The sequence below is a fragment of the Nocardia mangyaensis genome, from assembly GCF_001886715.1.
Classification (GTDB): domain Bacteria; phylum Actinomycetota; class Actinomycetes; order Mycobacteriales; family Mycobacteriaceae; genus Nocardia; species Nocardia mangyaensis.
Genome location: NZ_CP018082.1, coordinates 460,432 through 921,804, shown reverse-complemented (window position 1 = coordinate 921,804; position 461,373 = coordinate 460,432). Strand labels below are relative to the sequence as shown.

Genomic DNA, 461,373 nt, shown 5'->3' with positions numbered 1-461,373 from the left:
CGTGCTGGCACCGGACTGATCAGGGCAGTTCGAAGGGCAGCGACACCCCGGCGTGTACCCGGCAGCGCGCACAGGTGTCGGTGCCGTCGACCGCCGAGACCGCCCGGCGCATGAGTTCCTTGAACGGACCGAGGTTCTTCTTGAACTCGGCGAACACGTCCACCGCGTGCACGCCGTCACCCTCTTCCAGACCGGCGTCGAGATCGGTGACGAGCGCGACCGCGGCGTAGCACATCTCGAGTTCACGGGCGAGGACCGCTTCGGGGTGCCCGGTCATGTTGACCAGGTCCCAGCCCTGCCCCGCGAACCAGCGGCTCTCGGCCCTGGTGGAGAAGCGCGGACCCTGCACGACGACCATCGTGCCGGAATCCTCGACCCGCAGATCGTCGCCTGCGGACTTCGCGGTGTCCGATGGTGGTGCTCCCGAGGGCCCTGCGTGGTCACGCTCCGCTCCCGCCTTCGGGCCCGCCGCGCGCACCGCGGCCGCGCGCAGGTCGTCGCAGTAGGGGTCGGCGAAGGAGACGTGGACGCCGCCGCCGTCGAAGTAGGTCTGCGGACGGCCCGAGGTCCGGTCGACGAGCTGATCGGGTACGACGACGGTGCCCGGCCCCCAGTCGGCGCGCAGGCTGCCGACCGCGCACGGCGCGAACACCCGGCGCACGCCCAGCGAGCGCAGTGCCCACAGGTTGGCCTGGTAGGGCAGGGTGTGCGGGGCGAACTCGTGCTGTTTACCGTGGCGCGGCAGGAAGGCGACGAGACGCCCGTCGACCTCGCCGATCGCGATCGGCGCACTCGGCGCGCCGTACGGTGTGTCGACCTCGATGTGGGTGGCGTCGGCATCGAAGAAGTCGTAGAACCCGCTGCCGCCGATGACGGCGAGCGCGGGCCGGGGAAGCGAACTCATGCCGGTGATTGTTCCGTCCGAGCAGGTCGCCCGCACATCCGGGACCTGGCAGCGCGCCCCACCTGACAATTCCGACCGAAAACTGTACCCTAGGGGGGTATCAGCTCGTCAACGCGAGCATCCAGGTAGGCGAGGAGACCTTCGGTGACAGTACCCACCCCCGACACCGCGCCCGGCGGCGAGCACACGGGCCACGAAGGCCACAGCCACGGCTACATCACCGCCAAGGACGACTACCTCAAGCGCCTGCGCCGCATCGAAGGCCAGTCGCGCGGCCTGCAGCGCATGGTCGAAGAGGAAAAGTACTGCATCGACATCCTCACCCAGGTCTCGGCGATGACCAAGGCACTGCAGGCCGTCGCGATGGGTCTGCTCGAGGACCACATCAGCCACTGCGTGGTCGACGCCGCCGTGGCCGGTGGCCCCGAGGCCGAGGCGAAGATCAAGGAGGCCACCGACGCCATCGCGCGGTTGGTCCGTTCCTGATGCGCGCCTAGCCGGCCCAGCGCGCGGACGGGTGCTCGTCCGCCTTCGGCCCACCCGATCCGCCGAGCACGACATCGGCGAACAACAAGCCCGTGCTGCCCTCGGGTAGCGGTGCTGCCAGATCGCGGCCGTCGGGGCCGAGGATCCGCGCGCGACCGCCCACGCCGAGCAGTCGCTGTCCCGGAGTGCACGCGTCAACGGCGTGCCATCCGGTCATGGGGACCAGCGCCGTCGGCGCGATCACCACGACCCCGGCAGCTCTGGCGTACTGCTCGCTGGCGTCACTGTTCACCGCCATGAGGATCTCCTCGCCGACCTCGTGATAGACGGTGAACCCCGACCACGCGGCGACATGGACCTGCTCCCGCCACAGGTCCATGCGCCGCTGCGGGCACAGATGGTCCGCTCCCCCGAGCATTCCGATCCGACCCAGTTCGGTGGGGAACACGGCCGGTGTCCGCGCACTGGCGCCGAAGACGGCGCGCTCGAACGGCGTCGGCCAGGCCTTGCGCGAGATGTCCACCTGCCCATCCGGACTCACCATCGCCTGCGCCATGTACACGGCCTCATCCGCGCGTTCGGCGAATCCGAGCACGACCCGGATTCCGGCCTTCCGGGCCGCCTGTGCGATGGCCGACAGTTCGGCGCTGTCGCGGCTCATGGCGTTGGCCAGGTATCGGCTACGGAACTCCGTGCCCCAGTCGACCGACTTCAGCCACAACCACCAGGGATAGCCCGGCAGGAAGGTCTCCGGGAACGCCACCAACTCCGCGCCACCCGCCGCCGCGTCCTCGATGAGACCGATCGTCTGCTCGACACCGGCGGCCAGATGCAGCCACTTCGGCTCGGCCTGCACCGCCGCCGCCCGAATCCGAATCGACATCCCCGCCACTCCTCGTACTCCACCGACTCACTGAAATCCATTGTCGGGCAGCCTGACCGGCGGAAACAGTCGTCCAGTGCCACGATCGGTGACAATCAGTGCCACGGCAAGGGTCGAGAACAACCCGGACAGCTCACTCCGATGTCGGCGCCGTGATCAACGAATACCGCTGTGCTGAAACCTTTTCGAACACCGCGGGTACACCCTCAGCCGAGGTGCGCCTGCCGGTACTCTCCCGGCGTCATCCCCGTCTCCTCATGGAACACCCGGTAGAAATTGCGTTCCGAGGCGAACCCGGAGTCGAACGCCACCGCCGCGGGCAGGCGCGAACGATCACGAGCCAGCAGAATCTTCGCGTGCCGCACCCGCATTCGGCGCAAGGTCGTGTTGAGGCTTTCACTGGTCCCGTCGAAGATCCGGAACAGGGAGCGCCGGGAGATGTAGCAGGCATGGGCGACTTCGTCGACGGTCAGGTCCGGGTCGGTGTAATGGTCACGCAGGAACGCCAGCACGTGCTCGCGATTGAAGGCGTCGGCCGGCACGTCGATCGGCCGATCCCCCGCGGCCAGCGAGACCGCGCTACCGAAGAGATCGAGTGCGCCGGCCGACAGCACCTCTGCCTGATCGGGCGAGACAGCCCGGATCCTGGCGAGATTGCGGAAGAAGCCGGCCACCACCCCGGCCGCGCTGGCCGCCGGAATCGTGATCGCCGTCGGAAATTCCCCCTGACCCAGCCCGGGTTGCTCACGCAGCAGCCGGATCGGGACCTGCACGACGACCTGCTCGAAACTCGCTCCCTCGCTCCAGCGATAGGGTCGCGAGGTGTCGAAGAAGGTCATCTCGCCCGGCAGGATCAGCGCCGATCGACCGTCCTGGTTCAGGCGCGCCCGCCCCTTGGTCTGAATGCTGGCCAGCAGATACTGCTCGTCGGATCGGGCGATATGACTCTTGGACCGGCGGAATTCCTGGTTCCGTCCCTCGAGTGCCGTCATTCTGAAATCCGCCGTGTCGGCCAGCGAACCGGTGACGACCCGACCGAAGAAGGGCAGCTCGGGATCGATGTCGACGGCGAGTGGCACATAGGTCTGCACCATCTCGGCTTCCCACCGCTGGCAGGCTTCGCCGCGCCCCGTCTTCGACGAGAGTTCCAGCGTCGTCAGTTCGACCGCCATCGCCACACCCCCTTCGCCACCTCGAACAGCACGGCGGTCACCTGATGTGGGTCTGTCGGTACTCACCGGGCGTCATTCCGGTCTCCTGGCGGAACACGCGGTAGAAGTGACGTTCGGAAGTGAAACCCGAATCGAAGGCCACGGCGGCCGGTGAGCGCGAACGATCGCGGGCAAGCAGAATCTTCGCGTGCCGCACCCGCATTCGGCGCAGGGTGGTGCTGAGGCTTTCACTGGTGTCGTCGAAGATCCGGAACAGGGTGCGCCGCGAGATGTAGCAGGCGTGGGCGACCTCGTCGACGGTCAGGTCCGGATCGGTGTAGTGATCGTGCAGGTAGACCATGGCGCGCTCGCGGCCGAGCGAATCGGCGGGAGTGTCGGCCGGACGCTCCCCCGCAGTCAACAGAACCGCGGAACCGATCAGGTCGAGCGCACTGCGGGCCAGCACATCCGCCTGATCGGGCGACTCCTGCTGAACCCTGGCCAGATTGCAGAAGAATCCGGCGACCACCCCCGCTGCACTGGCCGCGGGCACGGTCACCGCGGTGGGCAGTTCGAGCCGCCCCAGACCGGGTCGCTCGCGGAGCAACCGGATCGGCACCTGCACGACCACCTGCTCGAATTCCAACCCGCTCGACCAGTTGTAGGGCTTGGACGTGTCATAGAAGACCATGTCACCCGGGGCAAGATGTGCCGATCTACCGCCCTGGCTCAAACACGCGTCTCCCCCGAAGTGAATGCTGGCCAGCAGATACTCATCATCGGTCCGGGCAACCTGGGTCTTGGAGCGCCGGAATTCCTGATTGCTGCCCGCGACTCTCGTCAGACTGAAATCCGCGGGCGCCGCCAGCGGCGTGGTGGTGACCCGACCATAGAACGGCTGCTCGGGGTGAAAGCAGTCGATCGTGAGCGGGACATAGGTCTGCGACATCAGCGCTTCCCACTGCTCCCACTCCGCACTGCGTGCAGTCTCCGCAGCGAACTCGACAGTGGTCGGGTCGTGTGCCATACGCGGCCAACCTCCGAACAGCGACATCGGGCATAGCCATCTCTACGGTATCCGCCGAGGATAGCGCTGGAAGGTGGGTCGCGCAGGGTGTCAGGCCTCGGACAGTGTGGCGCGCACGGGATCCCGGCGAGAGACGCGGGCGCTGGGCACACGGAAGGCGGCCGGGCGGTCGATCAGGGACGACGAGGCCGGGCGAGCGGGGCCGACCTCCAGGTCGGCCAACAGCAGGCCCTCGGCGCCCTCCGCCAGCGGGGTGGCGAGTTCGAGGCCGGAGGGTCCGAAGATTCGGGAGACGCCACCGCCGCTGCGGAGCAGGCGACGGTCGGGCACCCTGGCGTCGACCACTTCCCAGCCCGACACCGGGACCACCGCGACCGGGGCGAGCACATGGGCGGCACTGTCCATCGCGTAGCGCACGCTGGCCGCGGTGGTGAGTTCGAGCCCGGAATCCTTGTCCTCGCCATAGGACACGGTGAACCCCGACCATGCCGCGACATGGATCTGCTCGCGTTCCTCCTGCAGCCGCCCGCGCACCACCGGTCGCAGGTGGTCGGCGCCGCCGAGCACGCCGATCCGGCCGACCTGGGTGTCACGCACCAGCATCGACCCGTCGGCGGTGCTGAACACGGTCCGCTCCAGCCCGGTCGGTTCGGCCTTGCGCGCGGTGACGATCGAGCCCTCGGGGTCGATCAGCGCCTGGGACATGAACACCTCGCGCCCCGACCGCTCGGCGAACCCGAGCGAGACGTACACGCCCTTGCGCCGGGCGGCGTAGACGATCGCCCGTAGTTCGGCACCGTCGGTGGTCATCGCGTTGGCCAGATACCTGGCCAGGAACTCTTCACCCCAATCGACCGAATTCAGCCACATCCACCACGGAAATCCGGGCAGAAATGTCTCCGGGAACGCGACCAGCTCCGCTCCTCCATCAGCAGCCGCCTCGATGAATCCAATGGTCTGCTCGACTCCGGCCGACAGGTTCAACCACTTGGGCTCGGCCTGTACCGCGGCAACGCGTACCCGAATCATCGTGTCCCCTTGTCGCTCAATCCGTGAAAAGTGTTCAGTTCACTCTCCCCCAGAACGCGGCAAATCAAACTGTCCCACTGTGCCAGCCGACTGACTGTGCGTGCCAGATCAGGCGGTGAATCGGCGACTCTCCCCCGAGGACACCGCACCGTGCCGGTACTCACCGGGGGTCATACCCGTTTCCACCCGAAAGGCACGGAAGAAATGGCGTTCGGAGGAGAATCCCGCCGCCACCGCGATCGCGGCAGTCGACCGGTCAGGGTCTCCGACCAACATCGCCTGCGCTCGTTCGACCCGCATTCGGCGCAGCACCGCGCTCAAACCCTCACCCACCTCGTCGAAGAGGCGATAAAGACTGCGCCGCGAGACCAGGCACGCCCGCGCGATCTCATCGACCGTCAGTGCCGGGTCGGTACATCGGCTGCGCATGAAAGCGAGCACCTGCTCCTTGGAGAGCGCGCGTGCGGAGGGACCCGCGGGAATCTCCCCCGCCATCAGTTTCACCGCGGAGGCGAGCAGGGTGACACCGTTGTCGGCCAGCACATTCGCCTGTTCGGGCGCCGTTCGGCTGACGGGGACCAGATCGCGGAAGAACCCGGCGACCACCCCACCCGCGCTCCCGGCGCCGACAGTGACAGCGGTCGGCAGCCGGGAACTCTCCCCACCCAACTGTTCCCACAGCGTGGGCAGCGGCGTCTGGACCACCACCTGCGACCAGGAGCCGTCGATGTCCCAGTGATACGGGCGCGTGGTGTCATAGAAGACCATGTCGCCCGGGCGCAGTACCGCGATCCGGCCGTCCTGGTGCAATCGACCGAAGCCCTCGGTGAGAATGGACGCCAGCAGGAACTCACCATCGGTCCTGGCGATTCCCCGTTTGGTTCGCCGGACGCGCTGGGCGCTGGCCCTGATCGTCGACAGATCGAACCCGGGCAGGTGTTCCCGCACTATCCGACCGTGGAACGGCTGCCCCCGATCCGGGTCGACCGCCAGCGGAACATAGCTTTCCGACAGCAGCGACTCCCAGTGCGCGAAGGATTCGCTTTCCCCCACGCCAACCACCTCGCTCCCCATACGAACCGATCAGCAAACAACGGGCGTCACACGAATCGTTGGGTGCGCCTGGCCGCCGAGCCTGCCAGATTCCCCGATTCGTTTCCACCGAATGCTTCCGAATGGAATGGTCAACCTTCATCGATTCTTCGACTAGCACCGGTGATCACCGTACGAATCGACCGGCACCCACACGCATCAGCTAAACATACTGTGATTTATATCACTTCAGTTTGCCGTGGGGGAGACTCTACGCCGCGGGCGCTTCCACCGCGAGCAACAACACGGTATTCAGTCGCCGCAGCAGCCCTCGGACGCGGGGACAGTCCGAATCTCCCGGGTCTGCGCGTTGCGAGCCGACAGGTCGGCGTCGGCGGGGTAGTCGACCGCGATCAGGCTCAGTCCGTGCGCGGGGGCGACCGTCACCGAGCTCGACCGCTGCGTCTCGGTCAGCAGGCTCGCGACCCACTCCGGCGTGCGCCTGCCCTCGCCCACGGCGAGCACCGCGCCGACCAGGCTGCGCACCATCGACCAGCAGAACGCGTCGGCGCTGACGTAGGCGGTGAGCAGATCACCCTCGCGCTCCCAGTCGAACCGCTGCAACTCGCGCACCGTGGTCGCGCCCTCACGACGACGGCAGAACGCGGCGAAGTCGTGCAGCCCCAGCAGGTCGCGCGAGGCCGCGCGCATGGCGTCGAGATCGAGACCCGGCTTGCAGGCCACCACGCTGCGCGCCCGCAGCGGTTCGGCGCCGTAGGCGGCGGTGGTGAGCCGGTAGGCGTAGTGGCGGCGCATCGCGGAGAAGCGCGCGTCGAAATCGGCGGGGACCGGACGGACATCGGTGATCCGCACGTCCTTGGGCAGGAACCTGGCCATGCGATGCGTCAGCTTGGCCGGGTCGAACTCAGCGGTGGTGTCGAAGTGCGCGACCTGCCCCTCGGCATGCACCCCCGCATCAGTACGCCCGGCGACGGTCAGCACGATCGGCGCGCGGAACACCTTCGACAGCGACTCCTCCAGCACGCCCTGCACGGTGCGCAACCCCGGCTGACGCGCCCAGCCGGTGAAATCGGTGCCGTCGTAGCTGATCCCGAGCCGCACCCGGATCGACTCGCGCTCGGAGCCGGTCTCGTCCATCGCTTCCTCCCGGATGAAAGAACCGAGCCCGCCACCCACGCGGGGTGACGGGCTCGATCGAACTCCTGAAATCAGGCGTCCTTCTTGTCCTCGGCGGCCTCAGCGGCCTTGTCCTCGGCGGCCGGAGCCTCGGCGACGACCTCTTCGGTCTTCTCCTCGACGACCTCGGCAGCCGGGGCCTCCTCGGCTTTCTGCGAAGCGGCGACGCGACGAGCCCGATCGGCCTCGTTGGTCACGGTCTTCTCGCGGACGAGCTCGATGATGGCCATCGGCGCGTTGTCACCCTTGCGCGGCAGCGCCTTGATGATGCGGGTGTAGCCACCCTCGCGACCCTCGAACGAGGGGCCGATCTCCGCGAACAGGGCGTGTACGACGTCCTTGTTGCGGATGACCTTCAGCACCTCACGACGGTCGGCGAGGGTGCCGCCCTTCGCCTTGGTGATGATCTTCTCGGCGTAGGGGCGAACCGCCTTGGCCTTGGACTCGGTGGTCGTGATACGACCGTGCTCGAAGAGCGCCGTGGCCAGATTGGCGAAGATCGCCTTCTGGTGCGACGCCGACCCGCCGAAGCGGGCACCCTTCTTGGGCTTGGGCATTGGATTCTCCTTGTGAAAGGCTGCGCCGGGGTGCCCCCCTGCGGCCTAGAGCTGTTCGGTCTCGGCGTAGTCCTGCTCGCCACCGTCGGTATCACTGAACGTGCCGCTGTCGCTCCACGTTCCGGTGCTCGCGTCGTAACCCACCACGGAGGACGGGTCGAACGACGCCGGGCTGTCCTTCAGCGAGAGGCCGAGCGCGTGGAGCTTGACCTTGACCTCGTCGATGGACTTCTGGCCGAAGTTGCGGATGTCGAGCAGGTCCGACTCGGTGCGGGCGACGAGCTCGCCCACCGTGTGCACACCCTCGCGCTTGAGGCAGTTGTAGGACCGGACGGTGAGGTCCAGGTCCTCGATCGGCAGACCGAAGGAGGCGATGTGATCCGCCTCGGCCGGGCTGGGGCCGATCTCGATGCCCTCGGCTTCGACGTTGAGCTCACGGGCCAGGCCGAAGAGCTCGACCAGGGTCTTACCCGCCGAAGCGAGCGCGTCCCGGGCCGTGATGGAGTTCTTGGTCTCCACGTCGAGGATGAGACGGTCGAAGTCGGTGCGCTGCTCGACACGGGTGGCCTCGACCTTGTAGGTCACCTTGAGCACCGGGGAGTAGATCGAATCCACCGGGATCCTGCCGATTTCCGCACCGGTCGCCTTGTTCTGCACGGCGGGCACGTAACCACGGCCCCGCTCGACGACGAGCTCGATCTCGAGCTTGCCCTTGTCGTTCAGGGTGGCGATGTGCATGTCCGGGTTGTGCACGATGACGCCGGCAGGCGGCACGATGTCACCAGCGGTGACGGCGCCGGGGCCCTGCTTGCGCACGTACATGGTGACCGGCTCGTCCTCTTCGGAGGACACGACCAGGCCCTTGAGGTTCAGGATGATGTCGGTGACATCCTCCTTCACGCCGGGAACGGTGGTGAACTCGTGCAGGACGCCGTCGATGCGGATGCTCGTGACCGCGGCCCCCGGAATGGAGGACAGCAGGGTACGACGCAGCGAGTTGCCGAGGGTGTAGCCGAAGCCCGGCTCGAGCGGTTCGATGGTGAACTTCGAGCGGTTCTCGGCAACGACCTCTTCGGTCAGTGTCGGGCGCTGGGAAATCAGCATGAGGATCTACTTCCTGTTCAGGGCGTCCGCTATTTGACGCCTGGTCAGTGATTGCGGGGGCCGTCGTGTCAACGACCCCCACCGTTGAGCGATTACTTCGAGTAGTACTCGACGATGAGCTGTTCGGTCAGCGGCACATCGATCTGCGCGCGCTCGGGCAGCTGGTGGACCAGGATGCGCAGGCGGCCGGGGACGACCTGCAGCCAACCGGGGACCTGACGATCGCCGACGGTCTCACGCGCGACCTGGAACGGCAGGGTCGGCAGCGACTTCTCCCTGACATCGATGATGTCGTACTGGGAGACCTGGTAGCTGGGCACGTCCACCTTGACACCGTTGACGGTGAAGTGACCGTGGCTGACCAGCTGGCGAGCCTGACGACGGGTACGCGCCAGACCGGCGCGGTACACGACGTTGTCCAGACGCGACTCGAGCAGACGGAGCAGGTTGTCGCCGGTCTTGCCCTTGAGGCGGTTGGCCTCTTCGTAGTAGCGACGGAACTGCTTCTCCATGACGCCGTAGGAGAAGCGAGCCTTCTGCTTCTCCTGCAGCTGCATGAGGTACTCGGATTCCTTGATCCGCGCGCGGCCGTGCTGGCCGGGCGGGTAAGGACGACGCTCGAACGCCTGGTCGCCTCCGACGAGGTCGACGCGCAGACGACGCGACTTGCGGGTGATGGGGCCTGTATAACGTGCCATTTCAGCTGTTCCTTTCCCGCTTAGACGCGACGCCGCTTGGGCGGACGGCAGCCGTTGTGCGGCTGCGGGGTGACATCGGAGATCGAGCCCACTTCCAGGCCCGCGGCCTGCAGCGAACGGATCGCGGTCTCGCGGCCCGAACCCGGGCCCTTCACGAACACGTCGACCTTCTTGACACCGTTCTCCTGCGCCTTGCGGGCAGCGTTCTCGGCGGCGAGCTGCGCGGCGAACGGGGTGCTCTTACGCGAACCCTTGAAGCCGACGTGACCCGACGACGCCCACGAGATGACATTGCCCTCGGGGTCGGTGATCGAGACGATGGTGTTGTTGAACGTGCTCTTGATGTGCGCGTGGCCGTGCGGGATGTTCTTCTTATCCCGGCGACGCGACTTCTGAGTCTTCTTCGGGCCAGCGGCCCGGCTCTTCGGAGGCATACGCTATCCCTACTTCTTCTTGCCGGCGACGGTCTTCTTCGGACCCTTGCGCGTACGCGCGTTGGTCTTGGTGCGCTGACCACGAACGGGCAGGCCACGACGGTGGCGGATGCCCTGGTAGCAGCCGATCTCGATCTTGCGACGAATATCGGCCTGAACCTCGCGGCGCAGGTCACCTTCGACCTTGTAGTCCGAAGCCTCGATGTACTCGCGGAGCTTCGACAGGTCGTCGTCGTTCAGGTCCTTGGAGCGCAGGTCGGGGCTCACGCCCGTCTCGGCCAGGATCTGGGCGGCGCGGGTGCGCCCGATTCCGAAAATGTAGGTCAGCGCGATCTCCATGCGCTTTTCGCGCGGGAGATCGACGCCCATCAGACGTGCCATGTGGCAGGTTCCTTAATGGTTGCGGAGGTCTGCTCCCCGTCCGTCCCCCCGTCTTTGCAGTGGGGGCACCGGCCTCCGTGCCGGTGGTTGGCGCGTGCGAATCCTCGTGCACGTGCTGGAGCTGGGAGTTCTTCTTTTCGGTCAGTCCGATCAGACGATCGGTGCCCGGCGGTGAGGCTCGATCAGCCCTGACGCTGCTTGTGGCGCAGGTTGTCGCAGATCACCATGACCCGACCGTGACGGCGGATCACCTTGCACTTCTCGCAGATCTTCTTGACGCTCGGCTGAACCTTCACGTCCGTCCAATCTCTTCTTGGTTCACGAAGGTCTCGTGAACACAGTTTTTCCCCAGCCGACGACTGGGGAAGTCTTGGTGCGTGTTCCGGGCGGGCCCGAAACACCATGCGACGCCGCGTGCCCTCGGGCTCGCGGCGTCAGGCGGGTCTCACTTGTAGCGGTAGACAATCCGGCCGCGTGAGAGGTCGTACGGCGACAGCTCGACGACCACGCGGTCTTCCGGAAGGATGCGAATGTAGTGCTGCCGCATCTTTCCGCTGATGTGCGCGAGAACCTTGTGACCGTTCTCGAGCTCGATCCGGAACATCGCATTGGGCAGCGGCTCGACAACTCGACCCTCGACCTCGATGGCCCCGTCTTTCTTCGCCATATCCTCCGCGATCCCGGTTATGCTCAACCTGAGTTGGATTGCCTCGTAGCTGCTCACTCGCAGGTCCCGACGGACTTGTCGGTATGCATGCGAACAGTCGGCGCATAGGTGCACCGCCGCTCAAGCTTACCGGGCCGGGTGGCCAGAGGCAAAAACGCCCCGAACCGTACACCCGGTCCGGCTCTCTCGCCCGCCCGGACCACCCGCCACGACCCCCGGGTTGTCGCGTAAACTCACCGACGTCCAGAAGTGGGTCGAGCAGATCGGGGGACCCTGGTGAGCGGAGCGCACCGGTGAGCCGCAGCAACGACAGCCTCCCCATGTTGCCGCCGTGGCTGTCGGAGAGCGAAGTCACCAAGGTCGGTTACGAGGCTCCGGTCGAGAACCTGCCCCAGGAAGATGAGATCGACGAGGCGCCCAAACGCCGCCGCTTCATGGGACTTGGCGGTGGCGACGATGCCCGGAAGGACAAACGCCGGGGCAAGCGCAGGGACAAGCACGCCGAGGAAACCGAGAGCGCTCCCGCGCAGCCCGGTGGTGCCTGGTCGACCGGCACGCCCGACGCCGCCCCCGGCCCCCAGGCTCCCGGATGGCAGCAACCGGGCCCGAACGCGACCCCGAACACCGCCGCCCCGGCCAACGACACCGCGCCGTGGCAGGGCGGCAACACTCCGGCGTCCGGCCCCGCCCCGTGGGAGAACAACGCCACCCCCGCCACCGGCCCCGCGCCCTGGCAGGGGGGCCCGTCGGCGAACGAGCGCGCCCCCTGGGACAACGGCTTCCAGTCAGGTCCCGCGCCGACCGCGAACGACCACCTGTCACCAGAAGGCGGCGCGATCCCGCCACGGCGCGACCCCGCCGCACCGCAGGGCGGCCCCACGCCGAACAGCGCACCGCGGGAAAGCGGCGCGACCCCGTCCGCCGCCACTCGCGAGCACTCGCCTCGGCACGGTGCGCCGACACCGGCGCAGCCCGCGCCGTGGGAAAGCGGTCGGATCGGTGCGCACGGTCAGGCTCCGGCCGGTACCACGCCCCCCGCGCCCTCGCATGGTCCGGCGCCGGTGGGTCCCGGTGCGACACCGCCCGCGCAGCACGGCCCGGTGACCGGCGCTCAGGTTCCACCGCAGTCCGCCGCACCGGCGCCCGAGGCGCCCACCGACCCCGGCCCCGGCCTGCCCACCCGCAGACCGGGCCCGCCCTCGACCGGCTTCACTCCCCTCGGCCCGACCCGCCGCCCCGACCTGCCGCCACCACCACCGCTGCCGGACCCGCCTGCCCCGAGCGAGGCCGCGCGGGTCGCCCCCGAACAGCCCCGCCAGGCCCCGCCCCGCCTGACGGCACCGGCACCGGCCGACTCCACCCCCGCTACCCCACAGCAGGTTTCCCCCCGCCCCACATCCACGCGCTCCGAGACCGCCGACCCCGAGCCGATCGCCGCTCCCCCGAGCGAGTCCGCCCGCCCATCGACCCCTGGCCCCCGCCACTCGGCCCCCGAACTGCCGATCCCCGCCGCGAGTGCCCCCGCCGACCCGTCGAGCGCGACCTCCACGCCCCCGTCCGGCCCGTCGATCGCGACTTCCACACCCGCGCAGGCCACAGCGCCAGCACCACCTGGCGCAAACCCCGCAGGCGCCGAACCGAGCGCTGCGCCGAACGCCCCCACCGCCTCGACCCCCGCCGACTCCGAAGTCAGTGCCACCGACTCCGGTCCCCGTGAGCCGGTCCCTGGCGCCGCGACACCCGCCACCGACCGCCGCCCTGATATCGCGGCCCCGCAGCGACACGCACCCTCGGCGGAGGGCGCACCGGCAGTCACCGGCCGTCGGGCAGCCAGATCCGATGCCGACGAACCGTCGACTCCCTCTTCGGGAGCTCAGCGCGGGCATTCCGCTCCGGCGGACCAAGCCGCCCAGGGCACCGGTCACCAGCCAGGCGCTTCCGCCACCGGTGCTCAGCCCCCGCTGCGGCCGGAGACCGACGTCTCCGCGACGCGAGCGGCCAACGCGCCCCTCACTCCCGCGGACCACGGCGACCAGAGCACGGGTCGACCTGCGGCCGCGAGCGGCGCACCCTCGGTTCCCGGTCAGCAGCATGCCGGCGCGCCGGGCATCGGTTCCTCCGCGGGATCGGCGGGGATGCGCGGTCCGCAGTCGGGTATCCCGCAGGGTCCGGCCGACCCCCGATCCCCGCACGACGCGGGAGGATTCGCGCCGGGGACCGGGCCGGCATCCCCCTACGGCACCGGCGCTGTTCCGCAGCGCGCGCCGGGCAGTGCGGCACCGTCGCCGTATGCCTCGGGGGACAACGCCCAGGTGCCCGCCTATCCGGCGACGCCGCGCTACGACGCGATGCCGGGCGACCCCGCCGATGGCCGGACCGAGGTGTTCCGGTCGGATGATCCGAGGGTGCAGGCTGCTCAGCATCGGGCGCCCGCGAGCGATCCGAGCCCCACCAACGGACCGGTCGGTTTCGATCCGAACCGTCCGGGTGGCGGCCAGCACGCGCACACCGGTTACCGCTCCGGCGAATTCGCGCAGCCGACCGACGCGACCCCGCCGCAGCATGCGGCCGCGTACCACCAGCGGCCCGACGGCACTTTCGTCCAGCCGTCTCAGCAGTTCGACGCCCGCCCCGGCCAGCCGGACGGCGCGCTCGGCCAGCCCTACCAGCGACCGGATGGGACCTGGGCGCAGCACACCGGCGCGCCGGCGCAGCCGTACCAGCAGGCGCCCGGCCAACCGCCCGCGAACCACGGCCAGTGGGGAGCGCAGCCACCGGGATTCCAACAGCCCTCGCTCGACAACGTCCCCGTCAAGCGCGTCAAGAAGGCGCCGGGCAGCGGCTGGCGCAAAGCGGTGCACCATGTTTCGGGTGGCGCGATCAATCCGGGCATGTCCGCGGAGGAGCGGCGCCTGCAGGAACTGGTGGCGCGCATCCGCCAGCCCGTACGCGGTGACTACCGGATCGCGGTGCTCTCGCTCAAAGGTGGCGTCGGCAAGACGACGACCACCACCGGCCTCGGGTCGATCTTCGCCTCGATCCGTGGCGACCGGGTGATCGCGGTCGACGCGAACCCCGACTTCGGCACCCTGTCCCAGCGCGTGGCGTTGCAGACCCGATCGACCGTGCGCGATCTGCTGCTCGATCCCTCGATCGAGCGCTACTCCGATGTCCGCAGACACACCTCGCAGAGCTCGAGCCGCCTGGAAGTGCTCGCCAGCGAACGGGATCCGGCCGCGTCGGAGTCGTTCAACGACGAGGAATACCGCGCGGTGGCCCGCATTCTGCAGCGGTTCTACAACATCATCCTCACCGACTGCGGCACCGGCCTGATGCACTCGGCGATGAGCGGCGTGCTCGACCTGGCGCATTCGCTGGTGCTGATCTCCTCGGCCGCGATCGACGGCGCCCGCAGCGCCGCGGCCACGCTGGACTGGTTGTCGCTGCACGGGCACGACCACCTGGTCCGCAACGCGGTGGTGGTGATCAATCTGCCGCGTGAGGGTTCCCCGAATGTCGGCGTCCAGCAGCTACGTGAGTACTTTCTCTCGCGGTGCCGCGCCGTGCACATCATCCCCTATGACGAGCATCTGTCCGAAGGCGCCGAGATCGACCTGCACCGCCTGCACAAGTCGACCAAGCGCGCCTATGTGGAGCTGGCCGCGACGGTGGCCGACGAGTTCAGCGTGCGGCACCACCGGTTCGGCTGACGCGCGGCGGCGCCCCTCACCACTCGGGTAGTCGCCTGCGCCCGGCGATCACATCACGCACCAGATCGTCGTAGGCGTCGGCCAGTTCGGCGAGGTGATGCCAGGCGCAGTGCAGCATCTCGTCGTTGGCGGCCAGGGTCATCAGTGCGTGATGGGCGCGCACCGACGACTCGGCAAGCCGGTCGATGACCGCGCCGATGGTCTCGGTGTGCAGGGTGGCGCCGAGCCGATGCTGGGGCACGCCGCGCAGCACCCAGTCGTCGATCGCGAGGACGAGTTCGCTGCGGCGGCAGTCGATCTCCCGCATCACCACGGGATCGGTGTCAACTGATCCGCCGCGCCCGACGACGCGCTTCTCGTGCAGCACCGCCAGATCACGCGCGAACCACAGCAGGGGCCCACCCACCACACGGTGGCCGCGACACGCCCGGACGAGGAGATCGGAGAGCGGCAGTAGACCGGTGCTCGCCGGTGGCCCGGCGGTATCGACACACCGCAGTGTGTCGGGGAAAGCCATTACAACCGTTGAACTCTCCGAACCAGCCACGTTGCCTCGCCGTCATCGCCGCACAGCACCGGATCAGGACGTTCATTACAATAAACCTCGCAAGCTTCCTGTCAAGCATTACTCGGCCGTAGGTAACCCAGACGAGTACACTTCGTTACCTGCACGACCTACCGAGGAGCATGATGGCGGACGGTCCGACCTACCTCCGGATCGCGAACCTCCTCCGCGAGGAGATCCGCGCGGGCACGTGGAAACCGGCCGACCGGCTGCCCAGCCATTCCGAGCTGGCCGAGCAGATGCAGGTCTCGATCACCACCGCGCGCAACGCGATTCAGGTGCTGGTCGCCGAAAACCTCGTCTACACAGCGACTTCCCGCGGCACGATCGTGCGAAACCAGGAAGTGCTGGAATCGGTGGTCACCGACCACATCCGTCGCGATCGTCCCCGGTCCGCACACGACATCTTCGAGGAGATCGCGCGCGCGGCGAACCGGGAGCCGTCCAAGGAATTCAGCGCCAAGATGGAACCCGCCGACTCCCAGGTGGCGCACTGGCTCGGCGTGGCGGTCGACTCCTGGGTGCTCGCCCGCACCGTGGTGCAGTACCTCGACAACGAACCGTGGTCGTGGGAGGTGAGTTTCTACCCACGCGATCTCGCCGAGGCGGCAGGCATCGACTCACCGCACGACATCCCCGAGGGCACCACCCGTCGGCTGGCCGACCGGGGCTACGGCGAGACCGCGCACCGCGACACCGTGCTGGCCCGCGCCGCCACCGCGGCCGAGGCCGCCGTGCTCGGCGTCGCCACCGGCACCGTGCTGCTCGACCATCTGCGCATCGGCGCCAACCACGAACGGGTCACCCGGGCGACCCGGCATCGTTCCCTGGCCGGCCGCAACCGGCTGGCCTACCAACTCGGCGACGCGACGGGCACCGACGTCATCGCCCGAACCCTCGGCATCGCAAGCGGGCCTGCCGTCGCCTTGCCATGACGGTGACCATGCGTCCGGCCACCCTGGGTGACCTGGCGCTGATCTGCCGCCTGCGCGTCCAGCGCACCTCCTGGCTGACCGCGCGCGGCTCCGACCAGTGGACCGTCGCCGGCCGCGGCCGCGCGATCGAAACCTTCGCCGCCGCCGTGGGCCGCGCACTGGACCGTGGCGAGACCTGGATCGCCGAGTTCGAGGGCGCGCCGGCGGGCACCATCACCGTCAACCACCGCGCCGACCCCGGCCTCTGGTCACCCTGGGAACTGGCCGAATCCGTGATCGTCCACTTCATGATCGTCGACCTGTGCTTCGCGGGCCGAAAAGTAGGTCACCACATGCTCGCCCACGCCGCCGACCTCGCCACCCGCCAACACCGCCCCTGGGTCCGCCTCGACGCCTGGACCACCAACACCGCACTCCACGACTACTACCGTCGCGAAGGCTTCACCATGGCCCGCATCGCCGGCCCCGTCGCCAGCGGCCCGTCGAAAGCCCTCTTCGAACGCCCCACCACCAGCTGGCCGCCCCGCCTACCGCCCCGCCGCACCGCGACCGCGCATCGCTCCGTCCCCGCGGCCTCGCTCCGGGACTGAATCACAACTCCGGCAGGTGGGCGATCTGGATCATCTCCTCGCCGAGGGCACGGGAGACCAGGGTGCCGCGGCCGGGCGGAAGTTTGCTGGGACGCAAGTTGCCGAAGAGTTTGCCTTCGTCTCGGGAGCCGCTCATGACCAGGGCGTCCACGGACAGGTTCTTCATACCGCCCATCACGTTGTCCATCAGTGCGCGACCCGCGCCGCCCATCCGGCGGGCGGCGACGAAGTGGAAGCCGAGATCGCGGGCCTGCGGGAGGTATTCGACCAGCGGGGCGAACGGGCTGTTCACGGCGCCTCCGGTCATCACCATGTCGTAGTCGTCGACGACGACATAGATCTCCGAGCCGGTCCACCAACTGCGCTCCCTGAGCTGCTGCGGGGTGACGTCGGCGGGCGGGAGGCGTTTGGCAAGGAACGCCGCGACCTCCTTCATCATCGGTCCACAGGTCTGCGCCGAGGTCGAGTAGCCGGCCAGCTGGTCGCCCTCCAGGACGCCGAGCATGGTGCGGCGGTAGTCGACGAGGATGAAGCGGGCCTGTTCGGCAGTGGTGCGGTCGGCGATGCCCTGCACGATGTTGCGCAGCAGCGTGGTTTTGCCGCAGCCGACGTCGGCGAACGCCATGAAGTGCGGTTGGGCCTCGAAATCCAGTACGAGCGGGGTCAATTCACTCTCGCCGAGCCCGATCACGACGTGCTTGGCGTCCTCGACGATGCCCGTCGCCGCGGCCTGGGCCAGCAGTTCCTCGCGGCTGAACTGCAGCGGCAGCATCCGCACTTCGGGCGCGCGGCGGGTGCCGTAGAGCTCGGTGAGTTGTTTGCGCGCCGTGGCGACGCCGTCGGCGAGAGTGTCGGAGTCGGAGTCGGAGTCCAGTCGGGGCAGGGCGATGAGCATCTGCAGCTGGTCGGGGGTGAGGCCGCGGCCGGGTCGGCCCATGGGCACTGATCCAGCGGTGCGCCTACCCATTTCGGAGTCCGACGGGTCGCCGAGGCGCAGCTCCAGGCGAGTACCGATCTGGTCCTTGACCACCGGCCGGATCTCGGCCCAGCGGGAGGCGCCGAGCATCAGATGGATGCCGAACGACAGGCCCTGTTTGGCGATGGCGTTGATCAGCGGCTCCAGGCTGTCGAATTCTTCCCGGATGACCGCCCACCCGTCGATCACCAGGAATACGTCTCCGAACCGGTCCTCGGCGAGCGGATCCCCCTCGCCGCCACCCGATTGCTCTTTGCGCCGACGGAATTCGGCCATGGATTCGATGCCGAGCTCGGTGAACAGTTCCTCGCGGCGGCGCAGCAAGCTGGTCAGCTCGGCGACCGTCCGGCGGACCCGGTCGACATCGAGGCGGCCGGCCACCGAGCCCACGTGTGGCATCCCGACCAGACCGGCCATGCTGCCGCCACCGAAATCCAGGCAGTAGAACTGCACCTGTTCGGGCGTGTGGGTGGCGGCCGCCGCCACGATGAGGGTGCGCAAGGTGGTGGACTTACCCGACTGCGGACCGCCGACCACCGCGACGTGCCCCTGCGCACCCGACAGCTCCACGGTGAGGACGTCGCGGCGCTGTTCGTAGGGCTTGTCGACCACGCCGACCGGCATCCACAGCCGACCGTTGCGGTTGTTCAGCGAGCGCCAATCCGGATCGGGCAGCAGCATGTCCACGCTGGGCGATTCGTCCAGCGGCGGCAGCCAGACCTCGTGGGCTGGGCGTCCGTGCCCGATGAGCCGGTCCACCACCACTTCCAGCAGCGTCGCCGGGACGCCTTCGGCGGGCGCTGCGCTCGCCGAAGGCGGTGGCGGCGGCAGGCCCAGCGGATCGTCGGCGGCGACCGTACTCCCGGCGACCTCCGACAACTCGACCGGCGCGGCGGTGAACACCCGCGGCGGCAGGACATCGACCGGCCGCCCGTCCACCTCGGGGGCACTGCGGGGCGCCACATACGGCCCGGAGACGTAAGTGGCGGTGAACCGCAGTGGGTCGGCCGAGTCACTCTTCAGATAGCCCGCGCCGGGCACGCTGGGCAGGTGGTAGGCGTCGGTGATGCCGAGAACCGCGCGGGATTCGTTGGCGGAGAAGGTGCGCAGGCCGATCCGGTAGGACAGATGCGAGTCCAGGCCACGCAGTTTGTTCTCCTCCAGCCGCTGGGAGGCCAGCAGCAGGTGCACATGCAGCGAGCGGCCCAGCCGTCCGATCATCACGAACAGATCCGCGAAATCCGGTTTCTGCGAGAGCAATTCGGAGAACTCGTCGACCACGACGAACAGCGCGGGCAGCGGGTCGAGCGCCGCCCCTGCCGCCCGCGCCTTCTCGTAGTCGTTGACATTGGCGAAGTTGCCCGCCGAGCGCAGCAGCTCCTGGCGCCGATTCATCTCGCCGGCCAATGCGTCTTTCATGCGGTCCACCATCGAGAGCTCTTCTTCGAGGTTGGTGATGACCGCGGCGACGTGCGGCAGCGGGTCGAGCCCGAGGAAGGTGGCGCCGCCCTTGAAGTCGACCAGGACCAGGTTCAGCGCGTCCGGGGAGTGCGTGGTGACCAGCGAGAGCACCAGCGTGCGCAGGAATTCCGATTTGCCGGAGCCGGTGGCGCCGATGCACAGCCCGTGCGGGCCCATGCCATTCTCGGCGGACTCCTTGATGTCGATTTCGACCGGGCTGCCATCGGGTGTGATGCCGATCGGCACCCGGAGCCGTTCGCGCGCGGTGCGGGGACGCCACACCCGGTTCGGCTCGATGCGCGCGGCGTCGGGAATCTTCAGCAGCGCCATGAGGCCCGGATCGGCGGTGCTGACATCGTCACCGAGGCTGACGATCTGGGCCGCGGTGGCGATCCGGTAGCGAGCCAGCGCGCGGGCGAGGGATTCCGCTTCGGCGAGGGTGACCGAGTCGGCGGTGGCGAACTTCTCCACGCCCGCTGCGCTCCGGGCCGAGATCTCGCCGTCGGCGGCCACCAACTGTAGGCCGCGACGCGCCGCCAGACCACCCTCGGGCGCGGTGAGGTCGAGGACGGTGACCGAATCCAGGCCGGATTCGCTGATCACCCGTTCGGTGCCGCTGACGTAGCCGTCGTCGATCACCACCACCAGGTGGATCCGCCCCTGGGTGGGTTGCGGATTGCGCATGAAGCGGCCGCGTTCGAGGAGTTCGTCGCCGAGCGCGGTCTCCAGTTCGGCGAGCGAGTCGTACATCATGCGCGCCGCGCCCATGCCGTCGCGCTGGTCCGGATGTTGCAGGTGCGGCAGCCATTTCGCCCACGACCAGCTGGGTCCGTCGGGTTCGGCGCAGACGATGGCGATGGCCACGTGGTCGGGTCCGTGAAAGGCAGTCAGCTCGACGAGCATGGCGCGCACCAGCATTCGCGCCTCGGCGTGCTCACCTTCGACATTGATCGCGGGAAACGCGCGCAGCGAGACCGCGGTCGGCAACTGGTGCACCACCGAATGGGTGCGCACGAATCGGCGCAGCGCCACGGTCGAGACCGGTTCCAGGTCCTCCAGCGGACCCGTCTCGGGGCGGGCCAACTTGGTGGCCAGACGATGACTGCCGACCCCCACCCGGACGTGCCCGAAATCGATATCGCTCGGCCGCCTTTCCCACATCCGCCGGGACCCCACCATCGGCAGCAGGTCACCGGGGTCTGGGTGACTCCACAGCAGCGCCGCGTGCTGTTCGGCGCCGGTGCGCCCGACGTCCTTGCGGATCTGGTCGAGGTAGCGGAAGTAGTCCTTGCGGTCCTCGTTGAGTTCGGCGGGCCGCTTCTGCCCGCCGCCACCGCGGAATCCGGCCATCATGCCGACCATCGACATGATCATCATCAGCGGGAACATCATCATGAAGGGGTTGCGCATGAGGTCGCGGCCCATCATGACCATCATCCCGATCATCCCGATCACGGCCACCACCATCACCACGGGCATGAGCTTGGTGATCAGCGGAGTCGGCACGTTGCGGGGGATCTCCGGCGGTGCTGTGAGCGCCACCTCACCGCCGGGCACCCGCGGCGGCGCCACCCGGGGACGGCGAACGAATCCCTCGGTGGTCATGCGTCTCCGTCCTGTGGTGGGTCCAGCTCTGGCAGCTCGTCGCGGTCGTGCCGGAACGCTCTGGCCAGGGCCAGACCGATGCCGAGCACAGTCATCGCCGCGATCGAGCCGGCCAGTGCGATCCGGCGCGGGCGGGGATCGGGGCCTGCCGCGTAGGCCGGTTCGGCGATGGCGCGTGGTGTCATGGCGCCGTCGCCGATCGGCCGGTCGGGCAGTGGTGCGGTGAGCGCGGCCAGCGGGTCGATGAGGCCGTGGCCGATGCGGTCGTCGCGGCCGGGGCCGGGGGCGTGCGCGGTGCGGGTGATGCGGTCGATCACCTGCTGGGCGGTCAGCTCCGGGTACCGGGACCGGATGAGGGCGGCGAGCCCGGCCACGTAGGGCGCAGCGAAGCTGGTGCCCTCCACCGAGTGGATGCCCTCGGCGGTCTGCACCCCGTTCACCAGACCGGCGCCGCCGGGTTTCGAGTCGAGCGAGACGATGTCGCGGCCGATCGCGGCCACTCCGACCCACGGTCCATACAGCGTGAGCGCCGAGGGCGCGCCGTCGGGGTCGACCGACGCGACAGGCAGCACGTAGGGCTGAAACCAGGCCGGACTGGCCACCGTCTGCACCCCGCCCCACCCGGACCGCTCGTTCTGCTGGGCGCAGCTTCCGCCGGACTGCAGATTGCCCGCTGCCACCACGACCACCACGTTGCGCTCGTAGGCATAGCGCACAGCCGCGCCGAGGGCGGCATCGGCCTGATCGCCCCCGGCAGGAGTGCAGGCCACCTCGGAGATGTTGATGACGGTCGCGCCCAGATCGACGGCGCGAACCACCGCGGCGGCCAGGGTCAGCACATTGCCGTAGCCCGCGTCCGCGATGCTGCCCGGGTTCGGGGTGCGATTGCGCTCGACCGGTTCGAAGGCAAGGCTGAGCTGGCGAATGGTGAGGATCTCGGCCTCCGGCGCCACGCCGGTGAACGCGTCGCCGGGATCAGGTCGGGCGGCGATGATCCCGGCGACCAACGTGCCGTGGCCGTCGCAGTCGACGGTGCCGTCGCTGTCGGAGACGAAATCGCCACCGGGCTGCAGCGCGGGCAGGCGTGGGTGCGGATTCACCCCGGTATCGATCACCGCGACCTTTTGTCCAGCACCCCGACTGAACTGCCAGGCCGCGGGCAGATCGAGAACCCGCTGCGCGAACGGCGGCTCCTGGGGCGAGCCGCCGGTGAGCACCGGTTCGGCGCAGACGGTTCGCTGCTCGGTGGGTTCCAGCGGTCGCGGCTGCCCGCTCAGATCCCGAGCCGGCCCCAGCGCAGCGAGGTCGACCACAGGCGGAGGCAGCGCCGCCGCCACGGACTGGGGCACCACCACGGCCGAGCCGGCCACGAGGCAGGCCGCGGCAACCCGGCGGAGGTGAGAACCCCGCGCCGTCATAGGTTTCGGGCCATCGAGTACACGTCGAGAAGCCACAGCACCAACGGCACGACCGTGACGATCAGCAGGTATTCGAAGATCTCCACCGCCCGCCGGGCGACCGGGGTGATCTCGGTGTGCGGGCCGATGACGCCGAACGCCACCACGGCGGCCGCGAAGACCAGCAGCAGCACTGCTGCGGTGAGGATTCGGTCCGGTTCGGCGGCAGCCATGGCGATGACGAGCGCGAGAAAGGTCGCCGCGCCGCCCGAGATCAGGGTCGCGGCCTGGGTGAGGTCGGCGAAGGCGCGCCCGCGCAGACACAGGATGATGGCGGCCACCACGGCCAACGCGACCCCCTGCCAGCGCGCGGCGCCGAACGGGTCGGCGGCACCGAGCGCGCCACCGGCTACTGCCACGGTGCAGCCGATCATGATGCCGGACTGGTATCGGTTCGCTGCCCTTGCCCGTCGACCGAGACCGACCGCCGAGGGCAGCGTGGTGGCGCCGACCGCACCGACCCCTTCGATGGTGGGGCGCGGCTCGTGGTCGGCCGGGTCGATGGCGGCGCCCGCGGTGGGCACCGGCGGAATCGGCAGCCGGGCGGCGACCGCCGCGAATCGGGGCGCCAGCGAGATGACGATCAGCGCCACGACCAGCAGGCCGGCAGCGATCTTGGGCAGCCCGGGTTGCCAGATGAACTGCACCGCCGCGCCACCACCGCCGAGTACACCGAGGGTGACCGTGGCCGCGCACAGCAGGGCACCACTCGCAGTGGACCGGTACAGCCCGACCGCGGCGGCGATGCTCAACGAGAACCCGAGCAGCAGATGCGGGCTCCCGAATGGCCCCGGAACCAACAGGATTCCGCCGCCGAAGACGAGCAGCAGCCCGCACAGCGACAGCCACACGGCTGTCGTCTCGTCCTGGAACCGACGGGCCGCGATGGTGGCCGCTGCCGCGGCACCGGCCGCGTACCCGAGCAGCAGCAGCGGCGCGGCGAGCCCGTCGCCGTGACTTCGCCCGGCCGCCAACAGGATCAGCGTGAGCACTGTGGCCAGCCCGGCCCCGAGCAACCCGACCCAGCGCGCCGAGGCGGGTGACCAGCTGCGGAATTCCGCTGCGGTGAGCCGAGATACGGCATCGATGACATCGTCGAACAGCGCGGGCGCTTCCTTGGCGGCGACGGATCGCAGCACCAGCAGGTCTCCGTCGTGCACCTCGGCGTCGAGCAGACTGCGGTTGGGGGCGATGGCCTCGGCGCCGATGCGGGCCAGGGTCCAGCGCTGTGGGTCGGGCACCGCGCCGCCTTCGGCGTCCTCGGTGGCAGGGTCCCTGGAGCCGATGAGTGCCACCAGGTCGGTGATGAAGGCGGCAATCGGGACCGACGCCGGCAATCCGACATCCAGCTGAGTATTTCCGCCGATAACCGATACTCGGCACATTTCCGGTTCGACGGTACGCATACCGCCGTTCGACGACTCGGTCAACGGGTGACGAACTCCGATCTGATGTTGGCCCTGTCGCGATGACGAAAGCTAATGTAGCGGAAGGACCGAACCAACTCGATCCACGAGTTGGCCAGAAAATGAACAGAAGGTTTCGGGGAGTATTCACATGACCGGCAATCGCCAAGCACAACGAGCCTTCGACGCCGGAATTCTCTCCCTGGGTCTGTCGATCGACGGCCAGGAATCTACCCGGGACACCGAGTACGCGAAACTGGCGTTCGGGCGGGCGACCGAATGGGATCCGGATTCGGCCGACGCGTGGCTCGGGCGGGCAGCGGCCGGTGAGACCACGCCCGAGGTGATCCGGAACCTGTACCGCACCGCGGGGGGCTCTCTGTTGCGCGAACAACGCCGCCTCGGTCTGCGCCCCCGCCAGCTGGCCGGACGATTCCTGCCCGGCCTCTACATCGATTACCCCTTGGCCAGCTACACCGAGGTCTGTCTCGCGCACGCGGCGCAATTGATCACCGAGCAGCAATACGACGAGGCGGAGCGGGTGCTCGATGCGCTCGCCGAGCACCGGGCGCAGCGCCCCGACGATCCGGATCGAGCCGTCGACGACCGGATCTGCGCCTACGTGCGCGGCGTCCTGCACTACAACACCCAGCGCTGGTCCGATGTGATGACCGTGCTGTCCGGCTCGGCCGAATGGGACGACCCGTATCTGGCGGCGGGCGCGCATGTGATGGTCGGCTCGGCATGTGCCCAACTCGGGCTGTTCGGCGAAGCGATCCGGCGTATGGAGCAGGCCGAAGTCGGCCCGATCCCGGGTGCGCGGACCGCAGCGATGTTCTGCCGCGGTCTGTGTCTGCGGGAGGCGGGCAAAGAGGACGACGCCCAGGCGTTGTTCGAACAGGTGTATTCGCAGTCGCCGGATTTCACCGCCAACACCGCGGCGATGCGGGACCGAACCTACCGAATCACGGTCACCACCAAGGAGCGCATCGATGCGCGCACCGATCGCTGGGACCCGGCCTCGGCGCCTTCGGAAGAGCAGCAGGCCGAAGAAGCCGCTGCCGATCGGGCCAAGATCGTGCTGGCGCAGGCGCGACAGGAACTGGACCGGCAGATCGGCCTGGATTCGGTGAAAACCCAGGTCGCGAAGCTGCAATCGTCGGCGCAGCTGGCCCGGATCCGGGCCGAGAAGGGCCTGGCCAGCACACCTCGCGGCCAGCATCTGGCCTTCACCGGGCCGCCGGGGACCGGCAAGACCACCATCGCCCGGATCGTGGCGAAGATCTATTGCGGCGTCGGGTTGCTCAAGACGGACAAGGTCGTGGAGGCCAGTCGGGCCGACTTCGTCGGCCAGCATCTCGGGTCGACCGCGCTCAAATCCGACAAACTGATCGACTCGGCGCTCGACGGTGTCCTGTTCGTCGACGAGGCGTACACGCTGATCCAGAGCGGCTTGTCCGGCGGCGATGCCTTCGGCCGGGAAGCGGTGGACACCCTGCTGGCCAGGATGGAGAACGACCGGGACCGCCTGGTGGTGATCATCGCGGGCTACGACGGCGAGATCGACCGCTTCCTCGCCGCCAACGACGGCCTGGCCTCCCGCTTCGCCAAACGCCTGCAGTTCCCCTCCTACACGGCTGAGGAGCTGGGCCGCATCGGCGAGGTGATCGCGAGCAAGCGCGATTCCCAGCTCTCCGAGGACGCCGCCGAACTCCTCGTCGAGGCGTGCCGGGTGCTCTACGCCAAGGAGAGCACCGACCAGAGCGGCCAGCCCCGCCGCGGCGTCGACCTGGCCGGTAACGGACGCTTCATCCGCAATGTGATCGAGGCGGCCGAGGAAGAACGGGAGTTCCGCCTGGCCAACGACGAGTCCGTCGACCTCACCGAGGCCGACGAGGAAACTCTCATGCGCATCGAAGCCGCCGACATGCGTATTGCCCTGGACAACCTGCTCACTACGCTCAACCTGCGCTGATCCGCGGCGCCGTCGTCAGCGCTGGGGCGCGGCTACGGCGTCGTGGCTGGTCAGGGCGTCGGCGCGGGACAGGGTGGCGCCGGGGACGAGCTGGCCGACAATCTCCCAGGGCGCCAGGCGGGGGGTACCCTCGAGGCCGAGGGCGGCGGCGGTTTCGGCATCGGGGATGCCGTGCCGGATGCCGCTGTCGGTGATGTAGAACAGGCTGCCGCGGCGGATACTGCCGGGCGTTATACCGGCGACCTGAACGAATTCGCCGGAGGCCGGGGACACGTACACCGAGTCGACGCGATCGCCCGTGCCGTCGGCGGTGGCCAATGCTACCGGCGCGACGTTCTCGGGGTGCGGCAGGCGGGTGCCCGCGATCAGGGTGACCGTCGCGCGGTCGGCGGGGCCGTCGGTGGCCGAGCGCAGGGCCGGATCGGTGCCGGGCTGCTTGGTCCAGGCCAGACAGGCCACGGGGGCGTCCTCGGCGGTGATGATCCGGGGGGTGTCGTGGGGGAATTCGCCGACAGGGAGCGGGTGGCGGATCGGAACCTGGTCCAGGGCGTCCGGCGGCACCTGGACGATGCCGGGCATGCCCTGGGAATCAGCGTTGCGGATGAGGGCGGCGGCGAATGGGCTCACCGGCTGCACCCCGTCGGCCAGCACCACATACAGCTCGGTGCCCTCGGCCACGCCTGACACCCCGATGATCCCGCCGACCGGCACCGCCTCGAGCGGCCCTGGACCGGGGTCGCCGGCGTTCGGGATCTGCGGTGCGCGCAGGGCCGGGACCTGCGTGGTGGCGCCGAGCAGACTGGGGCCGGCCGGGCGGGCACGGTGCGCGGCGAGATTGAGGGTGCGAGCGGTGGCCGAATCCGTCGGATCCAGTTCGGCGCGCTTGCCCGCCCAGATCAGGTAGGCGCGGTCGGCCTCGCGCACCAGGAATGCCTCGTCGTCGGCGATGGTCCTGGCGCCCGTCCCGAGCTCGGGACTTCCGGCCAGGATCGACGTGGTGACCCCGGTCGCCCCGACCGCGCTGCCGGTGATCGACAACCGCACCGACTCACAGACCGTCCAGGCCGACCGGTCGCCCTGATGCGACCCGGGCAGTGCGCCCGGCGCACCGGGAATGCCGAGCAGCGGACCGCGCGAGAACGAGTTCAGCTTGCTGTCCTTCACCGACTCCGGCGACTCGTTGCTGCCGGTGACCAGCCGCGCCGAGGCCAGATTGAGCACCGGGTGCAGTCGGTCGTCCCCGTCGCCGCCCGGGACCACCACGTACAGCGCGCCGCTGTCCTTGCCGACCACGATCCTCGCGTCCCCGACGGCCCCCTGTGGACGGAAGAACGACAGGATCGCCGCGCCCGCCACCACCAGCAGCCCCAGGATCGCGCCCACGATCAGCGAACGAAGCTGCGAGCGCATCGGATCGTGCAGCATGCGCACATCACGACGAATGAGCGCGTGATCGAGCCGCCGCAGCAGGAACCGATATCCATTGACCTGGGCTCGGGTGGTCAGCTGCGCCGGCATCCATCCTCCGAGAGAAATTCACGAAAATGGCGTATTCGGACGCGATTCGCCGGACGCCTCGTATTCCGCCGACACTGTACCGTAATCATGGATAGTTTCTGGAAAGAGCATGATTTGCGCAGCGCGATCAGGGTGGACAAAAGTGAACGAATGGCGAAGCGAAATCGGCGCTTCGGTTAATTCCATCGAAAACCAACAGGAAAGCGTCAGGGAATCGGCGACGAGTTCGACCGACCGGGTCCTGCGCGATCCGGAGTTCTGGCTGTTCCGTTGGCTGCCGCTGCGCTGGGTGCTGCCGACCTTGCTGTTGGCCGCGGTGATCGCCTGGTGTGTGACCGCGGCAGGCGCCCACCCCGTGGTCGCGCCGATCCTGGCCGCCCTGACCACTCTGGCGTTGCTCACACCGTGGCGGCGCGGCGAACCACGCTCGGCGGCAGCCTGGCTGGCCCGTGAGCTCGGATTCCGTTGGCGCCGCAGCGATGACCGGCTCGGCGGCAACTCCGAACCGTTCGACGTGGCCCTTCCCGAGGGCGGCAGCTACGGAATGCGCTGGGACGACGACCGACTCATCACGGTGTTGCGCATCGATCCCCCGCCGGACGCGCTCACGTTGCTGCGCCGCGGCGCGCTGACCACCGACCAGATGCTGCCGCTCACCGAGATCGCGGGCTGTCTCGAACAATTCGACATCACGCTGGCCTCGATCGATGTGATCAGCACCGGCTCGCGCACCGCGGGCGACAGTCCGGTGGCCCGGATCTACGACCAGATCGTCGGCCCCCTGCCCGCCATCGCCGACCGCACCGTCTGGCTGGTGCTGCGCCTGGATCCGCTGGCCAATGCCGAGGCGGTGGACAGCCGTGGCGGCGGTACCACCGGGGTGCTGCGCTCGGCGCTCATCGCGACGCGGCGCGTGGCCAACCGGCTGGCCGCCCGCGACATCACCGTCTCGGTGCTGACCGCAGGCGAGATCAACAGCGCGACACGCCAACTCACCCATGGTCTGGCGCTGGAGGAATTCGAGGAGACCCCGCGGAGCCTGGTCGGGCACGGGATGCACCTCACCAGTTACGAGGTGGGTGCCGATCTGATCGGCCCGCGCGGTTTCGCCGCCATCTGGGCGACGCCGGCCCTGGCCACCACGCTCACCCTGCGGCTGCGCGGGCACCTCGGGCCGCGCACCCGACCCGGCGCCGAATCGGGTGCCATCGTGCTGGACGCGGTGGTCCGCTTCGACACCGCCACCGCCCCCGGCGAACCGCCGTTGCCCGGCCTGCGCCAGCTCACCGGCCGTCAGCTGCCCACCCTGCTCGACAGTGTGCCGATCGATGCTCGCACCCGGCGCGTGGACAACGGCCAGCGCGGTCCCCGCGCCGCGCTGACCGAGATCGTGGTGCCGACCGCCGGATGCGGGCAGCTCATCGGCGCCGACGACGCCGGGCAGGGCCTCGCGGTGCCGCTGGTCGGCGACGGGACCCGGCATCTGGAAGTGGTGGGCAAGCTGGACCTCGCCCAGCAGGTGCTGTTGCGCGCCATCGCGCTAGGGGCCCGGGTGATCGTGCACACCGATCGCCCCGAGGCCTGGCATTCGATGGTGGCGAATCTGAACACCCCGCACCTGCTCTCGCTGGCGCCGCGCTATTCCGGTACTGGCAATCCGGCGCCCACCGCGCCACCGCCGGGTCTGCGCAGGCCGCTGTCGACGGTGATCGTCTACGACGGGATCACCCCGGCCGCGCCCAGCGGCGGCGCGACCGTGGTGCACGTGCGGTCGCCGGACCAGCAGGGCGGCTATGTCGCCGCTGATGTGGTGCTGGAGCAGGACGACACCTCGCCCAATGCCATCACGGTACGCACCGCCACCGCCACCGCCACCGTGCGCATGGTGACCACGCCCGAGGAAATGCGCTACATCGGGGAATCACTCGCCGCAGCCCGCTGAGACGACGAAAACGGCGTACTCGGACGGTGATCCGAGTACGCCGTTCGCTACGGTGCGGGTCAGCCGATCTCGGCGAAGCCGTCACCGACCTTGCCGTCGGTGCCGAGCGCCTCACCGAGCGCGTTCTCGACGGCGGCGGCGATGGCGTTGAGCAGCTGCTGGGTGTCCTCGATCGCGTCGTTCCACTCGGTGTGGATCTTCACGAATTCACCCTTGGCGTCGGTGTCCCACGCGGTGTCGATCGACGTGGCGGCGTCCTGCACGGCGGCGCTCTGCGAGATCAGGTCGTCGCGGTAGCCCTCCAGATTGTCGAACAGGGCCTCCATCGCGGCCTTGCCGTATTCCATGGTCATGGCAATCCTCTCTTCGGAAAAGTGTGCGTGACAGCGCCGGTCAGAGGCTGGTCAGGCCGCCGCCACCCGAACCGCCCTGCAGACGCGCGAAGTCGTCCCGGGCGCCCTGGTCCATCGCCAGGTAGGCGTTGTTGCCCGACTCCACCTGCTGCTGCATCTGGTCGAGGATGCCGTTGAGCTGGGTGGCCTCCTCCTCCCAGTCGACGGCGGCCGTCTCGAAGGCACCCTGGGCATCGCCCTTCCACTTGGCCTTGACATCCTGCACCTCGCCGTTGATGGCGTTGATGGTCTTACGGATGGCGCCGATGGCCTCGTACATTTCGTTCGCGGCCGCCGCGGCCGCTACGTCGTCGACATTCACGTCACCGGTTCCGGTGGTCATGGTGAGTCCTTTCTGATAACAGTCGGTGTGGGGGTTGGTGGCGGCGCCGGGTCGCGCCGCCCTGGTCTCACTGCGGCAGCCACCTTCCTCCGGGCAGGAGCTCGATCAGGGCCGAGATCGCCTGCGCGATCCGGTGATCGGTGCCCGGGGTGACCGTCGACCAGATCCGCAGATCCGGCGCCCGCCCGGGAGCTGCCACGATCCGACCCGCCGCGGTGTCATACACCGCGACGGCGCCGGTGGCTCGCTCGGTCGCACCGCCCTCGTGGTGACAGGCCACGATTTCGGCGTAGGTGTGGCAGTCGCCCAACGCCAGCCCGTAGCGGGTGGCGTCGGTGGCCGCGACACCGAGGTGGTAGACGGCGTCGGCATAGTCGGCCGCGTTCTCGGCCGCGTCGAAGCGCTCGGCCAGGTCGGTGGCCGGGGCGCTGAAAGCCGCCACGTCGGCGGCGGCGAGTGGGCCGAGCTGCGCGAGAATCGGCCGGGCCAGCGATTGCCCGCTCCCGTCCACCCAGATCGGCTCGATCACGTAGCTGTCACCGGTGCGCACGGCCAGCGCGTGCGCCTCACCGCGCCGAGCCAGGCAGATCCGCACCGGGGCGCCGCCGCGGAAGATCCGCGCGACCAGTTCCCGGTCGGGCTGACTCAGGGTCAGCAGGGCGCCCACCAGTTCCGTGTTCGCAACCTCGTCACCGTCGAGGATCCCGGTGCCGGTCAGTTCGGCTTCCGCCGCGCGGCGGGCCGCCTGCCAGTCGGCGAGGGTTTCCTGGGTGGGGCGTACCGCCAGCACCAACGGCAGGGTCTGGACTCGCAGTCGCTCGGCGACCGCGAGCAGGCCGTCATTGGTCAGCACGGTCATCGCTGCCCGCCCACTCGATGTCTCGGGCGCACACCGGCGTGCCACGTGATCATCGGTCACCGTCCGACCCGGTACGCTCCGTTGCCGATTCGGGCACGATGGGGGCGTCCGGCACGCCGAGGACCGCGGGCGCGGCGAGGATTCCGATGTGGTCGTCCGGTGCGGTGGTCGGCTCCACGGCGACGCCCGCCCTCGGGGTGTGTTCTTCCTCGGCGCCGGCCGCCGCGGCGCCCATCGCGCCGGGCGCCATCGGCAGATGTCCCGACGACACCGGAACCGGATTCGACGTGCCCACGGTCGCGGTGGTGGTGACCGCGGAGCCGCCCTGGACATGCACCGGGGTGTGGTAAGCCGTGCGCATGGTCGGCAACGAGGTGATGCCCCGCAGGACCGGCCCCATCGGACCGACCATCGGGGTATGGGCGGCGGCGCTCGCCCGCTCAGCGGCCAGCGGGGCGGGCGGCGCGATGACCGGTGCCTGCTCGGCGGGCCACGGCTGTGCCAACGGTTCGGTGGCCGACTCGTATCCGCGCATGACCCGGGAAGCGGCGGCGTGGGCGATGTCGCCCTTGGCGTCGTTGTCGGCGCCGACGCCGCGCACCGGCGCTCCCAGCAGTGCGCCGACCTGTTCGATGGTGTCCTGCACCGCCCGGATGGCCGCTATCTCACCGTGGTTGGGCATCGCCAGTCGGGCGACTTCGTAAGCCGCGGCCTGGGTTTCGGCTCGGGCCGCGTTGGCCGCGGCCACGGCGGCCATCTCGGTCAGCCACGCCTGCAGGCCCTCGATCTTCGCGAGCACGGCGCTCGAACCCGCCGAGTTCCAGGCGGCGCGCAGCCCATCGAGGGTCTGCTGGTACTCCAGCGCGATACTGCCCAGTTCCACGGCGAGCCTGGCCCAGCCGGCGCCCGCTGCGGCCAGCGGCGCCGCGCCGGGTCCCTCGGTCAGGTCCCCGGCCAGTTTTTCCGGCGGCCGTGCTTCCCAGACGACGCCGGTGAAACCTTCCTGCGGCGGTTCGATCATCGCAACGCCGTACTCACTTCGGTGAACTCGCCCGCGTTGTCGCTGTCCATCCGGTCGAACCGGTGCACCTGGCCGCGCACGGCCGCAGCCAGTTTGCGCAGTTCCTCGATGCCGCCGGCCAAGCTCGCCGTGTAGGCGGTTCCCACCTCCGACATGGTGTGGGCCGCACGCACCGACACCTCGTCCGTTCCGGCGGGCGACACAGCGAGGACGTCGCGCTCCCTGCCGAGGGCAGCGTCGAGACGGTCGGCCAGACCGTCGAGCTGCCCGGCCGAACCGGCCGCGGTCGGGCCGTCGAAGTACACACCGTCGAAATCGCTCATGACAATTCCTGTTCCTCGTATGCCTGCTGTGCGCGGATCACCCCGGGTTACAGGGTGAGTTCCTTGTCCGGAGGCGGGGCGGCGTTCGGCTCGGCGGCCGCGGCGCCGACGACCGGGGTGGCGACGGCATCGATGTCGCCGACCACCTCGTCGCCGTAGTCGGTGACCAAATGGGTGCGCGTCGCGTCGTCGATGGACTCGCCCGCGCGTCCGGCCGCGGCGCCCGCACCGGCCCCCATCGGCATCATGCCGCCGCCCATGCCCATGCCGCGGCCCGCGGCGCCCGTCGCGTGCTCGCCGGGCGTTCCCGGCGCGGCGAAACCTGAGGTCGAGGGACCGACGACGCCCGCGGCCCGCGTACCGGGCCACGGATTCAGCGCGGCGGCCGCCCGGCCCACCGCGGCACCGGCGCCGCCGACGCCGCCACCGGCGAATCCGCCGCCCGCCGCGACCGCGCCGGGCGAGTCTGCTCGGTCGGTCTCGGCTTCGGTCGCCGCGGTCAGCGTGGCATGGTGCTCGGCGAGTTTCGTCGCGGTCTGCACGCCGGTCGTGGCGAGCCCCATCAATGGCTGCAGCAACCCGAGCAACTGGCTGAGCTGGTCGGCGACATCCATCCCGGTGGGGGCGCCCGGCACCGGTACCTTCTCCCCCGCCGTGGTCACCGAGGCGCCCTGCACGGCCAGTTCGGACCGCGTCTTGGCGACGACCGCGCTGCCCTCGGCGACCGTCTCCACGGTGTTCGCGATCAGGAAGGCTTGGCCGGGCGGTGTCGCGAGAAAGGGTGCGGTGGCAGCCGTTGTCGCCAGGTACTTGCTGATGATCGCGGCCAGCTGGAGCTTGCCGGTGCCGACCGAGACCAGCGCGCCGGTGTTGATCGAGTTCATGGCGGTGGCCTGGCTGCCGATCGCCGCGGTAGGTGCCACGGTCTGGGCCGCCTTGTCGGTGGCCGAGTCCGCGCCCGCGCCCTGCCACATCGACATCGCCATCTGCAGCGCCGAGCTACCCAGGCTGAGCACGCTCTCGAGGGTGCTGCTCACCAGGGACAGCACCTGACTCGGATCCACCGCCGCCTCGGTGGGCGCGGCGGCGGGATCACCCGTCGACTCGGCCGGTGCCGTCGGCGCGATCTGCCCGGTGCCGAACGCCGAGGCCAGGTCGGTGAGCGGTTGCATCAGCGCCGCCAGATCCAGCATCGGCAGCGGCGGAAAGTCCGGCAGCGGCGGGAATTCCGGGATCTGCGGCAGCGGCGGGAGGCCGAGCTGATCCAGAATGCCGCTCACCGGCAGGTCGAGCAGCGGTGCCAGCGCACTGCCCTGCAACAGATCGAGAACGGTCGGATCGGGTTCCACCGCGCCGGGCGCGGGAGCGGGCTCGGTCACGGTCGTGCGGTGCCCGCCGATAGTCCGAGCGCCCGGAACGTGCCCGCCGAGCCCTCATCGGTGGCCTCGTAGGCTCCAGCCGCCTGGTACGAGGTCACCGCGGTCATGGCGTGCACGGTGGCCAGCTCGGCGACCGAGGCGAGATGGTTGGCCTGCGCGTAGGCGTAGGCGAGCAGGTATTCCTGGCCGATCAGACCGAACGCGGGTGCCATCGCCGCCATGGTGGCGCCCTGGTTGACCGCCCCCGCCGTCGCGACCTGCTGCGCCATGCTTGCCGCGGAGTCGCCGTATCGGCGGATCGCGTCGGGTGTCGCTACAACGTCGTTCATAGTGCTCCCCGGACCGCTAGGCGGCCTCATTTCCGTCGGAACCGATGCCTGAAAAGCTAGCTACCGCAACGAACTTCACGGTGAACAGCAAGTGTCTACGCGGTGATCTCCTCGTTGAAGGCGGTGACCAACACGCCTCGGCGCTCGAACGCCGAGCGCGCGGCCGCCGTGGTCGTGCGCACCAGCACCCGCTCGAACTGTTCGGCAGTCAGCCGAGAGATTCCCGATGACAGCCGCAGGTCGACCAGGGCGCCGTTACCGTCCACTTCGGCAGTCACCGTCCCGTCGTCGGAGGTCTCCCGACCCCGGACCGCGGCGAGTTCCTCGGCGAAGTCCCGCATGCGGTACAGCCGGTTACGGACTCGTTCTTCCAGCTCATCCATGGAATCGACCATGTGTCAGGCCCTTTCGTCACGTGCTCACACCGAACGCAGCCAGCTCTGCGGTTCGTTCTCGTACTCGGCTTCCTCGGCGTACTCCTGTCGCGCCACGTCCTCCCTGGTGGGCAGGCCCATCCGGGCGAGCACCGCACTGTCGACACCGGCGGCTTCGAACTCGGCGCGACGCTGCAGTGCCGCCCGGGTCGCGGACCGGCGGCACAGACGCAAGATCTCCCCCGCGAGTTGATCGGGATCGCCGCGCAATTCCCCGGTGTCGACCGAAATACCCAGCGGCAAACCTTGTTCGGTGGTTCGGACCGTGATCGTGCCGGTGCGCGATGTCGCGGTGAATTGTTTCGGCTGCGGGTTCGTCATGGGTGCCTCATACACGTTCGTCCTTGATGACCCGGACCACTTCCGCGATCCGGGAATTGATGAGCGATACCAAGCGATTCCGATCAGCGGCCAGTGCTGAGGGCGGTGCGCCCTCGGTGATCACGTAGCGGCCGTCGTCGGTGAGATCCCGCCACTCCAGACGATGCCTGGTGCGCCCGCGCGGGCCGTAGACCGAACGTTCCTGGATGATGTCGATGACGCCGATCCGGGTGGTCGCAGCGGTCCGAAAGTCGCGGGCCTGCTCGATCGGTGACCCGAGGAAGGAGTCCTGGACCAGCGAGCCGATGTGGGAATAGTCCAGTTCCGCGGCATCATGGGCCTGCGGCAGTGGCAGATCGCCCCGCGAGCCGGCGGGCATTTCGCCCAGCGCCGCGGCTACTCGGGGGCCCAGATCGATGGCGGCGCATTCTCGGACGACGAACCCGTCGGCATGGTGCATCGTGCGGCCCGGACGCTGCTCGATCAGATAGCCCCGGTCGGCCCGGCGGGTGGCGAGCAGCCGGATGCTGCCCTTCGGGTCGCCGGGATTCTTGCCGTCGATGCCGAACACCTCGATCCGGATGTCGGGTCGATGTATGTCGGCGAGCGCGGTCCGGAACTCCGGATCCAGGGTGCGCCGGTGCCGTTCCCGGATCTCGATCTTGGCCTGGTCGTACTGGTCGACCGTCTTGATATCGGTGGTGAAGATCAGCGGGAACGGCAGGTGCGATTCTTTGAGTTCCTCCCACAGGACGGCGAATTCGAGATCCTCGAACGACCAGGTGCGGTTCACGATTCCTCCGCTCGACGCTGCCGATACCGTTCGGCGAAGCCGACCGCGTACACCGTCGGCGGGATCGAGGACGACGATCTCTCGATGACGCCGTCGTCGGCGATGTAGAAGATGGCGCGGCCCAGCAGGATCTCACCGGGCGCAACGGGCGCGTACACCATCCAGCCGACGCCGAGACGGTCTGCGACCAGGGCATCGAGGGGGTACCGACTGGTGTCGGCGCCGGACCCCTCGACTGCCGCACGTACCCGGGCGAGGGCGGTGTCGCGCGGCAACGGCGCCGATGTCGCGGCAACGCAACCAGCCAGACTCAGCTGGTACCAGGCACTGTCGAGATCGGGTTCGGCACCACCCACTGCCGAAGCGGCGATACCGAACGCGGCACCGAGCGTGTCGGGCAGCGTGATCCCGGTTTCCGCGGCGGCGACGAGATCGGCGAGGCGCCGGGTCCGGTCAGCGTCCGGTGCACCGGCGCCGGACTGCGCGGCCACCGCGGCCAGCACACCCACCACGGCATCCGAATCCCACACGGCGGGTAGGGCAGGCCGGAACCGTGACGCCGAGGGCGGCTCGCTCGCGGCCCAGGCCGCACCGTCCCACCAGAAGCAGAAGGACAGCTGGCCGCCGGCCACGCGGGGATTCAGTACCGGATCGGCCACCCAGTCCGGCGCGCCGGCCAGCAGGTCGGGCAGCGGGGCGCCCTCGTTGTAGGCCGCGTCGAGGATCGGGTCGTTCCAGACACCGCCGGACAGGACCGCGCGGTCGCCCGGCAGCAGGTACAGCGTGCTGCCACTGCGCCCGGCGCCCTCGAAGACACCCATCGAGGGCAGTACCCGCGGCCCCCGGGGTGAGCGGGCGGCCACGAAGCCGGCGGCCAGCACCGACCAGCGCGCCCACAGCAGCGGCAGCGGTGGCAACAGCTGGTCGTCGACCCGGTGTGCGGGGGCCGCCGCGACCCGCAACGCCGACTGCCCGGGTGGGCACAGCTGCCGTCCGCCGTGGCGCAGGTACGCGGCCAGCCACACCGGTAGCCGACTCCGAGGGAACTGCTCCAGGTCCAGCTCGTAGGCTTCGGGCGGGAACAGGAACTCGTCCGGGAAGGGCTGCTCACCGTAGTCGTAGTCGGCGGACGGTGCACTGCCGGAGCGGTGGCGGACCACCATCCGCCACCACGGACCATCCGCCAGTTCCGCGGACAACTCACGCAGCTCAGACACCCTCGCGGCCACCGCGGGCAGCAGCTCCAGCTGGATCGAACTGCCGTCGGCGCGCAGGCACAGCACTCGATTCGCCGCGGCGGCCACGGTGAGGGCGAAGACCGCTTCGATCTCCACCCAGTCGCCGGGAGCGTTCTCGCCGAGCTCGCGGCCGATCCGGTCCGCGAGCTCGGCCATCCGCTGCTCCGTGGGCACCTCCGGCTCGTCGGTCGCCGTGGCCAAGGTGAACCCGATGTCGGGCCGGTCGCCGTCGGCCCCGTTCTCCGATTCGGTGGTGCCGGTCGGTACTTCGCTCACTGGATCATCCCTCCACCACCGGCCTCACCACCACCGGCGCCTCGCCGATCGCCTCGTCGAGGTGCTCGGTGGAGTCCAGGTAGTCGGCCCGCTTGTGGTCCTTGTTCTGACCCTGCCCCTGCCCGGCACCGGCGCCGCCACCGCCCATCGGGCCCGGCGCACCGGGCATACCCGCCATCGGTCCCAACCCGGCACGGCCGGTGGCCATCCCGTCCGCGCTGATGGCGGCGCGCGGGAACAGCTTCGAGGCCTGGGAAGCATCCCGCGCCAGCGCCGCCTGGGGACCGCCACCCCCGCCGCCACCGCCACCGAGGCCCCCGCCCTTGGCGCCGGCCGCTTTGAGGGCGTCGGCGAGCTTGCTCGGCATGTTCTTGTCGGCGGCCAACCCGGTCGGGATCGCACCGGGGATACCGGCCATGTTCTCGGCGGACGACAGCGCGTCCTGGGCGGCCGAGAGCCCGTCCTGGGCCGCGGTCTGCAGCTGGCCCACCGCGTCCTGGGCGGCCTGCTGCGCGGCCTGCCGGGCCGCTTCCCGCTCGGCCAGCTCGCGCTGGGCCGCGGCTTGGCGCGCCCACTCCTCGGTATCGAAGCCCGCGCCGTTGCGCATCCCGCCAGTGCTGAGCCCGGTGAGCGCATCGGTGCCGAAACGGGCCTGGTCGGCAGTGTTCATGGCGTTCAGGAAGCCGTCCGACAGGCCGCCTCCCCCGCCACCGCCACCACCGGAAAAGGCGCTGGCGTCGACTCCGCCACCGCCACCGCCACCGCCGCCACCGCCGTTGTCGCCGCCGTTGTCACCCGGTCGGATCTTCGGATCGGGCAGGATCGGAATCGAGGCGTCGGTCGCCTCCATCCCCGGCTCGTACCAGGAACCGAAAGCCGAGCGGGCGGCGTTCACGGCGTTGTGCGCGGCCATCGCCATTTTCAGGTGATAGTCACTCTCGCCCGGTGTCTCCATGTACGCGCGCCGGGCAGGATCGTTGTTCAGTAGGTTCCAGGTCAGCTGATCGGTGCCGTCCTCGACGAAGCTTCCGCCACTGCGCAACAGCGCGGGCGAGAGGTACTCGTTGTCCAGCGCGGTGCGCAGCCCCGTTTGCAGCTCACGGGCCCACCCGGAGGTCATCGTCATGTTGTCCCCGGTCCGCTGCATCGCAGTGACGAGCGCCCCGGCCTGCTGGCGGTAGGCCTCGGTAGCACTCTCGGCGTCGTTGGCGCCCGCGCCCTTCCACAGCTCCTCCCGCTTCAGCCGGGACAGCTCGTTGCGCAGGTCCGCGAAGGCGCCCTCGATCCCCTCGGCGATCTTGGTCCACCGCTCGCCTTTCCAGGTGAGGTGAATCGCGGCCATCTCGTCGTAGATCTTCTGGAAGGTACTCAGATCCAGCGAACTCGCCGGCTCGATGGCAATCGACGGAGCCTGCACACCTTCCTCCGTCGCCGCCAGCGCGGCGAGCTCGGCGAATCGGTCGACTTCGTCGAGCCCCGGAAATTCCTTCGCGTCGCCGAAGCCAGGAGGTATCTCCTGGTGATCGGTGAGGGCGATGCTCGACCGGTCCTTGGCCTCGCCCTTGAGCCGGGTGAACTCGGCCTCGGAGTTGTCTTCGGTGCTCTGGTAGGACTTGTCGGCGGTCATCAACGTATCGGCCAGCGCGGCCAGGATGTCGAGATGCTTGCCGAGCCGATCGTCGAGATCGTCGGCCAGGTCGAGGTATTTGTCCCGCAGTTCCGAGGCCGAGTGCAGGGTGTCCTTGGGCATGCCATACGAATCACGGAGAAGCACTACGTAATCGCGCAGGAACTCGATGGCGTAGGCGGACTCGGCTGCCGCGGTCACGGCATCGCCGATGGCACCGTCCTCGAGCGTCAACGAGCCACTGCGTGCCTGCCCGGCCAGACCCTCCCAGGGGTTGTCGCCACCCATCGATCACACTCCCGATCCCGTTGTCATCCGTCCCGGTTCGCAGCACTCACGCTGGGCAAGGACCGCGAATCACAGAGGGCCGCAGCGAGTTTAGGGGGCGCAAGTGAACCGAACGTGTCGGCGGCGAGGCCGGTGGGCAAAGTTACGGACAGGCCCGAATTCACTCGTCGCGACCAGGTGCGGGCTGTGCGAAACGCCGTTCCAGGGCGGCGCGGCGGGCGGCGGCGTGGGAGCCGTCGAGCTGGGCCGCGAACTCGGTGCGGGCGGCCGCGACGAGCTCGGTGGGCACGTGCGGGTGGGCAGTGGCGATGGCCCACAGCGCCGCTTCGGTCTCCATGTCGATGCCGGTCTCGGAGTTCAGGCCACCGCCGGAGCACACCGAGGCCAGGGCGGCCTCGAAGTTGGCGACGAGCTCGGCTTGGGTGGGGCGGTCGAATCGCACCGATACTCCTAGGGTCGTTCTCGGCGGGCGGCCTGCTGGCGGGCCTTGATCTCGGCGATGTGGCGCTGCTGTTCGGCCCGTTCGGCTGCCGCGTTGGAGCCGTCGAGCTGGCCCGCGAAGGCGGCCTCGGCCGCCGCGATCAGGTCTTCGGTGGCGTGGGGGTGGGCACGGGTCACCGCTCGCAGCGCGGTGCTGGTCATCAGGTCGAGGCCGGTCGCGGAGCGCAGGCCGCGACCGGCCAGCGCGTCGTCCAGACCCATGGCGAAGTTGCGCCGCAGCTCGGCTTCGTCGGGATGGTCGGTCCGCACGCTCTGCTCCTCGTGGCCGTCGGGGTGATGGACGTTAGTGCTTCGGGGTGAACGTCAGGTGAAGATGCTCGCGCGGTGGCGCGGGTCGGCCAGGACGTCCCGAACCATCAACCCCATATCCAGATCCGGTCCCCGCCACGCGTAGTAGATGTCGAGGGCCACGACACCGTTGAGCGCCACAGCGAACCGCACCTGCCGCTCCCGACGCTCCCAATGCACTTGTGTCCGTGCATCTTCCAGGTTGATCACCTGCTGCCCCGCCCGCAGCAGCAGTCTCCCGCCGACGCGATAGAACACCACGGAGAGTTCACCGATGTCGCCGTACACTCCCGCGACCGGACCGGCCGCCCCGGCCTGCGCTTGCAACCGTCCGCTGCTCGGATCGAACTCCACCGACACCCCGAAACCGCTCTGCGGACGCACCAGCAGACCAGCAGGTTCCCCGGTGCGCCGCACATTCTCCGACCGATAGTCACTGCGCGGCCTACCCTGCGATTGGCCACCGCCACCCACCGGCTGCCCACCCATCGGCGGCGGCATCATCGGATACCCGCCGCTACCATCGCCTCCGGACACTGGAGCGCCTCCGGACACCGGACCACCGAACCCGGTTGCCCCCGTGCCGCCCTCCCTCCCCTGCGGGGGATCGGTCGCCAGCTGCTGGCCGCCGAGTTCGTTCGGCACGCCATAGCCACTTGCCGGGGAGGTCTGCGGATAGCCGACCACTGCTCCCGGCATCGGGGTCGTGCGCGGAACCGGTTGTGCGCCAGCCATGGAATCGCCGGGTGCGGAGCTCGCCGAGTCGGTCGCCGCGCCGGATGTTTCCGTAATCGAATGCGATCCTCCCTCATTCGGCAGGCCGCTGGCGCTCGTGGGGTAGGTCTGCGGATGACCCGCTGCCGCCCCGAACGTCGGACCGGCATGCGGGACCGGTTGCACCGCGAGCGACGGATCGCCATGCGGCCCGGCCATGCTCGTCCGATCGGCCGAGGAGCCGGTCGAACCCGGAAGCGCAGGGGCCGCTCGATCACTCGACACGATAGGGCTGTTCGCCGAATGACCTGCCGTGTGCTCCGATGCCGACGGCAAGTCCGAACCTGGCGCCGACGAATCCGGCGCTTCCGGCGGACCAGCCGACAGCGGCGTGAAGGGCACATCAGGAAGGGCGGACGCCCGATCTCCTGGCGCCACCGGAGCCGTCTGCTCGAGCCGCTCGGAACTCTCAGCCGCACGCGGCCGCTCGGGCACTTCGGGAGCACCAGCCGATCCAGGCGTCGCCGGGCGCCCGGGCATCTCCGGCGACTCGGGTGGCCCCAGTTGTTCGGGCATCGCAGGGAACTCGGGCACTTCCAGCATGCCGGGCAGATCCGGTCGCCCTGGTAGCTCGGGCCGACCTGGTTGCTCAGGCGAGCCCGGCCCCTCGGGCAACTCAGGGACCTCCGGCAGCTCGGGGACATCAGGCAGTTCGGGCTGCTCGGGCAACTCAGGCCATTCCGGAACCTCAGGCAGTTCCGGAACCTCCGGCAACTCAGGCAGTTCGGGCAACTCAGGCCATTCCGGAACCTCAGGCAGTTCCGGAACGTCGGGCACCTCAGGCGGTTCCGGTACCTCAGGGAACTCCGGCAGCTCAGGCACCTCAGGCAGTTCAGGCACCTCAGGCAGTTCCGGAACCTCAGGGAACTCCGGCAGCTCAGGCACCTCAGGCAGTTCAGGCACCTCAGGCAGTTCCGGAACCTCAGGCAGTTCCGGAACCTCAGGGAACTCCGGCACCTCAGGCAGTTCCGGAACCTCAGGCACCTCAGGCACCTCAGGCACCTCAGGCACCTCAGGCACCTCAGGCACCTCAGGCACTTCGGGCACTTCGGGCAGTTCGGGCAGTTCGGGTGACTCCGGGGGGCCGGGAGCCTCTGGCAACTCGGGGAGGGCAGGAGGCTCGGGTGTGCCGGGTGGTTCCGGCACCACGGGTGGGCCTGGTGGGGTCGGGGGCTCTGGTGGGGTCGGGGGCTGCGGGGGCGCGGGGGGCTGCGGGGGCGTTGGGGGCGTTGAGGGGGGTTCGGGGTCGTTGTCTGGAGACGGAGTGGGGATGTCGGGTGGGGTTTCCGGTTCTTCCTCCAAGTCCTCGAGGTCTTGGGGAATGTGGGGAATGTGGGAGCGGCGGGTTCGGCCGTCCCACCAGGTGCCGCCGTATTCGGGGGTGTCCGGGCCGTCGGGACCGTCCGGGCCGTCAGGACCGTCCGGGCCGTCCAGGCCGTCCGGGCCGTCCAGGCCGTCCGGGCCGTCCAGGCCGTCAGGACCGTCCAGGCCGTCAGGACCGTCCGGACCGGCGGGCGGTGTGACGTCGGCGGCGGTGAGGGGTGGTTCGCCGGATCGGTGGAAAGTGTCGGCCAGCTGGGTGAGGGTGCGGAGGATGGCGGCGGTCTCGCGGACTTCGGCGCGCAACTGCTGGTGCACCTGGGCGAGGTCCGCGGGGGACAGTGCCTCGGTGTTGTCGATCTTGCCGTCGCGGAAGTCCTCGTAGATCTGGGCGATCTCGGCCGGATCCGCGTCGGTGGTGTCCTTGCCGAGCATGCGGGCCCAGTCCCGGTCCGGTTCGGGGCGCGCCGACGGGTCCGGTGGCGGATCGGTATGGGTGGCGGCCACCGATTCGAACGCTCGCAGGTCGCCGAGTACCGCGTCCAGGTGTGCGGGCGTGTCACGGAGATGCAGCACCAGTTCGTAGCCTGCGTTGCGCGGGTCACGATCCAGCATGTCGGGGTGTTCGCGCAGATAGTCGGCCAGGTGCTGGAGTTCCTTCGCCCGGCTCGGTGTGCTCTCGATCAGTTCGGCGATCGTCTCCTCGGGGCGGCCGCGCAGGTCGGCGCGGTCGATCCCGAGCTCGTTGACGAGGTGGAAGAAGTCGATTTCCAGCAGGGTGCGGGCGTAGTCGGCCAGGGTCTCGATGCGCAGGGCGCGCATCCCGTTGCGGGTCGCCAGGTCGGCGAGGACCTCGGTGATCCGGTCGGGCGCCAGATCCTCGGCGCGCAGGTCGAGCCGACCCGCGAGTTCACCGATGGCCGAGCGGAGTTCGTCCGGGGACAGGTCTGCCGGGCTCGGCTCGCGCGGCGCCGACGACTCGGCCGGATCGGCCACCACCTGCCACTCACCGCCCGGCTCCCGGACCATCGTGATCCGGGCCTCCCGGCCGTCGATCGTCGCCGCGATGTGTCGCACCTGCGGGGCGTCCACGCTGCGGTAGTGGATGACGCCATCGGCATCCGCCCAGGTGACCAGATAGTCCAGCTCCGCCTCGCTCCTGGTCAACACCTGGGCCAGATCCGCGTTGGCCGGTTCGGCGAGCACCTCGGCAAGCACGCGATGGTGGTTCAACCCGTTGTCCACCACCACGAGGCGCAGCGGGTCGCTGCCGGTCAACCCGATTCCGGGTGCCAGCAGCGTGCCGCCGAGGGCGGTGATCACGTCCTCGGCACCGACACGGGCCATCGCGGCGGCGGCAGCGCCGAAGTCCTGGTCGGCGGCGAGGTAGCGGCGAGCCAGTTCGCCGAACTCGTCGGCGGCGCTGTTGCGTTCCTGGATGCGCGCCGGGGTCTCGCCGGGCAGACGCACATCCCCTGCACCGCGCAGCTCCGACCGGTCGACGCCGAAAAAGCTCGCCCAGGAATCGAGTTCAGCGCGCAGCTGATTGCGGCGCAGGGCGTTCTCGAAGTACGCGGGTGTGCCCTGGTCACGGCCGGGCTGGTCGGGCGGTGACAGGTCGTCCCAGATGCTGCCCGCTTCACCGCCGTTGTTCACCCCTACCCAGTCGAGCAGTGTGGTGCGGCCGCCCTGGCTGACGATCACCTCACGCAGGAACTGAGTCATCGGATCGGTGTCCAGCGCGTCGAGGGAATCGCTGTAGGGGATGTGCGCGTCCTCGTCGCGGAAGCGCAGCAGGGCCTGTTCGAAGGCCCGGATGGCCGCCTCGTTGCGCAGTTTCTGGACCCGCAGCTCGGCTACGGCGGCGGCGAGGCTGTCGGGAGCGAGGTCGTCGAGGTCGATGCCGAGCCGGTCCGCGAGGTCGTAGAGCTCGGCGCCGAGCTCGTTGCGTTGGCGCAGCGCTTCGGCGAGTTCGCCGCCCCATTCGGCGAGTTCGGCTTGCCGCTCGGGCGCCGGGATGTGCCGTCGGGCGCCGTCCACGGGGGCGGTGACCTCGGTTTCGGTGCCGGGCCTCGGCCCCTGCGGGCGCTGCGCCACCGGCGACGGATTCGCTTGCCGGTACTCCTGGTCGAGCTGGTCGAAGCGTTCGCGCAGGCCCATGGCCGCCAGCTCGTCGGTGATCTCGCGAAGCAGCTCCGGATCGGCGTCGTCGCGCCAGTATTGGTGTTCCTCACCGTCGCGGGTGCGGATCGGCACCGGGCCCTCGATGCGGGTGCGGCCACGCAGGAAGTCGGCGATCTGGCTGCGCTTGCGCCACAGGGTGACGACCTCTTTGAGCACGCGAGCCGGATTGATGGCGCCCAGTTCGGCGAGACCGTCGTGGCCCGCGAGGGACGCGTAGGTATTGACCAGCGCGGTCTGGCCCTCGGTGTCCTGGCCCGAACCGGACGGGTACTTCGGATCCTCCCGATGCAGCAGCAGGGCGTCCTTCAGCCAGTCCCAGCTCCGCCGCAACCCAGATTTCGGCAGATCCGGCGAGGCGGCGGGCGGGGCCGGTTCCAGTGTCGGCGCAGGTGCGCGGTCGATGGCCTGGACCTGCCAGGAACCGTCCGTGCCGGGCACCAGCCGCACCGGGACCCGTGTGCCGTCGACGGCGAGTTCATAGCGGCCCGTGCTGTCACCAAGCTGTGCGGTGTCAGCGAGCGTGGCCACATCGTGTGCCTGCTGCCGGACCTGATCCCGCAGCGTGGCAATGGTTTCGGCCGCCCGGCTGGGCTGCGCGGTGACCGGCTCGATACCGAGGCGGTGCGCCCAGCCGTCCCGGGTTTCGGCGATCTGACGCCGCTGATCGGCGTCGGTGGCCTGGTCGTAGCGGTGCGCGGCATCGGCGAGCGCCTCGACCATGCCAGCCCGCAGGAGCGTGCGGTAGCGCAGGTCGGAGATGGTTTCGGGCAGTGTGTCGGGGCCGATCCGATCGGTGACACCGTAGCGATCCGCCAGTTGATCGCGCACCTCCTGCGCGGCGCGCGGGGTGGGGTCGGTGGGAAACGGGGAGTCGACGGCGGGTTCGGGGGTGCCCGATCGCAACGCCGGAACGTCCGGCGGGTCGTTGTCGATTCCGGCCAACCGCAGTTCCGCTTGGATCGCCGCGCGTTGCTCCGGATCCGCCTCGAACCACCAGAAGTCTTCGGCGCCATACATTTCGGTGACGTCGAGCGCGGCGAAGTCCTCGGGGTAGCGCATCGGGCGCGGAGACAGGTCAGGGTCGAGAAAGCCACGGGCCTGCGCCATCCGGACGAAGTCGGCCAGCGCCGCGGACGGATCGGGCAGGCCGGTGAGCCGCGCGTCCAGCCCGAGGGCGGTGGCGAGCTCACGGAGGTGCTCGCGGGCCTGCGGGGTGAGGTCCGGCGCGGGGGCATCGGTGGCCTGCTGGGCGAGCTCGTCGAGGTATCGCGACACCTCACCAGCCGGATCGATGACCGGGTTCTCGGGTGGGTCGCCCCCGGGGACCGGGGGGTTCCGGGCCGGCTCCGGCGCGACATCGCCCTCGCCCGCCGGACGCAGCGTCGGTTCCGGCTCGGGTGAGGTCGCGCCGGTCATCGGTTCCGGCGCGTCGGGTCCGCGCGAGTTCGATGAGGTTGTCCCGTCCTCGGTGGACCTCAACGCATCGATCAGCAGGGCGTGCAGCACCCTGGCGGGTTCAGTGGCGCTGGCGCCGTTGAGTTCGACATCCGTGAATGCCTCGGCGATCGCCTCGATCGGCGCGAAGTTGCCGCGCTCGTCGAAGCTGTATCCGCTCAGTTGCCGGAGCCATGCCTCGTACTGGGCTTCCCCGGCATCCGGGTTGTTGGTGAAGTAGTGCTCGCGCAGTGCCGTCGCGGCCGATTCCCGCGCCTGGAGGTCGCCCGTGTGGTCGAGTACGTGGCCGAATTCGTGCACCACGGTGGAGTAGATGCCATGCTCGGCCACCAGACTGAAACGGCCGGAATTCTGGCTGTTGGCGACAGTGGTGTTCACGGCCGCGGAATTCCCCACGGTCGCCAGGGGCAGGAAGATCGCGGGCACCACCGCGCCGGTGACCGGATGGACCGTGTCGTGGAACCACGCCAGGGTGTCCTTGCCCAGATTCTCCTCGACGATGTCGACGACCTGCAGATCGGCGTCGGGGTAACGGGTCATCATGTCGTCCACCGCGCGCGCCACCTGCTGGAGCGCTGCGGGATCGATGCCGGCTCGCTCGTAACCGACCAGGTGGACCCCGTGCCGTTCGCGCAGGATCTCCGCGATCTCGGCGGGCTCGCGCCCGGACCACTCACCTGGGTGCCAGGTCTGGGCCGGTTCCCGCCCGGGAAGCGCCGCATCGGGCTCCGGTCCGAGACCGTGTTCGTGCCGGTGCGCCGCCTCCGCGTGCTGGTCGGTGGCCAGCTGGTCGAGCAGTACCCGCGCGGGTTCGGAGGTGGCCGCCGAGGACTGCTGTGCCAGTGCCGCCTGGTAGGCCGCGGCCGGATCCAGTCGCCCGTCCGGGAAGAAGGCGGCCGGGCCGAGCTCCCGGATCCACGACCTGAACCCGGATGCGTCGATGCCGGCGTGGGCCTCGGCGTAGTGATCACGCAGAGCCGGGAAGGCGTTGTTCCTGGCACCGGCGTGGTCGGGGCTGTCGAACTCGGAGCGCACCGCGGCGTAGTGCGGGCGGTCCACGGCATCGAGCCCCGCGTACGGCCCCGCGGCCCGGGTCGCCGCGGCGGGGTCGCCACCGAGTTCGAGGACGTTGAGAAAGCGCGAATTGACCACGATCTCGACGCCGTGATCGGTGAGTCGCCGCTGCGCGAGGAAGTCGTAGTTGCCGAGATCGTCCACCCGTACCCGGTTCACGCCCGGTGTCGGCGACTGTCCCATTCGCTCGTCGACCGCTCGTAGCACGTCGCGACTCGCGTCCCGGTTGACGAATCCGTCGTCGTCGAAGCCCTGCACATCGATCCCGTGCCTGCGGCTGACCTCGGCAGCGATGTCTGCGACATCGCGCAGCGACCAGTCCCTGGGATCGGACGCTGGCTCGGGCGCACGCAACGACGGCAGCGTCGGCTCGTCGGGCGCCGGTTCATCGGCGACGTCCCGGCGCTCGGCCGGTCCGGACTCGGCATCCAGGCGCTGCGGGCCACGCTGCTCGGCACCGTCCGGGGCCAGGCCCGCGGACTGGGTGGACTGCTCGGCGTTCCCGGGCTCGGCGGGGACCACCGTCGCCTTGATCTCCCAGTACCTGGCGTCGGGACCGCCGCCGTCATTGCCCAGATCGCGGACCGAGTCGATCCGCAAGGCCAGACCCCGCGCGAGCAGCACCTCGGGGCGCAGGCCCGCAGTCGGCGACAGGCCGGCGAGGGACAGGGCGGGAGTTCCAGCCGGAACCACCACTTCGGTCTGGAAGTGGACGTTCATGGCGCTGGGCACCGGCCCGAGCTGGCCGTACAGGAACTCGGACCGGGTCTGCACCGTGCCGACGAGCTGCCCCGGCGCGACATCGAAGGGATTGCTGCCCGCGCTCGTGGTGATCATCACCGCTTCCGGCAGCGGCCGCAGCGGCAACGCCGAATCGATGATGGCGATCATCTCGGCCATCTCGGCGGTGCGCGGCACCTCACCGCGCAGGGCCGCCGCGATCCCATCGGGCACCTGGCGCAGATGCTCGATGATGTAGACCCCCAATGCCTCTCGCTGCTGGGGACTCAGCCGCTCGAGCGTGTCACCCCACACCTCACGGGCGAAAGCATGCCCATCAGCGGGCTCATACGCGCTCCCCGCGTGCTCCCGCAGGAACCGCACCGCCGGGTCCCCGCCCCGCCCCGGCGGCACGGCGTCTGCGCCGGAATCGGCCACTCGACGCTCAGGTGGATCGAACGGCACGGTCGGTAAACGATCCGATCCGTCGATCTCGACGATCGGCGTGCGATCGGGGTGATCCAACGCCACCGTCGGCACCTGATCCACGCCATCCAACGCGATCGTTGGTGTGCGGTCCGCTGTGTCGAGGTCGACAGTCGGCGCGTGGTCAGGGCCTGTCGGTGCGGCAGGAGGGCCGTCCGGGTGGTCGACGGGCCGGGGTGGGGTGTCGTCGCCGGTGGGGGGTGGTAGGGCGGGCGGGGTTTGGTCGGGGATGGCAATGGGCGGGGTGGGGATGCCGAGGAGTTCGGACAGGGCGTCGAGTTCGGCGGTGTAGCGCAGGATCTCGGCGCGCAACTCGTTGTGGGTGGCCGTGATGGCGTCGGCGGTTTCGGCCAGCAGGTGCTGGTAGGCGGCCATACCCTCGTCGGGGGTGAGCACGTGCTGGCCCTGTAGCTGGTCGAGGAGTGCTTCCAGGTTCCGCTTGCGGCCGCGGAGCAGGGAATGCGAGAGGTCGCCGTTGCCGGAGCGCAGCGCTGCCTCGGTGCCCAGTGCGGAGATCTCCAGCCGGAGGTGGTCGAGCAGCCGTTGCGGCGGTGTGTCCCCGGTGATCAGGAGGCGCTGAATCGTCTGCCGCCGCTCCAGCTCCAGCTCCAGCTCGCGCACGGTCCGTGGTCGTCCGGTCTCGTCGAGCACCGGCTCGCCGGCGAGCACCCGCTGCAGATCAGAGGTCGCCTGTTCCACCTCGGCGGACAGTTCCCGCAGCGCCGTACGTAGCTGGCCCGGTGTCGGCTGGGGCGCCCGCAGCTCCAGCGCCCGCAGCCAGGGTCCCAACTCGGCGATCTCCTCGCGGATCACCGGCAGCGGGCGGGTGAATTCCGCAGCAGCACTGCGCTTTTCGCGATACGACTCGTAGTCCACCAGTTCCTGCTGGCGCCGGGCGATGGCTTCGCGAATCTCGGCCAGCGCCGCCCGCCCCGCCTCGGACCCCGGCTCGGTCGAGGTCCCATCGATGATGTCGAGCCAGCGCTGTCGCTGCCGCAGATCCTGTGACCGCTGGTCGAGGTCGGGCGCTGGCTCGGGCAGCGCGGGCACGGGCTCGCCCCGCCGGGTCGCCAGCTCAGCGGTCTCGGTGGCGAGCTGGTCGCGCAGCGCCGCGACCACTGGCTCCGGCACCGGTCGACGACCCCCGCCATCGAGCGCCTCCACCCGCGCCCGACGCTGCGTGATCTCGGCGCGCAGGGCCTCGGCGCTGCGCACCCGACCGTTGCCATCACGGATCTGGCCACCGGCCTCGACGGTCGCGAGATCCGCGCGCAACGCGCTGATCGCCTGCCGGTCGGCGGCCGCCACGGCACCGGGGTCGAAGACCTTCGCCCCGGCGGCGTCGAGCGCGTCGAGCATCGCCGCGCGCCGGGTGATCTCGGCCTGCACTTCGAGTGTGGCGCGCCCCACCAGCTCGGCCTCGGTGGGCTGAATATGACTGGCTTCCGGTTGCTGCGCCCGCAGCTCCATCGCCCGCGACCATGTCTGCAGCTCGGTGATCTCGCCCTGGATCGTCTCCAGTGACCGCTCCAATTCCTCAGCGGCGCTCCGTAACTCCCGGCGAGCCCGGTAGTCCGCCAGCTCTCGCTGCCGGTGGGTGATGGCATCGCGTATCTCGACGAGCGCGTCCTTGACGGTGCCGGGCCCCGCCGCGAGTGGCGGTCCGTCCAGGATCGACAGCCAGCGACCGCGCAGGCGCGCCTCGGTGGTCAACCGCGCCAGATCCGGCTCGAGCACCATCGAATCCGGCGCCCCCTCATCACGCCGAGCGGCCAGCTCCGCCTCCCGGCCCACCACCAGCTCCCGCAGCGGAGCGAGCACACCTTCCGGCACCGGGCCGCGGTGCTCGAAAGCCTGTGCCCGGAGCCGACGCACGGGGTCGATCCGGGCGGAACCATCGGTGAGCCCCGTCAATTCGGCGCGCAGCGCATCGATCTGCTGTTCCAGCTCGGCCCGGATCACCGCGCGGTCACTGGACCCGAGCGCCTCGATGTCCGCGCCGGGCAGCCGCGCCCAGTCCACCGACGGCGACGGCGCCTGCCGCACCGAGGTCTCCCGCGGGCCGTACGAGGCCGGGTCTCTGGCGAGGTCGACTCCGGATGTCACCTCCTGCAAGAAGTTCCGCGAGGCAGCCAGATCGTGGACTGGCACCTCCGCGGGGACGGTCGGCGCCTGATTCGGCACCACCGGATGCCCGGCCGTCCACGCCTCGGCCAATTGCTGGGCATGCAGGTGGGCCTGATCGGCGTACGCCTCCACGGCGGCCGCCCGCACGGCATTGCGGTAGCGCAGGTCCTCGATCATCCGCGGCGGGTCGGCCATGGGATGCGTGCTCAGAATCCGGAGCCGTCGCTCCAGTTCCGCGCGGGCGGCGACCGGATCGGCGGGCAGGTCGAGCGCGGCACGGTCGGGACGGGTGAGAGTCGTTTCAGCGGTGGGTGATTCGTCCTGGCCGATGATCCGCCAGCTGCCGTCGATCCGCTGACGTAGCTGCGGAGCGCCCGCGTCGGCGACGAACACCGCACCCTGCTCGTCCACCCGGACGGTGCGGTACTCGATCGTCAGCGTTCCCGCGGCGACGTCATCGGCGATTCCTGGCCAGCGGCGCACCAGCGCGGCCAGGGTGTCGTGGTGGGCGCCCGCGGGGTCGAATACCACCATGCGCTGCGGCGTGTCCGTCCCGAACAGCGCGACCTGCGGGAAATCGGTGGACTGCCACCGGCCGTGCCCGGAGATGATGACCTCGCCGGTGGCCCGCGCCGACATGGCATCGGCGAGTTCGGTCACCGCCCGGTCCGCCTGTTCCAGGCGAGTCACCCGAGCATCGAATTCCGGCAGGACCGTGCGGGTTTCGGCGTTCTCGGCGCGCAACTCGGCGAGGCGTCGCGGCGTGAGTTCGCTGACGGGAACATCGAACAGGTCGGCCCACTGGGCCATCTCGGCCCGCAGCCGGGCCCGCTCGGCGCCCGCGCCCTGCCACAGCGGCTCGAGCGGGCCGCGGGTGTGGCCGGGCTTGAGTCCGGTACCCATGGCCGGGTCCATCCCGAGCAGCGCGTTCTCCCCGGCCTCGCGCAGCAGACGCGTGCCGGGATCGGCGCCGTCGATGACGGAGCGATCCGATTCGAACGGCGCGGCCCGGTTCTGCTCGTGATACCGCGCGACCACCTCTGCCGCCGCCACCAGCTCGCCGTCGCGGCGCAGGGCGCGATGCCGCAGTTCGTTGAGCGCCGCGCGAGCGGTCTCCGGCCGAGCGTCCGGGAGCGGGCGATCCAGCTGCCTCGCGAGGTCGGTCACCCGGTCGGCGGCAGCCGCGCGTTCGGCCTCTGCCGCGCGCAACCGCCCGGCGGACTCGGCCAGTTCGTCGCGAACCCAGGACACCGGCTCGTAGCGGATTTCAGGCCGTGGCCCCGAGTCGTCGGAGGTCAGCGCGGCGTCGGCCTGTAGCTCCCGCAGCAGTTCGGCGCGCACCGACTCGAGCAGCTGCGGATTCTCCAGCGCCAGTTTGTGATCCAGTGCCGCGAGGGCAGTGCCGGAATCCTCGGTGACCAAGCCGAGCAACCGCTGGCGGTAGCGGTCGACGGCAGCCTCGGCCATCCGCTCCTGCTCGGCGTGCTGTCTGGCCCAGTGGTCGGCCAGCTCCGCCGGGATGTCGACCTGCGCGAGCAGCTCCGGATCGGCCTGGGTGTTCCAGTAGTCATCGATCTCGCCGTCGGGTCGACGCGGCGGCACGAAGTCGGGGCTGCCCGCGACAAGGCCGAACAGCGACGAGCGCACGAATTCCGCGATCCGGGCGCGGCCGGTCCACAGCTTCTCCACCTCGGTGCCGATCCGGGCGAAGTTCAGTCCGTCGGTGCCGTCCTCGGCCACGAAGACCCACGGTGGCTCCTCGCCACTGGTGGTCTCCCGGATCCGGTTCACCCCGTCCATGGCTCGCCACTGACCCTCAGCGTCAAGGCTGGACCCGGACGGATGCTTGGGTATCGACACCCGTTCGGTGCCGCCGAGGCGATCCTTGATGAACTGCACCTCACGCTGCAGGGCCGCTCGCAAACGATCGGTCGCCTCGCGCCACCGGGCAGCGCGATCGGTGGATACCAGGACGTCGGGACGGTGTGCGGGTGCGATGGCCTCGGGGCGCTCGGCAGGCGCGGCATCGGGGCGGTGAGCGGGCTGGTCCGGGTCGGTGCGCTCGCCGAGCAGGTCGGGAGCGCCCACCGGCGGTTCGCCCGCCCCGGGGGTCGCCGCCCGCGCCGCGGCGGTGAGCTTGTCGTGGATGAATCGGGCCAGATCATTGGCGGCGGGGCCATCGGCGATGACCGCCGTCAGCGCATCGGCCAGTGCCTCGGGAACATTCAGCAGCCCGTCCTCGTCGAGGCTGTAGCCGGTCAGTTGTTCGCGCAACCACTGCTGGTATCCGGTGATCGGGGCATCTGGATGGTGGGCCCGGTAGTAGTCGGCGATCTCGCCCTCGATGGTCCGCCGGACTGTGCGCTGACCCGCGTTGTCCAGGGCGTGGCCGAGCTCGTGCACGATCGTGCCGTAGGCGGGCCTGTCGCCGACCAGCGGGTGGAACTGCCCGGCCGCCACTCGTTCTGCCACGTTGTGCCGGAACAGCGCGTCGTCGGTGGCGAATCGACGGTTGATGGTCACCGAGTCGGTGATGATCATGCCGGTGTCCGGATCGCGGGCAGCGCGAGTCATCGCGTACGCATCGTTCAACCGCTGACCGTTCTGGTCGATGATCTCGCCGATCACCAGCCTGCGCACATCGATCTCTGGATGGCGAGCGGTGGTCTCGGTGAAGCCCCGCGCCAGTTCCCTTGCCACGTGCGGGGTGATGTCGTCGAACCCCTCCACGCTGAGCTTCGGGTAGCGCTGCTCGAGGACATCCGCGATCTCCGCGGACGACCGGTTGGACCATTCGTCCACCGGTTCGGGTGGACCGTCCGCGGTCGGAATCTGCGCATTGTCCACCTGTCCGACGTCGCCGTCATCAACCGGACGAACCGAATCCCCCTGCTGGGTAACCGGCTCCGCGGTGGGCTGGATGGAGTCCGGCTGGCGACGAGGTCCCGCGCCGGGGGCGCGGTGCGGACGGGTATCGGGGTAGTTGCGCGCCTCGTGTTGCAGCAAACCGGCGAGCAGGCGCGCCGGTTCACTGGCGTTGCGGCCGTTCAGTTCGACATCAGCGATCGCATTGGCCAACGCTTCGGCATGGCTCAGACCGGGGACGAGTGTGCCACCCACCATGACCGGTTCGAAACTGTAGCCGTACAGCTGTCGCAGCCACTGCTCGAACTTGTCGAGCTCCCGGTCCAGGTGCGGGTACTTCTCCACGAAATAGTCGGCCAGAATCTCCATCATCTTGTCTCGGGCACGCATTCCACCCGAATAGTCGAGTGCGTGGCCGAGTTCGTGCAGGATCATCCCGTAGACCGGTCGGTCTCCGGTGCCGCGCACGAAGTAGGAGGCCCCGGTCAGCAGCTTCGTCTTGTTGGCGAAGGGATCCGGATTGCGGGCGTGGTCCACATTGAACCTGATCCGTTCCGCGTAGTAGCGCCCGCTCGACGTCTTGGCCCACTTGGATTGGGCGTTCAGCAGATCGCCGCGCACGGTCGAGCCGGGCAGCGGGAGCGTGCCGATCTCGACGATCCTCAGGTCGATCCACGGATGTTTGCTGAGCATGCGATCCACGGCGCGGGCGAATTCACGCACGACGTCGGGGTCGATGCCGGGCTGATCGAAGCCGTTGACCTGCAGCTTGTGCTTGTCGACCAACGCGGCGGCGACTTGAGATGGCGTCATGTTCGACCAGTCGTCCACCGGCAACGCCGAGCGGTCGAAGCCGCCGAGATCAGGGATGCCCCGGTCGGAAGCGGGCGACTTCGCGTCGTCGACCGAACCACTGTCGAGCAGGTCATCAGGGCTGTCGGGACGGTCGGGGCGCGCGCCCGACGGATCTCCCGGCGCATTCGGATCGGCCAACCGGAGCCAGGATTCGGCGATGTCACGCAGAAAGCTCGCCTGCTCGGCATGCTGACCGGCGGCCCACTCCGCGTTGTCGGCCAGCTGCTGGAGCAGGTAGTCGTTCGGCGATTCGTCGGCCAGCTGACGGCGACGGGCGGCCTCACCCGCGTGGTAGTCGGCGCGGGCCTCGGCGATGTCGGCGCGCATCCGGGCCGACCAGGCGTTCTGTTCGGCGGTCATCCGGTTCGACCAGGCGAGGTTGTCCGCCGACGCGGCGATGGCCTCAGCGGAGCGCTCGTCGGTGGTGCTCGGGTCGGGCTGCCGATGTTGCGGGTCGGCCACCGGCTCGGCCGCCTCGCGCGGCAGTCCGGCGCGCGGAGGATCGGTGTCGCTCGCGCGGTCGGTGCGTGGTGCGGCCGGGGCACGTGCTGGATCGCCACCACTGGGCGACGGATCACGCGGTGCGGCAGGCAATGCCGGAGGATCGTCATCATCGGGACGGCTCGTGGTGTCGTCAGCGGCACGGGCGGGATCGCCGCCGGGGGCTGGGTCGCGCGCTGCGGCGGGCAGAGCGGGGGGATCGACGTCGTTCGTTGTCCGCAGTACGGGATCCCGCTGGGGTGGCGCGGGAGCGTAGGGGACGTCTGCCCAGTCTCCGGTCAGGGGTGGGCGGGCGCCGTCCCAGTGCAGGCCGGTGCGGGCGGCGACGTGGGCGTTCGCCTGCTGCCAGGTCTTCTCCGGGTTGTCCCGCAGGTAGTTCGATTCGGCGAGCGCGTCGCGCAGCAACAACACATCGGCAGGGCGGATGTCACCGCTGGTCAGGCGCTGCCAGGCCTGCACGACATCGGCGACCGCGTCCAAGCGGCGGTGCACCGGATCGCCGGTGTTCGGATCGTCGACCAGCGGTTCGTCGCGCATCAGGTGGTTCTTGATCTGCAGGATCTGGTCGTGGTCCAGGGTCGGCGGGAGGATGGCGTCGTGCTCGGCGCCGAGCAGCTGATCGGCCACCACGCCGATCAGTTCGTCGCGCGGGAAGGTGCCCGGTCTGCTCAGAACCTCGGCCAGGTCGCGCACCAGCTGGGCCGCTTGCGGGTCGGATGCCCGCCGTCCGAGCCCGTCGGTGGTCCGGGTCTCCCCGAGGCGGCCCGCCACCGATTCGGCGATGGCGTCGATCTCCTCGGTGGTTCGGCCCGCGAGCTGCTGGCGCACCCGATCGATCAGCTCGGTGGCGACCCGCTGACGCACCTCGTCGCGGTAGTCGGCGAGATTCTGTGTGATGGCGTCGATTTCGACGTCATCGTTGTCGCGCAACCGCGCGTACTCGGCATCGGCCTCGCTCTGCACCCTGGCCCAGGCGGCCTGCGCCGCCTCGTCGCGTCGGCGCCAGAGCAGGTCGCTCGGATGGTCCTCGGCGTTTCGCGGCAACCCGTCGGGACCGGGGAGCCGGGCGCGGTCGAAGGGCGCGACCATCGGTTGCCGCTCGGGAGGGCTGGCGTGGAAGTTCTTGTGCCCGGTGGCGCGCGGCGCGATCCGGTAAGGGTGGTCCTTGTCGCCGAACCAGGTGAACCCGGAGAACTTGGAGACCTCCAGGATCACGCGCATCACATTCGACGCGGCATCGGCGAACGGCATCTCGAAGACGGGGAGACCACCAGCCGCGGGGCTGGACCCGCCCGGAATGTGCGGGAGCAGGTCCTGGTTGATCCCGGCGGCCGGACCACCGGTGAGCGGATCCGTGGGAATCCCGGCGATGGCCTGCACCACCGCACCCTGGATCTGGTCGACGGCCCAAGCGCTGAGCCCCTCCGGCAGGTCCCGCGGGGTGTACTTCTTCGGCAGATCGGCTTGCGGGTTCGATGAATCCTGGGTGCCGTGCCCGGACGACTGCCACACGCCGTCGGCGTCGCGCCAGTGCTGCACCCACGACGGTCGGCTGGGGTCGACTGGATGCCAGTTGCCGTCGGCATCGCGCCAGTCGGTGATCGGCGGGCTCGCGTTCTGGCTCGTCGGCACGATGAGGCGCTGCACCTGCGGACCGGGCACCGAGGTCACCCGGACGTCATCGGCTCGGCCCGCGGTGACCTGCCGATACTGCACACTGGTCTCGGGGCGGGTGATCAGCTGTGCCGCACCGGGACTGTGCTGCAAGGCGTGTGCGAGGGCGCCGTCGAGATCGGCGCGGGGCCGACCGGGCAGGTCGCGGGGCCCGAAGACGATGATGCGCGGTTGGTCACCGGGCACCAGCGCGACCCGATCGGTGACCAGGAAGCCTCCTTCGGCCTCGGCCAGCCGCAGGTACGCACCCGCCACCCGGGCCAGCTCGTCCTGGATCCGGCCGATGCGGTTGTGCGCGGCGGCGACATCGCGCGCCGCGTCACCGAGCGCGTCGATCTTCGCGCGCTGGTCGGGGAACTCGGCGCGCAGGTTGTCGAGGGTGCCCGCGATACGGTCCGGCGCGAGGGCCGCCTCGTCGACGCGTCCCTCGGCGTCGACCAGATCGAACTGTTCGGCCAGGTCGTCGCGCATGCCCCGGCGCGGGGCGATGCGGCGCAGTTCTTGGGCGCGGTCGGCGGCGAGGCGATTCTGATCGGCGGCGATCTCCTCGGAGCGGGGACGCCCGGTCACCCCACCGCTGCGTTCGAGCTCGTCGAGGCGGCGGTCGACGGCGTTGATCTCGTCCTGCAGCCGCAACACCGCATCGGCCGACTCGCCCAGCTTGCGCACGGCCTCGCGGATGCGGTCGCGGGTCGCGGCGTCGGCGGGTTCCCTGGTGCGACTGCCCAGTTCGTCACCGGTGCCGCCGATCTCGACGGTGCGCGTCGCGGCGTCCTCGTAGAGCCGGAACAGGGTGTCCTCGACTTGTGCGGGTGTCCGCAACGCGTCCGCCGGGTCGACGGTGCCGTCCAGCCGGGCCATTCGCTCGTCGCGCTTGGCGCGCTGGAACTCGAGCTCTCTGGCCAGCTCCCGGCGCTGATCGATCAGGCGATCGTATTGGGCGATCGGATTGCCCGAATCCGCCAGCAACCCGAGTTCGGTGTCGAGCCGGTGGAATTCGGCTTCGGCCTCGCGGAGCTGCTGCACCGCGTCCTGCGCCGCGTCTACCCGGTTGTTCCACTCCGCCGGGTCCACGCCGTCCGGCGGCTGCCTGCGCAGATCCTGGAGCAGCGCTGCCGGGTCCGGCTCACCCGCAGCACGCGGCGCGGTCAGCTCCGCCGCGTCGACCGGTAGCCCCGCCAGGGCCTGCGCCAACGCGGCCCGCGCCGCGTCACGCCGTTGCTGCGCCTGGGCACGCAGCTCGGCGACCTCGGCCGCCCGATCCCGGCCCGGTTCACTGCCCGGCCCACGATCCGGGTCCCCGGAATCACCAGGCTCGACCGCTCCGGGTGGTTGCGGTGGCTCACCCGGCGGCCGCGCCCCACCCCCGTCAGCCGCAGGTTCGGGCACCGCCGCAGGTTCCTCGGACGCGCGATCGGGCCCGGACACCGGCTCCTCGGAACGGTTCGCGGCCTCGTCCGGCGGTGTCGGATCACTCGGTTCGTCGTTGCGGGATGTGCCCGCCTCAGGTGCGACTCGGGCTCGGTCGGAGCCGGCCGGTTTCGATGCCGGATCGTCCGGTCGCCCAGCGCGGGCCGGGTCCGCGGGCGCGGGCCGGGCGTGATCACCAGTCCCGGAATCATCCGGTGTCGGGAATGGGTCCAGCGAGCTCTGGGAACGGTCCGGCCCGGATGCTGCCTGCTCGACCAGCAGGCGATGCAGCACCTGGGCGGGCTCGGTCGCGTTGGTGCCGTTGACCTCGACGTCGAGGAAGGCCTCGGCCAACGCCTCGCGGGAGAACAGGATGTCGGTGCCAGCGAGGAAGCTGTAGCCACTGAGCAGGCTGATCCAGCCGATGAAGTGATCCGGATCCTCGCCGTAACGCCGGTCGTGCTCGGCCTTCAGCGTGTCCTCGATCTTGTCGCGGGCGAACTGCCCGCCCGCGAGGTCGAGGAGATGGCCGAACTCATGGATGACGGTGGACCGAATCGGATTGCCCGCGGTGCCATAGGGTGCCCTGAAGAAGCGCTCCCGGTCCTCGTAGGACGCGTTGTACCGCGCGGGATCCACCGCCACCGACCGATTCAGCCGCAGACTGTCGGCGTAGTAGCGGAAGATGTCGTCTTCGCGCTGCCGCTCGTACACGCCCGCCGCGTCGCCTTCGGACATCTCGGCGATCTCGACCCGGCGCAGATCCAGATGAGGGAACTGCGAGAGCGGATACTTGACCAGCATCTCGTCCAAGGTCCGCCCGAACTCGCGCACCACGGTGACGTCCAGCGCCGGATCGTCGAATCCGGACACCTCGAAGCCGTGCCGATCGGCCAGGGTCCGGGCCACGTCTTGCGCGGACATGTTCTGCCACACGTCATCCGGGAGAGGGGAAGGGTCGTCGGCGGGATCGCCTGCCTCGGACCTGGTGGCCGCCGAGGCATCCGGGTTGGCGGTGTCGTCGTCCACCGGTCGCGCCGGATGGGAATCGGCATCAGGCTCCGGGGCGCGGAGCGCGGGATCCGCTGTGCCGCCATGAGGCTCGGCATCGGGTTGCGGGCGCTGCGGGGCGGCATCGGAATCCAGTGCATCGCTGCGAGACTCGGCATCAGCCTGGTTCGGAACCGGTTCGGGCGTACCGTCGGAACGATCGGCTTCGGGTTGCTTCGGGTCGGCGTTGCCCTCGGCCACTGACTGTCCGAGAGCTGGGTCGGCATCGGGGTTCGGGCGCGGTGTGGCGGCGTCGGGATCTGCCGCATCGCCGCGGGACTCGTCGTCGAGCTGGTTCGGGGACGGTTCGGATGCGGCGTCGGGCCGATTCGCCTCCGACAGCTTCGGATCGGCGTTGTCGTCGCCCGCCGGCCGCGCGGGTTCGGCGGCCGGGCCGGGGGGCTGCTCGTTCGCGGCGGAACCCGCTGTGTTGCTGTCGGGTTCAGCGTCGGGCTGGTTCGGCGACGAGTCGGGTTCGTCGGGCCGATTCGTTTCGGGGGGCTCCGTGGCGTTGTCCGGGTCGGGGGCACGGGGCTGGGCGGGGTCGCCACGGCCCTCGGTCTCCAGGTCGTCGTCGTGGACGGGGGTTCGGGAACGTTGCTGGTCAGGGTTGCCGGAGGGACGGATGGGGTGGGCGGGGCGGCCGTCGGCGTCGAACAGGATGCCGTAGGTGTTGTCCAACCGGGCGGGGACATCGGGCGGGAATCCGTGTTCGGCGCCGGTGGCTGGATCGCGGACGATGATTCGCCCGCCCTCGTTCACCATCACGTAGGCGTGGGCGCCGACGCCATGTTCGTTCGTGCTGCCCTTGTACGCGTCCACGACCAGCATGGACGTACCGTCGCCTGCCCGCAGCAGATCCATGACCATGGCACGGTGGCTGCCGAACCGACGCAATTCCCCACCGGCGGCATCGACGAGTTCACGTCCGGTGACGCCGTCCAGGCCGACTTCCCGGTCGAACTCGCGGATCGTGTCACTGCCGGTGCGCTCCCTGATCTCCGCGAGCGACAGATCCGCGCAGCGGCCGACGACCTGATCGTCGGGATCGCTTGGTGTCCCGTCTGATTCGGGCCCGTTGGACCTACTCGAATCGGACCGGTCCGCCCCAGGATCCGCTGCGGCCGGTCGACCCGTCCCGCCGCTGTTGACCGGCTGCACTGGCGCGACCACCACCGCCGGATCGGCACCGTCATCCGGCCTCCGACCGTCCGCGGTGGTGCGCGCATCGGCTCGACCACCCGGATCCACCGCACCACCGGGCTCCCCACCGTCGGCAGACGGCACAGCCGAAGCCGGATCGACCACCCCATCAGTACCGGGATACGGCCGAAGCCCATCGGCAACGGAATTCTCACCGTCCGACCGCGCCGGACCCCCAGCATCGGCCTCACCTTCAGCGGACGGACGCCCGCCGGAATCCGCCTCGCCCGCTGTGCCCGTCGGATCGGCGGTGGCGCCGTTCGCGAGGGTGGGGACGGCTGGGCGGACGTCGGAGCCGCCGGGATCGCTGGTCACCGAGCGGTCGGCGGCGGCGCCAGGGTCGGCGCGTGTGGCTTCCGGGCCGCCGGATCGGGCCTGCAGTGCCGAGGCTGGGTCCGAGGAGGCCGGGGTGGCGCCGAGGTCGGCGGCACCTGCCCGGGACCTCGCGTCGCCGGTGTCCGCCGAGGCGGCGGTACGGTCCGCCGGTCCGGCGGCGGGTTGGTTCGAGGCCGTGCTCTCCGGACCGGTCCCGGTCGCCGGTTCAGCGGTACCCGACAGTCCCCGACCGTCTGGCGCGGTCGGGCGAGCAGCTGTGCCGCGGGCATCCGAGCCGGTGGGCGTCGCGGATTGAGTACTTGTTCCGGTCGGGTTCGCGGCTGCGGCGGGGCCGGCTGCCGTTGCCGGTGCGGCCGCCGTCGGCGCCACACCAGCGGCGGGCGCCGCCATCACCGGGGAAACCGGCTGCCCGACTCCGCCTGTCGATCCGGCACCGGAACCCAGCCCCGCGTCCGACGACGACAACCCGGAGGTCAGCCCATCCAGGCCGGACGTCCGCGAGCCCGCGCCACCCGAATCGCCACCACTTCGCCCGCCGCCGTCGGAGCCCACACCGGATCGCGACTCCCCGGTGCCCGCCTCACCGGACCGCGCGCCGGAATCGGTGGTGGTGTTTCCGCTCCCGTCCTCGGCTACGCGCGCCCCGCTGTCCGAGGTCGCACGCTCCCCGGACCCGTTCTGTGAGCCGTTGTTCGGCTGTCCGCCCGACTCTCCGCCATTGTCGGAACCGGATTGTGTACCGCCGGTTTGGGTTTGGCCCCCGGTCTGGGTGCCCCCGCCGGTGTGCGTACCACCAGTCTGCGTCTCGCCGCCGGTCTGCGTACCACCAGTCTGAGCTCCCCCAGCCTGCGCACCGCCAGTCTGGGCCCCTCCCGCCTGCGCACCAGCTGTTTGCGCGCCACCAGTCTGCGCGCCTCCCGACTGCGCGCCCCCACCCTGCGTTCCACCCGGCTGAGTACCACCGGTCGACTGCCCGCTCCCGGAGGCCGCGCCATTCGCCGACCCGTCCCCGTTGACGCCCCCGGCATTGCCCGCCCCCGAACCATCGCCGGTCGCACCCGGTCCGGCACCATCACCGGTCCCCGACGGCGAACCGGGGGTACCGCCGATCCGCGTGTTGTCGACGAAGCCCGCCCCATCACCCATCCGGAACCCGGCGAACCGAACCTCTCGACGCCCCGAGAATCCGCCGGAAACCCCACCCTGGATCACACCCGAGGTCAGCATGCGCGGGTCGAAGTCCCAGTTGCCGGTCATGAGGCCGCCGGCCGCCCAGCCACCGAGGGCACCAGTGAGTCCCGCCGTGCTACCGGTGATGATCCCGGCCGTCGTAGGGCTCATGCCGCGGGGCAGAACCCGGCCGGCCAAGCCGCCACCGATGCCGGCGGTCAACCCACCGGCCGCCGAGGTGACGAGGGTGGTCTTGAACTGGTTGGCGTCGAAACTCTGCCGGGTGTTGTTGTTGAGCTGCAAGCCCTGGATACCGCCATCGAGCCCGGCACCGATCCCGGTGTCGATGGCGGTGTTCCGGATCGTGAAAGACACTGTCTTGGCCGTGAATTCCACCGCCTTGCGCGCCGCAGCCGGCCCCACCCGGCGCAACACCGCGGCCAGCAGCCGGGTGGCGATACCCCGCAGCACCGCCTGCGTCCGGAACACCGCGGCGGCGATACCGAACGGCGCCCGCACCGGCGGAATGAACGACAGCGCCACTTCGATGATGAACGCGATGAGCGTGCCGATCATCATGGCCTGCGCGTAGTCGATGTCCGTGCCGGTCTTGTCGGTCATCTCGGCGACTTCGCGGAAGTGACCGGCCAGCTCGGAGATCGAGGGCTGCTCGCCGTCGCTGGTCTTCAGGCCGTTGAGGAAGACGTCGAACGCCGACCCCATCTTCCTGCTGGCTTCTCCCGAGGAGACAGCCAACAGCGCGGCCGCCTTCGCATCACCGATGTCGTCCTCGACGCCCTCGAGCGCCTCGGCCGCCGCTTCCCAGGCATCGGCCAGGGCCCACATCTTGGCGGGCTCCCCATCCGGCCATTCCTGTCCGGCGATGAACTCCAGCGTGGTCTGGAGCCAGCCGGGGGCGTTGCTGATGGCATCGGCGAGCCGCGGCGGAACGATCGGTGAGGACATCGGGATTCAGGAACAGGTCACCAGCTCGAGTCGGTGACCCCTCCACTCCTGCCGGGTCGGGTACCCGCATCGCTGCCATCGACGACGTCGCCGTTCAGCGCGGTCCCCCAGGACGCCGAGCCCGGAGCCATCCCCGCTTCGTCGATCTCGGGAAGGAAGTCGGACAGCTTCGGCAGCTGGGCATTGTTCTCGTACAGGGGCGCCAGGAGTTCCATCGACTTGCGCATGACCTCCGCGGCGGCCTGCTGCGCGGCCTCGGTGACCGCCTTGGCGATCTCGGAGTAGCTCAGATCCTCGACTCGCGAGGCGAACGCGGTCTCGATCACCTGCCCGTCGGCATTGACGGTGACGGTGACACATTTGCGCACGGTGACCTTCGCCGTCAGCTGATCGCGCTGCTGTTGGACCTCGTTGAGCTGGGACATCTGCGCGCGGTAGTCGTCCATGACCGCCGCGAGGTCCGGGATCGGAAAATCGTTGCTCGCGCTCACCGCGGCCTCAGCGCTCGAAACTGTCGCGGTTGCCGGATTCCATCCGGTCGAACTCCACGGCCGCTGTGGTCTGGCCATCGGCCATGCTGCCCAGCGTGGTGCCCATGTTCTCGCCGGCCGTCTCCAGATTCGTCCGGTAGGGCACGTACTGCTCGGCGAACGTGCTGCCGATCTTGTCCGTCCCCCATGGCGCCTCGCCCTGCGCGTCGAGGGCGGTCGACAGGGTCGACATCACGTCGTCGAGGCTGCCTCGGGCTCGCCGGGTGTCGCCCGCGGCGCGACGCAGCCGCACGGTGTCGACGTCAACGCTGTCGGTCATCACTCACTCCTTCGATCCGCGTCCGCCGAGACTGCCAGGAGCGGGCGAACCGGCCGTTGCGCGTAGATGAACAAGAAATGATGGATGACGCTGGCAATCACCAGCATTCGTTCAGTGGCTACCAGAATCGCACCTGCCCTGGCCCGAATTCGACGTCGGCAATCGGCGAGACGGTCCGACGGCCGACGATGATGTGTGACAGACTCGATCGAAGCACTGACGGCCGCCCTGCGGCTGCGGACGATCGACTGATGGGGCCGGAGATTGACGTCGCGATGGAACTGCTCATGACCGATCTGAGCGGCCTCGAACGGCGCGTCGCGGCGGACCGCAGCCAGACCCGCAGCCAGACTCCCGACGACTATCTGCGCCTGGCCGGCTCGCTGACCGAGCTCGCCCAGGGCCTGCTCGCCACCAGGGACGACCCCTCCGGCCGGGACCGGACCGCTGAGTCCTTGGAGCCCGCCCAGGAAGCCGTCGCGATCCGGCTGCACTGGCTGGTCGAGGGGTACGTCACCTACGAGTACGCCGGGGCGCTGCAGGACGCGCTGCGGCTGTTCGAGCAGGCGACGCGGCTGGTGGGGCATCGTCAGCTGGCGACCAACACGATTCGCAGTGCCTGCTCGGCGTATCGGCAGGTGGCCCAGGACTATCCCGGGGTGTCGGCCATGTGCGCCGATGGGTTGTCCAAGTGTGGTGTCTGGCTGATGCGCCTCGATCACGACGCGGCGGTCGCGGCCACCGAGTCGGCGGTACGCATCCGGGCCGCGATGTACGCGCGCTCGCCCGAGCAGCCGGGCAAGTACCTGGCCAGTCTCAGCACCCTGCTGCGCACGATGATGGTCGGGCGCTCGCGCAAGCAGGCGATCGCGAGCTATCGCGCGCTGTACTCCGAAGTGACCTCGGCGGCCGCGACGGCACAGCTGCGCGAAACCCGGGTCGAGGAGCTCGATCTCACGCTCAAGACCACCCAGGCGCTGGTGAAGCTGGGCGCGACGACGCTCGAGCGCGCCGGTCGGCTGACCCAGCAGCAGATTCTGTATCAGTCGGGCGGCGACCTGGCCACCATCGACGAGATCAACTGGCGGCTCGCACTCGTCGGGCTCAAGCCGCTCGCGGCCGGCGCCATGCCGGAACCGCCGTCCCGGCCGGTCGAGATCTCGGCCACCTACGGCGCGATCGCGGTGCGCTGTTCGGCGCCGGACGCGCTCGAACAGGTGCGCGCCGCGATCGTCGCCGCGTACGCCCGCGACGGCGCCGAACCGGTGGACGCGGGCCGTTTCGCCGGGGTGCACGAAAAGCATTGGGGCGTCAAGGAACCGGTCACCAATGCGGCGACCGATCTCGGTGCCGATGTGATACTCGTCGAGAAGGCTTCCGGCAGCTGGATTTCGGTCAAGAGCCTGAATTGGGAGATCGGCGCGCTAGCCAAACATCCCCTGGCGATGCGCCTTTCGGAGAAGTGGCCGGTGCTCACCGTCGCCACCATCGAGAACATCTCCTACGAGCTGTGCCTCTACGACAGCGGCGTCGCCACCCAGTACGCGGCGCTGGGCCGACCGGCCGGGCAGGCTCCGCTGGACGCGCCGCTGGCTCCGCTGGACTTCGCCACCCTCGCCGACTACGGCGCCGACTACGCCTCCGAGACTCAGGTCCGCGCGGCCTTCGGCAACGCATCGATGTTCGCGAAGGTGACCGAACTGCCGGGCAGCGGCATCCGCCAGGCCGCGGAGAAGGCCCCACTCACCGATTTCGGGTCCAGCATCCTGTTCTTCGGCAAGGACTGACCCGAACCACCGCCGGGCCGCACCACCCGGCATGATCGTGACTGTGCGAGTACTGCTGCAGCGGGTGACCAGCGCCCAGGTGAGTGTGGACGACGAGGTGGTCGGCCGGATCGACCCGGCGCAGGTGGGTAGTCCGCACGGTCTGCTCGCCCTCGTCGGCGCGACCCACACCGACACCGAGACGACCGCGAAAGCATTGGCCGACAAGACCTGGCGACTGCGCATCCTCGACGGCGAACGCTGCGCCGCGGATCTGAACGCCCCCATCCTGGTCGTCAGCCAGTTCACCCTCTACGCCAATACGGCGAAGGGCCGCCGCCCATCCTGGAACGCCGCCGCGCCCGGCACTGTCGCCGAACCTCTGGTCGACGCCTACGCCGCCGCGCTCCGCGAACTCGGCGCGACGGTGGCCACCGGCCGATTCGGCGCCCACATGCAGATCACCCTGACGAACGACGGCCCGGTCACCATCCTGTTGGAAGGCTGACCGGGCCGAGGAAAGAGTGCGGACTACTCCGGGCGCAAGGTGAGGATGCGCGGACCGTCTTCGGTGACGGCGACGCTGTGCTCCCAGTGCGCGGCACGAGTGCCGTCGGTGGTGACGACGGTCCAGTCGTCGTCGAGAGTCGTGGTCTCGGTGGTGCCGAGGGTGAGCATCGGCTCGATCGCCAGCACCGAACCGACCACCAGGCGCGGGCCCTTACCGGGAGCGCCTTCGTTCGGCAGGAACGGGTCCATGTGCATCTCGCGGCCGATGGCGTGCCCGCCGTAACCATCGACGATGCCGTAGGCACGACCGTGTGCGGCCTCGGCGGCACGGGTGCCCAGTTCGATGGCGTGCGAGACATCGGTGAGGCGGTTGTCGGGCAGCATCGCCGCGATACCGGCCTCCATCGACAACTTGGTCGCCTCGCTCAGCAGCGCATCGGCCTCGATGATGTTGCCGACGCCGAACGTCCACGCCGAATCACCGTGCCAGCCGTCGAGGATGGCGCCACAGTCGATCGAGACCAGATCTCCCTCGGTGAGGATCTCTTTCGCCGAGGGGATCCCGTGGACCACCCGGTCGTTCACCGAAGAACAGATCGAGCCGGGGAAGCCGTGATAACCCTTGAACGACGGGACGGCGCCCGCATCCCGGATCGTCTGCTCGGCCACCTCGTCGAGCTCCAGCGTGGACACGCCGGGCTTGGCCGCGGCGCGCACGGCCACGAGCGTCCGGCCGACGATCGCCCCGGCCGCCGCCATGGCGTCCAGTTCGCCCGCCGTCCGGAACGGCACGACCTTCTTCTTACGGTGGAAGACCATCCGGCCTCAGTACTCCGATCGGTGGTTACTGACCGAGGGCGCTGAGCGCCCGCGCGTTGACTTCGTCGACCTCGCCGATGCCGTCGACGGTCACGACGAGTCCGTCGTAGTACTCGAGCAGCGGCTCGGTCTCCTCACGGTAGACCCGCAGCCGGTTGCGGATGACGTCCTCGGTGTCGTCGGCGCGCCCACGGGCGAGCATGCGCTCGACCACCGTGTCCTCGGCGACCACGAAGCACAGCACGGCGTCGAGCGCGGTGCCGTTGTGCTCGAGGATCTTCTTCAGCGCGTCGGCCTGATCGACCGTGCGCGGGTAGCCGTCGAGCACGAAGCCGTTGGCCGCGTCGGGCTCGGCCACGCGGGCCTCGACCATGCGGTTGGTGACATCGCTCGGCACGAGGTCGCCGGCGTCCATGTACTTCTGCGCCTCGCGGCCCAGCGCGGTCTGCTGGCTGATGTTCGCGCGGAAGAGGTCTCCGGTGGAGATGTGCGGAACGCCCAGCTTCTCCGACAGCAGGACGGCCTGAGTACCTTTGCCGGCACCCGGCGGACCGAGCAGAACAACTCTCACTTGAGGAACCCTTCGTAATTTCGATTCATCAGCTGGCTCTCGATCTGCTTGACCGTGTCGAGACCGACGCTGACCATGATGAGCACCGCGGTACCGCCGAATGGCATGTTCGCCACCGCACCCGAATTACCCATGTCGAGGAACACGTTCGGGAGCACGGCGACCGCGCCGAGGTAGAGCGAGCCGGGCAGGGTGATGCGGCTCAGTACGTAGTTGAGATAGTCGGCGGTCGGCTTGCCGGGACGGTAGCCCGGAATGAAGCCGCCGAACTTCTTCATCTCATCCGCGCGTTCCTCCGGGTTGAAGGTGATCGCGACGTAGAAGTAGGTGAAGAAAACGATCAGACCGAAGTAGATGGCGATATAGACCGGGTTGGAGGGGTTCACCAGGTACTTCTGGATGATCTCCTGCCACCAACTCGGCTCCGTCGCCGTGCTGGACCCGGTCAACTGCGCGATCAGGTTGGGCAGATAGAGCAGCGAGGACGCGAAGATCACCGGGATGACGCCGGCCTGGTTGACCTTCAGCGGCAGGTAGGTCGACGAGCCGCCGTACATCTTGCGGCCCACCACCCGCTTGGCGTATTGCACCGGAATCCGGCGCTGACCCTGCTCGACGAAGATCACCGCGATGATGATGGCCAGCACACCGACACACACGAGGCTGAAGACCATGCCGCCGCGGGTGTCGAGGATCTGCTTGCCGTCGAGCGGGATGCGGGCGGCGATACCGGCGAAGATGAGCAGCGACATGCCGTTGCCGACACCGCGCTCGGTGATCTGCTCGCCGAACCACATGACCAGCGCGGCACCGGCGGTCATCACCAGGACGATGATGACCATGCCGAAGATGCTGGTGTCGGCGAGAATGTCCTGTTGGCAGCCCTGCAGCAGCTGACCACGCGCGGCCAGCGCGACGAGTCCGGTGGCCTGCAGGACCGCGAGCGCGATCGACAGGTACCGGGTGTACTGCGTCATCTTGGTCTGGCCTGCTTGGCCTTCCTTGCGCAGCTCCTCGAAGCGCGGGATGACGACGGTCAGCAGCTGGATGATGATGCTCGCGGTGATGTACGGCATGATGCCGATCGCGAACACCGACAGCTGCAGCAGCGCACCACCGGAGAAGAGATTGATGAGCTGGTAGATACCGGCGTTCTCACCACCGGAGACCAGCTGCACGCAGTCTTGGACCGCGCGGTAATCGACGCCGGGGGACGGCAGCGCGGCACCCAACCGGTACAGCGCGATCAACCCCAGCGTGAAGAGAATCTTCCGCCGTAAGTCCGGAGTCCGGAAGGCCGATACGAAGGCGGAAAGCACAAATCCTCCTGGCGAACGACATGGTCATGCCATGCGGCTTAACCCCATAGCGGGTAGTGCGGGAACGTCAGCCGATGACGGGCTTGGCAGACAACACTGGTTGAGACTCTAACAGTGACACCGGACGAGCTCTCGACTCGTCCGGTGTCCACTGTCGTCTAGCGTACCGTCAGGCCAGTTCGGTGACGGTGCCACCGGCGGCGGCGATCTTCTCCTTGGCGGAGCCGGTCACCTTGTCGGCGGTCACCTGGACCGCGACACCGATCTCACCGTCGCCGAGCACCTTGACCAGCTCGTTCTTGCGAACGGCGCCGGCCGCGACCAGCTCGGCCTTACCGACCGTGCCGCCCTCGGGGAACAGCTCGGCGATACGACCCACATTCACGACCTGGTACTCGACCCGGAAGCGATTGGTGAAGCCCTTCAGCTTCGGCAGTCGCATGTGCAGCGGCATCTGGCCACCCTCGAACGCCGCGGGGACGTTCTTGCGGGCCTTGGTGCCCTTGGTACCACGACCGGCGGTCTTGCCCTTGGAACCCTCACCGCGACCCACACGGGTCTTCTCGGTCTTGGAACCCGGCGCAGGACGCAGGTGGTGCAATTTGATGGTCATGTCAGACCTCCTCAACTGTTACGAGGTGGCGCACGACGTTGATCAGACCGCGGTTCTGAGCGTTGTCCTCACGAACCACCGACTGGCGGATCTTCCGCAGGCCGAGGGTCCGCAGGCTGTCGCGCTGGTTCGCCTTGGCGCCGATCGTGCTCTTGATCTGGGTCACCTTGAGATCTGCCATGTCAGGCTCCCTGTCCCGCACGCGCACGCAGCATGCCCGCCGGAGCGACATCCTCGATCGGCAGACCACGACGCGCGGCAACCTCTTCGGGACGCTGGAGCAGCTTGAGCGCGGCAACCGTCGCGTGAACGACGTTGATCGCATTGTCGCTACCGAGCGACTTGGCCAGAATGTCGTGAATGCCAGCGCATTCGAGCACGGCACGCGCCGCGCCACCGGCGATCACACCGGTACCGGGCGAAGCCGGACGCAGCATGACGACACCGGCCGCCGCCTCACCCTGAACCGGGTGGGTGATGGTCGAGCCGATCATCGGGACGCGGAAGAAGCTCTTGCGAGCCTCCTCGACACCCTTCTGGATGGCCGCGGGAACTTCCTTGGCCTTGCCGTAGCCGACGCCGACCAGACCGTTGCCGTCACCGACGATCACGAGGGCGGTGAAGCTGAAGCGACGACCACCCTTCACGACCTTGGAGACGCGGTTGATCGCGACTACGCGCTCGAGCTGGTTCTTCTCGGCAGCGTTGTCCCGGCGATCGCCGCCACCGCGACGATCGCCGCCGCCGCGACGGTTGCCCTCGGGGCCACCGCTGCTGTTGGTGTTCTGTCCGGCGGGTCCGTTGCCGCCGTCACGCCGCTGACGTCCCGGCATCAGACGTTCCCTTCTTCGACAATGGAAATAACAGGCTGAGTCGTCATCAGAACTTCAACCCGCCTTCACGAGCGGCATCGGCCAGCGCCGCGATACGGCCGTGGTAGTCGTGACCACCACGGTCGAACACGACCGCCTCGATACCGGCGGCCTTGGCGCGCTCGGCGATCAGCTGACCGACCTTGGCGCCCTTGGCGGACTTGTCGCCCTCCAGCGCACGCACGTCGGCCTCGATCGAGGACGCGGCGGCGATGGTCTTGCCGACCGAATCGTCGACGAGCTGAGCGTGCAGGTGCCGCGAGGAGCGGTTGACCACCAGGCGCGGACGCTCGGTGGTGCCTTCGACCTTCTTGCGCAGACGGAAGTGACGGCGAGTCTTCGACAGACGACGCTTCGTCGATGCGTCCTTGCCCAGCGGAATCCGCTTGGCCTTCTGGTTTTCGGTTTGCGCCATGATCACTTACCCGTCTTTCCGACCTTGCGGCGAACGACCTCGCCGGCGTAGCGGATGCCCTTGCCCTTGTACGGGTCGGGCTTGCGCAGTCCGTGGATCACCGCGGAGATCTGGCCGACCTTCTGCTTGTCGATACCGGACACGGAGAACTTGGTGGGCGACTCCACCGCGAAGGTGATGCCTTCCGGGGCCTCGATCGGGACCGGGTGGCTGTAGCCGAGGGCGAACTCGAGGTTCGAGCCCTTGGCGGCAACGCGGTAGCCGACGCCGAAGATTTCCATCTTCTTCTCGTAGCCCTTGGTGACACCCTCGATCATGTTGGCGATCAGGGTGCGGGACAGGCCGTGCAGCGAGCGGTTGGCGCGCTCGTCGTTGGGACGGGCCACCTCCAGCTCGTTACCCTCACCCTTGGTGACGGTGATCGGCTCGGCCACAGTGTGCGACAGGGTGCCCTTGGGCCCCTTCACGGTGACGACCTGGCCGTCGAGCGTGATATCGACGCCGGCCGGAATCTCGATGGGCTTCTTACCAATACGCGACATTAGTAGTCCTCCCTTACCAGACGTAGGCGAGGACTTCGCCGCCCACGCCCTGCTTGGCCGCCTGACGGTCGGTGAGCAGACCGGTCGACGTGGAAATGATCGCCACGCCGAGGCCGCCGAGGACCTTGGGCAGGTTGGTGGACTTCGCGTACACACGCAGACCCGGCTTCGAGACGCGACGCAAGCCCTGCAGGCTGCGCTCACGGCTGGGGCCGTACTTCAGATCGACGACGAGGGACTTGCCCACGGTCGCGTCCTCGGTGCGGTAATCGGCGATGTAACCCTCGCGCTTGAGGATCTCGGCGATGTTCACCTTGATCTTCGAGTGCGGAGCCTTCACCTGATCGTGGTACGCCGAGTTGGCGTTGCGCAGACGTGTCAAGAAGTCCGCGATCGGATCAGTCATGGTCATGGTTAGACCTCGACACCTTTCTCGCTGCGGTTCCCATGCAGCACCGGCGCGTTCGCACGCACCGGCCGTGGGCCTACAACAATTCGGCTGGTCCGGTCGGCACTTACCGACCGGATGAGTTCTCGTTACGAGCTCTCGGCGCCCGGGCCGTCCGCCCGCCCGCGCATCGCTGCGAGGCGTCGGCGGACACAGATGTGCCCGGGCAACCGCTCAAGTGTAGACAACCCCGTGGTCACGCCCAAATCGGGGGTCGATTGCCCAGTGCGCGAGCGCGGCGCGCCGGACAGCGCCGGACTGCACGCAGGCTACCGCGTCGACATCCGGTGCGGCACCGCCTGGCCAGAACTCGAATCCGGCGCATCGCCGAGACCCGGCACCTGGACCCGTGTCCCCATGAATCCTATTCGGCACCTTAGCTTTTGCGATCGTGAGCCTGGCTATCGATGTGGTAGCTTCGCGGGGTTCGTCGGATCCGTACGGGAGGCTCGGCAGTTGTATTCGCGCTCTTCGCGCCGTGAAACTCGCCGCAGCTCGACCAGCGTGTTCGCGGTCCTGCTCGGCGTCGGCGCACTGGTCATCGGCTCGCCTGGTCCCGCGACCGCCACTCCCCCCGATCCCTACCTCGATCAGCTCGCCGAGGCCGCGCACACCCCGGCTCTGAGCTGGGAGAACTGTTCGGACGGTTTCTTCTGCACCTGGGCGCAGGTGCCGCTCGATTACCACCGCACAGAGGATGCGCAGATCGAGCTGGCGGTGATCAAGCTGCCCGCCACCGACCCGGATCGCCGGATCGGCACCCTGTTCGTCAATTTCGGCGGGCCCGGCCCGTCCGGCGTCGATCGGCTCCGAGAGCGAGCGCGCTGGCCGTGGCTGTTCTCCGAGGAGTTGCGCGCCCGGTTCGATCTGGTCTCCTGGGACCCGCGATCGGTCTCGCGCAGCGCCGCCACCAGCTGTTTCCCTTCCCCTGACGAGCAGTCGGAATACTTCGCGACCTTCCCGGGTACACCGACCGACGCGGGCGACGAACCGGAGTTCTTCGCCCGATCCGCTGACATCGCCGCGCGCTGCGGCGAGCACGCGGGACCGATCCTGGCCCATGCCTCCACCGCCAACACCGCCCGCGACCTCGAGCTGCTGCGGCGCGCGGTGGGCGATGACGCGCTGACCTATCACGGCATCTCCTACGGCACCCAGCTCGGCGCCGTCTACGCCAACATGTTCCCCGGCCGGGTGCGGGCGATGGCCTTCGACGGCTCGATGGATTTCGCCGGCAATGTCGACGGGGACCTGCCCCTGGACACCAGGCAGGGCGTGGCCGACGCCATGGCCGAGACCTTCGAGACCTTCCTGCGCGACTGCGTTGCCGCCGGTCCGCGTTGCGCCTTCGCGGCGGGTGATCCGAAGCTCAAGTGGATCGCACTCGCCGGGCGGGCCCGGATCGCGCCCATCGTGGTCGACGGCGAATCGCTGACCTACCAGCAGATCGTCACCGCGGCGGGCAGCCTGGCACGCCCCGAGTTCTATCCCGACCTGGCCGTTTTGCTGCAGAAACTGTTCGACGCAAGCACCGGACTGCCGCCCGCCCTGGTTCCCGACGCCGTCTTCCCCGAGGAACCCAACGACAATCGCGTCGAGGCGTTCTACTCGATCCAGTGCGCCGACAGCACCGTCCCCACCGATCCCGCCGTCTACAGCCGGGTCGCCGCCACCGAGGACCTGCGCGTCCCCTGGTTCGGCCGCACCGCCGTCTTCAACGCCACCCCCTGCGCCTTCTGGCCCGCCACCGACGCCGACCGCTACACCGGCCCGTGGAATCGCCGGACCGCCGCGCCGATCCTGGTCCTGAACAGCAGATTCGACCCGGCCACTCCCCTGCACGGCGCCTACGCGGGCGCTGCCCAGCTGGCCGACGCCCGCGTAGTGGTGGTGGAGGGCGCCGGCCACAGCACGATGTACGTGGCCAGCACCTGCGCCGAGCGGGTCAAGCGCGACTACCTGTTCACCGGCGACCTGCCGGCCGAGGGCGTCGGCTGCGGCATCGACCGGTCACCCTTCGACTGATCACACGAACAGGCAGAGCAGGTCGTAGAGCGGAGGCTTCTCCACACTCCCGGTGGAGAACAGCAGCTGTGCGATCGGCGAGCAGATCAGATCCGTCTCCGACGACCCCGATCCACCCTGCGAGGAGCCGAGCTGCGACGAGCCGGATTCGGCGATGGGTGCGGCCACGACAGGCACGGGCGCGGCGGAGGCGACCGCGGGCGCTCCGAGAAGCGCACAGGACATGACTGCGGCGGTGACGATCTTCTTCATCCGCACAGCGAACACCACACCCCACCCACCGCGGAGTGAAATGCAAGCATTTCATCCAATCCTGTTCACACAGGAGCATATATGCGACAATACACATATGCCACTCAAGCGAACGATGGTCTACGCCGAAGCCGACGATCTCGCGGTCATCAAAGATGCCGCCACACGCTCGGAGTCGAGCGAAGCAGAGATCATCCGTGAGGCAATCCACCTTGCGGCGATGCGCTTGCGTCGACGTTCCGAGCCACTGCGACTACGTCGCTTCGCCAGCGGCGACCCCACCCTCGCCGCCCGAACCGAGGAGATTCTCGCCGAAGACGGCGCTGCGTGACCGGAACCGGCATCGTCATAGCGGACACCTCGGGCCTCATCGCAGCCTTCGACACCTCGGCGCCGGAAAGTGACGCGGCCTTCGCCGCGTTGGAACGGGCCGGTCTGGTCGTCCTGTCACCGCTCGCGTTCGCCGAACTCGATCACGTCGGCAGGCGCGAACTCGGACACGACCACGCCAGGTCCATGATCGAGGATCTCAGCGCACAAGCACGCACCGACGACTTCGAGATCGCCGCGACCACCCCCGACATTCTCGATCAAGCCAACGCGGTGCGCACCCTGCATCCCGGTCTGAACCTGGATCTGGCCGACGCCGTCTGCGTAGCACTCGCCGCCGAGTATGAGACCAACGCCATCCTGACGTTGGACCATCGCGACTTCCGCGCGCTGACGCCACTGACCGCGCATCGATCGTTCCGCATCCTGCCGGCCGACCTCTGAAACGCACGAAGACACGGACTTCCGTCGGAAGTCCGTGTCTTCGTGGGGTATTCGCCTAGGAAGCTGCGCTCACTCGGAGCGCGGGCTCACCAGGAGCTCTTGTGCACGCCCGGCAGCTCACCACGGTGGGCCATCTCGCGGACGCAGATGCGGCACAGGCCGAACTTGCGGTAGACCGCGTGCGGGCGACCGCAACGCTGGCAGCGGGTGTAGGCGCGGACCGCGAACTTCGGCTTGGCCTCGGCCTTGATGCGCAGTGCTTTCTTAGCCATGTGCTCAGTTCTCCTTGAACGGGAAGCCGAGGTGCTTCAGCAGCGCGCGGCCTTCTTCGTTGTTGGTCGCCGTGGTCACCACGGTGATGTCCATACCGCGCGGGCGGTCGATGGAATCCACGTCGATCTCGTGGAACATCGACTGCTCGCTGAGGCCGAACGTGTAGTTGCCGTTGCCGTCGAACTGCTTCGGCGACAGGCCGCGGAAGTCGCGGATACGCGGCAGCGCGATCGAGACCAGGCGGTCGAGGAACTCCCACATGCGGTCGCCACGAAGGGTGACCTTGGCACCGATCGGCATGCCCTCACGGAGCTTGAACTGCGCGATCGACTTGGTGGCCTTGCGGATCTCCGGCTTCTGGCCGGTGATCAGCTCGAGGTCCTTGACGGCACCGTTGATCAGCTTCGCGTCACGGGCGGCGTCGCCGACACCCATGTTGACGACGACCTTGACCACGCCCGGGATCTGCATCACGTTGGCGTAGTCGAACTCACTGTTCAGCGCGTCCTTGATCTCGGCGCGGTAGCGCGCCTTCAGCCGGGGCTGGTTGGCCTGCGCGGTGTTTTCTACGGTGGTCATGTCAGATGTCCTTCCCGTTCTTACGGGAGATCCGAACCCGCTTGCCGGTCTCTTCGTCGGTGCGGTAGCCGATACGAGTCGGGTTACCGTCGGAATCGACGACCATCACGTTCGAAACCTGGATGGGGGCTTCCTGGGTCACGATGCCACCCGAGGACGCGCCACGCTGGTTCGCGGAGTTCGCGACGTGCTTCTTGATGCGGTTCACGCCTTCGACGAGAACCTTGCCGGTCGCCGGGTAGGCCTGAATGACCTTGCCCTTGGCGCCCTTGTCCTTGCCCGAGATGACGAGGACGGTGTCACCCTTGTGCACCTTCATGGTCAGAGCACCTCCGGGGCCAGCGAAACGATCTTCATGAAGCGCTTGTCGCGCAGCTCACGGCCGACCGGGCCGAAGATGCGGGTGCCGCGAGGATCGTTGTCCGGCTTGATCAGCACGGCAGCGTTCTCGTCGAACTTGATGTAGGAACCGTCCGGACGGCGGCGCTCCTTGACGGTGCGCACGACGACAGCCTTGACGACGTCGCCCTTCTTGACGTTCGCGCCGGGGATGGCGTCCTTGACGGTGGCGACGATGATGTCACCGATACCGGCATAGCGACGCGACGAGCCACCGAGCACGCGGATGCAAAGGATTTCCTTCGCTCCGGTGTTGTCGGCGACGCGCAGTCGCGACTCCTGCTGAATCACTTCAGCACCTCCTGGACCTGGATGTATACGTACGCCGGATTGCCGACCCGACGCACATGGTCAGTCACCCTCCGGACGCGCGCCTGCCAGCGGTTTTTCACGACCACTGGGGGTTCACTGCCGGATTGCGGACGCAGAGCTCCCGCAGGCAACCGGTCTAGTGTAGGTGAACCCCCAGGTGGACCCAAATCGGGGTCACGTATCGCAGTTTTGAAGTGTATATGTTTCAAACCTGCGCCGACGTGCTCGCGCCGTTGCTACGGTCGCCCTGCTCGTCGAGGTACGAGCTGAGGAGGAGCACCACATGACCATCGCCCTGCCGACCCCCCGCCGAATCGCGACCGCCGTGAGCGCTCTGGCCGCCGCACTCGCCCTGGCCGCGCCGCACGCCACCGCGGGCCCGATCATCACCATGCTCACCGACACCCTCACCGTCGGCTGCACCTCCAAGATCGATGTCGTCGGCCTCGACGACTACGTCGGCGCGCGGGTGGACTTCGTCGCCAATGGCACCTTCTTCGCCAGCGACACCGTCGACCTCGAAGTCACCGTCGGCGGTACGACCGCCGCCAAGGCCACCGCCTACTACCACGTCGACACCGCGGCCGATGTACAGCTCTCCCTCCTGCTGCACGCCACCGGCGCGCCACTGATCACCAAGCGCGTCCCCACCGTCATCGGCCTCGTGAACGCGGGCAGCGGCCTGGCCTGCGACCTGGCGACCGGCAGCTCGGGAAGCTCCACCTGACACCGGATCAGCGCTGGTGCCGGCGTTGGGTACCTATTCGAACGGGAGGTCACCGGGCAGGGCGTCCACCTCCTTCAACACCACACGGTCAGCGGGGAACTCGCCGAACGACCCGTCCGGCCGCGAGCGCACGAAGGTCACCTCGATGTGCGTATCGGCGGACAATCCCTCGATCGCCGCCAACGAGATCTCGTGCCGCCGTCCGTCCGGACCGGCGACCGACCCGTGCAGCGATCCCCCGAACTCACGACGCCACTGCGCCAGCGACCGCGGCCCTGGCCGGTCCGGCATCGACTCCCGAACCGCCGCACCGTATTCCGACAGCACCGCGACCACCCGCAGTCGTGACATCAATCCCCCCGGTGATGATCGGCTGGTTGAGCCCGCGTCAACCGATCTGCTCACCATTGTGCCTGTTGCCGTCGAGCAGCCGCCCCGGCATCGTGACCAGCAACGCCCACCGAAGTGACAGGAGGTCAGGGATGCCCGACCAGCACACCGACACGAGCACGACGATCACCGGCGCGGCTCCCTCTGTCGCCGTCGCATTGCAGCGCGCGGCCGACATCGCCGCTGAACACGGGCGCAACTGGTTCGGCGTGGAAGACCTGCTGGCGGCATTGCTCACCGGCAGCACGACGCCGCTCCACGTGCATTGGCAGCGCCGAGGTCTCGCGGCGTTGTCGTTCACCGAACTCCGCGACTTCGCGACGTCGCTGGTACCCGTCGAGTCACCTCGACGGGACGGCACGCGCGAACCCGCGAAGGTCGCGTTCACCGCGAGCGGACCCCTCGAAGCCGAGTACACGGCGTTGGTAGAGCAGGCGTAGTACGCCACGTTCGGCACACCACGAGGTCCCGGGCGGCGGCACGATTTCGTACGGCCACTCGGGATATCGGCGTCGGCAGGGGTCAGGCCGACATCTCGGCCAGGTCCCACACCCCGTCGCCGTGCAGTTCCAGGCGCTTGGTGTGGTGCTGGTCGACGGTGCTGCGGTGGGCGACGCTGACCAGGATCGTGTCGGGCGCTTCGGTGCGGATCAGGCTGTAGAGCGCGTACTCGAGTCCCTCGTCCACCGCGGAGGTCGCCTCGTCGAGGAAAGCCGCCTTGGGCTTGATCAACAGGATGCGCGCGAACGCCACGCGCTGCTGCTCACCCGGGGACAGGATCTTGGCCCAGTCGGCCTCTTCGTCCAGGCGATCGACCAGGTGACCGAGCTGGACCTTGGTGAGCGCCTCGCGCAGGGCCTCGTCACCGAGGTCATCGGGCCGAGCCGGGTAGGCGACCGCGGTGCGCAGGTCGCCCAGCGGCAGGTACGGGATCTGCGACAGGAACAGGCTCTCGGTGTTGCCCGGCCTGCCGAACTCGCCGTCGATGAAGGGCCACATCTCGGCCAGCGCGCGCAGCAGCGTGGTCTTGCCGCTGCCGGAACGGCCCTTGACGACCAGCGCGTCGCCCGGATTCAGGCGCAGGTTCAGGTCGTCGATCAGCGCCGTGCCGTCCGGGGTGCGCACACCGACCTTGTCGAGCGAGACCGTGTCGGCGAGGTCGACCGTGGCGATCTTGGGCAGCTCGCGCGAGTGCTCGCTGGCGACCAGCAGGCCATCGAGTCGGATCAGCGAGGCACGGTAGGCGGCGAAGTCGTCGTAGGCCTCACGGAAGAACGACAGCGAGTCGTGGATCGCGCGGAACGCCGACGCGGTCTGCGTCATGCCACCGAGGGAGACCGATCCGTCGAAGAAGCGCGGCGCCTGGATGAGCAGCGGGAAGATCTCCGCGGTCTGGTTGACCGACAGGTTCCAGCCGAGGAACTTCACATTCCGGAAGACCAACTGCCAGTAGGTGCTGATCACCGCGGCGAATCGAACCAGCAGACCACGACGCTCCACGCCCTCGCCGTTGTAGAAGGCGACGTTCTCGGCGTTGTCGCGCAGGCGAACCAGCGCGTAGCGGAAGTTGGCCGTCACGCGTTCGTAGAGGAAGTTCAGGCGGATCAGCGGACGGCCGATCCAGAACGCGATGATGGTGGTGACAAGCACGAACATCAGCAGGATGAACATCATCGCCCGGGGGATCTCCACCCCGACCAGCGTCAGCGGACCGGACAGGTCCCACAGGATCTGGGTGAACGACACCACCGAGACGACCGCGCTCACCGCACCGATCGACAACGTCCGCGACGACTGCACGAAACTGGTGATGTCCATCTGGATACGCTGATCCGGGTTGTCGATGGTGTCATCGATGAAGCGGCCCCGGTAGTAAGCCCGGCCCTGCAGGTAATCGGTGGTGACGTGCTCGGTCAGCCACAGCCGCCACCGGATGTCGAACGCCTCGCCGAGGAAGAACGCCGTCAGCGCGCGCACCACGTGGATGGTCGCCAGGATGGCGAACAGCACGACCGCGTTCCAGAAGGCGGACTTGGCCTCCTCCAGCATGGCCGTATCGCCTTGCGAGAGAGCCGATCCACCGACCTGCAACGCGGTGTAGAGGTCATTGCCCTGATAGCTGAACAACACGTTCATCCGAACGGTGAACAGGGCCATCAGCAGCAGCACGCCGTAGAACGCGATGGTCTTCCACGCGTCCGGGCCCTTGAAGAATCCGCCACTGATGTGCCAGAACTGACGACCCCAGTGGGTGAACCGCAGCAGCAGCGCGACGATGACCGTGAATACGACCACGGTGATCGAGAAGGCGATCACGAGCCACTTCAGGGTTTCTACGACTTCATTCGCCCAGTCCCTAGATGTTTCCACCGAGCTCCTCATCACCTGCTGCGTGCCGAAATTCGGCGAAGTTTAACCCGGCGGCGGCCAGTTCGCCGGGCAGGCGCCACTTCACGCCTCACAGAGGTTAGCCTTAGCTGACTCGACCCTCTGGAGGAACATCATGACGCCTGTTCACACCGCACGGATGTGGCGACGCGCGGCGGTCGCCGTGCTGACGGGAGCACTCGCCGTCGGCCTCACCGCCTGCGGCTCGTCCGAGGACACCGAGGCGAGTGGCGAGCCGGTCACCATCACCCACGCCAAGGGCGAGACCACGGTGCACGGCACCCCGGACAAGATCGTCGCGCTGGGCAACCAGTGGCTCGACGCCACACTGGCGCTCGGCGTGACCCCGGTCGGCCACATCGACAATGTCGCGGCGATGTCCAAGTCCGCCCCACCATGGCACCCCGAGAACATCACCGAGTCGACGGCGCTCAGCACCACGGGCAATGTCGCCGAGCAGGTGGCCGCGCTCGAACCGGACCTGATCCTGGTCGATCCGTTCATGGCCGACCAGAAGACCTACGACGACCTGTCCAAGATCGCCCCGACCCTGCCCGCGCTCACCGCGGAGGCCGTGTCGCCGTGGCAGGACCAGGTCACCGCGCTGGGCAAGGTGCTGCGCAAGGACTCCGACGCGGACGCGGTGATCAAGCAGGTCGACGACAAGATCGCGGGCATCGCCGCGGCCAACCCCGGCCTGGCGGGCAAGACCTTCGCCAGTACCTGGCTGGCCAGCCCGTCGCAGCTGATGGTGCTCACCGATCCGAACGACGGTTCGGCCGAGGTCTTCACCCAGCTCGGCATGACCATCCCCGCCAACCTCACCGACCAACCGTCCAACCAGGGCCGCCTCGCCCTGTCCCCCGAACGCGTCGACGAACTCTCCGCCGACCTCCTGCTCGCCGGCTACTCCCCCGGCATGGACGAGAAGTACCGCCAACTCCCCGGCTACGCCAACCTGCCCGCCGTCGAGAAGGACGCGGTCGTGTTCATGACCACCCAGGAGATCAGCGCGGTCAACCAGCCCACCGCCCTCTCGGTCCCCTACATCCTCGACGAACTCGAGCCCTACCTGGTCGCCGCGGCGAAGTGATCTGACCCAGGCCCGGGGATACGCCCCGGGCCGGTCGGACTCGGGGCGTATCCCCGGGCCGTCGCGGCCGGTCCGCCGACGATCACCACGAAGCCGGGGCCTCGGGATCGGCGAACACCAGCCAGCCGGCCGTTGTCCAGCGGGCACGATCACCGGTGCGCACCAGCCCGTCGGTCCCGCCGCGATCGGGATCGCTCGGCGAGGTCTTCGCCAGCCCGATACCACCGACGAAGACCGCACCGGCCACGCCGGGGGCCGTCGGCCTGCCCGCGTGGTCGAGGACGAGGACGCGGGCGCCGGGCACCGGGCGGACCCGGCCGCTGCCGTCGAGCGGGCCACGTGCCACCGCGCCCGCGTAGCCGGGCACCGCGTAGCCGATGGTGCCGGTGACGTGGCCGGGTACCGCGATACGTAATCCGTCGCGGCTCAGCAGATCCCAGCGCTGGGGTGCGCCGTCGGCGGCCACGGCGGGCAGGTCGACCAGCCGCGCGGGGTTGCCCGGTTCGGTGCGCAGGTCGGCGACGTCGGCGACCACGTGGGTGGTGCGGGCCGACATCCCCGGGGCGAGGCCACGGGGGACGAGTTCGAGGGTCGCGCCGTCGGCCAGCGCCGCCAGCGCTTCCACCAGCAGTGCGATGGTGCCCGCTCCCGCGACGATCACACGGTTGTCGGCCATGCGGCAGGCCGGGTCCACTCGGCCCACCTGCCGGGACGCGGCCACCGCGCGCCGGTCGGCGACCGCGGCGACTATCGCATCGGGCTCGAACGACAGCAACGCACCGGCGGCGTCGATGATCTCGAGCGGCGCACCGGCGCCCTCGGCGGCGACGAACCGCTCTACGAGAGTGAGCAAGTCGTCGATCACGATGCTCGCGTGCACGACAGCGTGCGACACCTCCGGCCGCGCGACCGCCACGGGGGTCCGCGAGACTTCCGACTGCGAGCCGAGTGGTCCGCCACGGGCCCGATCGGTGGGATGCGTTGCGTGCGAGGCCAGTCGGTCACACAGGGTGCCGAAGTCGACAGTGTCGGCGCCGGCCCGAATCGCGGTGCGAGTGGGTGGGTAGGTGCGAGCCCGGCGGAGCAGGTCAGGAAGTGGGGAGACCTCGGAAACCTCCACCCCGCAAGACCATTCGTCGAGAACACGTCGACGTTCCTCGGGCGGCATCACGTCCAGGTCCGACAGCGGCAGGTCGGGAGTGTCGGCGAAAGCGTGGAGTACGCACAGCATTCGATGGGCGAACAGCTGCGCGGTCCCGCGGTGGTAGAGGTCGGCGTTGAGGGTGATCGAAGCAGCGAGACCATCGTCGCGCGTGCCGGCGAAGGCGAAGGCGAGGTCGTAGCGGGCGCCGTCGAGTTCGAAAGCCGTTGTGGTGGCGGCCTGTTCACCCCCGAAAGGCGGCGCGGCCCGGCGGTCGGTTTCGTCGAAGTGCAGTACCCCGGCGTATCGGTCGACGCCGGAGGTCAGGTCCGCGGCGACCGATACGCCGGTGCGGGCCAGCGAGGTCGCGCGGACCTGATCGAGTACGGCACGCAAGGACGGCGAGCCGGACAGGTCGGTGCGCGACAGCACTGTCTCGGCGGAAGGGCTGACCACAGCCGCCGCGCTCGCGTCGACCCGGCCTGCCACCACCGCGGCGAGCACAAGCTCGGTGCCGCCACCGAGCTTGTGGAGCAGGGTGAACGCGGCCGCCTGGTACAGCATGAACTCCGCCGCGCCGGCCGCTGTGGCGACATCACGCAAGCGGTTCCGCAGCGACGCGGGGATCGAGAAGCGGTCGATGTGCCCGTCTCCGCCGAGCCGATCCGGTCGCGGCAGGTCGGTGGCGGGACCGGTGCCCGCACGCAGACCAGCCAGCGCGCTACACCAGCGTTCGAGCTGGGCCGCCTCCTCGGCGGGGTCCGACCAGATTCCCTCGTACGGGCCCCTGTCGACCGTGCGAGCCCCAGCGACCGCCGCCTCGCGCCCGGAATCGATCAGGGTCTGCGGGGTTTTCCGACTCGAGGTCTGAACTCCGAACGACACGATACCCACGACCTGCCCTCATCGACTGCCTTTGGCAAGGCTACCCTATCTCAGGCACACGTCACGGCAAAACAGCCCTACTCAGGCCAGCCTTATCGCAATATGACACCGACCCGACGCTGCCGGTGCACGGCCATGCCAACCACGAGGCGACCTGGCTGGGTGGCCTGCGACGGCGCGACGACCCGCTCGATCGTCAAGACGCTCGAGTCCACGCACGCGCTGCCCAAGACCGCGATCAAGGCGCGCGCGGACGGGAAGTAGCGCCTCAGGGTCAGGGTCATCCCCCAGACCGACCCTGAAATACGCCCTGGTGACGACGCGCCGGGCCGTGATCGCGGGCACGCTGGACGACGACAGTCGCGGCGGTACCGCCCGAGCCGAATTCGTCGAAACGAGCGTCGAGTGTCCGTGATCGACGCAGTGCTGTGGGGCGCTGCCGTGGTGTTCGCGATGGTGCTGATCGCCGACCCTCGGGCGGCGCGGCGGGTGGCCCCGCTGGTGCTGGCGCTGCTCATCGTCGGGGCGCTGATGCAGTGGCTCGTCGAAGGCTTCCGCTGGCATCTGGTGCCGGTCCAGCTGTTGATCGCGCTGATGCTGGGGTTCGTCCTCACCGAGGGTGACACCGAACCGGCTCGGCGGCGGCTGGTCCCGCGCAGCGGCATCGGCGTGCTCGCCGCGGTGTCGGTCATTCCATGGGCTGTTCCCCCGGTCCCCGAGCTGCCGGAACCGACGGGCCGGTACGCGGTGGGGTCGGAGATTTTCCGTTGGGTCGACCAGTCACGCGCCGAACCGGCGACGGCAGCGGGCGATGACCGGCGCAATGTCGTTGTGCAGGCGTGGTATCCGGCCGATCAGCGCAGCCCTCGGCGGTGGGTGTATCTCGATGGGCACGGCCGGCTGCCGGCGCGGGTCGGCCAGCTGCCCGGATTCCTGCTGGCGGAGTACAGCGGCATCGACTCGCACGCGTCCGCGGATGTGCCTCTCGCGCGGGACCGGGCTCAGTGGCCGGTGGTCCTGTTCTCCCCCGGCTACGGCGCGCCCCGCGCCTTCTACACCGGGCTCGTCACCGACCTGGCGAGTCGCGGATTCATCGTTCTCGCCGTCGACCACCCCTACGAGTCGGGAGTCACCGAGCTCGCCGACGGCACGATCGCGACGACCGTCGGCCAGATCGCCGACGACGATCCCGACGGCACCCGCTTCATGACCGAGCATCTCGACACCCGGACCGCCGACCTGCGTTTCGTCCTCGACCAGCTCGGCCGCCCCGAGGTGCTCGGCCCACTCGCCGACCGCGTCGACCTCGGAAGCCTCACCGCCACCGGACATTCCCTCGGCGGCGCGGCCGCGCTCTCGACGCTGTCCGCCGACCCGAGACTCACCGCCGCCGCCAATATCGATGGCACCCTCTACGGCACACTGGCCGAACGCACGCTGGATCGCCCGGTGCTGCTACTGGAGAGCGACCGCTCCGAAACCGGGCACTCCCAGCACTATCTCGACGGAAACGGCGCACTGCTGGACCGCCTCGACGCTCCCGGCTTCCGCTACGAGGTCAGCCAGGCCGACCACTACAGCTTCACCGACGTTCCCCAGTTCCTGTCCACCCCGGCACGTTTCGTGATCACCGGCATCTTCGGCGGCTCCCGTGGTCCGGCCGCGACCCAGCGCGCCACCAACGACATCCTCGTCCCGTTCCTCACCGGCTCGCACAACGACATCCCCGCCGCGGCGGCGGCACACGACGGCATCAGCGGCGGCCCGATCCCGGGCTAGGACGCATTCGGGTGGCCGAGCGGATCCCGAGATCCGAGATCCAGAACTCCGCCCCGGCGGCCGGCGATTGGGCTGCGTCTTTTCGGGAATGACGTCGGTGTGAGCAAGGTCGCGCACCACGAGCCGGCCACCGTCTGTGAGGAGCACACCGTGTCGTTCACCGCCCTGCCGCCATCGGCCGCCTGGCGGCATCGCGAGGGTCGCACGGGGTTCGAAGTGGCGTACTTCCATCGGGACGAGCGCGGGGTCGTCGTGGAGGGCTGCGCGACCGCGGCCGAGGACGGGGTGCTGTGGGCGATCGACTACCGGCTGCGGCTCGACGGCAGCTGGCACACTCGGTCGGCGCGGATCATCGGGCGCTATCGCGAGGGGCGTCGGACGCTGAACGTTCAGTCCGACGGGCTCGGCCGCTGGCAGATCGACGGGAGCCCGGTGCCCGAACTCGACGGGTGCCTCGACATCGATCTGGAGGCCTCGGCGTTCACGAACGCGCTGCCGGTCCGCCGCCTCGACCTCACGGTCGGCGATGCCGCGGACGCGCCCGCGGTCTACATCCGCGCCGGCGACCTCACCGCGAACCGACTACCGCAGCACTATCGCCGCGTCGTCGACGGGGCCGGACAGCGCTACGACTACACCGCGCCCACCTTCGACTTCCACGCCACCTTGGAATACGACGAGTACGGTCTGGTCGTCGACTATCCCGGGCTTGCCGAGCGCACCGCCTGACCGACTTCCCCGACCTCGAGGAGGGGACGGCCGCGAACCCCGCGGCGCCCGCGCCGCCAATAGACACTGCGAGACTGTTTCCATGCGACGTAGGCAGCAGCCGCCGCTGCCGAAACGGCACGGCCTCGATCCCGCCCGGCTCCGGTTGCCCGAGGACGGGCAGTGGGCCACCGTGCGGGACCATCTCGTCGAGCGGTTGCCGCGGGTCGACCCGGCGCGGATCGAGGAGATGCTGCGGGCCGGTGAGATCGTCGATCTGGACGGACCGCTCGGACTGAACGCGCCCTATGTGCCCGGTGGGGCGGTGTGGTTCCACCGCGACCTGCCCGTCGAGCGAGAGGTGCCGTTCGAGATCGGCATCGTGCACCGCGACGACGATCTGCTGGTGGTGGACAAACCCCACTTCCTGGCGACGATCCCGCGCGGCCGCCACATCCTGCAGACCGCGTTGGTGCGCCTGCGCCGTGAACTCGACCTGCCCGACCTGATTCCGGCGCATCGGCTGGACCGGGTGACCGCCGGGCTGGTGCTGTTCGTGGTGAACCCGGCCCGGCGCGGGGCCTATCAGACGATGTTCCACCACCGGACCGTGCGCAAGGAGTACGAGGCCATCGCGCCTTACGACCCAGCCCTCGAGCTCCCGCGCGTCGTGCGCAGCCGAATCATCAAGGAGAAGCAGGTGCTGGCCGCCCGAGAGGTCGACGGCGAGCCCAATGCCGAGACCGAGGTGAGCCTGCTCGAGCACCGCGGCGGGCTCGGCCGCTACCGGCTGCGACCGCACACCGGGCGCACCCATCAACTGCGGTTGCACATGAACAGCCTCGGCGTGCCGATCCTCGGTGACGACTTCTATCCGGTCGTCACCGACAAATCCGTGGACGACTACACCCGGCCCCTGCAATTGCTGGCCGCCGCGCTGGAGTTCACCGACCCGATCAGCGGACAGCCACGACGGTTCGAGACCCGGCGGGCCCTGCAGGCGTGGACAGATCTGCCCGGCTGGTCCGGGTCTGCTGTCGACCAGCTCACAGCGCGGGGCGCCGCTGTCGATCTTGATGCGCCGCCGAGACGCCGGTGACGACCCACATCCGCCGTCGACGGTGGTGAACGGGCTGTTCACCGGGCCGTTTCCCTTTCGTGATCCTTCCGTACACTCGGTCGGGTGCTCGCCTCCGTCCCCGTCGCCGCCGCCCGGCCCAAGCTGCACGCTTACCTCGATATCGCGGTGGTCGTCGTCGTGCTGGCCGGGACGAATCTGATCGCGCACTTCACCACCGCCTGGGCCAGCATCCTCACCGTGCCCGTCGCGGCCGTCGCCCTGCTGGTGCTCATGCGCAAGCGCGGACTCGGCTGGGCCGAACTCGGCCTCTCGCCTCGGCACTGGCGGCGCGGCACGATCTACGCGCTCGGCGCGGTCGCCATCGTGCTCACCGCGGTCGCCATCGGCGCGCTGCTGCCGATCACCCGGCCGTTCTTCCTGGCCGATCGCTACGCCACCATCTCCGGCGCGCTGATCGCGTCGATGATCGTCATCCCGCTGCAGACCGTCATCCCCGAGGAGCTGGCCTTCCGGGGCGTCCTGCACGGCACGCTCGACCGGGTGGTCGGCGTGCGTGGGCTGTTCGCCGCGGGCTCGCTGCTGTTCGGGCTCTGGCACATCGCCTCGTCGATGGGGTTGACCAGCGGCAACAAGGGTTTGCTCGAGATCTTCGGCGGTGGGCTGCTCGGCCAGATCGTCGGCATCGCCCTCGCCGTCGCCGCGACCGCGGTGGCCGGGGTGGTGTTCACCTGGCTGCGCAGGCGCAGTGGGAGTCTGTTGGCGCCGATCGCGCTGCACTGGTCGCTCAACGGCGCGGGCGCGCTCGCGGCGGCCATCGTCTGGCACACCGCGCTGGGCTGATTCTCAGTCCGGCAGTGTCGTGTCGGTCGCGCGAACCGCGGTGAACAAGCCCGTGCACACCTCGACGAGTTGCGCGGGGTCGTGGGTGCGGTTGTCGAGCAGCCAGTCGACCAGCAGGTGGTTCACGCCGCCGACGAGTGCGATACAGGTCAGCCGTTCGCGCTCCGACAGCGGCCGCGCTCGCGCCGAGGACCACAGACCCGCCACCAGTTCCGCGTAGTCGCGCAGTACCGCGTGCCTGCGCTGCTCCATCGCCGCCGACACCCCGACCACTTCGACCAGGACGACTCGCGCGCGACGCGGGTCCTCGGAGAGGTAGCCGATGAACGCGGCCAGACCGGCGCCGATCACCGCGTCCAGGTGCGGACCCGCCGCGCGCAGCGCGGTCAACGTCCGCTCCCTGGTTCGATCGGTCAGGTCGTCGTAGAGAGCGGCCAGGCAGGACTCACGGTCGCGGAACGATTCGTAGAAATAGCGTTCGGTGAGCCCGGCGAGCCCGCACAACTGTTTCACCGATCCGGCGACATAGCCCTGGGTACCGAACAGTTCGAGTGCCGCGTCCAGCAACGCGGTTCGGCGCTGCTCGACCCGTTCGGCCGTAGTGCGCCCCGAGTACCGCCGACCCGCCGGACGCTCGGCGGAGTGCGCGTCCATCGAACCCTGTCCTTCTGTACGACTGCGTGGAATACTGAGCAACAATTTTGACATGATGACATGTCAGAAATGACATTTCCGCTGGATCGAAAGGCTTTGCCGATGAAACGCACCCATGCCGGACTGGTCGTCGCCATCACCGGCGGCGCCGCGGGCATCGGCCGCGAGACCGCGCGCCAGTTCGCGCTGACGGGCGCGCGGGTCTGCATCGGCGACCTGTCCGGCACCGCGGCTCGCGCCGCCGCCGCCGAGCTTCCCGGCACCGTGCACGGCTGTGAACTCGACGTCACCGACGAGCGCTCCTTCCACGATTTCCTCGCCACCACCGAGGCGCTACTCGGGCCGATCGACGTGCTGGTCAACAACGCCGGCGTGATGTGGGTCGGCGCGTTCGACAGCGAACCCGACACCGCGACCAGCCGGATGCTCGCGGTGAACCTGCACGGGGTGATCCGCGGGGTGCGCCTGGCCGCACCGGCGATGCGCACCCGCAGGCGCGGGCACATCGTCACCATCGCCTCCGCGGCTTCGCGTCTCTCCCCACCCGGCGAGGCCACCTACGCCGCGACCAAGCACGGCGTGCTCGGCTATCTCACCGGCGTCCGGGAGGAACTGCGCGGCAGTGGGGTTCGACTATCGGTGATCATGCCCAGCGTCGTCGACACCGAGTTGGCCGCCGGAACCGCAACGGGCGCGGCGAAACTTCTCCAGCCCGCCGACGTGGCGAGTGCGGTGCTCGCGGTGGTCGAGCGGCCGCGATTCGAGGTTTCGCTGCCCGGATATGTCGGTCCCCTCGTACATCTGGCCGGACTACTGCCGCAGTGGTTGCGCGACATCGTGCTACGGCGGGCGGTACCGAATCAGGTGGCCGCCACCTCCGGGTCGTCCGCACGGACCCACTACGAAATGCGCGCCCTGCGAGACGATCCCGAGTCGCCGTCGTAACGACAGCACCAGCACCTCGCCACCTACGGCACACGTCGAGGTCGCCGCGCCGGCCGATCGCCGGGGCGCGACGCCGGACAGATGATCACCAGGCACGCAGGCGAGCATCGGCCGCGCGGCGAACGCCACCGCGCCGGGTGATCGCCTGGCCAGACCCGGGCACGGCACGCCGGGTGGTGCGCGCGAATCGGGCTGGTGTCGTTGACCGGGGCTCGGACGGCGTTTACGCTCTCTGGCAATCACACATATGTTCGATAGTCCATATGTTCGAGTGACCGGAAGGCGCGAGATGTCCGACGATCGGTCGATCGTGAATGCCGTCAGCCCGGTGGACACCGAGATCACCGCACTCGAGCGGCAGGTGGCGACGGCTCGCGGCAAGCTGCCACTGCAACACGACACCGCGCTGTACGACGCGCTCTCCGATGCCGAGATCCGGGCCGAACGCGAGCTCGCGGAGTGGATTCGCGCGCAACGGCGTAAACAGCGGCGCCGCGCCGTCGTCGACGAACTCGCCGCCGATCGGCGCGACCGGCGCACCGGCACGCAGATCCGGCGCACCGACGAGGCCGACGCGCGCTGGCATCGCAAGGCGCTGGCCGCGCGGCGTCGCGTCTCCAGTCCGGATGCTCGCCTGGCCCAGCTGTATCGGCGGGCCGAGTGGTCCTCGCGCGCGCTGATCGGCGTCGTCGTCCTCGGAATGCTGTGGGCGGGCGTGAACGTCCAGCGCAACCTGGTGCCCAGCGGCGACATGAGTGACCCGCTCTACTGGCTCAGCTACGGCATCGAAGCGATGATCTCCATTCCGATCATCATCATCATGATCGCCGCCACCACCGCAGCCCGCTGGGGCCGCGAACTCGAGCGCGGCAAGGTCGTCCTGTTCGAACTGGCGTTGCTCGGCACCACCGTCGCCCTCAACGCGGGCCCCCACCTCGCCAGCGGATCCTATGGCCGCGCGGCCGAATACGCGATCGCCCCGGTCATGGTCGGCGTGGTGATCTGGTTGCACGCCTGGGTGGCGGCGCGCTACGCGATGCTGATCGAGGCCGCCTCGGTGGAGTTGCCCGTCGACACGGCGAATTACTCCCCCGCCGAGCGTGTGGCATCGACCGATGACCATGATTCCGTCACGCCCGCCGGATCACCTGAGCGTGAACTCATGGCCCCCACCACGCGGACCGCACAGCGTACTGCCGTGACGCACTCCGCGTCGATGGCCCGCCACGAGGCCGCCGCCCCGACTGAGCCGACCGCCGAACGCGGCATCGCCGCAGACGTTGTCGACGATGCACGCCAGTCCACCGACCCGATCTCCGACGAAGCGACAGGCGCTGAGGAGCGGATGAACGACACCGGCGCAGGCGTCGAGTCCGGCGCTCCGCTCGCCGGGATGACGGAGCGGGTTAGCGCGAATCCGCTGATGAAGGAAGGCTCAGCGGCTACGCCGGACGCCACGGACCTGATCCGCGCATCCGCCGCTGACCACACCCGCACACCCGATGTGATCCGCCCGTCGGCGGACAAGTCGATCGCCCCTGGCACGCTCGAACTGATCCACAAGGCCGCGGCCGACCACCGCCGCAACGGCGCCGAGCACGCCAGACGCGCCGACGGCGCCGCCCCGACCCGGCGCCGAATACCGGTCACCGCCGCCGCGCAGTCCACCACGGGCGACGCGACCGGCACCGACCCGGTTCCCGAGGCGACGGCGCACGCCGACACCGTCGCCCGTGACCCCAACGGCGACACCACCGCACCTCAGCCGGCGGCCACCACCGCACCACCGGTCGCACCGCCCGAACAGCTCACCCTCACCACCGAGCTGGAGGAGCCCACCGAGGTGCCCGCTCCGCACACCGATCGCGGCGTCACCGGCCCACGAACCCCCGAGTCCCCCGCCGCCGACCGCGAGGTCGACGCACCGGCACCCACCATCCCGGACCCGGCCGACGACAGCGAATCGCCGGAAAACCTAGACACCCCCGCCGACGACTTCCACTACGACGACACCGAAGTCCGCGCTCTGGCTCGCCAGATCGCCCACCGCAGCCCCCTGCGCCTCACCCTCGACCAGATCGAGGAGATCCTCGAACTCACCGACCAATCCTGGTCGGCCCCCAGCATCGGCGCCGAAGTCGGTGTCTCCGGCAACACCGTCACCAACATCGTCGAATTCGCCCGCAAGATCCGCCACCCTTACGCCTTCACCGGCTGAGGTGCCTTCACCGGCTGAGGTGCCGGAGACAACAGACAGCGGCGGGGTGGGCGAATTCGCCCACCCCGCCGCTGGTCAGCTGGTCCGCTGCGGAACGGACCGACCTCGTCGACGCAATCGCGCCGACCGCTGGATCAGAGAGTCCAGGGCTTGCCGTAGGTGGTCACGGAGTCACCGTTGGCGCTGGTGACGGTGACGAACGGCCGGATGTTGGTCGGGCCCACCACACCGGTGACGGTGCCGTGGAAGCCGTGCATCCGAATGAAGCCCTCGTCGCCGGAGATCTCACCGGTGGCAGCCTCGACGGTCTCCAGGCCGGGGCCGAAGCCGACCTCGAGTTCGACGCCCGCCTGCGGGATCAGGCTGTCGATCGTGCCGCCGCCGTCGAAGTCGATCTCCAGGCCGGGAGTCGACCAGGCGAAGGTGAGCTTGCCGTCGAACGAGGCGGGGTAGCCGACCTGGTAGCCGACGGTGATCTCACCCTCGAACTCGTCGGCGTCCTCGCCGCTGATCTTGAAGGCGGCGGTGCCGTTGTGGAACCACTCACGAGTCAGCGGGTTACCGTCGAGCGGCGGCACGAACTCGATCCTGGTGTCTTCCTGGATCGCTTCGATCGTCAGGCCATCGCCGTCGACGATGTGGGCGGTGCTATCAATTTCCGCCGAGGCCGGGCCATTGCCCAGCGTCAGCCCGACCGCCACCGCAGTGGCCACCGTCAGCGTGCGGAACATGCCGCGAGCGCGTCGAGTCGTTTCCCTCATCTATTGTCACTCCATCAGGTTCGTTGCGTCGATCTCGGCGTTCGAAGGCCGAAATGCCCCGTTGCCGGGCGCTAGCGGAGCGTCGCTAACGAAAACGAACAGCAAGCGATCACCATCGATCGCACAGATGAAGAGAGCACCAATGCCACACAAAGCACCACGATGTGGCTCTGAATGTTCCTATCTTGGCAGGAAACCCGGCTCAGCCGTCGAGGTGCGTATCTCCAGTGTTGGGAAGAGCACCTCATGCCGATCGGCGGACCGTCCGGCCAGCCGCTCGAGCAGCAACGCCACCGCCGTCTCACCCAGTGCCGGTCCGCGCTGATCGACGCTGGTCAGGCGAGGCCGGACCCGGGCAGCCAGGTCGGTGTTGTCGTAGCCCACGATCGACATTCGCCCGGGGACGTCGATGCCGAGTTCGACCGCACGATCGAGGAATTCGATGGCCAGCAGGTCGTTGTTGGTGACGATCGCGGTCACGGGGCTCCGCAGCACCACGTCGACCGCCGCGGATCGGCCTGGGCCGTCCGGGATCGTCTGGGCGGCATGCCGCCCGAGGCCCGCGCGGCCGACGGCGGCTTCGTAGCCACGGCGGCGGGCCATCGCGGCGGGACGCGTCGACGACGACGCGAAGGCGATGTGGCGGTGCCCCAGCTCGATCAGATGGTCGACGGCGAGCGCGATACCGGCTTCGTCCTCGTTGGCCACCGAGTCGAGTCCGGGCGGCGTCGACTCGGGCCGACCGACCACCACCACCGGCACCTCTTTGGCCGCCGCGGCCAGCACCGAGTAGTCCACCCGGGAACTCACGACGACGATGCCTTCCATGTTCAGGCTGAGCATCGCGCTCAGGTGCTGGGCCAGCCGGTTCGGGTCGCGGCGTCCATTGGCCAGGAAGGTGCCCAGACCCGCGGCCTCGGCCGCGGTCTCCACGCCCAGCGCGACCTCGGTGTGATACGGGTTGCGCAGGTCGGTGACGATGACGCCGAGCTGGCCGGTCCGGCCCTGCACCAGGGCGCGGGCCAGCGAATTGGAGCGGTAGCCGAGTTCGTCGGCCGCCTGCCGGATCCGGGCGCGGGTCGCGTCGCTGACCCCTTCGTCGCCGCGCAGGGCAAGAGAGACCAGTGATTTGGAGACGCCGGCCCGCGCGGCCACGTCGATAATCGTCGGACGTCGCGATCGGCGGGTGCTCATGTCCCCCATCTTCGCGGCCGACAGCGCGGCACCACGCAGCGCCCCTGGCAATGGCGACCCGAACAAACTGGAACGTTCCAGGCCGGTTCACGCCCCGGCCATGGAATCCCCACTTCGTGTTCAGGACCCGACCCCACGCTGGTCAAGTCCCCGTCCTCGACCACACCAGGAGCGATACCACCATGTCATCGGGCCCACCCTGTACCGCCACCGCGTTCGACATCGAACCGGTCTCGTCAGCCCTGCGGACGCGACCCGCCGCGCTGCTGCTCGACTTCGGCGGGGTGGTGTTCGAAACGCGCAAACGGCCCGAGGGCTTGCGCGACGCGTCTGTCCTGGTACACACCGAACTGCGCCGCGCGGGCCACACGATCGATGTCGACTCCCTGCACGCCTCGATGGCAGCGGGACTGGCCGCACTCCGGCACTGGAAACACGCGATGAGCCGCACCCGCGAGCCACGGGAACTGACCCATCGCGCCCTGTGGCAGGACTTCCTGCTCGCCGATCAGCCCGAGCCGGTGCGCGCGACCGCCGCCGGTGACGCGACGCGCCTCATGGCGGCGATCAATCCACTACTCAACGATCACCAGGTGCGGCCCGGCGTGCCCGAATTGCTCCGCACCGCACAGGCACTCGCGATTCCCGTCGGCATCGTCAGCAACGCGCACTCGGGTCTGGCCCATCGCACTCTGCTGCGCGAGTTCGGGCTCGCCGAATTCGTCGCGGTGCAGCTCTACTCCGACGAAGCCGGCATCCGCAAGCCACACCCGGACATGATTCACCGCGCCGCCGCGGCCCTCGGGGTCACCTCGGCGCAGTGCTGGTACGTCGGCGACACCCAGGATCGAGATGTCCAGTCCGGCCGCCGAGCAGGAGTCGGCGCGGTGGTCCTCACCCGCAGCAAGCACACCGACAGCCCGCCCTTCGCGGTTCTCGACCGCCCTGACGCGATCTTCGACACCCCGGAGGGTCTCCTTCCGCTGCTCACGGCCGCAGGCGGTCACCCGGCCGCGCCGTCGATCTCGCCCCCGCGGCCGGCTACTCCGGCGCGACGCGGGATGCCGAAGGCGCTGCTGCTCGATCAGGGCGGCGTCCTGACCGACTCCGCGAAGACCCCGCAGGCGGTCACCGACTTCGCCGCTGACATCGCGGCCAGGCTGCGCACCGCCGGACATGCCGTCCCCGACGCGCTGATGGCCGACGCGCTCGAGCACGGGCACCTGGCATACCAGGCCGCCAAACGCACCGAGCAGGTCGACAACCGCTGCCCCGAGGTGACCCCCGCACAGTTCTGGGGCGAATTCGTCGGCCCCCACCTGCCGGGGACAGCCCGGGACTGGCTGCTGGCCGAGGCGAGCGAACTCACCTTCGGCTACGCCCAGGCCAAGAGCAGCTTCCGGCTGCGCGACGGAGTCGCCGAACTTCTCACCTGGTGCCGGGACGCGGGGCTACCGGTGGCGATCGTGTCCAACACGATCTGCGGTCGCAGTGGTCGAGCCCGCCTGCACGACGCCGGTGTCCTCGACCTGATCGGCGCGTTCGCCTACTCCGACGAAGTCGGCTATCGCAAGCCCGATCCCACGCTCGTGTTCGCCGCCACCGCCGCGCTCGGCCTCGACCCGGCCGAATGCTGGTTCGTCGGTGACAAGCCGTGGCGCGACGCGACTTCGGCCCGCGCCGCCGGCGTCGGCACCGCCGTCATCGTGCGTGGCGGCTCACCCACCGACGACGAGCTGGCCGACGGACTGGCCGACGACCAGCCCGACCTGCTGCTCGACAGCATCACCGAGGTAATCCAGGCGCTGCGCACAGCCCACGAAACCCCCTGACCACGAACAACTTCGGCTCAACCAACCAGTAGAGAAGATCAGCCATGAACGTCACCCGTTCCCGCACCCTGCCCCGCCCCCAGGACATGACCTCAGCGCAGAAGCTGATGGTGTTCGTCCTGTCGATGACCCTGTTCGGGCTCGCCAACATCCTCACCGAGGTACTGCCCGAGTTCAAGGTCGGCCCTGTCGAACTGTCGGTCTCCTATCTGGCGTTCGTCCCGGTCGTCATGGTCAGCCTGTTCAACCCGCTCTACGCCGCCTTGGGCGCACCCCTCGGCGAGATCGTCTTCGTCGATCTGCTGATGGGCAACTTCTCCGGAATCGGTGAGGTGGAAGGTTATCTCCAGCTCGCCACCGGCCTGTACGTCGCCGGTTCGCTGGTGCGTGATCCCCGGCGCAAGTGGCAGGTGGCCACCGCGGCCATCATCGCGGTCACGATCGACAAGGGCATCGGCGGCATGGTCGATGTCGCCAAGGTCTGGATCGGTGTCGAGGACGCCGAGTACGTGGAAGGCCTGCCGGAATCCATTCTGCTGCTGGAGGGCTTCGCCTTCACCACGGATCTGCTGATCAGCGGCGTACTCTTCGGCGCCATCCCGGCCGCGTATCTGGCCGCCCGCCTCTACGGCAAGATCGAGCCGCTGATGGGCATGCGCCCCAGGGATCCGAACGAGCCGCTCGCCGACCGGGCGCGGCCCAGCGCGGCCTTCATCGGCCTCGGTGTGTTCCTGATGCTCGGCTCGGCGGTCCTGGCGCTGCTGGAAGCCGCCGACGTGCAGTTCGGTGTCTGGGAGCCGGACTTCCTCGACCAGTACGGACCCGGCTTCCTCTGGATCGGTGTGGCGGCAGCCCTGCTCGTGTTCGGCGGCATCGTGCTCGCCGCGCGGGCGGTGGCACGCGAGTCCCGCCAACAGCGGAAGGACTGATCGGTGCCGGATGTCATTCACGTCGAGGGGCTGTCCTTCCGCTACCCCGGCGCCCAACAGCCCAGTCTCACCGACGTGGACCTGGTCATCGAGAGCGGCGACTTCGTGGCCGTCGTCGGGAGCAACGGCTCGGGCAAGACCACGCTGTGCAAGGCGTTCAATGGGCTGATCCCGCACTTCTGGTCCGGCGACTTCAGCGGCACGGTCACCGTGGACGGCGTCGATACCCTGGACGCCTCGGTCGCGGCGCTCTCGCACCGCGTCGGATACGTCTACCAGGACTTCGGAAACCAGCTGGTCCGCCCGTCGGTGCGCGACGACGTCTGCTTCGGCCCGCTCAATTTCGGACTGCGCGATTTCGCGGCCCGCGCTGACGACGCCATGCGACTGCTCGGCATCGACCACCTCGCCGACCGGTACATCTGGGAACTGTCCGGCGGGCAGCAGCATCTGACGGCGCTGGCGGGCGTGCTCGCGATGGAACCGGCCGTCATCGTGGTCGACGAGCCGGTCGCCGAGCTCGACCCGGCGCGGGCCGAGGAAACCTACCGGATGCTGGCGCGGATCAACGCCGAGCGCGGAACGACCATCGTCGTGATCGAACACCACGCGGAGTTCATCGCCAGGTACGCCCGCAGCGTGGTACTCATGGCCGGCGGCACCGTGCACTGGCACCTGCCGGTGCGCGAAGCACTCTCGCGCACCGGCGAATTGGCCGGGCACGGCATCCCCGCACCGCAGGTCATCGCCGCCGTCGCGCGGCTGGCGCCCGGCGCCGAGGCACCGCTCACCGTCGAAGAGGCGCACCACGCCCTGGTCGCGGCGGGCACGACCCCTCTGGAATCCCGCACCGTCCGCGCCGAAACCAGCGAGGACACCGCGGCGGCCCCCGTCGTGGCTTCACTCACCGCGGTCGGGCACGGATACCGCGACGTGCACGGGTCGCGCTCGACCGTGCTCGACGAGGTGAGTGTGTGCCTGCGCGAAGGGGAACGGATCGCGGTGGTCGGTTCCAACGGGGCGGGCAAGTCGACCCTGCTTCGGCTGCTCACCGGACTCATCGTGCCCAGAACCGGAACCGTCGAGGTCAACGGCATCGACACGCGCACCGTGCGGCCCGCCCAACTCGCCGATCAGGTGTGTTACCTCTATCAGCACCCCGAGCAGATGTTCCTGAAAGACTCTGTGCGCGAAGAGATCTCAATGTTCCCCACCCAGCGCAAACGAGCAGGGACCGCCGCGTTGGTCGAGCGGGTGCTCGACCAGCTGCGGCTGACCGAACTCGCCGACCGCGACGGGCGCACCCTGTCCGGCGGGCAGCAACGGCGGGTCACCCTGGGCATCGGCCTGGCCATGAGTCCCACGCTGCTGCTGCTCGACGAACCCACGTCCAGCCTGGACGTGGGTACCCGCCACGATGTCACCGGCATGCTCGACACCCTCTCCGAGAACATCCGGTGCGTGGTGACCGCCACCCACGACATGCAACTCGTCGCCGAGTGGGCTACCCGGGTGCTGGTGCTCGACGGCGGCCGCATCATCGCCGACACCACCCCCGCCGCGCTGTTCGACGACCCCGAACTCACCGACGCGGTACGCCTGGTCCCGCCGCAGATCAGCCTGCTCGGCCGGGTACTCGGCATCCACCCGCCGCCGCTGTCGGTGGACGCGCTCGTCGCCGCGTGCACACCGGCCGACCTGATCGGAGCCGAGAAATGATCAGAAAGCAGCACGATGTGCTGTCGGTGGAGTGGGTCAAACTCGAATTGCTGCGCACCGCCTATGCCACCCGCGGCGGGCTGCTGTCGCGACTGGACGCACGCGTGGTGCTCGGCTGGTATCTGGTGTTCGCGGTGGTGCCCTGGCTGACGCACAATATCGTGACGCTCGCGGCGCTGTTCACCATCACCGCGGTGACCGTCCTGCTCAGCCGGGTCGGGCCGCTGGTCCTCGGGCTGTTCACCATCGGCCTGGTCATGGAGAGCGTCTACCTGTTCGCCGCGGCCTGGATGTTCGACGGCGATCTGCGCACGATCATGTCGCTGCTGACGCTCACGCTGAAGCTGGGCGTCATCTCCCTGGCGAGCATGGCGGCCTTCGTCTCCCTCGATCCGGAGAAACTCTCCGATGCGCTGATCAGCCTGCACGCCCCGCCCCTGCTCAGTTTCGGCGTCAGCTACGGGTACCGCATGCTGCCGATCATGATGGACGAGTTCCACACCATCATCGATGGCTATCGCCTGCGCTCGGCGCCGCCCTCGCACCGGGGCCTTCTGGGCTGGCGCTCGCTGCTCCATCTTTCGTTGATGCTGGTGCGCAGCTTCTATCCGATGATGCTCAACACCGCCAAACGCACCAGGACCACCGTGGAAGCCCTGGAGACCCGCGGCTTCACCTTCGCGGGCGAAAACGCGCTCGGCCGCGAAATCCGTCTCGCGGGCCTGCGCGTCGGCCCCGCCGACATCGGGCTGCTGGTGAGTACCGCGGCTCTCATCGCCGCTGCGTTCCTGCTCGGAAGCCAGTTCCCGGTCTACTCCCGCGACTTCTGACCTGACGACGAAGGCCCGCTTCCCGATACGGGAAGCGGGCCTTCGTGCGCACGATCTCGATGTGCCGACGACACCGGGATCCGCGCCCAAGCTCGACAGATCCTCCACCGCACCCCGACCACCTCTACTGATGGAGGGCTGGACTCCGCTCAGACCAGAGCTCCAAGCTCTTCGCTATCTCGGCTACGTCCACATCCCCGGTCGCGATACGGTTCATCAGCGCCTCCTGCTCGTCGGGCAGTGGGCGAACGCGGTATCCGTTCAGTCGCAACATGGCGACACTCGCAACGAACGCGGTCCGCTTGTTTCCGTCGATCAGCGCGTGATTTCGCGCAATCGAATGCAAGAGCGCGGCGGCCTTGAGAAACACCCCTGGGTATGCCTCTTCACCGAACACTGTCGCCTTGGGCCGCTGGACAGCGCCTGCCAGCAGACCGATGTCAGCTACGGCGTGCGGCGTCTTGTTCACCGCACGGGCAATGGCGACGACCTCGGCGAGATCGAGGTAGATCACGCGAGCCGTCGCATCAGCTCCGCGTGCTCGTCCATGATCGAGTCGATCATCGACTCGAACGCCTCTGCTTGCCGAGCGACGTACATGTGAATCGCCTCTTGAGCCAAGTCCTGTTTGCTCCGACCGAGTCGCTCAGCCAGCTCGGTCAGCCGCCGGTCGTCGTCTCCGTTCAGCCGCAGTGTCATCGCCATGCGCCCATGGTATCAGCCAGGTATCAACCCGCTGGCGGTGCGACGAAGGCCCGTCTCCCAGGGGAAACGGGCCTTCGTGTACACGATCTCGATGGATCGAGGAGGGACCTTACTTGGCCTTCTCCAGGACCTCGACCAGACGCCAGCGCTTGGTGGCCGACAGCGGACGGGTCTCCATCAGCTGAACGCGGTCGCCGACGCCGGCGATCTCGTTCTCGTCATGCGCCTTCACCTTGGAGGTGGTGCGGATGATCTTGCCGTAGAGCTTGTGCCGGTGACGGTCTTCCAGCTCGACGACGATCGTCTTGTTCATCTTGTCCGAGACAACGTAGCCACTGCGTACCTTGCGGCTGTTGCGCTCTTCGGTCTTCTCGCTCATGCCGCATCTCCCTTGCCAGCGGGTGCCGTGGCCAGGCCGAGCTCGCGCTCACGCATGACCGTGTAGATGCGCGCGATCTCGTGACGAACGACGCGCAGTCGACGGTTGTTGTCGAGCTGACCCGTCGCCATCTGGAAGCGCAGGTTGAACAGCTCTTCCTTCGACTCACGCAGGCGGGCCACGAGCTCTTCTTCGTTGAGCTCGCGGAGCTCTGCGGCCGGTGTTCCGGTAGCCATCAGAACTGCTCCTCCCTGGTCACGATCCTGCACTTCATCGGGAGCTTGTGCATCGCGCGGCGCAGGGCCTCGCGAGCGATCTCCTCGTTCGGGTAAGACATCTCGAACATGACCCGTCCGGGCTTCACGTTCGCGACCCACCACTCCGGCGAACCCTTACCGGAACCCATGCGGGTCTCGGCAGGCTTCTTGGTGAGCGGGCGGTCGGGGTAGATGTTGATCCAGATCTTGCCGCCACGCTTGATGTGGCGGGTCATCGCGATACGCGCCGACTCGATCTGACGGTTGGTGACGTAGGCGGGCTCGAGAGCCTGGATGCCGTACTCACCGAACGCCACCGCGGTGCCGCCCTTGGACATGCCGGAACGACTCGGGTGGTGCTGCTTGCGGTGCTTGACCCTACGGGGCATCAGCATGCGTCAGCCCTCCTGACTCTCTGCCGGAGCCTCCGCCACTGCGGTGGCGGCGCGCCCGACCTCGGTGCTGGTCGCGGTGGTACCGGTGGAGCCGGAACGACGCGGGCGGCTCGGACGCTCGCGGCGCGGGCGCTCCGGAGCAGCAGCGGCGGCGGTCAGCTCACGACGACCACCGACGATGTCACCCTTGTAGATCCAGACCTTCACACCGATGCGACCGAAGGTGGTCTTGGCCTCGTAGAGGCCATAGTCGATGTCCGCGCGCAGCGTGTGCAGCGGGACGCGACCCTCACGGTAGAACTCCGAGCGCGACATTTCGGCGCCACCGAGGCGGCCCGAGCACTGCACGCGGATGCCCTTGACGTTCGGCGAACGCATGGCCGACTGAATGGCCTTACGCATCGCACGACGGAACGCCACACGGTTGCTGAGCTGCTCGGCAACACCCTGAGCAACCAGCTGCGCATCCGACTCGGGGTTCTTGACCTCGAGGATGTTCAGCTGGACCTGCTTCTTGGTGAGCTTCTCCAGCTCGGCGCGGATGCGGTCGGCCTCCGCGCCACGGCGACCGATCACGATGCCGGGACGCGCGGTGTGGATGTCCACACGAACGCGATCACGGGTGCGCTCGATCTCGACCTTCGAGATGCCGGCCCGCTCCATGCCAGTGGCGAGGAGCTTGCGGATCTGAACGTCTTCCTTCACGTATTCCGCGTACTGCTTGTCCGCGTACCAACGCGACTTCCAGTCGGTGGTGATACCGAGGCGGAAGCCATGGGGATTGATTTTCTGTCCCATTTACTTTGCCCCTCCCTTCCGGCGGCTACGAGTGGCAGCGCCGGTGGTGGGCACGCTCTCGACCTCGATGGTGATGTGGCTGGTGCGCTTGCGAATCCGGAACGCGCGGCCCTGGGCCCGCGGCTGGAAACGCTTCATGGTGGCGCCCTCGTCGACAAAAGCAGTCGAGATGACCAGGGTGGCCGGGTTGAGGCCGAGGTTGTTCTCGGCGTTCGCCGCGGCCGAAGCCACGACCTTGGCCACGGGCTCGCTGGCAGCCTGCGGTGCGAACCGCAGGATCGCCAGCGCGTCCTCGACGCTCTTGCCGCGGACCAGGTCCACGACTCGACGGGCCTTCATCGGGGTGACCCGAACGTGCTTGGCGGTTGCGCGTGCAGTCGGGTTCTGAATGGTTTCAGTCATCGCCGCTTGCTCTTCCGGTCGTCCTTGACGTGGCTCTTGAACGTCCTGGTCGGCGCGAACTCACCAAGCTTGTGGCCGACCATGTTGTCCGAGATGAACACCGGGACATGCTTGCGACCGTCGTGGACGGCGAAAGTGTGGCCGATGAAATCGGGGATGATGGTCGAGCGACGCGACCAGGTCTTGATGACCTGCTTCGTGCCCTTTTCGTTCTGGACGTCCACCTTCGCGAGGAGGTGGTCGTCGACGAACGGGCCCTTCTTGAGGCTGCGTGGCATTTCTTACCTCCTCCTTAGCGCTTCTTGCCGGTCTTGCGGCGGCGGACGATGAGCTTGTCGCTCGGGCGGTTGGGCTTGCGGGTGCGGCCCTCAGGCTGACCCCACGGGGAGACCGGGTGGCGACCACCGGAGGTCTTGCCCTCACCACCACCGTGCGGGTGGTCGACCGGGTTCATGACGACACCACGGACGGTGGGACGACGGCCCTTCCAGCGCATACGGCCGGCCTTGCCCCAGTTGATGTTGGACTGCTCGGCGTTGCCGACCTCGCCGACGGTGGCGCGGCAGCGCACGTCGACACGGCGGATTTCACCGGAGGGCATGCGCAGGGTCGCGTACGGCCCTTCCTTGCCCAGCAGCTGGATGCTCATGCCTGCGGCACGGGCCATCTTGGCGCCGCCGCCCGGACGCAGCTCCACGTTGTGGATCGTGGTACCGGTCGGGATGTTGCGCAGCGGCAGGTTGTTACCCGGCTTGATGTCGGCCGTGGGGCCGGACTCGATCGGGCTGCCCTGCTTGATGCCCTTCGGCGCGATGATGTAGCGCTTCTCGCCGTCGGCGAAGTGCAGCAGTGCGATGTTGGCGGTGCGGTTGGGGTCGTACTCGATGTGAGCGACCTTGGCCGGGATGCCGTCCTTGTCCAGTCGACGGAAGTCGATGACGCGGTAGGCACGCTTGTGACCGCCACCGCGGTGACGCGTGGTGATGCGACCGTGCGCGTTACGACCACCGGACTTGGTGAGCGGGCGCAGCAGCGACTTCTCCGGCGTCGACCGGGTGATCTCGGCGAAGTCCGAGACGCTGGAGCCACGACGGCCCGGCGTAGTCGGCTTGTATTTACGGATTGCCATGAGTTCTTCTCTGCTTTCTGGATCGCCAGCCGCTTACGCGACCGGTCCTCCGAAGATCTCGATGGGCTTGCTGTCGGCCGAGATGGTCACGAGCGCGCGCTTGGTGTCCTTGCGCTTGCCGTAACCGAAGCGGGTCCGCTTGCGCTTGCCCTGACGGTTGGCGGTGTTGACGCTGGTCACCTTGACGCCGAAGACCTTCTCGACGGCAATCTTGATCTGCGTCTTGTTCGAATCCGGGTGCACCAGGAAGGTGTAGGTGCCTTCCTCGATCAGTCCGTAGGACTTCTCCGAGATGACCGGTGCGAGCAGGATGTCGCGGGGGTCGGCGATGGTGCTCACTTGCTCTCCTCCTGGGCCGCCTCGGCGGGACCGTGAACGAAGGCGTTCAGGGCCTCGACGCTGAACACCAGTTCGTCGCTGTTGAGGACGTCGTAGGTGTTGAGCTGATCCGGGGCGATCGGCAGCACGTTCTGCAGGTTCGCCACGCTCTTCCACGCGGCGACGTCCTCGCGACCGACCACGACCAGGAACTTCTTGCGGTCCGAAAGCTCGGCCAGGAAGTCCTTGGCGGACTTGGTCGACGGGGTCTGACCCGCGACCAGTTCGGTGATCACGTGGATGCGCTCGTTGCGGGCCCGGTCGGAGAGGGCACCGCGCAGGGCGGCGGCCTTCATCTTCTTGGGGGTCCGCTGGCTGTAGTCGCGCGGCTGCGGGCCGTGGACGGTGCCACCACCGGCGAACTGCGGCGCACGGGTCGAACCCTGACGGGCGCGGCCGGTGCCCTTCTGCCGGTACGGCTTCTTGCCACCACCACGGACCTCACCACGAGTCTTCGTGGAGTGGGTGCCCTGGCGCGCGGCGGCGAGCTGAGCGACGACGACCTGGTGCATCAGCGAGACGTTGGCGGTCACGTCGAAGATCTCCGCGGGGAGCTCGACGGTGCCTTCGGTCTTGCCGCCCGCGGCCTTGACGGTCAGCGTGAGATTTGCGGCCTTCTTCTCCGTGCTTACTGCGGAGCTGGTCATGCGTGCGCACCACCCTTCACGGCGCTCTTGACGATCACGACGTTGCCCTTGCGGCCAGGGATCGCGCCCTTGACCAGGAGCAGGCCGTTCTCGGCGTCGACCTTGTGAACCGAGAGGTTCTGCGTGGTGACGCGGTCGTTACCCATACGGCCCGACATACGCATGCCCTTGAACACGCGGCCGGGAGTGGCGCAGCCACCGATGGAACCCGGGCGACGGTGCACAGCCTGCGCACCGTGCGAGGCGCCCTGGCCCTTGAAGCCGTGACGCTTCATGGTGCCGGCGAAGCCCTTGCCCTTGCTGATTCCGGTCACGTCGACGTAGGTGCCCTCTTCGAAGACATCGGCGGAAAGCTCCTGGCCGATCTCGAAGGTGGAGGCGTCCGCGACGCGGATCTCGGTGACGTGGCGACGCGGAGTGACACCGGCCTTGGCGAACTGGCCGGAAGTCGGCTTGTTCACCTTGCGCGGGTCGATGGCGCCGAAAGCGATCTGAACGGCCGAGTAGCCGTCGCGCTCCACGGTGCGGATCTGGGTGACCACGTTCGGGCCCGCCTTGATGACGGTGACCGGGACGACGCGGTTCTTCTCGTCGAAGACCTGGGTCATGCCGAGCTTGGTGCCCAGGATGCCGGCTGCGGGCCGGTTCTTGTTGTCAGTCATATCTCGAGTCCCCGTCACTGAATGTTGACGTCGACGCTGGCCGGCAGGTCGATGCGCATCAGCGCGTCAACCGTCTTCGGCGTCGGGTCGAGGATGTCGATGAGGCGCTTGTGTGTACGCATCTCGAAGTGTTCGCGCGAGTCCTTGTACTTGTGCGGCGAACGGATGACGCAGTACACGTTCTTCTCGGTGGGCAACGGCACAGGCCCGACCACGCGGGCGCCAGTGCGGGTCACCGTCTCCACGATCTTGCGCGCAGACGCGTCGATCGCCTCGTGGTCATAGGCCTTGAGCCTGATGCGGATCTTTTGTCCCGCCACGCTAAGTGTCCTTTTCTCCGCTTTCCTTCGTGGTCACAGGAGCTGGCTCCTGCACCACCCTCATTTGCACAGCCCGAACACACGAAAGACGCCAGAACGCCACCGGGCACTGCCCAGTCTTCGCCGCTGTTCATCTGTCATGGTTCTCCGGTCCACGCGGTCGGGCGTGTCGCCTTTTCGCTCATTCTCCAGCCCTGGCCACGTACTCACCATCGGCCACGAATGTGGTCCCGGACGTATCCGCGCCGGAAAACCGGCGAGATACAAACTAGGTACTGCTCGCCTCGCTCGATCCGAGCTCCTCCGCGGAGGAAGCACGATCCTGTGCAAGGCAACCCGAACAGTATGCACCATCGCGGCGACGCTCTTCAAATCGGGGCCCGTGAGGTATCGATCACGCCCTCGAAGGGGCGCCTACCTGGACCGCGTCGCCGAGACGGGCTGTACCGAGCAATGGTAACCGGCGCGATGCCGGGCCAGGTCGGCGGAGGGTTACGCGCTACCTTACTTTTGAGTAAGATACGGCTATGACACAGGAAACCGCCACCTTCCGCGGCTGGAAGAAACTGCCCGACAACCGCATCGGGCACGCGCTGTTCTCACTCGGCATGGTCGCGCGGGTCCCGTACTTCGGCACGGTGCTGCCCCAGGTGGTGCGGCTCGAGCCCGGCGTCTGCGAGGTGACCTCGCCCAAATGGTTCGGCATCCACAACCATCTGGGCACCTTCCACGCGATCGCGGCCTGCAATCTGGCCGAGGTGGCGATGGGGATGCTCAGTGAGGCCACCGTCCCCACCACACACCGCTGGATCCCCAAGGCGATGAACGTGCAATACCTGGCCAAGGCCGAGACCGGGCTGCGCGCTGTCGCCAAGCTCGACGAGATCCCGGATTTCGCGGCGATCACCGAGGGCGTGAATCTGATCGTGCCCGTGTCGATCTACGACCGGGACGGGATCGAGGTCGTCCACGCCGACATCACCACCTGGGTCACCCCGCGCTGATCCTGCCCGCCGTGCCGATTCGACGTCGCTGTCGAAGACGTTGGGTCGGTACGGTTGTCGACGAGACGACAGACGGGAATTTCGATGTTGGAAGTCGCGGGACTGATCCGCCGATTCGGAGACAACGTCGCGGTCGACGGGGTGTCATTCGACGTCGAGGCGGGATTGCTGACCGGGTTCGTCGGGGGCAACGGCGCCGGGAAGACCACCACCATGCGGATGATCATGGGTGTGCTCGGGGTGCACGGAGGCGAGGTCCGGTGGGACGGACGGCCGGTGACCGCGCTGGATCGGCGCGGATTCGGGTACATGCCCGAGGAGCGGGGGTTGTATCCGAAGCAGCCGGTGCTCGATCAGCTGGTGTACCTGGCCCGGCTGCGCGGTCTGGCCGCCGGTGCGGCCCGCACTCGCGCGGGTGAGTTGCTCGAACGCTTCGAGCTGGGCGACCGGGGCAAGGACAAGCTCGAATCGCTGTCGCTGGGCAATCAGCAGCGGGTGCAGATCGCGGCGGCGGTGATCGCGCAGCCGACCGCGCTGATCCTCGACGAACCGTTCTCCGGACTCGATCCGGTCGCCGTCGACTCCATGGTGGAGTTGCTGCGCGAGTACGCGCAACAGGGTGTACCGGTGCTGTTCTCCTCGCATCAACTGGATCTGGTGGAGCGACTGTGTGATCGGCTGGTGATCCTCGCGCGCGGCAAGGTGGTCGGGCAGGGCTCGGTCGACGAACTGCGCGCGGGCAACGGATCGCGGTACCGGCTGGTCCTCGGCGACGACCCCGGCTGGTTGCACGAACATCCCGGAGTGCGGGTCCTCGACATCGAGGGACCACGCGCGCTGCTGGAGTTCGACGGCGCGGGCACCGATGACGTTCTGAAAGCGGCACTCTCGCGCGGCTCGGTGCGCGAGTTCGCCGAAGTGCGGCCGACGGTCGCCGAGATCTATCGCGAGGTGACGGCATGAGTGCGACGCCAGGAAACGAATCACGCGGCGTGTGGCGCATCGTCGCTGGGCGTGAGGTGGTGGTGAAGCTGCGGGATCGCAACTTCGTCATCTCGACCGTGGTCACGATCGTGGCGATCATCGCGTCGCTGGCCATCAGCGGGTTCCTCAGCAGCAGGCCGGACAAGGTCGAGGTGGCGATCACCGGTCCCGAGACCGCGGCCGTGCTCGACACCGCCAACGCGCTGGCCGCCGACACCGACACCACCTTCACCGGCTACGCCTTCCCCGACCGCGCCGCAGTCGAGCAGCAGGTGCGCGACGACGTGGTCGATGTCGGCCTCGTGCCCGTCGAGCCCAGCGGTTGGCTGCTCATCGGCAAGACCGCCGAGGACACCGACACCGCCACCTACATCACCGCCGCCGCGCAACAGATCGCGTTGCAGCACAATGCCGATGCCGCGGGCGTCTCGCTCGAACAGCTCGGTCGCGGCGCCGCGGTGGACTACGACGTGCTCGAGCGGGGCGCGGTCGATCCCGGCCTGGCCAGGATCGTGGCGTTCGTCTTCGCCTTCCTCTTCTATCTGGCCTCGGTGCTGTTCGGCATGTCGATCGCGCAGAGCGTGGTGGAGGAGAAACAGAACCGGATCGTGGAGATCCTGGCCAGCGCGATGCCGTTGCGACAGTTGCTGATCGGCAAAGTCGCGGGCAATGCTGTGCTGGCGTTCGTGCAGTTGGCGCTGTTCGTCGGCGCCGGGCTGGCGGGCTTGGCGGCAACCGGGAAGACCGAGCAGCTCGGCCAGATCGCCGGAGCCGCGGGCTGGTTCATCGTGTTCTTCCTCGTCGGCTTCCTCGCCCTGGCCAGTCTGTGGGCGGTCGCCGGCTCGCTGGCGACGCGCAGCGAGGACCTGCAGTCCACCGCGACACCGCTGTCGATGCTGATCATGATCGTGCTCTTCGCCGGAATCTTCCTCACCGGCACGGCCCGCGTGGTCGCGTCCTATGTGCCGATCATGTCCATCGTCGCCATGCCCGGCCGCCTCGCCGACGGCACCGCTGCCTGGTGGGAACCCTTCATCGCCCTGGCCCTGATGGCCGTCGCCACCTACGGCATCGTCATCATCGCCGAGAAGATCTACCGCCGCTCGCTCATGCAGACCCAGGGCCGTCTGACCATGCGCCAGGCCCTCGCCTTGGAGGAGTGAGCACGGCGACGATGGTTGCGCGGTACCCGCGGTGACGGCTTGAATGCGGGCGTGAGCACTGTGCGGGAATTCGATATCTGTGTGGTCGGGTTGGGGCCGACCGGGCGGGCGCTGGCACATCGTGGCGCCGCGGCCGGGTTGCGGGTGGCCGCGGTCGACCCCCGGCCGGATCGGTTGTTTCCGCCGACGTTCTCGTGCTGGGTGGACGAGCTACCGGGCTGGTTGCCCGAGAGCGCGATCGCGCAGCGGATCGCGGCGCCCACGGTGTGGACCAAGACCGAGCATCGGATCGAGCGGCCCTACTGTGTGCTGTCCAAGGCGGGATTGCACGCGGCGCTGGCGCTCGATGACGCGACGGTCTTCGCGGATCGGGCGCGCCGCGTCGAGCAGCACGAAGTGGAGCTCGCCGACGGAACGGCGATCTCGGCGGGCACGGTGTTCGACACCAGGGGCCTGCCGACGCTGGGCAAGCGCCGGGCCGCCTCGGCGCACGGGATCTTCGTCGACGCCGAGACCGCGGCGCCGATGGTCGCCGACGGCGAGGGCTTGCTGCTGGACTGGCGGCCGGAGAACGGTGCGGGCCCGGACGCGCCGCCGTCGTTCCTCTACTCGGTCCCGCTCGGCGACGGCACGGTGATCTTCGAGGAGACCAGCCTCGGGCTGCGCGGCGGCATGCCGCAGCACGAACTCCGCAAGCGCACGCTCACCCGGCTCGCCGCCCACGGCATCCGGCTGACCGGCGAGGAGCGGACCGAAGCCGCGCACTACCCGCTCGACCAGCCGCCGCCGAAGAAGGGCACCGCCACCGCCGTCCCGTTCGGTTCGCGCGGCGGGATGATGCATCCGTGCACCGGCTACAGCGTGGCCGACTCGCTCGCCCTGGTCGACACCGCTGTCACCGCGATCCAGCAGGGTGAGGACCCGATCGAGGCGCTGTGGCCGTGGCGGGCCCGCGCGGTCTACTGGATGCGGATGCGCGGGCTGTGGGGCCTGGGCCGTCTGACCACCGATCAGTCGATCGCCATGTTCGAGGCGTTCTTCACCGAGTCCGCGCGCGGCCAGCGGGCGCTGCTCTCGGCCCACGACGACTACACCGCACTCGGCGCGGTCCTGTTCAACACGGTCTCGCACACCTGGCCGTTCCGCTGGCGCTACGACCTGGTCGGCTGGACCAATCGGGACCGCTGGGTCGACTACCCCTTCGCGGACGCGCACACCAGCTGAGACGCGAACGCCGCCGGCGATCGCGAGGACCGGGACGGCGTTCGAGCGCTCGCCGGACTACGCCGTCTCGGCGGCCCGCTTGTATCCACGGATCGCCGGATAGGCGAAGACCGCGATCATCGCGACCGTCCACGCGACGGTCTTCAGCAGCGGCTCGGCGACCGGGCCGCCGTAGGACAACCCCTTCATCGCCTCGATCGCACAGCTCATCGGCTGATTCTCGACGATGGCCTGCAACCAGGTCGGGTAGGCGGCGATCGGCACGAAACCGGTGTTGAAGAACATCAACAGCGTGTTGAGGATGCCGATGAGACTGATCAGCATCACGCCCTCGGTGATGGTGGCCAGCGCGGTCACCATCACCGCGAAGCCGATGCCGAACAGCACCGGCACACAGATCAGGGCGATGTTGGTGAGCGGGTTCTCCATGAACAGGAACCCGAGCGGCACCGCCACGAGCAGCACGATCACCGTGGTGATCAGGATGCGCAGCATCTCCGCCAGCAGCCGACCGGTCAGCAGCGAGGCCTTGTTCACCGGCATCGTGTAGAAGCGGCTGAGCAGGCCGGTCGCCTTCTCACGTTTGAAGCCGAGCGCGCTCACCACCGCGCCGGTCATGGCCGCGATCAGGGTCAGCAGCGCGGCCTGACCGTAGATGGCGGGCATGCCGCTGTAGGCGGTGATGTAGTTGCCGAGCACGATCCGGAACATCAGCAGGGTGACCGCGGGGTAGGCGATGATCTGGATCGTCGTCGCGGGGTCGCGCAGCCACACCATCAGCAGCCGCTTGCACTGGAGCAGGCTGTGGGTGAACCACACCGACACCGAGGACTCCGGCTTGGTGTGCACCACCGGCAGCTGCGCCGCGGTGTCCATTGTCGTCGTTGTCATGATCGCCTCACACTCGCCCACACCGCCAGTGGGAGGAACAACATCGCGGCCCCGCCGAGCCACACCAGCGACACCCAGGAACCGGCCCAGCTCAGGTGACCGACGGCCATGTCACTGAGTGTCTGCGCGAACTGGGAGATCGGCTGGTTGCGCGCGAAGGCGCGCGCCCAGGTCGGGAAGGCGTCCTCGGGGACGAACCCGGTCGAGAGCATGCCGAAGATCAGAATCGGCAGGGTGAGGGCCTGGCTGAGCGCCTCGGGATTCTTGGTGAGGCTGCCGAGCGCGTCGGCGCCCAGCGTCAGCACCACGCCGACGGCCAGGGCGAACCCGCAGAACACCAGGGCCTGCTCCCAGCCACCGGTGAACCGGAAACCGATCAGGTAGCCGTAGCCGACCGTGGCGATCAGCGACACCACCGACCGCACGATGCCGGCGGACACCCGCGAGAGCAGGGGAACGAGCGAGCCGATCGGCATGGTCTGCAGCCGCGCGCTCAAGCCGGTGAGCGCTTCGAACGCGGCGAGTTGCGCGTTCGACATCATCGTCATCGCCATCGTCTGCAGGACGATGATCGGCATGACGTACTGCGCGTAGTCGATGCCCTGGAACTGCATCACGTAGCGCAGCGGCAGATAGAAGGCGGCGGTGACGACCAGCGGGGTGAGCACCGCGACGTAGAGCTCACCCTTGGTGGCCATCGTGCGCACGATGCGCCCGGTCAGCGCCCGCCACTGCGCGAAACTGCTCGGGTGCACGACGGGAAGCTCGGCGAACAGGGTCGTCGCCGCGGGAGCGGAGACACTCACTGGTGCCCGCCCGAATGGCCGGTGATGGACAGGAACACGTCGTCGAGCGAGGGCCGGCGCAGGGCGATGTCGGCCAGGTCGATGCCCGCGTTGTCGAGCCTGCGCAGCGCCTCGGCGAGGGTGGCGGCGCCGTCGGGGGCGGGGATGGACAGTTTGTCGGCGCCGCCGAGATCGGCGGCCACGGCCGCGGGAACCAGCTCGCCGAGAGCCTGCACGGTCGCGCGCAGCCGGCTCGGGTCGAGCGGGACGATCTCGCAGTAGCTGCCGCCGGTCTTCGCCTTGAGCTGGTCGGCGGTGCCCTCGGCGATGACGGTGCCCTTGTCGATGACGATGATGTTGTCGCTGAGCACGTCGGCCTCTTCGAGGTACTGCGTGGTCAGCAGCACGGTGATGCCCTGGTTCTTCAGGGCGGTCACCAGATCCCAGACGCCCTGGCGGCTGCGCGGGTCGAGGCCGGTGGTCGGCTCGTCGAGGAAGACCACCTCGGGCCGCACGACCAGCCCGCAGGCGATGTCGACGCGGCGGCGCATGCCACCGGAATAGTTGCGCACCGCGCGTTTGCCAGCACTGACCAGGTCGAATTCCTCGAGCAGGACCTCGGCGCGCTTGCGGGCGGCCGACTTGGTCAGACCCATCAGCCGGCCGAACAGTTCGAGGTTCTCCCGGCCGGTCAGGTTCTCGTCGAGCGCGGCGTACTGGCCGGTCATCATGATCGCGCGGCGCACGCCTGCGCCGTCGGAGACGACGTTGTGCCCGGCCACGATCGCGGTGCCGGAATCGGGGCGAAGCAGCGTCGACAGGATCTTGACCGTGGTGGTCTTGCCCGCGCCGTTGGGGCCGAGGATGCCGAGCACACTGGCCCGTTCGGCCCGGAAACTGATGCCCTGCAACGCCTGCACATCGCCGAAGGACTTGTGCACATCGGACACCAGCACTGCGGGCTCGTCGCGCGACGCGACGCCACCCACGGGCGAATCCACTGAGATCGAACTCGGCATCAACTCTCCACCATCGGCCGGTGCGCCCGGCCCCTGCGAGGTGAGCGCGCCCGGAATCATCTTCCCGGTAAGTGATCCATACCGTTCGGCGCGATGTTACCGGTCATCCGGTTTTCCCGGTCCGCTCTGCACCGAGCCGGGTGGTTTGCCCGGCCCTGTGGTCTTGCTCACGTGGGCAGTGCAAGGGCAGTGCGATGACCTTGTCGACTCGCCCGGGCGCCCATACTCTGACGATCGGGGAAACACTCGTCTCACCGGCCCGTTCGCGGGTGTGTTCGATCTTGTGAGAGGTGACCGATGTCCGAGTCCGCATCGACAGGCGCCGCCGCGCCCACCGGCCGATCCGACGTGCTGACGTCGTTCGACCCGCGCACCGGCGAACAGCTCGCGCACTATCCGGTGCACGGACCGGCCGAGGTCACCCGCGCTGTGCGCACCGCCCGCGCGACCCAGAACTGGTGGGGCGAGCTGGGATTCGGCGATCGCAAGCGCCTGCTGCTGGACTGGCGTCGCCAGATCGCCCGCAACACCGGCGAATTGGTGGAGGTACTGCGCTCGGAGACCGGTAAACCGGAGGCCGACGCCATCCTCGAAGTGATGCTGGCCGTGGAGAATCTGGACTGGGCCGCCCGCAACGCCGAGCGCGCCCTCGGCCGCAAGCGGCTGGCCAGCGGCTGGTTCACCCGCAATCAGCACGCCTCCCTCGGTTATCTGCCGCTCGGCGTGATCGGGGTGCTCGGCGCGTGGAACAACCCCGTGTTCACCCCGATGGGGTCGATCGCCTACGCGATGGCGGCCGGGAACACGGTGGTGTTCACCCCGCACGAACTCACCACCGGAGTCGGCACCTGGCTGGCGGCCAGCTGGGCCGAGGTGGCGCCGGATCAGCCGGTTCTGCAGGCGGTCACCGGCGACTCGCGCACCGCGAACGCACTGTGCCGGGCCGAGGTCGACAAGATCGCCTACGCCGGTCCCGAGGCGGGCGGGCGCGAAGTGATCGCGCTGTGCGCGCAGACGCTCACGCCCGTGGTGGTGGAGAACAGCGGCAAGGGCAGCATGATCGTGCACGTCGACGCCGTCCTCGACGCGGCGGCCGAGGCCGCGGTCTACGGGGCGATGGCCAACGCGGGCCAGAACTCCTCGGGGATCCAGCGCTGTTATGTCGCCGATTCGGTGTTCGACGACTTCCTGGCCAGGGTGGCCGAGCGGGCCGCCACACTGCGTCCGGGCGCCGACAATCGCGCCGCCTACGGTCCGATGATCAACGCCGCCCAGGTCGACGTGGTGCGCCGTCAGGTGCGCGACGCGATCGCGCGCGGCGGGCACGCGGTGCTCGGCGGCCTCGATTCGTTCCGTGACCCCTACGTCGAGCCGATCGTGCTGGCCGAGGTGCCCGAGGAGAGCATCGCCATCACCGGCGAGGGCATCGGCCCGGTCCTGGTGGTGAACCGGGTCGCGGACCTGGCCGACGCGGTGGCCAGGGTGAACGCGGCGGGCAACGGGATCGCGGTCACGGTGTTCACCCGCGATATCGCCAGCGCCGAGTTCATCGCCGAACAGCTGCGGGTCGGGGTGGTGACGGTGAATTCCTCGACCGCCTTCACCGGCATCCCCGCGCTGCCGTTCGGCGGGATCGGCGAGTACGGGCAGGGCCACAGCCACGGTCAGCAGGGTCTGTACGAGTTCAGCCGGACCATGTCGATCGCCCGCAGGCGCTATCGCGCGCCGGTGCGGCTGTCGACTTTCGACCGGCACCCGCGCCACGTGCACACGGCGAAAGCGTTCTTTCGCCTGCGCCACGGCCGAGGCTGAGTCCTCAGTCCTCCGGCGACCCGGCGCCGAGCAGCACGGCGCCGGTCAGGGCGGCCAGCCGGTCCAGCTGTGCGGGCCGGGAGTCGAAGCGCAGCAGCCTGCCGACGTCGATGATCTGACCGATCGCGGCGTGCACGCGGAAGCGGGCCTCGACCGGATCACCGTCGAGCAGGTTGGCCCACTCGAGGATGTTCTGGCGCTGGATGGCCCGCAGGCGATGCTGTTCGGCCTGCGGCAGATTGCTGAACTCCGCGTAGTAGACCGGCATGATCTCCGGCGTCGCGAAGGTGAGGCGGGCGTAGCGGTCGGCGATGCGGCGGGCGGCGTCGGCGCGGTTGTCGGCCTCGGCCAGCGCCTCGCCGATGGCCACGGCCAGCCGGTCGCCGGTGCGGTGGAAGGCCGCGGCGAGCAGGTCGGCCTTGCTGTCGAAGTGCCGGTAGACGCTGGAGGCGTTGATGCCGACGGCGGCACCGATCTCCTCGATGCCGGATTCGTGGTAGCCGTTGCGGCCGAAGATGCGGATCGCCTCGGTGAGCAGCTGTTCACGTTTGGAGGTGACCGGTAGACCGCGGTTCTGCCTGCTCGGTTCGGCCTCGGCCGGTGTCGGCGGCAGCTCGGCGCGCACGATCGCCCAGGCCATCGCTCGCTGCAGGGCGAGCATTCTGGTGTGGGCGAGGGTGGTGCGGTGGGCGGCGATGCTGGCCAGTGCGCTGAGCGCGCCGACGGCGAGCAGGGTGACGTCATCGGGGCTCGCCTCGGGCCGTAGCTCGGCGATCGGCGCGGCGACCATCGCCTCCAGTTCGCGGTAGAACGCGCGGATGCGGACACGGTCCTCGCGTTCGAGATACCGACGTTCCCAGCGGTACAGACCCGCTTCACGGCGAATGTCGATGTTGTGTTCGGCGACGGCGGTGAGCAGCGCGTCGAGCCTGGCCGCCGGGGGTAGCGCCGGATCGTCGGCCGCACGGGCGACATCGCGCAGGCCGCGCGCGCCCTCTTCGGCGGCGGCGACGAGCAGAGCGTATTTGTTGGCGAAGTGGCGGTAGAGCGCCGGACCGGAGATGCCGACCTCGGCGGCGATCTCGTCCACGCCGACCGGGTAGTAGCCGCGGGCGCTGAACGCGCGGGCGGCGGCCCGCATGATCTGCAGCTTGCGGTCCTTGGGCCTGCGGCGCACGACCCGCGCCGCCGCGGTGGTCGGCTCGCAGGCGCGTTCGGCCTCACTGCGATCGGCGACCATGCACTCACTTTCCGTTCCGCGAACCAGGGTTCTCGACCATTCGGGCGCCGCCGGGGTGACGGCGTCGGAACAGTCAACCTAAGTTAACCACAATTCGCAAACGTCGAGAGGTAGGTCGACAAAGGAAACCGCCCCGGTCACGACCGAGGCGGTTTCGTCGAGCCGGTGAACTACAGGCCGAGGCCGCGGGCCAGGGTCGGCCACGACAGCTTCAGCTCGTCCTTCCAGTAGCCCCACGAGTGGGTGCCGTTGGGACGGAAGTTGAAGGTGGCCGGGATACCCAGCTCCTCGAGCCGGTTGGCCAGGTTGTGCGTGCAGTAGTTGGTGCCCGCCTCGATGATGCCGCCGATGACGATCTGGTTGGCCAGGCCATAGGCGCCCGGCAGCGCGTACTCGCCGTCGAGGGTGTCGTACGGGCCGGGCAGACCGTTGCCACTGGAGATGTAGAGATCCAGACCACGCAGACCCTCGGCGTTGACATAGGGGTCGTTCTTGACCCACTCCTCCGAGCCCTGCGGGCCCCACATGTTCATGGTGTCGCCGCCGCCCCAGGTCTCGACCGTGACCTTGACGAACTCCGAGCCGATCGGATCGGAGGTCTGCGCGCAGCCGGAGTAGGCCGCCGCGGCCTTGTACAGGCCGGGCTTGGCGATGGGCAGCGCGAGCACGGTGGTACCCGAGGTGGACAGACCGGCGATGGCGTTCACACCGTTGGTGCCCAGCGCCCCGTCGACCAGCGGGGGCAGCTCCTCGGTGAAGAAGGTCTTCCACTTGTTGCGGCCGACGACCGGATCGTCGTGGATCCAGTCGGTGTAGTAGCTCCAGGCGCCGCCGATCGGCTGGATGACGTTGACGTTCTTGTCGCCGAGGAACTCGAGCGCGTCGGTCTTGGCGACCCAGGACGCCGAATCCTCGCCGCCGCCCGCACCGTTGAGCAGGTACAGGGTGGGGCGCGGGACCGAGGCGTCGGCCGGGCGCTGCACGTCGACGATGATGTTCTGGTCCATGGCCGCGGAGTACACGTGCAGCCGCAGGCTGCGCGAGTCCTTCACCTCGGCCTTGACGATCTTGGAGCCGTCCGGGGCGACAGGGTTCGCGAGCAGGCTCCCGGAATCGATGATCGGGTCAGCCGAGGCCGGTGCGACGCCGAGACCGGACATCAATCCGGCGGCCACTGCCATTGCCGCGATCATCGCCGCGGCACGGGAGCCACGACGTCGGGTGTGCCGACGCATCAATTTCGCACCTTCGCTTCGTCTCGAATTCCAACTCGGTCCGCGACCTGTCACCCAGGGCACGTCTTGCACCACGCCAGACCCTACGTGTTATGCGGTTGGTACAAAAGTAGTAATCGCTACAACAGTGCGGTCACATCATGCCTCATCAGCACCAGCGCTGTCATCGTGACCCGGTCGCCCGGTCACCCGCGTCGAGCAGCTCGGCCAGGCACGGACCGATCTCGGCCAGCGCCTGCGGCGAGGTCATCTGATCATGCACCACCGCGACCGGGCGATCGCGGATCTCGCCGTCGACATACGGGGCCCAATTGCGCGCCGCCGTCTCGTGTCCGAGCGCGCTGAAGTACTCGAGCCTGCCCCGGAACACCGCGGGCCGGTGCTCGGCGATCAGTTCGGCCGAGCGCACGGCGCTGCGATAGATCCGGCGCACCCGTTCGGGAGTGAGCACGGCCATGTTGGCCGGGATGATCGCGTGCAGGGCGGCCAGCCCGTCCTCGCTGAGTTCGCGCACGCCCGCGGTGGGCAGCGCGGCGCTGATGTCGACGCCGAGTTCGGCGAGCGCGTCGCGCACCGCGGTGTGGAAATCGGGGACGTCGATATCGGGGTGCGAGTCGAGCATGGCCAGCAGCGAGACCCGCTCCCCCGACGCCTGCAGCTCGGTGGCGACGGCGTGGGCGAGCACACCGCCCAGCGACCAGCCCATCAGGCGGTACGGACCGTGCGGCTGCTCGGCCCTGATCTCGGCGGCGTAGCGGCGCGCCATCTCGGCGAGGGTGCCGGGCAGGTAACCCGCTTCGCTCAGCGCGGGTGACTGCAGGCCGAAGATCGGCCGTCGCGCGGGGAGGTACTGGGCCAGTCCGGCGTAGCACCAGGACAGGCCGTACATCGGGTGGATGCAGAACAGCGGGCCCCCGGCCTCGGTGCCGTGTGGCACCCGGTTGCGGATGGTCAGCAGCACGCCGAGGGCGTCGTCGGATTCGAGGTCGTAGTCGCCGGTGCCGGACTGGGTGGCGTCGATCCGGGCGGCCAGTGCCTCGACGGTGGCGTCGGTGAAGAACCACTGCACCCGTACCTCGGCGCCGATCCTGGTGCGCAGCCTGCTGATCGCCTTGGTGGCCACCAGCGAGTTGCCGCCGAGTTCGAAGAAGTCGTCGTCCAGGCCGACCTTGCCCGCGCCGAGCACGTCGGCGTAGACCTCGGCGACCGCGCGTTGCAGCGGGGTCGTCGGCGGCCGGTAGGGGCGGGAGGTGACGGCGGGGACCGGCAGTGCCTTGCGGTCGAGCTTGCCGCTGGCGTTGAGCGGCAGGGCAGGCAAGGTCACCAGGGTCGAGGGGACCATGGAGGAGGGCAGCGCCGCGCGGACGTGGGCGAGCAGCGCGGTCTCGTCCACGGCGGTGACGCCGACGGCGATCGAGTATCCCGTCCGGTGCGTGGGGGCCGTCTCCGGGTTCGGACCGGTACCGGTCGCGTGCCCTGCGGGCCCGGCCGCTTCGGCCGGCACCACGTAGCCGACCAGCCGGTCACCGGTCGACCCGTGCACGAGCGCGACGGCGGCGTGGCGGACCGCGGGATGCTCGCGCAGCACCGCCTCGATCTCGCCGAGTTCGATTCGCTGCCCGCGCAACTTCACCTGGAAGTCGCTGCGCCCCAGGTATTCCAGGCTCTTGTCGGCGGTCCAGCGAACCACGTCACCGGTGCGGTAGAGCCGCCCGCCACCGGAATGGGCGACGAACCGCTCGGCCGTGAGCGCCGGTGCGCCCAGATAGCCGCGGGCCAGCTGCACGCCTTCGAGGTACAGCTCGCCCGCCGTGCCGGGCGGCACGGGACGCAGCTGACGATCGAGCACGTGCACCCGGGTGTTGGCGACGGGTGCGCCGATCGGAATGCTCACGGCGGCAGCCGGTTCAGCGGGCGCAGCGGTGACGACGGTGGCCTCGGCGGGCCCGTACCAGTTGATCAGCTCCACCCCGGCCAGCACCTGACCGGAGCGCCGCGCGGTCGACGACGACAGCGCTTCACCGGCGGCGAACACTCTTCGCAGCGAAGGGAATTCGGCACCACCGGATTCGGCGAGGAACGCGTCGAGCATCGACGGCACGAAGTGCACCGTGGTGACGGCACGTTCGGCGATCACCCGAGCCAGATAGGCCGGGTCGCGGTGGCCGTCGGGTTCGGCGATCACCACGGTCGCGCCGGTCTGCAAGGGCCACAGCAGTTCCCAGGTGGCGATGTCGAAGGTGACCGGGGTCTTGTGCAACACCACGTCGCCGGGCCCGTGCGGGTAGGTGCGCTGCGCCCAGCGGAACTGGTTGACCAGCTGCCGGTGGGTGAGCATCACGCCCTTGGGGATGCCGGTGGAGCCGGAGGTGTGGATGACGTAGGCGAGTTCGTCCGGTCGCGGCGCGGCGAACTCGGTGGACGACCCGGTGGCCAGCGTGTCGATCTCGACCACCGGTGCGCCCGCGGCGGTGCCGAAGCCGGTCGTGCTGGTGGTCAGCACGCAGACGGGCGCGGCGGCGGTGAGCACGCGTTCGGTGCGCTCGGCCGGGTGATCCGGGTCCACCGGCACGTAGGCGGCGCCGGTGCGCAGGACCGCGTAGATCGCGGTCACCAGGTCGATGCCGCGCCGCATCGCAATGGCGACGAGCGTGTTCGGGCCCGCGCCGTGCGCGCGCAGGGCGGTGGCGAGCGCGCGCTGGCGATCATCGAACTCGGTGTAGGTGTAGGCGGTTTCGCCGTCGACGAGGGCGGTCGCGTTCGGGGTGCGGGCCACCTGCGCGTCGAACAGCGACAACAGCGTCGCCTCGTCGAGCAGCTCCGGTGCGTCGGTGGCGTTCACCGCGGCGAGAGTTGCGCGCTCCTCGGCCAGCAGGACATCGATCTCGGCGAGGCGGGCCCGCGGGTCGCCGGCGAACCGGGCCAGCAGCATCGACAGCCGCTGGGCCAGTGCGATGGCGGTGTCGGCGCCGAACACATCGCGCAGGTACTTCACCGAGACCCGCAACTGCCCGTCGGCGACGACCTGCACGGTCAGCGGGTAGTGGGTGCCGTTCGCGGCGTCCATCCCGGTGACCGCGGCGGACCCGGACGCGGCCTGCGCCAGGCCGGCCCGGTCGACGGGGAAGGACTCGAAGACCACGAGCGAGTCGAACAGCGCGTCGATCCCGGCGATCTCCTGGATCTCGCCGAGGCCGAGGTAGTGGTGGTCGAGCAGTGCGGCCTGCTCGTCCTGCAGCCTGCGCAGCAGTTCGGCGACGGTGTCACCGGGGCGCAGCCGCACCCGGACCGGGATGGCGTTGAGGAACAACCCGACCATGCGTTCCACGCCCGCGAGCGTGGCGGGCCTGCCGGAGACGGTGGCGCCGAACACCACGTCGTCGCGGTCGACCAGGCGCGCGATGAGCAGACCCCACGCGGCCTGGACCACGGTGTTCAGTGTGACGCCGAGGCCCGCGGCGAGCTCGCTCAGCGCGGTGGTGTCGGCCGGGGCGAGCTCGAAGCCGGTTTCGCCGGTGCCCGTGGCGATTTCGCGACCCTGATCGACCGGCGCGAGCGGGGTGGGCTCGGCCAGGCCGGTGAGCGCGGTGCGCCAGGCCTGGCGGGCGGCGTCGAGATCCTGCTCGACCAGCCAGGCCAGGTAGTCACGGTAGGGCGCCGGTTTGGGCAGGCGCCTGCTGCGGCCGCCGACGGCGTAGGCGGTGAGCAGTTCCTGCAGCAGCAGCGGGGTCGACCAGCCGTCGATCAGGATGTGATGACTGGTGACCAGCAGGTGCGCGCGCCCCGGCGTGCGCACGAGAGTGAAGCGCAGCAGCGGGGCGGTGGCCATGTCGAAGTGCTTGGCCAGGTCGGCGGTTCGGATCCGCTGGTAGGTCTCGTCGTCGGCGTCGATGACCTGCCACGGCACGTCGAGGTCGTCGACCACCACCTGCAGTGGCGTACCCGCGGCGTCGGTGGCGAAGGCCACGCGCAGGTTGTCGTGCCGGTCGAGCACCGCCTGGGCGGCCTGGTGCAGGCGCTCGTCTTCGACGGCCGGGTCGAGGTCGAGGACGAACTGGGTGATGTAGGGGTCGACCGAGTTCTCCGCGAGCAGCGCGTGGAACAGCATGCCGGACTGCAGCGGGGTCACCGGCCACACATCGCCGAGCAGTGGGTAGCGGCGGACCAGTCGGGTCAATTCGGTCTGGCCGAGACGGACGAGCGGGAAGTCCGAGGGGGTGAATCCGCCCGCACCGGGGCGCAATCCGTGTTCGGCGAGGCCACCGAGCGCGCGGATCCAGTGTTCGGCGAAGCCCTTGACCGCATCCGCGGTGAGCACGGCGGTGGCGTAGTCGAAGCGCACGACCAGGCCGTCGTCGGTGGCGTCGACGGTGAGGACCAGTGCCAGATCGTCGGCGGCGACGTCGGTGTGCACCTTGGCCGGGCGCAGATCGCGGAAGCGCACGGCGAAGCGGCCGCGATCGAGCGCGCGCACGCTGTCGGCGGCCTCGGTGTCGAGGTAGCGCAGCAGGCCGAAACCCGCGCCGTGGGCGGGCACCGCGCGGCGCAGTTCCTTGATCTGGGCCAGCGCCGTCCCGGCGGCCGGACCGCCGACCAGCGCGTCGCTGATGTCGACGCCGTCCAGGCGCAGGGCGAGCGGATAGTCGGTGGTGAAGCCGCCGACCACGTTCTCCGCGTGGGGTTTGCCGAGCAGGCGCTGATCGGCGCGCAGCCGGACCACCGTGCCGATCGCCCTGGCCGCGTCCGAGTCGGCGGCGGTCTGCAGGGCGATCGCGGCGGCGGTGAGGGCGACCTCGTCGACGGTGGCGTGATAGGCCTCGGCGACGGTACTGACCGCGGCCGTGCCCTCGCCGGTGATGCTCAGCGAGACGCGGTTGCGCTGCCGCAGATCGGCGGATTCGTCGGCCCTGGAACGGATCGCGCGGTGCCAGTACTCCCGTTCGGCGCGCGCCTTCACCGTGGCGGGGTAGTCGGCGAGCCTGCGCACCAGGTCACCGAGCCCGGCATCGGGGGCGGCGGGCGCGGCGTGGCGGCCGCGGCTCCACGCGGTGGTGAGCTGGTCGACCACCGTGCGCCAGGAAACCTCATCCAGGACGAGAGAATTCGCGACGACGACGAGGGTCGACGACCCGGTGCCGTCGCCGGTGAGCACGAAGTGGATGTTGCGGCCCTCGTCCGGATCGAGCGCGGCGGCGGCCGCCGCGACGATGTCGTCGACGGGCAGCGAGGCTTCACCGTCGGCGGCGGCGAGCCTGCGAAAGGCGTCGCCGATGCGTTCCTCGGGCGGCGGGATGCGCAGCACCGGGGTGTCGCCGGTGCGGTCGAGCAGGGCCCACAGCATCGGATGCTGGTTCATCACCGCGGCGGCGACGGTGGCGACGGCCTCGTCGGGGCAGTCCGCGGGGACTTCGAGCAGCACCGCGCGCGGTTCGACCGCGGCCTGTCCGGCCTCGATCAGGGCGGCGGCGGTGGCGGTCAGTGGCAGCGCGGCGGGCCCGCGGGCGGCGTCGGCGGTGAGTTCGGCGCGATCGGCCAGCGCGGCGACGGTGCGGGCGTCGAACAGATCGCGCGGGCGCAGGGTCACACCGCCCGCGCCGGCGCGGGCGACCACCTGGATTGCGGTGATGCTGTCGCCGCCGAGGGCGAAGAAGTCGTCGTCGAGGCCGACCCGGTCGCGGCCGAGGACCTCACCGATCACCCGGGCGACGGCGCGTTCGGCCGGGGTCCGGGGCGGACGATGTTCGCCGCGCGCGGCGGTGGGGTCCGGCAGGGCGCGCCGGTCCAGCTTTCCGGCGGGGGTCAGCGGCAGTTCGTCGAGGACGACGATCGCGGCGGGCACCATGTAATCGGGCAGTACCTGCCCGGCCAGCGCGGTCAGCTCGGCGGAGTTCAGCCGCTCCCCCGGCTCGGCCAGCACATACGACACCAGCATCGTCGCGCCGCTGTCGGTGTCGCGCCCGAGCGTGGTCACCCAGGCGACACCCGGCGCGGCGGCCAGCACGGCGTCGATCTCGCCGAGTTCGATGCGCAGACCACGGACCTTGACCTGGAAGTCGTTGCGGCCCAAGAACTCCAGCACATCGCCGCGGCGCCGAACCAAGTCACCGGTGCGGTAGAGACGCGCGCCGGGTGTGATGGTCGAGTGGGTGGATCCGGCCACCGAGGAGGTGGGCGCCGATCGGTCCGACGCCGTCAGTGCGGACGCGGAGCGGATGCGCGCGGCCTCGTCGGCCAGTGGGTAGGGATCGGCGATGAAGCGGGCGGCGGTGAGACCGGGGCGATCCTGGTAGCCGCGAGCCAGTTGGATGCCGCCGAGGTAGAGCTCGCCGGTGACGCCGTCGGGCACCGGGCGCAGCCGCGAGTCGAGCACCAGGGCACGGACGCCGCGGATCGGGCCGCCCATGTGCACCGCTTCGCCGGGGAGCAGCGGTGCGCTGATGGTGGTCATGATCGTGGCCTCGGTGGGACCGTAGCCGTTGTGGAAGTGCCGCTGCGGCACGGTGTTCCAGCGGGCCGCCAGATCGGCGGGCACGTGTTCGCCGCCGACGACGAGCGCGCGCAGGCCCGGGACGCTCTCGGGGTCGAGGGTGGCCAGGACAGTGGGTGTGAGGAAGGTGTGGGTCACGCCTTCCGCGCGGATCAGCTCGGCGAGTTCGGCGCCACCGACCGAGCCCGCGGGTGCCACCACCAAGGTGCCCGCGCCGCCGAGGGCGAGCAGCAGTTCCAGCATGGAAGCGTCGAACGACGGTGAGGCGAAAGCCAGTGCGCGCGAGGTGGTGTCGAGGCGATAGCGGTCCTTCTGCTCGGCGCAGAAGTTGGCGAGTCCGGCGTGGGTGACCACGACGCCCTTGGGCAGTCCGGTCGAGCCGGAGGTGTAGATCATGTAGGCGGCGTTGTCGGTGCGCGGCTGGGCGCGCAATTCGATCTCGCGCAGGCTCACGGAGGCGTATCCGGCGACCTCGGCGGTGACGGCCGCGTCGTCGAGTGCGAGCCAGTCGCCCTCCCCCGGCAGCGTCGGCAGTCCGGCGAGTTCGGCGGCGAGGGTGACGCCGAAGACCGCGCCGGAGTCGGCGACCATGTGCGTGATCCGCTCGGCGGGGTAGCCGGGGTCGATCGGCACGATCACCGCGCCGGTGCGGGCGATGGCCCACACGGCGAGCACCGATTCGGGCGAGCGCCGGATCGCCACGGCGACAGCGGCTTCCGGTCCCGCGCCGCGAGCGATCAGACCCCGGGCCAGCTGGTTGGCCGCGGCGTCGAGGTCGGCGTAGGTGAATCCGCGACCGTCGCCGCGTACCGCCAGGCCGGACGGGTTGGCGCGCACGGCCGCGTCCATGAGCTGGGCGAGCGTGCGCTCCGGCTCGGCGCCGGGACCGGCGAAGGTGGTCTGCGCGGTGAACTCGGCCGGGGCGAGCAGGTCGATGGCACCGACGGTGGTCTCGGGGTCGGTGGTGACGGCGGTGAGTACCCGGGTGAACCGCGCGGCGAAACCGTCGACGGTCGCGGCGTCGAACAGATCTGTCGCATAGGTGAATTCGGCCTGGATGCCACCGTTACCCGGCAGCTCGCGCAGAGTGAGCAGCAGGTCGAACTTGGCTTCGGCGGTGCGGGCGTCCAGCGCGCCGACGGTGATGCCGGGCAGGTCGAGCGCGACCGGGGCCAGGTTCTCGAAAGACAGCGCCACCTGGAACAGCGGATGCCTGCCCGCCGAGCGCGCGGGCTGGACCGCGTCGACGACGCGCTCGAACGGGACATCGGCGTGGGCGAAGGCCCGCAGGTCGGTATCGCGGGTCTTGGTCAGCAACTCGGTGAACGGCGCGTCCTCGTCGACCCGACTGCGCAGGACCAAGGTGTTGACGAACATGCCGATCAGGTCGTCGAGTTCGCGCGCACCACGCCCCGCGATGGGCGTACCGATCGCGACATCGTCGACCCCGCCGAGCCGCGCGAGCAGCACCGCGAACGCGGCCTGGACCACCATGAACACGGTGACGCCCTCGGCGCGGGCCAGCGCGGCCGACGCCGCGTGCAGATCGGCATCGATCTCGAAGTTGCTCGTCGCACCCGCGAACGACTGCATCGCTGGGCGCGGCCGGTCGCTGGGCAGCGCGATCTCCTCGGGCAGCCCATCGAGTTCGGTACGCCAGTAGGCCAGCTGAGCCGCCGCCGGGGACGTGGGATCGGCTTCGTCCCCGAGCGAGTCCCGTTGCCACACCGCGTAATCGGCGTACTGCAGCGGTAGCGGCGACCACGCGGGCGGCGCACCCGCGGTCCGTGCGGTGTAGGCGAGCACCAGATCACGAGTGAGCGGACCCATGGAGAATCCATCGGCGCTGATGTGATGGGCGACGAATACCAGCACATGATCGTCCGCGCCGAGGCGCAGCAGCCGCAGACGCACCGGTGGGTCGACGGTGACATCGAACCCGGTGGCGACCGTCCGGCGCACTTCGTCGGTCAGAGCTCCGAGGAGCGCGTCCGCGCGGGATGCGTTGTTCGTTGCCGGGTCGGCGGCGACCGGTACGGGCGTCAGGTCGATGTGTACGGCGCTCGGGGCGAGGACTTCCTGTTCCGGGCCGTCGCCGTGGTCGGGATAGCGGGTGCGCAGGACCTCGTGGCGGCCGAACAGGTCGCCGACGGCGAGGGTGAGGGCCGCGATGTCGAGGGCGCCGGTGAGGCGGATGGCGGCGGGGATGTTGTAGACTGTCGCGTCGGGGTCGAGCTGGTTGAGCAGCCACATGCGGTGCTGGGCCAGCGACAGCGGGACCCGGTCGGGACGGGGGCGGGCGACCAGCGGCCGGGCAGCGGCAGCCACGGAGCGGTGTACGCGCAGGGCCAGGTCGGAGACGGTCGGGGCCTCGAACAGCAGGCGCACGCCGACGGTGCGGTCCAGTGCGGCGCCGATCCGGGCGGCGGCTCGGGTGGCGAGCAGGGAGTTGCCGCCGAGGGCGAAGAAGTCGTCGTCGGCGCCGACCGCCTCGACCTCGAGGATCTGCGCGTACACACCGGCGATGAGCTGCTCGGTGGGCGTCGCGGGCGCACGGAAGGTCGCGGCCTCGACGGCCGGTGCGGGCAGAGCGGTGCGGTCGAGTTTGCCGTTGACGGTGCGCGGCAGGGCGTCGAGCACGACGAAGGCGTCGGGCACCAGATAGGCGGGCAGCGTCGCACGCAGCGCGGACTTCGCCTGCGCGACATCGAGTTCGGTGCCGACGACGTAGGCGACGAGGCGATCACCGAGGTGCCCGTCGGTGCGGGCCAGTACCGCGGCTTCGACGACACCGGGCAGGGCGAGCAGAGCGGCCTCCACCTCGCCGGGCTCGACCCGGAAGCCACGGACCTTGATCTGGAAATCGGTGCGGCCCAAGTAGTTCAGCTCGCCGCCCGCAGTGCCACCGGCAGCGCCGGCGACGGGATACACCGCACCCCGTGTCACCAGGTCGCCGGTGCGGTACATCCGGGCCCCCGGCTCGAAGGGATCAGCGACGAATCGTTCGGCGCTCAACGCGGCCTTGCGCAGATACCCGCGGGCCAGCTGCACACCCGCCAGATAGAGCTCACCCCGGACACCAGGGGGAACCGGCCGCAGTCGCTCGTCGAGCACATAGGCCCGGCTGTTCCACTCGGGAGTGCCGATCGGCACACTCAGCACATCGGCCGCAGTCACCCGGTGATCGGTGATCGACACCGCGGCTTCGGTGGGCCCGTACAGATTGTCGATCCTGGTGCCGGGCAGCGCCTTCAGCAGCCGCTGCGCCAACGCACCCGGTAGCGCCTCACCGATCGCCAGAATGCGTACCAGCGGCTGCCCCGAACTCGACACCTCAGCCGGGGACGACTCCCGCGCCGACGCCCCTCCCCGCGCAGGGATACCGGGCAGGGCCCACGCGGACGACGACGAGACCTCGCCGTGCGCCGGATTCCGCTGCTCCGCCCGCGTGGCCGAACCCTGTGCGGAGGATGAACGTGCGTCCCAGTAGCCGACCAACGTGTCGAGCAGTGAGGGCACCGCGGTCAACGTCGTCACCCCGGCATCGGCGATGAGCACGTCCAGATAGGCGGGATCACGGTGACCATCGGGGGCGGCGATCACCAGGCGCCCGCCACAGGCGGCGGCGGACCAGAATTCCCACACCGACAGGTCGAAGGTGGCAGGCGTCTTCAGCAGGAACACATCAGCGGAGCCGGTGCCGAATTCGCCACGCAACCACTGCAACTGGTTGACCACCGCCGCGTGCGGCACCGCGACGCCCTTGGGGCGGCCGGTCGATCCGGAGGTGAAGATGACGTAGGCGGTGTTGTCCGGGCGCAGCGGCGCACGACGGTCGTCGTCGGTGATCGGTGCGGAATCGGCGGACTCGACGGCCGGGTGATCCACCCGCACCACCGGGGCGGCATCGGTGCGGAAACCATTGCTGAGCACACAGATCGGGGCGGCGGTGTGCAGGATGTAGTCGGTGCGGTCGGCGGGCTGATCGGGGTCGATCGGCACGTACGCGCCACCGGACCTGGTCACCGCGAACATGGCGACGACGAGATCGATCGAGCGCGGCAGAGCCAGCGCGACCAGCGATTCGGGGCCGACGCCGAGCGAGATCAGGTGGCGGGCCAGTCGATTCACCCGTGCCTCGAACGCGGCGTAGGTGATCTCGAGCCTGCCCTCTGGCAGATCGGCCACGAGCGCGACGGCTTCCGGCCGCGCGCGCACCGGCAGCTCGGCCAACGTGCCACCGGGCATCGCGAGATCTGCGGCTCCACTGGTGATCTCGGCGGCTCGTTCAGCAGCGGTCCGCAGGTCGACGTCGCCGACGACCACACCGGGCTCACGCACCACGGCGTCGAGCAGCAGCGTCAAACGATCGGCGAAGGCCGCCACGGTCTCGGCATCGAACAGATCAGTGGCATAGGTGAAGAAGCCCTCGATGCCGGTGGGCGTCCCCTCGGCGTCGTACCCGTCCCCGACGATCAGATGCAGATCGAATTGCGAGACAGCCAGATCCGCCGACACCGGCGCGATCCGCAGTCCGGGCAGCTCGAGCGCCGCGCGGTCGACGTTCTGGAACGACAGCCCCACCTGGAACAGTGGATGCCGCGCGGTCGAGCGTGGCGGATCGAGCACCTCGACGAGCCGCTCGAACGGCACGTCGGCGGCGGCGAACGCGGCCAGGTCGGCGGCGCGCTGGGCGGCGAGCAGGTCGGTGAAGGCGGTGCCGCCGTCGTAGCGGGTGCGCAGGACGACGGTGTTGACGAACATCCCGATCAGGTCGTCGAGTTCGCGTTCGCCCCGACCGGCGACCGGGGTGCCCACCGCCACGTCGGCGGTACCGGCCAGCCGCGCGAGCAGCACGGCGAAGGCGGTGTGCAGCACCATGAACACGGTCGCACCGCTGTCCTTGGCGATCCGGGCGAGTTCGGCGTGGGTGGCCGCGTCGACGCGCACCGGCACCCGCCCGCCGAGCAACGAGGCCACTGCGGGTCGCGGCCGGTCGGCGGGCAGTTCGAGCAGGTCGGGCAGCCCGGCCAGCTCGTCGCGCCAGAACGCGATCTGCTGAGCGGCGGTCGATTCGGCATCGTCCTCGGCGCCGAGCCGATCCAGCTGCCACAGCGCGTAATCGGCGTACTGCACCGGCAGTGCCGCCCAGTCGGGTGCCCGGCCCGCGGCCCGCGCCAGATAGGCGGTGGTCACATCGCGCACCAGCGGCGGCATGGACGACGCGTCGGCGGCGATGTGGTGCACCACCACGGCCAGCACGTACTCGGTGGGCGCGTCCGGACCGGAACCGGTGATGTCGAGCAGCCGGACCCGCAGCGGAACCTCGGCGGTGACGTCGAATGCCGTCGCAGCGAGCGTGCCGACCTGGTCGACCAACTCGGCCGGATCCACGCGGTGCGCGGACACGTCGAGTCCTACCTCCTCGGCAGGCAACACCCGCTGAATCGGTCCGTCCCCGGTATCGGGATAGATCGTGCGCAGCACCTCGTGCCGGGCGAGCACATCCCGCAGCGCGGCGCCGAGCGCGACGACGTCGAGGCTGCCGGTCAACCGCAGTGCGAACGGCAGGTTGTAGGCGGCGGCGCCCGCACCGCCGCCCTGGTCGAACCGGTTGAGGAACCACATGCGCCGCTGCGCGGGCGAGAGCGGCAGCTCATCGGGCCGCGCCAGCGTGCCGAGGCCGCTGGTGGACGCGGTGGCGCCCTCGGGATCGACCACGGCGGCCAGCCCCGCGACGGTCGGGGTCTCGAACAGCGTCCGCACCGCGACCCGGTCACCGGTGGCCGCGCTGAGGCGGGCGACGAGCCGGGTGGCGATCAGCGAGTTCCCGCCGAGCGCGAAGAAGTCATCATCGGCACCGATGTCGTTGCGGCCCAGCACTTCACCGAACAACTCGGCGACCAGCCGCTCCTGCGCGGTGCTCGGCGCCCGGAACGCGCGGGCGGTGAACCGCGGCGCGGGCAGGGCCTTGCGGTCGAGCTTGCCGCTGGCATTGAGCGGCAGCTCGTCGAGCACCGTGATCGAGGCCGGAACCATATAGACCGGAAGGGTTTTCGACACGGCGGCCCGCAACCGGTCCGGATCGGCGGCGAAGCCGGGCGCGGGCACGACGTAGGCGACCAGCTGATCACCGAGTTCGGTCGCGACGACCAGCGCCACCGCCTGACTCACCGAATCGTGGCCGAGTAGTGCGGTCTCGATCTCGCCGAGCTCGATGCGCTGCCCGCGAAACTTCACCTGAAAATCGATGCGCCCCAGGTAGTCCAGCCGATGCGGCGCGCTCGCGGTGGGGCGACGCCACACCACCAGATCGCCGGTGCGGTACATCCGCTGTGCAGCACCGAACGGATCGGCGACGAAGCGATCCGCGGTGAGCCCCGGCCGGGCGACATAGCCGCGCGCGAGCTGATCACCCGCGAGATAGAGCTCGCCCGCGATCCCGGGTGGCACCGGCCGCAACCGCGAATCCAGCACATAGACCCGGGTGTTCCACTGTGGCAAGCCGATCGGCACGGACCTGGCGCCCGCGCGCGCGGGCCAGTAGGTGACCGACACGGCCGCCTCGGTGGGCCCGTAGAGGTTGTGCAGGCGCGCCGAACTGACGGCGGCCATGGCGTCGACGGTCTCCGGCGGCAGCGCCTCACCGATGACGAACACCTCGCGCAGCGACGGCAGGCTGCCCGGCGCGGCATGGGCGGCGAACACCGTGAGCATCGACGGAACGAAATCGGTGACGGTGACCCGATGTTCGGCGATCAGCTCGATCAGATACGCCGGATCACGATGCCCGTCCGGGGTGGCGAGCACCAGTTTCGCGCCGACCCGCAGCGGCATGGAGTAGCCCCACAGCGACACGTCGAAGGTGGTCGCGGTCTTCTGCAGGTACACATCACCCAGGGCCAGTGGGTATTTCGCCAGCATCCACACCAGCTGGTTGTGGATCGCCGCGTGCGAGATCGCGACGCCCTTGGGCTTGCCGGTGGAGCCGGAGGTGAAGATGACGTAGGCCGGGTGCTCACCGCGCAGCGGCGAACGCAGTTCGGCGGGGCGCACCGGGTCCACCGGCACACCACCGAGATCGAGTTCGTCGAGCAGCAGCAGCTCGGTGTCGACGGGTACCTCGATCGCGTCGGCGCGGGTGCTCAGCACACAGGCGGGGCGAGCGGTGTCGAGGATGTAGCCGATGCGCTCGGCGGGGTGGTCGGGGTCCAGCGGCACGTAGGCGCCACCGGCGGCGAGCACCGCGTACATGCCGACGACCAGCTCGGGTGAGCGCCGGATCGCCAGGCCGACAAGACCTTCCGGCCCGACCCCGGCCTGGATCAGCAGCCGGGCGATGGCATTGACCCGCTCGTCGAACTGCCGGTAGGTCAGTTCCTCACCCTCGTAGACGAGAGCGGTGGCATCCGGATGCGCCTGAACCGCACGGCGATACGGGTCCAGCATCAGCTCCGGCGTCACCGGATGACCGGTGCCGTTCCAGGCCACCAGGGTCTGTTCACGTTCGGCCGGGGTCAGCAGATCGATGTCGGCGACGGCGGTGTCGGCCGCGGCGGAGGCCACATCGAGCAGGCGGACGAAGCGGGCGGCCAGCGCGCCGATCGACTCGGCGTCGAACAGATCGGTGGCGTAGGTGAACGACGCGGCCATCGGCTCGGTCGGATCGGCCCCGGGCACGATGGTGAGCTGAAGGTCGAAACGGGCGACCGTGCCGCCGAATTCGACCGGCTCGGCGTCGAGGCCGGGCAGACGAAGGTTCGGCAGGTCCAGGTTCTGGAAGAACAGGGCCACCTGGAACAGCGGGTGATGGGCCTGGGAGCGAACCGGGTCGAGCAGTTCGACCAGCCGCTCGAACGGCAGGTCGGCGTTGGCGAAGGCGGCGATGTCGGCGCGTTTGGTCGCCCGCAGCAGTTCGGCGAAGCTCGCCGCCGGATCGACGTGCGAGCGCAGCACCAGCGTGTTGACGAACATGCCGATCAGGTCGTCGAGTTCGCGCGCGCCGCGTCCGGCCACGGGCGTGCCGATGGCGATGTCGTCGGTGTGCGCGACCCGGCTCAGCAGCACCGCGAACGCGGCGTGCACGACCATGAATTCCGAGGTGCCGCTGCGCTGGGCCAGCGCGGCGAGCGCGGTGTGCACCGACGCGGGAATGCGGAAGCCGAATTCGGCGCCGCGCCCGGTGAACACCGGCGGACGCGGGCGATCGGTGGGCAGGTCCAGCCGGTCGGGCAACCCGGACAGCTCGGTGCGCCAGAACGAGATCTGCTGCGCGGCCACCGAATCGGGATCGCCTTCGGCGCCGAGCAGTTCCTGATGCCACAGCGTGTAGTCGGCGTACTGCACCGGCAGCGGCTGCCAGCTGGGCCGCGACCGGTTGCGGCGGGCGAGGTAGGCGCCGAGCAGATCGCGCAGCAACGGCGCGAGGGAGGCGCCGTCGGCGGTGATGTGGTGCAGGGCCACCGCGAGCACGTGCTCACGCGGACCGAGTTCGGCCAGCGCCACCCGCAGCGGCACCTGTGCGGCGACATCGAAACCGGTACCGGCGAATTCGGCCAGCCACAGCGGCAATTCGTCCTCGGTGAGGGAATCGAGGAGCACATCGGGCACGGCTTCGGCGATCGGCAGCACCACCTGGTGGCCCCCGCCGTCACCGGCCTCACCACCGTCGAGCACCGGATACCAGGTGCGCAGCGATTCGTGCCGCGCGACCAGGTCGGCGAGCGCGTGATGCAGGGCGCGCGGGTCGAAGGGCCCGGTCAACCGCAGCGCGAACGGAATGGTCTCAGCGGTGGAGCTGGGGTCGAACTGGTTGAGGAACCACATCCGCCGCTGCGCGGGCGAGAGCGGGATCACCTCGGGTCGCTCGCGGCGCGTCGGCGCGGCCTGCCCGCCCGCGCCCTTGAGCGGCTCGAGCAGTTCGGCCAGCCCGGCGACGGTGGGGCTCTCGAAGAGGTGACCGGCGGGCACCCGCGCGGACAGCTCGGCGCCCAGCCGCGCGGCGGCCTGGGTGGCCAGCAGCGAATTGCCGCCGAGGGCGAAGAAGTCGTCGTCGGCGCCGATCGGCTCGGCCGGGGCGAGCAGCTCGGTGAAGAGGTGCGCCACCAGCTCCTCCATCGCCCCCGACGGCGCGCGGAACTCGTTGGCGCGCAGAGTGGGAGCGGGCAGCGCGGCCCGGTCGAGCTTGCCGACGGGGGTGAGCGGGATGGTGTCGAGCACGGTCAGCGCGGTGGGCACCATGTGCGCGGGCAGACCGGCCTTGGCATGGTCGAGCACCTGCTCGAGGTCGATCCGCGCGCCCGGCGCGGGGTGCACGTAGCCGGCCAGGATCGTGGTGCCGTTGTCGAGTTCGTGCCCGACCGTGACGGCGAAGTCGACGCTGTCGTGCGCGGCCAGCACGGTGTCGATCTCACCGAGCTCGATCCGGAAGCCGCGAACCTTCACCTGGAAATCGTTGCGGCCCACGTACTCGATGGCACCGTCGACCCGCCTGCGCACCAGGTCACCGGTGCGGTACATGCGTCCGCCGGCCGGGTCGAAGGGGTCGGTGACGAACCGTGCCGCGGTGAGGGCAGGCTGCCGGTGATACCCACGGGCCAGCTCGTTGCCCGCGATGTAGAGCTCGCCGATCATCCCGTCGGGCACCCGGACGAGCCGCTCGTCGAGCACGTACTCGGTGACCCCGCGCAGCGGCGGACCGATGTTCACGGGATCACCCGCCGCCAGCGGAGCGCTGATATTGGTGACGATGGTGGTCTCGGTCGGCCCGTAGCAGTCGTGGAACCGCCGGGTGCCCGACGGCAGTTCGGTGGCCCAGCGCCGGACCGCCTCCGGCGGGCACGCCTCGCCGCCGGCGGTGACGACGACCAGTTCGTGCAGCCCGGTCGGGTCGATCGAGGCCAAGGCCGCGGCCGTGATGAACATGTGCGTCACCGCTTCGCGACGCAGCACCTCGGCCAGTTCGGCACCGCCGAGGATGCCCGCGGGCACCACCACCATGGTTGCGGCCGCACCGACCGCCATCAGCAGTTCGAGCACGGCCGCGTCGAACGACGGTGAGGCGAAATGCAATGTTCGCGAGGATGATTCGATGCTGTAGTGCGCGCGCTGCTCGGCGCTGTACCCGGCCAATCCGGCGTGGGTCACCACAACGCCCTTGGGCAGGCCGGTGGAGCCGGAGGTGTAGACGACGTAAGCGGGGTGCGCCAGCCGCAGCGGACGGACCCGGTCGGCGAAGGTGACCGGATCGCCGGACTGCTCGTCGGCGGCGCGGCGCACCGGCTCGTGGTCGAGGCACAGCCAGTCGACGGTGCCGGGCAAGCGGTCGACGGCCGAGCCGACCGCGAGGCCGAGGACCGCGCCCGCGTCGGCGAGCATGTGGGTCACCCTGGCGGGGGGATAGTTCGGGTCGACCGGCAGGAAGGCCGCACCGGCCTTGGTGATCGCCCACATGGCGAGCACCGACTCGGGCGACCGCGGGATGCCGATGGCGACGATGTCCTCGGGACCGATCCCGCGCGCGATCAGCAACCGGGCCAGCCGGTTGGCGCGTTCGTCGAGTTCGGCGTAGGTCCAGCGCACCGGCACCGACACACCGTCGGACCAGGACAGCGCCAGCCCATCAGGGTTCGACTCCACCGCCACCGACAGCAACTGCGGCAGCGACTTCCCGCGCTGCCTGGCCCGGGCGCCGGAGGTCCTGCTCGCCCGGGTCACGACAGCGCCCTCCACTCGATAGAGTCGACTCGCCGTTGCCCGGTCATGCACACCTCGTACCGCTCTCGACGCGCTCCATCTCGACGCGCACTGCCTCCGGCCCGCACCCAGCGCGAGCCAGCCAGCGTTCGTTCCACCTAGCCATCCATCCCTACCACCGCGCGCCGCGCAGGCGTCTGCCCGGCGTTGCCGATCATCTCACCGATCGCGACGATCGTCGCACCGGTCCCGTCCCCCGGCTCGGCCACGGCCACCGCCGACTCGGTGAACACATGACTCACCTCGTCCTCACCGCCGTCGTCGGGCGCCATCACCAGCGTCGCACCGGCTATTCCGGTCGCGACGATCTCCAGCACGCCCGCCACCGAATCCGGCCGCCCGGCCGCCCGCGTCCGCGATTCGAAGCTGAGTCCGGTGCGCTGGGCGACCCGCTCGGCGGCACCGGCCAGCTCGTCGTAGCTGAGCGTGCGGCCGCTGCCGATGAAGGCCACGTCGTCGCCGCGCAGGGCGCGGGTGCGGTGGGCGTAGCCGATCGGGCGCGGCGACTCGGCCGCCAGTTCGGCGCGCAACGCGGGGTCGGCCAGGTCGTACCAGTCCAGCCCGTCGGGCGCGTCGAGGATGTCGAGGGCCAGGCCCAGCTTCACCTCGAGCCGATCGGGCAGCTGCGCGCCGATCGTCACCAGCGGCACCACCGCGGCACCGGCCTTGAGCACCGCCCAGGTGGCCACCGCCGCGTTCACCCCGCGATCGAGCCGCACCGCGACCCCGGTGCCCGGCCCGGCACCACGGGCGATCAACGAGCGCGCCAGCTGCGAGGAGCGGGCGTCGAACTCGTGATAGGTGAGCTCGGCCTCGCCCAGATCCAGGGCGGGCGCCTCCGGGTCCTCCTCGACGGCGGCGGCCAGTTCCTGGGCGAGTGCGGCGCCGTTGGCCGAGGGCGCCGGAGCGAAGGCCGCCGCGGTCAGTTCGCGTTCTCGTTCCCTGGCATCGCGCAGGTCGATGTCGCCGACCGTCAGCGTGGGGTCGGCGGCCACCGCGGTGATGATCTCGGTGAATCCGCGGGCGAAGGCCGCCACCGTGGATTCGTCGAAAAGGTCGGTGGCATAGGTGAAGACGATGCCGAGCTCGTCGGGCTCGCCACTGACGGTGTGGCGCGGCTCCACATTGACCTGCAGGTCGAACTTGGCGGGCCGGGCCGCCAGGTCCATCGCCTCGATGGTGAGGCCGGGCAGCCGCAGCACCGGCGTCTCGGTGTTGTGGAACGACAGCACCACCTGGAACAGCGGATTGTGCGAGACGGTGCCGGTGGGCGCCACCTCCTCGACGATCCGCTCGAACGGCAGATCGGCGTTGGCGAAAGCGGCCAGATCCACCTCGCGGGCCGCGGTGACCAGCTCGTCGAAGCCGCGCTCGGGCGCCACCTCGGTGCGCAGGGTGAGCGTGTTGACGAACATGCCGACCAGATCGTCGAGTTCGGGCTCGCCACGGCCGGCGATCGGGGTGCCGATCGCGATGTCGGTGCTGCCGGAGACGCGGGCCAGCAGCACGGCCAGCGCCGCGTGCACGACCATGAACAACGAGGCGTTGTGCTCGCGGGCGACCTCGGCCAGCCGCGCGTGCACGTCGGCGGGCAGGGTGGTGCTCACGTCGGCGCCGCGCAGCGAGGCGTGGGGCGGACGCGGATGATCGTGCGGCAGTTCCACGGTGCCGGTCTGCCCGGCCAGCGTGTGCCGCCAGAAGTCGAGTTGCCGTGCGGCGGTGGAGGTCTCGTCGGACTCCTCGCCCAGCACCGCGCGCTGCCACAGCGCGTAGTCGGCGTACTGCACCGGCAACGGCGCCCAGCTGGGTGAACGCCCTTCCACCCTGGCCCGGTAGGCGATCACCAGGTCGCGGGCCAGCGGCGCGAGCGAGGCGCCGTCGGCGATGATGTGCTGCACCACCACGGCGAGCACGTGCTCCTCCTCGGCGAGCGGGTCGTCATCGGGGACGGTGAACAGCCCGGCGCGCAACGGAACTCGCTCGGCCACATCGAATCCGCCCGCGAGCAGCCGCATCACCCGTTCGCGCGGATCGTCACAGACCTCGACCGTGAGGCCGTTCGGCAGCACCGCGCTGACCGGCAGGATCTCCTGGTACGGCACCGCGTCGGGACCGTCGGCGGGGAATCGGGTACGCAGCGCCTCGTGCCGTTCCAGCACATCGGCGACCGCGTAGCGCAGCGCCGAGGTGTCGAGGGCACCGCGCAGGCGCAGGGCCAGCGGGATGTTGTAGGCCGGGGAGTCCGGGTCGATGCGGTTGAGCAGCCACATCCGCTGCTGGGCGGGCGAGAGCGGGATGACGCCGCGTTCCTGGGCCGGGGTCAGCGGCGGGCGCGGCGCGACGACCGCGCCGGGGCGTACCCGAGCCGCCAGCGTGCCGACGGTGGGCGCCTCGAACAGGTCGCGCACCACCAGATCGGCGCCGAGGGCCTGGTCGATGCGGGCGATGGCTCTGGTGGCCAGCAGCGAGTTGCCGCCGCGGTCGAAGAAGTCGTCGTCCAGGCCGACCTCGGGCACCCCGAGCAACGTCGCGAACACCTCGGCGATGCTGAGCTCGATCGGGGTGGTCGGCGCGCGGAACACGGTGGCGGCGGTGTACTCGGGGGCAGGCAGTGCGGCGCGGTCGAGCTTGCCGTTGGCGGTCAGCGGCAGGCCGGCGACCACCACCACGGCATCGGGAACCATGTAGCCGGTGAGGAACTCGGCGACAGCGGCGCGCACGGCGACCGAATCGAGTTCGGCACCGGCGACCGGGACGACATAGCCGATCAGCCGGTCACCCGCGTGCTCGTCGGTGCGCACGATGACCGCGGCCTGGCCGACACCGGGCACACCGAGCAGGGCGGTTTCGATCTCGCCCGGTTCGATGCGGAATCCGCGCAGCTGCACCTGCTGATCGCCACGACCGCCGTACTCGAGGGTCGGGGCGCCGCGGAAACCGATCCAGCGGCCGAGGTCACCGGAGCGGTAGCGACGCGCACCGGGCGGACCGTACGGGTCGGCCACGAAACGGGTCGCGGTGAGTCCCGGCTTGCCGAGGTATCCGCGCGAGACCTGGTTGCCCGCGATGTAGAGCTCACCGGCGACGCCGAAGGGCACCGGCCGCAACCGGTCGTCGAGCACGACCACCGACAGTCCGGGCAGCGCGCGCCCGATCAGGCTGCCCGGCAGCTCGGTCGCGCCCGCTGCCGTGCTCGACGGCGCGGTGTGCTCGCCCGCGTCCTGACCCGCCGCACGTGCGGCGATGGGCAGGTGCGAGACGTGCACGGTGGTCTCGGTGATGCCGTACATGTTCACCAGTTGCGGTGCGGCGGAGCTGGTTCCGTACCGGTCGTACCAGCGGTTGAGCTTGCGCGGGTCCAGCGCCTCACCGCCGAAGATCACATAGCGCAGCGGCAGCGGGGCCGCACCGGCGGCCTGCGCGGCGCGGTCGGCCTCGTCGAGCTGGGCGAAGGCGGTCGGGGTCTGGCTCAGCACCGTCACCTGTTCGCGGGCGAGCAGTGCGCGGAACTCGATCGGCGAGCGCGAAGTGAGGTGGTCGACCACCACCACCGAGGCGCCACCGGCGAGCGCGCACCACAGTTCCCACACCGAGAAGTCGAAGGCGAAGGAGTGGAACACCGTCCAGACGTCGGTGTCGTCGAACTCGAACAGCAGCTGGGTGTTGGCGAACAGCTCGAGCACATTGCGGTGACTGACACCGACGCCCTTGGGCAGGCCGGTGGAGCCAGAGGTGTAGATGACATAGGCGAGGTGATCGGGGCGCAGCGGCGCGCGTCGCTGCGCGGCCCGCAGCGGCGTGGCCGGGTAGGCGTGCTGTTCGTCGAGCAGCACCACCGGCAGGTCGGCGGCGGGCACCAGCTCGCGCTCGGCCGAAGTGGTCAGCAGCACAGCGGGTTTCGCGTCGCCGAGCACGTATTCCAGGCGCTGGGCCGGATATCCGGAGTCGATCGGCAGGTAGCCCGCGCCCGAGAGCAACACCGCGAGCAGCGCGACCGGCAGCTCCTCGGTACGCGGAACCGCCACGGCCACCAGCGTTTCCGGACCGGCGCCGCGTTCGATCAGCGCGCGTGCCAGCGCGGACGCGCGACCGAGCAGGTCACCGAAGCTCAGCGACCGCTCCCCCGCTCGCACCGCGATCGCGTCGGGACGCTGCTGGGCCTGCGCGCAGATCAGATCGGCCACGGTGACCTCGGGCACCGCGATGCCGGGCGAATTCCCTTCGCGCAGCACGAGTTCACGCTCACCGGGGGCGAGCACGTCGATGTCGCCCACCGGCACCGCCGGATCGGCGACCACCGCGGACAGCACGCGCGCCCAGCGATCGGCGAAGTCGACGACGGTGGCGCGGTCGAACAGGTCGGTGGCGTACACGAACGAGACGGCCATACCCTGTGGCGCGCCGTCGGCACCGATCCGCTCGGCCAGTTCCACCTGCAGATCGAACTTGGCCAGCGGCACCGTGAAATCGGCCGCCGACACCGACAGTCCGGGCAGCGCCAGTTCGGTGCGGGCCAGGTTCTGGAAGGTCAGCATCACCTGGAACAGCGGGTGACGCGCGGTGGAACGCACCGGCTCGAGCAGTTCGACGAGCCGCTCGAACGGCACATCGGCGTGGCCGAAAGCCGCGAGATCGCGCGACCTCACCTCGCCGAGCAACTCGGCGAACGACGCACTGGAGTCGACATCGGTGCGCAGCACGAGCGTGTTGACGAACATGCCGATCAGCTCGTCGAGCGCCTGCTCACCGCGACCGGCGACCGGGGTCCCGATGGCGATGTCGCGGGTGCCCGACAGCCGGGCCAGCAGCAGGGCCAGCGCAGTGTGCACGACCATGAACAGGGTGGCGTTGTACTCGCGGGCCAGCGCGGCGAGACCGGCGTGCACCGAGGCCGGGATCTGCACGTCGAGCGTGCCGCCCGCGCGGCTGGCCACGGCGGGGCGCGGTCGGTCGGCGGGCAGTTCCAGCTGTTCGGGCAGGCCGGAGAGGGTCTCGCGCCAGAACGCGACCTGCGCGGCGAGCAGCGAGTGCGGATCGTCCTCGGTGCCGAGCAGTTCGCGCTGCCACAGTGTGTAGTCCACGTACTGGACCGGCAGCGGGGGCCACTGCGGCGCGCCGCCGCCGCGTCGTTCGGCGTAGGCGGTGAGCAGGTCCCTGGTCAACGGCGCGAAGGAGAAGCCGTCGGCGGCGATGTGGTGGACCACGCACACCACCACGTGCTCGGTCGCGGGGCCCTCGCCCGCCGACCCGGTCAGCGCGAGGACCCGCACCCGCACGGGCGGCGCGGTCGTGACGTCGAAACCGGTGAGCGCGGCCGCGGCGATCGCCTCGGACAGCTCGCTCTCGTCGATCTCGACGACCTCGAATTCCGGCGCGGCGGCCGGATCACCGGGTGCGAGCACCACCTGATGACCTTCACCGTCGAGCACCGTGCCCTCGACAGTGGCCGTGCGCGACCAGCTCTCGGGCACGCCACCGTCGCAAACGGGATAGACCGTGCGCAGGACCTCGTGCCGGGTGATCAGATCGGCGACCGCCGCGCGCAGAGCGGGCAGATCGAGTCGACCGGACAGCCGCACGGCGACCGGAATGTTGTCCACCGCCGAGGCCGGATCGAACCGGTTGAGGAACCACATCCGCTGCTGGGCATACGACAGCGGCACCAGCACGGGGCGCGCTCGCGCGGTCAACGGCAACGCGCGGGCCGAGACGCGTTGCTGCTCGGCCCGATTCGCCAGCGCCGCCACAGTCGGCGCCTCGAACACCGCCTGCACCGGCACCCGCACGTCCAGCGCGGCGCCGATCCGGGCGACGGCCTGGGCGGCCAGCAGCGAGTCGCCACCGAGTTCGAAGAAGTCGTCATCGGCACCGACCCGACCGGTGCCTTCGCGCAGCAACAGCGCGGCGAACACGTCGGCGACGACCTGTTCGGCGGGCGTCGCGGGGGCGCGGAAACCACGCACGGTGAACACCGGCGTCGGCAACGCGGCCCGATCGAGCTTGCCCACCGCGGTCAGCGGAACCGCGTCGAGCACCATGATGACGGCCGGAACCATGTACGCGGGCAGCGATTCGGCGAGGAACTCGGCCAGCGCCCCGGTGTCGACCGTGCGCCCGACCCGCGGCAGCACATACGACACCAGCGCGGTCGCCCCCGACGGCATGGTCTTGCCGAGCGTCACCGCGTAGTCGAGATCGGGGTGGGCGGTGAGCGCGTTGTCGATCTCGCCGAGTTCGATCCGGAACCCGCGCACCTTCACCTGGAAGTCGGTGCGGCCCAGGTATTCCAGCGTGCCGTCGGCCTCGAGCCTGCGGACCAGGTCACCGGTGCGGTACAACCTGCCCGGCCCGAACGGCGAGGCAACGAAGCGTTCCGCGGTGAGCCCCGGCCTGCCCAGATACCCCTGCGCCAGCGCGGGTCCGGACAGATACAGCTCGCCGACCACGCCCGCGGGCACCGGCCGCAGCCGCGCGTCGAGAACATACAGCCCCATCCCGGGCACCGCGCTGCCGATGGTGATCGGCGCGTGCGGGCGCAGCGGTCCGGTGCTGGTGGCGAGAATGGTGGCCTCGGTCGGCCCGTAGCCGTTGTGGAAGGCGCGACCGTCGGCGGCCCAGCGCCCGACCAGTTCCGGACCGAACCTGTCACCGGCCACGACCACGGTGCGCAGGTCGGGCAGTCCGGTCGGATCGACCGATTCGAGCGCGCCCGGCGTGATGAGCACATGGGTCACGCGTTCGCGGCGCAGCAGGTCCGACAGTTCGAAACCGCCGAACACCCGCGCGGGCGAGATGACCAGGGTGGCGCCGGCGCTGAAGGCCAACAGCAGCTCGAGCACCGACACGTCGAAGTTGGGCGAGCAAACATGCAGCACCCGCGAATCCGGGGTGACGCCATAGTGTTCACGCTCGGCGGCGACCAGGCTCGCGAGCCCGGTATGGGTGACCACGACGCCCTTGGGCCGACCCGTGGAACCCGAGGTGTAGATGACGTAGGCGGGGTGGTGATCGTCGATCTGCCGGACCCGGTCGGCATAGCTCACCGCGTGCGCTGGCCTGGCGTCGATGCGCTCGGCGACGACGGGATCGTCGAGTTCGATCCAGTACAGCCCGGTGCCGAGCGCGGCCCGGTGAGCGGCGGTGGTCAGGCCGAGTATCGCGCCGGAATCGGCGACGATGTGGGCGATCCGCTCGCTCGGATAGGCGGGGTCGACCGGCACATAGGCGGCACCGGTCTTGGCGACCGCCCATACCGCGAGCACGGATTCGATCGACCGCGCGATCGCGATCGCGACGACGTCACCCGCGCCGACACCACGGTCGATGAGTTCACGCGCCAACCGTGAGGATTGCTGATCGAGGGCTCGATAAGTGAGTTGTCGTTCGCTGCCCGGTGCCCCGGTCGGGTTGTCGCGAACAGCTACCGACTCGGCCGCGGATTCGACCGCGGCCGTGAGGAGCTGGCCGAACAACGGTGTGCCGGAAGTGCGACGACGTCCGGCACGGCCAGAGCGGCGGGGGTTTTCCACAGACCAATACACCTCTCGCGTCCGGCGGGCCGGGTCGACAAAGCATAGCCACACCTACCCAGCTATGGCCGACCCTCGCCGAGGTATGCGCCACGACACACCAACTCTCTAGCCACAGAATCGTAAACCGCTTGGTTCCCGTTACGGGCAGGTATCGCGCTACCCGGCCCTCGCGGCGACGACCTGCGCGATCACCGGCCCGGCTGTGGCAACCGCCACCGCACCGAGCATGTCCTGATGAGTCGCATCGACGGGGTGGTCAGTGATCATTCCGCTGATGTGAGCCCGCCACCGCGAGGCCCCGCCACGGTCGGCGCCCTGGTTGCGCAGTGCGGTGAAGTAGGTGAGATCACCGGTGTAGCGGTCGGGCGCGAGGTCGTTGACCAGCGCGACCGTGTGCAGCGCGCCGCGGTATATGCCGATGAACTGATCGCGCGAGATCGGCAGCCCGCCTGCCAGCATCGCGTGCAGCGCGGCCACGGCGTCGTCACCGAGCTCGGTGAGCCGGTCGGCGGCGGGCAGTTGATGCTCGGGGATGCCCAGGTCGAGCAGGGAATGGCGCAGTTCGGCCCGGAAGTCGGCGAGTTCGGCGCCGGGCAGGCTGTCGAGCATGGTCAGCGAGGCCACCGTCTCGCCCTCGGCCTGCAAGCGGGTGGCCACGGCCTGGCCGAGCACGCCGCCCAGCGACCATCCGAGCAGGTGATAGGGACCGTGTGGCTGCACGGCGCGGATCTCGGCGAGATAGCGATCGATCAGTTCGGCGGCCGAGGCGGGCCGGAAGTCCGGGTCGCTGAGCACCGGCGACTGGATACCGAGGACCGGCAGGTCGTCGGGCAGCGACGGCACCAGGCCGGCATAGGCCCAGGCCAGGCCCGACACCGGGTGCAGGCAGATCAGCGGCGAGCGGGTGCCCTGCCGCTTGATCGGCAGCACCACCGAGAGCGCGGCCGCGAGGTCGGCGGCCGCGCCGTGGCCGTCGCCGAGGCGGGCGGCGAGCCCGGCCACGCTCGGATCGGCGAAGAACGCGGCCACGGTCAGCTCGGTGCCGGTGCGCTCGCGCAGCCGGTGCACCACACGGGTGGCCAGCAGCGAGTTGCCGCCGAGTTCGAAGAAGTCGTCGTCGAGGCCGGGGCGTGCCACGCCGAGAACCTCGGTGAACACCTCGGCCACCGCGACCTCGTGCTCGCTCACCGGCTCCCGGTAGCGGCGCGGTTCCAGCACCGGCTCGGGCAGCGCGGCCCGGTCGAGCTTGCCGTTGGCGTTCAACGGCAGGTGGCCGAGGACCACAAACGCGGCGGGCACCATGTAGGACGGCAGCACCTGGGCCACCGCGGCTTTGGCGGTGGCCGCGTCGAGTTCGGCCTCGGGCGTGGGAACGACATAGGCGACCAACCGGTCCCCCAGACGCGGATCGTGCTGGGCCACCACCGCAGCCTGGGCGATCCGCGGCGCGGCCAAGAGCGCGGCCTCGATCTCCCCGAGCTCGATCCGGAAGCCACGGATCTTGACCTGGAAATCGGTGCGACCCCGGTAGTCGAGTTCGCCGTTGGCTGTCCATGCCACCACATCGCCGGTGCGGTACATGCGCGCGCCACCGCCGACAAACGGGTCGGCGACGAAGCGGTCGGCGGTCAGGTCGGGGCGGGCGAAGTAGCCGCGGGCCAGCTGCGCGCCGGCGAGGTACAGCTCACCGGGCACGCCCACGGGAACCGGGCGCAGGCGGGCGTCGAGGACATAGACCCGGCTGTTCCATTCGGGCGCGCCGATCGGCACGCTCACCCGGTCGGCCGTGGTGACGCGGTGGTCGGTGATGGAGACGGCGGCCTCGGTGGGGCCGTACAGGTTGTGCAACGCCGCGGTATTGCCCGCGAGGAAACGTTGCGCCGTCGCGGCGGGCAGTGCTTCGCCGATCGCGAGCACCCGGCGCAGGGTCGACGGCAGGGTGCCACCGGATTCGGTGAGCAGGGCGTCGAGCATGGACGGGACCAGGTGCACGGTGGTCACCGCACGGTCGGCGAGCAGACCGAGCAGGTAGGCCGGGTCGCGGTGTCCGTCAGGTGCGGCGAGCACCAACCGGCCGCCGCTCACCGCAGCCGACCAGAACTCCCACACCGACAGGTCGAAGGTCGCGGCGGTCTTCAACAGCACCGAGTCGTCCCGGCCGAGCCCGAATGCCGTGGTCTTCCACTGCAATTGGTTGACGATGGCAGCGTGCGGCACCGCGACGCCCTTGGGCACGCCGGTGGATCCGGAGGTGAAGATGACATAGGCCGTGTTCTCGGGCCGTAGCACGCCGATCCGCTCGTTCGCCGCGATCGGCGCCGCCGAGACCGCGGACAGGTCGAGGGTGTCGATCGCCACCACCGGGCGAGGATCGATGGGAGGGTCACCGGCGTCGACGCCGATGCCGGTCGACCGGGTGAAACCGTCACGCGCGGTGGTCAATACGCACACCGGCGCCGCGGTGTCGAGCACCTGCCCCACCCGATCAGCGGGCTGATCGGGATCGACCGGTACGTACGCCGCGCCAGCCTGCGCCACCGCGTACATCGCGACAACCAGCTCCGCCGAACGCCGCATCGCGAGTGCGACCCGGTCCTCCACTCCGACACCCAGCGTGATCAGTTGCCGCGCGAGCTGATTCACCCGACCGGCGAAATCCCGATAGGTGAGTTCGGTGCCATCGGCATCCACCAGGGCTACCCCCTCCGGGTGCGCGGCGGCGGTGTCGGCGAACAGCGAGGCGAGCGTGGCCGGCTGAACAGAATGCCCGGTCGTGTTCCAGCTGTGCAGAATTCGCTCTCGCTCGGCCTCGGCGAGCAGTTCGATCTCGTCGACCGGACGCTGCGGTGCGGTAGCCACCGCGGCGAGCACGCGGGCGAAACGGTCGGCGTAGGTGGCGGCGGTCGACGCGTCGAAAAGGTCGGTGGCGTAGGTGAACACACCGCTGATCCCCTGCGCGACCCCGTCGGCGTCATAGGCGTCGGCGACGATGGCGTGCAGATCGAACTGCGACACCGCCAGATCCACATCGACGCCCTCGACCGCCGTCTCACCGAGCTCGAGCCCGGAGCGGCTGAGGTTCTGGAACGACAGGCCCACCTGGAACAGCGGGTGCCGCGCGGTCGAGCGGGCCGGGTTGATCGCCTCGACCAGCCGCTCGAACGGCAGATCGGCGTGCGCGAACACCTGCAGATCGATATCGCGCTGGCGGGCCAGCAACTCGGCGAACGATTCGCCGGGCGTCAGCGTGGTGCGGAAGACCAGCGTGTTGACGAACATGCCGATCAGGTCGTCGAGCGCGGCCTCGCCGCGGCCGGCGATCGGCGTGCCGATGGCCAGGTCGTCGGCGCCTGCCAGTCGAGCCAGGGTCACCGCGAGGGCGGTGTGCACGACCATGAACAGGGTCGCGCCCTGCGCGCGGGCCAGCGCCAGCAGCGCGCGGTGGGTCTCGGCGTCGATCTCGATCGGGACGCGACCACCGGCGAAGGACTGCACGGCGGGCCGTGGCCGGTCGGCGGGCAGGTCGAGCTGATCGGGCAGCCCGGCCAGCGCGTCACGCCAGTAGGCGAGCTGCGCCGAGGCCAGTGACGCCGGGTCGTCTTCGCTGCCGAGCAGTTCGCGCTGCCACAGCGCGTAGTCGGCGTACTGCACCGCCAGGGGCGTCCAGTCCGGCGCCGAGCCCGCCGAGCGCGCCGCATAGGCGAGCATCAAGTCCCTGGTCAGCGGAGTCAGCGAGGAGCCGTCACCGGCGATGTGGTGCACGACCACGGCCAGCACAGATTCCGCGGGCCCGAGTTCGAACAGTGCGATCCGCACCGGCACCTGGCTGCGCACGTCGAACCCGGTGGAGCCCAGCTCGCGCATGGCGGCGGTGAGGTGTTCGGCGGCGATCGGTCGTACTTCCAGGCGCGGGGTCGCGGCGGATTCGGCCAGTACCTGCTGGATCGGGCCGTCGGCGGTCTCGGGGTAGATCGTGCGCAGGGTCTCGTGCCGGGCGACGAGATCGCCGACGGCCGCGCGCAGTGCCTCGACATCGATGCCGCCGCCCAATCGCACCGCCATCGGGATGTTGTAGGCGACCGAGTCCGGATCGAACTGGTTGAGGAACCACATCCGCTGCTGGGCCAGCGACAGTGGAACCCGCTCCGGCCGCTCCCCCGCGACCAGCGCCGGACGCGCACCGGCGCCCGCGGACTCGGACAGTCGCTGCGCCAGCGCCCCCACCGTCGGCACCTCGAACAGCAGCCGCACCGGGAAATCGGTGTCGAAGGCCGCGCCGAGCCGGGCGGCGATCTGGGTGGCCAGCAACGAGTTGCCGCCGAGGGCGAAGAAGTCGTCGTCGAGGCCGAGCTGGGTGTCGGCGTCGAGGTCGAGCACCTGCGCGAAGGTCCCGGCGACGATCTGCTCGACCGCCGTGGTCGGTGCCCGGAACTCGGCGTGCTCGAGCACCGGTTCGGGCAGCGCCCGCCGGTCCAGCTTGCCGACCGGGGTCAGCGGGATGGTGTCGAGCTCCATCAGCACGGTGGGCACCATGTGCGCGGGCAAGGAGCGCTCGGCGAAGGCGGTGAGCGCGGCGGCGTCGACACTCGCGCCCGGCGCCGCGTGCACGTAGGACACCAGAATCGTCGCACCGCTGTCGAGTTCGTGGCCGACGGTGGCGGCGAAGTCGAGGCTCTCGTGCGCCGAGAGCACCGCGTCGATCTCACCGAGCTCGATCCGGAAGCCGCGGATCTTCACCTGGAAGTCGTTGCGGCCCACGTATTCCAGCGCGGCCACCGCGCTGTTCCCGGCGGGCCCGGAGGAGGTAGCGAAGCGTGACCCCGCAGGGCCCTCGGGGGCAGCGCCATCAGACACCGCGCTGTTCCCGGCGGGCCCGGAGGAGGTAGCGAAGCGTGACCCCGCAGGGCCCTCGGGGGCAGCGCCTTCAGACACCGCGCTGGTCCCGGCGGGCCCGGAGGAGGTAGCGAAGCGTGACCCCGCAGGGCCCTCGGGGGCAGCGCCATCAGACACCGTGGTCCAGCGGACCAGATCGCCGGTGCGGTAGAGACGAGAACCGGCCGGGTCGAAGGGGTTCGCGACGAAGCGGGACGCGGTGAGGCCGGGGCGGGCGTGGTAGCCGCGGGTCAGCTGGGCGCCGGTGATGTAGAGCTCGCCGACCACGCCGGGGGGAACCGGGCCGAGCCGGTCGTCGAGCACGTATTCGGCGACACCGTGCAGCGGGCCGCCGATGGTCAGGGTGTCACCGGGCCGCAGCGGCACGCTGATATTGGTGACGATCGTCGTCTCGGTGGGCCCGTACACATTGTGGAACTGCCGCAGCGTGCCGTCGGCGAGCGGAATCGCCCAGCGCCGCAACAGATCCGGCGGCACCATCTCGCCACCGACCGCGACCACCCGGAAGTCGTCGAGCCCCGCCGGGTCCACCGAAGCCAGGGCCGCGGGGGTGATGAACACATGACTCACCCGCTCGCGGCGCAGCAGCGCCGCCAGATCGTCACCGCCGTACACACTCGGATCCACGATCACCATCGTCGCCCCGGCACCGATCGCCAGCAGCAGCTCGAGCAGCGACGCGTCGAACGACGGCGAAGCGAAATGCAGGGTGCGCGAGTCGGATTCGACCCGATAGTGCCTGCGCTGTTCGGCGCAGAACCCGGCCAGCCCGGCCTGGCTCACCGCGACGCCCTTGGGCAGACCGGTCGAACCGGAGGTGTAGATGATGTAGGCGAGATCCTCGGCCCTCACCGGACGCAACCGGTCGCCATTGGTGACCGGTTCACCGGACACCTCGTCGAGCAGCGGAGCCGATCGCGAGCCGTCGAGAGCCAGCCATTCCACCTGCGTGGGCAGCCGATCCGCGACCGCCGAGACAGTGAGCCCGAAGACCGCGCCCGAGTCGCCGACCATGTGCGCCACGCGATCGGCCGGGTAGTTCGGGTCGACCGGCACGAAACCCGCGCCGGTCTTGGTGACCGCCCACACCGCGAGCACCGACTCGATCGAGCGCGGAATCCCGATGGCCACCAGGTCACCGGCGCCGATACCGCGTGCGATGAGCAGGCGGGCGATCCGGTTGGACCGCTCGTCGAGTTCGGCGTAGGTGAGGCTGCCGAGGGTACGGGTGGCATCGGCGAGCACGACCGCGAGACCGTCGGGGTTGGTCTCGACCGCGGTCGCCAACAGCTGCGCGAGCGCTGTCACCCGGGGGCGGCGGGTGCGTACCGGTCGGGTCCGCGTCGGTCGTGTCATCGCTGTTCCACCTCACCCATCACCGAAACTCGGTGTCTCGACTGCCTTCACGCTCGGCGCGCGGGCTCACGCTACCGGCGCGCGCAGGTCTCCCAGTACCAGGACCACCTCGGCCGAGCCGGGGTTGCCCGGCGCGGTGTCGTCGGCGATCAGCGCCTGCAGATCACCGAGTTCGGCGGTGTCGAGCGCCTCGATCCCAGCCCGGTCACCGAACAGGTGGCTCACCCATTCCTCGGCGAGCACCGCCGAGAGCCCGTCGGCAGCCTCGGGCACCAGCACCATCGACGCGCCCGCCACGCCTGCTGCCACCGGTTCGACCAGCGCGGTGAACCCGTCGGAGGCACCGCTGCCGAAAGTCCGCGCCTCGAAGGTCAGGCCGGCCTCGGCGCGCACCCGCGCCCCCGCGGTGGCGAGTTCGTCGTAGCTGCGCACACCGTCGGCGCCGACGAACGCCGGATCGCCGCCGCGCAGCGCCCTGGTCCGGTCGGCGTAGGTCACCGGTCGCGCGGACTGCACCGACAGCTCGGTCCGGATCGCCGGATCGGCCAGCGACACCCAGTCGATGTCGCCGCTCGGGGCTGCCCCGATGGTGAGCCCGATCTTGGCCGTCGGCTCCACGCGCAGCGCGAGCGCCGAGGCGGGGACCACGGCCGCACCGGCCTTGAGCACCGCCCAGACCGCGACGGCCCAGTCGACGCCACGCGGAAGATCAACGGCCACACCGGCACCCGGCCCGAAGCCGCGTCCGATCAGCAGCCGCGCCAATCGTGAGGAGCGGGCGTCGAGCTGCTCGTAGGTCAGCGACTCCTCGCCCCAGACCAGCGCGGGACCGTCCGGATCGTCCTCGGCCGCCGCGGCAAAGGCCTGCGCCAGCGTGGTGCCGCCGGTCGGCGCGGCCGGGGCGGGGGCCTGCTCGGCCCCGGCCAGCAACCGCGCGCGTTCGGTCGCGTCGAGGATGTCGATGTCACCGACGCGCACCTGCGGATCGGCGGCCACCGCGGTCAGGATGCGGGCCAAGCGCGCGCCGAGGGTGCGCACCGTCGGCTCGTCGAACAGGTCGGTGGCGTAGTTGAACAGGGTGATCAGCTCGCCGGGCTCGCCCGCGTCGGTGAATCGCGGTTCCACGTCGACCTGCAGGTCGAACTTGGCCGCCACCGCGGTCTCGAGCGCGGACACGGTCAGCCCGGGCAGTTCGAGCGCGGCCGCCTCGTTGTTGCTGAAGGTCAGCGCCACCTGGAACAGCGGATTGTGCGCGCTGCCCTTACCCGGTGCGACGACCTCGACGACCCGCTCGAACGGCAGATCGGCATGGGCGAACGCGCCGAGATCGGTCTCCCGAGCCAGGTCGACGGCCTCGTCGAAGGACCCGGCCGGATCCAGGGTCGTGCGCAGGGCGAGCGTGTTGACGAACATGCCGACCAACTCGTCGAGCGCACGTTCACCACGACCGGCCACCGCGGTGCCGATCGCGATGTCGGAGGTGCCCGACAGTCGGGCGAGCAGCACGGCCAGCGCCGCGTGCACGACCATGAACAGCGACGACTTGTGTTCGCGCGCGATCTTGTCGAGGTCGGCGTGTACCTCGGCGGGCAGCCGCAGCTCGGTGGTGGCACCGCGCAGGGTCGGCACCGCGGGACGCGGACGGTCCTGCGGCAGCTCCAGCAGCGGGGGCACCCCGGCCAGCTGATCGCGCCAGTACTCCAGCTGCTGCGCGGCGACCGAACCGGGCTCGTCGTCGGCGCCGACGACCTCGCGCTGCCACAGCGCGTAATCCGCGTACTGCACGGGCAGCGGCGTCCACGTCGGGTTCCGGCCCGCGGCGCGCGAGACGTAGGCGGTCATCAGGTCGCGGGCCAACGGGGCGAGCGACGCGCCGTCGGCGGCGATGTGGTGGACCACGAACACCAGCAGCCAGTCGGCCGCGGTGCCGTCGGTGAGCAGTCGCGCCCGCAGCGGCACCTCGCGCGAGACCTCGAAGCCCGCCTCGATGAGCGCGGTGGCGGTGGCGAGCACCTCGGTGGTGGTCTCGACCGCGAGTCCACCGGGCAGCGCCTCGGCCACCGGCACGACCTCCTGCACCGGTGTGCCGTCAACCGCTGGGAAGCGCGTGCGCAGCGACTCGTGCCTGCCGAGGACATCGGTCACCGCGGCCTGCAGCGCGGCCACGTCGAGCTCACCGGTCAGCCGAATGGCGAACGGGATGTTGTAGGAGCTGGAGGTGGGATCGAGCTGGTTGAGCACCCACATGCGCTGCTGGGCCAGCGACAGCGGAATCCGTTCGGGCCGGGGACCGGCGACCAGCGCCGGACGGGCAGCGCCACCGCCGAGCGCGCCGATCCGCGCGGCCAGCGCCACCACGGTGGGCGCCTCGAACAGGTCGCGGATGCCGAGCTCGGCGTCGAGCGCCTCGTTGATCCGGGCGATCGCGCGCGTGGCCATCAGCGAGTTGCCGCCGAGGGCGAAGTAGTCGTCGTCGGCGCCGACGCGGGCCATCCCGAGCAGCTCGGCGAACACCCCGGCCACGATCTCCTCGGCGGGGGTGGCGGGCGAGCGGAACGCACCGGCGGTGAACGTCGGCGCGGGCAGCGCCTTGCGGTCGAGCTTGCCGCTCGGGTTGAGCGGGAACTCCGCCAGGGGCACCAGCGCCGAGGGAACCATGTACGCGGGCAACGTCGTCGCGATCGCGGCCAGCAGCGGCGCCTGCTCGATCTCGGCGCCGGGCTTGGGCACCACGTAGGCGACCAGCTGCTCACCGGCGGCCGAATCCGCCACGATCGTGACCGCCTGGCTCACCGCGGGCTGGGCCAGCAGCGCGGTCTCGATCTCACCGAGCTCGATGCGCTGGCCACGGAACTTCACCTGGAAGTCGGTGCGGCCCAGGTACTCCAGCGTGTGGGTGTCCGCGGTGGGTGTGCGCCAGACCACGAGGTCACCGGTGCGATACATCCGCGCGCCGGGTTCGAAGGGATTGGCCACGAACCGATCCGAGGTCAGATCCGGTCGGGCGACATAACCGCGCGCCAGCTGATCACCGGCGAGGTACAGCTCACCGGTGACCCCGACGGGCACCGGGGACAACCGCGAATCCAGCACGTACACCTGAGTGTTCCACTGCGGCACCCCGATCGGCACCGAGCCACGATCGGTCTCGCCGGCTGGCCAGTAGGTGACCGATACGGCGGCCTCGGTCGGACCGTACAGGTTGTGCACCTGCGCATCGGAGACCGCGCGGAACGCCTCGACGGTCTCCGGCGGCAGCGCCTCGCCGACGACGAACACCTCGCGCAGCGTCGGAATCGTACCGGGCCTGGTGTGCGCGGCGAACACGGTGAGCATCGACGGCACGAAGTCGGTCGTCGTGACACCGTGCGCCGCAATGGTTTCAGCGATGTAGGCCGGATCGCGGTGACCGTCGTGGGTGGCGACGACGAGCTTCGCCCCGCCGCGCAGCGGCATGAAATAGCCCCACAGCGAGACGTCGAAGGTGGTCGCCGTCTTCTGCAGGTACACATCACCCGGGCCGAGCGGATACTCCGCGAGCATCCAGGTGATCTGGTTCTCGATCGCCGCGTGCGACACCGCCACACCCTTGGGGCGACCGGTCGAACCCGAGGTGAAGATGAGGTAGGCCGGGTGCTGCCCCAGCACCGGCCGGAGCAGCTCGTCGGCGGCCAGCGGCGCGCCCGAGAACCCTTCCAGCGCAACAGTGTCCAGACTGATCACCGGCGTCGAGCCGGGCACCTCGACCGCGTCGGCGGTGGTGGTGAGCACGCAGACCGGCTGCGCGGTGTCGAGGATGTAGGCGATCCGCTCGGCCGGATGATCCGGGTCGAGCGGCACATAGGCGCCACCGGCGGTGACGATCGCGTACATGCCCACCACCAGATCGAGCGACCGGCGCACGGCCAGCCCGACCAGCGACTCCGCGCCGACACCCTGGTGCACCAGCAGCCGGGCCAGCCGGTTCACCCGCTCGTCGAACTCACGGTAGGTGAGCTCCGCACCCTCGTAGGCCAGCGCGACCGCGTCGGGCTGCGCGGCGACCGCGCGGCGGTACCCGTCGAGCAGCAGCGCGGGCGCCAGCTCGTGGCGAGTGTCGTTCCACTGCGCCAGGATTCGCTGCCGCTCGACCGGCTCCATCACCTCGATGGTGCCGAGCGGACGCGTCGGATCGGCGACGACGGCGTCGAGCACCCGCAGCAGACGATCGGCGAACCCGGCGACGGTGGCCTCGTCGAAAAGATCGGTGGCGTAGGTGATGCCGACCGCGATGCCGTGCGGGTCGCCGCTGCGGTCGGTGTCCTCGACCATCTCGAACTGCAGGTCGAACTTGGCGAACGGGATGTCGAGATCGACCCCGCCGACCGAGAGCCCGGGCAGTTCCAGTGCGGTACGCGCCATGTTCTGGAAGCTGAGCATCACCTGGAACAGCGGATGCCGCGCGGTGGAGCGGGCCGGGTCCAGGATCTCGACCAGCCGCTCGAACGGCACATCGGCATGGCCGAAGGCGGCGACATCGGCCGCGCCGGTCACGGCGAGCTGATCGGCGAAGCCGCGCGCCGGATCGATCTCGGTGCGCAGCACGAGCGTGTTGACGAACATGCCGATCAGGTCGTCCAGTGCCGCGTCGCCACGACCGGCGACCGGCGTACCGACGGCGATGTCGGTCGTGCCCGACAGGCGCGACAGCAGCACCGACAACGCGGTGTGCACCACCATGAACAGCGTCGACTGGCTGCCGCGGGCGAGTCGATCGAGCCCGGCGTGGATCTCGGCCGGGATGCGGAAGTCGTATCCGGCGCCGCGCGAGGTGGCGTGCACGGGACGCGGACGGTCGGTGGGCAGGTCGAGCTGATCGGGCAGACCGGCCAGCTGCTCGCGCCAGTAGCCGATCTGCTCGGCCAGCACCGAGTCCGGATCGTCCTCGGCACCGAGCACCGCGCGCTGCCACAGCGTGAAGTCGGCGTACTGCACGGCCAGCGGGGCCCACTGCGGCTCGGCGCCCGCCACGCGCTGCAGATAGGCGCTCATCAGGTCGCGCGTGAGCGGACCCATCGAGACACCGTCACCCGCGATGTGGTGGACCACGCACACCAGCACGTGCTCCTCGGGCCCGACGCGCAACAGTTCCAGCCGGATCGGCGGGGCGATGGTGATGTCGAAACCGGTCGTCACCGCGGCGGTGACCACCGCGGGCACCTGCTCGGGCAAAACCTCGCGCACCGGCAGTTCCGGCAGCGCGCGCGGATCGGTGAGCGGCAGGATCACCTGGTAGCCCTGGCCATCGATCTCAGGGTAGATGGTGCGCAGTACTTCGTGCCTGCCCACCAGATCGTGCACCGCCGACCGCAGCGCCGCCGCGTCGAGTTCCCCCGACAGGCGCACCGCGACCGGCATGTTGTTCACCGCGCTGGTGACGTCGAACCGGTTGAGGAACCACATCCGCTGCTGCGCGAACGACAGTGGAATCTGCTCGGGACGCGGCTGCGGCACCAGCGCCTGGTCCGAGCCGGTACCGATGTGCCGTTCGACCCGCTGCGCGAGCGCGGCCACGGTGCTCGCCTCGAACAGCGTCTGCACCGGCACCCTGGTATCGAGCGCGGCGCCGATCCTGGCCGCCGCCTGGGCCGCGAGCAGCGAGTTGCCGCCCAGCTCGAAGAAGTCGTCGTCGGCGCCGACCCGCACGGCTTCGCCGTCACCGACCGTCAGCAGCGCCGCGAAGACCTCGGCGACGATCTCCTCGACCGGCGTCGACAGCGCCCGGAACTCCCTGGCCGCGAACACCGGCTCCGGCAGCGCTTGTCGATCGAGCTTGCCCACCGGGGTGAGCGGGATCTCGGCGAGCGTCATGATCGCGGCCGGAATCATGTAGCCGGGCAACGATTCCGCGAGGAAGTCGTCGAGGGCGGCCACGTCCACCGTCGCGCCCGCGCGGGGCAGCACATACGACACCAGCGCCGTCGCGCCCGAGGGCAAGGTCTTGCCCAGGGTGGCCGCGAAGTCGATCGCGGGATGCGCGGTGAGGGCATTGTCGATCTCGCCCAGTTCGATACGGAATCCGCGGATCTTGACCTGGAAGTCCGAGCGGCCCATGTACTCGATGACGCCGTCACCGGATTCGCTGCGCCGCACCAGGTCTCCGGTGCGGTACAGCCGGGCGTTCGGGTCACCGTTGTCGGCACCGAAGGGGCTGGCCACGAAGCGTTCCGCGGTCAGGCCGGGCCGGTTCAGGTAGCCCTGCGCCAGCGCGGGACCGGTCAGATACAACTCGCCGATCACCCCGCTCGGCACCGGGCGCAGCCGCGAATCCAGAACGAACGCACCGACTCCCGCGATCGCGGCGCCGATCGTCACCGGTGCGGCCGGGTCCATCGGCGCGGTGCTGGTGGCCAGGATGGTGGCCTCGGTCGGGCCGTAGCCGTTGTAGAACGCGCGCTCGCCGACCGCCCAGCGGCCCACCAGCTCGGGCCCGAACTTGTCCCCGGCGACGACGACGGTGCGCAACTCGTCCAGCCCGGCCGGATCGACCGACTCCAACGCGCCCGGCGTGATGAGCATGTGCGAGACGCGTTCGCGCGCCAGCAGGTCGGCGAGTTCGAATCCGCCGAAGACCTGCGGCGGCGCGATCACCAGGGTGGCGCCGGCCGAGAACGTCAGCAACAGCTCCAGCACCGAGACGTCGAAGTTCGGGGAGCACACGTGCAGCACGCGCGCCTGCGCGGTGACGCCGTAGTGCTCCCGCTCGGCGGCGACCAGCCCGGCCAGACCGGTATGGGTGACGACAACGCCCTTGGGCTTGCCGGTGGAGCCGGAGGTGTAGATGACGTAGGCGGGATGGCGCTCGTCGAGGGTGCGCAGCCGATCGGCGTAGGAGATCGGGTGCGCGGGCCTGGCCTCCAGGCGCGCGGCCGTCGCCGGGTCGTCGAGTTCGAGCCAATCGATACCGGCCCCGAGGACCGGCCGATGCGCGGCGATGGTCAGGCCGAGGATCGCGCCGGAGTCGGACACGATGTGGGCGATGCGGTCGGCCGGATAGTTGGGGTCGACCGGGACGTAGGCCGCGCCGGTCTTGGCGATCGCCCAGACCGCGAGCACCGACTCGACGCTGCGCGCGATGCCGATGGCGACCACGTCGCCGGGGCCGACCCCGTGCGCGATGAGCTCACGGGCCAGCCGCGAGGACCGCTCGTCGAGCTCGCGATAGCTGAGCTCACGCTGGTCGGCGGGGGCACCGGTGGGGTTGAACCGGATGGCGCTGGACTCGGCTGCCGATTCGACGGCTGCCGTCAGCAACTGCCCGAAGGTCGGACTGCTCGACCGGCGACGGCGGCTACCGCGGGCAGAACGACGGGCGGTTTCCATTCGAGTTCATTCACCTCTCAACTAGCCTGGACACGCGGTGGCCCGCGCCGGGCGGTCGATCCATCATAAGGGCCGACGACAGGCAGTCTCGGATCGCGCCGCAAGCCCCCAGTTCCCAGGACACCCGTCCCGTGGGCACAGGGGAGTATCGGCGCGGTGATAGCCGATGTTGCCGGTTCGAACAGCAAAGTGACGGGGGTCATAATCGACCACCGTCACTCTGCTCACGCGGACGAATCCGCTCTCCCGCTCAGTGCGAGGACGGGCCCCACTCCATCGGCACGCCCCTGGAGGCCAGGTACGGGATCGGGTCCATCTTGGCGCCGCCCTGATCCCAGATCTCCAGGTGCAGGTGCGGGCCGGTGGACTGGCCGCGGTTGCCGACGGTCGCGATGACATCGCCCGCGTTCACCCGCTGGCCTTCGCTGACCAGCATTTCGTTGACGTGGCCGTAGACCGCGGTGGTGCCGTCGTCCTGCAGCACCCGCACCCAGAGGCCGAAGCCGGAGGCCGGGCCCGCCTCGATGACGGTGCCGTTGGCCACGGAGTGAATCGGCGCGCCGAGCGAATCGGCGAAGTCGACGCCGTAGTGCATGGCGCCCCAGCGGGCGCCGAAGCCGGAGCTGATCGGGCCGGCGACCGGGCGGGCGGCCTGCGGCGGCGCGACCTGGTGCTGGATGCCCTGGAGGATGTCCTCGACCTGTCCGAGCGGACCGGCGATCTCCGGCGGCAGGTTGCCGATGCCGAACGGCGCGGCGACCGGGGCGGCGATGGGCGCGGCCACCGCGTTCACCGGGGCGGCGGCCTCGGGAGCGGGAGCGGCCTCGCGGGCGGCTACCAGGTTCACCTCGGCGGCCTGACGCGCGGCGGCGGGGACCACGGATTCCTTGGTGTCGTCCTGGCTCGGTAGCAGCGGGGCGGCGAAGGCGAGCGCGGGCGCGACCTGGGCGGCGGTGCCGACCAGGGCACCGGCGGCGACCGCGGCGGTGGCGGCGGCGCGCACCCGATCGGTGCGAGACGGCTCGGCACGGTGCCGATTGGGGCGCCCAGCACCCGTGTCACCCAACAGGGCCTGCACGGAGATGGATTCGGGGCCCACACGGTGCTGCGACAAGGTCTCGTCCTAGCGTCCGACAACAAGGAAAACGAAACCGGTCTGACGACCAGCGCGGGAGCCACCTGAGTGTTCCCACCACCGAACTTCTGTAACGGTTCGGCATCCGTTGTGACGGGAACTCTACTCGGCCGTGACCATTCCGCAACCTTTTGCCCTGAATGCCCAGGTAAATGACGTGTCGGGCAGTAACGATCACATTGCCGAGCCGGTCACGCGCGCCGCCGGACACCCACGCCGACGCCCGCACGGACCAGACTCGTGCCCATGGTGATCGAGAGCTTGCGTGTCCCCATCGTCGCCGCGCCCATGGCGGGCGGCCCCTCCACCCCCGAGTTGGTGGTCGCCGTCTCGGCGGCAGGCGGATTAGGTCAACTCGCCGCCGGATACCTGGGCGTCGACGCGGTGGCCGCGCAGATCGCCGCGACCAGAGCGGCGACCACGGCCCCGTTCGGGGTGAATCTGTTCACGCCGGGCCCGGTGGCCGAGCCCGCGACCTACGCCACCTACCTCGCCGAGCTGGGTGCCCGCTTCCCCCTCGGCACCCCGAAGCACGACACCGACGCCTGGGCCGAGAAGCTCGACCTGCTGGTGGCCGATCCGGTCGCGGTGGTCTCGACGACCTTCGGCTGCCCCACCGCGGTGGAGGTGGACCGGCTGCACGCGGTCGGCACCCAGGTGTGGGTCACGGTCACCTCGCCCGCCGAGGCGCTCATCGCGCTCGACGCGGGCGCCGACGTGCTGATCGCGCAGGGCGCCGAGGCGGGCGGGCACCGCGCGAGCTTCCTCGACGACCCGGCCGAGGACCCGATCGACCCGCCCGGCCTGCTGACCCTGCTCCAGCTGCTCGCCGTCGTCACCGAGCGGCCACTCGTCGCCGCGGGCGGCATCGCCACCGGCGCGGGCGTGGCCGCCGTCCTCGCCGCGGGAGCCGCGGCGGCCCAGATCGGCACCGCCTTGCTGCGCTGCCCGGAGGCGGGCACCAACCCCGTGCACCGCGGTGCGATCGGCTCCGCCGAACCGACGATGCTGACCCGAGCGTTCACCGGACGCCGTGCGCGCGGAGTCCGCAACCGTTTCCTTGTCGAGCACTCCGCGGCGGCGCCCGCCGCCTACCCCGAAATTCATTACGCCACGGCGCCACTGCGCGCCGAGGGCAAGGCCGCGGGCAACTCCGATGATGTGAATCTGTGGGCGGGGCAAGCGCATTCGCTCAGCACCGAGCAATCGGCGGGCGAACTGATCACCGAGCTGGCAGCCGACGCGAAAAACGCACTGAGGAAAGCGCTTTCGGAATGAATCCAGGGTTGCCGACGGTGGATTGGCCCTAGAATCGAAGGGGCATCGCATCCCGCCGACCACACCAAGCAGGAGGAGAGCGCCATGTCCCTCGAGGTTTCCGCAGCGCTGCTCGAACGTGCCGAACAGGGCGATATCGACGATGCCGAGTTCGTCGAATGTGTCCGCACCTCGCTGCCCTACGCGTGGGAGGTCGTGAGCCGGGTGGCCGCCGATCTGCGGGCCGGTGACGAGGAATACGCCGACAACCGGGTGCCGCCGCCGGACGAGGTGGCTCGCGGCCAGCTGCTGCGCGCCCTGGCCTCCGATGCCATTCGCGGTGGTCTGGAACGGCATTTCGGCGTGAAGCTGGCCTTCCAGAACTGCCACCGCGTCGCGGCCTTCCCGCTGTCGTCGGTCGGCGGCGAGACCTACTCGCGCTACATCAGCCCGCGCGCCCAGCTCCTCAACCAGAGCCCGGAACTCCGGAACTGTTGAGCCACAGCGTTTCTCCTCGACAACTGAATACCGACAACTGCATCGCACAACAGAATCCGACAATCGAACAAACAACTGAATGACGAAGGCGGGCATGGAAGAAGTTCCACGCCCGCCTTTCGTTCCGGGATCAGCCCAGGGTGACGATTTCCAGCTCGCCCTCGGCGTACTGCGCGCGCAGGCGCTTCTTGTCGAACTTGCCGACGCTGGTCTTGGGCACCTCGGCGATGAAGGTCCAGCGCTCCGGCAGCTGCCACTTGGCGAACTTGTCGGCCAGGAACTCGCGCAGCTCACCGGCCTCGGCGGCAGCGCCCTCGGCCAGCACGATCGCGACCAGCGGGCGCTCGTCCCACTTCTCGTCCGGCACGCCGATGACGGCGGCCTCGGCGACGGCCACGTGGCCCATCACCGCGTTCTCCAGATCCACCGAGGAGATCCACTCGCCGCCGGACTTGATGACGTCCTTGGAGCGGTCGACCAGGGTGAGGTAGCCGTTGGGGCTGATCTTGCCGACGTCGCCGGTGCGCAGCCAGCCGTCGTCGAACTTGTCCGGGTCGATCTCGGCGCCGGTGGGCGAGTAGTAGGAGCCGGTGATCCAGGCGCCGCGCACCTCGAGCTCGCCGAGGGACTCGCCGTCGTTGGGGACGACCTTGCCGTCGTCACCGACCAGGCGCGCCTCGACGTTGGCCGGGAAGCGGCCTTGGGTGTAGCGGTACTCCCAAGCTTCCTCACCCTCGGTGCCGGCCGGTGCGTGCGCGACGCTGCCCAGCGGGGAGGTCTCGGTCATGCCCCACGCGTGCAGGATGCGCACGCCGTGCTTCTCCTCGAACGCGCGCATCATCGACGGCGGCACCGCGGAACCACCGACGACGGCGGTGCGCAGATGCGAGATGTCCTGCGGCTGAGCGGCCAGCGCGGCCAGCACGCCACCCCAGATGGTGGGCACGGCGGCGGCGAAGGTGGGCTTCTCGGCAGCCATCATCTCCAGCAGCGGGCCCGGCTGCAGGAAGCGGTCCGGCATCAGGATGTTCGCGCCCGACATCAGCGCCGCGTAGGGCAGGCCCCAGGCGTTGGCGTGGAACAGCGGCACGATGGCGAGCACGTAGTCCGAGCCCTGGAAGCCCATGCCGTTGGGCGAGTTCACCTGCATGGCGTGCAGCCAGTTGGAGCGGTGCGAGTAGACGACGCCCTTCGGGTCGCCGGTGGTGCCGGAGGTGTAACACATCGCCGCGGCGGAGCGCTCGTCGACGACCGGGAAGTCGTAGTCGGCGGACTCGGCGTCGAGCAGCTCGCGGTAGGCGTGCACGGTCACGCCCTCGGGGGCGGTGAGCGCGGCGGGGTCACCGTTGACCACGATCACGTGCCGCACGGTCTTCAGGTTCGGTAGGTACTGCGCGAACAACGGGAGCAGGGTGCCGTCGACCAGCACCACCTTGTCCTCGGCGTGGTTGGCGACGAACACCAGCTGCTCGGGGAACAGCCGGATGTTGAGCGCGTGCAGCACCGCGCCCATCGCGGGCACCGCGATGTAGGCGACCATGTGCTCGTTGTTGTTCCACATGAAGGTGCCGACGCGGTCACCTTCGTCGATCCCGAGCCCGCGCAGCGCGTTGGCCAACCGCGCGGAGTCGGCGCCGAGCTCGCGGTAGGTCATGGTGCGCACGCCGTCACCGGTCCAGGTGGACACGGTCGAATCGCCCTGGAATGTGGCGGCATAGTTGAGCAGTTTGGCCAGTGAGAGCTGGTCGTCCTGCATGGTGCTCAGCATCGGTGCTCCTTCAAGTCCCTGCCGTGACATGAGTCACGCCAACGGCGATGTTACCGAAAAGTATGGCCTCGTCGACTGTTTCCTCAGACAACATTCCTGCTGGTCGTTGTGCTCACCGTGGACTAGACGGTCGGTTGTGCGGCGGCTCGGCATCGGGCCCCCTATGGTGCGCGGGCACACCGGGACCCGCATGTTCGGCGTTGTGAACAGCGTCGACGACGAGGCGCCGGACGTGGTCATTGTCGAGCGAGTAGTAGATCGTGGTGCCCTCGCGGCGGGTGCGGACCAGGCGGGCCATGCGCAGTTTCGCCAGGTGCTGAGAGACCGAGGGGCCCGGCTTGCCGACTCGGTTCGCCAGTTCGTTGACCGACAATTCCTCGTCGGCCAGCGCCCACAGGACCTGGACGCGGGTCGGATCCGCGAGCATGCGGAACACCTCGACCACCAGGCCGACTTGATCCTCGTCCAGGGGCAGGCGGCCATCTGCGTTCATGCGCAGATAATAGGCCGACGGGACACGGCGATGCCGACCCCGCGACAGCGTGCGGGCCACCGACCGAGGCGGTCCGGAGCACGGGATTCGCCGGGCCGGATCAGCGCAGCGCGGACTCCGCGAGGGCTGTCCAGTCGGCCAGCACCTGCTTGCGACGCACCCGATCGCGCCCGACCATCTCGTCCAGGGTGGCGCCACGGACCAGGTTGATGGTGAGCCAGAACGTACTCTCCAGCCGATCACGGGCGATGTGGGCGTCGATCAGCTCGGCACAGCGATCGAGCAGTTCCACCGTGAGATCGTGCTGCACGCGCAGCATCTCGCGGCGCAGCGGCGGGTCGTTGGCGATGCCGACATACAGCTCCACCGCCGCGCGCCCGAGTCCACCGGCGAAGGTGGCGGTGACCAACTGGACCAGCACGGCACCGGCGGGGGTGTCCTCGGGCAGCGTTCTCGCCTTGCGCTGCATGGCTTCTCGCTGCCGCTCGGTGAGGTGCCCGATCGCCTGCGCGAAAAGCTCGTTGCGCGTGTGGAACTGGTGCAGCTGCGCGCCGCGGGTCACCCCCGCGCGAGCGGTGATGTCGGCGATCGAGGCGCCCGCGTAGCCGACCTCGGCCAGGCTCTCGATCGCGGCGTCGAGCAGCAGCGTCCGCGTTCGCAGACTCTTCTCCTGATGCTTGTTCGGTGGGAGCTCGGGCATCGGGCCAGTATACGACCGGAAAATTCCGTGCTTCCTTGCACGCAATTCAGTGCGGGACGTACTGTGACCCCATGGCTGTTGACCGGATGCTGCCCACCGACGAAGCACGCGAGCTGATCGAGCTGACCCGCGACATCGCCGACAAGGTGCTCGAGCCGCGCGTCGCCGAGTCCGAGAAGACCGGCGTCTTCCCCGACGGCGTGTTCCCGGCACTGGGCGCGGCCGGGCTGCTGAGCCTGCCGTACCCGGAGGAGTTCGGCGGCGGCGCGCAGCCCTACGAGGTCTATCTGCAAGTTCTCGAGGAACTGGCGAGCCGCTGGGCGGCCGTCGCCGTCGCGGTGAGCGTGCACGGACTGTCGTGCCATCCGCTGTTCACCTACGGCACCGACGAGCAGAAACAGCAGTGGCTGGCCGGAATGCTCTCGGGGGAAACCATCGGCGCCTACAGCCTGTCCGAGGCGCACGCGGGTTCCGACGCCGCCGCCCTGCGCTGCCGCGCGACCCCCGTCGACGGCGGCTACCAGCTCAACGGCACCAAGGCCTGGATCACCAACGGCGGCCGCGCCGACTTCTACGCCCTGTTCGCGCGCACCGGCGAGGGCTCGCGCGGCATCTCCTGCTTCCTGGTCCCCGCCGACACCGCCGGCCTGAGCTTCGGCAAACCCGAGGAGAAGATGGGCCTGCGTGGCATCCCCACCACCACCGCCGCCTACGACGACGCCTTCCTGCCCGCCGAACGCCGCGTCGGCGAGGAGGGCCAGGGCCTGTCGATCGCGTTCAGCGCGCTCGACGCGGGCCGGCTCGGCATCGCCGCCGTCGCCACCGGCCTGGCCCAGCGCGCCCTCGACGAGGCCGTCGCCTACGCCAAGGAGCGGGAAGCCTTCGGCCGCAAGATCATCGATCACCAGGGCTTGGGCTTCGTGCTCGCCGACATGGCCGCCGCGGTCGACACCGCCCGCGCCACCTACCTCGACGCGGCCCGCCGTCGCGATGCCGGGCTCGCCTATTCACGCCAGGCCAGCGTCGCCAAGCTGGTCGCCACCGATGCCGCGATGAAGGTGACCACCGACGCGGTGCAGGTCTTCGGCGGCTACGGCTACACCCAGGATTTCCCGGTGGAGCGCTACATGCGCGAGGCCAAGATCATGCAGATCTTCGAAGGCACCAACCAGATCCAGCGCCTGGTGATCGCCCGCCACCTCGCCGGATGAGCTATCCGGCAACGCGCTGATCATCACGGTTCAGTGCGATCGGGCAACCGATCAGTAAACTGGACAGCATCTCGAAACCTCGAACGGAAGAGGTGCGCGATGTTGTGGTGGTTGATCGCGATCGTCATCGTGTCGGTGGCCGCGTTGCTGTACCTGCGCGCCGAACAGAACAAGCGTGACGCGCGCGATCTCGAGCAGGCCCAGGCCGAGGCGAGGGTGACGATCGAACGGCTCGGCGGGCAGGTCTATCAGCTCTCACCCCGCAACGAGGCCGCCCGCCAGGCACTGGCCGACGCCTCCGAGCGCTACAACGCCGCGGGCGGCCAGATCGACCGAGCCACCTCCGCCGGGCAGGCGCACCTGGCCAAGCAGTCGGCCCTGGAGGGCCTCTATTACATCCGCGCCGCCCGCGTCGCGATGGACATGGACCCCGGACCACCGATCCCCGCCCTCGACGGCCAGGAGATCGCCGGCCAGGTCGACCGGCAACGGATCGTCGAACACAACGGCCGCCGCATCGCCGCCTCCCCCGCCCCCTCCGCGGGCACCCCCAACTACTTCCCCGGCGGCCGTGTCGCCGGTCGCCCCGTCCCCGCCGGCTGGTACTCCGAACCCTGGTGGAAACCCGCCCTGATCGCCGGCGCCTGGGGCGCGGGCTCGGCCCTGCTGTTCGCCAGCCTCTTCACCGGCATGGCCGGCGTCGGCTACACCGCCCAGGCCTTCGAGAACGGCACCGGCGAGGACTCCCTCGGCCAGGGCGACGAAGGGGAAGGCACCGACGGTTCCTGGGATGGCGACCCCGGCCTCGACGACCACGGTTTCGACGGCGGATTCGACGGGTTCTGAATCGACCCACCCATCACCGAACCGATGTGATCGGAAGATCGTCAGCTCACCGGGACCGGTACCACAGTCAATACGGGTTCGAGCCCGGTGAAATCAGCGACATTGCTGGTGTAGAGCGGGAGATCGTTGACAGAGGCAATGGCCGCGATCATCAGATCGAACTTGCGCGGCTTCGGATTTCGCCCCGCAGCCACCACCAGCTTCGCCATCGATGTGAAGCGCCGGGCAGCGGCGCTGCACAGCGGCAGCGCGTCGAAAGCGTGCTCGACCTCCGACATCCGCTCAGAGCGCAACGCCAACTCCGTTGGAGTTGCGGAAAGGGCGATGCCGATACCCAATTCCGCGAGGGTGACGGTGCTGATCCGGGAACGCACCGGCAGGTGATCATCATCAACGCGGGCGAGGTCGATGAGGACACCGGTATCGAGCAGGCCCACCGGATTCCGGTACCCGGATTCCTCAGTCATCGAGTCGATCAGCCCCGAAAGCAGCGTCGATCTCCGCGCGTTCCTCAGCGGCGGTGGCCGCCCCAGCGAACCGGGCGAACCGCGCCTTGAGATCTGACGTCACCACATCACGCTGGGGCTGAATCGGGCGCAGCTCCCCGACCGGTCGCCCGTTGCGAGTGATGATGAAGTCGTCACCCGCTTCCAGCGCGTCCATGACGCCTGCGCTGCCATTTCGCAGCTCGGCTTGGGTAATAGTCCTGGTCACTTCACCATCATAGCGCTCGACGCTATGTGATGCTATCAGCTAGATTCGACTGCTCCTGGTTCAGCTGGGCGATCGACATTCGGGGAGTTCGGCGATCTCGCGGCGCACCTGTTTGGAGGCGGGGAGGGATTCGGCGATGAAACGGATGCGGGGGTTCTCGGTTTCGATCTGGCGGGCAGAGGCCGAGAGGAGTTCTCGGGCGACCGCGCGGAGCCGCTCGGTGTCGGCCAAGTCGGTGCGGGCCATGTCGGCGGAGCGGGCGTGGTCGGCCTGGTGGAGGCCGTCGAACAGAGCTACCAATTCGCCCTGGGCGGAACGCCATTCGTCGGCCAGGACATTCGGGATCGGCAGGCCGTCGACCGCGGTGCGCGCGGTGTCGGCCGCGGCGGCGCGAGTGGCCAGGATCGCGACCGCCGACTCGCGGTAACGGTCCGGGGTGAGCGCACCGGTCTCGTGTTCGTCGGTTCGGAGGTCGGCACGGTAGCGGGTCTGCAAGGCGCAAATGGACCGATAGAAGGTGAGCATGTCGGTCTGAGTGTTCGCGTCGGCACCCTCGAGCGCGGCGGTACGCGCCACGGCATCCTGATCGGCGCGCTCCGACAACGCCGAATCCGGATCGACCATCCCGCCGTCGACAGCGCACCCCACCAGACCGAAGCCCAACGCCAACGCCAGCACCAGCGCCCTCACCATCGACGCACACCGAGCCGCTCAACCATGACCACGCACTCCTCACAAGAAGGCAGAACCGTCATCATTCGCACGAGCACCCACAGGGGGCGGAAACCAACCAACGCTAGAACACCGATCCCCCAGCACGAACACCCACCCCCATTTCACCTTCCGTGTCGCCCCCAACCCGGTCCGTGCCCCCAACCCCCACCCCACGCTATACTCACCTCGGCCAGCCGAGCCCCACGAACAGCTGGTCCCCCGCCTTCGTAGCTCAGGGGATAGAGCACCGCTCTCCTAAAGCGGGTGTCGCAGGTTCGAATCCTGCCGAGGGCACCATACTTTCCGCAGGTCAGGCGACTTTCTTGCCGTCACCGTTCGACCCTTCCGCCTGTTCCGTACGCAGTTTGTCCGCAGTAGCGGCAAACCCCTTGCGGGCCGAGTCGAGCTTGGTGGCCACGTCGTCGAGGTCATCGTCGAACAGGTCCGAGTAGAAATCCAGCGTGGTGCTCGGCTTGTCATGTCCCAGCATCCGTTGTAGCGCCAGCACCGATGCGCCCTCAGACACCGCCAGTGAGGCCGCAGTGTGCCGGAGCTCGTGCGGTGTGAGTCCTTCCAGTCCGGCAGCCTACGCACGCTCCGGTCGCGGGCGCGTCGGCACGTCGGCACGTCGGCACGTCGGCGACGAGCACGCGCTATCAGCAGACGCCGGAGCTCCGGAAAGCTCACCACAGCATCGACTCCGAGCAGTGGACGAGGCCAACGAGCGCCAGGCCGCTCACCAGGTACGACGAATTGCTGAACGGAAATCGGTACATCACCGCCTGGACGATGAGCACCAAATACGCAGGTCAGAGGATTCCAGTATTGACTAGGCCGCGGGCCAGTGGTTACTCAAGGTCGGTGGGCGGTGGTGCGGTTGGGCTGGACACATCGACCAGGACACCGTTGGGGTCGATGACCAGCATCCGCCGTTGGCCGTAGAACAGATCTTTCGGTTCCTCGGCGATGGGCACGGACAGGTCTTTAGCCCGCGCGAAGACCGATTCCACATCGTCGACCACAATCGTGATGTAGGAACCCGACGCCGCGCCACGGGCCTGTTCGGGCACCAGTTCGTGGTCGCGCGCCATGATGCCGATGGTTGCCCCGGAGTCGTTCGCGCGCAGTTGCACGAACCAGTCGCTGTCGAAGCTGACTTGAAAGCCCAATAGATCTACATAGAAGTCTCGCGTCGTCGAAAGTTGGTCGCTACAGATATTCACGAAGCTCTGCGAGATCGTCATGTCGCGAGGCTACTGCCGCGTCAAGCAACCGGTCGCGGGCGCGATCAACTCGACACCCGGTTACCGCGGTGAGGCTGGTGGAAACCCGTGGGTCGAGTTGGCTCCTCATGGCACGCATCGACAGCGTTGAACCGGACAACCTACCCGCTCAGACCCTGTCGACTGGTTCGTCTACACGGGTCGGCTGTCCTCGTGATGCGAGGTCAGCGATCACGGCGCTGAGTTCGAGGTATGTCGGGAGCCCGATGATCCGATATCGGTGTGGACGCAGTCCCGCGAATCGGTGGTGTCCATCTCACTCCTCGACATGGTGGCGACCGGAGTTCGTCGCGAAGTCCTGACGGTGGTAGCCGACTCGCTGGTATTCGGGGAGGCGGGCATCGCGACGGCCGTGCCTGGCTGCCGCACCGAAAGTGATGATCGCGCGGAAGTTTTCGGGGGTCTGGCTGGGGACAACGAGGAGCTGACCTTCGCTGCGATGGAGGGTGACTTGGTGCGACATGAGGTCTCCGATTCCGATACGGCGGACCAGTAGTACATGGGCCGCCGATGGCTTATGGTCGTGCTCGCGTTCATGTCGAGCGCATCGAGAGAGAGGTAAGAAATGGCTGTGGCCAGCACTGAAAGGCACACCCTCATCGGTGATGTGCACCTGCTGCTCACCGACGACCAGGGGAGGATCCTGTTCGGCCGGCGAGCTGGCACCGGGTACGCCGATGGCGCCTTCCACCCGCCCTCGGGCCATCTCGAGGCCGAGGAGTCGGTGGTCGAGGCGCTGCGACGTGAAGCCGCCGAGGAGATCGGTGTGCAGATCGCGCCCGAGGACGTCGAGTTCGCGCACATCATGCACAACAGCTCGTCCGGCGGGCGCGTCGCGTTCTTCTTCCAGGTCCGGCAGTGGGAGGGCGAACCGACGAACATGGAACCCGACAAGTGTGATGCGCTGGAGTGGTTCGCCGCCGACGCGCTGCCAGCGGACATGATCCCCTACTGCCGGGAAGCGCTGGGCCACATCTCCTCCGGCACGTCGCTGTCGCTGTTCGGCTGGTGACAGGTGAAGGTGGGGACCGTGACCTCTCTCTCACCGGTCCCCACCGTCGTTGAACCTCGTCAGATGAGCTGCCACTCATCGAGCGAGGCGATCAGTTCCTCGAGGCGCTGCGGGGACATACGTTTCTCCGCAGCGTCTTCGAGGGATTCCCTCGTGGCCCCGTATTGCCACCAGGACTTGCCGTTCTTGGCGTCCATGACCAGGAATCGGTCCTTGATGGCAGGGCCGCGCAGCACCAGCGACACGGTGCCGGGTTCGGCGACCACGGCGTGAACAGCGCTGTGGTGCAGCGCGTAACTGGCCCCGACTCGTTCCTGGCGCACGTGCACCGCGCGCAGGCTCGAAACGTCGATCTCGGTATCGAGTTCGACGTCGCCGTAGAGCCGGTGCCGGTATTCGCCACGCAGGATGTGGCTGGCGTAGGTCCAGCGGTGGTTGTGCGGGCGATCGTGGTAGCCGGGCCCGAAGATGTGCAGGCGCAACCGGATCCCGGATTCGAGGTCGTCGTGCAGGACGATCTTGTCGAGAATGTCGTAGTGCTCGCACAGTGCGGCGAGATCGGGGTTGTCGGGCAGCGTGGCCAACTCGCGGCGCAGCAGATACTTCTGGGCGGCGAGCAGTTCGAAGGACTTGCGGGTGGCCGACTCGACAGCCTCCACGTCGTTCCAGTCGAGCGAGCGCAGCGGTTCGATGACGGTTTCCATGGTGTGCATTCGTGTCTCCTATTCGGGTTTCGCGCTGGATTTCCACAGTCGGCAGACCGGCACGATGTCCGGGTAGGCCGAGCACGACGAAGCCCCCATGACCAGCGCCTCGGCCGGGCAGCCACCCATGCACGCCGATTCCTTGCAGCCGCCGCAGGCGCTGCCAACGAGAGGCTTGGTGAACAGCTCGAACTCGTTGATCTCGCTGTCGCGGTTGAGCAGGACCTGGCCGTCGCGCATCTTTGCGTAGTAGGTGTCGGTATCGAAGAGGTAGCTGCACACGTAGCAGCGGCCGTCGGGGAAGATCGAGATCCGGTCGAGCGTGCGGCCGATGCAGCCCTGATAGCCCTCTCCGGCATAGCGGTCCATCTGGTCCCGGCGGGCGTAGGTGGGCTGGAACCACACCCGTGACTTGTACTGCGGCGCAACCTGTTCGAGCCGGTCGCAGAAGCTGACCCATTCGAGCGGGTTCATCGCCATGTCGGCATTGCCGTGGCCGGTGCCGATGGTGGAGAACACATGGAACTTGACCAGACTCGCGCCGATGTCGTCGGCGATGTCGAGCAGGCGCAGAACATCACCCTCGTTGGCTTTGTTGACCGTGCAGATGATGCGGGTGTCGAACCCGCGCTCGCACAGTTCGGCGCTGGTCTGCATCGCCTGGTCGAAGGTGCCCTCGCCGCGGACCGCGTCGTGGGTGGCGGGGCTGCCGCCGTCCAGGCTGACCTGGACGTAGTCGAAGTCGGATGGTGTCAGCTGGGCGAACTTGCGGCGGGCGATGGCCTGGGCGTTGGTGGTGGTGATGACGTGGCTGTAGCCGATGGTCCTGGCCGCGCGGATGGCGTCGATGTACCAGGGGTGCAGAGTCGGCTCACCACCGAGGATGGTGAGCTTGTCGCCACCGAGCTGCCGCCAGGTGGTGAGAGTGTCGACGATCTGCTGCGGGGTCATCTTCAACGCCCGCTCGAGCCGTTCGCCCATGTAGCAGTGCTCGCACCGCAACTGGCACGCCTCGGTGATGTAGAGGTAGACGTTGCGGAACCGGCCATAGGAGACCTTGTCGACACGATGCGGTTCGCGCTGCCCGGCGTTGCGCGGCATCCGGGCGTGGCCGTAGGTGTCGGGCCGGAAAGTCGGGACTCCCAGAGGGGTTGTGCTGGTCATGCGGTGGTGCTCCTCACGATGAGCAGGGGCTCGACGATTCGTGCGAGGGTCGCGGCGTCGTCGGCGGCGTCGACGGAGTTGGTGGGGATGCCCGCGCGGTCGAACGCGATACGCACGTCCTCGACCGTGTCGTCGTGGCGTCGGGTGCGGGCGGCGAACAGTGACGGAGCGTCGCCTCGCCGCGGGTGCAGCAGTGAGCCACAATTCCCGCAGATCCATCCGCCGAACGTCGATGCGGAGGCGGGCAGGCGCGGATCGGCGGCCGGATCGCGTTCACATCGGTGGCAGACTCGACGTGCTCGCGCCCTCTTGCGTCTGGCCGGCGCGTCGAGCACGAGCTCGATCGGCTCGACGGCACAGCCAGGTGCGAGCTCCCGCGCTATCCCGAGCAGCGCCTCGACCTGCTGGCCGGTGCCGGGATAGTTGTCCAGGAGCACCGTGTGGATCCGGGAGTCCGTGGCCACGGTGCTCAGATACAGGCGCACCGCCGGATTGACGACGTCATCGTCGATCCAGCCGAGGTCTCGCGGGCCGTGGCTGGCGGTCTGCCTGACCACCTCGGGCGGCACGTGTTCGCGCAATCTGAACACGTGCCGGTCGGGACTCTTGCCCAGCGCTAGCGTGAGCGTTGTCTTTCCGGACGCCGGTGGCCCGAGGATCGGCACCAACAGTGATAGCGCCATGTCGCCCCTTCCGCAGGATTGATATCGGACACACCGACGATCGCCGCGTCGAGCACGAATTGGCTATACACACAACGAGTCTCGGGAATTCCGGTGTATGCAGAAGGTGCATATGGGCTGGGTAGAGCCGGTGGTACCGTCGGAAAAACCGTTGGGGACGGCCATGATCGCGGAAGCGGGGCGGATGATGCGGACGACCAACAATGCGCGCGAATGCCCGATGTGCGGGACTCGGATGTCCCGATTCAACACCGGCACGGCGTGCAGTAGCTGCGCGCGAGAAGAACCCGCTGTCGGCGCACCGGGGATGCCCGCCGAGTTCTGGGCCAGCGATCACATGCGCGACGCCTTGGCCTCATGGCACATGGGCCGGGTGATCTTCGCCTTCCGCACCCACCCCATGCACAAGTCCCCGATCACCCAACTCGACGTCGCGAACTGGCTCGACATGTCCCAGGCGACCCTGAGCCGGATCGAGTCCCGCGAAGCTCCCGAGAAGATGTCCAAGCTGGTCCAATGGGCAACAGCTCTGCACATCCCCGAGGAACTGCTGTGGTTCCGGCTCCCCCGGCAAAACGCAGCAACCGAGGTCGACCGTCGACAGCTGCTCGTCCTCGCGGCAGCGGCCGTCGCCTCGGCCACCACCGAGGACATCCTCCCCAGCAGCAGCCCGGCCACCGACGACTTCGACACCTCGGTGCCCGCCATCGAAACAGCATTCTGGGCAGCGGGCAACATCGGAAACGATCAGCCGGTCCGCGAGATCGGCGAACTCGTCGCGCTCGCCCGACGCATCACCAAATTCCAAATGGCCTGCGAATACACGAAACTCGGCCCCTTGCTGGCACCGGCGATCACCGATCTGTACCGCCAAGCCCACAGCGGAAAGCCCCGAGACCGCCGCGCCGCGTGGGATGCGTTGGCCCAGGTCGCTTCCGAGACCTCGGTGGCACTGCGCGCACGCGGCTACTTCGCGGTCGCCTGGTCAGCCGCGCAAGCAGCCGAATCCGCTGCCAAACGCATCGACAGCAGACAAGGCATCGCCTCGGGCGCCTACGTACGCAGCCAGGTACTTCTCGCCCGACCCGAGTCCCTCAAGGCTGCCCTGGACTGCGCCGTGCACACCGCCGCCCAGGTCGGACCCGACGCAACCACCGCCCCCGAGATACAAACAGTCGGAATGCTCCACCTCCAAGCCTCTCTGGTCACCGCCACCATGGGTGGCAGCCCCCACGATCACCTCACCCAGGCCGCCGAGTACGCGGCACAGCTCGACCGCTCGACCGTCGACGACCCCACCACGATCGTCGGCAACATCTCCTTCGGCTCGGCCAACGTGGCGTTGTGGAACATGACCGTCGCCATGGAAGAAGACTCACCGGAACGAGTGCTCGATCTCGCCCACCGCCTCGACCCTCGATCGTTGCCGACCGTCGGCCGCGCCGCCCAGTACTTCGTAGAGGTGGGGCGTGCCGCCGCAGCCCGCGACGACCACACCATGTCCCTTGACGCGCTGTTGCGGGCGGAGCGCATCGCCCCTCAACAGGTCCGCAACATGGACACGGTGCAGGAACTGGTGGGCCACATGATGATCAAGGCCGGACGCGACCTCGTCACCGGCGACCTCGGCAAACTCGCTTCCCGGGTCGGTGCCGTGGCGCTGTAGGCGAAGACGCATCACCCGTCGCCTGCCATGATGGAGGCATGGGTGAGCGCACTAGAGTTCTGTACGCGATCGTGACGGGAGCCGGTGGGGCAGGGGACGTCGGGGAACTTGTTACCCTCGCGCAGGCAGACGGTTGGGACGTGTGTGTTCTGGCCTCCCCCAACGGCGCTCGATTCATCGATGCCGAAGCGCTCGCGGCTCAGACCGGGCATCCCGTTCGGTCGGAGTTCAAGGTCCCCGGCACCAAAGACCTGCTTCCGCCGCCCGACGCGGTCATCGCCGCGCCGCTGACAACAAGTTCCATGGCGAAATGGGCTGCGGGGATCGGCGACACTTTGCCACTGGCGCTGCTAGTCGAAACGGTCGGAGCCGGGCTACCAGTCGTAGCGGTTCCGCACGGACGAGCAGCCCAATTCCAGTTCCCGCCAGTCGCTGCCGCGCTGTCCAACCTCACCGACTGGGGCGTGCGCTTCATCCGGGTCAACGAAGGCGAACCGGTGCCGTGGGCGACAGCTCTGAAAAGCCTTGACTGACCATGTCCAACATCGAAAGGTCGGGCGCCACGCAGCCTGGCCATGCACTCACATTGGCGCATGTACTTGTACACCGCGACCCTATCCGCCCGCTCGCTGGTCTGGCCGGGGCTGCTGCACTGATAGGTCACACTGTCACCTCATCGTGCAGCAGACCCATCGGCAGGAAGGGCGCGCTCCATTAGACGAACGATGGTGTTGAGCATGTCCGTGATTCGCGAAACGATCGACTCGAACGCCTCCAAGTTGGTCATTCCCTCGATCCCGAGGGTCGCCCGAGTCGCCCGAGCTTCCGATCCGGCAAAGTGCGCCACGCCGCCCTTCGAGCGGAACTCCCAGAGCTGTCGAAGGATGGCAGTGCAGTTCGACTCGTCACCCAGCTTCTCGGTGAAGCGCTGTAGCAACTTCATCGACTGCTCGCCCTTCTCCGCGTCACCAAGGTAGATCTTCAACGGGGCCGGATTGATGGCATCAATGATCACGATCGGCAGGAGGAGCAGCGACTTGCCGAGCGAGGCCGGATCTTCGTTGAGCGGACCGATAATCGACTCCCACTCGGCAAGGTGCTCCTCCGGAAGCTCGCGCCACAGTGGTATGCCGAGTAGCTCCTCTGACACCTGGGCCGCCGTCTGGCGGACTCGGCGGAGATCACCGGGAAGATCCTTCGAATCGGCCCACTGCCCAAGGAAGTCCCGGCGGAAGCGTCCCTCATCCATCGTTCCTTCAGGCAACACGTTGTGCGCCAGCCAGCGGCCCCACTCTTCCGACGGCAGATCACGTCCGAGATCACCGAGGTAAACCTCTACCAGGCCAGCAGAGTTGAAGCCGATGTTGACGCTCCAGAGGCCGAGACAACTCAAACGGGTTGCCGTGATCCGGTAGGTGGTCGGCTGCGCGGCGTACGGCTCCAACACCTCCCGTTTGAAGTAGATAGGCGTCAGGTAGTGCAACCGGCTGTCGTCACGATCGAAGTAGGTGCCGAGCTCGTCCGGGTCGCAACTGTGCTTGAGGGGGGCGTGGGTATCGGGATTCAGGCCGTGAATGAACTCGGGGTACTCGACGTCGTCGCGGTCGTACTGGTCGAACCGGGGAACTCGGGGACCATGTTGCCCGGTGAGGATGTACTTGCCGACGATCCGAGAGACCGGGTGTCCCATCAATCCGTCCGCGTCCGCCGTGAACCCCAGATACGCCCACTCGTTGTGAAATAGATCATCGACGTGGTCGAAGCCAGCCTCGCCCGAATACCGACTGACGTCAAACTGCATGACGGCGTTCCTACCCACGGCAGCCAGGTACTGGCGGAATTCCAGCGCCCGAACCTCTACTGTCCAGCTGTCTTTCACGCACCGGTAACGGATCAGGCCATGCTTCCGGCCAGCACTGTCGACGTACTCCCAGCCACCGTTGATCTGGTACGCGTCCCAGTACCAGAGGAACGGAAGGGCAATGTCGACAATTCGACGCGATGCTCCTTCTGGACGTCGGACCTGCACGAAAAACTCCAGCTCGGTGCCCTTTTCGGTCACCGCGAGGCCATGCTCGAATCCACCGTCGTGCTGAACCGAGAATGAGCCGAGGCCGCGACCGACCCAATCTGTGCCTTCGAGCACTAGCGAAGTCTCGTGAGGAGTCACCAGGACGCAGTCGCGTCCGTCCGTGCCACCCTCGTCCTGTGTGAACTGATCGATCGTCAGCCACTCGTTGGGCTGGGTTGTGACGGACTGCAGGAGGTCTATCGGCCAGAGTCCTGCCGGTAATTCGGGGTTGGGCTTCTTCCACTGCTCCGCGAGGGTATTGCGGGCGGGAGGCGTTGTGAATCCGGGGATGGATGGCATGCTCACCGGATCAGCGTAGGCGGCAGCACCGACAACAAGACCTCACAACGGATGAAGTGCAGCGCACTGCCAGCAGGTGCACCGCAACCGAGCGCTTCGGAATCTGGCGACAATCCCCCCGCCCATACGGGTCGGTGTCCTGCACCACCGTCGGCGTCGAGTTCCGCCGTCTGTCATCGACGTCACCGTTGGCCCTCGTTGCCGTTGGCGGGTTGACCGTCGTCATCACCGTGTCCTGAATCCTGTTCGGAGATCAGAGCCGCAAGGAGCACGAGCGCGGCGGAGCGAACCTCCTCGGTCTGGTCGCTCTCAGCTCGCGCAAACAGCTCGTTGAGTAGCATTTCGGAGCTGAGCAGGTCCTTGCCGTCCGATATCGAGGCGGTGCGCTTCATGGCCTCCGCGCCGAGCGCCAACAGCGTGTCCAGAATCGAGGCCACAGCTGTATCCAGCGACTCGCCTAGGTGGCGCTGCACTACGCGGTCGAGGAATGCGAGGACCACTGACTGTTCGATGGTCGAGTTCACTTGCTGCTGCCGGTCCCACAGATCGATGACGGGCTTTCGAGGCACTCCGGCGCTGTACGGTTCGAGGTAGCCGCGTTTACGTGCTTCGCTGAGCCAGCGACTGGCGGTTACGGGTGAGACGTCCCAGTGCTCTGCGATGGCTTGACGGGGTGGACGTCCAGCCGCCTCGGCCTCGAGGTAGGTCCAGGCAACCTGAATGTAGTGCTCGCCGGATCGGGACCGTCCGATCTTGGCGATTTGCGTACGCATGTCGCCACGCAGCTGTGAGACGCGCAGCGTTCCCTCGGCCCGCAACGTGCGCTTCACCCGATCGAAAACCAGGCTGAATGGCATCTTTCGTAAATTGGTCTGGTTGATCGGCTGCGGGTTGCCCGGATCTCGCGGCGTGATCGTCAACTGCGTGATCATCGGATTGCCGCCCACCAGACGACCGTGAACCGCATACACCCAGGGACCGTCGACGTCGTCATAGGTGATCTCGACTCCGTCGTTCCCTTGCCCGTCCCCGGTCACCCAGCCCGCGATCTGCGGCCCGTTGCCCCGCGGAACGCTGATCCGCGCTTCGCCGGGTGCATCGTCACCCTCGTCGTAAATGATAATCCCCTGTCATTTTGATATATCGAAAAGCGTAGACGGTGGCAGCCGCACACACCACGCTGGATGTCGACGGCCACAGTGCCGCAAATCCGAAGTCCTAGAGATCGAAAGGCCTTGTCACGTGCCATCCACCACCTCGAACCAGTCCGGTTCCCACCCCGAACCCGGCAGGCTGCCCCTGCGCTGGTTCGTGATCCTCGGAGCAGCAGGCACGGCAGGCACGGTGGTGGGAATGGTGAGCGAAGTGGCCCTTGGAGCGGGAGTGGCGATCGCGCTGATCGGGCTGCTCGACAAGATCCTGGACCGGTGAGAATCTCTGCCACCGCGCGGCGACGCTCAGTTCCCGAGCGGCGCAACGGCGGTGTCGGGCGAGGCACGGGCCAGGCCCGAATCGCGACACGCGGTGATTCGTTCCGCACCGCCGCCCAGTCGGGGTCGGTTGATGTACTAAGCGGTATGCATGAAGACGAGCCGAAAACGCGGACGGCGATGTGGTTCCGAATCCTCGATCTCGAGGATCGGGTGACTCTGCTGGCTGAACCCGATACACCGCTTCCTCCGTCGCTGGTGGCCAAGATCGTGCGTGATCACGGGCCGGTCGTCACCTCGACAACATGGGTGAACAACCCGCAAGACGAGCAGGAATGGCACCTCGCACCGATGCTGGCCGCCGAACTGACTCGGCGCCGCGACCAGCTCCTAATTTGGTGGGACATGCTGTCGGCTGAGCACCGCGCGCTGTTCGTTGAGCACCGCAATGAGCGCCTGCCCGACGGTTATGCGGCAGTGGTTGTCGGAGCATTCGGCGTGGGCACGACCGTGAACGAGGCCGACTCCGTCGAGTTCACGCCCATCGCGCGCGACTTCCTGGAATGGAAGGCCCGCGAACTCGCCACGTGAGAAGTTAGCATGTCCTGCGCTGATGGTCGCAGATACCTCGACGGGCGAAGAGACACCGCACGCACCTCATTTCCGCGCGGGCCCGGTCGTCTGCCGCCACGAAATCCGATTCCCGCGTGCGGTATCGCACACCTCGGACAGCGCATTCCGACCCGAGAGGCCAGTGAAGGAGAGTCGGCACCCCACGGGGTGCGTCGAGAGACATTCTCCGAGCGCGTATTTCACTTGCCCTGGAAGACATACTTGATGCATGGGACGAATGAGCAACCGGAAGGCTGCGCGACGATCCGGCGAAAGGGCACTCACCGAGAAGGAGGAGCTTCGTTCGTCGCTGAAGGCGAACCGGCGTGCGCGACAGGTCGGCGACTCGATTGCCGACTTCGAGCGCGTCTCCGAGCAGGGCCTCGAACGCCTGGCAACGGCACTAATCTCTCGGTACACGTTGCGAATGGACAACGTCAGCCTGCTGCCAGCCAGATATCGGGTCGATTGTTTGTCCTCGATCTGTCCGACGATCGGTGTAGATCACGCATTGAGGAAGCTGGGGATGCCGTTCGATCGTGTTCCTGTTCAGTTCCACGGTGGTTGGCTGCATCAGGTGGCCTGGGGTGTAGACAGCATGATCGCCGCCTGTCGTCTACTGCTGGTCGGTCAGTTTGCGGGTGCCGCAATCATCGTCCGGCAGCAATTGGAGTTGTGGACGTTGCTCTATGCGTCCTGGTCTGGACTGGAACGCCGCAAGGGTGAATCCGTCCAAAGTCTTCTCGCCCGAGTCTGGTCAGCTTTCGATGAAGCCGATGAGTCGAACGGATGGCGCCGAGTAGATCAAACTCTCGGTGATGTCGGCGAGTTCGGCGAGGAACCGGTTACAACTGACGAGCCTGCACTCGACCACAATCATATTGATATCGGTGAAGGCCGAAAGGTTTGCCCGGCGATCATCTATGGATTCTTGAGCGAGTTTATCCACGCAAAGACCTGTACCGAATCGTTCCGATGGGAATCGATAGATCGCCTCGACGAGCGCGCGATGACCTTTCAGGCCGTCGCGGTGGTTCGCTGTATCGAGGAAGCTATGGCGCTATGCATGTTGCAAATCAACATGATCGCTGCAGCAGTCGCGCACGCATACTCACGGCCAGATCTGGCCCAATTCATCTTCGCCGCTCCCAAGCGATTCTCCTGCAAGTCCGAAGACGAAGTCGAAGATCCACATCCATTGACAGCATTCGGACACAAGCACCACCCAACTCCCAGAGGGCCTGTCACGCCTCCGATGCCCGCCCTAGCGCCGTTGTTGCCCCTCCAGGGGTTAAAGCCGGAATCGACGCGTGTCTTGCAATACCTTACCGACTTGTATCGGATGGCAATGCTTGAGAAGAAGAGGCCCGCCGGGCGACTTTATCGAGACGACGAGATAGTGACCTTCATTTTCGCATCACACCGTCTCGGCAGCGCGCTCACAGCACAGACCAGCTTGGCCGACGAGCAGCGGCTTCTCGGGTCCGACTTCGATATCGATGGGCTACATCATCGTGGAACACAGATCACCCTGGTGACCGAGTTCGCTGCGATGTGCGCTCGATGGAGCTTCGGCAATGCGAAGCTCATGAATGCCTGTGCAATGGTGTCTACATCTCTCCGCACGGCGTTCTGGTTATGGCTGGAAGATGACGATCGAGCGATGGCCCTGCTCCGATGCACTTTAGAACAGATTGCGCGAGTTAAGGTCTGGCACACCAAGCCGTCAAAGGCCGAACGCCTAGAGACGAATCCGGCGACTACCCCGCGAGATTGGATCGTCGAGGCTGGCTGGCGTCGCCTTGCAGCATTGAATCGCGCTTTCGGTGAATTCGCTCACGCTCACACCAATCCGCGGTGGGATGGAGCACGGCTGCTGCTCGTCGAGCTACAAATTGATCCCGATTCCGACACCGCGTCACGAACGGGGCGCCGCGCCGCACTCAAACTGATGGCTACTTTGGTTGCACGAACCTGCGTAGAGCTCATCGAGGCCGAGTACTCCGCCACCATCGGTTCCACGGCCAGGCGGTTGTTCGCCGAACACATGGGTTTCGATATGACGCCGGGTGATCGGAGCCTCGACACGATCCTGGACCACATCTGGCAATACCGATCACATCCCCTCGTCCAGACTCCATATCCGATAACCACGATTGAGCAAAAAAAGAGTCAAACTCCCGGAGATCCCAGATAAGGACTCAAACGGGACCCGATAACCAAAGGGCAGTCGGCTTCGATCATCATTTGACCTAGTGATAGCCTCAGGTCACATGCGTTCCCATCTTGGATGTGCCCGTCGTGGTCACATCCAAGATGGAAACCCGAGCAGGATCGGCACCGGCCATCCGAGATCGCTAGATCGTGTAGGAATCCGCTATGCCCAGGCGTTTTCCGGTTGCCCATGTTTGCGTGTCCTGCCGAGGGCACCAACCTGCGACCGCAGATTTCAGCAGGTCAGCACGTTTCCAAGTCAACGCGCTTCCGCGCGAGGCAACTGCTGGACGTAAAGGCCCAGGTGTCTCCTTACTCCCGATCGCTGGTCGCGCTCGAAATCTTGCTGCTCTTTCGTCGGCGACGGAGTCCGGCCGCACCGACAACGAGCACCATCAATGCGGCGACAACGGCCAGCAACGTCACCGCGCCGATGCGCTCGACCGCATCGGCCAGGATCTGCTGGATCCAGGCCGCGCCTTCGATGACCGGATCGTCGGCATCGGTGGCACCGGCGAACAGTCGCAGTTCGTACACGCCGTAGTAGGCGACATACACCCCGGCGACCACCATCAAGACTCCGCTGAGGCGCGACACATACGGCAGTACTTTGCGCATCCTCGTCACCGCCTGAGCACCCGCGAGGGCCACCACGAGCGCCAGAGTGCCCACGAGCAGCGCCATTCCAGCGGCATAGGCCAGATAGGCCGCGATGCCGCCGAGGACCGAGCCGCTGCGGAAGGTCGAACTCGTCACCGCGAGGAACGGGCCGATGGTGCACGACAGCGAAGCGACCGCGTACGCGATGCCGTAGCCCAGCATCGACCCCAGTCGGGCGGTGGGGGCTCCGCGCCCCGACTTGGGCAGCAGCACGACCAGTTCCCGCCCCGTCAGCAACCAGACGCCGAGCCCGGCCAGGGCTACCCCGATCAGCACGGTGACGGCGGGCAGATACCGCTGCACCATCGAGGTCAATGGTGCGATCAGCAAGCCGAAAGTTCCGAATACGAGCAGGAACCCCGTGGCCATCGCGGCGGTCGCGGTCACCGCCCGACCGAGGGCAGACACACGAGTGCGCGCGCCCTCGGTGCCGAGCACCACCAGTGTCAGGTAACTGGGCAGCAGCGCGAATCCACAAGGATTCAACGCCGCGACCAGACCGGCCGCGAACGCGAATCCGACTGTCTGACTGTTCATCTCATCCACTCAGCCGCGATCGAGCTGCCGGATCCAGGTGGCCAGCTCCGACTCCGAGAGGCTGCCTCGGAGCACGTCGACGCGTCCGTCCGCACCGACGAACGCATAGGCGGGCTGTTGAGTGACGCCGAAGCGCTGCCACACCGTGCCATCGACATCGGCGAGATTCGGGAAGAACCCGAGGTCGTATTTCGCGACGAAATCGCGCATGGCGGGCTCGGAGTCCAACGCCGCCACCCCGACGAACCGCACATCGGTGTGCGCTTTCGCCGCATCGGCGATCCCCGGCGCTTCCCGCTGACAGGTCGGGCACCACGGCGCCCAGAACCACAACACCGCGGCCTTACCCGCCAACGACTCCCCCGAGAATTCGGCGCCGTCGACGGTGGTCGAGGTGAAGCGCAACTGCTCGGGAACCGCTGCGCTCTGCGGTCCGCTCGCCGGCCCCGCTGGAGCAGAGGCAGGCACAAGCGGTGCCGGAGAGTCGTTGTCGCCCGCCCCGCAGCCCACCGCGAGGATCGCGGCGACCAGCAGGCCCGCAGCCATCCGTCCGATCTTCATGAATCAATCTCCTCATCGTCGATCGGCGCGCACGCCGAAGCTTCACAGTGAGCATCGCAGCAACTCACCCTGCCCGACGAGCACAGGCGAGTTGCCGCGAAGACGCGGGCTGAGCGGGTACCGGGTCGGGCCGCGAGCAACAGACCCAAGGCGCCACCGAAGAGCAGGCGCTCACCCAGGAAGGTCGGATACCCGACCATGCTCGCCATGTCGGCGATCGAATCGCCGATGGAGGGGATCCGCAGATTGGGGACCCTGTTGTCGAGGTCGTCGACCACGAACCGGTCCCCGGCATCAAAGCGTCGGGAAGCCGTGCGAGAGTTGCGAACACGTGAATTTCACCCCCTCCGAGCTGTCGGCGCCCCGACAGCTCCGAGGATGCCGTGAGGACCTCATCGACCAGTGCCGTCATCGCTGGCCCGTCGATGGTGGCGGCCTCGACCACGACCGGCTCCGCGTAGAACGGCTCCGGCTCCCTGCCCGAGACGTTCAGATACCAGTAGCGGTCGGCGAATTGCTCCACCAACCACAGGCCCTCGACCTCCTCGATGACGGATCGGGCGACACCGAACTCCAGGGGAACGACCCAGCCCCGTGACACCTCGATACCGCTGCCACCGCATCATGCGCTGCTTGTAGCTCGAGGTTCTGCGGGGACAACGCGGGTGCAGACGGCCACTCGAGGTCGAGCCCGAACTCGAGGCTGTAACCCGACTTGTAGATGTCATGCCCGGAGTTCTCGACCAGCATCGGGTCATCGTGGCGTACTTCCTGCTGAGCCGGTTTCCACTACTCAGGGGCTCACCCGCTGGCATTCACCGGCCGAGCCTTGTCGTCGACCCGTGGTTCTCAACCACCTCCGCCTGGTCGGGCACCGCGACGGCGATACCAATCGATGAGCTCCGGCAGATCGACGCCGCAGCATTCGGCAGATCGGCGGAACAACCTTCGGCAGATTGACGACTCGGGGTAGGATCGCGACATGCATCAGGGCCTCTGAACTGGTAAAAGAGGCGCTCGAAGACACGCGAGTCGTGGTCATCAACGGCGCTCGACAAACCGGGAAGAGCACCCTTGCTGAGCAATGCCTGCGTGGATCCTCGGATGTGACCAAACGCTACCTCGACGATGTGCGGACCCGCACGTCCGCAGCCGCCGATCCGGCAGCCTTTCCCGACGTCCCCGGCACGATGATGATCGACGAAGTACAGCGCGTCCCGACCTGTGGCTGTCGATCAAACATGCCGTTGATCGCGACCCACGGCCCGGCCATTTCCTATCCGCCGTACCGCACCCCGACGACGCGCCCAGTTCTTCAGTTCCTGCCTCGACGACATCATGAGACGCGACGTGCATCAGGTCGCTGACATCCAACGAGGTTCCGACATGCGTCGCCTCGTCGCTGCCCTGGCCGCACAGACCAGCGGACTGCTCAACTACAGCCGGCGCCGAAACTGACCGTCACCGATTCCGGCCTCGCCGCCCACCTCCTGACCGGTATCACCAACGACGCGGCCACCGGCGCCATCGTGGAGACCTTCGTACTCGGCGAACTGACCCGCCAACTCACTTGGAGTACGACAATGGCCAGGCTGCACCACTACCGGGACGGCGACGGCTACCAAGTCGATGCGATCCTCGAGGACAACGCAGGCCGCGTCGTCGCGATCGAAGTCAAGGCCGCCGAAACCATCCGCACCGATGATTTCCGGGGCCTGCGCGTCCTCCAACGCCGACTCGGCGACCACTTCCACGCCGGTTTCGTCGCCTACTGCGGCGACCGGCAACTCCCCTTCGGAGACGGCATGTCCGGCGTCCCGATCAGCGCCTTGTGGACGACCCCGCCCGTGTGAGCTTTGATGGCCGACGGAAAGTTCGCCGATCAGGTCGGCGGCGGCGAGCCGAAGGTCGCGACGATCTCGGTCGCGCGACCACCCCAACAGAACGCTACACTCAGATCGAGTAGTGACCAGCTATGACCAGGCGTTTTCCGGTTGGTCATGTTTTGTGTGCCCTGCCGAGGGCACCAGAGTTCGTCTGGCGCGAGGAGGGATGACGATGTCGAATCCGTCAACGGAGCTTCCCCACCTGCCCGATCGGATGACCTGGGCCGAGTTGAACGCCCTGCCCCCCGACCAGTCGGAACGTATCGAACTGGTCAAAGGGCATCCGGTCTGGGTTCGCACCGGCCCGCCAGAGCACCAACGCTTCGCTACTCGCCTGCGCAACGCACTGGAGAACGCCGCGCGACGCAGCATGAAAGCCCTCCCCGGCGAATGCTGGCAGGTGGACACCGAGACCAATGTCTTCCTGAGTCGTACCAAGGACGACTTTCTGACCCCGGATTTCATGGTCTACCACTGTCCCGACGAACCATGGACTCCCATCTTCGCCGAGGACGTCGTCATCGTCGGCGAAGTGCTGTCCCCGTCCAACCACATCGGCCAGATGCTGACCAAACAGGCCCGCTATGCCGAAGCCGGGATCAGCGAGTACTGGGAGATACTCCTGGACCGCGAAGGTCGCCGCATCGACACCATCTTGACCTACGTCCTGGCGACGCCCACCGACCTGCCGACCGGAGTCACACCGCTGCGGCCGCGCCAGTACGCACTCGTCAGCGAGTGGTCTCCGACCGTCCATCCCCAGATCGAGCTGGGCCACCCCTTCCCCCTCACTCTGAACTGGGCCGACCTCGAGTACTGAACTGCTACCGGCGATCGCTGGACCGTTCCCGCATGCGGACAGGCGGGTGCTAGCGGTCCGGGCAGAATGGGCGGGTGGACATTCGCACCGACCGCCTCGAATCCATGGCGCTGGCCCCGCTCGAGGCACAGCTCAGTGCCCTGCTCGGGCCGCTGCGACGGGCGGTTCTGCGGCGGACCCGGGCCGCGGAGGGGCTGCCCGATCTTCCCGAATCGCAGATCGAGTTGCTGCGGCTGCTCGTCGCCACCGGCGGCTTGTCACCGAGCCAGGCGGCGAGGGAACTCGAGGTCGCGCAGTCCACCATCAGCAACCTTCTTCGAACCATGACGGCGGCGGATCTCATCGAGCGCCGCCCGCTCCAGGCCGACGGACGCGGGGCACTGCTGGTGGCGTCGACGCGGGCGCGCGGGCTCCTCGATCGCTACGACCGGGCCAGTGCCGCACTGTTGCGCGAAACCCTGGACGGATTACCTGCCGATGACCGACGCGCACTCGAGTCATCGCTTCCGGCGCTGCGGCGTCTACTCACCGCCTTGGGTTCGTGAACGCGACGCGTTGCCTCCCCGACGATCTCGCCCGAAAACGCCCCCATTCCCTGACGGCCCCACCTACGATGCTTTTGTTTCAAAAGTATATCTACTGTGGGAGTGCACATGCGGATCGTCACCGCCATCTCCGGGCGTCGATGGCCGGCGCGGATTCTCGCGGTCGCCGGTGTTGTCGGACTGGCCAGCGCGCTGGTATTCACCGCGCCCGCCCCGCGGGCCGCACCCGGTGACCAGGCCACCGAACTGACGACGACCGTCACCGGCGGCGCGATCCACGGCATGCGGTCCGCGGGCATCATCCAGTATCTCGGCGTGCCATTCGCGGCCTCGACCGCGGGTCCGCACCGGTTCGCCCCGCCGCAACCGGTGCCGCCGTGGGAGGGGGTTCGCCCCGCCACCGCGCACGGGCCCCAGTGCCCACAGTCGGCACCGCTGCCCCATGTACCCGCGTTGCAGCCGTCGAGCGAAGACTGCCTGACCATCGATGTCTATGTGCCCGAACATGCCTCGGGGACAACACTTCCCGTCATGGTGTGGCTCTACGGGGGCGGGTTCGTGCTCGGCTCCAACGCCCAGTACGACTCGCCCGCCCGGCTCGTCCGGGACGGACAGGTGATCGTCGCCATCCCCAACTACCGGGTCGGGCCGTTCGGATTCCTCGCCCTGCCCGAACTCGCCACGGACGACGGCGGCATCACCGGCACCTACGGCACCCTCGACCAGCAGGCCGCACTGCGCTGGATCCAGGACAACGCGGCCGCGTTCGGTGGAGATCCCGGCAACGTCACCCTTTTCGGCGAGTCCGCGGGTGGGATGAGTGTGTGCACGCAGCTCGCCTCGCCCACCGCACGCGGCCTCTTCACCAAAGCCATCATCCAAAGCGGCGCCTGCGCCCGCAGCCCCCTCGTGCCGCCGACCGTGGACCGCGCCTACCAGCGATCAGCCGACTACGCGTCGAGCCTCGGCTGCGGCGATTTCACCACCCGGCTTCGATGCCTGCGCGAAATGCCGGTCGACCGGCTGCTGAGCTCCCCGACCACGATGCTGAACACCATGGACGCTACGTGGACTCCGGTCCGCGACGGGGTGGTCGTCACCAGCACCCCGGAAGACGCCCTGGCCACCGGGGTGGCCAGGGCGATTCCCCTCATTGTCGGCAGCAACGCCGACGAAGGCGCGACCTTCGTCGCACTGCTCGACTACGCGCGCGGCGCTGTTCCCACCGCGGCCGAGTACCTGGACTGGGCACTGAGTTCGTTCGGCGACCACAGCGACCGAGTCCTCGCCCGTTACCCGGTGGCCGACTTCGACACTCCCGCCGCGGCCAAGCAGCAGGTCATCACCGACGGCTTCTTCGCCTGCCCCGCGCTGTTCACCACCGAAGCGGCCCGCCGTGGTGGCGGCCAGGTGTGGCAGTACCGGTTCAACGACGCACCGCTGGGTCAGAATCCGTTGCTACCAGGCGCCTTTCACGCCGCGGAGATCCCCTACGTCTTCTCCGCGCTGATGGGCGTGCCGATCCCGCTCCCCCCGGACGCGGACCGGCTCTCCCAGCACATCCAGCAGAGCTGGGCGCACTTCGCCCACACCGGCAGCCCGGAAACACCCACCCTGGCACCCTGGCCCACCACCACCCCGACCACGCTCGAACTCAGCCGCGACCGCATCGCCCTGAGCGATTCGTTCTCCCCGGCGCACCGATGCGATCTCTGGTCGACCATCAGCCAGATCGGCTGGTGAGCGCATCGGTGTTCCTGGACAGCCGAGGCCGAATCAGGAAGGAGGCACCGTGCCACTTCCCCTCGACGGTGACCCGGCTGAACTTGGCCACGACCAGCCTCGCAGCCACACTCCGACACCGATTGGCACTACTCGGACCAGGGGGAGTTCTGAATGACCTCGACGAAGTCACCGCGGCGGAAGCCCGGGACGAAATGAGTCAGGACATCGGCTTTGACATTGCCGAAGGTGGTGTCGGGTCGGTCGGGGAGGCCGTCGGTGAAGGCGGCCAGGATCTGGCGTTTGAAGTCGGGGCGTGGATGTTCGGCGAGCACCGCTGCGCGCTGGTCGGCGGTGATCGCGTCGTAGCCGATACCGAGCACGTCGAGTTCGACACCACGGGTGACCAGCGCGATCTCCGGTGCCATACGCAGCGGGATCTGCGGCGTGGTGTGCAGGGCGATACCGGTCCAGGCCAGCTCGGCCAGGGAATCGGCGATGCCATGGGCGCGCAGGAAGCGGCGAGCCTCATCGGCGCCGTCGATCTCGAAGCGCTGGTGGTCGATTCGGTAGTGCTGGGTCAGGCCGAGATCGTGGAACATGGCCGACACGTAGAGGATTTCGGGATCGTAGTTCAGGCCGGCGGCCGTGCCGCGCAGCTCGCCGAAGTAGTAGACGCGCCGTGAGTGGTGGTAAATCAGGGGCTCGCCGCGGCGCGGACCAGCTCGGTGGCCTCGGCGACCAACGGGGAATCCGGAATCGACGGAAGATCGGACATCGGGTGGTTCCTTTCAGACAGTGACCGGCTCGCGGCTGCGCACCGGGGTGATGAGGACAGTGGCGGCGATGGTGAACACCAGGCCGAGGGCGAAATAGCCGCGGTAGCTGTCGGTGAGGGCGTGCACGGCGGCGGCGACGCCGAGCCCAGCGGCCGCGGCGAACTGGTGGATCACCCAGGCCGGCGCGAGCGTGCGGCCCATCCGCACCGGATCGAGGCCGCGCGACAGGATCGCCATGGTCAGCGGGATGACGGGGAAGGAGGCGATGCCGAACAGGACAGCCACCACGATCAGGGCCTGCCCGCCCGGCACGAACACCGCGGGCAGCAGCGCGGCCAGACGCACTGAATACAGCACTTGCAGCAGCGATTCCGGTGGATAGCGCCGCAGCAGTCGCGCCATCACCGCCGAGGTCAGCCCGGCAGAGAGTGCGGCCACCGCCACGAGCCGGCCCGCACCGGCCACCGACCAGCCCTGATCCACCGCGTGTTTCGGCAGCATCAGCACCACTACGTACAGGGTCGACGCGTGTAAACCGAACGACACCAGCACTTTCCACCGGCCAACCAGCGACTGCCTCGCGCCGGCCTGGGCGCCGGCCCGCTGATCGGCGGGTAACCACAGCCACAGGACGACGGTGGCGGCCAGGCCGATCGCGCCGAGCAGGGCGAAGGTGCCCCGTACGCCGATGGGATCGAACAATGTCGTCGCCACCCACGGCGTGATCAGCTGGCCCACGTTGATGCCGATCGCGGCCCGCGCCACGGCGGGTCCGGCCTGAGCACCGTGCGCCCGCCCGAGCAGGGTTGTCACGGTGAGCGTGGACGAAGCGGCGAAGCCGAGGCCGCCGAGCACCATGTAGGCCGTGACGAATTGCCAGGTCGTAGTGACCGTCGCCAGCACCAGATAGCTGCTCGAGATCAGGGTGAGCCCGCCGATCAACACGTGCTTGGGCCCCAGCCGATCGAGCAGGCTGCCGATACCCGGCTGGGCGAGTCCGGTGACCGCGGTGCCCAGGGCGGCGGCCACCGCCAGTGCGTTCGCCGAGATGCCGTACGCGGCGGCGGTCGGGGCGAAGAACACGCCCATGGTGAAGTTCAGTCCGAACGACACGGTCATCGCCGCCAGTCCGGCCCAGGCGAGATTCGCTCCGCGCACAGCCACAACCCACTAACTGTCTATGAGTATTTCATCGGTTAGAACCGGGTCGCGCCGAGTTGTATTCCGGCGCCACGGAAATCGACCTTGCGATGGCGAGTTCGCCTGTAGGCGCTGCGCAACGTCGAGGGCGGTCTCGTCGCCGCAGGCCCGCTGGGTGCAGGATCATCACTACTTCCGCTGATCGACGAAAGGAATGCCATGTCCGACGTCTGGCCACTGGTGCACGCCGAGCGGTACGCGCTGATCGAATACCTCGAAGGCATCGACGAGGCGCGCTGGGACACCCCGTCGCTGTGCCCGGGGTGGACCGTGCGTGACGTAGTGGCCCACCAGATCTCGACCGCCCTCACCACCAAGCTCGGCTTCCTCCGCGGAATGATCGCCGCCCGCTTCGATTTCGACCGGGACAACCGCAACGGCGTCGAACGCGAGCTGGGCACGGCGGCGCAGATGCTCGCCCGATTCCGTGCGGTCGCCGACCGCACCTCCGGCCCGCCCGCACCGGCGGACACGCGACTCGTCGAATCCGTGGTGCACGGCGAGGACATCCGCCGCCCGCTCGGCACCGTCGGCACCTACCCGATCGAGGCGATCGATCGCGCCCTCCGACTCCAGGTCCGTACCGGAAAGTCGATGGGTGGCGCCAAGGAACACGTCGCCGGCCTGCGCCTGATCGCCGACGACGCCGACCTCACCCTCGGGGACGGCCCCGAGGTCACCGGACCCGCACTGTCGCTCCTACTCGGCGTGAGCGGACGCACCACCGCGCTGTCCGAACTGCGCGGCCCCGGCCTCCCCGAGCTGACCGCACGGTTGAACGGCTGACGTCCATGGCCACGGGTGGAAGCTTCGGGTCCTCATGATCCTCATGGCCCAACCCAATGGCGCCGAACCCACAGAGCTTCGAGCTTGTCGGAGACCTGCTCGGCGCCGGGCGGCAGGTCGATCGAGTGCGCGGCGTCCCACACCCTCGCCATCACGGACCGGACCGTTTCCTGCGCGACTCGCGGCGCCAGCCCCCACGAACGGGCCTCCGCCACGAGATCGGCTTCGTCGACACTCTCGATGCTGGTGCGCCCGTTGATGATGTGGCCCGTCCCTTTGAATCGAGGGTCCAGATACATGACCGGCGCGGAGTCATACAGTGGCGCCAGTGAAACTTCGCCGCGGCGGCCGAGCAGCAGGGAGTAGTTCTTCGAATGGGCGTCACCATTGCCCATGATGACGTTGAAGGTCACCGCCGACAGCAGGTCGACGCGGAACGCTTGGGGATCGATCGCACGGTCGGCCGCCACGGACGCGAGGCGGCCCAACCTGGACCCGAGGCGTTCGGATTCAGCGGTACTTTCATACTTCGCGTCCGGGTCCAACCCGAGCGCCTGACAGAAATCTTCTTGGTGCAGCCTTCCTCCGTCGTGGGTCCGGTCGTAGCGGGCAACAACGAGAGCGCTCCGCCCGTCGAAGGATTCGACAGCGGTCTGGGCGGCACCGAGACCCGCAGAACGACCGACAGACATCGCCCAATGTTCGGTCTGAATGAGATGCGGCACCGCCGCACCACCCAGCGGTTCAGGCTTGATGATGTGTGACGACACCGCCCCACCTTCGGGCCACCCCCAGGAACCATCCGGTCGCGCAACCAGCAACACCTTGTCCTGAATTCCGGCCAGCGATGCCTGTGGCACCGCCCCCTCGGGGAGGTGGTAGGTGGGGAGATCGGCCACGAGCCGGTTCACCTCGTCGTCGGCGAGCTCCCTGATCGTCCCGGCCGACGGCTCTTCGCCTTCGGGGAGGAATTGCACCGCACCCGCACATTCAGCCCCAACTGCTCGTAGAAGCTCCAGCTTGTCGATGACCGTGACCCCGAGACTCGCCGCGAGATGGCGGCGGAGATTCCCTTCGGGGAGAAGCCCTTCCAAGAACGCGGACACTGGTCGACCACCCGCCCCGCTCTTGTCGACGACCGCCTTGGTGCCGAAAGGCAATGCGAGCGAAAGTACCCGCGCTCCCTGGCCGAAAACATCCAGCGCTTCGTCGGTGAACTCGAGCTTGTATCGGTAGGTGCCCGGTTCGGTGAGGCGAGCGACGCGATGCCCGTACAACCACATGTCCAGACCGGGGGGCTTTCTGCGGGACACTGGGTCACCGCCCCTCGACGGTGACCCGGCTGAACTTGGGTACGACCACAGTCTCGTAGCCGCACTCGGACAGTGCCCGAATGGCTGTTTCCATACTGACCGGACCCCCTCGTTCCAGTCGCGACACGGTCATCCTCGTGATGCCCAGCCTCTCGGCGAGGTCCGCTTGATGCAGACCGCGTCGCTCCCGTGCGCGGCGCACGGCCTGGCCGAACTCGACTGAGGTGACCGCACGCATCTGATCCATATAACGATCTTAGCAAGTAGTCCTCGGAATGATCGGTATATCAATCATGAGTAGAAGGTTCTCAGAAGATCTATATATGAATCAGGTCTGTATATGAATCACCCCTGCGTCCACGGGGCTGACCGCACGGTTGAACAGCTGACGGCGGCGGGCTCGGCTCGGAGTGGTGCCGCAGTGGTGTGACGGCGAAGGGGCCGGCGAGCTGACCTGATGGGTGAGCGCGGCGATCGTGTCGTCGAATTCACAGGCCCTGGAGACCCTTGTTGATCTGCATGACGGCGATGAGGACCAGCAGACCGACATTGAGCAACTTCGAATTGCCCGCGATGAACCGTCGCGTTGCCCGCAACGGCGGTTCGGCCCGATCCCGCAGCACCAGCAACATCCCGACCGGAACCGCGATCGAGCTCGAGGCGAACAGGACGAACACGATGGCGGCCCCGAGCTGGTCCGCCATCGACGTATCGCTCAACCGCAGGGTCAACGCCGCGACGATGGCACACGAGACATCGATCGGGTTCAGCACGAACAGCGCGACACCCAACAGCGTCGACCGGGCCGGGGTGAAGTGTTCGATCGACTGCAGAATCGACGGCAATTGCGGTGCGGCATCCATGATCTCGCCCGGATTGCGGGCGCGGGCCAACGCCTGCAGACGCTTGCGTTCCCTGGTGTAGACGTACCAGGCGCCAACCAGCAGCACCGCGGCGAGCATCAGGTGCAGGATCGACAGCCACAACGGCGGGTCGAGGCGATCGTGCACATCGAGCGCCACCAGGGCCGCGTAGGCGGCGCCGATCGAGACGACGATCCCGGCGACCCAGCCCACCAGGTAGGCGATGCTGTTGACACGGGCCCGCCGCGAGAACAGCACGGCCACGACGGCGATCACCGCCAACGGGCTCATGATGATGCCGAGCGCGACCGGGAGCAGCGACAATGCGAGCGAGACCATCGGGGACCCGACCTTCCTGAGGCGCGGTGTCGAAGTTCGCGCAGGTCAGTTCTTGGTGATCGCGGCGACGACGTAGGTCTGCTCCAGGACCGCGTCGCCGGGTTCGTACATCCGCAGGACGGGCCGGAAGTCACCGGCGGGAGCGGGCAGCCAGTTCGCTCGGGCCTTGGGATCGCTGGGGGCAGCGTGGCTGATCGTGATGGTGAGCGCGCCGTCGTCGTCGTAGACGATGCCGGGGGTGCGGTCGCCGATGGAGTAGCGATCAATGGCGTTGGCGACCAGATAGAAATCCGGGACGGAGTACATGGTGATCGACCAGAAGGCGCCGACCGGCGGGGTCGGGTCCAGCCGCAGAGTGTAGGTGTCGGTGCCGGCGAGTTGGGCGCCCTGGCCGTCGAGGTAGGTCACGATGTACGCCGCTTCGTAGGCGTGGTTGCCCCAGAGTCCGCCCTTGGCGGCGGCGGCGCGTTCGATGATCCGCAGCTTCGGGTCGGCGATCTTGAATCGGGGGTCGTCGAGCGCTCCGACCTCGAAGTAGTCGAGGTTGTAGTCGAAGGCGTGCAGGGTCAGCGTCCAGCCGTTGACCTCTGGGCTGGATCCGTGCTTCAGCGCGGTGTCGAGGTTGTGCGCGCCGTCCTGCACACCGGCCCGCAAGGCGTCGGCCGTCTCGGCATTCACATACGGCGAGGGCCCCACCTGGTCGATCCCGATCGGCGCCAGCGAATCCTGGAGTTCCCGGTCGCGCGGCGCGGGCGGGAAGGCCTGCGACCACAGCCGCAGCTTCTCGAGGAACAACAGGTCCGGGTCGACGGCGGGGTCCGGGGTCGGCAGTCCGGCCGGGCGGGCGTCGGGATCGAGCGGGGTCAGCGTCGTCGCGTCCTGGAGGGCGTGCACGACGGGCAGGTCCGCGTCACCGGCGCAGGCCCACCGGCCGACGATCGAGGCGACGGTGGTGGGGAAGGTGATGACGGTGGTTCCCGCCGGGGCCTCGCCGGTCCAGCCGGGCGGGACGAGCAGGAAGTCACCGGCGGCGGTGCCGGTCGCGCGGTGCCCGATGTAGGCGAAGTTGTCGGTCCAGGCGTCGACGAACTGCAGTACGTAGTACCGCCCCGCGGTGTCGGGGACGTGCAGGGCCACCGGACCGACCGACAGGTCGATCTGTCCCATCGAGTACAGGGTGTCGTTGTTGATCGTGACGAAGGTGTCGGCGGGCCCGGCCAGCGTCCTGGCGTGGGAGAAGGTGTTGAACGCGGCTGCCGGATTCGCCCCGACCCCCTCGCGAACGTAGCGATGAACCTGGTCCAGGTTGAACACGAGCGGGAACCCGTAGATATAGGCGCGGGCAGCCGTCTCGCGCGCTTGGTCGCTGGTCATCGGAACTCCTTCGCTGTCTCCGACACACGCATGTCGAACCGACGCGCGTGGACACCAGCATCGACCACGCACGAGCGATGTCGCCTCACCCGAAAAGGATGAGCCACCCGGATTCCGACGGGACGGGCCGCCCCACGCCTGTACGCGTCGCCCCGACGGACCGGGGCGACGAGTGTTCGCCAGGTCAGTGCGAGTAGTCCCGGAACGTCATGACGCCACCCACCACGATGACCATGGTCGTGAGGATGTAGACCGTGACGCGGAGCCAGGTCGGCCCGTAGAAACTGACCGCCATCGACGCACCGAGCGCCGCGAGAATCATCACCACCCCGTAGAAGGGTGTGCGCTGCTCTCTGTCAACCATTCCTCCAGTGTCCGCCGACCACGCCGCGGATGCCAATGATCCGCATTCCCGCCCCCGACTCCCAGCTCACCGCCGCCCCTCGTCGGCAACCGAACGCACTGGCAGCAGCGGCGCCGGCACCGGGACGGCGCGTGTGCCGAGGTGCTCCCCGCACGGTCGGCCAGTGTAGGAGCCGACCGTGCCGACGACGATGAGGCGGGGCCGCGGCGATGCCGCAGCCCCGCTTCCTTGGCTATCGGGGACCGAAGTGTTCGATCAGACGGGAGTAGCTGTCGTCGCCGTGGCCGGCGGAGAGGGCATCGGCCACGAGCTTTCTGGTGTAGGTGGGGAGTTCGGTGTCGATTCCGCGGGAATGGCTTTCGGCGATCAGGTCGTCGATGGACGGTAGGTGGTGTTTGAGCGCGCCGTAGGGAGTGGCGTATTCGGCGCGGTCGATCTCGGTGGCGAGCATCGGGAACAGGGAGGTCAGGGCGGTCAGGGAGGGTTCGGCCTGTTCGGTGAAGCGGGTGAGCGGGAGGTCGGCGTCGCGGAGGAGTGCTGCGGCGTGGAGGAATCCGTTGAGCAGGCCCCACATGATGTCGTGGATGGCCATGCCGTAGATCAGGGAAACACTCGGGTCCTCCGAGACGTGGGTTCCGCGGCCGCCGAGAATCCGGAGGACCGGTTCGTGCCGGTCGAACACCTCGCGAGGGCCGCCATAGAAGATCACCGTATCCGGCGAGCCGATGCCAGGGGCGATGGTCATGATCTGGCCGTGCAGGTAGTGACCGCCGAGGTCGGTCACCAATTCCGCTGCCGCCGCAGCCTGCTCGGACGGGCCGTCGGTCAGGTTGACCACTGTTCGGCCGGCCAGTGCCGTACCCGCCGCTGCCAGCAGTTTCCCCGCGACGGCGCCGTCCTGGACGTTGACGATCACCAGCTGGGCGTCGCGGACAGCGGCCTCGGGGGAATCGGCGAGGCGGGCGCCCCCGGACACCAGCGGCTCCGCCTTGTCCACCGACCTGTTCCAGACCGTGATCTCGTGACCGGCATCCAGCATGGCGGCTGCCAGTGCGGATCCCATTTCGCCCAATCCGAGTACTGCGATCATCATGATTCTCCGTTCTCGTAGATCGTGAAAGACGTTAGGATCTCAACCAATCTCGAGGTCAAGACCTGACCGGAACCGAAGACGTGGCGTCTTCGGAATCGTTGTGCGCGTCGACTGCTCGATGGCCTGGCAACGAAGCGGCGGCGAGCAGTCCGAGGAGTGTGAGCGCGGCCGCGACGACGACCGTGACGCGCAGACCGTCCGCGGACGCGAGCCGCAGCGCCTCACCGTCGAGCCCGGCCGAACCGGCGTTCGCGACGCCGACGAGCACCGCCAGCCCCACGCCGACGCCGACCTGCATCGCGGTGTTCGCCATTCCGCCTGCGGTCCCCTGCTCCTGGTCGACGACACCGGTTCCGGCGGCGGCGTACATCGTCGGGTAGACGGTGCCCATCCCCGCGCCGTAGACCAGGATGCCGACCACGATCGTCCGGTAGGACCCGTCGAGGGCCATTCCCGCGGCCAGCAGCGCACCGCCCACCGCGCCGAGCAGCAGACCGATGAGCAGCGTGGTGCGGATGCCGATCCGGCCGATGAGCCGCTCGGCGACGAAGTTCGCGACCGCGATGACCACCGACAGGCTCAGGAACACCAGCCCGGTGACCAGGGCGCTGTATCGCCACACGTTCTGCAGGAACAGGGTGAGGAAGTAGACGATGTTCTGCATGCTCGCGCCGAACACGAAGATCACGGCGAGCGCCGGCGCCAGTGCGCGGGCCAGTCGCAACGGCATCAGCGGGCTGGAACTGCGCGCCTCGATGACCAGGAACGCGGCCAGCAACACCACCGCCAGCACGCCGCCACCGAGGACCGGCGCCGATCCCCAGCCGGACTCCGGGCCCTGCGCGACGGTGAACACCAGCAGTGTGACGCCCACGGTGCCGGTGAGCGCGCCGGGCACGTCGAATCCGCGTCCGCGATCGCGCGGACCATCCGGGCGCAGCAGCGGGAACGCCGCCACCGAACCGAGGACGACGAGCGGAATGTTGATCAAGAACACGGCCTGCCACCCGAACGCACTGGTCAGCACGCCGCCGAGCAGGGCGCCGAGGCTGAGCCCGCCCGCACCGGCCATCGCCCAGACCGCGAGCGCGCGGATCCGCTGCCTGCCCTCCTCGAACATGGTGTTGACCAGCGACAGCGTCGCGGGGAACAGCAGTGCGGCGCCGATCCCCTGGATCGCGCGGGCCGCGATCAGCGCGGTCGTGGTGGTGGCGATGCCGCCCAGCAGCGAGGCGCCGCCGAACACGACCATGCCGAGCACGAACATCCGTCGCCTGCCGAGCAGGTCGGCGGATCGGCCGCCCAGCAGCAGCAAGCCACCGAAGAAGATGGCGTAGGCGCTGACCACCCACTGCATCGAATGTCCGGAGAAGCCGACGTCGCGGGCGATATCGGGCAGGGCTACGTAGATGATCGTGAAGTCCAGCGAGGTGATCAGGCTGGAGAAGGCCAGTAGGGCCAGGGTGGTCGCCGGGCGTCTCATCATCGTGTCCTTCATCAGAGCGGGTAGGGGCGGGCACCACGGGCGTCGCGCAGCGCGCGGGCCCACCAGGTGAGTTGGTTGAGCAGAGCCGTCGCGGCGGCGCCCGCACCGGCGAGGTCGAGGGGCTGGCCGGCGTCGTCGAACTTGTTCCAGCAGTTGTGGAAGCTCACGGTGTCGCGGATCGTGACGGCGTGCAGTTCGCCGAACACCTGGCGAAGCTGTTCGGCGGCGCGCAGGCCACCGGAGACGCCGCCGTAGCAGACGATGGCGACCGGCTTGGCCTTCCACTCCTCGACATAGCAGTCGATGGCGGTCTTGAGCGGGGCGGGATAGCCGTGGTTGTACTCGGGCGAGACGACCACGAACGCGTCGGCCTGGGCGAGGCGCGGCGCCAAGGCCAGGACCGCGGAGTCGGGGTCGTCGGTGAGGACATCGGAGAGCCCGGTGTGCGCGAGGTCGATCAGGTCGAGGTCGAGGCCGCCGTGGGCGGCGGCGTGGCCGTGGAACCATTCAGCAACCGTCGGGCCGAAGCGCTGGGCTCGCGTGCTGCCGATGATGATCGCTACGCGCAGGGTGTCTGTCTTCATCGGATCTGCCTTTCCGGGCGGAAGTCGTTGTTCCACGACGATCGCCGGACGGGCTTACGCGTCTCCTACAGGCGCCCTACACCGTGTCCGAGTACGTCCGTATCGTCACGGACATGAGGTTCGGCGTGCTCGGTTCACTGATGGTGTGGACGGATCAGGGCGAGCCGGTGACGCTTCCGGCCGGGCAGGTGCGCACGGTGCTCGCGGTGCTGCTCGTGCACCGTGGACGTTCGGTGTCGAGCGACCGGCTCATCGATGTGCTGTGGCCGCGGCGCGCGCCCCGGGACGCGGCGGCGGCGTTGCAGGTCAAGGTGTCGCAGCTGCGCGGTGCGCTGGCCGCGGCCGAGCCGTCGGCCCGCGCGCTGGTGGTGGCGCGGGCCGCGGGCTACAGCCTGGATGTCACGGCTGACGCGGTGGACGCGGGGCGGTTCGAGCAGTTGCTCGCGCTCGCCGCGACCGATGCCGGATCGCGGGCCGAGGCGCTGACCACCGCGCTCGAGCTGTGGCGCGGTGCGGCGTTCACCGAGTTCGCCGAGCAGGAGTTCGCGGCGGTCGAAGCCGCTCGGCTGGAAGAACTTCGGTTGTCCGCGGTGGAGGCGCGGGCCGAGGCACTGCTCGAACTCGGCGAACACTCCACGCTGGTCGGTGAATTGGCGGCGGTGGTGGCCGAACATCCACTGCGCGAACGATTGCGGGCGGCGCAGCTGCGTGCGCTGTATCGCTCCGGACGACAGAGTGAGGCGCTGGCCGGGTTCACCGACCTGCGGGAGCGGCTGCGCACCGAACTCGGGGTGGACCCGGGGCCGGAGATCGTCGCCGTGCACCGGGCGATCCTGGCCCAGGATCCCGTGCTCGCGCCCCGCGTGACCACGACGAACCTGCCCGGCCAGCTGACCGAGTTGATCGGGCGGGCGGAGGCGGCGCACGAGGTGCGCGGGTTGGTCGGCGAGTACCGGCTGGTCACCCTCATCGGGCCCGGTGGGGTCGGCAAGACGCGACTGGCGATCGAGGCGGCGCGCACGCTGCTCGCCGACCATCACGATGGTGTGTGGTTCGTCGAGTTGGCGGGGATCGACGCGACAGCCGCCTCGCTCACGACCATCGTGGACACGGTGCACGCGGTGCTCGGCATCCGCGACGACATCCGCTCCCCCGCCGGTCCGGACGATCGGCTGATCACCGCGCTGGACGGCAAGGAGGTGCTGCTGGTCCTGGACAATTGCGAGCACCTGGTGACCGTGGTGGCCGAGCTGACCGAGCGATTGTTGCGGTCGGTGCCGGGGCTGCGGGTGGTGGCGACGAGCCGCGAACCGCTCGGCGTCTCCGGGGAGGCCCTCTACCCGGTCGCGGCCCTCGAATTGCCTTATTCACCAGGGGATGTGAGCGCGGAGACCTTGCCGAAGTTCAGTGCCGTCCGCTTGTTCGCCGCCCGCGCGGCCGCCGCGGCGCCCGGCTTCGCCATCGACCCGGAGAACGCGGCGGCGGTCGCGACCATCTGTCGTCGGCTCGATGGGATTCCACTGGCGCTGGAGCTGGCCGCCGCCCGGGTGCGGGCACTGGGGGTGCGGGAGTTGGCCGCGCGGATGGACGACCGATTCGAACTGCTGGTCGCCGGACACCGGGGCGGACCGGGGCGGCAGCAGACCTTGCGGGCGGTGATCGACTGGAGCTGGGAGCAGCTGACCGAGCCGGAACAGGCTGTGCTGCGACGACTGTCTGTGCACGCCGACGGGTTCGGGCTGGCCGCGGCCGAGCGGGTCTGCGCGGTGGCGGATCTGCCGCGCGGGCGGGTCCTCGACCTGGTCGCTCGGCTGGTTGATCGTTCGCTCGTCGCGATGACCGACACCGACGACGGGCCACGCTATCGGCTGCTGGAATCGGTCGCGTTGTACTGCTCGGATCGGCTGGTCGAGGCCGGTGAGGTCGATCTGGTACACGCGGTGCGCAACGAGTTCTACGCCGAGCTGGCCGAACAGGCGCGCGACCGGCTGCGCGGGGCGGACCAGCGGCGGTGGCTCGCGATGCTCGATACCGAGTACGCGAATCTGCGCTCCGCGGTGGAGGATTCGGTGCGCCGGGGAGACTCCGCTGTCGCGCTTCGGCTGGTCGACGCGGTGGCCTGGTACTGGTTCCTGCGCGGGCGCATCGGGGAGGGCATCCGGCTGCTGCAAGCGGTGCTGGCCATGCCCGCCGAGACGGCGTCGTGGGCGCGGGCCACTGGTTGGCGGTCGGCGCTGATGCTGCTCAGCTGCCGCGATTCGGACCGGTCGGCGCTGGTCGACGCCGGGCTGTCGGGATTCGATCGGGTCGACGATGCGGTAGGTCGCGCGCTCATCGAATGGCTGCTGGCCGAGGCGTTGCTCGGTGGTGGTGATCAGTTGGTCAGCGAGACACTGGCGCATCGGTCCCTGCGCGGATTCCGTGCGGCCGAGGATGATTGGGGCATCGCGGCGGCGCTGAGCAGTGCCGCGCACCACGCTCTGCTGCACGGCGACCTCGCGGCCATGGAGCGCGACGCCGCCGAGAGCGCGCGACTGTTCGCGGTCCTCGGCGATCGGTGGGGGCAGCTGCGGACCGCCCAACTGCTGGCCCGCAGGGCCGAGATCATCGGCGACTACGGCGAAGTCGCGCGCCTGCGCCACGACGGCCTGTGCCGGGCCGAAGAACTCGGTCTCTGGCCGCAGGTCGCCGACATGCTGTCCGGCCTGGGCCGGTTGGCCTTGCTGACCGGCGATCTGACGCAAGCGCGACTGCTGCACGAACGGGCGCGCGAACTGTCGGTGAGCCAAGGTCACGAGCTCGGCCGCGTCTTCGCCGAGGTCGGCCTCGGCCTCGGCGCCCGACGCGAGGGTCGACTCGACGACGCCGAGAAGCACACCAGGGCTTCCCTGGACTGGAACCGCCGCGTCGACTACGCCCCCGGCATCGCCCAAAGCCTCGCCGAACTCGGCTTCATCGCCGAACTACGCGGTGACCCGGACGGGGCTCGCGCCTTCCACGAAGAAGGGATGGCGGTGGCCCAGCGCACCGGTGACCCCCGCGCGATCGCGCTGGCACAGGAAGGACTCGCCGGGGCCGCCGCCCTGGCCGGGGACATCGAGCACGCTCGACGACTGCTGTCGGCCGCGGCGGCGGCGCGCGAGGAAACCGGGGCGCCGCTGCCCACGGCAGAACGTATCGACGTGGACCGCATCACGGCCGCGATTCGCGCGGCCTCCGATCACTTCGGTTGAGGGGCAACGAGCTACAGCCAGTCGTGTTCGCGGGCGTAGCGGGCGGCTTCGTGGCGGGTGGGCGATCTCGGCGATGTGGGCCGGTTCGGCGAGCACGGTGATGTCGCGTTCCCGCGGGAGCAGCGCGGCGAGGGTGACGGTGAGTTCACCGCCCTCGTCCGCGACCCGGCGGGCCAGCGCGGCCAGGCCGCGTAGTTCCCGCTCGACGCGTTCGGGTCGGTGTGGAGCAGTTTGCGCGCCAGCGCGATCTCGAGCTTCACCAGGGTGACGCCAGCACCACCCTGTGCGGCCGAGACGGCGTGTGATGGGAGAGTACGAATCGCGGCGACCACCCGGCGAGTCGACCACCGGATCGGTGCTCGATTCCTGCCATGGTGGGCTTTCCGGCCCTGGCCCGCAGGCGCCGTGCCGATGACACCGACAGGGAGGAAACCTCGATGACGAACAAGATTCGGCCCGGCGAGGATCTGCTGATCGTCGATGACCTCATGCCGCTGCTGATGGACGATGACGGCGCGTCCATCCAGGGTGCGGGCACCCTGCACTACACGCTCGGGGGCGCGGTGCTGACCGAGCTCGCGCTGCTCGGCCGGGTGGAGACCGATGACAGCGGGATAGTTAACGGGCCCAAGGTATTTCCGGTTGGGAATGGCCCGCTGCCCGACCCGCTGTTGCAGTCGGCGTTCAACACCGTGTCCGAGAAGACCCAACGGGTGCAGCCGCTGTTGCTCGCGCTCGGTGGCGGTCTGTGGCGGGTGGTGCGCGACCGGCTGGTCGACCGTGGACTGCTGCGCCGGGAGGACCGGCGCACGCTCGGGGTCTTCCGCAGCACGCGCTGGCCCGCCGCCGACGAGCAGCACGAGGCGCAGCTGCGCGCGCGCGTATCCGTCGGGTGCTCGAGGACGGCGAGGCACCCGACCCCCGCACCGCCCCGAATCGAAGGAGCACGATGACAGTCCCGAAACGCCGCCCACCGATCGCGGTCGCGGTCGCAGCGCTGCTGACGCTTGCCGCCTGCACGGCATCGAGCCCAGACGAGCCGGCGACCGCGGCGCCGACAGCCGAGCTCGCGCGGTTCTACGAGCAGACTCCCGACTTCGGGCCGTGCGCCGGCTACGCCATGACCTCGTCCGAGACCGAGGTGCTGACCAGCGACGACACCTTCGAGTGTGCTCGGATCGACGTGCCGCTGGACTATGACGCGCCCGACGACCAGACCGTGCGGATCGCGCTGCTTCGGGTGCCCGCGCGCGGGGAGAACCCGATCGGCTCGCTCGTCCTCAACACGGGCGGTCCCGGCGGCTCGGGGCTGATGGGCGCGGCGACGGCTGCCACCGGGCTGGCGGAGAGCAGGATCACCGAGCGCTTCGACCTGGTCGGTTTCGACCCGCGTGGGGTCGGCGCGTCAATTCCCGCCGTCGATTGCTTCACCGATGCCGAGCTGGATACCGGGACGGTGCCGACCTCGACCGTCGGCACCGCGGGGTCGGTCACCGAGGCGGACACGACCGAACTCTTCGAGGGGTGCGCCGAGCGAACCGGCGGTGCGCGCGTGCTCGAACACCTGGGCACCCGCGACGCGGCCCGGGACATGGACCTCGTGCGCGCGGTCATGGGCGACGAGCAGCTCAGCTACCTCGGCCAGAGTTACGGCACCCGGCTCGGCGCCGTCTACGCCGAGACCTTCCCGGACCGGGTGCGCGCCATGGTGCTCGACGGCGCGATCGACCCGGAGCAGGGGACCTTCGAGCGCAGGGTCTACGCCTACGGCGGCTTCCAGCGGTCGTTCGAGCAACTCGCCGCCTACTGCGCCGAGCAACCCGACTGCCCGCTCGGGCCCGACCCCGCCCGCGCGACGCAGGTGCTGCAGGAGACCTTGCGGCCCTTGCTGAACCAGCCGGTTCCCGCGAAGGACGGCTTCGAGCTGACCTTCGACGCGGCCACCGCCGGAATCATCTCGGGGCTGTACTCCGCACAGGCCTGGCCCGCGATCATCGCCGGCATCGCCGAGGTGCAGGCGGGACGCGGCGACACCCTCGTCGCGATCGGCAATCTCTTCGCGGGCCGCGCACCCGACGGCCGGTGGTCCAACTTCGGCGAGGCGGTCTTCGCCATCAACTGCATGGACGAGCAGCGGTTCACCCCCGAGCAGACGGCTGAACTGCGCAACGCGGTCGTCGAGGCGGCGCCCTTCCTCGATCCCGGCACCGACCTGAGCCTCGGCGCCCGCGACACCTGCGAAGCGTGGCCCACGCCCCCGACCCTGACCATCCCCTACGCCCAGCACATCGAGGACCTACCGCCCACCTTGATCGTCTCCATCACCGGCGACCCGAGCACTCCCTACGAGGGCGGCAGCACCCTGGCCGAGGCACTCGGCGGCACCATGCTGACCGTCGAAGGCGAGCAACACACCATCGTGATGGCCGGAACCAGCCCCTGCGTGGACGACATCGCCGCCACCTACCTCATCGACCTCCACACCCCACCCGCCGACGCCACCTGCACCCTCCCCAGTACCTGAGGTGGACAGTTGATCGCGAGGCTCCGGCGCATGCATCGGCCGAAAGGCGACCTGCGCCGGGGCCTGGCGATCTCGAGCCGGGGTCGGTCAGCGCGGCCTCGCGCTCGGGCTACCGGTTGCGCCGCTCGAGGCGGGTGCGGGCCCGGTCGTAGGCGGTGCGCAGCAGTTCGCGGACCGTGGCATCGGTGCGCTCGCCGGGATTCACGACGGCCAGCCAGCCCGCGGTCCCGTAGACCGGGTGGGCGATGACCGTGTCGATGACGCTCGCGTCGACATCGGCGGGGCCGCGGCCGGTCCACTCCGTGAACGCGGCTTTGCCCGCGGCGATGTTGACCCGGAACGTGTCAGGGCGGTCCAGGCGCGAGGTTCGGTCGTCGGGATAATCCTTGGTCACGATGGTGGCGAAGGGTTGGCCCGTGGTCGGGACGACGCCGTCGGGGGCGTAGTAGAAGAAGGTGTCGCCCCAGCTGACCTCCGGCCATTCGCTGCCCTCGACCGGGCGCAGCGTCAGGACGCCGCCGAGGCCGGACACGTATTCGATGATCTCCGCTGTCGTCATGGTTCCAGCGTCACATTGAAGTGCTTGTGTGGACTTTGCCATCGGTGACTAGGGTTTTCGCGTGGAGAAACTACAGTCGCAGGTCGGGCGCACCGTCGCGGTGGCGCGGGCGTCCGGGTACTCCGCGCAGCAGATCCGCGACCTCGAGCGCGACGGCGTGCTGCCGCGAGCGGACCGTACCGACGGCGGTCATCGGGTCTACCGGCAGATCCATCTGCGGTCCGCGCTGGCCTATCGGGCGCTCGCGACGGGTGCGGGTCCGGTCGAGGCCAAGCGGATTCTGCGCGCGGTCCACGCCGGGGAGCATGGGCGAGCGCTCGCCCTGCTGGACGCGGTGCACGCCGGGCTGCACACCGAACGCGTCGACCTCGAGCTGGCCATCGCGGCCGCCGCGGCCATCTCCACCGAGCCGATCCTCGATGTCCGCGAGTCCGACGCGATGAGCATCGCCGAACTCGCCGCCGCGCTCGGCCTCCCCACTTCGACGCTCCGGCATTGGGACGCGACAGATTTGGTGACACCGAACCGCACGCCGACAGGTGCGCGCCACTACTCCCCCGAACAGGTACGCGACGCCAGGATCGTCCACCAGCTGCGACGAGCCGGCTACCGGATCCCGCAGCTGCGCGCAGTACTGCCGCAGTTGCGACGAGCCGATCGAGCCGCGGATCTGCACACGGCGCTGTCCGCCAGAGATATCGCGATCACCGCCCGATCGCTCGCCCTGCTCGAGGCCGCGGCGGCGCTGACCGATCTGATCCGGCAGGACACACCGGCCACGCCCTGAGCTGGATGCCATCGACGCCTCGGCGAGCTGATCCGAGCCGCCCCGGAGACCCGAATGATCGCCCCGCCCTACTCGGCTCCGCGCCGCGAGCCGGGCACCGTCAGGGCTGGACGTCCGCGGTGCTGCCGCCCAGCGGGATGGCGGGCAGGCCGAGTTTGCGGTGGTCCCAGGAGCGGGTCCTGCTCGGCTCGACCCGGACGACGATGCGATTGTTCATCATGGCCTCGACCAGCGGCCTCGACTCGGGCGTGTAGGGCGCGACGTAGCGCTCGAAGACCGAGATCGCCGCAGTCCAGTACTCGTCGTCGGCGGCGTCCTCGATCAGGTGCGCGGTGCCCTCGATCGAGACTCCGCGCAGCTGGTCGTAGGTATCGCCCGCTTCTGCCATGCAGGTCAGGGTGGGATCGCGGCGCAGGTTGACGGCCTTCTGCGACTTCGCCTTGGTCTCGAAATAGATCACCCCGTCGACGTGGCCGAACCACATCGCGGTCAGGTGCGGCTTGCCCTGTGCGTCGAGGGTGGCCAGCGTGAGTACCCGGCTGCGATCGAGGAACTCCGCGATCTCGGTCGGGCTCATCTGGACCGCGGCCCGCTGCTTCACTCCCACGTCTTCCTCCAGCTCGCTCGTCCCGCCGACCCTATCGAGCCGACGGGACGGGCGAACCCGAACGCGACGATCTCCCGCTCAGCGGAATCACTAGCCCTGGTAGACCTCGACGTAGGCATTGGTGGTCACCGCGACGACGCCGGGACCCATACCCGTGCAGGCCGCCCCGACGCGCTCCCCGCTCGGCGTGAAGGGGTAGCTGAGCGAGTGGTAGGGACCGATCCCGTAGAGCGGGAACGGACCGCTGGCGTACAGGCCGAAGCATTCGACCCGCAGCACGTAGTTGCTTCCGCCGTCGGGCTGGCAAACGGCCGACGCGCCGAAGAGATCCCGCTCGACAACGCAGTCCTGCGGCGCGGCCTGGGCGGCACCCGAACCCACGATCGCGACGAAGGCCAGACCCGAAACGCCAGCGGCCGCAACCCGTGCGGCCGAGATGATCGTCTTCTTCATGGAACTCCTCCTTTGTCGAAGTGATCGTCGGCCGCGCCGGGCAGAACGTTACCGCTGCTACCAATCTCGTACCCGCATCGAGATGTTGGTCAGCGGGTCGGCGGGGTTTCGGGGAGGTCGGCGGCGGCCGCGGCGACGGTCGGGTAGACCCCGATGGGGGCGTCGGCGCCTTCGGCCGAGTCGAGCGCGTCGTCGAACTGGGCTACCGGACGGGCGATACGGAAGTCGATGCGCCGGTGTGCCAGTGCGTTGCGCAGGTCGAGCAGCATCGCCGCGGCGGTGACGTCGAGGCCGGGCGAGGTCTCGGCATCGAGGACGACCAGGCGGGTGTCATCGGTGCACAGGTGCTGGATCCGTTCCTTCACGTAGTCGGCATTGACGAAGAACATGCCGGCCTCCACCCGGACCACCACGAGGTCGGGGCGCGTGCGCAGGTCGGGGTGCCGGGCGGTGTCCAGCCAGACGCCGCCGGATTTCGCGACCTCGGCGATGTGCGGCTGGGAGCCGCGGTAGACCAGCAGCAGGATCGAGACGCCCACGCCGATCAGCAGGCCGGGCAGGGTGTCGAACAGCAGCACACCGAACATGGCGGCCATCGCGGCGAGGAAGTCGGCACGCGCGGCATGGCCGTAGATGCTGGCCAGCAGGCGCGTCCACACCCGGTAGAGGCGGCGCAGCGCGTCGATGTCGACGAGTTCGATGACCGCGGCGATCACCACCGCGGCCAGGGTGGCCTCGGGCAGTTTCTCGAACAGGCCGGTCAGCAACAGCAGCGTGAGGATGGTCAACACCGCGACAACGAGGCCACTGACCTGGGTTTTCGCGCCTGCCGCACCATTGACGGCGGTCTTGGACAGGCTGCCGTTGACCACCATCCCCGAGCTCAGGCCCGACCCGAGGTTGGCCGCGCCGAGACCGAGCAGTTCCCGGTTGGCGTCGATCGAGTACCCGGCCCTGGCGGCGTAGGTCTTCGCCGCGCCGAGGCCCTCGGCGAAACCGATGAACAGCACACCGACGGCGGGACCGAGCAGGTCGAGGTAGTCGCGCAGCGCGAGCCCGTCGGGTATTCCCAGCGCGGGCAGGCCGGCGTCGATGTGGCCGACGATCGCCACGCCCTTGTCGTCGAGGTCGAACAGCGCCACCGCGACGATCCCGAGCGACACCGCCAACAGCGAGCCGGGGACGAGCGGAAGCCAGCGTTTCAGCCCGAGCACCACGGCGAGGCTGAACACGCCGATCAGCAGGGTGCGCCAGTGCGTGTCACCGAGCTCGCGCAGCACTCCCCAGGCCTGTTCGAAGAAGTTGCCCTCGTGCTTGGGCACGCCGAACAGCTTGGGGACCTGGCCGATGATGATCGTCAGGGCCAGGCCGACGATGAAGCCCTTGAGCACCGGCTCGGAGATGAACGAGGCGATGAAGCCGAGCCGGGCCAGCCCGGCCAGCAGGCCGATGAAGCCGGTGGCGATGGCCAGCGCGGCCGACAGCGCGATGTAGTGGCCGCCGTCGGCGCCGGCCAGCGGTGCGATGATCGCGGCCGAGAGCGCGGCGGTCGCCGACATCGGGCCGACGACCAGGTGCCGCGAACTGCCTGCCAGGGCATACAGGACCAGTGCGGGCACTGCCGCGTAGAGGCCGACCACCGGTGGCACCCCGGCGATCGAGGCGTAGGCCAGCGCCTCCGGGACCAGCACCGCCCACACGGTCAGACCCGCGATCACGTCGGGCCGGATCCAGGAGCGCTGGTACCCGCGCAGCGATTCGAACACCGGCAATGACTTCACGACCGTCCCCCTCAGATCCCGCCGACGCCCTTGCCGATCACCACTGCGCCCATCACCAGCAGCACGATCGCCATCACCGCGTGGTTGTTGGCCTGCAGCCACTGCCGGGCGCTGTCGAGGGTCGGGCCGAGTCGGTCGGCGGCCACCGCGTAGCCGATGACGACCGCGAGCACGGTGGTCGAGGCCAGCAGGGTGAACACCACGATCGCGACGATGTCACCGCCCGCGGTGAGTCCGCCCGCGCCGATGGCGAGGCCCGCCGACACGCACAGCAGCAGGTTCTTCGGATTCACCGCCGAGAGCAGCGCGCCGAGCCCGGCCGCCTTGACGACGGTGAGAGTGTCGATCGCCTGCATCCAGCCGGGCACCGAGGTGTCCGACCGGGACTGCCATTGCTCGAACGCGAGCAGCACGAGCAGCGCGCCGAGGACGATCTTGATCCAGGACACCACGACCGACGGTTCGCTCTCGGTCGAGCCGAGCAACCCGGACAGCAGGGTCACCACCACGGTGACGACCAGGATGCCGCCCACCCAGCCCGCGGCGAAACCCTTCGCCGCACCGCCCGCGTTCTTGGACAGGATCATGAGAATGGCGGCGACGATCGGGATCGGCGAGATCGCCACACCCACCGCCAGGGGAAGCAGATCACCGATGACTGAGCCCATGGGGCGACGTTAAGCCCGGAGCACACCACCGCGCGTCACACGTTGCGGGTGATATCCGCGGTTTCGTTGTGCTCATGTCGCTCCGATCAGTGGCGAGTTCGGCCTGTCCTCGGGACTTCCCGAGTGCCAGCGCGGACCGAGAGCACCGCCAAGGACGCACATGCGACCGGCGTTGCGCACGTCCAGGAAACCGTCCAGGTCAGCGGCACCGACCCGGCGTGGGTGTGGTCGGGGTCGCGGCGTTTGTGAAGGTTCCCGATGCCAGGCGAGATCGACCGAGCTCGGGGTCGCGCGTCGTAGAGTCTCGGTATGTCGGACGCCGAAATGACCGAGTTGGTGCAGCGCAGCGTCGAGGAGGCCCTCCTCGGTGGGCCGCGTCGCTTTACCAGGACGCAGGTCGCCGAACAGTCGGGTGTGCCGGAGGCGGAATCGCGGCGGCTGTGGACGGCGCTGGGGTTTCCGGCCAACTCCGACGAGGAGGTCGACTACACCCAGCTCGACATCACCTCGGTCACCAACTTCCGCAACATGAAAGTCGTTGCCGCCGCCGATATCCGGCAGCAGGCGGCGGCCGCGCGGACCATCGGCCAGGGCATGGCACGACTGGCCGAATGGCAGGCCGATCTGGTGCTGGCCGAGATCAAGGCGCGGGCGGCGGCGGGTGATCCGGCGATTCCGCTCGATGAGCGGGTCAGGGTGGCCACCGAATCGACCATGGCCAGTATCGAACAGCTGCAGTCGTATGTGTGGCGCAGGCATCTGGCGGCCGCGGCAGCCCGGTCCACCGACGTGCCCGGGGACGGGTCGACGCGGACACTGGCGGTCGGATTCGCCGACATGGTCGGCTTCACCCGGCTCACCCGGCACCTGCATCCCGACGAATTGTCCACGCTGCTGGAGGCTTTCGAGTCCACCACCACCTCAGCCATCACCGACAACGGCGGCTGGGTGATCAAGAACGTGGGCGATGAGGTGATGTTCGCCGCCGAGACCGCGGCCGACGCGGCCCGCATCTCGCTGTCCATCCAGGAGTCGACCATGCTGGTCGGGGGCACCCCGGAGCTCCGTGTGGCCTTCGCCTACGGCGAGGTCCTGCAACGCCTCGGTGACCTCTACGGCTCGGTCGTCAACATCGCCGCCCGTCTCACCGGCGTCGCCCGCCCCGGCAACGTCCTCATCGACGACGGCGCCGCGGAGGCACTGGACGAACACCCCGAATTCGCCATCCGCCACCTGCGCAGTGTCCGAGTCCGCGGCTTCAACCGCCTTCGCCCCCACCGCCTCCGGCGGGCCTGAACCCGCTATTCGACCAGTTTCCAGTTGCTCGAGCCCTCGGGGCCCGCGGTCATCTCGACGAGCGCCGAATCGCCGTTGTCATCGAAGGCCGTGCAGGTGAAAGTGCCGCCTACCGGAACGACTTCGAGGCCTTCGCCGCAGTCGACCGTCACCGGGAAGCCGACCTTGTCGGACACGTCGGCGGTGAGCCTGCTTCCGGTGTCGGCGAGGTCGAAGGCCACGTCGATGGTCTCGAACCGCACCTTGTCCTCGTCGTCTTCCACCGTCACCTCGACGCGCACGACCTTGCCGTCGACCGTGGCGTCACACAGGAACGTCTCCCCGGCCTTCGGCTTCTCGTCGGGACGCGGGCACTCGACCGAGTCGACCGTGCGCGAGATCGACTCGTAGGACTTGTCGAGTTCGGCGGCGATCTCCTTCTCGAGCGCCTCGTAGTCGGGCCCGCCGATCGAGAACGAGGCGCTGCACCCGAACAGGGCCAGCGACAAGGGAACCGACAGGGTGGCAACCAGGATCCGCGATCGGATCGGGCGGGCCGCGAGGGAAGAGAACACGGGTACACGATATCCCCGCGTCACCGGAAAGCGAGTGGAAACGATGCCCATGTGCGTCACGCCCGTCCTTGCCGAGAAGGACTGGCAGCGACGGGAAACGCCCTGCTGACAGCCATTTCAGAGAGTTACATGATACGGCAGGATCACGACGGCCGTCTACCGCACCGACCAGTTGGATGTCTGCCTCGGCGCCGAGGTGCCGCCCCGGCCGGGACAACCGTTCTCTAGGGTGTCCGGGTGGACTTGGACTGGCAGAGCGTGCGCGAGCAATACACCGTGTTCGCCGATGACGCGGTGGTGGCGTTGAACAAGCCTGCCGGAATCTCGGTCACCGGGGAGCGGCACGATACGGATCTGGTCGAGGTGGCGCAGGCGGCGGGGACGCAGGCGTATCCGGTGCACCGGATCGACAAGGTCACCTCCGGGCTGGTGCTGCTGGCCACCGACCTGGCCGCACACGGGCAGTTGACCAGGCAGTTCACCAAGCAGACCGTGCGCAAGGCGTATCTGGCGATCGTGTCGGGGGCGGATCTGCCCGATCGGGGTGAGCTGGATCTGCCGTTGAGTGTCGGGCGCAAGAACCGGGTGCGGATCGCCGCACCGCGCGAGGCGATCCGGCGCGAGGACGCGCGCTGGTTCGTCGAGGACGCCGACCTGCTCCCCACGAAGAACTACCCCTCGCTGACCAGGTTCAGCACCGTCACCCGTCGCGACGACCACGCCTTGCTCGCCCTGGAGCCGGTCACCGGGCGCCGCCACCAGATCCGGGTGCAACTCGCCTGGATCGGCCACCCGATCCTCGGCGACCCGCTCTTCGACCGCACCGCCACCCACCCCCGCACCCACCTGCACTCCTGGAAACTGCGCCTCGACGCCGACTGGCTCACCCCACCCGTGCTCGATCTCGAGGCGACCCCGGACCCGGCCTTCTGGGCACCACTCACCGACGACGCCGGCGAGTGCGCGGAACTTCTCCACACCGCCACACAACAGCTCGGTGACTTCTGGACCAGCTGAACCATCCACAGCCCTCCACAGGTGTGGAGATCGCCCAGGATCTCCGGTGAGTATCGGCAGAGCGGACGCCTGGTGATCAACGGTCCGGATCGAGTGCGGCGAACTCGGGGGTCCAGGCGGGTGAGCGGCCGAGGAGTCGCAGGATGCGATCCAGGGTCTCGGATCCGGCGGGGGTGTCGATGACGGGGGCGAAGGCGGCGTCGGGCCCGCGGCGGGGTGCGCCGGTGGGGACCGCTTCGGCGATGCTCAGGGCGGTGGGGGCCAGGTCGGGGTCGAGGTAGATGGAACGGCCGAGGGAGCGGGCGACGTCCCAGGCATGGACGACGCTGTCGATGAGGTGGAACGACACCGCGAGCGGGGCGGGGAAACGACCGGGTGGGATCTCGGGGAGGGACAGGGTTCGGGTGAGGGCCTCGGGTGCGGCGAAGGCGGCGATGACCTCCGCTGCCGAACGCAGATAATCGCCGACCGGGTCGATGGTGCGGCGCGCTTCCCAGACCGCAGGGTCGTCCTCGCCGCGCGCGGCGGCGGCGAAACCACGGTTCTGGGTACTCATGTGCGTGAGCAGGTCACCAAGATCCCAACCCGCGCAGGGTGTTTCGAGATCCAGCGGTGAGCCCTCGGCCACGCGTACCGCTTCGACACTCAACCGCACGGCACGCTCGTGTCGCGCCAGCAATACCGCGCCGTCCTCAATCGTAATCATTTGCTTATCATAAGCATATGCTTATCATCTGCCAAGGCGTACGGATGTCGTCCATCCCCGCCCAGTAGATTTCGGGCATGCCGAAAGTCACCCGCCCCGACCTCGCGGCCATGCTCGTGCCACTGGGCCGCGCGCTGACCGATGCCGAGCGGCCTGTCCTCGACCGGCACGGGCTCACCATGTGGGGCTATGTCGTCCTGCTCGGGCTCGACGAACAGCCCGTGCACACACAGGCCGCGCTGGCCAAGGCGATCGGGGCGGACAAGACGCGGATCATCCCCGTCCTCGACGATCTGCAGCATCGCGGACTACTCGAACGCGAATCCGATCCGGCCGACCGCCGGGTCAACCTGGTGCGGCTCACGCGGGCGGGCGCCCGCCTGCGCGCGGGCGCCCAGCGCGATATCCAGGAGCAGGAACGCCGTCTGCTCGCCGACCTGCCCGCCGCCGATCGCGACACCTTCCTGCGAGTACTACAACAGCTCGCCGAGCGCACCGGATCGGCGAGATTCCCAGGGTGAGAGGTGACACAGACCACCCGACGGGTTTCGCCCCGTGGTACGCCTCATGAAGACGGATAAGACCAGGTCATCTAGCCTTGAGAGGTGCCGATGAGCGATACCGGCGCACTCTGACGCAACGGAGCGATCCCAGAGAAGAAAGCGACTGCCGATGATCCTGGCGGCTCAGCTCAGCGACACCCATTTCGACCTCACGGCGCGCAATGCCGAACGCGTGGAGGCGGTGATGGCCTATCTGGCCGATCTGCCGCGCCGGCCCGACGTCATCCTGGTCACCGGCGACATCACCGATTCCGGCAAGCCCGAACAGTACGCCGAAGCGCGCCTGGCGCTGCGGGCCGACATCCCCGTCCACGTGCTCCCCGGCAATCACGACGACCGCGCCGCCCTGCGCACCGAACTGCTCGGCGAACCCGCCTCGACCGCCCCCGTGAACAGCGCCCATCGCGTCGGCCCGCTCACCGTGCTCATGCTCGATTCCAGCATTCCCGGCGAACCCAGCGGTCTGCTCGACGAGGACACCTACGCCTGGCTGCGCGCCGCTCTCGCCGAAGCGCCGCCCGACGGCCCCATCCTGCTGGCCCTGCACCACCCACCCAAGCCCCTGTTCAGCCCCGTCGTCGACGTGATCGCCCTCGCCGACCCCGGCCGCCTCGCCGCCGTCGTCGCGGGTGACGCCCGCATCATCGGCGTCCTGACCGGCCACGCCCACTCCCCCATCGCCACCACCTTCGCGGGCAAACCCATGATCACCGCACCCAGCACCGCCTCCGTCCTCGGCGGCGCATGGGAGGTCACCCCACCCCACCGAGTCATGGACTACGCCCCCGACCCCGCCCTGGCCCTGCACGTCATCGACGACGCCTACACCTTGACGACCCACTTCCGCACGGTAGCCATGGGCGGCTGGCTCTCCGAACCCCCGACCTGAAGCCAGCCCAACCCACACACCTACTCTCACGCTTCGCACACAACCCCCTGGCAGACTGGACGCGTGAGAGACAAGCCCGCGGAACTCGCTCGCGGACCCCTGCGCCCGATCGAACTGGCCACCGGCGCCGTGATGGGCGGCCTCACGGTCGGCCTGATCACCGTCGGCGCGCTGGTCCCCATGGCCGCCGCGCTGCAACTGGTAGCCGCGGTCCCGCTGGGTTTACTGGCCCATCGGTACCGCCTGCGTGCCCTGCTCACGGCGACGATCGCCGCCGGGCTGGTCACCTTCGTCGCCGCGGGCATGATGCCCGCGCTCGGCGTCTTCGGCGCCGCCACCGTCGCGGGCATCATCGGCACCGTGAAGCGGCGCGGCGGTGGCCTGGCCACGGTCCTCGCGGCGGCGCTCGTGGCCAGTGCGGGGTGGGCCTTGTTCTCGGTCGGCATGCTGCTGGTGTTCAGCCGCACCAGAGAACTCTTCTTCACCGCGATCCGCAACACCGCGGCGGGCATCGAGGACCTGGCGGGCCGCCAATCCCAGCTGGAGCCGCTCGGACGGATGGCCTCGGAAGCCACCGATGTGGTGCTGCAGTGGTGGTGGCTGTACGTGGGCGGCTCGGTGGCACTCGGCGTGCTGGTGAGCGCCGTCGTGGCCTGGTTCGTCCTCGGCTCGGTCCTGGACCGGCTGGCCTGGCTCCCCGGCAGTGACCGTCTCGACTCGCCGGACGACGACCGCCCGATCGACCCCTTGCCGGTGAGTCTGCACGGGGTCGGCTACCGCTATCCCGGCACCGACGTCCCGGCACTGGCCGATATCGGCCTGACCATCCGGCCGGGCGAGTTCGTCGCCGTCGTCGGCCACAACGGCTCCGGCAAATCCACCCTGACCAGGGTGCTCGCCGGCCGGCCCCCGACCTCCGGCGCGGTGGCTCGCCCCGGCTCGGCCGGCCTGGGCAAGCTCGGCGGCACCGCGCTGGTGCTGCAGCGACCGGAGAGCCAGACCCTGGGCGTCTCGGTCGCCGATGACGTGGTGTGGGGCCTGCCGGCGGAACTGGCCGACGAGGTCGACGTCGACGGCCTGCTCGCCGAGGTCGGCCTCGACGGTATGGGCGAGCGCGAGACCGCCACCCTTTCCGGCGGACAGCAGCAGCGCCTGGCTGTCGCCGCCGCGCTGGCGCGTCGCCCCGCCCTGCTCATCGCCGACGAGGCCACCTCGATGATCGACCCCGACGGCCGCCGCGATCTCGTCGCACTGCTGGCCGAGCTACCCCGCCGCCACGGCACCGCGGTCGTCCTGGTGACCCACCACGAGGCCGATGCCACCGCGGCCGACCGGGTGATCCACCTCGCCAACGGCCGGATGGTCGACCACCTCGCCAGCTGGCCGACACCGGCCCGCGATCAGCGCCGCGGCCCGATGGGCTCGACCATCCTCGAACTGGCCGACGTGCACCACACCTACAACCGCGGCACTCCGTGGGAGGCACCCGCGCTGCACGGCGTCGATCTGTCGGTGCGCCAAGGCGAGGCGCTGTTGATCGTCGGCGGCAACGGCTCTGGCAAGTCGACACTGGCCTGGATCATCGCCGGGCTGATCGCACCGAGTTCGGGCCGGTGCGAGCTGCGCGGCCGCCCGGTCGACAAGCAGGTCGGCCGGGTGGCGCTCGCCTTCCAGCATTCTCGCTTGCAGTTGCAGAAGCAGACCGTGGGCACCGAGATCGCCGATTGGGGCGGCCGCGCCACCGGCTCCGGCGCGGTCGGGCGGGCACTGGACGCGGTGGGTCTGGATCGTCGCCTCGCCGCCCGCTCGGTCGAGGAACTCAGCGGCGGGCAGGCCAAGCGGGTGGTGCTGGCGGCGATGGTGGCCAGTCATCCACAGGTGGTGGTGCTGGACGAACCGCTGGCCGGTCTCGATCCACAGGGTCGGGCCGAGATCGTGGAACTGCTTGCCCGCCTGCGTGATTCCGGGCTCACCTTGATCGTCATCTCGCACGATGTCACCGATGTGGCCGCGGTGTGCGACCGTACGGTGCACCTGGACGCGGGTGTCGTCGTCGAAACCGCCGGTGCGCGAAGGCCGGTCGAGTCCGACGGCGCCACCCTGTTGCCCGCACGACCGGAAGCCGTGTGGCGCCTGGACAATTCACCGCGCAACGAGCCGGGGAACGGAGTCGTCCGATGAGCACTGTTCTCCTGCGTGAGGTCCAGGTCGACAGCGTCGTGCACCGCCTGTGGGCGGGCACGAAGATGATCGCGGCCTTCCTGCTCAGCCTGCTGCTGATGTTCCTGCCGTCGTGGCCGGTGCTCGGGGTGATCATCGCGTTCCTCGTGGTGATCTTCGTGCTCGCCCGGCTGCCGATCGGCGCGCTGCCCCGGCTGCCGTGGTGGTTCTGGGGCGTGGTGGTCCTGGGCGGGCTGCTGAACGCGCCCGTCGGCGGACGGGCCGTGCTGGCGTACGCGCAGGTCTTCGTGTTCGGCATGGTGCTGGTCGCCGCTTCGCTGCTGATCGCGTTCACCACCCCGATGGGTGAGGTGGCGCCCGCGCTGGCCAAGCTGGGCGCACCGCTGCGCAGACTGCGGGTGCCGGTGGACGAGTGGGCGGTGGTCGTCGCGCTGACGCTGCGCGGCCTGCCGCTGCTGCTCGACGAGATCCGGGTATTGCGCGCGGCCCGCAAACTGCGGCCCAAGGAGAATCTCCTGCACCGCGCGACCGACAATCCGCTCATCGACATCCTCACCGCGTGCATGGCGGTGTCGACCCGGCGCGCGGGCGAGCTGGGTGAGGCGATCACCGCGCGGGGCGGCACCGGCATGCTCACCGCCCATCCCAGCGCTCCGACCAGGCGTGATGCTGTCGCGCTGCTGATCGTCGTCGCGGTGTGCGCGGGCGCGGTCGGGTTGAGCGTGGCGCTGTAACGCGCCACCACCCGACCGCGCAATTATCAAGGAAGAATCTAGGTTTAAAACATCAATTCACTGATCGGCAACCCTTCAGCGGGCTATGGTCGAGTCGATACGTCAGAGCTGGACCGCATCACGCGCCGCCATAGCTTCTCGGGGGGAGCCACGATCACGGCGCATTCGTTTGGGCACGTCACCTGATGAACCAGATGGGAACGTTCACATGATCATCCGTAAGTTCGCCGCAGCGGCGATTCCGCTGCTCGCGGCAGCACTGGTCGGTACCGGTGTCGCACATGCCGATCCCGTGACACCGGATGTCGGCTACCGCACCGACGTCGTCGGCGACACCCTCGTCACCACCCTGACCGACGGCGTCTTCACTGTCACCGGCGGCGCTGTCGACATCCGCGACAAAGCCGGCGCGACGCTGATGTCCTTGCCGCTCTCGGTACGCGACGGCAGCTTCGAATACCCGCTGCCACACAAGGTCAGCGCGGACGGAACGGTGCTCGAGCTGACCGCGGTCAAGGACGTCGCGGCCGCGAAGCCGAACCTGACCCCGGTCGCCTCACCCGCGGAAAACTATGCGGCGCAGGCAAACTTCGCATCCACCTTCGGCCTGGCCACCGCGATCGGCAGCTTCGTCGGCATGGGTCTCGGCGCCGTCATCGGCCTGATCGTCGGCGGCATCATCATCCCCGGCATCGGCGTCGTCCCGGGCTTCATCACCGGGGCCACGGTCGGCGGCATCATCGGCACCCTCGTCGTCGGCGGCCCCACCCTGATCGTCGCGGGCATGGACCTGATCAACACCTGGAACGCCCCGCCGGGCACCACCCAGTGGGCCCAGCAGCCCAACTAGCAACTATCCAGCGAGTACACGGCGGGCCGATGGCGGTCGGCCCGCCGTGGAAATCAGGACTTGTCGCGCAGGGCGTTCTTGGCGGCTGCCTGCGCGGCGTCGACCTGATCGGCGAACTTGTTGCTGGTCTTGGCGTCGACCACGTCACCGGCCTTGTCGATGACGCCGTCGACCTTGTCGGCGTTCTTGGCGGCCAGGTCCATCGCCTTGTCCGCCAGGTTCTTGAAATCCACCGTGCACTCCTCGCTGATTCGAACCGGGTACAACGCGATCACCCTAGCAACGGCACAGCTTTCGTGGCGAGGATCAGTCCGGCACGCTCGTGATGCCGTCCCACACGGGATGCCACAGCCGCCCGGTATCGGTCCAGGCCTGGAAGCGCACGGTGCCGGTGAGCGACGGCGTCGCCCATTCGGCGTCCTGGCATTCCTCGGCGGTCATCTCGCTGGTGAACGGCGAAGTCTTGCGGTGTAAGCGCTGCAATTGCGCGGCGATCCGGCGCTGCTGTTCCGCGCCGAAACCGGTACCGACCCGGCCCACATAGACGAGCCCGTTCTCGTGCGGGACACCGAGCAGCAGCGACTTGAACGGCCGTGCGGTACTGCGTCGCCAGCCTCCGATCACCACCTCCCGCGAGCGCCAGTTGCGCTGCTTGAGCCAGGTCTGACTGCGCTTGCCCGGCTGATACACCGAGTCGACCCGCTTGGCGACCACGCCCTCCTGCCCCTGCTCGCGGCTGAGTTCCATCGCCTCGGCACCCGAGCCCGGCAGCAACCCGGCGACATTCATCGACGGCGCCAGTCTGCCGAGCGCCTCGAGCACCGCGCGCCGGTCGGTGTACTTCTTGCGCAGCAGCGAGGTGCCGTCGAGATGGAGCACGTCGAAGGCGACGAAGATCGCCCGCGCCGAATCAGCCTGCAGAGCAGCGAGATCCGAGACCCCCTTGTCGTCGAGCACCACGGCCTCACCGTCGAGGACCACCCTGTGCCCGGCCAGTTCGGTACCGAGCGCGGCCAGGCGCGGGTATCTGGCGGTGACCGTGTTGCCCGCTCGGCTGCGAATGACGACCTCACCGTCGTCGATCTCGACGATCACCCGGAACCCATCCCATTTGGTCTCGAAGGCCCACTCCCCCGCGGCCAGCGACTCGACCTCGCCCGCGGTGGCCAACATGGGCGACAGTCCGCGCGCCAGGCCACCGGACCCGTTGTCCAACGGCACTTCTCGACGATTCTGGTCGCGCATGTAGTGCATGAGCCACTGATCGCCCTTGGTCTGGATGAAGGCGTACCTGCCCTGCAGACGCCGCCCGTCGAACTCGACGATCACCTCGTCCTCGCGCCACTTCTCGATGACGTAGGTGCCCGAATCCCAGATCGTCATCTCCCCCGCACCGTATTCGCCCTTCGGGATGGTGCCGTGGAAGTGCAGGTATTCGAGCGGATGATCCTCGGTGCGCACGGCGAGGCGATTGTGTTTCGGCTCGGTCGGCGGCCCCTTGGGCACCGCCCACGAGGCCAGCACCCCCTCGTGTTCCAGGCGCACGTCCCAGTGCAGGCGGCGCGCGTGATGCTCCTGGACGACGAACCGGTCACCCGGCCCCGGCTCGGGCGCATCGGCAGGCACCGGCTCGGGAGTGCGCCGCGGATCGCGCATGCTGCGGTACTTGGTCAGCGAGTCGGGGTGGCGCGGCAGCGGCGGGTCGAGGTCGGCGAGCAGGTCACCGTCGGCTTTCCAGCGGGCGAGCACCTCGTCGAAACGTAACTGGCGCAGCGACTTCGCGTTCTCGATCTCGGACCACTCGCGCGGCGCCGCCGCATGGGGTTCGGCGCGACCGCGCAGCGAGTACGGGGCGATGGTGGTCTTGGCGGCATTGTTCTGGCTCCAGTCCAGCAACACTTTCCCGGTGCGGGCCGATTTCGCCATCGTCGCCGTCACCAGATCCGGGTGCAGCTGTTCGAGATTGGCGGCCACCTGCTTGGCGACAGTGGCGGCGCCCCGTGAGCTCACCGGCCGGTCCAGCGGTACGTAGAGGTGAATTCCCTTGCTGCCACTGGTCACCGGGTAGGCCCGCATCCCGATCTCGGCGACCATGTCGCGCACGGCCAGCGCCACGCGCGCGCATTCGGCCAGCCCGGCCCCGGGGCCGGGGTCGAGATCGAACACGATCCTGGTGGCCGGGCCGCGTTCGGTACCGTAGAAGCGCCATTGCGGCACATGGACTTCCAGCGCGGCCTGCTGTCCGAGCCAGGCCATCCCGGCCTCGGAGTCGAGCACCGGGTACACCACCCGGCGGCTGGAATGCTCGATCGCGACGCGGTGGATCCATGCGGGCGCGTGCTCGGGCAGGTTCTTCTCGAAGAAGTCGGGATCATCGACCCCGTTCGGCCACCGCTTCCTGGTGACCGGACGCCCCGCGATGTGCGGCAGCATCGCCTCGGTGATCGCCGAATAGTAGGCGATCACCTCGCCTTTGGTCGTTCCGGTGGCCGGATACAGCACCTTGTCGAGGTTGCTGAGCTCAACCTCGATCGCCGGCTCACCCGGCGCGCCCCGGAACTCCCGGCGGACCATCGACGCGGTTCGGTCGCGGGGACCGATCAGGTTCGGTCCCCGCGCACCGAATCAGGCCTTCGGTCCCGGATCGGTCGGTGCGGGACCGCCGGGAGCGGTGCCGGGGTCTTTCGGGGTGGTGTCGCCGGCTGCGGGGCCGGGATCGGTGCCGGGCTGCGGCGGGACGACCTTCTTGGCCGCCTCCTTGCCCTTCTCGATCTTGTCGCTGTACTTGCCGCCGGTCTTCTCATCGATGAAGGACCCGGCCTTGTCGACCGCGTCGTTGATCTTGTCCGCGTTCTGCTCGACCGTGTCCTTGCCTTTGCCGAGCAGGCCCTTCAAGGTGTCCACGAAACTCATCTGCCGATGTTCCTTTCCCATTTTGGCGCGATTGCCCGTCGCTGCACGAAGCCGAAAGGTTCACTCCACATCTTCCCACCACGAAACCCGTGGTGGGAGGTCATTCGGAACCACCCGCTCGCCCGGCTTGGGCACCACCGTCGCGGTCCCCGCGTCCGCGGCGGCGGACAGGAGACGACGCACCGGCTCCGACCACTCGTGGAAGGCCAGATTGAACGTCGCCCAGTGGATCGGCACCAGCAGGCCGAAGCCCGGGTCGCCCAGGCACAGGTCGGCGTGCGCGCGCACGGCTTCCTCGGGGTTCATGTGCACATCGGTCCAGCGCTCGTCGTAGGCGCCGATCGGCAGCAGCGTGAGATCGAACGGTCCGAGTACCGCGCCCGCTTGGGCGAAGGCCTTGGTGTAGCCGGTGTCGCCGCCGAAGTACACCCGCTTGGTCGGACCGGCCAGCGCCCACGACGCCCAGAGCGTGGTGTTGCGGACCAGACCGCGGCCCGAGAAGTGCCTGGCCTCGGCGCAGGTGATGGTGAGGCCGCGGTCGGCGGGATCGTGACCGAGCGAGACCGAACCGCCCCAGTCCAGCTCGATGATCCGGTTCTCGGGCACGCCCCACTGACGCAGATGCGCGCCGATGCCCGTCGGCACCACGAACGGCGCGTGCTGGGCCCGGACGAGCTCGTCGACGGTGGCTTTGTCGAGGTGGTCGTAGTGATCGTGGGAGATGATCACCGCGTCGACGGTCGGCAATTCCGCCAGCGCCCCGGGGACCGGATGCAGCCGGGCCGGGCCGATGAGCGGCGACGGGGAGACCCGTTCGCTCCACACCGGGTCGGCCAGCACGCGGTAACCGTCGAGCTCGATCAGCGCGCTCGCGTGCCCGTACCAGGTCACCGCCAACGGCGCAGCCTGTTCGGGAAGTTCGGGAGTGACCAGCGGGACCGGGCGCGCGGGACGCCCCACCCTGCCCTTGGTCAGTCCCGACCACAGCAGCGAGGGCGCCGCGCCCGCGGCGAGCATGCTGCTCGGCTCGGTGTTGTGGAAGCGTCCGTCCCGGTAGGACGACTTACCCAGCGCGGTCGGCTCGATCGCCGACGGTCCGGCGCCGAGCGCGGTCGGCAGGCCCCAGACCGCCCGGGCGACCCAGGCCAGACCCACGGTGCTCGCCACCGACCCGGCCACACGCGTCAGGCGGGTCACCGGCCGAGGAATTTCGCCGGGCGCTTCTCCTGCCGCGCTTTCCTACCCTCTTGGGCGTCCTCACTGGTCCAGGCCGCTTCCAGCGCGGCCCGCTGCTGGACGCTGGCCGGATCGCGCGTGCCGTCGTCGTTGAGCACCAGCTTCATCGCCTGCAGCGACAGCGGCGCCAGCGCGGCGATCGACTTGGCCCAGTCCTTGGCATCGGCGAGGGTGCCGAGCTTGTTGGCGAAGCCGTAGGCATGGGCATCGGCGGCCGAGACCGATTCGGCGCCGAGCAGGATGGTGCGCGCCGGGCCGCCACCGATCAGCGAGACCAGCCGCCGCACCGTCCAGCGATCAACCGAGATGCCCAGCTTGGCGGCGGGGACCGCGATGTAGGCATCGGGTTCGATCACCCGCAGATCCGAGGCAAGCGCCAACTGCACGCCCGCGCCGAGGGCACCGCCGTTGATCGCCGAGATCACCGGCACCGGAACGGATTCGATGGTGTGCAGCATGTCGAGCAGACCGGTGAGGAAATCCTCGGAGTACACACCGGACAGGTCGGCGCCCGCACTGAAGATCGGGCCGCGCCCGGTGAGCACGATGGCGCGCGCGCCCTGGTTCACCGCCTCGAGCACGGCGGCGCGCAACTGGTCGACCAGATCAGCGTTGAGCGCGTTGCGCCGTTCCTCGCGCTGCAATTCGATGGTGATCACGTCACCGTCGCGGGTCACGCCGAGCATGCATCCTCCCCAGAAGTACCGGATAACGTGGATGTCTTCACTCTGCCACAGCCAGCCGTCGACGCCCGGTAAGGCGATAGCATCGGCGGCTGTGGCGAGCGACTTCGACATCGTGGTGATCGGCGCGGGCCAGGCCGGGCTCTCGGCCGGATATCACCTGCGCAGGCTCGGGTTGGTGCCCGAGCGCGATTTCCGCATCGTCGACCACGCGCCGGGACCCGGCGGCGCCTGGCAGTTCCGCTGGCCCTCGCTGACGCTGACCACGGTGAACCGGGTGCACGATCTGCCGGGGATGTCGTTCGCCGAGACGCTGGCGCCCGGCTCGGAAACCGCCCCCGCCGCCACGGCGGTGCCGCACTACTACGAGCTCTACGAAAAGCGCTTCGACCTGCGGGTTCAGCGACAGATTTCGGTGCGTGTGGTGTGCGATCGGACCGCCGACGGCCAGAGCTGCGCGGGGCGGGGCGAGGTGCTGCACGTGGAGACCGAGGGCGCGGGCACCCTGCGCACGCGGGGGCTGATCAACGGCACCGGCACCTGGGAGCGCCCGTTCGTCCCGCGCTATCCCGGCGCGGACACCTTCACCGGCCGCCAGCTGCACACCCGCGACTACCGCACAGCCGAGGAGTTCGCCGGCGAGCACGTGGTCGTGGTGGGCGGGGGCATCTCGGCGGTGCAATTGCTCGACGAGATCTCCCGGGTGACGTCGACCACATGGGTCACCAGATCCGAGCCGGTGTTCCGTACCGAGCCCTTCGCCCCGGAGGACGGGCGCGCCGCGGTCGCCATGGTCGAGGACCGGGTGCGGCGCGGATTGCCACCGGGTTCGGTCGTCTCGGTGACCGGTCTGCCGCTCGACGAGCGCCTGCGCGCGGCCCGCGACCGGGGCGTGCTGCGCCGACAGCCCATGTTCGAACGCATCGAGCGCGACGGCGTGCGCTGGGCGGACGGCACCTTCCAGCCCGCCGACGTGATCCTCTGGGCCACCGGTTTCCGCAGCTCACTGGACCATCTGGCACCGTTGCGCCTGCGCGGGCCCGGCGGCGGCATCACGATGACCGGGCGACTGGCGACGCAGGTTGCCGTCGATCCGCGCATCCATCTGATCGGCTACGGTCCCTCGGCCAGCACGATCGGCGCCAATCGGGCGGGCCGGGCGGCGGCCGCCGAACTGACCGGCCATCTGGGGATCAGTCGAGACCGGCGCTGAAGGTGGCCGGGTCGGGACCGACCCGGCTGCCCTTGTCGAGGCGGTTGATCGCCTCCATCGCCTGCGCGTCGAGCTCGAAGGTGAACACGTCGAAGTTCTCGGCGATGCGCGAGGGTGTGACCGACTTGGGAATGACGATGTTGCCCAGCTGCAGATGCCACCGGATGATCACCTGCGCGGGCGTGCGGTCCAGTTCCTTGGCGACGGTGACGATGGTGGGGTTGTCCAGCAGCGTGCCCTGGCCGAGCGGGCTCCACGCCTCGGTGGCGATGGCGTGATTGGCGTGGTATTGGCGTAGGTCACGCTGGGCCAGGGTGGGGTGCAGTTCGATCTGATTCACCGCGGGAACCTCACCCGCGTCGGCGATCAGGGTCTCCAGGTCGATGACGCGGAAGTTGGAGACGCCGATCGAGCCGATCCGGCCCTGCGCCTTGAGCGCCTGGAACGCGCGGAAGGTGTCGACGTAGCGGCCCGCCGAGGGCACCGGCCAGTGGATCAGGTACAGATCCAGATAGTCCAGGCCGAGGCGCTGCATGCTGGCGTCGAAGGCACGCAGCGTGCTGTCGTAGCCCTGGTCGGCGTTCCATAGTTTGGTGGTCACGTAGATCTCGTCGCGGGGAACCCCCGACGCGCGGATGGCGCGGCCTACGCCTTCCTCGTTGCCGTAGACCGCGGCCGTGTCGATACTGCGGTAGCCGACCCGCAAGGCCTCGGCGACCACTCCGGTGACCTCGTCCTCCGGCACTTGGAACACGCCGTAGCCGAGCTGCGGGATCACGTTCCCGTCGTTGAGCACGATGGTGGGAACGGGGCTGCTGGCGCTACGGAAGGTCACCCTTCCGACCGTAGAAGTGCTTGGGCGAAGCGTCAACGACGCGACCTCGCGTGTTTCCCCGAGTCGCCGAGTGGGTAGGAAACGGGGCGCTGGTCAGTGAACGACCCCGGCGAGTCCGATCCGCCGGTAGCGCGCGTGCCGCAGGTCCCGCAGTTCCGCGACGGGGCGGGTCCGCAACCCCGCCAGTTCCTCGGCGATCGCGAGCACCATCCGTCGCGCGAAGGCGACCGGCTCGTCGGCGGCGTCGGGGTGCTCCTCGACGATCCGGTCGACCACACCGTCGATCAGCAGGTCCGCCGATCGAATCCCCTGTGCCGCTGCCAGTTCCGGTGCGTGATCGGTGTCGCGGAAGACGATGGCGCTCGCGCCCTCCGGCGGCAGCGGGGCGAGCCAGCCATGCCTCGCCGCCAGCACCCGGTCGGCGGGCAGGAGCGCGAGGGCGCCGCCGCCGGTGCCCTGGCCGAGCAGAACCGAGACGGTGGGGGTGTCGAGGGTGACCAGATCGGCCAGGCAGCGCGCTATTTCGGGGGCGAGCCCGCGTTCCTCGGCCTCCTTGGACAACGCGGCACCGACGGTGTCGATCACCAGCACCAACGGCAGGCGCAGCTCCTGGGCCAGCGCCATCGCCCGCCGCGCCTCCCGCAAAGCGGCCGGTCCCATCGTCTGCTCCGCCGCCTTGCCCGAGCGGTCGTGTCCGAAGACGACACAGGGCTGGCCGGCGAATCGCGCGAAGGCGAGCAGTGCGGTGCGATCGGACTCGCCCTGGCCGGTGCCACTGAGTGGCACCCGTTGGGTGGCATGGCGAAGCAGATCGCGGATGCCGGGACGGCCGGGACGGCGGGTGCTGAGCACCGAATCCCAGGCGGTCGACATCGAGTCTGCCGTTGGCGCGGCAGTATTCGTCACCGAGCCGACATCAGCAATCGAGCCCGTCTCTGCCGGTTCGGTATTCGCTGCCGAACCCCTGATCGCGGCCGCTGTTCGCGTCGCCCCGGCGGGGTTGCGCACAGGCGCAGCCCATCCCGGCTCCACCTGGCGAGGATCGACCGAGCCGCTGGCCACACTCAGCGCTCGGTGCGCGATCCGGCGGAACACCTCGACGGGGACCACCCCGTCGATCACGCCGTTGCGGTAGAGGTTCTCGGCGGTCTGTACGCCGGGCGGAAAGGGCTTGCCGTACAGCGCTTCGTACACGCGCGGGCCGAGGAAGCCGATGAGCGCGCCGGGGGCGGCGAAGGTGATGTGACCCAGCGAACCCCAGGAGGCGAACACTCCGCCCATGGTGGGATCGCGCAAATACACCAGGTACGGATGACCGGCCGCCTTGTGCACCGCGACCGCGCCGGCGATCTTCACCATTTGCACGAAAGCGACTGTGCCCTCTTGCATTCGGGTGCCTCCGGAGGTCGGTGAGGCGATCAGCGGCAGACCGCGTTCGGTGGCTCGCTCCACCGCGGTGACGATCCGTTCGGCCGCGGCGACACCGATCGATCCTGCGAGAAAGGCGAATTCGCAAGCGAGCACAGCGACGGGGCGCCCACGCAACAGCCCCTCGCCCGTCAGTACCGCCTCGTCGGAGCCTGATCGTCGCGCCGCGGCGATCAGTTCCTGACGGTAGCGCGGCGAGACGGCGGGCCCTCCCGGTGGCCGATCCCAGCTCACGAACGAACCGGGATCGAGTAGTTGTCCGAGCAGCTCATCCGCCGACATGCGCACGCGGTGAGCCTAGCTCGCGCACCGCGGTTGTGGCTCAGAGAGGGAACGTGAGGACATCGGGTCGCAGGTAGTCACCCGGATCGGAGAGGAAGCGCAATGCCGGACGCCGGTCGGCCGGAATCCGGTCCAATTCGCCCTGCAACGTGGCCTGATAGGTGTCACCGCGGGCGGTGAGGCCGGGCAGCCAGTTGTCGTGGTGGCTCGGTACGAACACCCCGGGCCGGATCGCCTCGATGTACTGGCGGACATCGCGTAGCCCGTTGAACGGCTGATTGAAGCCCTGGATGGCGCCAAGGTGCACATCGCTGGCGGGCAGGCCGCGAAGAACGTCGTACACCTGGGGCCCGGCCTCGGCCAGTGGTCCGGCGGAATCGTTCCAGGTGAGGATGAATCCGCCGATCCGGAACTGGTAGAGCAGGCTGCCGCCTTCCTCGGCGGACAGGCTCGACCCGAGTGCGACGAGATCACACAGCTCCGGTGGGTTCGCGATCGCGTCGCGCAGGTCGGGCACCGGGAAGAAGGGGGCCGAGCCGGCGTCGCTGTGGTCCGGTGGCTTCGGCCCCGAGTGCACATGCCGGACTGCCGTCACCTCGATCGCGCCGAGCGAGTGGTGATAGGTCTCGCCGGGCGTCGAGCGCGCGTCACCGAGCGCCACGGTGTGGAACGTCGGCGCGTCGACCTGGCGTTGGATCTGGTCGCAGTGCTCGGCCGTGCCGAAGACCACCGCGCCCGAGACCTGCGCCAAGGCGCCCGCGTCACCGGCGTGGTCGAAGTGGCCGTGCCCGATGAAGATCGCGTCCGGGCGCAGCTCGCCCACCTGCGCCACCGTGGTCGGAACGTATCCGCTGTGGATGCCCCGGGGAACCCACGCGTCGAGCAGAACCACGGTGCCGCCGAGCGCCGCGGCGAAACTCGTGCAGCCGAACCAGGACAGGATCACCCGATCCCTGCGCACCGCGCCGGTCACGGGGTCGACATTGGCGGCGCCGAAGAAGCGGGTCCGCGCGGCGACCACGTCCGCGCCCGGATCAGCGAGGGACGGGCCCGCGGTGGCGACGAGGCCGACGCCGATCGCGCCGCCGAGAAGGGTGCGTCGGGTGAACGAGCGCGGCCGACCTGAAAGCTCTGACACAGAGCCCATCCTGACAGCGAACAGCGCCTGCTACTTCGACTTCCCGCCAAGTCGAACGCGCTGGCTGATCCAGGAGGAGCGCAGCGCGGGGATGCTGACGAGTTGGCGGCCGCAGGCCCGTCGCCGCCTGCTCGTGGGCGGTGTCGTGATCGCCCTGCTCGGGCTGACGATGGCCGGGCTGCTGGCCGCGCTGGATATGGCCGCCGCGCCGGTCGTCGTCGCGGTCGCCGTCCTGCTGTTCCTGCCCGGCTGGACGATGCTGCGCATCGCCTCCGCGGGCAGGATCACGCGCCGGAACCGATGCTCGACGAATTCGAGATCGCCGAACGTAACAAGGCGCGCTCGGTCGGACTGGCACTCACCCAGTCACTGACGCTGCCGCCGCTGGCATACCTGATCGTCGCCGGGACCTTCGCACCGGAAGCCGACGCCTACCGCACCGCCTACGCGGGCGGGCTCTTGATGATGGCAGCACTCAGGGCCGGTGGTTGCGCACCGGCCATGATCCTGGGCTGGACACGACCAGACCCTGAACCGGAGTCGTGACCCGGAAACGAGGGCGGGGCTGCGGCCTTCATCGCGGCAGCCCCGTCTCGGTTCAGAAGCCCTGCATCACCTTGCGTAGCGCGTACTCGGTGAGCGAGACCAGGGCCTGCTTGGCCGGTTCCCGGCGACGGGCGTCGATCGACATGATCGGCACGTCGGCGGGAACCGCGAGGGCCTGGCGGATGTCCTCCAGCGGGTACTTCGGCGCGTCGTCGAACTCGTTGAGCGCCACCAGGAACGGCAGCCCACGGGCCTCGAAGTAGTCGACCGCGGCGAAGCTGTCTTCCAGCCTGCGGGTGTCGACCAGCACCACGGCGCCGATGGCGCCGCGGATCAGGTCGTCCCACATGAACCAGAACCGGTACTGGCCGGGCGTGCCGAACAGGTACAGGACCAAGTCGTCGGCGAGGCTGATCCGGCCGAAGTCCATCGCCACCGTGGTGGTCGACTTCATCGGGATGCCGGTCAGGTTGTCGATTCCGGTACTGGCGTTGGTCACCAACGCCTCGGTGCGCAGCGGAACGATCTCCGACACCGCACCGACCAACGTGGTCTTACCGACACCGAAGCCACCGGCGACAACGATCTTCGCCGAAGTCGGCTTGCTCGTGCGGGTGTCGACCTGCGCCGTCGAATCAAATACGCCGGAGTCCACTGAGAACCCTTTCGATCAGCTCGCGACGTTCATCGTCGCTGGAATCGTCTTTCAAAGTCGCCGAGACCCGCACATGACCGGCCTCGATGAGGTCGGCCACGAGTACCCGCGCCACCCCGATCGGGATACCCAATTGGGCGGCTATCTCGGCGACGGACGGCGATTGCCTGCACAACTCCACGATGGACGTCTCGAGGTTGTTCAGTTCGAACTGCCGCTCCATGGCGACCGGATGCGATGCAACGAGAGCCTCCAGCGCCAACTCGACCGCCGGTCTGGTACGACCGGCAGTCAGCGAGTACGGGCGGACGAGACTGGGCTCGGAGCTCCCCATGCGGTGATCGTCTATGTCCATCCCACCATCAGGAACCCATCGTGACGCGTGGCGTGGCCTGCACGGTCTGACCCACACGCTCGACCAACAAGGCCATTTCGTATCCGACCTGACCGATGTCGCAAGACGTATTGGTCAGGACCGCTAGATAAGAGCCGTCACCGACTGCCATGAGCAGTAGGTAGCCGTGCTCCATCTCGACGACGGACTGCAGTACCGTACCGCCTTCGAACAGATTCGACACACCAACGGAAAGGCTCGCCAGTCCGGCGGTCACGGCGGAGAGCTGTTCCGCGCGGTCGACCGGAAGCTGTGCGCTCGCGGCCATCAGCAGGCCGTCAGCCGAGACCAGGACGGCATGGGCTACGCCAGGAACCTCGTTGGCGAAGTTCGAAACCAGCCAATCCAGCTGACGGTTCGTACCACCTAGATCGGGGTTCATCGGTCTCCTTTATCTCCGGTTAGGTTCATTGCCTTCATCGCTCGGCCATCCCGGACGCCTTGCTGGTGACGACTCAAGCTGGACCTGATCGTTTCGGGATCACGGGTCGGGGTGCTGTCGGCCTTACCGGTGACACCACCGGGTACGAGCCTTCCGCCCGGGCTGCGCTGAGGCAAGCCCGCAGCGGTCCGTACCTCGGGCTTGGCCTCGCTGGCCCGGCGTGCGGCCTGCCATCCTTCGTCACCGGGGGATTCGAAGGCGGCGGCCATCTGGGACCGGTCGGAATTCTCGTCCGTGAGCCACGCCGACATCATCTCCGCGAAGATCGGCGTGCCGCCCATGACGGAATCGCCTTCCGGTGCCGGCTGCAACCTGGTCTGGAAGAACGACGCAGCCTTGGCCGGATTCGACCGGTAGCTGTGCCGACCCGGATCGCGCCCTGCCGACGCAGCGCCCTCCGGCCCTGCAGGATCCCGATCCCGTTGGGGCAGAGCCACTCCGGGCTCAGCGTTCGCCTGCGGTACCACAGTAGCCCCGGGAGCACGTTGCGGCAGCCCATTCGGCCCAGCCGGGCTGTTGGGGGCATCCCGGGGCGGCAGACCGGACGCGGGCGAGCGCTGCGGCCCGCCGTTGTCGGCCGGATCACGCTGCGGCAGACCACCGGCCGGGCGCTGGCCCGCGGGGTCGCGCTGCGGCAGACCGGTCGGCCGATCGTCGCGCTGCGGGAGACCGGAAGCCGGATCACGCTGGGGCAGACCACCAGTCGAATCACGCTGCGGGAGACCGTTGACCGGGTCACGCTGGGGCAGACCACCGGTCTGGTCACGCTGCGGGAGACCGCCAGTCGGCTCACGCTGACCACTGGGGTCACGCTGTGGGAGGCCGGTGGCCGGATCACGCTGACCACTGGGGTCACGCTGCGGGAGACCGCCAGTCGGCTCACGCTGGGGCAGACCACCGGTCTGGTCCCGGTGCGGCAGACGCGGTACCGGATCACGCTGCGGCAGACCGTTGACCGGGTTCGCGCGCTGCGGCAGACCGGTCGACGGGTCACGCTGCACCGGCTCGGAGTCTCGCTGCGGTGCGGCGCCACCCTGCCCACCACGCTGCGGCAGACCGGAGGACGGATCACGCTGCGGCAGACCACCGGTCGGATCACGCTGGGCACCGGGGCCACGCTGCGGCAGACCGGTCGCCGGATCACGCGGCGGGAGCCCACCGGTTTGGTCACGCTGCGGCAAACCACCGGTCGGCTCACGCTGCGGCAGGCCGCCGGTCGGCTCACGCTGCGGCAGGCCGCCGGTCGGCTCACGCTGCGGCAGGCCGCCGGTCGGCTCACGCTGGGGCAGGCGGTTCGACGGATCACGCTGTGGGAGACCCGAGGACGGATCACGCTGCGGCGCGCCATTGGCGCCCGGCGAACGCTGCGGCAGGCCACCTGGGGCGCTCCCCCGCTGCGGCGGCGCGGCATCACGCGGCGGCTGCGGCGTATCGGCGCGCGACGGCGCACCATTGGCGCCGGGCTGACGCACCGGCAGACCACCGGACGACGACGGCGCCGCGGCGGGCTTCTGCTCACCCGGGCCGCCCTGCGGTCCCGGCGCACCAGGCTGTCCCGGCGGGCGAGGCGGTCCGCCCGGTGTCACCGAGCGCTTGGGCAGGCTCGCCGCGGCCAGCTTGCCACGCTGCGGAACATTGCCCTGACCGGGTGCGGGCGGACGCAAAGTCGGCGAGGACTGCTCGGCCGCGTCCTGCTGCAGCCCCTGCGCCATCGAATTGCCCGGCTGACGCTGCGGCAACCCGCCACCGGGGCCGGCCGCGATCGGGCCGCTGACACCGGGGTCGACGGTGACCATCACGTTGCCACCCGGAGTCCGGGTGATCGCGCGGGTCTGCATGGTGCTCGGCGGCGGCTGGTTCTGCGGGTTCTGTGGGTTCGGCTGGTTCTGCGGGTTCGGGCGCTGCTGCTGCGAGAGCTGCTGCGGCGGCACCATCGGCCCACCGGCGCCCGCGACGATCAGGCCGACCGGGACGTGCACGGTGACGGTGACGCCGGGATCACGCGCAGTGTCGAAGGTCGGACGCAGCCGCACGGTGAGCCCGTGCCGCTCGGCCAGCCTGCCGACCACGAACAGACCCATGTGGCGGGCGGTGTCGGGACCGGGCTCGGCGGCCTGCTCGAGCCTGCGGTTGATGTCGGTCATCTCCGCGGGCGGCATACCGATACCGCGGTCGGCCACCTCGATCAGCAGACCCTGGTCGTGGGCCTGGGCGAAGGTGAACTTGACGTCGGTCTCCGGCGGGGAGGCCCGCAGCGCGTTGTCGAGCAGCTCGGCGAACAGGTGCGCCAGGTCGGAGGCGGCCGGTTCGACCAGCGAACCGCGTGGGGTGGCGCCGAGCTTGACCCGCTCGTAGTCCTCGACCTCGGAGATCGCGGCACGCAGCACGTCGGCGATCTCGACCGGCGCGGACTTGGTACGCCGCTGCTTGGTACCGGCGAGGATGAGCAGGTTGTCACCGTTACGCCGCATGCGCGCCGCGAGGTGGTCGAGCCGGAAGAGGTTCTCGAGCAGGCGCGGGTCCTTCTCGTCGTACTCCATCGCCTCGATGAGGGTGAGCTGATGGTCGACGAGCGACTTGGAGCGCCGGGCCAGGGTCTCGAACATGTCGTTGACCTGGGAACGCATCTGCGCTTGGTCACTGGCCAGGCGCAGCGCCTGGCCGTGGATGTCGTCGACGGCGCGGGCGAGCTGGCCGATCTCCTCGTCGGAGCGCACCGGCATCGGCTCGAGCGGCACGTCCTCAGGGGCGGCGCCGTTGCGGAGCTGGGCGACCTCGTGCGGCAGATCGGATTCGGCGACGCGCAGCGCGGCCAGGCGCAGCCGGTGCAGCGGCACGATCATCGAGCGGGCGACGAACACAGCCAGCAGGAGCGCGGCGAGGATGGTGGCGATGACGACGCCGGTGTAGGTCCAGGCACCGGTCGCGGCCGATGAGGTGAGATCGTCCATCGCGATCTCGATGTCCCTGGATGCCTCGTCGACGAGGCCCTGATAGCCGACGAGACTGGTGTACAGCGAGGTACGCATCTCGCCGACCGGCAGCTTGCCCGCCTGGACGTCGGGACCGCTCATCAGGTTCTGGCGGATGCCTGCCTGCGCCTGCAGATCGGCGATCACCTGGTTGCCGTCGGGCAACCGGTTGGCGAGCACATCGAGCATGTGCAACTCGGTGCCGACACCGGTGAGGTAGTTCTGCTGACCGGTCGGCAGGCCACGCAGGATCTCGGAGATGGCGGCGAGCTCGGAGACGAGGACCGAGCGGGTGTTGAGCGCGTCGACCAGGCGCAGCTTGGCGGTGTCCATCACCGGGTCGCTCACCTGCGCGACGGTGGTCTCCACGATGGACACGCTGTCGCGGCGCACCTGATCGACGGCGGCCAGCGCCGGTTCGGCCGAGGAGGTCAGCGCCTTGCCCTGCGCACGCACGGACTTGGCCTGCGCGATCATCCGCTCGAGCGCGTCGTGTGCCTTCGGCAGGTCGGTGAGCCTGCCCAGTGAGGCCTCGGCCGCGCCGATCGCGGCGTCGAGGTCGGTGAGGTCCTGGTCGGTGACCAGGGTGACCCCCGGCCCGGCGGGGACCATCTGGCTACCCGTCACCCTGGCCGAGGTAGCGCTCAGCCCGGTGACCGATGGAATCGTGTCTACCTGCTCGTTGATGCTCGACAGCCGGTTGGCCTCCGAGAACTCAGCGGTAATTCTCGACACGCCGAGCCCGACCGCGACCGCGAGTGGCACGGCCAGCACGGCCGTAACCTTCCAACGCAGGTCCCAGTTGCCGAGCGCCCAGCGCTTGCTGCCGGACCTAGCGGCGTCACGCATCTCCCACTCACTTTCCAAACTGGCCTCGTCTACCAAGCGCCATCAGCGAACCTCCACACGCGCAATGCTGGCTCGCCAGGCGGTGCTGGCCGAGAACTGCGGCTGGCCGAGAAATTGCGTCTACGACTGCCCGAATAAGTGACATCAGATTCTAACGGATCAATAACTTCTTGGCTGACTCCCGGTCGAGGTCCGCGCGATGACCTGCCCGTTCCAGGCAAAACCAAAGGTCGCGGCACCCCCTCGGGTGTCGCGTGAAGTCTGCCACAATCATCAGGATCTATCGAGCGGGCATCGAAGCGAGGCTAGGGAGTCACGGGGTTGGACACCGAACACGAGTACCGGCCGGTCTATCAGACCAGTCTGGTCGACCCGGCCGAGTTCTGGTCCTCCGCAGCTCAGAGCATCGAGTGGGATGTCGAACCACAGCAGATCCTCGACGCCGCCGACAAGCGTTCGGCTCGCTGGTTCCCCGATGCCCGGCTCAATACCTGCGTGAACGCGCTGGACCGCCATGTGCGAGCGGGCACCGTCGCCGAGGGCGGACACGCCGATCAACCCGCCCTCATATATGTCTCCGCTATGACGGACACCACTTCCGTTTATACCTATGCCGAATTGCTCGACGAAGTAGCCCGATTCGCCGGAGCCATGCGCGATCTCGGCGTGGTGGCCGGTGATCGAGTGGTGATCTATCTGCCGATGATCCCCGAAGCGGTCGTCGCCATGTTGGCCTGCGCGCGTATCGGGGCGGTGCACTCGGTGGTGTTCGGCGGGTTCGCCGCGCCCGAGCTCGCGGCCCGCATCGACGACGCCGAACCGGTCCTGGTGATCACCGCCTCGGGCGGGCTGGAACCCCACCGCCGCGTCGACTACCCGCCGATCGTGATGCAGGCCCTCGACCTGACGACGACCGCCTCGGTGCGCACCGTGATCGTCAAGCAGCGGCCGCAGTTCCCGACCATCGAGTTCTCCGCCGCGATGCCCGCCACCGACGTGCTGCCGTCCTCGGAGCAGACCGTCGCGGCCCGCTGGGTCGACTGGGACGCCACCATCGCCGGGGTGTCCCCCGCCGAGCCGGTCTCGGTGGCCGCGACCGATCCGCTCTACATCCTCTACACCTCGGGGACCACCGGACGGCCCAAGGGCGTGGTCCGCGACAACGGCGGGCACGCGGTCGCGCTGTCGTGGTCGATGCGCAACATCTACAACGTCAACCCGGGTGAGGTGTTCTGGGCGTCCTCCGATGTCGGCTGGGTCGTCGGCCACTCCTACATCATCTACGCGCCCCTGCTGATCGGCGCGACGACCGTGCTCTACGAGGGCAAACCGGTCGGCACCCCCGACGCGGGCGTCTTCTGGCGGATCGTCGACGAGCACGACGTGCGGGTGCTGTTCACCGCGCCGACCGCGTTGCGCGCGATCCGCCGCGCCGACCCGGAAGCCACCATCGCCCACCGCTCCGATCTGTCCCGGCTGCGGGCGCTGTTCTGCGCGGGCGAGCGTCTCGACCCGGCCACGTTCGAGTGGACCTCCGAGGTGCTGCTCGCCGGGCGGGACGACTGCCCGGTGGTCGATCACTGGTGGCAGACCGAGACCGGCTGGCCGATCTGCGCCGACCCGCTCGGCCTGCAGGAACTGCCCGTCAAAGCGGGTTCGGCCTGTGTGCCGGTACCCGGCTACCGGTTGCGGGTGCTCGACGCGAACGGCAATCCGGTGGCGACCGGCGTCGAGGGCAACATCGTCATCGGACTGCCGCTGCCGCCCGGCACGCTGACCGGCCTGTGGCGCGATCGGGAGCGGTTCATCCGCTCCTACCTGGCGACCTTCCCCGGCCACTACCTCACCGGCGACTCCGGCTACTTCGACGAGGACGGCTACCTCTACGTCCTCGGCCGCAGCGACGACGTGATCAACATCGCCGGGCACCGGCTCTCGGCGGGCAGTATCGAGGCCGCGATCTCCGGGCACGAAGCCATCGCCGAATGCGCGGTGATCGGCATGCCCGACGAGCTCAAAGGCAGCCTGCCGCTGGCCTACGTGGTACTCAAGCAGGGTGTGGAGATCGATCCCGAGCAGCTGCGCGACGAGCTGATCGAGCGGGTGCGCGGCCAGATCGGCGCGATCGCCACCCTGCACGACGCGATCATCGTCACCGGGCTGCCCAAGACCCGCTCCGGCAAGATCCTGCGCAAGACGATCCGCCAGCTCACCGCCGGTGAACAGGTCGAGACCCCGGCCACCATCGAGGACCCGGCGGTACTCACCGCGCTCTCGGACCGCATCCTCGCCAACCCCCCGCTCGGCACCCCGGCCCCGCCCACCGACAACACCGCTGCCGAGCGCGACGGCGACCCGGTGGCCCCGACTTCCTGAGCGGTGCGGCCGTTGCACAGCTGGGCACGCCAATAGGATTGCGGCGTGACCGAACGTAGCGCTGCCTCCACCGTCCTGGTCGTCGACGATGACGAGGATGTCCTCGCCTCGGTCGAACGTGGCCTGCGGCTTTCCGGGTTCCGGGTGCTCGTCGCGCGCGACGGCGCGGCCGCACTACGGGCGGTCGCCGAGCAGGCGCCCGACGCGGTGGTGCTCGACATGAACATGCCGGTCCTCGACGGCGCCGGGGTGGTGACGGCGCTGCGCGCGATGGGCAACGACGTGCCGATCTGCGTGCTGTCGGCACGCGCCTCGGTCGACGACCGGATCGCCGGGCTCGAGTCCGGCGCCGACGACTATCTGGTCAAGCCGTTCGAGCTCGCGGAACTGGTGGCCCGTATCCGCGCGCTGCTGCGCCGCCGGACCGACACGCCCGACACGGTGGCGCCCGGCGCGATCACCGTCGGGCCGCTGCAACTCGATGTCGCGGGGTATCGCGCGTTGGTGCGCGGGCAGGAAATCGAGCTCACCAAAAGGGAATTCGAATTGCTGTCGACGTTGGCGCGGAATGCGGGTGTGGTGCTCACCAGAGAACGGCTGCTGGAATTGGTGTGGGGCTACGATTTCATAGCCGATACGAATGTCGTCGATGTGTTCGTCGGCTACCTGCGCCGCAAACTCGAAATAGATGACACGCCAAGGATTCTGCATACGATTCGCGGGGTCGGATTCGTGCTCAGGGAACCGAAATGACCGAGCCGCCACCGAAACGCCGTCGGAGACAATCTTTTTCGCTGCGAACTCGGGTGGCCGGCGCAGCGGCGGCCGGTGCGGTGATCATCGTCTCGATCGCCGCGTTCGTCGGATTCCAGGCCATCGAACGCAACAATGTGACCCAAACCGATCAGCAGCTCGAGATCGCCTCACGCATCGTGCTGATCGAGCCGGTCCTGGCGACCGGATTCGTCAATCTGACCGGCCTGCAGACCACCATGGCGCTCACCGTGCGCGACAACGGTCAGGTGACCGCGTCGAGTTCGACCCAGCTGCCGGATCTTTCGCCCGGCTCGCAGACCGTCGAGGTGAACGACCAGCCCTACCGGGTGCTGACCACCACGGAGAACCAGCCGCAGGGGCGAACCGTCTCACTCGCCATCCCGACCACCGAGGCCACGCGGGCGACCGCCGATCAACAACGCTGGGTGCTCGCGGGCGCCGCGATCGCGGTGGCGGCCGCCGCGGCGCTCGGCTGGCTGCTCGCCGGGCGCGCGGTCGGCCCGATCGTGAGGCTGACCAGGCAGGTGTCGGCACGCAGCGCTTTCGGTGCCCCCGACGCCGGGGCGCCACCGGTCGACGGTTCCGGGGTCGACGAGGCCGTGAAGCTGGCCGAGGCGGTCAACACCATGCTGGCCCGCGTCGACGAGGCACAGGCCGAGACCGCCGCCGCGCTGGAGACCGCCCGTGATTTCGCCGCCGTGTCCGCGCACGAGCTGCGGACCCCGCTCACCGCGATCCGCACCGACCTCGAGGTCCTGCGCACCCTGGACCTCACCGACGAACAACGCCGCGAGATCCTCGACGACCTCGCCCGCAACGAGACCCGCGTGGAGAGCACCCTCACCGCGCTGGAACGGCTGGCCCGCGGCGATCTCACCGCCGAGGCCGACCACGTGCCCACCGATGTGGCCGACCTGTGCGACCAGGCCGCCCACGACGCGATGCGTCACAACCCCGGCCTGTCCGTGCGTATCGACACCGACGCCGCGCTGGTGACCCGAGGTCTGCCCGCCGGTCTGCGCCTGGCCGTGGACAACGCGCTCACCAACTCCGTGCGCCACGGCGGTGCCACCGAGGCGGTCGTCTCCGCGCACCGCCACGGCGAACACATCGTCATCGCCGTCGACGACAACGGCTCCGGCATCCCTCCGGCCGAACGCGAGGCCGTGTTCCAGCGGTTCTTCCGTGGCAGCCGCGCGACCAAGGGCGGCTCCGGCCTCGGCCTGGCACTGGTCGCCCAGCAGGCCCAACTGCACGGCGGCAGCACCTATTTCGAGACCAGCGGCCTCGGCGGCGCGCGTCTGGTGCTGGTCCTGCCGATTCGCTCGACCGACTGACCGCACACACAGCAACGCGCCCGTGACTCGAAAGTCACGGGCGCGCAGACGTTCTACCGATGGCGAGCCATCAGATCAGGGCAGGACCTGCGGCACGGCCTCCGGGATGACCAGACCGATCACGGCGCCGATCACCGCTCCGGTGATGGCAGTCGAGATCACCGACGGGATCGCGCAGAACACGTAGCCGATGATGAACGCGGCCAGGGCGGGCACGCACAGGATCGCCGCGGCGATCGCGCCGACCGTGGCGCCGGCGGCGGCACCGTTCTGGACGGGATCGTGGTTGGCCGCTTCGGGGTTGGTGGCGATGGACTTCAGCTCGGCGCTGGTGTCGGTGGACAGCTGCGGGGCGATCGACAGCGTCTTGCCGTCGGCGGAGACCACCGAGGCCACCGCGATGGCGTTGCCGGTGACGGTGTCGAGCTTCAGCGGCAGCGTGCCGACGGTGGCGCCGGTGTCGGAGACCACGTTCACCGCGTCGTGGGTGAGTACGAAGCGGCCGTTGTCGACGGTGGCGGAGATGGTGCGCAGGTCCGGCGCGACCACGGTGCGGTAGCCGACGCCATCGGCGACGCCCTCACTCGACAGCCCGGTGGCGATCCCGGCCTGCTGCTCGACGGTCACGTCGGCGGCCGCCGTACCCGCGGTGACGAGCGACGCGGCAACGGCCAGCGGCAGCGCGGCGACGACCGCGCGACGGCCCGTACGAATGATGCTGCGGTGGAACATGTTCGATGAACTCCCTCCCGACGCCCCCGAAGAATCCCCGAACCCCCCGGACGAATCGAAAAAATTTCGATGTCGATTGACCCAAAATTTGTACCGGATCGACCGGCACTTCGGGAGTTGTTGTGACGCAAGCCATAATGATCAAGACGAGCTATCGCCGCACGGTCGATTCGGCACACCGCCGGATCCCGGCGGCGCGCATCCTCACCGAACTCTCAGACATCTCCCACGACCGACACCGAAGACGCTCGATACCGTCGCGATCGTGATCGACAAACGGCTTCGTCTGCTCTGCCTCGCCACCGCTGTCCTGCTCGCGGGCGGCGCCGTCGCCGCCTGCGCGGGCCCCGACTCGGCACCCACCGGAATCGCCCTGGTGAACGCCGATACCGGCCCGACCGGCGAGCGAGTGGTCAAGGCCGTGCAGGACGCCGGCGGCTACGAGTGGACGGTGGCGAAACCGGGCGAGATCGACGCCGGTGACTACGCCGCGGTGATCACCCTGCCCGCCGACCTCACCTCCTCGATGGCCACGCTGGCGACCCTGGACCCCCAGCGCGCCAAGGTCACCGTGACCACGCACGACGGCGCCGATCAGGGCACCGTGAACGGCGCGGTCGACGTGGTGACCCACCGGATCGGCGCGTCCGGGGTGGACGCGGCACTGGCGGCGGTCTCGCAGGCCCGCAATCAGATGACCTCGGTGCAGTTCACCGCGCAGCTGCTCAACGCGGGCGTGAACGCGGCCGCTGCGGGCGCCGACCAGTTCAGCGGCGGCGCCGAGGAGATGCTCGGCTTCCTCGATTTCGCGAAGGAGGGTGCGGGGCAGCTCACCTCGGCCATCGAGCTGCTGAACCAGACCGTCGACGGCGCGGCCAAGCAGGCCGATCAGCTCGCCGACGCGCTCGACGCGACCGGGGTGACCATCGCCGGTGTCCAGAACAGCGCCGCCGCACTCGGCGCGGGCCTCGACCAGATCCTGCCGCTGCTGCACGCCCTACCGTTCGCCGGTGACCCGCAGCTCGCCGACATCATCACCAAACTCGAAGCGCTGCGCGGGGTGTCGAATCAGGCGGGCACCCAGCTCGACGGTCTCAGCGAGCTGACCGGTGCCGCCGTCGACCCGAACACCGAGCTGGGCACCCTGCTGCGCACGGTCGTCGACCGCCTCAACAGCGCCCGTGACCAGCTCACCCAGGGCGCCGAACTCGCCGAGGGCCTGCCCGCCCTCGCCGAACAGGGTGGCGCCCAGCTCGTCTCGGCCATCGAACAGCTCACCGGCGGCGTCGGCGCGCTGCAGAACATCGTCGGCAACCTCACCGACCAGACCGGTAAGGCCCTCGACGCCCTGCCCCCGCGCGGCCAGGCCCAGCAGTCCGCCCTGGCCCTGGCACTGACCGATCCGGTAGAGGTCGTGCGCGAATAGCAGCAGTGTGGCCCGGTCGGATCGACCGGGCCACACCAGTTTCCACGCTCAGGGCAGGACCTGGGGAATCACCTCGGGGGCAACCGCGCCCACCACGGCGCCGATCAGCGCGCCGACGAGTGCGTTGGGCAGGCCGACCAGGCCGACACACGGGACGTAGACGATCAGGAAGGCCATCAAGGAGGGCAAGCACACCACGGCGGCGATGAGCGCGCCGATGCCCGCGCCCGCGGCGGCGCCGTTCTGCACCGGGTCCGGGAACTGGGCGGTGGGGACGGTCGCGATGTCCTTCAGTTCGGTCGCGGCGGCGGGGGTGATCTGCGGGGTCACCGTCAGGCCGCGGCCGTCGGCGGCGATCTCGGTGGCCAGGTCGATGACATTGCCCGCGGCCGTGGTGAACGAGGCGGGGATCTCCCCGATCGGGCTCCCGGTGGCCGACTCGACAATCACCCCGCCCGCGTCGGGCGCGAGCACGAACCGGCCCTCCTCCAGCGAGGCGGACACCGTCTTCAGGTCCGGCGCGACGGTGCTGCGATATCCGACCCCGTCGGTCTCGCCCACACTGGACAGCCCGGCGGCGTAGCGGGCCTGCTGATCGGACTCGGCGGCCGAGACTCCCGCGCCGACCAGGCTCATCGCCACCGCCACCGGCAGCACACCGGCCAACAGGTGCCGAACGCTCTTGCTGTGGAACATGATCGAGAATCTCCTTCCGAAACCCCCGAAGAAGCCCCGAACCCCGGGCGAATCGATCAGCTCACTGTCATGGACACGAGCATTCGTAGCTGATGACAGCGCTGATAGCAAATTCGCACAACCGAATTCACGCAACACGCCAGCGAACGCGACTGCGGCCCGCCTTCCATCCTGGAAAGCGGGCCGCAGTTATGTTTTCGGGTCAGTTCGCCTCGAGCAGATCGATCACGAAGACCAGGGTCTTGCCGGAGAGCTGATGACCCGCACCGGCGTTGCCGTAGGCGAGCTCCGGGGGAATGGTGAGCTGGCGGCGGCCGCCGACCTTCATCCCCGGGATGCCGTCCTGCCAGCCCTGGATCAGACCACGCAGCGGGAAGACGATGGACTCGCCACGATCCCACGAGGAGTCGAACTGCTCGCCGGACTCGAATTCGACGCCGACGTAGTGCACCTCGACGGTGCCACCGGGCACGGCTTCGGCGCCTTCGCCCACGACGAGGTCTTTGATCACGAGTTCGGTGGGCGCGGGGCCCTCCTGGAATTCGATCTCCGGCTTGGTCATTCGGCTATCCCCTTCGATAGTTTCAGTTCGGGCTAACGGCCAGCGATGTCACGGTAGTCACGCTCACCGTAGCCGGTGTAGATCTGGCGCGGACGGCCGATCTTGAGCGGCTCGGAGTGCATCTCGCGCCAGTGCGCGATCCAGCCCGGCAGCCGGCCCATCGCGAACAGCACGGTGAACATGCGAGTCGGGAAGCCCATGGCCCGGTAGATGACGCCGGTGTAGAAGTCGACGTTCGGGTACAGGCGACGCGAGACGAAGTAGTCGTCGGTGAGGGCGGCCTCTTCGAGCTGCTTGGCGATGTCGAGCAGCTGGTCGTCGCCGCCGATCTTCGACAGGATCTTGTCGGCGGCCTGCTTGACCAGGGTGGCGCGCGGGTCGTAGTTGCGGTAGACGCGGTGCCCGAAGCCCATGAGCTTCACGCCGTCTTCCTTGTTCTTGACCTTGCGGATGAATTCCTTGACGTCGCCGCCGTTGGCCTTGATCTCGTCGAGCATCTCGAGCACGGCCTGGTTGGCGCCACCGTGCAGCGGGCCCCACAGCGCGTTGATGCCACCGGAGACCGAGGTGAACAGGTTGGCATCCGAGGAGCCGACCAGGCGCACGGTCGAGGTGGAGCAGTTCTGCTCGTGATCGGCGTGCAGGATCAGCAGCATGTCGAGCGCGGCGGCGATCTCGGGGTCGACCTCGTAGGGCTCGGCCGGGAAGCCGAAGGTCATCCGCAGGAAGTTCTCGACCAGGCTCAGCGAGTTGTCCGGGTAGAGGAACGGCTGGCCGACCGACTTCTTGTACGAGTAGGCCGCGATGGTGGGCAGCTTGGCCAGCAGGCGAATGGTGGACAGCTCGACCTGCTCGGGGTCGCGCGGGTCCAGCGAGTCCTGGTAGTACGCCGAGAGAGCGTTGACCGCGGACGACAGCACCGGCATGGGGTGCGCGTTGCGCGGGAAGCCGTCGAAGAACCGCTTGAGGTCCTCGTGCAGGAGGGTGTGGCGACGGATGCGATCGGTGAACTCGTCGAGCTGAGCCTGGGTGGGCAGCTCACCGTAGATGAGCAGGTAGCTGACCTCGATGAACGTCGAGCGGCCCGCCAGCTGATCGATCGGGTACCCGCGGTAGCGCAGAATGCCCGCTTCACCGTCGATGTAGGTGATCGCCGACTTGGTCGAGGCGGTGTTCATGAAACCGGGGTCGTAGGTGACGTAACCGGTGCTGGCCAGCAGCTTGCCCAAGTCGAGTCCGTCGTTGCCCTCCGCGGCCGAAGTGACCGAGATCGGGAACTCGCCACCGGGGTACTGCAGTACCGCCTTGGCGTCATCGGCGACGTTGGTGATGTTCTCAGCGGGCACGGAAGGATCCCTCTCAGGCTAGTTGAGATTCTCGCCGAGCCCTGAAACCCGGCGCCGAACCGTGAGGCACCCATGCGGTCGGCACAGGCGCGCTCGATGTAACGCTAACTCTTGTTCGGTCCGAACGAGCAACCAGGGTTACCCAGCGCTGTTCTCACACCGCCGCGTGTGCGCGCGTGATCCTGTAGCGGACGAATGCCGGGAATGCCAGCGCCGCCAGCACCACCCCGATCACCACGAGCACACCACCACCGGCGGCAGCTACAGCGGTACCCAGGCCAGCCGCGGCGAAACCGTGGGCAACATCACCGATCCGCGGCCCACCTGCGACGACCACGATGAACACGCCACGCATACGGCCGCACATCTCGTCGGTGGCGTCGTTCAGCAACATCACCGTCCGCAGCGCCGCCGAGATCAGGGCTGCAAACGTTCGATCGTCGTGTTCGCGCCGTCGATTCGCACGACGATCCGGTTGTGCAGGCGCCCGCGCCTGCCCTGCCAGAACTCCACCTCGTCGGGGCGCAGCAGGTAGCCGCCCCAGAACGGCGGCACCGGGATGTCGTCGACCTCGGCGAAGCGGGTCTCGGTGTCGGCCAGCGCCTGGTCGAGTTCGGCGCGCGAGGCCGCGGGCCGCGACTGCCGCGACGCCCACGCGCCCAGCCGCGATTCGCGCGGACGCAGCTGCCAGTAGGCCTCGGTCACCTCGGCGGGCACCCGCTCGGTCACCCCGCGCACGTGGACCTGCCGGGCCAGCGCGGGCCACAGGAAGGTCGCCGCGGCGTACGGATCGGCGGCGAGCTGGTTGCCCTTGGCGGAGTCATAGTTCGTATAGAAGGTGACGCCCTCGGGCGAGAGCCCTTTACACAGCACTGTGCGCGCCACCGGGCGCGGCGCGGGCCCGGCGAGAGAGACGGTGGCCAACACCATCGCGTTGGGTTCGGCGACGCCCAGGGTGCGCGCCTGGTCGATCCAGCGGCGCAGCAACGGTTCCCAGCCCTGCGACACCCACGATTCGTCGAGGTCGTTTTCGATGGCGGGCACCGCCTGCGGATCGCCGTAGTCCACGCGCATGGTGCTCAGATCGACGGCGCCGGAGATCACCGCGTCGGCCAACGCCTCTGAGGACGCCCCCGTGACAGCGTCGGGCGCGGCCCCCGCGGAAGGGTCGAGTTCACGCATAGGGGCGACGTTACTCCGGGGTACCTGCGGGTCTATGGTTCAGGGAGATCGGCATGCCCCTGCAAGGAGAGTCACCATGACTACCAGCTCGGTACCACAGGATTTCGTCAGCGGATTGGAAGGCGTGGTGGCCTTCACCACCGACATCGCCGAGCCGGACAAGGACGGTGGCGCGCTGCGATATCGCGGCGTCGACATCGAGAACCTGGTGGCCAACCGAGTGACCTTCGGTGACGTGTGGGCCCTGCTGGTCGACGGTCAGTTCGGCCGCGGCCTGCCGCCCGCCGAGCCGTTCCCGCTGCCGGTGCACACCGGTGACGTGCGCGTCGACGTACAGGCGGGCCTGGCCATGCTCGCCCCGATCTGGGGCTACGAGCCGCTGCTCGACATCGACGACGAGACCGCCCGCGAGAACCTCGCCCGCGCCTCGGTGATGGCGCTGTCCTATGTCGCCCAGTCCGCGCGCGGCATCTATCAGCCCGCCGTCCCGCAGCGCGAGATCGACGAGTGCACCACCGTCACCGAGCGCTTCATGACCCGTTGGAAGGGTGACCCCGACCCGGCGCACACCGAGGCGATCGACGCCTACTGGGTTTCCGCCGCCGAACACGGCATGAACGCCTCCACCTTCACCGCCCGCGTCATCGCCTCCACCGGCGCCGACGTGGCCGCCTCGCTCTCCGGCGCGATCGGCGCCATGTCCGGCCCGCTGCACGGCGGCGCCCCCGCCCGCGTCCTGCCGATGATCGAAGCGGTCGAACGCGACGGCGACGCCCGCGCGCTGGTCAAGGGCATCCTGGATCGCAAAGAGAAGCTGATGGGCTTCGGCCACCGCGTCTACCGCGCCGAGGACCCCCGCGCCCGCGTCCTGCGCGCCACCGCCAAGCGCCTCAACGCCCCCCGCTACGAAGTGGCCGCCGCCCTCGAACAGGCCGCCCTCGCCGAACTCCGCGAGCGCCGCCCCGACCGCGCCATCGAAACCAACGTCGAATTCTGGGCCGCGGTCATCCTCGACTTCGCCGAGGTCCCCGCCCACATGATGCCCGCCATGTTCACCTGTGGGCGCACCGCGGGCTGGTGTGCGCACATCCTCGAGCAGAAGCAGCTGGGCAAGCTGGTCCGCCCGGCAGCCATCTACACCGGCCCCGGCCCCCGCACCCCGGAAGAGGTCGCGGGCTGGTCGACCATCAGCCAGAGCTGATTCTCGATCTGATCCGACCGAGCGCCGGTGGGCAGTTGCCCACCGGCGCTTGTCTTTCGACCTCCGCATTCAATCGCCTCTAATTTGATCTATATTCAGAGAATGGTGAATATAGATCAACGGCTCGCTCGGCCGAATGCCGAGATCGCGTTCGCGGACACGGGAGGTGAGGGTCCTGCCGTGGTGTTCGTTCACGGGGCGGGCATGGACCACACCATGTTCGACACGCAGGTCAAGGCGCTGACCGCGGGCGGATATCGCGTGGTGACGTGGGATCTGCGGGGGCACGGGGAATCGCTCCTCGCGCCGGGAGCGCGGTTCGCTGCGGCAGATGCGCTGGACGACCTCGCGGCGTTGTTGCGGGAGTGCGAGATCGATCGGGCTGTGCTCGTTGGTCATTCGCTCGGGGGGAATCTCGCGCAGGCGTTCGTTCGGACGCATGGCAAGAGGGCGGCGGGGCTGATCGTGTTGGATTCGACGTGGAACACGGGGCCGCTGTCGGGGTTCGAGCGGTTCGCGCTTCGGCTCGCGGCGCCGTCGCTGGCGATGATTCCGGCGCGGACGCTTCCGGGGCTCATGGCGAGGGCGTCGGCGGTTACTCCGTCCGCGATCGCCAGGACGGAAGCGATCTTCGCGCGCATGCCCAAGCGGATCTTCCTCGATGTGTGGCGAGCCACGGTGTCATTCGTCGAGCCGGATCCCGACTACCGCTGCCCGGTGCCGCTCGCCCTGGTGCGGGGTGCGCGGGATCGCACCGGGAACATCGCGACGGCGATGCCGCGCTGGGCGCAGGCGGAAGGGATCACCGAGCACGTCATCCCGGACGCGGGCCATATCCTCACCTGGGACGCACCCGAGGCGACCTCGAGAACACTGCTGCGCATCCTCGATCAGTGGGACCTCGGGAACCCGGCGCCCGAACGAGGAGAGTGATGAACGCCGATCAGGAACAGTTCGTGAACGCCATGGGCGACACGCTGGCAACCTGGAACCTCCCGCGCGGGACCGGGCGGGTCTACGGATATCTGCTCCTGCAAGACGACCCGTCCACCTCGGACCAACTCCGCGCCGACCTCTCACTCAGTTCCGGCGCCGTGAGCACCGCGATCCGCGAACTGGTCTCCTGGGGCCTGGCCCGCACCATCCCGCGCGCAGGCAGCCGCCGACTACTCGTCGAAGCCGCAGGCGGATTCGAACAACTCCTCGCCGCCAGCCACGAACGCACCCGCGTCTTCATCCGCAACCTTCGCTCCGCCGAAAGACTCACCGACACCCCCCACGCCACCCAACGCCTCCGCGACGTCACCGACCTGTTCACCACCTACGTCGACGCCGGCGAACGCGTCTTACGGGAACGGGCGCAGGCACCGAAGGACGACTGAGTCGCCGACGATCACGTGCTCGAGGTGAAGCAACCCGTCGCGGAGGGCGATCACTCAGGACAGTGCGGCGAAATTGATGGCGACGGAGTCTCCTCGGTCGACGGTGAAGAAGGCTGCTTCGAGGCGGGTGCCCAATTCGATCTGGCCGACTGCTGCCAGTGGGACCGGCTGGATCAGGCGTACGCGCCATGGTGACGGTTCGTCCCAGGCGCGGAGTTCCAGGTCCAGGCGTAGTACCGGGTCCTCGCGGCCGGTGTAGTCGGCCGCGACCGGGGACACAGCGAGGACCGTCGCCTCGGCGCGGCGGCCGTTGGCCAGGATCTTGGCGGCGGCGCTGCGGCCGGTTTCCGGGATCTCAGGGAGGAACAGGGCGACCCGTTCGCGGTCGCCGGGATCGACGCGGCAGCCGACGAGGTCGCCGGGGCGCATCCATTCCAGATCCTGGCTACGGACCCGCTGCCGGACCCGCGCGTCATAGGCCAGTTCGCCGGGCAGCTTCACCCGCACGGAGAATCGGTAGCCACCCTCGCCACGCCGAGTGCGTACCGAGAGCACGGTGGCGGTGGCGGAAAGCCCCCTGATCAGCAGTTCCCGGCGCCCGCTCTCGGGCAGCAGGCCGGGTCGCCTTCCGAACGCCCAGGCACATCGGTCGAGCAGGGTCCGACCCGAGTCGGCCACGGCGAGGCTCATGCATGGAGGGTAATCCGTCGCCGGTCGACGCAAGGGCAAATTCCCCGCACCCGGACGACGCAGCCGTCCGCGCGCCCCTGAGCACGGGGAGGGGGCGCGGACCACGGCGCGCCGACTCTCCAATAAACTCCTCCCCATGACCAGTGCGTTCCCGACCATTCCCGCCGACCTCAAGCCCGCTGACGGACGGTTCGGCTGCGGCCCGTCCAAGGTCCGCCCGGAGCAGCTGCAGTCCCTGGTGACTGTCGGCGCCTCCGTGTTCGGCACCTCGCATCGCCAGAAGCCGGTCAAGGATGTGGTGGCCCGGGTGCGCAACGGCCTGCGCGAGCTGTTCTCGCTGCCCGAGGGCTACGAAGTGGTGCTCGGCAACGGCGGCACCACCGCGTTCTGGGACGCCGCCGCGTTCGGCCTGATCCGCGAGCGCTCGCTGCACCTGACCAACGGTGAGTTCTCCTCCAAGTTCGCCTCGGTCGCCAAGGCCAACCCGTTCATCGGCGATCCGATCGTCGTCTCCGCGGAGCCGGGCAGCGCGCCCGAGCCCGTCTCGGACCCCTCGGTCGACCTCATCGGCTGGGCGCAGAACGAGACCTCCACCGGCGTGTCCATCCCGGTGTCGCGCCCGGTCGGCTCGGAGAACGCGCTGATCGCCATCGACGCCACCTCCGGCGCGGGCGGCCTGCCGGTGAACATCGCCGATTCCGACGTCTACTACTTCGCCCCGCAGAAGTGCTTCGCCGCCGACGGTGGCCTGTGGGTCGCGATCATGAGCCCGGCCGCGCTGGCGCGGGTCGCCGAGATCAAGGAGTCGGGTCGCTGGACCCCGGACTTCCTGTCGCTGCCGATCGCGATCGACAACTCCACCAAGGACCAGACCTACAACACCCCGGCGCTGGCCACCCTGCTGCTGTTCGCCGACCAGATCGAGTGGATGAACGCCAACGGCGGCCTGGACTGGACCGTCAAGCGCACCCTGGATTCGTCCTCGCGCCTCTACACCTGGGCCGAGTCGAGCTCCTTCGCCACCCCGTACGTCACCGATCCGGCGCACCGCTCGCAGGTCGTGGGCACCGTCGACTTCGACGACGCGGTCGACGCCGCCCAGGTCGCCAAGATCCTGCGCGCCAACGGCATCGTCGACACCGAGCCGTACCGCAAGCTCGGCCGTAACCAGCTGCGCGTCGGCATGTTCCCGGCGATCGATCCGGAAGATGTTTCACAGCTGACCCGTTCGATCGACTGGGTCGTCGGACAGCTCTGAGATAAGACCGCAATACGGGCCGGTGCCCGGTGAACCCCGAAAGGTTCACCGGGCACCGGCTCTTTGCGCATGTTCGCAATATTCGCCGACGGCGACGGATCTCAGCGGCGAATTCGATGTTGATCCATCACCAAAATGCCTGTATACGACCGGAATTCGTGCGGTGAGCCGATCAGATTAGCGGGACAGGCGGTCCCGGTGTGCGATTTCGGTGTGCGTGTCTGCTGCCGCGGCCAAGTAATGTGCACTAGTGTCTAGGAAAGTGGGCGGTGTCCTCATAGGCGGAGCCGACGCGATAGGGAGGTAGCGGTGCGTGAACTTCGAGTGATCGGGGTGACGCCCGACTCCACGCACATCGTGTGCAGCGACACCGAGTCCGGTACCAAGTTCCGGTTGCCCGCCGACGACAAGCTCCGCGCGGCGGCGCGCGGCGACCTCGCACGATTCGGCCAGATCGAGATCGAAACGGAGGCGTCCATGCGTCCTCGCGATATCCAGGCCCGTATTCGAGCCGGGGCGTCCGTCGAGCAGGTCACGGCGGAGTCCGGGATGCCGGAAAGCAAAGTAGAGCGTTTCGCCTACCCGGTGCTGCTCGAACGCGCGCGGGCGGCCGAACTGGCGCAGAAAGCGCACCCGGTGCTGCCCGACGGTCCCGCGGTGGAAACGCTGAGCGAGATCGTCACCGCGGCCTTCACCGAGCGCGGGCACGCCATCGAACAGGCCGAATGGGACGCCTGGAAAGACGAAAAGGGGTTCTGGGTCGCCCAATTACAGTGGCGTAACGGACACTCCGAGATCGCCGCGCACTGGCGCTACCAGCCCGACGCGCACGGCGGCTCGGTCTCCCCGCTCGACGATCCCGCCAACGATCTGATCGATCCCGACTTCGGTCGCGCGCTGCGCGGCCTGGCCACCATCCTGCCCGCACCGGTGGAGACCCCGGCGCCGGTCATCGAAGCGCCGGTCCCGGTCGAGCCGCGACCGCGCGAGCAGGTCGCGCCCACCGCGCGGCCGCCCGCCCGCCCGGCCCAGCCCGCCCTGGACGAGTACTACGAGCAGCGTCAGGTCGCCGCCGGCGGTGGCACGGCACCGATTCCGGCCGTACCGGCGCCGACGGCACCGATTCCGGCCGCGCCCGCGGTCCCGGCCGCCCCCGCGGCGCCGAGTCCGCCGGTGGCACAGCAGGAGAAGCCGGTCACCGAGGAACCGACGCCGGACAAGCCCGCGCCGAAGCAGAACCGGCCCAAGCGCGGCAAGGCACCGATGCCGTCGTGGGAAGACGTACTACTCGGAGTCCGAAGCTCCGGGCACTAGCTGTTCCGCCTCTCCGCGAATTTCGGCCAGGCTCAGGTGCGGGGTCGGGCGATGTTGGCGGCCGGTGGTCGGGTGCGGGGAGACGTGGCCCGTACCCGGTGAGTTACCCATGTTCTTACGAGACCTGGTGATTCGGTCGAGGTGGGAGGTGGCTCGTGATTTCGGCTTCCACTATTTGGTATGTCGATACCGCGGACCCCTCGGCGGTCTTGCGGACCCACCCTGACCCCGATCCTGTTGCGGCGGCGGCGTTGGCGGGGCAGCTGTACGCCGAGCACGATGTGCGGCCGATCATGATCGGGACGCTGCACGGGTGCGCGGGCCCGGATCGCGACGAGGTGTACATCGGGTGCTATCCGGGGTTGACCGTGGTGTGCACCGCCGAGGCGGCGCTGGTGCGGCCGACGAAACTGCCCGACCTGCTGGTGCGCCCGCTCGCCTCCGAGCACACCTATCTGATGTCGTTCGACGCGAAACTGCACTGGGGCGCGTTCGCGCACTGGGAGCGGGGCGAGTTCCGGCGTTCGTTCAGTTCCACCCGGGTCGACATCCTGGAGAACGAGGGGCTGCCGATGGTATGGGAGCGGCCGTTCTGGGCGGGTGAGCATCCGGTGCCGTGGCGCAGCGACGATCGTCCCGGACCGCAGTCACTGCCGTTCGATCCGCCCGACTTCGCCGACGCGGCCAACGACGAATGGCTCGGCTTCGGCTACCGGTCACCTGGTGGGCCCGGCCGCGTCGGTCCGGCCGATCTGGCGGTGTGCGGATTCACGCTGTACCCGAAAGGCCGCGCGCCCGAGACGAAGTCCACCCTGGTGGCCCGGCCGGGCACGGCAACCCGGCGCAAACGCGGGGTATTCGGCTGGCTGCGCGGCGCCGACCGCGTGCGGTGAGACCAGCCGAGCGCTGAGGTCTCAGCCGACGAGTTGGTCGACGAGTACCGCCACCCACCCGAGCGCGACCCCGGCCGCCGCACCGGCGAGCACCCACCGCACCACCGGCGTGAACCGCCAGCGCCACGCCGTCGGCGCGACGCCCACCACGGCCACCACGTTCACCGCCACCGCGAGCAGCGGATGCACCGCGGCCAGCGCGGACCCGAAGGCGTACACCCCGACCCCACCGAGCACGGCGACCAGCACGACGACGGTGCCACCGGCCACCCAGGGCACCGAATCCGGCTGGGCCCGGTAGGGGCCTTCGGATCCGGGGCTCATGACGTGCGCACTCGTTCGTAGAACGCCATCGCGGCCGCGGTCGCGACATTGAGCGAGTCGGTGCCCGGCGACATCGGAATCCTGGCGCGAATGTCGGTGGCGCGCATGGCCTCCTCGGTGAGGCCTGGCCCCTCGGCGCCGAGCAGCAGGGCGACGCGCTCGCCGGTCATCGCCGTGGCCAGGTTCACCGCGGTGGGATCCGGGGTCAGCGCGATGATCTGGAAACCGCGTTCGCGCAGCAGATCCAGTCCATCCGGCCACTGTGGCAGCTGCGCGAACGGCACCCGCAGCACGTGTCCCATCGACACGCGCACGGCCCGCCGGTACAGCGGGTCGGCGCACCGGTCGCCGAACAGCACCGCGTCCGCGCCGAGACCGGCCGCGTTGCGGAACATCGAGCCCAGGTTCTCGTGGTCGTTGACGCCCTCGAGCACAGCCACCGTGCGCGCGCCGTCGAGCACCTGGGCCGGACTCAGCTCGACCGGACGCGGCGCGACCGCGAGCACTCCGCGATTGAGATGGAAGCCGACCACCTCGGCCATCACCTCGGCACTGGCCCGGTAGTACGGGATGTCGCGCCCGGCCAGATCATCGGCCAGCGCCGCGTACCGTTTCCCGACCCCCAGCAGCGCGCTCGGGGTGAACCGGGAGCCCAGCATCCGCTGCACGACGACGACGCCCTCGGCGATGACCAGGCCTTTCCGACCGGGCAGGTCGGGCCTGCGGTCGGCGCAGGACAGATCGCGGAAGTCGTCGACCCGCGGGTCGGCGGGGTCTTCGATGTCTATCACTTCGGCCACCGGACAATCCTGGCATGCTGGAAGCATGAAGCTGGTCCAGTTGATCTTGAACATCCTGTGGGTGGTCTTGTGCGGGTTCTGGATGGCGCTGGGCTACCTGCTCGCCGCGCTCATCTGTTTCGTCCTCATCATCACCATTCCGTTCGGCATCGCCTCGTTGCGGTTGGCCGGATACGTCCTGTGGCCGTTCGGGCGCACCGTGGTCGACAAGCCGAGCGCGGGCGCCGGCTCGCTGATCGGCAACGTGATCTGGTTCGTCTTCGCGGGGTGGTGGCTGGCACTCGGCCACGTGTTCACCAGCATCGCGCTGGCGGTCACGATCATCGGTCTGCCGTTCGCATGGGCGAACCTCAAGCTGGTGCCACTGTCGCTGTTCCCGCTCGGCCACGACGTGGTCGACGCGGACGCGGCGCGCGCACGCACCTTCGGCTGATCACTCCGATTCGGCGACGATCTGGTTCATGATCGCGACGGCCTGGTCGAGTACGGCGAGCTGGTCGGGCTCCAACCCCGCCAGCTGCTCGGTCATCCACGCCTCGCGGGCGTGGGTCTCGTCGGCGATCAGCGCGCGACCGGCGGGCGAGAGGGAGACGATGATCTGCCTGCCATCGGTCGGGTGCGGTCGGCGTTGTACCAGGTCGAGGTCCGACAGCGAGGCGATGACGCGCGTCATCGACGGCGGCTGCACCCGCTCCTTGCCTGCCAGCGCGCCCGGAGTCATGGCGCCGTCGCGGGCCAGCGTCGCGAGGGCGGACAGCTGGGTGAGCGAGATCTGCGCGTCGGCACGGCGGCCGCGCAGGTGTCGCGTGAGCCGCACGACAGCCAGTGAGAGCTCACCGGCCAGGGCACGGACGTCCGATGGCGTTGTCACAGTGCAGAACTCTACGGTACGCCCGGACCACCTGACGGGTTTCGCACCGCTACTGTTTGGGTATGGACGCCGGACCCGTCAGCCCCGAGATTCCTCAGCTGCCCCGATTCCTGGTCGATCCGCGTCCGGTCGTGCTGGCCGGCTTCGCCGCCTGGGCCCTGGCCACCGTGCTGGTGTGGCTCGTCCCGAACTGGGCCGACGCGCGTCCGGTCTGTGTGATGGGGTTGGTCGTCGGCGTGCTCGGGGTGTCGATCTACCTGGCCCAGCGGCGCTCGGCCCGCCGCGGTGACAAGGGCGCCCAGGTGGGCATCGACACCGATTAGGCGGTGATCTCGAACTCCGCGCTGGTGCCGGTGACCGGGTGGAGCGTCCCATCGGCGCCGAGTGCGTCGGCGTAGTGCACGAAGCGGTGCGTGCCCGGCTGGGCGGCAGCGGGGATGTCCCAGGTGAAGCGGGCGATCGAGACCGCGTCGCCGTCCTTGCGCCAGTGGAATCGCACGTCCCACTCCCCCTCGTTGGCCACCCGCTCCCACCCGTTGCCGGTGCGGCGCTGCACGTCGAGGAAGGTGTCGCCCCGGCGCGGATTGTGCTTCGGGTGCGCGGAGACGAATTCGACCGCCACCTGGTCCCCCCGCGCACTGCGCGCGGGGGGCTGGACGAGGACCGCGCCGAATTCGTGCCCCTGCGGCGTCGCGTCCGGGCCCGGCGCGGCGACGAGGTTCGGTTGCAGTGCGGAGACATCGCGGGGCGCCGGACCGCGGGCCACGGCGGCGCCTGCCACGAACGCCTCGGCCAGCCGGGTGAACTCCTGGACGTACCCGCACAGCGTGTAGCGGCCGAACAGGGTCGAGGCGCCCTCGTACTGCTGCGCGTCGTACTCCTCCGGCGTGGTGACGTACTGGTGGTAGTTGTTCGTATAGCCCTGCAGCAACACCTGGTCGAGGTCGACGCCGAGCGTCGCGGCCACCGCGCGGCGCACCCGCAGCCCGGCCACGATGGTGAATTCCGCGCCCGCGGTGGCCAGATACAGCCCACCGAGACCGACCAACTGGATCGGCACCACATTCGGCACCCACGGCACCGGCGGGAGCAGGCCGAGGGGGGCGAAGATCGCCTTGGGCGCCTGGGCGTCGGCCAGCCAGGCCGGGCGCGGATGGTCGATCCCGCCGAGGAGATCGACCAGCGGATTGCGCACGCCCTCCGAGATCGGGCCGCCGGGCAGACCGGGGCCGTCCTCGACGCTGCCCGCGGCCAGCGAGACACCGGCGGCGGCGGGCGCGGTGCGCTTGGGCGCGCCGTCGGGGGTGAAGCGGCCGTCGATCCTCAGGTCGGCGAGGTCGATGTAGCACAGCAGTGAGGCGACCGCACCGGACATCGGAACAGATTGTGCGACGGCCGCTTTCGAGGCCCTGTACTGACGTTCGCCGATGATCCTGGTGTTGGCGAACTCGTCGGTGGTCGGTCCGTCGCCTGGGGCGAGGTGGAGGTTGGGCGACATGTCACCGGCGTTGGTCTGCGCGAAGGCGGCGAGGAAACCGGGCTTGCCGTCGAGGTGGCGGACGCCGTGCTCGAGATGCTCGGCCGCGTAGCTGGCGTAGCCCTTGTTGTCGGAGCTGATCAGGCGGTTGGCGTTGGTCATCGAGGTGTTGTGGGTGGCGAACCAGGTGAGCGCGCCCACCTGTCGCCCCGCTCTGGCGAAGACGATCGTGGTCACCGCCGGGTCGACCGCATCGGGGAACACCGCCCGGTCGGCCGCCGGATTGCGGTCGAAGGCCACGCGGGAGCGGTTCACACTGGCATCACGCAATTCCGAGCGGCCCAGTGCGAGGGCGCCCGGCGCGTAGTCGGCGTCGGCCGCGACGATAGCCTCGACAATGCCCGCCACCTCGGCGTCGTAGACCTGCTGTTGAAATCCCAGCGTCGCCAACGTGTAGGCGTAGTCGTGCGCGGAACCGCCGCAACTGGAATGGGTGTGGGTGGAGGTGAGCACGACATTTCGCTCGGTGTAGCGGTCACCGAAACGCCGCGCGAGCGCGCGCAGTACCCCGTCGTGCACCGAGCCGAACACCGCACCGTTCTCGACCGCGACGAAAGCGACGCGATTTCCGCCCGATCCGATCACGAACGCGCGGGCGCGCGGGCGGAGATGAATTCCCGCCGTGGTCTGTTCGAGTTGGGAGTAGCCCATCATGCCGCATTCCGCGGCCGGGCCGGTGAGATCGGCGATACCGAGCCCGAATTCGAATCCGGTGGGTTCCGGGCTCGCCTGCGCGCCGGGCATTCGAGCCCCCGCCAGCGTCGAGAGGACAGGCACGGCGCTCACACCCAGCGCCGAGGCGGCGAGCACGGTACGTCGGGTCAGGGGCATCAGCGGAACTCCTTCGCAACTTCCGATTCGGAGACAACCACACCAACTGGTCGTATGTCCAGAATTTTCGCCGCGGACCGGCGAATTGACTGTTCGCGACGCGAGCGCTTAACTCGCACACGTGTCCTCCCGATTGAGCGTCGAAGAACGACGAGCCCACCTGATCGAGGCAGCGATCGGTCTCGCCGAGAAAAAGGGCGTAGCGGGCGTGACCACCCGTGATGTCGCCCAAGCGGCCGGTGTCTCGCTCGGTGTGGTGCATTACTGTTTCGAAAACAAGGACGCGCTGATGACCGAGCTGGTCAAAGCACTGTCCATGGAATTGCGCGATTCCGTCGATGCCGATGAATCGGTATGGGAAGACGCCGGAACAGGAAAAGAAGCGCTTCACAAATTGGTGCGCCGCTGCCTCGAACTGATGTGGCGCAACATCGAAGCGACCCCCGAGCGACAGCTGCTCACCTACGAGACCACCACCTACGCGCTGCGTGAGGGCGAGGCCACCCCGGCCAAGATCGCCATCGCCCGCGAGCAGTACACGTTCAACGACAACACCGTCGCCGAGGTGATCGACCACTGCCGCGAGGCCACCGGCACCCAGTGGAACACGCCGGTGTCGGCGCTGAGCCGGTTCATCCTCAGCGTCATCGACGGGATCGTGCTGCGCTGGCTGGTCGACGACGACAGCGAATCGGTGCAGACCCAACTCGATCTGCTCGCCGAGATGGTCGTCGCGCACGCGAGCTAACCGACCCGCGGTACCTGGACGTGCACGACGCCGTCGGCGCGCCACCACGGCACCCGCACGGTCCCCGAGATCGCGCCGCGCAGGTGCACTTCCAGCGAGTCGTGCAGGACCAGCGCGCCGGTCGTGTCCGGTGGTGACCACAGCTGTCGCAGCACCACACCCAGCGGCTCCGCGGCCCAGGTGCTGTGTCGGCCGGCGCCGAGCACCTCGGCGCTGATCTGCTCCGAGGCCAGCGGCAGGTCCAGCAGGGTCGCCAGTGCCTCGGCGTGCGCGCTGTCGCCGACCACGAGGCGTCCGGGTGGGACGACGAGGCCGAAGCAGGGCTCATCGAGGACCATCGCGGTGCCCGCGTCGACGACGGCGCCGGAGAGGGCGCGGACCTGCTCGGGGAGGTCGAGTTCGCGCGGGTCGAGCGCGCCGGACGCGACGGCCTCGGCCAGGCGGGTGTGTGTGCGGGCGATGACCTCGGGGGCAGGGGTTTTCGCGGGGTCGGCGAGGGCGTCGAGGAGTTCTTCGGCCAACTCCGCCGACATCACGTCCGGGTGGACCAGCAGGGGGCGCAGGGCGTCGAGGTCGGTGCCGTGGATGCCGTCGGCGTCGAACACCGGGAGCAGGCCGGCGAATTCGGCGTCGTCGGGGTGGCGGAGCCGGCCCAGCGGGATGCCGTCGAGGTGGGCGTGGTGGTGCAGCCACCAGGCGGTGTAGCCGTCGCGGTCGGCCAGCAGGGCACGGGTGCGACCGGTGGCGAGCAGGTGGCGCAGGGCCTGCGGCCAGCGGTGGTCATCGACCAGGTCCAGGTCCCGCACGGCCACGAGTTCGCGGGGGTCCGTGGCAAGGCTGTCCCACCAGGACTGTTCGTCGTCGAGGTCGTGGTCAGGGCCGATCGGGTCGGGGTCGGTGAGCACCGCGAGATCCCAGCCGACACCGATCGCGCGCAGGGCCTGCTCGCCGTACTCGGCGACGGTGGTCTCGGCGACGATGCCGAAGGGCGAGTCGGCCACCAGGACGTCGGCGAGGGGGGCACCGGGCAGGAGCAGTTCGTCGGCGGGGCGCGGTTCGCCCGTGTCGTCGGACAGCTCCAGCAGGCCGAGCCAGGGCGGGAGGGCCGCCGAGGAGGCGAACCGGGCCAGGTGCAGGACCGCGGTGACGGTGTCCGGGTCGGCCGGGTCCTGCTCGAGCAGATCGCGCAGACCGGGATCGGTGAGCAGATCCTCGGCGGAGGCGCTGCGGGCGCCCAGGCGGGCCAGCAGGGGGTGCGTGGCGTCCGGGTGGGCCAGGCGGGCCCAGTGCACCGGGACGGCGACGGTGAGCTGATCGTCGAGGACGACGGTGCGCGGTCCGGTCACCAGCCGCCCGTCCGCGAGCGGCACGGCGAGCGCGCCGAACTCCTCGGCGGTTCGGGTGTCGACGACGAAGGGTTCCAGCGCGGCGTAGAACCGCCGCCACCACCGCGGTTCGCGGTCCAGGCCGCTGGAGAGCTCGGCCAGGGCGGCGGGGCCGAGGCGGTGGACATCGAGGACCGACAGTTTGTCCTGGTAGGGGCGGCCGGAGAGTTCCGGGATCACCAGGGGGCCGGTGATCTCGGTGAGGAGTTCGGCCAGTTCGGGTGTGAGATCCGGGAAAGCGCTCGCGCGGGTGGGCGGGCTGCACGGGGCGGAGCTGTCGAAGACTGCCGCCCTGGGGCCCTCTGCGGGCACGGCGGATGCGAACAGGTCGGGAGCGTTCGACGGCGCAGGGCGCATGGCAGGTTCGTCGGACGCGAAAAGGTCAGCTAGGTCGGGCGTTTCGGAGTGGCCGGGACCGACGGTGGTTGCGGATGCCGCGAGGTTGGCGGCCCCTTGGGCGGATTCGCCGACGCCCGGGGGTGCGGAGGCGGGGGCGCAGACGGGCAGCCAGGGGTGGGTGCGGAGTTCGGCGATGACGGCTTCGCGGAGCAGTCCGTCGGCTTCGCTGCGGGCGAAGGCGGGGGTCGGGACGAGGGTCAGGCGGTCGCGAGGTGGGAGGGCTCGGGCGAAGTCCGCGTAACCTTCGGCGAGTTCGGAGAGGCGGGCGCCGGGGAGGAGGCGGCGGCGGTCCGGCTGCATGGGGATGTCGGCGACGAGGAGTGCGGGGAGGGAGAGGCCCTCGTCGGAGCGCGTGGGGGCACGCAGGACGTCCGGGGCGGCGGGGACGGGGCGGCCGTTCTGGAGCGGCAGGAGCCAGCGGGCGCGGGGGGTGCGGTACTGCCACCAGGTTCGGCGGGCACCGGAGGGGAGGGCGATCGTCAGCTCTGTGAGCGCGCCGACAGCGAAGACGGGGTCAGCTCCGGCGTCACGGGCAGCACCGGCGGTGAGGGTGGTTACCGTGCTGGTGAATTCGTCGTCGCCGATGCGGATGCGTTGCAGGGCGGGTAGTTCCAGCAGCAGGTCGGGCGCTTCGACGCGCATGGCGGCGAGGAGGGCGGCCGGGTCGATGTCGTCGCGCAGGTGGACGACGATCTCGGTGTCGGCGCCGGCGACGGGGGTCGTCGGCACCGGCCAGGCCAGGCGCAGCGCCGGTGGGGCGATCGCCGCGAGATCATCGGGAATGCGGATTCCGGTGTCGTGCAGCGCGTTCCGGGTCGCCGCGCGAGAGAACCGGATCGATCCGGTTGTCGAGCGCACCTCGATCTCGTCCCCGATCGACCGCACCGCGGTGAACCCGACCCCGAACCGCCCCACCTGGGCGGTGCCGGACTTACCGGAGGCCCGCAGTGCCGTGAGCGCGTGCACGCCCGCAACACTCAGCGGGACACCGGTATTCGCGACATGCAACCGCCCGTCGAGCACCCGAACGGTCAACTCACCCGCGACACCGGCCTTCGCCGCGGCATCGGCCGCGTTCTGTGCGAGCTCGGTGAGCACCCGATCCCGGTAGCCCGCGGCCACCAGATCCGCCTCACTCGCACTGTCCTCCCGCAACCGCGTCGGCGAATCCCGCCACGCGGCAAGCACTCCGGCACGCAGCTCCGCGGTCCCGAAGGGATCCGCCGCTGCGTTCAGCGCGCCACCGACGATCCGTGCTCTTCCACGAACTCACCGGCGCGCTGGGCATCGGCATCCGCTGCCGACGCACCACCAGCAGACGCCGTCTCCGCGCCACCAGCCCTGTCCGCGTCGGCCACTGCCTGGCTTTCCCCGGCACCCTCGGCTTCGTCGGCCACAGCCTGACCCGTCTTCGCGTCTCCCACAGCCGCCGGATCGACATCAGCGGCAGCGACCTCCGAGGCGCCGGTGGTGGCGATGGCTTCAGCTGCTGCGGGGGCCTCGGCTGATCCAGGCGCCACCTCTTCGGTCGGCGCTTCGAAGCCAGCCGCCTCGGACTGCTCGGTGCTCGCAGCGACTTCCGCGGCGACAACGGCCTCGGCCGACTCCGGTGCCGCGCCTTCGGCGAAGGCGGCGCGGTCGGCGGCTGCCGCTTCCACGGCTGCTGCCTCGGTGGTTTCCTGGTCGGCACTCGCTGCCTGGGTCGCGGCGGTTTCCTGCTGGTCGGTGTGGTCAGCCGGAACCGGTGCTGCTCCCCGCTGGTCGGCGGAATCACCGTCGATGGCGCTCGACTCGCCACCGGCGGCCTTCGCCTGTTCGGTCGCGCGGACGACATCGACGAAATCGACGGCATGGTCGTCGAAGGCCTCGTAGCGGGGAGAACCGTTGCCGCTGGGGGCGCTCACGTCGGAGTGGGCACCGCAGCCGTATTCGACGTGGACGACGTGGCCGTCGGCGCCCATCTCGTTGGCGCACACGCCGAAGGCGTCACGCAGGGCACCGGCCAGGGGCACGTAGAAGCCGCACAGACCACAGGTGGCGGGGGCGGCCTTGGCCATCTCGGTGTCGGGGCCGTATTCGGCGTACCAGCGCTCGGCGGCCGCCAACCGACCGTCGAGGCTGAGGACCTGCACGCGGCCGAGACCGACCTCGCGGGCCACCTCGTCGATCACCGGATCGCCGGTGGCCACGTAGCCGGGGACCAGGCGCGGGTCCTCCGCGGGCGGGGCCAGCAGGTCGCCGGGGCCGAGATCGCCGGGGCGGACCCGCTGCTCCCACGGGATGAAATCGGGCGCGATCAGGGCATCGGGCCCCGGCAGCAGCGCCGACTCGCTGACGGTGGCACGGTCGGCCCCCGGCGGTGCGGCGACCACCACGGCCCACTGCCAGCCGCGATAACCCGCCAGGGTCGTCTCGAACCGGTGGGTGGCTGCCGAGTCGTCCTCGGCGGTCACCCCCAGATGGACTCCTACCCCGTCGGGTTCCAACTCGACGAGCGCACGACGTGCGGCCTCGGCCGCATCGGCCAGAACGGGACGCACGCCGGACTCCGAAACAGATACTGCGCTCACGGCATACATTTTGCCGTATGAACCGCATCGGGACTTCGTTGGCCATCGCTGTGCTGGTCAGCCTGCTCGCCGCGACCGCCTGTGGGGCCGCCGAGGAGCCGGGCCCGCCGCGCTGGCGCGTCGAGGTGATCGGCTCGTCACCGCACGATCCGGAGGCCTTCACCCAGGGGCTGGAAGTCGTCGACGGCATTCGCTACGAGAGCACCGGCATGTGGGGCGTGTCGAGCGCGCGAGCCACCGACCAGGACACCGGCGTCGAACGGGCCCGCGCGGATCTGCCCGCCGAGATGTTCGGCGAGGGCATGACCAAGGCGGGTGACATCGTCTGGCAGATCACCTGGAAGGACGGCATCGCCTTCGCCCGAGACCCGGAGACCCTGGCCGAAACCGGCCGGGTGACCTACGAGGGCGAGGGCTGGGGCCTGTGTGCTCAGCCCGACCGACTGGTGATGAGCGACGGCACCGACACCCTCACCTTCCGCGACCGGGCGACCTTCGCGAGAACCGGCTCGGTGACCCTGTCCGGCCACTCCCGCCTCCAGCCCAACGAACTCGACTGTGCCCCCGACGGCACCGTCTACGCCAACAACTACCCCTCCGACGAGATCCTGCGCATAGACCCCGGCACCGGCCAGGTCCTCGCGGTCATCGAGGCCGGCGGGCTGCTCTCCCCTGCCGAACGCGCGGGCACCGATGTCCTCAACGGCATCGCGCACCTCCCGGGAACCGACCGATTCCTGCTCACCGGCAAGTACTGGCCACGACTGTTCGAAGTGCGATTCGTCCCGAAATAGCCGATTGTGTCCGACATTGCCCCGCCGCGAGTGAACACCCGCGGCCCGCGTGCGCCAGAATTGGACTGTGACAGGTGCACGGAGAGTTCCAGCCAGAAGCCCGAGAGGAGATCTCGGGCACCTACGGCAACCTCCCGCGCCGCCAGCGGCCGTAGCGAGCAATCATGCATCGCTGCTATCGTCTCGACGTGCAGTTGCGTTATCGATACCGTGTGTATCCGACGCCCGAGCAGCAGAACGCGCTCGCCCAGTCGTTCGGATGCGCACGTGTCGTATTCAACGATTGCCTCAGGCTGCGGCAGGACGCTCACAAGGCGGGTGTGAGGATCTCCGATACCGAGGTTCAGAAGCGAGTCATCACCCTTGCGAAGAAGTCACCCGAGCGCTCATGGCTCGCAGAGGTGGCGTCAGTGGTCTTGGTCCAAGCGTGCGGAGACGCGCGTCGGGCCTATCGCAATTGGTTCGACTCGTTGTCTGGGAAGCGAAAGGGTCGCAGAGTCGGCCCTCCTCGGTTCCGGTCCCGCAGAGACTCCCTGCAGTCGATCCGGCTCACCCGCAACGGATTCAGCATCAGGGCGAATCGACGCCTCTATCTCGCGAAGGTCGGGGAACTCGCAGTTCGGTGGTCTCGCGAGCTCCCTTCGGATCCGTCATCGGTGACGATCATTCGCGACAGCACGGGACGGTACTTCGCGTCGTTCGTGGTCGACACGGACGACTCGCCGATGCCCCCGTCCGACTCCGAAGTGGGCATCGACCTCGGACTGGAAACATTCGCGGTGCTCTCGGATGGAAGAACGATCAGTTCACCCAGATTCCTGCGGCGCGCGGCCAGGCGTCTCCGGGTCGCGCAGCAGGGACTGTCCCGCAAACGAGTCGGCAGCCAGAACCGGAACAAGCAACGCATCCGTGTTGCGAAGGCTCACGCGGCCGTTGCCGACGCCCGTCGCGACTGGGCGCACAAACAGTCCACTGCGATCATCCGCGAGAACCAAGCGGTGTTCGTCGAGGACTTGTGCGTATCCGGTATGGCCCGATCGCGACTGGCGAAATCGATCCACGATGCTGGATGGAGCATGTTCATCAACATGCTGGAGTACAAGGCCAACAGATACGGTCGGGCCTTCTGGAAGGTCGAACGCTTCTATCCGTCGAGCCAGATATGCAGCGCCTGCGGCGTACGGAGCGGCAGGAAGCAGCTCTCGATACGCAAGTGGGCGTGTTCGGCCTGCCACTCGGTACACGACCGCGACCACAATGCCGCCAAGAACATCCACGCCGCCGGACGGGCGGAGTGGCAAAACGCCTGCGGAGAGTCCGTCAGCCTTACCGCCTAGCGGGGAGCACGACTCAGTGAACCAGGAACCCACCGAAGGTCCATACCACGGGCCAGGAGGAACCTCGGCTAGTCACGGCCGGGGGGACGTCAATACGCCCCGCGATCCGTCCGGGGGTCCACCCGGACGGCACCCCGGTTTCGGGCAGTATCCGCCGCGTTCGGGTGCGCCGCGCAAAGTGTTTCCCCGGCCCGATACGCCCGCCGAGCCACCGACCCGTGGCATCTTCCGGCGCCATCGCCCGGCCGACCCCGCGACGACCCCGCCGCCGAACACCGGTCGGGGTAGGCCCGGCTGGACGACGTCGAACCGGGTCCAGCGCGACGAACCGGCGCGCGGACCGTCGCCGGACCGCCGGTCCGCGTCCGACCGCCGGACACCCGACCACCGCATCCCGCCCGGCCCGCGCCCCGGTGGCCCGCCGCCGAGCACCCCGGCCGACGACCACGGCCCCGCGGGCACCCGTCCGTTCACCCGCGCCGAGGAAACCGTCGAGGACCCCGGCCAACAGCGCGTCCCCCGAAAACTCACCGTCACCAGAGTTGCCGCCATGCGCAGCCGCGAACTCACCGAGCGCGGATTCGCGACCTTCCAGCGCGCGGCCAAGGCCGACGGCGCCGACCAGTCCGGCCTGACCGCCCTCACCTACGCCACCATGGCCAACTTCGCGCTCGACGCCGCGATCGCGGTCGCGCTGGCCAACACGTTGTTCTTCGCCAGCGCCACCGCCGAGTCCAAGACCAAGGTGGCGCTGTACCTGCTGATCACCATCGCCCCGTTCGCGTTGATCGCCCCGCTGATCGGCCCACTGCTCGACCGCCTGCAGCGTGGCCGACGGCTGGCCCTGGCCACGACCTTCGGCCTGCGCGCGATCTTCGCGGTGCTGCTGATCTTCAACATCGACACCTGGGGCCTGTATCCGCTGGCGCTGTGCATGATGGTCGGCTCGAAATCCTTCGCGGTGCTCAAGAGCGCGGTCACTCCGCGCGTCCTGCCGCCGGAGATAGACCTGGTCCGCACCAATTCCCGATTGACCGTGTTCGGCCTGGTCGGCGGCACGATCGGCGCGGGCGCGCTGGCCGCGCTGGCCGCGGTGATCGCCGGGTCGACCGGCGCGCTGGTCTTCGCCACCGGCCTCGCCATCGCCGGTGCGTATCTGAGCCTGCGCATCCCGCGCTGGGTCGAGGTCACCGAGGGCGAGGTGCCCGCGACACTGACCTATCACGGCCACGACGCGCAGACCGAAGTCCTCGCGCCGGCCCAACTGTCGGCGGTACCGCCGCGGAAACGACGGCAACCGCTCGGACGGTCGGTGGTGACCGGCCTGTGGGGCAACAGTTCCATTCGCGTGCTCACCGGTTTCCTGACCTTCTACGTCGCCTTCGTCGCCAAGGGGTCGGGCGGCAGTCCCACCGAGCAGGCGGCGATGCTCGGCGTGGTCGGCGCGGCCGCGGCCATCGGCAACTTCGGCGGCAACGCGACCGGCGCGCGACTGCAGCTGGGCAGACCTTCGCTGGTGGTCCTCGGCTGCACGGCTGCCTGCACGGCGGTCGCGGTGTTCGCCGTGTTCACCGGCAATCTCTTCGGCGCCGCGTTCGCCGCCCTGGTCGCGTCGGCGGCCAGCGCGCTGGCGAAGGTCTCGCTCGACGCCTCGATCCAGGACGACCTGCCGCCGGAGTCGATCGCGTCCGGTTTCGGACGATCCGAGACGGTGCTGCAGCTGAGCTGGGTGGTCGGCGGGTCGGCCGGTGTGCTGCTGCCGACCGAGTACTGGAAGGGTTTCGCGGTGATCAGCGTGATCCTGGTGATCGGGCTGGTGCAGACCTTCGCCAGTTACACCGGCCATTCGCTGCTCCCCGGTCTCGGCGGCAATCGTCCGCAGCATGTGGAGCAGGAAGTTACCGATACCCATCCGGACCGGGTCGATCCCGGTCCGGTTCCGCGAGGGACAGGAGATCCCATCTGGTGAGCACGCTCAACGTTCGCACGATCATCATCTCGGTGGGCGCCGGATTGGCCGCCGTCGCCGCGGTGACCGCGGTGTGGGTCGCCGTCGCCGTCTCGAAAGCGCCCGCGCACGAACCGGAGATCACCGCCTACGCGCACGGCAAGTCCGTCACCGTCACGCCGTTCATGTACTGCACGGTCCGGATGGAGGACTGCACCTACGGCGAGACCACCCCGTTGCGGGTGCCGTCGGGCATGCCGGTGCAGATCTCGCTACCCAGCGAGATCGTCGACTCCCCGTGGCTCATCCAGCTGATCTACCAGCGTCCCGGCGGCGAACAGGTCGACCGGGTGCTCAGCTTCGCCGACTATCCCGCGCACGCCAGAGCACTCACGATCGAATCCCAGCCGGAACCGGATCTGCGCCTGGCCGGCATCGAGGTCCAGCTCCCGATCCTGGCCCGTGACGTCGACACCGGCCGCGAGAGCTACATCCCGCACGCGGCCTGGTCGATCGTCACACCCGAGATGTGAACCGACCCACACTCCCTGACCCCACACCCGCGACCCCGAGGAGCGGCGGCCGACGAAGTCGGCCGGTCGCGGCCGGGTCGCCTGTCAGCGCTCGAAGCGCATGCGCCGCAGGCGCGAGTCTCGAGCGCTGACAGGCGGCCCCCAGGGGCCGCGACTCGAGCGCGCCAGCGCTCCAAAAGCTCAGTTGTCCAGTTCGCGGGCTACCGCACGGACCACTTCGGAGATGCGCTGTGACAGCTTGCGATCCGGGTACTTGCCCCGGCGCAGGTCCGGCTGCACCTTGGTCTCGAGCAGCGTGATCATGTCCTCGACCAGGCCGTGCAGCTCATCGGGCGACTTGCGCGGGCCCGCGTCCTTGCGGGCGGGCTGCGCGCCACGATCGCCGCGCACGGTGGGTGGGGCCTCGAGCAGCTTCAGGCTCAACGCCTGCGGCCCGCGCCGGCCCGCGGCCATCCCGAACTCGACGCGCTGTCCGGGCTTGAGCCCCTCGACGCCGTCGGGCAGCGCGGACGAGCGGACATAGACGTCCTCGCCCTCGTCTTGGGAAAGGAAGCCGAAGCCCTTTTCGACGTCGTACCACTTCACCCGGCCGGTCGGCACTGCGCTCACCCGTTCATCATTCGATACCCGAACCCTTGTGGCCCGGGTTACACATGTCTGCTTGTCGCGAAAAGAACGCGCCCCACAACAAGGCGGGACGCGATGTGCCCAGAGTCTACCCCGGTCGCCATACCGCGAGCACATCAGTTTTACGGTGCACCGGTGACGAACTCGCCTCCACCCGCCTCGCCCGGTCCCCGCCGCCCGAGTGATCGCCTGCTGCACCTCGCCGTCGCCTTCGTCGGGATCGGGGTGCTCGCCGTGATCGGCATCTTCGCGACTCCGCTCGTGACCGACGGGCGGCCGGGACTGTGGCTGTACCTGCTGGCGATGTTGGTGCCGGTGGGCTTCCTGCTCGCGCTGGGATACGCGCTGTGGTCGGGCCGCCGCGCCCGCTGACGCGTCAACCGGTTACCCCGGCGGATCGTTACCCAGGCATGTATGTGACCTTCATCACATAACAGCATGATCACGAAGTGAGCGTGCAACCGTCGCGCACACCTGGCACGGCAGCTACCTGCGCGGACGCGGCGAAGGCATCAGGGATGACCCTGAGACCACCCCGAGACCCCTCCGTACACGCCGGTTATCAAATAGTGACTTTCCCCGCGGTCCGTCGTACCGTTTCTCTCAGCCGGGGCAACCCCCGGAACCACCGGCCCGCCGCACCGAACCTCGCCCCGCGGGTACCGGACCCCGATTGGAATCGAGGGGTGAGGGCGGACCGGGAGACCTCTCAGTCCGGACCACATGCAGGTGCGCACGAGAGGAAGAAACCCGATATGAGTGGACGCCACCGCAAGCCGACTTCCACCGGGCGCACTGTTGCCAAGGTCGCCGTCACCGGCGCGATCTTCGGCACCGCGAGTGCAGCCCTCGCCGGAAACGCCAGCGCGGCCCCCGACTCCGACTGGGATCGCCTCGCACAGTGTGAAGCCGGCGGCAACTGGGGTATCAACACCGGCAACGGCTACCAGGGCGGGCTGCAGTTCTCGCCCTCCACCTGGACCGCCCACGGCGGCGGGCAGTACGCCGCTTCCGCGCACAACGCCACCCGCGAACAGCAGATCGCGGTCGCCGAAAAGGTTCTCGCCTCCCAGGGCTGGGGCGCTTGGCCCTCCTGCTCGGCCAAGCTGGGCCTGAGCAGCGGTCCGACCGAGCGCACCGTGCCCTCTACCCCGAGCTGGGTTCCCGAGGTCACCGCCCCGCAGGTGCAGGATCCGAGCCAGGAAGTCTTCCAGGCCGTGGACCGCGCCCTCACCGTGGTGCAGCAGCAGGGCATCGCCGTGCCGCAGCAGGCTCTCGACTTCGTCAACGCCGCCAAGGGTTCTCAGCTGGACCCGGCCGTGATCGACTTCTTCGAGGCGAACAAGGGCCTGCTGCCCTCCTGAGCGCCTCCGCAGACAACAAGAGCCCGCATCCTCGAAGGATGCGGGCTCTTGTCTTTCCCGTCCGAACTACACCCGGTTGATGGTGGTCTCGGGGTGCACGTACGGCAGCGTGGCCGCCGGGACGGGAAACACGGCGTCCTCGCCGAAGGGCGAGAGGTTACCGGCGCGGGTCGCCGACAATTCGGTCACGGCGTGCTCGCCGTCGGCCACCTCGGGCCAGCCGTTGTCGACGTAGGGCTTCTTCGATTTGTTCACCACCGGCTCATTCTGACATAGCGGTTCACATGGCGGCTGGCGCCGCGGCTTCTCGCACCCTCTGGTCAGTCCAGATCGAGGCGCCCGAGAACCGGGGCATGGGCTGCCGACGCTGCAGGTACGCTGGATCGGATGATCGCGACAGATTCACTTGCCGATTGGCTCGGTGCGCGCACCGACGCTCAGCTGGTGAAACTGCTGCAATTGCGCCCCGATCTGGCGGTGCCGTTGCCCGCGTCGATGTCGGTACTCGCGGTGCGGGCCCAGCAGCGGGCCTCGGTGTTGCGGGCCGCCGACGAGCTGGACACGCTCGAGTTCGCGATCATCGAGGCGCTGACGGCCAACGAGTACGCGCGCACGATCGGTTCCGAGCTCACCCCGCTGACCCGCACCACACTGCACGCGCAGCTGAAGGATCGCGTCACCAAGACCGCGTTCACCGCGGCGCTGACCCGGCTGCTCGACCGCGCGCTGGTCTGGCAGGTCGGGGACGACCTGCACCTGACTCCCTCGGCCGCCGAAGCCCTCCCCTGGCCGCTCGGCGCGACGACCGTGCTCCCGGACGCGCTCACCGAGCCGGAGGCGAACGCGGCGCTGGCACAGGCGAGTCCGGCCGAGCGGGCGCTGCTGGAGAAGCTGGCCACCACGGGGCCGCGGGGCCGGACCAGGGACGCCGCGCCCGGTACCGCACCCGAGCGGCCGGTGCCGCGACTGCTCGCCGCCCGGCTGCTGCACCGCATCGATGACGAGACCGTCGAGCTGCCGGTGACCGTCGGACAGCTGCTGCGCGGCGAACCGGTGACCGACCCGCACGCCCTCGCCCCGCCGAAACCGGCACTGACCAAGCACACCCCCGCCGAGGTGAACGCGGTCGGCGCCGGTGAGGTCGGTGAGCTGCTGCGCGACTGCACCGATCTGCTCGACGCGCTGGGCAAGCTGCCCGCTCCCGCGCTGCGCGCCGGTGGGCTCGGGGTGCGCGAGTTGCGCAGGCTGACCAAGCAGACCGGGATCGACGAGCAGCGCACCGGCCTGCTGCTGGAACTGCTCGCCGCGGCGAAACTGGTCGAGAAGGGCTTGCCGGAACCACAGCCCGATCTCGACTCCACCGATGACTTCTGGGCCCCCACACCCGCCGCCGACGCCTGGCTGGACGCGCCGCCGGCAACGCGCTGGGTGGTGCTGGCGCAAGCCTGGCTGGACCTGGACCGGATGCCGTGGATGATCGGCCTGCGCGATGCCGCCGACAAGCCGATCGCGGCGCTGTCGGCCGAACTGCGGATACCGCACGCCGTGCGCGACCGGCAGGAGATTCTGGCGCTGCTCGCCGAGTACCCCACCGGCACCGCGCTCACCGCGCGCGATATCGGCAAGCTGCTGGCCTGGCGGATGCCGCGGCGGCGCAGGCACTTCCGCCTCGACACGGTGACCGCCACGCTGGCCGAGGCCGCCACCGTCGGCCTGCTCGGGCGTGGCGCCCTGGACTCGGCGGCGCGTGCCCTGCTGCACGGCGCGACCACCAGCATCGCCGACGCCGAGGCCGAGATGGCCGCCGCACTCCCCGAGCCCGTCGACCACGTGCTCGTCCAGGCCGACCTGACCGTGATCGCCCCCGGCCCGCTGGTCCCCGAACTGCGCGGCCGGATCGCGCTGGTCGCCGATGTGGAGTCCGCGGGCGCGGCCACCGTCTACCGCGTGAGCGACGCCTCGGTGCGCCGCGCCCTCGACGCCGGCCTCACCGCCGCCGAGCTGCACGCCCTGTTCACCAACCACTCCCGCACCCCCGTCCCCCAGTCGCTGACCTACCTCATCGACGACGTGGCCCGCAGGCACGGCCAACTGCGCGCAGGTGTGGCCCAGTCCTTCCTCCGCAGCGACGACCCCGCCCTGCTCGCCCAGGTCTTGGCCGCCCCCGTCGCCGAAACCCTGGCCCTGCGCGCGATCGCCCCCACCGTGGCGATCGCCCTGGCTCCCCTCGCCGAAATGCTGGACCAGCTACGCGCCGCCGGTTTCGCCCCCGCCGGCGAGGATTCCGCGGGCACCATCGTCGACCTGCGCCCCCGCGGCGCCCGCATCGCCGTGCGCCCCCTGGCCCGCAAGCCCTACCGCCCCAGCTCCCCCAGCGACGAGCAGCTGACCATGCTGGTCACCGAACTCCGCGCGGGCGAACGCGCCGCCGGAGCCCGCACCGGCCAATCCGTCCGCGCCGACGGCACCCGCACCGGCACCGCCGCCACCCTCGCCCTACTCCAATTGGCCGCCCGAGTAGGCCGCCCCGTCAACATCGGCTACGTCGATGCCCAGGGCGTAGCCAGCCAACGCGTAGTGGAACCCCTCCGAGTGGGCAACGGCCAACTCGACGCCATAGACCCCGTCTCCGGCGCCACCAGACACTTCACCCTCCACCGCATAGCCTCAGTAGCTCTACTCGACTGAGTGCCAGTCAAGGCCCACCACCACCCGCACGCCCAGCGACACAACGCCACTTGCGACTTCCACCTGCCACATCCCCAGCCCGAAGTCGGCCACCTACCGCACTCCCAGCCACCCAGGTCCGCCATGACCGCACTACCAGCCCCGCACCCGCGACCCCGAGGAGCGGCGGCCACGCAGTGGCCGGTCGCGGCCCCTCGGGGCCGCGACTCGAGCGCGCCAGCCCTCCGAAATTACGGCTTGGCCAAGCAGAAAGTCGTCTTCGGATCCGGCACCGTTCGGAACTGCGTCGCGTCCATATCGCACAGCAGTTCGTCGGTCTCCCCGTCGATCCGCTTGACCACCTTGAACGTCGCCTCCGGCGCCGTGCAGTCGATCGCGGTCGCCGGGCGCGTGCCCGCGTCGGCGTAGCAGCTGCCCTGGGCGAAGTTGGGCGCCAGGCACAGGCCGGTCTCGGTGGTGCCGACCGTGCCGTCGAAGGTCGCGTTGTCGGCGGCGCAGGTCAGCGGGGCGGCGCCGGTGCGCACGATCCGGTAGTCGGCGGTGGCCGAGGAGCAGTCGCCGAGCGTCGCGGTCATCGCCTCGACCGCGTTGTCGGTGACCTCGACGCAGGACCCCACCGCGACCGTGTCACCGGCGGCCGAATCGTCCGCCGACGAGCACGCGACGGCCGCCCCGACCAGTGCGACCGCCGCCACGGGGGCGAACACGAGCCGTGCCAACAGTCGCTTTCCTGGGTACTTCACTGAAAACCTCACTCACCGAACAGTTCAGGCGAACATGACCGCCGGTGACGATACCCAAGTCCGCATCGCTCGTGCTCGGACCGTCGCCTGGTTACCATCGACACCGATGACACTCGATGATGTCGCAGGCGAGCTGTACGGCCTCGACCCCGGCGTCTTCGTGGCGACCCGCACCGAACGGGCCGCCGCCGCCAGGGCCGAGGGCGACCGCGCGCTGGCCGAGGCCATCACCGCATTGCGCAAACCAACGGTCGCGGCATGGACGGTGAACCTGCTGGCCCGGCACGCGCCGACGGAGATCGCGGCGCTGCTGGATCTGGGCGCTGCGCTGCGTTCGGCCCAGCGCCAGCTCTCCGGCGACAAGTTGCGCGCGCTGGGCAATCAGCGCCAGCAGGTGGTCAACGCGATGACCAAGCGCGCGGGCGAACTGGCCGCCGAGCACGATCGCCCGGCGAGTGAGCAGGTGCTGCGCGAGGTCGGCCAGACGCTGACCGCCGCGCTCGCCGATCCCGAGGTCGCCGATCGGGTGCGTGCCGGTGTCCTGCCGACCGCGCTGACCTATGACGGCTTCGGCCCGGCGGGGCTGGTCGCGATCACCGGCGGCAAGGCGAGCGGGTCGGCCACGCGGGCCCGCCGCCGCGCGGGACCGTCGCAGGAGGACGCCTTGGCGACCCGCCGTGCCGAGGCACAGCAGGAGTTGGCCGACGCCGAATCCGCCCTCGACGCCGCTCGTTCGACCCGTGAGGAAGCCGAATCGGCCGCGCGTCAGGCGAAATCGGATCTCGACGAGGTCGAGAGTCGCATCGCCGAATTGCGCGACGCGCTCGAACACGCTGAACAGCAACGTCATTTCGCCCGCACGGCCGAGCATCGCGCACGCGGTGAGTCCACTGCCGCCCGAAGCCAATTCGACCGTATGCAGCGCTGGGTGGACCGCGCTCGCGCCCGTCTCGACGAGGACTGACCCTCAGCGACGCAGGGTGCCGGGGAACAGGAAGTCTTCCCGTGGCGCGGTCGTTGTGTCGAGCCATTCGGCGAGGAACTCGGTGAGCGGCAGGGTGGTTCGGCTCTGCAGGAATTCCCGGAACTCCGGCATCGAGGCATTGCCGTCGCGATGCTCGGCCACGAAATCGCGCAGGGCCGTGAAGAACACGTCGTCGCCGATGAACTTGCGCAGCGCGTGCAGGAACAGCGGGCCGCGGTAGTAGACGGAGGTGAACTCGTTGCCGACGCCGGGGCTGGCGAGGGCGACATCCCAGAATCCTTCCTTGTCAAGGTATTTCGCGATCTGCTCGCGATACTCCGCGTCGACATCGGCGCCGTCGATCCGCTCGGGCCAGAGGACCTCGGCGGTGTAACTGGCGAGGCACTCGTTGAGACAGATGTCGGACCACTGCCGCACCGACACGGTGTCGCCCCACCACTGGTGGGCCAGTTCGTGCACCACGGTGTCGAGATCGGCCCACGGCGCGTAGACCGGGCGGGTCTGGGTTTCCAGGGAGAACGGGATCTTCGTGTCGACGTAGATGCCACCGGCGACGTCGAACGGGTAGGGGCCGTAAAGGCTTTCGAGGAAGTCGAGGATCTCCGGCAGCCGCCGCTCGTCCTCGCGGTTGTGCTGCGCGCCCGGGGCGAAAGCGCTCAGCACCGGAGTGCCGTCGGCCCTGCGCTGTTCCAGGAAGGTGAAGTGGTCGATCGCGACGGTGGTCAGGTACCCGATGACGGGCTGGCGGGCCTCCCAGGTCGTGTGCAGGCGGCCATCACGCACCGCGTGCTCGGTGCGCTCGCCGATGGACATCACCTCCCAGTCGGCGGGCACCCGCGCGTGCAGCGTGAAAGTCGCCTTGTCCAGCGGAGTGTCGTTGAGTGGGTACCAGGTACTGGCGCTGTGCGGCTGACCGACCGCGAACGCGCCGCCGCTGGGCGCCCAGGTCCAGCCCTCGCCCTCGGTGTCTGCCGTCTGCCCGGCGTAGTCGACGATGATCCGCATCGGCAGCCCCGGCGGTAGCGCCACCAGCGGGGTGACGACCAGTTCCTGCTCGCCGTCGCGGGTGAAGCCCGCGGGCTGCCCGTTGACGGTCACCATCAGCACCTCGGGTCCGCGGTAGTCGAGGTTGAACTGGGCCAGCGGCTGGGTCGCGGTGGCATCGATACGGGCCGTGCCGCGCAGGTGGTGGGTGAGCGGCTCGTAGTCGATGGTGAGGTCGTAGTGGCGCACGTCGTAGCCGCCGTTGCCGTCGGCCGGATAGTAGGGATCGCCGAGGCCGGGCGCGCCGATCAGCGCCGGATCCGCCGTCACCGGCGGGGCATTCAACACCAGCGTCGCGCACACCGCGCACACCACAGCCGACCAACGCATGTCGATGACACCTTTCGCCGGAGCGGTCTCGCTGACCCGACCATCGTGGCAGTCGCGCGGCGGCTGCCTCAGCCCAGGCCGTCGGGCAGCTGCCGCGGGTCGAGCAGCAGCCGCCTGGTGGCCGTGCGGCGCACCCGGGTGGCCAGCGTGAGGTTCTCGGCGAGCAGCTGCCATTCGATCTCGGTGATGGCGCTGCGCGCCTGCTCGATCACCGCGCTGTCGCGGGTACCCCAGGCGATCGGCATCGCGGTGACCAGCTGCCAGCGCTCGCCGACCTGGCGCGGGGCACGGTCGGTGCGCACCGCGACGGCGGGCACGCGTTCACCGCGTTGCGGCGCGTGGCCGGGCAACGTGCGTACCCGGCGGGTGATCAGCGCCCAGCTGCGGGTGGGCGCGGCGGGTTCGGCGATGTCGACCAGGGCGAGCAGGACGAAGCCGTAGGGTCCGGTGTCGGTGACCACGGCGGGCACCAGAGCACCCTCGTGGTAGAGCTTTTCGATGCTGGAGCGATGCGGCGTCCACAGCGCGACCCACAGCGCGATGGCCGTGACGAGCACGCAGACCCCGGCGAGCAGATACCCCCAGGCTTCTCCGCTCCACAGCAGTGCGGCCGTGGCGGCGACGGCGAGTCCGGCCACGAGCAGGGCGACCACACGCAATCGGCGCAACCCGGTGAACGTCTCGTTGACCGCGTGCGCGTGCTCACGGTCGACCACGAATTCGAAACGGCGCACGATGTCCTTCCTAGCACAAGTTACGGAGGAGTTGCCTCCGCTTATCTGCCGAGGGGTTCGCACATCGCACGCTACCCCCATTCGACCTGGCGATCAGCGCTACGCGCCGCTCATACCCCGTCGCCGATGGGCGGGCCGAGCAGATCGTCGGCATCGGTGATGCGGTAGGCGTACCCCTGTTCGGCCAGGAACCGCTGACGATGCGCGGCGTACTCGGCGTCGAGGGTGTCGCGTGCGACCACCGAGTAGAAATGCGCCTGTCCCCCATCCTGTTTCGGGCGCAACAGCCGGCCGAGGCGCTGGGCCTCCTCCTGCCGCGACCCGAAGGTTCCCGAAACCTGCACCGCCACCGAGGCTTCCGGCAGGTCGATGGAGAAGTTGGCCACCTTGCTCACCACCAGCACCGGGATCTCCCCGGAGCGGAACGCGTCGAACAGCGACTCGCGCTCGCGGTTCTTGGTGGCGCCGGTGATCACGGGGGCGTTCAAGTCGATGCCGAGCTCCTCGAGCTGGTCGAGATAGGCGCCGATCACCAGGGTCGGCGCGCCGGGATGGCGGGCCAGGATGGACTCGACCACCGGGATCTTGGTACGCGCGGTCGAGCACAGTTTGTAGCGCTCCTCCGGTTCGGCCGTGGCGTAGGCCATCCGTTCGGCGTCGGTGAGCGTGACCCGCACCTCGACACAGTCGGCGGGGGCGATCCAGCCCTGCGCCTCGATGTCCTTCCACGGCGCGTCGTAGCGCTTGGGGCCGATCAGCGAGAACACGTCACCCTCGCGACCGTCCTCGCGCACGAGGGTGGCGGTGAGGCCCAGGCGACGCCGGGACTGCAGGTCGGCGGTCATCCGGAAGACCGGCGCGGGCAGCAGGTGCACCTCGTCGTAGATCACCAGGCCCCAGTCGCGGCTGTCGAACAGCTCGAGGTGCTTGTACTCACCCTTCGACTTGCGGGTGATCACCTGGTAGGTGGCGATGGTGACCGGGCGGATCTCCTTGCGCTCGCCGGAGTACTCGCCGATCTCGTCCTCGGTCAGCGTGGTACGCGCCAGCAGCTCGCGCCGCCACTGCCTGCCCGCCACGGTATTGGTGACCAGGATCAGCGTGGTGGCCTTGGCCTTGGCCATCGCGGCGGCGCCGACCATCGTCTTGCCCGCACCACACGGCAACACCACCACACCCGAACCGCCCGCCCAGAACGAGTCGGTGGCCATCTCCTGGTAGTCGCGCAGGTGCCACTTGCCCTCGGAGTAGTCGAGGCCGATGTCGTGGGCCTCACCATCGACGTAGCCGGCCAGGTCCTCGGCGGGCCAGCCGATCTTCAGCAGCATCTGCTTGATGTGGCCGCGCTCGGACGCGTGCACGATCACCGTGTCGTCGTCGAGGCGCGCGCCCAGCATCGGCGCGATCTTCTTGTGCCGCAGCACCTCCTCGAGCACCGCGCGGTCCAAGCTCACCAGGCACAGGCCGTGCGCGGGATGCTTGACCAGCTGCAACCGGCCGTAGCGGCCCATCGTGTCGACGATGTCGACCAGCAGCGGCTGTGGCACCGCGTAGCGGGAGAAGTTCACCAGCGCGTCAACCACCTGCTCGGCGTCGTGGCCCGCCGCGCGGGCGTTCCACAGCGCGAGCGGGGTGATGCGGTAGGTGTGCACATGTTCGGGCGCGCGCTCCAGCTCCGCGAACGGCGCGATGGCCTGGCGCGCGGTGCCTGCCAGCTCGTGGTCGACCTCGAGCAGCAGGGTCTTGTCGCTCTGCACGATCAAAGGACCGTCGGTCACACGTTGCTCCTGTGTTCTTTGGCGGCTGGCGCCGCGGTTTTCGGCCTCGTAACCCCGAATCCGAGGGGCGATACTCCGGCTTCGCCGTTACGTCTCGCCCCTCGGATCCGGGGCGGCCGAAAACGTGGGTGGCGCGTTGGGCGGGCTGGGCGGCTGCTTGGTTGTCCTTGGGGCGGTGGGTGGCCTTGTTCGATTGTACGGATCGGGACCGACATGACCTGGGCGAAGAAGGTGGTGCCTGTGCACGACACCCGATCGCGCCCTCACCGATCCTGTCCAGGCCGAGCCGGTGCGCGCCCAACGGTGGTGGCGGCGGTGGCTGCCGTGGGTGGCACCGACGACAGCGGCGATGGCTGGGGTGACCGAGCCGGACGGGGGTCCAGCAGGTGTCGACTGGACCGCGACACGGTGCGGGTGGTCGGGGCAGGCTCTGGAGGTGCTTCAGACAACGGCGGTTCTCGGGGTTGGCGCGGCGGCGCTCGGCATGGTGCTGACGCCGGGGCCGAACATGATGTATCTGGTGTCGCGGACCGTCGCGCAGGGGCGCCGGGCGGGAATGGTGTCGCTGGCCGGGGTCGCGGCCGGGTTCGGGGTCTACCTCGTGGCGGCGACCGTGGGGATCACGGCGGTGTTCGCGGTGGTGCCGGGGCTGTACACGGCGGTGAAGCTGGCGGGTGCGGCGTACCTGCTGTGGCTGGCCTGGCAGGCGATCCGGCCGGGCGGGATCTCGGTGTTCGCCCCCGCCGAACTGCCGCACGACCCGACGCGGCGCCTGTTCACCATGGGCTTGGTGACCAATCTGCTCAACCCCAAGATCGCGATCATGTACATGGCGCTGATCCCTCAGTTCGTCGACCCGTCGATGGGCGCGCTCTGGTTGCAGAGCCTGTCGCTGGGGGCCGTGCAGATCACCGTCGCGCTCACCGTCAACGCCCTCATCGTCCTCGGCGCTGCGGGACTGGCCGCCTTCCTCACCGCCCGCCCCCTCTGGCTGCGCACCCAGCGCTACCTCATGGGCACCGCCCTCGGCGCCATCGCGGTCCTGGTGGCCACCGACCGCACCCGCCCCGTCCCCGCCTAGCTGGACATCCGATCACCAGGTTGTGGTGGCGGTATCGCCCGAGTGGCTACCGCAGCCACAACCTGGTGATGCGCATTGGCGGTGGGCGTGGTGACCTGCGACGCGCGGTGCGGGTGGATGCGAGTCCACGACCGCTGACGTGTCACGCTGCATCGGGGTCGGCGAGAGGAGTGTGTCGTGAGTGGTGGAGTGCTGGTGGCGGTGGTCACGGCTGGACCGTCGGTGGCCGGGCTGGAATCGGCGGTGGCGGGGGTGCATCGCAGTGGCGAGCTCATGGGGGTGATCGCGTTCGCGGCCTCGGGAGCGCTGGCCGCGGTACGCAAGCGGCTGGACCTGTTCGGGATGGCGGTGCTGGCGTGCGCGACGGCGCTCGGCGGGGGCATCGTGCGCGATCTGTTGATCGGGCGAACCCCACCGGCGGCGTTCACGAATCTGACCTACCTGTACGCCGCGCTGATCACCGCGCTCATTCTCTACTTCATCGCACCCTCACGCCGCCTCACCAAGGGGCCGCTCGAGGTCGCCGACGCCATCGGGCTCGGCCTGTTCTGCGTCACCGGCACGGTGATCGCCTACCACGCCGGGCTCGCCGCCCCCACCGCCGCGCTACTCGGCATGACCACCGCCATCGGCGGCGGCGTCCTGCGCGACGTCCTCACCGGCGAAGTGCCCTCCGTCCTGCGACCCGACCAGGACCTCTACGCCATCCCCGCCCTCTTCGGCGCCGCCGCCACCGCCACCCTCCTGCACTTCGACCTCTATCGAGCCTGGACCGGCCTGCTGGCCGCCGCAGGGGCCATCGGCTTCCGACTCCTGGCTCGCCACTATCAATGGCATGCCCCCCTCGCCCGCCACGCCCGCGACTGACGGTCCGCGGCACCGGCCCGCCCACCTCGGCGGCCGCGATTTCGGCCACACCGGGCCCATCAGTCGGTGTCGCTCGACTCGCCGCCGCCGCCAGTGCCGGCCGATTGATCACCCGGCACTGGCGGCGTCGCTGCTCAGCCGATATCTCCCTGAGCGCCCATTTGTCCACCGTCCACCTGGGCGGGTGATGTGGGGTCGGGCAGCGTGATTCCCGCACGGAGGCGACGGACGCCCTCGTCGATGGTCTCGTCGCGCTTGCTGAAGGTGAAGCGCACCAGGTGTTTCCAGTCGTCGGCATGGTCGGCGAAGACGCTGATCGGGACGGCGGCGACACCCGATCGAGCGGGTAGTTCGCGGCAGAACGCCATGCCGTCCTCGGCGCCGAGTGGGCGGATGTCGGCGCAGACGAAGTAGCCGCCGGAGCTGGCGCAGACGCCGAAACCCGTGTCGCGCAACGCGGCCGAGAGGCGTAGCCGCTTGTCGGAGAGGCTGTCACGCAGCTCGCGGATCCAGTCGTGCTCATCGGTGATCGCGTGGGCGACGGCGGGCTGGAACGGACCGCCGCCGACGAAGGTGAGGAACTGCTTGGCCGCGAGTACGCCGTCGAGCAGCGGCGCGGGTGCGCACGCCCAGCCGATCTTCCAGCCGGTGACATTGAAAGTCTTCGCGGCACTGGAGACCACGACCGTGCGATCCCGCATACCCGGCAGCGTGGAGATGCTGATGTGCTCGGTGCCGTCGTAGACGAGGTGCTCGTACACCTCGTCGGCCAGCACCAGCAGATCGCGTTCACGAGCCAGGTCGGCGATGGCGGTGAGATCCGCGCGATCGAGCACCGAGCCGGTGGGGTTGTGCGGCGAATTGATCACCAGCATACGGGTTTTCGGGGTGATCGCGGCCCGCAGACTGTCCAGATCGAGGACGAAGCGAGCACCGTCGGGCACCAGGCGCGCGGTGCGCCGCCGCGCACCGGCCAGCGCGACGGCGGCGGCGTAGGAGTCGTAGTACGGCTCGATCAGCACCACCTCCTGGTCCGGTTCGACCAGGCCGAGCACGGCGGCGCTGATCGCCTCGGTGGCGCCGACGGTCACCAGCACCTCGGTCGCCGGGTCGTAGACGGTGCCGTAGCGACGGGCCCGGTCCCGCGCGATCGCGGCGCGCAGCACCGGCATGCCGCGCCCCGGCGGGTACTGGTTGAGCCCGTCGGCGATGGCGGCGCGGGCCACCTCGAGCATGCCCGCCGGTCCGTCGGTGTCGGGAAATCCCTGGCCCAGATTCACCGCGTCGTGGCGGACGGCCAGTTCGGTCATCTCGGCGAAGATGGTCGATCCGAACGGGCGCAGGCGGGCGACAGTGGGCGGCACAGGCGGCATCCCCGCAGCGTAACCCACTTTTCACCGACGTTGCCGAACGATAGCGAACACCTATGTTTCACAAACGTTTTGCCTAGTTGACCTGCGCTATTGTGCGGTGACCCAACCTCAGCTAGCCTCGCCGTGTTCTACCTCACACACCACAGCGTGGTGGCATATCGAAAGGGGCGCTCCATGGCCTCACCTCTGCTCGAATTCATCCTGCAACCGGCTGCGTCGGAGGTAGCCGGTTCGGCCCTGCGGTTCATCCAGGAACACCTGTTCGCCAACCCGATCGTCGACTACTTCGCCGGTTCGGCCACACCGGACAACAACATGGGCTCCTCGACCGGCGATTTCAACCTCGGATCGTCGACCGGAAACCACAATTGGGGGTCCACCTACCCGTAGACCCTCAGCGCATCGGACCGGATCGCGCGGGTCCGGTCCGATGCGGGTCAACGTAACCGCGCGCCCGACAATTTCAGAACGTTGGCGAAATCGTAAGTCGCCCAGATCTTTTGATCCTTGACCACGAAGCCGAGCACGCGCACCGGCCGCCCGAAGGGCGAATTCGGGTCGGTGAGCACCAGTCCCGTTTGCCCGTTGACCACCGCGAAACCCAGCTCCAGCACCTGGTCCCGCTCGTGTGCACGCCACAGTCCCAGCGCGAGCCGCGCGATCTTCTCCGCTCCCACAACGACATCGAGCGCCGTCTTGGTGGTACCGCCCGCGTCGGCGGTGAAGGTGGCGTCCGGATGCAGGGTGGCCGCCACCGCTGCGACATCGCCGGTGGCCAGGGCCGCGAGGAACCGCCGCACCGCCGCGTCGTGCACCTCGTCGTCGACCGGTTCCGGCGCGCGGGCCGCCGTCGCGCGGGCTCGCACCGCCAATTGCCGTGCGGCATCGGCGGTGACGCCCAGGATCTCGGCGATCTCGTCGAACGGCACCGACAGGCCGTCGTGCAGGACCAGCGCGACTCGCTGCTGCGGGGTGAGCGCGTCGAGCACCACCATCGCCGCCATCCGGCTGTCCTGGTTGCGCACCACCACATCGAGTGGGTCGGGAGTGCGCGAGGGCACGGCAGCGCTGACGATCGGCTCCGGAAGCCACTGCCCCACATAGGCTTCCCGGCGAACCGCCGCGCTGCGCAGGTGGTCGAGGCAGATCCGGCCGACCACCGCGGTGAGCCAGGCGCGCAGGTCCTCGATCTCGGACTGGTGCACCCCCGCCATGCGCAGCCAGCTCTCCTGCACCGCGTCCTCGGCGTCGCCGACACTTCCGGTGAGCCGGTAGGCGACCGAAAGCAGATGAGCTCGATGCGATTCGAACAGGTCGGCGAGAAAAAGGGAAACCATCGCCGCCGATCCTACGGACCGGAAAACCTGCTGAGAATCCGGGCGTCGACTGCCAGGATGGCCAGATGTACGAGCACACGCTCACCGACGGCACGGTCTGGCTCACCCGCCCGACCGGCGCCGACATCGACCGCATCGTCGAGTGCTGCCAGGACCCCGAGGTGCAGCGCTGGGTGACCATCCCCGTCCCGTACCACCGGTCAGACGCCGAGTCGTTCCTCGACAAGGCCGTGGCACCCGGTTGGGCGGGCGATACACCGGTTTGGGCCGTCCGCACCGCCGAGGACGGCCAGGTAGAAGGCATGATCGGGCTCCACGACCGTGGAGCCGACATGTGCGAGATCGGCTTCTGGCTCACTCCCGAGCACCGTGGTCGAGGCCTGATGTCGCGCGCCGTCGCCCTGGTCTGCGATTTCGGCTTCGCCCCCGATGGCCTCGCGCTGGCCCGCATCGCCTGGCGCGCGTTCGTCGGCAACCACCCATCCGCCGCAGTCGCCCGCCGCAACGGCTTCCAGTACGAGGGTCTCGCCCGCTCCGCCAGTGTCCAGCGCGGCGTCCGCGTCGACGAATGGCGCGCCGCCCGCCTCCCCACCGATCCACCGGGACCCGCCGACTGGCCGCAACACGTCCTCCCGGGCTGACGACCCCGTCCGCTGCGGCCGAGCAGCACCCACAGCATGGCCCCGCCGCCACCGGACCTCGCGGCGCGGCGACGACCGAGCACACAGCCCACTACCGGGCACACGCCCAACGGTCTCCGGTCGACCACCGAACGCCCTCCGTCGAGCGACGATCGCGCGCGCCCTGCCGACTCGAACTGCCGAGGCTGCTCGACCCGCCGCGCGCCAGGTTGCCCCGGCACCGGAGCGTGCGGTGCGACGATGGGTTGATGGGTGAGCGATCGGGTGCGCGAGGTGGGAAGTCGTGCGCGAGGAGCGAGGTCACTGATGTCCGATGACATGCGGTTCGACTGGCTGGCCGATCTCATGGGTGTGCGCCCGGGTGACCAGGTGCTCGAGTTGGGGCCTGGACCAGGGGCCTCACTCGGGCGGGTGGCGGCACGGTTGAGTACGGGCCGTGTCGTCGGCCTCGACCGCTCCGCGGCCGCGCTGACTCGCGCCCGCGCGCGCTGTCCCGATGAGCTGGCCGCCGGCAAGATCCGGCTCGTCGAGGGCGCGATCGGCTCGATCCGGCCGGATCGGCTGCTGGGCGAACTCGATCGCGGCGCCGACGGGTTCGATCTGATCTTCGCGGTGAACGTCAACGTCTTCTGGACCAAACCCGCCCACGCCGAATGGAACCTGATCCGCGACTGTCTCTCCCCCACCGGCCGGGTCTGGCTCTGCTATGGCTACGGCGCCCCGACCGCCCCCTCCACCAGCCCCAAACCCACCCCCGCCGAACTCACCCACCAGCTCACCACCGCCGGCTTCCGCCCCATCCTCAGCGCCGCGGGCGATCTCCTCGCCGCCCGTGCCGCCTGACACTCGAAGATCAGCGCGGTTCCGCCCTGTCCAGCCGCGCGTGGGGCGATCCGGACAAGCGATCACCAGGCAGTAGCGGCGGCTACTCGGCCGAAACCCACACCACAAGCTGGTGTTCACCGGACCAGTCGGCCGGATTACCTGGACGGTTGATCACCACACTGTGGCGGCGGTGGTTACTCGGGCGATGCTCGCACCAGAGCGTGGTGATCACTTGTCCAGCTGGGCGCGGCGGGCGGTGCCACGGTGTGGGATGACGGTGGTGGGGTCTTCGGGCCAGGCGTGTTTGGGGTAGCGGCCGCGCAGGTCGGCGCGAACCTGGGACCAGCCGGTGCGCCAGAAGGAGGGGAGGTCGGCGGTGACGGCGACGGGGCGCTGGGCCGGGGACAGCAGGTGGAGGACGAGGTGGGCGCGGCCGTCGGCGAGGGCGGGTGGCGCGGTCCAGCCGAGGATCTCCTGCACCTTGACCGCGAGGATCGGCTGGTCGGCGGAGTAGTCGAGGCGGATGCGGCTGCCGGAGGGTACTTCCAGGCGTTCGGGGGCGAGTTCGTCGAGGCGGGTGGCTTCCGGCCACGGGAGCAGACGGCGCAGGGCGGTGCCCGCATCGATGCGCGTGAGGTCGCGACGGCGGCGGGCGGTGGACAGTTCGGGGCCGAGCCAGGCGTCGAGGTCGGCGAGCAGGGCGTCGTCGTCGACGGCGGGCCATGGCGCGCCGAGGGCGCGGTGGAGGAAGTCGAGACGTTGACGCAGGGTGCGCGCGTCGGCATCCCAGCGCAGCAGGTCGAGGCCGTCGGTACGCAGGCCCTGCCGCACCGCCTCGGCGAGCAGCGCCCGATCCGGTTCGCGTAGCGGCTTGTCCGACAGCGTGATCGCGCCGAATCGCTCCACCCGGCGTGCGACCACATCGCCACTGTCCCACCGCACCTCCTCGACCTGCGTCACCAACCCCGGCGCGGCTTCCCTGGCCAGCTCCTCATCAGCGATGGCCGCCAACCGAATTCGCCCCTCCGCCCGCCCCGGATCGCGATCGGCCACCGCCACCGCCAGCCATTCCGCCTCAGCGAGACCAGCACCCGGCGGCAAGGTCACCGCGGTTCCCCCTGCCATGAGATACGTCGACGACCCCGCCGATCGCCTGCGCGCCAACCGTTCCGGCTGCGCCAAGGCGATCAACAACGCGGCGGTTTCCCCTGCCGCACCCGCCGCACCGGACACAGCAGCACCCGCTGTAGCGGCACTCCCGGCCGCACCTGACACAGCACTCCGCGCCACTACGGCGCCCGGACCTCCGGCCGCGCCACCCCGCGAAGCACCAACACCCGTGGAAGCACCCGATGCGCCGGGTACAGCACCACGCGCCGCGGCGGCATCCTCGGTCGCACCTCGGCCGCGATTCGTGCCGTCGCGCGGTGCGTTCGAAGAATCGCGTTCCGGGGTCTTCGGGCCGAGGGTCGGGTGTGAGGTGGGCGTGGGGTCTGCCGACGGGAGGTGTTCGGTGACCAGGCGGGTCAGGCGTTGGACCTCTTTGGTCCAGCGGGGTGGGCGTTCGGCGCGCAGGGCGCGGAGGGCAGCTGCGGCGTCGGTGGCGGTGGTGAGGGAGTCGTCGTCCATGAGGACGACCATTTCGGCGGCGGCTTTCGGGCCGACACGGGTGGCGCCGTCGAGGAGGGCGCGGGCCAATCGGGGGTGCAAGCCGAGGGCAGCCATGGCGCGGCCGCGGGGGGTGATGTGGCCGGTGGGGTCGAGAGCGCCGAGGGTGCGCAGGGTGGTGCGGGCGAGAGTGAGCGGCCCCTCCGGCGGGGCGTCCCACCAGGCGAGAGCGGAGCCGTCGGGAGTGCCCCAGCAGGCCAATTCCAAGGCGAGGCGGGTCAATTCGGCGGTGCGGATCTCCGGCTCGGGATAGGCGGGCAGGGTGTGGTGTTCGTATTCGGGCCAGCAGCGCCACGCCTGACCGGGGGCTTCACGGCCCGCCCGGCCCGCGCGCTGCTCGGCGACCGCGGCCGAAACCCGCACTGTCGCAAGGCCGGACAGACCGCGGCGATGGTCGACGCGGGGCACACGGGAAAGCCCGGAGTCGACGACCGCGCGCACACCGGGCACGGTCAGGCTGGATTCGGCTATCGCCGTGGACAAGACGACGCGGCGGCGCGCACCCGGACGCAAGGCGAGATCCTGCATGCCGCCCCCGAGCCTGCCGTGCAACACGACCACGTCCACATCGTCGAGATCGCGCAGAAGTCCCGCGGTGCGGTTGATCTCGCCGACGCCGGGCAGAAAGACCAGCACGTCCCCGACACCAGCCGACAGTGCGTGCCGGGTCGCCCGCGCGACCTGCGCTTCGATCCGCTCCCGGCGCAGCGCGGGCAGATACCCGATCTCGACCGGATAGGTTCTCCCCCGCACTTCGAGAACCGGTGCACGCCCTGGGCGTGACACCGTCGCGGAGCTCCCGTCGGGGTCCGGCCGAGCCCCGCCGACAGGTGGTGCCGACGCCAACGGCGCCGTCGATCGCCCGTCCAGCCGCGCCGCGACGTCACCGGATTCCGGCCGCGCCGAAAACGGTCCCGCGTCGGCGGATGACACCACCACCTCCGCGCCCCAAGCCTCCCCGGCGGGCGATTGCGCGGACGGCCCGGCCATCCCCGCGCCCAGCAACTCCGCCAGGCGGTCCGCAGCGACCGTCGCGGAGGTGGCGAGGACGCGCAGGTCCGGGCGGAGTCCTGCGCGGGCGTCGAGCAGCAGTGCCAGCAGGAGGTCGGCGTCGAGGTGACGCTCGTGGCATTCGTCGAGCATGACGGTGTCGACGCCGGACAGCTCCGGGTCCTGCTGCAGCCGCCGTACCAGCAGGCCGGAGGTCACCACCTCGATCCGCGTTCGCGGGCCCACCTTCCGGTCCCCGCGCACGGAGTATCCGACGGTCTCCCCGACCCGCTCCCCCAGCAACGAGGCCATCCGCGCCGCCGCCGCCCGCGCGGCCAACCGCCGTGGTTCGGCCACGACGACCCGCCCCGCCGTTCCGGCCGCCAACGCCAGCGGCACCAGCGTCGTCTTCCCGGTCCCCGGCGGCGCGACCAGCACGGCGACACCCCGCGCGGCCAGCGTCGCGACGATCTCCCCCAGCGCGGACCGCACCGGCAGATCGGGAAGTTCAGGCAGTTTCATCACCACCCAGTCTGCCGCCCACCCCGCCCGGAACGGCAACCACCTACTCGCACGCACGCAGTTGGTCGCGCACGGCGAGTGCGGGCGTATCGCTCATGCCGGTTCGCCGCCCGTCACCCGTCAACCTGGACCCTTGATCACCAGGCACTGATGGCGTTCGCCACTCGGCGGATACTCGCCTCAGAGCCTGGTGATCAACCGTCCGACCTGCAGGCGGTGCGGCACACGAAAAACGCCCTGGAACAGGAGGTTCCAGGGCGTGTCTCGAAGCGGGTCAGGCGCGGCGCGCGGCCACCGCGTCGGCCAGGCGGTCGAGCTGGGCAGCGGTGGTGTCCCAGTCGATGCAGGCGTCGGTGATGGATTGGCCGTAGGTCAGCTCAGCGGACTTGCCGAGGGTGAGGTCTTGGCGGCCCGCGACGAGGAAGGACTCCAGCATCACGCCGACGACGCCCTGTTCGCCCGCGGCGAGGCGGTCGGCGATGTCGGTGACCACGTCGACCTGACGGTTGTGGTCCTTGTTGGAGTTGCCGTGGCTGGCGTCGACGACGACGCGCTGGGCCAGCGAAGACTTCTCCAGCCGCAGCTTGGCCTCGGCGACCGAGGCGGCGTCGTAGTTGGTGCCGTTGCTGCCCCCGCGCAGGATGACGTGGCAGTCGGGGTTGCCCGAGGTGCGGATCAGCGCGGAGCGGCCGTCGAGGTCGGTGCCGGGGAAGACGTGGCTGGCGGCGGCGGCGCGCACACCGTCGACCGCGACCTGCACGTCACCGTCGGTGCCGTTCTTGATGCCCACCGGCATCGACAGCGCCGAGGACAGCTGGCGGTGCACCTGGCTGGCGGCGGTGCGGGCGCCGATCGCGCCGTAGGAGACCAGGTCCGCGATGTACTGCGGGGTGATCGGGTCGAGGAACTCACACGCCACCGGTAGGCCGAGGGCGGTGATGTCGACGAGCACCTTGCGACCGATGCCGAGGCCGGTGTTCACGTCGAACGAGCCGTCCAGGTGCGGATCGTTGATCAGACCCTTCCAGCCCAGCGTGGTGCGCGGCTTCTCGAAGTACACGCGCATCACCACGTGCAGCCGGTCGCCCAGCTCCTCGGCCTTGGCGGCCAGCTTGCGGGCGTAGTCCAGCGCGGCGACCGGGTCGTGGACCGAGCACGGGCCGACGATCACCATGAGGCGGTCGTCGTCGCCGTTGAGCACGTCGACGGTGGCTTTGCGGCCGGAGCGCACGGTATCGGCCAGCTCGTCGGTGATCTGGTGGACCAAGCGGACCTCGGCGGGCGAGCGCAGGGGGCTCACGCTGAGGGTGCGCTGATCATCGAGATCGGAATGCCGCGCGTCGACGTCGGCTGCGGTGGTCATGAGATGTGGGTCCTTTTCGGTAGAAGGCCGACCCACGGAATTTCGCTACCCGTCGAGCCGGTCAGGAATCCGGCTCGGGGTGGAGGAAGTCAGCGCGCAGGGTCGCAGACCGGCCCACCCAGGGCCGGGTCGCTAAACCAGAAATATGCGCGCTGCATGTCAAGGACTGTACCACCGGTGAATCCGCGCAGACCCGCGCGCCCTCGCCCGGAGTGTGGACCATCACACCCGCTCGACACCGCTTGGCCCGCTCCTTCCGGCCCGCCGGAGCACGATGTCGCCCCGGCGGAGTCGGTGCTCAGCCCCACTGACCAGGGACGTAGTCGCCCGCGGGCGTCCGGGCGATGGCGTTGAGCCGGTTCCAGGCGTTGATCATCGCGATGGCACCGATCAGCGCGGCGATCTGGTCATCGTCGTAGTGCTTGCGGACCTGGTCCCAGGTGTCGTCGGTGACGTGTCCGCCGTCGGCGGCGCGGGTGGCCTCCTCGGTGAGCGCGAGAGCGGCGCGCTCGGCCTCGGTGTAGACACCTGCCTCGTGCCAGGCGGCGACCAGGTTGATCCGAACCGCCGATTCGCCCGCGTGGGCGGCGTCCTTGGTGTGCATGTCGGTGCAGTAGCCGCAGCCGTTGATCTGCGAGGCCCGGATCTTGACCAGTTCGTAGGTGGTTTTGGGCAAGGTGGAGTCCTCGAGCACCTTGCTCGCCATGATCAGCCGCTTGGTGAAGCTGGCGGAGACGGGGTTGGCGTAGAGGTTGAAGCGCGGTTCCATGATGGCTCCTTCGTCGTGGCCCTGAGGGGTTCACCGAGATGACGAAGGAGCGCTCACGGGTGTGACATCAGATCAGGCCGCAGAGCTTTTCCGAGAGTTCCCACAGCTCGCCGGCCAGGACGCGGTCCTTCGACGCGGCGCTGCTGGCACTGCGCGTCGGGTAACCGCGCAGGCCCAGGAAGCCGTCGGGGCCGTAGAACGCGCCCGGCTCGATGTGGGCGGTGGCGGCGAACAGGGAGGGCAGCGCGCCCTGCTCGGCGCTCTGGGCGAACATGCGGTTGCCCAGCCACATGAACCGGTCCTGGATGGACTCGGTGTGCGACATGAGATCGGTGGCGGCGTAGCCGGGGTGCGCGGCGACCGACACCACCGCCGAACCCTCACCGGCCAGGCGACGCTGTAGCTCGTAGGCGAAGCTCAGGTTGGCCAGCTTGGACTGACCGTAGGCCAGCCAGCGGTCGTAGCGGCGACGCTCCCAGTTCGGGTCGTCCAGGTTGATCTTGCCGATGCGGTGCGCGCCGCTGGCGACCGTCACCACGCGGTCGGTGATCCGGTCGAGCAGCAGGTTGGTCAGGGCGAAGTGACCGAGGTGGTTGGTGCCGAACTGCATCTCGAAGCCGTCGGCGGTGCGGTGCAGCGGCAGCGCCATCACGCCCGCGTTGTTGATCAGCACGTCGACGCGCTCGATCGAGTCGGCGAAGGCGCGCACGGAGTTCAGATTCGCCAGATCGAGCGCACGGACCTCGCTCTGGCCGGGCAGGCTCGCGGCCACCCGCTCGGCCTTGGCGACATTGCGACAGGCCAGGACCACCCGCGCGCCCGCCTCGCTCAGTGCCCGCGCGGTGGCGGCGCCGAGACCGCTGTTGGCACCGGTGACGATGATCGTGCGGCCGGTCTGGTCTGGCAGTTGCGCGGTAGTCCACTTGCTCACCCGCGGAAGTCTAGTTCGGCCAGGCGAAAGCGCGAATCGGCAAGCGCCGGTGCGAGGTTCGCACCGGCGCCGCGACGATCACAGCGGCAGCAGGTGATGCTTGCGCGGGTAACGCACGACCTTCTTGTCGCGCAACAGGTTCAGCGCGCGGCGGATCTCGAGCCGGGTCGCCGAGGGCTCGATGACGCGGTCGATGTAGCCGCGCTCGGCGGCGATCCACGGGGTGGCGATGGTCGCGTTGTAGAAGTCGACCATCTGCTGCCGGACCGTGGCGCGCTGCTCCTCGGGGGTGGCGTCGAGGATCTTGCGCTGGGTCAGGCCCACGGCGCTCTCGGCCCCCATGACCGCGATGCGCGCGGTCGGCCAGGCCAGGTAGGCATCGCAGCCCAGCGCCTTGGCGCCCATCACGGCCCAGCCGCCGCCGTAGGCCTTGCGGATCACCACGGTGACCTTCGGCACGGTGGCCTCCACATAGGCGAACAGGAAGCGGCCACCGCGCTTGATGACGCCCGCCTTCTCCTGCTCGACCCCGGGCAGGAAGCCGGGGGTGTCGACCACGAGGACCAGCGGGATCTCGAAGGCGTTGCAGATGTGGATGAAGTGCGAGGCCTTGTCGCTGGCCTTGGCGTCGAGCGCGCCGGCGAGCACGGTCGGCTGGTTGGCGACCACGCCGACCGGGCGGCCGTCCACGCGCGCGAAGCCGGTGATCAGGTTCTCGGTGGCGGCCGCGCCGACCTCGTGGAACTCACCGTCGTCGAAGATCCGCAGCAGCACGTCGTGCATGTCGTAGACCATGTTGTCGGAGTCGGGGACGAGCTTGTCCAGCGACAGATCGGAGTCGGTGAGCTCGGGCTCGAGGCCGGGGTTGATGACCGGCGGGAGCTCGGTGGAGCTCGACGGCAGGTAGCTCAGGTAGGTGCGAACCCAGTCGAAGGCCGCGGGCTCGTCCTTGGCGACGTGGTGGATGTTGCCGTAGGCGGCCTGGTTGTAGACCCCGCCCAGCTCCTCCATGTCGACCTTCTCGCCGATGGCCTCCTCGAGGATCTTCGGCCCGGTGACGAACATGTGCGCGCTCTCGGTGGCGACCACCACATCGGTGCAGATCGGCTGGTACACCGCGCCCGCCGCGCAGTTGCCCAGGATCAGCGAGACCATCGGCACCGAACCCGAGAGCGGTTCCATCATGGTCGCCAGCTCGCCGTACCAGCGCAGCGAGGAGACGGCCTCCTGCACGCGCGCGCCGCCGGAGTCGTTGATGCCGACCAGCGGGCAGCCCATCTTGCCCGCGAAGTCCATGATCGCGGCGACCTTGCGGCCGAACATCTCGCCGATGGTGCCGCCGTAGACGGTCTGGTCGTGCGAGAACACGGCGACCGGGCGTCCGTCGACGAGGCCGTGCCCGGTGACCACGCCGTCGCCGTAGAGCGACTTCTTGTCGGTGGGGTTGCGCACGAGGGCGCCGATCTCGACGAAGGTGCCGGGGTCCATCAGCATGTTGATGCGATCGCGGGCCGAGGGGATACCCTTGCGCGCCCGCTTGGCAGCTCCGACTTCGCCGGCCGGTTCCTTGGCGAGTTCGAGTTTTTCGCGCAGGTCGGCAAGCTTTTCGGCAGTTGTGCTCATCAATACATCCAGGTGTCGCGGGCGGGTCGGGCGGTACAGCTTTCCGGTGGACGTTGCCACAGTACCGGGGAGAGACGCAGCTCATAAGATAGGCTTGCCTAAGCTAACCGTGGAGCAGGTCGAGCGCGGCAGACGATCCGCCGCGGAGAAGCCGTGCCAACGCCGAACACGGTTGGCATCACTCGACCGATTCGGCGCGACTCCGGCGCGCGGCGACGCGCCTGTCGACGAAGTCCGATGCGGGATGGCCGTACTCGGGCTTGAATGGAACCATGACGGTTGAGGGTGGGCGGCGCGGCCCGCGAACGGGACCAGCATCGGATTCGGTGGTCGCACTCGTCGACGCGGCCTCCGGCGTCGAACGCGAGGTGATCGGCGCCTGGATCGCCGAGGGTGGCCTGAGCCGCGACATCGACTCGACCGCGCCGGTGACCCAGCTCGACCTCGACGCGAAGGCCATCACCAAACGCCTGGTCAGCCGGCACGACGACCCGCTCGTCGTCCCGGTCCGGGTGCTGTGGCTGCCGCCCGAACGCGACGGTGTGCGCCGGGTGACCTTCGCCGATCTGGCGCTGCTCACCAACCCGCGCAAGCCCAACCGACTGGTGCAGCGCAGGCTGCTGCGCAGCGAACCCGACCGCCACCAGGTGCTCGTCGGTGCCCCGGCCCGACTCAGCGCGCTGCGCGCCAACAACCCCGAGGCCGCCGCGCTGCTGCGCGCCGGCACCGCCGATCCCTTCGCCCGCGCGGTGGTCCGCGCCGCGGTCGTGGCGCTGGAGCGGGCCGAACGCACCGTCATCGGTGATCGCTACAAGGTGCCGCAGCTGGTCGCCGAGGAGATCCTCGACACCCCCGAATTCCAGCGCAAACTCGACTACATCGCCGACGAGACCGGCGCCGAGCCCGACCAGGTGTACCGCAACGCCGACAAGGCGCTGCGCGAGCTGGTCGCCGCGCAGAGCAGGCTGGTCTCGGACCTGTTCACCCAGGCCATGCGCCCGATCCACGCCTCGACCTGGAAGGTCGACACCGACCTGCGCGGCCTGGACGCGCTGCGCAAGCTCAACCGCAAGTACCCGCTGGTCTTCCTGCCCTCGCACCGCTCCTACGTCGACGCGTTCGTGCTCGGTGATGTGCTGGCGCGCAACGACTTCCCGCCCAACCACGTGATCGGCGGCGCCAATCTCAACTTCTGGCCGATGGGCCCGATCGCCCGGCGCACGGGCACGGTGTTCATCCGGCGCAGTTTCGGCGACGACGAGGTGTACAAGGCCGTCGTCGAGGAGTACTTCGCCTATCTGCTGGCCAAGCGCTTCAACATGGAGTGGTACTTCGAAGGGGGCAGAACCAGGACCGGCAAGCTGCGCCCGCCCCGCTACGGCCTGCTCAATTTCCTTGCCGCCGCGGTGCGTTCACGCCGGGTCGACGACGTGCTGCTGGTGCCGGTCTCGATCACCTACGAGCGACTCAACGAACTCGGCGCCATCGCCAGCGAGCAGTCCGGCGGCACCAAGAAGCCCGAGGGCATCGCCTGGCTGGCCAGATACGTGCGCAGCCAACAGCATTCGGCCGGACACGTGTATGTGCGCTTCGGCGAACCCCTGTCGGCCCGTGAACGCCTCGGCGCGCACGGCGACCCCCTCGACCAGCGCCCGCTGACCATCCCGCTGCGCGACACCACCACCGGAACGACCAGCGTCCCCGACGAGTCGGCGCTGGGCGAGACCGAGCGCAAAGCCGTGCAGCGCCTGGCCTTCGACATCGCGGTCGGCATCAACGAGGTCACCCCGATCACGGTCAACGCGCTGGTCACGCTGGCTCTGCTCGGCGTGCACGAGCGCGCGCTCACCCTCGGCCAGGTGCGCACGGTGCTCGACCCGGTGCTCGGCTACATCGCGCTGCGCGCGCTGCCCAGCGGCGAGCTGTCCACCCTGCGCGACGAACAGGGCCTGCGGGTGGTGCTCGAACAGCTCGCGCTCGCCGGGGTGGTCACGGTGTATCGCGGTGGGCTGGAACCGGTCTACGCGATCGAACCCGGCGCGCATCTGGAGGCGGCGTTCTACCGCAACAGCGCGGTGCACTGGTTCGTCAACCGGGCCATTCTCGAACTGGCCGCGCTGACCGCGGTGGAAGCCCCCGGTGACGACCCGCTGCGCTCCGCGTGGAAGGCAGCCTTCGCATTGCGCGATCTGCTCAAGTTCGAGTTCTTCTTCCCCGAGCGCCAGGAATTCGCCGACCAGATCATCAACGAGGTGCGCCTGATCGTGCCCGAATGGGACGAGCACACCCCCGACGACCGGCTCGACCGCCAATTCCTCGCCGCGCTCACCGATTCCGGCTTCGTGATGGCCCATCGCGTGCTCCGCTCGTTCTTCGACGCGCAGCTGGTGGTGGCCGAGCGGCTGGTCGCGCGTTCGGCCGACGCCACGATCGACCGCAAGGAGTTCATCGACGAGTGCGTGGCCGTCGGCCGGCAGATGCTGTTGCAGCAACGCCTGCACAGTCCCGAATCGGTGTCCTCGGAACTGTTCACCAGCGCATGGAAACTGGCCGGCAATCACGGCCTGATCGCCCCCGCCGCACCCGGTGACGAAGCCGAGCTGATCGAGCGACGGCGCGAATTCGCCGAGCGCCTGCGCGATCTCGGTGAACGCATCGCCCGCGTCGCCTCGCTCGATCCGTCGAACCGGACCACGATCTGATGAGCACACTCACCGAGGCCACGGCCGCCATCCGTTCCGGGCCGCAGGGACCACAGGTCGCCGCCGTGTTCGACTTCGGCGGCACCGTCGTCGACGAACTGCCCCGGCGCGGTCCGCTGCGCCGAATGACGGGTCGTGGTGACGCGCGCCGGGCCACCCTGCTCGGCGGCATCCGCCGCGGCGGCGGTGACGGCGACTACGGCCGCTTCCTCCAAGCCGTCGAGCGGACCTGGGCGGGCGCCGCGGAGGACGAACTCGAGCAGCTCGGTCGCTCGGCGTTCGGCCGGGAGATCTACGGGCGGCTGTTCCCCGAGGCCTGGCAGCTCGTGCGCGAACACCAGCTCGCCGGGCACACCGTGGTGCTGGTCAGCGAACTCACCCGGTTCCAGGTGCGGCCCGTCGCCGACAAGCTCGGCATCGAGCACGTGCTGTGCACCCGGCTCGCGGCCGAGGACGGTGTGCTGACCGGGCACACCGACGGTGTGCCGCTGTGGCGCAACGGAAAAGCCGAGGCGGTCCGGGAGTTCGCGGCGGCGGGTGGGCTCGAGATCGGTTACGTGTACGCCGACAGCGCGACCGACCAGCCCCTCCTCGACCTGGCCGACGCGCCGACCGTGATCGATCCCGATCCCGCGCTGGCCGCGCTCGCCGCCGACCGGGACTGGCCCACGCTCGCCTTCCGGCCGCGCCGCGCGCCGCGGCCACTCGACTACCTGCGCACGGTGGCCGGTTTCGCCGCGCTGATCGGCGGCGCGATCGTCGGCATCCTGCGCAAGTCCTACACCGGCAGGCGCCAGGCGATGGCCGACGCGCTCATGCACGACGCCACCACCGCGACACTGCGCAGTATCGGCGTCCAGCTGCGCGTGGTCGGTGCCGAGAACGCCCGTGCCCCCCGGCCCGCGGTGTTCCTGTTCAACCATCAGAGCCAGTTCGACGTGATCATCGTGCCGAAGGTGCTCGACGGCGCGGTGACCGGCATCGGCAAGAAGGAACTCGCCAACCACCCCCTGTTCGGGCCGATCATGCGGTTCGTCGGCGTCACCTTCATCGACCGCGCCGACACCGCCGGCGCCAAAGCCGCGCTCGCGCCGGTGGTCTCCACCCTGCGTGACGGCCTGTCCATCGGCATCGCCCCGGAGGGCACCCGCTCGCACACCCCCGGTCTCGGCCCGTTCAAGAAGGGCGCCTTCCACATGGCGATCAAGGCGGGCGTGCCGGTGATCCCGGTGGTGATCCGCAATGCGGGTGAAATCGCCTGGCGGGATTCGCCGATCGCGCGCTCGGGCGTGGTCGACGTCGCGGTGCTCGCACCGATCGACGTGAGCGACTGGGACCCCGCCGACCTGGACGAGCGGGTCGAGCAGGTCCGCCAGCTGTTCGAACACACCATCCTGAACTGGCCGCAGCCCGACTGACCCCACGGCAGCGCGAGGGCCCCGGAGCTCACCGACGGCGACGCACGACCCGGTCCGGCCGGGCGCGCGAAGGTGCCCGGCCGGATTCGGTCAGCTCTCGAACAGGCGCTGACCCAGGTAGCCGCCCGGTTCCGCGACACCGGGCGGGATCGCGAACACGGCCGAACCGATGGGCGTGGTCCATTCGTTCAGCGCGTCGACCTCCGCCAGCCGCTGCTGCACCGGCAGGAACTGGACGTCGACATCGCGCTGGTACGCGGCGAACAGCAGCCCCGAGTTCGACAGCTGACCCGGACCGGGCGCGTCGTCGTAGTTGTAGGCACGGCGCAGGAACCGTTCCCCGTCATGGGTGTGCCTGGCCCGTGCCACGTGCGACGACGGCGGGATCACCGGGATCCCGAAGCGGTCGACCGCGGTCAGGTCGGGTTCGTCGAACTCGTCGACGCCGGTCAGCGGCGCGCCGGTGGACACCCGACGGCCGACGGTCAGTTCGCGGCCATCGGTGTCGAGTTCGTCCCAGGTGTCGAGGTCGATGGCGATGCGACGCAGCACCAGCGAGGTACCGCCCGCCAGCCACGGCATCGCCGTTCCGTCGTCCCACACCAGCCGATCGAAGTCGACGGAGCGCGCGGCGATGTTGACCGTGCCGTCGACCTGGCCCATGAGGTTGCGCATGGTCTGGCCCTTGGGCTCGTCCCGGAACCCGCGCTGCACCCAGCGCACCGTCACCAGCGAGCGCACGTGCTTGGACAGCACCCGCACCGCGTGCGCGACCGTGGTGGCCTCCTCGGCACACACCTGCAGGAGCAGGTCGGCCCCGGTGTAGGCCGGGTCGAGTCGGTCGATGGGGAAGGCGGGCAGCGGGCGCAACCAGGGCGGGCGCCGCTCGGGTAAGCCGGCGACCGTGAACAGGTCGGGGCCGAAGCCGACGGTGACCGTGAGCCGGGCGGGACGCGCCGCCAGCTCCGGTTCGGTGTCGGCGAGCGCGGGCAGGCCCCTGGTGAGGCGGGCGGCGTCGTCGGTCCAGATCCGGAGCAGGCCGATGATGTCGGCGCGGTCGACACCGGGTGCGAGATCGAAGCCGACGAAGGCGGCGTGGCCGGGCGGGGTGGTCTCGATGCCGGCCTGATGCGCGCCATGGAAGGCGACGACGTCGAGCCCGTCGTCGCCGTGTGGTTCGCGCCGAACCAGACCCGATGCGCCCCAACCGATTCCGACCGCACCCGCCGCCACCGCTCCCCCGCCGAGCAACCGTCGCCGGGAGAGCCCGGGTAGCTCAGCCACCGTGCGAGGCGTGCTCGGTGCCGGGCGCGTAGTTCTCGTTGCCGCCGGCGAAGTCGCGGACCTGCGCGGTGACGACGGTGCTCGAACCGTCGGAGAAGCTCAGCGTGACCGAGGTTTCGGAGCCGGTGCGCAGGGGCTGTTTCAGATCCATGAACATCAGGTGGTCGGCGCCGGGCCGCAGGGTCACCACGCCTTTGGCCGGAATGGTGATGCCGCCTTCCTTGGGGCGCATGGTCTTGGCACCGGTGCTGTCGGGCACCACCTCGTGGATCTCGACACGATCCGAGGCGGGGCTGGTGGCGGCGACCAGGGTCGCCGGCTCGTCCCCGGTGTTCTCGAGATTGCCGAAGGCGGCGGACATGCCGGAATCGGCGGCCTTGATCCACTGATCGCTCATGCTGATCCGCTCCCCCGCCGCCACCGGGGCGACGGATTCGGCATCGGAACAGGCGGTGGCGAACACCGCGAGCACGGACAGAGCGGCCGAGGCGCCGAGACGGCGGGCGAGGCGGGGTGAGCGCAGGTGGGTACGCGGGAATTGCGACACGGAGAACTCCGATCATCGGGTGTGGGTGAGCCCGGACCGGCGTTCGGCACAGCGAATCGACCGCCGGGACGGCGGGATTCGACGGCGTGGTTACGCCGGTACGGGGTGAGCTGGGTGTCCGGCGGCGCGCGGCGGCCCCCGCAGGCCGATTCCCGGCCGCAGGAGCAGCTGTCGCACCACCGCGCGCTCGGCGACGATCGGTAGCGCGGGGCACCGGTCGACCGGCGGCGCGACGAGCCCACGCACGAGCTGTCGCACGCTGGTGAGCGCCCGGCGCACCCCGAGCTCGGCGGCGCGGATCGCGAGCGCGCCCGCCGGGATCGCCACCAGGTGCGCGAGCAGCATCGCGGCGGAGTAGGTGTGCGCGTGCTGGGCGTGGCCCAGCGAGAGCGCGGTGTGTCCGATGCCCTGGCCGATCGCGAGCACCGTCATGGTCATCGCGGAGGTGTTTCCCCGGGGCAGCGCGGCGGCTACGACGCCGATCAGCGCGCAGGCGGCGAACAGCAGCGTCAGCGAGGAACCGCTGGGAACGGCGCTCGCCCCGCCCAGTCCGTGCGCGAGGACGGCGACGGCACCGGAGGCGGCACCGACGGCGGCACCGCGCAAGCGGGCGGTGTGATCCGTCGGTGAACGCACGTCGCCATGCTACGACGGCCTGTCGTATACGCGTCGGCCAGGGACTGTGACCAGCGTCTCGGGAAGGGGTCGCGGCCGAGTCGAAATCAACGCTTGACCTAAAGTTTTGTTTAGGTTCCATGATTGTCTCACCACCGAATGAGGGAGAACATCATGAGCACCATCGCCGAAACCACCACCGTCCGTTCGCTGCCCGCGCTGACCCGGCCCGTCGCCGTGCTGGGCGGCGTGGTCGCCGCGGTCATCCTGAATCTGATCGTCTGGGGCATCGGCGCCGCCGCCGGCGGGTCGTTCACCGTGGTCGACGGGGAGACCGTCACCGATGTGGCGCCCGGTGGGGTGATCATCCTGTCGGCGGTGCCGCTGCTGATCGGCCTGACCATCGCGGTGCTGATCGCCTACCGGTGGAGCGGCGTACTGCGGGTCGCCGAGGTCGTCGGCTCGGTGCTGTCGATCGCGACCATCGGCCTGACCCTGACCGCGGGCTTCGACGCCGCCACCACCGTCGCCCTGTCGGTGATGCACGTGGTGCTGGTTCCGGTCATCGTGGTCGCGCTGGAGGGGGTGCGACGCAGCATCACCACGCAGTGACCCCGGAAACGACCGATGGCCCCGCCGGATTGCGGCGGGGCCATCGTCGTGTCGTGGCTAGACCGAGCGGCCGAACAGCAGCTTCCACGGCATCAGCGCCGACTCCAGCTGCACCTTCAGGCTCATCTTCGAGGCGCCGACGGTGCGCTCCTCGAAGCGGATCGGCACCTCGGCGAGGGTGTAACCCCGCTTGATCGCGCGGTAGTTCATCTCGACCTGGAACGAGTAGCCGTTGCTGCGGATCGAGGCGACGTCGATCGCGCGCAGGGTGTCGGCCTTCCACGCCTTGAAACCGGCGGTGGCGTCCTTCACCCCGAGCCGCAGGATCATGTTCACGTAGAAGTTGGCCCAGGCCGAGAGGGCCTTGCGGTACCACTTCCACTCCTCGGCGGTCGAGCCGCCGGGCACGTAGCGGGAGCCGAGTACCACGCCGACATCCTCGGAGCCGAGCTGCTCGAGCATGGCCGGGATCACCTCGGCCGGGTGCGAGAGGTCGGCGTCCATCTGGATCACCACATCGGCACCGTCGGCCAGTGCCTGGGTGATGCCGGCGATGTAGGCGCGGCCCAGGCCGTCCTTCTCGGTGCGATGCAACACACTCACCACGTTCGGCAGCTCGGCGGCCAGCTTGTCGGCCACCTCGCCCGTACCATCGGGTGAGTTGTCGTCCACCACCAGCACGTGCAGATCGGACACCGGCAGCGCCGTCAGCCGTTCCACCGCCACCGGCAGATTTTCCCGCTCGTTGTAGGTCGGCACAACAACGGTAACCCTCAAGGGTCGCCCTCCCTGCTCACCTGGTATCGCCCGGCGTCCCACCATGTGGGCGCCGTGGCACGTCATCGATTCGTGATGACGGTACTCGATCCACCTGACGGGTTCCTGAGCGGCCGGGCGGGCCGCTCACCACAGCTCACCGCCGTGGACCAGCGCGTCGACCACGAGCACGAGGCCGAACACGACGAAAAGCACCCGGATCGTGCGCGGCCCATAGCGGGTGACGCCCCGCACGAGCACGCGGTACACCCGGCGCGCACGCGGGGTGTTGCGCAGGGCCAGCACCAGCACGAGCAGCGGAAGGAGCAGGGCGATCGCGCAGTAGGCGGCCACGAGCAACGGCCACCCCACCGGCAGCGGACGTTGCGCCGACAGCAGCGCCAAGGCCGCCAGGTACGGCACCGAGGTCGGCATCTTCACCAGGCCGATGGTGCCGCCGAGCACACCCATGAGCCATGGCTTCTCGCGCACCGGCCGCACCCAGCGACGGCCGGTGGACGTCGTCGTGCCGGTCGGCAGCGCGGCGGCCCCGATCAGGAGGAGACCGATCAGCAGCTCCCCCCAGTACCGCAGGGCAGGCGTCAGCTCGAAGTCGACCAGCCGAACCAGGAAATCGATCCCGAGCACCGTACAGATACCGAAGGCGACCGAAACGACGAAGACGCCCCCGAGCAGGCTGAGCCCACCGACCACCGGCGATCGCCGAGCCAGCCGACTGTCCGCGATGACAGCGGTGGTGATCGCCACCATCAGCACGTCGAGCGCGTCCAGCAGCGCGAAGCCGAACAACGCGAGCAACAGGGAACCCATGACTGGAATGACCCTACCCGGCGGCACTCGCGCACCCTTCTGGCCAGAAAAGAGTCCTGGTCTTCCCCATGAACGCGCCGCGGTGGTTACGCTTTTCCTGCCGGGAGTGAGGGCACTCGCGATCGTGAAGGGGAAGACGTCATGGCAGAAATGTCATTCGACCCGTCAGCGCTCGACGCTTATCAGCGTGCAGCAGCCCGGGTTTCGGAATTACTCGGTACCGCGGCGATCGACACGAACACCGCGGCCGGAGTCGACCTGTCGGGGCTCGGCGTGCTCGGTCGCGAGTTCGCCGCGGCCTGGGCGCAGGCCGCGGGCGAGCACGCGTCGACATTGAGCACGGCGGGCAATCTCGTCACCGCCTACCAGGACATCCTGAACCGCTTCGGCGCCACCGTCACCGGGATCGACACCGGTGTCGCGGACGCGCTGGCCGCGGCCGAGAGCGAGGTGGCCTGATGGCCCGATCACTGGTCACCGAGACCACGCTGAGCACGATCACCCCGGCCGAGGCCGAGGCCAAGATCGCGCCGGTGGTCGCGCTGCTCGAGGTGCCGCTGCTCGAGCTGCGTAAATCGCTCGGCACCAACACCTCCGCCGATCCCGATCCCACGGTCGTCGCCGCGCTGACCTCGGCGTCGAACGCGACCACGGCGACCGAGGACCCACACCGGCTCGGGCTGCACGCCCTCGAGTCGACCGCGACCGCCGCACCCGCGACACCGGCCCTGCGCCGAACCGCCACCGAAGTATCGGCGGCGGCCGATCGCGGCCAACGGCTGAGCACCCTGCTCGGCCAGGCGCATTCGACCCAGGCGAGCGCCGCCGCCAAGGTCGACGCGATCATCGCCGACTTCCGGGCCAAGGCCAAGGCCGCCGCTCCCGCGGTGAACGGCAACAACCTGGACGCGATCGTGGCGCTGGCCGAGGAGGCCATCTCCGAGGCCGTCGGCGTGGTCGGCACTGCCAGCACCGACATGGACCAGTACACCCGCGACACCAGGGGCCTCACCAGCGATCTCGGCGGGACCAACGGCGTCACCGTGCCCGGCGGCGCCACCGAGGTCGCCCCGGGGGTCTACGTGCTCGGCCGGGGTGGCACCGACACCTACGCCGATCTCGGCGCGACGACCACCACCACCGGCGATCCCGCCGCCGACGCGCAGATCGCGCTGCAGAAGGCACTGATCAACGGAGGGGTCTCCCTCGGCACCGCCGCCATCGATGCCGGGGTCCAGTTCGGCACGCACTTGATCGACAAGATCGCCGAGGTCGCGATGCACGGCATCGACGCGGGCGCCGACCTGGCCGCCACCGGGATCGACACGCTCGCCGCGGGTGTCACCGGCGCGGAGAACGGCGCGACCATCCCCGCGGCGACCACACCCGGCACCACCACGCCGCCGGCCACGAACGGCGGCGGCGGACCCTTCGCCGGACTCAGTGGCCCGACCACCGGTGGTGGTGCCTCGACGAAGCCGGAAACTGCGGCTCCGGCCGCTCCGGCGGCCCCGGCGCCCGCCGCTCAGGCACCGAGGGTCGAACCGCCGCAACCGACTCCGAGCCCGCCATTGCAGGCACCCACCCAGCAGCAACCGCCAGCGGTCCAGGGCGGGGTGATTCCCCCCGCGGCCCGCCCGCAGCAGGATCAGGAGACCGAGCGGCCCTCGGCCGCGCCGCGGCACGGTCAGCCGGGAGTCGTCCCGGCGAACGCGTAGGACACGGGATGGACAATCCGTTCGGGGCCTATTTCTCGTCGCCGGACGACGCGTCGCCGTCTCGTCGCCGCCCGCAGGGCAAGCGGCGGCGCAGACGGCGGCGCGAGGCCGAACCGCAGACGATCGGCACGAATCCGGAGATCTGGCCGCCGCCGGAACCGGAGCCCTTCGACAATCGGACACCTCCGCCGCCCACTCCTCCCACACCGGTCTACCGCGGTGCCGACGACGACGGCTTCACCGGCGACTGGAACGACTGGAACGAGGTCACCCCGGCCGCCGAACCCACCCGCGGTGACGATGTCGACTGGAACGACTGGGCCACCAACACCGCCACCGAGCAGAGCGGCGACCGCGTGGAGATGCCGGTGCTGCCGCGCCTCAAGGACTTCGGCGGCGGCGGCCCGATCGCGCGGCGGCCACGCAAGAAATACGACGACGAGCGCTACGACGACAGCGGCAGCCGGACCAAGGCCGCGGCCGCGGTGAAGGGCATCGTCGGCGCACTCGTGTTCGTCGTCGCGCTCGGCCTGGCCGCCAACATCTTCCTCGGGCCCGGTGACGAGGCCGCGCAGGCCAAGCAGGCCGTTGTACCCGGTTCCCGCACAACGGCTTCCACCGCGACCAGTACGCCCCCGCTGCCCGCGCACGCCCTCACCGGCTGCGAGGAGTTCCGCGGCGACTCCATCACCATCAGCGCCGAACGTGGCGACACCGCGACCCCGCAGGGCGCCATCCTCGGCTTCGAATACAGCTACTACGTCGATCGGGACGCGGCCAAGGCACGCACCTACGTCACCGACGACGCCCATGTCGGCGACGAGGCCGCCCTCGCCGCGGGCATCGAGACCTTCCCCCTCGGCGTCAAGTACTGCATCCACATCACCCGCGGCGACTCCGCCGACCCGACCATCTGGCACGTCACCGTCCACCAGCAGTGGCCCGGCGACTCCGCCGTCGAGAAGATCCACCAGACCATGCGCACCACCGAAGTCGTCGACGGCCGCTACCGCATCACCAGCATCGACCACCGCTGACGCGGAAACGCCGAAGTCCCCTCGACCGAATGGTGAGGGGACTTCGCTGCGACCCTGACGGGACTCGAACCCGCGACCTCCGCCGTGACAGGGCGGCGCGCTAACCAACTGCGCCACAGGGCCTTGCTGCATGCTGCTGCCAGCATGCGAAAAGACCAGCCGCAGGGCTGGTCTTTTGTGGTGGCCAGGGCCGGGATCGAACCGGCGACCTTCCGCTTTTCAGGCGGACGCTCGTACCAACTGAGCTACCTGGCCGCAGGCACCCGTACTGAATGCCATACGCGAAGCGCCGGATTGCTCCAGCGCTGACTTGCGACCCTGACGGGACTCGAACCCGCGACCTCCGCCGTGACAGGGCGGCGCGCTAACCAACTGCGCCACAGGGCCTTGCTGTACTGCTACACAGTCCGAGGACTGTACCCCCTACGGGATTCGAACCCGCGCTACCGCCTTGAAAGGGCGGCGTCCTAGGCCGCTAGACGAAGGGGGCTCGTCCCGGATCTCTCCGGACCGGCTTTCAACGTTTCCGTTGGGAGCTCGCATAGCTTATGACAGGTGTGCGCAGTCTGCCAAATCGACTGGTCACACACCCAAACCGAGGTCATCGAGACGGGCTTGGGCGCGCCAGCCGTCGGCGCGGAAGCTCTGGATCCACAGCGGAGTGGCCATCGCCTCGACGATCACCTCGAGCACTTCGGCGAAGCGCGCGCGCAGATCCGCGGCCGAACCGTTGGCGATCGGGTCGACCAGGTAGCGCTGGCCCGCCAGCGCCGCCGACAGAGTGCGGGTGAAGCGATCCGGGTCGGCGTCGGCGCGCAGCTGGCCGTGATCGATCGCGCGCACCGCGAGCACCCGGGTGGCCCGGCCGACGATCCGCCCGCCGCCGTTGCCCGTGTCCCGATGGAAGTCGGGTTCGATCACCAGCCGGTACTCCGCCTGCACGATGGTGTCGTGCTCGAGCCGGAGCGCGATCTCATCGACCATCCCGTGCAGGACGTCGAGCGGACCGAGATCGGTGCGCGCCAGCCAGCGTTCCGCGCAGAGGCGATACCGCTCGACCGCGGTCTCGAGCACCGCGCGCGCCAGATCCTCCTTGGAATCGAAGTGGAAGTACATCGCCCCCTTGGTCGCGCGGGAGCCCTCCAGGATCCGGTTGAGCGATGCCGCGGCATATCCGCTCTTCCCGAACTCGACGGCCGCGGATTTGATGATCGCCGCGCGTGTCCGGCGCGCCCGCTCTTGTTGCCGTGCCATGCTCGAAACGCCTCCGAACCTTCTCGCCGCCATCGATCAACAATCGACCGGTGGCGCGAATAGTGGTTTCAACGTGACCGGTACCCCACCGGCCGGTTGCCCTGCGAGAACCGCCTCCTCCTGCGGCGCCTACCCCTTTGCCGAGAGTTCGCGCACCCTTCACGATCACCCCGGCACTGCGAACTCCCGATGAATTCCGCGACACCGCACTCGGCACCGGCGCGTCGGAATACGCAGCACCGGCGATTGTCCCGAAATTCACCAGGCGATCACCGTACCCGCATTCCAGAGCCGACATGCGGCGAATGAAGCACCTGTCCGAACATCCGGCGCGGTTATCCAACGCAGCAAACGGGGCGCAACCGAAATGGTTTCATCGGCTACGAATTCTCCACTCGCACAGCCCGGTTGACCGGCCGAGGAATCCCCGTCCACGACCGCCGGGATTCGCCGAACGGTCGCGAGACCGGCGCCCGGATCGGACCACCTCATCCGTCACACATCCCTGTTCGTCGAAAGCTGTTGCGATACAACAGTATTCGATACCCGCCCGAAACGGGAAGTGTGAACGATGCTGGGCACCAGCTGTTTACCGGCAATCGCGGACTCCACCGACTTCGTTACCGGGGCGACCAGGGCCGATCCAGTCTGCGACCGCCCCGGTCGAGACGGCTGTTCGGCCCCACGGGGAGGTGTCCGCTAGACTGCCCACCGCGCCCCTTTAGCTCAGTTGGTAGAGCTGGTGACTTTTAATCACTAGGTCGTAGGTTCGAGTCCTACAGGGGGCACCGAGCAGGCCACGTGACCAGCCTCACGTGGCGACGCGCCACCGGCAGACGCCGCCGAAACCCCCGGATTCCGGATCGATTCACCTACCCTGAGCGCGACCCGGGCACTCACCGGGCACGACCTCTATCAGGTGGAGCCGATGACTTCCTTCGATGATTTGCTCTCCCAAGTGCCGATCGCCCAGATCGCCGACTCACTCGGCGTCGACCAGGCGACGGCCACCACCGCAGTACAGGCCGCGCTGCCGACCCTGCTCGGCGGCCTGCAGGCCAATGCGGCCCAACCGCAGGGCGCGGCCTCCCTGCTCGGCGCGCTCGACCACCACGGCGGTCTCGTCGAGGGCTCGGGCTCGGTCGATCTGGGCCAGGTGGACGTGGCCGACGGCGAGAAGATCGTCGACAACGTCTTCGGCGAGGAGAAGAACACGGTGATCAGCGCCCTCGGCGCCACCGAGAGCACCGGCGGCAACGACCTGGTCGCCAAGCTGCTGCCGATCCTGGCCCCGATCGTGCTCGCCTACCTCGCCAAGCAGCTCACCGGTGGCGGCGCGGCCGCACCGGCACCACAGGCACAGCCGCAGTCCTCGGGCGGACTCGGCGATCTGCTGGGCGGCCTGCTCGGCGGCAGCAGCAACAGCGGCGGGATCGGCGGCGCGATCGGCGAGGCGCTGTCGAAGAACGCGGGCGGGGCGTTGGGCAGCGTCCTCGGCGGCCTGCTCGGCGGCAAGCGCTGAAGGTCGCGGCGCGTCACCGCTAACACCGCGCGGCCCGCAGCGATAGTCCCTACGCTGCGGGCCGTACGCCTAGACTCGTCAGCAAGACCTAGCGGCTGATTCCGGCGTTGTGGCGTTGCTCAACTTCGCTGGAAATCCGCTCCGTTGCGTTTCGCATCACACCTACGGTGCCGTAAGGTATGGCCGCATCGCGACGTACGACCGCAAGACGACAGCGAAGGGTTTTTACATGGCAAGGGATCTGACTCAACTCGAACTACTCACCGAGTTGGAGCCGGTTGCCGAAGAAAACGTCAACCGGCACCTGTCACTGGCCAAGGAATGGCATCCGCACGACTACGTCCCGTGGGACGAGGGTCGCAACTTCGCCGCCATGGGCGGCATCGATTGGGATCCCGAGCAGTCCTCGCTCAACGAGGTCGCCAAGGCGGCGATGATCACCAATCTGCTCACCGAGGACAATCTGCCGTCCTATCACCGTGAGATCGCCGAGAACTTCTCCCAGGACGGCGCCTGGGGCACCTGGGTCGGTCGCTGGACCGCCGAGGAGAACCGGCACGGCATCGTGATGCGCGATTACCTGGTCGTCACCCGTGGCGTGGATCCGGTGGCCCTCGAAGAGGCCAGGATGATCCACATGACCAACGGGTTCGCCTCGCCCGCCGAGGTCGACGCGGGCTTCCTGCACTCGGTCGCGTACGTGACCTTCCAGGAACTCGCCACCCGCGTGAGCCACCGCAACACCGGCAAGGTCTGCGACGACCCGATCGCCGATCGCATGCTGCAGCGCGTCGCCGCCGACGAGAACCTGCACATGATCTTCTACCGCAACCTGTGCGGCGCGGCGATGGACCTGTCCCCCGATCAGACGATCGAAGCGATCTCGCTGATCGTGGAGAACTTCCAGATGCCCGGCGCCGGGATGCCGAACTTCCGCCGCAACGGCGTGCTGATGGCCAAGCACGGCATCTACGACCTGCGCCAGCACCTCGAAGAGGTCGTGCAGCCGGTGCTCAAGAAGTGGAACGTCTTCGAGCGCACCGACTTCACCGCCCGCGGTGAGGCCACCCGTGAGCGCCTGGCCGGCTTCCTGGAGAAGCTGAGCCAGGACGTGATCAAGTTCGAGGAGCAGCGCGACCGCAGCCTCGCCCGCGAGGCGAAGAAGCGCGAGATGGCCTCCGTCTAGTTCTCGACGACACGGCGCCGCCCACCGGATTCCGGTGGGCGGCGCTTTCGGCTGCGGGCTACTTGATCGGCAGGGTGCCGTCGGCGCTGCCGACGTCGGTGATCTTCCAGTCCTGGCCCGCGTCGACGGTGATGTTGTAGGTGACCGTGTTGCGCAGGCCGTCGGGGTTCTGCGCATTGGTGGTGCTCACGTCGACGAAGGCGGCCACCTGGTAGGCCGCACCCTCCCGCGACATCACCTTCGCGGTGATCGGGGTCGCCGAGGAGGTCCACTCGAGCGGGATGATGATCTGCTCGAGCTTGGCGCCGGTGGCCTCGAACTTGCCCGAGAGCTCCGGCGAGGTGCCGGCCTTGAGGTTGGCCACCCAGGCGTTGACGTCCTGGTAGTTCAGCGTCGCCGAGCCGACCGCGTAGTCGAGGGCGATCTGCTCGACCTTGGCGTCGTCGGCGGCCTGTGCCTCGGTGTCGGAGATCTGCGAGCGAGCCGAACCGAGCAGCACGCCGAGCACGATGGCGACGATCGCGAGTACCGCGATCGCGGCACCGCCGATCAGCGACGAGACTCGCACCGCGACCGTGCCCTTCTGCGCGGGGGCCGGTTCGGCGGTGGTCTTCGTCAGGTCGGTGGCGTCGTCGGTGGGTTCGGCCATGGGTGGTCTTCTCCGATTGCGTGGGGACAGCGCACCGCCGGAGGCGGCGGTGCCAGCAATCACAGGGTACTGAGCTGGCGACCCCCGACCGCACACCGTCGAGCGGATGCTGCGGCGTTGCTCACCTTTCCACGTCACAATGATGCTGTAACCATGCGATACACGTAAGGGGCGATATCGATCACAGTGACCGGCGGCACCCGGGTGTTTTGGGCCGCGACCTCGTGCGATGAGACAATGGCGTGCGTGACCATCACGATGCCCCAGGCCCCGACGGCGCTGCGGATCGGGCCCTACGCGGTCGATCCGCCAGTTGTGCTCGCACCCATGGCGGGCATCACCAACCAGGCCTTCCGGAAACTGTGCCGAGAGTTCGGCAGCGCCACCTCCATCTACGTCTGCGAGATGATCACCGCCCGGGCGGTGGTCGAGCGCAACGAGAAGACGCTGCACATGATGTCGTTCGACGCCGATGAGCATCCCCGCTCGATGCAGCTCTACGGCGTCGATCCCAAGACCCTCGGCGAGGCGGTGCGCATCATCGTCGGCGAGGGCTGGGCCGACCACATCGACCTCAACCTCGGCTGCCCGGTCCGCAAGGTGACCCGGCTCGGCGGCGGCTCCGCGCTCCCCTACAAGCGCAGGCTGTTCGCCAACATCGTCCGCGAGATGGTCGCGGCGGCCGAACCGGCCGGTGTTCCGGTGACCTTCAAGTTCCGCATCGGCATCGACGACGACCACCACACCTATCTCGACACCGGCCGCATCGCCGAGGCCGAGGGCGCCGCCGCGGTGGCCTTGCACGCGCGCACCGCGGCCCAGCTCTACTCCGGCGCGGCCGACTGGTCGGCCATCGCCCGGCTCAAGGAAGCCGTCACCACCATCCCCGTGCTCGGCAACGGTGACATCTTCACCGCCGAGGACGCCCTGCGGATGATGCGCGAGACCGGCTGTGACGGCGTCGTCGTCGGCCGCGGCTGTCTCGGCCGCCCCTGGCTGTTCGCCGAACTCAGCGCAGCGCTGCGCGGCGAACCGATTCCCGACGGTCCGACGCTGGGCCGGGTCGGTGAGATCCTGGTGCGCCACGCCGCCCTGCTCACCGAGCACGACGGCGAGGACAAGGCCATGCGTGACATCCGCAAGCACATGGCCTGGTATCTGATGGGTTTCCCGGTCGGCTCGCAGCTGCGCCGCAGCTTCGCCACCGTCTCCCGGCTCGCCCAGATCGAGGACCTCGTCGGCCAACTCGACCCGACCGTCCCCTTCCCCACCGACGCGCTCGGCCCGCGCGGGCGCCAGGGCTCGCCGCAGACCAAGGTCGTGCTGCCCGAGGGCTGGCTCGACGACCCGGAGGACGACACCGTCCCCGCCGCCGCCGATGTGATGCACAGCGGCGGCTGAACACCGCGCACAGACCGGGCGCTCCGGCGCCGGTCAGAGCTTCGCAAACAGATCGTCGGCGAATCTACTGTGCACAGGAGTGGCCACTCGTGGCGGAATCGTTATCATTGCGGACATCGTTCGACTCCGATTCGACTCGGCGCCGGACGATGACGCGCATGCTGCGGCAGCTAGAGAAGTGAGGTTCGTTGGTGGGTGACGATCGGCGCGGGCGTACGCCCCGGCCCGGAGGTCGCGCCCCCTGGGAGCGCTATCCGACGGCCGAGCCCACCGAGCAGCCGGAGACCGGATCACGGCGTTCCCGGCACGCGGACTCCGCACAGGACCCCAACGCCGCGCCGCTGACCGTGCAGGACCTGGTCGACCGGGTCGACAGCGAGCGGACCCGACGCGGTCGCCGCACCAAGGGCCCCGAGCCGGACCCTGCCTCCCGCGCCGGCCGCCGCGCCCGCGAGCAGGCCCCGCGCCCCACCCCACGACCCGATGTCGCCCCTCGCGCCGCGGCCTCCCCGGTCGTCGGCGACATCGCGGGCTCGGCCCCCTCGCCCGCCGACCGCACCGCGACGACCGCGCTGCCCGTCAGCGGCCGCGATCCCGATCCGGTCACCGACATCCTGCCCGCGATCACCGACGCCACCGCCCCGCCCCAGCGGGCCAAGCCGGTCAAGACCGCGTCCGCCGCGCCGCCACGGCGCCCCGATGTCGACGGCCGCCGCCGCAAGCAGGCGCGGATGGCGGGCCGGGTCTCGCTCACCTTCATCGCGGTGCTCGCGCTGGTCGTCACCGGCGGCGGCTGGAGTTACCTGCGCGCCACCGGCAATGCCTTCACCCAGGTCTCCGCGCTCGACGGCGACGTGGCGGACGTGCTCGACGGTGACATGCAGCTCGGCGACGAGAACTACCTGATCGTCGGCACCGATACCAGGGCGGGCGCGAATGCCGAGGTGGGAGCGGGCACCGTCGCGGACGCCGAGGGCGCTCGCGCCGACACGGTGATGCTGGTGCACATCCCGCAGAACCGCTCCCGGGTAGTGGTCGTGTCGTTCCCGCGCGATCTCGACGTCACGCGTCCGCAGTGCGCCGGTTGGGACAACGACCAGGCCACCTACACCGACCAGAAGTTCCCCTCGGCGATGGGCGACAAGCTCAACGCGGTGTACGCCCTCGGCGGGCCGCGCTGCCTGGTGGACGTGGTCCGCAAGATGTCGGGCCTCAACATCGGCCACTTCATCGGTATCGACTTCGCCGGTTTCGAGGCGATGGTCGACCAGATCGGCGATGTCGAGGTGTGCTCGACCAAGCCGATCATCGACGGGGTGCTGGGCACCGTGTTGGAGACCTCGGGCAAGCAGCGGGTCGACGGCAAGACGGCACTCAACTATGTGCGCGCGCGACATGTGGTCGGTGAGGAACGCAGCGACTACGACCGAATCAACCGACAGCAGCGCTTCCTCGCCTCGCTGCTGCGCAGCACGCTGTCGAGCCGGGTGCTCTTCGATCCGGGCACGCTCAACGGCTTCATCCAGGAGTTCACCAAACACACCTTCGTCGACCGGGTGACCCCGCAGGACCTGCTGCTGCTCGGCCGTTCACTGCAGAAGATGGACGCGGGCGCGGTCACCTTCTTGACCATCCCGACCGCGGGCACCACCTCCTACGGCAACGAGATCCCGCGCGAGACCGACATCAAGGCCATTTTCCGCGCGATCATCGACGATCAGCCGCTGCCCGGCGAGACCAAGGCCCCCGAAGTGGTGAGCCCGAACTCCAGCCCGCCGACCACACCGCCGACGCAGTACGCGGTATCGCCGAGCACGGTGTCGCTGCTGGTCTCCAATGGCTCGATGCAGTCGGGCGCGGCCTACGCCGCCACGACCAGACTCAGCAACCAGGGCTTCCAGATCTATAGCACCGGCAATTACGCGGGCGGCACCGTCGAGTCGTCGAAGGTCCGCTTCGCGGCTGGTCACGAGGCCGAGGCCGCCACGGTCGCCAGCACCATCCGTGGCGCGAGCCTCGAGCAGGCCGACGAACTCGGCAGCATCGTCGAGGTGGTACTCGGCTCCGACTACGACGGCGTCGTGCGCACCGCGACCGGGATCGGCGAGCCGCTGCCGAACGTGCCGATCGGCGAGCCGCACAGCGCCGGGCCGATCGCGCTGCCCTCGGATCTCGAGCACATGAACGCCGCGGACGACACCTGCCAGTAGCGACCGCTCTGAGCTGCCACGACACTGCCATGTGGCATTAACCCAACGTTGGGTGACAGCGGTCGGAGTACCCACTAGTGTCTGCAATCATGCGTGTCATCTACAACGAGCAAATGGCCGATCTCGCCAACCTCCTGGGCGAGATGGCCGGTCTCGCTGGCCAGGCCATGGAACAGGCCACCCAGTCGCTGCTGCAGGCCGACCTGGCCTTGGCCGAGCAGGTCATCGGTGAGCAGGATCGGATCTCGGTGATGATCGCCGAGGCCGAGGAGAAGGCTTTCGCGCTGCTCGCGCTGCAGGCGCCCGTCGCGGGCGATCTGCGCCAGGTGGTGAGCGCGATCCAGATCGTCAACGACGTGAACCGGATGGGCGCGCTGGCCCTGCATGTCGCCAAGGTCACCCGTCGTCGCCATCCCGCCCACGCCCTGCCCGAATCGGTCAACGGCTACTTCGCCGAGATGGGCCGGATCGCGGTCAGCATGGGCGCCGGCGCCAAGGAGGTGCTCGAGACCCGCGATCCCGAGCGCGCCGCCCAGCTGAACCAGGACGACGAGGCGATGGACGACCTCCACCGCCACCTGTTCACCCTCCTGATGGACCGCGAGTGGCAGTACGGCGTCGCACACGCCGTCGACGTCACCCTGCTGGGCCGCTACTACGAGCGCTTCGCCGACCACGCCGTCGAGATCGGCCGCCGAGTCATCTTCCTGGTGACCGGCGTCCTCCCCGCCGACAAGGATCTCGAAACCAGCTGACCGCTGTTGCGTTCCCCGTGTACGGACCGGCGCGCGGGGAACGTGGTCGGTCCACGGCGTCGGCGAAAGCCGTGGCATCGCAATAGCGAACGGCCCCCGTGCGATATTTCGCACGGGGGCCGTTCGTTGCTCGAGTTGCTGCTAGCCGAAGCGGCCGGAGATGTAGTCCTCGGTGGCGCGCTGGGCCGGGTTGGAGAAGATCTTCTCGGTGTCGTCGATCTCGATGAGCCTGCCGGGCTTGCCCTGGGTCTCGAGATTGAAGAAGCCGGTCTGGTCACTCACGCGTGCGGCCTGCTGCATGTTGTGGGTGACGATGACGATGGTGAACTCTTTCTTGAGTTCGGTGATCAGGTCCTCGATCGCCAGGGTGGAGATCGGGTCCAGCGCCGAACAGGGCTCGTCCATCAGCAGCACGTCGGGCGAGACCGCGATGGCGCGGGCGATGCACAGGCGCTGCTGCTGACCACCGGAGAGGCTGCCGCCGGGCTTGTCGAGCCGGTCCTTGACCTCGTTCCAGAGGTTGGAGCCCTTGAGCGAGCGCTCGGCGACCTCGTCGAGTTCCTTCTTGTTGCGCACACCCTGCAGCTTGAGCCCGGCCACCACGTTGTCCTTGATCGACATGGTGGGGAACGGGTTCGGACGCTGGAACACCATGCCGATGGTGCGTCGCACGCCGACCGGGTCGATCGCCGAACCGTAGATGTCCTCGCCGTCGAGCAGCACCGCGCCCTCGACCCGGGCATTCGGGGTCACCTCGTGCATCCGGTTGAGCGAGCGCAGCACGGTGGACTTACCGCAACCGGAGGGACCGATGAAGGCGGTGACACTGCGCGGCAGGACGGTCAGGTCCACGTCCGACACGGCGTGGAAGCTGCCGTAATAGATGTTGAGATCTTTGACGTCGATCCGCTTGGCCATGGGAGTCTTCCGTTCGCTTCTATCGGTTCCGGGTGAGCAGCTTGTTGACGCCGGCCGCGGCCAGGTACAGCAACGCGATGAGCAGGATCAGGGTGAGCGCCGCACCCCAGACACGTGCGCGGCCCGCGGGCTCCGGGTTGGCCAGCTCTTGGTAGATCATCAGCGGCAGCGAGGCCATGTTGCCGTTGAAGATGTCCTGGTTGATCGACTTCGAGTAGCCGACGAGCACCAGCACGGGCGCGGTCTCACCCATCACGCGAGCCAGCGCGAGCAAGATGCCGCTGATCATGCCGGGAGCGGCGGTCGGGATGACGATCCGCAGGATGGTCTTCCACTTGGGCACACCGAGCGCGTAGGACGCCTCACGCAGTTCGTCGGGCACCAGCTTGAGCATTTCCTCGGTGCTGCGCACGACCACCGGCAGCATCAGCAGCACCAGCGCCAGCGAGACGGCGAAGGAGCTCTGCGGCATGCCGAGGGTGGCGATCCACAGCGCGAAGATGAACAGCGCGGCCACGATCGAGGGCACACCGGCGAGGATGTCGACCATGAAGGTGGTGACCTTGGCCAGTCGGCCACGGCCGTACTCGACCAAGAAGACCGCGGCCATGATGCCCAGCGGCACCGCGATGACCGAGGCGACCGCGGCCTGCACGATGGTGCCGTAGATCGCGTGGTACACACCGCCACCGGACTGATCCGGCAGCACACCCATCTGCGAGAAGAACCACCAGTCGGCCGACACGATCGAGCTGATGCCCTTGGTGATCACCAGGCCGAGCACCCACACCAGCGGGATCAGCGCGATCAGGAAGCAGGCGGTGACCACGCCGGTCGCGGCGTTGTTCTTGATCCGCCGACTCTTGCTGACATGCCGAAACGTCGGCGCCTTGAGCGGCTTGTCGAGGGTCGTTGTGGTGGCCATCAGCCGTTCACCTTTCCGCCGGAAGCCAAGCGGGCCAGCGCGTTGACGACGAAGGTCAGCGCGAAGAGGACGAAGCCGGCGGCGATGTAGGCACCGGTCGGCAACGGCTGACTGAACTCCGCAGCCGCCGAAGCGATCTTGGAGGCGAAGGTGTAGCCACCGTCGAACAGCGACCATTCACCCGGCACGGTCGCGGTACGCAGCACAACGAGCACCGCGATCGTCTCGCCGAGCGCTCGGCCGAGGCCGAGCATGGAACCGGCGATCACGCCGCTGCGCCCGTAGGGAAGGACGGTCATCTGTACGACTTCCCATTTGGTGGCGCCGAGCGCCTGCGCCGCCTCGATATGGGCACGCGGTGTCAGTGCGAACACCTCACGCGACACCGAGGTGATGATCGGCAGGATCATCACCGCGAGCACCACACCGGCGGTGAAGATGGTGCCGCCGCCGCCGATCGAGACATTGCCCTCGGAGAACAGGAAGAACCAGCCGAGGTTGTCGTTGAGGAACTGCTGAACCGGCGAGATCTGCGGCGCCAGCACCAGGAAGCCCCACAGACCGAACACGATCGAGGGCACCGCGGCGAGCAGGTCGACCAGCATCGTGAACGGCTTGCCGAGCCGCGACGGCGCGTAATGGGTCAGGAACAGGGCGATGCCGACACCGATCGGCACCGCGACGACGAGCGCGAACACCGAGCTGAGCACCGTGACCATGAACAGGTCACGGATACCGAAGCGTAGGTTGTCGGCATCGCCGGTGGAGAATTCGGTACTGGTGAAGAAGTTGACCTCGTCAGCCCTGAGCGAGGGAACCGCGCGGATCAGCAGGAACAAGGCGATCAACGCGATGGCCGCGACGATCGTCGCGCCCGCCGCGGTGGCCGCCCACCGAAAGATCGTCTCGGCGTTCAGGCGGCTGACGCGACCCGAGTCCGGGGCCTTGTCGGTTTTCGGTTCGGTCGGCATAGTCGCAGTATCTCCGGCCGCCCGCGGGCTCGTCGAATCCGACGAGCCCGCCGCGGTCACCTCAGGGTGCATGGTCATGGCCTACTAAGCGATCAGGAGATGGCGTCGATCGCGGTGGTCAGCTTGGTCTTGAACTTCTCCGGGATCGCGATGTAGCCGGCGTCTTCCAGGCCTTCCTGACCGTTGGAGAGTGCCGAGGTCAGGAACGCCTTGACGGCGGTCGCGGTCTCGGCGTCGGCGTACTTCGAGCACACGATCTCGTAGGTCGGCATGACGATCGGGTACGCGCCGGTCTCGGTCGGCATGTAGAACGAGCTGACATCGAGGATGAGGTCGTTGCCCTCGCCCATGATCTTGGCGGAGTCGATGGCCTTGCCCGCGGTCTCGCTGGTCAGCGCCACCGGCTCGTCGGACGCGGAGGTGATGATCTCGGCGATCGACAGGTTCTGCGCCTTGGCGAAGGACCACTCGTTGTAGGTGATCGCGTTCGGGGTGTTCTTCACCGCGGCCGAGGTGCCCTCGTTGCCCTTGGCGCCCTCGCCGACGCCACCGTTGAAGGTCTTGCCGCCGCCCTTGCCCCACGCGCCATCGGAGGCGGCGTCGAGGTAGAGCTGGAAGTTGTCGGTGGTGCCCGACTCGTCGGAACGGAAGATCACGGCGATCGGCGCGGCGGGCAGCGCCGCGTCGGGGTTGAGTGCCTTGATCTCAGGGGCGTCCCAGGTGGTGACCGCACCGCTGAAGACCTTGGCGGCGGTCGGGCCGTCGAGGACCAGGTCGGTCACACCGTCGAGGTTGTAGGTGAGCGCGATCGGACCGAAGACCGTCGGCAGGTTCCACGCCGGGCTGTCGCAGCGTTCCTGCGCCTTGGCCGGCTCGTCCTTGCTGGCCTTGAGCGGGGAGTCGGAGCCACCGAAGTCGGTCTGACCACCGATGAACTCGCTGACGCCCGCGCCCGAGCCACTCGAGGTGTAGTTCAGGGTGTGGCCGTCGCAGTTGGCCTCGTAGGCGGCGACGAAGCGCTCCATGGCGTTCTTCTGCGCCGAGGAACCGCTGGCCTTCAGGGCGTCCTTGCCGCCGCACTCGACGGTGGCGTTGGCGGTGAAGCCGTTGTCACTCGCGTTCTCGTCGCTGCCACAGGCGGTCAGGGACAACGCGCCCGCGGCGAAGACGCCGACCAGGGCACTGGTGCGCTTGAAGTTCACTTTTCCTCCGACGAAACTGGGGTGACTCGCTCGGTCCCTCACCGGCCCGGGCGAGCTGGGCAGTGCGCAGCGCCACTCGACGCGTGCACGCAGGCGGCGATCAGTGCCGCCCAGAAGTAACGTAGGTTCACCCGGTTGACAGTTGGCCCGACGCGGGTTAACGGAGAATGAACAGCCCGGCGCGATTGGGGCGGTATATGTGACGTTTGCCCCAGTTTTACTCGAAAGTAGCCGGTCGGCGGCATGCCGTTCAGCGACGCCGGAGCTACACAGCGGGATGTGAGATGCCTCGCACCGCCGCTCAGGGCAGCGCGTAGGCGACGTCGATGTGCGCCGGGGTGAACCCGAGCCGCGTGTAGGTGTGCACCGCGGCCTGGTTGTCGGCCTCGGTGTAGAGCAACACCTCCGACGATCCGGTGTCGCGCAGGTACCGCAGTCCGGCCAGGGTCAGCAGTCGGCCCAGGCCACGCCCCTGCGCCGCCGGATCGATGCCGACCACGTACACCTCACCCGCCGGCGCGGCGTCAGGGTGGGCCTTGGTCCAGTGAAAGCCCAGCAATCGGGTCGGATCGTCGGCCTCGAAGGCGAGGAAGAGGCCGTTCGAATCGAACCAGGACTCGTCGCGGCGCGCGGCGATGTCGCGCTCGGTCCACCCGCCCTGTTCAGGGTGCCAGGAGAAGGCCGCGTTGTTCACCCGCAACAGTTCGGCGTCGTCGGCGGGCCCGGCGTAGGCGCGCAGGACCAGGCCGTCGGGCACCGCCAGTTCCGGTAGCTCAGGAGTCGCGAGCGAGCGGCGCATCTGCCACAATTCCCGCGCCGTGGCCAGCCCGAGCTCCGCCGCGAGCGCCTTGGCCGCGGGCAGGTCACCGTGGGCCCACACCCGGGCGCCCGGACCACCCTCGGCCAGCGCGGCCCGGACCAGCTCGGTGCCGACACCGGCACCGCGGGCGGACGGGTCGACGGCGACTTCGGCCATCGCGGGATGATCGTCGTGCGCGGCAGCGAGATTCGCGTAGCCGACCAACTCGCCCGCCCGTTCGGCCAGCAGATGCCTGGTCGACGGGTCGGCCTCGGCCAGCGAGAGCACCGCCTGCTCGGAGACCGGCGCGACGCCATCGGCGGCGCGGGCGCGGCCGAGCAACGCGCGGACCTGCTCAGCAGCCGACGGCTCGACCCGCTCGGTCCAGGTCAGGGTTGCTGCGTCCGGCATCAGCCGTCCTCCTCGATCCGCGCGCTCGGGCCGCGACTACTGCTGCGGTGCGGTGCCGTTGACCGGCGCCAGCGATGCGTCTTCGCCCTCGGCATCGTCGTCGGCGAAGGTCACCGCCTCGCCCTTGGCCGCGGCCGTCCTGGCCGGGCGCACCGCCTTGTACCCGACATTGCGCACGGTCCCGATCAGCGATTCGTACTCGCTGCCCAGCTTGGCGCGCAGGCGCCGCACGTGCACGTCGACGGTGCGGGTGCCGCCGAAGAAGTCATAGCCCCACACCTCCTGCAGCAGCTGGGCGCGGGTGAACACCCGGCCCGCGTGCTGGGCGAGGTACTTGAGCAGCTCGAATTCCTTGTAGGTGAGGTCGAGCGGGCGACCGCGCAGCCGCGCGGTATAGGTGCCCTCGTCGATCACCAGCTCACCCAGGGTGATCTTGCCGGTGTTCTCCGGGCTGGCCACGCCACCGTTGCGGCCGACGAGCAGCCGCAGTCGCGCGTCGAGCTCGGCGGGCCCGGTGCCGGGCAGCAGGATGTCGTCCAGGCCCCAGTCCGCGTTCACCGCGACCAGGCCGCCTTCGGTGAGCACGGCCACGACCGGCACCGAGGAACCGGTGCTGCCGAGCAGCCTGCACAGACCACGGGCAGCCGCCAGGTCGGTTCTGGCGTCGACCAGCGCGACATCCGCGCTACCCGCCTCCAGCAGGGACGACACCTCGGTCGGCGCGGGCCGGACGTTGTGCGCGAGCAGCGACAACGATGGCAGCACCGCATCCGGGTTGGGGTCGGAGGTCAGTAGGAGCAGCTCCACCGGGCTCTCCTCCTATCTCGTGGCTCCGCGGACGACAGCAGCCGCGTAGCTACGTCGCCGAAACACAGGTAAGTCGTGTGCAACATTAGCCCCTAAGAAGGCATGACCTCGCAACATGGGGGTGTCACAAGGCGTCTGTGTTGCGAATATCCTTCGGTCGCGGGCCGTCCCGCTTCTGGACTGACCGGAGGGCGCGACGAAGGAGCGGCACCAGCCGCTACTGTCTCAGCATGCGCAAGCTGATCATCGGGCTGTTGTGCCTGGCCGGTTTGGCGGTGGTCATCGATTTCGGCGCCGCCGCCTACACGGAATATCACGTCTCGCGGCAGCTGCGAGCCGGAGCCGAGCTGTCGGCCGACCCCGAAGTGACCTTCCACGGTTTCCCGTTCACCGCCCAGGCGATGAGCGGCCGCTACGACGGCGTGACGATCCGCGCGCGCAGCATGCGCCCCGACATTCCCGGCGAGATCGGTATCGAAGCCTCCCTCAACGGCCTGCACGCCCCCGTGAGCAGGCTGCTCGACGGCACCGCGGGCAGCGTGCAGGTCGAACGGGTCGACGCCCGCATGCGGATCGAGCCCACCGAACTGGGCATGCTCTTCGGCATCCCCGACCTTCAGGTTCACACCCGCCCCGCGGACAAGTCCGACGGCACCGGCGGCTCCGGCGGCTCCGGCATGACGACAGCGGGCGGACTCGTGCTCACCGGCACGCTGTCGACCGCGGCGAACGGGCGCGTTCTGGCCGCGGGTGTCATCCCGTCGAGCACCAGCAAGCGGATACCCGTGCGGGTCCAGGCGGAACTGCTGCTCGACGGTGACCTGATCCGCATCCAGGCGACCGGCTTCTACCACGACCGCGACGGCGGCCCCACCGACGTGTCGACGGCCAAGGAGTCCGAGGTCCCCGAGGCCGATCGCGAGGCGGTGCTCGCGCGATTCAGCCGTACCATCGATACCAAGGAGTTGCCGTTCGGTGTCACGCCGACCGAGGTGTCGGCGCTCGGCGGACACATCGTCGTCGAGGGCATCGGCCGCAACGTCACCATCGACCTGGACCGATTGCAGCAACCATGATCGAAGTCGTCATCCTCGCCGTCACCGTGCTGGCCGCCCTCGTGGTGGGCCTGCTGTTGCGGCGCAATCAGGGCCAGGTCCGCGAGGCCACTCTCGACCCGCGGACCGAACAGCGCGCCCGCCTGCTCGGCGCCGCCGGAGTCACCGGTGCCGCTCCCGCGGTGCTGCACTTCTCGGCCGACTGGTGCGGCCCCTGTGACGCGGTGCGCCGCGTCGTCGCCGGGGTCACCGCCGAACTGTCCGGCTCCCCGAACGCCCCGCGCGACATCGAGATCGACATCGACGCCGATCCCGCCCTGGCCCGCGAGCTCAATGTCCTCTCGCTGCCGACCACCTTCGTCTTCGACGCCGAGGGCAAGGAACGCTTCCGCATCTCCGGCGTCCCGAAGGCGAGCGATCTGCGCACCGCGCTCGAGCCGCTGACAGTGTGATCTACCCCCTGGTCGAGGGGGCTTGCCCATTTCCCTGGGAGACCGGGTAAACTACTTCTCGTGCAATCCGACCACGAGCTGATGCTCACCCGACGCCGCACAGTTGACCTGTGTCGCCTCGGTGGTTGTTGCTGCCTGTGCCGCTGAACGGTCGGCATCTCTCCCGAGATTCCTGACGCCGACCTATGTCCGCCGCGCGAGTGATCGTCTCGATCCCCCGGCGAACTGGCAGATCCGAAGTCAACTGACTCATCTCAGCGCAGGAGTACGCACATGACCACCTCCCCGAAGTCCACTGATTCCCTACCTCGCGTCGATGTCCGTGGGCCGCGTTTCGTGGCCTGGGTGACCACCGGCGTGCTGGTTCTGGTGCTGGTCGCCGCCGCTTTCTCCCCCCTCGTCGCCGCGATCCTGATCGGCCTGCAGGCCGTGGTCTTCGCGATCGGCGCGAGCGGCGGTCCGGCCAAGCACCCCTACGGTCGGCTCTACGCGGCGTTCGTCGCACCGCGGCTCGGTCCGACCACCGAGACCGAGCCCGTGCCGCCGCTGCGTTTCGCGCAGCTGCTCGGCTTCGCGTTCGCCGGTCTCTCCCTGCTGGGCTTCGCGCTCGGCTCCTCGATCGTCGGCGCGGTGTTCGCCGGCTTCGCCCTGTTCGCGGCGTTCTTGAACGCGGCGTTCGGGGTCTGCCTGGGCTGCCAGATCTATCCGCTGGTCGCCCGCTTCCGCCGGACGACAGCAGCACCGTCTGACGGAACTGGTTATCCCTCCGTGGTTACGCAGGCTGCCTCCTCCGGGGCTGCCGCCAGTTCCGCGACCCCGGCACCGAACTGACCCCCTGCACGTCATCTCTGAAAGGAACAACATGGCTCGCTCCGATGTCCTGGTCTCCGTTGACTGGGCCGAAGAGAACCTCAACGCCCCCGGCGTCGTCTTCGTCGAGGTCGACGAGGACACCTCCGCCTACGAGGGTGGCCACATCGAAGGCGCCGTCCGCTTGGACTGGAAGACCGACCTGCAGGATCAGGTTCGTCGCGACTTCGTGAACCAGGAGCAGTTCTCCGACCTGCTGTCGGCTCGCGGCATCGGCAACGACGACACCGTCGTGCTCTACGGCGGCAACAACAACTGGTTCGCCGCGTACGCCTACTGGTACTTCAAGCTGTACGGCCACAACGATGTGAAGCTGCTCGACGGCGGCCGCAAGAAGTGGGAGCTCGACGGTCGTCCGCTCTCGCGTGACGCGGTCACCCGCCCGGCCACCCAGTACAAGGCCGCCGCCCCCGACCTGAGCATCCGCGCGTTCCGCGACGAGGTCATCGCCGCCATCGGCGCCAAGAACCTGGTCGACGTGCGTTCGCCCGACGAGTTCTCCGGCAAGATCCTGGCCCCGGCCCACCTGCCGCAGGAGCAGAGCCAGCGTCCCGGCCACATCCCCGGCGCCATCAACGTGCCGTGGAGCAAGGCGGCCAATGAGGACGGCACCTTCCGCAGCGACGCCGAGCTGGCCGAGCTGTACAAAGACGCGGGCCTCGACGGCGAGAAGGAGACCATCGCCTACTGCCGCATCGGTGAGCGTTCCTCGCACACCTGGTTCGTGCTGCAGGAGCTGCTCGGCCACCAGAATGTCAAGAACTACGACGGCAGCTGGACCGAATACGGTTCGCTCGTCGGTGCACCTATCGAGTTGGGAGCGTAATTCCATGTGTGCAGCACCTACCCAGGGTCAGGCCATCCCGGCAGGCGTCGACGTGGAGAAGGAGACGGTCATCACCGGCCGCGTCCTGAGCATCGACGGTCAGCCGGTCGGCGGCGCGTTCGTGCGTCTGCTCGACGGCAACGGTGATTTCACCGCCGAGGTCGTCGCCTCCGGCACCGGTGACTTCCGCTTCTTCGCCGCGCCGGGTTCGTGGACCCTGCGCGCGCTGTCGGCCTCGGGCAACGGCTCGGCCGAGGTCAGCCCCGAGGGCGCGGGCATCCACTCGGTGGATGTCGCGGTCGCGAAGTAATACCTCACAACGGCCCTGGTAGTTCCTGTGCGGGAACCGCCAGGGCCGTTGTCGTGTCCTGTCCGTCGAGTAGTTAGAATTCGATCGTGGTCCTCTTCTTCGAGATTCTCCTCATCGCCGTGTCGATCCTCATCGGCTGGTTCGGCCTCTACGTCTTCTACCGGCTGTTCACCGAGTCATGAGCGTCAGTGGCCGGAGGCGGCAGCGCGGTGTAACCACGCAGGCCATCGCACATGACTCCATGGATTCAGTGTCATGAGCGGGCTCGCGAGCGAGGGTTCCGATCCGGCCGAGCGAGCGAGTGAAGTAGCAGACGCTCCGGCCGAGCGTCGCAGCGGTGACGAGGCGGTCACTGTCGCCGCCGAACGAGCCAAACAGACCGGCGTCCGAAACATTTCGGTCCTGCCGGATCTTCCCCTGCCCCCCGACACCGCGAATCTGCGCGAGGGTCCGGATCTGAACCACGCCATGCTGGCCCTGCTGCCGCTGGTCGGCGTGTGGCGCGGCGAGGGCGAGGGCAACCACCCCACCGAGGGCGACTACCACTTCGGTCAGCAGATCATCGTCTCCCACGACGGCGGCGAATACCTGGCCTGGGAATCGCGGACCTGGAAACTCGACACCGAGGGCACCTACACCGGCCCCGACCTGCGCGAGAGCGGCTTCTGGCGAGTCGGCACCGACGGCGACGCCGAGATGCTCGAACTCCTGCTCACCCACAGCTCCGGCATCGTCGAACTGTTCTACGGCACCGCCCGCACCCAGTCATCCTGGGAACTGGCCACCGACGTGGTGATCCGCAGCCAGTCCGGCTCCGTCGTCGGCGGCGCCAAACGCCTCTACGGCATCGTCGAGGGCGGCGACCTCGCCTACGTCGAAGAACGAGTGAACCCCGACGGTGCCCTCGAGCCCCGCCTCTCCGCCCGCTTGCAGCGCTACATCGGCTGAGCTGCTCGGCCGCTAGTTCTCGAGGGCAGTCAGATCGATGTCGATCGGAAACGGGACACCGATGGTCAACCGATCATGAAAAATGCCTACGGGGACATACCGGCTGGTGGCCGGGTCCAGCTCGTAGGCATAAGCGATGACATGTTCGCCGTCACCCCGCTCGACCCGCCAGAAGTGTCGAATTCCCGCCTTGGCGTACTTGAACGGCTTCGTGTCGCGATCACGCTCCTCGGAGTCGGGCGAAACCACCTCGACGACAAGTGCGACATCGGCTGGCTCGTAATAGCTTTGAGGGTCTTCGCGACCGAATGCTTCCGCGCTGACGACCAACACATCGGGTTCGGGCATCTGCCGCAATCCGAGCCGCACTGCCATCTCGCGGTCCGCTCGCCATTCATCCGGCGCTTGAGTGCGCAACTGCCCGCGAATCATCGAGATCACCCGACGGTGCCACTTGCGCTGCGGACTCACGAAGACCAATCCCCCATCGATCAACTCGGTGTGCTTCGGCAGTCCGCGCATCGCAAGAAACTTCTCGGCCGTGTACCCCCCCGCAGGCGCCAACCACTCAGGCGGCGCATCCACCTCATCCACCTCGTCAGGTAGCGGCTCAGCGTTCATCCTCACATCGTAGCGGCACCTCAGCGCAGCTAGCAGCAGGTTTTCCTCCGAACATGGAGCGACCCCCGAGCCATATCGTCGCGTTCCAGGGAACGTGACGGTCCCGGTTGGATCTGCCGGGGGCTCGGGGGTCGGGTGACTGCTTGGGATTCGCGCTCAGCGCACCGCTGGGGAAATCCCGCAGGGTGTGCTGCTAGCGGGCAGCCACCTCACGCATCCGTTGAACATACATTCTTCAGACCACCTCCTCTCTTGTGTACTGATGAATCTAGTGGGGCGGGGCGGAGGCGGCAATTGATTTAATGGTGCGTCTGACCTGGGCGAGTTCGTCCGGTGGGACCCAGCGCGCAGGACCGCGAAATCCGCGGGCGAAGTGGTCGATCGCGCCGGGGCCACTCGCCGAATCAGGTGGTCGAGCTGCGGGGGTGGGTTACATGGCAGGTGCCGGTGGGGTCGACGGTGACGACCGTGTCGGCGTGGTGGTCGGTGGGGAGTTGGTGGGTGACCACGACGACGGTGCGGTCGGGGGCGACGAGGCCGCTGTCGGCGTCGAGGAGGTCGCGCAGGAGTTGTTCTCCCTCCGCGGCGGCCAGGTGTTCGGTGGGTTCGTCGAGGAGAAGGGTGTGGGCGGGGGCGAGCAGGGCGCGGGCGAGGAGGATGCGGCGGCGCTGACCGCCCGAGACGGCGGCGGCGCCCGCGGTGAGACCGGTGTGCACGCCGTTCGGGAGGGTGTCGAGCCATGGGCCGAGACCGACTGCGCGCAAGGCGTTTTCGGCTTCGTCATCGGTGATGTCGCCGCGGGCGACGCGCAGGTTCTCCAGGATCGATGTGCCGAACAGATGCGCGTCCTCGGCGAAGAAGGTGACGCCATCGCGCGGGGTGCCGAACAACCCGGCCCACGCCATCAACAGCGTCGTCTTTCCCGAGCCGCTGGGACCGACCACGGCCATGCGCCGCCCCTCCGGCAGCGCGATCTCCGGCACCGCGCGCACAGTCGGCGCAGCGCCGCCACCTACCGCGCTCGCCTTTCCCTCGGCCCCAGCTGCCCTGTCCCCAGCTGTTGCCACGCGCCCTGCGGCCGGACCATCAGGTGTGAGCGCGCCACCAGCTGCCGTGCTCTCGGTGACGTCCGGTGCCGCGCTGCGCAGGCGGTGGAGGGCGGCGCGGGAGGTGGTGAGAGTGGTTGCGGCGGCGGGGAGGGCGGCGACGGCTTCGAATGCCGAGAGGGGGACGAGGACGAGGATGGTGAGGGCCATCGGCGTCATGCCGCCGGGGAGTCCGCCGGTGGGGCCGTAGGCCGCGATGCCGACCAGCAGGGCGCCGAACGCGCTGACACCGATCGAGAGTGGGGTCGCCGCGGCGGCCCAGGCGCTTCGGGAGGCAGCCGCGTCCTCGGCGGCCACGGCTCGCCGAGTCGCCTTGTCCGCCCGCGCGAGCGCCGCGTCCAGCCGGCCCGCGACCCGCAGTTCGGCCGCGTGATCGAGCACGGTCATCGCCTCGGCGGTGAACTCGGCCCGATCGGCCCGCACCGCCCGCTCGGCCTCCTGCGCCGCCACCCCCGACAACCACGGCGCGAGTATCCCCGAAACCGCCAGTGCGACCGCGAGAATCACCGCAGCCGTCACCGAGATCACGGCGATCAACCCCACCGCCGCCAGCGACAGAATCACCGCGACAGCCACCGGCACGAGCACCCGAACCACCACGGCCCCGAGGTCGTCGATATCGGCCCCGACCCGAACCAGCACCTCCCCGCGTCGCAGTTCACGCGCCACCTCGCCGGTCTGGCCCCGCGCACCAGCCTCCCCACCGCGCACCGCGTCCCCGGCGAACTCCGCCACCGAACCAGACCTGTCCGACGCAGGCGCGGCCACCTCGCTACCGCTACCGACGCCCACCGCCTTCCCGGCGAGCCCCACCACCACTCGACCGTCGTCCCCCGACGACGAGACCCTGTCGCGCCGCCACCAGATATCCGACTGCGCCAGCGTGCGATACACGGTGGTCCGCGCCGACGTCATCGCCCGCAACGCCACATCGTGCGTGGCAAGCCGTTCGAGATACCGGCACAGCCCGCGCGAGATCCCCAGCGCCCGTACCGCCGTCACCGCCACGCTCAGATACAGCACCGGCGGCATCTGCCACGCCCGCGCGATCAACCACGCCGCCAGCGCCGCCAGCGCGAGCCCACTGCCCAGCGCCAGCACCCCCCACCCGATCGCCACCGCGACCCGCCACGGCGACAACCCGAGCAGCCCCCACATCTCCCGCAGATCCCCCACCACCGACCCCCGCCGCGCCGCCCTCACGAGGCCCACCCGCCCCGCACGCCACCGACTGCCCCGCTGCGCACCGCGTCGATCCCACCTGTGCCCAGCGCATCACCGCCGTCCTTGCCACGCGGCGCGGTATCCGTCCCGCCCGCACCTCGACTGTCGCCGACATCCGCTCCGCAGCCGCCGGCTCGGTCCGCACCAGCCACGTCTGCCCGATTTCCAGCGACGTCATCCCCAGCGCCTGACGAACCGTTGGCGGCGAATCCGTGCCCCGCCGGACTCCCGGAACCAGCCTCCGAGCGTCCGCGCACCGAGGAGACGTCGACCGGCGGATCGTCATCGCCGGGACCGTCGCGGTCGGTGTTCTCTTCCACCTCGACGATCACATCAGCGACGGCCAACACCGTCGGGCGGTGGCCGATGACGACAACGGTGGCGCCTGCGGCGGCGAGGCTGCGCAGGGTGGTGAGCACGCGGTGTTCGCTCGCGCCGTCGAGGTGGGCGGTGGGTTCGTCGAGGAGGAGGACGGGACGGTGGGCGGCGAGGACGCGGGTGAGCGCCAGGCGTTGGCGTTGACCGAGGGACAGACCAGTGCCGCCTTGGCCGACGATGGTGTCCCAGCGGTCGGGTAGCTCGTCGAGTACCTCGTCGAATCCAGTTGCGGCGCTGATCTGTTCGATGTGGTCGACCAGTTGGGGCGCACCGGGCGACTCGATGTCGGCTCGGGCGCCGAGCAATTCCACGTTCTCGCGCAGCGTGCCCGGCACCAGCACCGGCCGCTGCGGCAACCAGGCGATGCGATTCCACCAGGCGTCCTGATCGAGATCGCGCACATCGACGCCGTCGACCAGCACGGCCCCCGCATCAGGTTCGATGAGGCCCAGAATCGCTTGCAGCGTCGTCGATTTCCCGCATCCGTTGGGCCCGGTCAGCACGGTCACCAACCCGGGGGCGAGATCGGCGGTCAGCAGATCGGGTGCGGCGCCTGTCCGCGCCCCTATGGTCAGCCCGTGCAGCGAGATTCGCGGTCCAGGCGCCGCGTGCGCTCCGCTGTGGAATCCGCGCCTCGCCGAGGCAACGCCGTCCGGCACATCGGGGCCCTGCTCGCCAATCTCGGCCGCGCGAAGGACCCCGAGGGGAGTATCCGGACCCTGGCTGTCCCCCGAAGCATCGACACCGGTCGACCCACGCCCCCACTCGCGTTGCGCCGCAGCGAGGTCACCGTGCGCCGCGGGCGAACCTCGACCACCGGCAACCACGTCCCACACTCCGGCGACATCGGCTCCGGCCGATGACACGCCCTCCCCGAGATTTCGATCAACACCAGCGGTTGCCGTCCCGGCTCCGGGTTCCAGCACCGCGAACGCCTTCTCCGCCGCCGCCATCCCATCCTGCGCCGCGTGGAACTTCTCCCCCACCTGTCGCAACGGCCAGTACACCTCCGGCGCGAGAATCAACGCCACCAAACCGGCGTACAGTGTCATCTCGCCGTACACCAACCGCAGCCCGATCGCCACCGCGATCAACGCGACACTCAGTGTCGCGAGACTTTCCAGCACCATCGAGGACAGGAACGCGATCCGCAGCGCGCGCATGGTCCGGCGCCGCAGCGAATCCCCCAGTGCCCGTACCTGATCGGCCATGCCCGGGCCACGGCCACCTTCGCGTCCGAGCGCGCGCAGCGTCGGCATCCCGGCGAACAGATCGAGGATCTGATCCGACAGCCGAGTGGTGGCGGCCAGGGTGGCCTCGGCGCGCCCCTGGGTGAGCAGCCCGATGAGCACCATGAACAGCGGGATCAACGGCACGGTGATCACCGCGATCAGGGCCGAGGTCCCGTCGTGCAGGGCGATGACGACCAGCACCACCGGCGGTACGAGGCAGGCCAGCAGCAGGGCGGGCAGATAGCCGGTGAACCAGCCGCGCAAGCCATTGAGCCCGTTGCCGACCACCACGGCGATCTCGGTGCGGCGCGCGTCGAGTTCGCGCGGGGTCAGCTCGGCGCCCGACCGCAGCACCGCGTTCTCCAGCTCCGCGACCACCACGCTGCCGGCGCGATGCGCGAGCCGGGCCTGCCACCAGCTCGCCACCGCCCGCACCGCGACAGCGACCGCCAGCGTCACCAATTCTGCGGTCCAGGAACCGAAGTCACGCGTGTCCGGATCGGTGATGACCCCGGCGAGGACGCGACCGAGCATCAGGGCGATGACCACGATCGTCGCCGTGATCACCAGCGCGAGCGCGACGGCGACCACCAGATGCGGCCGGGCGGCCCGCGCGTACCGCCACAGACGAGGGTCGACGGGTCGCCGCCCGGCAGCCGAACGCTGCGTCGCCGACACCATCGCGTCAGTCCTTGCTCAGGGGCAGGCCGATCGGCGCGGGGATCTGCTCGACCCGAATGCGCTGGCGGAACACCCAGTACGTCCACCCCTGGTAGATCAGCACCACCGGCGTGGCGATGACGGCCGCCCAGCTCATCACCTTCAGCGTGTACGGCGTCGAGGACGCGTTGTCGATGGTGAGGTGGAAGGCGGGATCGATGGTGGAGGGCAGCACATTCGGGTACATCGAGCCGACGATGAGCACGGTCGCGGCGATGACGGTGAGCGTGGTGCCGACGAAGGCCCACCCGTCGCGCCCCACCGCGTTCGCCGCCCCGGTGACGACGAGTCCGAACACGGCGGCGCCGAGCGCGGCCCAGGTCCAGCCGGTGCCGTAGGCGAGCTGGGTCCACAGACCGAACGCACCGACGATCAGCACGGTCGGGATCAACAGCAGCCGGGCGGTCCGCTGGGCGTCCTCGCGCACCTCACCACCGGTCTTGAGGACCAGGAACACCGCGCCGTGCAGCGCGAACAGGATGCCGGTCGCCAGCCCGCCCAGCAGGGCGTAGGGGCTGAGCAGATCCCACACCGACCCGACGATCTGCTTCTTCTCGTTCAACGGCACCCCGCGCACCATGTTCGCGAAGAGCCAGCCCCAGGCCAGCGCCGGAATCCACGAGCCGACCCCGATGCCGATATCGCACCAGGCCCGCCACTGGGGATCGTTGATCTTGCCGCGATATTCGATGGCGCAGATCCGCAGGATCAAGGCCACGAGCAACAGCAGTAGCGCCAGATAGAACCCGGAGAACAGACTCGCGTACCACTCGGGAAACGCCGCGAACATGGCGCCGGCGGCGGTGATCAGCCAGACCTCGTTGCCGTCCCAGACCGGCCCGATCGTGTTGAGCACCGCCCGTCGCCGCTTGTCGGAGCCCTTCCCGAGGATCGGCATGAGCATGCCGACCCCGAAGTCGAAGCCCTCGAGCACGAAGTAGCCGGTGAACAGCACCCCGATCAGCACGAACCAGAACAGTTCCAGAGTCATCACGGGCTCCTAGTACGCGAACGACAGTTGTTCGACGGGTTCTTCCGGTTTGCCAGGTCTGCCGGTGTCCGGATCGTCCGGCTCGTCGGTCGGCTCGGGTGCCGGCGCGTCCGGTCCGGCGATGACGTACCGCCGGATCAGGTAGAACCACACCGCCGCGAGCGCACCGTAGAGCAGCGTGAACACCACCAGCGAGAACAGCACGGTCGCGGGCGCGTGGTCGGACACGGCCTGCTGCACCGTCATCCTGATGTTCGGGTCCCCGGTCGGATTGGGCACCACCGCCCACGGCTGCCGCCCCATCTCGGTGAACACCCAGCCCGAGCTGTTGGCCAGGAACGGGGTGGGGATGGCGAGCAGGCTCAGCCACGAGAACCAGCGTTGATCGGGCACTCTGCCGCCGCGTGTCACCCACAGACCGGCGAGCAACAGCAACACCGAGCCCGCCGCCAGACCGATCATGGCGCGGAAGGACCAGTAGGTGACGAACAGGTTGGGCCGATAATCACCCGGCCCGTACAGCACGTTGTAGGTCTCCTGCAGGTCCTGCACGCCGTCGAGCGTCACCCCGGTGAACTCGCCCTTGGCGAGGTACGGCAGCACATAGGGCACCTGCAACACATGGGTGACGCTGTCGCAGTTGTTGTGCGTGCCGACGGTGAGGATGGAGAATTCGGGGTCGGTCTCGGTGTGGCACAGCGATTCCGCCGAGGCCATCTTCATCGGCTGCTGTTCGAACATCAGCTTGCCCTGGATGTCGCCGGTGAAGATCAGCGCGGCGCCGGAGACCGCGACCACCACCAGCGACGCCCGCCCCACCGGCCGCCACATCGTGCGCGCCTCGTCGAGCTTGGCGGCGTCACCGCTGCGCGCGTTGCGCACCATGTACCAGCCCGCGATCCCGGCGACGAAAGTGCCCGCGGTCAGGAACGCGCCCGCGATGACGTGCGGGAACGCCGCCAGCGTCGTGTTGTTGGTGAGCAGCGCCCAAATGCTTTCCAGCTCAGCGCGTCCGGTCTCGGGGTTGTAGCGCGCGCCGACCGGATGCTGCATGAACGAGTTCGCGGCGACGATGAAATAGGCCGAGGCGTTCACGCCGATGGCGACCATCCAGATCGTGGCCAGGTGCACGAGTTTGGGCAATCGCGTCCAGCCGAAGATCCACAGGCCGATGAACGTCGATTCCATGAAGAAGGCGATGAGCGCTTCCAGCGCCAGTGGCGCGCCGAAGACGTCGCCGATGAAGCGGGAGTATTCGCTCCAGTTCATCCCGAACTGGAATTCCTGCACGATGCCGGTCGCGACGCCGAGGGCGAAGTTGATGAGGAACAATTTCCCGAAGAACTTGGTGAGCCGGTACCAGCGCTCGTTGCCGGTGACCACCCACGCGGTCTGCATCATGGCGATCAGCGGTGCCAGACCGATGGTCAGCGGGACGAAGATGAAGTGATAGACGGTCGTGATCCCGAACTGCCACCGGGAGACGTCCAGCGTGTCCATCCGACCCTCCAGCCTCTACTACGACATGTTGTAGTAGATCGTACGCCGAGAAGTGCGGACGAAAAGCGTGACAACCGCCACGACACGCCGAGAAGTTGCTCGAATCCCCGCAGGGGCACGCCCACCCGCGCCCCGCGCACGGCTCACCAGTCGCCGATGGCGCCCGGTCGTTCGATCCCCTTGTCCACCAGGTCGATGATCTCCTGAACGTTGTCGGGCGCTGACATGCGCACACCGTCGAGCTGGTTCACCCGCGCGGCCACCGTGATGCTCGACAGCAGCCAGATGCTGTCGCAGTCGAACAGGTCAGCGGTGAACAGCGTCTGGTACTTGCACTCCCAGCCCGCCTTCTCCGCGACCGCGTACAGCGAACGCTGAGTAACTCCCGGCAGCACACCGCTCTTCGCCGGCGGGGTGATCAATTCCTTGCCCCGCGCGATCACCACGGACGAGCGCGGACCCTCCAGCACCTTGTGTTCGGTGCTGTGGAAGATGACGTCCTCGGCACCCATCCGCCGGGCGAATCGCAGGGCCGCCATGTTGGTCGCGTAGGACAGCGTCTTGGCACCGAGCAGCTGCCACGGCGCCGCCTGCGCCAGGTCGACCGAGATGCCGCGCGCCAGCGACATCACCTTCACGCCCTCGGCGCGGGCGGTGGCCACCCGCGCCGGAACCGGGGAGACGAGCACGAACGCGGTGGGCTTCGGGTCCTCGGGCGCCAGCTCCGAACGCGGCGCGTCGAATTCGGAGTCGCGGCCGCGGGTGTAGATCAGCCGCACCATGCCCTCGTCGTCGGCACCCCATTCCTTGACCGCGCGTTCGACCGCGGCGCGCCATTTCGACAGTTCGGGTTCCGGCAGTTCCAGCGCTTGCGCCGAGCGCCGGAGTCTGGCCAGATGAAATTCCAGCGCGGTTGCCGTACCGCCGCGCACCAAGATGGTTTCGAAGACTCCGTCGCCGCGCAGTGCGCCGATATCGTCGGCATAAAGCAACGGCGCGTCCGCATCAGCGAGCGCGCCGTCGAGTGTCACAAGTACCCGTTCTCCCATGTGACGAGCGTAGGCGTTATAGCTCCGTTATGCCTACGGCTGCCACGAATCCGACGCCCGGCTGCGGCGCATCTCGGCGCGGCGGCCTACAGTGGTTGATGTGTCGGTGGTCGTCGCCCCCAGTCCTGTTCTCCTCACTCCGGGTGCCGTCGCGGGCGCACCGGGCTCCCCGGACGCCGCGGTCGCCTGGCATTACGGCGATCCGTTCGGCGAGCAGAAGGCCGCCGCGCAGCGGGTCGCGGTCGTGGATCGCTCCCATCGCAGCGTCGCCCGGATCACCGGTGCCGAGCGGCTGAGCTGGCTGCACACCATCACCAGCCAGCACCTCACCGCGCTGACCGACGGGCGCAGCGCCGAGAATCTCGACCTCGATCTCAACGGCCGCGTGCAGCACCACTTCGTGCTCACCGACCTCGACGGCACCGTCTGGCTCGACACCGAGGCCGACCGCGGCCCCGAACTGCTGTCGTTCCTGCGGAAGATGGTCTTCTGGGCCGACGCCAAGCCCGAGGTCGCCGACGATCACGCCGTGCTGAGCCTGCTCGGCCCGCAGGTGGACCGGCTGCTGGCCGCGCTGGGCATTGCCGAACTCCCCGAGATCTACGCCGCCGTGGCCGTGCCGGGCGGCTTCCTGCGGCGGATGCCGTGGCCGGGCCCGGACTCCTTCGACCTGATCATCCCGCGCGCCGAACTCGGCGCCTGGTGGAGCAAGCTCACCGCCGCGGGCGCCGAACCGGCGGGCATGTGGGCCTTCGAGGCGCTGCGAGTCGCCGATCTGCGGCCCCGGATCGGCGTGGACACCGATGAGCGCACCATCCCGCACGAGGCCCGGTGGATCGGCGGGCCCGAGGAACATGGCGCCGTGCACCTGGACAAGGGGTGCTACCGCGGGCAGGAGACCGTCGCCCGGGTGCACAATCTCGGCAAGCCGCCGCGCAATCTCGTGCTGCTGCATCTGGACGGCTCGGCCGACGAGCGCCCCGCGATCGGTGACGACGTCACCGCCGGTGGCCGCACGGTCGGCCGGCTCGGCACGGTCGTCGACCACTTCGAGCTCGGGCCGATCGCGCTGGCGCTGGTGAAACGGTCGGTGCCCGCCGGTACCGAACTGGTGGTCGGCAGCATGGCCGCCGCCATCGACCCCGACTCGATTCCCGCCGCGGACACCGTCCAGGCGGGCAGGGCCGCCGTCGACCGGCTGCGCGGGCGATGAGCCGACCGATCACGCGCGTCGGTGACACCGGCTGGGTCGAGGCCGTGTGTGTCGTGCACGCCGAGATCGAGGTGCGCGGCCGCGTCGGCCGCAGCGCCATCGACAAGCGACCCGTCGAGGGTCGCGTGGCGGTCCGCGCGCTCGGCCTCGCCGGCGATCACAGCTGCGACACCGTCAACCACGGCGGCCTCGACCAGGCCGTGTACGCCTACGCCGAGCAGGACGCCGCCCGCTGGGCAGGCGAACTCGACCGCGAACTGCCCGCGGGCTGGTTCGGCGAGAACCTGCGCCTGAGCGGCCTGCCCGCCAGCGACGCCGTGCTCGGCGCGCACTGGGCGATCGGCGACACCCTGCTCGAGGTCAGCGGGCCCCGCGTCCCCTGCGCGACCTTCCAGCAGTGGTCCGGCGAACGCCAGTGGGTCAAGCGGTTCGCCCTGCGGTCCGACACCGGTTGCTACTTCCGCGTGCTCACCGAGGGAACCATCGGCGCGGGCGACGAAGTCCGCGTGGTGCGCGTCCCCGAACACGGCATCACCGTGCGCGACCTGTTCACCGGCGCCGACCCCGCGCTGCTCGAGCGACTGCGCGAGGAGGAACCGACGATCTCGGCGGACGTGCGGATGCAGATCGACCGGCACTCTCGCGCCGGACGCCGGGTGGAGGCCAGGTCGTGATCGCGACCGAGACGCGAGGGGAGCGCACCGCATGAGTGTGGATCTGGTCGAGGTCGTGCGTTCCGGCTTTCGCGAGTGCGTGCACCGCGGGTCGGTCGTCGTCCTCGACGCCGACGGCACGCCCACCCTGGAACTCGGTGAGGTGCACGGCCCGATCTTCCCCCGCTCGACCAACAAGCCGATGCAAGCGCTGGCCCTGCTGCGCAACGGCTTCGACCCGGTCGACGACGCCGAACTCGCCATCACCACCGCCTCGCACTTCGGCGAGCCCGACCACCTCGTCTTGGTCCGCAGGCTGCTCGACCGGTTCGGCTGCACCCCCGCCGACCTGGCCTGCCCACCGGACCTGCCGTTCGCCGAGATCGCTCGCGCCGCCGCGCTCACCGGCGCCGGGGCGAGCCCGCTGTACATGAACTGCTCGGGCAAACACGCGGCGATGCTGGCGACCTGCGCGATCAACGACTGGCCGCGCACCGGATATCTCGACCTCGAACACCCGCTCCAGCAAGCGGTCGTAGCCACCATCGCCGACGTCACCGGCGAACCGGAGACCGACCTGGGCATCGACGGCTGCGGCCTGCCGATCGTGCCCGTCTCGCTGATCAACCTCGCGCGCGCCTTCGCCGGGTTCACCACGGCCGAACCCGGCACCGCGCCGCGCCGGATCGCCGATGCCGTTCGGGCGAATCCGCGAGTGATTTCCGGCACGAGCGGACCGGATCTCCTGGTCATGTCGAGCACCCCCGGACTCTTCTGCAAGATCGGCGCCGACGGCGTGCACGCGGGTGCGCTCCCCGACGGCAGGGCCTTCGCGTACAAGATCGACGACGGTCACGACCGGGCTCGGATGCCGCTGACGCTGGCGATTCTGCGCCGACTCGGGGTGGACTGGACCGACCAGCACACCGAGCTCGCGGCCACCGCCGTGCTCGGCGGCGACGCCAGAGTCGGTGTGATCCGCGCGATTCCGGGGGTGGTCTGAGACCGGGCGGACTCGGCGAAGTGGGGGCAAACGGCACCGGTTCGGTAGCTCTTCACCGACTCCTGGGAGCGCGACCGCCTGACACACGCTAAAGTGTCTGTCAGGAAGAGTATTAATTCGAACGGGGCCGCCAACAAACCCCAGGCCGCCCCGCAGTGACGCGAGGGGGTCAGCCATGGGCCGTGGCCGGGCTAAGGCAAAGCAGACCAAAGTCGCACGTGAGCTCAAGTACAGCTCCGCGCCGACCGACTTCGCGAGCCTTCAGCGCGAGCTGTCGGATAGCACTCCGCTCCACTCTCAACCAAGGAGTGGCGGAGTGATTTCCGATGAGCACGACGCAGACGAGTCGCCGTCCCGTTGGAACAACGAGGACGACGACTACGACAGCTGGCGCCGCTGACCGAATGCCGGTGAAGGGGGAGGCCTGGGTGGCCTCCCCCTTCAGCCGTTGTTCGGTACAGCGTCGCCAGGCTCGCATGGAAGTAGTGCGGCGAACATCCGAATAGACGACGAGCGTCCTGTGCACACACAGGACGCTCGTCGTGTTCGCCGCCTCGAGGCCCCGACCTCCCCGAGCCGACCACCTCTATCGGGTAGCCGACCCGTCGCCGGGGCAAATCCACAGACACGTGAGCCGGGTCGCGACATGCGACCCGGCTCAGTGGTGGACTCGGTGTGTCAGAACCTGGGGTGATCGCCCAGCAACACCGCACGCGGTGCGTCGGCGTCAGGGGCCTTCTTGACCTGGCCCAGCGTCCAGCAGTCGATGTGACGCGCGGTGAGCACGGCCAGCGCCCGGTCGGCGTCCTCGGGGGCGACGATCGCGACCATGCCGACGCCCATGTTGAACGTCTTCTCCATCTCGAGCCGCTCGACCCGCCCGCGCTGGGCGATCAGCTTGAACACCGGGGCCGGGTTCCAGGTGCCGCGGTCGAGCTCGGCGACCAGGCCGGCGGGCAGCACGCGCGCCAGGTTGGCGGCCAGGCCACCACCGGTGACGTGGGAGAAGGTGCGCACGTCGGTCTCGGCGATCAGCGCGAGGCAGTCCTTGGCGTAGATGCGGGTCGGTTCGAGCAGTTCCTCACCGAGGGTGCGGCCGAACTCCTCGACGTAGCCGGTGAGCGACATGCGGTCGATGTCGAGCAACACCTTGCGGGCCAGGCTGTACCCGTTGGAGTGCAGGCCCGAGGAGCCCATCGCGATGACGACGTCACCGGGGCGCACGCGGTCGGGGCCGAGCACGGAGTCGGCTTCCACGACGCCGACGCCGGTGGCGGACAGGTCGTAGTCGTCGGGATCCATCAGACCGGGGTGTTCGGCCGTCTCGCCGCCCAGCAGCGCGCAACCGGCCTTGATGCAGCCCTCGGCGATGCCGGAGACCAGTTCGGCGACCTTCTCCGGGACAACCTTGCCGATGGCGATGTAGTCCTGCAGGAACAGCGGCTCGGCGCCGCAGACGACCAGATCGTCGACGACCATGGCGACCAGGTCGAGGCCCACCGTGTCGTGCTTGTCGAGCGCCTGCGCGACCGCGATCTTGGTGCCGACGCCGTCGGTGGAGGCCGCGAGCAGGGGCTCACGGTAGCCGCCCTTGAGCGCGAACAGACCAGCGAATCCGCCGATGCCGCCCTGCACCTCGGGTCGGCTGGCCTTCTTCGCCAATGGTCCGAACAATTCGACGGCGCGGTCACCGGCTTCGATGCTCACGCCTGCCGCGGCGTAGGAAGCGCCTGCACCGCTGGGGGTCTGTTCAGTCATTGTGGGGGAAAGCTCCAAACCGAATCGGCGGATAGATGCCTGATAACTCTAAGTGATCCGCCTGTCCAGCTGTCGTGCGGCTCCTGGCTCATTGTTCCAGTTCGGTGGCGAATGTGGCGCCGATCTCGGCCCGGCGCCCGCGCTGTTCGACGTGGGCTCGGACAATCGGTGCTGTCGTGGCCACGGATGAGCCCGTGGCCACGCCGAGGCGTTGCAGCGCGCCCACGCGGCGCCCGATGGGCTTGCCCGTGCCGGCCCAGCTCAATGGGTGGCTCGGCCGCTGTGAACGGGGTGGTGGACTACGGGCGGCTCAGCGCGTCGACGTTGACGTTCTCGCCGAGGAGCTTCGCCTCCGGCTTGCCCGAGAGCATGCCTTCGAGGAGGTTCTTGCCGATGGCGGCTTCCTGGGGAAGCTCGATCGGGTACTCGCCGGTGAAGCAGGCGGTGCACAGGCGGGAGCGGGGCTGTTCGGTGGCGGCGATCATGCCGTCGGTGGAGATGTAGCCGAGGCTGTCGGCGCCGATCGAGCGGCGGACGTTCTCGACCATGTCCGCGTAGCTGTCGTCGGCGCCCGTGCCGTTGGCGATCAGCTCCGCGCGCGAGGCGAAATCGATGCCGTAGAAGCAGGGCCACTTCACCGGCGGTGACGCGATGCGCACGTGGATCTCGAGCGCACCGGACTCGCGCAGCATACGGATCAGCGCGCGCTGGGTGTTGCCGCGCACGATGGAGTCGTCGACGACGATCAGGCGCTTGCCGCGGATCACCTCGCGCAGCGGATTCAGCTTGAGCCGGATACCCAGCTGACGAATGGTCTGGCTGGGCTGGATGAAGGTGCGGCCCACATAGGCGTTCTTCATCAGGCCCTGGCCGTAGGGAATGCCGGAACCCTGCGCGTACCCGACCGCGGCGGGGGTGCCCGACTCGGGCACCGGGATCACCAGGTCGGCCTCGATCGGATGTTCCTTGGCCAGCTTGCGGCCGATCTCCACGCGGGTGGAATGCACCGAGCGACCGGCGATCGTCGTATCGGGACGCGCCAGGTAGACGTACTCGAAGACGCAACCCTTGGGCTCGGGATTGGCGAACCGCATCGAGCGCACACCGTCGGCGTCGATCGCGAGCAGCTCGCCCGGCTCGATCTCGCGGACGAAGGAGGCGCCGACGATGTCGAGCGCGGCGGTCTCGGAGGCGACCACCCAGCCGCGGTCGAGCCGGCCGAGCACCAGCGGACGCACACCGTGCGGATCACGCGCGGCGTAGAGGGTGTGCTCGTCCATGAAGGTCAGGCAGAACGCGCCGCGCAGCTGGGGTAGCAGCTCCATCGCGGCCTGTTCGATGCTGGAGTCCGCGGAGGCGTGGGCCAGCAGCGCGGTGACGATGTCGGAGTCGGAGGTGGCGCCGGTCATCTGCGGGCGGCCGTTGACCACGCCCGCCCCGATGAGACCGAGTTCGCGTGCGCGCCCGGCCAATTCGGCGGTGTTCACCAGATTGCCGTTGTGGCCCAGCGCCAGGCCGGAGCCGACGGCGGTGGTGCGGAAGATCGGCTGCGCGTTCTCCCAGGTCACCCCACCGGTGGTGGAGTAGCGACAGTGACCGACGGCGATGTGCCCCGGCATGGCGGCGAGGGTCTGCTCGTCGAACACCTGGCTGACCAGGCCGAGATCCTTGAAGACCAGGATCTGGGAGCCGTCGGAGACGGCGATGCCCGCCGCTTCCTGACCGCGATGCTGCAGCGCGTAGAGGCCGTAATAGGTGAGCTTGGCGACATCCTCGTCCGGAGCCCAGACGCCGAAGACGCCGCACTCCTCACGGGGCTCGTTCTCGGGCTCGTCCAGAAGTGCGGATGTGCTGTCGATCGTGCGATCGGCGTCGGTCACCGTGTGCTCCCTGTTCGGGCGGGCTGGGGGCACCCGTCATTCTACGGGTGAATCGGGTCTCGACGTGCACCACGGCGCAAACCCGGCGCAATCGAGGAGCAGTGATCACGCGAATTCCGGGGGAACAGCTGTTACCGTGCCGATCGTGACCACCGAAGACAGTGCGCACGAACCTGCTGATTCCCCAGCGTCTCCCGTGGACAACGCCGCTTCGGTACCGAAGGATTCCGATTCGTCGTCGCGTGGGGAAGCGACGTTGGACACACCCCGGATTTCCCGCGGGCGCTGGGTCCGGATCGTGCTGGCGCCGACCGTCGTCCTGTCGATCGTGTTGTCCCTGCTCGGGGTCATGTATCTGGCCTACATCTCCGATCCGGAGGGAAATCTGCACGATTTCCCGATCGCGCTGGTCAATCAGGACGTCGGTGACACCATCGACATCGACGGCCGGACCGAGCAGGTGAACTTCGGCGAGCAGGTGGCCGACGCCCTGGTGGCGGGCCTGCCCGAAGACCAGATCGACCTGAGAGTGGTCGGGATCAGCGAGTCCGAACGGCTGATGCGCACCGCCCAGATCTACGGCGCCATCATCATCCCCAGCGACTTCAGCAAACGGCTGGGCATTCTCGGCGTTGGCAGCGTGGTCGGCGGCGAGATCGAGCGCCCGATCATCACCGTGCAGAGCAATCCCGGGATGGGCCCGTACTCCGCGGGCATCGTGACCCGCATCGGCGCGCGAGCGCTGACCGAGGTGAACGAGCAGGTCGGGCAGCAACTGACCGCCCAGGTCCGCGACACGCTCGCCGCGACACCGGAAGGCGCGTCGGCGCCGCAGATCTCCGGCGCCGCCGAGCTGACGCTGGCCCAGCCCATCCACGTGGTCGAGCAGGACTGGCGACCGCTGAGCCAGGGCGCGGGCCTTGGCCTGACCGCCTTCTTCTACGCGCTGCTGATCCTGATGGCGGGCGTGGTCGGCGCGATGGTCATCCACACCATGGTCGACGCGCAACTGGGCTTCCAGCCCACCGAGTACGGCCCCTGGTACGTGCACTACCCGCCGACGCCGATCTCGCGTTTGCACACCCTGCTGATCAAGTGGGGCGTGATGGTCGTCGTGTCCGTGGTGATCTCGCTGCTCTATCTGATCGTGGCGAAGATCTTGGGCGTGGCAGGCAACCAGCCGACGCAGCTGTTCCTGTTCTCGGTGCTGGCGCTGGTCGCGGTCGGCCTGACCTGCATGGCCTCACTCGCCGCCTTCGGCACCGCGGGCTTGCTGATCAACCTGGCCGTCTTCGTCATCCTCGGCCTGCCCTCCTCGAGCGGCACCGTCCCGATCCAGGCGACCCCGAAATACATCGCCTGGCTGGCCGACTTCGAGCCGATGCACCAGGTCTACCTGGGCATGCGCTCGATCCTGTACTTCGAATCCGACTACACCGCCGGCCTGGGCCGTGGGATCTGGATGTCGCTGCTCGGTCTGCTCCTCGCCCTGGTCGGCGGTGTCGCCATCACCAAGTACTACGACTACAAGGGTCTGCACCGGGAGAACCTGATCGACAAGAAGGCCGCGGCCTGAGCTACTGCTCGGTCGTCCGTACCCCGACGATCGGCAGCCACGCCGCGATCTCGCGCGCCCGCGACCCCGACGCCGACAGCGCCCCGGACTCGAGCGCGTCGTCGAAGTCCAGCAGCCCGGTCGCCAGCAGCAACCAGGTCCGCGGATCAGTCTCGACCACATTCGGCGGCGTCCCCCTGGTGTGCCGAGGCCCCGCGATGCACTGCACCGCCACGAACGGCGGCACCCGCACCTCCACCGAATGCCCCGGCGCACTCCCCGCCAGCGCCCGCGCCGTCCCCCGCACCGCGGCCCCCAACACCGTCCGCTCGGGCGCGGGAACACTCCCATCACGCAGCCAGTCCCCCACCGCGATCACCGCTGCCCGCACCGCCGCCGGATCCACCACACCTCGAGCCACGAATCGACCCTACCCACCGCGACCCCTCCCGAACGCCACCACCAAATGCCCGATCTGTCCATCTGATTAGACTTGTTTTCGTCTACTGACCTAGACTACCGTGGTGGTTGCATCGGACCTACGCGCACCACCCTGAAGCGCCTCGTTGCAGCCGGATTCACCAGCCGCCGCGGCAAAGGCAGCCACACCATGTGGATCTGCACACACAGAGTTGTCACGGTGACTGTGGCTTCCGGGCACAATTCACAGTCACCGGGCGTGGTCCGCACCGTCAGCAAGGCGATCGCCCAGTGCCAGGCTCAATGCACGGAGGAAGAATGACCACCTACCGGATCGATGTGTCCCGAGACGATCGCTGGTGGATGATCCGAATTCCCCAGCTGGATGGTGTCAACGGCAATATCGAAGGCCTGACCCAGGCGCGGCGCTATGCCGACATCGCCAAGGAAGCCACCGACTACATCTGTACGGTTGCCGACGTCGCTCCTTCGACTGTCGAGCTCGTCGTCACCGCACACGTGGGCGAAACCGATGTCACAGCCGCGGCCGAAGAAGTCTCGCAAGCGCGTGCCGAGGCTGCCCGGCAGGAGGCACACGCCATGCGAGTCGCAACCGCGACCGCACGGCAACTGGCTGCCGAGGGCGTTCCGGTCCGCGACATCGGGGCCGTACTCGGCGTGACGTTCCAACGGGCATCCCAACTGGCCAACTCCTGAGCCTCGGCCGCGGAAACCCACGTGGCACAACCGCGTGCCACCGGCGAGGATGGTCCGATGTCGTCACGGGAACTCGTCGTGCTCGGCACGGCTGGAGCTGTGCCCACTCGCCGCCGCAATCACAACGGGTATCTGCTGCGGTGGGATGGGAAAGGGGTGCTGTTCGATCCCGGGGAGGGGATTCAGCGGCAGATGTCGTTCGCGGGAGCTTCGGCGACGGAGTTGCATTGGCTGTGTGTGACGCATTTTCACGGGGATCATTCGCTCGGTGTTCCCGGGATCGTTCAGCGGCTGGGGCGGGATGGGGTTCCGCATGATGTGCATGCGGTGTTTCCGGCCGAGGGTGCGCAATATTGGGAGCGGTTGAAATACGCGACCAGCTATTTCGGGGAGCCCTCGCTGGTGGAACATCCGGTGAGTGGTTCGGGTGAGACCCTGCAGGGTGAGGGGTTCACGATCACCGCGATGCCGCTCGAACACAGCATCCCCACCTACGGTTACCGTCTAGCCGAACCGGATGGGCGGACGTTTCTGCCCGAACGACTACGGGCGCACGGCATCTCCGGGGCAGCGGTGCGGGATCTGTCGGGGGTGCTGCTGGCGGAGTGCACGGCACCCAAGCCGGGGCAGAAGGTGGCGTTCGTGATGGATACGCGCCTGTGCGACAACGTGTTCGCGCTCGCCGATGGTGTGGACATGCTCATCATCGAGTCGACGTTCTTGGACTCCGAGACCGCCCATGCGCACGAGCGAGGACACCTCACAGCGCGCCAGGCAGGCGAGGTCGCTCGCAGTTGCGGCGTGAAAACCCTTGTCCTGACCCACTTCTCCGAACGCTATGTCCAGGCCGACGACCCCTTGTTCCTGGAACAGGCCGATTTCCCCGGTGCCGTGCTCGCCCAAGACCTGGACCGAATCCCTCTCCCGCCACGGCGCACGGGTCCTTGATTCTCCCAGAACCAAGCACCACCGAAACCAACAAGCACGCGGCGGTGGAACCGGACCGGACTTCGCCGCCAGGTAGTGGTAGGGCGCTGGATTGGCGTCCATGCGGCGACCCACCACTTGGGACACCACCCTGCGCTCGCCATCCGGGAAGTCGTACATTCATCCCATGTCGAGTTTCACCGATCCCCTGGAACCGGCGACGCTGCGGTTGCGCGGTGTCGACGGACTCACCCTCGTCGCCGACAGCTTCGGCCCGGCCGACGGTCAGCTGGTCGTGATGCTGCACGGTGGCGGCCAGACCAGGCACTCCTGGAAGCGGACGGGGCGGGCGCTGGCCGCGCAGGGGATGCGGGTGGTCGCGGTGGACGCGCGCGGGCACGGTGACAGTGACTGGTCGCCGGTACGCGACTACTCCCGCGACACCATGGTCGCCGACCTCGACGCCATCCTCGCCCAGCTCGGGGCGACGGCCGAGACGGGCGCGGTGGTGGTCGGCGCCAGCATGGGCGGGATCACCGGGCTGCTGGCCACCGCGACACCGGGCGGGAGTGCGGTTCGCGCGCTCGTGCTGGTCGACATCGTGCCGCGCTCGGAGTCGGCGGGTGTGGCGCGCGTGATGGACTTCCTCGGCAGGCACCGTGACGGCTTCGACACCCTCGACCAGGTGGCCGACGCCGTGGCCGCGTACATGCCGCACCGCCCGCGCCCCGACAATGCCGACGGTCTGCTGCGCAATCTGCGTCAACGTGAGGGCCGCTGGTACTGGCACTGGGACCCGGATCTCATCTCCGGTGTCGACGCCAACCCCGAGGGGCGCATCGAGGAGATGGAGGCCGCCGCGGCCGCCCTGACCATCCCGGTACTCCTGGTTCGCGGCGGCAAATCCGATGTGGTCAGCGACGAGGGCGCCGCCGCCTTCCTCGCCCTGGCCCCGCACGCCCGCCTCGCCGAAATCGGCACCGCCGCCCACACTGCCGCAGGCGACGACAACGACGCCTTCACCGACGCGGTCGCCGGCTTCGTCGCCACCGCCTGACCGCGAGCTGCCGAGCCGGCGACCGCCGACCCATTCCCGACGCGATGTCGAGTGGACTCGCCCTATCGCCTGAGGTCGATCCACCGCGCCGCGACGGGCGCGAGCGCTCCCCCGGCATTGATCGCCAGGTGCAGCAGGGCGGGTGCGGTGGCGCTGCCAGAGCGGCGGCGGAGTTCGCCGAAGATCAGTCCGGCGACGGCGGTGGCCAGCACGGTCACCGCGACCGGATCACCTGCGGCCCTGGCGGGTTGGATGTGCCAGAGGCCGAAGTCGAGCGCGCCGATCACCGGCGCCGACGAACCGAGGGAGTCGTCGAGCAGCGGGTCGAGGGTGCCGCGGAAGACAGCTTCCTCGGCCAGCACCGTGCCGACCGGGATGTGCAGGGCGATCCACTCCAGCGTCGAGGTCTCCGGGACTCGCTCGGCGATCTCGAGCGGAAATCGCCGCAGCGCTGGAATCGACAGCGCAACAACGTAACCCGCGAGCACCACCGACGAACTACCGATGCCCCACCGAAACCCACTCGCCGAGAACCAATTCGGACGGCCCCGGAACACCGAGGTGTATCCGGCCGCGAACAACACATTCGCCGCGGTGCGCCCGCGCAGCGAAAGCTCCAGCGCGGGGAGTACTCGATTACTCCACAGCAGCGGAAGCCCCAGCGCTGCAGCAGTTCCGATGTTCGGACGTGATTCGGTGCCGCCACTCGAGCCGGTAGCCCATTCACGAAGCCGACCGGCGGCTCGCCGCCGAGCATCCGGCACCTCCCCGGTCGGCGGCGCAACCCGTACCCCACCGAACACCCGCCTCACTTCACCACCCGCTCGTAGACCTCCGACAATTCCAGCGACATCCGGATCCGCTCCACGACCTCCGGGCTCACCCCCGGCGGCGCGGCAACCGCCAACCACCCGTCCAGCACCAGCGTCCCGTACCGGTGACCGTGCCCGTCGACGACGCCCTGGGCATTGGTGAGATCGGCGGTGACCTGCCAGAACGTCACGAACGGCGCCCAGCGCATCTGGGTCGACACATCGGCACCGCGTGGCTCGCGCAACCAGTCGGGGCGGGTGAAGATCAGATCCGCCGACCACCACACGATGGGGTCGGAGGGGTGTTGCAGGTAGGCGATGCGGGGTGGCAGCCAGGTATCCGCTGGCCCGAGATCATCCGCGTCGTCGGCGAATCGGACGACGAGCCCGTCGGCGTACACCGGCGTCACCTCCGGCGAGCCGGGATCGCGCCGGTCGACGAACTGGCTCCAGAGCCGATTCGAGTTCGGCGGACCCACCCACAGCGCGCCGTCGACCTTCTCGCGCAGATCGGCAAGACCCTCGAAGGCCTCCTCCGAACCCTGCGACCCCAGACTCTCGCCGTAGACGAACAGTTTCGGCCGCTGCCCCGCCGGTTCGGCGAGCCACCGCTGATGCACCGCGTCGAACAGCTCCCGGCTGGCCGCGGCCGCCTTCTCCCGGTCGGACAGGAACGACAGCACGCTGGGCAGATACGAGAACTGGGTGGCGACGATCGCCGTGTCGCCCCCGTAGAGGTACTCGACCGCTCCCGCGGCCATCCCGTTGACCCACCCGGTGCCGGTGGTGGTGACCACCACCATGGCCTTCCGCTCGAACGCCTTGATCCGTTCGAGTTCGGCGACAGCCAGTTGCGCCGCGGTCTGTTCGCCGCTCATCGATTCCAGCCCCACGTAGGCCCGAATCGGCTCCTGCGCGGGTTGTCCCGTCACCGCGGTGATCTGCTCGGCGTCGGGTCCCTTGCTGACGAACCAGCGCCCCTCGAACCCGAGGGTGTCCCACGCCGCGAGCGAGGCGGGACTGCCCGAGCGCTCCGGCTTCGACGGTTGCACCGCGTATTCGGAGGTGCGGTCGTTGCGCACGCTGAACGCGGAGTTGGCGACGGCGAAGAACGCCTGCGAGGCGACACCGTTGACGATCGTCACCGTGAACACCACCAGCACGAGCAGCCCGGCGGCGGGTGCGAGTTCCCTCGGTACCCGCACCCAGCGGTTGAGCTGGCGGGCCAGCACCAGCACGAGGACCCGCAGGGTCCGGTAGGCCGCGACGACCGCCACCCCGACGGCCGCGCTGAGCAGCCCGGTGCGCAGGTAGGCCGAGGTGGTGGTGCCCTCCATCCCCATCAGCGAGGTGATCTCGCGCTGCCAGCGTGCCGACTGCACCAGCATCAGCGCCGCGGTGAGCGCGCAGACGACCACCAACGTCGCCTTGATCGCGTACCGCACCTTCCCCTGTGGAACGGCGAACGGGATCCGCGCCCGCACCCACCGCCGGAACAACCACTCGAGCAGGCAGCCGAGCCCGTACCCGATGGCGGCGTTGATACCGCTGATCAGGCCCTGGAAGAGCCAGTCGCGCGGGACCAGCGACGGAGTCACCGACAGCGCGAAGAACAGCGTGGCCAGCACCAGGCCGACGTAGTTGAGATCGATGATCTGCTCGACGCGGCGCACGAGAAGGCCGCCGCGCGCACGCAGCGTCGCCACCGTCGAAGCGCCATCGGACATTGACACAGTATGGCGGTCGGGGGTGACAGTCGCCGATAACACCTAGCCGAACTCGAGTAGTTGTACGCGTCTGGACACCTCACGATGCCCGCACACTGAGACCATGAGCACACCCAATGCCAAGCCGAAGAACACCTCGGCCTACATGGCCCAGGCTGCGATCGCGTTCGCCGTCAGCCTGTTCGGGACCGGCGCCGGAATCGCCTATCTGCCACTGGACGGCTGGCAGCGCGCGTTCCTCGCGATGTCGGGCTTGTTCCTGGTGACCAGCTGCTTCACCCTCGCCAAGGTCGTGCGCGACCAGCAGGAGACCCAGTCGGTGATGACTCGACTGGACGAGGCGCGCATCGAACAGCTGATCGCCGAACACAATCCGTTCAAGACGGTGTCGTGAGCGAACCGGGGCAGCCCCGATCGAGGGGTTCGGCGCTGCCCCGGTTCCTCACTTCAGCTGACGTTCGGTGGCCATCGACTCGATCAGGTACGCGCTGATCCGGGTCGCCAATTCCGGTGTGTAGTCCGGTGGTTGGGCCACCACGGCCCACGCGTCGGGCACCAGATTGCCGTAGTTGTGTCCGTGGCCGTCCGAAACTGTCTGCGCGCGTGGCAGATCCGCCGCGACCTGCCAGAACGTGACGATCGGATACCACGACATCGACGGCGACACATCGGGGCCGCGCTGCTCGCGCAGCCAGTCGGGCTGGCTGAACAACAGGTCCGGCGACCACCAGACGACCGGGTCGGAGGCGTGCTGCAGGTAGACGATGCGCGGTTCGGTCCAGTTCGGCGAAGGTTTCGCGAGCTGGTCGGCACTGGCGGCGAAACGCACCGACAGTCCATCGGCGAAGATCGGGGTGATCTCCTCGGTGCCGGGATCGCGACGCCGCACGAACTCCGACCACAGCCGGTTGGAATTGGGCGGGCCGACCCACAGCACGCCGTCGGTGCGGTTGCGGATGTCGGCAAGGCCGGAGAACGCGCCCTCCGATCCCTGCGAACCGAGGCTCTCGCCGTAGACCAGCAGCTTGGGCCGGTTGTCCTCGGGCAGCGCCGCCCAGCGCTCGTACACTTTGTCGAACAGCAAGCGCCCCATCGACATCGACTTGTCGCGGTCGGACAGGAATGACAGCGCGCTGGGCAGATACGAGTACTGGGTCGCCACCAGCGCGGTGTCACCGCCGAACATCAACTCGATCGACTCGGCGCTGATCGTGTCGACCCAGCCGGTGCCGGTGGTGCTGATCACCACGAGAACCTGGCGCTCGAAGGCCTTGGTCCGATCGAGTTCGGCGACGGCCAGATCGGTCTGCGCCTCGAACCCGGCCGCCGATTCCAGACCCGTGTACACCCGGATCGGTTCGCGCGCAGGCTTTCCGGTGACCTCCTCGATCGCCGGCGGCGTCGGCGCGTTGGCGACGAACCAGCGGCCCTCCGAGCCGAGGGTGTCCCAGTGCGCGAGCGAGGCCGGGCTCCCGGAGCGTTCGGGCAGGGTGGGCTGGATCGCGTGCGCCGAGGTGTGGCTGTTGCGGGCGCTGAACGCCGAATTGGCCACGGTGAAGAAGGCTTTCGCCAGCACGCCGTTGAACAGCAGCACCGCGGCCACCACCACGATGACCACGCCGAGCGGCCGGGCCAGCGAGGCGGGGACCCGCACCCACTGGTTCAGCCCGCGGGTGATCCACCGCACCAGGCGCACGACCGCGCGCGAGATCCAGATCAGCAGGCTCACCACCACCGCGCCGAGCAGCGTGGTGCGCAGGTAGCCGGCCACTGAGTCCGATACCGGTGCCATGCCCATCAGGTCGGTGATCTCGCGCTGCCAGCCCGCGGATTTGGCGGTCATCAGGATCGCGAACACCAGGCATGCCGCCACGATGGCGGTTTTCACGACCAGCCCGGTCCAGCTCGGCCGCTTCGCCCAGGCCGTCCGCGCCCGGTCCGGCCACGTGATCCGTGGCAGCACCCCTGTGCGCCACGCCCAGGCCAGCGCACAGCCGAGGCCGTAGCCGATGGTGGCATTGATCCCGCTGACCAGACCCTGGAAGAACCAGCCGCGCGGCAACAGCGACGGCGTCATCGACCAGCCGAAGAACATGGTGGCCACGATCAAGCCGGTGTAGTTCGGGTGAAAGAACCGCTCCACCAGATGGATTACGCGGAGTTTGTCGGAGGCAGGCGCCGTCGGAGCGGGAGCCGCAGCCGGAGCGGGAGCCGAGCTCGCATCATCGATGGTCAAGCTCGACTCCTCATCCGTTGACTAGGTGTGCGCTCCGAACAGCTTAGGCAGCGTGCCCTCGAACGCCTCCCGCAATTCGGCGAGTGTCACCGAGAACTGCCCCTGCACCTCGACCGAATCCGAGCCCTGATCGACCACGCCGATACGCACCCACGGCAGCTGCCGCGCGTCGCACATCTTGGTGAACCGGGTCTCCTCCGAGCGCGGCACCGCGACGAGCACTCGCCCGGCCGACTCGGAGAACAGCTGCACGAACGGGTCCGAACCCTCGGGAAGCACAATGCGGCAACCGGTTTCGCCGGCCAGCGCGGCCTCGATGACGGTCTGCGCCAGGCCGCCTTCGGACAGGTCGTGCGCGGCGGAGATCATGCCATCACGCGAACCCGAGGTGAGCACCTCGGAGAGCAGCTGCTCGCGGGCGAAGTCGACCTTGGGCGGCACGCCACCGAGGTGGTCGTGCACGACCTGCGACCAGATCGAGCCGTCGAGCTCGTCGTGGGTCTCACCCAGCAGGATCAGCGACTCGCCCGGCTCCAGGCCGAGGCCGGTCGGGATGCGGCGGTGCACATCGTCGATGACGCCGAGCACGCCGACCACCGGGGTGGGCAGGATGGCGTCCTTGCCGGTCTGGTTGTAGAAGCTGACGTTGCCGCCGGTCACCGGAATACCAAGGGCCACACAGCCGTCCGCGAGACCGCGCACGGCCTGCTGGAACTGCCACATCACGCCCGGATCCTCCGGCGAACCGAAGTTCAGGCAGTTGGTGACGGCCTTCGGGGTGGCGCCGGTGGTGGCGACATTGCGGAACGCCTCGGCCAGCGCCAGCTGCGCGCCGGTGTAGGGGTCGAGCTTGGTGTAGCGGCCCGAGGCGTCGGTGGCCAGCGCGATGCCGCGGCCCGAGGACTCGTCGATGCGGACGACGCCCGCGTCGGCGTGCTCGGCGAGGACGGTGTTGCCGCGCACGTAGCGGTCGTACTGCTCGGTGATCCACTTGCGGCTGCACAGCTGCGGGCTGGCGATCATGGTGAGCAGGGTCTCGCGCAGCTCGTCGGCCGTCTTGGGCCGGGTGAGGTTGGCGGTGGTGTCGGCGATCAGGTCGTCCTGCGTGTCGGGACGCCGCACCGGGCGCTCGTAGACCGGGCCGTCGTGGGCGACGGTGCGCGGCGGCACGTCCACCACGGTCTCGCCGTGCCAGGTGATGACGAGATGGTCACCGTCGGTGACCTCACCGATGACGGTGGCCAGCACATCCCACTTCTTGCAGACGGCCATGAAGGCGTCCACGTTCTCGGGGGTGACCACCGCGCACATGCGCTCCTGCGATTCGCTCGACAGGATCTCGGCGGGGGTCATGCGCTTGGCCCGCAACGGCACCTTGGTCAGGTCGATGTGCATGCCCCCGTCGCCGGCCGCGGCCAGCTCGGAGGTCGCGCAGGACAGTCCGGCGCCGCCGAGGTCCTGGATGCCGACGACGAGGCCGGCCTTGTACAGGTCCAGACAGCACTCGATGAGCACCTTCTCGGTGAACGGGTCACCGACCTGCACGGCGGGCAGCTTCTTGCGGCCGGTGCCGGTCTCCTCGCCGGAGAAGGAGTCCGAGGCGAGCACCGAGACGCCGCCGATGCCGTCGAGGCCGGTGCGCGCGCCGAACAGGATGATCTTGTTACCCGCGCCGGAGGCGAAGGCCAGGTGCAGGTCTTCCACCCGCATGGCGCCCGCGCACAGCGCGTTGACGAGGGGGTTGCCCTGGTAGGAGGCGTCGAAGACGGTCTCGCCGCCGACATTCGGCAAGCCGAGGGAGTTGCCGTAGCCGCCCACACCGCGCACCACACCGTCGACCACGCGCCGGGTGTCATCGGCATCGGCCGCGCCGAAGCGCAGCTGGTCCATCACCGCGATCGGGCGCGCGCCCATCGCCATGATGTCGCGCACGATGCCGCCGACGCCGGTGGCCGCGCCCTGGTACGGCTCGACGTAGGACGGGTGGTTGTGGCTCTCGACCTTGAAGGTGACGGCCCAGCCGTCGCCGATGTCGACCACACCGGCGTTCTCGCCGATGCCGGCCAGCATGGCGGCCTTCATCTCGTCGGTGGTGGTCTCACCGAAGTAGCGAAGGTGCACCTTGGAGGACTTGTAGGAGCAGTGCTCGCTCCACATCACCGAGTACATCGCCAGTTCGGCATCGGTGGGCCGACGGCCAAGAATCTCTTTGATGCGGGCGTACTCGTCGTCTTTGAGACCGAGTTCCTTGTACGGCTGCGGAGCATCCGGGGTGGCTGCGGCGGTGGCGACGGTGTCGACCTGCAGTGTCACGGGAGACCAGGGTCCTTTCGGCCGGGGAGGAACTTCAGGTCATGAGTCTAATGCTGGCCCGATCACACCCGCGCTTCGGCTGGGTCGGCACCCGTTAGTCTTGGCCCCGTGAACGAAAGTCCGGGAGTTGCCGAGCAGGTCACGCAGCCTGGTCCCGCGCATGACGCGGGACCACGTACCACTTCTCCCGAACCTTCGCCCCAACCGCCGAACACCCGGCAGAAGCGCTGGTTGGCGGCCGCGATCGGGTTGTTCGCGGTCTCGGTGCTCGTCTCGGTGCTCGCGCACTGGTGGAGCGGGTACATCGACTTGCAGGTCTACCGCAACGGGGCGCGCGTGTGGCTCGACGGCGGCGACCTGTACGGGCCGATGCCGCCGGTGTACGGGCTCGGCCTGCCGTTCACCTACCCGCCGCTGGCCGCCGCGTTCTTCGTACCGCTCGCGCTGATGCCCCTGGCGGTGGCCGAGCTGGTCGTGCTCGCCACCTCGGTGGTGAGCCTCGGTATCGCGCTGTGGCTGGTGCTGGTACGGGTGCGTCCCGAGCTCGACCGGATGGCGGTGCTGACGGTGGTCATCGCCGGCGTCGGGTTCGCTCAGTTCCTCGAGCCGGTGCGCCAGACCTTCAACTTCGGCCAGATCAACCTGGTCCTGATGGCCGTGATCGTCATCGACGTGCTGGTCCGCAAGCCATTCTGGCCGCGCGGGATGCTGATCGGCATCGCGGTGTCGATCAAGCTGATCCCGGCCGGTTACCTGCTGTACTTCCTGCTGCGCCGGGACTGGAAGGGCGCGGCGACGCTGGTGGTCTCGGCGGCGGGCGCGGTGGGCGTGGGGTTCCTGCTGTTCCCGCGCGACTCGGTCGAATACTGGTTCCACACCGTCTCCGACACCGGCCGCATCGGCACGCCGTACTTCGCGGGCAACCAGTCGATCAAGGGCACGCTGTTCCGCCTCGGCATCGACGAGTCGCTGGCGACCGGACTGTGGATCGCGCTGTCGCTGCTGACCGTGGCGCTGGCCGCGGTGTGGATGTACCGGCTGATCGAGGCGGGCAACGAGGTGGCCGCGCTGCTGGTCAACGCCGCCGCGATCCTGCTGGTCTCGCCGGTGTCGTGGTCGCACCACTGGGTGTGGGTGGCGCCCGCGCTGGTCGTGGCCGTGGATCTGGTCGTGCGCGGTCGCTCGCGCGGATTCACCGCCGCCGTGGCGGTGTTCACCCTCATGTTCCTGGTCGGCCCACAGTGGCTTCTGCCGCATTCGGAGGGCAAGGAACTCGACTGGACCTGGTGGCAGCAGATCGTGGGCAGCAGCTACGTGTGGGCCACGTTCGCGGTCATCGTGTTCGCGGTGATCACCTACCGCCCCGCCAAGAAGTCGGCCGAGCCAGAGGTCGCCACCGCCTGAGCGTGGCGCTCGCACTCCCGCCCGGCCGAACCACGACCCGATAGGTCGTTCGCTCAGTCCGCCGCCGGCGTCAGGAACGCGGCAAGGGCCGCGGCGTAGGCGGGGACATCGGCGGCACCCATGAGTTCACGGCACGAGTGCATGGCGAGTTGCGGCGCGCCCACGTCGACAGTCGAGATACCGGTACGGGCGGCCGTCATCGGGCCGATGGTCGACCCGCACGGCAGGTCCGCGCGATGGACGTACCGCTGCAACGGCACCCCGGCCTGCGCGCACGCCAACGCGAACGCCCCCGCGCCGGCCGCGTCGGTGGCGTAGCGCAGGTTCTGGTTGACCTTGAGCACCGGCCCACCGCCGACCTGGATGCGGTGCGCGGGTTCGTGGCGCTCGGGGTAGTTCGGGTGGGTGGCGTGCGCCATGTCGCCGGAGACGACCACCGAACCGGCGAGCGCGGCGAGGTAGTCCGCGCGGCCGCCGCCGCGGGCGAGCACAATCCGTTCCAGCACCGCGGGCAGTAGATCGGACTGGGCGCCGCGATCGGACTGGCTGCCGACCTCCTCGTGGTCGAACATCACCAAGACCGGCGTCGCCGCGCCCGGCTCGTCGACCGCGGCCAGGAAGGCTTGCAGTCCGGCGTAGCAGGTGCCCTGGTTGTCGAGCCGGGGCGCGCTCACCAGATCGTTGTCGCGCCCGACCAGGGTGCTGGGTGCGAGGTCGTGGGTCATCAGTTCCCAGCCGAGCACGTCGGCGCCGGCGACCCCGGCCCGCTCGGCGACGAAATCGAGGAACGAGACAGGCGCGCCACCGATCCCCCAGATCGCGTTCACGTGCCGCTGCGGGTCGAGGGTGACTCCGCGGCGGTCCTCGGACAGGTGGATGGCCAGCTGCGGCACCCGCAGGATCGGCTCGTCGATGCGGACCAGCACATCGTGCATCCGCGCACCCTCGCGCACACTCAACCGCCCGGACAGCCCCAGTTCCCGGTCCAGCCAGGAGTTCAGCCACGCCCCGCCGTACGGCTCGAGCCCGACGAGCTGCCACCCCGCCGAAGCCAGGTCGGGGTGCTGCTTCACCCGCAGGTTCGGGCTGTCGGTGTGCGCGCCGACCACCCGGAACGGCTCGGCGGGCGTGTCCGCGATATCGGACCAAGCGATCAGCGAACCACCGCGCACCACATAGTGTTTGCCACTGGCCTGCTCCCACGCCTTGGCCTCGGTCAAGGGCGTGAAGCCGTTGGCGTCGAGTTCGGCCGCCACCGTCGCGCACACATGGAACGGCGACGGTGACGCATCGATGAAGGCACACAGTCCGCTGGCCGTGGCCGCTGTCAGAGATACCGGCATGACGGCGATCCTAGGCGCCGGGCCCGGCGGGCTCAGTCCTCGAGTTCGGCGATGACCGACAGCGCGGCGACGAGATCGGTGTAGCGACGAGCGCCCAGCCGGCCCCGCAGCTCCTCTTCCGCGTACTGTTCCTGCGCGCGAATCCGGCCGACCAGCTTGGCGCCGAGGCTGCTCAACCCGATCAGGATGCGCCGACGATCGTCGGTGGCCGCGACCCGGAAGATCAGGCCGCGTTCGGCGAGATGGTCGGCGTGGCGGGTGGCCGAGGACGGGGCGAGCCGCGCGTGGGCGGCCAGTTCCGACATGGTCACCCCATCGTCGGTGGACAACTGCGACAGAATCGCCCAGTGATCCGCCGTGAGATTGTCCGCTGTCAACGCGGATTCGAGTTGACCGACCCAATTACGCTCCGCCGAGCGCAGAGCACCGTGCAGCGTGGAATAACCACTCATGATGGACACCGACGACATTCCCACCTCTCGCACTAGGCGATAGGGTACAGAATGCCCACGTTCGACGAGAGCCGGGACGAAACGATCGAGATTCTCTCGATCGTGCCCACTCAGGGCCCGGGTGGCATCATCGCGCCGTCGTGCACCGCCGCCATTTCCTTGGCTGTCGATGAAATCAATAGCGGCACAGGAATTCTCGGCCGCGAAATCCGGCTCACAACCATTGACGGCGGCCGGAAACCGCACGAGGTGGCCGCCGAGGTCGAAGCCCTGATGGCCACCGGGATGGTCGGCGCGATCACTGGTTGGCACACCTCGGCCGTGCGCCGCGCGGTCGCCGTCGCCGTCGACGGCCGCGTTCCCTACCTGTACGCGACCGACCACGAGGGCCTGCCCGACGAACGCCCCGGCGTACTCCTGGTGGGCGAACATCCCGACCGGCAGATCGTCCCCGCCGCCGCCTGGCTGTCCCGCGAACTCGGCGTACGCCGCTGGGCCGTCATCGGCAACGACTACATCTGGCCCCGCCAGACCGCCCGCGCCCTCCGCCGAGCTCTCCCCGCCCCCGGCGACATCGTCGTCGAGCGCTATGTCCCCCTGGGCACCACCGATTTCCGCGCCTTCCTGCACGATCCGGTGCTGCTCCTGGCCGACGCCGTCCTGGTCCTGCTGGTCGGCGCCGACACGGCCCGCTTGAACCGCCAGTTCACCACCGCGGGCTTGCCGCCGATCCTGCCCAGGCTCAGCCCCGCCGTGGACGAGAACGTCCTGCTCAGCGGCGGCCCGTCAGCGAACACCAACCTCTTCGTGGCATCCAGCTTCTTCCTCGACGATCACCTCACCGACGGCCGCGCTCGCCGAGACCGCTACCGCGAACACCAGGGCAGCTTCGCCCCCGCGCTGACCACCTTCAGCAACGCCACCTATGAGTCGATCCACCTACTACACGCCCTGGCCGACACCATCGGCACCCTCGACGTCCCCACGATCTCGGCCCATCTGGCCGACGGAATCACCCTGGACAGCCCCGCGTCCCGCCACGGCTTCCGAGGAAACCAGGCCACCGGCCCCACATTCCTGGCCGAAGCCAGCGGCGTCGACTTCACCATCATCGACAAACTCCCCTAGGCGAGAACCCCTCCCCCGCCTCGGGACACACCTCGGCACTCGAGTCAGGCCCCCACCAGACTATCGATCACCGAGAAGAACATCCCCAACCCATCATCACTGGGCCCGGTCAACGCCTCGGTCGCGTGCTCAGGATGCGGCATCAACCCGACAACGCGCCCATTGGCAGAAGCGATCCCCGCGATCCCCCGCTGCGACCCATTCGGGTTGTCACTCGCGTACCGGAACACCACGCGACCTTCCCCCTCGAGCTCATCGAGCACCTCGGGAGAAGCCTGATAACGCCCCTCACCCGACTTCAACGGCACCAAGATCTGCGCCCCCGCCTCATACCGCGACGTCCACGCGGTGTCAGTGGCTTCAACCTTCAACCACTCATCCCGGCAGATGAAGTGCAGCCCCTCATTGCGCGTCAACGCACCGGGCAACAGCCCCGCCTCGCACAGCACCTGGAACCCGTTGCAGATCCCGAGCACCGGCAGACCCTGGCCCGCCTGACGAACAACCTCACCCATCACCGGCGCGAACCGGGCGATGGCGCCACAGCGCAGATAATCGCCATAGGAGAAGCCACCGGGCACGATGACCGCGTCGACACCCTTGATGTCGGCATCGGCGTGCCACAGGCTCACCGCCTCGGCACCGGCCAACCGCACCGCGCGGGCCGCGTCGACATCATCGAGCGTGCCCGGAAAGGTAATGACGCCGATGCGCACGCTCATGAAACCCGAACGACCTTCCAGTCCTCGATCACGGTGTTGGCGAGCAGCGCTTCGGCGATCTGCTCGAGCTCGGCGTCGGAGACACTCTCGTCCACCTCGAGCTCGAATCGCTTGCCCTGCCGCACATCCGAGATTCCAGCGAATCCCAGACGCGGGAGCGCACCGACCACGGCCTGTCCCTGGGGGTCCAGGATCTCGGCCTTCGGCATGACCTCGACCACGACTCGTGCCACGCGTTGCTCCTCATGTGGTGTGGGGGGTTACCTCGGAAATCCTAGTTGACCCGGCGGTCGCGCCCGCCTTCCGGGGTGCTGGCGGCTGTGTTCCACGGCGCCGGCCCCCACGGACCCTCCGTGGCCACACTCCGCTTCCGCCTCCGGGCCCGTCGGGACCGGCGGCGATAGCATCGGGACATGCGCATCGCCCACTTCGGCCATTCCTGCATCCTCGTGGAGCTCAACGGCGCGAAGGTGCTGTTCGATCCCGGCTCGTTCGCGCACGGTTTCGAGGGCATCACCGGGCTGGACGCGATCGCGGTGACCCACCAGCACCCCGACCACATCGACCCGAACCGGATCGAGGCGCTGATCGAGGCCAACCCCGGCGCCCGGTTGCTCTCCGATCCCCAGACCGCCCAGCAGCGCGCGGAGGGCTGGGAGCCGGTCTCGGCGGGCCAGGTGCTCGAACTCGGGGACCTGCAGATCACCGGCGGTGGCGGCAGGCACGCGGTGATCCACCCGGAGATCCCGGTGGTCGACAACACCGTCTTCCAGCTGGGCACCGCGGCGGACCCGGCCCAGCTGGTCCACCCCGGCGACTCGCTGTGGGTGCCGCCGGTGCCGGTCGGTGTGCTCGCCATCCCGGCGGTGGCCCCGTGGATGAAGATCTGGGACACCGTCGACTACCTGCGAGCGGTCAATCCCCGCACCGCGCTACCCATCCACTACGGCATCATCGACCCCTCGGCCCAGGGCATCTACTTCGGCCGACTGAGCGAGATGGCCCCGGCGGGCACCGAGTTCCGCGTGATCCAGCCCGAGGACCAGGGCCAGTTCTGAGTCAGCGGTGGTAGCTGGTCAGGAACAGTGCCTCGGCCAGCGCCATGTGCTCGATCTCACTCGGGTCGACGCTCTCGTTCGGTGCGTGGATCAGGCATTTCGGCTCTTCCACGCCGATCAGCATGATCTCGGCCTTCGGATAGGTGTCGGCGAAGACATTGCACAGCGGAATCGATCCGCCCTGCCCCTCGGTGGTGACCTCGCGGCCGTAGGCGGTCGCCATCGCCGCGGCCAGCGCGTCACGAGCGGGACCGTGCTCGGCGGCGACGAACGGCTCGCCGAGCGATTCGAGTTCGATGTCGAGCTGGGCGTTCCAGGGCAGGTGCGCGCGAAGATGCTGTTCGAGCAGCTCGTGAGCGGCCTTGGGCTCGGTGCCCGGCGGGATCCGCAGATTGAGCCTGGCCCTGGCGCTGGGCTGGATCGCGGCCGAGGAGCCGACGACGGCGGGGACGTCCATGCCTAGCACGGTCAGCGCGGGCCGCGCCCACAGCATGTCGGAGACGGTGCCGCCGCCGATCAGGTCGACGCCGTCGAGCACTTCCGCGTCGGCGCGGAAGTCGGCGGGCGGGTACTGCGCGCCGGTCCAGCGCTGATCGTTGGTGAGGCCGTCGATGGTGGTGTTGCCCTCGGCATCGCGCAGCGAGGCGAGCAGCTGGATCATGGCCGCCAGCGCATCCGGCGCCGGTCCGCCGAACATGCCCGAATGCATCGGTCCCGCCAGGGTTCGCACCGTGATCACCACATTCACGAAACCGCGCAGGGTCTGGGTGAAGGTGGGCACGCCGACCGCGAAGTTGCCGCAGTCGGCGACCAGGATCGCATCGGCGGTGAGCAGGTCGGGGTTGGCGACGACGAACTTCTCCAGTCCGCCGGTGCCCTGTTCCTCCGACCCTTCCGAGACCACCTTGATCCCGATCGGGAAGTCGGGTCCGATGGCGCGCAGGGCCGTCAGGTGGGTGACGATGTTGCCTTTGCAGTCGGCGGCGCCGCGCCCGTACCAGCGGCCGTCCTTCTCGGTCAGCGTCCAGACCGGGGTGTGCCAGGCGTCGTCGTCGAGCGGGGGCTGCACGTCGTAATGGCAGTACAGCAACACCGTGGGCGCGCCGGGCGGCGCGGGCTTGGACGCGATGACGGCGGTGCTGCCGTCGGGCGTCTCGTGCAGGCTCACTTCGGTCAGCCCCACCGCGGCGAACGCGTCGGCGACCCACCGGGCGGTCCGCGCACAGCCCTCGGGCGGGAACTGCCGTGGGTCGGCGACAGATGGGAACGAAACCAGTTGGGTGAGATCCTTTTTCGCCTGATCCATCAGGCCGGACACCCGCGCGCGCAGATCTGCTTCGGTGGACATCGCTTCCCGCCTCTACTTCGTGGTGTCGTCGAGTTTCAGGGTGCCGAGGTGGTCGAGATAGGCAGGCAGGCGATCGGGGCAGTAGACGGCGAGCGCCTGCGCGACGGCCTGGGTGCTGTCGTTGGAGCCGATGACCGGTCGCTGGCCCGGCCCGGACGCGCCGTTGCTGATGGCGGCCTGATATCTGGCCCTGATCAGCGGGGAATCCGGGTCCTGGCAGACCGCGCCGCCGTCCGCGCCGAGCGAGTTGGCGATGATCCGCGGATCCGGTGCCGGGAGACCGGCGGCGATCAGATTGTCGTGCAGCTGTTGGGCTTTGGCCTGGCTCTGCGTGTCCTGGCGGATCTCGCTGAAGGTGAACAACCCGATCAGGGCGAACACCACGAGCAGCGCACCGGCGGTGAGGTAGATCCAGCGCCGCGTGCGGTCGGGAGCGTCTCCGGTCGTCATACCTTCTCACCCTCCGGGACGTCGAGTTTCCAGCTGTCCCTGCGGTTTCGATAGAAGAGGTAGGGAATCAACAGGCCGACGACGCTCATGCCACCGCCGACGATGAGCACATAGATCAGCGGACTGCCCGCACCGAACTGCGAGGGCGGAACGAACCCGATCGTGAAGGCGGCCACCGAGGACACCGCGCCGAGCCCGCACAGCGCGTACAGCGCGGGTGCGCGATAGCCGCGGGGATGGTCGGGTTTGGTCTTGCGGAGTCTGGCCGCCGCCGCGAACATCAGCACGTACATGATCAGATACACCTGCGTGGTGATCACCGACAGAATCCAGTACGCGCTGGAGACATTCGGGATGAACGCGTAGAGCAGGGCGATCAAGGTGGTGAACACGCCCTGGGCCACCAGCATGTTCTGCTGCACGCCGTGCTTGTTGAGCTTGGTCAGGATCGGCGGCAGATAACCCTCGCTGCGCCCGATCAGCAACAGCCCCTTGGACGGTCCGGCCAGCCAGGTGAGCATGCCGCCCAGTGCCGCGGCCACCAGTGCGATGCCGACGATCGGGGTGAGGAAGCCGATCCCGAAGTGGCTGAAGAACCCGTCGAAGGCCTGCATCACGCCGGCGGTGAGACTCAGGCTGGCCGCGGGCACCACCCAGCTGATGGCCAGCGCGGGCAGGATGAAGATCACCAGCACCAGACCGACGGCGAGGAACATCGCCTTGGGGAATTCCTTGCCGGGATTGCGCAGCGACGACACGTGCACCGCGTTCATCTCCATGCCGGCGTAGGACAGGAAGTTGTTGACGATCAGCACCAGACTCGCCAACCCCGCCCACGCGGGCAGCAGATGACTCGAATCCATCGGCGCCGCGGACGCATTGCCTTGCGCGAGAAAGACCAACCCGAGCACGACGAGCACCGTGCCGGGAATCAGGGTGCCGATGATCAGCCCCATGCTCGACAATCCGGCCACCGTCTTGGTGCCGTGCGAGGACACGTAGACACCGGCCCAGTAGATGGTGATGATCACGATCGCCACATACACACCGTTCGAGGCGAGCGAGGGATGAATGATGTAGGCGAAAGTGCTTGCCACATAAGCCAACAGGCTCGGATAGTAGAAAATGGTCATGGCGAATTGGCACCACACGGCGAGAAAGCCGAGGGGTTTGTTCAGTCCGTCACCGACCCATTTGTAGATACCGCCCTGCCAGCCCGAGGCCAGTTCCGCGGCGACCAGTGAGGTCGGCATCAGGAACAGGATCGCGGGAATGATGTAGAGGAATACACAGGCGAGCCCGTAGACGGCCATGGTCGGCGCGGATCGCAGACTGGCCACCGAACTCGTGGTCATCAGCGCCAATGTCACCCAGGACAGATATTTCGTCGTCGTCGCGACCTTGGTCGCGGAGCCGGTCATCAGCGCTGCCTCCTGCTGTGTCTGCACAACTAGCGGAAACCCTGGATCAACTGCTCAGGAATAGTAACTGTTGAGCATCCTCGAGAAAGGCGCGAAACAAGCGCATACAGGACAGAATCGTTGCAGAATGCTCGCGGAGCAATCAGCTGGCAGCGCACCACTGACGAGTGGAGGTCCCGTGGCCGAGAACCCCGATCCGCACGACCTTTTCAGCCTTCCCGGTTTCGCCCGTCCGGCGCCACACGACGGGTTTCCCGCCTACGAGCTCTTCCCCGATGTCGCCTACGAGATCGTGCACGACGAATTGCTCCTCGACGGCGTCTCACGGATGAATCTGGCCACCTTCTGCACCACCTGGGTCGACGACAACGCGCGCAGGCTGATGGCGGAATCGATCGACAAGAACATCGTCGACAAGGACGAATACCCGCAGACCGCCGAGTTGGAGCGGCGCTGCGTGCGGATGCTGGCCGATCTGTGGCACGCCCCCGGCCCGGCGCGCACTCTCGGCACCTCCACCACCGGGTCCAGCGAGGCGGCGATGCTCGGCGGGCTCGCGGCGAAGTTCCGCTGGCGGGCGGGCGGCGGGACCGGCACGCCGAATCTGGTGTGCGGGCCGGTGCAGGTCTGCTGGGAGAAGTTCGCCCGCTATTTCGATGTCGAACTGCGGCAGGTGCCGTTGCGCGGCGACCGCTACACCCTGCACCCCGACGATCTGGCGACCTACTGCGACGACAACACCATCGCCGTCGTGCCGACCTTCGGCCAGACCTTCACCGGCCTGTACGAGGACGTCGCCGCGATCAGTGCCGGGCTCGACCAGCTGCACGCCGCGGGCGGTCCCGACATCCCGATCCATGTCGACGCCGCCAGCGGCGGCTTCCTCGCTCCTTTCACCGCGCCGGATCTGGTGTGGGACTTCCGGTTACCACGGGTGAAGTCGATCAACGCCTCCGGGCACAAGACCGGTCTCGCCCCGCTCGGCGTCGGCTGGGCGATCTGGCGCGAGGCCGCCGATCTGCCCCCGGAGTTGATCTTCGATGTCGACTACCTCGGCGGTCACATGCCGACGTTCAATCTCAACTTCTCCCGCCCGGGCGGTCAGGCCATCGCCCAGTACTACGAGTTCATCCGGCTCGGCCGGATCGGCTACACGCGGGTGCAGTCGGCGATCCACCTGGTCGCCGAGCATTTCGCCAAGGGGATCAGCGGTCTGGGCCCGTTCGAGCTGATCCACGGCGGTCAGCCGAAGCACGGCATCGCCGCGGTGTCGTGGCGTCTGGCGGCCGATGCCGAGTACAGCCTCTACGACGTGTCCGACCATCTTCGCTCCCGCGGCTGGTTGATCGCCGCCTATCCACTGCCCGCCGACCGGCAGGACGAGACCATCATGCGCGCGGTCTTCCGGCACGGTTTCACCCTGGACATGGTCGATCTGCTGCTCGCCGACATCCGGCGCGGCCTCGACCAGCTCACCCGAAATCCACGGCGTACCCCCATGACCCGCGCGGAGGTCGGCGGTTTCACCCATGACGCGACCCCGACGGTTCCGTTGCCCAGCCACCGCCGCGCACCCTGATCGCCGATGTGTGTGCGCGGCGGTGGCGGTCAGGCGGCTCTGATGGCGGGGAACGGTTCCCAGCGGTAGACCTCGCTGCGCGCACCGTGATACAGCGCCAGGTCGACCGCGTCGAGCATCGCCTGGCGCGGTCCCGAGCGCTGCAACTGCGAGGCCGAGATCGCCAGGCGCGCGACGCCACCCCGGCGCGCTGTGCGCGCGGCACCCATCACCAGAGCCAGGCACCACCACGGTTCGGCACGGAAACCCTCACCGATCCCGTACACCCGGGCCCGCTGCGCCACATCGCGTTCCAGATCCACCATGGTGGTCAGGCCGAGCGCGAGCCGGAAGCCGACCTCGGGCAGCGCGGCCAGCGCACCGGCCGAGGCGTCCCAGCGGGGCGCGGCGAACAACCTGGTCCGCAGTCCGACCTGCTCCATCACCCGATCGGCGGCCTTGAGCCGCAGGGTGGCCTCGTGCCGGGGCAGGTTCGCGAACTCGGCGCGGCGCGATTTCGTGGCGGCCTGGTCGTAGCCGTGCAGGACGATGGCGTCGCCCGCGTGCCGCCTGCCGCGCAACCAGGATTGCGTGGCCGGGTCGTCGGCCAGCCGGTACTTGCCCTTCAACCGAGGCGCGACCAGCAGCGAGAGCCGCACATCCCGCTGATCCATCTCCGCCGCGAACTCGATCGCGGCATCGCGGGTGGTGTCCCTGATCCCCGATACGGAAACGATCACCTCGGCGTTCATGCCTCCACGGTGACAGCCCGAGGTGACGCCCGCGTGCTGCGCCGATGACGTACCGACGAACGCCGCACCATTTCTGCCCATGCGACACCCGCGCACGGGCTCGGGAGCGGTGCCGATGGTGCGGGTGCGCGAAGTCGGCGGGCGTGCCGATCAGGCGTCGGCCAGGCCCACCTTGTCCAGCACCCAGGCGTACTCGAAGCCGACTTCCTTCCACTTCTCGTAGCGCCCGCTCACGCCACCGTGCCCCGCGCTCATCTCCGTCTTCAACAGCACCTCGTTGTCACCGGTCTTGGTGTCGCGCAGCTTGGCGACCCACTTGGCCGGTTCCACGTAGAGCACGCGGGTGTCGTTGAGGCTGGTGATGGCCAGGATGGCCGGGTAGTCCTTGGCTTCGACGTTCTCGTACGGCGAGTACGACTTCATGTACTCGTAGACGTCCTTGTCCGCCAACGGGTTTCCCCATTCGTCCCACTCGATCACCGTCAGCGGCAGCGACGGGTCGAGGATCGAGGTGAGCGGGTCGACGAAGGGCACGTTGGCCAGGATGCCGGTGAACAGTTCGGGCGCCAGGTTGGCGACCGCACCCATCAGCAGTCCACCCGCGCTGCCGCCGTCGGCGATCAGCCGGTCCGGCGCGGTGGCCCCGGTGTCGACGAGATGGCTCGCGACGGAGACGAAGTCGGTGAAGGTGTTCATCTTCGACAACGTCTTGCCGTTCTCGTACCAGAGCCGGCCCATCTCGCCGCCGCCGCGCACGTGCGCCACCGCGAACACCATGCCGCGATCGAGCAGCGACAGCCGCGACACCGAGAACGACGGGTCGATGCTCGCCTCGTAGGAACCGTAGCCGTACAGCAGCATCGGCTTCGGGCCCGCGGGCAGCCCGCGGCGCTGGATCAGCGAGATCGGGATCCGGGTGCCGTCGTGGGCGAGGGCCCAATCCCGGTGCTGCTCATAGTCGTCGGCGTTGTACCCGCCGAGCACCGGCTGCTCCTTGCGCAGCAGCAGCTCTCCGGTCGCGGGCACATAGTCGAACACCTGCATCGGGGTGATGAACGAGGTGACGCCCACCCGCAGCGTCGGCTGCTCCCATTCCGGGCTCGAACCCGCACCGGCGGAGAACAATTCGAGCCCGAACTCGAGCTCGGTCAGCTCCCCGTAGCCCTGCGGGGACAGCGGCCAGACCGCGATGCGGGGCAGGGCGTCGCGCCGGTAGCCGAGCACCAGGTGGTTGGCGAAGGCGTCGATGTCCTCGAGCCGCACGTCCTCGCGGTGGCCGATCAGGATGGTCATGTCCGACGGATCGGTGGCGGGCGCCTCGGCGAGGACGAAGTTCTCCGCCTTCACCCCGTCGACCACGTCGTTGTGCAGGATCAGGAAGCGGTCCTCGCCGCCGATCACCGCGTGCTCGGCCGAGTACTCCACGCCTTCGCGCCGGGGCAGCAGCACCCGGAACGCGCCCTCGGGGTTGTCCGATTCCAGCACCCAGCCCTCGGTGGTGATCTTGGAACCGAGCCAGATCATCAGGTACTTCTCCGAGCGGGTCGCGCCCACACTCACCCAGTACCGCTCGTCGGGCTCGTGGAACACCGCCACATCGGCATCGGAGCCGGTGCCGATGCGGTGGCGCCACACGGTGTCGGGGCGCCACGACTCGTCGACGGTCTGATAGAAGATGTGCGTGCCGTCCAGCGACCAGGTCGCCCCGGGCGCGGCCCCGACCACTTCGTCGGGCAGCAGGTCGCCGGTGCGCAGATCCTTGATCCGCAGCGTGTAGCGCTCGTCGCCGGTGCTGTCGACGGAGTATGCGAGCAGGTTGCCGTCGTGGCTCAGCGAGAACGCGCCGAGGGCGAAGAAGTCGAGCCCCTTGGCGAGGACATTGCTGTCGAGCAGCACTTCCTCGCCCTCGATCACGGGGTACATCTGCGAGGTCGCCGAGAGCCCTGCGTGGTCACGCTCCGCTGCCGCCTCCGGGCCCGCCGACGACCTCGCGGGATCCACCTCGAGCTGCGGCGGGGTCCACGCGTCGATGCCGTCGGCCTCGGCGTCGATGGGACAGCGGCAGTGCACGCCGTACTGCTTGCCCTCGAAACTGCGCGAGTAGTACCAGTATTCGCCCAGCCGGGTGGGCACCGAGAGGTCGGTCTCCTGGGTGCGGGCCTTGATCTCGTCGAAGATCTTGTCCCGCAACGGCTGCAAGGTGTCGGTCCGCGCCTCGGTGAAGGCGTTCTCGGCCTCCAGGTACGCGATGACCTCGGGATCCTCTTTGTCCCGTAGCCATTCGTACTCGTCGACGAACGTGTCGCCGTGGTGCACGCGCTCGAAGGGCACCTTCTTCGCGATCGGCGCCGACACCGTCTGATTCTCGCCAGCCATGGGTCCACCGTAGTCGCCGCGCCCCACCCCGGCCCGCCAACTCGGCCGCGGTCGATGGAGCAGGCAATGTTAGGGTACCCAAAGCAAAATGACCAGGAGGCGTCCATGGGCAGGACCGTGCGACTCGTCGTCGCCGCGCAGTTCGCCGCGTTCTCGGTGCTCGCCCTGGGCGCCGTCACCGCGCAGGCCGAACCACCGGCGCCGCGCAAGATCGCGTTCATCGTGCCTGGTCAGCAGCTCTATGCCGGCGGCCCGGTCTGGGCGAGCCTGTTCGAGCCGATGCGGTCCGCACTCGAGCAGCGCGGCTTCGAGACGCACTACATCGACGCGCCCGGCAGGCTCCTGCGCGAGGACGCCGAACTCATCCGCGCGAGAGTCACCTCGATCGCCGAGGAGGCCGACGAGGTGGCGCTGGTCGGCCACAGCGTCGGCGGGGTCAGCGCACGGTGGTTCCTCGCGGAGCTGGGCGGGCACCCGCTCGTCGACTCCTCCATCGCGATCGGCACAGCCCAGTACGGCTCACCCGGCGGCTGCACCCAAGGCCCGGCCGACGGCTACGACGCGTGCGTGTACTCGGATCTGTTCCCCCAGCTCAATGCCGGTGACGACACCCCAGGCAAGACCAGATACACCGTGCTCCAGAGCTCGGGCGAATGGGCCGACGGTCGACTCGACGGCGGCCAGTGCCGGGTGTACGTCGACGGCATCCTCGGCAGCGGCACCGGCTTCGACCACATCGTCGAGGTGGCCGATCCGACCCTGCTGGCCGAGCTCGGCGCGGCCGCCGACGGCGAGTGCACCGGTACCTACGTCGACGAGGCCGATGGCACCATCACCTGGCAGGACACCATGACCGAGACGGCACCGCCGGTCCCCTACAACTAGGCCCCGAGCGCGGGACCGATGGTCGGCCAGGACGCGTGCAGCGCGTCCTGCCAGTAGGACCACGAGTGGGTGCCGACCGGGTGATAGTCGATCTTGGCGCCGATCCCGGCCGCGCGCAGGCGCTGGTCGAAGGCGACCATGCAGGTGTTGACGCCGAGTTCGATAGGCCCGCCGAGGAAGATGTTCTCCGCGAGCTGCGGCTTGAGCTGGGCCTCGTGCGGGCCGGGGATGCCGGTGCCGGTGGACATGTACAGCGCCTTGCCGCGCAGCCCCTCGACCATCAGCGCCGGATCGTGCGCGGCCCACTCGGGACCACCCGGCGCGCCCCACATGTTGCCCGGGTCGCCGCCCCTGGTGGCGATGGAGAACATGATCGCGCTCGCCGCCATCGCGGTGTCGGGGCACGCGCTGTATCCGGCGACCGCCCGGTACAGCCCGGGGTGGCGGGCGGCGAGGATGTAGGCCGCGTTGCCGCCCATCGACAGGCCGCCGATGCCGTTGACACCGTTGCCGTCGAACCGCGCGTTGATCAGGCCCGGAAGCTCCTGAGTGAGAAAGGTTTCCCACTTGTACCGGCCGAATTGCGGGTCGTCGGTGATCCAGTCGGTGTAGTAGCTGGCCTGCCCGCCGATCGGCAGGACCACGTTGATGTGCTTGCCACGGAAGAAGGCTTCGGCATCGGTGGCGTTGGTCCAGGTGCTCTGGCCGATACCGGGGTCGAGCCCGTCGAGCAGGTAGTAGGTGGGGCGGGACCCACCACCGGCGGGGTGCAGCACATGTAGATCGATGGTGCGGCCCATGACGGGCGAGGCGACCGTGATCGCGGTCCGCGTGGCACTGAGCGAGTTCACCGCGACGAAATCCGCGGCGGCCGCGGGTGCCGTGTGCACGACCGCCGGTCCGATCAACGCGATGGCGAAAGCCAGCACTGAAGCAGCAACACCTGTACGACGCACGACCTACCCTCCATTACCGCAAGCCAATGACAGTCCAAGGTAACCCACGCGCACGCGCATGTGAGGTATTTCACGGCCCCGGCGTTTCTCCAGCAAACTCCCCGGTTTGCAATGCCCGGTTCGCCCGATGCGCGGGTCAGCGGGTGAGCGCACCCCGAATCGAACCGGCGAGATAGTCGAGATCGGCGCGCGCGGGCGAGGTGGGCCGGGCCCGCAGACCGAAGCCGTCACCGGGCGTTCGCGGGATCACGTGCAGGTGCACATGGAAGACCTCCTGCCCGGCCGTGACGCCGTCGGCGAGGAAGAAGTTCACGCCGTCGGCGGCCACCTCACTGGACCGCAGCGCGGCGGCAATCCGCTGACCCACCTGGAAGAGCTTGCCGCCCAACACGGGATCGAGATCGGCCAGGCTCGGTGCGGCGGCCTTGGGGACGACGAGGACGTGTCCGGGCGTCACGGGGCGAATGTCCATGAACGCCAGGACATCATCGTCCTCGTAGACCTTGGACGCGGGCGCGGACCCGGCGATGATATCGGCGAAGATCGTGTACGGATTCACAGTGTCCTCTTGCGGCTGGCGCCGCGGGTTCGCGGACTGCCTACAGAATCGGTGACGGCGAGTAGCGCGCGGCTTCGGGGTTGGCCTCCACCAGCTTCTGCACCTGCGCGATGACCTCCGACACCTGGTCGGCCGCCGCGCCGATGAAGGCGGACTTGTCGGCCAGCGCCGCGTCGAGCGCGGCGCGGTCCAGCGGCATCCGCTCGTCAGCGGCCAGGCGATCGAGCAGATCGGGTTCGCGACCCTGCTCGCGCATGGCCAGCGCCACCGCGACCGCGTGCTCCTTGATGACCTCGTGCGCGGTCTCGCGACCGACGCCCGCGCGCACCGCCGCCATCAGGATGCGGGTGGTGGCCAGGAACGGCAGGTACCGGTCGAGCTCGCGCGCGACCACCGCCGGGTAGGCGCCGAACTCGGCGAGCACGGTCAGGAAGGTCTCGAACTGGCCGTCGATGGCGAAGAACGCGTCGGGCAGCGCGACGCGGCGCACCACCGAGCAGAACACGTCACCCTCGTTCCACTGCGCGCCGGCCAGCTCGGCGGCCATCGAGCCGTAACCGCGCAGCACCACCTGCAGGCCGTTGACGCGCTCACAGGAGCGGGTGTTCATCTTGTGCGGCATCGCCGAGGAGCCCACCTGGCCGGGCTGGAAACCCTCGGTGACCAGCTCGTGGCCCGCCATCAGGCGAATGGTGTGCGCGAACGAGGACGGTCCGGCGCCCAGCTGCACCAGCGCCGAGAGCACATCGTGGTCGAGCGAGCGCGGATACACCTGGCCGACGCTGGTGAACACGGTCGCGAAGCCGAGGTGGCGCGCCACCTGCTGTTCGAGCGCGGCCAGCTTGCCCGCGTCGCCGTCGAGCAGGTCGAGCATGTCCTGGGCGGTGCCCATCGGGCCCTTGATCCCGCGCAGCGGGTAGCGCTCGATCAGCTCACGCACGCGGGTGAGCGCGACCAGCACCTCGTCGGCGGCCGAGGCGAAGCGCTTGCCGAGCGTGGTGGCCTGCGCGGCGACATTGTGCGAGCGACCCGCCATCACCAGGGTCTGGTACTCGGCGGCCCGCTCGGCCAGCCGCGCCGCGATGGCGATGCCGTGGTTGTACACGTGCTCGAGCGAGAGCCGGATCTGCAGCTGCTCGACGTTCTCGGTGAGGTCGCGGCTGGTCATGCCCTTGTGCACGTGCTCGTGCCCGGCGAGCGCGTTGAACTCCTCGATGCGCGCCTTCACGTCGTGGCGGGTGACCCGCTCGCGCTCGGCGATCGAGGCCAGGTCCACCCGGTCGATCACGCGCTCGTAGTCGTCGAGCACTCCGGCGGGGACGTCGATCCCGAGCTCGGACTGCGCCCGCAGCACCTCGAGCCACAGCCGCCGCTCGAGCACGATCTTGTTCTCGGGTGACCAGAGCGCGACGAGCTCCGGGCTGGCGTAACGGGTGGCGAGGACATTCGGGACGAGGCTCACGAACGCTCAGTCTAGTTGGCGCACCCGTTCGGCCTGCTGGGGCATCATGTTGGGCACCACGGGCGGGGCGACGATGTCGATCATTTCCAGCAGTCCGGCTCGGGCGGGGCGGCGGGGTTCGGGGTGGCCCTCGATGAGGGCGGCGACCACCGCACCGTCGACCACGGCGACCAGTCGGCGCAACTGCTCGGGGCGCACCACTCGATCGGAGCGGCGCAGCACGTCGGCGAGCAGGTCTTCGAGCTGGGTGCGTAGTCGGAGCTGGACCTCGCGTAATTCGGGGTGGCGCGCGGAGGCGACCGAGCGCTCGTAGCGGGCGATCAGCTGACCTCGGGCGTCGAGGTCGCCGTCGTCGGGGCCGACCAGCAGGTCGAGGACCAGGTCGACGGTCGCGTCGGTGCCGCGCCTGCGGTGGCTGACCTCGCCGACCCGGCGGCGCATGGCGTCGAGTTCGATCGCCCCGCTGAACTCGACGGCGCGCGCGATCAGATCTTCCAGTGATTCGAAGTAGTAGGTGGTGGACGCGAGCGGAAGGTCTGCCCGCGAGGCCACCGAGCGATGTCGCACGGCGTCGAAGCCGCCTTCGAGCAACAGTTCAGCCGCCGCCGCCACCAGAGCTTGGCGACGTCGTTCGCCTTTCGGGGTCGTTGCGGTGGTCACCGTGCCATCGTGCCAGTCATCATCAGTTCAACCGTGCGCAATCGTCATCGGGGAAACGCTGGGAATTCGGGATAACTGAGTTTTACCGCATCCCGGTCCGGAAGTGTTCGTACTAGGCAAAGTTGTTGTCGCACATCACTGTTGACACCGGCCCGGATCAAGCCTTCAAGTACCGCTCGAGACGCTCCAGCGCTGCGGAGATGTCGTTTGTGGATCCTGCGAAGGAGAAGCGCGCGGTGCGGCTGCCGTGCACGGTGTCGAAGTCGAGCCCGGGGGCCAGCGCGACACCGGTTTCGGCGAGGACGTCGGCGCACCAGGCGAGGGAATTATCGGTCAGATGTCCAATTTCGGCGTAGGCGTAGAAGGCGCCGTCGGCGGGCGCCAACTCGGTGATACCGAGGGCGGGCAGACCCTCCAGCAGCAGCGCCCGGTTACGCGCGTAGCGGCGCACGTGCCCGTCCAGTTCATCCCTGGCTTCCGCGCCGAAGGCGTGCACCGCCGCGTACTGGGAGATGGCGGGCGGGCACACGGTCATGTTCGAGGCCAGCCGCTGCAAGGCTGGGCGCAGGTCGGCCGGTGCGAGCATCCAGCCCAGCCGCCAGCCGGTCATCGAGAAGTACTTCGACACCGAGCCGATCACCACCGACGCACGGGAGAACTCCCAGGCCGACGAGGTGGGCGTGCTCGCGCCCGCGTAGGTGATGCCGTGATAGATCTCGTCGGAGATCAGCAGCGTCCCGTGTTGTTCGCACCAGCGGGCCAGCCCGGCCAGCTCGGCCGGGTCGATCATGGTGCCGGTCGGGTTGGCCGGGCTGGCCACCACCAGGCCCGCGGGTGGTTCGGGCAACGCCTCGAGCATCGCGACCGTGGGCTGGAATCTGGTCTGCGGGCCGCAGTCGAGTTCGACGACGGTGCAGCCGAGCGCGGTCAGGGTGTTGCGGTAGGCGGGGTAGCCGGGGCGGGCCACCACGACCGTGTCGCCCGCGTCGAAGGCGGCCAGGAAGATCAGCGTGAACGCGCCGGAGGACCCGGTGGTCACCACGACCTCGTCCGGGTGCACGTCGTAGCCGTAGGTCGCGCTGTGATGCTCCGCGATCGCCTCGCGCAGCGGCAGGATGCCGAAGGTCTCGGTGTAGCCGAGCAACTCGTGATCGATCGCGGCCCTGGTGGCCCGCAGCACCGGCGCCGGCGCCTGGGTCGAGGGTTGCCCCGCCGCCAGGACCAGCACATCTGCGTGCGACCTGGCCCGTTCGGCCGCCGCTTTCCACACGTCCATCACGTAGAAAGGGGGGATGGTCGACCGGCGCGATTCTCTGGACACCCGAGAGACGGTAGAGCACCCGCTCGCGCGCACGCACAGATATGGTCGGCACAATGGCTCCAACAGCGAAGACGCAGCCACCGACGCGGCCGAGGTGGGCGCGCCGGGGGTGGGGGGCGGAATGAAGCGGACACAAACCGCGCGGGACGTGACTCTCGTCGATGCCGACCGCGTCGAGCCCGCATCAGCCGACGCGGCCGCACCAGGGCACAACGCGGTCGTGGCGAGTGGTGACGGTCGGCCCGACGACGACACGAATTCGCCGCGCCGGCACAGCGCCGATGACGCGGACGGTCACGACCAGCCCGACAACGACACGACCCCACCACAGAACAGCGCGAACAACGCGAATGGCCTTCCGAGTCGCGCTCTGCCCGACCCGCGCGGCGCGACTGCCCAGCGCAGCCGGATGGTCAATGGCCTTGTGCTGCGGGCGGATTGGCGTAGCCAACTGCCAGCGAAAGTAGCTGTGCGCGATCGCGTTTCGGCATGGGTCGACCATTATCCGACGGTCAGCGAGGTCGTTGGTGACCTTCGGGGTGGCGAGTTCCGCAAGGTGTTCTGGGAGCGGCCGAGGACGCGGGCCGAGCAGTTGTGGGAGCGGCGGCCGAGTCAGGAGCGGGTGCGGGCGACGCTGATCGAGCGGCGGGTGCTGATCGCCGGGGTGGCGGTGGTCGCACTGTTCGTGACGGCCGACGCCCAGTTCGGGGCCGCACTCAGTGACCGTCCGCTGGCGCCGGGCGAGGCGCAGCGGGTGGCCATCGCCTACCCCCCGCAGATCCAGCAGAACCCGCAGTCGGTGCGGCCGATGCTCGACGCCATCGCCGCGGGCGAGAAGCGTCGCGAGGCCGCCGTGGTCGCCGCCGCCGCGCGGGCCACCCTGGAGCGGGCGAAAGCGGAGGCCGCGGCCGCGGCGTCGGGCGAATGGCAGGACTGGATGGGCGAGCGCGCGCCGGTCGTCCCCGGTGTGCTCACTCCGGGTTCCACCCCGTCCACCGGCGGGTTCAGCCTGCCCGCCAAGGGCGCGTTCACCTCGGGCTTCGGCTCACGCTGGGGCACCATGCACCGTGGCATCGACATCGCCGCCCCCATCGGCAGCCCCATCTACGCCGTCGCCGACGGCACGGTGATCGAGGCGGGCCCCGCCCAGGGGTTCGGCCTGTGGGTTCGCATCCGGCACGACGACGGCACGATCAGCGTCTACGGGCACATGTACGACTTCTTCGTCTCCCAGGGCGAACGCGTCCCGGCGGGCATGCAGATCGCGCGCATCGGCAACCGCGGCGATTCCACCGGTCCCCATTTGCATTTCGAGATCGTCCAGAACAACCAGCACGTCGACCCGCAGGTCTGGCTGGCGATGCACGGACTCCGCCTGACCTGATCGCGCATCGCCGTCACGCGACGTGGCGGATGACGCGACTGGACCCTTGATCACCGCGCGCTGGTGGCTTTCGCCTCTCGGCCGCCACCACCACAGCGTGGTGAACAACCGTCCGATGTCGGGTCAGCTGGTGCGGCGCTCGGGGATGACGACCTCGGTCGCGCCGATGTCGGTGCGGAAGTGGCTGCCGGGCAATTTGATTCGCTCGAGGCGGGCGTAGGCGCGCTCGCGGGCCTGGGCGAGGTCGGCGCCGACGCCGACCACATTGAGTACCCGCCCACCCGCCGACACCAGGGCCCTGTCCTCGCGCAGAGCGGTGCCCGCGTGCAGCACCAGGGTGTCCCCGGCCAGGGCACCGTCCTCGGCGCCGCTGATCACGTCACCCGTGCGCGGCCGGGCCGGGTAGTTCTCCGCGGCCAGCACGACCGTGATCGCCGAACCGTCCTTCCAACGCGGCGGGTCGATCTCGGCGAGGCGACCGGTCGCGGTGGCGTGCAGCAGTTCGGCGAAGGGACTGTCCAGCAGGGCGAGTACGGCCTGGGTCTCGGGATCGCCGAAGCGGCAGTTGAATTCGACCACGGCGGGCCCATGGGCGCCGATCGCCAGACCCGCGTACAACAGGCCGGAGAAGGAGCTGCCCCGGGCGACCAGCTCGGCCGCCACCGGCTTCACCACGTCCTCGACGATCTCGGTCAGCGTCTCCTCCGGCAGCCACGGCAGCGGCGTGTAGGCGCCCATGCCGCCGGTGTTCGGGCCGGAATCGCCGTCGCCGACGCGCTTGTGGTCCTGGGCGGGCAGCAGCGGGACCACGGTCTCGCCGTCGACCAGGCAGAACAGCGACACCTCTGGCCCGTCGAGGAACGACTCCAGCAGCACCGGATGACCCTGTTCGAGCAGTTCGGCACCGTGATCACGGGCCGTGCGGCGATCGTCGGTCACCACGACGCCCTTGCCCGCGGCGAGCCCGTCGTCCTTGACCACCCAGGTCGGGCCGAAGCGGTCCAGCGCCGCGTCCAGCTCGGCCGGGCTGTCGACGATCTCGCTGTGCGCGGTCCGCACACCGGCCACCGCCATCACATCCTTGGCGAACGCCTTCGAACCCTCGATCCGCGCGGCATCGGCCGACGGGCCGAACACCGGGAACCCGGCCGCGCGCACCGCGTCGGCGATACCGAGCACCAGCGGCACCTCGGGCCCGATCACCACCAGGTCGGCGGCGACGTCGGCGGCCAGCGCGACCACGGCCTCGGCCGAGCACGGATCGACCGCGCGCAGCTCGGCGTGCTGACCGATCCCCGGGTTGCCGGGGGCCGCGATCACCGCCGTCACCGAGGGATCCCGGCGCAGCGCCAGGACGAGGGCATGTTCACGGGCTCCGGAACCGATGACGAGTACGCGCACGGCAGCAAGATTAGTCGCGCACCGCTGCGCCCCTTCGCACGGCCCGCGGCCGGGATTTCCACCCACGTGCCCGCGCATCGGGTTCAGCTGGGGGACAATGGCCTTAGCGTGGCATAACGCCCGCCGACATCGCGCGATGGGAGCACAGCATGGGTCTGCTCGACGGGATGATGGGCAACGCGGGACGCATCGAGCCCGGTGCCGCCCAGCAGGAGTACGCCAAACTGTTCGGCCAGGGCGAGCAGGTCTACGCGGCCTTCCTGCTGGTGCGCGACGCGATGCTGTTCACCAATCGCCGCCTGATCATGATCGACAAGCAGGGCGTCACCGGCCGCAAGGTCAGCTATCACAGCATCCCCTACCGCTCGATCTCGCGTTTCGCCGTCGAGACCGCCGGCACCTTCGACCTCGACGCCGAGCTCTACATCTGGATCAGCAGCCAAGACGAGCCGGTGAAGCAGCGTTTCAACCGTCAGGTCGACATCTACGAGGTGCAGGGCATCCTGTCGCATTTCATCGCCGTCTGATTAGGCTCGCCGGTATGGCATCCGTTTTCAGCGCGATCATCGCAGGCCAACTGCCCGGCCGCTTCGTCTGGTCCGACGACGAATTCGTCGCCTTCCTCACCATCGCCCCCGTCACCCAGGGTCACACCCTGATCGTGCCGCGCGCCGAGATCGACCAGTGGCAAGACGTCGACCCCGAGGTCTTCGCCCGCCTCACCGGCGTCGCCCAGAAGATCGGCCAGGCCGTCCGCATCGCCTTCGACGCCCCTCGCGCCGGCCTGCTCATCGCCGGGCTCGAGGTCCCCCACCTGCACACCCACGTCTTCCCCGCCTACACCATGGGCGACTTCGACATCTCCGGCGCCGACACCAACCCCTCCCCCGAATCCCTCGACGAAGCCCAGACCAAGATCAAGGCCGCTCTGCGCGAGTTGGGCTACGGGGCAGGCGTTCCGGACTGATGCGGAACCAGGGGGAACCGAAACGGTCGGTCGTGCGTCAAAGTCATCGAGTGGGTTTGTTCAGAAGGGGAGAGACGATGCGACTGGTTGGCGTTGCCGCCGGGGTGTGTGCTGTGGTTTTGGCGCTCGCCGGGTGCTCCGAGAGTGTGGATGGGCAGGCGGAGGTCAGTGGGGCTCCGCTGACGAAGGAGCAGCTGTTCGATCCGTGCAACGTGCCGGATGAGGTGCTACTGGCGGCGGGGGCCGATCCGGCGTCGAAGGACGACAACCCGTTCTCAGCCCCGAGCTCCAGCTGGAAGGGGTGCGGGTGGCGCGCTGGCGACTTCTACCTGTCACTTCTGTCGACGACGAATTCCCCACAGGAATTCCGCGAGAATACCTACTTTCACGACTTCCAGGATGTGACCGTCAACAGCAGGCCGGGACTTCAGTACCTAATTGGCGAGAGCAATCCACCCGAAGAGTGCGGAATTGCGTTCGGCTCCAGCCAGGGAACGATAACCCTGATGGTAGGTCGCGCATTGAGCAGCAAGTCGACAACCGACCCATGCGAAGTAGCTAATACGGCTGCTCCAAGTTTTGTTGAAGTCCTTCCAGAATAGCGAAATGGTGACACCAGAAAGACACATCAATGGCAGATGCAAATGCGGTTGCTAAAGAATTCCAAACCCTCGCCGGCGAGGCAACCGCCGGCAGGCTGATAATCGAGTACGACGCAGCCGAACGATGTGCAAAGTGGTGCGATGAATACAGCAGGGACCTAGACGATTTAGGACGTAGGGCACAGCTCATTGTCTCAATCGAGTCATTCGGAAATCTAAGGTCGGCATCGACACTTGGGGACAAGTTTGCCAAATTGGCCAACGGCGGTGCGGGTTCCGGTTCTTACACCGACGCAATCCGTCAACACCAAGAAATACTTGCCTCCATGGCCGACATGTACCGAAAAGCTGGTGCCGCGTACAAGGACTGCGATGAGGCCACACAGTTGGCGATCAAGCAGCAGACCAACAATCTCGACTGACCTCAGGGGGGAATCATGTCGTTCTCGAATTTTATGAATGAGCTAGGCAACGCGGCGGTGACAGTCAGTTCACCGAACCGGCTCAGGGAACGTCTCTCGTCGTTGTTCGATTCCGATATCGAGCCAACCCAATCAGAATTGGACGCCCAGGCCAACGGCAACAACGAGCGCACTCGGATCTATGGCGACAACGCGGCCCTCTCCTCGGGTTTCGATGGCGAATACACGCCCCAGGTGGTGCCACCGGTGATGGAATCCTTCGTCGGCATGCCGCACTCGAAGATCATGGAATTCGTCGATTCGATCGGTCTCACCGAGATGTCCGAGAGCGTTCAGCGTTGGGAACAGCTCGCGACCGACACGACAGCCAAGGCCACAGCCTTCCACGACAACATCCAGAAGGAAATGGAGCGCGGCTGGGCGGGCAGCGCAGCGACAGCCGCACTGACCAGCACCAAGAACTACCTCGCCGAGGTCCACAAGGTCGACCAGGCAGCCTCGTTGATCGGCAACAAGATGGAAGAGGCGTACTCGGGCTTCAATCAGGTGAGGTACTCGGTACCGCACGAGTCCGACGATCAGACCAAATCGAAGATGGGAATCCTCGTCTCCTACCTGGCCCCGGGCAGCGGGTTCCTCATCGACAGCACCAGCAATGGGCGTGCGGCGGCGGCCGAGGAAGCCGCCAACGAGGTGATGCGAACCGTCTACAAGCCGGTCGCCGAGCAATCCGATACCCAGGTTCCGAAGGTCCCCGAACCCACGAAACCGCAGTCGGACAATCCGGTCATCGACGATGGCGGCGGCAGGAGGACCGACGGGGACGGCAGCACCAACGGCGGCAACGATTCGAACGGGTCCACCGGCGGCGGCACGCAGCCCACCACGACAGACCCGGAAGACCCGTCCACCACCGACCCGGGCACCGAGAACCCCGGCGACGGGACCAATCCGTCGACCACGGAGAACGGCACGACAACCCCCGAGACCACCGACCCGAACGCGACCACTCCGGCCGGCACGGCCCCGACCACCCCGGCGAGCACCGTCCCCAGCGGCCTCGGCACGGGCGGCGCTGGCCTCGGCTCAGGCGGAGGCGGCGGTGGCGGTCTCGGTTCGGGCGGCAGCGGCATGCCTGGCGCGGGCCAGAGCCTGCCCGGCGGTGGCCAGAATCAGCCCCTCGCCGCCTCGGCGGGTGTCGGCACCGGCGCGGCGGGCGGTCGCGCGGGTATGACCGGCATGGGCGGCATGGGTGCCCCCGGTGCGCGCGGCGGCGGCAAGGACGACGAGAACGAGCACAACGCCCCCGACTACCTGCGTGGTGTGCACGAGGAACTGCTCGGCCCGGACCGCCTGCACGTTCCTCCCGTGATCGGCGGCGACGCATGACCGACACCTGGGAGCTGACCCCGTTCGAGTTCTGGGTCGCCTGGGAAACCCTCGGTCGCGACCGGATGCCGTGGCCGCTGACGTTCCGTTCCGGCTGCGAGACCCAGGTCGAATTCGATCAGCAGTGCCGGCTGGCCGCGGATTCGCTGATCGCCAAGATCGGCACCGACGAGTCGCTCTACCACGCTCTGCACGCGCTGGCCCATCCTGACGTGCGGATCGAACTGTTCGGCCACCGGCTCGACGGCCGCAAGCGCATGGTTCGCGCCTGCGCCGCGACCGAGTCGGGCAACGGCGTGGTCGCGGCCCAGATCCCGGGCGCCGAGTACGGCGAGGGCGGCAACATCCTGATCTACCTGCGTCCTGCGCACTCGGTCGTCCAACGCCTCATCGGCATCCTCCCCTCGGTCGGCCCCGGCACCAACCAGGGCATCAACGTCCACCGCGACGACATCACCACCACCCCCGACCGATATTCGATGCACCGCACCGAGGGCGAACGCGCGCTGAACTTCCTGAAACGTCCCTTCCGCACCTACGCCGAATTCCGCGTAGACCTCGGCCCCGCCCTCGACGGCTGGAAAGAAGGCGGCACCACCCTCCAACTGGTCGACTACCTCGACGACGGCCGCTACCTCGTCCACGAGGGCGAACGCGTCATCGCCACCCCCGCGACCGCCGACCACATCGCCACCGAACTGAATCGCATGATCGACAAGGCAACCATCCGCGACCGCGAAACGGCCTGGTGATGTCCGGCGCCAAGACCCCGAATCAGCGCATCCTGACGATCCTGTTCACCGGAGCTCTCGGCCTGTGCCTCGCCTCCGCCACCCTGTTCTTCGCGAGCCAACCGATCAACGTGCTCGCCTACTGGCTCGGCTACGGCGAACCCATTCAGGTCGAGGTCACCAAGGGAACCCCGGGCTCGAGCATCGGCCGCGGCGGACCAGGCGAAGGCCGAGTGGTCCCCGATGGCACCCAGGTGTGGCTGTACACAGTGAACACAGGCGAGACGGTCACCGCACGCCCACGCCTGATCAATATCGGTGCCAGACCGCACGTCTACCACAGCCCCCTGCGCGCAGCCGAAGACCTGGTCCTGATCATCCCCACCGGCCTGTTCGGCGTCCCCCTCGTCGCCCTGATCCTCGCGACAATCGCCCCCGACCGCGTCAGAGCCTTCACCGAACGAGCCAAAGCCCGCAACGAACGCCGCCGCCGCTCGGGAATGCACCCCTGACAACCGACCCAAGAAGGTAAACCATTTTCGAGAGTATGGAATCTTTTCTCCTTTGGCTCCTGTCATTCGTCATCATCATTCTGGCGACCAACTTCGTGAAGTATTTGTCGGCATCGAGGTCAAAGCGACAGCGCCGGATATCCGAACGCGACGATGACCAGTCCGGCGTTTGAACCCTCGAAGGGAGAGACGATGCGACTGACCGGCCTGGCAGCCGCGGCGTGTGCTGCTGTGGTGGTGCTCGCCGGATGCTCCGCGACTGTCGATGGACAGGCGGTGCTCAGCCCGCTGACCAAGGAACAGTTGTTTGATCCGTGCACTGTGCCAGACAGCGTGATACAAGCCGTGGGTGCTGATCCCACGACGAAGGGCGACAACCCGTTCATGTCGCCGCGGCCAGAGTGGAAGGGCTGTGAGTGGACGGCCGACGGCTACTTCATATCCCTCTTCAGCACCACCAACACCGTGCAGCAGTTTCGCGAGAACGACTACCTGCACGACTTTCAGATCGTCACCGTAGCTGGCCGAGAAGGGCTGCAGTATCTCCTTGGCACCTGGGACCCCCCGCATCAGTGCGGAATAGCATTCGGAAGTAGTCAGGGGACAATCACATTGCAGGCCAGCAAGTTCGTTGACGACAAATCACCGACAGATCCCTGCCTGTTGGCCAACAATGCTGCGCCGAACTTCGTGGAAATCCTTCCTTCGTAGCAACACAGCGACCAACACCTCCGGCCAGCGATCAGCCCTTGCTCTGGTCGTTGCTCAACCACTTCTCCGGACACATACGGACCAGCACCGACTTCTCGTTGAGAGCAGCGTCCACGTAGGCGGCAGCCTCTCCCTCCGGGAGATAGCGACTGGCGATGGACAGCGCCTGCGCACGCGTAGGCGGTACGTCGGCGGAGATCACCGACCCCTCCGCAGTCACATACCGGTAGGGCACCGTCTCGGATTGCACCACGAAGCTGAATCGTCCGGCCCGGCGGATGGAGCGATCCTTCACGGTGTCGCGTTCCATCCACAGCAGGATCTCGCCGTCTTCGTACGCGTACCAGATCGGCACAGCCAGCGGGGCCCGCCCCTCGCGCTCCACGGCAAGCACCCCGACATGGACGGCGGACAGGAACGCCTCACGCTCCGCAGCGGTCATCACAAACGACACCCGGCACTCTCCTTCGATAGGACGTGCTCAATCCAACACCATCGCGGACCGGGTATTCCAAGCGCCGAAGCTCGATCCCGACTGCGCCCTACCTGGACACCTCCGCCGACCCGAACCGCCTGATCGACCAGGCCCCGGGCGCGACCACGAATCGGCGTGGGAGTTGTCCGCCCCACAAACCCGAACAACACGAGGTCGCGAGTGCTGAGGTCCTTCTCGGCCATAAGGTCACGGACGCGGCGTAGCTTCTCGACATGGCGGGTTAGTCAATGGGTTATTGACTGAGAAAATTACTTGCACCGTGCACGCCCAACTGAACGACAAGCGGCATCGACGATGAGCACGGAAATAGGTCTCAGATGCTTGCTTGTGGAATAAAAGTTGGGGCTTTGTCGCTGTATAGCTCTACTTCACCCCAGTCACCTTCCAGCTTGTAGACCCCGCCGTCAAACACGAATGTATCGATGTTTCCAAGGTCCTCATCTCCAGTCGCATCATGAAAAGTTTGAGTGGACCGTGAATCCCATTTACGCGACTGGACAGCGGAAAATACCAGCACTCCCCTTTGGTAGCAGTACTGTTCACCCGGCAAAGGTGCATGATAGTCCGGACTCTTCTGCGTCAGGACAGCGTCAAGATCGAACTTCAGCTCAGAATCGGTTTCCAGAATCGCCAGGACATAGCTGTCTTCCAAGTATAGCCCCTCAAGACCAGGGAGGCTCGAGTAGTTCGTCATCAATTGAGGTCCCAATCTATCGGAGTATGATTACCTGGACTCTTACGCGTCACGGGATTACCTGAAGGATCAATACGCTGGCCGGTGGAATCTCGAAGCTCAACATGCGGATTACTGCTACCCGGCGCCCTCCCACTTCCTTTCTTAATAGTCATGCGAACAACACCGTTTTCATCAGTGTACTTGATCGGACCATTATCAGTTTGCGACCGAACCCAGCCCTGCTCTTTCGCATACGTCTCAAGCTCGCTCGCTTTCGGCGTACGACCGTCGAACAAGTCATTGAGCTTCTTCTTCTTGCTGAAGCGCTCGGCGATCTTCCTCCCGAGATCTTTGATGCGTTGCAAAGCAGCACGGATAACCCCGCCCAAGGCGGAGAGGGCTTTGATAACCCAGCGTGCAACAAAGGCGATCGCGGTGACCAGCCCCGCTATTGTATTCGCAAAAACTTTGATTCTATCCGATATCGCAAGCGTAGGAGATATTGAAACAGCTTCTGCGGAGAAGATCGCAGAGACCACGCCACCGACCGTTCGGGTCACCAGATTCGTCGAAACAGTCCATACCGGGTCCGCCGCCAAAGCGCTGAGCTGACCGGAAATCTTGTTTCGCATTTCCTTTATCGAATCAGCTTGATTCCTACACATGGCAGCGATCTCACCGAATGCGGCTACAAGATCGGTAGCTGCACGTTTAATTTCATTCAAGTCCTCGTCTATCGCCGAAATGTCTGGCGCAGTCTCGGACTCGAAACTCTGGGCTATACCACCTATCAGTTCCGGCAATTCAACCGCGCCTTCGGCGCCAGCCAATTTCTCCCACACTTCAGCACTGGTGGTTAACTTGTCCGGATCACTGTCGGGAATCGCGACACCGAAATCGCTGAGCACCGATGCAGCCAGGCCAATTTCATCGCTCAAGCCACTACCGGGACCCCCGGCGGACGGAGGAGGAGGCGAGCATGACCCCCACGCGGGCCCGAGGTCAACCGGCTCGGCTGGCTCGGGCCTACCGGTACCTTTTTCATAATCTGCGAGTGCGTAGTTGTATCCGACCTGCTGGAGCACCTCGGAATAGTTCTGCATGGCTTCAACCAGAAGCTTCGCCAATGACTCGACCTCGAGGACGGCAGCATCATACGATGCAGACCACTCCTTGGCCACACCAGCAGTGCCGCCCATACCACCGGTGCCGCTGAGCGCAGACATTTGCGTCGAGAATAGTTTGTGAAACTCTCTCGCGTAGGTATGCAGATTGCTTCCCGCCAGCGTGTATATCAGCGGATTGACAATCAGTGTATCCCCCACCGTAAAAACCTACCCTCGACCCAGCATCTGCAGATTCGCCGCAACTGCTGCGGTATAGCGGTTGTGCGCGTCCGTGGCGGCTTGCCGCATCGCCTCGATTCCCTCTGCGACATCAGTAGCACCGGATACCCATTGCCGGAACGCATCTGCTTGCGCGTCAGCGGCGGCACCGCTCCAGTTCTGTTGAACAGCTTCGATACGCTGCTGCAGTCCGTCCAGACTGTCGTTGAGGAAACCAACGAACCCACCGGCACGTGCAGCGATCTGCTCCAGTTCGGACAAGCTCACCTGGAAGGGTTGCGCGTTCTCGACCATCACAGCTCCGGAAGATCGAGCGAGTTGGTCAGTGCGCTGGTCTGGCTCGCGCGGGAGGTGTCTTGATCGTTGAGGACGCGGCTCGTGACGCCGAGCGACTCGGCCATCGCGGCCAACGCGGCCAAGACAGTGTCGGCCCCCTGCTTAACCTCGATCCACCCGTCCGAGTAGGCGTCGGCGGATGTCCCCTTCCATGATGTCAACAACGAATTCACATCGACATCGAGTGAGGCCAGACCATTGACAAGCGTTTCGGCCACCTGCTGTACATAGGTTCCGGCATCGGTCACCTCATCAGGGATGAGAGTGAAGTCCTGCTGACCACCTAGCTCTTTCGAAGCCACTGTTCCCCCCTTGCTTCGTTCGACACCACCGTACCGGCGGCACTTACCAGACGCTCAATCAGAGGCCAGCCATCCTGGGTCCAAACACGAAACGGCCGGTCCCGAAGATCTGGACCGGCCGTTGTCGAGCCCCCTGTCAGGATTGAACTGACGACCTTCGCTTTACAAGAGCGGTGCTCTACCACTGAGCTAAGGAGGCGGGTTACCAGCAGTGCCCCGGAGGGCAGCGACCATCATAGCCGGGCACGTCTGCCGCGTGACACCGAGATCGGTGCCACGCGGTGACGCACTCAGCGAGTGTCCCGGACGCAGTATCGGAAGTTACTGGTCAGGACTGGGCGCGGGCCGCATCGTCGGCGGCCATCGCGTCGCGCAGGCTCTTGGGTCGCATATCGGTCCAGTTCTTCTCGACGTACTCGACGCACGCGGCCCGGCTCTCTTCGCCGAACACGACACGCCAACCCGCCGGGACCTCCGCGAATGCGGGCCACAGGGAGTGCTGCTCTTCATCGTTGACCAGAACGAAGAAGCGGCCGTCCTCGTCGTCGAAGGGGTTGGTGCTCATTTCACCTCACTGGATACTGGCGCTGTGTACGGGATCGCTCCGGGGCGCGAAGCCCCGAGCGTTGTGTCGACCCTAGCAAGGCAACTGTTACTGGTAGGCAGTTACCTCACGCAGGGTTGAATTGGGCCTGCTCGCGAGGGCCTGCGTGGTCACGCTGCGCTACCGCCTCCGGCCCGCCGGATCAGGCCGCGAAGAAATCGAGCAGGATCTTGTTGACCGCCTCGGGTCGCTCCAGGTAGCCGTAGTGCCCGGTATCGGGGATCTCCTGGTACCTGGCACCGGGGATGACCTCGGCGACCTCGCGCGACAGGTAGGGCGGGATCATCCGGTCGTCGGCGAAGCCGATGGCCAGGCAGGGCACCGTGATCGCCCGGTAGGCGGCGAGGCGGTTGAACTCGTGGTCCATCGCCCGCTGGGCGCGGATACCGGGGGTGGCGGCCCCACCGGTGAACTCGAACAGGTCGAGCCAATCGCGCGCGGCGTTGGCATCGGCCATGGTCGCCGGGGACAGGTTCATCACCGCGGTCAGCGCGGCCTCGAACTTGGCGGGCAGCTGCACGCCGGCGGCGTCGAGGTCCTGCTCGCCGATCGAGAGTGTCTTCTGGAACTGGTCCAGACGAGCGTGCCCGGCCATGAACACGGCCTTGCGGACCAGGTCGGGGCGGGCCAGCGCCAGTTCCTGGGCCACCCGCGCGCCCATCGAGGTGCCCGCGATCAGGGCGGGACCCTCGTCGAGCAGCTCGATCAGCGCGGCGGTGTCGGCGACGAGCTCCTCGATGGCCATCCCACCCGCCGCCTCGTGCGACGGCGCGATGCCGCGGTTGTCGAAGGTGCAGACCCGATATCCGGCGGCGACCAGGGCGGGAACCTGGTGCAGCTCCCACACCCGGCCCGGCGACCCGGTGCCCATGATCAACACCACCAGCGGACCACCACCCTTGACGTCGGTGCCCTTGGTACGGTCGCCCTTGACCTGATAGTTCAGTGCGATGCCGTTCACCGTGGCCAGTGGCATGGAAGAACCTTTCCTGAAGTTGCTGATCGGAATCCACGGTAACGGCCACGCCACGACACTGCACCGGGGCGGGGTGATCGGGTCGGGAGTTCAACGGCTGTGCACCGGCGCCCGATAGTATTGACTACTCGCACGCAGAGCGTAGGAAAACCGGGAGGACGAACGACTATGGCCGCGAAGAGCAGCGCCAACGACATCGCCGACGACGAGCTCGAGCCGCTGGCCGACGAGACCGCTCGCCAGGCACAGCGCGTCGTCGCGGCATACGCCGAAGACGCCGACGAGTGCCGGATGCTGCTGTCGATGCTCGGCATCGGCCCCAGCTGACCCCGCGAAGACGAACCACAACCTCAAAGCGGCCCCTGCGACGCGCGAAGGATGCGTGAGTGGACCAATGATCGATGAACAGTCCAACGACCGCCCGTCCGAGAACACCGAACCCGTCGTTCCCAGTGGTGCGGGCTCGGGCTTCGTAGTAGTCGCCAACCGGCTTCCGGTCGATCTCGAACGGCTGCCCGATGGCACGACCAGATGGAAGCGCAGCCCCGGCGGGCTGGTCACCGCGCTCGAACCGGTGCTGCGCAGCAACAAGGGAGCCTGGGTCGGCTGGGCCGGGGTGCCCGACGTCGAGGTCGAGCCGATCATCGAGGACGGCCTCGAGCTGTACCCGGTGCCGCTGACGGCCCAGGAGGTGGAGGACTACTACGAGGGGTTCTCCAACGGCACACTGTGGCCGCTCTACCACGACGTGATCGTGCGCCCGGTCTACGACCGGGCCTGGTGGGCCGCCTATGTCGAGGTCAACCGGCGCTTCGCCGAGGAGACCGCGAAGGTGGCCGCCGAAGGCGCGACCGTCTGGGTGCAGGACTACCAGCTGCAGCTGGTGCCCAAGATGTTGCGGATGCTGCGCCCCGACCTGACCATCGGCTTCTTCTTGCACATCCCGTTCCCGCCGGTCGAGCTGTTCATGCAGATGCCGTGGCGGACCGAGATCGTCGAGGGCCTGCTCGGCGCCGATCTGATCGGTTTCCACTTACCCGGCGGGGCCCAGAACTTCCTGTATCTGGCCCGCAGGCTGGCCGGTCAGCCCACGTCCCGGGGCACGATCGGCGTGCGTTCCAAGCTGGGCGTGGTCCAGGTGGGTTTCCGCACGGTGCGCGTTGGCGCGTTCCCCATCTCGATCGACTCGGCCGAACTCGACGAGCACTCGCGGCGCCGGTCGGTGCGGGAGCGGGCCGCCAAGATCCGCGCCGAACTGGGCAATCCGAAGAACATCATGCTCGGCGTCGACCGCCTCGACTACACCAAGGGCATCGACATCCGGCTCAACGCGCTGTGGGAGCTGCTGGAAGAGGGCCGGATCGACCCGGCCGAGACGGTGATGGTGCAGCTGGCCACCCCGAGCCGTGAGCGCGTGCAGAGCTACATCAAGATGCGCGGCGACATCGAACGTCAGGTGGGCCGGATCAACGGCCAGTTCGCCAGGGTCGGCTACCCGGTCGTGCACTACCTGCACCGCCCGATCCCCCGCGAGGAACTGATCGCCTTCTTCGTCGCCGCCGACGCCATGCTGGTCACTCCGCTGCGCGACGGCATGAACCTCGTCGCCAAGGAGTACGTGGCCTGCCACAGCGACCTCAACGGCGCCCTGGTGCTCAGCGAGTTCACCGGCGCGGCGGCCGAGCTGCGCCAGTCCTACCTGTGCAACCCGCACGACCTGGACAGCGTCAAGGACGCCATCGTCGGCGCGCTCGACGACGAGCGCGACACCAAGCGCCGCCGGATGCGCTCCCTGCGCCGCCAGGTACTCACCCACGACGTCGAACGCTGGGCCCGCGCCTTCCTCGACGCCCTCTCCCAGAGCAATGTCGCGGGTTCGGCGCTGCTCGGCGACTCCGACGGCTACCCCGAATCGCGGTAGCCGAGAGCACACAGCGACCTCACAGCGTCGATCCAGCCACTTCCCAGCCGAGTGGTGGACCATGAACCCATGAGCGGTGTGCCGGGTGCGCCCGAGGCCAGGGTGCTCGTCGTCGACGACGAACCGATGATCGTGGAGTTGCTGGCGGTGAGCCTGCGCTTCCAGGGCTTCGAGGTGGCCACGGCCGCCGATGGCGCCGAGGCGCTGGACCGCGCCCGTACGTTCCGGCCGCAGGCGCTGATCGTCGACGTGATGATGCCCGGCATGGACGGCTTCGGCCTGCTGCGCCGCCTGCGCGCCGACGGTATCGACGCACCGGTGCTGTTCCTGACCGCCCGCGACGAGGTGGCGGACAAGATCACCGGACTCACCCTCGGTGCCGACGACTACGTCACCAAGCCGTTCAGCCTCGAGGAGGTGGTGGCGCGGTTGCGGGTGATCCTGCGCCGGGCGGGCCGGGTGGATCCGGAGCGGGCCGACACCCGGCTGCGGTTCGCCGATATCGAACTCGACGACGACACCCACGAGGTGTGGAAGGCCGGTGAGCCGGTCGCCCTGTCCCCCACCGAGTTCACGCTGTTGCGCTACTTCCTGGTGAACGCGGGCAGCGTGCTGAGCAAACCGCGCATCCTGGATCACGTGTGGCGCTACGACTTCGGCGGCGAGGTGGGGGTGGTGGAGACCTATGTGTCCTACCTGCGCAAGAAGGTCGACACCGGTGAGCAGCGGTTGATCCACACCTTGCGCGGGGTCGGGTACGTGCTGCGCGAGCCGAACGGACGATGAGCGCCGCGGGAGTGCGCGCACGCCTCGCCCGTGGCTTCGCGGCGATCCCGCTGCGGGTGACGCTGGTCCTGGTGCTCGTCGTCCTGGCCGGATTCGGTGTGGTCGCTTCGGGTTTCGTGGTGACCACGGCGATGGAGAATTCGCTGCAGCGCCGCACCGATCAGCAGCTGACCGATGCCGCGGTCGAATGGGAGCGGCGCATCGGGCTGCCCGCGCCCCCGCTGCCCGTACCGGCTCCGGACCGCCAGCAGCCGCCCGGCCGCTACTACCTGCGGGCCGAGAGCTCCGACGGAGCCCGAAGCATCACCCAGGACAACGTCTTCGGTACCGATGCCACGCCCGCGCTGCCCGATCCGCCCGCCCTGCAACCGGTCACGGTGGGTTCGGTCGACTCCACCGACCAGTGGCGCGTGCTGACCGTGCACGGGCGCCAGGCATCGGCGACGGTCGCCTGGCCGCTGGCCGAGAACATCGAAACGGTGCGCAATCTGATCGTCCTGCAGCTGCTGGTCGGTGCGATCGTGCTGACCGCATTGGCGATCGTGGCGTACTTCGTCGTGCGCGGCAGTCTGCGCCCGCTGCGCCGGGTGGAGGCCACCGCGGCGGCGATCGCGGAGGGCGACCTGGACCGCCGGGTTCCGGTGCGTGGCAACGACACCGAGGTCGACCGGCTGTCGCGCTCACTCAACAGCATGCTCACCCAGATCCAGCAGGCCTTCGCCGCCACCGAGGCCTCCGAGGCGGCCGCGCGCGAATCCGAGGCGCGGATGCGCCGTTTCGTCGCCGACGCCAGTCACGAACTGCGCACCCCGCTCACCACGATCCGCGGCTTCGCCGAGCTGTATCGCCAGGGCGCCACCGACGACCCGGCGACGTTCATGCGGCGCATCGAACACGAGGCACAGCGCATGGGACTGCTGGTCGAAGACCTGCTGATGCTGGCTCGGCTCGACGCGCAACGCCCCGTCGACCTGCGGCCGGTGGACCTGCTTGCCCTCGCCGGCGACGCCGTGCACAGCGCCCGCGCGGTCGCGGCGGCCGAGGGCCAGAACCGTCACATCGCCCTCGAGATAGCCGAGGGCACTGGCACATTGGAGCTACTCGGCGACGACCATCGCCTCCGCCAGGTCCTCACGAACCTGCTCGACAATGCCCGCACCCACACTCCCGACAGCACGGCGATCACCGTCCGGCTCACGCCGACCGAGGACGAAGTCCGCCTCGAGGTCGCCGACACCGGCCCTGGTCTTGCCCCGGAGGACGCCGCTCGCGTCTTCGAGCGCTTCTACCGCGCCGACGCCTCGCGCACCCGCGCCAGCGGCGGCACCGGACTCGGCCTGTCCATCGTCGCGGCCTTGGTCTCCGCCCATCGCGGGACCGTGGAGGTCACCAGCACTCCGGGCATCGGCACCACCTTCACCGTCCGCCTCCCCCGCACCGATTCCTGACCCGGCTGGAAGCGCCCCGCCTGGTCTCGGCGATCGAACCGGCGCGACCTACCAGCGGTCCCTCCTCACCCGCTACCCCGATCACGATGGTCCGGCTCGATCCACGCCGGGATCAGACCGGCGTCACCTGGGCGACGAGCCAGCGGTCGTCGGCCTTCTCCAGCGACACTCGCACGCGGCTGCCCGACATGGTGCCGTCCGGGGTGTCCTTGCTGGTGGTGAGCTGGTTCAGGTAGAGCAGCACCACGGCGCGCTCGGGGTCGGCCTCGACCACGCCCTCGGCCTGGGTGGTGGCCTCGACGGTGAGCTGCTTCTCCTTGGCGCCCGGCGCGATCGCCTCGTTGATCAGCTGCAGGTAGTCGTTGCGGAAGGACTCGGTCAGGCCGTCGGCCGCCTTGGGCAGCTCGGTGTCGACGGTGGCCGACTCGTAGGTGAACATGGCGCTGACCGTGCTGCCGGCCGCGCTCATGGCGTCGGTGCGGGCCTGCTCGGTTCGGTCGTGCTGCCAGACCTGGTAGCCGCTGACACCGAGCACGATCGCGGCGATCAGGCCGAGAGCGGCGAGGCCGCCGAAGACGATCTTCATACGCTGACTCATCCGACGAACTCCACCTTCGACACGGTCATCCCGGTGTCGGCGTTCGACACGGTGACCCGGAACCGGTACTGGCGCGACTGCGGTTCGGGCGAGCCGTTGTTGCTCACCATCTGTTTCGCGGCCACGAGCACCTGCGCCGACTCGTCATCGGCGGTGACGATGCCCGATTCGACCACCTCGCCGGTGGAGACCACATTCGCCTGCTTGACGACGTCCATGAACGGATCGACGCGACCGTCGAACTCGGTCTTGAAGTCACCGGAAGCCACCGACAGGATCCGGTCGATGTCCTCCTTGGCGGTCTCGGCGCGAATGGTGGTGAGGTTCAGCACCGCCTGGCGGGCGGTCTCGGTGTACTGCGCGCGCAGGTCTTCGTCCTGGTTCGCCGAGTAGGCGGTGAAGGCGGCGAACCCGGCGCCGACGACCAGGGCGAGCACGAGCACGATCGCGGCGGCGAGTGCCAGCACCAGGCCGCGCGAGCGGGGCGCCTCGTCCTCTGCGGACTTGCCCAGGTCGACCGGCTCGCTCGCCGCGGGCGGCACGGTGGCGTCGTCGGACTCCACGGCGACGTCTTCGGACTTCACCGCGACATCGGCGGACTTCACGGTGACATCCTCGGACTTCACCGCCGCCTCGGCGAGCTTCACCGTGGAGTCCTCGGACGCGGGGACCGTCTCGGCGGCCGTCTCCTCGACCGGCGGACCGGCCGAGCGTGCGGCCCGCCTGCGCGGGCGGCGGTTGTCGTTGTCGTTCATCGTTGTTGCTCCTCCAACATCGCCTGCCAGCTGGCCGGGACGGTGCCCGAACCATCCGTGGCGATGTCACCTTGGCGGTAGGTGCGTCCGTCAGTACCGAGATAGCTGCCGGTGGACGGATCATAAGGGCGCGCTGCGGCGGGGGTCATACCACCCGTCGATGCGCCTGCGGGTGCCGACGCCGGAGCGACCGGCTCGACCGGTCCGAACGGCGGGTTGTTGCCTTCCGGCACGAACCCGGTCCGGCACAGTTCGGGCGTGGGTGCCCGGGCGCCGGGGAACTCCATACACGGCGTGTTACGGATGCCGCGTACCGCGAGCGGCGAGTCCTGGGGAACCTTGCAGTACAGATCCGGTGGCGTGTCCACCTGGTTCAGCTCGCTGGGCTGACGCCACTGATCCGCGGGCAGGAACCCGGTGGTGCAGGCGGGCGGGTCGTTGAGCACGGTCATGAAATCGACCATCACGCCGTACTGGATCGGCCCGCGGATCGTGGTTCGCAGCGCCGCGATCAGCGGCGGGAAGACGACCATGAGCTGTTCCAGGCTCGCGTTGTAGGTCACCCCGACCTGCCCGAGACTCACCAGGTTGCTGGCCAGCAAGGGCAGGGTCGGACGCAGATCCTGGAACTGCGCGTTCACCACCGCCATCGCGGAAGGGCTGTTGTTCAACAGGTTTCGCAAGGCCGGATCGCGCTCGCGCAGCTCATCGGTGAGCGTGGCCAGATCCGCTGTCCAGGAGCGGATGTCGTCGGCGGAACGAGTCTGGGTGTCCAGCAGCGGACCGATCTGGTCGAGCAGCTGCTTGGTCGGCTCGATGTCGTCCTCGGCCTGCTGCACCAGCAGCGCCGCCGAGTCGATGAACCGCTGCAGGTCGGGTCCGGCGCCGTTGAACGCGTGGAACGCCTCATCGATCACCTGACGCAGCCGGGTGTCGGCGACGGTGGCGAGCAACTTGTCGGCCTGATCCAGCATCGTGCCGACATCCTGGGGCAGCTGGGTGCGCTGCACCGGGATCACCGAGCCGTCGCGCAGATGTCCGTCGGCGGGCTGCTCGGTGGGCACCAGGTCGACATACTGCTCGCCGATGGCCGAGACACTGCGCACCCACGCGCTGGAATCGGCGGGCACCTTGTAGTCGCTGTCGATCGACAGGTCCGCCTCGACACCGGCCTGGGTGAGCCGCACCGCCTCGACCTTGCCGATGTTCTGGCCACGGTAGGAGACATTGGCGGTGGGATAGAGCCCACCGGTGGCGGCCAGCTGCACGGTCACCGCGTACCGGCCGATGCCGAACATCGCGGGTACCTGCAGGTAGCTGCCACTCATCACGACGAGACCGACCACCGTGAGCACAGAGAAGATCGCGAGCTGGATGCGTACGAATCGGGTGAGTTTCATCGTCCTGCCCCTTCCTGGCCGGGCAGCGGCGCGGTGAGACCGGGAATGGCCGGCAGGCCGGGGATCGGCGGTAGCCCGGGCAGCTCGAACGCGGGCCCGGGTGCCGGTGGGGCCTCGAACGGCGCGGTGGCCGGGTCAGCCGCATCGGTCGCGGTCGAGGGCGCGAACGAACCGACGACGCCCTCGACACCACCGAACCGGCCGCCCAGCGGTGTGCCGGTGAGCCAGTTGCTGTCCAGGCGGCTGCCGGTCAGGTCGAAGGTGATGTACAGGTTCAAATAGTCGCCCAGGATCGCGTTGTCGATGTTCTTGATCGGGAAGGGGAAGGTCGGCAGGATGCCCATCGCCACGACGAGGTTGTTTCCGGTGTCGGCCAGCGTCTGCAGCACGGGACCGAGGCTGCGCAGGTTGGCCACCAGGTCCTCGCCGCTGGTCTGGATGAGTCGTTCGCTGACATCACCGAGCTCACCGAGCGCGGTGATCGCCCTGGTGATGTTCGCCGACCGGTCGGCCAGCGCGGTGAGCGCGGGATGGATCTGCTCGATCGCCTCGGCGAGCACATCACGCTGACCGGCCAGCTTGCCCGCGAGATGGTCCAGGCCCTCCATCGCGGCGATGATGCTGCCGGTCTGCTGGTCCAGACCGGTGGTCAGCTCGTTGAGCTGTGGGAGCAGGTCGGCGATCTCGGCCTCGCGACCGTTCACCATCGCGTTCAGTTCGGTGGTGATCGTCTCCAGCTGCGCGATCCCACCACCGTTGAGCACCACCGACAGCGAGGACAGCACCTGCTCGGTGGTCGGGTAGGCCCCCGCCCGCTCGAGCGGAATGACATCGCCGCCGCGCAGCTGCCCGGTCGGCGGCACATCGGTCGGCGCCGACAGCTCGACGTGATTGCTGCCGAGCAGACTGGTCTGGCCGATCTTGGCGACCGCGTTCGCGGGCAGTTTCACCTCGGGGTTGAGCGAGACCGTGACCAGCGCGTGCCAGCCCTCGACCTCGATCCCGGTGACGTTGCCGACGTTGACGTCATCGACGCGCACCGGCGAATTCCGGGTCAGCGTGGTGACATTGGGCATCTGGATCTGCACGGCGTACGAGCCGGGCCCGCGCCCCTCGGAGCCGGGCAGGGGCAGGGAGTTGAGCCCGTCGAACTGACAACCGGTGGTGCCGAGCGCCACCGCGACGCCGAGAGCGACGCCCGCGAGTATGCGTTGCCGTCTCATCGCTGTCCTCCTGGAACGGCCAGCCCGGCGAGTCCTTCGGGCACGGTGATCGGCGCCGCGGCGGGTGCCTGGTTCTGCTGGACCTGGCCCTCGAGGCTCGGATCGCTGTACACCAGCTGCTCAGGGAAGGCGGTCACGCCGGTGGCCGGGTTGGCCATGATCGGCACGTAGTTCATGGCCAGCGAACTGATCACCGGAGCGAGGAACTCCGCGCACAGATCCGCGGACCGGTCCGAATTGTTGTGCTCGAGTGCCCGGATCGAACCACACAGGAAGCTGAGTGGATTGGCCGAGTTGTTCAGCGCGACCGCGCCGGTGAGCGAGCCCTGAGCGGGCTTGTAGAGCTGGTAGAAGTTCACCATCGCCGTCGGGCCGGAGTGCAGGACTCGTTCGATCTCGGGCCGCTTGTCGACCAGGGTCTGGGTGACATCGGCGAGCCGCTCGACGCCCTCGGTCAATTCGCCGCCGGAGCCTTCGAGGAACCGCTGCACATCGGCCAGCGCCACGTCGAGGGCCTCCAGTCCCACGCCGAGTTCTTCCGACGCGCCTGCCAGCACCGACGACACCGAGGCCAGCCGACCGCTGAACTGCACGATCTGCTCATTGCTCGCCGAGAGCACCTCGACGAACTGCTGCAGGTTGCGGATGGTGCCGAACAGGTCGTTGCGCCCGTCGGACAGGGTGGTCACCGTCGCGGACAGCTCACGCAGGGTGTCGCGGAACTTCTGTCCGTTGCCGTCGAGATTGTCCGCCGCGGTGTCGATGAACCGGCCGAAGGAGCCCTGCTCGTCCTCACCGACCGGGCCCAGCGCCACCGACAGGTTGGTCAGTTCGGCCTTGATCTCGTCCCACTCCACCGGCACCGCGGTGCGTTCGATCGGAATCTGCGCCCCATCGGCCAACTTCGGGCCACCGGTGTAGGCGGGCGCGAGTTGCACGAACCGAGCCGACACCAGCGACGGCGCGATGATCACCGCACGCGCGTCCGCGGGCAGGTCGACGCTGCGGTCGATGCTCATCTTCACCTGGGACTGGCCCTTGCCCGGTTCGATCGAGTCGATGCTGCCGACGGTGACGCCGAGTACCCGCACCTCATCGCCCTTGTACAAGCCGGTGGTCGAGGTGAACGCGGCGGTCACCGTGTTCTTCCCACCGCCGGTGACCAGGTAGACACCGACCGCGACCAGCGCCGCGATCACCACCACCGCCACCGCGATCGTCCAGCGCGGAAGCCCGCGCACCTGCTGGGTCAAGCTCATCGCGGCGGATCCTCCTCGGCAGGAGCGATGTAGGGCGCCCTGGGGTGGGTGAAGATGTCGATCAGGTCCTGTGGCAGTTGCTCGGGCCAGACCAGCGCGTCGACGAGCCCGCGCAGTTGGGTACTGGTCGCGTTCACCACGTAGGCGTTGAACCACGGCCCGTTGCCGACCTGCTCACCGAGCGCGGCGGCGTAGGGGCCGAGACCGTCGAGGGCTTCGTTGAGGTTCTGCTCATTGCGCTGAAGCAGGGCCAGTACCGAGTTCAGGCGGTCCAGCGTCGGCTTCATCTGCGGCTCGTTGTCGGCGACCAGGCCCGAGAGCTGCCGGGCCACATCATCGATGTAGACGACGAGTTGATTGATCGCCGCGCGGCGCCGATCGAGCTCGCCGAGCAGCTCGTTGCCATCGAGGAGCAGCGTATTGAGCTGGGTGCTGCGGTCGGCCAGGATCGTGGTGACATTCTGTGCCCGGGCCAGCAGGTCGGTCAGCGCCTGGTCGCGCACATTGATGCTGCGCGACAGGGCGGTGACGCCGTCGAGGGCGTTGCGCAACGGGCCGGGCGTATCGGCGAAGGCCGCCGACAGGACGTCGAGGGTCTCGTCGACCTGATCCAGATCGAGGTCGCGCACGGTCCCACCGAGATCGCTCAGCGCCTCGTTGAGCGAGTAGGGCGAGGTGGTGCGGTCGAGTGGGATGGTGTCGTCGGCGCCGATCGCGCCGGGGCCGGTCGGCACCACGTCCAGCGATTTGCGACCGAGCACCGTATTGGTCTTGATCGCGGCGGTCGTCTTCTCGCCCAGCACGATCGACTCGTCGAGGTCGAACCTCACCAGGACCTTGTCACCGTCGAGGCCGACCTGTCGCACCTCGCCGGAACGCACACCGGCCACATGCACCGGGTCACCCGGCACCAGACCGCCCGCGTCGAGGAAGTTCGCGGTGAAGGTCGCACCCGAACGGATGAACGGCAGATCGGAGAACTGCAGGGTCGCGAGCGAGATCGTCACCACCAAGACGATGCCGACGATACCGACCGTCGCCGACGGCGATGTGTTGTCATTCATTGGGCGCGCACCTTCCGGTCACCTGCAGACCCGGCATGTGAACTTCCATCGGCTGGCCGTCGGGGCCGCTGATCAGGATGTTGGTACCGCAGATGTACAGCTGCAGGAACGAGCCGTAGGCGCCGATCCGGATGAGTTTCTTGTACGTCTCGGGCAACTTTCCGAGCACCCACTCGAGGTGATCGGAGCCCTCGTCGAGATTCGTGGCGAGCCGGCCGGTCTGCTCGATGGTGTTGCGCAGATCGGGACGGGCCTGCACGAGCAGATCGTTGATCTCCTGGGTCGCGCCCGCGATCCGCGGCAGGGCGGCGCCGATCGGGTCACGCTCGGCGGACAGGTCGCTGACCAGGCGCTGCAGTTCGTCGATCGTGGTGGCGAACTGGTCGCCGCGGTCGTCGATGGTGGCGAGCACGGTGTTCAGGTTGTCGATCACGCTGCCGATCAGCGCGTCCCGGTCCGACAGCGTCTTGGCGAAGTTGCCGCCGCTGTTGAGCAGCGAGACCAGCGTGCCGCCCTGCCCCTGGAAGATCTGCAGCAGCGCACCGGTGAGGTCGTTGACCTGGTCGGGGTCGAGTCCCCGCAGCAGCGGCTTGAACCCACCGAGCAGCAGGTCCAGATCCAGCGCCGGTGAGGTCTGCTCCGTGCTGATGGTGGCGCCACCGGCGAGCCGCTGGGACGAGCCGGGGCCCTCCAGCAGTTCCAGGTAGCGATCGCCGACGAGGTTCTCGTACCTGATCGCCAGGCGGGTACTCGCCAGCAGCGAGTACTTGCGGTCGACATCGAACTTCACGTGGGCCTGGTTGTCCTCGCCTACCTTCACCGAGGTCACCGAGCCCACCGGCACCCCGGCGATGCGCACCTTCGCGCCGGGCAGCATGCCCGACGAGCTGGTGAACACCGCGCGATAGCCGGTCTCGGCGGAGAACCTGGCCTGACTCAGCACGATCGCCAGGCCGGCGAACACCAGCGTCATCACCACGGTGAAGATCGCGAGCTTGATCGTCGTCCCCGTGTTCCTCACTCCGTCACTCCCGGCAGTCCGTTGAACAGCAGCTGGAACACCTTGGGCATCCCGTGGAATTCGTGCCGAGTGCTCGGCGCGTACGGCGCGCCCTGGCTGGTGTCGGTCACCAGATAGTCCGAGTGGCTGTTCGGCACCCGGTCCACCACACCCTCACAGCGCGGTCCGCCGGTGGCGTTCACCTTGGGCAGGTCGTTGGGGTAGGAGTAGGGCTGGGCGCCGAGCATGAAGCTGGCGTTCATGCCGACACCGGGCAGCCGTCCACCGAACATCTCCTCGGCGATCGGCATCAGCGGCCCGAGCCCGTCGATGATGCAGCTCAGCGCGGGCGCGTACTCGAACAGCAGGCTCGTCGTCGGCCGCAGCAGGTCGAGCGCGGTCACCAGGTCGTGTTCGTTCTCGCGCAGTACCGCCCCGACCGTGTCGGACAGCCCGATCACGTTGACCAGCACATCGTCGAGCTGGCCCTGCATCTCGGCGATGGTCTGCGAGGTGACGGTCGCGTTGTCGACGGTGCGCAACAGCGGGTCGGCGACCTCGGCGTAGAGGTTGGTCACCGCGGCGGTCTTGTCCAGATCGGACTGCAGCGTCGGCAGGTACGGATTGAGTTCGCGCAGATAGCGATCCGAGCGCACCAGCAGATCGCCCAGCTTGTCGCCACGGCCTTCCAAGGCGGTACCCAACGCGGTCAGTGTCGCGTTGAGCTTTTCCGGCTCCACCTGGGCGAGCACGTCGGACAGGTGCTGGAACAGCGTGTTGAACTCGACGGTCACCGCGCTCGCGGCCACGGTGCTGCCCGGTGCCAGCGAGACCGAGGCGGGCTGGTCGGGGATGATGAAGTTCACGTACTTGGCGCCGAACACCGTGGTCGAGCGAATGTCGACACCCGCGTTGGCCGGCACCAGCTTCAGCTGCTTCGGGTCGACCTCCAGCCGCAGCTGCGCACCGTCGTCACGGAGGTCGACCGCGGCGACCCGGCCGATCTCGACGCCGCGCACCTTCACCTTGGCGTCGGGGTCGAGGACGAGGCCCGAGCGTGGCGCGTCGACCAGTACCTGCGCGGTGCTGGTGAACGCGCCCTGGAACATGGCCAGGGCCAGCGCCGTGATCGCGACGAGCACACCGACCAGCCCGAGCGCGGCGAGCTTTCGCCCCAGCCCGCCCTGCAGTGCGGCGACGATCCTATTGGTGTCCATCACGCTATCCCGAGAGGTGGAAGTTGCCGGAGGTGCCGTAGATGGCCAGCGAGATCAGCAGCGTCACCATGACCACCGCGACCAGCGAGGCCCGCACCGCGTTGCCTACCGCGACACCGACGCCGACCGGACCACCCGCGGCGGTGAAGCCGTAGTAGGTGTGGATCAGCATCACGGCCAGCGCCATCACGATCGCCTGCCCGAACGACCACAGGATGTCGCTCGGGATGAGGAACGTCGAGAAGTAGTGGTCGTAGACGCCGGCCGACTGTCCATAGATCACGACCGTGGCGAAGCGGCTGGCCAGGAAGGAGGCGATGACCGCCAGCGCGTAGAGCGGGATGATCGCGATCATGCCGGCCAGCACCCTGGTGCTCACCAGGAACGGCACCGGCCGGATCGCCATCGATTCCAGTGCGTCGATCTCCTCGGCCACCCGCATGGCACCGAGCTGGGCGGTCGCGCCTGCCCCGATGGTGGCGGCCAGGCCGATGCCGGAGATCACCGGGGCCGCGATGCGCACGTTGAGGAAGGCGGCGAAGAAGCCGGTCAGCGCTTCGACGCCGATGTTGCCGAGCGAGCTGTAGCCCTGCACCGCGATGGTGCCACCGGCCATGAGCGTCAGGAATCCGACGATCACCACGGTGCCGCCGATCACGGCCAACGCGCCGGTGCCCATGCTGATCTCGGCGATGAGCCGGATGGTCTCGGTACGGTAGTGCACCAGGGCGCGGGGCACCGAGGCGAGGGCCTTGACGAAGAAGATCGCCTTGTCGCCCAGGGAATCCAGCGATTTCGAGGTCCGCTCGAAACGGCGGACCGTGCGCGGGAACTTACTGCGAACTACGAATGCCACCGTGGTCACCGCACCGTGAATTTCAGGCCGATCGCGGTGACGACCACATTCACCACGAACAGCGCCATGAAGGCGAACACGACTGTTTGGTTGACCGCGTCACCGACACTCTTCGGCCCGCCTTTCACCTGCAAACCGAGGTAACAGGCCACCATTCCGGCGATCAAGCCGAACAGGCCGGCCTTGACCTCGGACAAAATCAGTTCGGGCAGGTTCGTGAGCAGCGGAATGCCGTTGACGAACGCGCCCGGGTTCACGCCCTGCAGGAAGACCGAGAAGGCGAAGCCGCCGACGATACCCACGGTGCAGACCAGGCTGTTGAGCATCAGCGCCACGAACATCGAGGCGAGCACGCGCGGCACGACCAGTCGGCTGATCGGGTCGATGCCGAGCACCATCATCGCGTCGATCTCTTCGCGAATCGTGCGTGCGCCCAGATCGGCGCAGATCGCGGTGGCACCGGCGCCTGCCACGATCAGCACCGTGACGATCGGTCCGACCTGGGTGACGGCACCGAACGCGGCGGCCGCGCCGCTGAGGTCGGCGGCGCCGATCTCGCGCAACAGGATGTTGAGGGTGAAGACCACCAACACCGTGAACGGGATCGCGACCAACAGGGTGGGCACGATCGAGACGCGAGCGATGAACCACGCCTGGTCGATGAATTCGCGCCATTGGAACGGTCGACGGAAGGATGCTCGCGCCACATCGGCACTGAGTTGGAAGAATCCGCCGACCGCCCGCAACGGGACAGCAAGGAGGTCATTCATGCACATTCCTCCTTGTTCGACGGGCGGACCGATATGTCCGCGTACCCGTACTTCACCGCCACCCCGATCTGAAGACTGACCAAAGACTAGAACACGTTCCCACTAATGTCTGCCATTTCAGGTGACTTAGACCAGGACTTTTTCTCGAAATCTGTCGAGAAAACTGAAACGAATGCTGATCGAACTCGTACGCCCTCCTGTGAGCCGTCACACACCCCGACGCTCATGTCTACCAACAGCTGGACCGGTGATCAACACAACTGAGGTGACAGATTCATCGTGGCGCGCGGCGAGCCAACATCGGGCAAACCACCGAGGGGCGGGTCAGCCCAGATCGCGCAGGGCGCGGGCCGAGAAGGTGTGGTCGGCGGGACGCTCTGCGAAATAGCCACCGAGGGCGGCGGCGAGGTCGGATTCGGCCCACTCGGCGCCGTCGGCGTCGAAGCGCTGCTCGACCGTCGGCGCGGCCATCAACGCGACCATGGGCCCGTAGACGACGAACACCTGACCGTTCACCGCGTCGGCGGCGGGCGAGGCGAGATAGGCGACGAGCTTGGCCACATGCTCGGGGGACAGCGGGTCGACCGTGCCCTCGGGCGCCGACTCGAAGACCGCCTCGGTCATCGCGGTCCGCGCCCGCGGGCAGATGGCGTTGGCACGCACGCCGTAGCGGGCAAGGCCGCGCGCAGCGGTCAGCGTGAGTGCGGTGATGCCCGCCTTCGCCGCGCCGTAGTTCGCCTGACCTTCCGGACCGAGCAGACCCGCCTCGGACGAGGTGTTGACCAGCCGGCCGTAGACCGGCTCGCCCGCCGCCTTGGACGCGGCGCGCCAGTAGGCACCGGCATTGCGCGAGAGCAGGAAGTGACCGCGCAGGTGCACCGCGATGACGGCGTCCCAGTCCTCGTCGGACATGTTGAACAGCATGCGATCGCGGGTGATACCGGCGTTGTTGACCACGATGTCGAGCCCGCCCAGTGATTCCTGCGCGGTGGAAACGAGCGCGTCGGCGGTGGCCCGCTCGGCGATGGAACCGCCGACGAACTCCGCCTTGCCACCGAGCTCGCGGATCGCGGCGATGGTTTCGGCGGCCGCGTCCTCGGTGAGGTCGTTGACCACCACCGCCGCGCCCGCCGAGGCCAGGGCCAGCGCTTCGGCCCTACCGAGACCGGCGCCGGCGCCGGTCACGATGGCGACCCGGCCCTCCAGTGAAATCTGCGTCACACTCATCGGGCCGACTCTAGAACGTGTTCCACAATCCGACAAGAGCCGATCACGACAACCTCAGCGCAGCCTTGGGACACTGCGCCACGGCCTCCTCGGCATCGGCGACACGATCGGGCGCCACGTCGCCCTCGGACACGTGCAGCAGATCGTCGTCATCGAGTTCGAACATGTCAGGGGCGATTCCTACACAGATGCCGTTCGCTTCGCACCGGTCGAAATCGACGATGATCTTCATGGGAACTTCCTTCCTCGCGGTCTCGGCGAGACTAACCCAGACAGTGCTGCTCACGGGGCGGAACAGCCATCCAATCCCTGTCAATACTGGAACATGTTCCAGTCCATATGCAATGATCGGATTCGGCGGGGCCGACCCCGCACCGCCGCGCCCCCATCCGTTTTCGCAGCCAGATACCGAGGTAGGAACCCATGCGCGTCGCGTACACGCCGCAGCAGGAAGAATTACGCGCGGAGCTGCGCGAGTACTTCGCCCGCCTGATCACGCCCGAACGTCGCGCGGCGTTGAGCATGACCACCGGCGAGTACGGGTCCGGCGACGTCTACAAAGAGGTCGTGCGCGACATGGGTCGCGACGGCTGGCTGACGCTGAGCTGGCCGAAGGAATACGGCGGTCAGGACCGCACGACGATGGATCAGCTGATCTTCGTCGAGGAAGCGGCCATCGCGGGCGCGCCGGTGCCGTTCCTCACGCTGAACTCGGTCGCGCCGACGATCATGCAGTACGGCACCGAGGAGCAGAAGAAGTTCTTCCTGCCCAAGATCGCCGCCGGCGAACTGCACTTCTCGATCGGCTACTCCGAGCCGGGCGCGGGCACCGACCTGGCCTCGCTGCGCAGCACCGCGGTGCGCGACGGTGACGACTACGTCATCAACGGCCAGAAGATGTGGACCAGCCTCATCGCCTACGCCGACTACGTCTGGCTGGCGGTGCGCACCGATCCCACCGCCAAGAAGCACAAGGGCATCAGCATGCTCATCGTGCCGACCGATCACCCCGGTTTCTCCTGGACGCCGGTGCACACCATGTCCGGCGTCGACACCAGCGCCACCTATTACCAGGACATGCGGGTGCCGGCGTCGTCGCTGGTCGGTCCGGAGAACGGCGGCTGGTCGCTGATCACCAACCAGCTCAATCACGAGCGCGTCGCCCTCACCTCGGCAGGACCGCTGTCGCATTCGACCGCGCAGACCATCGCGTGGGCCACCGAGACCACCACGCCCGACGGCAAGCGCGTGATCGACCAGGAATGGGTCCGGCTCAATCTGGCCCGCGTGCACGCCAAGGTCGAATACCTGAAGCTGCTGAACTGGGAGATCGCCAGCCGCGCCGACCTGGGCGGCGAGGCGGCGCCGAAACCGTGGCACGCCTCGGCCTGCAAAGTCTACGGCACCGAGCTGGCGACCGAGGCCTACCGGCTGCTGATGGAAGTCGTCGGCCCGCACGCCTACCTGCGCCAGGACTCCCCCGGCGCGATCCTGCACGGCCGGCTGGAGCGGATGCACCGGGCCGCGCTGATCCTCACCTTCGGCGGCGGCACCAACGAGGTGCAGCGCGACATCATCGCCATGACCGCCCTGCGCCAGCCCGCCGCTGCCCGCTGATCCCGAAAGCCGGTATCCCCTCATGGATTTCACTCCCACCGAAGCCCAGACCGATCTCGCCCGGCTGACCGGCGAGATCTGCGCCAAGCTGGTCACCGCCGACCGGGTGCGCGAACTCGACACCGACGGCCGCTTCGACGAGCAGCTGTGGAAGTCGCTCGCCGAGACCGGCGTGCTCGCCGCGGCGCTGCCGGAAGCCCAGGGCGGCGGCGGTTTCGGGATGCTCGAGCAGACCGCGATCCTGCGTGAACTCGGCCGCTCCGTGGCCCCGGTGCCCTACCTGTGGTCGATCGTGCTCGGCGCGGGCGCGCTCGCCCGGTTCGGTGACGACGCGCAACGGGCACTGGCGGCGCGGGCGGGTGCGGGCGAGATCGTCCTGACGGCCGCACTGGCCGAGGAGAATCTCGCGACCACCGGCACGCCCGGTCTCACCGCCACCGCGACCGGCGACACCTGGGCACTCACCGGAACCGCGACGACCGTCCCCTTCGCCGATCGGGCCGAGCGAATCCTGGTGCCTGCCAGCACCTCCGGTGGCGTCGCGGTGTTCGCCCTCGATCCCGATCACACCTCGGTCAGCCGCACCGCGCAGTCGATCGTCGACCTCGCCCCCGAGTTCCTCGTCGAATTCGACTCCACCCCAGCGGAATTGGTCGGCACGGTCGAATCCGGCGCCGGCATCCTCACCTGGCTGCGCGAACAGGCCTGGCTCGGCCTGTCGGCCCTGCAGCTGGGCACCCTGGAACGCGCGCTCGAACTCACCGCCGACTACACCCGCACCCGCGAACAGTTCGGCAAGCCCATCGGTGCGTTCCAGTCCGTCGCCCAGCGCCTGGCCGACGCCTACATCGACGTCCAGGGCCTGCGCCTGACCGTCACCCAGGCGGCCTGGCGCGTCGCGGAGAACCTCCCCGCCGCCGAGTCCATCCACATCGCCAAGTTCTGGGCCGCCGACGCCGGCCACCGGGTCGCCCACACCGTCATCCACGTTCACGGCGGCATCGGCATCGACCGCGACCACATCGTCCACAACTACTTCACCGCCGCCAAGCACAACGAATTCGCCCTCGGCGGCGCCACCCCCCACCTCCTCGCCCTCGGCGCGGAACTGGCTTAGGCCTTGCGGCTCGCATGATGGCAAGGTAACTTGTCATCATGCAGCCGGAGCCGGTGATCGCGTCAAGTGCCTACAAGCACGGCATCGACTCCGGCGACATGGTGCACGCTTTCAACAACGCGCTCGCCGCGTTCGATCTGGATGATGGTTTCATCATGCTCATCGGACCGGCAATGGACGCGACGATGCTGGAAATCGGCTACGTGACCAGTACCGACTCGCACGTCATCATCCACGCTATGGAAGCCCGGCCGAAGTTTCTGAGGTGATGAACATGCCACGTACCACGAAAGACATCCTCGCCCACGCCGACGACCTGGCGCGGCGATTCGAGAACTACGAGCCGCGCGCAGACGACAAGCGCGACCCCTCCGCCCTCGCAGCTCTTCGCGCTGCCGTGGTCGCGAGGGCGGAGGCGGAACGCCAGGTCATCGACGGCGTCGCTGCCGCACGAGAGCGTGGCGTGCCATGGTCGACCATAGGCGCCGAAGTCGGCACCTCAGGCGAAGCCGCCCGCCAGAAGTACGGCCCGCTCCTCGCCTCGTAACCCGATCGATCGGCACGCCTACTCGGCGAGGCGATTCAACAGGCCTCGATGGCGCCTCGCGAAGTCTTCGGACAGCGCGCTCACCTGATCGTCGGTGCGCGCGCTGTCGGCCTTGTCCGGCACGAGCCCAGCCGCGCTGACACCTTCCGCGAGTCGGCGATTCAGCTCGCCGCTTGCCCGGAGCACGCGCACTGCCGCCTCCTCTTCGAACCGGCGCTTACCATCCGCAGTTTCCCTCGGCTGGTCCACGTCCTCACCCTACTCGCGATGTATCAATCGGCGCCGCGGTCAGGTAGCGCTGGAGGGTGGGGGCTATGTCGGTGACGATTTGTTGTGGGGTGAGGGCTACCACCGGGGGGATCTCGAGGATGTAGCGGCACAGGGCGAGGCCCAGGAGTTGGGTGACGATGAGGGCGGCGCGGTGGGGGGCGTCGGCGGGGGTGCCGAAACGGAGGACGGCGGGCAGGACCTGGGCGGCGAAGATCTCGCGGACTCGGCGGGCGACGGCGTCGTCGGTGATCGAGGTGCGCAGCAGGATCAGCAGGACAGTGTTGTCGCCGTCTTCCCAGATCGCCAGGAAATGGCGGATCAGCAGCTCGCCCATGGCGTCGGGGTCGGCGGTGGACAGGTCGGGGAGGTCGAGGTCGATCTGGACCGCGGCAGCGAACAGGCCGTCCTTGCTGCCGAAATAGCGCATCACCATCGACGGGTCGATCGCGGCGTCGGCGGCGATGGCGCGGATGGTGGCCTTCGCGTAGCCGTCGGCGGCGAAGCGCGCGCGGGCGGCGGCGAGGATGGCGGCCCGAGTGGCATCGGACCGGCGAACGGGGTGCTCCTGCTCAGCGGATGACATGCCAACGATTGTAGGCCAACACCTGTTGACTTCCCTCCACGATTGGGTCTACCGTTGTGCCTACAAGCGTTGGCAAACAAACGTTGACCGAGGAGTCGAAATGACTACCACCCCGCTGCCCGCCACCACCTCCGTCGTCATCGTCGGCGCGGGGCCCGCCGGGCTCACCGCCGCGATCGCGCTCGCCGAAGCGGGCGTGGACCACGTCCTCATCGACCGGTTGGCCGTGGGCGCCAACACCTCTCGTGCCGCCGTGGTGCACGCCAGGACGCTCGAGGTGCTCGACGAACTCGGTATCGCGGATCAGCTCGCCGCGCGCGGAAACAAGGTGTCGACCTTCCACCTGCACGACGGCGCGAAGTCATTGGCCACCATCGGATTCGGCGATCTGCCCACCGCGTTCCCGTACACACTGCTGGTGCCGCAGGATGTCACCGAGCAGGTGTTGCTGGAGCGTCTGCGCGAACTGGGCGGCACGGTCCACCGGCCGTTCACCGTCACCCGGGTCATCGACGAAAAGGGCAGTGTCGCTGTCGAATACGTCGACGGCGCCGATCAGCCCGGTGCCATCACCGCCGACTACGTGATCGGCGCCGACGGCATGCACAGCATCGTCCGCGAGCAGGCCGGAATCGGCTTCACCGGCGACTCCTACCCCCAGTCGTTCATCCTGGCCGACGTCCGGATGAGCTGGCCGACACCACGCGACGAGGTATCCCTGCACCTGTCCCCCGAAGGCGCCACCGTGGTCGCCCCGCTCCCCGACCAGGCGAACGAACGCTACCGCGTCGTCGCCACCGTGGACGAGGCCCCCGAACACCCCACCCTCGACGACATCCAGCAGCTGCTCGCCGCCCGAGGCCCGGACGGCGAGATCCGCGTCCACGAGGTCCTGTGGAGCTCCCGCTTCCGCGTCCACCACCGCGTCGCCGACCACTACCGCGCGGGCCGCGTCCTCCTCGCCGGCGACGCCGCCCACGTCCACAGCCCCGCGGGCGGCCAGGGCATGAACACCGGCATCCAGGACGCCGCCCTCCTCGGCACCCTGCTGGCGAAAGTCCAGGCCGGCGAACCGGATTCCCTCCTCGACACCTACGAGAAGGTCCGCCGCCCGATCGCCCTCGAGGTCGTCGCCCTCACCGACCGCATGACCCGCATGATGACCCTCCGCACCCGCCCCACCCGAGCCCTCCGCAACACCGCCCTGAACCTGCTCACCCGCATCCCCACCGTCCGCAGGACCATGGCCTACCAACTCTCCGAACTCGGCAACCGCTAGAGCCCACCGAAGGGATCCGTCGATCGACTCCACCGCTGCGCCGTGTGATCCCACTTTCCCACCGTGACACGGCCAGCCAAGATCGGATCCATACACACAGCGAGGCATTCCAACGCAACCGCCAACTGGTGCAACTCCTCCGGAAGTCCCTTCACCAGCCGAGCCGACGCAGGATACGACGCATTCCAAGCAGGTCCAGGGACACCAATAGCAACAGGAAGCTCGAGTGACATCCGGTGCCGACGCTGGTGATCCAACGCGAGTCCGAACAAGCCCGCGTCGAAATCCGAGGTACGGATGATCAGCAACAGATCAGCGAGGTCACGATACCGAGTCGACGGATCCCCGGCCTCACCATGGAATTCGTACATCGCGCACAACTTGTCGGCGATCTGGTCCACCAGCGGATAGCACGCGAACTTCGGTGGCATCTCGACATCCTCGATCTCGATCGTCGGCGTCGGCGCTATCAAATCGACCTGCCCGATCAACTGCTTACCGGCTGTCAGATCGATCGGGAAATGCTGGAGCGGACTGACGCCCAACATCGGGGTACACCTCAGCTGCTGCATCAGGATGCAACAAGTCCAGATCCTGGCTGTGGCGAGCGCCGGGTATCCGAACCAGAAGCGACGTACCGCCTTTGAGAATCCAAGGTCCGAACGGATCGACGAACACTCGCGCCAGCATCCGCTGCATGAAGAACTCCCTGTGCAGCTCGCTAGACGGGCGATTTAGTTTACGCGCCTGCTTCGCGATCCGATCGTTGATCGCCCGCTGGAACCCTTGATCGGTCGGACACTTCCTCGCCGCTGCGCTCATCCCCACCCCGATTGTCGTCGTCATGATCGAACCCGGACCGCGCCGAGCGCGAACCCACTTCCAAGCCAACAGGTCGCCCTGCGGCCGCGATGCCCTTCGACTCATCACCGGCGATAGCGGCCACGAGAGCCCATACCGCCTGCAGTTCAGCAGGAGTGCGACTACCGAGCGAAAGCAGGAAGCTCGTCAACTCCGAGTCCTCGCCGGGCGCGAAGCCTCGCTGACCGGCCACACCAAGTCGCTCATTCAGGCGCGGTCCCAGGCCGGGCCCACTCCGGTCCATGAAAGCCTTGACTTGGGCGAGGAACCTACGCTCGCCGTCGGTAAAAGCAAAATCCGCCGCAAGATCAGGTCGGGTCAGGGATAGGGCCGACTCGGGAACACCCGCCTGGCCGATGAAACTGCGAACCAGATCATGCCCGGCGCCGAGCGCCATTCCGTAGTGATGGGCGTAGGGGCGCAGCGCTTCCGCGAGCTCGTCTCGAGTCGTGTCATTGGTCAGAATCGCATCTCGCACGATCGTGGCCAGATGCCCACCATCCGTACGTGCCGCCGCAAGATCGACCACCGTGCGCAACGGACGCGTGACCGGCAGGCCCGCCACCAGATGCCAATCCTGTTGAGCCAACTCGCGGACGTGGAACTTCACGTCGTGACTGCGGGTGCCGCGCCGCCGCGGAACCGTGAATTCGTGAAGGTCGGCGTCGACATTACCCAGATCCTGTAGCAGCGCGGCCGAACAGTGAGACACCACCCCCATCGGGGTTTCGTCATCGAGCCGATCCCTCGCCAGCCGCCCCGGTTCCAACGCCAGCCACTCGGCACGGATCAGATCCTGCGGAGTCTGCGGGGCACCGGTCAACCGGTACACACCATGTCGTAGCCGTGAGATCAGCTCCGCATCGGCCAGGCGCTTGAGTTGCTGCGCCGCAAACCCGGACTCAGCGGCCTGCGTAGAGGTGAACAGCCCCCACTGAGCGCCAGCCAAGTCGGCCAGCGCCAGCATTCGCTCCTCACGTTTCATTCGTCAATAATATCATCTCCATCATCGATAGCGACGCTCTGGGTGTAACTATCGAGGTGATAAGTGAGATTATTGACGTCCACACTCGCGCTAGACATGTACTGACGTGGCCGAGGCGGTGTTGACGCCAAGACTCCTCGTCGAAATACCTCATGGTCGCGGCGTGGCTGTGCCGCTCTGGTCCGATGCAGATGAGACGAACGAGCTCCTGCGCTCCGACTACGGGCGGGACAAGGAGAACGGCTCCCCAGAAGCACATGTCCAGGTGTGCGTACCCGAGAGCCTGGGAGGACTTGCTGGACGGGAAGCCGTTCAAGCGACCGCACCTGCCGTCGGCGAAGGTTTCGTCTCACGAGCAGCTCGCGGAACCTCGCCCTGGGTAGCAGAAGGTGCTGGACGACTCTCGGCGTGACTTCCAGATGACCCAGTTGCGAGGCAAAATCCGTCAGCACCCGGAGGTCGCTCGAGAGGCACGGGCGGCAATCGACTGCAGCGGAAGAAGCGGTCCTCCAAAGACAACCCGTCACCAGAGGCATCTACGGCCGTGCCTGCTCGCCTCGCCGCTCATGCCGACAAGGATCAACCGCTCATCCGCACGCAACCCGAACGGTCCGCCCAGCGAGAAGGCTGGGCGGACCGGGTGTTTCGCGGGTTAGGCCGAGCCCGCGTCGGCGTGTTCGTCGGCGGGGCGCTCGTCGGTCTGGGCCTTGGCCCAGCGGTAGTCGGGCTTGCCCGCCGGTGAGCGTTTGATCTCGTCGACGAACCACAGGCTGCGTGGCTGTTTGTAGGACGCGATCTCCTGGGTGAGGATCGGGCGGAGGTCGGCGAGGGTGGGGCGGCTCTCGCCGCGACACTGGACGACCGCGGCGACGCGTTGGCCCCAGCGTTCGTCCTCGACGCCGACGACGAGGGCGTCGAAGACGTCGGGGTGAGCCTTGAGGGCGCCCTCGACTTCTTCGGGGTAGATCTTCTCGCCGCCGCTGTTGATGCTCACCGAGCCGCGGCCGAGCATGGTGACGGTGCCGTCCTCCTCGACGCGGGCGTAGTCACCGGGGATGGCGAAGCGGACCCCGTCGATCTCCTTGAAGGTCGCGGCGGACTTCACCTCGTCCTTGTAGTACCCGAGCGGAATATGTCCGCTGCGGGCCAGCATGCCGACGACGCCGGAGCCCGGCTCGACGGGCTTTCCGTCCTCGTCGAGCACCTGGGTGGCGGCGTCGATCTTCACGCGCGGGCCACCGGTGTGGTTGGCGCCCTTGGCGACCAGCGACAGACCGCCGAAGCCGGTCTCCGAGGAGCCGATGGAGTCGGAGATCATCCGGTTGGGCAGCAGCTCGAGGAACTTGTCCTTGAGCGCCGGGGAGAACAGCGCCGCGCTGCTGGCCAGCACATAGAGCGTGGAGAGGTCGTAGGGTTCTCCGGTTTCCGGGTTGCCCTCGGCGAGGGCGTCCAGCATCGGCCGCGCCATGGCGTCACCGGTGATGAAGATCAGGTTGATCCCGTGCTTGTCGACGGCCTGCCAGACGCCGTGCCCGCTGAACTCGGGGATCATCACGGCCTTGCCACCGCCGAAGAGGCTGTGGAAGGTGGCCCATTGGGAGCCGCCGTGGATCATCGGCGGGATCGGGAACCGCACCATCTGCGGATTCGCGGCGCCGACCTTGGCCAGCTCCCATTCGTCCTTGACGTATTCGCCGGTGACGAAGTTGATGCCGGCGCCGAGGACGCGCCATACGTCCTCGTGGCGCCACATCACGCCCTTGGGCAGGCCGGTGGTGCCGCCGGTGTAGAGCATGTAGATGTCGTCCGGGGAACGCTCTCCGAAGTCGCGTTCGCCCGACGAAGCCGCGAGTACCGCTTCGAATTCCGCCGAATCGGGCGCGGTGGGCGCATCGGTACCGTCGTCGACGACGATGACCGTCTTCAGCGCGGGCACCTTGTCCCTGACCCCGGCCACCTTGTCGGTGTAGCGGCGCTCGTGGATGAGCGCGACCATGTCGGAGTTCTCGAAGATGTGCAGTAACTCGTTCTCGACATAGCGGAAGTTGACGTTGATCATCACCGCCCTGGCTTTGAAGATGGCGACCATCGCTTCGACGGCCTCGACGGTGTTCCTGGAGTAGATCCCGACTTTGTCGCCTGGACGTACGCCTTGTTCCAGCAGGTAGTGGGCCAACTTGTTGGCCCGCTCCTCCAGTTCGGCGTAGGTCGACTCTCGATGTTCGCCGACCAGCACGATCCGGTCGGGCATCAAGTCGACGGCATGTTCGACGAGATCGGCTATGTTGTAGCTCACAGTGTTAAAAATAGAACGTGTTACTGTTTCTGACAAGAGTCGAATGTCAGGAGATATCCAGATGGCCCACTGCCTGGTCGAGAAGCGCGACCACGTCCTCATCGTGACCATGAACCGTCCCGAGGCGCGCAACGCGCTGTCCGGGGAGATGATGGCGATCATGCGCGACGCCTGGGACCAGGTCGACAGCGATCCCGACATCCGCGTCGCGATCCTCACCGGTGCGGGCGGGGCCTTCTGCGCGGGGATGGACCTGAAGGCGATGAGCTCGCAGCATCCGGGGGACACCGCATCCAGCGGCGGCTGGGACCCGGCCTACCTCCCCGCGCTACTGAAGGGGCGGCGACTGTCCAAGCCGCTGATCGCGGCGGTCGAGGGCCCGGCCATTGCCGGTGGCACCGAGATCCTGCAGGGCACCGACCTGCGCGTGGCCGCGGAAAGCGCCAAGTTCGGCGTCTCCGAGGCCCGCTGGGGCCTGTTCCCGCTGGGTGGTTCCGCGGTGCGGCTGGCCCGGCAGATCCCGTACACGGTGGCCGCTGAGCTGCTGCTGACCGGTCGCCACATCACCGCTGCCGAGGCCAAGGAGATCGGCCTCATCGGCCACGTGGTCCCCGACGGCACCGCCCTCGACAAGGCCCTGGAGCTGGCCGGCCTGATCGCCGACAACGGCCCGCTCGCCGTCCAGGCGATGCTGCGCACCCTGCGCGAAACCGAGGGCATGCCGGAGAACGAGGCGTTCCCGATCGAGGCGAAGATCGGCATCGAGGTGTTCAAATCAGCCGACGCCAAGGAAGGGCCGCGAGCCTTCGCCGAAAAGCGCAAGCCCACTTTCACCGGCTCCTGAGAAGCACCTCGACGGCGCAGGACAAGTGCCCTGCGCCCTGAGGTTCAGCAGGGACTACGCCCCCGGGTAGTTCATGTAGAAGGGCTCCCACTGGTGGCCGTCGGGGTCGATGAAGGTGCGGCCGTGCATACCCACCTGAGCTTCCTCGGCCCGCTTGTCGTCGTTCACTTCCTCGGAGGCACCCGCAGCCACTGCGGCCTCGGTCAACGCGTCCACTTCCGCGGCACTACCCAGCGACAGCGCGTAGGCCGCGGCGATCGTGCCGGCGGTGTCGCCGATCGGGCGCTTGCTGAATGTGGTGAAGAAGTCCTTGGTCAGCAGCATCAGGCAGATGTTGTCGTCGACCACGATGCAGGATGCGTTCTGGTCGGTGAAATCCTCGTTCACTTTCCAGCCGAGCGCCTCGTAGAACCCCTTGGACCGGTCGAGATCGGCGACGGGGAGGTTGATGAAGATCATCTTGCTGCTCATGGCGGGAACCTTTCGGAAGCGCGTTGTTGCTGTCTCGTTCATGTAGACGCGGCAACGGTTCCGGATTCATCGGACCGGCGAAAATTCTCTCTGTTGGCTGTCAGACCCCTGTGGCATCGTGACTGCTATGACCGACGCCACAACCGCGACCACCGGCCCCGATCCCGACGTGCTCGCCGAATTCGAGACGCACCGGCGCGAGTTGTGCGCGTACGCCTACCGCATGCTCGGCTCCTCCTTCGAGGCCGAGGACGCCGTGCAGGAGACCTTCACCCGCGCCTGGCGCTCCTACGACTCGTTCGAGGGCCGCGCCAGCCTGCGCTCGTGGCTGTACAAGATCGCCACCAACATCTGTCTGGACATGCTCGACCGGCCGCAGAGCCGAGCCAGACCGATGGATCTCAACGGGCCGGGCCGCCCGGATTCACCGCTGCCTGCCCCGCAGCCGGACTACGTGTGGATCGAGCCCATTCCCAACGCGCTCGCCTTCGGCGCCGACCCGGCCGAGCACGCCTCGACCAAGGACACGCTGCGCCTGGCCTTCGTCGCCGCCTGTCAGCATCTGCCCGCCACCCAGCGCGCGATCCTGATCATGCGCGAGGTACTGCGCTTCACGGCGAGTGAGACCGCCGAGGCGCTGATGATGTCGCCCGCGTCGGTGAACAGCGCCTTGCAGCGCGCCAGGGCCACCATGTCCAAGGTGTCGCCGACGGTCACCGATGGGTTCGACGAGTCCGATCCCGGCCAGCGCAAGCTGATCGACGATTTCGTCCAGGCCTTCGAGTCCTACGACATGGACGCGCTCACCACCCTGCTCAAAGCCGATGTGGCACTGTCCATGCCGCCGTTCGATCTCTGGATCTCCGGTCCGGCGAACGTGGCCGCGTTCATGCTCGGCACCGGCAGCGCGTGCCGGGATTCGCGGATGGTGCCGCTGGCGGGCGCCAACGGCCTGCCCGCCTTCGGCCACTACAAGCCGAGCGAGGAGCCCGGTGTCTGGGTGCCGTGGTCGATCACGGTGCTCGAGCTCGAGGGCGAGACCATCGCCGGACTCAACTTCTTCCTCGACACCCAGCGGCTGTTCCCGCTCTTCGGACTGCCGCCGGAGTGGCGCGAAGCCGCCTGAGCGGGAACAGCTCTCACAGCAGGCGGCGCTTGTACAGCTTGCCGTTGGGGTCTCGGGGCAGCTCCGCGCGGAATTCGACCGTGCGGGGCAGCTTGTACTTGGCGAGCTGACCGGCGGCGAACTCGAGGATCTCGGCGGTCAGCGCCTCGTCGCCGGCGAGACCGTCGACCGGCTGGACGAAGGCCTTCACCTGCTGACCCCAATCCGGGTCGGGCACACCGAGAACCGCCACGTCGGCCACCTTCGGGTGACTCATCAGCACGCCTTCGATCTCGGCCGGGTAGATGTTCACTCCGCCGGACAGGATCAGGTCCGAGCGACGGTCGCACAGGAACAGGTAGCCGTCCTCGTCGAGATAGCCGATGTCACCGACGGTGAACAGGTCACCGACGCGCGCCTCCTCGGTCTTCTCCTTGGCGTGGTGGTACTCGAAGCTCGACGCGCCCATCTTCATGTAGACCAGGCCCTCTTTGCCCGCGGGCAGTTCGGTGCCGTCGGCCTCGTCGAGCACCTTGATCACCGACCACGGCCAGGCCTTGCCCACCGAGCCGGGCTTTTCCAGCCATTCGGTCCCGTTGATCACCGTGCCGCCGCCCTCGGTGGCGGCGTAGTACTCGGTGACGACCGGACCCCACCACTCGAGCATCTGCCGCTTGGTCTGCGGCGGGCACGGCGCGGCGCCGTGCACCATGCTGCGCAACGAGGAGACGTCGTAGCGGGCGCGCACCTCCTCCGGCAGCGCGAGCAGGCGATGGAACTGGGTGGGCACCATGTGGCTGTGCGTCACCTTCTGCTGCTCGATCAGCCGGAGCATGTCCTCGGCGTCCCAGCGATCCATCAGGACGAGCTTGTGCCCCAACTGGATCGAGATGGTGGAGAAGTTCAGCACGGCCGTGTGATAGAGCGGCGAACCGCAGATGTGCACGTGCTCGTCGTAGGGCGCGAGGTCGAACAGGCTGAAGAACGCCTTGTTCGGCGGCGGAACCACATCGGGGTCGGCGCCGGTCAGCGGGCGGCGAACGCCCTTGGGGCGCCCGGTCGTGCCCGAGGTGTAGAGCATCGGCGCGCCCACCGAACGCTCGTCCGGCCTGCCGGTGTCGGCGGCGCCGAGCCACGACACCGGCCGGAAGCCGGGGATGGTGCCCACCGCGAAGCGGGCGTCGGCGGACAGTTCGGCGAGGTCGGCGGCCTCGGCCGCGGTGGCGGCGAAACGCTCACTGGCCAGGAAGGCCGAGGCGTCGCTGTCACCGAGGATGTAGGCGATCTCCGGCGCGGTGAGGTGCCAGTTCACCGCGACGATGTAGAGACCCGCCTGGTAGGCGGCGAAATACGCGGCGATCGCCTCCACACCGTTGTGCAGCATGCTGACCACGACGTCGCCGGTCCGCAATCCGATCCCGCGTAGGCCGTTGGCGTAGCGGTTGGCGAGAGTGGCCAATTCTCGATAGCTGATCTCCCTGCCGTCCGGGTCGACGACGGCGATCCGCTCGGGATCGGCCGCGGCGATATTCCACAGTCCGAGGACTTCCGTTGTCTGCTGGCTGCTCACCCCATCGAATTTAGAACGTGTTCTAGGTCGATACAAGGGTTTGGAGCCGACGCATCTGATCGGCGTCCGAAACCGAGATCAGCATCATCGTCACCCCGGCGTCCTCCCATTCCTTCAGCCGGGTGCGCACGTGGTCCTCGGTGCCGAAGATCGCGGTGTCGGTGATCAGCTCGTCGGGCACCGCCGCCGCGGCCTCGGCCTTGCGACCCGCCTGGAACAGGGCCGAGATCTCGTCGACCTCCCTCGCGTAGCCCATCCGCTTGTACACCTGGGCGTGGAAGTTCAGCTCTGGGGCGCCCATGCCACCGATGTAGAGCGAGGTGACCCAGCGCATCCGCTCGATCTCGGCCGCCGGCTCATCGGTCAGCACCACCTGCGCGCTGGCGGCGATCTCGAAATCGGCCCGGCCACGGCGGGCGCCCGCTCGCGCGAAGCCCTCGTCGAGCCACTCGTTGTACATGCCCGCCAGGCGCGGGGCGTAGTAGATCGCCAGCCAGCCGTCGGCGATCTCGGCGGTCTGGGCGACATTCTTCGGCCCCTCCGCCCCCAGCCAGATCGGCAGATCGGCACGGAGCGGATGCACGATCGGCTTGAGCGGTTTGCCCAGTCCCGTCGCGCCGGGACCGGCGTAGGGCAGCCCGTAGTGCTTGCCCTCGGAGGTCACCGGAGCCTCGCGGGCCAGCACCTTGCGCACGATGTCGACGTATTCGCGGGTGCGGCGCAGCGGCTGCGCGAACGGCTGGCCATACCAGCCCTCCACCACCTGCGGGCCGGAGACACCGAGACCGAGGATGGCCCGGCCGCCGCTGAGGTGATCGAGGGTGAGCGCGTGCATCGCGGCCGCGGCCGGGGTGCGCGCCGACAGCTGCGCGACCGAGGTTCCCAGGCGCACCCGCTCGGTCCTCGACCCCCACCAGGCCAGCGGCGTGAAGGCGTCCGAGCCCCAGGACTCGGCCGCGAACACGGCGTCGAAGCCGGTTTCCTCGGCCGCGATCACCAGCTCGCCGGCATTGGCGGGTGGCTGCGCAGCCCAGTAACCGAGTTGCAGTCCGAATTTCATGACCGACGCCCTTTCCGGCGAATCCTTGCCAGCAGAATAAGAACCTGTTCTACTCGATATCGTGACCCAGGGGAATACCGCAGTGGAAGTATTGAGTGCACCCCTCCGGGTGCAGTTCGACTACACCAGATCCGTCGGACCTATCATCGGCGCCTTCCTGACCGGACTGCGCGAACGCCGAATACTCGGCGTTCGCGGCAGTGACGGCCGGGTGCTGGTGCCCGCCCAGGAGTACGACCCGATCACCTCGGCCCCGCTGGCCGAGCTGGTCGAGGTCGCGCCGACCGGCACGGTGCAGTCATGGACATGGGTGCCCGAACCGCTGCCAGGCCAGCCGTTCGACCGCCCGTTCGCCTGGGCGTTGATCCAGCTCGACGGCGCCGATACGGCCCTGTTGCACGCGCTGGACGTCACCGACCCGACCCAGCTGAGCACCGGCATGCGCGTGCGCGCCCGGTGGGCCGACGAGCCAACCGGCAGCATCACCGACATCGCCTGCTTCGAACCGGGCGAGGCCGCCGCGGCAGCGCCACCCACCGACGACACCGCCGAGCCGGTCACCATGGTGACCACCCCCGTCGATCTGAGCTACAAGCACACCGCGTCCCCTCAGGAGAGCGTCTACCTGCGCGGTCTGGCCGAAGGCAAACTGATCGGCGGACGCTCCGAGGCGGGCGGGCGGGTGTATTTCCCGCCGCGCGGCGCCAACCCGACCGACGGCACCCCCACCGATGATCTGGTGGAGCTGCCCGACAAGGGCACGGTGACCACCTTCTGCATCGTCAACGTGCCGTTCCTCGGCCAGCGCATCAAGCCGCCGTACGTGGCCGCCTATGTGCTCCTCGACGGCGCCGACATCCCGTTCCTGCACCTGGTTCTCGGCTGTGAGGCGTCCGAGGTGCGGATGGGCATGCGAGTCGAGGCCGTGTGGAAGCCGCGCGAGGAATGGGGCCACGCCCTGGCCAACATCGATCACTTCCGCCCGACCGGCGAGGCCGATGCCCCGTACGAGTCCTACCAGCACCACCTCTGAGAGGCGACGTTGAGTATTCCCGAAATCGCGGTGGTGGGGTTCGCCCACGCACCGCATGTGCCGGAGACCTTCGGCACCACCAACGGCGTCGAGATGCTCGTGCCGTGCTTCCAGCAGCTCTACGCCGATCTCGGCATCACCAAGTCCGATATCGACTTCTGGTGCTCGGGGTCCTCGGATTTCCTGGCAGGCCGGGCCTTCTCGTTCATCTCGGCGGTCGACGCGATCGGCGCCGTGCCGCCGATCAACGAGTCGCACGTCGAGATGGACGCGGCCTGGGCCCTGTACGAGGCGTGGGTGAAGCTGCTGTCCGGCCAGGCCGAGACCGCGCTCGTCTACGGCTTCGGCAAGTCCTCGGCCGCCGAGTCCATCCAGCAGGTACTGACCATGCAGCTCGATCCGTACCTGGTCGCGCCGCTGTGGCCGGACGCCGTCTCGATCGCGGGCCTGCAGGCGCGGGCCGGGCTGGACGCCGGCCGCTGGACCGAACAGGAGATGGCCGCCGTCGCCGGCGGTGACATCGAAGCCCTGCTGGCGGCACCCTATGTCGCCGATCCGCTGCGCGCCCACGACATCGCGCCGGTCACCGACGGTGCCGCCGCGATCGTGCTCGCGGTCGGCGATCGGGCCCGCGAACTGTGCGAGCGCCCGGCGTGGATCACCGGAATGGCGCACAACATCGACGCCCAGGCACTCGGTGGTCGCGACCTGACCCGCTCACCGTCCACCACCAGGGCCGCCGCGGCCGCCACCCGTGGCGACACCACCTTCGACCTGGCCGAACTCCACGCGCCGTTCAGCCATCAACAGCTGATCCTGGCCGAGGCGATCGGCCTGTCCCCCGACACCCGGGTCAATCCGTCCGGCGGTCCGCTCGCGGGCAACCCGATGTTCGCGGCGGGCCTGGAACGGATCGGCAACGCCGCCACGGCCATCATCTCCGGCGACGCGAACCGGACTCTCGCTCATGCGACCAGCGGCCCCGCGCTGCAGCAGAACCTGGTCGCCGTTCTGGAATCGGAGGACCGATGAACGGTCAGCGGACGCAGGGCTTCCCCGCAGCGGTGCTCGGCACCGGCCAAACTCATCACGTGACAAAACGCTCCGACGTGTCCATGGCGGGCATGTGCCGCGAGGCGATCGATCGCGCACTCGAAGACTCCGGCCTGACCATCGCCGATATCGACGCCGTCGTGGTCGGCAAGGCGCCCGACTACTTCGAGGGCGTCATGATGCCGGAGCTGTATCTCGCCGAGGCGCTCGGCGCCATCGGCAAGCCGCTGCTGCGCGTGCACACCGCCGGATCGGTCGGCGGCTCCACCGGCGTGGTCGCCGCCAACCTGGTGCAGGCGGGCGTACACGGCAAGGTGCTCGCCATCGCCTGGGAGAAGCAGTCGGAGTCGAATGCCATGTGGGCGTTGTCGATTCCGGTGCCGTTCACCATGCCGGTGGGCGCGGGTGCGGGCGGCTACTTCGCCCCGCACGTGCGCTCCTACATCCGCCGCTCGAACGCGCCCATGCACATCGGCGCCATGGTGGCGGTGAAGGATCGGCGCAACGGCGCGAAGAACCCCCTCGCCCACCTGCATCAGCCCGACATCACCCTCGAATCGGTGCTGGCTTCCCAAATGCTGTGGGACCCCATTCGTTTCGACGAGACCTGCCCCTCCTCCGATGGCGCTTGCGCAGTGGTGATCGGCAATGCCGAGGCCGCGGCGGCGGTCGAGGCCGAGGGCAAGAAGGTCGCGTGGGTGCACGGGACGGCGATGCGCACCGAGCCGACCACCTTCGCCGGTCGCGACCAGGTCAATCCGCAGGCGGGCCGCGACGCGGCGGCCGCGCTGTGGCAATCCGCCGGGATCACCGACCCGCTCGAGGAGATCGACGTCGCCGAGATCTACGTGCCGTTCTCCTGGTTCGAGCCGATGTGGCTGGAGAATCTCGGCTTCGCCGCCGAGGGCGACGGCTGGAAACTCACCGACAAGGGCGAGACCGAGATCGGTGGTCGCATCCCGGTGAATCCGTCCGGTGGCGTGCTCTCGTCCAACCCGATCGGCGCCTCCGGCCTGATCCGCTTCGCCGAGGCGGCCAAGCAGGTGATGGGCCGGGCCGGCGCCTACCAGGTGACCGACGCGCGCAAGGCACTCGGACACGCGTATGGCGGTGGCTCCCAGTACTTCGCGATGTGGGTCGTCGGAAGCGAGCGTCCGGAATGAAGTTCACTCTCGGAATCGCGCTGAGCCCACTCGACCAGCTCACCGAGCTGGCCAAGACGGCCGAGGAATGCGGCTTCACCTCGATCGGCCTGCCGGACTCGCTGTTCTACATGAAGTCCCAGGCCGCCGACTATCCCTACACCCCCGACGGCAGCCGGTTCTGGGGACCGGAGACGCCCTGGGTCGACCCGCTGATCGCGGCGGCGGCCATGGCGGCGGTGACCACCGAGCTGCGGTTCTACACCAACGTCCTCAAGCTCGGTTCACGCAATCCACTGTTGCTGGCCCGCCAGGTGGGTTCGCTGGCGAACATGTCCGGCAACCGGTTCGGCTTCGGTGTCGGAATCGGCTGGGCACCAGAGGAATTCGAGTGGTGCGGTGTGCCGTATGAGCGGCGCGGCGCGCGGGTCGACGAGATGATCGAGGTGATCAAGCTCGTTCTCGACGGCGGCATGGTCGAATTCCACGGCGAGTTCTACAACTTCGACTCGCTGCAGATGAGCCCCGCGCCCAGCCAGCGGGTGCCGTTCTACATCGGCGGCCACACCGGCCCCGCCCTGCGCCGCGCCGCCCGCGTCGGCGACGGCTGGACCTCGGCGATGATGAAGTTCGAGCAGCTGGAAACCACCATCGCCACGCTCAACGACCTGCGCACCGAGTACGGCAGGTCCGCGGAACCGTTCGAGATCCAGGCCGTGTGCATCGACCGTTACGGCCGCGACGGCTATCAGGATCTGGCCGACGCGGGGGTCACCGACACCATCGTGGTGCCGTGGCTGATGGACGGGATCGGGTTCGACGGCGAGCTCGCCGCCAAGCAGGAATCGCTGCGCCGGTTCGCCGAGAAGTACATCGCCGATCCCATCGTCGCGAAGGTGAAGTCATGACCGAGACCGCTCTCGACCGCTCGGCACGCGCCGCCGGTCTCGCTTCCCAGGCCGCTGTCCGGGCCAAGGACAAGGCGGCCTGGGTCGCCCTGTTCGCCGAGGACGGCATCGTCGAGGACCCGGTCGGTCCGTCGGGTTTCGACCCCGACGGCGTCGGCCACCGGGGCCACGCGGCGATCGGCGCGTTCTGGGACAAGGCGATCGCGATGACCGAGTCGATCGAGTTCCGCTTCGAGGACTCCTTCGCCTGCGGCAACGAGATCGCCTTCACCGGCCTGATCCGCACCACCCTCGGCGGGCACGTGATCGACGCCGAAGGGGTCTTCACCTACAAGGTCGATGCCGAGGGCAAGATCGCCGCCTTGCGCGCCTTCTGGGAGGTCGAGCGCGCCGTCGCCACTACTCGCGCCGTGTCCTGAATATCCACAACGAATATCGGCCCCGGACATTTCCGTCCGGGGCCGTTATTCGTTTGCTGGCAATCAGTGGGCGACAGGGCACCCCGAGGTGGTGGTCTTGTAGTCGACCGGCAGTTCCTTGATGCCGTTGAGCCAACCCGAATGCAGGCGCTTGGGGTCGCCGACCTTGGTGATGTCGGGCAGATGGTCGGCGATCGCGTTGAAGATCAGGTCGATCTCCAGGCGAGCCAGATTCGCGCCGACGCAGAAGTGGGCACCGGTGCCGCCGAAGGCCAGGTGCTGGTTGTCCTGGCGCATGATGTCGAACTTCTCCGGGTTCTCGAAAACGTCCTCGTCGAAGTTGGCCGAGCGGTACAGCATCACCAGGCGCTGACCCTTCTTGATCTGCACGCCGCCGAGTTCGGTGTCCTCGAGCGCGGTGCGCTGGAAGGAGGTGACCGGAGTGGCCCAGCGGATGATCTCGTCCACCGCACTCGCCGGCCGCTCCTTCTTGAACAACTCCCACTGGTCGGGGTTCTCCATGAACGCGATCATCCCGTGACTGATGGCGTTGCGGGTGGTCTCGTTGCCCGCCACCGCCAGCACGATGACGAAGAAGCCGAACTCCTCCGGGGTGAGCGACTCACCGTCGACATCGGCCTCGATCAGGGTGGTGACCAGGTCATCGGCCGGGCACGCCTTCCTGGCCTCGGCCATCTGGTACGAGTAGCCCAGCAGCTCCATCGACGCGGTGACCGGGTCGACGTCGACATTGTCGGGATCGTCGTAGCCGGTCATATCGTTGGACCACTCGAAGACCTTCATCCGGTCTTCCTGCGGGACGCCGATGAGCTCGGCGATCGCCTGCAGCGGCAGTTCGCAGGCCACCTGGGTGACGAAGTCGCCACCGCCGGACTCCGCGGCGGCCTTGACGATCTTCTCGGCGCGCGCCGACAGCTCGGCCCGCAGCCCGTTGACCGCACGCGGGGTGAAGCCCTTGGCGATCAGCTTGCGCAGCTTGGTGTGCTCCGGCGCGTCCTTGTTGAGAATGACGAAACGCTGCAGTTCGATCTGCTCGCGGGTGATGTCGTCGTTGAACCGGGGAATGGCGGTGTTCTCGTAGGTGGAGAACACGTCGCTGCGACGGGAGACCTCTTTCACGTCGGCATGCTTACTCACCACCCAGAAGCCGTCATCGTGGAAACCACCGACGTCGGGCGACTTCGGGTTCCACCAGATCGGCGCCGACCGGCGCAGCTCGGCGAACTCCTCCGCCGGGACACGCTCGGCGTAGATGGCAGGGTCGGTCACATCGAACCCCTCGGGGAGGTTCGGCTGCGTGCCCGTGGCTTCATTGCGCGGATCTACCACCAGATGTCTCCTTCGACAAACTGAAACACGTTCTACAATCATTCAAGCACAGGGGTAGCCGCGACGGAAGAACCTCACGGTTTTACCCTGGGCCATAGAACAGAACTTGTTGCAGTTACGAGGGAGAATCAGATGGGAACACCCGTCATCGTCGAAGCCGTGCGTACTCCGATCGGGAAACGGCGCGGGCTACTTTCGGGACTGCACGCCGCCGAACTGCTCGGCCTGGCCCAGCGCGGCCTGCTCGACCGGGCCGGACTCGACCCGGCCGAGGTGGAGCAGGTGATCGGCGGCTGCGTCACCCAGGCGGGCGAGCAGTCCAACAACATCACCCGCACCGCCTGGCTGCACGCGGGCCTGCCCTGGCAGACCGGCGCGACCACCATCGACGCCCAGTGCGGCTCGGCCCAGCAGGCCAACCACCTCGTCGCCGGCCTCATCGCGACCGGGGCGATCGAGGTCGGTATCGCCTGCGGCGTCGAGGCGATGAGCCGGGTGCCGCTGGGCGCCAATGTCGGCACCGAGGCCGGACCGCGGCGGCCCGCGTCATGGTCGATCGATCTGCCCGACCAGTTCGGCGCGGCCGAGCGCATCGCCCGCAGGCGCGGCATCACCCGTGCCGACATCGACGAATTCGGCCTGCGCTCACAGCAATTGGCGGCCAAGGCGTGGGCCGAGGGCCGCTACGACCGCGAGGTGCTCCCGGTCTCGGCGCCCGTGCTCGACAGCGAGGGCGCACTGACCGGCGAGAAGGCGGAGGTGACCCGCGATCAAGGCCTGCGCGCGACCACCCGCGAGGGCCTGGCCGCACTGAAGCCCGTGGTGGCCGACGGCATGCACACCGCGGGCACGTCATCGCAGATCTCCGACGGCGCCGCCGCGGTCCTGCTCATGGACGAAACCGTCGCACGCCGAAAGGGTTTGCGGCCGCGGGCGCGCATCCACACCCAGGTCCTGGTCGGTGCCGAGCCGGAGTTCCACCTCGACGGCCCGGTACAGGCGTGCACGCGACTGCTCGAGCGCTCCGGAATGTCGATCGGCGATATCGATGTATTCGAGATCAACGAAGCATTCGCCTCGGTGGCACTTTCGTGGGCTTCTGTACATCAGCCGGACATGGAACGGGTAAATGTCAACGGCGGTGCGATCGCAATCGGGCATCCGGTTGGTTCCACCGGTTCACGTTTGATCACGACCGCGCTGCACGAACTGGAGCGCACCGGCGCCGGGACCGCCATGGTGCTGATGTGCGCCGGTGGCGCACTCGCCACCGGCACGATCATCGAGCGCCTGTAGACTGACCCTCACCGAAACCGGGCGCCCAGGTTGAACATTCATCCCAGGGCGCCCGGAACGTGTCGTACGCCACACAATCAAGGGGGCGAGGGGGAAGATGAGACATCAGCTATCTTTGAGCTACTACAACGTTGTGGTAGAAGAGCCCCGCGACGGGCACGAACCCGGGCACCCTCCGGCTCCACAAGAGTCGTTGGCGTGACCCGCAAACGCGGCCACCACCGCCCCTGCACGCAGGTGAGCGAGGGAATCCGCAGAGAAATCCCGAATCAGGCGTAGGTTTTCAGTTACTGAGCCGCTAATATCAATGATACGTATCCGAGATAACGACTGTTAGTACAGTGAAGGGAATTGGGCGGCTCACAATGGCTGATTTCGCGGCGCGGCTGAACAAGCTGTTCGAAACCGTGCATCCCCCGGGGCGCAAGCCGCACACCAACGCAGAGGTTGCGGCTGCGCTGACTGCCTCCGGGCATCCGATCTCGAAGCCGTATCTCTCGCAGTTGCGGTCGGGACAACGTACGAACCCGTCTGACGAGACGGTGGCCGCCCTGGCGAAGTTCTTCAAGGTCAAGCCTGACTACTTCTTCAACGACATCTACGCGGCCAAGATCGATCACGACCTGGAGCTGCTCGCGCAGCTGCAGGGCTACGGGTTGCGTCGACTGTCGAGCAGGGCATTCGACCTCTCCGAAGAATCACAGAATCTGCTCACCTCGATGGCGGAGAAGTTGCGGGCCAGCGAAGGCTTGCCCGAAATTCCTCCGGACGGAACAGAATAGGATCCACACACCGGCCGACCTGACGCACCTGATGGTGTCCTGGGTGCGGCCGTGACATATCGGATACGCAGACAACGGGCCTGAGACGGTGAGAAATCACCAGCTCAGGCCCGTTTTCTTGGTTTCTCCTCAGTTGGTGGCGGCCGCACCGCGCGGCGCCGTGCCCGCGGCGGCCACCGCCGCGTCGTACTCGCTCGCCAGCGCCAACACCCAGCCACGAGGACTCACGCCGGGCGGCGGGGCGATCCAGCGCGCGTCGACGAACAACTCCCCCAACGGATTTCGTGCCCACTCCGCGACCACCGCGGCGCGCTCGGGCACCGAGGCCGGGGGCTCACCGGCCGCAGGGATCAGGATGCCGCTGCCGGAGAGCAGATACAACGCGTCCATCACCTGGGCAACGTGATCGGAGGCCTTCAGCTGCGTCGAAGTGGCGTTCTGCTCGGGGGCGACCACATCGGGGAACCGCGCGACCATCAGCCGGTGCAGCGGCCGGATCCGGCGCAGCAGGATCCGCGCCCGCCACCACAGCTCGACCACGATCGACACCGCGCCGAAGGCGATCAGCAGGCTCGCGATCTCCCACGCCTGCCAGCCCCAGGTCGGTTCACCGGGCGGGGTGGGCGCGGCGTCGGAGAAACCGCGGCCCGCGTTGGCGACGGCGAGGACGGCGACCAGCGCCGTGCCCGCGGTGTAGATCGCGATGCCACGACCGAGCGTGGTCCAGTCCAGGTTGCGCAGACCGGTGGTCACGATGAACACCGCGGCGAGGGCGACCACGATCCAGCCGAAGGTGAACGACCAGCCGAGCGTGATGGCGATCGCGAGCGCGCCGATGCTGTAGACGACCAGGGCGACCTGGCGCAGATTGCGCCGCGACACCACCGGCCAGGCCGCCGAGGCGACCACCGAGGTCGCGGTGGTGAACAGAATCCAGGCCGAGGTGACGATGCCGGTGGACAACCACCCGCTACGCACCCCGCCGGGCAGCAGATTGTCGATGGCGACCGCGATGTCGGGGATGGCGACGGTCGCGGCGAGCGCGACGGCCGCGACCGCGACGACGATGGCGACGCGAGCGGTTGTCGCGGGCTTGACCAGCACACGACCCACTCGCGCACCCGCGGCAACCCAGACCAGCAGGGCTGTCAACCAGAGTGTCATCCGAGTGCCTCATCGAATCGAAGGACCGAGACGCCTGCGCCCCGGTTGTTGAACACGCGCAGCCGGGTCATCAGCATGGCCGCGAAGGTCTCGGCCTCCCACTCGGCGAGATCGTCGAGACCGTCGTCGACGATCTGGGCGTGCGCGCGCTGGCTGAGCATGTAGGCGATCAGGTCGTCGCTGACCTCGAGCGTGGTCTCCACCGCGGGGGCGCCTTCGTGGTCGAAGACGATGTGGCCCAGTTCGTGGGCGAGAGTGTGGTCGCGGCTGGGCAGGGCGTCGGCGAGGACGATGATGTCGCGTTCCGGATAGAACCGGCGCTGCCCACACACACCGGGGCCCAATTGCGCACTGGTGATCTCGATTTCGCGGTCGCGTTCGAGTGAGACCGCCGCGACCACCTCATCGAGGGTGGTCGCGTCGAAATCGGCGGCGACCGCGCACACCGCGTCCACCGCGGCGGCGACGCGTCGGTAGGACCGCGAGGTGGACTGGGTCTTGCTCCTGCTCATCGAAGATCCCCTCACGACCTGGGTCCGAAGAATTCGGCACGCGCCGCGTTCACCCGCGCTTGGGCGGCCGCGGCACCTTGGAAACTCACCGCGCCCGAACCGGTTCCGGCCAGCGTCAGCGCGATCAGGCCGCCGATCACCGACAGCAGCTTCGGCTCGGGGAGCCCGCTGTTGTCACTGGTCGGCATGACCTCGTGGCTGGGCGCGGCCTGCGGCGCCGCGGCGGTGGCCGCGGGCGGCGCCTCGGGGGCGGGTGCCTCGGCAGCGGGAACCGGCGCCGCCACAGCGACATTCGGCACGGCGGGCACCGAGGGCGCGGCAGGGGAAGGCGGTATGGCGAGGGGCGGTAAGGCCGGAGCCGCGGGAACCGACGGGATAGGGATCAGCAGCAACAGCAGCGGCGTGGCCGAACCCACCGCCGCGGAGCCGACAGCGGCCGAACCGACAGCGGCCGATCCCACCCCGGCGGAACCGACGCCCGCCGAGCCGACACCGGCGGAACCGACTGCGGCAGAACCTGTTCCGAGGACAGCGGAGCCGGTACCGAGGGCGGCCGAACCGGTACCCGCCGCGGCCGAACCGACTGCGGCGGAGCCGGTGCCGAGCACGGCGGCGCCGGCGGCGGAACCCGTACCGAGGACCGCGGCAGCGCCTGCCGAACCCGTACCGAGCAGGATGGCGGCGCCGGCCGAGCCGGTACCCAGCAGAGCGCCGACACCCGCGGAACCGGTACCGAGCAGCACGCCGAGACCAGCCGAACCGGTGCCGAGGACCGCGGCGGCGCCTGCCGAACCCGCGCCCGCGGCCGAACCGACAGCGGCCGACCCCGACGCGGAACCGGTGCCCGCGACCTCTTTCTTCGGGATGTCGGCGGGTGATTGCCCTGGAATCGTGAGCGGTGCCCACTCGTCGTCTGCAACCGGCGCACCCGATGGCGGCTCAACGGGGGCCGCGCCCTGGCCGTCAGCGGGTGTGCCCTGCGCCGGGCCGTCACTGCTGCCGTTTCCCGGCAGTCTCAGCTCACGAGGAAGACCGTTCCCCGGGGTCTGGCCACCAGGGTTCTGGCCGCTGTCGCCCTGACCACTGCTTCCATTCCCCGGCACCTGCTCGGCAGGAGCCGATGGGTTACCCGGGGCTGCGACGGCGGCCGCAGGCCCGAGTAGAGCACAGCCGGCCAGCACACTCGAAGCGGCAAAAACGCGCAACATGCGACCAATGGCCATGCGCTAGATCATCCCCTTATGTTTTCAGCGCAGAATTACCCCCGGTCGCGACACATTCCGGGATCGACGAACAGTAGCCCATAGTAAACCCACTGCCGGATGCCCGCAGGAGGGGGCAAGAGTCGTCCAGCCCCCTGAACTTGCGTTACTCCCCATAAGCGCAGGCCGGGGATCTTTCCCACAGCCCACACCCGGAGAGTTTGCTATGCGCCGTACACCGGCTCCGGCGGCACGCTCTTCTCGATCAGTTCGGCGACCACCGGACCCAGCTCGGCTGGGTTCCAGCGGGCGCCACGATCGACCGGAGCGCCGTGCCGCCAGCCCTGGGCCAACGCCACTTTCCCCCCCTCGACCTCGAACATCCGACCGGTCACGCCCGCCGACTCGGTGCTGCCGAGCCACACGACCAGCGGCGAGATGTTCTCCGGAGCCATCGCGTCGAAGCCGGAATCCGGGGCGGCCATGGTGTCGGCGAACACGGTCTCGGTCATCCGGGTGCGGGCGGCGGGGGCAATGGCGTTCACCGTCACGCCGTAGCGGCCGAACTCGGCCGACGCCGTGAGCGTGAGTCCCGCGATACCCGCCTTCGCGGCGCCGTAGTTGCCCTGCCCGACGCTGCCCTGCAGGCCGGCGCCGGAGCTGGTGTTGATCACCCTGGCATCGACCGGGCGACCCGCTTTCGACTCTCCGCGCCAGTACTCGGCGGCGTGACGCATGGTGGCGAAGTGGCCCTTGAGGTGCACGCGGACCACCGCGTCCCATTCGTCCTCGCCGAGGTTGACCAGCATGCGGTCGCGCACGAAGCCCGCATTGTTCACCAGCACGTCGAGCCCGCCGAAGGTGTCGACGGCCTGCCGGATCAGCCTGCGCGCACCCTCCCAATCGGCGACATCGTCATAGTTGGCCACCGCCTCACCCCCGGCCGCGACGATCTCGTCGACGACCAGCTGCGCGGGCGTCTCGGTGGTCGCGGCACCGTCGAGCGCCGTGCCCACATCGTTGACCACCACGCGCGCACCGGCCGCGGCGAAGGCGAGCGCGTGCGCGCGACCGATCCCCCGCCCCGCGCCGGTGACGATCACCGTGCGTCCCGCGCAGATCTGCTGCTGATCATCCATTGTGAAGCTCCTGTGTTTGTTGGCGGCTGGCGCCGCGGGGTTTTCGGCCCGGGGGGCCTCGCACCCGAAGGGCGATACTGCGCCTTCGGCGGTACGTCTCGCCCTTCGGATGCGAGGCGGCCGAAAACCCGTGGTGAGTGGGTTGGGTGGGTGGCGTTGTTGTGTGAGGTGGGGGTGTTCAGTCGCGGGAGTGGGTGGCTCTTGGTGTTCAGTGTGGGGTGGTGGCGGTCAGTGGTTCGCGTTGGCGGCGTCCAGGAAGGCGGGGCGTTCGCCGCCGCCGTGGACCAGCAGGGCGGCGCCGCTGATGTAGGCGGCCAGCGGTGAGGCAAGGAAGACAGCGGCCGAGCCGACGTCGGCGGGGCTGGCGAGACGGCCGAGGGGGACGGTGCTCGCCACCGCGGCCAGGCCGTCGGCATCGCCGTAGTGCAGGTGGCTCAGTTCCGTTTCCACCGGGCCGACCACGATCGAGTTCAGGCGCACCTTGGGCGCCCATTCGACGGCCAGCGAGGTGGCCAAGTTGTCCAGGCCGGCCTTGGCCGCGCCGTAGGCGGCGGTGCCCGGCGAGGGCCGGTGCCCGCTGACGCTGGTGACCATCACGATCGACCCGCCCGCGTCCTGCTTCTGCATCACCGCGTTGGCCTGCTGCGAGATGAGTAGGGGGGCGAGCAGATTCAGCTCGACGATCTTCGAGTGATACCGGGGGCTCGCGGCGTCGGCCAACGCGAAGGGCGCGCCACCGGCGTTGTTCACCACGTGGTCGATCCGGCCGTGCCGGTCGAGGATCTGCTCGAACAGCGCGGCGACCGCGTCGGCGTCGCGCACATCGCAGGTGAAGTGTTCGGTGCCGCGATCGCCGAGGGTGATCGGTTCGTCGGCGGGCCTGCGGGCGCAGGTCAGCACCGTCGCGCCCGCGGCGAGGAAGGCCCGGCTGATTCCGGCGCCGACGCCGCGCACACCGCCGGTCACCAGAACGATCTGCTCGGAAAGGTCGATTTCTACAGCCACCATGCTAACCTACCAAGCAATTGCTTGCTTTGTCTCGGGTTCGCCGAGGCGTGCACGATGGGACACCGCGATGGGGATACACCGTCACACCGAAACCGAGGGCGTCGACGTCGTGACCGTCGACTATCCGCCGGTCAACGCACTACCGTCCGATGGCTGGTTCGCCCTGGCCGATGCGGTCAGAGAGGCCGGGCGCGATCAACGGACCCGCGTGGTCGTGCTGCGCGCCGAGGGGCGCGGCTTCAACGCCGGCGTGGATATCAAGGAGATGAACGCCGATGTCGGCCACACGGCGCTGATCCGCGCCAACCACGGCTGTTTCGACGCCTTCGCCGCCGTCTACGACTGCGAGGTGCCGGTGATCGCCGCGGTCAACGGCTTCTGCCTCGGCGGCGGCATCGGCCTGGTCGGCAACTCCGATGTCATCGTGGCCTCCGACGACGCCACCTTCGGCCTGCCCGAGGTGGACCGTGGCGCGCTCGGCGCGGCCACCCACCTGGCGCGACTGGTCCCCCAGCATCTGATGCGGACCATGTTCTACACCGCGGGCAAGCTCACCGCCCAGCAGCTGCACCACTTCGGTTCGGTCTACAAGGTGGTGCCGCGCGACGAACTCGATGCCGCCGCCATGGAGGTCGCCAAGAACATCGCGGACAAGGACGGCCGGGTGATCCGGGCGGCCAAGCGCGCGCTCAACGGCATCGATGTGCAGGACGTGCACCGGTCCTACCGCTACGAACAGGGCTTCACGATGGAACTCAACCTCGCCGGTGTGGCCGACGAGATCAGGGCGCGCTTCGACGACGATCTCGCCGCGCAGAAGAAGGAGAAGTAGACACCATGCGCGACAAGAGGATGACGCTCGACGAGGTCGTCGGCGAACTGCGCAGCGGAATGACGATCGGCATCGGCGGCTGGGGTTCGCGGCGCAAGCCGATGGCGCTGGTACGCGCGTTGCTGCGCTCCGATGTCACCGACCTGACCGTGGTGACCTACGGTGGGCCCGATCTGGGGCTGCTGTGCTCGGCGGGCAAGGTCCGCAAGGCGTACTACGGGTTCGTCTCGCTGGATTCGGCGCCCTTCTACGATCCGTGGTTCGCCAAAGCGCGCACCGAGGGCGCGATCACCGTGCGCGAGATGGACGAGGGCATGGTGAAGTGCGGGCTGCAGGCGGCCGCGGCCCGGCTGCCGTTCCTGCCGATCCGGGCCGGGCTCGGTTCGGCGGTGCTCGACTTCTGGGAGGGCGAGCTCGCGACCATCCCGTCGCCGTATCCCGCCGCCGACGGGCGCGTGGAGACCCTGGTGGCGATGCCCGCGCTGAATCTGGACGCGGCGTTCGTGCACCTGGATCTGGCCGACAAGCACGGCAATGCCGCCTACACCGGCGTCGATCCCTACTTCGACGACCTCTACTGTCTGGCCGCCGAGCGGCGCTATGTCTCGGCCGATCGTCTGGTCGAGACCGAGGAGCTGGTGAAAGCCGTTCCGCAGCAGGCGATCATCCTGAACCGGATGCTGGTCGACGGCGTGGTGGAGTCGCCCGGTGGCGCGCACTTCACCTTCTCCGGCAGCTACGGACGCGACGAGAAGTTCCAGAAGCACTATGTGGCCGCCGCGCAGACGCCGGAGTCCTGGGCCGAGTTCAAGGGCCGCTATCTCGATGTGCCCGAGACCGAATACCAGGCCGCTGTCCACGCTTTCGCCGAGGAGCAGAAACTATGAGTGTCACCCGTGCCGAAGTCTGCGTCGTCGCTGCCGCGGAGATCTTCCGTGGGGCGGGCGAGATCATGGCGAGCCCGATGTCGACGGTCACCACCATCGGGGCGCGGCTGGCCCGGCTCACCTTCGAACCCGACCTGCTGCTGTCCGACGGCGAGGCGCTGTTCTTCGCCGAAGTTCCCGCGATCGGGGCCAAAGCGCCGGTGGAGGGCTGGATTCCGTTCTCGAAGGTGTTCGACGTGGTCGCCTCGGGTCGTCGGCATGTGGTGATGGGCGCGAATCAGATCGACCGGTTCGGCAATCAGAACCTGTCGGCCTTCGGTCCGCTGCAGCAGCCGAAGCGGCAGATGTTCGGTGTGCGTGGCGCGCCGGGCAACACCATCAACCACGCCACCAGTTACTTCGTGCCGCGCCACACCAAGCGGGTGTTCGTCGACCAGGTCGACATCATCTCCGGAATCGGTTACGACCGCGTCGATCCCGACAATCCGGCATACCGATTCCATCACCTGCATCGCGTGGTGACGAATCTGGGCGTGTTCGACTTCAACGGTCCCGACCACACGCTGCGCGCGCTGTCGCTGCACCCGGGCGTCGGCGCCGACGAGGTCGCCGAGAACACCTCCTTCGAGATCGCCGGGCTCGCCGAGGCGGGCGAGACCCGGCTGCCGACCGAGGAGGAGTTGCGGATCATCCGAACCGTTCTCGACCCCAAGGGTTTCCGGGAGAAGGAAGTGGCGGCGTGAGCGCGCGACTGCGGACTCCGCTGACCGAGCTGGTCGGGATCGAACATCCGGTCGTGCAGACCGGGATGGGCTGGGTCGCCGGTCCTCGGCTGGTCGCGGCCACCGCGAACGCGGGCGGTCTCGGCATTCTCGCCTCGGCCACCATGACTTTCGAGGAGCTGGAAGCGGCGGTCGCCAAGACCAAGTCGCTCACCGACAAGCCGTTCGGCGTGAACATCCGCGCCGACGCGACCGATGCCACCGAGCGCATCGAGCTGCTCATCCGGGAGCAGGTGCGGGTCGCGTCCTTCGCGCTCGCGCCGAAGAAGGAGCTCATCGCCCGGCTCAAAGATGCCGGTGTGGTGGTGATTCCCTCGATCGGTGCGGCCAAGCACGCGGTGAAGGTGGCATCGTGGGGTGCCGACGCGGTGATCGTGCAGGGTGGCGAGGGCGGTGGGCACACCGGTCCGGTCGCCACCACGCTGCTGCTGCCGTCGGTACTCGACGCGGTCGACATTCCGGTGGTCGCGGCGGGCGGCTTCTTCGACGGGCGCGGTCTCGCCGCCGCGCTGTCCTATGGTGCCGCCGGGGTCGCGATGGGCACCCGCTTCCTGCTCACCCAGGAGAGCACGGTTCCCGAGGCCGTGAAGCAGGAGTACCTGGCGCGCGGACTGGGTGACACGGTGGTGTCGGTGAAGGTCGACGGCATGCCGCACCGGATGCTGAACACCGAATTGGTCGAGAAGCTGGAGCATTCCGGTGGTTGGCGCGGGTTGTCGGCGGCGGTGGGCAATGCGGCCAAGTTCAAGTCCATGACCGGGATGAAGTGGTCGACCCTGATGCGTGACGGCCTGGCCATGCGCAAGACCAAGGACCTCACCTGGTCGCAGGTCGTGATGGCGGCGAACTCGGCCATGCTCACCAAGGCCGGTCTGGTCGAGGGCCGCACCGACGCGGGCGTGCTGCCCGCGGGCCAGGTCACCGGCATCATCGACAGCTTGCCGACCGTGGCCGAGCTGATCGACCAGATCGTCACCGACGCCGTCGAGCGGATCACCGCCGTCGCGGCACTCACCACCGAACCGGTCGTCGACCCCCGCTGACGACAAGCCACTGTCAGCACACTGGGCGGCCGAGCGCCGGATCGGATGCAGCACCCACGAAGTGCGCATCCGGTCCGGCGCTTCTCTCGTTCAGACCGCTTCGGTTTCCTCCGCCGTGGAGCCAGACGGCACACGCTGAGCGTGAAGTGACCACCGCGCTCCGGGAATCACCGCGGATACACCTCGACGCGGTTGTCGTGGAAGACCGCACCGCCGCCGTAGTCGGCATCGCGTTCGGCGATGGTGGCGTTGACGGTGGCGCCGCCGGAGAATTTGGCCCAGCGGCCCTTGGGAGTGGCGGCGACGCCGGGGCGGACGCGATCGGAGATCTCGGCGATGGAGTCGAAGGAGCCTCGGGCGTTGGCGACGCGGACCGGGGCGCCGTCGGTGATGCCGCGGGCGGCCGCGTCGTCGGGGTGCAGGGTGATGCGGGACTCGCCTGCGCGGCGCCGCAATTCGGGATTGGAGCCGAAGATGGTGTTCAGGAAATACTGGGAGGCGGCGGAGATGAGTACGAGGCCGTCGCCCGGATCAGCGGGTGGGGTGTAGGCGGGCAGCGGGTCATGTCCGGCGAGTTCGGCACGCGCGGAGACGAATTGCAGTGTGCCCGCGGGGACGGGTCCGGGTTGGACCTTCAGGAAGCCGTCGGCCCGGAGCCGGTCGAGATCGTGGCCTGTGAGCAACTGCCGCATCAGTTCGTCGTCGGAGTCGTAGAGGGCCGGTTCGGTGAGACCGAGACGGCGCGCGAGGCGGCGGAAAGTCTCTGTGGTGGAAAGACATTCGCCCGGCGGCTCGATGGCCGGCTCGTTCCAGATCAGGTAGAGGTGGCCGTATCCGGCGAGTACGTCGAGGTGTTCGGGCTGCATGGTGGCGGGCAGGACGATGTCGGCGTAGTCGACGGTGTCGGTGCCGAAATGCTCGAGGACCACGGTGAACAGGTCTTCGCGGGAGAGCCCCTCGATCACCCTGCGCTGGTCCGGATTCGAGCCGACCGGATTGGCTCCGATCACGAACAGCGCTTTGACCGGCGGATTCTCGGTCTCGAGCAGGTTCTCGCCGAGCTTGGTCATCGACAGGGTGCGCACCGGATGCGGCAGGAGATCGTCGCGGACCAGGGCGGCGAGGTCGAGGCGGAAGTGCCCGCTCGTCGAATAGTGCAGGCCCCCACCAGGAATCGCCCAGTCGCCGGTGACGCCGGGCAGACAGGCGAGCACCCGCAGGGCCATGCCGCCGCCCGCGTGCCGCTGCATGCCCTGAGAGGCACGGATCGCGGTGGGCCTGGTGCGGGCGATGCGCTCACCGAGTCCGACGATCTGTTCGACCGCGAGTCCGGTGATCGCGGCGACCCGCTCCGGGGTGTATTCGGCGATGAGGTCGCGGAATTCGGGCCAGCCCTCGGTGTGCTCGGCGATGAAGGCGTCGTCCTGGGCGCCTCGCGCGACGATCACGTGCAGCAAGCCGAGAGCCAGCGCCGCATCGGTACCGGGCAGCGGCGCGAGGTGTTCGTCGCAGCGTTCGGAGGTCTTGGTGCGGACCGGGTCGATGGAGACCAGGTAGGCGCCGCTGTCCTGGATGAACTTCCACACATGGTGGCCAGAGCTGAGCGGATTGGTGCCCCACAGCAGGATCAGTCTCGATTGGGCGAGATCCTCGGGATCCATCCCACCGGAGGTGCCGAGGGTGTAGCGCACACCCGCGCTGCCCGCGACCGAGCAGATGGTCGGCCGATGGTGTGAGGCGCCGAGCAGGTTGAACAGCCGTCGGCCGGGATAGCCCTCCATGCCCTGGAGATAGCCGAGGCTGCCGGTGCCGTGGAACGGCCAGACCGCCTCGCCGCCGAACTCGTCGATGATGCCGGTGAGCCGGTTCGCGATCTCGTCGAGCGCGTCGTCCCAGCTGATCCGCTCGAATCGCCCCGATCCCTTCGGCCCGGTCCGTCGCATCGGATACCGCAACCGATCCGGCGCCCCCACCTGCTCGAGGTACCGATTCACCTTCACGCACAGCGCGCCGCGAGTGACCGGGTGTTCCTTGTTCCCCCGCAAGCCGGTCGCGACTCCGTCCTCGACGGTGACCACCCACGAGCACGCGTCGGGGCAGTCGAGCGGGCACGCACCGAGCACCTTCACCGCTTCATCGTAGGGAACAGGGGATATCCGCTCAGAGGCACGGGGACGGTCCGCAGTCCTTGGACGCCCTGCGATGTGCCCGGCATGCTCGAGCGATGGAAGGTCGTGACCCTCTGGTGGCGAACGAGCCGACGGCCCCCGGCGCCCCGCCGAGGGCCGTCTCGTCAGCTCACTCCGTCGTGATGTCCGGGTCGAGAATTCCGCACACCTTCCAGCTTCCGCCCTCCTCGACCAGGTCATAGGTCGCGGTCGAGGTGGTCTGCTGGCCGAGAATCGTCATGCTCATCGCCGTGGTGAAGGTTCCGGACTTGCTCCCGGAAGCGACATCCACGCTCCGCAAGGTCGTTGTCGTCTTCGGGAGGTCGCCGCCGGACGGAACCCCGGTCGGCGTGGGCTGGTTCTCGTACTTCGCGATCTCGTCGCGATCGGCGGCACACACCAGATTTTCGAGGTCGCCCTTCTGGTCGACCCATGCCTGAGCCGCCGCGCGCGGGGTGTCATAGCCGCCACCGCCGATCGAACCGCCGCCACCGAGCGCGAACAACGCGCCGACCGCGACGGCGATCAGGATGACCGCGCCACCGATGATGAGGGCGATCTTGCCGCCGTTGCCGCCGGACGGGCGAGGCGGCTGGCCGTAACCACCCGGCGCACCGTACTGCGGTCCACCCTGCTGGTACGGGTAGGACTGCCCCTGCTGCTGGTAGGGCTGGCCCTGCGGGTACGGCTGACCCGGCATCGGCTGCGCCTGCGGATAGGGCTGGCCGTGCATCGGCCGGCCCGGATACGGCTGACCTTGGTACGGGTTGGGCGGTGGCGGGTAACCCATTCGGAAATTCCTGTCCCTGTTTCACGAGTGGCACCATCCGGCACCACTTCAGCACATGGCTTACCCACTGCGGCAACGTGTTATCGCGAAACCGGGGGCGAGCAACCTTTCAGTCTGGACGACCGACCGATTGCTCGCAAGGTCAGGCAACCGCCGCCGGCTACTCCGCCGCGCCGAGCCGCTCGATGATGGTCACGTTCGCCGTGCCGCCACCCTCGCAGATGGTGAGCAGGCCGTAGCGTCCGTTGACGCGCTCGAGCTCGTGCACCAGGGTCGCGAACAGCTTCGCGCCGGTCGCGCCGAGCGGATGACCCAGCGCGATGGCGCCACCGTTGACGTTCACCTTCGCCGGATCGGCCCCGATCTCCTTGATCCAGGCCAGCACCACCGGCGCGAACGCCTCGTTGATCTCGATGACGTCGATGTCGTCGATGGTCAACCCGGTCTTCTCCAGCGCCCACTGGGTCGCCGGAATCGGGGCACTGAGCATGAAGATCGGATCGGCGCCGCGCGCGCTGACGTGGTGGATGCGGGCACGCGGGGTCAGTCCGTACTCCCGCACGGCCCACTCCGAAGCCAGCAGGGTCGCCGAAGCGCCGTCGGAGATCTGGCTGGCGACCGCCGCGGTGAGCGGGCTGCCCTCGCCCAGCGGCGGCAGGGTCGCCATCTTCTCCAGGCTGGTCTCGCGCGGACCCTGGTCCACGGTGAACTCGCCGACCGGCACGATCTCGGCCTCGAAACGGCCCCCGGCGATGGCGGCGCGGGCGCGTTCGTGGCTGCGCAGCGCCCAGCGCTCCATGTCCTCGCGGGTGATGCCCCACTTCTCGGCGATCAGCTCGGCGCCGCGGAACTGCGAGACCTCGCCGGTGCCGTAGCGGGAGTCCCAGCCGGTGGCGCCGACGAACGGGGAATCGAAGCCGTACTCCTTGCCCGCGAGCATGGCGGCCGAGATCGGGATGGCGCTCATGTTCTGCACGCCCGCCGCCACGATCACCTCGGCGGTGCCGCTCATGATGGCCTGCGCGCCGAAGTTGATGGCTTGCTGGCTGGAACCGCACTGCCGGTCGACGGTGACGCCGGGGACGTCCTCGGGGTAGCCGGCGGTCAGCCACATGGTGCGGCCGATATTGCCCGCCTGCGGGCCGATGTTGTCGACACAGCCGACGATCACGTCGTCGACGACAGCCGGGTCGATCCCGGTGCGCTCGACCAGCCCGCGCAGCGCGGCGGCGCCGAGGTCGGCCGGGTGTACCTCGGCGAGCGCGCCACCACGCTTGCCGACCGCGGTGCGCACCGCGTCGATCACATAGGCCTGTCGCAGCGGGGTGTACGGGCGACGCTCGTCGGTCATGGGGAACTCCTACTTCGGACCGCTCTCGGGCACGGTGAGCCCGTCGAGCACGATGGTGAGATATTGCTGGGCAAGGTTTTTCACGGTGATCGGACCACCGGGGGTGTACCAGCGCACTGCGACCCACACGGTGTCGCGCAGGAAGCGGAACGCCAGTTCCACGTCGAGTTCGGGACGGAAGCTGCCGTCGGCGACACCGGCGGTGAGCACCCGGTGCCACAGGTCGCGGAACTCGGTGTTGAAGTCGCGGATGTAGCCGAACCGGTCGACGTCGCGCAGGTTCTTGGCCTCGGCCTGGTAGATCGCTACGGCCGCGTGGTGGCGGTCGAAGGCCTCGTAGGAGGCGATCACCAAGGCTTCCAACGTCTCTCGCGAGCTCAGCCCGGCCGTGGCGATCTCGCGGTAGCGGCCGAACAGGTCGTCGAGGAAACCGCGCAGGATCTCGTCGACCATCGCCTCCTTGGAGTCGAAGTGGTGATAGAGACTGCCCGAGAGGATCCCGGCCGAGTCGGCGATATCGCGTACCGTGGTGGCCCGCAGGCCACGCTCGGCGAACAGGTCGGCGGCGAGGTCGAGGAGTTCGGCGCGGCGGGTGCGTTTCACGGTATCGGGTGCGGTCACACCCGACATCGTACAACCAAGCAACTGCTTGGTTCCCTGGTTCGGGAACCATCCGCCCTGATCATGCGCGCTGACTGCTCACCGAGACCACCTCACCGGTCAGGTATGAGGTGTAGTCACTGGCCAGCATGGCGATGGTCGCGGCGACTTCCCAAGGCTCGGCGGCGCGCCCGAACGCCTCGCGTTCACTGAGCGCGTCGAGCAGTTCGGACGAGCTGACCTTGTCGAGGAACGGATGCCGGGCGATGCTCGGCGCGACGGCGTTGATCCGCACGCCGAACTCGGCGGCCTCCACCGCGCTGCACCGGGTGAGCGCCATGACGCCCGCCTTGGCCGCGGCGTAGTGCGCCTGGCCGTGCTGGGCGCGCCAGCCGAGCACGCTGGCGTTGTTGACGAGCACGCCCCCGTGTCCGGCGCCGCGGAAGTAGCCCAGCGCGGCCCGGGTGCAGCGGAAGGTGCCGGTGAGGGTGATGTCGAGGACCTGGTCCCACTGCTCGTCGGTCATGTCGACGACCGGGGTCTCGCCGCCGAGCCCCGCGTTGTTGACCATGATGTCGATCCGGCCGAGCGCGGCGGCGGCCTCGGTGAGCAGCTGATTCACCTGGGCGGTGTCGCGGACATCGCAGACCACCGCGGCGACCGTGCGCTCCGGGAACTCCTTGGCCAGCAGTTCAGCGGTCTCGGTGAGCCTGCGCTCGTGCCAGTCGGAGACGACGACATCGGCGCCTTCCTCGAGCAGCCGGCGGGCGGTGGCCGAGCCGATGCCGGTGCCCGCGGCGGCGGTGATCACGGCCTTACGGCCGGCCAGCAGGCCGTGGCCGGGGATCGACGCCGGGGGAACGGACAGTGGGCCGGTCACGGGCGCGCCTCCCGCGGCAGGCCGAGCACACGCTCGGCGATGATGTTGCGCTGCACTTCGTTCGAACCTCCGTAGATCGTGTCGGCGCGGCTGAACAGATACAGCCGCTGCCATGCGGTCATGTCGTCGTCTCCGGTGACCAGCCCGGCGGCGCCCTGCACCGCCATGGCCAGTTCGCCGAGTCCGCGATGCCAGTTGGCCCACAACAACTTCGACACCGAAGCGCCGCCCGCGTCGTCGGCGTCTTCGCTCATGGTGCGCAGCGCGTGGGCGCGCAGGACGCGCAAGCCCACCCAGGCGCGGTCGAGCCGGTCGGCGATCAGCGGGTCCTCGGCCGCGCCGGTGCGGCGGGCCAGCGCCTCGATGTCGGCGAGTTCGCGGGCGAAGCGGATCTGCTGGCCGAGCGTGGAGATGCCGCGCTCGAAGGTCAAGGTGCCCATGGCGATTCGCCAGCCCTCGCCCGGTGCGCCGACAACCAGGTCGGCGTCGGTGACGGCGTCGTCGAAGAACACCTCGTTGAACTCGGACGTGCCGGTGAGCTGTTCGATCGGACGGACTTCGATGCCCGGCTGGTTCATCGGGACCAGCAGGTAGGACAGGCCGTGGTGCCGGGTCGAGCCGCGCTCGGTCCGCGCGATGACGAAACACCAGTCGGCGACGTGGGCGAGCGAGGTCCAGATCTTCTGCCCGTTGATCACCCACTTGTCGCCGTCGAGGCGGGCCGTCGTCGCGACCGCGGCCAGGTCCGAGCCCGCGCCGGGCTCGGAGTAACCCTGGCACCACAGTTCGCCGACCGAGCGCACGCCCGGCAGGAAGCGCCGCTTCTGCTCCTCGGTACCGAAGGCCAGCAGCGTCGGGCCGAGCAGCTCTTCACCCACGTGCGAGACCCGCGCGGGCGCGTCGGCCTTCGCGTACTCCTCGTGGAAGATCACCTGCTGGCGCACGCTGGCCCCGCGGCCGCCGCATTCGGCGGGCCAGCCAAGGCACGTCCAGCCCGCGGCGGCGAGATGCCGGTCCCAGGCCAGACGTTGTTCGAAGAACTCGTGCTCGCGGCCGGGTCCGCCGGTGCCGCGCAGGTCAGCGAACTCGCCGGCGAGATTCTCGGCGAGCCAATCGCGTATTTCCGCGCAAAACTCCGCGTCGGAGGTCACGGTATCGGAATCTGAGCTCTGGATCACACCCACAACGATAGGATAACCTACCAAGCACTTGCTTTGTTAGCTGCTTCGTCAAGAACAGCGACCGCACAACGGTGAGGACCCCGTGACAACCCCTGCACAGACCACCCCGCAGGCGCTGCGAGACATCGCCGCGGCGCACCCGGACGAGCCCGCCCTGATCGACGGCGCGACCCGCCTGACCTGGAACGAGCTGCTCGACCGGGTGCGCGTCCTCGCGCGCGCGCTGATCGCCCGCGACATCGCCCCCGGCGACCGGGTCGCGATGTGGGCGCCCAACACCCACCACTGGGTCGTCGCCGCGCTCGCCGCGCATTCCGTCGGCGCCGCGCTGGTTCCGCTCAACACCCGGTACGTGGCGGCCGAGGCCGCGGACGTGCTCGGCCGGGTCGACGCGAAGGCGATCTTCGTCGCCGGGCCGTTCCTCGGGCGCGATCGGGCGGCGGAACTGCTGGCCGAGGCGCCAAAACTGGGCATCGGGACGGTCGTTGTCATCCCGGTCGAGGGCGAGCCGACCAATGCCTCGGCGGCCGCGGCCGCATCGCGAGGGGACGCGTCCAGCCCGAGCGATGCGAACCCCGCCACCGAGACGGAATCGGCGCGCATCACTCTCCCGTGGGCCGAGCTGATCGAACAGGCCGCGACGGTCACCGAGGCAGTCGGTGAGGAGCGGGCCGCGCAGGTCGGTCCCGACGACATCGCCGACATCCTGTTCACCTCGGGCACCACCGGACGCAGCAAGGGCACGCTGGTCGCGCACCGGCAGGCGCTCGACGTGGTGCGGGGCTGGGTCGAATGCTCCACCGTGCGCGCGGGCGACCGCTACCTGATGATCCCGCCGTTCTTCCACAACTTCGGCTACAAGGCGGGCATCCTCGCCTGCCTGGTCACCGGGGCGACGATCGTCCCGCAGGCCACCTTCGACGTGCCCGCCGCGCTGGCGCTGATCGAATCCGCGAAGATCACCGTGCTGACCGGACCGCCGACGATCTACCAGACCATCCTCGAGCATCCCCGGCGCGCCGAACACGACCTGTCCTCGCTGCGGGTCGCGGTGACCGGTGCGGCGACGGTGCCGGTGGTGCTGATCGAGCGGATGCGCGACGAACTCGACTTCGATGTCGTCGTCACCGCGTACGGGCTGTCCGAATCCGCCGGTTTCGGCACGATGTGCCGCCCCGACGACGACGCCGAGACCATCGCGAACACCTGCGGCCGCCCGATGGCCGGATTCGAACTCCGCCTCGACGACACCGGCGAAGTCCTGTTGCGCGGCCCCAATGTGATGCTCGGCTACCTCGACGATCCCGAAGCCACCGCCGAGGCGATCGACGCCGAGGGCTGGCTGCACACCGGCGACATCGGCGTGGTGAACGAGCGCGGCTATCTGAAGATCACCGACCGGCTCAAGGACATGTACATCACCGGCGGATTCAACGTCTATCCCGCCGAGATCGAACAGACCCTCGCTCGGCTCGACGGGGTCGCCGAATCGGCGGTCGTCGGCGTGCCCGATACCCGGATGGGCGAGGTGGGCAAGGCTTTCGTCGTCCGCAAGCCCGGCTCGACGCTGACCGTCGACGAGGTGATCGCCTACGCCACGACCCAGTTGGCCAATTTCAAAGTCCCCCGGCTCGTGGAGTTCCGCGACCAGCTGCCCTACAGCGCGGCGGGCAAGGTGCTCAAACGTGAGCTACGTGAGGAGAAGTCGTGAGTCCCGAATCCGAGACCGAGGTCATCACCTACGAGGTGCGCGGGCCGGTCGCCGTGGTCACCATGAACCGGCCCGATTTCCGCAACGCGCAGAACTCGAAGATGACCTACGCCCTCGACGCCGCGTTCGTGCGGGCCGTCGAGGACCCGCAGGTCAAGGTGATCGTGTTGGCGGGCAACGGCAAACACTTCAGCGCCGGGCACGACATCGGCACGCCGGGGCGCGACCACGACGCGCACTACGAGAACAAGGCCGCGCTGTGGTGGGACCACGTCGACCGCGCCGGTGGCGATCAGCGCTTCGCCCGCGAGACCGAGGTGTACCTCGGCATGTGCAGGCGCTGGCGCGAAATCCCCAAGCCGACGGTGGCGATGGTGCAGGGCGCGTGTATCGCGGGCGGGCTCATGCTGGCCTGGGTGTGCGATCTGATCGTCTGCTCCGACGACGCGTTCTTCTCCGATCCCGTTGTCCGGATGGGAATTCCCGGGGTGGAGTACTTCGCGCATCCCTGGGTGATGGGCCCGCGCGCGGCCAAGGAGTTCCTGTTCACCGGTGATCGCTTCGATGCCGCGCAGGCCAAGGAGTGGGGCATGGTCAACCGGGTCGTGCCGCGCGCGGAACTCGCGACCGAGACCATGGCGCTGGCCGAGAAGATCGCCACCATGCCGCAATTCGGGCTCGCGCTCACCAAGAAGGCCGTCAACCAGGCCGAGGACCTGATGGGCATGCGCTCGGGCATGGACTCGGTCTTCGGACTGCATCATTTCGCGCACGCGCACAACGCCGAAGTGGGCGCCGATTCGCTCGGCGGGATGAACGCCCGCTCGATGAAGAACGCCGCGACCGAACAGAACGGAAGCAAGTAAGTGGATCTCGAGATCGACCCGGCCGTCCGGGAGTTCCAGCTGGAGGTGCGCGAGTTCCTCGCCACCCACGTCCCGCGCGCACCGCTGCCCTCCATGGACACGCAGGCGGGTTTCGAAGCGCACCGCCAGTGGGAGGCGACGCTGGCCGAGGCCCGGCTCTCGGCGGTGTCCTGGCCGCGCGAATACGGCGGGCGCGACGCCTCGATCCTGGAATGGGTGCTGTTCGAGCAGGAGTACTACGCCGCGGGCGCACCCGGCCGGGTGGCGCAGAACGGCATCTTCCTGCTGGCACCCACCCTGTTCGAGCACGGCACCCCCGAGCAGCTGGCGCGCATCCTGCCGCGGATGGCGCGCGGTGACGACATCTGGGCGCAGGCCTGGTCCGAGCCCGAGTCGGGCAGCGACCTGGCGAGCCTGCGGTCGACCGCGCGCCGGACCGAGGGCGGCTGGCTGCTCAACGGGCAGAAGACCTGGAGTTCGCGGGCGTCCTACGCGGACTGGTCGTTCGGCCTGTTCCGCAGCGATCCGGAGGCACAGCGTCATCACGGGCTGACCTATGTGATGTTCCCGCTCTCGGCCGACGGCGTGAGCGTGCGGCCGATCCCGCAGCTCGACGGCGAGCCCGGCTTCGCCGAGATCTTCCTCGACGATGTCTTCGTGCCCGATCGCGATGTGATCGGCGCGGTCGACGAGGGCTGGCGGGTGGCGATGGCCACCTCGAGCAACGAGCGTGGCCTGTCGCTGCGCAGCCCTGGCCGGTTCAGCGCCACCGCGCAGCGGATCATCGAGCTGTGGCGCGAGACCGCCGACCCGAGCGACACCGCCGCCCGCAACGCGGTGGTCGACGCCTGGCTCGGGGCAGAGGCCTATCGCCTGCACACCTTCGGCACGGTCACCCGGCTCACCGACGGCGGCCAGCTGGGCGCGGAATCCTCGATCACCAAGGTGTTCTGGTCCGATCTCGACATCGCCATGCACGAGACCGCGCTCGACCTGCTCGGCCCCGCCGCCGAACAGCAGAGCCGCTGGACCGACGGCTACCTGTTCTCCCTCTCCGGCCCGATCTACGCGGGCACCAACGAGATCCAGCGCAACATCATCGCCGAACGCATCCTCGGCCTGCCGAGAGAGAGCAGGCGATGACCCAGACGAGCGACCCAGCGCGCCGTGCCACCCGCCCGACCACAGGAGATCCGCGATGAGATTCGCGCTCAGCACCGAACAGCTCGACTTCGCCGCGGAGCTGCGCAAGATCCTCGACGCCGGACAGGTACCCGCGGCGGTCCGCGCGTGGGCCGACGGCGACACCGGCAAAGGGCGCGCGCTGCTGCGTCAGGTGGCCGAGATGGGCGTGTTCGGTCTGCTCGTCGACGAGCAGTACGGCGGGGCCGAGGCGACGCCGGTCGATCTCACCGTCGCGCTGGTCGAACTGGGCCGGGCCGCTGTCCCGGGGCCGACCATCGAATCCGCGGCCGTGATTCCGGCTCTGCTGCAAGGTCTGCCGGATCCTGAGCCCGCCCGGCGATGGCTGCCCGCGCTCACCGGCGGCGGTCTGCTCGGCACGATCGCCTTCGACGAGCCGCAGCGTTCGATTGCTCTGGATGCCGAAACCGTCGACCTCGTCCTCGTCGCCGGGGACGGACGGATCAGCCTGGGGCGCCGTACACCCGATTCGGGCGAGGCAGTCGATCCCACGAACGCCGCAGCCGCCGATGCGGCGAGCGCACCCGGCCAAGCCGCTGCGGGCGCCGCCGGTGACGCATCCGGCGGCAGCGCCGCACCGGCGTCCGGTTCCGGCAGCACCGGTGCGCGAGCATCCGTGCCCAGCCCGCTGGCCTCGATCGACCCGGCGCGCAAGTTGTTCGGTATCACGGCCGACGAGCTGGTCGCCGACGGTGAGGACGTCCAGGAGGCGATCGACTACGCCTTCGATCACGGCGTCCTCGCCTGTGCCGCACAGCTGCTCGGCGCAGGCCGAGCGATCCTCGACCAGACCACGAACTACGCCAAGCAGCGCAAGCAGTTCGGCCGGGCGATCGGTGAATTCCAGGCGGTGAAGCAGCAGCTCGCAGACGTCCTGATCGCCCTGGACCTGGCCGAACCGCTGCTGTATCGCGCCGCCCTCACCCTCGACTCCCCCGACCGCACCCGCGACGTCTCCGCGGCCCTCGTGGCCTGCGGCGACGCCGCCCACCGCGCGGCCCGCGCCGGCCTCCAGGTCCACGGCGCCATCGGCTACACCGCCGAATACGACCTGTCGGTGTGGCTGACCCGCGTCACCGCCCTGCGCACCGCCTGGGGCACCGCCGATTTCCACCGCGCCCGCATCGCCACCGCCCTGCGCGACCGACCGGCGAGCTGAACACCATGTCGCCATCGTCGCGGATCGTCCACCCCGAGTCCCCACGCCGCCCTTGGGCGCCGAGCAGCTCGACGCACGGTGGATCGGTGATCGATTCGGCATCAGGACGCGCCTCGACGTGGCGGCGAGCCCGACGGACCCTGCTCGGTTCGCCTCGGGTCGATGTTGGACCGTTGATCACCAGGCGCTCAGGTAAGCATCGGCCGAGTAGCAAAAGCCATCAGCGCCTGGTGATCAATCGTCCAGGTCGGGGCGGGGCGGCTTCGGCGCGCGCAGGCGGGGGTACCGGCTGCCCTCGCCGCGTCGAAATGCGCGATCGGCGGGGCGCGGTATCGGGTCCGCCGGCGGACCCACCGACAGCGGACCTGCGGGCCGCGAAGCTGACGACCACTGTTGAGGAATCTCATGTCATCGAATGAACTGCTCGAATTCCGGACCAGCGTGCGGGCGCTACTGAGCAAGCACGCGACGCCCGCTGCTCTGCGCACCGCCATGGGCAGTGAGCTGGGGTACGACCCGGCACTGTGGCGGATGCTGTGCGAGCAGGTCGGGGTCGCGGCGCTGGCGGTACCGGAGGAGTGGGGCGGGGCGGGCGCCGGGCTGGTCGAATCCCTGCTCGTGGTCGGGGAACTCGGACGGACGCTCGCGGGTGTGCCGATGCTCGGATCGGCAGTGCTCGGGGCGCAGGCGGTGCTGCTGTCCGGCGACGAGCAGGCGTGCGCCCGGCTCCTGCCGGACCTGGCGGACGGGTCGCGCACGGCGGCACTGTGCTGGGCCGATGCCGAGGGCTGGGATGTGGCCGGGGTTTCGGCTGCGGGCGGAACTCTCAGCGGGACAGCGCATTACGTGCTGCACGGTGCGCAGTCCGACCTGCTGCTCGTCCTGACCGACGACGGCCTGTTCGAGACGACAGCAGGCGCACCGGGCGTCACCATCACCCCGACTCCGGCGCTCGACCCCACCCGCAAACTCGCCACCATCACCTTCGCCGACACCCCCGCCACCGGCCTCGGCACCGGCGACCCGGCCGAGCTGCGCACACGTCTGCGTGAGATCGCCTGGGCCGCACTGGCCGCCGAGCAGGTCGGCGCCGCCCGCCGCTGCCTCGAGATGACAGTCGAGTACACCGCCTCACGCGTGCAGTTCGGTCGCCCGATCGGCAGTTTCCAGGCGCTCAAGCACCGGATGGCCGATATGTACGTGCTGGTCGAGTCGGCGGAATCGACGGCGCTGGCGGCGGCGCTGGCCGTGGCCGAGCACAGCGCCACCGTCGCCGAGGACGCCTGGGTCGCCCGTCAGCACTGCACCGAGACGTTCTCGACCGTCGCCGCCGAGACCATCCAGCTCCACGGCGGCATCGCGATCACCTGGGAACACGACGCCCACCTCTACTTCAAGCGCGCCCATGCCACCGCCGAACTGTTCGGCACAGGCCGCCGCCCGGTAGCCGCCGCCTAGCCTGCCGCCGGATACCGGTAGGCGCCGTAGGTGAGGTAGCCGGTATCGCCTCCGGTGTAATAGGTCGCCTCGTCGGCCTCGTCGAGGGGCAGGTCAGCGCGCAGTCGCTCGACGAGGTCCGGGTTGGCGAGGAACGCGCGGCCGAAGCTGATCACGTCGGCGCCGAGGTCGAGCCAGTGTTCGGCGGCCTTGCGGTCGGCGGGGACGGGGCCGCCGGGGATCGATGGGTTGACGATCAGGCGGCCCGGCCACGTGCGGCGCAGGCCGACCAGGGTTTCCTCGTCGGCCGTCGCCTCGAGGTGGACATAGGCCAGGTCGTGGGTGGCGAGCTCGGCCAGCAGCGCCCCGTACAGCTCGGGGACGTCCTCGTCGATCGCGTCCCAGATACCCGCGCCCGGGCTGAGCCGGATGCCGACGCGGCCCGCGCCGATGGCGTCCACGGTGGCCGCGACCGCCTCGGCCGCGAAACGGATCCGCCCCGCGATCGAGCCGCCGTAACCATCGGTGCGCAGATTGGCATTGCTGGACAGGAACTGCCCGATCAAATACCCGTTGGCGCCGTGCAACTCGACACCGTCGAACCCCGCGTCGATCGCCCGGCGAGCCGCGCGCGCGTAGGACAGCGCTTCGTCGCCGACCTCCGCGGTGGTCAGGGCACGCGGGATCGGAGCGGGCTGCGGGCCGGTCGGCGTGAAGACCATCGTGTCGCGCGCCGCAACCGCCGAGGGGCCGACCGGTTGCATGCCCGTGGTGTCGGGGTGACCGATCCGGCCGCCGTGCATGAGCTGCGCGAAGATGCGCCCGCCGTTGGCATGCACCGCGCCGGTGACCTGCTTCCACGAGTCGACCTGGGCGTCGGTGTGGAGCCCCGGCGTCCGAGGATTGGACTGGCCGAGCAGGCTGGGCTGGACGCCCTCGGAGATGATCAGGCCCGCGGTCGCGCGCTGAGCGTAGTAGGCGGCCATCGACGGCGTCGCCAAACCTTCGACCCCGGAGCGGACCCGGCCCATCGGGGCCATTGCGATACGGTTCGGCAGCCGAAGTCCGGCCAGGTCGTAAGCCTCGAACAGTGTCTTTGTCATACCTCGACGCTAGGACCTACCATTTACGTCAGGTGTTACATTCATGAGGGAGGTCACAGTGCGAATCGGCGAACTGGCGGAGCAGGCGGGTGTGAGCGTCCGCTCGCTGCGCTACTACGAGGAGCACGGACTGCTGGCCAGCACGCGCAGCAGCGGCGGACAGCGCACCTACACCGACGACGCCGTCGCGCGAGTCCACCTGTTGCAGCGGCTCTACGCCGCGGGACTGTCGAGCCGCACCATCGTCGACCTGATGCCGTGCGTCGACAAACCCAGCGCCGAACAGACCGACGAGACCTGGGCCCGCCTGCTCGAAGAACGCGAACAGCTCGACCAGCGCATCACCGAACTGCTGCGCACCCGCGACACCCTCGACGAGATCATCACGGTGAACCGCGACCACCGGCAGAGCTACCCATAGCGAACCTGTGCTCGATTTAGATAGTTAGCTTATGCAATAATCTACGGCGTGCAGCAGACAGAGCAGCCCTCCCCGGACGACATCGTGGTCGACCTGTTGGTCACTGCCGGTCGGCTCACCCGGCTCGCCGGGACGATCAGCGACGACGATCTGCCCCGTGCGGTCCTGCGGGCCCTGGCCGTGCTCGACGAGCACGGCGGCCTGCGGGTCAGCGACTTCGCCCGAATCGATCGATGTTCACAACCGGCGGCAACGGCGCTGATCGGCCGACTCGTCACCGACGGATTCGCCACCCGCACCAAGGACCCACGCGACTCGCGGGCAGTTCTCGTCGAACTGACCCCGGCGGGCCGGACCCGCCTCGTCGAGGCCAGGCGCGCCTACGCCGCCGCCATGGCCCCCGGACTCGCCGATTTCGATCTCGATCGGCTGATCCGGCTCGACAACGACATGAACGACCTGCTGACAGCCCTGCGCGCGGTTGCCCGCGGTCATCAGTGCAGCAACCAGGAGCGCCGATGAGCATCCCCAGTTGACTCGCGACGACGCCGCCGCAGCCACCACCGCCCCGTCCACCGGACAACCCCAGGCCGTCTGGGCCGTCGCCTTCGCGAGCGTGATCGCGTTCATGGGCATCGGCCTGCCCTCCTCGAGGTCGGGCGCCGGCGGGCGTAGCGTCGATGGCATGACGGAGGACCAGCGCGGGCGAGTCAGGGTGGAAGCCGGACAGAAGCGGGTGCGGGTGTATCTGCGCGGGCGATTGGTGGCCGATACGCTGCGGCCGTTGCTCGTCTGGGAGATTCCGTACTACCCGACCTACTATCTGCCGCTCACCGACCTCGAGGCCGACCTGGAACCGAAGGGGATCACCGAACACTCCACCAGCCGTGGCGATTCCACCGGGTACGACGTGGTGATCGACGGCGTGCGGGCCGACGGCGCCGCGCTACGGTATCTCGATTCACCGTTGACGGAGCTGAAAGACGCTGTGCGCCTGGACTTCGAGACCTTCGACTGGTTCGAAGAAGACGAGCCGATCTTCGTCCACCCGCGTGATCCGTATGCCCGGATCGACATCCTCGGCAGTTCCCGGAACGTGCGGGTGGAGGTCGACGGCGTCACCGTCGCGGACTCGTCCGCACCGCGCATCCTGTTCGAAACAGGTCTGCCCGCAAGGTATTACCTGCCGCTACCCGATGTGCGGATGGATCTGCTCGTCGCCTCCGACACGCACACCAGCTGCCCGTACAAGGGCACCGCCGACTACTGGAACGTCCAGGTCGGCGACGCGGTGCACGAAGACATCGTGTGGATCTATCGCACCCCACTGCCGGAGAGCCAGAAGGTCGCGGGCCTGGCCTGCTTCTACAACGAGAAGGTCGACATCTACCTCGACGGCGTTCTGCAGGACCGCCCGCGCACTCCGTTCAGCTGACTACTCGGGCACCTCGAGCACACCCTCGTCGACTGCCCATTTGATCGACTTCTCCAGCGACGGACACGATTCCGGCCGACCGGGCCGTGCGCCGTGCGCGGACAGCTGAGCGAAGACCGGACAGTGCGTGTCGGGTCGTTCGGTCCACTGCACCGAGGTCTGGTGCTGACTGGACTTGCGGACCAGGACGCCGGCCTGGCAGGCCTGACACCGCAGCGGTGTCAGGCCCTCGTCCAGGTAGTGCTGCTTGTCGACCGTGGTCTGGGCCCGCACCGCGGCCTGCCGCGCGGGCTGATCGGCGAAGTCGGGTGCCTTGGCCCAGGTGGGGGTCATCTCAGACGCCCGCTTCGGCTTCTTCGGCCTCGCGCTTGCGGCGCAGGTTCTCCGCCACCTCAGCCTCCCAGGCCACATTGGCCTTGGTCGTGTCGACCTCGAATTCGAAGCGCTGGGTCATCTTCTCGGTGACCTCGTCGGCGTCGACGTAGAACTGCTCGTACCAGCGGCGCAACTGGTAGACCGGTCCGTCCTCCTCGCACAGCAGTGGGTTCTCGACCTTGGACTTGTGCTTCCAGATCTCCACGTCCTGCAGGAAGCCGTCGCCGAAGAACTCGGTCATCGACGTGGCCAGCTTCTCGGCGGTCGCGTCATCGATGCCCGTGGGCTTCTCGACGGTCAGGCCGTACTGCAGCATGAACGAGTCCTGCGAGATCGGGTAGTGACAGTTGATCAGCACCACCTTGATCTGGTACCCGCCGTAGATGTTGACCAGCGGATTGATCATGTACGACGGACCGAAGTAGGACGCCTCCGACTTCAGCAGCGTCTCACCGCCGTACTTGGCCGCCATCCCCACATCGGGACGGCCCTTGGTCTCGAGGAACTGCGTCGCCACATGGCCTTCGAAGACGTTCTTGAAGTACGTCGGGAAGGCGAAGTGGATGTAGAAGAAGTGCGCCATGTCGACCACGTTGTCGATGATCTCGCGGCAGTTGGCGCCCTGGATCTCCATCTGGTTCCAGGTCCACTCGGTCCAGCCGCTGTCGTGGGTCTCGCTCGGGTTGCCCTCCGCGTCGGTGTAGGCACCCTCGATGTGCGGGATCGTGACGTCCTCGGGCGGTGGATTGCCCTCGTGGTCGTGCCAGACGAACAGTTGGCCGTTGCGCTCGAGGGTGGTCCACGTCCTGGTGCGAGCCAGGGGCGGCACACGGCGCGCGTACGGAATCGACGTGCACTTACCGCTGGCGCCCCAGCGCCAGTCATGGAACGGGCAGGCGATGTCGTCGCCCTTCACCGTGCCCATGCTCAGGTCGCCGCCCATATGCCTGCAATAGGCGTCCAAAACGCGGATCTCGTCGTTGGTATCGGTCCAGACCACGAGCTTGGTCCCGAAGATCTCGATCGCGTGCGGCTTGCCGTCGCGGAAGGTCTTCGCGAGGCCGACACAGTGCCAGCCACGCGCAAACCTGGTCGGCGTCGTGCCGACATCGAGTTCCCTCACCTTGGGGTTGACTGCCATCCCGAACCCTCCTTGTTCACTAGAACACGTTACAAAACGAGGCCGCTTCACGCTAGCTGTCCAGCGAACTTCCCTCTTCACTCCTGTTATATCCGAGGTAGGGCGATCTTCTCGACAGAAATGAGAACCTGTTCTAATCTCAGAGGCGAACAAGAACCGGTTGTCGATCCGACAAGGTAGGAGCGGGCTCCGATATGACGCAAGAAGTGACCGAACGGGTCGAGGCCCTGCTGCCGACGCTGCGTGAGCGCGCGCAGGAGGCCGAGGACCTGCGCCGCATTCCCGAAGAATCCATGAAGGCGCTGCAGGAAACCGGGTTCTTCCGGCTGCTGCAGCCCACGCAGTGGGGCGGGCACGCCGCCGACCCGGTCGTCTTCTACGACACGGTCCGCAAGATCGCCAGCGCCTGCGGGTCCACCGGCTGGGTGGCCGGCATCATCGGCGTGCACAACTGGCACCTCGCGCTGTTCGACCAGCAGGCCCAGCAGGAGGTCTGGGGCGAGGACACCGACGTGCGGATCTCGTCCTCGTACGCGCCGATGGGCGCCGGTCAGGCGGTCGAGGGCGGCTACATCGTGCGCGGCTCGTGGGCCTGGTCCTCGGGCTCGGATCACGCCACCTGGGCGGTGCTCGGCGGTCCGGTGATCAAGAACGGCAAGCCGGTCGACTTCGGCAGCTTCCTGATCCCGCGCTCGGAGTATCGCATCGACGACGTGTGGAACGTGGTCGGCCTGCGTGGCACCGGCTCCAACACCGTCGTCGTCGAAGACGTCTTCGTGCCGACGCACCGGTTCCTGAGCTTCCGCGCGATGAGCGAGGGGCGCTCGCCGGGGCTCGAACAGAATCCGGATGCCGTGTACAAGATGCCGTGGGGCACCATCCATCCCACCACCATCTCCGCCCCGATCGTCGGCATGGGCTACGGCGCCTACGAGGCGCACGTCGAGCACCAGGGCAAGCGCTTGCGCGCGGCCTACGCCGGGGAGAAGGCCAAGGACGATCCGTTCGCCAAGGTGCGCGTCGCCGAGGCGGCCAGCGACATCGATGCCGCATGGCGTCAGCTTTCGGGCAATGTGGCCGAGGAGTACGCGCTGCTGGTGGCCGGCGAGGAGGTGCCGTTCGATCTGCGCGTGCGCGCCCGCCGCGATCAGGTGCGCGCGACCGGGCGGGTGATCGCCTCGATCGACAAGCTCTTCGAGTCCTCCGGTGCGACCGCACTCGCCAATGGCACTCCGCTGCAGCGCTTCTGGCGGGACGCCCATGCCGGGCGCGTGCACGCGGCCAACGATCCCGAGCGCGCCTACGTCATGTACGGCACGCACGAGTTCGGGCTGCCCGTCACCGACGCCATGGTGTAGCCGATGACCCAGACCGCTGAACTGACCTACACATCGACCTCACGCTTCGCGCAGGTCACCCCTTCACTGAAGCTGCACTACCACGAAGCCGGGGTGGGCAACGGGCCGACGATCGTGCTGCTGCACGGTGGCGGGCCCGGCGCCTCGGCGTGGTCGAACTTCGCCCGCAACATCCCGGTGCTCGCCGAGCACTATCACGTGATCGCGCCTGATCAGCCGGGGTACGGCAAGTCCGACAAGCCGGTGGATCATCCGCAGTACTTCGTGCACAGCTCGAATGCGCTGCTGGCCCTGCTGGACCACCTCGAGATCACCGACCGCGTGCACCTGCTGGGCAATTCGCTCGGCGGCGGCGCCTCGGTGCGCTTCGCGCTCGACCACCCCACCCGCGCGGGCAAGCTCGTGCTGATGGGACCGGGCGGGCTGAGCACCAATCTGTTCGCACCCGACCCCACCGAGGGCGTCAAGCTGCTCTCGAAGTTCACCTATGAACCGACCAGGGACAATCTCGAGAAGTTCCTGCGAATCATGGTCTTCGACCAGTCGCTGGTCACCGAGGAACTGATCGACGAGCGGTTCGCCCTGGCCAACACCCCCGAATCGCTGGCCGCGATGAAGGCGATGGGCAAGTCCTTCGCCAGTGCCGACTACGAGAAGGGCATGCTGTGGCGTGACGCGTACAAGCTGCGTCAGCCGGTGCTGCTCATCTGGGGTCGCGAGGATCGGGTGAACCCGCTCGACGGTGCGCTCGTGGCCACCAAGGTGATCCCACGGGTGCAGCTGCACGTGTTCGGCGGCTGCGGGCACTGGGCGCAGCTGGAGAAGTTCGACGAGTTCAACCGGCTCACCATCGATTTCCTCGGAGACAAGCGATGAGTATTCGTGCCCTGGGCTACATGCGCATCGAGGCCACCGACATGGCGGCCTGGCGCGAGTACGGCCTGAAGGTGCTCGGCATGATGGAGGGCAAGGGGATCGACCCCGACGCGCTCTATCTGCGCATGGACGATTTCGCCGCGCGACTGGTGATCGTTCCCGGCGAGCAGGACCGGCTGCTGGTCTCGGGCTGGGAGGTCACCGACGGCCCCGGCCTGCAGCAGCTGCGCGAGACCCTGACCAAGGCCGACGTCGCCTTCACCGAGGGCACCAAGGAAGAGCTCGACGAGCGCCGGGTCGAGGGCATGATCCGGTTCCAAGATCCCTCCGGCAACACCCTCGAGGCGTTCTACGGCGCGCAGTACCTGGGCCGCCGCTTCGTGAGCCCCTACGGCCACAAGTTCGTCACCGCCGAGCAGGGCCTGGGCCACGTGGTGCTGACCTGCACCGACGATGCCGCGGCGCAGGCCTTCTACCAGGACGTCCTCGGTTTCCGGCTCCGCGACTCCATGCGGCTGCCACCGCAGATGGTGGGCCGTCCGGCCGACGGCGACCCGGCCTGGCTGCGCTTCTACGGCTGCAACCCGCGCCATCACGCGCTGGCGTTCCTGCCACTGCCGAATCCGACCGGCATCGTGCACCTGATGGTGGAGGTGGAGAACTCCGACGACGTCGGCCTCTGCCTGGACCGCGCCCTGCGCAAGAAGGTGAAGATGTCGGCCACCCTCGGCCGGCACATCAACGACAAGATGCTGTCGTTCTACATGAAGACTCCCGGCGGGTTCGACATCGAATTCGGCTGCGAGGGACTGGAAGTCGATGACGACGACTGGATCGCCCGCGAATCGACCGCGGTCAGCCTGTGGGGTCACGATTTCACCGTCGGATTCAAGCAGCAATAGGAAATGGCGGCCAGCGACATGACCGAACAGACGCCGGCGATCGACGGCCGACAGTTCCGCACGGTGCTCGGGCAGTTCTGCACCGGCATCACCGTGATCACCGCGCTCGACCCGGCGGGCGAGCCGATCGGCTTCGCCTGCCAGTCCTTCGCCGCGCTGTCCCTCGACCCGCCGCTGGTGCTGTTCTGCCCCACCAAGGGGTCGCGGTCCTGGGCGGCGATCGAGGCGGCGGGCCGGTTCTGCGTGAACGTGCTCTCCGAGGAGCAGCAGCCGACCTGCGCGCGGTTCGGTTCCCGCGAGACCGACAAGTTCGCCGGAGTCGCCTGGCACACCTCCGCATTGGGTGTCCCGGTGCTCGACGGCTCGTTGGCGACCATCGAGTGCACGGTCGACTCCGTGAGCGACGGCGGTGACCACTACATCGTCATCGGCCGGGTCCACGCCCTCTCGGAATCGGCGACCACCGGCGGCCGCCCGCTGCTGTTCTACCGGGGCCAGTACACCGGCATCGAACCCGACAAGACCACCCCCGCGCCCTGGCGCGCGGACCTGGACCATTTCCTCACGACCACCAGCCTCGACACCTGGCTGTGAGTCCGACGGGTGCGGCCGCCACCACAGTGCGCGGCCGCACCCGTTTTCTCGGTTCAAAGTGCTCACTTCTTGAGTAGTTTGCGGCGGATGATCGACGTATGGATGTGGAATACATCGTGTGCGCCGACGCCGCGGAGTGGTCGTCCTGGCTGGCCGGGAATCACGCGACAGCCACCGAGGTGTGGGTGCGCATCGCCAAGAAGAACGCCCCCGAACCCTCGGTGACGATCACCGAAACCCTCGACGGCGCCCTGTGTCACGGCTGGATCGACAGCCACCGGCGCTCCCTCGACGCCCACCATTACCTGCAGCGCTACTCGCCCCGACGGACCCGCAGCCCGTGGTCCCAGGTCAACGTGGCCAAAGCCGAAGCCCTCATCGCGGCAGGACACATGCAACCCGCCGGGTACGCGGCCATCGAAGAAGCGGTGGCCGATGGCCGCTGGGCGGGTGCCTACGAGCGTCAGCGCACCGCCCGCCGTCCAGCGAATATCCCCCGCCACCAAGATCATCAGGCACTGACGGCTTTTCCCTCTCGGGCGATGTTTGCGTGAATGCCTGATGATCAGTCGTCCAATCGAGCACCGCGGGTGTTCAGGGCGGTTGAGACCCGGTCGATGATGATGTGGGGACGGTTGCGTAGCAGGTCGGCGCCGACTCGGACGATCTGCCAGCCGTGCTCGGCGAGGACCGCGAGGCGGTCGATGTCCTTCGCACGCTGAACCGGGTCGGTCCAATGCTGGGCGCCGTCGTACTCCACCCCTACACGCCACTTCTTCCAACCCATGTCGAGGCGGGCGAGGAACTCTCCGGCGATGTCCCTAACCACTATCTGGGTGGTAGGAGTGGGCAGCCCATGGTCGACCAGCAGCAATCGGGTCAGCGACTCCTGCGGCGACTCCGCGCCGGAATCGACCTGCTCGAGCACCGCACGTACGGCAGCGCAACCGCGCGCACGCGGGTAACCATCGGCGAAATCGAGAACTGCGGACGGTGCGAGCCCGGTGACGCGGCACAGCGCGTCGAGTGCCGGGACGGCCCGTTCGCGAGGCAGCTTCCGGGCGAGGTCGAATGCGGTGCGAATCGGCGTGGTAACCGGATAGCCATCCACTTCGCACCGCTCGTGTCGAGCGAGCGGGACCTGCACCACGGTGATGCCCGGCGGCGCGTGGCGATGCCGCGGCAAGGCGATCTCAACCGGCTGATCGCGGTCTGCCCACCTGTCCCCGTGCAGTGCCGCTGCCGCGCGACCGACGAGCACGCCTTCCCCCTTGGTCCACTGGACCGCCGCCTTGGCCCGGCCTATCGCGTCCAGCTCTACGCCTTTGCGCGTGTATACATCCGGCGCGACCCGATCGAAGTCGAGCCGCAACCGGTACCGCGTGACCGACCCCGCCGCCACCGCCCACGACCCGATAAACGGTTCATCGAATACCCCCATGCCGCGAGATCGTCCACCACCCCACCGACATCCCCACGGATTCGAGGTTGGACAGTTGATCACCAGGCACTGAGGGCTTTTCGCTCTCGGGCGATGTTTGCGTGAATGCCTGATGATCAGTCGTCCAGCCATCGCGAGCGCCGATTGGGCTCAGCCGCATCGAACAACTTGGCTATGTGGGCCCCTTCAACGGGTGGGGGTTCGGTGTTGGGCCCAGTCCCAGAGGGGTTGGGGGGATTCGGCCAGGAGGGCGCCTTCGGTGGTTAGTTCGTGGCGCCTCGGGGGCCGTTCTTGCGGGTGAGGCCGGCGACCAGTATCGCCGAGGCCGAATCGCCAGGCGGCTCCCGGCAGCCAGTACCGCGAAGGCTGAATGGCCAAACCGCCGTCGGCAACCAGTAAGTACCCGCCAAGGCTGAATGGCCAGGCGGCTGACAGCGACCAATACCACGGCGGCTCGGTCGGATTCGGCTGGTGACGCGAGACGGCGTGACCCAGGGTCGGGTCACGCCGTCGGGGCGAGGTGATCAGGCCGAGGCTACGGCTGTGTTCTCGCGTTGGAGTTCGAGGGCGATGTCGATGAGTTGGTCTTCCTGGCCGCCGACGAGTTTGCGTTTGCCCGCGCGGACCAGCATTTCCGCGGCGGAGACGCCGTAGCGTTCGGCTTGGCGTTCGGCGTGGCGGAGGAAGCTGGAGTAGACCCCGGCGTAGCCCATCATGAGGGCTTGGCGGTCGAGGAGGCATTCGGTGGGCATGGCGGGGCGGACGACGTCCTCGGCGGCGTCGGTGACTGCGAAGAAGTCGACGCCGGTGGTGATGCCGAGTTTGTCGCAGACGCCGATGAAGGCTTCGACCGGCAGGTTGCCCGCGCCCGCGCCGAAGCGGCGGGCCGAGCCGTCGATCTGGGTGGCGCCCGCGCGCACAGCGTAGACCGAGTTGGCCACTGCGAGGCCGAGGTTCTCGTGACCGTGGAAGCCGACCTGGGCGTCGTCGCCGAGCTCGGCGACCAGGGCCGAGACGCGGTCCGACACCTGCTCGAGCACGAGGGCGCCCGCGGAGTCGACGACGTAGACGCATTGGCAGCCCGCGTCGGCCATGATGCGGGCCTGCTTGGCCAGGTTCTCCGGGGTAGTGGAGTGGGCCATCATGAGAAACCCGACCGTCTCCAGGCCGAGGTCGCGGGCGAGCCCGAAGTGTTGGATGGAGACGTCGGCCTCGGTGCAGTGGGTGGCGATGCGGCAGATGCTGCCGCCGTTGTCCTGGGAGATCTTGATGTCTTCCTTGACCCCGACGCCGGGCAGCATGAGGAAGGCGATCTTGGCCTGCTTGGCGGCCTCGGCGGCGACCCTGATCAGTTCCTGCTCCGGGGTTTTCGAGAACCCGTAGTTGAACGAGGAACCACCGAGACCGTCGCCGTGGGTCACCTCGATGACCGGGACGCCCGAACCATCGAGGGCGGCGACGATATCGCGCACCTCGGACACGGTGAACTGGTGGCGTTTGTGATGGGAGCCGTCGCGCAGCGAGGTGTCGGTGACGCGGACGTCGAGTTCAGCCGAGAAGGGCTTGGTGCTCATGGTCGATTCTCCTTACACCCGAGCCGAGATGATCTGATCGGCCAGCACGTCACCGACGCGGGTGGCGGCGGCGGTCATGATGTCGAGGTTGCCCGCGTACGGGGGCAGAAAGTCACCGGCGCCTTCGACCTCGACGAAGATCGACACCTTCGCCATGCCACCGGAGACCAGTGACGGGTCGTCGAACTGAGGTTCGTTGAGCAGCCGGTAGCCGGGCACGTACTCCTGGATCGACTTCTCCATCGCCAGAATGGACTCGGCGATGGCGTCGCGGTCGGCGTCTTCGGGGATGGCGCAGAAGATGGTGTCGCGCATGATCATCGGCGGCTCGGCCGGATTCAGGATGATGATCGCCTTGCCGCGGGCAGCGCCGCCGATGGTCTCCACACCGCGACTGGTGGTCTTGGTGAACTCGTCGATGTTGGCCCGGGTGCCGGGACCGGCCGACACCGACGAGACGGAGGCGACGATCTCGGCGTAGGCCACCGGCACGACCCGGGACACGGCCGCGACCATGGGAATGGTGGCCTGCCCGCCGCAGGTGATCATGTTGACGTTCGGCGCGTCCCGCAGCGAGTCCAGGTTCACCGGCGGGATCACCGCCGGTCCGACCGCGGCCGGGGTGAGGTCGACGGCGCGGATGCCCGCGGCCTCGTACTTCGGCGCGTACGCGCGGTGCACGTAGGCGGAGGTGGCCTCGAACAGCAGGTCCGGCTTCTCGTCGAGCGCGAGCAGCCAGTCCGCGCCTTCGGCCGAGGTCTCCAGCCCCAGCCCCCGTGCCCGCTTCAGCCCTTCGCTGTCGGGGTCGATGCCGATCATCCAGCGTGGCTCGATCTTGTCCGAGCGCAGGAGTTTGTAGAGCAGGTCGGTGCTGATGTTGCCGGATCCGACGATCGCGGCGGTGACGGTCCCGTTGGACACGGTTGGCCTCCTATGGGCAGCCGGCACAGCCGGCGAGATGGTCGGCTCCGGTGAACGTCCTCGGCCACCTGAGCACGGTGATGGCCTAGGCGAAGTTCAGCCGGACGGAACCGAGCCCGGTGAACTCGGCATGGAAGGTGTCCCCGGCGCGGGCGTCGATGGCGCGGGTACACGAACCGGGCAGCACGATGTCCCCGGCTTTCAGCCGGACTCCGAAGGAGGCGACCTTGCGCGCCAGCCAGGCGACCGCGATCAGCGGATCACCGAGCACGGCGTCGCTACGCCCCTCGGCGACGACCTCGTCGTTGCGGGTGAGTACCGCGTCGATGGCGGTGATGTCGATGTCACCGGGTGCGACGCGCTCTTTGCCGAGGACGTATCCGGCCGAGGAGGCGTTGTCGGAGATGGTGTCGGCCAGACCGATCCGCCAGTCCTTGATCCGGGAATCGATCAACTCGATCGCCGGGGCGTAGGCCACGGTCGCGGCCAGCACATCGGCCTCGGTGCAGTCCTCGCCGGGCAGGTCGGCACCGAGGACGAAACCGACCTCGACCTCCACCCGCGGCAGCAGATGGCGCGAGGTCTCGACGGGGACGTCTTCGAAGACCGCCATCTCGGCGAGCAGGTGCCCGTAGTCGGGTTCGTCGACACCCATCATCTGCTGCATCGCCTTCGACGACAGGCCGACCTTGTGGCCGACCACCTTCGAGCCGGAGCGCAACCGGCGCTGGATGTTGAGCAGCTGGATCTCGTAGGCATCGACGACATCGATGTCGGGATACCGGTCGACGAGCGGCGAGACGGCGACTCGCTCGTCCTCGGCACGGGCGAGTTCATCGGCGAGTTGAGTTCGTACCGCGTCGGGCAGCACGCGGACCTCCTAGGCAGCACGGGCACGGCGGGGCGGTCTGGCCGCACAGCCGCAGGTTCTGGACGCCAAAACTGTAACCGGTTTCGCAGTCGAGCGTCAGCTGTTCACCTGACAATACAACGCATCCACAGGTGATTTCTATAACACGTTCCACTTCTTGGGAGACAAACCTCTGCCAAACCGAGGACTGCTTCTATAACGTGTTCTACATGAGTGATCGGGAATACGATGTGGTGGTCGTCGGTAGCGGCGCCGCCGGGATGACGGCCGCGCTCACCGCGGCCCACCGTGGACTGAGCGTGGTACTGCTCGAGAAGGCAGCGCACTACGGCGGGTCGACGGCCCGGTCCGGCGGTGGCGTGTGGATTCCGGGCAACAAGGCGCTGCTCGCCTCGGGTCGGCCCGACGACCGCGAGGACGCGCGCACCTATCTGCACAGCATCATCGGCGACGTGGTGCCCGCCGAGAAGATCGACACCTACCTCGATCGCGGCGCCGAGGCGTTCGACTTCGTCCTCGACCACAGCCCACTGAAAATGAACTGGGTCCCCGGCTACTCCGACTACTACCCCGAAGCGCCGGGCGGACGCGCTTCCGGCCGTTCCTGCGAGCCCAAGCCGTTCAACGCCAAGGTCCTCGGCGCGGAGGTGGCCAACCTCGAACCGGCCTACGCCAAGGCTCCCCTCAATGTCGTGGTCACCCAGGCCGACTTCGTCCGGCTCAACCTGATCCGCCGCCATCCCAAGGGCATGATGCGGGCCATGCGGGTCGGCGCGCGCACCTACTGGGCCAAATTCACCGGCAAGCACCTGCTCGGCATGGGCCAGGCCATCATCGCCGCCCTGCGCAAGGGTCTGCTCGATGCCGGGGTGCCGGTGCTGCTCAACACCCCGCTGACCGAGCTGGTGATCACCGACGGGCGGGTCACGGGCGTCAAGGCCGTCGTCGACGGCGAGCCGACGACCTTCTCCGCACGCTATGGCGTGGTCCTGGGCACCGGCGGGTTCGAGCACAACGCCGACATGCGGGCCAAGTACCAGCGTCAGCCGATCACCACTGAGTGGACAACAGGTGCCGCGGCCAACACCGGCGATGGCATCGTGGCCGGTATGGCAGCGGGCGCGACAGTCGGATTCATGGAGGACGCGTGGTGGGGTCCGACCATCTTCAAGGGCGGCAAGCCGTGGTTCGCCCTGGCCGAGCGCAATCTGCCCGGCACGATCATGGTCAACGACCGGGGCGAGCGGTTCGGCAACGAGTCGGCGCCCTATGTCGAGGCGGTGCACACCATGTACGGCGGTGAGTACGGGCAGGGCGCGGGTCCGGGCGAGAACATTCCCGCCTGGCTGGTCTTCGATCAGCGCTACCGCAATCGCTACATCTTCGCCGGTCTGCAGCCGGGTCAGCGGTTCCCCAAGCGCTGGCTGGAGAACGACTACATCGTCAAGGCCGACACCATCGAGGAACTGGCCGAGCGCATCGGCGTGCCGGCGGAGAACCTCGCGGCCACGGTGAAGCGGTTCAACGGCTTCGCCGCCGCGGGCACCGACGAGGACTTCGGCCGCGGCAACAGCCACTACGACCGCTACTACGGTGATCCCACCGTCAAGCCCAACCCGTGCCTGGCCGAGCTGTCACAGGGCCCGTTCTACGCGGCCAAGATGGTGCCCGGCGACCTGGGCACCAAGGGCGGCCTGGTCACCGATACCTCGGGTCGCGTACTGCGCGAAGACGATTCGGTCATCGAGGGCCTCTACGCGGCGGGCAACACCAGCGCCCCGGTGATGGGCCACACCTACGCGGGCCCCGGCGCCACCATCGGCCCCGCCATCACCTTCGCCTACCTGGCGGTGCTCGACATCGCCGCCGCCAAGGACGCCGCATGACGATCGATCAGCAGATCCCGACCTCGCAGGAGTGAGCAATGCCCATCGACACACAGATCGCGCTCGGCGCGGCGCTGCCGAGCCGGGAGTTCAGCTGGACCCCGACCGACGTGCAGCTCTACCACCTGGGCCTCGGCGCCGGTGCGCACCCGAGCGACCCGGTCGAACTCACCTATCTCGATGACCGCGCACCCCAGGTGCTACCGACCTTCGCGACGGTGGCGCCCACCCTGCGCGAGACCGAGCCGCCGCGAGTGAGCTTCCCCGGCATCGAGATCGACCTGGCCAAGGTGGTCCACGGACACCAGGAAGTAGTGGTGCACAAGCCGATTCCGGCCACCGGCAAGGCGACCAGCACCGGCCGGATCAGCGAGATCTGGGACAAGGGCGCGAACGCGGTGATCGTGCAGGAGAACACGGTCATCGGTTCCGACGGCGAACCGCTGTGGACGGTGCGGTCCTCGATCTTCGCCAAGGGCGAGGGCGGTTTCGGCGGCGAACGCGGCCCGAGCACCAAGACCGCGCTCCCCGATCGCGCGCCGGACGCGGAGTTCAGCACCCCCACGCTGCCGCAGCAGGCTCTGCTGTACCGCCTCTGCGGTGACCGCAATCCCCTGCACTCCGATCCCGAATTCGCCAAGGGCGCAGGCTTTCCCGCGCCGATCCTGCACGGCCTGTGCACCTACGGCGTGGTCTGCAAGGCGCTCACCGACGCGCTCCTCGACGGCGACGCCACCCGCGTCGGCGGCTTCCGCGCCAAGTTCGCCGGCGTCCTCTACCCCGGCGAGACGCTGCACATCAAGGTCTGGCGCGAAGCCGACGACCTCATCGCCACCGTCACCGTGGCCGAACGCGCGGACTCCCCCGTCCTCGGCGACGTGGTTCTGCGCATCGCCTGAACTGGACTGTTGATCACCAGGTCTTGGTGGCGGCATCAGCCGAAAGCTGACCGCCCTCCGGGCCTGGTGATCTTGGTTTGGGGGTGAGCCCGCCGATGAGCAGGGCGTAGATGAGGACGATGAGTACCGGCGCGGCCAGGGGCGCCCAGGCGATTTCCACGGGGACCAGGGCCGCGGTGGTGGCGGCGATGGCGAACAGGACGGCACCACCGACCGAGGGGATCGTTGTCGGGACCACGCCTTCGGGGGCGTGCAGGACGGCGGCGTTGAGCAGATAGGTGGTGGCCACCAGACCTGTCGCGGCGGAGGCGATCACGCCGATGTCGGCGAAGGCGATGACGCCGATCGCCACCAGCACCGCGACGACGGCGGCCGGTCGCCACCACCAGCTCACGATCACCAGGGCGAGCGCGGCCGCACCGACGGGCGGGTTGATCAGCGCGACGGCCGAGACCAACAGCAGTCCGGCCAGCAGGGCGAGGAATCTGGTCATCGGCGCACCCGTACCGTTCGGCGATGATCGGGCAGCAGGCGCATGGCCTGGTCCAGGCGGGTGTCGTCGGGCCAGGCGATGATGTCGACGCCGACGGTGCCCATGTCGCGATACATCGAGGCCCGTTCCAGCTGCCACATCTTGGCCATGGTCGGATCGAGGCCGTCGGCGAACGGAGTGCCACGCAGGACGTCGACCGCGATCACCACGTGGCCGCGTTTGCGCAGGTCGATCAGGGCCAGCGCGAACTGGGTGTCGAGCAGCGTCGAGAAGGCGACGACGATCGCGCCGATCGGCACCGCGGCGTGCGGCGCCAGGGTGCCGGTGGTCTCGACGTGTTCGTCACCGACGCCCAGAACGGTGTCGACGATCCGGTAGAACTGTCTGCGGCCGATGTCGGGGCGCAGCCAGCGCGGGGAATCGCCGAGGCAGACGACGGCGGTACGGTCACCGGCCTGCAGCGTCGACTGCACCACCTGCGCCGCGCCGCGCACGGACAGTTCCAGCGAGTCGGTGGCCGGGCCGGGTGCCTGCATCGAGGTGTCGACGAGGACGACCACGTCGGCGGAGCGATTGGTGAACCGTTCGGTGACGTAGAGCCGTCCGCGGCGCGCGCTCACCGGCCAGTTCACGGTGCGCAGCTGGTCGCCGGGCGCGTAGGCGCGAATGTCGGCGTACTCGACGCCGGGGCCGTGCCTGCGGGTGAGATGGGTGCCGATGCGATCGGGAAGTTCGGTGCGCGGCAACCGCATGCGATTCGGGTCCGCGATCGGGTACACATACAGCTTGGCCGCGGGCAGTTCGGCGGTGGCGACCGCGAGCCCGGCCGGACTCAGCGCCGCCACTGTGACCTGCACCGGATACCGTCCCCAGCGGGTGGCCGAGAGCCCGAGCCGCATTCCGGCGGGCGCGCCGCCGGAATCGTGCGCCTCCTCGACCTCGAGATCGAGACCGGGCAGCGGCAGCGCCGTCATCCGCAGCAGGGCGTGTCCGCGTTCGACGAACGCGGCGGCCGTGCAGCCGACCACCTCGCCTTCGAAGCAGCGCACGGTGCCGCTGCCGTCGACCTGGATGCGCGTCGGCGCCTGCTGCCACGGCGCGGTGGCGAGCACGCCGAGCATCGGGGCGGCGAAGACCACCAGCTGCCACTGTCCACGCAGCACCGCGACGACCAGTGCCGCCGCCGCACACCCGGCCAGGATGAACACCAACGGGGCCGGCCGCCACCGCAGGTCGACCTCGACCGTCCTGGATTCGTCGCGGTGCTTCATGTGCTGGTGGCGCGGGGCACCGGTAGCCGTCGGAGGAGTTCGGCGATGACGTCCTCGCCACGGATGCGGCGCACCCACATCTCCGGGCGCAGGGTGATGCGGTGCGCCATCGCGGGCACCGCCAGCGCCTTCACGTCCTCGGGGATCACATAGTCGCGCCCGAGCAGCAGGGCGCGCGCCCGCGACATCTGTACCAGGTCGAGTTCGGCGCGCGGGCTGGCGCCGACCTCCACCTGCGGGTGACTGCGGGTCGCCGAGGCGAGAGCCACCACGTAATTCACGACGTCGGGATGCACGGTGACGAACTCGACCGACTGGCGCATCTCCATCAGGCCCTGCGCGTCGACCACCTGGCCCACCTGCGGCGGGGTGGAACCGCGTTCGAGCCGACGCCGGATCATCTGGGTCTCGTCCTGCTCGGACAGATAGCCCAGCCGCAGCTGGATGGCGAAGCGGTCGAGCTGGGCCTCCGGCAACGGGTAGGTGCCCTCGTACTCGATCGGGTTGTCGGTCGCGAGCACCACGAAAGGCTGTGGAAGCAGGAAGGTTTCGCCGTCGATGCTCACCTGGCCCTCGGCCATCGCCTCCAGCAGCGCCGCCTGGGTCTTGGGCGGGGTGCGGTTGATCTCGTCGGCCAGCAGCACATTGGTGAACACCGGCCCGCGCCGGAAATTGAAGCGGCCCGACGACATGTCGTAGATCGTCGAGCCCAGCAGATCAGCGGGCAGTAAATCCGGCGTGAACTGCACGCGGGTGAAATCGAGCCCGAGCGCGGCCGCGAAGGATCGCGCGATCAGCGTCTTGCCCAGACCTGGCAGATCCTCGATGAGGACATGTCCCCCGGACAGCACGGCGATCATGATGAGCTGCATCTCATCGCGCTTGCCGACCACGACTCGGCCCAGTTCACGCAGCACGGCGTCGGAGCGCTGGACGGTCACGTTCAACGGCATGGTCATCGGTGGCCTCTAACCCCTCACATCGTCTGCAATCGGCGCAGGATCTCGTCCAGCGCCTCCCTACCCGGTGCGCGACCGGTCTGGTCGCGCAATGCCGAGTTCGCAGGGTCCACCCAACGCCACAGTTCGGGACCGAACTGCAGTTGACCGGCGGCTTCGGTGGCCCTGCGGTTCTTGGCGACCCGCAGACCGGTGGACAACTCGAATTCCTTGGCGAGCAACGGCCGCAGGTGGCGATCCCAGTCGGCGCGGGTGCCCTCCGCACGCGCGGTCAGCATCTCGGCGCGGGCGTGCCAGCGACCGAGCATCTCCGCCGGTCCGTTGTCGATGTACTCGGTGAGCGGTTCCTCGCGCACCACGCGGTGCCGCAACGACCACAGCAGCGTGGCGAGCGCGACGGCGACCGGGAGGGCGACCGCGAGCGGCAGGACATCGCGGTCGAGCCGCAGGAGCACGACCTCGATCAACACCACCACGACGATCGCGGTCACGATCACCGACACCCGGCTCGTCCCGCTCGGTTCCACCGTCTGCTCTTTCACACCGCACCCCCTGGGCATGCTCGGGCGTGCTGCGTGGTGACGCGAGCTACGGCCTCCGGGCGCTGACCACTCATGCCGGGACCAACCTTCGCTGCAGGTCCGTGAGCACGATGCGCAGGAGCTGTTCGGCGCGCATGCGCTGCCATTCGAGCATCGAGTGCGGGCTGAACCGCGCCTCCTCGAACAGCGCGACCAGCTCGCGGGCCGAGGCATCGTGCAGCACACCGCTTTCGAAGGCCCTGGCGAGGACCTCCATCGGGGTGTCGGAGGCTTGCGGGCGGGCGGCGCGGTCACTGGACAGGCCGCGTTCCATGGCCACGTAGCAGGCGATGATGGCGGTGCGCGGGTCCTGGCCCGGCGCGTTCATCGCGGCCAGGCCCATCTCGGCGGCCCTGGTGAGGGAATCGACCTCGTCCGGTGTCGCGTCGGGCAGCTCCGGTGCGGCGGGCGCGGGTTCGCGGCGCGCGGCGACGGCCACCACGATCAGGCCGAACAGGGCGACGGCGATCAGCACGATGGCCAGCACCGCCGCGATCAGCAGCGCTGTTCCGGTGAGCTGAGTGGGACCGGCGGTCGGATCGGGGGCTGGTGCACCCGTCGGCGTGGGTACCGGGCCGGAGCCTTCCGGCAGGGTCTCGGCGGCTGGTCGCATCGGTCGCGCGCCGGGCAGCAGGAACAGCGCGGTGACCCCGCCCGCGAAGACCAGCGCCACGACCGCGATCGAGAACGGCACCAGCAGCGCCAGTTTGCGCCACTGCACCTGGGGAAGTTCATCGCGCTCGGCTTGCGGCATCGCCAAGGGAAGACGATGCTGACTGGCGATCACTCCGGCGACCAGGATGACGATGGAGACCAACAGCAGCACCGGCATCACCGCCACCAGCAGTGGAGACGGCGTGGAGTTCGACGCCTCGCCGGCACCGGGAAGGGTGCCCTGCAACGCGATGGTCGCCGCGACGATCAGCGCGATCACGACGACCGCCCGCGGTATGGGCTGATTCACCCCGATCACAGCTGTACCACCAAACCCCAGAGACTGCACAAAACAGCCACATAGTTACATGCCGAGTGGTTCGCTCGGGAGGAAATCGGCGCTTTTGGATTTCCTCTCCCTTCATTGTCCCCCTCGCCCTACCCAGGCTCGCTGAGCAGTGCGAACATTCTTCGCGTCGACCTGTGACAATTCACAAAGACGGCTGGCGGTGCGGGCCAGATCCGGGATCGTCGGCACGCCCGCGGTGAGTTCGGCGACCGGCTCGGCGGCGTGGATCGTGCAGGGCAGGTCGGCGTCGTAGAGGATGTCGACGAGAGTCACCAGCCGCATCGCCCAATCCGGGGGCACGTCGCGCAGGGATGGGACGGCGCGCAGGATCCAGTGGTGGAACCGCCTGGCCAGGTGGAGGTAGTCGGCGGCGCTGGTGGGGGTGCCGCACAGGTCCTCGAAGTCGAAGGTGACGGCGTCGCCCTCGACGGCGTGGGCACGGACGGTGCGACCGTCACCCAGGGCGACGAGCGAGTGTGAACCGTGGGAATCAGGAGCGGCATCGGCGCGGGGGCAGGGCCCGCCTCGCCCGGTAGCCACATCCGCGGGCAGGCCGGATGCGATTGCCCCCACCTCATCGGCGGGTGCGCCACCCGGGGCTGCGTGTTCGCGCGTATCGCGGCGTGCCGGAGGTGGCAGATCCCGTCGCCGCGAGACCGGGACTGCCGGGTCACGCGAGTCGAGGCGTGCCGAAGGCCGAAGATGCCGTCGGCGAGGGCCGACAGCTGCCTGTTCGGGCGGGTCGAGGATGTAATGGCCGGTGGCGAAGCCGTGGTCACGGCGGACGGCGAGGGCGCGGTAGTCGACAGGTCCGTCCAGAGTGACGACGGTGAGGTTGGCGAGAATGCGGTCGATGGTCGGGAGGAACCGGTCGTGGAACAGGGGGTTGGGGAGGAGATCCGCGGGCGGGTAGTTCGAGGTGACGACGAGGGTCCGGTGGTCGGCGAAAAGGGTGTCGATGAGCCGGGCGATGAGCATGGCGTCGCCGATGTCGTCGACGTGGAATTCGTCGAAGCGCGCCACGCCCTGATCATCGAAACCCTGTCCGACCCCGACCTCAACGTCCGGCTGGCAGGCAGCCTCTTCTCCCTCGACCGCGCCACCGAACTGTTCACCGCCCTCGGCACCGACGACCCGCGCGCCACCGCCGGCGACTTCCTCGCCCTCCTCGAGGGCCTGGTCTTCGACCGGTTCGCCGGCCTCCGCGCGGACTCGACAACGGGCACCCCGGACAGCGTCACTCAACTCGCTCGCCCCCTCACCTCGTTCCTGACGAGCGCACAGCGACCGGCCTGAGCCCCCTGGGCCCTGAAGTCCCGGCGGACACACCTCCCCAGCATCGCCGCGTTCCAGTCATCGTCGGCCGGGGGTGTTGGATCCGGACGGTGTGTAGCCGCCCGGGTCACCGATCAGTGTCCCGGCCAACCGAGTTCGGAGTAGGGGGTGGGTGTGGTGAGGGCGGTGATGCCGAGGGCGGAGTATTCGATGAGGTCGGCGGGGAGGGCGGCGAGTGGGAACCAGCGCAGCTCGTAGCATTTGTCGGGCTCGCGGTTGATCGGCTCGCCGACCCAGTCCTCGGTGCGGAAGAAGAGGCCGAGGCGGGCGTCGCGGCCGGGGGCGGTCACGTGGGCGACGTGGATCAGCCGCAGTGTGGTGGGGTCGATGGTGACGCCCACCTCCTCGGCGGCTTCGCGGGCCGCACCGGTCGCGGCGGATTCACCGACTTCGAGCTTGCCCGAGGGCAGGTGCCAGCGATGGTCGTACTTGTCACCGCTGCGGCGCAGGCTCAACAGGATTCGGTCCTCACGAACAAGGAGTACATGGACGTCGACCAGATGGCAGGGAATCACCCTGTCGAGCCTACGAATCCGGGTGGGGTGAGAATCGGGCGATGGCGAGCGATCCACTCATGCTGATCCACGACCCCGAACTTCTAGCCCGCGGCGAACGCGTGCTCGGCGCCGAATTCCGGGCCATGCACGAGCGAGTGCTGAAGGTCACCGAGTTGACCTCCAGACTCAACGTCGCACCCTTCGACGACGAGGCGGGCAAGACAGCGCTCCTCGAACAGATCCTCGGCCGATCGCTCCCGGCGGGCCTCACCATCTACCCGCCCTTCTACACCGACCACGGCCTCAACCTGGACCTGGCCGAGCGGGTCTTCATCAATCAGGGATGCACGTTCCTCGACTACGCGGGGATCCGGTTGGGCAGCGGCGTGATGATCGGCCCGAAGGCCACCTTCATCACCATGGGTCACCCGGTGGACCCGCGGGAGCGGCGCGAATTCCTCACCGGCGCACCGATCGACATCGCCGAGAACGTGTGGATCGGGGCGGGCGCGATGATTCTGCCCGGGGTCAGCATCGGCCGGGACTCGGTGATCGCCGCGGGCGCGGTCGTCGCCGAGGACGTGCCGGCGAGCAGCTTGGTGACCGGGGCAAAAGGCGCCGTGCACCGAAGCTGGTAGCCGCTACGCCGTGAGCACCAGCCCCGAGGTGGGCACGCCGGTACCGGCCGTGACGAGGATGCGTTCCAGGTCCTCGACCTGGTTGACCGAGGCGCCGCGGATCTGCCGCACCGCTTCGGCGATGCCGTTCATCCCATGGATGTAGGCCTCGCCGAGCTGGCCGCCGTGGGTGTTGAGCGGCAGGCGGCCACCGAGTTCGATGGCGCCGTCGGCGATGAAGTCCTTGGCCTCGCCGCGACCGCAGAACCCCAGTTCCTCGAGCTGCATCAGGACGAACGGGGTGAAGTGGTCGTAGAGGATGGCGGCCTGCATGTCGGCGGCGGTCAGGCCGCTCTGCGCCCACAGCTGGTCGCCGACCAGGCCCATTTCCGGCAGGCCGGTCATGGCGTCGCGGTAGTAGCTGGTCATCACGTACTGATCGGCGCCGGACCCCTGGGCGGCGGCCGCGATGACAGCCGGTCGTTGCGGGAGGTCGCGGGCACGTTCGGCGCTGGTGACCACGATCGCCACGCCGCCATCGGATTCCTGACAGCAGTCGAGCAGGTGCAGCGGTTCGGCGATCCAGCGCGAATCCTGGTGCTGTTCCAGGGTGATCGGCTTGCCGTAGAAGAAGGCGTGGGGGTTCACCGCGGCGTGCTTGCGGTCGGCCACGGCCACGGCGCCGAAGTCGGCACTGGTGGCGCCGGTGACGTGCATGTACCGGCGCGCGACCATCGCGACCTGCGCGGCGGGCGTGCCGAGACCCTGCGGGTAGGCCCAGCCCGCGTCGATACCCGAGGAGGTCGGCGCGGCGGCCAGGGCCGGGGAGAACTGGCCGAACCGCGCGCCGGAACGCTCGTTGAACGCGCGGTAGGCGACCACCACATCGGCGACACCGGTGGCCACGGCCATCGCCGCCTGTTGCACGGTCGCGCACGCCGCGCCGCCGCCGTAACCGATGTGGCTGAAGAACTTCAGGCTCGGAATGCCGACCGCCCTGGCGACGGCGGCCTGGGTGTTGGTGTCCATGGTGAAGGTGGTCAGGCCGTCGACGTCGGCGGGGGTGAGCCCGGCATCGGCGAGTGCGGCGCTCACCGCTTCTGCGGCCAGGCGCAGCTCACTGCGACCGGAGTCCTTGGAGAAGTCCGTGGCGCCGATGCCGACGATCGCGGCGCGCCCGGACAGACCGGCGCCACCCTGGGAATCACTGCGCGGTGGTGTACTCATTTCAACTCCAGTTCGGGCACGACGGCGGTGTCGGTAGCACTGATGTCATCGCCGAGACGATCGCGGCCACCGGTGCGGCCCTGGGAATCGCCGCGCGCTGCGGTACTCATGGCACCGCCAGTTCGGGCACAACGATGACCGCCGTGGCGGTGATGTGCTCGCCCAGGCTGTCACGCCCGCGCACGTCGATGGTGACCTGCGCGCCGGACACCTCGGTGACGGTGCCCGAAAGGGTCAGGGTGTCACCGGCATACAGCGGCACACCGAGCCGGAGCGCGATGGACTTCACCAGCGCGCGCGGGCCCGCCCAGTCGGTGACGAGGCGCTGCACCAGGCCGGTGTCGGTGAGGATGTTGACGAAGATGTCGCTGGAACCGCGCGCCACCGCCTTGTCGCGGTCATGGTGCACGTCCTGGAAATCCCGGGTGGCCAGGGCGGTGCTGATCACGAAGGTGGGATCGGCGTGGATCACCAACTCCGGCAGCGCGGTTCCCACCGCGATGGCGGCGGGATCGATGGTGGTAGTCACTTGCGGGTCCTTTCCGGACGGACAGGGCGAATCGGCACGGCGCGACCCCGAGCGACGTACCGGTGCCCGTTGCCGGGCCGGTCGTCGCGGGGTGCGGCGATCACCGCTGGGCCTGCCAGAAGGGCAGCACTGTTCCGTCGGCGAGCTTCTCGAAGTCGGCGCGCACCGGCACCCCGACCTCGACCTCGGCCGGGTCGATGCCGCGCAGCTCGCCGAGCATGCGCACCCCTTCGTCGAGTTCGACCAGGGCGACGACGAAGGGCAGCTCACGGCCGGGGACCTTCGGCGCGTGATGCACGACGAAGCTGAACACGGTTCCGGTGCCCGCGGCCACCACGTAGTCGGTGGGCTCGGCCTTGTCCTGCCACAGCGCGGGAATCGGCGGATGGCGCAGGGTGCCGTCGGGCAGCCGCTGAATCCGCAGCTCGCCGACTTCGGTTCCCGCCCAGAAGAACTCGGTGTCACGCGAGATCACGGGACCGACCCGTTCGGCGGGCGCGGCAAGGAACTCGGCGGACGCCTCGTCGGCCGGAGCGGCGGGCGCGAATTTCAGGATGCGGAACAACATGTCGGTGACGAGCTCGTCACCGACATGCCAGCTGGTCGTGAAGGTGAGGAACCAACCGTCGCCGAGTCCGGTTCGCTTGGGGCCCTTGAACTCCGAGAGCCTGCTGGAGACGGTCACCTCCTCCCCCGGCCGCAGGTAGCGGTGATAGGTCTGCTCGCAGTTGGTGCCCACGACAGAGGTGTAGCCCGCGTCGTCGAGCAGTTGCGTGGCCAGACCGAGCGGGTCGTCGGCGGTGCGCGTCCCGTGCAGGCCGTTCATCGTCCACACCTGCGCCATGGCGGGTGGGGCGACGATGCCGGGATGGCCGGCGGCCCGCGCCGACTCGTCGTCGACATAGATCGGATTGGTGTCGCCCAGCGCCTCGACCCAGTTGTTGATCATCGGCTGGTTCACCGGGTCGCGCCCGGCGCGCGGCGCGGACGCACCGGCGGCGGACAACTTCGTCAGGGCTTCGGGAACATCTTCGGGGGCAATACTTTCCGGCACGCGCCGCTCCTCGCTCATCGGGGCACGCGCGGCAGTTCGAGCCCGGCCGAGGCGACCAGTTCGCGCATGATCTCGTTGACGCCGCCGCCGAAGGTGACGACGAGGTTCTGTTTGGTCCGCCGGTCCAGCCAGCCGAGCAGCTCGGCGGTACCCGGCTCGGCGGGATCGCCGTAGCGGCCGATGATCTCCTCCACGATCCGGCCCGCCTCCTGCAGCGATTCGGTGGAGAACACCTTCGTGGCCGAGGCGTCGGCGATCACGGCGTTCGGCGCCGCGCTGGTGTCGGCGGCCGCGACCTGCCAGTTCAGCAGCTCGTTGAGCCGCACCATGGTGCGCACCCGGCCGAGCGCGCGACGAACCTCGGCCTCACCGAGCAGGTCGTGTTCGGCCGACCAGTCGCGCAGCCGGTCGTAGAGCTGCTCGATCTTGCCCGACGGACCGAGGCTCACCCGCTCGTGGTTGAGCTGGGTGGTGATCAGCCGCCAGCCGCGGTTCTCCTCGCCCACCAGCATCTCCGCCGGTACTCGCACGTCGTCGAAGTACGTGGCGTTGGTGTGATGGGCGCCGTCGCAGGTGATGATCGGCGTCCAGGAGTAGCCGGGGTCCTTGGTGTCGGCGATCAGGATCGTGATGCCGCGATGCCGGGACTCGACGGTGCCGGTGCGGCAGGCCAACCAGACATAGTCGGCTTCGTGGGCGCCGGTGGTGAAGATCTTCTGCCCGTTGACGATCCAGTCACCGTCGCCGTCGCGCACCGCGGTGGTGCGCAGCGCGGCCAGGTCGGTGCCCGCCTCCGGCTCGGAGTAGCCGATGGCGAAATGGATGTCGCCGGACAGGATTCCGGGCAGGAACTTCTTCTTCTGCAGGTCGGTGCCGTACTTCTGCAGGGTGGGTCCGACGGTCAGCAGCGTCACCAGCGGCAGCGGGACATCCGCGCGGACGGCCTCGTTGAAGAAGATCTGCTGTTCCATCGGGCCGAAACCCTGGCCGCCGAACTCCTTCGGCCAGCCGACGCCGAGCCAGCCGTCGCGGCCCATCCGGCGCACCACCTCGCGGTAGGCGTCGCCGTGCCGGTCGGTGGCCATCGCCGCGGCCTCGGCCGGGGTGACGAGATCGGCGAAATAGGAACGCAATTCCTCGCGCAACCGCCGCTGTTCGGCGGTCAGATCGATGAACATCTTGCCCCCAGAAGGTCGAGCCGCAGGCCCGCACCGCCGAGCAGACGGGCGAGGTCTTTGGCCTGTGAGTAGTACCGGTGCATCGGGTGGGTGATATCCACCCCGAGCCCACCATGCAGGTGGTGACAGTGCTGCATGGCGCGCGGAACCTCCGACGCCGCCCAGTAGGCGAGCACGTCGAGATCCTCGTCGATGCGCCCCTGGTGCTCGGGCGAGGGATCGTCCTGGGCCAGCGCCCAGCACGCCGATTCGGCGGCCACGTGCAGGGTGCGCGAGACCACGTACAGGTCGGCGATCTGCTGGGCCACCGCCTGGAACTCGGCCAGTGGCCTGCCGAACTGCTCCCTGGTGCGCACGTGCTCGGCGGTGAGCGTGAGCGCGCCCTTGAGCAGGCCGTCGGCGACCGCGCCGATGGTGGCCAGGGCGTGGCGGTGCAGGCCGGGCAGGGCGTCGGGCAGCAGTTGGTCGGCCGGGATCTCGACCTCGTCGAGGACCAGCGTCGCCTCCGGGATGCCCGCCGAACCGGCGACCGGAATGATCTCGAGTCCCGGTGCGACCGAATCCACCAGTGCCACACCGGCATCGGTGGGCACCAGGATCCAGCGC

The 461,373-nt window shown here is 68.7% G+C and carries 411 protein-coding genes, 7 tRNA genes and 6 pseudogenes (2 of these 424 cut by a window edge); 168 read left to right on the top strand and 256 right to left on the bottom strand.

From position 1 onward, the window contains the following. Positions 1 to 19, top strand: partial view of a GAF domain-containing protein gene (locus tag BOX37_RS04175; RefSeq protein WP_071926473.1) — the 3' portion only. It extends 986 nt beyond the left edge of the window; 19 of the gene's 1,005 nt are visible here — the last part of the coding sequence; the start codon falls outside the window, past its left edge; its stop codon occupies positions 17 to 19. Here the strand turns inward: BOX37_RS04175 and mtnP are convergent, their stop codons facing one another. Then, positions 20 to 904, bottom strand: a complete 885-nt coding sequence (gene mtnP, locus BOX37_RS04170) for an S-methyl-5'-thioadenosine phosphorylase (RefSeq protein WP_071926472.1) — start codon at positions 902 to 904, stop codon at positions 20 to 22. It lies immediately after the preceding gene. A 216-nt stretch (positions 905 to 1,120) separates the two neighbouring features. Here mtnP and BOX37_RS04165 point away from each other — a divergent pair, with 216 nt between their 5' ends. After that, positions 1,121 to 1,390 carry a metal-sensitive transcriptional regulator gene (locus BOX37_RS04165; RefSeq protein ID WP_071931174.1) on the top strand — a complete coding sequence of 90 codons (270 nt, stop codon included), beginning with the start codon at positions 1,121 to 1,123 and terminating at the stop codon, positions 1,388 to 1,390. 7 nt (positions 1,391 to 1,397) lie between these two features. Here the strand turns inward: BOX37_RS04165 and BOX37_RS04160 are convergent, their stop codons facing one another. The 13 genes from BOX37_RS04160 to infA all read right to left on the bottom strand — a co-directional run bounded on the left by BOX37_RS04160 (position 1,398) and on the right by infA (position 11,550). Beyond that, a complete protein-coding gene (locus BOX37_RS04160; RefSeq protein ID WP_071926471.1) occupies positions 1,398 to 2,273 on the bottom strand; it encodes a nitrilase-related carbon-nitrogen hydrolase in 876 nt (291 codons plus the stop codon). Between the two features lie 206 nt (positions 2,274 to 2,479). Next, positions 2,480 to 3,445 carry a helix-turn-helix domain-containing protein gene (locus BOX37_RS04155; RefSeq protein WP_156910257.1) on the bottom strand — a complete coding sequence of 322 codons (966 nt, stop codon included), beginning with the start codon at positions 3,443 to 3,445 and terminating at the stop codon, positions 2,480 to 2,482. Positions 3,446 to 3,482: 37 nt separating this feature from the next. Continuing rightward, positions 3,483 to 4,451, bottom strand: coding sequence for a helix-turn-helix domain-containing protein (locus BOX37_RS04150; protein ID WP_071926469.1), 969 nt, complete (start codon positions 4,449 to 4,451; stop codon positions 3,483 to 3,485). Positions 4,452 to 4,541: 90 nt separating this feature from the next. Further along, entirely contained in the window at positions 4,542 to 5,480 is a 939-nt protein-coding gene (locus tag BOX37_RS04145) for a nitrilase-related carbon-nitrogen hydrolase (protein WP_071926468.1), read from the bottom strand. 108 nt (positions 5,481 to 5,588) lie between these two features. Then, positions 5,589 to 6,533, bottom strand: a complete 945-nt coding sequence (locus BOX37_RS04140) for a helix-turn-helix domain-containing protein (RefSeq protein WP_071926467.1) — start codon at positions 6,531 to 6,533, stop codon at positions 5,589 to 5,591. Positions 6,534 to 6,824: 291 nt separating this feature from the next. Continuing rightward, positions 6,825 to 7,670 carry a tRNA pseudouridine(38-40) synthase TruA gene (truA, locus tag BOX37_RS04135; protein ID WP_084760621.1) on the bottom strand — a complete coding sequence of 282 codons (846 nt, stop codon included), beginning with the start codon at positions 7,668 to 7,670 and terminating at the stop codon, positions 6,825 to 6,827. A gap of 71 nt (positions 7,671 to 7,741) precedes the next feature. Then, complete coding sequence (gene rplQ, locus BOX37_RS04130; protein ID WP_071926466.1) at positions 7,742 to 8,266, bottom strand: 50S ribosomal protein L17; 525 nt, start codon at positions 8,264 to 8,266, stop codon at positions 7,742 to 7,744. A 45-nt stretch (positions 8,267 to 8,311) separates the two neighbouring features. After that, the gene (locus BOX37_RS04125) at positions 8,312 to 9,370 is read right to left on the bottom strand and encodes a DNA-directed RNA polymerase subunit alpha (protein WP_071926465.1); all 1,059 of its coding nucleotides are present in this window, start codon (positions 9,368 to 9,370) and stop codon (positions 8,312 to 8,314) included. Between the two features lie 92 nt (positions 9,371 to 9,462). Beyond that, positions 9,463 to 10,068 carry a 30S ribosomal protein S4 gene (gene rpsD, locus BOX37_RS04120; RefSeq protein WP_071926464.1) on the bottom strand — a complete coding sequence of 202 codons (606 nt, stop codon included), beginning with the start codon at positions 10,066 to 10,068 and terminating at the stop codon, positions 9,463 to 9,465. Between the two features lie 20 nt (positions 10,069 to 10,088). Next, positions 10,089 to 10,502 carry a 30S ribosomal protein S11 gene (rpsK, locus tag BOX37_RS04115; RefSeq protein WP_019045110.1) on the bottom strand — a complete coding sequence of 138 codons (414 nt, stop codon included), beginning with the start codon at positions 10,500 to 10,502 and terminating at the stop codon, positions 10,089 to 10,091. Between the two features lie 9 nt (positions 10,503 to 10,511). Continuing rightward, positions 10,512 to 10,883 (bottom strand): 30S ribosomal protein S13, encoded by a 372-nt coding sequence (rpsM, locus tag BOX37_RS04110; RefSeq protein ID WP_071926463.1) that lies wholly within the window; start codon positions 10,881 to 10,883, stop codon positions 10,512 to 10,514. Between the two features lie 182 nt (positions 10,884 to 11,065). Then, positions 11,066 to 11,179: a 50S ribosomal protein L36 gene (rpmJ, locus tag BOX37_RS04105; protein WP_011207363.1), complete on the bottom strand. Its 114-nt coding sequence runs from the start codon at positions 11,177 to 11,179 to the stop codon at positions 11,066 to 11,068. Between the two features lie 149 nt (positions 11,180 to 11,328). Then, positions 11,329 to 11,550, bottom strand: a complete 222-nt coding sequence (gene infA / locus BOX37_RS04100) for a translation initiation factor IF-1 (protein WP_003418601.1) — start codon at positions 11,548 to 11,550, stop codon at positions 11,329 to 11,331. 293 nt (positions 11,551 to 11,843) lie between these two features. Here infA and BOX37_RS35910 point away from each other — a divergent pair, with 293 nt between their 5' ends. Continuing rightward, positions 11,844 to 15,260: a MinD/ParA family ATP-binding protein gene (locus tag BOX37_RS35910; protein WP_338039842.1), complete on the top strand. Its 3,417-nt coding sequence runs from the start codon at positions 11,844 to 11,846 to the stop codon at positions 15,258 to 15,260. Between the two features lie 16 nt (positions 15,261 to 15,276). Here the strand turns inward: BOX37_RS35910 and BOX37_RS04090 are convergent, their stop codons facing one another. After that, a complete protein-coding gene (locus tag BOX37_RS04090) occupies positions 15,277 to 15,777 on the bottom strand; it encodes a DUF4254 domain-containing protein (RefSeq protein WP_071926462.1) in 501 nt (166 codons plus the stop codon). Positions 15,778 to 15,950: 173 nt separating this feature from the next. Here BOX37_RS04090 and BOX37_RS04085 point away from each other — a divergent pair, with 173 nt between their 5' ends. Further along, on the top strand, positions 15,951 to 16,760 hold the full coding sequence (locus tag BOX37_RS04085; protein ID WP_240505204.1) for a GntR family transcriptional regulator: 810 nt from the start codon (positions 15,951 to 15,953) through the stop codon (positions 16,758 to 16,760). Beyond that, positions 16,757 to 17,350, top strand: coding sequence for a GNAT family N-acetyltransferase (locus BOX37_RS04080; protein ID WP_071926460.1), 594 nt, complete (start codon positions 16,757 to 16,759; stop codon positions 17,348 to 17,350). Before BOX37_RS04085 ends, BOX37_RS04080 begins: the two co-directional genes overlap by 4 nt. A 1-nt stretch (position 17,351) precedes the next feature. On the opposite strand, the gene eccCa is transcribed toward BOX37_RS04080, so the two are convergent. From eccCa to eccD, 3 genes are read right to left on the bottom strand one after another with little or no spacing between them, the layout of a single operon-like run. Further along, the gene (gene eccCa / locus BOX37_RS04075) at positions 17,352 to 21,392 is read right to left on the bottom strand and encodes a type VII secretion protein EccCa (protein ID WP_071926459.1); all 4,041 of its coding nucleotides are present in this window, start codon (positions 21,390 to 21,392) and stop codon (positions 17,352 to 17,354) included. Then, entirely contained in the window at positions 21,389 to 22,810 is a 1,422-nt protein-coding gene (gene mycP / locus BOX37_RS04070) for a type VII secretion-associated serine protease mycosin (RefSeq protein ID WP_071926458.1), read from the bottom strand. The genes eccCa and mycP overlap by 4 nt, the downstream gene beginning before the upstream one ends. After that, positions 22,807 to 24,234, bottom strand: coding sequence for a type VII secretion integral membrane protein EccD (eccD, locus tag BOX37_RS04065; RefSeq protein ID WP_071931171.1), 1,428 nt, complete (start codon positions 24,232 to 24,234; stop codon positions 22,807 to 22,809). The genes mycP and eccD overlap by 4 nt, the downstream gene beginning before the upstream one ends. A gap of 172 nt (positions 24,235 to 24,406) precedes the next feature. Between eccD and eccA the strand changes: the two genes are divergently transcribed. Further along, on the top strand, positions 24,407 to 26,230 hold the full coding sequence (gene eccA, locus BOX37_RS04060) for a type VII secretion AAA-ATPase EccA (protein WP_071926457.1): 1,824 nt from the start codon (positions 24,407 to 24,409) through the stop codon (positions 26,228 to 26,230). 15 nt (positions 26,231 to 26,245) lie between these two features. Here eccA and eccB read toward each other — a convergent pair whose 3' ends face one another. Then, on the bottom strand, positions 26,246 to 27,748 hold the full coding sequence (gene eccB / locus BOX37_RS04055; protein ID WP_071926456.1) for a type VII secretion protein EccB: 1,503 nt from the start codon (positions 27,746 to 27,748) through the stop codon (positions 26,246 to 26,248). Between the two features lie 142 nt (positions 27,749 to 27,890). Here eccB and eccE point away from each other — a divergent pair, with 142 nt between their 5' ends. Then, positions 27,891 to 29,690 (top strand): type VII secretion protein EccE, encoded by a 1,800-nt coding sequence (eccE, locus tag BOX37_RS04050; RefSeq protein ID WP_240505202.1) that lies wholly within the window; start codon positions 27,891 to 27,893, stop codon positions 29,688 to 29,690. A gap of 59 nt (positions 29,691 to 29,749) precedes the next feature. Here the strand turns inward: eccE and BOX37_RS04045 are convergent, their stop codons facing one another. From BOX37_RS04045 to BOX37_RS03965, 17 genes are all read right to left on the bottom strand, one after another. Next, on the bottom strand, positions 29,750 to 30,043 hold the full coding sequence (locus tag BOX37_RS04045) for a WXG100 family type VII secretion target (protein ID WP_071926454.1): 294 nt from the start codon (positions 30,041 to 30,043) through the stop codon (positions 29,750 to 29,752). Positions 30,044 to 30,083: 40 nt separating this feature from the next. Then, entirely contained in the window at positions 30,084 to 30,425 is a 342-nt protein-coding gene (locus tag BOX37_RS04040; protein ID WP_071926453.1) for a WXG100 family type VII secretion target, read from the bottom strand. A gap of 67 nt (positions 30,426 to 30,492) precedes the next feature. Continuing rightward, a complete protein-coding gene (locus BOX37_RS04035) occupies positions 30,493 to 31,284 on the bottom strand; it encodes an ESX secretion-associated protein EspG (protein ID WP_071926452.1) in 792 nt (263 codons plus the stop codon). Positions 31,285 to 31,333: 49 nt separating this feature from the next. After that, the gene (locus BOX37_RS04030) at positions 31,334 to 32,305 is read right to left on the bottom strand and encodes a PPE domain-containing protein (protein WP_071926451.1); all 972 of its coding nucleotides are present in this window, start codon (positions 32,303 to 32,305) and stop codon (positions 31,334 to 31,336) included. Continuing rightward, positions 32,302 to 32,628, bottom strand: a complete 327-nt coding sequence (locus BOX37_RS04025; protein WP_156910256.1) for a PE family protein — start codon at positions 32,626 to 32,628, stop codon at positions 32,302 to 32,304. Before BOX37_RS04025 ends, BOX37_RS04030 begins: the two co-directional genes overlap by 4 nt. 47 nt (positions 32,629 to 32,675) lie before the next feature. Then, the gene (locus BOX37_RS04020) at positions 32,676 to 34,007 is read right to left on the bottom strand and encodes a hypothetical protein (protein WP_240505201.1); all 1,332 of its coding nucleotides are present in this window, start codon (positions 34,005 to 34,007) and stop codon (positions 32,676 to 32,678) included. Further along, positions 34,004 to 34,336 (bottom strand): type VII secretion target, encoded by a 333-nt coding sequence (locus BOX37_RS04015; protein ID WP_071926450.1) that lies wholly within the window; start codon positions 34,334 to 34,336, stop codon positions 34,004 to 34,006. The genes BOX37_RS04020 and BOX37_RS04015 overlap by 4 nt, the downstream gene beginning before the upstream one ends. Positions 34,337 to 34,431: 95 nt before the next feature. Continuing rightward, a complete protein-coding gene (locus BOX37_RS04010; RefSeq protein WP_240505200.1) occupies positions 34,432 to 34,719 on the bottom strand; it encodes a YbaB/EbfC family nucleoid-associated protein in 288 nt (95 codons plus the stop codon). Between the two features lie 36 nt (positions 34,720 to 34,755). Next, positions 34,756 to 35,091, bottom strand: a complete 336-nt coding sequence (locus BOX37_RS04005) for a hypothetical protein (protein WP_071926448.1) — start codon at positions 35,089 to 35,091, stop codon at positions 34,756 to 34,758. Between the two features lie 7 nt (positions 35,092 to 35,098). Next, positions 35,099 to 35,884: an ESX secretion-associated protein EspG gene (locus tag BOX37_RS04000; RefSeq protein WP_071926447.1), complete on the bottom strand. Its 786-nt coding sequence runs from the start codon at positions 35,882 to 35,884 to the stop codon at positions 35,099 to 35,101. Further along, complete coding sequence (locus BOX37_RS03995; RefSeq protein ID WP_071926446.1) at positions 35,881 to 37,398, bottom strand: hypothetical protein; 1,518 nt, start codon at positions 37,396 to 37,398, stop codon at positions 35,881 to 35,883. The genes BOX37_RS04000 and BOX37_RS03995 overlap by 4 nt, the downstream gene beginning before the upstream one ends. A 4-nt stretch (positions 37,399 to 37,402) precedes the next feature. Next, a complete protein-coding gene (locus BOX37_RS03990; protein ID WP_071926445.1) occupies positions 37,403 to 39,313 on the bottom strand; it encodes a hypothetical protein in 1,911 nt (636 codons plus the stop codon). Positions 39,314 to 39,473: 160 nt separating this feature from the next. Then, on the bottom strand, positions 39,474 to 39,755 hold the full coding sequence (locus BOX37_RS03985; protein WP_206045765.1) for a hypothetical protein: 282 nt from the start codon (positions 39,753 to 39,755) through the stop codon (positions 39,474 to 39,476). 8 nt (positions 39,756 to 39,763) lie between these two features. After that, positions 39,764 to 40,063, bottom strand: a complete 300-nt coding sequence (locus BOX37_RS03980) for a hypothetical protein (RefSeq protein ID WP_084759407.1) — start codon at positions 40,061 to 40,063, stop codon at positions 39,764 to 39,766. 54 nt (positions 40,064 to 40,117) lie between these two features. Next, entirely contained in the window at positions 40,118 to 62,272 is a 22,155-nt protein-coding gene (locus tag BOX37_RS03975; RefSeq protein WP_071926444.1) for a WXG100-like domain-containing protein, read from the bottom strand. Positions 62,273 to 62,289: 17 nt separating this feature from the next. Next, entirely contained in the window at positions 62,290 to 62,763 is a 474-nt protein-coding gene (locus BOX37_RS03970; protein WP_084759406.1) for a YbaB/EbfC family nucleoid-associated protein, read from the bottom strand. 7 nt (positions 62,764 to 62,770) lie between these two features. Further along, a complete protein-coding gene (locus tag BOX37_RS03965) occupies positions 62,771 to 63,082 on the bottom strand; it encodes a hypothetical protein (protein WP_071926443.1) in 312 nt (103 codons plus the stop codon). Between the two features lie 251 nt (positions 63,083 to 63,333). On the opposite strand from BOX37_RS03965, the gene BOX37_RS03960 reads away from it, so the two are divergent. Both BOX37_RS03960 and dtd read left to right on the top strand, forming a co-directional pair. Then, entirely contained in the window at positions 63,334 to 64,869 is a 1,536-nt protein-coding gene (locus tag BOX37_RS03960; protein WP_240505199.1) for a hypothetical protein, read from the top strand. Positions 64,870 to 64,912: 43 nt separating this feature from the next. Further along, on the top strand, positions 64,913 to 65,356 hold the full coding sequence (gene dtd, locus BOX37_RS03955) for a D-aminoacyl-tRNA deacylase (protein ID WP_071931164.1): 444 nt from the start codon (positions 64,913 to 64,915) through the stop codon (positions 65,354 to 65,356). Positions 65,357 to 65,379: 23 nt separating this feature from the next. Here the strand turns inward: dtd and map are convergent, their stop codons facing one another. The 9 genes from map to rpsH all read right to left on the bottom strand — a co-directional run bounded on the left by map (position 65,380) and on the right by rpsH (position 70,921). Then, on the bottom strand, positions 65,380 to 66,177 hold the full coding sequence (gene map, locus BOX37_RS03950; RefSeq protein ID WP_071926442.1) for a type I methionyl aminopeptidase: 798 nt from the start codon (positions 66,175 to 66,177) through the stop codon (positions 65,380 to 65,382). Between the two features lie 25 nt (positions 66,178 to 66,202). Beyond that, positions 66,203 to 66,748: an adenylate kinase gene (locus BOX37_RS03945; protein WP_071926441.1), complete on the bottom strand. Its 546-nt coding sequence runs from the start codon at positions 66,746 to 66,748 to the stop codon at positions 66,203 to 66,205. Then, on the bottom strand, positions 66,745 to 68,067 hold the full coding sequence (gene secY / locus BOX37_RS03940; RefSeq protein WP_071926440.1) for a preprotein translocase subunit SecY: 1,323 nt from the start codon (positions 68,065 to 68,067) through the stop codon (positions 66,745 to 66,747). The genes BOX37_RS03945 and secY overlap by 4 nt, the downstream gene beginning before the upstream one ends. A gap of 169 nt (positions 68,068 to 68,236) precedes the next feature. Continuing rightward, on the bottom strand, positions 68,237 to 68,680 hold the full coding sequence (gene rplO / locus BOX37_RS03935) for a 50S ribosomal protein L15 (RefSeq protein WP_071926439.1): 444 nt from the start codon (positions 68,678 to 68,680) through the stop codon (positions 68,237 to 68,239). 1 nt (position 68,681) lies between these two features. Further along, positions 68,682 to 68,861 (bottom strand): 50S ribosomal protein L30, encoded by a 180-nt coding sequence (gene rpmD / locus BOX37_RS03930; RefSeq protein WP_071931163.1) that lies wholly within the window; start codon positions 68,859 to 68,861, stop codon positions 68,682 to 68,684. A 1-nt stretch (position 68,862) separates the two neighbouring features. Further along, positions 68,863 to 69,513, bottom strand: a complete 651-nt coding sequence (gene rpsE, locus BOX37_RS03925; RefSeq protein WP_071926438.1) for a 30S ribosomal protein S5 — start codon at positions 69,511 to 69,513, stop codon at positions 68,863 to 68,865. A 46-nt stretch (positions 69,514 to 69,559) separates the two neighbouring features. Next, a complete protein-coding gene (gene rplR / locus BOX37_RS03920; protein WP_071926437.1) occupies positions 69,560 to 69,967 on the bottom strand; it encodes a 50S ribosomal protein L18 in 408 nt (135 codons plus the stop codon). Positions 69,968 to 69,969: 2 nt separating this feature from the next. Next, on the bottom strand, positions 69,970 to 70,509 hold the full coding sequence (gene rplF, locus BOX37_RS03915) for a 50S ribosomal protein L6 (RefSeq protein ID WP_071926436.1): 540 nt from the start codon (positions 70,507 to 70,509) through the stop codon (positions 69,970 to 69,972). Positions 70,510 to 70,522: 13 nt separating this feature from the next. Continuing rightward, on the bottom strand, positions 70,523 to 70,921 hold the full coding sequence (rpsH, locus tag BOX37_RS03910; protein WP_071926435.1) for a 30S ribosomal protein S8: 399 nt from the start codon (positions 70,919 to 70,921) through the stop codon (positions 70,523 to 70,525). Positions 70,922 to 71,413: 492 nt separating this feature from the next. Between rpsH and BOX37_RS03905 the strand changes: the two genes are divergently transcribed. Continuing rightward, positions 71,414 to 72,982: an alpha/beta hydrolase gene (locus BOX37_RS03905; RefSeq protein WP_240505198.1), complete on the top strand. Its 1,569-nt coding sequence runs from the start codon at positions 71,414 to 71,416 to the stop codon at positions 72,980 to 72,982. Here BOX37_RS03905 and BOX37_RS03900 read toward each other — a convergent pair whose 3' ends face one another. After that, positions 72,983 to 73,252 (bottom strand): hypothetical protein, encoded by a 270-nt coding sequence (locus BOX37_RS03900; RefSeq protein ID WP_156910255.1) that lies wholly within the window; start codon positions 73,250 to 73,252, stop codon positions 72,983 to 72,985. Positions 73,253 to 73,331: 79 nt separating this feature from the next. On the opposite strand from BOX37_RS03900, the gene BOX37_RS34820 reads away from it, so the two are divergent. Then, complete coding sequence (locus BOX37_RS34820; protein ID WP_071926432.1) at positions 73,332 to 73,565, top strand: hypothetical protein; 234 nt, start codon at positions 73,332 to 73,334, stop codon at positions 73,563 to 73,565. Then, entirely contained in the window at positions 73,562 to 74,008 is a 447-nt protein-coding gene (locus BOX37_RS03890; protein ID WP_240505197.1) for a PIN domain-containing protein, read from the top strand. Before BOX37_RS34820 ends, BOX37_RS03890 begins: the two co-directional genes overlap by 4 nt. Positions 74,009 to 74,094: 86 nt before the next feature. Here BOX37_RS03890 and BOX37_RS03885 read toward each other — a convergent pair whose 3' ends face one another. The 4 genes from BOX37_RS03885 to rplN are packed head-to-tail and all read right to left on the bottom strand — an operon-like array spanning position 74,095 to position 75,550. Further along, entirely contained in the window at positions 74,095 to 74,280 is a 186-nt protein-coding gene (locus BOX37_RS03885; protein ID WP_056818387.1) for a type Z 30S ribosomal protein S14, read from the bottom strand. Positions 74,281 to 74,284: 4 nt separating this feature from the next. Next, positions 74,285 to 74,860, bottom strand: a complete 576-nt coding sequence (rplE, locus tag BOX37_RS03880) for a 50S ribosomal protein L5 (RefSeq protein ID WP_071926431.1) — start codon at positions 74,858 to 74,860, stop codon at positions 74,285 to 74,287. Position 74,861: 1 nt separating this feature from the next. After that, positions 74,862 to 75,179: a 50S ribosomal protein L24 gene (gene rplX, locus BOX37_RS03875; RefSeq protein ID WP_071926430.1), complete on the bottom strand. Its 318-nt coding sequence runs from the start codon at positions 75,177 to 75,179 to the stop codon at positions 74,862 to 74,864. Between the two features lie 2 nt (positions 75,180 to 75,181). Further along, positions 75,182 to 75,550, bottom strand: coding sequence for a 50S ribosomal protein L14 (rplN, locus tag BOX37_RS03870; RefSeq protein WP_043647623.1), 369 nt, complete (start codon positions 75,548 to 75,550; stop codon positions 75,182 to 75,184). 304 nt (positions 75,551 to 75,854) lie between these two features. On the opposite strand from rplN, the gene BOX37_RS03865 reads away from it, so the two are divergent. Next, complete coding sequence (locus BOX37_RS03865; RefSeq protein WP_071926429.1) at positions 75,855 to 76,298, top strand: hypothetical protein; 444 nt, start codon at positions 75,855 to 75,857, stop codon at positions 76,296 to 76,298. Between the two features lie 33 nt (positions 76,299 to 76,331). On the opposite strand, the gene BOX37_RS03860 is transcribed toward BOX37_RS03865, so the two are convergent. Continuing rightward, positions 76,332 to 76,649, bottom strand: coding sequence for a hypothetical protein (locus tag BOX37_RS03860; RefSeq protein ID WP_071926428.1), 318 nt, complete (start codon positions 76,647 to 76,649; stop codon positions 76,332 to 76,334). Positions 76,650 to 76,780: 131 nt separating this feature from the next. On the opposite strand from BOX37_RS03860, the gene BOX37_RS03855 reads away from it, so the two are divergent. Then, positions 76,781 to 77,128 carry a hypothetical protein gene (locus BOX37_RS03855; protein ID WP_071926427.1) on the top strand — a complete coding sequence of 116 codons (348 nt, stop codon included), beginning with the start codon at positions 76,781 to 76,783 and terminating at the stop codon, positions 77,126 to 77,128. An 82-nt stretch (positions 77,129 to 77,210) separates the two neighbouring features. Here the strand turns inward: BOX37_RS03855 and BOX37_RS03850 are convergent, their stop codons facing one another. Beyond that, positions 77,211 to 79,070 (bottom strand): ABC transporter ATP-binding protein/permease, encoded by a 1,860-nt coding sequence (locus BOX37_RS03850; RefSeq protein ID WP_071926426.1) that lies wholly within the window; start codon positions 79,068 to 79,070, stop codon positions 77,211 to 77,213. A gap of 121 nt (positions 79,071 to 79,191) precedes the next feature. Between BOX37_RS03850 and BOX37_RS03845 the strand changes: the two genes are divergently transcribed. Beyond that, positions 79,192 to 80,169, top strand: a complete 978-nt coding sequence (locus BOX37_RS03845) for an ABC transporter substrate-binding protein (protein WP_071926425.1) — start codon at positions 79,192 to 79,194, stop codon at positions 80,167 to 80,169. Positions 80,170 to 80,251: 82 nt separating this feature from the next. Here BOX37_RS03845 and BOX37_RS03840 read toward each other — a convergent pair whose 3' ends face one another. After that, positions 80,252 to 82,204, bottom strand: coding sequence for an AMP-binding protein (locus BOX37_RS03840; RefSeq protein WP_071926424.1), 1,953 nt, complete (start codon positions 82,202 to 82,204; stop codon positions 80,252 to 80,254). A 126-nt stretch (positions 82,205 to 82,330) separates the two neighbouring features. Between BOX37_RS03840 and BOX37_RS35715 the strand changes: the two genes are divergently transcribed. From BOX37_RS35715 to BOX37_RS03820, 5 genes are all read left to right on the top strand, one after another. Continuing rightward, positions 82,331 to 82,459, top strand: coding sequence for a hypothetical protein (locus tag BOX37_RS35715; protein ID WP_276207231.1), 129 nt, complete (start codon positions 82,331 to 82,333; stop codon positions 82,457 to 82,459). A gap of 141 nt (positions 82,460 to 82,600) precedes the next feature. After that, positions 82,601 to 83,974 carry an alpha/beta hydrolase family protein gene (locus tag BOX37_RS03835; protein WP_071926423.1) on the top strand — a complete coding sequence of 458 codons (1,374 nt, stop codon included), beginning with the start codon at positions 82,601 to 82,603 and terminating at the stop codon, positions 83,972 to 83,974. A 99-nt stretch (positions 83,975 to 84,073) separates the two neighbouring features. Next, complete coding sequence (locus BOX37_RS03830; protein WP_240505196.1) at positions 84,074 to 84,703, top strand: putative glycolipid-binding domain-containing protein; 630 nt, start codon at positions 84,074 to 84,076, stop codon at positions 84,701 to 84,703. 82 nt (positions 84,704 to 84,785) lie between these two features. Further along, positions 84,786 to 85,781, top strand: coding sequence for an RluA family pseudouridine synthase (locus BOX37_RS03825; RefSeq protein WP_240505195.1), 996 nt, complete (start codon positions 84,786 to 84,788; stop codon positions 85,779 to 85,781). Between the two features lie 84 nt (positions 85,782 to 85,865). Beyond that, entirely contained in the window at positions 85,866 to 86,603 is a 738-nt protein-coding gene (locus BOX37_RS03820) for a CPBP family intramembrane glutamic endopeptidase (protein WP_071926422.1), read from the top strand. 3 nt (positions 86,604 to 86,606) lie between these two features. Here the strand turns inward: BOX37_RS03820 and BOX37_RS03815 are convergent, their stop codons facing one another. Then, positions 86,607 to 87,257 (bottom strand): TetR/AcrR family transcriptional regulator, encoded by a 651-nt coding sequence (locus BOX37_RS03815; protein ID WP_071926421.1) that lies wholly within the window; start codon positions 87,255 to 87,257, stop codon positions 86,607 to 86,609. Positions 87,258 to 87,359: 102 nt separating this feature from the next. Here BOX37_RS03815 and BOX37_RS03810 point away from each other — a divergent pair, with 102 nt between their 5' ends. Then, positions 87,360 to 88,202 carry an SDR family oxidoreductase gene (locus BOX37_RS03810; protein WP_071926420.1) on the top strand — a complete coding sequence of 281 codons (843 nt, stop codon included), beginning with the start codon at positions 87,360 to 87,362 and terminating at the stop codon, positions 88,200 to 88,202. A 289-nt stretch (positions 88,203 to 88,491) separates the two neighbouring features. Then, on the top strand, positions 88,492 to 90,420 hold the full coding sequence (locus BOX37_RS03805) for a hypothetical protein (protein ID WP_071926419.1): 1,929 nt from the start codon (positions 88,492 to 88,494) through the stop codon (positions 90,418 to 90,420). Positions 90,421 to 90,554: 134 nt separating this feature from the next. On the opposite strand, the gene BOX37_RS03800 is transcribed toward BOX37_RS03805, so the two are convergent. Both BOX37_RS03800 and BOX37_RS03795 read right to left on the bottom strand, forming a co-directional pair. Then, the gene (locus BOX37_RS03800; protein WP_071926418.1) at positions 90,555 to 91,181 is read right to left on the bottom strand and encodes an MspA family porin; all 627 of its coding nucleotides are present in this window, start codon (positions 91,179 to 91,181) and stop codon (positions 90,555 to 90,557) included. Positions 91,182 to 91,361: 180 nt separating this feature from the next. After that, positions 91,362 to 92,375 (bottom strand): LacI family DNA-binding transcriptional regulator, encoded by a 1,014-nt coding sequence (locus BOX37_RS03795; protein ID WP_206045764.1) that lies wholly within the window; start codon positions 92,373 to 92,375, stop codon positions 91,362 to 91,364. 182 nt (positions 92,376 to 92,557) lie between these two features. Here BOX37_RS03795 and BOX37_RS03790 point away from each other — a divergent pair, with 182 nt between their 5' ends. Genes BOX37_RS03790 through BOX37_RS03775 form a run of 4 tightly spaced genes read left to right on the top strand, consistent with a single transcriptional unit; the run spans position 92,558 to position 97,685 of the window. Then, positions 92,558 to 94,207 (top strand): HAD family hydrolase, encoded by a 1,650-nt coding sequence (locus BOX37_RS03790; RefSeq protein ID WP_071926417.1) that lies wholly within the window; start codon positions 92,558 to 92,560, stop codon positions 94,205 to 94,207. A gap of 44 nt (positions 94,208 to 94,251) precedes the next feature. Next, complete coding sequence (locus tag BOX37_RS03785; protein WP_071926416.1) at positions 94,252 to 95,136, top strand: DUF8171 family membrane protein; 885 nt, start codon at positions 94,252 to 94,254, stop codon at positions 95,134 to 95,136. A gap of 3 nt (positions 95,137 to 95,139) precedes the next feature. Continuing rightward, positions 95,140 to 96,855 carry an ABC transporter ATP-binding protein gene (locus BOX37_RS03780; protein WP_071926415.1) on the top strand — a complete coding sequence of 572 codons (1,716 nt, stop codon included), beginning with the start codon at positions 95,140 to 95,142 and terminating at the stop codon, positions 96,853 to 96,855. Next, entirely contained in the window at positions 96,852 to 97,685 is an 834-nt protein-coding gene (locus tag BOX37_RS03775) for an energy-coupling factor transporter transmembrane component T family protein (RefSeq protein ID WP_071926414.1), read from the top strand. The genes BOX37_RS03780 and BOX37_RS03775 overlap by 4 nt, the downstream gene beginning before the upstream one ends. Before the next feature lie 124 nt (positions 97,686 to 97,809). Here BOX37_RS03775 and BOX37_RS03770 read toward each other — a convergent pair whose 3' ends face one another. The 13 genes from BOX37_RS03770 to rpsJ all read right to left on the bottom strand — a co-directional run bounded on the left by BOX37_RS03770 (position 97,810) and on the right by rpsJ (position 103,757). Beyond that, a complete protein-coding gene (locus BOX37_RS03770) occupies positions 97,810 to 98,199 on the bottom strand; it encodes a type II toxin-antitoxin system death-on-curing family toxin (protein ID WP_071926413.1) in 390 nt (129 codons plus the stop codon). Continuing rightward, a complete protein-coding gene (locus BOX37_RS03765; RefSeq protein ID WP_071926412.1) occupies positions 98,196 to 98,390 on the bottom strand; it encodes a ribbon-helix-helix protein, CopG family in 195 nt (64 codons plus the stop codon). Before BOX37_RS03765 ends, BOX37_RS03770 begins: the two co-directional genes overlap by 4 nt. A 109-nt stretch (positions 98,391 to 98,499) precedes the next feature. After that, a complete protein-coding gene (gene rpsQ / locus BOX37_RS03760) occupies positions 98,500 to 98,769 on the bottom strand; it encodes a 30S ribosomal protein S17 (RefSeq protein ID WP_071926411.1) in 270 nt (89 codons plus the stop codon). Then, the gene (gene rpmC / locus BOX37_RS03755; RefSeq protein WP_071926410.1) at positions 98,766 to 99,005 is read right to left on the bottom strand and encodes a 50S ribosomal protein L29; all 240 of its coding nucleotides are present in this window, start codon (positions 99,003 to 99,005) and stop codon (positions 98,766 to 98,768) included. Before rpmC ends, rpsQ begins: the two co-directional genes overlap by 4 nt. Then, positions 99,005 to 99,421 (bottom strand): 50S ribosomal protein L16, encoded by a 417-nt coding sequence (gene rplP, locus BOX37_RS03750; RefSeq protein WP_019045023.1) that lies wholly within the window; start codon positions 99,419 to 99,421, stop codon positions 99,005 to 99,007. Before rplP ends, rpmC begins: the two co-directional genes overlap by 1 nt. 3 nt (positions 99,422 to 99,424) lie before the next feature. After that, entirely contained in the window at positions 99,425 to 100,219 is a 795-nt protein-coding gene (gene rpsC / locus BOX37_RS03745; RefSeq protein ID WP_071926409.1) for a 30S ribosomal protein S3, read from the bottom strand. Continuing rightward, positions 100,220 to 100,621: a 50S ribosomal protein L22 gene (gene rplV, locus BOX37_RS03740; RefSeq protein WP_067448312.1), complete on the bottom strand. Its 402-nt coding sequence runs from the start codon at positions 100,619 to 100,621 to the stop codon at positions 100,220 to 100,222. Continuing rightward, positions 100,618 to 100,899, bottom strand: a complete 282-nt coding sequence (gene rpsS / locus BOX37_RS03735) for a 30S ribosomal protein S19 (RefSeq protein WP_056818481.1) — start codon at positions 100,897 to 100,899, stop codon at positions 100,618 to 100,620. The genes rplV and rpsS overlap by 4 nt, the downstream gene beginning before the upstream one ends. 14 nt (positions 100,900 to 100,913) lie before the next feature. After that, positions 100,914 to 101,750 carry a 50S ribosomal protein L2 gene (gene rplB, locus BOX37_RS03730; RefSeq protein WP_067491152.1) on the bottom strand — a complete coding sequence of 279 codons (837 nt, stop codon included), beginning with the start codon at positions 101,748 to 101,750 and terminating at the stop codon, positions 100,914 to 100,916. Positions 101,751 to 101,783: 33 nt separating this feature from the next. Continuing rightward, positions 101,784 to 102,089, bottom strand: a complete 306-nt coding sequence (gene rplW, locus BOX37_RS03725) for a 50S ribosomal protein L23 (protein WP_019045018.1) — start codon at positions 102,087 to 102,089, stop codon at positions 101,784 to 101,786. Continuing rightward, positions 102,086 to 102,775: a 50S ribosomal protein L4 gene (gene rplD / locus BOX37_RS03720; RefSeq protein WP_071926408.1), complete on the bottom strand. Its 690-nt coding sequence runs from the start codon at positions 102,773 to 102,775 to the stop codon at positions 102,086 to 102,088. The genes rplW and rplD overlap by 4 nt, the downstream gene beginning before the upstream one ends. Continuing rightward, on the bottom strand, positions 102,772 to 103,437 hold the full coding sequence (rplC, locus tag BOX37_RS03715; protein ID WP_071926407.1) for a 50S ribosomal protein L3: 666 nt from the start codon (positions 103,435 to 103,437) through the stop codon (positions 102,772 to 102,774). Before rplC ends, rplD begins: the two co-directional genes overlap by 4 nt. A 14-nt stretch (positions 103,438 to 103,451) precedes the next feature. Further along, positions 103,452 to 103,757 carry a 30S ribosomal protein S10 gene (rpsJ, locus tag BOX37_RS03710; RefSeq protein WP_003938093.1) on the bottom strand — a complete coding sequence of 102 codons (306 nt, stop codon included), beginning with the start codon at positions 103,755 to 103,757 and terminating at the stop codon, positions 103,452 to 103,454. Positions 103,758 to 104,284: 527 nt separating this feature from the next. On the opposite strand from rpsJ, the gene BOX37_RS03705 reads away from it, so the two are divergent. The 4 genes from BOX37_RS03705 to BOX37_RS03690 all read left to right on the top strand — a co-directional run bounded on the left by BOX37_RS03705 (position 104,285) and on the right by BOX37_RS03690 (position 108,132). Further along, positions 104,285 to 104,761 (top strand): hotdog fold domain-containing protein, encoded by a 477-nt coding sequence (locus tag BOX37_RS03705; RefSeq protein WP_071926406.1) that lies wholly within the window; start codon positions 104,285 to 104,287, stop codon positions 104,759 to 104,761. A gap of 84 nt (positions 104,762 to 104,845) precedes the next feature. After that, on the top strand, positions 104,846 to 105,724 hold the full coding sequence (locus BOX37_RS03700; RefSeq protein WP_071926405.1) for an ABC transporter ATP-binding protein: 879 nt from the start codon (positions 104,846 to 104,848) through the stop codon (positions 105,722 to 105,724). Beyond that, positions 105,721 to 106,908 (top strand): ABC transporter permease, encoded by a 1,188-nt coding sequence (locus tag BOX37_RS03695; RefSeq protein WP_071926404.1) that lies wholly within the window; start codon positions 105,721 to 105,723, stop codon positions 106,906 to 106,908. The genes BOX37_RS03700 and BOX37_RS03695 overlap by 4 nt, the downstream gene beginning before the upstream one ends. 51 nt (positions 106,909 to 106,959) lie before the next feature. Next, positions 106,960 to 108,132 (top strand): lycopene cyclase family protein, encoded by a 1,173-nt coding sequence (locus BOX37_RS03690; protein WP_240505194.1) that lies wholly within the window; start codon positions 106,960 to 106,962, stop codon positions 108,130 to 108,132. 57 nt (positions 108,133 to 108,189) lie between these two features. On the opposite strand, the gene BOX37_RS03685 is transcribed toward BOX37_RS03690, so the two are convergent. The 3 genes from BOX37_RS03685 to BOX37_RS03675 are packed head-to-tail and all read right to left on the bottom strand — an operon-like array spanning position 108,190 to position 110,827. Further along, a complete protein-coding gene (locus BOX37_RS03685; RefSeq protein ID WP_071931158.1) occupies positions 108,190 to 109,023 on the bottom strand; it encodes an ABC transporter permease in 834 nt (277 codons plus the stop codon). Continuing rightward, positions 109,020 to 109,829 (bottom strand): ABC transporter permease, encoded by an 810-nt coding sequence (locus tag BOX37_RS03680; RefSeq protein WP_071926403.1) that lies wholly within the window; start codon positions 109,827 to 109,829, stop codon positions 109,020 to 109,022. The genes BOX37_RS03685 and BOX37_RS03680 overlap by 4 nt, the downstream gene beginning before the upstream one ends. After that, a complete protein-coding gene (locus BOX37_RS03675) occupies positions 109,826 to 110,827 on the bottom strand; it encodes an ATP-binding cassette domain-containing protein (RefSeq protein ID WP_071931157.1) in 1,002 nt (333 codons plus the stop codon). The genes BOX37_RS03680 and BOX37_RS03675 overlap by 4 nt, the downstream gene beginning before the upstream one ends. Before the next feature lie 297 nt (positions 110,828 to 111,124). Between BOX37_RS03675 and BOX37_RS03670 the strand changes: the two genes are divergently transcribed. Continuing rightward, positions 111,125 to 112,639, top strand: coding sequence for an aldehyde dehydrogenase family protein (locus tag BOX37_RS03670; protein WP_071926402.1), 1,515 nt, complete (start codon positions 111,125 to 111,127; stop codon positions 112,637 to 112,639). 4 nt (positions 112,640 to 112,643) lie between these two features. On the opposite strand, the gene BOX37_RS03665 is transcribed toward BOX37_RS03670, so the two are convergent. The 7 genes from BOX37_RS03665 to BOX37_RS03630 form a co-directional block, all read right to left on the bottom strand. Continuing rightward, positions 112,644 to 113,879, bottom strand: coding sequence for a TetR/AcrR family transcriptional regulator (locus BOX37_RS03665; RefSeq protein WP_071926401.1), 1,236 nt, complete (start codon positions 113,877 to 113,879; stop codon positions 112,644 to 112,646). A gap of 170 nt (positions 113,880 to 114,049) precedes the next feature. Further along, positions 114,050 to 115,072 carry an alpha/beta hydrolase gene (locus tag BOX37_RS03660; protein WP_071926400.1) on the bottom strand — a complete coding sequence of 341 codons (1,023 nt, stop codon included), beginning with the start codon at positions 115,070 to 115,072 and terminating at the stop codon, positions 114,050 to 114,052. A 205-nt stretch (positions 115,073 to 115,277) separates the two neighbouring features. Next, a complete protein-coding gene (locus tag BOX37_RS03655) occupies positions 115,278 to 132,317 on the bottom strand; it encodes a non-ribosomal peptide synthetase (protein ID WP_071926399.1) in 17,040 nt (5,679 codons plus the stop codon). A gap of 137 nt (positions 132,318 to 132,454) precedes the next feature. After that, on the bottom strand, positions 132,455 to 139,885 hold the full coding sequence (locus BOX37_RS03650) for a non-ribosomal peptide synthetase (protein ID WP_084759405.1): 7,431 nt from the start codon (positions 139,883 to 139,885) through the stop codon (positions 132,455 to 132,457). A gap of 159 nt (positions 139,886 to 140,044) precedes the next feature. Continuing rightward, a complete protein-coding gene (locus BOX37_RS03645; RefSeq protein WP_084759404.1) occupies positions 140,045 to 146,137 on the bottom strand; it encodes an amino acid adenylation domain-containing protein in 6,093 nt (2,030 codons plus the stop codon). 66 nt (positions 146,138 to 146,203) lie between these two features. Continuing rightward, on the bottom strand, positions 146,204 to 153,499 hold the full coding sequence (locus BOX37_RS03635; RefSeq protein ID WP_071926397.1) for a non-ribosomal peptide synthetase: 7,296 nt from the start codon (positions 153,497 to 153,499) through the stop codon (positions 146,204 to 146,206). A gap of 250 nt (positions 153,500 to 153,749) precedes the next feature. After that, complete coding sequence (locus BOX37_RS03630) at positions 153,750 to 154,613, bottom strand: M23 family metallopeptidase (RefSeq protein WP_071926396.1); 864 nt, start codon at positions 154,611 to 154,613, stop codon at positions 153,750 to 153,752. 267 nt (positions 154,614 to 154,880) lie between these two features. Between BOX37_RS03630 and BOX37_RS03625 the strand changes: the two genes are divergently transcribed. Together BOX37_RS03625 and BOX37_RS03620 are read left to right on the top strand one after the other, a co-directional pair. Next, complete coding sequence (locus BOX37_RS03625; RefSeq protein ID WP_084759402.1) at positions 154,881 to 155,912, top strand: nitronate monooxygenase; 1,032 nt, start codon at positions 154,881 to 154,883, stop codon at positions 155,910 to 155,912. Positions 155,913 to 155,996: 84 nt separating this feature from the next. Next, positions 155,997 to 156,389 (top strand): SCO5389 family protein, encoded by a 393-nt coding sequence (locus BOX37_RS03620; RefSeq protein ID WP_071926395.1) that lies wholly within the window; start codon positions 155,997 to 155,999, stop codon positions 156,387 to 156,389. A 130-nt stretch (positions 156,390 to 156,519) separates the two neighbouring features. On the opposite strand, the gene BOX37_RS03615 is transcribed toward BOX37_RS03620, so the two are convergent. The 3 genes from BOX37_RS03615 to BOX37_RS03605 form a co-directional block, all read right to left on the bottom strand. After that, a complete protein-coding gene (locus BOX37_RS03615; RefSeq protein ID WP_071926394.1) occupies positions 156,520 to 158,157 on the bottom strand; it encodes a long-chain fatty acid--CoA ligase in 1,638 nt (545 codons plus the stop codon). A 112-nt stretch (positions 158,158 to 158,269) separates the two neighbouring features. Continuing rightward, positions 158,270 to 158,650 (bottom strand): ArsR/SmtB family transcription factor, encoded by a 381-nt coding sequence (locus tag BOX37_RS03610; protein ID WP_071926393.1) that lies wholly within the window; start codon positions 158,648 to 158,650, stop codon positions 158,270 to 158,272. Between the two features lie 100 nt (positions 158,651 to 158,750). Further along, entirely contained in the window at positions 158,751 to 159,350 is a 600-nt protein-coding gene (locus tag BOX37_RS03605) for a TetR/AcrR family transcriptional regulator (RefSeq protein ID WP_071926392.1), read from the bottom strand. Positions 159,351 to 159,421: 71 nt separating this feature from the next. Here BOX37_RS03605 and BOX37_RS03600 point away from each other — a divergent pair, with 71 nt between their 5' ends. Both BOX37_RS03600 and BOX37_RS03595 read left to right on the top strand, forming a co-directional pair. Then, a complete protein-coding gene (locus BOX37_RS03600) occupies positions 159,422 to 160,561 on the top strand; it encodes an acyl-CoA dehydrogenase family protein (RefSeq protein WP_071926391.1) in 1,140 nt (379 codons plus the stop codon). 99 nt (positions 160,562 to 160,660) lie between these two features. Continuing rightward, positions 160,661 to 161,407, top strand: coding sequence for a hypothetical protein (locus BOX37_RS03595; protein ID WP_071926390.1), 747 nt, complete (start codon positions 160,661 to 160,663; stop codon positions 161,405 to 161,407). A gap of 41 nt (positions 161,408 to 161,448) precedes the next feature. On the opposite strand, the gene BOX37_RS03590 is transcribed toward BOX37_RS03595, so the two are convergent. The 3 genes from BOX37_RS03590 to BOX37_RS03580 are packed head-to-tail and all read right to left on the bottom strand — an operon-like array spanning position 161,449 to position 162,814. Beyond that, the gene (locus tag BOX37_RS03590; protein WP_240505193.1) at positions 161,449 to 161,844 is read right to left on the bottom strand and encodes a PIN domain-containing protein; all 396 of its coding nucleotides are present in this window, start codon (positions 161,842 to 161,844) and stop codon (positions 161,449 to 161,451) included. Positions 161,845 to 161,866: 22 nt separating this feature from the next. Further along, a complete protein-coding gene (locus BOX37_RS03585; protein ID WP_071926388.1) occupies positions 161,867 to 162,121 on the bottom strand; it encodes a type II toxin-antitoxin system Phd/YefM family antitoxin in 255 nt (84 codons plus the stop codon). Between the two features lie 60 nt (positions 162,122 to 162,181). After that, positions 162,182 to 162,814: a hypothetical protein gene (locus BOX37_RS03580; protein WP_156910254.1), complete on the bottom strand. Its 633-nt coding sequence runs from the start codon at positions 162,812 to 162,814 to the stop codon at positions 162,182 to 162,184. 242 nt (positions 162,815 to 163,056) lie between these two features. Here BOX37_RS03580 and BOX37_RS03575 point away from each other — a divergent pair. After that, positions 163,057 to 163,132: transfer RNA gene (locus BOX37_RS03575), tRNA-Arg, on the top strand. A gap of 13 nt (positions 163,133 to 163,145) precedes the next feature. On the opposite strand, the pseudogene BOX37_RS03570 reads toward BOX37_RS03575, so the two are convergent. The 3 genes and pseudogenes from BOX37_RS03570 to BOX37_RS33660 all read right to left on the bottom strand — a co-directional run. Then, positions 163,146 to 163,421, bottom strand: a pseudogene (locus BOX37_RS03570) (tyrosine-type recombinase/integrase); the annotation flags it as partial. 262 nt (positions 163,422 to 163,683) lie between these two features. After that, entirely contained in the window at positions 163,684 to 164,079 is a 396-nt protein-coding gene (locus BOX37_RS03565) for a VOC family protein (protein ID WP_071926386.1), read from the bottom strand. A gap of 295 nt (positions 164,080 to 164,374) precedes the next feature. After that, positions 164,375 to 164,581, bottom strand: coding sequence for a hypothetical protein (locus BOX37_RS33660; protein ID WP_156910253.1), 207 nt, complete (start codon positions 164,579 to 164,581; stop codon positions 164,375 to 164,377). Between the two features lie 144 nt (positions 164,582 to 164,725). On the opposite strand from BOX37_RS33660, the gene BOX37_RS03555 reads away from it, so the two are divergent. Continuing rightward, the gene (locus BOX37_RS03555) at positions 164,726 to 165,130 is read left to right on the top strand and encodes an NUDIX hydrolase (RefSeq protein ID WP_240505192.1); all 405 of its coding nucleotides are present in this window, start codon (positions 164,726 to 164,728) and stop codon (positions 165,128 to 165,130) included. 59 nt (positions 165,131 to 165,189) lie between these two features. Here BOX37_RS03555 and BOX37_RS03550 read toward each other — a convergent pair whose 3' ends face one another. The 3 genes from BOX37_RS03550 to BOX37_RS03540 are packed head-to-tail and all read right to left on the bottom strand — an operon-like array spanning position 165,190 to position 167,681. Beyond that, positions 165,190 to 165,843, bottom strand: coding sequence for a hypothetical protein (locus BOX37_RS03550; RefSeq protein WP_071926383.1), 654 nt, complete (start codon positions 165,841 to 165,843; stop codon positions 165,190 to 165,192). 9 nt (positions 165,844 to 165,852) lie between these two features. Then, positions 165,853 to 166,998: a radical SAM protein gene (locus BOX37_RS03545; protein ID WP_071926382.1), complete on the bottom strand. Its 1,146-nt coding sequence runs from the start codon at positions 166,996 to 166,998 to the stop codon at positions 165,853 to 165,855. Beyond that, positions 166,995 to 167,681, bottom strand: a complete 687-nt coding sequence (locus BOX37_RS03540; protein WP_071926381.1) for a hypothetical protein — start codon at positions 167,679 to 167,681, stop codon at positions 166,995 to 166,997. The genes BOX37_RS03545 and BOX37_RS03540 overlap by 4 nt, the downstream gene beginning before the upstream one ends. A 235-nt stretch (positions 167,682 to 167,916) precedes the next feature. Here BOX37_RS03540 and BOX37_RS03535 point away from each other — a divergent pair, with 235 nt between their 5' ends. Both BOX37_RS03535 and BOX37_RS03530 read left to right on the top strand, forming a co-directional pair. Then, complete coding sequence (locus BOX37_RS03535; protein WP_156910252.1) at positions 167,917 to 169,347, top strand: helix-turn-helix domain-containing protein; 1,431 nt, start codon at positions 167,917 to 167,919, stop codon at positions 169,345 to 169,347. 38 nt (positions 169,348 to 169,385) lie between these two features. Next, positions 169,386 to 169,880, top strand: a complete 495-nt coding sequence (locus tag BOX37_RS03530; protein ID WP_071926379.1) for a flavoprotein — start codon at positions 169,386 to 169,388, stop codon at positions 169,878 to 169,880. 140 nt (positions 169,881 to 170,020) lie between these two features. Here the strand turns inward: BOX37_RS03530 and BOX37_RS03525 are convergent, their stop codons facing one another. Then, entirely contained in the window at positions 170,021 to 171,724 is a 1,704-nt protein-coding gene (locus BOX37_RS03525) for a hypothetical protein (RefSeq protein WP_071926378.1), read from the bottom strand. A gap of 176 nt (positions 171,725 to 171,900) precedes the next feature. Next, entirely contained in the window at positions 171,901 to 172,755 is an 855-nt protein-coding gene (locus BOX37_RS03520) for a hypothetical protein (protein ID WP_071926377.1), read from the bottom strand. Between the two features lie 205 nt (positions 172,756 to 172,960). On the opposite strand from BOX37_RS03520, the gene BOX37_RS03515 reads away from it, so the two are divergent. From BOX37_RS03515 to BOX37_RS33655, 3 genes are all read left to right on the top strand, one after another. Next, positions 172,961 to 173,149, top strand: coding sequence for a hypothetical protein (locus BOX37_RS03515; protein ID WP_071926376.1), 189 nt, complete (start codon positions 172,961 to 172,963; stop codon positions 173,147 to 173,149). Continuing rightward, positions 173,146 to 173,739: a hypothetical protein gene (locus BOX37_RS03510; protein ID WP_156910251.1), complete on the top strand. Its 594-nt coding sequence runs from the start codon at positions 173,146 to 173,148 to the stop codon at positions 173,737 to 173,739. The genes BOX37_RS03515 and BOX37_RS03510 overlap by 4 nt, the downstream gene beginning before the upstream one ends. Before the next feature lie 250 nt (positions 173,740 to 173,989). Then, complete coding sequence (locus BOX37_RS33655; protein ID WP_156910250.1) at positions 173,990 to 175,957, top strand: hypothetical protein; 1,968 nt, start codon at positions 173,990 to 173,992, stop codon at positions 175,955 to 175,957. Between the two features lie 329 nt (positions 175,958 to 176,286). Here BOX37_RS33655 and BOX37_RS03500 read toward each other — a convergent pair whose 3' ends face one another. The 3 genes from BOX37_RS03500 to BOX37_RS03490 are packed head-to-tail and all read right to left on the bottom strand — an operon-like array spanning position 176,287 to position 178,010. Beyond that, a complete protein-coding gene (locus BOX37_RS03500) occupies positions 176,287 to 177,171 on the bottom strand; it encodes a cytochrome c biogenesis CcdA family protein (protein WP_071931155.1) in 885 nt (294 codons plus the stop codon). Positions 177,172 to 177,180: 9 nt separating this feature from the next. After that, on the bottom strand, positions 177,181 to 177,732 hold the full coding sequence (locus BOX37_RS03495; protein WP_071926373.1) for a protein disulfide oxidoreductase: 552 nt from the start codon (positions 177,730 to 177,732) through the stop codon (positions 177,181 to 177,183). Further along, positions 177,729 to 178,010: a hypothetical protein gene (locus BOX37_RS03490; RefSeq protein ID WP_071926372.1), complete on the bottom strand. Its 282-nt coding sequence runs from the start codon at positions 178,008 to 178,010 to the stop codon at positions 177,729 to 177,731. The genes BOX37_RS03495 and BOX37_RS03490 overlap by 4 nt, the downstream gene beginning before the upstream one ends. A gap of 756 nt (positions 178,011 to 178,766) precedes the next feature. Here BOX37_RS03490 and BOX37_RS34815 point away from each other — a divergent pair. The 5 genes and pseudogenes from BOX37_RS34815 (at position 178,767) to BOX37_RS03470 (ending at position 182,726) form a co-directional block, all read left to right on the top strand. Beyond that, positions 178,767 to 179,099: an AAA family ATPase gene (locus BOX37_RS34815; protein ID WP_206045763.1), complete on the top strand. Its 333-nt coding sequence runs from the start codon at positions 178,767 to 178,769 to the stop codon at positions 179,097 to 179,099. 66 nt (positions 179,100 to 179,165) lie between these two features. Then, positions 179,166 to 179,585 (top strand): annotated as a pseudogene (locus BOX37_RS34810) (DUF4143 domain-containing protein); the annotation flags it as partial. A gap of 205 nt (positions 179,586 to 179,790) precedes the next feature. After that, on the top strand, positions 179,791 to 180,438 hold the full coding sequence (locus BOX37_RS03480) for a Uma2 family endonuclease (protein ID WP_071931154.1): 648 nt from the start codon (positions 179,791 to 179,793) through the stop codon (positions 180,436 to 180,438). A 74-nt stretch (positions 180,439 to 180,512) separates the two neighbouring features. Beyond that, positions 180,513 to 180,983 carry a MarR family winged helix-turn-helix transcriptional regulator gene (locus tag BOX37_RS03475; RefSeq protein WP_206045762.1) on the top strand — a complete coding sequence of 157 codons (471 nt, stop codon included), beginning with the start codon at positions 180,513 to 180,515 and terminating at the stop codon, positions 180,981 to 180,983. A 108-nt stretch (positions 180,984 to 181,091) separates the two neighbouring features. Further along, a complete protein-coding gene (locus BOX37_RS03470) occupies positions 181,092 to 182,726 on the top strand; it encodes a carboxylesterase/lipase family protein (RefSeq protein ID WP_156910249.1) in 1,635 nt (544 codons plus the stop codon). 128 nt (positions 182,727 to 182,854) lie between these two features. On the opposite strand, the pseudogene BOX37_RS03465 reads toward BOX37_RS03470, so the two are convergent. Both BOX37_RS03465 and BOX37_RS03460 read right to left on the bottom strand, forming a co-directional pair. Beyond that, positions 182,855 to 183,483 (bottom strand): annotated as a pseudogene (locus BOX37_RS03465) (HD domain-containing protein). A gap of 13 nt (positions 183,484 to 183,496) precedes the next feature. Beyond that, a complete protein-coding gene (locus BOX37_RS03460) occupies positions 183,497 to 184,642 on the bottom strand; it encodes an MFS transporter (protein ID WP_071926370.1) in 1,146 nt (381 codons plus the stop codon). A 201-nt stretch (positions 184,643 to 184,843) separates the two neighbouring features. Here BOX37_RS03460 and BOX37_RS03455 point away from each other — a divergent pair, with 201 nt between their 5' ends. Further along, entirely contained in the window at positions 184,844 to 185,470 is a 627-nt protein-coding gene (locus BOX37_RS03455; protein ID WP_071926369.1) for a maleylpyruvate isomerase family mycothiol-dependent enzyme, read from the top strand. A 41-nt stretch (positions 185,471 to 185,511) separates the two neighbouring features. Here the strand turns inward: BOX37_RS03455 and BOX37_RS03450 are convergent, their stop codons facing one another. From BOX37_RS03450 to BOX37_RS03415, 8 genes are all read right to left on the bottom strand, one after another. Next, positions 185,512 to 186,753: a type II toxin-antitoxin system HipA family toxin gene (locus BOX37_RS03450; protein WP_071926368.1), complete on the bottom strand. Its 1,242-nt coding sequence runs from the start codon at positions 186,751 to 186,753 to the stop codon at positions 185,512 to 185,514. 34 nt (positions 186,754 to 186,787) lie between these two features. Continuing rightward, a complete protein-coding gene (locus tag BOX37_RS03445; RefSeq protein ID WP_240505372.1) occupies positions 186,788 to 187,021 on the bottom strand; it encodes a helix-turn-helix transcriptional regulator in 234 nt (77 codons plus the stop codon). Positions 187,022 to 187,271: 250 nt separating this feature from the next. Further along, positions 187,272 to 187,985 (bottom strand): GAP family protein, encoded by a 714-nt coding sequence (locus BOX37_RS03440; RefSeq protein ID WP_071926366.1) that lies wholly within the window; start codon positions 187,983 to 187,985, stop codon positions 187,272 to 187,274. Positions 187,986 to 188,030: 45 nt separating this feature from the next. Then, the gene (locus tag BOX37_RS03435; RefSeq protein ID WP_071926365.1) at positions 188,031 to 189,359 is read right to left on the bottom strand and encodes a DUF1254 domain-containing protein; all 1,329 of its coding nucleotides are present in this window, start codon (positions 189,357 to 189,359) and stop codon (positions 188,031 to 188,033) included. Between the two features lie 184 nt (positions 189,360 to 189,543). After that, entirely contained in the window at positions 189,544 to 189,723 is a 180-nt protein-coding gene (locus tag BOX37_RS03430) for a hypothetical protein (RefSeq protein WP_071926364.1), read from the bottom strand. Between the two features lie 232 nt (positions 189,724 to 189,955). Beyond that, positions 189,956 to 190,816 carry an NAD(P)-dependent oxidoreductase gene (locus tag BOX37_RS03425; protein ID WP_071926363.1) on the bottom strand — a complete coding sequence of 287 codons (861 nt, stop codon included), beginning with the start codon at positions 190,814 to 190,816 and terminating at the stop codon, positions 189,956 to 189,958. A 55-nt stretch (positions 190,817 to 190,871) separates the two neighbouring features. Continuing rightward, positions 190,872 to 192,302, bottom strand: coding sequence for an MFS transporter (locus BOX37_RS03420; protein WP_206045761.1), 1,431 nt, complete (start codon positions 192,300 to 192,302; stop codon positions 190,872 to 190,874). Between the two features lie 11 nt (positions 192,303 to 192,313). Then, positions 192,314 to 192,886, bottom strand: coding sequence for an NADPH-dependent FMN reductase (locus BOX37_RS03415; protein ID WP_071926361.1), 573 nt, complete (start codon positions 192,884 to 192,886; stop codon positions 192,314 to 192,316). A 113-nt stretch (positions 192,887 to 192,999) separates the two neighbouring features. Here BOX37_RS03415 and BOX37_RS03410 point away from each other — a divergent pair, with 113 nt between their 5' ends. From BOX37_RS03410 to BOX37_RS03400, 4 genes are all read left to right on the top strand, one after another. After that, positions 193,000 to 196,119, top strand: coding sequence for an AfsR/SARP family transcriptional regulator (locus tag BOX37_RS03410; protein ID WP_071926360.1), 3,120 nt, complete (start codon positions 193,000 to 193,002; stop codon positions 196,117 to 196,119). Between the two features lie 57 nt (positions 196,120 to 196,176). Further along, the gene (locus BOX37_RS33650; protein WP_156910248.1) at positions 196,177 to 196,314 is read left to right on the top strand and encodes a hypothetical protein; all 138 of its coding nucleotides are present in this window, start codon (positions 196,177 to 196,179) and stop codon (positions 196,312 to 196,314) included. Positions 196,315 to 196,556: 242 nt separating this feature from the next. Further along, on the top strand, positions 196,557 to 197,072 hold the full coding sequence (locus BOX37_RS03405; protein WP_206045760.1) for a GOLPH3/VPS74 family protein: 516 nt from the start codon (positions 196,557 to 196,559) through the stop codon (positions 197,070 to 197,072). Next, a complete protein-coding gene (locus BOX37_RS03400) occupies positions 197,069 to 198,643 on the top strand; it encodes an alpha/beta hydrolase (RefSeq protein ID WP_071926358.1) in 1,575 nt (524 codons plus the stop codon). The genes BOX37_RS03405 and BOX37_RS03400 overlap by 4 nt, the downstream gene beginning before the upstream one ends. A gap of 109 nt (positions 198,644 to 198,752) precedes the next feature. Here BOX37_RS03400 and BOX37_RS03395 read toward each other — a convergent pair whose 3' ends face one another. Continuing rightward, positions 198,753 to 199,202, bottom strand: coding sequence for a DUF6194 family protein (locus tag BOX37_RS03395; protein WP_071926357.1), 450 nt, complete (start codon positions 199,200 to 199,202; stop codon positions 198,753 to 198,755). Between the two features lie 61 nt (positions 199,203 to 199,263). Between BOX37_RS03395 and BOX37_RS03390 the strand changes: the two genes are divergently transcribed. Continuing rightward, positions 199,264 to 199,989 carry a MerR family transcriptional regulator gene (locus BOX37_RS03390; RefSeq protein WP_071926356.1) on the top strand — a complete coding sequence of 242 codons (726 nt, stop codon included), beginning with the start codon at positions 199,264 to 199,266 and terminating at the stop codon, positions 199,987 to 199,989. Between the two features lie 100 nt (positions 199,990 to 200,089). Here the strand turns inward: BOX37_RS03390 and BOX37_RS03385 are convergent, their stop codons facing one another. From BOX37_RS03385 to BOX37_RS03370, 4 genes are all read right to left on the bottom strand, one after another. After that, the gene (locus tag BOX37_RS03385) at positions 200,090 to 200,596 is read right to left on the bottom strand and encodes a pyridoxamine 5'-phosphate oxidase family protein (protein WP_071926355.1); all 507 of its coding nucleotides are present in this window, start codon (positions 200,594 to 200,596) and stop codon (positions 200,090 to 200,092) included. Between the two features lie 90 nt (positions 200,597 to 200,686). Continuing rightward, positions 200,687 to 201,049 (bottom strand): hypothetical protein, encoded by a 363-nt coding sequence (locus BOX37_RS03380; RefSeq protein ID WP_167659891.1) that lies wholly within the window; start codon positions 201,047 to 201,049, stop codon positions 200,687 to 200,689. 89 nt (positions 201,050 to 201,138) lie between these two features. Continuing rightward, positions 201,139 to 202,830, bottom strand: coding sequence for a SulP family inorganic anion transporter (locus tag BOX37_RS03375; RefSeq protein ID WP_240505191.1), 1,692 nt, complete (start codon positions 202,828 to 202,830; stop codon positions 201,139 to 201,141). Positions 202,831 to 202,841: 11 nt separating this feature from the next. Continuing rightward, positions 202,842 to 203,498, bottom strand: a complete 657-nt coding sequence (locus tag BOX37_RS03370; protein ID WP_071926354.1) for a GAP family protein — start codon at positions 203,496 to 203,498, stop codon at positions 202,842 to 202,844. A 309-nt stretch (positions 203,499 to 203,807) separates the two neighbouring features. On the opposite strand from BOX37_RS03370, the gene BOX37_RS03365 reads away from it, so the two are divergent. Further along, positions 203,808 to 204,794 carry an adenylate/guanylate cyclase domain-containing protein gene (locus BOX37_RS03365; protein WP_071926353.1) on the top strand — a complete coding sequence of 329 codons (987 nt, stop codon included), beginning with the start codon at positions 203,808 to 203,810 and terminating at the stop codon, positions 204,792 to 204,794. A 5-nt stretch (positions 204,795 to 204,799) separates the two neighbouring features. On the opposite strand, the gene BOX37_RS03360 is transcribed toward BOX37_RS03365, so the two are convergent. Further along, positions 204,800 to 205,348 (bottom strand): DUF4333 domain-containing protein, encoded by a 549-nt coding sequence (locus BOX37_RS03360; RefSeq protein WP_240505190.1) that lies wholly within the window; start codon positions 205,346 to 205,348, stop codon positions 204,800 to 204,802. A 237-nt stretch (positions 205,349 to 205,585) separates the two neighbouring features. On the opposite strand from BOX37_RS03360, the gene BOX37_RS03355 reads away from it, so the two are divergent. Further along, positions 205,586 to 206,365 carry an RluA family pseudouridine synthase gene (locus tag BOX37_RS03355; protein WP_071926352.1) on the top strand — a complete coding sequence of 260 codons (780 nt, stop codon included), beginning with the start codon at positions 205,586 to 205,588 and terminating at the stop codon, positions 206,363 to 206,365. Between the two features lie 76 nt (positions 206,366 to 206,441). Here the strand turns inward: BOX37_RS03355 and BOX37_RS03350 are convergent, their stop codons facing one another. Then, on the bottom strand, positions 206,442 to 207,071 hold the full coding sequence (locus BOX37_RS03350) for a TIGR03086 family metal-binding protein (protein ID WP_071926351.1): 630 nt from the start codon (positions 207,069 to 207,071) through the stop codon (positions 206,442 to 206,444). A 77-nt stretch (positions 207,072 to 207,148) separates the two neighbouring features. On the opposite strand from BOX37_RS03350, the gene BOX37_RS03345 reads away from it, so the two are divergent. The 5 genes from BOX37_RS03345 (at position 207,149) to BOX37_RS03325 (ending at position 212,288) form a co-directional block, all read left to right on the top strand. Then, a complete protein-coding gene (locus BOX37_RS03345; RefSeq protein ID WP_071926350.1) occupies positions 207,149 to 207,592 on the top strand; it encodes a MarR family winged helix-turn-helix transcriptional regulator in 444 nt (147 codons plus the stop codon). Positions 207,593 to 207,743: 151 nt separating this feature from the next. Next, positions 207,744 to 208,523, top strand: coding sequence for a metallophosphoesterase (locus tag BOX37_RS03340; protein WP_071926349.1), 780 nt, complete (start codon positions 207,744 to 207,746; stop codon positions 208,521 to 208,523). A gap of 63 nt (positions 208,524 to 208,586) precedes the next feature. Then, entirely contained in the window at positions 208,587 to 210,704 is a 2,118-nt protein-coding gene (locus BOX37_RS03335) for an ABC transporter ATP-binding protein (protein WP_240505189.1), read from the top strand. Beyond that, entirely contained in the window at positions 210,701 to 211,438 is a 738-nt protein-coding gene (locus BOX37_RS03330; RefSeq protein WP_071926348.1) for an energy-coupling factor transporter transmembrane component T family protein, read from the top strand. The genes BOX37_RS03335 and BOX37_RS03330 overlap by 4 nt, the downstream gene beginning before the upstream one ends. 208 nt (positions 211,439 to 211,646) lie before the next feature. Continuing rightward, positions 211,647 to 212,288 carry a DUF8020 domain-containing protein gene (locus BOX37_RS03325; RefSeq protein ID WP_071926347.1) on the top strand — a complete coding sequence of 214 codons (642 nt, stop codon included), beginning with the start codon at positions 211,647 to 211,649 and terminating at the stop codon, positions 212,286 to 212,288. Between the two features lie 53 nt (positions 212,289 to 212,341). Here the strand turns inward: BOX37_RS03325 and BOX37_RS03320 are convergent, their stop codons facing one another. The 5 genes from BOX37_RS03320 to BOX37_RS03300 all read right to left on the bottom strand — a co-directional run bounded on the left by BOX37_RS03320 (position 212,342) and on the right by BOX37_RS03300 (position 217,123). Next, the gene (locus BOX37_RS03320) at positions 212,342 to 212,521 is read right to left on the bottom strand and encodes an antitoxin (RefSeq protein ID WP_240505188.1); all 180 of its coding nucleotides are present in this window, start codon (positions 212,519 to 212,521) and stop codon (positions 212,342 to 212,344) included. A gap of 73 nt (positions 212,522 to 212,594) precedes the next feature. Further along, the gene (locus BOX37_RS03315; RefSeq protein WP_071926346.1) at positions 212,595 to 214,862 is read right to left on the bottom strand and encodes an ATP-dependent DNA ligase; all 2,268 of its coding nucleotides are present in this window, start codon (positions 214,860 to 214,862) and stop codon (positions 212,595 to 212,597) included. A 51-nt stretch (positions 214,863 to 214,913) separates the two neighbouring features. Beyond that, positions 214,914 to 215,201, bottom strand: a complete 288-nt coding sequence (locus tag BOX37_RS36030; protein ID WP_084759397.1) for an antitoxin — start codon at positions 215,199 to 215,201, stop codon at positions 214,914 to 214,916. Positions 215,202 to 215,261: 60 nt separating this feature from the next. Next, complete coding sequence (locus tag BOX37_RS03305) at positions 215,262 to 216,398, bottom strand: MBL fold metallo-hydrolase (protein WP_084759396.1); 1,137 nt, start codon at positions 216,396 to 216,398, stop codon at positions 215,262 to 215,264. Beyond that, a complete protein-coding gene (locus BOX37_RS03300) occupies positions 216,395 to 217,123 on the bottom strand; it encodes an enoyl-CoA hydratase (protein WP_071926345.1) in 729 nt (242 codons plus the stop codon). Before BOX37_RS03300 ends, BOX37_RS03305 begins: the two co-directional genes overlap by 4 nt. Before the next feature lie 91 nt (positions 217,124 to 217,214). On the opposite strand from BOX37_RS03300, the gene BOX37_RS03295 reads away from it, so the two are divergent. Further along, complete coding sequence (locus BOX37_RS03295) at positions 217,215 to 218,333, top strand: NAD(P)-binding domain-containing protein (RefSeq protein ID WP_071926344.1); 1,119 nt, start codon at positions 217,215 to 217,217, stop codon at positions 218,331 to 218,333. Here BOX37_RS03295 and BOX37_RS03290 read toward each other — a convergent pair. The 3 genes from BOX37_RS03290 to BOX37_RS03280 all read right to left on the bottom strand — a co-directional run bounded on the left by BOX37_RS03290 (position 218,314) and on the right by BOX37_RS03280 (position 222,016). After that, positions 218,314 to 219,168 (bottom strand): aldo/keto reductase, encoded by an 855-nt coding sequence (locus BOX37_RS03290; RefSeq protein ID WP_071926343.1) that lies wholly within the window; start codon positions 219,166 to 219,168, stop codon positions 218,314 to 218,316. The genes BOX37_RS03295 and BOX37_RS03290 overlap by 20 nt on opposite strands. Positions 219,169 to 219,261: 93 nt before the next feature. Then, on the bottom strand, positions 219,262 to 220,878 hold the full coding sequence (locus tag BOX37_RS03285; protein WP_071926341.1) for a carboxyl transferase domain-containing protein: 1,617 nt from the start codon (positions 220,876 to 220,878) through the stop codon (positions 219,262 to 219,264). 40 nt (positions 220,879 to 220,918) lie between these two features. Next, the gene (locus BOX37_RS03280; RefSeq protein ID WP_240505187.1) at positions 220,919 to 222,016 is read right to left on the bottom strand and encodes an MBL fold metallo-hydrolase; all 1,098 of its coding nucleotides are present in this window, start codon (positions 222,014 to 222,016) and stop codon (positions 220,919 to 220,921) included. A gap of 300 nt (positions 222,017 to 222,316) precedes the next feature. Between BOX37_RS03280 and BOX37_RS35060 the strand changes: the two genes are divergently transcribed. After that, positions 222,317 to 222,562 (top strand): hypothetical protein, encoded by a 246-nt coding sequence (locus BOX37_RS35060; protein ID WP_240505186.1) that lies wholly within the window; start codon positions 222,317 to 222,319, stop codon positions 222,560 to 222,562. Between the two features lie 52 nt (positions 222,563 to 222,614). On the opposite strand, the gene BOX37_RS03270 is transcribed toward BOX37_RS35060, so the two are convergent. From BOX37_RS03270 to BOX37_RS03255, 4 genes are read right to left on the bottom strand one after another with little or no spacing between them, the layout of a single operon-like run. Further along, positions 222,615 to 223,217 (bottom strand): GTP-binding protein, encoded by a 603-nt coding sequence (locus BOX37_RS03270; RefSeq protein ID WP_206045759.1) that lies wholly within the window; start codon positions 223,215 to 223,217, stop codon positions 222,615 to 222,617. Then, positions 223,198 to 223,572, bottom strand: coding sequence for a DUF742 domain-containing protein (locus tag BOX37_RS03265; protein ID WP_071926337.1), 375 nt, complete (start codon positions 223,570 to 223,572; stop codon positions 223,198 to 223,200). Before BOX37_RS03265 ends, BOX37_RS03270 begins: the two co-directional genes overlap by 20 nt. A 7-nt stretch (positions 223,573 to 223,579) precedes the next feature. Then, positions 223,580 to 223,993 carry a roadblock/LC7 domain-containing protein gene (locus BOX37_RS03260; RefSeq protein WP_011207200.1) on the bottom strand — a complete coding sequence of 138 codons (414 nt, stop codon included), beginning with the start codon at positions 223,991 to 223,993 and terminating at the stop codon, positions 223,580 to 223,582. Further along, positions 223,990 to 227,874, bottom strand: coding sequence for a sensor histidine kinase (locus BOX37_RS03255; protein WP_084759395.1), 3,885 nt, complete (start codon positions 227,872 to 227,874; stop codon positions 223,990 to 223,992). Before BOX37_RS03255 ends, BOX37_RS03260 begins: the two co-directional genes overlap by 4 nt. Before the next feature lie 321 nt (positions 227,875 to 228,195). Between BOX37_RS03255 and BOX37_RS03250 the strand changes: the two genes are divergently transcribed. From BOX37_RS03250 to BOX37_RS03240, 3 genes are read left to right on the top strand one after another with little or no spacing between them, the layout of a single operon-like run. Beyond that, entirely contained in the window at positions 228,196 to 230,250 is a 2,055-nt protein-coding gene (locus BOX37_RS03250; RefSeq protein WP_071926335.1) for an AMP-binding protein, read from the top strand. Between the two features lie 45 nt (positions 230,251 to 230,295). Beyond that, positions 230,296 to 231,003, top strand: a complete 708-nt coding sequence (locus tag BOX37_RS03245) for a response regulator transcription factor (protein WP_071926333.1) — start codon at positions 230,296 to 230,298, stop codon at positions 231,001 to 231,003. Further along, positions 231,000 to 232,364 carry a sensor histidine kinase gene (locus tag BOX37_RS03240; protein WP_206045758.1) on the top strand — a complete coding sequence of 455 codons (1,365 nt, stop codon included), beginning with the start codon at positions 231,000 to 231,002 and terminating at the stop codon, positions 232,362 to 232,364. The genes BOX37_RS03245 and BOX37_RS03240 overlap by 4 nt, the downstream gene beginning before the upstream one ends. Before the next feature lie 75 nt (positions 232,365 to 232,439). Here BOX37_RS03240 and BOX37_RS03235 read toward each other — a convergent pair whose 3' ends face one another. Continuing rightward, on the bottom strand, positions 232,440 to 233,096 hold the full coding sequence (locus BOX37_RS03235) for a DUF8020 domain-containing protein (protein ID WP_071926327.1): 657 nt from the start codon (positions 233,094 to 233,096) through the stop codon (positions 232,440 to 232,442). Positions 233,097 to 233,361: 265 nt separating this feature from the next. Between BOX37_RS03235 and BOX37_RS03230 the strand changes: the two genes are divergently transcribed. Further along, a complete protein-coding gene (locus BOX37_RS03230; RefSeq protein WP_071926326.1) occupies positions 233,362 to 234,522 on the top strand; it encodes a YhgE/Pip domain-containing protein in 1,161 nt (386 codons plus the stop codon). 48 nt (positions 234,523 to 234,570) lie between these two features. Here BOX37_RS03230 and BOX37_RS03225 read toward each other — a convergent pair whose 3' ends face one another. The 5 genes and pseudogenes from BOX37_RS03225 to pdxH form a co-directional block, all read right to left on the bottom strand. Then, on the bottom strand, positions 234,571 to 235,218 hold the full coding sequence (locus BOX37_RS03225; protein WP_071926324.1) for a DUF8020 domain-containing protein: 648 nt from the start codon (positions 235,216 to 235,218) through the stop codon (positions 234,571 to 234,573). 202 nt (positions 235,219 to 235,420) lie between these two features. Then, positions 235,421 to 235,780, bottom strand: coding sequence for an FKBP-type peptidyl-prolyl cis-trans isomerase (locus BOX37_RS03220; protein ID WP_071926322.1), 360 nt, complete (start codon positions 235,778 to 235,780; stop codon positions 235,421 to 235,423). Positions 235,781 to 235,812: 32 nt separating this feature from the next. Further along, complete coding sequence (locus BOX37_RS03215) at positions 235,813 to 237,126, bottom strand: citrate synthase (RefSeq protein WP_084759394.1); 1,314 nt, start codon at positions 237,124 to 237,126, stop codon at positions 235,813 to 235,815. Between the two features lie 154 nt (positions 237,127 to 237,280). Continuing rightward, positions 237,281 to 237,547 (bottom strand): annotated as a pseudogene (locus tag BOX37_RS03210) (MFS transporter); the annotation flags it as partial. Further along, positions 237,544 to 238,308 (bottom strand): pyridoxamine 5'-phosphate oxidase, encoded by a 765-nt coding sequence (pdxH, locus tag BOX37_RS03205; protein WP_084759393.1) that lies wholly within the window; start codon positions 238,306 to 238,308, stop codon positions 237,544 to 237,546. The gene pdxH and the pseudogene BOX37_RS03210, both read right to left, overlap by 4 nt. 76 nt (positions 238,309 to 238,384) lie before the next feature. Here pdxH and BOX37_RS03200 point away from each other — a divergent pair, with 76 nt between their 5' ends. The 3 genes from BOX37_RS03200 to BOX37_RS03190 all read left to right on the top strand — a co-directional run bounded on the left by BOX37_RS03200 (position 238,385) and on the right by BOX37_RS03190 (position 240,891). Next, positions 238,385 to 239,509: a citrate synthase 2 gene (locus BOX37_RS03200; RefSeq protein WP_071926319.1), complete on the top strand. Its 1,125-nt coding sequence runs from the start codon at positions 238,385 to 238,387 to the stop codon at positions 239,507 to 239,509. Positions 239,510 to 239,611: 102 nt separating this feature from the next. Then, entirely contained in the window at positions 239,612 to 240,442 is an 831-nt protein-coding gene (locus tag BOX37_RS03195) for an alpha/beta fold hydrolase (RefSeq protein WP_071931143.1), read from the top strand. Further along, positions 240,442 to 240,891: a GbsR/MarR family transcriptional regulator gene (locus BOX37_RS03190; protein ID WP_071926318.1), complete on the top strand. Its 450-nt coding sequence runs from the start codon at positions 240,442 to 240,444 to the stop codon at positions 240,889 to 240,891. The genes BOX37_RS03195 and BOX37_RS03190 overlap by 1 nt, the downstream gene beginning before the upstream one ends. 54 nt (positions 240,892 to 240,945) lie before the next feature. On the opposite strand, the gene BOX37_RS03185 is transcribed toward BOX37_RS03190, so the two are convergent. Beyond that, positions 240,946 to 241,581, bottom strand: coding sequence for a hypothetical protein (locus tag BOX37_RS03185; protein WP_071926316.1), 636 nt, complete (start codon positions 241,579 to 241,581; stop codon positions 240,946 to 240,948). Positions 241,582 to 241,717: 136 nt separating this feature from the next. Between BOX37_RS03185 and serC the strand changes: the two genes are divergently transcribed. The 3 genes from serC to BOX37_RS03170 all read left to right on the top strand — a co-directional run bounded on the left by serC (position 241,718) and on the right by BOX37_RS03170 (position 245,046). Beyond that, on the top strand, positions 241,718 to 242,839 hold the full coding sequence (gene serC / locus BOX37_RS03180) for a phosphoserine transaminase (RefSeq protein WP_071926313.1): 1,122 nt from the start codon (positions 241,718 to 241,720) through the stop codon (positions 242,837 to 242,839). Positions 242,840 to 243,148: 309 nt separating this feature from the next. Continuing rightward, positions 243,149 to 244,153, top strand: a complete 1,005-nt coding sequence (sepH, locus tag BOX37_RS03175; protein ID WP_071926311.1) for a septation protein SepH — start codon at positions 243,149 to 243,151, stop codon at positions 244,151 to 244,153. Positions 244,154 to 244,308: 155 nt separating this feature from the next. Next, the gene (locus tag BOX37_RS03170) at positions 244,309 to 245,046 is read left to right on the top strand and encodes a DUF6928 family protein (protein WP_071926309.1); all 738 of its coding nucleotides are present in this window, start codon (positions 244,309 to 244,311) and stop codon (positions 245,044 to 245,046) included. A 21-nt stretch (positions 245,047 to 245,067) separates the two neighbouring features. Here BOX37_RS03170 and BOX37_RS03165 read toward each other — a convergent pair whose 3' ends face one another. After that, positions 245,068 to 245,370 (bottom strand): DUF2537 domain-containing protein, encoded by a 303-nt coding sequence (locus tag BOX37_RS03165; RefSeq protein WP_071926307.1) that lies wholly within the window; start codon positions 245,368 to 245,370, stop codon positions 245,068 to 245,070. Continuing rightward, entirely contained in the window at positions 245,367 to 246,170 is an 804-nt protein-coding gene (locus BOX37_RS03160; RefSeq protein ID WP_156910247.1) for a TrmH family RNA methyltransferase, read from the bottom strand. Before BOX37_RS03160 ends, BOX37_RS03165 begins: the two co-directional genes overlap by 4 nt. Positions 246,171 to 246,195: 25 nt before the next feature. On the opposite strand from BOX37_RS03160, the gene BOX37_RS03155 reads away from it, so the two are divergent. Beyond that, positions 246,196 to 246,603 carry a YccF domain-containing protein gene (locus tag BOX37_RS03155; protein ID WP_071926302.1) on the top strand — a complete coding sequence of 136 codons (408 nt, stop codon included), beginning with the start codon at positions 246,196 to 246,198 and terminating at the stop codon, positions 246,601 to 246,603. On the opposite strand, the gene BOX37_RS03150 is transcribed toward BOX37_RS03155, so the two are convergent. Then, positions 246,604 to 247,041: a MarR family winged helix-turn-helix transcriptional regulator gene (locus BOX37_RS03150; RefSeq protein WP_071926301.1), complete on the bottom strand. Its 438-nt coding sequence runs from the start codon at positions 247,039 to 247,041 to the stop codon at positions 246,604 to 246,606. It abuts the gene before it with no gap. 62 nt (positions 247,042 to 247,103) lie between these two features. Between BOX37_RS03150 and BOX37_RS03145 the strand changes: the two genes are divergently transcribed. Beyond that, positions 247,104 to 247,364, top strand: coding sequence for a DUF2530 domain-containing protein (locus BOX37_RS03145; RefSeq protein WP_071926300.1), 261 nt, complete (start codon positions 247,104 to 247,106; stop codon positions 247,362 to 247,364). Here BOX37_RS03145 and BOX37_RS03140 read toward each other — a convergent pair. After that, the gene (locus BOX37_RS03140; RefSeq protein WP_071926299.1) at positions 247,361 to 249,409 is read right to left on the bottom strand and encodes a neutral/alkaline ceramidase; all 2,049 of its coding nucleotides are present in this window, start codon (positions 249,407 to 249,409) and stop codon (positions 247,361 to 247,363) included. The genes BOX37_RS03145 and BOX37_RS03140 overlap by 4 nt on opposite strands. Before the next feature lie 121 nt (positions 249,410 to 249,530). On the opposite strand from BOX37_RS03140, the gene BOX37_RS03135 reads away from it, so the two are divergent. After that, positions 249,531 to 250,157, top strand: a complete 627-nt coding sequence (locus tag BOX37_RS03135; RefSeq protein ID WP_071926298.1) for a TetR/AcrR family transcriptional regulator — start codon at positions 249,531 to 249,533, stop codon at positions 250,155 to 250,157. On the opposite strand, the gene BOX37_RS03130 is transcribed toward BOX37_RS03135, so the two are convergent. After that, positions 250,154 to 253,129, bottom strand: coding sequence for a sacsin N-terminal ATP-binding-like domain-containing protein (locus BOX37_RS03130; protein WP_071926297.1), 2,976 nt, complete (start codon positions 253,127 to 253,129; stop codon positions 250,154 to 250,156). The two genes, BOX37_RS03135 and BOX37_RS03130, sit on opposite strands and share 4 nt — an antisense overlap. A gap of 644 nt (positions 253,130 to 253,773) precedes the next feature. Beyond that, a pseudogene (locus tag BOX37_RS35055) lies at positions 253,774 to 254,520 on the bottom strand (DUF3027 domain-containing protein); the annotation flags it as partial. 8 nt (positions 254,521 to 254,528) lie between these two features. Between BOX37_RS35055 and BOX37_RS03120 the strand changes: the two are divergent. The 4 genes from BOX37_RS03120 (at position 254,529) to BOX37_RS03105 (ending at position 259,123) form a co-directional block, all read left to right on the top strand. Further along, positions 254,529 to 255,305, top strand: coding sequence for a glutaminyl-peptide cyclotransferase (locus BOX37_RS03120; RefSeq protein ID WP_071926296.1), 777 nt, complete (start codon positions 254,529 to 254,531; stop codon positions 255,303 to 255,305). Positions 255,306 to 255,469: 164 nt separating this feature from the next. Further along, entirely contained in the window at positions 255,470 to 256,642 is a 1,173-nt protein-coding gene (locus BOX37_RS03115; RefSeq protein ID WP_240505184.1) for an RNA-guided endonuclease InsQ/TnpB family protein, read from the top strand. A gap of 223 nt (positions 256,643 to 256,865) precedes the next feature. Further along, positions 256,866 to 258,611 carry an MFS transporter gene (locus tag BOX37_RS03110; protein WP_420811605.1) on the top strand — a complete coding sequence of 582 codons (1,746 nt, stop codon included), beginning with the start codon at positions 256,866 to 256,868 and terminating at the stop codon, positions 258,609 to 258,611. Then, positions 258,608 to 259,123 (top strand): DUF2771 domain-containing protein, encoded by a 516-nt coding sequence (locus BOX37_RS03105; protein ID WP_071926295.1) that lies wholly within the window; start codon positions 258,608 to 258,610, stop codon positions 259,121 to 259,123. The genes BOX37_RS03110 and BOX37_RS03105 overlap by 4 nt, the downstream gene beginning before the upstream one ends. Positions 259,124 to 259,303: 180 nt before the next feature. On the opposite strand, the gene BOX37_RS03100 is transcribed toward BOX37_RS03105, so the two are convergent. Next, a complete protein-coding gene (locus BOX37_RS03100; protein ID WP_206045850.1) occupies positions 259,304 to 259,723 on the bottom strand; it encodes a cold-shock protein in 420 nt (139 codons plus the stop codon). A gap of 162 nt (positions 259,724 to 259,885) precedes the next feature. On the opposite strand from BOX37_RS03100, the gene BOX37_RS03095 reads away from it, so the two are divergent. After that, on the top strand, positions 259,886 to 260,122 hold the full coding sequence (locus tag BOX37_RS03095; protein WP_071926291.1) for a hypothetical protein: 237 nt from the start codon (positions 259,886 to 259,888) through the stop codon (positions 260,120 to 260,122). A gap of 383 nt (positions 260,123 to 260,505) precedes the next feature. Continuing rightward, positions 260,506 to 261,114, top strand: a complete 609-nt coding sequence (locus BOX37_RS03090) for a resuscitation-promoting factor Rpf1 domain-containing protein (RefSeq protein ID WP_071926288.1) — start codon at positions 260,506 to 260,508, stop codon at positions 261,112 to 261,114. A gap of 66 nt (positions 261,115 to 261,180) precedes the next feature. On the opposite strand, the gene BOX37_RS03085 is transcribed toward BOX37_RS03090, so the two are convergent. After that, positions 261,181 to 261,372 (bottom strand): hypothetical protein, encoded by a 192-nt coding sequence (locus tag BOX37_RS03085; protein ID WP_071926286.1) that lies wholly within the window; start codon positions 261,370 to 261,372, stop codon positions 261,181 to 261,183. Positions 261,373 to 261,501: 129 nt separating this feature from the next. Between BOX37_RS03085 and BOX37_RS03080 the strand changes: the two genes are divergently transcribed. Then, positions 261,502 to 263,802, top strand: a complete 2,301-nt coding sequence (locus tag BOX37_RS03080; protein WP_071926283.1) for a helicase-associated domain-containing protein — start codon at positions 261,502 to 261,504, stop codon at positions 263,800 to 263,802. 230 nt (positions 263,803 to 264,032) lie between these two features. On the opposite strand, the gene BOX37_RS03075 is transcribed toward BOX37_RS03080, so the two are convergent. Beyond that, complete coding sequence (locus tag BOX37_RS03075) at positions 264,033 to 264,521, bottom strand: LppU/SCO3897 family protein (protein WP_240505183.1); 489 nt, start codon at positions 264,519 to 264,521, stop codon at positions 264,033 to 264,035. A 130-nt stretch (positions 264,522 to 264,651) separates the two neighbouring features. On the opposite strand from BOX37_RS03075, the gene BOX37_RS03070 reads away from it, so the two are divergent. After that, positions 264,652 to 265,509, top strand: a complete 858-nt coding sequence (locus tag BOX37_RS03070; protein ID WP_071926280.1) for a hypothetical protein — start codon at positions 264,652 to 264,654, stop codon at positions 265,507 to 265,509. A gap of 3 nt (positions 265,510 to 265,512) precedes the next feature. Here BOX37_RS03070 and BOX37_RS03065 read toward each other — a convergent pair whose 3' ends face one another. From BOX37_RS03065 to BOX37_RS03055, 3 genes are all read right to left on the bottom strand, one after another. Further along, positions 265,513 to 266,904 carry a M1 family metallopeptidase gene (locus BOX37_RS03065; protein ID WP_071926278.1) on the bottom strand — a complete coding sequence of 464 codons (1,392 nt, stop codon included), beginning with the start codon at positions 266,902 to 266,904 and terminating at the stop codon, positions 265,513 to 265,515. Between the two features lie 68 nt (positions 266,905 to 266,972). Beyond that, a complete protein-coding gene (locus BOX37_RS03060; RefSeq protein ID WP_071926276.1) occupies positions 266,973 to 267,638 on the bottom strand; it encodes a DUF3239 domain-containing protein in 666 nt (221 codons plus the stop codon). A gap of 110 nt (positions 267,639 to 267,748) precedes the next feature. Beyond that, entirely contained in the window at positions 267,749 to 269,416 is a 1,668-nt protein-coding gene (locus BOX37_RS03055; protein WP_071926273.1) for a DNA repair helicase XPB, read from the bottom strand. Between the two features lie 484 nt (positions 269,417 to 269,900). On the opposite strand from BOX37_RS03055, the gene BOX37_RS03050 reads away from it, so the two are divergent. Together BOX37_RS03050 and BOX37_RS03045 are read left to right on the top strand one after the other, a co-directional pair. After that, positions 269,901 to 270,497: a LysE family translocator gene (locus BOX37_RS03050; RefSeq protein ID WP_420811604.1), complete on the top strand. Its 597-nt coding sequence runs from the start codon at positions 269,901 to 269,903 to the stop codon at positions 270,495 to 270,497. 273 nt (positions 270,498 to 270,770) lie between these two features. Then, positions 270,771 to 271,364 (top strand): trimeric intracellular cation channel family protein, encoded by a 594-nt coding sequence (locus BOX37_RS03045; RefSeq protein WP_071931140.1) that lies wholly within the window; start codon positions 270,771 to 270,773, stop codon positions 271,362 to 271,364. A gap of 134 nt (positions 271,365 to 271,498) precedes the next feature. Here BOX37_RS03045 and BOX37_RS03040 read toward each other — a convergent pair whose 3' ends face one another. Beyond that, positions 271,499 to 272,737, bottom strand: a complete 1,239-nt coding sequence (locus tag BOX37_RS03040) for a pyridoxal phosphate-dependent aminotransferase (RefSeq protein WP_071926269.1) — start codon at positions 272,735 to 272,737, stop codon at positions 271,499 to 271,501. Between the two features lie 174 nt (positions 272,738 to 272,911). Between BOX37_RS03040 and BOX37_RS03035 the strand changes: the two genes are divergently transcribed. Then, complete coding sequence (locus tag BOX37_RS03035) at positions 272,912 to 273,127, top strand: hypothetical protein (protein WP_071926267.1); 216 nt, start codon at positions 272,912 to 272,914, stop codon at positions 273,125 to 273,127. A gap of 47 nt (positions 273,128 to 273,174) precedes the next feature. Here the strand turns inward: BOX37_RS03035 and sigJ are convergent, their stop codons facing one another. Continuing rightward, positions 273,175 to 274,074 (bottom strand): RNA polymerase sigma factor SigJ, encoded by a 900-nt coding sequence (sigJ, locus tag BOX37_RS03030; RefSeq protein WP_071926266.1) that lies wholly within the window; start codon positions 274,072 to 274,074, stop codon positions 273,175 to 273,177. A gap of 65 nt (positions 274,075 to 274,139) precedes the next feature. Between sigJ and BOX37_RS03025 the strand changes: the two genes are divergently transcribed. Further along, the gene (locus BOX37_RS03025) at positions 274,140 to 274,715 is read left to right on the top strand and encodes a GNAT family N-acetyltransferase (protein WP_071926264.1); all 576 of its coding nucleotides are present in this window, start codon (positions 274,140 to 274,142) and stop codon (positions 274,713 to 274,715) included. A 306-nt stretch (positions 274,716 to 275,021) separates the two neighbouring features. Continuing rightward, positions 275,022 to 275,558, top strand: coding sequence for a class I SAM-dependent methyltransferase (locus BOX37_RS03020; protein WP_071926263.1), 537 nt, complete (start codon positions 275,022 to 275,024; stop codon positions 275,556 to 275,558). Positions 275,559 to 275,768: 210 nt separating this feature from the next. On the opposite strand, the gene BOX37_RS03015 is transcribed toward BOX37_RS03020, so the two are convergent. The 5 genes from BOX37_RS03015 to BOX37_RS02995 form a co-directional block, all read right to left on the bottom strand. Next, positions 275,769 to 278,720, bottom strand: a complete 2,952-nt coding sequence (locus tag BOX37_RS03015) for an ATP-dependent RNA helicase (RefSeq protein ID WP_240505182.1) — start codon at positions 278,718 to 278,720, stop codon at positions 275,769 to 275,771. A gap of 274 nt (positions 278,721 to 278,994) precedes the next feature. Beyond that, complete coding sequence (locus tag BOX37_RS03010) at positions 278,995 to 280,083, bottom strand: 3-deoxy-7-phosphoheptulonate synthase (protein ID WP_071926259.1); 1,089 nt, start codon at positions 280,081 to 280,083, stop codon at positions 278,995 to 278,997. A gap of 298 nt (positions 280,084 to 280,381) precedes the next feature. Beyond that, complete coding sequence (locus BOX37_RS03005; RefSeq protein WP_071926257.1) at positions 280,382 to 280,852, bottom strand: carboxymuconolactone decarboxylase family protein; 471 nt, start codon at positions 280,850 to 280,852, stop codon at positions 280,382 to 280,384. Positions 280,853 to 280,919: 67 nt separating this feature from the next. Next, a complete protein-coding gene (locus tag BOX37_RS03000; protein ID WP_071926255.1) occupies positions 280,920 to 281,783 on the bottom strand; it encodes an oxidoreductase in 864 nt (287 codons plus the stop codon). A 78-nt stretch (positions 281,784 to 281,861) separates the two neighbouring features. Then, the gene (locus BOX37_RS02995) at positions 281,862 to 283,406 is read right to left on the bottom strand and encodes an acyl-CoA carboxylase subunit beta (protein ID WP_071926252.1); all 1,545 of its coding nucleotides are present in this window, start codon (positions 283,404 to 283,406) and stop codon (positions 281,862 to 281,864) included. 272 nt (positions 283,407 to 283,678) lie between these two features. On the opposite strand from BOX37_RS02995, the gene BOX37_RS02990 reads away from it, so the two are divergent. Together BOX37_RS02990 and BOX37_RS02985 are read left to right on the top strand one after the other, a co-directional pair. After that, positions 283,679 to 286,108 carry a glycerol-3-phosphate 1-O-acyltransferase gene (locus BOX37_RS02990; RefSeq protein WP_071926249.1) on the top strand — a complete coding sequence of 810 codons (2,430 nt, stop codon included), beginning with the start codon at positions 283,679 to 283,681 and terminating at the stop codon, positions 286,106 to 286,108. Beyond that, entirely contained in the window at positions 286,108 to 287,526 is a 1,419-nt protein-coding gene (locus BOX37_RS02985; protein ID WP_071926247.1) for a 1-acylglycerol-3-phosphate O-acyltransferase, read from the top strand. The genes BOX37_RS02990 and BOX37_RS02985 overlap by 1 nt, the downstream gene beginning before the upstream one ends. Positions 287,527 to 287,616: 90 nt before the next feature. Here BOX37_RS02985 and BOX37_RS02980 read toward each other — a convergent pair whose 3' ends face one another. The 3 genes from BOX37_RS02980 to BOX37_RS02970 all read right to left on the bottom strand — a co-directional run bounded on the left by BOX37_RS02980 (position 287,617) and on the right by BOX37_RS02970 (position 289,993). Then, positions 287,617 to 288,810: a Dyp-type peroxidase gene (locus BOX37_RS02980; RefSeq protein WP_071926245.1), complete on the bottom strand. Its 1,194-nt coding sequence runs from the start codon at positions 288,808 to 288,810 to the stop codon at positions 287,617 to 287,619. Beyond that, complete coding sequence (locus BOX37_RS02975; RefSeq protein WP_240505181.1) at positions 288,803 to 289,357, bottom strand: copper chaperone PCu(A)C; 555 nt, start codon at positions 289,355 to 289,357, stop codon at positions 288,803 to 288,805. The genes BOX37_RS02980 and BOX37_RS02975 overlap by 8 nt, the downstream gene beginning before the upstream one ends. Positions 289,358 to 289,447: 90 nt before the next feature. After that, the gene (locus BOX37_RS02970; protein WP_084759390.1) at positions 289,448 to 289,993 is read right to left on the bottom strand and encodes a hypothetical protein; all 546 of its coding nucleotides are present in this window, start codon (positions 289,991 to 289,993) and stop codon (positions 289,448 to 289,450) included. A 153-nt stretch (positions 289,994 to 290,146) separates the two neighbouring features. On the opposite strand from BOX37_RS02970, the gene BOX37_RS02965 reads away from it, so the two are divergent. Next, on the top strand, positions 290,147 to 290,584 hold the full coding sequence (locus tag BOX37_RS02965; RefSeq protein WP_071926243.1) for a DUF6069 family protein: 438 nt from the start codon (positions 290,147 to 290,149) through the stop codon (positions 290,582 to 290,584). A gap of 57 nt (positions 290,585 to 290,641) precedes the next feature. Here the strand turns inward: BOX37_RS02965 and BOX37_RS02960 are convergent, their stop codons facing one another. Together BOX37_RS02960 and BOX37_RS02955 are read right to left on the bottom strand one after the other, a co-directional pair. Continuing rightward, the gene (locus BOX37_RS02960; RefSeq protein WP_206045757.1) at positions 290,642 to 291,406 is read right to left on the bottom strand and encodes a polyprenol monophosphomannose synthase; all 765 of its coding nucleotides are present in this window, start codon (positions 291,404 to 291,406) and stop codon (positions 290,642 to 290,644) included. 81 nt (positions 291,407 to 291,487) lie between these two features. Next, positions 291,488 to 292,171, bottom strand: coding sequence for a GAP family protein (locus BOX37_RS02955; protein WP_071926240.1), 684 nt, complete (start codon positions 292,169 to 292,171; stop codon positions 291,488 to 291,490). A 141-nt stretch (positions 292,172 to 292,312) separates the two neighbouring features. Here BOX37_RS02955 and BOX37_RS02950 point away from each other — a divergent pair, with 141 nt between their 5' ends. The 3 genes from BOX37_RS02950 to BOX37_RS02940 are packed head-to-tail and all read left to right on the top strand — an operon-like array spanning position 292,313 to position 294,926. After that, positions 292,313 to 292,630, top strand: a complete 318-nt coding sequence (locus BOX37_RS02950; protein WP_156910246.1) for a hypothetical protein — start codon at positions 292,313 to 292,315, stop codon at positions 292,628 to 292,630. Continuing rightward, positions 292,630 to 293,889 carry a hypothetical protein gene (locus BOX37_RS02945; protein WP_071926235.1) on the top strand — a complete coding sequence of 420 codons (1,260 nt, stop codon included), beginning with the start codon at positions 292,630 to 292,632 and terminating at the stop codon, positions 293,887 to 293,889. Before BOX37_RS02950 ends, BOX37_RS02945 begins: the two co-directional genes overlap by 1 nt. Positions 293,890 to 293,897: 8 nt before the next feature. Further along, positions 293,898 to 294,926 carry a DUF8176 domain-containing protein gene (locus tag BOX37_RS02940; RefSeq protein ID WP_071926233.1) on the top strand — a complete coding sequence of 343 codons (1,029 nt, stop codon included), beginning with the start codon at positions 293,898 to 293,900 and terminating at the stop codon, positions 294,924 to 294,926. A 49-nt stretch (positions 294,927 to 294,975) separates the two neighbouring features. On the opposite strand, the gene BOX37_RS02935 is transcribed toward BOX37_RS02940, so the two are convergent. The 5 genes from BOX37_RS02935 to BOX37_RS02915 all read right to left on the bottom strand — a co-directional run bounded on the left by BOX37_RS02935 (position 294,976) and on the right by BOX37_RS02915 (position 296,180). Next, positions 294,976 to 295,049: transfer RNA gene (locus BOX37_RS02935), tRNA-Asp, on the bottom strand. Positions 295,050 to 295,104: 55 nt separating this feature from the next. Next, positions 295,105 to 295,181, bottom strand: a tRNA-Phe gene (locus tag BOX37_RS02930). Between the two features lie 58 nt (positions 295,182 to 295,239). Continuing rightward, positions 295,240 to 295,313 (bottom strand) — tRNA-Asp (locus BOX37_RS02925). A gap of 30 nt (positions 295,314 to 295,343) precedes the next feature. Continuing rightward, a tRNA-Glu gene (locus BOX37_RS02920) sits at positions 295,344 to 295,416 on the bottom strand. A gap of 92 nt (positions 295,417 to 295,508) precedes the next feature. Further along, positions 295,509 to 296,180 (bottom strand): TetR family transcriptional regulator, encoded by a 672-nt coding sequence (locus BOX37_RS02915; RefSeq protein ID WP_071926232.1) that lies wholly within the window; start codon positions 296,178 to 296,180, stop codon positions 295,509 to 295,511. 715 nt (positions 296,181 to 296,895) lie between these two features. On the opposite strand from BOX37_RS02915, the gene BOX37_RS02910 reads away from it, so the two are divergent. From BOX37_RS02910 to BOX37_RS02900, 3 genes are all read left to right on the top strand, one after another. Next, positions 296,896 to 296,968 (top strand) — tRNA-Lys (locus BOX37_RS02910). A gap of 140 nt (positions 296,969 to 297,108) precedes the next feature. Beyond that, positions 297,109 to 297,702: a DUF937 domain-containing protein gene (locus BOX37_RS02905; RefSeq protein WP_071931137.1), complete on the top strand. Its 594-nt coding sequence runs from the start codon at positions 297,109 to 297,111 to the stop codon at positions 297,700 to 297,702. A gap of 229 nt (positions 297,703 to 297,931) precedes the next feature. Further along, positions 297,932 to 298,888, top strand: a complete 957-nt coding sequence (locus tag BOX37_RS02900) for an acyl-ACP desaturase (RefSeq protein WP_071926229.1) — start codon at positions 297,932 to 297,934, stop codon at positions 298,886 to 298,888. A 58-nt stretch (positions 298,889 to 298,946) separates the two neighbouring features. On the opposite strand, the gene BOX37_RS02895 is transcribed toward BOX37_RS02900, so the two are convergent. Further along, positions 298,947 to 299,537, bottom strand: a complete 591-nt coding sequence (locus BOX37_RS02895) for a hypothetical protein (protein ID WP_071926227.1) — start codon at positions 299,535 to 299,537, stop codon at positions 298,947 to 298,949. Between the two features lie 237 nt (positions 299,538 to 299,774). Here BOX37_RS02895 and dusB point away from each other — a divergent pair, with 237 nt between their 5' ends. The 3 genes from dusB to phoU all read left to right on the top strand — a co-directional run bounded on the left by dusB (position 299,775) and on the right by phoU (position 303,903). Then, positions 299,775 to 300,938: a tRNA dihydrouridine synthase DusB gene (gene dusB, locus BOX37_RS02890; protein ID WP_071931136.1), complete on the top strand. Its 1,164-nt coding sequence runs from the start codon at positions 299,775 to 299,777 to the stop codon at positions 300,936 to 300,938. 191 nt (positions 300,939 to 301,129) lie between these two features. Then, entirely contained in the window at positions 301,130 to 303,148 is a 2,019-nt protein-coding gene (locus tag BOX37_RS02885; RefSeq protein WP_071926226.1) for an LCP family protein, read from the top strand. 89 nt (positions 303,149 to 303,237) lie between these two features. Then, complete coding sequence (gene phoU, locus BOX37_RS02880; protein ID WP_071926224.1) at positions 303,238 to 303,903, top strand: phosphate signaling complex protein PhoU; 666 nt, start codon at positions 303,238 to 303,240, stop codon at positions 303,901 to 303,903. A gap of 141 nt (positions 303,904 to 304,044) precedes the next feature. Here the strand turns inward: phoU and pstB are convergent, their stop codons facing one another. The 6 genes from pstB to BOX37_RS02850 all read right to left on the bottom strand — a co-directional run bounded on the left by pstB (position 304,045) and on the right by BOX37_RS02850 (position 309,936). Then, complete coding sequence (gene pstB, locus BOX37_RS02875; RefSeq protein WP_071926223.1) at positions 304,045 to 304,821, bottom strand: phosphate ABC transporter ATP-binding protein PstB; 777 nt, start codon at positions 304,819 to 304,821, stop codon at positions 304,045 to 304,047. Positions 304,822 to 304,840: 19 nt separating this feature from the next. Continuing rightward, positions 304,841 to 305,746: a phosphate ABC transporter permease PstA gene (gene pstA / locus BOX37_RS02870; RefSeq protein WP_071926221.1), complete on the bottom strand. Its 906-nt coding sequence runs from the start codon at positions 305,744 to 305,746 to the stop codon at positions 304,841 to 304,843. Beyond that, on the bottom strand, positions 305,746 to 306,717 hold the full coding sequence (pstC, locus tag BOX37_RS02865; protein ID WP_240505180.1) for a phosphate ABC transporter permease subunit PstC: 972 nt from the start codon (positions 306,715 to 306,717) through the stop codon (positions 305,746 to 305,748). Before pstC ends, pstA begins: the two co-directional genes overlap by 1 nt. A 92-nt stretch (positions 306,718 to 306,809) precedes the next feature. Further along, the gene (gene pstS, locus BOX37_RS02860; RefSeq protein WP_071926217.1) at positions 306,810 to 307,919 is read right to left on the bottom strand and encodes a phosphate ABC transporter substrate-binding protein PstS; all 1,110 of its coding nucleotides are present in this window, start codon (positions 307,917 to 307,919) and stop codon (positions 306,810 to 306,812) included. Between the two features lie 301 nt (positions 307,920 to 308,220). Further along, positions 308,221 to 309,129, bottom strand: a complete 909-nt coding sequence (mshD, locus tag BOX37_RS02855) for a mycothiol synthase (protein WP_071926214.1) — start codon at positions 309,127 to 309,129, stop codon at positions 308,221 to 308,223. A 36-nt stretch (positions 309,130 to 309,165) separates the two neighbouring features. Next, positions 309,166 to 309,936, bottom strand: coding sequence for a winged helix-turn-helix transcriptional regulator (locus BOX37_RS02850; protein ID WP_071926213.1), 771 nt, complete (start codon positions 309,934 to 309,936; stop codon positions 309,166 to 309,168). Between the two features lie 230 nt (positions 309,937 to 310,166). Here BOX37_RS02850 and BOX37_RS02845 point away from each other — a divergent pair, with 230 nt between their 5' ends. The 6 genes from BOX37_RS02845 (at position 310,167) to BOX37_RS02820 (ending at position 314,397) form a co-directional block, all read left to right on the top strand. After that, complete coding sequence (locus BOX37_RS02845) at positions 310,167 to 311,012, top strand: LmeA family phospholipid-binding protein (RefSeq protein ID WP_071926210.1); 846 nt, start codon at positions 310,167 to 310,169, stop codon at positions 311,010 to 311,012. Continuing rightward, complete coding sequence (locus BOX37_RS02840) at positions 311,009 to 311,443, top strand: thioredoxin family protein (protein WP_071926208.1); 435 nt, start codon at positions 311,009 to 311,011, stop codon at positions 311,441 to 311,443. Before BOX37_RS02845 ends, BOX37_RS02840 begins: the two co-directional genes overlap by 4 nt. 273 nt (positions 311,444 to 311,716) lie before the next feature. After that, the gene (locus BOX37_RS02835; RefSeq protein WP_240505179.1) at positions 311,717 to 312,274 is read left to right on the top strand and encodes a DUF4395 domain-containing protein; all 558 of its coding nucleotides are present in this window, start codon (positions 311,717 to 311,719) and stop codon (positions 312,272 to 312,274) included. A gap of 31 nt (positions 312,275 to 312,305) precedes the next feature. Beyond that, complete coding sequence (locus BOX37_RS02830) at positions 312,306 to 313,139, top strand: sulfurtransferase (RefSeq protein ID WP_071926206.1); 834 nt, start codon at positions 312,306 to 312,308, stop codon at positions 313,137 to 313,139. A 4-nt stretch (positions 313,140 to 313,143) separates the two neighbouring features. After that, a complete protein-coding gene (locus BOX37_RS02825; protein WP_071926204.1) occupies positions 313,144 to 313,449 on the top strand; it encodes a DUF1416 domain-containing protein in 306 nt (101 codons plus the stop codon). 255 nt (positions 313,450 to 313,704) lie between these two features. Next, positions 313,705 to 314,397, top strand: coding sequence for a heme-binding beta-barrel domain-containing protein (locus BOX37_RS02820; protein ID WP_071926202.1), 693 nt, complete (start codon positions 313,705 to 313,707; stop codon positions 314,395 to 314,397). A 12-nt stretch (positions 314,398 to 314,409) separates the two neighbouring features. Here BOX37_RS02820 and BOX37_RS02815 read toward each other — a convergent pair whose 3' ends face one another. From BOX37_RS02815 to BOX37_RS02790, 6 genes and pseudogenes are all read right to left on the bottom strand, one after another. Further along, positions 314,410 to 315,018, bottom strand: coding sequence for a Uma2 family endonuclease (locus tag BOX37_RS02815; protein ID WP_071926200.1), 609 nt, complete (start codon positions 315,016 to 315,018; stop codon positions 314,410 to 314,412). Between the two features lie 404 nt (positions 315,019 to 315,422). Next, positions 315,423 to 317,282, bottom strand: coding sequence for a thiol reductant ABC exporter subunit CydC (gene cydC, locus BOX37_RS02810; RefSeq protein ID WP_084760597.1), 1,860 nt, complete (start codon positions 317,280 to 317,282; stop codon positions 315,423 to 315,425). 383 nt (positions 317,283 to 317,665) lie between these two features. Then, positions 317,666 to 319,639 (bottom strand): annotated as a pseudogene (locus BOX37_RS02805) (ABC transporter ATP-binding protein/permease); the annotation flags it as partial. A gap of 4 nt (positions 319,640 to 319,643) precedes the next feature. Then, positions 319,644 to 320,669 carry a cytochrome d ubiquinol oxidase subunit II gene (cydB, locus tag BOX37_RS02800; RefSeq protein ID WP_071926195.1) on the bottom strand — a complete coding sequence of 342 codons (1,026 nt, stop codon included), beginning with the start codon at positions 320,667 to 320,669 and terminating at the stop codon, positions 319,644 to 319,646. 9 nt (positions 320,670 to 320,678) lie between these two features. Further along, the gene (locus tag BOX37_RS02795) at positions 320,679 to 322,169 is read right to left on the bottom strand and encodes a cytochrome ubiquinol oxidase subunit I (protein ID WP_071926194.1); all 1,491 of its coding nucleotides are present in this window, start codon (positions 322,167 to 322,169) and stop codon (positions 320,679 to 320,681) included. Between the two features lie 143 nt (positions 322,170 to 322,312). Continuing rightward, positions 322,313 to 323,218, bottom strand: a complete 906-nt coding sequence (locus BOX37_RS02790; protein WP_071926192.1) for an aminodeoxychorismate lyase — start codon at positions 323,216 to 323,218, stop codon at positions 322,313 to 322,315. Between the two features lie 100 nt (positions 323,219 to 323,318). Between BOX37_RS02790 and ygfZ the strand changes: the two genes are divergently transcribed. The 4 genes from ygfZ (at position 323,319) to BOX37_RS02770 (ending at position 326,487) form a co-directional block, all read left to right on the top strand. Then, positions 323,319 to 324,431, top strand: a complete 1,113-nt coding sequence (ygfZ, locus tag BOX37_RS02785; RefSeq protein WP_420811574.1) for a CAF17-like 4Fe-4S cluster assembly/insertion protein YgfZ — start codon at positions 323,319 to 323,321, stop codon at positions 324,429 to 324,431. Further along, a complete protein-coding gene (locus BOX37_RS02780; protein ID WP_071926188.1) occupies positions 324,428 to 325,105 on the top strand; it encodes an MOSC domain-containing protein in 678 nt (225 codons plus the stop codon). Before ygfZ ends, BOX37_RS02780 begins: the two co-directional genes overlap by 4 nt. A gap of 31 nt (positions 325,106 to 325,136) precedes the next feature. Next, on the top strand, positions 325,137 to 326,087 hold the full coding sequence (locus BOX37_RS02775) for an asparaginase (RefSeq protein WP_071926187.1): 951 nt from the start codon (positions 325,137 to 325,139) through the stop codon (positions 326,085 to 326,087). 175 nt (positions 326,088 to 326,262) lie between these two features. After that, positions 326,263 to 326,487 (top strand): DUF3073 domain-containing protein, encoded by a 225-nt coding sequence (locus BOX37_RS02770; protein ID WP_071926185.1) that lies wholly within the window; start codon positions 326,263 to 326,265, stop codon positions 326,485 to 326,487. Between the two features lie 278 nt (positions 326,488 to 326,765). On the opposite strand, the gene purM is transcribed toward BOX37_RS02770, so the two are convergent. Further along, positions 326,766 to 327,845, bottom strand: a complete 1,080-nt coding sequence (gene purM, locus BOX37_RS02765) for a phosphoribosylformylglycinamidine cyclo-ligase (protein WP_071926184.1) — start codon at positions 327,843 to 327,845, stop codon at positions 326,766 to 326,768. A gap of 299 nt (positions 327,846 to 328,144) precedes the next feature. Further along, positions 328,145 to 329,725 carry an amidophosphoribosyltransferase gene (gene purF, locus BOX37_RS02760; protein WP_071926183.1) on the bottom strand — a complete coding sequence of 527 codons (1,581 nt, stop codon included), beginning with the start codon at positions 329,723 to 329,725 and terminating at the stop codon, positions 328,145 to 328,147. A 145-nt stretch (positions 329,726 to 329,870) separates the two neighbouring features. Here purF and BOX37_RS02755 point away from each other — a divergent pair, with 145 nt between their 5' ends. Further along, positions 329,871 to 331,301 carry a YhgE/Pip domain-containing protein gene (locus tag BOX37_RS02755; RefSeq protein WP_338039841.1) on the top strand — a complete coding sequence of 477 codons (1,431 nt, stop codon included), beginning with the start codon at positions 329,871 to 329,873 and terminating at the stop codon, positions 331,299 to 331,301. Between the two features lies 1 nt (position 331,302). On the opposite strand, the gene BOX37_RS02750 is transcribed toward BOX37_RS02755, so the two are convergent. Then, complete coding sequence (locus BOX37_RS02750) at positions 331,303 to 331,701, bottom strand: sterol carrier family protein (RefSeq protein ID WP_071926181.1); 399 nt, start codon at positions 331,699 to 331,701, stop codon at positions 331,303 to 331,305. Positions 331,702 to 332,018: 317 nt separating this feature from the next. On the opposite strand from BOX37_RS02750, the gene BOX37_RS02740 reads away from it, so the two are divergent. The 3 genes from BOX37_RS02740 (at position 332,019) to BOX37_RS02730 (ending at position 334,401) form a co-directional block, all read left to right on the top strand. After that, entirely contained in the window at positions 332,019 to 332,417 is a 399-nt protein-coding gene (locus BOX37_RS02740; RefSeq protein WP_071926180.1) for a hypothetical protein, read from the top strand. A gap of 57 nt (positions 332,418 to 332,474) precedes the next feature. Next, positions 332,475 to 333,365, top strand: a complete 891-nt coding sequence (locus BOX37_RS02735; protein WP_071931133.1) for a ribonuclease Z — start codon at positions 332,475 to 332,477, stop codon at positions 333,363 to 333,365. Between the two features lie 166 nt (positions 333,366 to 333,531). Next, on the top strand, positions 333,532 to 334,401 hold the full coding sequence (locus tag BOX37_RS02730) for an alpha/beta fold hydrolase (RefSeq protein WP_071926178.1): 870 nt from the start codon (positions 333,532 to 333,534) through the stop codon (positions 334,399 to 334,401). Positions 334,402 to 334,463: 62 nt separating this feature from the next. On the opposite strand, the gene BOX37_RS02725 is transcribed toward BOX37_RS02730, so the two are convergent. After that, entirely contained in the window at positions 334,464 to 335,213 is a 750-nt protein-coding gene (locus BOX37_RS02725) for a CPBP family intramembrane glutamic endopeptidase (RefSeq protein WP_240505178.1), read from the bottom strand. Further along, positions 335,210 to 336,940 carry an alpha/beta hydrolase gene (locus BOX37_RS02720; protein ID WP_071926176.1) on the bottom strand — a complete coding sequence of 577 codons (1,731 nt, stop codon included), beginning with the start codon at positions 336,938 to 336,940 and terminating at the stop codon, positions 335,210 to 335,212. The genes BOX37_RS02725 and BOX37_RS02720 overlap by 4 nt, the downstream gene beginning before the upstream one ends. A gap of 103 nt (positions 336,941 to 337,043) precedes the next feature. On the opposite strand from BOX37_RS02720, the gene BOX37_RS02715 reads away from it, so the two are divergent. After that, the gene (locus BOX37_RS02715; protein WP_071926174.1) at positions 337,044 to 337,334 is read left to right on the top strand and encodes a YiaA/YiaB family inner membrane protein; all 291 of its coding nucleotides are present in this window, start codon (positions 337,044 to 337,046) and stop codon (positions 337,332 to 337,334) included. 48 nt (positions 337,335 to 337,382) lie between these two features. Here BOX37_RS02715 and BOX37_RS02710 read toward each other — a convergent pair whose 3' ends face one another. Both BOX37_RS02710 and purL read right to left on the bottom strand, forming a co-directional pair. Next, positions 337,383 to 339,176 (bottom strand): alpha/beta hydrolase, encoded by a 1,794-nt coding sequence (locus BOX37_RS02710; RefSeq protein WP_084759388.1) that lies wholly within the window; start codon positions 339,174 to 339,176, stop codon positions 337,383 to 337,385. 21 nt (positions 339,177 to 339,197) lie between these two features. After that, positions 339,198 to 341,489: a phosphoribosylformylglycinamidine synthase subunit PurL gene (purL, locus tag BOX37_RS02705; RefSeq protein ID WP_071926173.1), complete on the bottom strand. Its 2,292-nt coding sequence runs from the start codon at positions 341,487 to 341,489 to the stop codon at positions 339,198 to 339,200. 108 nt (positions 341,490 to 341,597) lie between these two features. Here purL and BOX37_RS02700 point away from each other — a divergent pair, with 108 nt between their 5' ends. Then, positions 341,598 to 342,893 carry a glycosyltransferase 87 family protein gene (locus tag BOX37_RS02700; RefSeq protein WP_084759387.1) on the top strand — a complete coding sequence of 432 codons (1,296 nt, stop codon included), beginning with the start codon at positions 341,598 to 341,600 and terminating at the stop codon, positions 342,891 to 342,893. Positions 342,894 to 342,946: 53 nt separating this feature from the next. On the opposite strand, the gene BOX37_RS02695 is transcribed toward BOX37_RS02700, so the two are convergent. Further along, positions 342,947 to 344,236 (bottom strand): M18 family aminopeptidase, encoded by a 1,290-nt coding sequence (locus BOX37_RS02695; protein ID WP_071926171.1) that lies wholly within the window; start codon positions 344,234 to 344,236, stop codon positions 342,947 to 342,949. Between the two features lie 32 nt (positions 344,237 to 344,268). Next, complete coding sequence (locus tag BOX37_RS02690; protein WP_071931130.1) at positions 344,269 to 344,688, bottom strand: MarR family winged helix-turn-helix transcriptional regulator; 420 nt, start codon at positions 344,686 to 344,688, stop codon at positions 344,269 to 344,271. Positions 344,689 to 344,739: 51 nt separating this feature from the next. Here BOX37_RS02690 and BOX37_RS02685 point away from each other — a divergent pair, with 51 nt between their 5' ends. After that, positions 344,740 to 345,816, top strand: coding sequence for an ABC transporter substrate-binding protein (locus BOX37_RS02685; RefSeq protein ID WP_071926169.1), 1,077 nt, complete (start codon positions 344,740 to 344,742; stop codon positions 345,814 to 345,816). A 44-nt stretch (positions 345,817 to 345,860) separates the two neighbouring features. On the opposite strand, the gene purQ is transcribed toward BOX37_RS02685, so the two are convergent. Both purQ and purS read right to left on the bottom strand, forming a co-directional pair. After that, positions 345,861 to 346,538: a phosphoribosylformylglycinamidine synthase subunit PurQ gene (gene purQ / locus BOX37_RS02680; RefSeq protein ID WP_071926166.1), complete on the bottom strand. Its 678-nt coding sequence runs from the start codon at positions 346,536 to 346,538 to the stop codon at positions 345,861 to 345,863. Continuing rightward, positions 346,535 to 346,771, bottom strand: a complete 237-nt coding sequence (gene purS, locus BOX37_RS02675) for a phosphoribosylformylglycinamidine synthase subunit PurS (protein WP_022565847.1) — start codon at positions 346,769 to 346,771, stop codon at positions 346,535 to 346,537. The genes purQ and purS overlap by 4 nt, the downstream gene beginning before the upstream one ends. A gap of 180 nt (positions 346,772 to 346,951) precedes the next feature. On the opposite strand from purS, the gene BOX37_RS02670 reads away from it, so the two are divergent. Further along, a complete protein-coding gene (locus BOX37_RS02670) occupies positions 346,952 to 347,596 on the top strand; it encodes an MBL fold metallo-hydrolase (RefSeq protein ID WP_071926163.1) in 645 nt (214 codons plus the stop codon). 1 nt (position 347,597) lies between these two features. On the opposite strand, the gene BOX37_RS02665 is transcribed toward BOX37_RS02670, so the two are convergent. Genes BOX37_RS02665 through gadC form a run of 3 tightly spaced genes read right to left on the bottom strand, consistent with a single transcriptional unit; the run spans position 347,598 to position 350,815 of the window. After that, positions 347,598 to 348,944 (bottom strand): dipeptidase, encoded by a 1,347-nt coding sequence (locus tag BOX37_RS02665; protein ID WP_071926161.1) that lies wholly within the window; start codon positions 348,942 to 348,944, stop codon positions 347,598 to 347,600. A gap of 12 nt (positions 348,945 to 348,956) precedes the next feature. Continuing rightward, positions 348,957 to 349,394, bottom strand: a complete 438-nt coding sequence (locus tag BOX37_RS02660; RefSeq protein ID WP_071926158.1) for a hypothetical protein — start codon at positions 349,392 to 349,394, stop codon at positions 348,957 to 348,959. Next, positions 349,391 to 350,815 (bottom strand): glutamate/gamma-aminobutyrate antiporter GadC, encoded by a 1,425-nt coding sequence (gene gadC / locus BOX37_RS02655; protein WP_071931129.1) that lies wholly within the window; start codon positions 350,813 to 350,815, stop codon positions 349,391 to 349,393. Before gadC ends, BOX37_RS02660 begins: the two co-directional genes overlap by 4 nt. Positions 350,816 to 350,993: 178 nt before the next feature. On the opposite strand from gadC, the gene gad reads away from it, so the two are divergent. Continuing rightward, positions 350,994 to 352,394 carry a glutamate decarboxylase gene (gad, locus tag BOX37_RS02650; RefSeq protein ID WP_206045756.1) on the top strand — a complete coding sequence of 467 codons (1,401 nt, stop codon included), beginning with the start codon at positions 350,994 to 350,996 and terminating at the stop codon, positions 352,392 to 352,394. A gap of 29 nt (positions 352,395 to 352,423) precedes the next feature. Here the strand turns inward: gad and BOX37_RS02645 are convergent, their stop codons facing one another. After that, positions 352,424 to 353,125: a DUF2334 domain-containing protein gene (locus BOX37_RS02645; protein ID WP_071926156.1), complete on the bottom strand. Its 702-nt coding sequence runs from the start codon at positions 353,123 to 353,125 to the stop codon at positions 352,424 to 352,426. Between the two features lie 150 nt (positions 353,126 to 353,275). Further along, the gene (locus tag BOX37_RS02640; protein WP_071931128.1) at positions 353,276 to 355,501 is read right to left on the bottom strand and encodes a S9 family peptidase; all 2,226 of its coding nucleotides are present in this window, start codon (positions 355,499 to 355,501) and stop codon (positions 353,276 to 353,278) included. Positions 355,502 to 355,606: 105 nt separating this feature from the next. On the opposite strand from BOX37_RS02640, the gene BOX37_RS02635 reads away from it, so the two are divergent. After that, on the top strand, positions 355,607 to 356,386 hold the full coding sequence (locus tag BOX37_RS02635) for an esterase/lipase family protein (protein WP_156910245.1): 780 nt from the start codon (positions 355,607 to 355,609) through the stop codon (positions 356,384 to 356,386). Here the strand turns inward: BOX37_RS02635 and BOX37_RS02630 are convergent. From BOX37_RS02630 to BOX37_RS02610, 5 genes are all read right to left on the bottom strand, one after another. Then, positions 356,383 to 357,315: an alpha/beta hydrolase gene (locus tag BOX37_RS02630; RefSeq protein ID WP_084759385.1), complete on the bottom strand. Its 933-nt coding sequence runs from the start codon at positions 357,313 to 357,315 to the stop codon at positions 356,383 to 356,385. The two genes, BOX37_RS02635 and BOX37_RS02630, sit on opposite strands and share 4 nt — an antisense overlap. A gap of 163 nt (positions 357,316 to 357,478) precedes the next feature. After that, positions 357,479 to 357,901: an HIT family protein gene (locus BOX37_RS02625; RefSeq protein WP_071926150.1), complete on the bottom strand. Its 423-nt coding sequence runs from the start codon at positions 357,899 to 357,901 to the stop codon at positions 357,479 to 357,481. Between the two features lie 40 nt (positions 357,902 to 357,941). After that, a complete protein-coding gene (gene purB / locus BOX37_RS02620; protein ID WP_071926147.1) occupies positions 357,942 to 359,363 on the bottom strand; it encodes an adenylosuccinate lyase in 1,422 nt (473 codons plus the stop codon). 6 nt (positions 359,364 to 359,369) lie between these two features. Continuing rightward, positions 359,370 to 360,023 (bottom strand): TetR/AcrR family transcriptional regulator, encoded by a 654-nt coding sequence (locus tag BOX37_RS02615; protein WP_071926145.1) that lies wholly within the window; start codon positions 360,021 to 360,023, stop codon positions 359,370 to 359,372. Positions 360,024 to 360,180: 157 nt separating this feature from the next. After that, positions 360,181 to 361,344, bottom strand: coding sequence for a pyridoxal phosphate-dependent aminotransferase (locus tag BOX37_RS02610; RefSeq protein WP_156910244.1), 1,164 nt, complete (start codon positions 361,342 to 361,344; stop codon positions 360,181 to 360,183). 121 nt (positions 361,345 to 361,465) lie between these two features. Here BOX37_RS02610 and BOX37_RS35050 point away from each other — a divergent pair, with 121 nt between their 5' ends. Further along, positions 361,466 to 362,728, top strand: a complete 1,263-nt coding sequence (locus BOX37_RS35050) for a M23 family metallopeptidase (RefSeq protein ID WP_240505177.1) — start codon at positions 361,466 to 361,468, stop codon at positions 362,726 to 362,728. A 123-nt stretch (positions 362,729 to 362,851) separates the two neighbouring features. Here the strand turns inward: BOX37_RS35050 and purD are convergent, their stop codons facing one another. Then, positions 362,852 to 364,129: a phosphoribosylamine--glycine ligase gene (gene purD, locus BOX37_RS02600; RefSeq protein WP_071926140.1), complete on the bottom strand. Its 1,278-nt coding sequence runs from the start codon at positions 364,127 to 364,129 to the stop codon at positions 362,852 to 362,854. 149 nt (positions 364,130 to 364,278) lie between these two features. On the opposite strand from purD, the gene BOX37_RS02595 reads away from it, so the two are divergent. From BOX37_RS02595 to BOX37_RS02565, 8 genes are all read left to right on the top strand, one after another. Continuing rightward, complete coding sequence (locus BOX37_RS02595) at positions 364,279 to 364,656, top strand: PH domain-containing protein (protein WP_071926138.1); 378 nt, start codon at positions 364,279 to 364,281, stop codon at positions 364,654 to 364,656. A 14-nt stretch (positions 364,657 to 364,670) separates the two neighbouring features. Beyond that, on the top strand, positions 364,671 to 365,096 hold the full coding sequence (locus tag BOX37_RS02590; protein ID WP_071926137.1) for an HIT family protein: 426 nt from the start codon (positions 364,671 to 364,673) through the stop codon (positions 365,094 to 365,096). A gap of 77 nt (positions 365,097 to 365,173) precedes the next feature. Then, a complete protein-coding gene (locus BOX37_RS02585; RefSeq protein WP_071926135.1) occupies positions 365,174 to 365,698 on the top strand; it encodes a DUF3558 domain-containing protein in 525 nt (174 codons plus the stop codon). A 29-nt stretch (positions 365,699 to 365,727) separates the two neighbouring features. Beyond that, complete coding sequence (locus BOX37_RS33640) at positions 365,728 to 366,120, top strand: hypothetical protein (RefSeq protein ID WP_156910243.1); 393 nt, start codon at positions 365,728 to 365,730, stop codon at positions 366,118 to 366,120. A 57-nt stretch (positions 366,121 to 366,177) separates the two neighbouring features. Beyond that, positions 366,178 to 367,509, top strand: coding sequence for a PPE domain-containing protein (locus BOX37_RS35710; RefSeq protein WP_167659889.1), 1,332 nt, complete (start codon positions 366,178 to 366,180; stop codon positions 367,507 to 367,509). Next, the gene (locus BOX37_RS02575; protein ID WP_071926132.1) at positions 367,506 to 368,261 is read left to right on the top strand and encodes an ESX secretion-associated protein EspG; all 756 of its coding nucleotides are present in this window, start codon (positions 367,506 to 367,508) and stop codon (positions 368,259 to 368,261) included. The genes BOX37_RS35710 and BOX37_RS02575 overlap by 4 nt, the downstream gene beginning before the upstream one ends. Beyond that, on the top strand, positions 368,261 to 368,752 hold the full coding sequence (locus tag BOX37_RS02570; protein ID WP_156910242.1) for a hypothetical protein: 492 nt from the start codon (positions 368,261 to 368,263) through the stop codon (positions 368,750 to 368,752). The genes BOX37_RS02575 and BOX37_RS02570 overlap by 1 nt, the downstream gene beginning before the upstream one ends. Positions 368,753 to 368,944: 192 nt before the next feature. Next, on the top strand, positions 368,945 to 369,463 hold the full coding sequence (locus tag BOX37_RS02565) for a DUF3558 domain-containing protein (protein ID WP_071926128.1): 519 nt from the start codon (positions 368,945 to 368,947) through the stop codon (positions 369,461 to 369,463). Positions 369,464 to 369,494: 31 nt separating this feature from the next. Here the strand turns inward: BOX37_RS02565 and BOX37_RS02560 are convergent, their stop codons facing one another. The 8 genes from BOX37_RS02560 to BOX37_RS02530 form a co-directional block, all read right to left on the bottom strand. Next, positions 369,495 to 369,905, bottom strand: coding sequence for a pyridoxamine 5'-phosphate oxidase family protein (locus BOX37_RS02560; protein WP_071931126.1), 411 nt, complete (start codon positions 369,903 to 369,905; stop codon positions 369,495 to 369,497). 367 nt (positions 369,906 to 370,272) lie between these two features. Next, positions 370,273 to 370,611: a hypothetical protein gene (locus tag BOX37_RS02555; RefSeq protein ID WP_240505176.1), complete on the bottom strand. Its 339-nt coding sequence runs from the start codon at positions 370,609 to 370,611 to the stop codon at positions 370,273 to 370,275. A 41-nt stretch (positions 370,612 to 370,652) separates the two neighbouring features. Continuing rightward, on the bottom strand, positions 370,653 to 371,960 hold the full coding sequence (locus tag BOX37_RS35040) for a hypothetical protein (protein WP_240505175.1): 1,308 nt from the start codon (positions 371,958 to 371,960) through the stop codon (positions 370,653 to 370,655). A gap of 9 nt (positions 371,961 to 371,969) precedes the next feature. Then, positions 371,970 to 372,275 (bottom strand): WXG100 family type VII secretion target, encoded by a 306-nt coding sequence (locus BOX37_RS02550; protein WP_071926124.1) that lies wholly within the window; start codon positions 372,273 to 372,275, stop codon positions 371,970 to 371,972. Then, positions 372,275 to 372,619: a WXG100 family type VII secretion target gene (locus BOX37_RS02545; protein ID WP_084759381.1), complete on the bottom strand. Its 345-nt coding sequence runs from the start codon at positions 372,617 to 372,619 to the stop codon at positions 372,275 to 372,277. Before BOX37_RS02545 ends, BOX37_RS02550 begins: the two co-directional genes overlap by 1 nt. A 127-nt stretch (positions 372,620 to 372,746) precedes the next feature. Beyond that, positions 372,747 to 372,818, bottom strand: a tRNA-Thr gene (locus BOX37_RS02540). Between the two features lie 129 nt (positions 372,819 to 372,947). After that, positions 372,948 to 373,184: an MbtH family protein gene (locus BOX37_RS02535; protein WP_022565839.1), complete on the bottom strand. Its 237-nt coding sequence runs from the start codon at positions 373,182 to 373,184 to the stop codon at positions 372,948 to 372,950. Positions 373,185 to 373,365: 181 nt separating this feature from the next. Further along, entirely contained in the window at positions 373,366 to 374,199 is an 834-nt protein-coding gene (locus BOX37_RS02530) for an alpha/beta fold hydrolase (RefSeq protein ID WP_071926123.1), read from the bottom strand. 168 nt (positions 374,200 to 374,367) lie between these two features. Here BOX37_RS02530 and BOX37_RS34590 point away from each other — a divergent pair, with 168 nt between their 5' ends. The 4 genes from BOX37_RS34590 to BOX37_RS02515 all read left to right on the top strand — a co-directional run bounded on the left by BOX37_RS34590 (position 374,368) and on the right by BOX37_RS02515 (position 378,354). Next, positions 374,368 to 374,526, top strand: coding sequence for a hypothetical protein (locus tag BOX37_RS34590; protein WP_019044795.1), 159 nt, complete (start codon positions 374,368 to 374,370; stop codon positions 374,524 to 374,526). Positions 374,527 to 374,593: 67 nt separating this feature from the next. Then, a complete protein-coding gene (locus BOX37_RS02525) occupies positions 374,594 to 376,120 on the top strand; it encodes an alpha,alpha-trehalose-phosphate synthase (UDP-forming) (protein ID WP_071926122.1) in 1,527 nt (508 codons plus the stop codon). 69 nt (positions 376,121 to 376,189) lie between these two features. Then, positions 376,190 to 376,906, top strand: a complete 717-nt coding sequence (locus BOX37_RS02520) for a response regulator transcription factor (RefSeq protein WP_071931123.1) — start codon at positions 376,190 to 376,192, stop codon at positions 376,904 to 376,906. Further along, positions 376,903 to 378,354, top strand: coding sequence for a sensor histidine kinase (locus BOX37_RS02515; protein WP_084759380.1), 1,452 nt, complete (start codon positions 376,903 to 376,905; stop codon positions 378,352 to 378,354). The genes BOX37_RS02520 and BOX37_RS02515 overlap by 4 nt, the downstream gene beginning before the upstream one ends. Before the next feature lie 112 nt (positions 378,355 to 378,466). Here BOX37_RS02515 and BOX37_RS02510 read toward each other — a convergent pair whose 3' ends face one another. From BOX37_RS02510 to BOX37_RS02455, 12 genes are all read right to left on the bottom strand, one after another. Beyond that, positions 378,467 to 378,952: a h domain protein gene (locus tag BOX37_RS02510; RefSeq protein WP_071926120.1), complete on the bottom strand. Its 486-nt coding sequence runs from the start codon at positions 378,950 to 378,952 to the stop codon at positions 378,467 to 378,469. Continuing rightward, a complete protein-coding gene (locus tag BOX37_RS02505; RefSeq protein WP_240505174.1) occupies positions 378,949 to 379,707 on the bottom strand; it encodes a hypothetical protein in 759 nt (252 codons plus the stop codon). Before BOX37_RS02505 ends, BOX37_RS02510 begins: the two co-directional genes overlap by 4 nt. Beyond that, complete coding sequence (locus BOX37_RS02500; RefSeq protein WP_071926118.1) at positions 379,704 to 381,107, bottom strand: MCE family protein; 1,404 nt, start codon at positions 381,105 to 381,107, stop codon at positions 379,704 to 379,706. Before BOX37_RS02500 ends, BOX37_RS02505 begins: the two co-directional genes overlap by 4 nt. Then, positions 381,104 to 382,330: an MCE family protein gene (locus tag BOX37_RS02495; RefSeq protein WP_071926116.1), complete on the bottom strand. Its 1,227-nt coding sequence runs from the start codon at positions 382,328 to 382,330 to the stop codon at positions 381,104 to 381,106. The genes BOX37_RS02500 and BOX37_RS02495 overlap by 4 nt, the downstream gene beginning before the upstream one ends. Beyond that, complete coding sequence (locus tag BOX37_RS02490) at positions 382,327 to 383,589, bottom strand: MCE family protein (protein ID WP_071926114.1); 1,263 nt, start codon at positions 383,587 to 383,589, stop codon at positions 382,327 to 382,329. Before BOX37_RS02490 ends, BOX37_RS02495 begins: the two co-directional genes overlap by 4 nt. Beyond that, positions 383,586 to 384,653, bottom strand: a complete 1,068-nt coding sequence (locus tag BOX37_RS02485; protein WP_071926112.1) for an MCE family protein — start codon at positions 384,651 to 384,653, stop codon at positions 383,586 to 383,588. Before BOX37_RS02485 ends, BOX37_RS02490 begins: the two co-directional genes overlap by 4 nt. Further along, positions 384,646 to 385,674, bottom strand: a complete 1,029-nt coding sequence (locus BOX37_RS02480) for an MCE family protein (RefSeq protein ID WP_071926108.1) — start codon at positions 385,672 to 385,674, stop codon at positions 384,646 to 384,648. Before BOX37_RS02480 ends, BOX37_RS02485 begins: the two co-directional genes overlap by 8 nt. Beyond that, positions 385,671 to 386,870, bottom strand: coding sequence for an MCE family protein (locus tag BOX37_RS02475; RefSeq protein WP_071926107.1), 1,200 nt, complete (start codon positions 386,868 to 386,870; stop codon positions 385,671 to 385,673). Before BOX37_RS02475 ends, BOX37_RS02480 begins: the two co-directional genes overlap by 4 nt. A 4-nt stretch (positions 386,871 to 386,874) precedes the next feature. Then, positions 386,875 to 387,726, bottom strand: a complete 852-nt coding sequence (locus BOX37_RS02470) for an MlaE family ABC transporter permease (protein ID WP_071931121.1) — start codon at positions 387,724 to 387,726, stop codon at positions 386,875 to 386,877. Positions 387,727 to 387,731: 5 nt separating this feature from the next. Then, positions 387,732 to 388,496, bottom strand: coding sequence for an MlaE family ABC transporter permease (locus tag BOX37_RS02465; RefSeq protein WP_071926106.1), 765 nt, complete (start codon positions 388,494 to 388,496; stop codon positions 387,732 to 387,734). 324 nt (positions 388,497 to 388,820) lie between these two features. Then, positions 388,821 to 389,723, bottom strand: coding sequence for a 3-oxoacyl-ACP reductase (locus tag BOX37_RS02460; RefSeq protein WP_071926104.1), 903 nt, complete (start codon positions 389,721 to 389,723; stop codon positions 388,821 to 388,823). A 43-nt stretch (positions 389,724 to 389,766) separates the two neighbouring features. After that, positions 389,767 to 389,955 carry a ferredoxin gene (locus tag BOX37_RS02455; protein ID WP_071926102.1) on the bottom strand — a complete coding sequence of 63 codons (189 nt, stop codon included), beginning with the start codon at positions 389,953 to 389,955 and terminating at the stop codon, positions 389,767 to 389,769. Between the two features lie 191 nt (positions 389,956 to 390,146). Between BOX37_RS02455 and BOX37_RS02450 the strand changes: the two genes are divergently transcribed. The 4 genes from BOX37_RS02450 to BOX37_RS02435 are packed head-to-tail and all read left to right on the top strand — an operon-like array spanning position 390,147 to position 393,004. Further along, the gene (locus BOX37_RS02450; RefSeq protein WP_071926099.1) at positions 390,147 to 391,340 is read left to right on the top strand and encodes an acyl-CoA dehydrogenase family protein; all 1,194 of its coding nucleotides are present in this window, start codon (positions 390,147 to 390,149) and stop codon (positions 391,338 to 391,340) included. Positions 391,341 to 391,362: 22 nt separating this feature from the next. Next, complete coding sequence (locus tag BOX37_RS02445; RefSeq protein ID WP_071926098.1) at positions 391,363 to 392,457, top strand: acyl-CoA dehydrogenase family protein; 1,095 nt, start codon at positions 391,363 to 391,365, stop codon at positions 392,455 to 392,457. Between the two features lie 38 nt (positions 392,458 to 392,495). Continuing rightward, a complete protein-coding gene (locus BOX37_RS02440; protein ID WP_019044777.1) occupies positions 392,496 to 392,726 on the top strand; it encodes a hypothetical protein in 231 nt (76 codons plus the stop codon). 5 nt (positions 392,727 to 392,731) lie between these two features. Further along, positions 392,732 to 393,004 carry a hypothetical protein gene (locus BOX37_RS02435; RefSeq protein ID WP_240505173.1) on the top strand — a complete coding sequence of 91 codons (273 nt, stop codon included), beginning with the start codon at positions 392,732 to 392,734 and terminating at the stop codon, positions 393,002 to 393,004. 18 nt (positions 393,005 to 393,022) lie between these two features. Here BOX37_RS02435 and BOX37_RS33630 read toward each other — a convergent pair whose 3' ends face one another. Together BOX37_RS33630 and BOX37_RS02430 are read right to left on the bottom strand one after the other, a co-directional pair. After that, positions 393,023 to 393,253, bottom strand: a complete 231-nt coding sequence (locus tag BOX37_RS33630; RefSeq protein WP_156910241.1) for a hypothetical protein — start codon at positions 393,251 to 393,253, stop codon at positions 393,023 to 393,025. A 4-nt stretch (positions 393,254 to 393,257) separates the two neighbouring features. Beyond that, positions 393,258 to 393,857, bottom strand: a complete 600-nt coding sequence (locus BOX37_RS02430; RefSeq protein ID WP_071926092.1) for a TetR/AcrR family transcriptional regulator — start codon at positions 393,855 to 393,857, stop codon at positions 393,258 to 393,260. Positions 393,858 to 393,957: 100 nt separating this feature from the next. Between BOX37_RS02430 and BOX37_RS02425 the strand changes: the two genes are divergently transcribed. Beyond that, entirely contained in the window at positions 393,958 to 395,136 is a 1,179-nt protein-coding gene (locus BOX37_RS02425; protein ID WP_071926086.1) for an FAD-dependent oxidoreductase, read from the top strand. Here the strand turns inward: BOX37_RS02425 and BOX37_RS02420 are convergent. The 4 genes from BOX37_RS02420 to BOX37_RS02410 all read right to left on the bottom strand — a co-directional run bounded on the left by BOX37_RS02420 (position 395,133) and on the right by BOX37_RS02410 (position 399,278). Further along, entirely contained in the window at positions 395,133 to 395,684 is a 552-nt protein-coding gene (locus BOX37_RS02420; RefSeq protein WP_167659888.1) for a nucleotidyl transferase AbiEii/AbiGii toxin family protein, read from the bottom strand. The genes BOX37_RS02425 and BOX37_RS02420 overlap by 4 nt on opposite strands. Beyond that, positions 395,632 to 395,826 carry a nucleotidyl transferase AbiEii/AbiGii toxin family protein gene (locus BOX37_RS36025; protein ID WP_420811603.1) on the bottom strand — a complete coding sequence of 65 codons (195 nt, stop codon included), beginning with the start codon at positions 395,824 to 395,826 and terminating at the stop codon, positions 395,632 to 395,634. The genes BOX37_RS02420 and BOX37_RS36025 overlap by 53 nt, the downstream gene beginning before the upstream one ends. Before the next feature lie 49 nt (positions 395,827 to 395,875). After that, positions 395,876 to 396,982 (bottom strand): type IV toxin-antitoxin system AbiEi family antitoxin domain-containing protein, encoded by a 1,107-nt coding sequence (locus BOX37_RS02415; protein WP_071926081.1) that lies wholly within the window; start codon positions 396,980 to 396,982, stop codon positions 395,876 to 395,878. A gap of 652 nt (positions 396,983 to 397,634) precedes the next feature. Continuing rightward, positions 397,635 to 399,278, bottom strand: a complete 1,644-nt coding sequence (locus BOX37_RS02410) for an acyl-CoA synthetase (RefSeq protein WP_071926078.1) — start codon at positions 399,276 to 399,278, stop codon at positions 397,635 to 397,637. Positions 399,279 to 399,339: 61 nt separating this feature from the next. Between BOX37_RS02410 and BOX37_RS02405 the strand changes: the two genes are divergently transcribed. Then, the gene (locus BOX37_RS02405) at positions 399,340 to 400,122 is read left to right on the top strand and encodes a crotonase/enoyl-CoA hydratase family protein (RefSeq protein ID WP_071926075.1); all 783 of its coding nucleotides are present in this window, start codon (positions 399,340 to 399,342) and stop codon (positions 400,120 to 400,122) included. Between the two features lie 54 nt (positions 400,123 to 400,176). Here BOX37_RS02405 and BOX37_RS02400 read toward each other — a convergent pair whose 3' ends face one another. Further along, positions 400,177 to 400,593, bottom strand: coding sequence for a VOC family protein (locus BOX37_RS02400; RefSeq protein WP_071926074.1), 417 nt, complete (start codon positions 400,591 to 400,593; stop codon positions 400,177 to 400,179). A 127-nt stretch (positions 400,594 to 400,720) separates the two neighbouring features. Here BOX37_RS02400 and BOX37_RS02395 point away from each other — a divergent pair, with 127 nt between their 5' ends. Continuing rightward, complete coding sequence (locus BOX37_RS02395) at positions 400,721 to 401,719, top strand: sigma-70 family RNA polymerase sigma factor (RefSeq protein WP_071926071.1); 999 nt, start codon at positions 400,721 to 400,723, stop codon at positions 401,717 to 401,719. Between the two features lie 13 nt (positions 401,720 to 401,732). Here the strand turns inward: BOX37_RS02395 and BOX37_RS02390 are convergent, their stop codons facing one another. Then, positions 401,733 to 403,268: an acyl-CoA synthetase gene (locus BOX37_RS02390; RefSeq protein ID WP_071926069.1), complete on the bottom strand. Its 1,536-nt coding sequence runs from the start codon at positions 403,266 to 403,268 to the stop codon at positions 401,733 to 401,735. Between the two features lie 22 nt (positions 403,269 to 403,290). Beyond that, a complete protein-coding gene (locus BOX37_RS02385; protein WP_071926066.1) occupies positions 403,291 to 404,328 on the bottom strand; it encodes an LLM class F420-dependent oxidoreductase in 1,038 nt (345 codons plus the stop codon). Positions 404,329 to 404,389: 61 nt separating this feature from the next. Between BOX37_RS02385 and BOX37_RS02380 the strand changes: the two genes are divergently transcribed. The 5 genes from BOX37_RS02380 to BOX37_RS02360 are packed head-to-tail and all read left to right on the top strand — an operon-like array spanning position 404,390 to position 408,883. Next, positions 404,390 to 405,361: a Zn-ribbon domain-containing OB-fold protein gene (locus BOX37_RS02380; RefSeq protein ID WP_071926065.1), complete on the top strand. Its 972-nt coding sequence runs from the start codon at positions 404,390 to 404,392 to the stop codon at positions 405,359 to 405,361. Positions 405,362 to 405,376: 15 nt separating this feature from the next. Beyond that, positions 405,377 to 406,393 carry a thiolase domain-containing protein gene (locus BOX37_RS02375; protein ID WP_071931120.1) on the top strand — a complete coding sequence of 339 codons (1,017 nt, stop codon included), beginning with the start codon at positions 405,377 to 405,379 and terminating at the stop codon, positions 406,391 to 406,393. After that, entirely contained in the window at positions 406,390 to 407,577 is a 1,188-nt protein-coding gene (locus BOX37_RS02370) for a thiolase domain-containing protein (RefSeq protein WP_071926062.1), read from the top strand. Before BOX37_RS02375 ends, BOX37_RS02370 begins: the two co-directional genes overlap by 4 nt. Beyond that, positions 407,574 to 408,464, top strand: coding sequence for a TIGR03619 family F420-dependent LLM class oxidoreductase (locus BOX37_RS02365; protein WP_071926061.1), 891 nt, complete (start codon positions 407,574 to 407,576; stop codon positions 408,462 to 408,464). Before BOX37_RS02370 ends, BOX37_RS02365 begins: the two co-directional genes overlap by 4 nt. After that, a complete protein-coding gene (locus BOX37_RS02360) occupies positions 408,461 to 408,883 on the top strand; it encodes a nuclear transport factor 2 family protein (protein WP_071926060.1) in 423 nt (140 codons plus the stop codon). The genes BOX37_RS02365 and BOX37_RS02360 overlap by 4 nt, the downstream gene beginning before the upstream one ends. Positions 408,884 to 408,946: 63 nt before the next feature. On the opposite strand, the gene BOX37_RS02355 is transcribed toward BOX37_RS02360, so the two are convergent. Then, positions 408,947 to 410,233: a cytochrome P450 gene (locus tag BOX37_RS02355; protein ID WP_071926057.1), complete on the bottom strand. Its 1,287-nt coding sequence runs from the start codon at positions 410,231 to 410,233 to the stop codon at positions 408,947 to 408,949. 132 nt (positions 410,234 to 410,365) lie between these two features. On the opposite strand from BOX37_RS02355, the gene BOX37_RS02350 reads away from it, so the two are divergent. Together BOX37_RS02350 and BOX37_RS02345 are read left to right on the top strand one after the other, a co-directional pair. Beyond that, positions 410,366 to 411,529 (top strand): steroid 3-ketoacyl-CoA thiolase, encoded by a 1,164-nt coding sequence (locus BOX37_RS02350; protein ID WP_071926056.1) that lies wholly within the window; start codon positions 410,366 to 410,368, stop codon positions 411,527 to 411,529. A 365-nt stretch (positions 411,530 to 411,894) separates the two neighbouring features. After that, positions 411,895 to 412,311: a helix-turn-helix domain-containing protein gene (locus BOX37_RS02345; RefSeq protein ID WP_019044759.1), complete on the top strand. Its 417-nt coding sequence runs from the start codon at positions 411,895 to 411,897 to the stop codon at positions 412,309 to 412,311. A gap of 129 nt (positions 412,312 to 412,440) precedes the next feature. Here the strand turns inward: BOX37_RS02345 and BOX37_RS02340 are convergent, their stop codons facing one another. The 5 genes from BOX37_RS02340 to BOX37_RS02320 all read right to left on the bottom strand — a co-directional run bounded on the left by BOX37_RS02340 (position 412,441) and on the right by BOX37_RS02320 (position 417,336). After that, complete coding sequence (locus BOX37_RS02340) at positions 412,441 to 413,475, bottom strand: hypothetical protein (protein WP_071926054.1); 1,035 nt, start codon at positions 413,473 to 413,475, stop codon at positions 412,441 to 412,443. After that, on the bottom strand, positions 413,472 to 413,987 hold the full coding sequence (locus BOX37_RS02335; protein WP_071926052.1) for a M78 family metallopeptidase domain-containing protein: 516 nt from the start codon (positions 413,985 to 413,987) through the stop codon (positions 413,472 to 413,474). Before BOX37_RS02335 ends, BOX37_RS02340 begins: the two co-directional genes overlap by 4 nt. Before the next feature lie 11 nt (positions 413,988 to 413,998). After that, positions 413,999 to 415,210: a hypothetical protein gene (locus BOX37_RS02330; protein WP_156910239.1), complete on the bottom strand. Its 1,212-nt coding sequence runs from the start codon at positions 415,208 to 415,210 to the stop codon at positions 413,999 to 414,001. A 203-nt stretch (positions 415,211 to 415,413) separates the two neighbouring features. After that, the gene (locus BOX37_RS02325) at positions 415,414 to 416,328 is read right to left on the bottom strand and encodes an SDR family oxidoreductase (protein WP_071926047.1); all 915 of its coding nucleotides are present in this window, start codon (positions 416,326 to 416,328) and stop codon (positions 415,414 to 415,416) included. Between the two features lie 228 nt (positions 416,329 to 416,556). Continuing rightward, on the bottom strand, positions 416,557 to 417,336 hold the full coding sequence (locus BOX37_RS02320; protein ID WP_071926045.1) for an SDR family oxidoreductase: 780 nt from the start codon (positions 417,334 to 417,336) through the stop codon (positions 416,557 to 416,559). A 67-nt stretch (positions 417,337 to 417,403) separates the two neighbouring features. Between BOX37_RS02320 and BOX37_RS02315 the strand changes: the two genes are divergently transcribed. Genes BOX37_RS02315 through BOX37_RS02300 form a run of 4 tightly spaced genes read left to right on the top strand, consistent with a single transcriptional unit; the run spans position 417,404 to position 420,880 of the window. Then, positions 417,404 to 418,168: an enoyl-CoA hydratase family protein gene (locus tag BOX37_RS02315; protein ID WP_071926043.1), complete on the top strand. Its 765-nt coding sequence runs from the start codon at positions 417,404 to 417,406 to the stop codon at positions 418,166 to 418,168. A 5-nt stretch (positions 418,169 to 418,173) separates the two neighbouring features. After that, complete coding sequence (locus BOX37_RS02310; protein ID WP_071926042.1) at positions 418,174 to 419,055, top strand: CoA transferase subunit A; 882 nt, start codon at positions 418,174 to 418,176, stop codon at positions 419,053 to 419,055. Beyond that, a complete protein-coding gene (locus BOX37_RS02305) occupies positions 419,052 to 419,798 on the top strand; it encodes a CoA-transferase subunit beta (protein ID WP_071926040.1) in 747 nt (248 codons plus the stop codon). Before BOX37_RS02310 ends, BOX37_RS02305 begins: the two co-directional genes overlap by 4 nt. Beyond that, complete coding sequence (locus BOX37_RS02300; protein ID WP_071926036.1) at positions 419,795 to 420,880, top strand: NAD(P)H-dependent flavin oxidoreductase; 1,086 nt, start codon at positions 419,795 to 419,797, stop codon at positions 420,878 to 420,880. Before BOX37_RS02305 ends, BOX37_RS02300 begins: the two co-directional genes overlap by 4 nt. Before the next feature lie 167 nt (positions 420,881 to 421,047). Here BOX37_RS02300 and BOX37_RS02295 read toward each other — a convergent pair whose 3' ends face one another. The 6 genes from BOX37_RS02295 to BOX37_RS02270 form a co-directional block, all read right to left on the bottom strand. Then, complete coding sequence (locus tag BOX37_RS02295) at positions 421,048 to 423,009, bottom strand: molybdopterin-containing oxidoreductase family protein (RefSeq protein WP_071926034.1); 1,962 nt, start codon at positions 423,007 to 423,009, stop codon at positions 421,048 to 421,050. Positions 423,010 to 423,178: 169 nt separating this feature from the next. Further along, positions 423,179 to 423,838, bottom strand: a complete 660-nt coding sequence (locus BOX37_RS02290) for an Rv0361 family membrane protein (RefSeq protein WP_156910238.1) — start codon at positions 423,836 to 423,838, stop codon at positions 423,179 to 423,181. 160 nt (positions 423,839 to 423,998) lie between these two features. Beyond that, the gene (locus tag BOX37_RS02285; RefSeq protein WP_420811572.1) at positions 423,999 to 425,189 is read right to left on the bottom strand and encodes an acetyl-CoA C-acetyltransferase; all 1,191 of its coding nucleotides are present in this window, start codon (positions 425,187 to 425,189) and stop codon (positions 423,999 to 424,001) included. Between the two features lie 9 nt (positions 425,190 to 425,198). Beyond that, complete coding sequence (locus tag BOX37_RS02280) at positions 425,199 to 425,819, bottom strand: TetR/AcrR family transcriptional regulator (RefSeq protein ID WP_156910237.1); 621 nt, start codon at positions 425,817 to 425,819, stop codon at positions 425,199 to 425,201. Between the two features lie 52 nt (positions 425,820 to 425,871). Further along, positions 425,872 to 426,669, bottom strand: coding sequence for an SDR family oxidoreductase (locus tag BOX37_RS02275; protein WP_071926030.1), 798 nt, complete (start codon positions 426,667 to 426,669; stop codon positions 425,872 to 425,874). After that, positions 426,666 to 427,853, bottom strand: a complete 1,188-nt coding sequence (locus BOX37_RS02270; RefSeq protein ID WP_071926025.1) for an acyl-CoA dehydrogenase family protein — start codon at positions 427,851 to 427,853, stop codon at positions 426,666 to 426,668. Before BOX37_RS02270 ends, BOX37_RS02275 begins: the two co-directional genes overlap by 4 nt. A gap of 79 nt (positions 427,854 to 427,932) precedes the next feature. Between BOX37_RS02270 and BOX37_RS02265 the strand changes: the two genes are divergently transcribed. The 5 genes from BOX37_RS02265 to BOX37_RS02245 all read left to right on the top strand — a co-directional run bounded on the left by BOX37_RS02265 (position 427,933) and on the right by BOX37_RS02245 (position 434,247). Further along, positions 427,933 to 429,561: a FadD3 family acyl-CoA ligase gene (locus tag BOX37_RS02265; protein ID WP_071926023.1), complete on the top strand. Its 1,629-nt coding sequence runs from the start codon at positions 427,933 to 427,935 to the stop codon at positions 429,559 to 429,561. Continuing rightward, the gene (locus tag BOX37_RS02260; protein ID WP_071926021.1) at positions 429,558 to 430,427 is read left to right on the top strand and encodes an enoyl-CoA hydratase; all 870 of its coding nucleotides are present in this window, start codon (positions 429,558 to 429,560) and stop codon (positions 430,425 to 430,427) included. Before BOX37_RS02265 ends, BOX37_RS02260 begins: the two co-directional genes overlap by 4 nt. After that, a complete protein-coding gene (locus tag BOX37_RS02255; protein WP_071926020.1) occupies positions 430,428 to 431,570 on the top strand; it encodes an acyl-CoA dehydrogenase family protein in 1,143 nt (380 codons plus the stop codon). It abuts the gene before it with no gap. Positions 431,571 to 431,625: 55 nt separating this feature from the next. Continuing rightward, the gene (locus BOX37_RS02250) at positions 431,626 to 432,789 is read left to right on the top strand and encodes an acyl-CoA dehydrogenase family protein (RefSeq protein WP_071926019.1); all 1,164 of its coding nucleotides are present in this window, start codon (positions 431,626 to 431,628) and stop codon (positions 432,787 to 432,789) included. Positions 432,790 to 433,194: 405 nt separating this feature from the next. Beyond that, on the top strand, positions 433,195 to 434,247 hold the full coding sequence (locus BOX37_RS02245; RefSeq protein ID WP_071926018.1) for an acyl-CoA dehydrogenase family protein: 1,053 nt from the start codon (positions 433,195 to 433,197) through the stop codon (positions 434,245 to 434,247). Here the strand turns inward: BOX37_RS02245 and BOX37_RS02240 are convergent. Next, the gene (locus tag BOX37_RS02240) at positions 434,244 to 435,329 is read right to left on the bottom strand and encodes an alkene reductase (protein ID WP_071926017.1); all 1,086 of its coding nucleotides are present in this window, start codon (positions 435,327 to 435,329) and stop codon (positions 434,244 to 434,246) included. The two genes, BOX37_RS02245 and BOX37_RS02240, sit on opposite strands and share 4 nt — an antisense overlap. A gap of 43 nt (positions 435,330 to 435,372) precedes the next feature. Here BOX37_RS02240 and BOX37_RS02235 point away from each other — a divergent pair, with 43 nt between their 5' ends. From BOX37_RS02235 to BOX37_RS02225, 3 genes are read left to right on the top strand one after another with little or no spacing between them, the layout of a single operon-like run. Then, a complete protein-coding gene (locus BOX37_RS02235; protein WP_071926016.1) occupies positions 435,373 to 435,750 on the top strand; it encodes a MerR family transcriptional regulator in 378 nt (125 codons plus the stop codon). 48 nt (positions 435,751 to 435,798) lie between these two features. After that, positions 435,799 to 436,272 (top strand): MarR family winged helix-turn-helix transcriptional regulator, encoded by a 474-nt coding sequence (locus tag BOX37_RS02230; protein WP_071926014.1) that lies wholly within the window; start codon positions 435,799 to 435,801, stop codon positions 436,270 to 436,272. Positions 436,273 to 436,282: 10 nt separating this feature from the next. Beyond that, positions 436,283 to 437,185 (top strand): DUF427 domain-containing protein, encoded by a 903-nt coding sequence (locus BOX37_RS02225; protein WP_240505172.1) that lies wholly within the window; start codon positions 436,283 to 436,285, stop codon positions 437,183 to 437,185. Here the strand turns inward: BOX37_RS02225 and BOX37_RS02220 are convergent, their stop codons facing one another. Continuing rightward, entirely contained in the window at positions 437,186 to 437,518 is a 333-nt protein-coding gene (locus tag BOX37_RS02220; protein WP_071926012.1) for a hypothetical protein, read from the bottom strand. A 1-nt stretch (position 437,519) separates the two neighbouring features. Then, a complete protein-coding gene (locus tag BOX37_RS02215; protein ID WP_071926011.1) occupies positions 437,520 to 438,701 on the bottom strand; it encodes a 3-ketosteroid-9-alpha-monooxygenase, oxygenase component in 1,182 nt (393 codons plus the stop codon). A gap of 194 nt (positions 438,702 to 438,895) precedes the next feature. On the opposite strand from BOX37_RS02215, the gene hsaA reads away from it, so the two are divergent. From hsaA to BOX37_RS02190, 5 genes are all read left to right on the top strand, one after another. After that, the gene (hsaA, locus tag BOX37_RS02210; protein ID WP_071926009.1) at positions 438,896 to 440,059 is read left to right on the top strand and encodes a 3-hydroxy-9,10-secoandrosta-1,3,5(10)-triene-9,17-dione monooxygenase oxygenase subunit; all 1,164 of its coding nucleotides are present in this window, start codon (positions 438,896 to 438,898) and stop codon (positions 440,057 to 440,059) included. 3 nt (positions 440,060 to 440,062) lie between these two features. Beyond that, positions 440,063 to 440,935 (top strand): 4,5:9,10-diseco-3-hydroxy-5,9,17-trioxoandrosta-1(10),2-diene-4-oate hydrolase, encoded by an 873-nt coding sequence (gene hsaD, locus BOX37_RS02205; RefSeq protein ID WP_071926008.1) that lies wholly within the window; start codon positions 440,063 to 440,065, stop codon positions 440,933 to 440,935. After that, positions 440,932 to 441,837, top strand: coding sequence for an iron-dependent extradiol dioxygenase HsaC (gene hsaC, locus BOX37_RS02200; protein ID WP_071926006.1), 906 nt, complete (start codon positions 440,932 to 440,934; stop codon positions 441,835 to 441,837). The genes hsaD and hsaC overlap by 4 nt, the downstream gene beginning before the upstream one ends. An 18-nt stretch (positions 441,838 to 441,855) precedes the next feature. Then, a complete protein-coding gene (gene hsaB, locus BOX37_RS02195) occupies positions 441,856 to 442,431 on the top strand; it encodes a 3-hydroxy-9,10-secoandrosta-1,3,5(10)-triene-9,17-dione monooxygenase reductase subunit (RefSeq protein ID WP_156910236.1) in 576 nt (191 codons plus the stop codon). 98 nt (positions 442,432 to 442,529) lie between these two features. After that, a complete protein-coding gene (locus BOX37_RS02190; protein ID WP_071926003.1) occupies positions 442,530 to 442,985 on the top strand; it encodes a YdeI/OmpD-associated family protein in 456 nt (151 codons plus the stop codon). Positions 442,986 to 442,996: 11 nt separating this feature from the next. Here the strand turns inward: BOX37_RS02190 and BOX37_RS02185 are convergent, their stop codons facing one another. From BOX37_RS02185 to BOX37_RS02170, 4 genes are all read right to left on the bottom strand, one after another. Beyond that, positions 442,997 to 443,872, bottom strand: coding sequence for a DUF559 domain-containing protein (locus tag BOX37_RS02185; protein ID WP_071926001.1), 876 nt, complete (start codon positions 443,870 to 443,872; stop codon positions 442,997 to 442,999). Positions 443,873 to 444,396: 524 nt separating this feature from the next. Continuing rightward, on the bottom strand, positions 444,397 to 445,446 hold the full coding sequence (gene dmpG / locus BOX37_RS02180; RefSeq protein ID WP_071926000.1) for a 4-hydroxy-2-oxovalerate aldolase: 1,050 nt from the start codon (positions 445,444 to 445,446) through the stop codon (positions 444,397 to 444,399). 12 nt (positions 445,447 to 445,458) lie between these two features. After that, a complete protein-coding gene (locus BOX37_RS02175; RefSeq protein WP_071925997.1) occupies positions 445,459 to 446,367 on the bottom strand; it encodes an acetaldehyde dehydrogenase (acetylating) in 909 nt (302 codons plus the stop codon). An 85-nt stretch (positions 446,368 to 446,452) separates the two neighbouring features. Next, complete coding sequence (locus BOX37_RS02170; RefSeq protein ID WP_071925995.1) at positions 446,453 to 447,238, bottom strand: 2-keto-4-pentenoate hydratase; 786 nt, start codon at positions 447,236 to 447,238, stop codon at positions 446,453 to 446,455. 200 nt (positions 447,239 to 447,438) lie between these two features. Between BOX37_RS02170 and kstD the strand changes: the two genes are divergently transcribed. Further along, positions 447,439 to 449,124: a 3-oxosteroid 1-dehydrogenase gene (gene kstD, locus BOX37_RS02165; RefSeq protein WP_071925994.1), complete on the top strand. Its 1,686-nt coding sequence runs from the start codon at positions 447,439 to 447,441 to the stop codon at positions 449,122 to 449,124. 38 nt (positions 449,125 to 449,162) lie between these two features. Further along, positions 449,163 to 450,023: a MaoC/PaaZ C-terminal domain-containing protein gene (locus tag BOX37_RS02160; protein ID WP_071925992.1), complete on the top strand. Its 861-nt coding sequence runs from the start codon at positions 449,163 to 449,165 to the stop codon at positions 450,021 to 450,023. A gap of 13 nt (positions 450,024 to 450,036) precedes the next feature. On the opposite strand, the gene BOX37_RS02155 is transcribed toward BOX37_RS02160, so the two are convergent. From BOX37_RS02155 to zapE, 6 genes are all read right to left on the bottom strand, one after another. Continuing rightward, the gene (locus BOX37_RS02155) at positions 450,037 to 450,516 is read right to left on the bottom strand and encodes a hypothetical protein (protein ID WP_071925990.1); all 480 of its coding nucleotides are present in this window, start codon (positions 450,514 to 450,516) and stop codon (positions 450,037 to 450,039) included. Further along, a complete protein-coding gene (locus BOX37_RS02150) occupies positions 450,513 to 451,787 on the bottom strand; it encodes a DUF58 domain-containing protein (protein ID WP_071925989.1) in 1,275 nt (424 codons plus the stop codon). The genes BOX37_RS02155 and BOX37_RS02150 overlap by 4 nt, the downstream gene beginning before the upstream one ends. Further along, positions 451,784 to 452,746, bottom strand: a complete 963-nt coding sequence (locus tag BOX37_RS02145) for an AAA family ATPase (RefSeq protein WP_071925987.1) — start codon at positions 452,744 to 452,746, stop codon at positions 451,784 to 451,786. Before BOX37_RS02145 ends, BOX37_RS02150 begins: the two co-directional genes overlap by 4 nt. A gap of 17 nt (positions 452,747 to 452,763) precedes the next feature. Continuing rightward, positions 452,764 to 453,288 (bottom strand): hypothetical protein, encoded by a 525-nt coding sequence (locus tag BOX37_RS02140; protein WP_240505170.1) that lies wholly within the window; start codon positions 453,286 to 453,288, stop codon positions 452,764 to 452,766. Positions 453,289 to 453,358: 70 nt separating this feature from the next. After that, positions 453,359 to 454,291, bottom strand: coding sequence for a DUF4129 domain-containing protein (locus tag BOX37_RS02135; protein WP_071925983.1), 933 nt, complete (start codon positions 454,289 to 454,291; stop codon positions 453,359 to 453,361). A 111-nt stretch (positions 454,292 to 454,402) separates the two neighbouring features. Continuing rightward, positions 454,403 to 455,353, bottom strand: a complete 951-nt coding sequence (zapE, locus tag BOX37_RS35035; RefSeq protein WP_420811571.1) for a cell division protein ZapE — start codon at positions 455,351 to 455,353, stop codon at positions 454,403 to 454,405. Here zapE and BOX37_RS02120 point away from each other — a divergent pair. After that, the gene (locus BOX37_RS02120; protein ID WP_071925980.1) at positions 455,330 to 455,626 is read left to right on the top strand and encodes an ABC-F family ATP-binding cassette domain-containing protein; all 297 of its coding nucleotides are present in this window, start codon (positions 455,330 to 455,332) and stop codon (positions 455,624 to 455,626) included. The two genes, zapE and BOX37_RS02120, sit on opposite strands and share 24 nt — an antisense overlap. Positions 455,627 to 455,739: 113 nt before the next feature. Here the strand turns inward: BOX37_RS02120 and BOX37_RS02115 are convergent, their stop codons facing one another. After that, a complete protein-coding gene (locus BOX37_RS02115) occupies positions 455,740 to 456,180 on the bottom strand; it encodes an NUDIX domain-containing protein (RefSeq protein WP_156910235.1) in 441 nt (146 codons plus the stop codon). Between the two features lie 41 nt (positions 456,181 to 456,221). On the opposite strand from BOX37_RS02115, the gene BOX37_RS02110 reads away from it, so the two are divergent. Further along, positions 456,222 to 456,800 carry a sugar O-acetyltransferase gene (locus BOX37_RS02110; RefSeq protein ID WP_071925977.1) on the top strand — a complete coding sequence of 193 codons (579 nt, stop codon included), beginning with the start codon at positions 456,222 to 456,224 and terminating at the stop codon, positions 456,798 to 456,800. Positions 456,801 to 456,803: 3 nt separating this feature from the next. Here BOX37_RS02110 and BOX37_RS02105 read toward each other — a convergent pair whose 3' ends face one another. The 5 genes from BOX37_RS02105 to BOX37_RS02085 all read right to left on the bottom strand — a co-directional run. Next, positions 456,804 to 458,006 (bottom strand): lipid-transfer protein, encoded by a 1,203-nt coding sequence (locus tag BOX37_RS02105; RefSeq protein ID WP_071925975.1) that lies wholly within the window; start codon positions 458,004 to 458,006, stop codon positions 456,804 to 456,806. Positions 458,007 to 458,112: 106 nt separating this feature from the next. Then, the gene (locus BOX37_RS02100) at positions 458,113 to 458,535 is read right to left on the bottom strand and encodes a MaoC family dehydratase (RefSeq protein ID WP_071925973.1); all 423 of its coding nucleotides are present in this window, start codon (positions 458,533 to 458,535) and stop codon (positions 458,113 to 458,115) included. A gap of 100 nt (positions 458,536 to 458,635) precedes the next feature. Beyond that, the gene (locus BOX37_RS02095) at positions 458,636 to 459,589 is read right to left on the bottom strand and encodes a bifunctional MaoC family dehydratase N-terminal/OB-fold nucleic acid binding domain-containing protein (RefSeq protein WP_071931115.1); all 954 of its coding nucleotides are present in this window, start codon (positions 459,587 to 459,589) and stop codon (positions 458,636 to 458,638) included. 14 nt (positions 459,590 to 459,603) lie between these two features. After that, complete coding sequence (locus BOX37_RS02090) at positions 459,604 to 460,767, bottom strand: acyl-CoA dehydrogenase family protein (RefSeq protein WP_071925971.1); 1,164 nt, start codon at positions 460,765 to 460,767, stop codon at positions 459,604 to 459,606. Next, positions 460,752 to 461,373 carry the 3' portion of an acyl-CoA dehydrogenase family protein gene (locus BOX37_RS02085; RefSeq protein WP_206045754.1) on the bottom strand. Its footprint extends 458 nt past the window's final position, so the window shows 622 of its 1,080 coding nt (coding positions 459–1,080); the start codon falls outside the window, past its right edge; the stop codon is at positions 460,752 to 460,754. Before BOX37_RS02085 ends, BOX37_RS02090 begins: the two co-directional genes overlap by 16 nt.

Coding starts and splice junctions, on each gene's coding strand:
- mtnP (WP_071926472.1), bottom strand. CDS start 904: ATGAGTTCGCTTCCCCGGCCCGCGCTCGCCGTCATCGGCGGCAGCGGG.
- BOX37_RS04160 (WP_071926471.1), bottom strand. CDS start 2,273: ATGTCGATTCGGATTCGGGCGGCGGCGGTGCAGGCCGAGCCGAAGTGG.
- BOX37_RS04155 (WP_156910257.1), bottom strand. CDS start 3,445: ATGGCGGTCGAACTGACGACGCTGGAACTCTCGTCGAAGACGGGGCGC.
- BOX37_RS04150 (WP_071926469.1), bottom strand. CDS start 4,451: ATGGCACACGACCCGACCACTGTCGAGTTCGCTGCGGAGACTGCACGC.
- BOX37_RS04145 (WP_071926468.1), bottom strand. CDS start 5,480: ATGATTCGGGTACGCGTTGCCGCGGTACAGGCCGAGCCCAAGTGGTTG.
- truA (WP_084760621.1), bottom strand. CDS start 7,670: ATGGACGAGACCGGCTCCGAGCGCGAGTCGATCCGGGTGCGGCTCGGG.
- rplQ (WP_071926466.1), bottom strand. CDS start 8,266: ATGCCCAAGCCCAAGAAGGGTGCCCGCTTCGGCGGGTCGGCGTCGCAC.
- BOX37_RS04125 (WP_071926465.1), bottom strand. CDS start 9,370: ATGCTGATTTCCCAGCGCCCGACACTGACCGAAGAGGTCGTTGCCGAG.
- rpsD (WP_071926464.1), bottom strand. CDS start 10,068: ATGGCACGTTATACAGGCCCCATCACCCGCAAGTCGCGTCGTCTGCGC.
- rpsK (WP_019045110.1), bottom strand. CDS start 10,502: ATGCCTCCGAAGAGCCGGGCCGCTGGCCCGAAGAAGACTCAGAAGTCG.
- rpsM (WP_071926463.1), bottom strand. CDS start 10,883: ATGGCACGTCTGATGGGCGTCGATCTCCCGCGCGAAAAGCGCATGGAG.
- infA (WP_003418601.1), bottom strand. CDS start 11,550: ATGGCGAAGAAAGACGGGGCCATCGAGGTCGAGGGTCGAGTTGTCGAG.
- BOX37_RS04090 (WP_071926462.1), bottom strand. CDS start 15,777: ATGGCTTTCCCCGACACACTGCGGTGTGTCGATACCGCCGGGCCACCG.
- BOX37_RS04085 (WP_240505204.1), top strand. CDS start 15,951: ATGGCGGACGGTCCGACCTACCTCCGGATCGCGAACCTCCTCCGCGAG.
- BOX37_RS04080 (WP_071926460.1), top strand. CDS start 16,757: ATGACGGTGACCATGCGTCCGGCCACCCTGGGTGACCTGGCGCTGATC.
- eccCa (WP_071926459.1), bottom strand. CDS start 21,392: ATGACCACCGAGGGATTCGTTCGCCGTCCCCGGGTGGCGCCGCCGCGG.
- mycP (WP_071926458.1), bottom strand. CDS start 22,810: ATGACGGCGCGGGGTTCTCACCTCCGCCGGGTTGCCGCGGCCTGCCTC.
- eccD (WP_071931171.1), bottom strand. CDS start 24,234: ATGTGCCGAGTATCGGTTATCGGCGGAAATACTCAGCTGGATGTCGGA.
- eccA (WP_071926457.1), top strand. CDS start 24,407: ATGACCGGCAATCGCCAAGCACAACGAGCCTTCGACGCCGGAATTCTC.
- eccB (WP_071926456.1), bottom strand. CDS start 27,748: ATGCCGGCGCAGCTGACCACCCGAGCCCAGGTCAATGGATATCGGTTC.
- BOX37_RS04045 (WP_071926454.1), bottom strand. CDS start 30,043: ATGACCATGGAATACGGCAAGGCCGCGATGGAGGCCCTGTTCGACAAT.
- BOX37_RS04040 (WP_071926453.1), bottom strand. CDS start 30,425: ATGACCACCGGAACCGGTGACGTGAATGTCGACGACGTAGCGGCCGCG.
- BOX37_RS04035 (WP_071926452.1), bottom strand. CDS start 31,284: ATGACCGTGCTGACCAATGACGGCCTGCTCGCGGTCGCCGAGCGACTG.
- BOX37_RS04030 (WP_071926451.1), bottom strand. CDS start 32,305: ATGATCGAACCGCCGCAGGAAGGTTTCACCGGCGTCGTCTGGGAAGCA.
- BOX37_RS04025 (WP_156910256.1), bottom strand. CDS start 32,628: ATGAGCGATTTCGACGGTGTGTACTTCGACGGCCCGACCGCGGCCGGT.
- BOX37_RS04015 (WP_071926450.1), bottom strand. CDS start 34,336: ATGAACGACGTTGTAGCGACACCCGACGCGATCCGCCGATACGGCGAC.
- BOX37_RS04010 (WP_240505200.1), bottom strand. CDS start 34,719: ATGGATGAGCTGGAAGAACGAGTCCGTAACCGGCTGTACCGCATGCGG.
- BOX37_RS04005 (WP_071926448.1), bottom strand. CDS start 35,091: ATGACGAACCCGCAGCCGAAACAATTCACCGCGACATCGCGCACCGGC.
- BOX37_RS03990 (WP_071926445.1), bottom strand. CDS start 39,313: ATGGGTGGCGACAACCCCTGGGAGGGTCTGGCCGGGCAGGCACGCAGT.
- BOX37_RS03975 (WP_071926444.1), bottom strand. CDS start 62,272: ATGTCCTCACCGATCGTTCCGCCGCGGCTCGCCGATGCCATCAGCAAC.
- BOX37_RS03965 (WP_071926443.1), bottom strand. CDS start 63,082: ATGACCGACAGCGTTGACGTCGACACCGTGCGGCTGCGTCGCGCCGCG.
- BOX37_RS03960 (WP_240505199.1), top strand. CDS start 63,334: ATGGGGCCGGAGATTGACGTCGCGATGGAACTGCTCATGACCGATCTG.
- map (WP_071926442.1), bottom strand. CDS start 66,177: ATGGTCTTCCACCGTAAGAAGAAGGTCGTGCCGTTCCGGACGGCGGGC.
- rplO (WP_071926439.1), bottom strand. CDS start 68,680: ATGACCATCAAATTGCACCACCTGCGTCCTGCGCCGGGTTCCAAGACC.
- rpmD (WP_071931163.1), bottom strand. CDS start 68,861: ATGGCAGATCTCAAGGTGACCCAGATCAAGAGCACGATCGGCGCCAAG.
- rpsE (WP_071926438.1), bottom strand. CDS start 69,513: ATGCCGGGACGTCAGCGGCGTGACGGCGGCAACGGACCCGCCGGACAG.
- rplR (WP_071926437.1), bottom strand. CDS start 69,967: ATGGCGCAAACCGAAAACCAGAAGGCCAAGCGGATTCCGCTGGGCAAG.
- rplF (WP_071926436.1), bottom strand. CDS start 70,509: ATGTCGCGTATTGGTAAGAAGCCCATCGAGATTCCGGCCGGCGTCGAT.
- rpsH (WP_071926435.1), bottom strand. CDS start 70,921: ATGACCATGACTGATCCGATCGCGGACTTCTTGACACGTCTGCGCAAC.
- BOX37_RS34820 (WP_071926432.1), top strand. CDS start 73,332: ATGCCACTCAAGCGAACGATGGTCTACGCCGAAGCCGACGATCTCGCG.
- BOX37_RS03885 (WP_056818387.1), bottom strand. CDS start 74,280: ATGGCTAAGAAAGCACTGCGCATCAAGGCCGAGGCCAAGCCGAAGTTC.
- rplE (WP_071926431.1), bottom strand. CDS start 74,860: ATGACCACCGTAGAAAACACCGCGCAGGCCAACCAGCCCCGGCTGAAG.
- rplX (WP_071926430.1), bottom strand. CDS start 75,179: ATGAAGGTGCACAAGGGTGACACCGTCCTCGTCATCTCGGGCAAGGAC.
- BOX37_RS03865 (WP_071926429.1), top strand. CDS start 75,855: ATGACCATCGCCCTGCCGACCCCCCGCCGAATCGCGACCGCCGTGAGC.
- BOX37_RS03860 (WP_071926428.1), bottom strand. CDS start 76,649: ATGTCACGACTGCGGGTGGTCGCGGTGCTGTCGGAATACGGTGCGGCG.
- BOX37_RS03855 (WP_071926427.1), top strand. CDS start 76,781: ATGCCCGACCAGCACACCGACACGAGCACGACGATCACCGGCGCGGCT.
- BOX37_RS03850 (WP_071926426.1), bottom strand. CDS start 79,070: ATGAGGAGCTCGGTGGAAACATCTAGGGACTGGGCGAATGAAGTCGTA.
- BOX37_RS03845 (WP_071926425.1), top strand. CDS start 79,192: ATGACGCCTGTTCACACCGCACGGATGTGGCGACGCGCGGCGGTCGCC.
- BOX37_RS35715 (WP_276207231.1), top strand. CDS start 82,331: ATGCCAACCACGAGGCGACCTGGCTGGGTGGCCTGCGACGGCGCGACG.
- BOX37_RS03825 (WP_240505195.1), top strand. CDS start 84,786: ATGCGACGTAGGCAGCAGCCGCCGCTGCCGAAACGGCACGGCCTCGAT.
- BOX37_RS03815 (WP_071926421.1), bottom strand. CDS start 87,257: ATGGACGCGCACTCCGCCGAGCGTCCGGCGGGTCGGCGGTACTCGGGG.
- BOX37_RS03810 (WP_071926420.1), top strand. CDS start 87,360: ATGAAACGCACCCATGCCGGACTGGTCGTCGCCATCACCGGCGGCGCC.
- BOX37_RS03805 (WP_071926419.1), top strand. CDS start 88,492: ATGTCCGACGATCGGTCGATCGTGAATGCCGTCAGCCCGGTGGACACC.
- BOX37_RS03800 (WP_071926418.1), bottom strand. CDS start 91,181: ATGAGGGAAACGACTCGACGCGCTCGCGGCATGTTCCGCACGCTGACG.
- BOX37_RS03795 (WP_206045764.1), bottom strand. CDS start 92,375: ATGAGCACCCGCCGATCGCGACGTCCGACGATTATCGACGTGGCCGCG.
- BOX37_RS03790 (WP_071926417.1), top strand. CDS start 92,558: ATGTCATCGGGCCCACCCTGTACCGCCACCGCGTTCGACATCGAACCG.
- BOX37_RS03785 (WP_071926416.1), top strand. CDS start 94,252: ATGAACGTCACCCGTTCCCGCACCCTGCCCCGCCCCCAGGACATGACC.
- BOX37_RS03775 (WP_071926414.1), top strand. CDS start 96,852: ATGATCAGAAAGCAGCACGATGTGCTGTCGGTGGAGTGGGTCAAACTC.
- BOX37_RS03765 (WP_071926412.1), bottom strand. CDS start 98,390: ATGGCGATGACACTGCGGCTGAACGGAGACGACGACCGGCGGCTGACC.
- rpsQ (WP_071926411.1), bottom strand. CDS start 98,769: ATGAGCGAGAAGACCGAAGAGCGCAACAGCCGCAAGGTACGCAGTGGC.
- rpmC (WP_071926410.1), bottom strand. CDS start 99,005: ATGGCTACCGGAACACCGGCCGCAGAGCTCCGCGAGCTCAACGAAGAA.
- rplP (WP_019045023.1), bottom strand. CDS start 99,421: ATGCTGATGCCCCGTAGGGTCAAGCACCGCAAGCAGCACCACCCGAGT.
- rpsC (WP_071926409.1), bottom strand. CDS start 100,219: ATGGGACAGAAAATCAATCCCCATGGCTTCCGCCTCGGTATCACCACC.
- rplV (WP_067448312.1), bottom strand. CDS start 100,621: ATGACTGAAACCATTCAGAACCCGACTGCACGCGCAACCGCCAAGCAC.
- rpsS (WP_056818481.1), bottom strand. CDS start 100,899: ATGCCACGCAGCCTCAAGAAGGGCCCGTTCGTCGACGACCACCTCCTC.
- rplB (WP_067491152.1), bottom strand. CDS start 101,750: ATGGCAATCCGTAAATACAAGCCGACTACGCCGGGCCGTCGTGGCTCC.
- rplD (WP_071926408.1), bottom strand. CDS start 102,775: ATGACCAGCTCCGCAGTAAGCACGGAGAAGAAGGCCGCAAATCTCACG.
- rplC (WP_071926407.1), bottom strand. CDS start 103,437: ATGACTGACAACAAGAACCGGCCCGCAGCCGGCATCCTGGGCACCAAG.
- BOX37_RS03705 (WP_071926406.1), top strand. CDS start 104,285: ATGACACAGGAAACCGCCACCTTCCGCGGCTGGAAGAAACTGCCCGAC.
- BOX37_RS03700 (WP_071926405.1), top strand. CDS start 104,846: ATGTTGGAAGTCGCGGGACTGATCCGCCGATTCGGAGACAACGTCGCG.
- BOX37_RS03695 (WP_071926404.1), top strand. CDS start 105,721: ATGAGTGCGACGCCAGGAAACGAATCACGCGGCGTGTGGCGCATCGTC.
- BOX37_RS03685 (WP_071931158.1), bottom strand. CDS start 109,023: ATGACAACGACGACAATGGACACCGCGGCGCAGCTGCCGGTGGTGCAC.
- BOX37_RS03675 (WP_071931157.1), bottom strand. CDS start 110,827: ATGCCGAGTTCGATCTCAGTGGATTCGCCCGTGGGTGGCGTCGCGTCG.
- BOX37_RS03670 (WP_071926402.1), top strand. CDS start 111,125: ATGTCCGAGTCCGCATCGACAGGCGCCGCCGCGCCCACCGGCCGATCC.
- BOX37_RS03665 (WP_071926401.1), bottom strand. CDS start 113,879: ATGGTCGCCGATCGCAGTGAGGCCGAACGCGCCTGCGAGCCGACCACC.
- BOX37_RS03660 (WP_071926400.1), bottom strand. CDS start 115,072: ATGATCGCGGCAATGGCAGTGGCCGCCGGATTGATGTCCGGTCTCGGC.
- BOX37_RS03645 (WP_084759404.1), bottom strand. CDS start 146,137: ATGACACGACCGACGCGGACCCGACCGGTACGCACCCGCCGCCCCCGG.
- BOX37_RS03635 (WP_071926397.1), bottom strand. CDS start 153,499: ATGGAAACCGCCCGTCGTTCTGCCCGCGGTAGCCGCCGTCGCCGGTCG.
- BOX37_RS03625 (WP_084759402.1), top strand. CDS start 154,881: ATGGTGATCGAGAGCTTGCGTGTCCCCATCGTCGCCGCGCCCATGGCG.
- BOX37_RS03620 (WP_071926395.1), top strand. CDS start 155,997: ATGTCCCTCGAGGTTTCCGCAGCGCTGCTCGAACGTGCCGAACAGGGC.
- BOX37_RS03615 (WP_071926394.1), bottom strand. CDS start 158,157: ATGCTGAGCACCATGCAGGACGACCAGCTCTCACTGGCCAAACTGCTC.
- BOX37_RS03610 (WP_071926393.1), bottom strand. CDS start 158,650: ATGAACGCAGATGGCCGCCTGCCCCTGGACGAGGATCAAGTCGGCCTG.
- BOX37_RS03605 (WP_071926392.1), bottom strand. CDS start 159,350: ATGCCCGAGCTCCCACCGAACAAGCATCAGGAGAAGAGTCTGCGAACG.
- BOX37_RS03600 (WP_071926391.1), top strand. CDS start 159,422: ATGGCTGTTGACCGGATGCTGCCCACCGACGAAGCACGCGAGCTGATC.
- BOX37_RS03595 (WP_071926390.1), top strand. CDS start 160,661: ATGTTGTGGTGGTTGATCGCGATCGTCATCGTGTCGGTGGCCGCGTTG.
- BOX37_RS03580 (WP_156910254.1), bottom strand. CDS start 162,814: ATGGTGAGGGCGCTGGTGCTGGCGTTGGCGTTGGGCTTCGGTCTGGTG.
- BOX37_RS03565 (WP_071926386.1), bottom strand. CDS start 164,079: ATGACGATCTCGCAGAGCTTCGTGAATATCTGTAGCGACCAACTTTCG.
- BOX37_RS33660 (WP_156910253.1), bottom strand. CDS start 164,581: ATGTCGCACCAAGTCACCCTCCATCGCAGCGAAGGTCAGCTCCTCGTT.
- BOX37_RS03550 (WP_071926383.1), bottom strand. CDS start 165,843: ATGCACACCATGGAAACCGTCATCGAACCGCTGCGCTCGCTCGACTGG.
- BOX37_RS03545 (WP_071926382.1), bottom strand. CDS start 166,998: ATGACCAGCACAACCCCTCTGGGAGTCCCGACTTTCCGGCCCGACACC.
- BOX37_RS03540 (WP_071926381.1), bottom strand. CDS start 167,681: ATGGCGCTATCACTGTTGGTGCCGATCCTCGGGCCACCGGCGTCCGGA.
- BOX37_RS03535 (WP_156910252.1), top strand. CDS start 167,917: ATGTCCCGATTCAACACCGGCACGGCGTGCAGTAGCTGCGCGCGAGAA.
- BOX37_RS03530 (WP_071926379.1), top strand. CDS start 169,386: ATGGGTGAGCGCACTAGAGTTCTGTACGCGATCGTGACGGGAGCCGGT.
- BOX37_RS33655 (WP_156910250.1), top strand. CDS start 173,990: ATGGGACGAATGAGCAACCGGAAGGCTGCGCGACGATCCGGCGAAAGG.
- BOX37_RS03500 (WP_071931155.1), bottom strand. CDS start 177,171: ATGAACAGTCAGACAGTCGGATTCGCGTTCGCGGCCGGTCTGGTCGCG.
- BOX37_RS03495 (WP_071926373.1), bottom strand. CDS start 177,732: ATGAAGATCGGACGGATGGCTGCGGGCCTGCTGGTCGCCGCGATCCTC.
- BOX37_RS03480 (WP_071931154.1), top strand. CDS start 179,791: ATGTCGAATCCGTCAACGGAGCTTCCCCACCTGCCCGATCGGATGACC.
- BOX37_RS03470 (WP_156910249.1), top strand. CDS start 181,092: ATGCGGATCGTCACCGCCATCTCCGGGCGTCGATGGCCGGCGCGGATT.
- BOX37_RS03455 (WP_071926369.1), top strand. CDS start 184,844: ATGTCCGACGTCTGGCCACTGGTGCACGCCGAGCGGTACGCGCTGATC.
- BOX37_RS03450 (WP_071926368.1), bottom strand. CDS start 186,753: ATGTGGTTGTACGGGCATCGCGTCGCTCGCCTCACCGAACCGGGCACC.
- BOX37_RS03445 (WP_240505372.1), bottom strand. CDS start 187,021: ATGCGTGCGGTCACCTCAGTCGAGTTCGGCCAGGCCGTGCGCCGCGCA.
- BOX37_RS03440 (WP_071926366.1), bottom strand. CDS start 187,985: ATGGTCTCGCTCGCATTGTCGCTGCTCCCGGTCGCGCTCGGCATCATC.
- BOX37_RS03435 (WP_071926365.1), bottom strand. CDS start 189,359: ATGACCAGCGACCAAGCGCGCGAGACGGCTGCCCGCGCCTATATCTAC.
- BOX37_RS03430 (WP_071926364.1), bottom strand. CDS start 189,723: ATGGTTGACAGAGAGCAGCGCACACCCTTCTACGGGGTGGTGATGATT.
- BOX37_RS03425 (WP_071926363.1), bottom strand. CDS start 190,816: ATGATGATCGCAGTACTCGGATTGGGCGAAATGGGATCCGCACTGGCA.
- BOX37_RS03420 (WP_206045761.1), bottom strand. CDS start 192,302: ATGATGAGACGCCCGGCGACCACCCTGGCCCTACTGGCCTTCTCCAGC.
- BOX37_RS03415 (WP_071926361.1), bottom strand. CDS start 192,886: ATGAAGACAGACACCCTGCGCGTAGCGATCATCATCGGCAGCACGCGA.
- BOX37_RS03410 (WP_071926360.1), top strand. CDS start 193,000: ATGAGGTTCGGCGTGCTCGGTTCACTGATGGTGTGGACGGATCAGGGC.
- BOX37_RS03405 (WP_206045760.1), top strand. CDS start 196,557: ATGACGAACAAGATTCGGCCCGGCGAGGATCTGCTGATCGTCGATGAC.
- BOX37_RS03400 (WP_071926358.1), top strand. CDS start 197,069: ATGACAGTCCCGAAACGCCGCCCACCGATCGCGGTCGCGGTCGCAGCG.
- BOX37_RS03395 (WP_071926357.1), bottom strand. CDS start 199,202: ATGACGACAGCGGAGATCATCGAATACGTGTCCGGCCTCGGCGGCGTC.
- BOX37_RS03380 (WP_167659891.1), bottom strand. CDS start 201,049: ATGAAGAAGACGATCATCTCGGCCGCACGGGTTGCGGCCGCTGGCGTT.
- BOX37_RS03370 (WP_071926354.1), bottom strand. CDS start 203,498: ATGGGCTCAGTCATCGGTGATCTGCTTCCCCTGGCGGTGGGTGTGGCG.
- BOX37_RS03365 (WP_071926353.1), top strand. CDS start 203,808: ATGTCGGACGCCGAAATGACCGAGTTGGTGCAGCGCAGCGTCGAGGAG.
- BOX37_RS03350 (WP_071926351.1), bottom strand. CDS start 207,071: ATGATTACGATTGAGGACGGCGCGGTATTGCTGGCGCGACACGAGCGT.
- BOX37_RS03345 (WP_071926350.1), top strand. CDS start 207,149: ATGCCGAAAGTCACCCGCCCCGACCTCGCGGCCATGCTCGTGCCACTG.
- BOX37_RS03340 (WP_071926349.1), top strand. CDS start 207,744: ATGATCCTGGCGGCTCAGCTCAGCGACACCCATTTCGACCTCACGGCG.
- BOX37_RS03330 (WP_071926348.1), top strand. CDS start 210,701: ATGAGCACTGTTCTCCTGCGTGAGGTCCAGGTCGACAGCGTCGTGCAC.
- BOX37_RS03325 (WP_071926347.1), top strand. CDS start 211,647: ATGATCATCCGTAAGTTCGCCGCAGCGGCGATTCCGCTGCTCGCGGCA.
- BOX37_RS03315 (WP_071926346.1), bottom strand. CDS start 214,862: ATGGTCCGCCGGGAGTTCCGGGGCGCGCCGGGTGAGCCGGCGATCGAG.
- BOX37_RS36030 (WP_084759397.1), bottom strand. CDS start 215,201: ATGAGTTTCGTGGACACCTTGAAGGGCCTGCTCGGCAAAGGCAAGGAC.
- BOX37_RS03300 (WP_071926345.1), bottom strand. CDS start 217,123: ATGCTCGGCGTGACCCGCGACGGTGACGTGATCACCATCGAATTGCAG.
- BOX37_RS03285 (WP_071926341.1), bottom strand. CDS start 220,878: ATGTCGGCGGATGAGCTGCTCGGACAACTACTCGATCCCGGTTCGTTC.
- BOX37_RS35060 (WP_240505186.1), top strand. CDS start 222,317: ATGCTCGACGAATTCGAGATCGCCGAACGTAACAAGGCGCGCTCGGTC.
- BOX37_RS03265 (WP_071926337.1), bottom strand. CDS start 223,572: ATGGACATAGACGATCACCGCATGGGGAGCTCCGAGCCCAGTCTCGTC.
- BOX37_RS03260 (WP_011207200.1), bottom strand. CDS start 223,993: ATGAACCCCGATCTAGGTGGTACGAACCGTCAGCTGGATTGGCTGGTT.
- BOX37_RS03255 (WP_084759395.1), bottom strand. CDS start 227,874: ATGCGTGACGCCGCTAGGTCCGGCAGCAAGCGCTGGGCGCTCGGCAAC.
- BOX37_RS03240 (WP_206045758.1), top strand. CDS start 231,000: ATGACCGAGCCGCCACCGAAACGCCGTCGGAGACAATCTTTTTCGCTG.
- BOX37_RS03235 (WP_071926327.1), bottom strand. CDS start 233,096: ATGTTCCACCGCAGCATCATTCGTACGGGCCGTCGCGCGGTCGTCGCC.
- BOX37_RS03225 (WP_071926324.1), bottom strand. CDS start 235,218: ATGTTCCACAGCAAGAGCGTTCGGCACCTGTTGGCCGGTGTGCTGCCG.
- BOX37_RS03220 (WP_071926322.1), bottom strand. CDS start 235,780: ATGACCAAGCCGGAGATCGAATTCCAGGAGGGCCCCGCGCCCACCGAA.
- pdxH (WP_084759393.1), bottom strand. CDS start 238,308: ATGCGTGAACTCGACCCTTCCGCGGGGGCCGCGCCCGACGCTGTCACG.
- BOX37_RS03200 (WP_071926319.1), top strand. CDS start 238,385: ATGACTACCAGCTCGGTACCACAGGATTTCGTCAGCGGATTGGAAGGC.
- BOX37_RS03195 (WP_071931143.1), top strand. CDS start 239,612: ATGGTGAATATAGATCAACGGCTCGCTCGGCCGAATGCCGAGATCGCG.
- BOX37_RS03190 (WP_071926318.1), top strand. CDS start 240,442: ATGAACGCCGATCAGGAACAGTTCGTGAACGCCATGGGCGACACGCTG.
- BOX37_RS03185 (WP_071926316.1), bottom strand. CDS start 241,581: ATGAGCCTCGCCGTGGCCGACTCGGGTCGGACCCTGCTCGACCGATGT.
- serC (WP_071926313.1), top strand. CDS start 241,718: ATGACCAGTGCGTTCCCGACCATTCCCGCCGACCTCAAGCCCGCTGAC.
- BOX37_RS03165 (WP_071926307.1), bottom strand. CDS start 245,370: ATGAGCCCCGGATCCGAAGGCCCCTACCGGGCCCAGCCGGATTCGGTG.
- BOX37_RS03155 (WP_071926302.1), top strand. CDS start 246,196: ATGAAGCTGGTCCAGTTGATCTTGAACATCCTGTGGGTGGTCTTGTGC.
- BOX37_RS03145 (WP_071926300.1), top strand. CDS start 247,104: ATGGACGCCGGACCCGTCAGCCCCGAGATTCCTCAGCTGCCCCGATTC.
- BOX37_RS03140 (WP_071926299.1), bottom strand. CDS start 249,409: ATGCCCCTGACCCGACGTACCGTGCTCGCCGCCTCGGCGCTGGGTGTG.
- BOX37_RS03120 (WP_071926296.1), top strand. CDS start 254,529: ATGAACCGCATCGGGACTTCGTTGGCCATCGCTGTGCTGGTCAGCCTG.
- BOX37_RS03115 (WP_240505184.1), top strand. CDS start 255,470: ATGCATCGCTGCTATCGTCTCGACGTGCAGTTGCGTTATCGATACCGT.
- BOX37_RS03090 (WP_071926288.1), top strand. CDS start 260,506: ATGAGTGGACGCCACCGCAAGCCGACTTCCACCGGGCGCACTGTTGCC.
- BOX37_RS03080 (WP_071926283.1), top strand. CDS start 261,502: ATGATCGCGACAGATTCACTTGCCGATTGGCTCGGTGCGCGCACCGAC.
- BOX37_RS03070 (WP_071926280.1), top strand. CDS start 264,652: ATGACACTCGATGATGTCGCAGGCGAGCTGTACGGCCTCGACCCCGGC.
- BOX37_RS03065 (WP_071926278.1), bottom strand. CDS start 266,904: ATGCGTTGGTCGGCTGTGGTGTGCGCGGTGTGCGCGACGCTGGTGTTG.
- BOX37_RS03050 (WP_420811604.1), top strand. CDS start 269,901: ATGGTGCTGACGCCGGGGCCGAACATGATGTATCTGGTGTCGCGGACC.
- BOX37_RS03045 (WP_071931140.1), top strand. CDS start 270,771: ATGGGGGTGATCGCGTTCGCGGCCTCGGGAGCGCTGGCCGCGGTACGC.
- BOX37_RS03040 (WP_071926269.1), bottom strand. CDS start 272,737: ATGCCGCCTGTGCCGCCCACTGTCGCCCGCCTGCGCCCGTTCGGATCG.
- BOX37_RS03035 (WP_071926267.1), top strand. CDS start 272,912: ATGGCCTCACCTCTGCTCGAATTCATCCTGCAACCGGCTGCGTCGGAG.
- sigJ (WP_071926266.1), bottom strand. CDS start 274,074: ATGGTTTCCCTTTTTCTCGCCGACCTGTTCGAATCGCATCGAGCTCAT.
- BOX37_RS03025 (WP_071926264.1), top strand. CDS start 274,140: ATGTACGAGCACACGCTCACCGACGGCACGGTCTGGCTCACCCGCCCG.
- BOX37_RS03020 (WP_071926263.1), top strand. CDS start 275,022: ATGTCCGATGACATGCGGTTCGACTGGCTGGCCGATCTCATGGGTGTG.
- BOX37_RS03015 (WP_240505182.1), bottom strand. CDS start 278,720: ATGAAACTGCCTGAACTTCCCGATCTGCCGGTGCGGTCCGCGCTGGGG.
- BOX37_RS03010 (WP_071926259.1), bottom strand. CDS start 280,083: ATGACCACCGCAGCCGACGTCGACGCGCGGCATTCCGATCTCGATGAT.
- BOX37_RS03005 (WP_071926257.1), bottom strand. CDS start 280,852: ATGGAACCGCGCTTCAACCTCTACGCCAACCCCGTCTCCGCCAGCTTC.
- BOX37_RS02995 (WP_071926252.1), bottom strand. CDS start 283,406: ATGAGCACAACTGCCGAAAAGCTTGCCGACCTGCGCGAAAAACTCGAA.
- BOX37_RS02990 (WP_071926249.1), top strand. CDS start 283,679: ATGACGGTTGAGGGTGGGCGGCGCGGCCCGCGAACGGGACCAGCATCG.
- BOX37_RS02985 (WP_071926247.1), top strand. CDS start 286,108: ATGAGCACACTCACCGAGGCCACGGCCGCCATCCGTTCCGGGCCGCAG.
- BOX37_RS02965 (WP_071926243.1), top strand. CDS start 290,147: ATGAGCACCATCGCCGAAACCACCACCGTCCGTTCGCTGCCCGCGCTG.
- BOX37_RS02960 (WP_206045757.1), bottom strand. CDS start 291,406: ATGGTGGGACGCCGGGCGATACCAGGTGAGCAGGGAGGGCGACCCTTG.
- BOX37_RS02955 (WP_071926240.1), bottom strand. CDS start 292,171: ATGGGTTCCCTGTTGCTCGCGTTGTTCGGCTTCGCGCTGCTGGACGCG.
- BOX37_RS02950 (WP_156910246.1), top strand. CDS start 292,313: ATGGCAGAAATGTCATTCGACCCGTCAGCGCTCGACGCTTATCAGCGT.
- BOX37_RS02945 (WP_071926235.1), top strand. CDS start 292,630: ATGGCCCGATCACTGGTCACCGAGACCACGCTGAGCACGATCACCCCG.
- BOX37_RS02940 (WP_071926233.1), top strand. CDS start 293,898: ATGGACAATCCGTTCGGGGCCTATTTCTCGTCGCCGGACGACGCGTCG.
- BOX37_RS02915 (WP_071926232.1), bottom strand. CDS start 296,180: ATGGCACGGCAACAAGAGCGGGCGCGCCGGACACGCGCGGCGATCATC.
- BOX37_RS02905 (WP_071931137.1), top strand. CDS start 297,109: ATGACTTCCTTCGATGATTTGCTCTCCCAAGTGCCGATCGCCCAGATC.
- BOX37_RS02900 (WP_071926229.1), top strand. CDS start 297,932: ATGGCAAGGGATCTGACTCAACTCGAACTACTCACCGAGTTGGAGCCG.
- BOX37_RS02895 (WP_071926227.1), bottom strand. CDS start 299,537: ATGGCCGAACCCACCGACGACGCCACCGACCTGACGAAGACCACCGCC.
- dusB (WP_071931136.1), top strand. CDS start 299,775: ATGGCGTGCGTGACCATCACGATGCCCCAGGCCCCGACGGCGCTGCGG.
- phoU (WP_071926224.1), top strand. CDS start 303,238: ATGCGTGTCATCTACAACGAGCAAATGGCCGATCTCGCCAACCTCCTG.
- pstB (WP_071926223.1), bottom strand. CDS start 304,821: ATGGCCAAGCGGATCGACGTCAAAGATCTCAACATCTATTACGGCAGC.
- pstA (WP_071926221.1), bottom strand. CDS start 305,746: ATGGCCACCACAACGACCCTCGACAAGCCGCTCAAGGCGCCGACGTTT.
- pstC (WP_240505180.1), bottom strand. CDS start 306,717: ATGCCGACCGAACCGAAAACCGACAAGGCCCCGGACTCGGGTCGCGTC.
- mshD (WP_071926214.1), bottom strand. CDS start 309,129: ATGCCGGACGCAGCAACCCTGACCTGGACCGAGCGGGTCGAGCCGTCG.
- BOX37_RS02845 (WP_071926210.1), top strand. CDS start 310,167: ATGCGCAAGCTGATCATCGGGCTGTTGTGCCTGGCCGGTTTGGCGGTG.
- BOX37_RS02840 (WP_071926208.1), top strand. CDS start 311,009: ATGATCGAAGTCGTCATCCTCGCCGTCACCGTGCTGGCCGCCCTCGTG.
- BOX37_RS02835 (WP_240505179.1), top strand. CDS start 311,717: ATGACCACCTCCCCGAAGTCCACTGATTCCCTACCTCGCGTCGATGTC.
- BOX37_RS02830 (WP_071926206.1), top strand. CDS start 312,306: ATGGCTCGCTCCGATGTCCTGGTCTCCGTTGACTGGGCCGAAGAGAAC.
- BOX37_RS02825 (WP_071926204.1), top strand. CDS start 313,144: ATGTGTGCAGCACCTACCCAGGGTCAGGCCATCCCGGCAGGCGTCGAC.
- BOX37_RS02820 (WP_071926202.1), top strand. CDS start 313,705: ATGAGCGGGCTCGCGAGCGAGGGTTCCGATCCGGCCGAGCGAGCGAGT.
- BOX37_RS02815 (WP_071926200.1), bottom strand. CDS start 315,018: ATGAACGCTGAGCCGCTACCTGACGAGGTGGATGAGGTGGATGCGCCG.
- cydC (WP_084760597.1), bottom strand. CDS start 317,282: ATGTGGGGGCTGCTCGGGTTGTCGCCGTGGCGGGTCGCGGTGGCGATC.
- cydB (WP_071926195.1), bottom strand. CDS start 320,669: ATGACTCTGGAACTGTTCTGGTTCGTGCTGATCGGGGTGCTGTTCACC.
- BOX37_RS02795 (WP_071926194.1), bottom strand. CDS start 322,169: ATGGACACGCTGGACGTCTCCCGGTGGCAGTTCGGGATCACGACCGTC.
- BOX37_RS02790 (WP_071926192.1), bottom strand. CDS start 323,218: ATGGGAGAACGGGTACTTGTGACACTCGACGGCGCGCTCGCTGATGCG.
- BOX37_RS02780 (WP_071926188.1), top strand. CDS start 324,428: ATGAGCCGACCGATCACGCGCGTCGGTGACACCGGCTGGGTCGAGGCC.
- BOX37_RS02775 (WP_071926187.1), top strand. CDS start 325,137: ATGAGTGTGGATCTGGTCGAGGTCGTGCGTTCCGGCTTTCGCGAGTGC.
- BOX37_RS02770 (WP_071926185.1), top strand. CDS start 326,263: ATGGGCCGTGGCCGGGCTAAGGCAAAGCAGACCAAAGTCGCACGTGAG.
- purM (WP_071926184.1), bottom strand. CDS start 327,845: ATGACTGAACAGACCCCCAGCGGTGCAGGCGCTTCCTACGCCGCGGCA.
- BOX37_RS02740 (WP_071926180.1), top strand. CDS start 332,019: ATGACCACCTACCGGATCGATGTGTCCCGAGACGATCGCTGGTGGATG.
- BOX37_RS02735 (WP_071931133.1), top strand. CDS start 332,475: ATGTCGTCACGGGAACTCGTCGTGCTCGGCACGGCTGGAGCTGTGCCC.
- BOX37_RS02730 (WP_071926178.1), top strand. CDS start 333,532: ATGTCGAGTTTCACCGATCCCCTGGAACCGGCGACGCTGCGGTTGCGC.
- BOX37_RS02720 (WP_071926176.1), bottom strand. CDS start 336,940: ATGTCCGATGGCGCTTCGACGGTGGCGACGCTGCGTGCGCGCGGCGGC.
- BOX37_RS02715 (WP_071926174.1), top strand. CDS start 337,044: ATGAGCACACCCAATGCCAAGCCGAAGAACACCTCGGCCTACATGGCC.
- BOX37_RS02695 (WP_071926171.1), bottom strand. CDS start 344,236: ATGCCGGTATCTCTGACAGCGGCCACGGCCAGCGGACTGTGTGCCTTC.
- BOX37_RS02690 (WP_071931130.1), bottom strand. CDS start 344,688: ATGAGTGGTTATTCCACGCTGCACGGTGCTCTGCGCTCGGCGGAGCGT.
- BOX37_RS02685 (WP_071926169.1), top strand. CDS start 344,740: ATGCCCACGTTCGACGAGAGCCGGGACGAAACGATCGAGATTCTCTCG.
- purQ (WP_071926166.1), bottom strand. CDS start 346,538: ATGAGCGTGCGCATCGGCGTCATTACCTTTCCGGGCACGCTCGATGAT.
- BOX37_RS02670 (WP_071926163.1), top strand. CDS start 346,952: ATGCGCATCGCCCACTTCGGCCATTCCTGCATCCTCGTGGAGCTCAAC.
- BOX37_RS02665 (WP_071926161.1), bottom strand. CDS start 348,944: ATGTCCACCGAAGCAGATCTGCGCGCGCGGGTGTCCGGCCTGATGGAT.
- BOX37_RS02660 (WP_071926158.1), bottom strand. CDS start 349,394: ATGACGACCGGAGACGCTCCCGACCGCACGCGGCGCTGGATCTACCTC.
- gadC (WP_071931129.1), bottom strand. CDS start 350,815: ATGACCGGCTCCGCGACCAAGGTCGCGACGACGACGAAATATCTGTCC.
- BOX37_RS02645 (WP_071926156.1), bottom strand. CDS start 353,125: ATGAACGCCGAGGTGATCGTTTCCGTATCGGGGATCAGGGACACCACC.
- BOX37_RS02640 (WP_071931128.1), bottom strand. CDS start 355,501: ATGGCTGGCGAGAATCAGACGGTGTCGGCGCCGATCGCGAAGAAGGTG.
- BOX37_RS02635 (WP_156910245.1), top strand. CDS start 355,607: ATGGGCAGGACCGTGCGACTCGTCGTCGCCGCGCAGTTCGCCGCGTTC.
- BOX37_RS35050 (WP_240505177.1), top strand. CDS start 361,466: ATGAAGCGGACACAAACCGCGCGGGACGTGACTCTCGTCGATGCCGAC.
- BOX37_RS02595 (WP_071926138.1), top strand. CDS start 364,279: ATGGGTCTGCTCGACGGGATGATGGGCAACGCGGGACGCATCGAGCCC.
- BOX37_RS02590 (WP_071926137.1), top strand. CDS start 364,671: ATGGCATCCGTTTTCAGCGCGATCATCGCAGGCCAACTGCCCGGCCGC.
- BOX37_RS02585 (WP_071926135.1), top strand. CDS start 365,174: ATGCGACTGGTTGGCGTTGCCGCCGGGGTGTGTGCTGTGGTTTTGGCG.
- BOX37_RS33640 (WP_156910243.1), top strand. CDS start 365,728: ATGGCAGATGCAAATGCGGTTGCTAAAGAATTCCAAACCCTCGCCGGC.
- BOX37_RS02575 (WP_071926132.1), top strand. CDS start 367,506: ATGACCGACACCTGGGAGCTGACCCCGTTCGAGTTCTGGGTCGCCTGG.
- BOX37_RS02570 (WP_156910242.1), top strand. CDS start 368,261: ATGTCCGGCGCCAAGACCCCGAATCAGCGCATCCTGACGATCCTGTTC.
- BOX37_RS02565 (WP_071926128.1), top strand. CDS start 368,945: ATGCGACTGACCGGCCTGGCAGCCGCGGCGTGTGCTGCTGTGGTGGTG.
- BOX37_RS02560 (WP_071931126.1), bottom strand. CDS start 369,905: ATGACCGCTGCGGAGCGTGAGGCGTTCCTGTCCGCCGTCCATGTCGGG.
- BOX37_RS02550 (WP_071926124.1), bottom strand. CDS start 372,275: ATGGTCGAGAACGCGCAACCCTTCCAGGTGAGCTTGTCCGAACTGGAG.
- BOX37_RS02535 (WP_022565839.1), bottom strand. CDS start 373,184: ATGAGCACCAACCCCTTCGACGACGAGGACGGCCGCTTCTTCGTTCTG.
- BOX37_RS02530 (WP_071926123.1), bottom strand. CDS start 374,199: ATGCCACTGGCCACGGTGAACGGCATCGCACTGAACTATCAGGTCAAG.
- BOX37_RS34590 (WP_019044795.1), top strand. CDS start 374,368: ATGGCCGCGAAGAGCAGCGCCAACGACATCGCCGACGACGAGCTCGAG.
- BOX37_RS02525 (WP_071926122.1), top strand. CDS start 374,594: ATGATCGATGAACAGTCCAACGACCGCCCGTCCGAGAACACCGAACCC.
- BOX37_RS02520 (WP_071931123.1), top strand. CDS start 376,190: ATGAGCGGTGTGCCGGGTGCGCCCGAGGCCAGGGTGCTCGTCGTCGAC.
- BOX37_RS02515 (WP_084759380.1), top strand. CDS start 376,903: ATGAGCGCCGCGGGAGTGCGCGCACGCCTCGCCCGTGGCTTCGCGGCG.
- BOX37_RS02510 (WP_071926120.1), bottom strand. CDS start 378,952: ATGAGTCAGCGTATGAAGATCGTCTTCGGCGGCCTCGCCGCTCTCGGC.
- BOX37_RS02505 (WP_240505174.1), bottom strand. CDS start 379,707: ATGAACGACAACGACAACCGCCGCCCGCGCAGGCGGGCCGCACGCTCG.
- BOX37_RS02500 (WP_071926118.1), bottom strand. CDS start 381,107: ATGAAACTCACCCGATTCGTACGCATCCAGCTCGCGATCTTCTCTGTG.
- BOX37_RS02495 (WP_071926116.1), bottom strand. CDS start 382,330: ATGAGACGGCAACGCATACTCGCGGGCGTCGCTCTCGGCGTCGCGGTG.
- BOX37_RS02490 (WP_071926114.1), bottom strand. CDS start 383,589: ATGAGCTTGACCCAGCAGGTGCGCGGGCTTCCGCGCTGGACGATCGCG.
- BOX37_RS02485 (WP_071926112.1), bottom strand. CDS start 384,653: ATGAATGACAACACATCGCCGTCGGCGACGGTCGGTATCGTCGGCATC.
- BOX37_RS02475 (WP_071926107.1), bottom strand. CDS start 386,870: ATGGACACCAATAGGATCGTCGCCGCACTGCAGGGCGGGCTGGGGCGA.
- BOX37_RS02465 (WP_071926106.1), bottom strand. CDS start 388,496: ATGAATGACCTCCTTGCTGTCCCGTTGCGGGCGGTCGGCGGATTCTTC.
- BOX37_RS02460 (WP_071926104.1), bottom strand. CDS start 389,723: ATGAGTGTGACGCAGATTTCACTGGAGGGCCGGGTCGCCATCGTGACC.
- BOX37_RS02455 (WP_071926102.1), bottom strand. CDS start 389,955: ATGAAGATCATCGTCGATTTCGACCGGTGCGAAGCGAACGGCATCTGT.
- BOX37_RS02450 (WP_071926099.1), top strand. CDS start 390,147: ATGCGCGTCGCGTACACGCCGCAGCAGGAAGAATTACGCGCGGAGCTG.
- BOX37_RS02445 (WP_071926098.1), top strand. CDS start 391,363: ATGGATTTCACTCCCACCGAAGCCCAGACCGATCTCGCCCGGCTGACC.
- BOX37_RS02440 (WP_019044777.1), top strand. CDS start 392,496: ATGCAGCCGGAGCCGGTGATCGCGTCAAGTGCCTACAAGCACGGCATC.
- BOX37_RS02435 (WP_240505173.1), top strand. CDS start 392,732: ATGCCACGTACCACGAAAGACATCCTCGCCCACGCCGACGACCTGGCG.
- BOX37_RS02430 (WP_071926092.1), bottom strand. CDS start 393,857: ATGTCATCCGCTGAGCAGGAGCACCCCGTTCGCCGGTCCGATGCCACT.
- BOX37_RS02425 (WP_071926086.1), top strand. CDS start 393,958: ATGACTACCACCCCGCTGCCCGCCACCACCTCCGTCGTCATCGTCGGC.
- BOX37_RS02420 (WP_167659888.1), bottom strand. CDS start 395,684: ATGTTGGGCGTCAGTCCGCTCCAGCATTTCCCGATCGATCTGACAGCC.
- BOX37_RS36025 (WP_420811603.1), bottom strand. CDS start 395,826: ATGCTGGCGCGAGTGTTCGTCGATCCGTTCGGACCTTGGATTCTCAAA.
- BOX37_RS02415 (WP_071926081.1), bottom strand. CDS start 396,982: ATGAAACGTGAGGAGCGAATGCTGGCGCTGGCCGACTTGGCTGGCGCT.
- BOX37_RS02405 (WP_071926075.1), top strand. CDS start 399,340: ATGGCCCACTGCCTGGTCGAGAAGCGCGACCACGTCCTCATCGTGACC.
- BOX37_RS02400 (WP_071926074.1), bottom strand. CDS start 400,593: ATGAGCAGCAAGATGATCTTCATCAACCTCCCCGTCGCCGATCTCGAC.
- BOX37_RS02395 (WP_071926071.1), top strand. CDS start 400,721: ATGACCGACGCCACAACCGCGACCACCGGCCCCGATCCCGACGTGCTC.
- BOX37_RS02385 (WP_071926066.1), bottom strand. CDS start 404,328: ATGAAATTCGGACTGCAACTCGGTTACTGGGCTGCGCAGCCACCCGCC.
- BOX37_RS02370 (WP_071926062.1), top strand. CDS start 406,390: ATGAACGGTCAGCGGACGCAGGGCTTCCCCGCAGCGGTGCTCGGCACC.
- BOX37_RS02365 (WP_071926061.1), top strand. CDS start 407,574: ATGAAGTTCACTCTCGGAATCGCGCTGAGCCCACTCGACCAGCTCACC.
- BOX37_RS02360 (WP_071926060.1), top strand. CDS start 408,461: ATGACCGAGACCGCTCTCGACCGCTCGGCACGCGCCGCCGGTCTCGCT.
- BOX37_RS02350 (WP_071926056.1), top strand. CDS start 410,366: ATGGGAACACCCGTCATCGTCGAAGCCGTGCGTACTCCGATCGGGAAA.
- BOX37_RS02345 (WP_019044759.1), top strand. CDS start 411,895: ATGGCTGATTTCGCGGCGCGGCTGAACAAGCTGTTCGAAACCGTGCAT.
- BOX37_RS02340 (WP_071926054.1), bottom strand. CDS start 413,475: ATGACACTCTGGTTGACAGCCCTGCTGGTCTGGGTTGCCGCGGGTGCG.
- BOX37_RS02335 (WP_071926052.1), bottom strand. CDS start 413,987: ATGAGCAGGAGCAAGACCCAGTCCACCTCGCGGTCCTACCGACGCGTC.
- BOX37_RS02330 (WP_156910239.1), bottom strand. CDS start 415,210: ATGGCCATTGGTCGCATGTTGCGCGTTTTTGCCGCTTCGAGTGTGCTG.
- BOX37_RS02325 (WP_071926047.1), bottom strand. CDS start 416,328: ATGGATGATCAGCAGCAGATCTGCGCGGGACGCACGGTGATCGTCACC.
- BOX37_RS02320 (WP_071926045.1), bottom strand. CDS start 417,336: ATGGTGGCTGTAGAAATCGACCTTTCCGAGCAGATCGTTCTGGTGACC.
- BOX37_RS02315 (WP_071926043.1), top strand. CDS start 417,404: ATGGGGATACACCGTCACACCGAAACCGAGGGCGTCGACGTCGTGACC.
- BOX37_RS02310 (WP_071926042.1), top strand. CDS start 418,174: ATGCGCGACAAGAGGATGACGCTCGACGAGGTCGTCGGCGAACTGCGC.
- BOX37_RS02305 (WP_071926040.1), top strand. CDS start 419,052: ATGAGTGTCACCCGTGCCGAAGTCTGCGTCGTCGCTGCCGCGGAGATC.
- BOX37_RS02290 (WP_156910238.1), bottom strand. CDS start 423,838: ATGGGTTACCCGCCACCGCCCAACCCGTACCAAGGTCAGCCGTATCCG.
- BOX37_RS02285 (WP_420811572.1), bottom strand. CDS start 425,189: ATGACCGACGAGCGTCGCCCGTACACCCCGCTGCGACAGGCCTATGTG.
- BOX37_RS02280 (WP_156910237.1), bottom strand. CDS start 425,819: ATGTCGGGTGTGACCGCACCCGATACCGTGAAACGCACCCGCCGCGCC.
- BOX37_RS02250 (WP_071926019.1), top strand. CDS start 431,626: ATGAGATTCGCGCTCAGCACCGAACAGCTCGACTTCGCCGCGGAGCTG.
- BOX37_RS02245 (WP_071926018.1), top strand. CDS start 433,195: ATGTCATCGAATGAACTGCTCGAATTCCGGACCAGCGTGCGGGCGCTA.
- BOX37_RS02240 (WP_071926017.1), bottom strand. CDS start 435,329: ATGACAAAGACACTGTTCGAGGCTTACGACCTGGCCGGACTTCGGCTG.
- BOX37_RS02235 (WP_071926016.1), top strand. CDS start 435,373: ATGAGGGAGGTCACAGTGCGAATCGGCGAACTGGCGGAGCAGGCGGGT.
- BOX37_RS02220 (WP_071926012.1), bottom strand. CDS start 437,518: ATGACCCCCACCTGGGCCAAGGCACCCGACTTCGCCGATCAGCCCGCG.
- BOX37_RS02215 (WP_071926011.1), bottom strand. CDS start 438,701: ATGGCAGTCAACCCCAAGGTGAGGGAACTCGATGTCGGCACGACGCCG.
- hsaA (WP_071926009.1), top strand. CDS start 438,896: ATGACGCAAGAAGTGACCGAACGGGTCGAGGCCCTGCTGCCGACGCTG.
- hsaD (WP_071926008.1), top strand. CDS start 440,063: ATGACCCAGACCGCTGAACTGACCTACACATCGACCTCACGCTTCGCG.
- hsaC (WP_071926006.1), top strand. CDS start 440,932: ATGAGTATTCGTGCCCTGGGCTACATGCGCATCGAGGCCACCGACATG.
- hsaB (WP_156910236.1), top strand. CDS start 441,856: ATGACCGAACAGACGCCGGCGATCGACGGCCGACAGTTCCGCACGGTG.
- BOX37_RS02190 (WP_071926003.1), top strand. CDS start 442,530: ATGGATGTGGAATACATCGTGTGCGCCGACGCCGCGGAGTGGTCGTCC.
- BOX37_RS02185 (WP_071926001.1), bottom strand. CDS start 443,872: ATGGGGGTATTCGATGAACCGTTTATCGGGTCGTGGGCGGTGGCGGCG.
- dmpG (WP_071926000.1), bottom strand. CDS start 445,446: ATGAGCACCAAGCCCTTCTCGGCTGAACTCGACGTCCGCGTCACCGAC.
- BOX37_RS02160 (WP_071925992.1), top strand. CDS start 449,163: ATGCCCATCGACACACAGATCGCGCTCGGCGCGGCGCTGCCGAGCCGG.
- BOX37_RS02155 (WP_071925990.1), bottom strand. CDS start 450,516: ATGACCAGATTCCTCGCCCTGCTGGCCGGACTGCTGTTGGTCTCGGCC.
- BOX37_RS02150 (WP_071925989.1), bottom strand. CDS start 451,787: ATGAAGCACCGCGACGAATCCAGGACGGTCGAGGTCGACCTGCGGTGG.
- BOX37_RS02145 (WP_071925987.1), bottom strand. CDS start 452,746: ATGACCATGCCGTTGAACGTGACCGTCCAGCGCTCCGACGCCGTGCTG.
- BOX37_RS02110 (WP_071925977.1), top strand. CDS start 456,222: ATGGCGAGCGATCCACTCATGCTGATCCACGACCCCGAACTTCTAGCC.
- BOX37_RS02105 (WP_071925975.1), bottom strand. CDS start 458,006: ATGAGTACACCACCGCGCAGTGATTCCCAGGGTGGCGCCGGTCTGTCC.
- BOX37_RS02090 (WP_071925971.1), bottom strand. CDS start 460,767: ATGTTCATCGATCTGACCGCCGAACAGCGGCGGTTGCGCGAGGAATTG.